This window comes from Actinoplanes solisilvae (assembly GCF_003999975.1).
GTDB classification, from domain to species: domain Bacteria; phylum Actinomycetota; class Actinomycetes; order Mycobacteriales; family Micromonosporaceae; genus Actinoplanes; species Actinoplanes solisilvae.
In genome coordinates this window covers 568711-1025107 of sequence record NZ_RJAC01000001.1, presented here as the reverse complement: position 1 = coordinate 1025107, position 456397 = coordinate 568711, and the positions used below count along the sequence as shown (strand labels likewise).

At 70.2% G+C, this 456397-nt stretch carries 450 protein-coding genes, 3 tRNA genes, 3 pseudogenes and 1 riboswitch (2 of these 457 running past the window's edge); of the genes and pseudogenes, 264 read left to right on the top strand and 192 right to left on the bottom strand.

Annotated elements, in window-relative coordinates:
* The 3 genes in view from EER30_RS04910 to EER30_RS04900 are tightly spaced (at most 48 nt apart) and all read left to right on the top strand, a layout consistent with a single transcriptional unit that may run on beyond the window.
* A protein-coding gene (locus EER30_RS04910) for a fumarylacetoacetate hydrolase family protein (RefSeq protein WP_127498622.1) crosses the window boundary here: on the top strand, positions 1 to 997 show its 3' portion. The gene continues 101 nt to the left of window position 1, outside the view; 997 of the gene's 1098 nt are visible here — the last part of the coding sequence; the start codon falls outside the window, past its left edge; the stop codon is at positions 995 to 997.
* A gap of 33 nt (positions 998 to 1030) precedes the next feature.
* Positions 1031 to 1489, top strand: a complete 459-nt coding sequence (locus tag EER30_RS04905; protein ID WP_127498620.1) for an SRPBCC family protein — start codon at positions 1031 to 1033, stop codon at positions 1487 to 1489.
* A gap of 48 nt (positions 1490 to 1537) precedes the next feature.
* Positions 1538 to 2584: an outer membrane protein assembly factor BamB family protein gene (locus tag EER30_RS04900; RefSeq protein ID WP_127498618.1), complete on the top strand. Its 1047-nt coding sequence runs from the start codon at positions 1538 to 1540 to the stop codon at positions 2582 to 2584.
* Here EER30_RS04900 and EER30_RS04895 read toward each other — a convergent pair.
* Positions 2577 to 3881, bottom strand: coding sequence for an aspartate aminotransferase family protein (locus EER30_RS04895; protein WP_127498616.1), 1305 nt, complete (start codon positions 3879 to 3881; stop codon positions 2577 to 2579). The genes EER30_RS04900 and EER30_RS04895 overlap by 8 nt on opposite strands.
* Before the next feature lie 76 nt (positions 3882 to 3957).
* On the opposite strand from EER30_RS04895, the gene EER30_RS04890 reads away from it, so the two are divergent.
* Positions 3958 to 4842, top strand: coding sequence for a LysR family transcriptional regulator (locus EER30_RS04890; RefSeq protein WP_127498615.1), 885 nt, complete (start codon positions 3958 to 3960; stop codon positions 4840 to 4842).
* Positions 4843 to 4887: 45 nt separating this feature from the next.
* On the opposite strand, the gene EER30_RS04885 is transcribed toward EER30_RS04890, so the two are convergent.
* Together EER30_RS04885 and EER30_RS04880 are read right to left on the bottom strand one after the other, a co-directional pair.
* Complete coding sequence (locus EER30_RS04885) at positions 4888 to 6555, bottom strand: fumarate hydratase (protein WP_127498613.1); 1668 nt, start codon at positions 6553 to 6555, stop codon at positions 4888 to 4890.
* A 71-nt stretch (positions 6556 to 6626) separates the two neighbouring features.
* Positions 6627 to 7931: a hypothetical protein gene (locus EER30_RS04880; protein WP_127498611.1), complete on the bottom strand. Its 1305-nt coding sequence runs from the start codon at positions 7929 to 7931 to the stop codon at positions 6627 to 6629.
* Between the two features lie 208 nt (positions 7932 to 8139).
* Here EER30_RS04880 and hppD point away from each other — a divergent pair, with 208 nt between their 5' ends.
* Genes hppD through hisC form a run of 4 tightly spaced genes read left to right on the top strand, consistent with a single transcriptional unit; the run spans position 8140 to position 12118 of the window.
* Positions 8140 to 9294: a 4-hydroxyphenylpyruvate dioxygenase gene (gene hppD, locus EER30_RS04875; RefSeq protein WP_127498609.1), complete on the top strand. Its 1155-nt coding sequence runs from the start codon at positions 8140 to 8142 to the stop codon at positions 9292 to 9294.
* A gap of 10 nt (positions 9295 to 9304) precedes the next feature.
* Positions 9305 to 9901 (top strand): RDD family protein, encoded by a 597-nt coding sequence (locus EER30_RS04870; RefSeq protein WP_240669751.1) that lies wholly within the window; start codon positions 9305 to 9307, stop codon positions 9899 to 9901.
* The gene (locus EER30_RS04865) at positions 9898 to 11022 is read left to right on the top strand and encodes an RDD family protein (protein WP_127498607.1); all 1125 of its coding nucleotides are present in this window, start codon (positions 9898 to 9900) and stop codon (positions 11020 to 11022) included. Before EER30_RS04870 ends, EER30_RS04865 begins: the two co-directional genes overlap by 4 nt.
* A 7-nt stretch (positions 11023 to 11029) precedes the next feature.
* Positions 11030 to 12118 carry a histidinol-phosphate transaminase gene (gene hisC, locus EER30_RS04860; RefSeq protein WP_127498605.1) on the top strand — a complete coding sequence of 363 codons (1089 nt, stop codon included), beginning with the start codon at positions 11030 to 11032 and terminating at the stop codon, positions 12116 to 12118.
* On the opposite strand, the gene EER30_RS04855 is transcribed toward hisC, so the two are convergent.
* A complete protein-coding gene (locus tag EER30_RS04855) occupies positions 12105 to 13319 on the bottom strand; it encodes an MFS transporter (RefSeq protein WP_127499366.1) in 1215 nt (404 codons plus the stop codon). The genes hisC and EER30_RS04855 overlap by 14 nt on opposite strands.
* Positions 13320 to 13372: 53 nt before the next feature.
* Between EER30_RS04855 and EER30_RS04850 the strand changes: the two genes are divergently transcribed.
* Complete coding sequence (locus EER30_RS04850; protein WP_127498603.1) at positions 13373 to 14521, top strand: ROK family protein; 1149 nt, start codon at positions 13373 to 13375, stop codon at positions 14519 to 14521.
* Positions 14522 to 14562: 41 nt separating this feature from the next.
* On the opposite strand, the gene EER30_RS04845 is transcribed toward EER30_RS04850, so the two are convergent.
* Positions 14563 to 15075 (bottom strand): hypothetical protein, encoded by a 513-nt coding sequence (locus EER30_RS04845; protein WP_127498602.1) that lies wholly within the window; start codon positions 15073 to 15075, stop codon positions 14563 to 14565.
* A 293-nt stretch (positions 15076 to 15368) separates the two neighbouring features.
* On the opposite strand from EER30_RS04845, the gene EER30_RS04840 reads away from it, so the two are divergent.
* From EER30_RS04840 to rlmB, 5 genes are all read left to right on the top strand, one after another.
* Positions 15369 to 17156, top strand: coding sequence for an AfsR/SARP family transcriptional regulator (locus tag EER30_RS04840; RefSeq protein WP_127498600.1), 1788 nt, complete (start codon positions 15369 to 15371; stop codon positions 17154 to 17156).
* The gene (locus EER30_RS04835) at positions 17038 to 18360 is read left to right on the top strand and encodes a tetratricopeptide repeat protein (RefSeq protein ID WP_164842225.1); all 1323 of its coding nucleotides are present in this window, start codon (positions 17038 to 17040) and stop codon (positions 18358 to 18360) included. The genes EER30_RS04840 and EER30_RS04835 overlap by 119 nt, the downstream gene beginning before the upstream one ends.
* Positions 18357 to 19754, top strand: coding sequence for a class II fumarate hydratase (locus EER30_RS04830; protein ID WP_127498596.1), 1398 nt, complete (start codon positions 18357 to 18359; stop codon positions 19752 to 19754). Before EER30_RS04835 ends, EER30_RS04830 begins: the two co-directional genes overlap by 4 nt.
* A gap of 88 nt (positions 19755 to 19842) precedes the next feature.
* Positions 19843 to 21255, top strand: a complete 1413-nt coding sequence (cysS, locus tag EER30_RS04825) for a cysteine--tRNA ligase (RefSeq protein ID WP_127498594.1) — start codon at positions 19843 to 19845, stop codon at positions 21253 to 21255.
* The gene (rlmB, locus tag EER30_RS04820; protein ID WP_127498592.1) at positions 21255 to 22373 is read left to right on the top strand and encodes a 23S rRNA (guanosine(2251)-2'-O)-methyltransferase RlmB; all 1119 of its coding nucleotides are present in this window, start codon (positions 21255 to 21257) and stop codon (positions 22371 to 22373) included. The genes cysS and rlmB overlap by 1 nt, the downstream gene beginning before the upstream one ends.
* Here rlmB and EER30_RS04815 read toward each other — a convergent pair.
* The 4 genes from EER30_RS04815 to EER30_RS04795 form a co-directional block, all read right to left on the bottom strand.
* Entirely contained in the window at positions 22367 to 23617 is a 1251-nt protein-coding gene (locus tag EER30_RS04815; RefSeq protein ID WP_127498590.1) for an outer membrane protein assembly factor BamB family protein, read from the bottom strand. The two genes, rlmB and EER30_RS04815, sit on opposite strands and share 7 nt — an antisense overlap.
* 21 nt (positions 23618 to 23638) lie before the next feature.
* Entirely contained in the window at positions 23639 to 25486 is a 1848-nt protein-coding gene (locus EER30_RS04810; protein WP_255436406.1) for a serine/threonine-protein kinase, read from the bottom strand.
* A gap of 20 nt (positions 25487 to 25506) precedes the next feature.
* Positions 25507 to 25731, bottom strand: coding sequence for a hypothetical protein (locus tag EER30_RS04805; protein WP_127498587.1), 225 nt, complete (start codon positions 25729 to 25731; stop codon positions 25507 to 25509).
* Positions 25732 to 26134: 403 nt separating this feature from the next.
* Positions 26135 to 26208 (bottom strand) — tRNA-Thr (locus tag EER30_RS04795).
* A gap of 139 nt (positions 26209 to 26347) precedes the next feature.
* Here EER30_RS04795 and EER30_RS04790 point away from each other — a divergent pair.
* The gene (locus tag EER30_RS04790) at positions 26348 to 27433 is read left to right on the top strand and encodes an ABC transporter ATP-binding protein (protein ID WP_127499362.1); all 1086 of its coding nucleotides are present in this window, start codon (positions 26348 to 26350) and stop codon (positions 27431 to 27433) included.
* Positions 27434 to 27487: 54 nt separating this feature from the next.
* Here the strand turns inward: EER30_RS04790 and EER30_RS04785 are convergent, their stop codons facing one another.
* Positions 27488 to 30187, bottom strand: coding sequence for an Hsp70 family protein (locus EER30_RS04785; RefSeq protein WP_164842223.1), 2700 nt, complete (start codon positions 30185 to 30187; stop codon positions 27488 to 27490).
* Positions 30188 to 30290: 103 nt separating this feature from the next.
* On the opposite strand from EER30_RS04785, the gene EER30_RS04780 reads away from it, so the two are divergent.
* Both EER30_RS04780 and EER30_RS04775 read left to right on the top strand, forming a co-directional pair.
* Positions 30291 to 31475: a low temperature requirement protein A gene (locus EER30_RS04780; RefSeq protein ID WP_240669750.1), complete on the top strand. Its 1185-nt coding sequence runs from the start codon at positions 30291 to 30293 to the stop codon at positions 31473 to 31475.
* A gap of 275 nt (positions 31476 to 31750) precedes the next feature.
* Complete coding sequence (locus EER30_RS04775; protein ID WP_432417518.1) at positions 31751 to 34990, top strand: S8 family serine peptidase; 3240 nt, start codon at positions 31751 to 31753, stop codon at positions 34988 to 34990.
* 154 nt (positions 34991 to 35144) lie between these two features.
* Here EER30_RS04775 and EER30_RS04770 read toward each other — a convergent pair whose 3' ends face one another.
* Positions 35145 to 36107 (bottom strand): hypothetical protein, encoded by a 963-nt coding sequence (locus EER30_RS04770; protein ID WP_127498581.1) that lies wholly within the window; start codon positions 36105 to 36107, stop codon positions 35145 to 35147.
* Between the two features lie 102 nt (positions 36108 to 36209).
* On the opposite strand from EER30_RS04770, the gene EER30_RS04765 reads away from it, so the two are divergent.
* On the top strand, positions 36210 to 37982 hold the full coding sequence (locus EER30_RS04765; RefSeq protein ID WP_127498579.1) for a potassium channel family protein: 1773 nt from the start codon (positions 36210 to 36212) through the stop codon (positions 37980 to 37982).
* Here EER30_RS04765 and EER30_RS04760 read toward each other — a convergent pair.
* The gene (locus tag EER30_RS04760; protein WP_127498577.1) at positions 37953 to 39179 is read right to left on the bottom strand and encodes a DUF4032 domain-containing protein; all 1227 of its coding nucleotides are present in this window, start codon (positions 39177 to 39179) and stop codon (positions 37953 to 37955) included. The two genes, EER30_RS04765 and EER30_RS04760, sit on opposite strands and share 30 nt — an antisense overlap.
* Positions 39180 to 39296: 117 nt before the next feature.
* Between EER30_RS04760 and EER30_RS04755 the strand changes: the two genes are divergently transcribed.
* Together EER30_RS04755 and EER30_RS04750 are read left to right on the top strand one after the other, a co-directional pair.
* The gene (locus EER30_RS04755) at positions 39297 to 40712 is read left to right on the top strand and encodes a trypsin-like serine peptidase (protein ID WP_127498575.1); all 1416 of its coding nucleotides are present in this window, start codon (positions 39297 to 39299) and stop codon (positions 40710 to 40712) included.
* Between the two features lie 10 nt (positions 40713 to 40722).
* Positions 40723 to 41472, top strand: coding sequence for a phosphatase PAP2 family protein (locus tag EER30_RS04750; RefSeq protein ID WP_127498573.1), 750 nt, complete (start codon positions 40723 to 40725; stop codon positions 41470 to 41472).
* On the opposite strand, the gene nagA is transcribed toward EER30_RS04750, so the two are convergent.
* From nagA to EER30_RS04735, 3 genes are all read right to left on the bottom strand, one after another.
* Positions 41435 to 42532 carry an N-acetylglucosamine-6-phosphate deacetylase gene (gene nagA, locus EER30_RS04745; RefSeq protein ID WP_127498571.1) on the bottom strand — a complete coding sequence of 366 codons (1098 nt, stop codon included), beginning with the start codon at positions 42530 to 42532 and terminating at the stop codon, positions 41435 to 41437. The genes EER30_RS04750 and nagA overlap by 38 nt on opposite strands.
* The gene (locus tag EER30_RS04740) at positions 42529 to 43452 is read right to left on the bottom strand and encodes an ROK family protein (protein WP_127498569.1); all 924 of its coding nucleotides are present in this window, start codon (positions 43450 to 43452) and stop codon (positions 42529 to 42531) included. Before EER30_RS04740 ends, nagA begins: the two co-directional genes overlap by 4 nt.
* Positions 43453 to 43516: 64 nt before the next feature.
* A complete protein-coding gene (locus tag EER30_RS04735; protein ID WP_127498567.1) occupies positions 43517 to 44440 on the bottom strand; it encodes an SIS domain-containing protein in 924 nt (307 codons plus the stop codon).
* Between the two features lie 192 nt (positions 44441 to 44632).
* Between EER30_RS04735 and EER30_RS04730 the strand changes: the two genes are divergently transcribed.
* From EER30_RS04730 to EER30_RS04715, 4 genes are all read left to right on the top strand, one after another.
* Complete coding sequence (locus EER30_RS04730; RefSeq protein WP_127498566.1) at positions 44633 to 45418, top strand: DeoR/GlpR family DNA-binding transcription regulator; 786 nt, start codon at positions 44633 to 44635, stop codon at positions 45416 to 45418.
* 51 nt (positions 45419 to 45469) lie between these two features.
* Entirely contained in the window at positions 45470 to 46456 is a 987-nt protein-coding gene (locus EER30_RS04725) for an ATP-binding cassette domain-containing protein (RefSeq protein WP_127498564.1), read from the top strand.
* Positions 46453 to 47463: an ABC transporter permease subunit gene (locus EER30_RS04720; RefSeq protein ID WP_127498562.1), complete on the top strand. Its 1011-nt coding sequence runs from the start codon at positions 46453 to 46455 to the stop codon at positions 47461 to 47463. The genes EER30_RS04725 and EER30_RS04720 overlap by 4 nt, the downstream gene beginning before the upstream one ends.
* Positions 47464 to 47560: 97 nt before the next feature.
* The gene (locus EER30_RS04715) at positions 47561 to 47854 is read left to right on the top strand and encodes a DUF3263 domain-containing protein (protein WP_127498560.1); all 294 of its coding nucleotides are present in this window, start codon (positions 47561 to 47563) and stop codon (positions 47852 to 47854) included.
* On the opposite strand, the gene EER30_RS04710 is transcribed toward EER30_RS04715, so the two are convergent.
* Complete coding sequence (locus EER30_RS04710) at positions 47855 to 50056, bottom strand: AAA family ATPase (protein ID WP_127498559.1); 2202 nt, start codon at positions 50054 to 50056, stop codon at positions 47855 to 47857.
* A 115-nt stretch (positions 50057 to 50171) separates the two neighbouring features.
* On the opposite strand from EER30_RS04710, the gene EER30_RS04705 reads away from it, so the two are divergent.
* From EER30_RS04705 to EER30_RS04690, 4 genes are all read left to right on the top strand, one after another.
* Positions 50172 to 52934 carry an alpha/beta fold hydrolase gene (locus EER30_RS04705; protein WP_127498557.1) on the top strand — a complete coding sequence of 921 codons (2763 nt, stop codon included), beginning with the start codon at positions 50172 to 50174 and terminating at the stop codon, positions 52932 to 52934.
* Complete coding sequence (locus EER30_RS04700; RefSeq protein WP_127498555.1) at positions 52931 to 53794, top strand: ABC transporter permease; 864 nt, start codon at positions 52931 to 52933, stop codon at positions 53792 to 53794. The genes EER30_RS04705 and EER30_RS04700 overlap by 4 nt, the downstream gene beginning before the upstream one ends.
* A 72-nt stretch (positions 53795 to 53866) precedes the next feature.
* Positions 53867 to 54000: riboswitch (SAM riboswitch) on the top strand.
* Positions 54001 to 54011: 11 nt separating this feature from the next.
* Positions 54012 to 55313: a threonine synthase gene (gene thrC, locus EER30_RS04695; protein WP_127498553.1), complete on the top strand. Its 1302-nt coding sequence runs from the start codon at positions 54012 to 54014 to the stop codon at positions 55311 to 55313.
* A gap of 261 nt (positions 55314 to 55574) precedes the next feature.
* Entirely contained in the window at positions 55575 to 56552 is a 978-nt protein-coding gene (locus EER30_RS04690) for a GNAT family N-acetyltransferase (protein ID WP_127498552.1), read from the top strand.
* On the opposite strand, the gene EER30_RS04685 is transcribed toward EER30_RS04690, so the two are convergent.
* Entirely contained in the window at positions 56491 to 56982 is a 492-nt protein-coding gene (locus EER30_RS04685) for a hypothetical protein (protein ID WP_127498550.1), read from the bottom strand. The genes EER30_RS04690 and EER30_RS04685 overlap by 62 nt on opposite strands.
* On the bottom strand, positions 56982 to 57491 hold the full coding sequence (locus EER30_RS04680) for a GNAT family N-acetyltransferase (protein ID WP_127498548.1): 510 nt from the start codon (positions 57489 to 57491) through the stop codon (positions 56982 to 56984). Before EER30_RS04680 ends, EER30_RS04685 begins: the two co-directional genes overlap by 1 nt.
* Positions 57492 to 57589: 98 nt before the next feature.
* Here EER30_RS04680 and EER30_RS04675 point away from each other — a divergent pair, with 98 nt between their 5' ends.
* The 4 genes from EER30_RS04675 to EER30_RS04660 all read left to right on the top strand — a co-directional run bounded on the left by EER30_RS04675 (position 57590) and on the right by EER30_RS04660 (position 62606).
* On the top strand, positions 57590 to 58504 hold the full coding sequence (locus tag EER30_RS04675; protein WP_127498546.1) for a hypothetical protein: 915 nt from the start codon (positions 57590 to 57592) through the stop codon (positions 58502 to 58504).
* A gap of 293 nt (positions 58505 to 58797) precedes the next feature.
* On the top strand, positions 58798 to 60420 hold the full coding sequence (groL, locus tag EER30_RS04670; protein ID WP_127498544.1) for a chaperonin GroEL: 1623 nt from the start codon (positions 58798 to 58800) through the stop codon (positions 60418 to 60420).
* A 99-nt stretch (positions 60421 to 60519) separates the two neighbouring features.
* On the top strand, positions 60520 to 62319 hold the full coding sequence (locus tag EER30_RS04665; protein ID WP_127498542.1) for a glycerol-3-phosphate dehydrogenase/oxidase: 1800 nt from the start codon (positions 60520 to 60522) through the stop codon (positions 62317 to 62319).
* A complete protein-coding gene (locus EER30_RS04660; protein WP_127498540.1) occupies positions 62316 to 62606 on the top strand; it encodes a DUF4031 domain-containing protein in 291 nt (96 codons plus the stop codon). Before EER30_RS04665 ends, EER30_RS04660 begins: the two co-directional genes overlap by 4 nt.
* On the opposite strand, the gene EER30_RS04655 is transcribed toward EER30_RS04660, so the two are convergent.
* Positions 62596 to 63228: an HD domain-containing protein gene (locus EER30_RS04655; RefSeq protein ID WP_127498538.1), complete on the bottom strand. Its 633-nt coding sequence runs from the start codon at positions 63226 to 63228 to the stop codon at positions 62596 to 62598. The two genes, EER30_RS04660 and EER30_RS04655, sit on opposite strands and share 11 nt — an antisense overlap.
* Before the next feature lie 186 nt (positions 63229 to 63414).
* Here EER30_RS04655 and EER30_RS04650 point away from each other — a divergent pair, with 186 nt between their 5' ends.
* Positions 63415 to 64617, top strand: coding sequence for an FUSC family protein (locus EER30_RS04650; protein WP_127498536.1), 1203 nt, complete (start codon positions 63415 to 63417; stop codon positions 64615 to 64617).
* A 375-nt stretch (positions 64618 to 64992) separates the two neighbouring features.
* Here EER30_RS04650 and EER30_RS04645 read toward each other — a convergent pair.
* Both EER30_RS04645 and EER30_RS04640 read right to left on the bottom strand, forming a co-directional pair.
* Positions 64993 to 66810: pseudogene (locus EER30_RS04645) on the bottom strand (PrsW family glutamic-type intramembrane protease); the annotation flags it as partial.
* A gap of 59 nt (positions 66811 to 66869) precedes the next feature.
* Complete coding sequence (locus EER30_RS04640) at positions 66870 to 67241, bottom strand: GroES family chaperonin (protein ID WP_432417503.1); 372 nt, start codon at positions 67239 to 67241, stop codon at positions 66870 to 66872.
* A 92-nt stretch (positions 67242 to 67333) separates the two neighbouring features.
* Here EER30_RS04640 and EER30_RS04635 point away from each other — a divergent pair, with 92 nt between their 5' ends.
* Together EER30_RS04635 and EER30_RS04630 are read left to right on the top strand one after the other, a co-directional pair.
* Positions 67334 to 68581, top strand: a complete 1248-nt coding sequence (locus EER30_RS04635; protein ID WP_127499360.1) for an AI-2E family transporter — start codon at positions 67334 to 67336, stop codon at positions 68579 to 68581.
* A gap of 42 nt (positions 68582 to 68623) precedes the next feature.
* Positions 68624 to 69238: a hypothetical protein gene (locus EER30_RS04630; RefSeq protein WP_127498530.1), complete on the top strand. Its 615-nt coding sequence runs from the start codon at positions 68624 to 68626 to the stop codon at positions 69236 to 69238.
* Positions 69239 to 69281: 43 nt separating this feature from the next.
* On the opposite strand, the gene EER30_RS04625 is transcribed toward EER30_RS04630, so the two are convergent.
* The 5 genes from EER30_RS04625 to EER30_RS04610 all read right to left on the bottom strand — a co-directional run bounded on the left by EER30_RS04625 (position 69282) and on the right by EER30_RS04610 (position 72700).
* Positions 69282 to 69614, bottom strand: coding sequence for a DUF1416 domain-containing protein (locus tag EER30_RS04625; protein WP_127498528.1), 333 nt, complete (start codon positions 69612 to 69614; stop codon positions 69282 to 69284).
* Between the two features lie 4 nt (positions 69615 to 69618).
* Entirely contained in the window at positions 69619 to 70467 is an 849-nt protein-coding gene (locus tag EER30_RS04620; RefSeq protein WP_127498526.1) for a sulfurtransferase, read from the bottom strand.
* A 188-nt stretch (positions 70468 to 70655) separates the two neighbouring features.
* Positions 70656 to 70733 (bottom strand): Ms5788A family Cys-rich leader peptide, encoded by a 78-nt coding sequence (locus tag EER30_RS49650; RefSeq protein WP_324291286.1) that lies wholly within the window; start codon positions 70731 to 70733, stop codon positions 70656 to 70658.
* A 115-nt stretch (positions 70734 to 70848) separates the two neighbouring features.
* Positions 70849 to 71643 carry an LmeA family phospholipid-binding protein gene (locus tag EER30_RS04615; RefSeq protein ID WP_240669748.1) on the bottom strand — a complete coding sequence of 265 codons (795 nt, stop codon included), beginning with the start codon at positions 71641 to 71643 and terminating at the stop codon, positions 70849 to 70851.
* 70 nt (positions 71644 to 71713) lie between these two features.
* Entirely contained in the window at positions 71714 to 72700 is a 987-nt protein-coding gene (locus EER30_RS04610) for a hypothetical protein (protein ID WP_432417502.1), read from the bottom strand.
* Positions 72701 to 72963: 263 nt separating this feature from the next.
* Here EER30_RS04610 and EER30_RS04605 point away from each other — a divergent pair, with 263 nt between their 5' ends.
* From EER30_RS04605 to pstB, 6 genes are all read left to right on the top strand, one after another.
* Positions 72964 to 73680: a winged helix-turn-helix transcriptional regulator gene (locus tag EER30_RS04605; RefSeq protein ID WP_127498523.1), complete on the top strand. Its 717-nt coding sequence runs from the start codon at positions 72964 to 72966 to the stop codon at positions 73678 to 73680.
* A gap of 4 nt (positions 73681 to 73684) precedes the next feature.
* Positions 73685 to 74554: a mycothiol synthase gene (gene mshD, locus EER30_RS04600; RefSeq protein ID WP_127498521.1), complete on the top strand. Its 870-nt coding sequence runs from the start codon at positions 73685 to 73687 to the stop codon at positions 74552 to 74554.
* Positions 74555 to 74865: 311 nt separating this feature from the next.
* Positions 74866 to 75963, top strand: coding sequence for a phosphate ABC transporter substrate-binding protein PstS (gene pstS, locus EER30_RS04595; RefSeq protein ID WP_127498519.1), 1098 nt, complete (start codon positions 74866 to 74868; stop codon positions 75961 to 75963).
* A 41-nt stretch (positions 75964 to 76004) separates the two neighbouring features.
* Positions 76005 to 77075 (top strand): phosphate ABC transporter permease subunit PstC, encoded by a 1071-nt coding sequence (pstC, locus tag EER30_RS04590; RefSeq protein WP_127498517.1) that lies wholly within the window; start codon positions 76005 to 76007, stop codon positions 77073 to 77075.
* A gap of 79 nt (positions 77076 to 77154) precedes the next feature.
* On the top strand, positions 77155 to 78204 hold the full coding sequence (pstA, locus tag EER30_RS04585) for a phosphate ABC transporter permease PstA (RefSeq protein WP_432417517.1): 1050 nt from the start codon (positions 77155 to 77157) through the stop codon (positions 78202 to 78204).
* 12 nt (positions 78205 to 78216) lie between these two features.
* Positions 78217 to 78993, top strand: a complete 777-nt coding sequence (pstB, locus tag EER30_RS04580; protein WP_127498513.1) for a phosphate ABC transporter ATP-binding protein PstB — start codon at positions 78217 to 78219, stop codon at positions 78991 to 78993.
* 31 nt (positions 78994 to 79024) lie between these two features.
* Here the strand turns inward: pstB and EER30_RS04575 are convergent, their stop codons facing one another.
* Positions 79025 to 79813 (bottom strand): NUDIX hydrolase, encoded by a 789-nt coding sequence (locus EER30_RS04575; protein ID WP_127499357.1) that lies wholly within the window; start codon positions 79811 to 79813, stop codon positions 79025 to 79027.
* A gap of 65 nt (positions 79814 to 79878) precedes the next feature.
* Between EER30_RS04575 and EER30_RS04570 the strand changes: the two genes are divergently transcribed.
* Positions 79879 to 80856 (top strand): Gfo/Idh/MocA family protein, encoded by a 978-nt coding sequence (locus EER30_RS04570; protein ID WP_127498512.1) that lies wholly within the window; start codon positions 79879 to 79881, stop codon positions 80854 to 80856.
* A 15-nt stretch (positions 80857 to 80871) separates the two neighbouring features.
* Here the strand turns inward: EER30_RS04570 and EER30_RS04565 are convergent, their stop codons facing one another.
* From EER30_RS04565 to EER30_RS04550, 4 genes are all read right to left on the bottom strand, one after another.
* Positions 80872 to 82170, bottom strand: a complete 1299-nt coding sequence (locus EER30_RS04565) for a Fic family protein (protein ID WP_127498510.1) — start codon at positions 82168 to 82170, stop codon at positions 80872 to 80874.
* Between the two features lie 118 nt (positions 82171 to 82288).
* Positions 82289 to 83302 (bottom strand): inorganic phosphate transporter, encoded by a 1014-nt coding sequence (locus tag EER30_RS04560; RefSeq protein WP_127498508.1) that lies wholly within the window; start codon positions 83300 to 83302, stop codon positions 82289 to 82291.
* A 3-nt stretch (positions 83303 to 83305) separates the two neighbouring features.
* Complete coding sequence (locus EER30_RS04555; protein WP_127498506.1) at positions 83306 to 83932, bottom strand: DUF47 domain-containing protein; 627 nt, start codon at positions 83930 to 83932, stop codon at positions 83306 to 83308.
* A gap of 79 nt (positions 83933 to 84011) precedes the next feature.
* The gene (locus EER30_RS04550) at positions 84012 to 84965 is read right to left on the bottom strand and encodes a PI-PLC domain-containing protein (protein ID WP_127498504.1); all 954 of its coding nucleotides are present in this window, start codon (positions 84963 to 84965) and stop codon (positions 84012 to 84014) included.
* Positions 84966 to 85054: 89 nt separating this feature from the next.
* Between EER30_RS04550 and sigJ the strand changes: the two genes are divergently transcribed.
* Positions 85055 to 85915, top strand: a complete 861-nt coding sequence (gene sigJ / locus EER30_RS04545; RefSeq protein WP_127498502.1) for an RNA polymerase sigma factor SigJ — start codon at positions 85055 to 85057, stop codon at positions 85913 to 85915.
* On the opposite strand, the gene EER30_RS04540 is transcribed toward sigJ, so the two are convergent.
* Positions 85895 to 86401: a DUF402 domain-containing protein gene (locus EER30_RS04540; protein WP_127498501.1), complete on the bottom strand. Its 507-nt coding sequence runs from the start codon at positions 86399 to 86401 to the stop codon at positions 85895 to 85897. The two genes, sigJ and EER30_RS04540, sit on opposite strands and share 21 nt — an antisense overlap.
* 55 nt (positions 86402 to 86456) lie before the next feature.
* On the opposite strand from EER30_RS04540, the gene EER30_RS04535 reads away from it, so the two are divergent.
* From EER30_RS04535 to EER30_RS04525, 3 genes are read left to right on the top strand one after another with little or no spacing between them, the layout of a single operon-like run.
* Entirely contained in the window at positions 86457 to 88484 is a 2028-nt protein-coding gene (locus EER30_RS04535) for an ATP-dependent DNA helicase (RefSeq protein ID WP_127498499.1), read from the top strand.
* A gap of 5 nt (positions 88485 to 88489) precedes the next feature.
* Positions 88490 to 88903 (top strand): NUDIX hydrolase, encoded by a 414-nt coding sequence (locus EER30_RS04530; RefSeq protein WP_127498497.1) that lies wholly within the window; start codon positions 88490 to 88492, stop codon positions 88901 to 88903.
* Entirely contained in the window at positions 88900 to 89667 is a 768-nt protein-coding gene (locus tag EER30_RS04525; RefSeq protein WP_127498496.1) for a hypothetical protein, read from the top strand. The genes EER30_RS04530 and EER30_RS04525 overlap by 4 nt, the downstream gene beginning before the upstream one ends.
* On the opposite strand, the gene EER30_RS04520 is transcribed toward EER30_RS04525, so the two are convergent.
* Complete coding sequence (locus EER30_RS04520) at positions 89661 to 90035, bottom strand: DsrE family protein (protein WP_205650103.1); 375 nt, start codon at positions 90033 to 90035, stop codon at positions 89661 to 89663. The genes EER30_RS04525 and EER30_RS04520 overlap by 7 nt on opposite strands.
* Before the next feature lie 14 nt (positions 90036 to 90049).
* On the opposite strand from EER30_RS04520, the gene mtfM reads away from it, so the two are divergent.
* From mtfM to EER30_RS04480, 10 genes and pseudogenes are all read left to right on the top strand, one after another.
* Positions 90050 to 90154, top strand: coding sequence for a small membrane protein MtfM (gene mtfM, locus EER30_RS49565; protein ID WP_284044707.1), 105 nt, complete (start codon positions 90050 to 90052; stop codon positions 90152 to 90154).
* Complete coding sequence (locus EER30_RS04515) at positions 90148 to 90750, top strand: heme-binding beta-barrel domain-containing protein (RefSeq protein ID WP_240669747.1); 603 nt, start codon at positions 90148 to 90150, stop codon at positions 90748 to 90750. Before mtfM ends, EER30_RS04515 begins: the two co-directional genes overlap by 7 nt.
* A 57-nt stretch (positions 90751 to 90807) precedes the next feature.
* On the top strand, positions 90808 to 91203 hold the full coding sequence (locus EER30_RS04510; protein WP_205650126.1) for a Fur family transcriptional regulator: 396 nt from the start codon (positions 90808 to 90810) through the stop codon (positions 91201 to 91203).
* Position 91204: 1 nt separating this feature from the next.
* Positions 91205 to 92245 carry a CAF17-like 4Fe-4S cluster assembly/insertion protein YgfZ gene (gene ygfZ / locus EER30_RS04505; RefSeq protein WP_127498489.1) on the top strand — a complete coding sequence of 347 codons (1041 nt, stop codon included), beginning with the start codon at positions 91205 to 91207 and terminating at the stop codon, positions 92243 to 92245.
* 15 nt (positions 92246 to 92260) lie between these two features.
* The gene (locus EER30_RS04500) at positions 92261 to 93094 is read left to right on the top strand and encodes a beta-keto acid cleavage family enzyme (protein WP_127498487.1); all 834 of its coding nucleotides are present in this window, start codon (positions 92261 to 92263) and stop codon (positions 93092 to 93094) included.
* Complete coding sequence (locus EER30_RS04495; protein WP_127498485.1) at positions 93091 to 93999, top strand: asparaginase; 909 nt, start codon at positions 93091 to 93093, stop codon at positions 93997 to 93999. The genes EER30_RS04500 and EER30_RS04495 overlap by 4 nt, the downstream gene beginning before the upstream one ends.
* Before the next feature lie 69 nt (positions 94000 to 94068).
* A pseudogene (locus EER30_RS48415) lies at positions 94069 to 94497 on the top strand (helix-turn-helix domain-containing protein); the annotation flags it as partial.
* Between the two features lie 8 nt (positions 94498 to 94505).
* Complete coding sequence (locus EER30_RS48410; RefSeq protein ID WP_240669745.1) at positions 94506 to 94940, top strand: hypothetical protein; 435 nt, start codon at positions 94506 to 94508, stop codon at positions 94938 to 94940.
* Positions 94941 to 95006: 66 nt separating this feature from the next.
* Positions 95007 to 95321 (top strand): DUF2516 family protein, encoded by a 315-nt coding sequence (locus EER30_RS04485; protein WP_127498483.1) that lies wholly within the window; start codon positions 95007 to 95009, stop codon positions 95319 to 95321.
* Positions 95318 to 96205, top strand: coding sequence for an alpha/beta fold hydrolase (locus tag EER30_RS04480; RefSeq protein WP_127498481.1), 888 nt, complete (start codon positions 95318 to 95320; stop codon positions 96203 to 96205). The genes EER30_RS04485 and EER30_RS04480 overlap by 4 nt, the downstream gene beginning before the upstream one ends.
* A 48-nt stretch (positions 96206 to 96253) precedes the next feature.
* On the opposite strand, the gene EER30_RS04475 is transcribed toward EER30_RS04480, so the two are convergent.
* The gene (locus tag EER30_RS04475; RefSeq protein ID WP_127498479.1) at positions 96254 to 97279 is read right to left on the bottom strand and encodes a hypothetical protein; all 1026 of its coding nucleotides are present in this window, start codon (positions 97277 to 97279) and stop codon (positions 96254 to 96256) included.
* Between the two features lie 172 nt (positions 97280 to 97451).
* On the opposite strand from EER30_RS04475, the gene EER30_RS04470 reads away from it, so the two are divergent.
* On the top strand, positions 97452 to 97883 hold the full coding sequence (locus tag EER30_RS04470; protein WP_127498477.1) for a hypothetical protein: 432 nt from the start codon (positions 97452 to 97454) through the stop codon (positions 97881 to 97883).
* Positions 97884 to 98266: 383 nt separating this feature from the next.
* Positions 98267 to 99079: an EI24 domain-containing protein gene (locus EER30_RS04465; protein WP_127499355.1), complete on the top strand. Its 813-nt coding sequence runs from the start codon at positions 98267 to 98269 to the stop codon at positions 99077 to 99079.
* Here the strand turns inward: EER30_RS04465 and EER30_RS04460 are convergent.
* From EER30_RS04460 to EER30_RS04450, 3 genes are all read right to left on the bottom strand, one after another.
* A complete protein-coding gene (locus EER30_RS04460; protein ID WP_127498475.1) occupies positions 99044 to 100069 on the bottom strand; it encodes a LacI family DNA-binding transcriptional regulator in 1026 nt (341 codons plus the stop codon). The two genes, EER30_RS04465 and EER30_RS04460, sit on opposite strands and share 36 nt — an antisense overlap.
* A 28-nt stretch (positions 100070 to 100097) precedes the next feature.
* On the bottom strand, positions 100098 to 101483 hold the full coding sequence (locus EER30_RS04455; RefSeq protein ID WP_164842242.1) for a GH1 family beta-glucosidase: 1386 nt from the start codon (positions 101481 to 101483) through the stop codon (positions 100098 to 100100).
* 179 nt (positions 101484 to 101662) lie between these two features.
* Positions 101663 to 102424, bottom strand: coding sequence for a maleylpyruvate isomerase family mycothiol-dependent enzyme (locus tag EER30_RS04450; protein WP_127498471.1), 762 nt, complete (start codon positions 102422 to 102424; stop codon positions 101663 to 101665).
* Positions 102425 to 102491: 67 nt separating this feature from the next.
* On the opposite strand from EER30_RS04450, the gene EER30_RS04445 reads away from it, so the two are divergent.
* Positions 102492 to 103535, top strand: coding sequence for a UDP-N-acetylmuramate dehydrogenase (locus tag EER30_RS04445; protein WP_240669744.1), 1044 nt, complete (start codon positions 102492 to 102494; stop codon positions 103533 to 103535).
* A 32-nt stretch (positions 103536 to 103567) separates the two neighbouring features.
* Here EER30_RS04445 and EER30_RS04440 read toward each other — a convergent pair whose 3' ends face one another.
* Positions 103568 to 104065, bottom strand: a complete 498-nt coding sequence (locus EER30_RS04440) for a CAP domain-containing protein (RefSeq protein WP_240669743.1) — start codon at positions 104063 to 104065, stop codon at positions 103568 to 103570.
* Between the two features lie 388 nt (positions 104066 to 104453).
* Here EER30_RS04440 and EER30_RS04435 point away from each other — a divergent pair, with 388 nt between their 5' ends.
* The 25 genes from EER30_RS04435 (at position 104454) to EER30_RS04315 (ending at position 126251) form a co-directional block, all read left to right on the top strand.
* Entirely contained in the window at positions 104454 to 105152 is a 699-nt protein-coding gene (locus tag EER30_RS04435) for a response regulator transcription factor (protein WP_127498467.1), read from the top strand.
* A gap of 87 nt (positions 105153 to 105239) precedes the next feature.
* Complete coding sequence (locus EER30_RS04430) at positions 105240 to 107591, top strand: chemotaxis protein CheW (protein ID WP_127498465.1); 2352 nt, start codon at positions 105240 to 105242, stop codon at positions 107589 to 107591.
* Position 107592: 1 nt separating this feature from the next.
* Positions 107593 to 108030 carry a chemotaxis protein CheW gene (locus EER30_RS04425; protein WP_127498463.1) on the top strand — a complete coding sequence of 146 codons (438 nt, stop codon included), beginning with the start codon at positions 107593 to 107595 and terminating at the stop codon, positions 108028 to 108030.
* Positions 108030 to 108902: a hypothetical protein gene (locus tag EER30_RS04420; protein ID WP_127498461.1), complete on the top strand. Its 873-nt coding sequence runs from the start codon at positions 108030 to 108032 to the stop codon at positions 108900 to 108902. Before EER30_RS04425 ends, EER30_RS04420 begins: the two co-directional genes overlap by 1 nt.
* Before the next feature lie 13 nt (positions 108903 to 108915).
* Entirely contained in the window at positions 108916 to 110076 is a 1161-nt protein-coding gene (locus EER30_RS04415) for a protein-glutamate methylesterase/protein-glutamine glutaminase (protein WP_127498459.1), read from the top strand.
* On the top strand, positions 110073 to 110918 hold the full coding sequence (locus EER30_RS04410) for a CheR family methyltransferase (protein ID WP_127498457.1): 846 nt from the start codon (positions 110073 to 110075) through the stop codon (positions 110916 to 110918). Before EER30_RS04415 ends, EER30_RS04410 begins: the two co-directional genes overlap by 4 nt.
* 5 nt (positions 110919 to 110923) lie before the next feature.
* Complete coding sequence (locus EER30_RS04405) at positions 110924 to 111310, top strand: response regulator (RefSeq protein ID WP_240669742.1); 387 nt, start codon at positions 110924 to 110926, stop codon at positions 111308 to 111310.
* Complete coding sequence (locus EER30_RS04400) at positions 111307 to 111804, top strand: chemotaxis protein CheX (protein WP_127498453.1); 498 nt, start codon at positions 111307 to 111309, stop codon at positions 111802 to 111804. Before EER30_RS04405 ends, EER30_RS04400 begins: the two co-directional genes overlap by 4 nt.
* A complete protein-coding gene (locus EER30_RS04395; protein ID WP_127498452.1) occupies positions 111801 to 112163 on the top strand; it encodes a response regulator in 363 nt (120 codons plus the stop codon). Before EER30_RS04400 ends, EER30_RS04395 begins: the two co-directional genes overlap by 4 nt.
* A 7-nt stretch (positions 112164 to 112170) precedes the next feature.
* Positions 112171 to 112659 carry a hypothetical protein gene (locus EER30_RS04390; protein WP_127498451.1) on the top strand — a complete coding sequence of 163 codons (489 nt, stop codon included), beginning with the start codon at positions 112171 to 112173 and terminating at the stop codon, positions 112657 to 112659.
* A gap of 130 nt (positions 112660 to 112789) precedes the next feature.
* A complete protein-coding gene (locus tag EER30_RS04385) occupies positions 112790 to 113236 on the top strand; it encodes a flagellar hook assembly protein FlgD (RefSeq protein WP_127498450.1) in 447 nt (148 codons plus the stop codon).
* 24 nt (positions 113237 to 113260) lie between these two features.
* Positions 113261 to 114526 (top strand): flagellar hook protein FlgE, encoded by a 1266-nt coding sequence (locus EER30_RS04380; protein ID WP_127498449.1) that lies wholly within the window; start codon positions 113261 to 113263, stop codon positions 114524 to 114526.
* Between the two features lie 122 nt (positions 114527 to 114648).
* Positions 114649 to 114936, top strand: coding sequence for a flagellar FlbD family protein (locus EER30_RS04375; RefSeq protein WP_127498448.1), 288 nt, complete (start codon positions 114649 to 114651; stop codon positions 114934 to 114936).
* Positions 114936 to 115727, top strand: a complete 792-nt coding sequence (locus EER30_RS04370; RefSeq protein WP_127498447.1) for a flagellar motor protein — start codon at positions 114936 to 114938, stop codon at positions 115725 to 115727. The genes EER30_RS04375 and EER30_RS04370 overlap by 1 nt, the downstream gene beginning before the upstream one ends.
* A 4-nt stretch (positions 115728 to 115731) precedes the next feature.
* Positions 115732 to 116760: a flagellar motor protein MotB gene (locus EER30_RS04365; RefSeq protein ID WP_127498445.1), complete on the top strand. Its 1029-nt coding sequence runs from the start codon at positions 115732 to 115734 to the stop codon at positions 116758 to 116760.
* A gap of 12 nt (positions 116761 to 116772) precedes the next feature.
* A complete protein-coding gene (locus EER30_RS04360) occupies positions 116773 to 117231 on the top strand; it encodes a flagellar basal body-associated FliL family protein (protein WP_127498443.1) in 459 nt (152 codons plus the stop codon).
* A gap of 170 nt (positions 117232 to 117401) precedes the next feature.
* The gene (locus tag EER30_RS04355) at positions 117402 to 118292 is read left to right on the top strand and encodes a flagellar motor switch protein FliM (protein WP_240669741.1); all 891 of its coding nucleotides are present in this window, start codon (positions 117402 to 117404) and stop codon (positions 118290 to 118292) included.
* Positions 118289 to 119047: a flagellar motor switch protein FliN gene (gene fliN, locus EER30_RS04350; RefSeq protein ID WP_127498441.1), complete on the top strand. Its 759-nt coding sequence runs from the start codon at positions 118289 to 118291 to the stop codon at positions 119045 to 119047. The genes EER30_RS04355 and fliN overlap by 4 nt, the downstream gene beginning before the upstream one ends.
* 5 nt (positions 119048 to 119052) lie before the next feature.
* Positions 119053 to 119487: a FliO/MopB family protein gene (locus EER30_RS04345; protein ID WP_127498439.1), complete on the top strand. Its 435-nt coding sequence runs from the start codon at positions 119053 to 119055 to the stop codon at positions 119485 to 119487.
* Positions 119484 to 120377, top strand: a complete 894-nt coding sequence (fliP, locus tag EER30_RS04340; RefSeq protein ID WP_127498437.1) for a flagellar type III secretion system pore protein FliP — start codon at positions 119484 to 119486, stop codon at positions 120375 to 120377. The genes EER30_RS04345 and fliP overlap by 4 nt, the downstream gene beginning before the upstream one ends.
* A complete protein-coding gene (fliR, locus tag EER30_RS04335; protein ID WP_127498435.1) occupies positions 120374 to 121138 on the top strand; it encodes a flagellar biosynthetic protein FliR in 765 nt (254 codons plus the stop codon). Before fliP ends, fliR begins: the two co-directional genes overlap by 4 nt.
* A 15-nt stretch (positions 121139 to 121153) precedes the next feature.
* Entirely contained in the window at positions 121154 to 122245 is a 1092-nt protein-coding gene (locus EER30_RS04330; RefSeq protein ID WP_127498433.1) for an EscU/YscU/HrcU family type III secretion system export apparatus switch protein, read from the top strand.
* A gap of 151 nt (positions 122246 to 122396) precedes the next feature.
* Positions 122397 to 124451: a flagellar biosynthesis protein FlhA gene (gene flhA / locus EER30_RS04325; RefSeq protein ID WP_127498431.1), complete on the top strand. Its 2055-nt coding sequence runs from the start codon at positions 122397 to 122399 to the stop codon at positions 124449 to 124451.
* Entirely contained in the window at positions 124429 to 126018 is a 1590-nt protein-coding gene (locus EER30_RS04320; RefSeq protein WP_164842220.1) for a hypothetical protein, read from the top strand. The genes flhA and EER30_RS04320 overlap by 23 nt, the downstream gene beginning before the upstream one ends.
* Positions 126015 to 126251, top strand: a complete 237-nt coding sequence (locus EER30_RS04315; protein WP_127498429.1) for a hypothetical protein — start codon at positions 126015 to 126017, stop codon at positions 126249 to 126251. The genes EER30_RS04320 and EER30_RS04315 overlap by 4 nt, the downstream gene beginning before the upstream one ends.
* 58 nt (positions 126252 to 126309) lie before the next feature.
* Here EER30_RS04315 and fliK read toward each other — a convergent pair whose 3' ends face one another.
* The 14 genes from fliK to EER30_RS04245 form a co-directional block, all read right to left on the bottom strand.
* A complete protein-coding gene (fliK, locus tag EER30_RS04310; RefSeq protein ID WP_127498427.1) occupies positions 126310 to 128097 on the bottom strand; it encodes a flagellar hook-length control protein FliK in 1788 nt (595 codons plus the stop codon).
* A gap of 31 nt (positions 128098 to 128128) precedes the next feature.
* A complete protein-coding gene (locus tag EER30_RS04305; RefSeq protein WP_127498425.1) occupies positions 128129 to 129115 on the bottom strand; it encodes a transglycosylase SLT domain-containing protein in 987 nt (328 codons plus the stop codon).
* Entirely contained in the window at positions 129112 to 129552 is a 441-nt protein-coding gene (locus EER30_RS04300; protein ID WP_127498423.1) for a flagellar FliJ family protein, read from the bottom strand. The genes EER30_RS04305 and EER30_RS04300 overlap by 4 nt, the downstream gene beginning before the upstream one ends.
* 236 nt (positions 129553 to 129788) lie before the next feature.
* Positions 129789 to 131096, bottom strand: a complete 1308-nt coding sequence (locus tag EER30_RS04295) for a FliI/YscN family ATPase (protein WP_127498421.1) — start codon at positions 131094 to 131096, stop codon at positions 129789 to 129791.
* Positions 131097 to 131104: 8 nt separating this feature from the next.
* On the bottom strand, positions 131105 to 131785 hold the full coding sequence (locus tag EER30_RS04290; RefSeq protein ID WP_240669740.1) for a FliH/SctL family protein: 681 nt from the start codon (positions 131783 to 131785) through the stop codon (positions 131105 to 131107).
* Complete coding sequence (gene fliG / locus EER30_RS04285) at positions 131769 to 132794, bottom strand: flagellar motor switch protein FliG (RefSeq protein ID WP_127498419.1); 1026 nt, start codon at positions 132792 to 132794, stop codon at positions 131769 to 131771. The genes EER30_RS04290 and fliG overlap by 17 nt, the downstream gene beginning before the upstream one ends.
* Before the next feature lie 73 nt (positions 132795 to 132867).
* Positions 132868 to 134499 (bottom strand): flagellar basal-body MS-ring/collar protein FliF, encoded by a 1632-nt coding sequence (gene fliF, locus EER30_RS04280; protein WP_127498417.1) that lies wholly within the window; start codon positions 134497 to 134499, stop codon positions 132868 to 132870.
* Position 134500: 1 nt separating this feature from the next.
* Positions 134501 to 134854, bottom strand: a complete 354-nt coding sequence (gene fliE / locus EER30_RS04275; protein WP_127498415.1) for a flagellar hook-basal body complex protein FliE — start codon at positions 134852 to 134854, stop codon at positions 134501 to 134503.
* Between the two features lie 11 nt (positions 134855 to 134865).
* Positions 134866 to 135258 carry a flagellar basal body rod protein FlgC gene (locus tag EER30_RS04270; RefSeq protein WP_127498413.1) on the bottom strand — a complete coding sequence of 131 codons (393 nt, stop codon included), beginning with the start codon at positions 135256 to 135258 and terminating at the stop codon, positions 134866 to 134868.
* Between the two features lie 2 nt (positions 135259 to 135260).
* The gene (locus EER30_RS04265; protein ID WP_127498411.1) at positions 135261 to 135608 is read right to left on the bottom strand and encodes a flagellar basal body rod protein FlgB; all 348 of its coding nucleotides are present in this window, start codon (positions 135606 to 135608) and stop codon (positions 135261 to 135263) included.
* Between the two features lie 164 nt (positions 135609 to 135772).
* Positions 135773 to 136096 (bottom strand): hypothetical protein, encoded by a 324-nt coding sequence (locus EER30_RS04260; RefSeq protein WP_127498410.1) that lies wholly within the window; start codon positions 136094 to 136096, stop codon positions 135773 to 135775.
* Positions 136097 to 136112: 16 nt separating this feature from the next.
* Complete coding sequence (gene fliS, locus EER30_RS04255) at positions 136113 to 136493, bottom strand: flagellar export chaperone FliS (protein ID WP_127498408.1); 381 nt, start codon at positions 136491 to 136493, stop codon at positions 136113 to 136115.
* A gap of 64 nt (positions 136494 to 136557) precedes the next feature.
* On the bottom strand, positions 136558 to 137964 hold the full coding sequence (gene fliD, locus EER30_RS04250; protein WP_127498406.1) for a flagellar filament capping protein FliD: 1407 nt from the start codon (positions 137962 to 137964) through the stop codon (positions 136558 to 136560).
* Between the two features lie 110 nt (positions 137965 to 138074).
* On the bottom strand, positions 138075 to 139295 hold the full coding sequence (locus EER30_RS04245; RefSeq protein WP_127498404.1) for a flagellin N-terminal helical domain-containing protein: 1221 nt from the start codon (positions 139293 to 139295) through the stop codon (positions 138075 to 138077).
* A gap of 281 nt (positions 139296 to 139576) precedes the next feature.
* Here EER30_RS04245 and EER30_RS04240 point away from each other — a divergent pair, with 281 nt between their 5' ends.
* The 8 genes from EER30_RS04240 (at position 139577) to EER30_RS04205 (ending at position 146476) form a co-directional block, all read left to right on the top strand.
* Positions 139577 to 140062: a flagellar protein FlgN gene (locus tag EER30_RS04240; protein ID WP_127498402.1), complete on the top strand. Its 486-nt coding sequence runs from the start codon at positions 139577 to 139579 to the stop codon at positions 140060 to 140062.
* Between the two features lies 1 nt (position 140063).
* The gene (flgK, locus tag EER30_RS04235; protein ID WP_127498400.1) at positions 140064 to 141473 is read left to right on the top strand and encodes a flagellar hook-associated protein FlgK; all 1410 of its coding nucleotides are present in this window, start codon (positions 140064 to 140066) and stop codon (positions 141471 to 141473) included.
* Between the two features lie 14 nt (positions 141474 to 141487).
* Positions 141488 to 142384, top strand: a complete 897-nt coding sequence (gene flgL / locus EER30_RS04230; RefSeq protein WP_127498398.1) for a flagellar hook-associated protein FlgL — start codon at positions 141488 to 141490, stop codon at positions 142382 to 142384.
* 2 nt (positions 142385 to 142386) lie between these two features.
* Complete coding sequence (gene fliW / locus EER30_RS04225; protein WP_127498396.1) at positions 142387 to 142824, top strand: flagellar assembly protein FliW; 438 nt, start codon at positions 142387 to 142389, stop codon at positions 142822 to 142824.
* Positions 142825 to 142870: 46 nt separating this feature from the next.
* Positions 142871 to 143149 carry a carbon storage regulator CsrA gene (csrA, locus tag EER30_RS49355; protein WP_432417501.1) on the top strand — a complete coding sequence of 93 codons (279 nt, stop codon included), beginning with the start codon at positions 142871 to 142873 and terminating at the stop codon, positions 143147 to 143149.
* A 57-nt stretch (positions 143150 to 143206) separates the two neighbouring features.
* Positions 143207 to 144766 carry a methyl-accepting chemotaxis protein gene (locus EER30_RS04215; protein ID WP_127498392.1) on the top strand — a complete coding sequence of 520 codons (1560 nt, stop codon included), beginning with the start codon at positions 143207 to 143209 and terminating at the stop codon, positions 144764 to 144766.
* A 104-nt stretch (positions 144767 to 144870) separates the two neighbouring features.
* Positions 144871 to 145605, top strand: coding sequence for a hydrolase (locus tag EER30_RS04210; protein ID WP_127498390.1), 735 nt, complete (start codon positions 144871 to 144873; stop codon positions 145603 to 145605).
* A gap of 82 nt (positions 145606 to 145687) precedes the next feature.
* On the top strand, positions 145688 to 146476 hold the full coding sequence (locus EER30_RS04205) for an SRPBCC family protein (RefSeq protein ID WP_240669739.1): 789 nt from the start codon (positions 145688 to 145690) through the stop codon (positions 146474 to 146476).
* 29 nt (positions 146477 to 146505) lie between these two features.
* On the opposite strand, the gene EER30_RS04200 is transcribed toward EER30_RS04205, so the two are convergent.
* Positions 146506 to 147219 carry a sensor histidine kinase gene (locus EER30_RS04200; RefSeq protein WP_127498388.1) on the bottom strand — a complete coding sequence of 238 codons (714 nt, stop codon included), beginning with the start codon at positions 147217 to 147219 and terminating at the stop codon, positions 146506 to 146508.
* 62 nt (positions 147220 to 147281) lie between these two features.
* Entirely contained in the window at positions 147282 to 147494 is a 213-nt protein-coding gene (locus EER30_RS04195) for a DUF7455 domain-containing protein (protein WP_127498386.1), read from the bottom strand.
* A 309-nt stretch (positions 147495 to 147803) separates the two neighbouring features.
* Here EER30_RS04195 and EER30_RS04190 point away from each other — a divergent pair, with 309 nt between their 5' ends.
* Positions 147804 to 148202 carry a response regulator gene (locus EER30_RS04190; RefSeq protein WP_127498384.1) on the top strand — a complete coding sequence of 133 codons (399 nt, stop codon included), beginning with the start codon at positions 147804 to 147806 and terminating at the stop codon, positions 148200 to 148202.
* Here EER30_RS04190 and EER30_RS04185 read toward each other — a convergent pair.
* Together EER30_RS04185 and EER30_RS04180 are read right to left on the bottom strand one after the other, a co-directional pair.
* The gene (locus EER30_RS04185; RefSeq protein ID WP_127498382.1) at positions 148199 to 148945 is read right to left on the bottom strand and encodes a class I SAM-dependent methyltransferase; all 747 of its coding nucleotides are present in this window, start codon (positions 148943 to 148945) and stop codon (positions 148199 to 148201) included. The two genes, EER30_RS04190 and EER30_RS04185, sit on opposite strands and share 4 nt — an antisense overlap.
* Complete coding sequence (locus EER30_RS04180; RefSeq protein WP_127498380.1) at positions 148942 to 149697, bottom strand: SDR family oxidoreductase; 756 nt, start codon at positions 149695 to 149697, stop codon at positions 148942 to 148944. The genes EER30_RS04185 and EER30_RS04180 overlap by 4 nt, the downstream gene beginning before the upstream one ends.
* Positions 149698 to 149838: 141 nt before the next feature.
* On the opposite strand from EER30_RS04180, the gene mshA reads away from it, so the two are divergent.
* Together mshA and EER30_RS04170 are read left to right on the top strand one after the other, a co-directional pair.
* Positions 149839 to 151116 (top strand): D-inositol-3-phosphate glycosyltransferase, encoded by a 1278-nt coding sequence (mshA, locus tag EER30_RS04175; RefSeq protein WP_240669738.1) that lies wholly within the window; start codon positions 149839 to 149841, stop codon positions 151114 to 151116.
* Entirely contained in the window at positions 151101 to 151580 is a 480-nt protein-coding gene (locus tag EER30_RS04170; RefSeq protein ID WP_127498376.1) for a type III secretion system chaperone family protein, read from the top strand. The genes mshA and EER30_RS04170 overlap by 16 nt, the downstream gene beginning before the upstream one ends.
* Before the next feature lie 67 nt (positions 151581 to 151647).
* Here the strand turns inward: EER30_RS04170 and EER30_RS04165 are convergent, their stop codons facing one another.
* The 4 genes from EER30_RS04165 to EER30_RS04155 all read right to left on the bottom strand — a co-directional run bounded on the left by EER30_RS04165 (position 151648) and on the right by EER30_RS04155 (position 156118).
* The gene (locus EER30_RS04165) at positions 151648 to 151947 is read right to left on the bottom strand and encodes a cupin domain-containing protein (protein WP_240669851.1); all 300 of its coding nucleotides are present in this window, start codon (positions 151945 to 151947) and stop codon (positions 151648 to 151650) included.
* Complete coding sequence (locus EER30_RS48400) at positions 151947 to 152207, bottom strand: cupin domain-containing protein (protein ID WP_240669866.1); 261 nt, start codon at positions 152205 to 152207, stop codon at positions 151947 to 151949. The genes EER30_RS04165 and EER30_RS48400 overlap by 1 nt, the downstream gene beginning before the upstream one ends.
* 1337 nt (positions 152208 to 153544) lie before the next feature.
* The gene (locus EER30_RS04160; protein ID WP_127498373.1) at positions 153545 to 154765 is read right to left on the bottom strand and encodes an MFS transporter; all 1221 of its coding nucleotides are present in this window, start codon (positions 154763 to 154765) and stop codon (positions 153545 to 153547) included.
* A 42-nt stretch (positions 154766 to 154807) separates the two neighbouring features.
* Entirely contained in the window at positions 154808 to 156118 is a 1311-nt protein-coding gene (locus EER30_RS04155; protein WP_432417500.1) for an MDR family MFS transporter, read from the bottom strand.
* 99 nt (positions 156119 to 156217) lie between these two features.
* On the opposite strand from EER30_RS04155, the gene EER30_RS04150 reads away from it, so the two are divergent.
* Positions 156218 to 156973: a phosphoglyceromutase gene (locus EER30_RS04150; RefSeq protein WP_127498371.1), complete on the top strand. Its 756-nt coding sequence runs from the start codon at positions 156218 to 156220 to the stop codon at positions 156971 to 156973.
* 58 nt (positions 156974 to 157031) lie between these two features.
* Here the strand turns inward: EER30_RS04150 and phoU are convergent, their stop codons facing one another.
* Positions 157032 to 157685 carry a phosphate signaling complex protein PhoU gene (phoU, locus tag EER30_RS04145; RefSeq protein ID WP_127498369.1) on the bottom strand — a complete coding sequence of 218 codons (654 nt, stop codon included), beginning with the start codon at positions 157683 to 157685 and terminating at the stop codon, positions 157032 to 157034.
* A gap of 365 nt (positions 157686 to 158050) precedes the next feature.
* Here phoU and EER30_RS04140 point away from each other — a divergent pair, with 365 nt between their 5' ends.
* Together EER30_RS04140 and EER30_RS04135 are read left to right on the top strand one after the other, a co-directional pair.
* Entirely contained in the window at positions 158051 to 159196 is a 1146-nt protein-coding gene (locus EER30_RS04140; protein ID WP_432417516.1) for a sensor histidine kinase, read from the top strand.
* A gap of 33 nt (positions 159197 to 159229) precedes the next feature.
* Positions 159230 to 159913, top strand: a complete 684-nt coding sequence (locus EER30_RS04135) for a response regulator transcription factor (RefSeq protein ID WP_127498367.1) — start codon at positions 159230 to 159232, stop codon at positions 159911 to 159913.
* A 6-nt stretch (positions 159914 to 159919) separates the two neighbouring features.
* Here the strand turns inward: EER30_RS04135 and EER30_RS04130 are convergent, their stop codons facing one another.
* The gene (locus EER30_RS04130; RefSeq protein WP_240669736.1) at positions 159920 to 160783 is read right to left on the bottom strand and encodes a DUF3109 family protein; all 864 of its coding nucleotides are present in this window, start codon (positions 160781 to 160783) and stop codon (positions 159920 to 159922) included.
* Positions 160784 to 160895: 112 nt separating this feature from the next.
* Between EER30_RS04130 and EER30_RS04125 the strand changes: the two genes are divergently transcribed.
* Positions 160896 to 161717 (top strand): sugar phosphate isomerase/epimerase family protein, encoded by an 822-nt coding sequence (locus tag EER30_RS04125; RefSeq protein WP_127498365.1) that lies wholly within the window; start codon positions 160896 to 160898, stop codon positions 161715 to 161717.
* On the opposite strand, the gene EER30_RS04120 is transcribed toward EER30_RS04125, so the two are convergent.
* Positions 161704 to 162240: a CGNR zinc finger domain-containing protein gene (locus EER30_RS04120; RefSeq protein ID WP_127498363.1), complete on the bottom strand. Its 537-nt coding sequence runs from the start codon at positions 162238 to 162240 to the stop codon at positions 161704 to 161706. The two genes, EER30_RS04125 and EER30_RS04120, sit on opposite strands and share 14 nt — an antisense overlap.
* Positions 162241 to 162359: 119 nt before the next feature.
* Here EER30_RS04120 and EER30_RS04115 point away from each other — a divergent pair, with 119 nt between their 5' ends.
* The 5 genes from EER30_RS04115 (at position 162360) to EER30_RS04095 (ending at position 166207) form a co-directional block, all read left to right on the top strand.
* Complete coding sequence (locus EER30_RS04115) at positions 162360 to 163277, top strand: proline dehydrogenase family protein (RefSeq protein WP_127498361.1); 918 nt, start codon at positions 162360 to 162362, stop codon at positions 163275 to 163277.
* A 211-nt stretch (positions 163278 to 163488) separates the two neighbouring features.
* A complete protein-coding gene (locus tag EER30_RS04110; RefSeq protein WP_127498359.1) occupies positions 163489 to 163701 on the top strand; it encodes a helix-turn-helix domain-containing protein in 213 nt (70 codons plus the stop codon).
* 245 nt (positions 163702 to 163946) lie between these two features.
* Positions 163947 to 164048: a 30S ribosomal protein bS22 gene (locus tag EER30_RS04105; protein WP_007465623.1), complete on the top strand. Its 102-nt coding sequence runs from the start codon at positions 163947 to 163949 to the stop codon at positions 164046 to 164048.
* 81 nt (positions 164049 to 164129) lie between these two features.
* A complete protein-coding gene (locus EER30_RS04100; protein WP_127498357.1) occupies positions 164130 to 165188 on the top strand; it encodes an NAD-dependent epimerase/dehydratase family protein in 1059 nt (352 codons plus the stop codon).
* Positions 165185 to 166207, top strand: coding sequence for a lysophospholipid acyltransferase family protein (locus EER30_RS04095; RefSeq protein ID WP_205650101.1), 1023 nt, complete (start codon positions 165185 to 165187; stop codon positions 166205 to 166207). Before EER30_RS04100 ends, EER30_RS04095 begins: the two co-directional genes overlap by 4 nt.
* A 107-nt stretch (positions 166208 to 166314) precedes the next feature.
* On the opposite strand, the gene EER30_RS04090 is transcribed toward EER30_RS04095, so the two are convergent.
* Positions 166315 to 167511 (bottom strand): DUF5667 domain-containing protein, encoded by a 1197-nt coding sequence (locus EER30_RS04090; protein ID WP_240669735.1) that lies wholly within the window; start codon positions 167509 to 167511, stop codon positions 166315 to 166317.
* 181 nt (positions 167512 to 167692) lie between these two features.
* A complete protein-coding gene (locus EER30_RS04085; RefSeq protein WP_240669850.1) occupies positions 167693 to 168574 on the bottom strand; it encodes an ECF subfamily RNA polymerase sigma factor, BldN family in 882 nt (293 codons plus the stop codon).
* A 417-nt stretch (positions 168575 to 168991) separates the two neighbouring features.
* On the opposite strand from EER30_RS04085, the gene EER30_RS04080 reads away from it, so the two are divergent.
* The 8 genes from EER30_RS04080 to hemB all read left to right on the top strand — a co-directional run bounded on the left by EER30_RS04080 (position 168992) and on the right by hemB (position 177194).
* A complete protein-coding gene (locus EER30_RS04080; RefSeq protein WP_240669734.1) occupies positions 168992 to 170497 on the top strand; it encodes an AMP-binding protein in 1506 nt (501 codons plus the stop codon).
* A gap of 33 nt (positions 170498 to 170530) precedes the next feature.
* Positions 170531 to 170779, top strand: coding sequence for a glutaredoxin family protein (locus EER30_RS04075; RefSeq protein ID WP_127498349.1), 249 nt, complete (start codon positions 170531 to 170533; stop codon positions 170777 to 170779).
* A gap of 10 nt (positions 170780 to 170789) precedes the next feature.
* The gene (locus EER30_RS04070; protein ID WP_127498347.1) at positions 170790 to 171431 is read left to right on the top strand and encodes an HAD family hydrolase; all 642 of its coding nucleotides are present in this window, start codon (positions 170790 to 170792) and stop codon (positions 171429 to 171431) included.
* A 216-nt stretch (positions 171432 to 171647) separates the two neighbouring features.
* Positions 171648 to 172403: a redox-sensing transcriptional repressor Rex gene (locus EER30_RS04065; protein ID WP_127498345.1), complete on the top strand. Its 756-nt coding sequence runs from the start codon at positions 171648 to 171650 to the stop codon at positions 172401 to 172403.
* Positions 172400 to 173689 (top strand): glutamyl-tRNA reductase, encoded by a 1290-nt coding sequence (locus EER30_RS04060; protein ID WP_127498343.1) that lies wholly within the window; start codon positions 172400 to 172402, stop codon positions 173687 to 173689. The genes EER30_RS04065 and EER30_RS04060 overlap by 4 nt, the downstream gene beginning before the upstream one ends.
* On the top strand, positions 173686 to 174615 hold the full coding sequence (gene hemC / locus EER30_RS04055; protein ID WP_127498341.1) for a hydroxymethylbilane synthase: 930 nt from the start codon (positions 173686 to 173688) through the stop codon (positions 174613 to 174615). The genes EER30_RS04060 and hemC overlap by 4 nt, the downstream gene beginning before the upstream one ends.
* On the top strand, positions 174612 to 176198 hold the full coding sequence (locus EER30_RS04050; RefSeq protein WP_127498339.1) for a bifunctional uroporphyrinogen-III C-methyltransferase/uroporphyrinogen-III synthase: 1587 nt from the start codon (positions 174612 to 174614) through the stop codon (positions 176196 to 176198). Before hemC ends, EER30_RS04050 begins: the two co-directional genes overlap by 4 nt.
* 9 nt (positions 176199 to 176207) lie before the next feature.
* On the top strand, positions 176208 to 177194 hold the full coding sequence (gene hemB, locus EER30_RS04045; protein WP_432417499.1) for a porphobilinogen synthase: 987 nt from the start codon (positions 176208 to 176210) through the stop codon (positions 177192 to 177194).
* Here the strand turns inward: hemB and EER30_RS04040 are convergent.
* The 3 genes from EER30_RS04040 to EER30_RS04030 all read right to left on the bottom strand — a co-directional run bounded on the left by EER30_RS04040 (position 177191) and on the right by EER30_RS04030 (position 182309).
* Positions 177191 to 179653 (bottom strand): endonuclease, encoded by a 2463-nt coding sequence (locus tag EER30_RS04040; RefSeq protein ID WP_127498336.1) that lies wholly within the window; start codon positions 179651 to 179653, stop codon positions 177191 to 177193. The genes hemB and EER30_RS04040 overlap by 4 nt on opposite strands.
* Positions 179654 to 179704: 51 nt before the next feature.
* Complete coding sequence (locus tag EER30_RS04035) at positions 179705 to 180721, bottom strand: GNAT family N-acetyltransferase (protein ID WP_240669733.1); 1017 nt, start codon at positions 180719 to 180721, stop codon at positions 179705 to 179707.
* Between the two features lie 88 nt (positions 180722 to 180809).
* Complete coding sequence (locus EER30_RS04030) at positions 180810 to 182309, bottom strand: lytic transglycosylase domain-containing protein (RefSeq protein WP_127498333.1); 1500 nt, start codon at positions 182307 to 182309, stop codon at positions 180810 to 180812.
* A gap of 490 nt (positions 182310 to 182799) precedes the next feature.
* Here EER30_RS04030 and EER30_RS04025 point away from each other — a divergent pair, with 490 nt between their 5' ends.
* Both EER30_RS04025 and EER30_RS04020 read left to right on the top strand, forming a co-directional pair.
* On the top strand, positions 182800 to 183015 hold the full coding sequence (locus EER30_RS04025; RefSeq protein WP_127498331.1) for an FmdB family zinc ribbon protein: 216 nt from the start codon (positions 182800 to 182802) through the stop codon (positions 183013 to 183015).
* Positions 183016 to 183744: 729 nt separating this feature from the next.
* Positions 183745 to 186429 (top strand): winged helix-turn-helix domain-containing protein, encoded by a 2685-nt coding sequence (locus EER30_RS04020; protein WP_127498330.1) that lies wholly within the window; start codon positions 183745 to 183747, stop codon positions 186427 to 186429.
* Here the strand turns inward: EER30_RS04020 and EER30_RS04015 are convergent.
* Positions 186418 to 186912, bottom strand: coding sequence for a phospholipase (locus tag EER30_RS04015; protein WP_127498328.1), 495 nt, complete (start codon positions 186910 to 186912; stop codon positions 186418 to 186420). The two genes, EER30_RS04020 and EER30_RS04015, sit on opposite strands and share 12 nt — an antisense overlap.
* A 163-nt stretch (positions 186913 to 187075) precedes the next feature.
* Here EER30_RS04015 and EER30_RS04010 point away from each other — a divergent pair, with 163 nt between their 5' ends.
* Entirely contained in the window at positions 187076 to 188089 is a 1014-nt protein-coding gene (locus EER30_RS04010) for a potassium channel family protein (RefSeq protein ID WP_127498326.1), read from the top strand.
* Positions 188090 to 188094: 5 nt separating this feature from the next.
* Here EER30_RS04010 and EER30_RS04005 read toward each other — a convergent pair whose 3' ends face one another.
* The 3 genes from EER30_RS04005 to EER30_RS03995 are packed head-to-tail and all read right to left on the bottom strand — an operon-like array spanning position 188095 to position 191807.
* Positions 188095 to 188892, bottom strand: coding sequence for an SAM-dependent methyltransferase (locus EER30_RS04005; RefSeq protein WP_127498325.1), 798 nt, complete (start codon positions 188890 to 188892; stop codon positions 188095 to 188097).
* Positions 188893 to 188914: 22 nt separating this feature from the next.
* Entirely contained in the window at positions 188915 to 189961 is a 1047-nt protein-coding gene (locus EER30_RS04000; RefSeq protein WP_127498323.1) for a 2-oxoacid:ferredoxin oxidoreductase subunit beta, read from the bottom strand.
* Complete coding sequence (locus EER30_RS03995; protein WP_127498321.1) at positions 189954 to 191807, bottom strand: 2-oxoacid:acceptor oxidoreductase subunit alpha; 1854 nt, start codon at positions 191805 to 191807, stop codon at positions 189954 to 189956. The genes EER30_RS04000 and EER30_RS03995 overlap by 8 nt, the downstream gene beginning before the upstream one ends.
* Before the next feature lie 191 nt (positions 191808 to 191998).
* Here EER30_RS03995 and ndhC point away from each other — a divergent pair, with 191 nt between their 5' ends.
* From ndhC to EER30_RS03965, 6 genes are all read left to right on the top strand, one after another.
* Entirely contained in the window at positions 191999 to 192376 is a 378-nt protein-coding gene (gene ndhC, locus EER30_RS03990) for an NADH-quinone oxidoreductase subunit A (protein WP_127498319.1), read from the top strand.
* A gap of 68 nt (positions 192377 to 192444) precedes the next feature.
* Positions 192445 to 192939, top strand: a complete 495-nt coding sequence (locus EER30_RS03985) for a DivIVA domain-containing protein (protein WP_127498317.1) — start codon at positions 192445 to 192447, stop codon at positions 192937 to 192939.
* On the top strand, positions 192936 to 193433 hold the full coding sequence (locus EER30_RS03980; protein ID WP_127498315.1) for an SRPBCC family protein: 498 nt from the start codon (positions 192936 to 192938) through the stop codon (positions 193431 to 193433). Before EER30_RS03985 ends, EER30_RS03980 begins: the two co-directional genes overlap by 4 nt.
* A gap of 33 nt (positions 193434 to 193466) precedes the next feature.
* Positions 193467 to 194084: a DNA-3-methyladenine glycosylase I gene (locus EER30_RS03975; RefSeq protein WP_127498313.1), complete on the top strand. Its 618-nt coding sequence runs from the start codon at positions 193467 to 193469 to the stop codon at positions 194082 to 194084.
* A gap of 4 nt (positions 194085 to 194088) precedes the next feature.
* Positions 194089 to 194628, top strand: a complete 540-nt coding sequence (locus EER30_RS03970; protein ID WP_432417498.1) for a hypothetical protein — start codon at positions 194089 to 194091, stop codon at positions 194626 to 194628.
* 391 nt (positions 194629 to 195019) lie between these two features.
* Complete coding sequence (locus EER30_RS03965) at positions 195020 to 195823, top strand: S1 family peptidase (protein ID WP_127498309.1); 804 nt, start codon at positions 195020 to 195022, stop codon at positions 195821 to 195823.
* Positions 195824 to 195866: 43 nt separating this feature from the next.
* Here the strand turns inward: EER30_RS03965 and EER30_RS03960 are convergent, their stop codons facing one another.
* Positions 195867 to 196700 carry an enoyl-CoA hydratase/isomerase family protein gene (locus EER30_RS03960; protein ID WP_127498307.1) on the bottom strand — a complete coding sequence of 278 codons (834 nt, stop codon included), beginning with the start codon at positions 196698 to 196700 and terminating at the stop codon, positions 195867 to 195869.
* On the bottom strand, positions 196697 to 197506 hold the full coding sequence (locus tag EER30_RS03955; protein ID WP_127498305.1) for a PaaX family transcriptional regulator: 810 nt from the start codon (positions 197504 to 197506) through the stop codon (positions 196697 to 196699). Before EER30_RS03955 ends, EER30_RS03960 begins: the two co-directional genes overlap by 4 nt.
* A gap of 270 nt (positions 197507 to 197776) precedes the next feature.
* Here EER30_RS03955 and EER30_RS03950 point away from each other — a divergent pair, with 270 nt between their 5' ends.
* Entirely contained in the window at positions 197777 to 197944 is a 168-nt protein-coding gene (locus tag EER30_RS03950) for a DUF3117 domain-containing protein (RefSeq protein ID WP_014694782.1), read from the top strand.
* A gap of 77 nt (positions 197945 to 198021) precedes the next feature.
* Positions 198022 to 199446 carry a leucyl aminopeptidase family protein gene (locus EER30_RS03945; protein ID WP_127498303.1) on the top strand — a complete coding sequence of 475 codons (1425 nt, stop codon included), beginning with the start codon at positions 198022 to 198024 and terminating at the stop codon, positions 199444 to 199446.
* On the opposite strand, the gene EER30_RS03940 is transcribed toward EER30_RS03945, so the two are convergent.
* Positions 199411 to 199983: an O-methyltransferase gene (locus EER30_RS03940; RefSeq protein WP_240669848.1), complete on the bottom strand. Its 573-nt coding sequence runs from the start codon at positions 199981 to 199983 to the stop codon at positions 199411 to 199413. The two genes, EER30_RS03945 and EER30_RS03940, sit on opposite strands and share 36 nt — an antisense overlap.
* A gap of 314 nt (positions 199984 to 200297) precedes the next feature.
* On the opposite strand from EER30_RS03940, the gene EER30_RS03935 reads away from it, so the two are divergent.
* Positions 200298 to 201551, top strand: coding sequence for a S1C family serine protease (locus EER30_RS03935; protein WP_127499338.1), 1254 nt, complete (start codon positions 200298 to 200300; stop codon positions 201549 to 201551).
* 66 nt (positions 201552 to 201617) lie between these two features.
* On the top strand, positions 201618 to 202031 hold the full coding sequence (locus EER30_RS03930; protein WP_127498299.1) for a twin-arginine translocase TatA/TatE family subunit: 414 nt from the start codon (positions 201618 to 201620) through the stop codon (positions 202029 to 202031).
* A 44-nt stretch (positions 202032 to 202075) separates the two neighbouring features.
* Here the strand turns inward: EER30_RS03930 and EER30_RS03925 are convergent, their stop codons facing one another.
* Genes EER30_RS03925 through EER30_RS03915 form a run of 3 tightly spaced genes read right to left on the bottom strand, consistent with a single transcriptional unit; the run spans position 202076 to position 205068 of the window.
* Positions 202076 to 203227 (bottom strand): Mrp/NBP35 family ATP-binding protein, encoded by a 1152-nt coding sequence (locus EER30_RS03925; protein WP_127498297.1) that lies wholly within the window; start codon positions 203225 to 203227, stop codon positions 202076 to 202078.
* Between the two features lie 21 nt (positions 203228 to 203248).
* Positions 203249 to 203794, bottom strand: a complete 546-nt coding sequence (locus EER30_RS03920) for a DUF1003 domain-containing protein (RefSeq protein ID WP_127498295.1) — start codon at positions 203792 to 203794, stop codon at positions 203249 to 203251.
* Positions 203791 to 205068, bottom strand: coding sequence for a magnesium transporter MgtE N-terminal domain-containing protein (locus tag EER30_RS03915; RefSeq protein ID WP_127499336.1), 1278 nt, complete (start codon positions 205066 to 205068; stop codon positions 203791 to 203793). Before EER30_RS03915 ends, EER30_RS03920 begins: the two co-directional genes overlap by 4 nt.
* A 27-nt stretch (positions 205069 to 205095) precedes the next feature.
* Here EER30_RS03915 and EER30_RS03910 point away from each other — a divergent pair, with 27 nt between their 5' ends.
* A complete protein-coding gene (locus EER30_RS03910; RefSeq protein WP_127498293.1) occupies positions 205096 to 205971 on the top strand; it encodes a PhzF family phenazine biosynthesis protein in 876 nt (291 codons plus the stop codon).
* A 112-nt stretch (positions 205972 to 206083) separates the two neighbouring features.
* Here EER30_RS03910 and EER30_RS03905 read toward each other — a convergent pair whose 3' ends face one another.
* Positions 206084 to 206581, bottom strand: coding sequence for a hypothetical protein (locus tag EER30_RS03905; RefSeq protein WP_205650100.1), 498 nt, complete (start codon positions 206579 to 206581; stop codon positions 206084 to 206086).
* Positions 206582 to 206601: 20 nt separating this feature from the next.
* Entirely contained in the window at positions 206602 to 207333 is a 732-nt protein-coding gene (locus EER30_RS03900; protein ID WP_127498289.1) for an HAD family hydrolase, read from the bottom strand.
* Between the two features lie 133 nt (positions 207334 to 207466).
* Here EER30_RS03900 and EER30_RS03895 point away from each other — a divergent pair, with 133 nt between their 5' ends.
* The 3 genes from EER30_RS03895 to EER30_RS03885 all read left to right on the top strand — a co-directional run bounded on the left by EER30_RS03895 (position 207467) and on the right by EER30_RS03885 (position 210100).
* A complete protein-coding gene (locus EER30_RS03895) occupies positions 207467 to 208378 on the top strand; it encodes a DMT family transporter (RefSeq protein ID WP_127498287.1) in 912 nt (303 codons plus the stop codon).
* A 72-nt stretch (positions 208379 to 208450) separates the two neighbouring features.
* On the top strand, positions 208451 to 209092 hold the full coding sequence (locus EER30_RS03890) for a hypothetical protein (RefSeq protein WP_127498285.1): 642 nt from the start codon (positions 208451 to 208453) through the stop codon (positions 209090 to 209092).
* 216 nt (positions 209093 to 209308) lie between these two features.
* Entirely contained in the window at positions 209309 to 210100 is a 792-nt protein-coding gene (locus EER30_RS03885) for an SDR family NAD(P)-dependent oxidoreductase (RefSeq protein WP_349290855.1), read from the top strand.
* A 46-nt stretch (positions 210101 to 210146) separates the two neighbouring features.
* Here EER30_RS03885 and EER30_RS03880 read toward each other — a convergent pair whose 3' ends face one another.
* The 4 genes from EER30_RS03880 to trxA form a co-directional block, all read right to left on the bottom strand.
* Positions 210147 to 210635 (bottom strand): DUF4190 domain-containing protein, encoded by a 489-nt coding sequence (locus tag EER30_RS03880; protein ID WP_127498281.1) that lies wholly within the window; start codon positions 210633 to 210635, stop codon positions 210147 to 210149.
* A 175-nt stretch (positions 210636 to 210810) separates the two neighbouring features.
* Positions 210811 to 211218, bottom strand: coding sequence for a CoA-binding protein (locus EER30_RS03875; RefSeq protein ID WP_127498280.1), 408 nt, complete (start codon positions 211216 to 211218; stop codon positions 210811 to 210813).
* A 24-nt stretch (positions 211219 to 211242) separates the two neighbouring features.
* Entirely contained in the window at positions 211243 to 213189 is a 1947-nt protein-coding gene (locus tag EER30_RS03870; protein WP_127498278.1) for an intein-containing Rv2578c family radical SAM protein, read from the bottom strand.
* A 134-nt stretch (positions 213190 to 213323) separates the two neighbouring features.
* The gene (gene trxA, locus EER30_RS03865; RefSeq protein ID WP_127498276.1) at positions 213324 to 213686 is read right to left on the bottom strand and encodes a thioredoxin; all 363 of its coding nucleotides are present in this window, start codon (positions 213684 to 213686) and stop codon (positions 213324 to 213326) included.
* Positions 213687 to 214154: 468 nt separating this feature from the next.
* Here trxA and EER30_RS03860 point away from each other — a divergent pair, with 468 nt between their 5' ends.
* Together EER30_RS03860 and EER30_RS03855 are read left to right on the top strand one after the other, a co-directional pair.
* Entirely contained in the window at positions 214155 to 214787 is a 633-nt protein-coding gene (locus tag EER30_RS03860; RefSeq protein WP_127498274.1) for a TrmH family RNA methyltransferase, read from the top strand.
* A gap of 49 nt (positions 214788 to 214836) precedes the next feature.
* Positions 214837 to 215529: a DUF6758 family protein gene (locus EER30_RS03855; RefSeq protein ID WP_349290854.1), complete on the top strand. Its 693-nt coding sequence runs from the start codon at positions 214837 to 214839 to the stop codon at positions 215527 to 215529.
* Here EER30_RS03855 and EER30_RS46900 read toward each other — a convergent pair.
* Entirely contained in the window at positions 215526 to 215804 is a 279-nt protein-coding gene (locus EER30_RS46900) for a hypothetical protein (protein WP_164842192.1), read from the bottom strand. The two genes, EER30_RS03855 and EER30_RS46900, sit on opposite strands and share 4 nt — an antisense overlap.
* A gap of 25 nt (positions 215805 to 215829) precedes the next feature.
* Between EER30_RS46900 and EER30_RS03850 the strand changes: the two genes are divergently transcribed.
* From EER30_RS03850 to EER30_RS03835, 4 genes are all read left to right on the top strand, one after another.
* Entirely contained in the window at positions 215830 to 216702 is an 873-nt protein-coding gene (locus EER30_RS03850) for a PH domain-containing protein (protein WP_127498273.1), read from the top strand.
* Positions 216703 to 216784: 82 nt separating this feature from the next.
* Positions 216785 to 217639 (top strand): PHP domain-containing protein, encoded by an 855-nt coding sequence (locus tag EER30_RS03845; protein ID WP_127498271.1) that lies wholly within the window; start codon positions 216785 to 216787, stop codon positions 217637 to 217639.
* A gap of 63 nt (positions 217640 to 217702) precedes the next feature.
* Positions 217703 to 218308, top strand: coding sequence for a MarC family protein (locus EER30_RS03840; RefSeq protein ID WP_432417515.1), 606 nt, complete (start codon positions 217703 to 217705; stop codon positions 218306 to 218308).
* A 97-nt stretch (positions 218309 to 218405) separates the two neighbouring features.
* Entirely contained in the window at positions 218406 to 219230 is an 825-nt protein-coding gene (locus EER30_RS03835) for a RecB family exonuclease (protein ID WP_127499332.1), read from the top strand.
* A gap of 71 nt (positions 219231 to 219301) precedes the next feature.
* Here EER30_RS03835 and EER30_RS03830 read toward each other — a convergent pair whose 3' ends face one another.
* Together EER30_RS03830 and EER30_RS03825 are read right to left on the bottom strand one after the other, a co-directional pair.
* Entirely contained in the window at positions 219302 to 220177 is an 876-nt protein-coding gene (locus tag EER30_RS03830; RefSeq protein ID WP_127498268.1) for an oxygenase MpaB family protein, read from the bottom strand.
* Between the two features lie 80 nt (positions 220178 to 220257).
* The gene (locus EER30_RS03825) at positions 220258 to 220704 is read right to left on the bottom strand and encodes a Fur family transcriptional regulator (RefSeq protein ID WP_127498267.1); all 447 of its coding nucleotides are present in this window, start codon (positions 220702 to 220704) and stop codon (positions 220258 to 220260) included.
* 254 nt (positions 220705 to 220958) lie between these two features.
* On the opposite strand from EER30_RS03825, the gene EER30_RS03820 reads away from it, so the two are divergent.
* Positions 220959 to 221435, top strand: coding sequence for a DUF2231 domain-containing protein (locus EER30_RS03820; protein WP_127498265.1), 477 nt, complete (start codon positions 220959 to 220961; stop codon positions 221433 to 221435).
* Positions 221436 to 221517: 82 nt separating this feature from the next.
* On the opposite strand, the gene EER30_RS03815 is transcribed toward EER30_RS03820, so the two are convergent.
* Positions 221518 to 221844 carry a translation initiation factor 2 gene (locus tag EER30_RS03815; RefSeq protein WP_164842219.1) on the bottom strand — a complete coding sequence of 109 codons (327 nt, stop codon included), beginning with the start codon at positions 221842 to 221844 and terminating at the stop codon, positions 221518 to 221520.
* A gap of 64 nt (positions 221845 to 221908) precedes the next feature.
* Between EER30_RS03815 and EER30_RS46895 the strand changes: the two genes are divergently transcribed.
* On the top strand, positions 221909 to 222085 hold the full coding sequence (locus EER30_RS46895) for a hypothetical protein (RefSeq protein ID WP_164842218.1): 177 nt from the start codon (positions 221909 to 221911) through the stop codon (positions 222083 to 222085).
* Positions 222086 to 222240: 155 nt separating this feature from the next.
* Here EER30_RS46895 and EER30_RS03810 read toward each other — a convergent pair whose 3' ends face one another.
* Positions 222241 to 222771, bottom strand: a complete 531-nt coding sequence (locus EER30_RS03810; RefSeq protein WP_127498262.1) for a hypothetical protein — start codon at positions 222769 to 222771, stop codon at positions 222241 to 222243.
* A 233-nt stretch (positions 222772 to 223004) separates the two neighbouring features.
* Here EER30_RS03810 and EER30_RS48395 point away from each other — a divergent pair, with 233 nt between their 5' ends.
* Positions 223005 to 223214 (top strand): hypothetical protein, encoded by a 210-nt coding sequence (locus EER30_RS48395; RefSeq protein WP_240669865.1) that lies wholly within the window; start codon positions 223005 to 223007, stop codon positions 223212 to 223214.
* Between the two features lie 244 nt (positions 223215 to 223458).
* Here EER30_RS48395 and EER30_RS03800 read toward each other — a convergent pair whose 3' ends face one another.
* The gene (locus tag EER30_RS03800; protein WP_127498258.1) at positions 223459 to 224085 is read right to left on the bottom strand and encodes a 5-formyltetrahydrofolate cyclo-ligase; all 627 of its coding nucleotides are present in this window, start codon (positions 224083 to 224085) and stop codon (positions 223459 to 223461) included.
* A gap of 81 nt (positions 224086 to 224166) precedes the next feature.
* Here EER30_RS03800 and EER30_RS03795 point away from each other — a divergent pair, with 81 nt between their 5' ends.
* From EER30_RS03795 to EER30_RS03765, 7 genes are all read left to right on the top strand, one after another.
* Positions 224167 to 226158 carry a sensor domain-containing diguanylate cyclase gene (locus tag EER30_RS03795; RefSeq protein WP_205650099.1) on the top strand — a complete coding sequence of 664 codons (1992 nt, stop codon included), beginning with the start codon at positions 224167 to 224169 and terminating at the stop codon, positions 226156 to 226158.
* Positions 226159 to 226208: 50 nt separating this feature from the next.
* Complete coding sequence (locus EER30_RS03790) at positions 226209 to 227123, top strand: UTP--glucose-1-phosphate uridylyltransferase (RefSeq protein WP_127498254.1); 915 nt, start codon at positions 226209 to 226211, stop codon at positions 227121 to 227123.
* The gene (locus tag EER30_RS03785) at positions 227120 to 228430 is read left to right on the top strand and encodes a molybdopterin molybdotransferase MoeA (RefSeq protein WP_127498252.1); all 1311 of its coding nucleotides are present in this window, start codon (positions 227120 to 227122) and stop codon (positions 228428 to 228430) included. The genes EER30_RS03790 and EER30_RS03785 overlap by 4 nt, the downstream gene beginning before the upstream one ends.
* Positions 228427 to 229047 (top strand): GNAT family N-acetyltransferase, encoded by a 621-nt coding sequence (locus tag EER30_RS03780; RefSeq protein ID WP_164842217.1) that lies wholly within the window; start codon positions 228427 to 228429, stop codon positions 229045 to 229047. Before EER30_RS03785 ends, EER30_RS03780 begins: the two co-directional genes overlap by 4 nt.
* 157 nt (positions 229048 to 229204) lie before the next feature.
* Positions 229205 to 229927, top strand: a complete 723-nt coding sequence (sepX, locus tag EER30_RS03775; RefSeq protein ID WP_127498249.1) for a divisome protein SepX/GlpR — start codon at positions 229205 to 229207, stop codon at positions 229925 to 229927.
* An 80-nt stretch (positions 229928 to 230007) separates the two neighbouring features.
* Positions 230008 to 230081 (top strand) — tRNA-Ala (locus tag EER30_RS03770).
* Positions 230082 to 230207: 126 nt separating this feature from the next.
* Positions 230208 to 231866: a protein kinase domain-containing protein gene (locus EER30_RS03765; protein ID WP_127498248.1), complete on the top strand. Its 1659-nt coding sequence runs from the start codon at positions 230208 to 230210 to the stop codon at positions 231864 to 231866.
* A 17-nt stretch (positions 231867 to 231883) separates the two neighbouring features.
* Here the strand turns inward: EER30_RS03765 and EER30_RS03760 are convergent, their stop codons facing one another.
* Together EER30_RS03760 and EER30_RS03755 are read right to left on the bottom strand one after the other, a co-directional pair.
* Complete coding sequence (locus EER30_RS03760; protein WP_127498246.1) at positions 231884 to 233560, bottom strand: hypothetical protein; 1677 nt, start codon at positions 233558 to 233560, stop codon at positions 231884 to 231886.
* 2 nt (positions 233561 to 233562) lie between these two features.
* Entirely contained in the window at positions 233563 to 234645 is a 1083-nt protein-coding gene (locus EER30_RS03755) for a hypothetical protein (RefSeq protein WP_127498245.1), read from the bottom strand.
* Between the two features lie 173 nt (positions 234646 to 234818).
* On the opposite strand from EER30_RS03755, the gene EER30_RS03750 reads away from it, so the two are divergent.
* A complete protein-coding gene (locus EER30_RS03750; RefSeq protein WP_164842216.1) occupies positions 234819 to 236063 on the top strand; it encodes a BTAD domain-containing putative transcriptional regulator in 1245 nt (414 codons plus the stop codon).
* A gap of 191 nt (positions 236064 to 236254) precedes the next feature.
* Here the strand turns inward: EER30_RS03750 and EER30_RS03745 are convergent, their stop codons facing one another.
* The 3 genes from EER30_RS03745 to EER30_RS03735 form a co-directional block, all read right to left on the bottom strand.
* Entirely contained in the window at positions 236255 to 237115 is an 861-nt protein-coding gene (locus EER30_RS03745) for an alpha/beta fold hydrolase (protein ID WP_127498242.1), read from the bottom strand.
* An 85-nt stretch (positions 237116 to 237200) separates the two neighbouring features.
* Positions 237201 to 238103 carry an RNA polymerase sigma factor gene (locus EER30_RS03740; protein ID WP_240669732.1) on the bottom strand — a complete coding sequence of 301 codons (903 nt, stop codon included), beginning with the start codon at positions 238101 to 238103 and terminating at the stop codon, positions 237201 to 237203.
* A 115-nt stretch (positions 238104 to 238218) separates the two neighbouring features.
* Positions 238219 to 238770 carry a DUF642 domain-containing protein gene (locus tag EER30_RS03735; protein ID WP_127498240.1) on the bottom strand — a complete coding sequence of 184 codons (552 nt, stop codon included), beginning with the start codon at positions 238768 to 238770 and terminating at the stop codon, positions 238219 to 238221.
* A 143-nt stretch (positions 238771 to 238913) separates the two neighbouring features.
* Here EER30_RS03735 and EER30_RS03730 point away from each other — a divergent pair, with 143 nt between their 5' ends.
* On the top strand, positions 238914 to 240158 hold the full coding sequence (locus EER30_RS03730; protein WP_127498238.1) for a GAF domain-containing sensor histidine kinase: 1245 nt from the start codon (positions 238914 to 238916) through the stop codon (positions 240156 to 240158).
* 56 nt (positions 240159 to 240214) lie between these two features.
* On the opposite strand, the gene EER30_RS03725 is transcribed toward EER30_RS03730, so the two are convergent.
* From EER30_RS03725 to EER30_RS03715, 3 genes are all read right to left on the bottom strand, one after another.
* Positions 240215 to 242584, bottom strand: a complete 2370-nt coding sequence (locus EER30_RS03725) for a bifunctional polysaccharide deacetylase/glycosyltransferase family 2 protein (RefSeq protein ID WP_127499328.1) — start codon at positions 242582 to 242584, stop codon at positions 240215 to 240217.
* 56 nt (positions 242585 to 242640) lie between these two features.
* Entirely contained in the window at positions 242641 to 243774 is a 1134-nt protein-coding gene (locus tag EER30_RS03720; RefSeq protein ID WP_127498236.1) for a hypothetical protein, read from the bottom strand.
* An 875-nt stretch (positions 243775 to 244649) separates the two neighbouring features.
* Positions 244650 to 246230, bottom strand: coding sequence for a dolichyl-phosphate-mannose--protein mannosyltransferase (locus EER30_RS03715; RefSeq protein ID WP_127498234.1), 1581 nt, complete (start codon positions 246228 to 246230; stop codon positions 244650 to 244652).
* Positions 246231 to 246305: 75 nt separating this feature from the next.
* On the opposite strand from EER30_RS03715, the gene rsmI reads away from it, so the two are divergent.
* Entirely contained in the window at positions 246306 to 247160 is an 855-nt protein-coding gene (gene rsmI / locus EER30_RS03710; RefSeq protein ID WP_127498232.1) for a 16S rRNA (cytidine(1402)-2'-O)-methyltransferase, read from the top strand.
* On the opposite strand, the gene EER30_RS03705 is transcribed toward rsmI, so the two are convergent.
* Positions 247154 to 248452 (bottom strand): hypothetical protein, encoded by a 1299-nt coding sequence (locus tag EER30_RS03705; RefSeq protein WP_127498230.1) that lies wholly within the window; start codon positions 248450 to 248452, stop codon positions 247154 to 247156. The genes rsmI and EER30_RS03705 overlap by 7 nt on opposite strands.
* A gap of 131 nt (positions 248453 to 248583) precedes the next feature.
* Here EER30_RS03705 and metG point away from each other — a divergent pair, with 131 nt between their 5' ends.
* Positions 248584 to 250380 carry a methionine--tRNA ligase gene (gene metG, locus EER30_RS03700; protein ID WP_127498228.1) on the top strand — a complete coding sequence of 599 codons (1797 nt, stop codon included), beginning with the start codon at positions 248584 to 248586 and terminating at the stop codon, positions 250378 to 250380.
* 38 nt (positions 250381 to 250418) lie between these two features.
* Here metG and EER30_RS03695 read toward each other — a convergent pair whose 3' ends face one another.
* Positions 250419 to 251456, bottom strand: coding sequence for a hypothetical protein (locus EER30_RS03695; protein WP_127498226.1), 1038 nt, complete (start codon positions 251454 to 251456; stop codon positions 250419 to 250421).
* Positions 251457 to 251525: 69 nt separating this feature from the next.
* On the opposite strand from EER30_RS03695, the gene EER30_RS03690 reads away from it, so the two are divergent.
* The gene (locus tag EER30_RS03690) at positions 251526 to 252422 is read left to right on the top strand and encodes a TatD family hydrolase (RefSeq protein ID WP_127498224.1); all 897 of its coding nucleotides are present in this window, start codon (positions 251526 to 251528) and stop codon (positions 252420 to 252422) included.
* Between the two features lie 3 nt (positions 252423 to 252425).
* On the opposite strand, the gene EER30_RS03685 is transcribed toward EER30_RS03690, so the two are convergent.
* Positions 252426 to 252848 carry a hypothetical protein gene (locus tag EER30_RS03685; RefSeq protein ID WP_127498223.1) on the bottom strand — a complete coding sequence of 141 codons (423 nt, stop codon included), beginning with the start codon at positions 252846 to 252848 and terminating at the stop codon, positions 252426 to 252428.
* 34 nt (positions 252849 to 252882) lie between these two features.
* Here EER30_RS03685 and rsmA point away from each other — a divergent pair.
* The 4 genes and pseudogenes from rsmA to EER30_RS03665 form a co-directional block, all read left to right on the top strand.
* Positions 252883 to 253704, top strand: a pseudogene (rsmA, locus tag EER30_RS03680) (16S rRNA (adenine(1518)-N(6)/adenine(1519)-N(6))-dimethyltransferase RsmA); the annotation flags it as partial.
* A gap of 122 nt (positions 253705 to 253826) precedes the next feature.
* Positions 253827 to 254774 (top strand): 4-(cytidine 5'-diphospho)-2-C-methyl-D-erythritol kinase, encoded by a 948-nt coding sequence (locus EER30_RS03675; RefSeq protein ID WP_127498219.1) that lies wholly within the window; start codon positions 253827 to 253829, stop codon positions 254772 to 254774.
* 7 nt (positions 254775 to 254781) lie between these two features.
* Positions 254782 to 256578 carry an ABC-F family ATP-binding cassette domain-containing protein gene (locus EER30_RS03670; protein ID WP_127498217.1) on the top strand — a complete coding sequence of 599 codons (1797 nt, stop codon included), beginning with the start codon at positions 254782 to 254784 and terminating at the stop codon, positions 256576 to 256578.
* Positions 256579 to 256643: 65 nt separating this feature from the next.
* Positions 256644 to 257120 (top strand): DUF4383 domain-containing protein, encoded by a 477-nt coding sequence (locus EER30_RS03665; RefSeq protein ID WP_240669731.1) that lies wholly within the window; start codon positions 256644 to 256646, stop codon positions 257118 to 257120.
* 7 nt (positions 257121 to 257127) lie between these two features.
* Here the strand turns inward: EER30_RS03665 and EER30_RS03660 are convergent, their stop codons facing one another.
* Both EER30_RS03660 and EER30_RS03655 read right to left on the bottom strand, forming a co-directional pair.
* On the bottom strand, positions 257128 to 257730 hold the full coding sequence (locus EER30_RS03660) for a TetR/AcrR family transcriptional regulator (RefSeq protein ID WP_205650125.1): 603 nt from the start codon (positions 257728 to 257730) through the stop codon (positions 257128 to 257130).
* Positions 257731 to 257921: 191 nt separating this feature from the next.
* Positions 257922 to 258869, bottom strand: a complete 948-nt coding sequence (locus EER30_RS03655; RefSeq protein ID WP_127498213.1) for an acyl-CoA desaturase — start codon at positions 258867 to 258869, stop codon at positions 257922 to 257924.
* A gap of 384 nt (positions 258870 to 259253) precedes the next feature.
* Between EER30_RS03655 and EER30_RS48385 the strand changes: the two genes are divergently transcribed.
* From EER30_RS48385 to EER30_RS03605, 10 genes are all read left to right on the top strand, one after another.
* Positions 259254 to 259805, top strand: coding sequence for a helix-turn-helix domain-containing protein (locus EER30_RS48385; RefSeq protein WP_240669730.1), 552 nt, complete (start codon positions 259254 to 259256; stop codon positions 259803 to 259805).
* 359 nt (positions 259806 to 260164) lie between these two features.
* A tRNA-Gln gene (locus tag EER30_RS03645) sits at positions 260165 to 260235 on the top strand.
* 65 nt (positions 260236 to 260300) lie between these two features.
* Complete coding sequence (glmU, locus tag EER30_RS03640; protein ID WP_127498211.1) at positions 260301 to 261758, top strand: bifunctional UDP-N-acetylglucosamine diphosphorylase/glucosamine-1-phosphate N-acetyltransferase GlmU; 1458 nt, start codon at positions 260301 to 260303, stop codon at positions 261756 to 261758.
* A gap of 233 nt (positions 261759 to 261991) precedes the next feature.
* Complete coding sequence (locus EER30_RS03635) at positions 261992 to 262972, top strand: ribose-phosphate diphosphokinase (RefSeq protein ID WP_127498209.1); 981 nt, start codon at positions 261992 to 261994, stop codon at positions 262970 to 262972.
* Positions 262973 to 263553: 581 nt separating this feature from the next.
* Positions 263554 to 264180: a 50S ribosomal protein L25/general stress protein Ctc gene (locus tag EER30_RS03630; protein WP_127498207.1), complete on the top strand. Its 627-nt coding sequence runs from the start codon at positions 263554 to 263556 to the stop codon at positions 264178 to 264180.
* Between the two features lie 96 nt (positions 264181 to 264276).
* A complete protein-coding gene (pth, locus tag EER30_RS03625; RefSeq protein WP_127498205.1) occupies positions 264277 to 264861 on the top strand; it encodes an aminoacyl-tRNA hydrolase in 585 nt (194 codons plus the stop codon).
* A gap of 140 nt (positions 264862 to 265001) precedes the next feature.
* Positions 265002 to 266843, top strand: a complete 1842-nt coding sequence (locus tag EER30_RS03620; RefSeq protein WP_240669729.1) for a sugar transferase — start codon at positions 265002 to 265004, stop codon at positions 266841 to 266843.
* Between the two features lie 23 nt (positions 266844 to 266866).
* Positions 266867 to 267757 carry a 3'(2'),5'-bisphosphate nucleotidase CysQ gene (locus tag EER30_RS03615; RefSeq protein WP_127498201.1) on the top strand — a complete coding sequence of 297 codons (891 nt, stop codon included), beginning with the start codon at positions 266867 to 266869 and terminating at the stop codon, positions 267755 to 267757.
* A 46-nt stretch (positions 267758 to 267803) separates the two neighbouring features.
* Positions 267804 to 268715 (top strand): sulfate adenylyltransferase subunit CysD, encoded by a 912-nt coding sequence (gene cysD / locus EER30_RS03610; protein ID WP_127498199.1) that lies wholly within the window; start codon positions 267804 to 267806, stop codon positions 268713 to 268715.
* Complete coding sequence (locus EER30_RS03605) at positions 268715 to 270013, top strand: sulfate adenylyltransferase subunit 1 (RefSeq protein ID WP_127498197.1); 1299 nt, start codon at positions 268715 to 268717, stop codon at positions 270011 to 270013. The genes cysD and EER30_RS03605 overlap by 1 nt, the downstream gene beginning before the upstream one ends.
* On the opposite strand, the gene EER30_RS03600 is transcribed toward EER30_RS03605, so the two are convergent.
* Positions 269997 to 270797: an ATP-binding protein gene (locus tag EER30_RS03600; protein WP_127498195.1), complete on the bottom strand. Its 801-nt coding sequence runs from the start codon at positions 270795 to 270797 to the stop codon at positions 269997 to 269999. The genes EER30_RS03605 and EER30_RS03600 overlap by 17 nt on opposite strands.
* 96 nt (positions 270798 to 270893) lie before the next feature.
* Between EER30_RS03600 and EER30_RS03595 the strand changes: the two genes are divergently transcribed.
* The 6 genes from EER30_RS03595 to EER30_RS03570 all read left to right on the top strand — a co-directional run bounded on the left by EER30_RS03595 (position 270894) and on the right by EER30_RS03570 (position 278341).
* Positions 270894 to 271922 carry a LacI family DNA-binding transcriptional regulator gene (locus EER30_RS03595; RefSeq protein ID WP_127498193.1) on the top strand — a complete coding sequence of 343 codons (1029 nt, stop codon included), beginning with the start codon at positions 270894 to 270896 and terminating at the stop codon, positions 271920 to 271922.
* A gap of 289 nt (positions 271923 to 272211) precedes the next feature.
* On the top strand, positions 272212 to 273669 hold the full coding sequence (gene arfA / locus EER30_RS03590; RefSeq protein WP_127498191.1) for an arabinosylfuranosidase ArfA: 1458 nt from the start codon (positions 272212 to 272214) through the stop codon (positions 273667 to 273669).
* Positions 273666 to 274994, top strand: coding sequence for an ABC transporter substrate-binding protein (locus EER30_RS03585; protein ID WP_127498189.1), 1329 nt, complete (start codon positions 273666 to 273668; stop codon positions 274992 to 274994). Before arfA ends, EER30_RS03585 begins: the two co-directional genes overlap by 4 nt.
* Positions 274984 to 275886, top strand: coding sequence for a carbohydrate ABC transporter permease (locus EER30_RS03580; RefSeq protein WP_127498187.1), 903 nt, complete (start codon positions 274984 to 274986; stop codon positions 275884 to 275886). Before EER30_RS03585 ends, EER30_RS03580 begins: the two co-directional genes overlap by 11 nt.
* Positions 275883 to 276707, top strand: coding sequence for a carbohydrate ABC transporter permease (locus EER30_RS03575; protein WP_127498185.1), 825 nt, complete (start codon positions 275883 to 275885; stop codon positions 276705 to 276707). Before EER30_RS03580 ends, EER30_RS03575 begins: the two co-directional genes overlap by 4 nt.
* Before the next feature lie 2 nt (positions 276708 to 276709).
* Complete coding sequence (locus EER30_RS03570) at positions 276710 to 278341, top strand: glycoside hydrolase family 43 protein (protein WP_127498183.1); 1632 nt, start codon at positions 276710 to 276712, stop codon at positions 278339 to 278341.
* Here EER30_RS03570 and EER30_RS03565 read toward each other — a convergent pair.
* Genes EER30_RS03565 through galE form a run of 3 tightly spaced genes read right to left on the bottom strand, consistent with a single transcriptional unit; the run spans position 278338 to position 280706 of the window.
* Entirely contained in the window at positions 278338 to 278565 is a 228-nt protein-coding gene (locus EER30_RS03565; protein WP_127498181.1) for a hypothetical protein, read from the bottom strand. The genes EER30_RS03570 and EER30_RS03565 overlap by 4 nt on opposite strands.
* Before the next feature lie 30 nt (positions 278566 to 278595).
* Complete coding sequence (gene galK / locus EER30_RS03560) at positions 278596 to 279735, bottom strand: galactokinase (RefSeq protein WP_127498179.1); 1140 nt, start codon at positions 279733 to 279735, stop codon at positions 278596 to 278598.
* Positions 279732 to 280706: a UDP-glucose 4-epimerase GalE gene (galE, locus tag EER30_RS03555; protein ID WP_127498178.1), complete on the bottom strand. Its 975-nt coding sequence runs from the start codon at positions 280704 to 280706 to the stop codon at positions 279732 to 279734. The genes galK and galE overlap by 4 nt, the downstream gene beginning before the upstream one ends.
* A gap of 163 nt (positions 280707 to 280869) precedes the next feature.
* Between galE and trpS the strand changes: the two genes are divergently transcribed.
* The 4 genes from trpS to EER30_RS03535 are packed head-to-tail and all read left to right on the top strand — an operon-like array spanning position 280870 to position 283777.
* Positions 280870 to 281892, top strand: a complete 1023-nt coding sequence (gene trpS, locus EER30_RS03550; RefSeq protein ID WP_127498176.1) for a tryptophan--tRNA ligase — start codon at positions 280870 to 280872, stop codon at positions 281890 to 281892.
* Between the two features lie 7 nt (positions 281893 to 281899).
* Positions 281900 to 282433, top strand: a complete 534-nt coding sequence (locus EER30_RS03545; RefSeq protein WP_127498174.1) for a 2'-5' RNA ligase family protein — start codon at positions 281900 to 281902, stop codon at positions 282431 to 282433.
* Positions 282434 to 282468: 35 nt separating this feature from the next.
* The gene (locus EER30_RS03540; protein ID WP_127498172.1) at positions 282469 to 283380 is read left to right on the top strand and encodes a YihY/virulence factor BrkB family protein; all 912 of its coding nucleotides are present in this window, start codon (positions 282469 to 282471) and stop codon (positions 283378 to 283380) included.
* Between the two features lie 7 nt (positions 283381 to 283387).
* Positions 283388 to 283777: a hypothetical protein gene (locus EER30_RS03535; RefSeq protein ID WP_127498170.1), complete on the top strand. Its 390-nt coding sequence runs from the start codon at positions 283388 to 283390 to the stop codon at positions 283775 to 283777.
* On the opposite strand, the gene EER30_RS03530 is transcribed toward EER30_RS03535, so the two are convergent.
* Positions 283767 to 284351, bottom strand: coding sequence for a TetR/AcrR family transcriptional regulator (locus EER30_RS03530; RefSeq protein WP_205650098.1), 585 nt, complete (start codon positions 284349 to 284351; stop codon positions 283767 to 283769). The genes EER30_RS03535 and EER30_RS03530 overlap by 11 nt on opposite strands.
* Positions 284352 to 284449: 98 nt before the next feature.
* Between EER30_RS03530 and EER30_RS03525 the strand changes: the two genes are divergently transcribed.
* The 9 genes from EER30_RS03525 to EER30_RS03485 all read left to right on the top strand — a co-directional run bounded on the left by EER30_RS03525 (position 284450) and on the right by EER30_RS03485 (position 293923).
* Entirely contained in the window at positions 284450 to 285430 is a 981-nt protein-coding gene (locus tag EER30_RS03525; RefSeq protein ID WP_205650097.1) for a hypothetical protein, read from the top strand.
* Positions 285431 to 285454: 24 nt separating this feature from the next.
* Complete coding sequence (locus EER30_RS03520; protein WP_240669728.1) at positions 285455 to 285754, top strand: SCO4848 family membrane protein; 300 nt, start codon at positions 285455 to 285457, stop codon at positions 285752 to 285754.
* A gap of 156 nt (positions 285755 to 285910) precedes the next feature.
* Entirely contained in the window at positions 285911 to 287008 is a 1098-nt protein-coding gene (locus EER30_RS03515) for a BMP family lipoprotein (RefSeq protein ID WP_127498166.1), read from the top strand.
* A gap of 127 nt (positions 287009 to 287135) precedes the next feature.
* Positions 287136 to 288656, top strand: a complete 1521-nt coding sequence (locus EER30_RS03510) for an ABC transporter ATP-binding protein (protein ID WP_240669727.1) — start codon at positions 287136 to 287138, stop codon at positions 288654 to 288656.
* Positions 288653 to 289933, top strand: coding sequence for an ABC transporter permease (locus tag EER30_RS03505; RefSeq protein WP_127498162.1), 1281 nt, complete (start codon positions 288653 to 288655; stop codon positions 289931 to 289933). Before EER30_RS03510 ends, EER30_RS03505 begins: the two co-directional genes overlap by 4 nt.
* Before the next feature lie 5 nt (positions 289934 to 289938).
* Positions 289939 to 291207: an ABC transporter permease gene (locus tag EER30_RS03500; protein WP_127498160.1), complete on the top strand. Its 1269-nt coding sequence runs from the start codon at positions 289939 to 289941 to the stop codon at positions 291205 to 291207.
* A gap of 30 nt (positions 291208 to 291237) precedes the next feature.
* Complete coding sequence (locus EER30_RS03495; RefSeq protein WP_127498159.1) at positions 291238 to 291966, top strand: cytidine deaminase; 729 nt, start codon at positions 291238 to 291240, stop codon at positions 291964 to 291966.
* Positions 291959 to 293236, top strand: coding sequence for a thymidine phosphorylase (locus tag EER30_RS03490; RefSeq protein WP_127498157.1), 1278 nt, complete (start codon positions 291959 to 291961; stop codon positions 293234 to 293236). The genes EER30_RS03495 and EER30_RS03490 overlap by 8 nt, the downstream gene beginning before the upstream one ends.
* Before the next feature lie 6 nt (positions 293237 to 293242).
* Positions 293243 to 293923 (top strand): DUF4272 domain-containing protein, encoded by a 681-nt coding sequence (locus EER30_RS03485; protein ID WP_127498155.1) that lies wholly within the window; start codon positions 293243 to 293245, stop codon positions 293921 to 293923.
* Here the strand turns inward: EER30_RS03485 and EER30_RS03480 are convergent.
* Complete coding sequence (locus tag EER30_RS03480; protein ID WP_127498154.1) at positions 293920 to 294723, bottom strand: putative RNA methyltransferase; 804 nt, start codon at positions 294721 to 294723, stop codon at positions 293920 to 293922. The two genes, EER30_RS03485 and EER30_RS03480, sit on opposite strands and share 4 nt — an antisense overlap.
* A 26-nt stretch (positions 294724 to 294749) precedes the next feature.
* On the opposite strand from EER30_RS03480, the gene EER30_RS03475 reads away from it, so the two are divergent.
* The 5 genes from EER30_RS03475 to EER30_RS03455 all read left to right on the top strand — a co-directional run bounded on the left by EER30_RS03475 (position 294750) and on the right by EER30_RS03455 (position 301272).
* Positions 294750 to 295835, top strand: coding sequence for an adenosine deaminase (locus tag EER30_RS03475; RefSeq protein WP_127498152.1), 1086 nt, complete (start codon positions 294750 to 294752; stop codon positions 295833 to 295835).
* A 438-nt stretch (positions 295836 to 296273) separates the two neighbouring features.
* Positions 296274 to 299810, top strand: a complete 3537-nt coding sequence (locus tag EER30_RS03470) for a sensor histidine kinase (RefSeq protein ID WP_127498150.1) — start codon at positions 296274 to 296276, stop codon at positions 299808 to 299810.
* Entirely contained in the window at positions 299807 to 300211 is a 405-nt protein-coding gene (locus EER30_RS03465; protein ID WP_014447580.1) for a roadblock/LC7 domain-containing protein, read from the top strand. Before EER30_RS03470 ends, EER30_RS03465 begins: the two co-directional genes overlap by 4 nt.
* A 91-nt stretch (positions 300212 to 300302) precedes the next feature.
* On the top strand, positions 300303 to 300683 hold the full coding sequence (locus EER30_RS03460; protein WP_127499324.1) for a DUF742 domain-containing protein: 381 nt from the start codon (positions 300303 to 300305) through the stop codon (positions 300681 to 300683).
* A gap of 1 nt (position 300684) precedes the next feature.
* Positions 300685 to 301272 carry a GTP-binding protein gene (locus tag EER30_RS03455; protein ID WP_045740041.1) on the top strand — a complete coding sequence of 196 codons (588 nt, stop codon included), beginning with the start codon at positions 300685 to 300687 and terminating at the stop codon, positions 301270 to 301272.
* 23 nt (positions 301273 to 301295) lie between these two features.
* Here the strand turns inward: EER30_RS03455 and EER30_RS03450 are convergent, their stop codons facing one another.
* Positions 301296 to 302006, bottom strand: coding sequence for an HAD family hydrolase (locus EER30_RS03450; protein ID WP_127498148.1), 711 nt, complete (start codon positions 302004 to 302006; stop codon positions 301296 to 301298).
* Positions 302007 to 302024: 18 nt separating this feature from the next.
* On the opposite strand from EER30_RS03450, the gene EER30_RS03445 reads away from it, so the two are divergent.
* Together EER30_RS03445 and EER30_RS03440 are read left to right on the top strand one after the other, a co-directional pair.
* Positions 302025 to 303020 (top strand): phosphotransferase, encoded by a 996-nt coding sequence (locus tag EER30_RS03445; RefSeq protein WP_127498146.1) that lies wholly within the window; start codon positions 302025 to 302027, stop codon positions 303018 to 303020.
* A gap of 146 nt (positions 303021 to 303166) precedes the next feature.
* Positions 303167 to 303811 carry a 4a-hydroxytetrahydrobiopterin dehydratase gene (locus EER30_RS03440; RefSeq protein WP_127498144.1) on the top strand — a complete coding sequence of 215 codons (645 nt, stop codon included), beginning with the start codon at positions 303167 to 303169 and terminating at the stop codon, positions 303809 to 303811.
* Here EER30_RS03440 and EER30_RS03435 read toward each other — a convergent pair.
* The 6 genes from EER30_RS03435 to deoC all read right to left on the bottom strand — a co-directional run bounded on the left by EER30_RS03435 (position 303785) and on the right by deoC (position 312084).
* The gene (locus EER30_RS03435; RefSeq protein WP_164842215.1) at positions 303785 to 304795 is read right to left on the bottom strand and encodes a glycosyltransferase; all 1011 of its coding nucleotides are present in this window, start codon (positions 304793 to 304795) and stop codon (positions 303785 to 303787) included. The two genes, EER30_RS03440 and EER30_RS03435, sit on opposite strands and share 27 nt — an antisense overlap.
* Positions 304796 to 305260: 465 nt before the next feature.
* Positions 305261 to 307792 carry a transposase gene (locus EER30_RS03430; RefSeq protein ID WP_127498140.1) on the bottom strand — a complete coding sequence of 844 codons (2532 nt, stop codon included), beginning with the start codon at positions 307790 to 307792 and terminating at the stop codon, positions 305261 to 305263.
* A gap of 24 nt (positions 307793 to 307816) precedes the next feature.
* Positions 307817 to 308698, bottom strand: a complete 882-nt coding sequence (locus EER30_RS03425; RefSeq protein WP_127498138.1) for a DNA primase — start codon at positions 308696 to 308698, stop codon at positions 307817 to 307819.
* 128 nt (positions 308699 to 308826) lie between these two features.
* Complete coding sequence (locus EER30_RS03420) at positions 308827 to 309672, bottom strand: aldehyde dehydrogenase family protein (RefSeq protein WP_127498136.1); 846 nt, start codon at positions 309670 to 309672, stop codon at positions 308827 to 308829.
* The gene (locus EER30_RS03415; RefSeq protein ID WP_127499322.1) at positions 309665 to 311083 is read right to left on the bottom strand and encodes an aldehyde dehydrogenase family protein; all 1419 of its coding nucleotides are present in this window, start codon (positions 311081 to 311083) and stop codon (positions 309665 to 309667) included. The genes EER30_RS03420 and EER30_RS03415 overlap by 8 nt, the downstream gene beginning before the upstream one ends.
* Positions 311084 to 311133: 50 nt before the next feature.
* Entirely contained in the window at positions 311134 to 312084 is a 951-nt protein-coding gene (deoC, locus tag EER30_RS03410; protein ID WP_127498134.1) for a deoxyribose-phosphate aldolase, read from the bottom strand.
* Between the two features lie 59 nt (positions 312085 to 312143).
* Between deoC and upp the strand changes: the two genes are divergently transcribed.
* Positions 312144 to 312776, top strand: coding sequence for a uracil phosphoribosyltransferase (gene upp / locus EER30_RS03405; protein ID WP_127498132.1), 633 nt, complete (start codon positions 312144 to 312146; stop codon positions 312774 to 312776).
* Here upp and EER30_RS03400 read toward each other — a convergent pair.
* On the bottom strand, positions 312773 to 313258 hold the full coding sequence (locus tag EER30_RS03400) for an NUDIX hydrolase (protein WP_240669726.1): 486 nt from the start codon (positions 313256 to 313258) through the stop codon (positions 312773 to 312775). The genes upp and EER30_RS03400 overlap by 4 nt on opposite strands.
* A gap of 88 nt (positions 313259 to 313346) precedes the next feature.
* Between EER30_RS03400 and EER30_RS03395 the strand changes: the two genes are divergently transcribed.
* On the top strand, positions 313347 to 314030 hold the full coding sequence (locus tag EER30_RS03395; RefSeq protein WP_127498130.1) for a GOLPH3/VPS74 family protein: 684 nt from the start codon (positions 313347 to 313349) through the stop codon (positions 314028 to 314030).
* A gap of 6 nt (positions 314031 to 314036) precedes the next feature.
* Here the strand turns inward: EER30_RS03395 and EER30_RS03390 are convergent, their stop codons facing one another.
* The gene (locus tag EER30_RS03390) at positions 314037 to 315677 is read right to left on the bottom strand and encodes a phospho-sugar mutase (RefSeq protein WP_127498128.1); all 1641 of its coding nucleotides are present in this window, start codon (positions 315675 to 315677) and stop codon (positions 314037 to 314039) included.
* 28 nt (positions 315678 to 315705) lie between these two features.
* Positions 315706 to 317592 (bottom strand): serine/threonine-protein kinase, encoded by a 1887-nt coding sequence (locus EER30_RS03385; protein ID WP_127498126.1) that lies wholly within the window; start codon positions 317590 to 317592, stop codon positions 315706 to 315708.
* Positions 317593 to 317797: 205 nt separating this feature from the next.
* On the opposite strand from EER30_RS03385, the gene EER30_RS03380 reads away from it, so the two are divergent.
* Together EER30_RS03380 and EER30_RS03375 are read left to right on the top strand one after the other, a co-directional pair.
* On the top strand, positions 317798 to 319363 hold the full coding sequence (locus EER30_RS03380; protein WP_127498124.1) for an acyl-CoA mutase large subunit family protein: 1566 nt from the start codon (positions 317798 to 317800) through the stop codon (positions 319361 to 319363).
* 246 nt (positions 319364 to 319609) lie between these two features.
* On the top strand, positions 319610 to 320866 hold the full coding sequence (locus EER30_RS03375) for an amidohydrolase (protein WP_127498122.1): 1257 nt from the start codon (positions 319610 to 319612) through the stop codon (positions 320864 to 320866).
* A 36-nt stretch (positions 320867 to 320902) separates the two neighbouring features.
* On the opposite strand, the gene EER30_RS03370 is transcribed toward EER30_RS03375, so the two are convergent.
* Entirely contained in the window at positions 320903 to 321883 is a 981-nt protein-coding gene (locus tag EER30_RS03370; RefSeq protein ID WP_127498120.1) for a DUF4349 domain-containing protein, read from the bottom strand.
* A 194-nt stretch (positions 321884 to 322077) separates the two neighbouring features.
* Between EER30_RS03370 and EER30_RS03365 the strand changes: the two genes are divergently transcribed.
* The 4 genes from EER30_RS03365 to EER30_RS03350 are packed head-to-tail and all read left to right on the top strand — an operon-like array spanning position 322078 to position 325414.
* The gene (locus tag EER30_RS03365) at positions 322078 to 322713 is read left to right on the top strand and encodes an MBL fold metallo-hydrolase (protein WP_127498118.1); all 636 of its coding nucleotides are present in this window, start codon (positions 322078 to 322080) and stop codon (positions 322711 to 322713) included.
* 1 nt (position 322714) lies between these two features.
* Positions 322715 to 323641 (top strand): hypothetical protein, encoded by a 927-nt coding sequence (locus tag EER30_RS03360; protein ID WP_127498116.1) that lies wholly within the window; start codon positions 322715 to 322717, stop codon positions 323639 to 323641.
* Positions 323642 to 323688: 47 nt separating this feature from the next.
* Positions 323689 to 324426 (top strand): SCO6745 family protein, encoded by a 738-nt coding sequence (locus EER30_RS03355; RefSeq protein WP_127498114.1) that lies wholly within the window; start codon positions 323689 to 323691, stop codon positions 324424 to 324426.
* Positions 324427 to 324466: 40 nt separating this feature from the next.
* Positions 324467 to 325414 (top strand): GNAT family N-acetyltransferase, encoded by a 948-nt coding sequence (locus tag EER30_RS03350; protein WP_127498112.1) that lies wholly within the window; start codon positions 324467 to 324469, stop codon positions 325412 to 325414.
* On the opposite strand, the gene EER30_RS03345 is transcribed toward EER30_RS03350, so the two are convergent.
* Positions 325411 to 325872 carry a gamma-glutamylcyclotransferase family protein gene (locus tag EER30_RS03345; RefSeq protein WP_127498110.1) on the bottom strand — a complete coding sequence of 154 codons (462 nt, stop codon included), beginning with the start codon at positions 325870 to 325872 and terminating at the stop codon, positions 325411 to 325413. The two genes, EER30_RS03350 and EER30_RS03345, sit on opposite strands and share 4 nt — an antisense overlap.
* Before the next feature lie 87 nt (positions 325873 to 325959).
* Between EER30_RS03345 and EER30_RS03340 the strand changes: the two genes are divergently transcribed.
* Positions 325960 to 327360 carry an NAD(P)H-quinone dehydrogenase gene (locus EER30_RS03340; RefSeq protein WP_127498108.1) on the top strand — a complete coding sequence of 467 codons (1401 nt, stop codon included), beginning with the start codon at positions 325960 to 325962 and terminating at the stop codon, positions 327358 to 327360.
* Here the strand turns inward: EER30_RS03340 and EER30_RS03335 are convergent.
* Positions 327290 to 327958: a DedA family protein gene (locus EER30_RS03335; RefSeq protein WP_240669725.1), complete on the bottom strand. Its 669-nt coding sequence runs from the start codon at positions 327956 to 327958 to the stop codon at positions 327290 to 327292. The two genes, EER30_RS03340 and EER30_RS03335, sit on opposite strands and share 71 nt — an antisense overlap.
* Between EER30_RS03335 and EER30_RS48380 the strand changes: the two genes are divergently transcribed.
* Both EER30_RS48380 and EER30_RS03330 read left to right on the top strand, forming a co-directional pair.
* Complete coding sequence (locus tag EER30_RS48380; RefSeq protein ID WP_240669724.1) at positions 327957 to 328124, top strand: hypothetical protein; 168 nt, start codon at positions 327957 to 327959, stop codon at positions 328122 to 328124. The two genes, EER30_RS03335 and EER30_RS48380, sit on opposite strands and share 2 nt — an antisense overlap.
* 274 nt (positions 328125 to 328398) lie before the next feature.
* Positions 328399 to 328941 carry a GNAT family N-acetyltransferase gene (locus EER30_RS03330; protein WP_127498104.1) on the top strand — a complete coding sequence of 181 codons (543 nt, stop codon included), beginning with the start codon at positions 328399 to 328401 and terminating at the stop codon, positions 328939 to 328941.
* A gap of 116 nt (positions 328942 to 329057) precedes the next feature.
* On the opposite strand, the gene EER30_RS03325 is transcribed toward EER30_RS03330, so the two are convergent.
* Positions 329058 to 330809: an acetyl/propionyl/methylcrotonyl-CoA carboxylase subunit alpha gene (locus EER30_RS03325; RefSeq protein ID WP_127498102.1), complete on the bottom strand. Its 1752-nt coding sequence runs from the start codon at positions 330807 to 330809 to the stop codon at positions 329058 to 329060.
* Between the two features lie 85 nt (positions 330810 to 330894).
* Between EER30_RS03325 and EER30_RS03320 the strand changes: the two genes are divergently transcribed.
* From EER30_RS03320 to EER30_RS03310, 3 genes are read left to right on the top strand one after another with little or no spacing between them, the layout of a single operon-like run.
* Positions 330895 to 331461, top strand: a complete 567-nt coding sequence (locus tag EER30_RS03320) for a helix-turn-helix transcriptional regulator (RefSeq protein ID WP_349290853.1) — start codon at positions 330895 to 330897, stop codon at positions 331459 to 331461.
* 32 nt (positions 331462 to 331493) lie between these two features.
* Positions 331494 to 332438, top strand: coding sequence for an ATP-binding cassette domain-containing protein (locus EER30_RS03315; RefSeq protein ID WP_127498100.1), 945 nt, complete (start codon positions 331494 to 331496; stop codon positions 332436 to 332438).
* 3 nt (positions 332439 to 332441) lie between these two features.
* The gene (locus EER30_RS03310) at positions 332442 to 333197 is read left to right on the top strand and encodes an ABC transporter permease (protein WP_127498098.1); all 756 of its coding nucleotides are present in this window, start codon (positions 332442 to 332444) and stop codon (positions 333195 to 333197) included.
* 23 nt (positions 333198 to 333220) lie between these two features.
* Here EER30_RS03310 and EER30_RS03305 read toward each other — a convergent pair whose 3' ends face one another.
* The 5 genes from EER30_RS03305 to EER30_RS03285 all read right to left on the bottom strand — a co-directional run bounded on the left by EER30_RS03305 (position 333221) and on the right by EER30_RS03285 (position 337287).
* Positions 333221 to 333835, bottom strand: a complete 615-nt coding sequence (locus EER30_RS03305; protein ID WP_127498096.1) for a Maf family protein — start codon at positions 333833 to 333835, stop codon at positions 333221 to 333223.
* 191 nt (positions 333836 to 334026) lie between these two features.
* Positions 334027 to 335070 carry a S8 family serine peptidase gene (locus EER30_RS49880; protein WP_164842214.1) on the bottom strand — a complete coding sequence of 348 codons (1044 nt, stop codon included), beginning with the start codon at positions 335068 to 335070 and terminating at the stop codon, positions 334027 to 334029.
* A gap of 107 nt (positions 335071 to 335177) precedes the next feature.
* On the bottom strand, positions 335178 to 336542 hold the full coding sequence (locus tag EER30_RS03295; protein ID WP_127498093.1) for a hypothetical protein: 1365 nt from the start codon (positions 336540 to 336542) through the stop codon (positions 335178 to 335180).
* Positions 336542 to 336970, bottom strand: a complete 429-nt coding sequence (locus tag EER30_RS03290; RefSeq protein ID WP_127498091.1) for a hypothetical protein — start codon at positions 336968 to 336970, stop codon at positions 336542 to 336544. Before EER30_RS03290 ends, EER30_RS03295 begins: the two co-directional genes overlap by 1 nt.
* Positions 336971 to 337065: 95 nt before the next feature.
* The gene (locus tag EER30_RS03285) at positions 337066 to 337287 is read right to left on the bottom strand and encodes an acyl-CoA carboxylase subunit epsilon (RefSeq protein ID WP_127498089.1); all 222 of its coding nucleotides are present in this window, start codon (positions 337285 to 337287) and stop codon (positions 337066 to 337068) included.
* Between the two features lie 101 nt (positions 337288 to 337388).
* Between EER30_RS03285 and EER30_RS50235 the strand changes: the two genes are divergently transcribed.
* The 3 genes from EER30_RS50235 (at position 337389) to EER30_RS03270 (ending at position 341190) form a co-directional block, all read left to right on the top strand.
* On the top strand, positions 337389 to 340169 hold the full coding sequence (locus EER30_RS50235; RefSeq protein ID WP_489884456.1) for a serine/threonine-protein kinase: 2781 nt from the start codon (positions 337389 to 337391) through the stop codon (positions 340167 to 340169).
* Between the two features lie 62 nt (positions 340170 to 340231).
* Positions 340232 to 340435, top strand: a complete 204-nt coding sequence (locus tag EER30_RS03275) for a hypothetical protein (RefSeq protein ID WP_127498087.1) — start codon at positions 340232 to 340234, stop codon at positions 340433 to 340435.
* A gap of 26 nt (positions 340436 to 340461) precedes the next feature.
* Positions 340462 to 341190 carry a M50 family metallopeptidase gene (locus EER30_RS03270; RefSeq protein WP_127498085.1) on the top strand — a complete coding sequence of 243 codons (729 nt, stop codon included), beginning with the start codon at positions 340462 to 340464 and terminating at the stop codon, positions 341188 to 341190.
* Here the strand turns inward: EER30_RS03270 and EER30_RS03265 are convergent.
* The gene (locus EER30_RS03265) at positions 341187 to 342767 is read right to left on the bottom strand and encodes an acyl-CoA carboxylase subunit beta (protein WP_127498083.1); all 1581 of its coding nucleotides are present in this window, start codon (positions 342765 to 342767) and stop codon (positions 341187 to 341189) included. The genes EER30_RS03270 and EER30_RS03265 overlap by 4 nt on opposite strands.
* 117 nt (positions 342768 to 342884) lie before the next feature.
* Here EER30_RS03265 and EER30_RS46890 point away from each other — a divergent pair, with 117 nt between their 5' ends.
* The 3 genes from EER30_RS46890 to EER30_RS03250 are packed head-to-tail and all read left to right on the top strand — an operon-like array spanning position 342885 to position 345164.
* Positions 342885 to 343718, top strand: a complete 834-nt coding sequence (locus EER30_RS46890) for a hypothetical protein (protein WP_164842213.1) — start codon at positions 342885 to 342887, stop codon at positions 343716 to 343718.
* 17 nt (positions 343719 to 343735) lie between these two features.
* Positions 343736 to 344587: a biotin--[acetyl-CoA-carboxylase] ligase gene (locus EER30_RS03255; RefSeq protein WP_127498081.1), complete on the top strand. Its 852-nt coding sequence runs from the start codon at positions 343736 to 343738 to the stop codon at positions 344585 to 344587.
* A 4-nt stretch (positions 344588 to 344591) separates the two neighbouring features.
* Entirely contained in the window at positions 344592 to 345164 is a 573-nt protein-coding gene (locus EER30_RS03250) for a PH domain-containing protein (RefSeq protein ID WP_127498079.1), read from the top strand.
* Here the strand turns inward: EER30_RS03250 and EER30_RS03245 are convergent.
* The 3 genes from EER30_RS03245 to EER30_RS03235 are packed head-to-tail and all read right to left on the bottom strand — an operon-like array spanning position 345161 to position 347051.
* The gene (locus EER30_RS03245) at positions 345161 to 345676 is read right to left on the bottom strand and encodes a GtrA family protein (protein ID WP_127498077.1); all 516 of its coding nucleotides are present in this window, start codon (positions 345674 to 345676) and stop codon (positions 345161 to 345163) included. The two genes, EER30_RS03250 and EER30_RS03245, sit on opposite strands and share 4 nt — an antisense overlap.
* A gap of 36 nt (positions 345677 to 345712) precedes the next feature.
* The gene (locus EER30_RS03240; protein WP_240669723.1) at positions 345713 to 346246 is read right to left on the bottom strand and encodes a GtrA family protein; all 534 of its coding nucleotides are present in this window, start codon (positions 346244 to 346246) and stop codon (positions 345713 to 345715) included.
* Between the two features lie 52 nt (positions 346247 to 346298).
* Positions 346299 to 347051 (bottom strand): sigma-70 family RNA polymerase sigma factor, encoded by a 753-nt coding sequence (locus EER30_RS03235; RefSeq protein ID WP_127498073.1) that lies wholly within the window; start codon positions 347049 to 347051, stop codon positions 346299 to 346301.
* Between the two features lie 309 nt (positions 347052 to 347360).
* Here EER30_RS03235 and EER30_RS03230 point away from each other — a divergent pair, with 309 nt between their 5' ends.
* The 3 genes from EER30_RS03230 (at position 347361) to EER30_RS03220 (ending at position 351264) form a co-directional block, all read left to right on the top strand.
* Positions 347361 to 349214 carry a phosphoenolpyruvate carboxykinase (GTP) gene (locus EER30_RS03230; protein ID WP_127498071.1) on the top strand — a complete coding sequence of 618 codons (1854 nt, stop codon included), beginning with the start codon at positions 347361 to 347363 and terminating at the stop codon, positions 349212 to 349214.
* Between the two features lie 113 nt (positions 349215 to 349327).
* Entirely contained in the window at positions 349328 to 350461 is a 1134-nt protein-coding gene (locus tag EER30_RS03225; protein ID WP_127498069.1) for an NAD(P)/FAD-dependent oxidoreductase, read from the top strand.
* Between the two features lie 32 nt (positions 350462 to 350493).
* Positions 350494 to 351264, top strand: coding sequence for an isoprenyl transferase (locus EER30_RS03220; protein WP_127498067.1), 771 nt, complete (start codon positions 350494 to 350496; stop codon positions 351262 to 351264).
* On the opposite strand, the gene otsB is transcribed toward EER30_RS03220, so the two are convergent.
* The gene (gene otsB, locus EER30_RS03215) at positions 351265 to 352071 is read right to left on the bottom strand and encodes a trehalose-phosphatase (RefSeq protein WP_127498065.1); all 807 of its coding nucleotides are present in this window, start codon (positions 352069 to 352071) and stop codon (positions 351265 to 351267) included.
* 268 nt (positions 352072 to 352339) lie between these two features.
* Here otsB and phoH2 point away from each other — a divergent pair, with 268 nt between their 5' ends.
* From phoH2 to EER30_RS03200, 3 genes are all read left to right on the top strand, one after another.
* Positions 352340 to 353749 (top strand): RNA 5'-3' helicase PhoH2, encoded by a 1410-nt coding sequence (gene phoH2 / locus EER30_RS03210; RefSeq protein ID WP_127498063.1) that lies wholly within the window; start codon positions 352340 to 352342, stop codon positions 353747 to 353749.
* Positions 353750 to 354076: 327 nt separating this feature from the next.
* Entirely contained in the window at positions 354077 to 354799 is a 723-nt protein-coding gene (locus EER30_RS03205; RefSeq protein ID WP_205650095.1) for an aggregation-promoting factor C-terminal-like domain-containing protein, read from the top strand.
* 68 nt (positions 354800 to 354867) lie between these two features.
* Positions 354868 to 355656: a S1 family peptidase gene (locus tag EER30_RS03200; RefSeq protein WP_127498059.1), complete on the top strand. Its 789-nt coding sequence runs from the start codon at positions 354868 to 354870 to the stop codon at positions 355654 to 355656.
* On the opposite strand, the gene EER30_RS03195 is transcribed toward EER30_RS03200, so the two are convergent.
* Entirely contained in the window at positions 355653 to 356297 is a 645-nt protein-coding gene (locus EER30_RS03195; RefSeq protein ID WP_127498057.1) for a rhomboid family intramembrane serine protease, read from the bottom strand. The genes EER30_RS03200 and EER30_RS03195 overlap by 4 nt on opposite strands.
* A gap of 64 nt (positions 356298 to 356361) precedes the next feature.
* Positions 356362 to 357405, bottom strand: a complete 1044-nt coding sequence (gene glpX / locus EER30_RS03190) for a class II fructose-bisphosphatase (protein ID WP_127498055.1) — start codon at positions 357403 to 357405, stop codon at positions 356362 to 356364.
* 100 nt (positions 357406 to 357505) lie between these two features.
* On the opposite strand from glpX, the gene EER30_RS03185 reads away from it, so the two are divergent.
* Positions 357506 to 358069, top strand: a complete 564-nt coding sequence (locus EER30_RS03185; protein WP_240669722.1) for a DUF4245 domain-containing protein — start codon at positions 357506 to 357508, stop codon at positions 358067 to 358069.
* A gap of 1 nt (position 358070) precedes the next feature.
* On the opposite strand, the gene EER30_RS03180 is transcribed toward EER30_RS03185, so the two are convergent.
* From EER30_RS03180 to EER30_RS03170, 3 genes are read right to left on the bottom strand one after another with little or no spacing between them, the layout of a single operon-like run.
* Positions 358071 to 358274 carry an exodeoxyribonuclease VII small subunit gene (locus EER30_RS03180; RefSeq protein ID WP_127498053.1) on the bottom strand — a complete coding sequence of 68 codons (204 nt, stop codon included), beginning with the start codon at positions 358272 to 358274 and terminating at the stop codon, positions 358071 to 358073.
* Positions 358271 to 359524 (bottom strand): exodeoxyribonuclease VII large subunit, encoded by a 1254-nt coding sequence (xseA, locus tag EER30_RS03175; protein WP_127498051.1) that lies wholly within the window; start codon positions 359522 to 359524, stop codon positions 358271 to 358273. Before xseA ends, EER30_RS03180 begins: the two co-directional genes overlap by 4 nt.
* Positions 359525 to 359533: 9 nt before the next feature.
* Entirely contained in the window at positions 359534 to 360100 is a 567-nt protein-coding gene (locus EER30_RS03170; RefSeq protein WP_127498049.1) for a hypothetical protein, read from the bottom strand.
* A 95-nt stretch (positions 360101 to 360195) separates the two neighbouring features.
* Between EER30_RS03170 and EER30_RS03165 the strand changes: the two genes are divergently transcribed.
* On the top strand, positions 360196 to 361167 hold the full coding sequence (locus EER30_RS03165) for a 4-hydroxy-3-methylbut-2-enyl diphosphate reductase (RefSeq protein ID WP_205650094.1): 972 nt from the start codon (positions 360196 to 360198) through the stop codon (positions 361165 to 361167).
* Here the strand turns inward: EER30_RS03165 and EER30_RS03160 are convergent.
* Positions 361164 to 362306: a DNA recombination protein RmuC gene (locus EER30_RS03160; protein ID WP_127498045.1), complete on the bottom strand. Its 1143-nt coding sequence runs from the start codon at positions 362304 to 362306 to the stop codon at positions 361164 to 361166. The genes EER30_RS03165 and EER30_RS03160 overlap by 4 nt on opposite strands.
* Before the next feature lie 54 nt (positions 362307 to 362360).
* Between EER30_RS03160 and EER30_RS03155 the strand changes: the two genes are divergently transcribed.
* Complete coding sequence (locus EER30_RS03155; protein ID WP_127498043.1) at positions 362361 to 363113, top strand: hypothetical protein; 753 nt, start codon at positions 362361 to 362363, stop codon at positions 363111 to 363113.
* A gap of 10 nt (positions 363114 to 363123) precedes the next feature.
* Here EER30_RS03155 and EER30_RS03150 read toward each other — a convergent pair whose 3' ends face one another.
* The 3 genes from EER30_RS03150 to ychF all read right to left on the bottom strand — a co-directional run bounded on the left by EER30_RS03150 (position 363124) and on the right by ychF (position 364911).
* Entirely contained in the window at positions 363124 to 363519 is a 396-nt protein-coding gene (locus EER30_RS03150; RefSeq protein WP_127498040.1) for a PIN domain-containing protein, read from the bottom strand.
* On the bottom strand, positions 363516 to 363758 hold the full coding sequence (locus tag EER30_RS03145) for a hypothetical protein (RefSeq protein ID WP_127498038.1): 243 nt from the start codon (positions 363756 to 363758) through the stop codon (positions 363516 to 363518). Before EER30_RS03145 ends, EER30_RS03150 begins: the two co-directional genes overlap by 4 nt.
* A gap of 67 nt (positions 363759 to 363825) precedes the next feature.
* The gene (ychF, locus tag EER30_RS03140; RefSeq protein ID WP_127498036.1) at positions 363826 to 364911 is read right to left on the bottom strand and encodes a redox-regulated ATPase YchF; all 1086 of its coding nucleotides are present in this window, start codon (positions 364909 to 364911) and stop codon (positions 363826 to 363828) included.
* A 124-nt stretch (positions 364912 to 365035) separates the two neighbouring features.
* Here ychF and EER30_RS03135 point away from each other — a divergent pair, with 124 nt between their 5' ends.
* From EER30_RS03135 to EER30_RS03120, 4 genes are all read left to right on the top strand, one after another.
* Positions 365036 to 366454, top strand: a complete 1419-nt coding sequence (locus EER30_RS03135; RefSeq protein ID WP_127498034.1) for a DNA-3-methyladenine glycosylase 2 family protein — start codon at positions 365036 to 365038, stop codon at positions 366452 to 366454.
* Positions 366455 to 366531: 77 nt separating this feature from the next.
* Positions 366532 to 367029, top strand: coding sequence for a methylated-DNA--[protein]-cysteine S-methyltransferase (locus EER30_RS03130; RefSeq protein WP_127498032.1), 498 nt, complete (start codon positions 366532 to 366534; stop codon positions 367027 to 367029).
* Positions 367030 to 367075: 46 nt separating this feature from the next.
* The gene (gene valS, locus EER30_RS03125) at positions 367076 to 369613 is read left to right on the top strand and encodes a valine--tRNA ligase (RefSeq protein WP_127498030.1); all 2538 of its coding nucleotides are present in this window, start codon (positions 367076 to 367078) and stop codon (positions 369611 to 369613) included.
* A 178-nt stretch (positions 369614 to 369791) separates the two neighbouring features.
* Complete coding sequence (locus EER30_RS03120) at positions 369792 to 370334, top strand: hypothetical protein (RefSeq protein WP_127498028.1); 543 nt, start codon at positions 369792 to 369794, stop codon at positions 370332 to 370334.
* A gap of 23 nt (positions 370335 to 370357) precedes the next feature.
* Here the strand turns inward: EER30_RS03120 and EER30_RS03115 are convergent, their stop codons facing one another.
* Genes EER30_RS03115 through EER30_RS03100 form a run of 4 tightly spaced genes read right to left on the bottom strand, consistent with a single transcriptional unit; the run spans position 370358 to position 372718 of the window.
* Entirely contained in the window at positions 370358 to 371203 is an 846-nt protein-coding gene (locus EER30_RS03115) for a hypothetical protein (protein WP_127498026.1), read from the bottom strand.
* Positions 371204 to 371253: 50 nt separating this feature from the next.
* Entirely contained in the window at positions 371254 to 371670 is a 417-nt protein-coding gene (locus tag EER30_RS03110; RefSeq protein WP_127498024.1) for a GtrA family protein, read from the bottom strand.
* Positions 371667 to 372371, bottom strand: coding sequence for a glycosyltransferase family 2 protein (locus tag EER30_RS03105; protein ID WP_205650093.1), 705 nt, complete (start codon positions 372369 to 372371; stop codon positions 371667 to 371669). The genes EER30_RS03110 and EER30_RS03105 overlap by 4 nt, the downstream gene beginning before the upstream one ends.
* Positions 372368 to 372718, bottom strand: coding sequence for a DUF2304 domain-containing protein (locus EER30_RS03100; protein WP_240669721.1), 351 nt, complete (start codon positions 372716 to 372718; stop codon positions 372368 to 372370). Before EER30_RS03100 ends, EER30_RS03105 begins: the two co-directional genes overlap by 4 nt.
* 331 nt (positions 372719 to 373049) lie before the next feature.
* On the opposite strand from EER30_RS03100, the gene EER30_RS03095 reads away from it, so the two are divergent.
* Positions 373050 to 374786, top strand: a complete 1737-nt coding sequence (locus EER30_RS03095) for a hypothetical protein (protein ID WP_127498020.1) — start codon at positions 373050 to 373052, stop codon at positions 374784 to 374786.
* A 36-nt stretch (positions 374787 to 374822) separates the two neighbouring features.
* Here the strand turns inward: EER30_RS03095 and EER30_RS03090 are convergent, their stop codons facing one another.
* Both EER30_RS03090 and EER30_RS03085 read right to left on the bottom strand, forming a co-directional pair.
* Positions 374823 to 375275: a GNAT family N-acetyltransferase gene (locus EER30_RS03090; protein ID WP_127498018.1), complete on the bottom strand. Its 453-nt coding sequence runs from the start codon at positions 375273 to 375275 to the stop codon at positions 374823 to 374825.
* Complete coding sequence (locus EER30_RS03085; RefSeq protein WP_127498016.1) at positions 375272 to 375763, bottom strand: MarR family winged helix-turn-helix transcriptional regulator; 492 nt, start codon at positions 375761 to 375763, stop codon at positions 375272 to 375274. The genes EER30_RS03090 and EER30_RS03085 overlap by 4 nt, the downstream gene beginning before the upstream one ends.
* Positions 375764 to 375870: 107 nt before the next feature.
* Here EER30_RS03085 and EER30_RS03080 point away from each other — a divergent pair, with 107 nt between their 5' ends.
* The 4 genes from EER30_RS03080 (at position 375871) to EER30_RS03065 (ending at position 378998) form a co-directional block, all read left to right on the top strand.
* Entirely contained in the window at positions 375871 to 376434 is a 564-nt protein-coding gene (locus EER30_RS03080) for an NADPH-dependent FMN reductase (protein WP_127498014.1), read from the top strand.
* A gap of 139 nt (positions 376435 to 376573) precedes the next feature.
* The gene (locus tag EER30_RS03075) at positions 376574 to 377398 is read left to right on the top strand and encodes a G5 domain-containing protein (protein WP_127498012.1); all 825 of its coding nucleotides are present in this window, start codon (positions 376574 to 376576) and stop codon (positions 377396 to 377398) included.
* A 20-nt stretch (positions 377399 to 377418) separates the two neighbouring features.
* Positions 377419 to 378174 carry a class I SAM-dependent methyltransferase gene (locus tag EER30_RS03070; RefSeq protein ID WP_127498010.1) on the top strand — a complete coding sequence of 252 codons (756 nt, stop codon included), beginning with the start codon at positions 377419 to 377421 and terminating at the stop codon, positions 378172 to 378174.
* A complete protein-coding gene (locus EER30_RS03065; RefSeq protein WP_127498008.1) occupies positions 378165 to 378998 on the top strand; it encodes a nucleotidyltransferase domain-containing protein in 834 nt (277 codons plus the stop codon). The genes EER30_RS03070 and EER30_RS03065 overlap by 10 nt, the downstream gene beginning before the upstream one ends.
* Positions 378999 to 379057: 59 nt before the next feature.
* On the opposite strand, the gene EER30_RS03060 is transcribed toward EER30_RS03065, so the two are convergent.
* Positions 379058 to 379420 (bottom strand): PH domain-containing protein, encoded by a 363-nt coding sequence (locus EER30_RS03060; protein ID WP_127498006.1) that lies wholly within the window; start codon positions 379418 to 379420, stop codon positions 379058 to 379060.
* Between the two features lie 38 nt (positions 379421 to 379458).
* On the bottom strand, positions 379459 to 379779 hold the full coding sequence (locus EER30_RS03055; protein ID WP_127498004.1) for a 4a-hydroxytetrahydrobiopterin dehydratase: 321 nt from the start codon (positions 379777 to 379779) through the stop codon (positions 379459 to 379461).
* Between the two features lie 182 nt (positions 379780 to 379961).
* On the opposite strand from EER30_RS03055, the gene EER30_RS03050 reads away from it, so the two are divergent.
* Entirely contained in the window at positions 379962 to 380414 is a 453-nt protein-coding gene (locus EER30_RS03050) for a (deoxy)nucleoside triphosphate pyrophosphohydrolase (RefSeq protein ID WP_164842212.1), read from the top strand.
* On the opposite strand, the gene EER30_RS03045 is transcribed toward EER30_RS03050, so the two are convergent.
* Together EER30_RS03045 and EER30_RS03040 are read right to left on the bottom strand one after the other, a co-directional pair.
* Positions 380394 to 381938, bottom strand: a complete 1545-nt coding sequence (locus EER30_RS03045) for a long-chain-fatty-acid--CoA ligase (RefSeq protein ID WP_127498000.1) — start codon at positions 381936 to 381938, stop codon at positions 380394 to 380396. The genes EER30_RS03050 and EER30_RS03045 overlap by 21 nt on opposite strands.
* Entirely contained in the window at positions 381935 to 383107 is a 1173-nt protein-coding gene (locus EER30_RS03040; RefSeq protein ID WP_127497998.1) for an acyl-CoA dehydrogenase family protein, read from the bottom strand. Before EER30_RS03040 ends, EER30_RS03045 begins: the two co-directional genes overlap by 4 nt.
* Before the next feature lie 60 nt (positions 383108 to 383167).
* Between EER30_RS03040 and EER30_RS03035 the strand changes: the two genes are divergently transcribed.
* From EER30_RS03035 to EER30_RS03020, 4 genes are read left to right on the top strand one after another with little or no spacing between them, the layout of a single operon-like run.
* On the top strand, positions 383168 to 383794 hold the full coding sequence (locus EER30_RS03035) for a TetR/AcrR family transcriptional regulator (protein ID WP_127497996.1): 627 nt from the start codon (positions 383168 to 383170) through the stop codon (positions 383792 to 383794).
* Positions 383794 to 385197: an aldehyde dehydrogenase family protein gene (locus EER30_RS03030; RefSeq protein WP_127497994.1), complete on the top strand. Its 1404-nt coding sequence runs from the start codon at positions 383794 to 383796 to the stop codon at positions 385195 to 385197. The genes EER30_RS03035 and EER30_RS03030 overlap by 1 nt, the downstream gene beginning before the upstream one ends.
* On the top strand, positions 385194 to 386282 hold the full coding sequence (locus tag EER30_RS03025; protein WP_127497992.1) for an alcohol dehydrogenase catalytic domain-containing protein: 1089 nt from the start codon (positions 385194 to 385196) through the stop codon (positions 386280 to 386282). The genes EER30_RS03030 and EER30_RS03025 overlap by 4 nt, the downstream gene beginning before the upstream one ends.
* A gap of 1 nt (position 386283) precedes the next feature.
* Positions 386284 to 386826, top strand: a complete 543-nt coding sequence (locus EER30_RS03020) for a DUF6886 family protein (protein WP_127497990.1) — start codon at positions 386284 to 386286, stop codon at positions 386824 to 386826.
* Between the two features lie 45 nt (positions 386827 to 386871).
* Here the strand turns inward: EER30_RS03020 and EER30_RS03015 are convergent, their stop codons facing one another.
* Genes EER30_RS03015 through EER30_RS02970 form a run of 10 tightly spaced genes read right to left on the bottom strand, consistent with a single transcriptional unit; the run spans position 386872 to position 395864 of the window.
* Positions 386872 to 387492 (bottom strand): TetR/AcrR family transcriptional regulator, encoded by a 621-nt coding sequence (locus EER30_RS03015; RefSeq protein WP_164842211.1) that lies wholly within the window; start codon positions 387490 to 387492, stop codon positions 386872 to 386874.
* Positions 387489 to 388691, bottom strand: a complete 1203-nt coding sequence (locus EER30_RS03010; RefSeq protein ID WP_127497988.1) for an acyl-CoA dehydrogenase family protein — start codon at positions 388689 to 388691, stop codon at positions 387489 to 387491. Before EER30_RS03010 ends, EER30_RS03015 begins: the two co-directional genes overlap by 4 nt.
* Complete coding sequence (locus EER30_RS03005) at positions 388691 to 389674, bottom strand: phosphotransferase family protein (RefSeq protein ID WP_127497986.1); 984 nt, start codon at positions 389672 to 389674, stop codon at positions 388691 to 388693. Before EER30_RS03005 ends, EER30_RS03010 begins: the two co-directional genes overlap by 1 nt.
* Complete coding sequence (locus EER30_RS03000) at positions 389671 to 390447, bottom strand: SDR family oxidoreductase (RefSeq protein ID WP_127497984.1); 777 nt, start codon at positions 390445 to 390447, stop codon at positions 389671 to 389673. The genes EER30_RS03005 and EER30_RS03000 overlap by 4 nt, the downstream gene beginning before the upstream one ends.
* Complete coding sequence (locus tag EER30_RS02995; RefSeq protein ID WP_127497982.1) at positions 390444 to 391187, bottom strand: SDR family oxidoreductase; 744 nt, start codon at positions 391185 to 391187, stop codon at positions 390444 to 390446. Before EER30_RS02995 ends, EER30_RS03000 begins: the two co-directional genes overlap by 4 nt.
* A gap of 47 nt (positions 391188 to 391234) precedes the next feature.
* On the bottom strand, positions 391235 to 392500 hold the full coding sequence (locus tag EER30_RS02990) for an ABC transporter substrate-binding protein (RefSeq protein WP_127499310.1): 1266 nt from the start codon (positions 392498 to 392500) through the stop codon (positions 391235 to 391237).
* Positions 392501 to 392547: 47 nt separating this feature from the next.
* A complete protein-coding gene (locus EER30_RS02985; protein WP_127497980.1) occupies positions 392548 to 393564 on the bottom strand; it encodes a branched-chain amino acid ABC transporter permease in 1017 nt (338 codons plus the stop codon).
* Positions 393561 to 394442 carry a branched-chain amino acid ABC transporter permease gene (locus tag EER30_RS02980; RefSeq protein WP_127497978.1) on the bottom strand — a complete coding sequence of 294 codons (882 nt, stop codon included), beginning with the start codon at positions 394440 to 394442 and terminating at the stop codon, positions 393561 to 393563. Before EER30_RS02980 ends, EER30_RS02985 begins: the two co-directional genes overlap by 4 nt.
* A gap of 1 nt (position 394443) precedes the next feature.
* Positions 394444 to 395148, bottom strand: coding sequence for an ABC transporter ATP-binding protein (locus EER30_RS02975; protein ID WP_127497976.1), 705 nt, complete (start codon positions 395146 to 395148; stop codon positions 394444 to 394446).
* The gene (locus EER30_RS02970) at positions 395145 to 395864 is read right to left on the bottom strand and encodes an ABC transporter ATP-binding protein (RefSeq protein ID WP_127497974.1); all 720 of its coding nucleotides are present in this window, start codon (positions 395862 to 395864) and stop codon (positions 395145 to 395147) included. Before EER30_RS02970 ends, EER30_RS02975 begins: the two co-directional genes overlap by 4 nt.
* 573 nt (positions 395865 to 396437) lie before the next feature.
* On the opposite strand from EER30_RS02970, the gene EER30_RS02965 reads away from it, so the two are divergent.
* Complete coding sequence (locus EER30_RS02965; RefSeq protein ID WP_127497973.1) at positions 396438 to 396791, top strand: hypothetical protein; 354 nt, start codon at positions 396438 to 396440, stop codon at positions 396789 to 396791.
* Here EER30_RS02965 and EER30_RS02960 read toward each other — a convergent pair.
* Positions 396778 to 397410: an alpha-ketoglutarate-dependent dioxygenase AlkB gene (locus EER30_RS02960; RefSeq protein ID WP_127497971.1), complete on the bottom strand. Its 633-nt coding sequence runs from the start codon at positions 397408 to 397410 to the stop codon at positions 396778 to 396780. The two genes, EER30_RS02965 and EER30_RS02960, sit on opposite strands and share 14 nt — an antisense overlap.
* A 50-nt stretch (positions 397411 to 397460) precedes the next feature.
* Complete coding sequence (locus EER30_RS02955; protein ID WP_127497970.1) at positions 397461 to 398966, bottom strand: MFS transporter; 1506 nt, start codon at positions 398964 to 398966, stop codon at positions 397461 to 397463.
* Between the two features lie 86 nt (positions 398967 to 399052).
* On the opposite strand from EER30_RS02955, the gene EER30_RS02950 reads away from it, so the two are divergent.
* Positions 399053 to 399793: a TetR/AcrR family transcriptional regulator C-terminal domain-containing protein gene (locus EER30_RS02950; RefSeq protein ID WP_127497968.1), complete on the top strand. Its 741-nt coding sequence runs from the start codon at positions 399053 to 399055 to the stop codon at positions 399791 to 399793.
* A 21-nt stretch (positions 399794 to 399814) separates the two neighbouring features.
* Here the strand turns inward: EER30_RS02950 and EER30_RS02945 are convergent, their stop codons facing one another.
* From EER30_RS02945 to EER30_RS02915, 8 genes are all read right to left on the bottom strand, one after another.
* Positions 399815 to 400819 (bottom strand): succinate dehydrogenase/fumarate reductase iron-sulfur subunit, encoded by a 1005-nt coding sequence (locus EER30_RS02945; protein WP_127497966.1) that lies wholly within the window; start codon positions 400817 to 400819, stop codon positions 399815 to 399817.
* Complete coding sequence (locus EER30_RS02940; protein WP_127497964.1) at positions 400819 to 402741, bottom strand: fumarate reductase/succinate dehydrogenase flavoprotein subunit; 1923 nt, start codon at positions 402739 to 402741, stop codon at positions 400819 to 400821. Before EER30_RS02940 ends, EER30_RS02945 begins: the two co-directional genes overlap by 1 nt.
* Positions 402742 to 402756: 15 nt before the next feature.
* Complete coding sequence (locus EER30_RS02935) at positions 402757 to 403578, bottom strand: hypothetical protein (protein WP_127497962.1); 822 nt, start codon at positions 403576 to 403578, stop codon at positions 402757 to 402759.
* Positions 403579 to 403923: 345 nt separating this feature from the next.
* Positions 403924 to 404835 (bottom strand): hypothetical protein, encoded by a 912-nt coding sequence (locus EER30_RS02930; RefSeq protein ID WP_127497960.1) that lies wholly within the window; start codon positions 404833 to 404835, stop codon positions 403924 to 403926.
* A 139-nt stretch (positions 404836 to 404974) separates the two neighbouring features.
* Entirely contained in the window at positions 404975 to 406438 is a 1464-nt protein-coding gene (locus EER30_RS02925; protein WP_127497958.1) for a TldD/PmbA family protein, read from the bottom strand.
* Positions 406435 to 407871: a TldD/PmbA family protein gene (locus EER30_RS02920; protein WP_127497956.1), complete on the bottom strand. Its 1437-nt coding sequence runs from the start codon at positions 407869 to 407871 to the stop codon at positions 406435 to 406437. Before EER30_RS02920 ends, EER30_RS02925 begins: the two co-directional genes overlap by 4 nt.
* 33 nt (positions 407872 to 407904) lie before the next feature.
* Positions 407905 to 408069, bottom strand: a complete 165-nt coding sequence (locus EER30_RS46885; protein ID WP_164842210.1) for a hypothetical protein — start codon at positions 408067 to 408069, stop codon at positions 407905 to 407907.
* A 46-nt stretch (positions 408070 to 408115) separates the two neighbouring features.
* The gene (locus tag EER30_RS02915) at positions 408116 to 409918 is read right to left on the bottom strand and encodes a S9 family peptidase (RefSeq protein WP_432417514.1); all 1803 of its coding nucleotides are present in this window, start codon (positions 409916 to 409918) and stop codon (positions 408116 to 408118) included.
* 130 nt (positions 409919 to 410048) lie between these two features.
* Here EER30_RS02915 and mshB point away from each other — a divergent pair, with 130 nt between their 5' ends.
* The 4 genes from mshB (at position 410049) to EER30_RS02895 (ending at position 413905) form a co-directional block, all read left to right on the top strand.
* The gene (mshB, locus tag EER30_RS02910; protein ID WP_127497952.1) at positions 410049 to 410975 is read left to right on the top strand and encodes an N-acetyl-1-D-myo-inositol-2-amino-2-deoxy-alpha-D-glucopyranoside deacetylase; all 927 of its coding nucleotides are present in this window, start codon (positions 410049 to 410051) and stop codon (positions 410973 to 410975) included.
* Positions 410972 to 411493, top strand: a complete 522-nt coding sequence (locus EER30_RS02905) for a hypothetical protein (protein WP_240669720.1) — start codon at positions 410972 to 410974, stop codon at positions 411491 to 411493. Before mshB ends, EER30_RS02905 begins: the two co-directional genes overlap by 4 nt.
* Before the next feature lie 90 nt (positions 411494 to 411583).
* Entirely contained in the window at positions 411584 to 413404 is a 1821-nt protein-coding gene (locus EER30_RS02900; protein ID WP_127497950.1) for a VanW family protein, read from the top strand.
* 30 nt (positions 413405 to 413434) lie between these two features.
* Positions 413435 to 413905 carry a hypothetical protein gene (locus EER30_RS02895; RefSeq protein ID WP_127497948.1) on the top strand — a complete coding sequence of 157 codons (471 nt, stop codon included), beginning with the start codon at positions 413435 to 413437 and terminating at the stop codon, positions 413903 to 413905.
* Here EER30_RS02895 and EER30_RS02890 read toward each other — a convergent pair.
* A complete protein-coding gene (locus EER30_RS02890) occupies positions 413902 to 414867 on the bottom strand; it encodes a GNAT family N-acetyltransferase (RefSeq protein WP_127497947.1) in 966 nt (321 codons plus the stop codon). The genes EER30_RS02895 and EER30_RS02890 overlap by 4 nt on opposite strands.
* An 82-nt stretch (positions 414868 to 414949) precedes the next feature.
* Here EER30_RS02890 and fdxA point away from each other — a divergent pair, with 82 nt between their 5' ends.
* The 5 genes from fdxA to EER30_RS02865 all read left to right on the top strand — a co-directional run bounded on the left by fdxA (position 414950) and on the right by EER30_RS02865 (position 419219).
* Positions 414950 to 415273 carry a ferredoxin gene (fdxA, locus tag EER30_RS02885; protein ID WP_240669719.1) on the top strand — a complete coding sequence of 108 codons (324 nt, stop codon included), beginning with the start codon at positions 414950 to 414952 and terminating at the stop codon, positions 415271 to 415273.
* Positions 415270 to 416361: a succinyldiaminopimelate transaminase gene (gene dapC, locus EER30_RS02880; protein WP_240669845.1), complete on the top strand. Its 1092-nt coding sequence runs from the start codon at positions 415270 to 415272 to the stop codon at positions 416359 to 416361. The genes fdxA and dapC overlap by 4 nt, the downstream gene beginning before the upstream one ends.
* A gap of 370 nt (positions 416362 to 416731) precedes the next feature.
* The gene (locus EER30_RS02875) at positions 416732 to 417199 is read left to right on the top strand and encodes a hypothetical protein (protein ID WP_127497943.1); all 468 of its coding nucleotides are present in this window, start codon (positions 416732 to 416734) and stop codon (positions 417197 to 417199) included.
* A 9-nt stretch (positions 417200 to 417208) separates the two neighbouring features.
* A complete protein-coding gene (locus EER30_RS02870) occupies positions 417209 to 417853 on the top strand; it encodes an SIMPL domain-containing protein (protein WP_127497941.1) in 645 nt (214 codons plus the stop codon).
* Positions 417854 to 417923: 70 nt separating this feature from the next.
* Positions 417924 to 419219, top strand: coding sequence for a DUF4407 domain-containing protein (locus tag EER30_RS02865; protein ID WP_127497939.1), 1296 nt, complete (start codon positions 417924 to 417926; stop codon positions 419217 to 419219).
* On the opposite strand, the gene EER30_RS02860 is transcribed toward EER30_RS02865, so the two are convergent.
* The 5 genes from EER30_RS02860 to EER30_RS02840 all read right to left on the bottom strand — a co-directional run bounded on the left by EER30_RS02860 (position 419179) and on the right by EER30_RS02840 (position 422923).
* Positions 419179 to 419823: a hypothetical protein gene (locus EER30_RS02860; protein ID WP_127497937.1), complete on the bottom strand. Its 645-nt coding sequence runs from the start codon at positions 419821 to 419823 to the stop codon at positions 419179 to 419181. The two genes, EER30_RS02865 and EER30_RS02860, sit on opposite strands and share 41 nt — an antisense overlap.
* 468 nt (positions 419824 to 420291) lie before the next feature.
* On the bottom strand, positions 420292 to 420984 hold the full coding sequence (locus EER30_RS02855; RefSeq protein WP_127497935.1) for a hypothetical protein: 693 nt from the start codon (positions 420982 to 420984) through the stop codon (positions 420292 to 420294).
* Complete coding sequence (locus tag EER30_RS02850) at positions 420981 to 421454, bottom strand: hypothetical protein (protein ID WP_127497933.1); 474 nt, start codon at positions 421452 to 421454, stop codon at positions 420981 to 420983. Before EER30_RS02850 ends, EER30_RS02855 begins: the two co-directional genes overlap by 4 nt.
* Before the next feature lie 78 nt (positions 421455 to 421532).
* Positions 421533 to 422012, bottom strand: a complete 480-nt coding sequence (locus EER30_RS02845; RefSeq protein ID WP_127497931.1) for a hypothetical protein — start codon at positions 422010 to 422012, stop codon at positions 421533 to 421535.
* A gap of 506 nt (positions 422013 to 422518) precedes the next feature.
* A complete protein-coding gene (locus tag EER30_RS02840) occupies positions 422519 to 422923 on the bottom strand; it encodes a RidA family protein (RefSeq protein ID WP_127497929.1) in 405 nt (134 codons plus the stop codon).
* A 31-nt stretch (positions 422924 to 422954) separates the two neighbouring features.
* Between EER30_RS02840 and EER30_RS02835 the strand changes: the two genes are divergently transcribed.
* Positions 422955 to 423683: a methyltransferase domain-containing protein gene (locus EER30_RS02835; protein ID WP_164842209.1), complete on the top strand. Its 729-nt coding sequence runs from the start codon at positions 422955 to 422957 to the stop codon at positions 423681 to 423683.
* Here the strand turns inward: EER30_RS02835 and EER30_RS02830 are convergent, their stop codons facing one another.
* The 4 genes from EER30_RS02830 to EER30_RS02815 form a co-directional block, all read right to left on the bottom strand.
* Positions 423684 to 424391, bottom strand: coding sequence for a carbon-nitrogen hydrolase family protein (locus EER30_RS02830; RefSeq protein ID WP_127497926.1), 708 nt, complete (start codon positions 424389 to 424391; stop codon positions 423684 to 423686).
* A gap of 27 nt (positions 424392 to 424418) precedes the next feature.
* Entirely contained in the window at positions 424419 to 425147 is a 729-nt protein-coding gene (locus tag EER30_RS02825) for a class I SAM-dependent methyltransferase (protein ID WP_240669718.1), read from the bottom strand.
* Positions 425148 to 425246: 99 nt separating this feature from the next.
* Positions 425247 to 426284, bottom strand: a complete 1038-nt coding sequence (locus tag EER30_RS02820) for a DNA polymerase III subunit beta family protein (RefSeq protein ID WP_127497922.1) — start codon at positions 426282 to 426284, stop codon at positions 425247 to 425249.
* A 214-nt stretch (positions 426285 to 426498) separates the two neighbouring features.
* Complete coding sequence (locus EER30_RS02815; RefSeq protein ID WP_127497920.1) at positions 426499 to 427095, bottom strand: LysE/ArgO family amino acid transporter; 597 nt, start codon at positions 427093 to 427095, stop codon at positions 426499 to 426501.
* A 69-nt stretch (positions 427096 to 427164) separates the two neighbouring features.
* Here EER30_RS02815 and EER30_RS02810 point away from each other — a divergent pair, with 69 nt between their 5' ends.
* Positions 427165 to 427962 carry a LysR family transcriptional regulator ArgP gene (locus EER30_RS02810; protein WP_127499307.1) on the top strand — a complete coding sequence of 266 codons (798 nt, stop codon included), beginning with the start codon at positions 427165 to 427167 and terminating at the stop codon, positions 427960 to 427962.
* Here EER30_RS02810 and dapD read toward each other — a convergent pair.
* On the bottom strand, positions 427959 to 428906 hold the full coding sequence (gene dapD / locus EER30_RS02805; protein ID WP_205650092.1) for a 2,3,4,5-tetrahydropyridine-2,6-dicarboxylate N-succinyltransferase: 948 nt from the start codon (positions 428904 to 428906) through the stop codon (positions 427959 to 427961). The genes EER30_RS02810 and dapD overlap by 4 nt on opposite strands.
* A gap of 56 nt (positions 428907 to 428962) precedes the next feature.
* Here dapD and dapE point away from each other — a divergent pair, with 56 nt between their 5' ends.
* Positions 428963 to 430033: a succinyl-diaminopimelate desuccinylase gene (gene dapE, locus EER30_RS02800; RefSeq protein WP_127497918.1), complete on the top strand. Its 1071-nt coding sequence runs from the start codon at positions 428963 to 428965 to the stop codon at positions 430031 to 430033.
* Here dapE and EER30_RS02795 read toward each other — a convergent pair whose 3' ends face one another.
* The gene (locus EER30_RS02795) at positions 430034 to 430231 is read right to left on the bottom strand and encodes a hypothetical protein (protein WP_127497916.1); all 198 of its coding nucleotides are present in this window, start codon (positions 430229 to 430231) and stop codon (positions 430034 to 430036) included.
* A gap of 213 nt (positions 430232 to 430444) precedes the next feature.
* On the opposite strand from EER30_RS02795, the gene EER30_RS02790 reads away from it, so the two are divergent.
* From EER30_RS02790 to EER30_RS02770, 5 genes are all read left to right on the top strand, one after another.
* Positions 430445 to 431224, top strand: coding sequence for an LOG family protein (locus EER30_RS02790; RefSeq protein WP_127497914.1), 780 nt, complete (start codon positions 430445 to 430447; stop codon positions 431222 to 431224).
* A 1-nt stretch (position 431225) separates the two neighbouring features.
* Positions 431226 to 431780, top strand: coding sequence for an LOG family protein (locus tag EER30_RS02785; RefSeq protein WP_127497912.1), 555 nt, complete (start codon positions 431226 to 431228; stop codon positions 431778 to 431780).
* Positions 431781 to 432056: 276 nt separating this feature from the next.
* Positions 432057 to 433079, top strand: coding sequence for a LacI family DNA-binding transcriptional regulator (locus EER30_RS02780; RefSeq protein ID WP_127497910.1), 1023 nt, complete (start codon positions 432057 to 432059; stop codon positions 433077 to 433079).
* 29 nt (positions 433080 to 433108) lie between these two features.
* The gene (locus tag EER30_RS02775; RefSeq protein WP_127497909.1) at positions 433109 to 436657 is read left to right on the top strand and encodes an ATP-dependent helicase; all 3549 of its coding nucleotides are present in this window, start codon (positions 433109 to 433111) and stop codon (positions 436655 to 436657) included.
* A complete protein-coding gene (locus tag EER30_RS02770; protein ID WP_127497907.1) occupies positions 436654 to 440034 on the top strand; it encodes an ATP-dependent helicase in 3381 nt (1126 codons plus the stop codon). The genes EER30_RS02775 and EER30_RS02770 overlap by 4 nt, the downstream gene beginning before the upstream one ends.
* Here the strand turns inward: EER30_RS02770 and EER30_RS02765 are convergent.
* Positions 440031 to 440435, bottom strand: a complete 405-nt coding sequence (locus EER30_RS02765) for a pilus assembly protein CpaE (RefSeq protein ID WP_127497905.1) — start codon at positions 440433 to 440435, stop codon at positions 440031 to 440033. The genes EER30_RS02770 and EER30_RS02765 overlap by 4 nt on opposite strands.
* 225 nt (positions 440436 to 440660) lie before the next feature.
* Between EER30_RS02765 and cspE the strand changes: the two genes are divergently transcribed.
* The gene (gene cspE / locus EER30_RS02760; RefSeq protein ID WP_015625344.1) at positions 440661 to 440864 is read left to right on the top strand and encodes a transcription antiterminator/RNA stability regulator CspE; all 204 of its coding nucleotides are present in this window, start codon (positions 440661 to 440663) and stop codon (positions 440862 to 440864) included.
* A gap of 77 nt (positions 440865 to 440941) precedes the next feature.
* Here cspE and EER30_RS02755 read toward each other — a convergent pair whose 3' ends face one another.
* Positions 440942 to 441655 (bottom strand): lysophospholipid acyltransferase family protein, encoded by a 714-nt coding sequence (locus EER30_RS02755; RefSeq protein WP_127497903.1) that lies wholly within the window; start codon positions 441653 to 441655, stop codon positions 440942 to 440944.
* A gap of 119 nt (positions 441656 to 441774) precedes the next feature.
* Between EER30_RS02755 and EER30_RS02750 the strand changes: the two genes are divergently transcribed.
* Both EER30_RS02750 and EER30_RS02745 read left to right on the top strand, forming a co-directional pair.
* Positions 441775 to 441966, top strand: a complete 192-nt coding sequence (locus tag EER30_RS02750; RefSeq protein ID WP_127497901.1) for a hypothetical protein — start codon at positions 441775 to 441777, stop codon at positions 441964 to 441966.
* A gap of 144 nt (positions 441967 to 442110) precedes the next feature.
* On the top strand, positions 442111 to 443007 hold the full coding sequence (locus EER30_RS02745; protein ID WP_127497899.1) for a hypothetical protein: 897 nt from the start codon (positions 442111 to 442113) through the stop codon (positions 443005 to 443007).
* Here EER30_RS02745 and EER30_RS02740 read toward each other — a convergent pair.
* The 4 genes from EER30_RS02740 to EER30_RS02725 are packed head-to-tail and all read right to left on the bottom strand — an operon-like array spanning position 443004 to position 446126.
* Positions 443004 to 443870 (bottom strand): ABC transporter permease, encoded by an 867-nt coding sequence (locus EER30_RS02740; protein ID WP_127497897.1) that lies wholly within the window; start codon positions 443868 to 443870, stop codon positions 443004 to 443006. The genes EER30_RS02745 and EER30_RS02740 overlap by 4 nt on opposite strands.
* Positions 443860 to 444615, bottom strand: coding sequence for an ABC transporter ATP-binding protein (locus EER30_RS02735; protein WP_127497895.1), 756 nt, complete (start codon positions 444613 to 444615; stop codon positions 443860 to 443862). The genes EER30_RS02740 and EER30_RS02735 overlap by 11 nt, the downstream gene beginning before the upstream one ends.
* A 15-nt stretch (positions 444616 to 444630) precedes the next feature.
* Positions 444631 to 445701 carry an ABC transporter substrate-binding protein gene (locus EER30_RS02730; RefSeq protein WP_127499303.1) on the bottom strand — a complete coding sequence of 357 codons (1071 nt, stop codon included), beginning with the start codon at positions 445699 to 445701 and terminating at the stop codon, positions 444631 to 444633.
* Positions 445702 to 445718: 17 nt separating this feature from the next.
* Positions 445719 to 446126: an RrF2 family transcriptional regulator gene (locus EER30_RS02725; protein ID WP_127497893.1), complete on the bottom strand. Its 408-nt coding sequence runs from the start codon at positions 446124 to 446126 to the stop codon at positions 445719 to 445721.
* 164 nt (positions 446127 to 446290) lie between these two features.
* Between EER30_RS02725 and EER30_RS02720 the strand changes: the two genes are divergently transcribed.
* The 6 genes from EER30_RS02720 (at position 446291) to EER30_RS02695 (ending at position 451749) form a co-directional block, all read left to right on the top strand.
* Positions 446291 to 447598 carry a M16 family metallopeptidase gene (locus EER30_RS02720; protein ID WP_127497892.1) on the top strand — a complete coding sequence of 436 codons (1308 nt, stop codon included), beginning with the start codon at positions 446291 to 446293 and terminating at the stop codon, positions 447596 to 447598.
* Positions 447595 to 448911, top strand: a complete 1317-nt coding sequence (locus tag EER30_RS02715) for a M16 family metallopeptidase (RefSeq protein WP_127497890.1) — start codon at positions 447595 to 447597, stop codon at positions 448909 to 448911. Before EER30_RS02720 ends, EER30_RS02715 begins: the two co-directional genes overlap by 4 nt.
* Positions 448908 to 449882, top strand: a complete 975-nt coding sequence (gene nudC / locus EER30_RS02710; protein ID WP_127497888.1) for an NAD(+) diphosphatase — start codon at positions 448908 to 448910, stop codon at positions 449880 to 449882. Before EER30_RS02715 ends, nudC begins: the two co-directional genes overlap by 4 nt.
* 101 nt (positions 449883 to 449983) lie before the next feature.
* Positions 449984 to 450871: a phytanoyl-CoA dioxygenase family protein gene (locus EER30_RS02705; RefSeq protein ID WP_127497886.1), complete on the top strand. Its 888-nt coding sequence runs from the start codon at positions 449984 to 449986 to the stop codon at positions 450869 to 450871.
* 27 nt (positions 450872 to 450898) lie between these two features.
* On the top strand, positions 450899 to 451327 hold the full coding sequence (locus tag EER30_RS02700; RefSeq protein WP_127497884.1) for a hypothetical protein: 429 nt from the start codon (positions 450899 to 450901) through the stop codon (positions 451325 to 451327).
* Positions 451324 to 451749: a hypothetical protein gene (locus EER30_RS02695; protein WP_127497882.1), complete on the top strand. Its 426-nt coding sequence runs from the start codon at positions 451324 to 451326 to the stop codon at positions 451747 to 451749. The genes EER30_RS02700 and EER30_RS02695 overlap by 4 nt, the downstream gene beginning before the upstream one ends.
* Here EER30_RS02695 and EER30_RS02690 read toward each other — a convergent pair.
* Positions 451715 to 451960, bottom strand: a complete 246-nt coding sequence (locus tag EER30_RS02690; RefSeq protein WP_127497880.1) for a mycoredoxin — start codon at positions 451958 to 451960, stop codon at positions 451715 to 451717. The genes EER30_RS02695 and EER30_RS02690 overlap by 35 nt on opposite strands.
* 82 nt (positions 451961 to 452042) lie before the next feature.
* Between EER30_RS02690 and EER30_RS02685 the strand changes: the two genes are divergently transcribed.
* The 3 genes from EER30_RS02685 (at position 452043) to EER30_RS02675 (ending at position 455144) form a co-directional block, all read left to right on the top strand.
* Entirely contained in the window at positions 452043 to 454178 is a 2136-nt protein-coding gene (locus EER30_RS02685; protein ID WP_127497878.1) for an ATP-dependent DNA helicase UvrD2, read from the top strand.
* Between the two features lie 121 nt (positions 454179 to 454299).
* Positions 454300 to 454638 carry a hypothetical protein gene (locus EER30_RS02680; RefSeq protein ID WP_127497876.1) on the top strand — a complete coding sequence of 113 codons (339 nt, stop codon included), beginning with the start codon at positions 454300 to 454302 and terminating at the stop codon, positions 454636 to 454638.
* Between the two features lie 143 nt (positions 454639 to 454781).
* Positions 454782 to 455144: a WhiB family transcriptional regulator gene (locus tag EER30_RS02675; RefSeq protein WP_127497875.1), complete on the top strand. Its 363-nt coding sequence runs from the start codon at positions 454782 to 454784 to the stop codon at positions 455142 to 455144.
* Positions 455145 to 455493: 349 nt separating this feature from the next.
* Here EER30_RS02675 and EER30_RS02665 read toward each other — a convergent pair whose 3' ends face one another.
* Positions 455494 to 456397: the 3' portion of a M18 family aminopeptidase gene (locus EER30_RS02665; protein WP_127497871.1), read on the bottom strand. The gene runs 374 nt beyond the window's last position; only the last 904 of its 1278 coding nucleotides appear in the window; its start codon lies beyond the right edge, outside the window; the stop codon is at positions 455494 to 455496.

The window sequence follows — 456397 nt, the reverse complement described above, 5'->3', positions numbered from 1 at the left end:
GTCGGGCCTGGGCGGTCACCTCGCCGCCGCGTCGCTCAACCCGCTGATGGCGGCCGGTCGTCGGGAGTGGACAGCCGCGCGCGAAGCTGTGGTGGCTCACGTGACCGCCGGGCCGCCGGTGATTCCGCTGCGCGACGTCACCCTGCACCTGCCGTTCGAGGTCGCCGACTACACCGACTTCTATTCGTCCGAGCACCACGCGCGCAACGTCTCCGAGATCCTGCGCCCCGGCTCGCCCGGCCTCCCGCCGCAGTGGAAGCACCTGCCGATCGGCTATCACGGCCGGTCGGCCACCGTGGTCGTCTCGGGTACACCCATCCGGCGACCCTCCGGCCAGATCGCCGAGGGGGTGTTCGGGCCGTCCCGGCGCCTCGACGTCGAGGCCGAGGTGGGCTTCGTGGTCGGGAAACCCGGCCGGCGCATCGCCACCACCGACTTCGCCGAGCACGTCTTCGGCCTCACGCTGGTCAACGACTGGTCGGCCCGCGACCTGCAGGCCTGGGAGTACCGTCCGCTCGGCCCGTTCCTGGCCAAGTCGTTCGCGACCTCGGTGTCGCCCTGGGTCGTGCCGCTCGACGCGCTGGGCGTGGTGGCGCCGCCGCCGCAAGACCCGGCCCCGCTGCCCTACCTGCGGCCCGCCGGGCCCGCCTTCGACCTGCGGCTCACCGTCGAGTGGAACGGCACACCGGTCAGCCGTCCGCCGTTCGCCTCGATGTACTGGACGGCGGCCCAGCAGCTCGCCCACCTGACCAGCAACGGAGCCTCCGTACGCACCGGCGACCTCTACGCCTCGGGAACGGTCTCGGGGCCGGCCCGCGACGAGACCGGCTCCTTCCTCGAACTCACTCGAAACGCCGCCGAACCGGTCAAACTGGCCGACGGGACGCTGCGCGGCTTCCTGGCGAACGTCGACACCGTACGGATCAGCGGCCGGGCTTTTTCGACAGCGGGCGGTGAGATCTCGCTCGGCTCGGTTTCCGGCACCGTCGTGCCCTGACTTGTGTCGTACGGTGTACGCGGGGGTGACGCTATGTCGACGGTCGTGGTGACCCGTCTCATCGACGCGCCGGTCGCGTCGGTGTGGCAGGTGTTCACCGATCTGAGCCGGCGCCGCGAGTGGCTCACCGCCGTCACCCGGGTCGAGGTGCGCAGCCACGGGCCGTTCGGCTCGGGCACGGTCTGGCGCGAGACCCGCAGCATGGCCGACGGCGGCGAGGTCACCGAGGAGTTCCGGGTCCGCGAGTGCGAGGTGCCCGAGAAGTTCGTGGTCACCTCGCCCGGCATCGGGGCCGACTACAACATGACCTATTCGTTCGTGCCGGTCATGTCGGGGCGCCACCGCGGCGGCACGATGGTGACCGTGGTGCAGGAGGGCACGCCGACCGCGCCGGCCGGCCGCATCCTGGCGTTGATCTTCGGGGGTCTGGCCGCCGAGACCGCCGAGGGAGCACTGCGCCGCGACCTGGACGATTTAGCCGCCGTCACCTGACCGGCGGGGTCCGGGCGCCCTGGTGAAGCCGGGCGTTACGCTGCCCGGATGTCCCGGGTGCTGCTGCGATCTCTGGTGGCGCTCGTCCTGACCGCCGTCGCCGTCCTGGTCGGCTGGCGGGTGCTGGGGCCGGCCGAGGTGCGGGCCACCGCGGCCACGCCCTATCCCGAGGACGCCGCTCGCAGCTTCGAGGTCACCGGGCGTACGAATGTGGCGCCCTTGATCGTCGACGGGCGGACCAGGGTCTTCGCGGGCCGGCGGCAGATCCGTGCGGACGGGCCGGTCGACGCCAAGAGCGTGAACACCGCCCGCTGGTCGCTGCGGCGCTGGCCGGCGCAGGTGTCGGGGGTGGTCGCGGCCGGGACGACGGTGGTGAGCCGCTGGTCGGACGGCCTGCTGATCGCGACCGACGCCCGGACCGGCGAGGAGGCCTGGCGGGTTTCGTCGGGCCTGCCGTCCTCGGGGTACGACGGCCATCGCACGGGTGCCTCTACCGTCTGGGCGCCGCCCGGGCTGCACGTCGCCGGCGAATCCGTGCTGGTCAGCGGCGGGGGGCGGCTGTCCGCGTTCCTCGTGTCGAACGGCGCGCGGCGTTGGACGATCACGCTGCCGGCCGGGTGCGGGGACGGGTTCACGACGCGGGGCGGGCAGTACTTCTGCGCGACGGCCGGGTTCGCGGTGAGCTCCGGCGCGCATCTGGAATCGTACGGTAAGGGGCCTTTTGTGCCTTTGGCCTGTGACGTCGCTCTTTCCGGATGCCTGGGGATGCGGAACGCGGCGGGTCAGGATTTTTGGTCCGGCCGACCGGCGCCCCGGCTTTCGGTGCCCGCCGGCGCTCAACTGCTGGGCGTCTCGGCCGGGCGCACCGTCGTGCTGACGGCCGGGCGTCATCTTCGGGTGCTGAGCGCGTCGGGTGCCGTGCTGGCCGACTTTCCGCTGGCCGTCGACCGGGAGCGGCTGACCTGGAAACCGGGGTTGTGGCAGGTGACCGACCGGTGGGTGGCGATCGAGCGCCGCACGGCTGACGGTCCGGCCGATCCGGAGGCGCCCGAGCACTACTTCACCGTTGACACCGTCATCATCGCCGCTATCTGAACGTTGGAGCCACGTCGCCGATCGCCTGGTCGAGGATCTCCAGGCCCAGATCGAGCTCGGCGATCGACGAGGTCAGCGCGGGCGCGATGCGGAAGACGCCGCCCATGCCCGGGAGCTGCACGACGTTCATGTGCAGGCCGAGCTCGAGGCAGCGCCGCGTGACCGCCGCCCCCAGCTCGTCGGACGGCTGCTTGGTCGCCCGGTCGAGCACCAGCTCCAGACCGACCAGCAGACCCCGCCCGCGCACGTCCCCGATCACGTCGTGGCGCTCGCCCAGCGCGGTCAGACCCTTGCTGAGGTACGCCCCCAGCTCCGCGGCCCGCTGGTCCAGGTGTTCTTCCTGCAACACGTCAAGAACGGTGTTGCCGACCGCGGCGACCAGCGGGTCGGAGACGTGCGTCGTGAAGAACAGGAATCCGCGCTCGTGGGCCGTCTGCTCGATCTCGTCGGTGGTCACGACGGCGGCCAGGGGGAGGCCCGCGCCGAGGGTCTTGCTCAGGGTCAGGATGTCGGGGGTGACGCCGTCGCGCTCGAAGGCGTACCAGTCGCCGGTCCTGCACAGACCGGTCTGAGCTTCGTCGAGGATCAGCAGCCCGCCGCGCTCGTGGACCTTGTTCCGCAGTTCTTGGAGACAGCCGGGTGGCAGGTCGAGCACGCCGCCCGAGCTCAGGATCGGCTCGACGATGCAGGCGGCCAGGCTGCCGACCGACTGCGCGTCGAAAAGCTCGAACGAGAAGTCGAGCTGCTGCCGCCAGTCGAGCTCGCCGTCCTCATTCGTGAAATCGGGCCGGTAGGTGTTCGGCGTCGGGATCGCGAAGTTGCCGGGCGCCGCCGGACCGTAGCCCTTGCGCCCCGAGCTGTAGGTGGCGTTCGCGGCGGCCTGGGTCATGCCGTGCCACGACCGCGCGAACGAGATGATCTCGTGGCGGCCGGTGACCAGCTTGGCCATCCGGATGGCGGCCTCGTTCGACTCGGCCCCCGTGGTCAGCAGCAGCACCTTGCTCAAAGGCTCGGGCAGCGACTCGGCCAGCCGTCGGGCCAGCTCGACCACGGGCCGGCTGAGCATGCCGCTGAACAGGTGATCGAGGGTGGCGACCTGGCGCTGCACGGTGGCGACCACCGCCGGGTGCGAGTGCCCGAGGATGGCGCTCATCTGCCCCGACGTGAAGTCGAGCAGGCGGCGGCCCTCGGACGTGAAGACGAAACTGCCATCGGCGCGCTCGATGATCTCGGGGACGAAGCGCCCCGCGCCGGAGTAGCGGACAAGGTGACGCTCGGCGTCGGACCAGAACTCCATGCCCTCGACGCTAGGGTTCGGTTGAGCATCAGGTCCATCTCACATTTCCGGCCACGCTGTTAAGAGGAGCCGCACAGTGACGCTCAATCCGTGGCGCCTGCGACTGCTGGCCGACCTGGCGGCCTACGGGACGGTCCGCGCCGTCGCCCAGCGCGGCAACCTCAGCCCGTCGGCGGTGTCCCAGCAACTCGCCACGCTCGAACGCGAGACCCGTACGGCCCTGCTCGAACGCACCGGACGCCGGGTTCGGCTCACGGCGGCCGGGGTGCTGCTGGCCGGGCGGGCGCGGGAGATCCTGGCGGCGATGGACGCGGCCTCGGCCGAGCTGCGAGGCCTGTCGGACGAACCGGCCGGGACGGTCACGCTGGCGGCGTTCCAGAGCGCGTTGCCGGCCCTGGCCGAGCCGGCCGTCGCCCGCCTGGCGTCCCGCCACCCTCAGGTCACCGTGGCGCTGTGGGAGATGGAACCCCACGAGAGCATGCCGGCCCTGCGCCGAGGCGACGTCGACGTCATCATCACGACGACCGACTTCGCGGGGGCCGAGCTCGACCCGGCGATCGACCTGCTCCAGCTCACGTCGGACGACATCGTGCTGGTGCTGCCGTCAGATCACCCGCTGGCCGCCTCGGACGCCGTCGACCTGCGGGCCTGCGCCGATCAACGCTGGACGTTCGACGTGCGCGGGTCCTACATGTCCGAGCTGGCGACCCGGCTGTGCCGCGAGGCGGGCTTCGAGCCGACGGTGATCTGCCGCTTCAACAACTACATGCTGTCGCTGGGCCACGTCTCGCGCGGCGCGTCGATCGCGCTGCTGCCGAGCCTGGCGGTCGACCCGCGCTCCGACGTGGTCACGCGCCCGCTGAACCCACCGGTCAGCCGCCGGATCATCGCCGCGGCCCGCCGCCCTTCCACGCCCCGGCCCGAGGTCACGGCGGTACTGGCCGCGCTGCGCGGTTCGTGAACAGGAGCACGGGCTCGCTCGTGGAACCGTGCGCTCGGCGCGAGCTCAGGGGCGGCTGCCGATGCGCAGGAGCGGGTTGGGGCGGGTGACGTCGGCGAAGAAGTCGTTGCCCTTGTCGTCGACGACGATGAAGGCGGGGAAGTCCTCCACCTCGATCTTCCACACCGCTTCCATGCCCAGCTCGGGGTATTCGAGCACTTCGACATGGCGGATGCAGTCCTGCGCGAGACGGGCCGCCGGGCCGCCGATCGAGCCCAGGTAGAAGCCGCCGTACGAGTTGCACGCCTGGGTCACCTGCCCGGAGCGGTTGCCCTTGGCCAGCATGACCAGCGAGCCCCCGGCCTTCTGGAAGCGCTCTACATAGGAGTCCATGCGCCCCGCCGTGGTCGGGCCGAACGACCCCGACGCGTACCCCTCGGGGGTCTTGGCCGGGCCGGCGTAGTAGACGGCGTGGTCGCGCATGTACTGCGGCATCGGTTCGCCCGCGTCGAGGCGCTCGGCGATCTTGGCGTGGGCGATGTCGCGGGCCACGACCAGCGGGCCGGTCAGCGACAGGCGGGTCTTGACCGGGTATTTCGACAGCTCTTCGCGGATCTCGGCCATCGGGCGGTTGAGGTCGACCTTCACCACCGGCTCGTCGTCGAAGTCGACCTCGGGCAGGTAGCGCGCCGGGTCGGTCTCGAGCCGTTCCAGCCAGACGCCGGACGGGGTGATCTTGGCGAGGGCCTGGCGGTCGGCCGAGCACGAGACGGCGATCGCGACCGGGCAGGACGCGCCGTGCCGGGGCAGGCGGATCACCCGAACGTCGTGGCAGAAGTAGCGGCCGCCGAACTGGGCGCCGATGCCGAAGTCGCGGGTCAGCTCGAGGACGGCCGCCTCGAGCTCGACGTCGCGGAAGCCGTGGGCCGACATCGTGCCGTGGCGGGGCAGGTTGTCGAGGTATTTCGCACTGGCCAGCTTGGCGGTCTTCAACGCGTACTCGGCGCTGGTGCCGCCGATGACCACGGCCAGGTGGTAGGGCGGGCAGGCCGACGTGCCGATCAGGCGCAGCTTCTCGTCCAGGAACTCCATCATGCGCGCCGGGTTCAGCAGCGCCTTGGTCTCCTGGTAGAGGTAGCTCTTGTTGGCCGAGCCGCCGCCCTTGGCCATGAAGAGGAACTTGTACGCGTCGGGGGCGCCGCCCGGGTCTTCGGCGTAGAGCTCGATCTGGGCCGGAAGATTCGAGCCGGTGTTGCGCTCGTCCCACATGGTGAGCGGCGCAAGCTGCGAATAGCGCAGATTCAGACGGGTGTACGCCTGGTAGACGCCCTGGGCGATGGCTTCCTCATCGGTCCCGTCGGTGAGCACGTGGCGCCCGCGCTTGCCCATCACGATCGCGGTGCCGGTGTCTTGGCACATCGGGAGCACGCCGCCGGCCGCGATGTTCGCGTTGCGCAGCAGGTCGAGCGCCACGAACCGGTCGTTCGGCGACGCCTTCGGGTCGTCGATGATCGCCCTGAGCTGGGAGAGGTGCGCCGGGCGCAGGTAGTGCGCGATGTCGTGCATGGCCTCGGCGGTGAGCTGGGTCATCACGGCCGGGTCGACGGTCAGGAACCGCCGGCCGCCCGGGCCGTGCACGACGTCGACGCCCTCGTCGGTGACCAGGCGGTAGTCGGTCGGGTCGTCGCCGAGGGGCAACAGCGGCGAATACGAGAATGCGGCGCCTCTGCTCATGAGCGGCAAGCCTAGGACAGGCTCCTCATCCTGTGCGAACCGATCCCGCCTGTGGACACATACCATTTCGGTCAAGCAAACGGGAGATAGGCCATGTCGCGCCCCGAGACGGCGATCAGGCCGTCCGGTCCGACCGCGAAGACCTCGGCATCCGTACGCAGGTCGGCCAGCACCCGCCCGCTGCCGGGCACGACGGCCACGACCCGGTCGGGCTTGCGGCTGGTGATGACCACGGCGTACGGGGTGAGGGCCGCCGATCCGCTGGCCACGACCGGCCGGGTCCAGGTCACCTTGCGCCGGCTGAAACCGAAACCGCGCAGCGTACGCCCGTCCGCGCTGCGGATCACCGCGGAAGTGTCGTCGACCGCGAGCACGGTCTCCCCCTTCGCACCGCGCCACAGCACCCGCCCGTCGTGCGCCGCCAGCAACTCCTGCCGGCCGGTCGGGTCGACGCCGAGCACGACGTCGTCTCCGCCCGCCGGATCGTGTTCCTGCTTGCAGTTCGAGCCGTTGTCGGCCGTACGCAGGTTGAGCCCCTCGCGCCGCCACACCACCCCGGAACGCGGCGGGTCGGTCGCCACCACGCCGTAATAGCAGGTGCCGTCCTGTGCTGTGCCCGTCACGGTGAGCACCCGTCCCCCGGCGATCGCGACCCGCTGGTCGAGGCCGGGCTCGGCGATCTGCACGACCTTGCCGGAGGCCGTGTCGATCACGCGGACCTTCTTGTCGTCGGGCAGCCCGATCAGGCTCGGCATCAGTCGTGGCCGGGCCACGTCGGCGTCCACCCGGTCGCCGGTGAGCTGGCGGGTGTCGGGCAGCTCGGGGTTGGCCGCGTTGAGCACGAATCCGATGCCGCCCGTGTCGACGGTCCACAGCGGCGTCGCCCCGCGCGGCGCCCACGCGGTCAGCTGGCAGTCCCCGCCCTTGGCGCAGTGCAGGTCGAGCAGCGCGTTGCGATAGGTCCAGACGGCGGTGGCCTCGGTGTCGGCGCGCAGCACGGAACCGTTGCGCGGGTCGAGCACCTGATAGCCCTTGGTCAGCAGCCGCCCGGTCGCGACCACGGCCTCGTTGCCGGTGCCGGAGACCGCGGCCCAGTCGGCGTCGCTGTCCCAGAGCTTCACCCCGGCGGTCAGCCCGTACGCCTCGACGGACGTGCGGTATTCGACGACGACCGCGTCACCGGCGATCGCGACGCTCTGCGGGCTGCCCCCGATGGTCTGCTGCCAGCGGGCGGCTCCGCCGGCGATCGGCTCGCTTGTGTTGACCCAGGTCCAGACCTGGGGCCACGGATTCCACACGCCGGTGGTGGCCAGCACGATCACGACGACGATCGCGACCAGCGAGAACCCCTTGAAGGAGCGGCCACCCGACGCCATGCGCGACACGCTAACCAGGTCAATCACCCGGACGATGGACGTCTATTCGCCCGTGTCGATGGCATTTGCCGGATATTTCGGTCATGGAGGCCGTCCTGTTGTGCAAGTTGCACCTTCGGACCGGCGCCGCGCGCACCGGACCGGGCAGCCTGCCCAGGAGCGCGAGCACATCTTGTATCAGTGCTGTGACCTGCGACAACCTCTGTCAATGACGCAGACGATGGCTCACGAGACCCGCACCGACGACGTCTTTCCCGTCAAGGGCGTCGACCACCTGAAGTTCCTCGTGGGCAACGCGAAGCAGGCGGCCCACTTCTATTCCACCGCATTCGGCATGAAATGCGTGGCCTACCGCGGTCCCGAGCAGGGCTTCCGCGACCACGCCGAATACGTCCTGGTCAGCGGCGGAGCCCGGTTCGTGCTGGTCGGTGCGGTGCACGCGACCGCGCCCGGCGCCGACCACGTGACCCGCCACGGCGACGGCATCCAGGACATCGCGATCGAGGTGCCCGACGTCGACAAGGCGTACGCCCACGCGGTGACCTCCGGCGCGCGCGGCGTGACCGAGCCGCACGACCTCAAGGACGAGCACGGCACCGTCCGCGTCGCGGCCATCGCGACGTACGGGGACACCGTGCACACGCTGATCGACCGCTCGGGCTACGACGGCCCGTTCCTGCCCGGCTTCGTGGCCCGCGACCCGATCGTCGACCGCCAGCCCGCCATCGACGCCGGCCTGCAGCCCAAGCGCTTCTTCCAGGCCGTCGACCACGTGGTCGGCAACGTCGAGCTCGGCAAGATGGACGAGTGGGTGGCCTTCTACGGCAAGGTCATGGGCTTCACCAACATGGCCGAGTTCATCGGCGACGACATCGCCACCGACTACTCCGCGCTGATGTCGAAGGTCGTCGCGGACGGCACCCGCAAGGTCAAGTTCCCGCTCAACGAGCCGGCCGTCTCGCAGCGCAAGTCGCAGATCGACGAATACCTCGAGTTCTACGGCGGCCCGGGCGCCCAGCACGTCGCGGTGGCCACCAACGACATCCTGGCCAGCGTCGACGCGATGCGGGCGGCCGGCGTCGAGTTCCTGAACACGCCCGACTCGTACTACGACGACCCCGAGCTGCGCGCCCGCATCGGCAACGTCCGCGTGCCGATCGAGGAGCTCAAGAAGCGCAAGATCCTGGTCGACCGGGACGAGGACGGCTACCTGCTGCAGATCTTCACCGCGCCGGTGCAGGACCGCCCGACGGTCTTCTTCGAGCTGATCGAGCGGCACGGCTCCCTCGGCTTCGGCAAGGGCAACTTCAAGGCCCTGTTCGAGGCGATCGAGCGGGAACAGGAACGTCGCGGCAATCTGTGACACTGATCGCGTGACCCAGCCTTCGGGGTACGGGCCGCCCGCCGGCTCGTACCCGCCGCCCTATCCCCACGCCCCCTACCCCATGTGGCAACCGCCACCGCCGCCGCTGAGCCCGGGCGGCGTTCCCCTCGCCGAATTCAGCCAGCGCCTGCTGGCGTACATGATCGATGGGGCCCTGCTCACGGCAGTGGCCCTCGTCGTGGCCCTCCCGGCCCTCTTCGTGCTGATCAGCCAGATTCCCGAGCCGGATCCCTATGCCGACTTCGATACCGTCTTCAACGAGTTCTTCCTGCCTGTCCTGCTGCTCGAGCTGGGCCTTTTCGCGCTCCTGCTGCTGCTCTACTACGTCTACGCGGTCGAGATCATGCACCGCACGGGGCAGACCCTCGGCAAGAAGGCGATGAAGATCAGGGTGGTGCCGATCGATCCCTCGCGGCGGCTCACCCGCGGCATGGCGGCCAAGCGCTACCTCGTCGAATACCTGGCCGGATCGTTCGTGCCGTTCTTCAGCTACCTCGACGGGCTGTGGCAGCTCTGGGACAAGCCCTACCAGCAGACCCTGCACGACAAGGCCGCTCAAACCGTGGTCGTTAAGGTTTCTTCATGAGCTCGCTCCCCGCCGGTTGGTACAAAGACCCGGCCGACCCCGACACCCAGCGTTACTGGGACGGTGAGGGCTGGCTCGGCAAGGCCATCCCGGCCGACGCGGTGCCGCCGGACGGCCCGCCACCGGTCGAGGAGCCGGCCGACGCCTCGCCCACCCCCGCCGCACCGGCCTCCCCTGTTCCGCCGGCCCCCGCGGCCGGGCCGCCCGCCTGGGGACAGCAGCAGCCTCCTTGGGGTCAGCAGCCGCCGTGGGGTCAGCAGGCGCCACCCCCGGCGGCCGGATGGCAGCAGCCGCCGCCCGGATGGCAGCCCGCGCCGGGGCAGCAGCCGCCGCCGGGGTGGCAGCCCGCGCCGGGGCAGCAGCCACCCGCCGGTCAGCAGCAGCCGCCGCCCGGGTGGCAGCCGCCTCCGGGATGGCAGCCGCCGCCCGGGTGGCAGCAGATGCCGCCCGCCATGCGCGCCGGGATGTACCCGACCGTGCAGGCGCGCCCCCACGGCTACGCCCTGGCCGGGCTCGGCCCACGCCTGGTCGCCCGCCTCCTCGACATCCTCGCCGTGCTGCTGCTCAACGTGGTCGTGAACGGCTGGTTCGGCTACCAGCTGGCCAAAGAGTTCGTTCCGCTCTACCGGGCCACCCTCGACAACATGGCGAACGGCGGCAGCGCCCTCGACGTGCAGGGCACCGGCCGCATGGACGGACTGATCTGGGCCATCCTGATCATCGCGACCCTGCTCTGGCTGCTCTACGAGGCACCCGCGATCGGCAGCAGCGGCCAGACGCTGGGCAAGCGCATCATGCGGATCAAGGTCGTCGCGGTCGAGAACACCGAACCGCTGGGCTTCGGGCGGGCGTTCGGTCGCTGGGCCCGGCTCGGTCTGTGGACCCCGGCCTGGGGCTGCGCCGGCATCGGCTTCGTACTGCAGCTCATCGACTGCGTCTCGCCGGTCTTCGACCAGCAGCTCCGCCAGGCCTTCCACGACAAGACGGCACGCACGGTCGTGATCGCGCTGCCGCCCGACGACAGGCAACCGGTCGACGCCACCAGCGGCAGCGGTGGCAACGGCACAAGAGAAGCCAATCCAACCACCCCGCCCACCACCCATAACCGGACGGAAGGCTGAGCCCCTCATGAATCCCCGCCTGACCCGCGCCGACCTCGACGGCCTTCCCGCCTACGTCCCCGGGCGCAACCTCGCCGACCTGACCCGCGAGCTCGGCATCGCCGAGGCGATCAAGCTGGCCAGCAACGAGGTTCCGTACGGTCCCCTGCCCGGGGTGGCCGAGGCGGTGGCCGACGCGATGCTCGCCTCGCACCGCTACCCCGACATGGGCGCGGTCGAGCTGCGGGACGCGCTGGCCGAGCGTCTGGGCGTGACCGCCGAGCACGTCGTGACCGGCTGCGGGTCGGTGGCGCTGGCCGAGATCCTGGTGAAGGCGACCTGCCTGCCGGGCGACGAGGTCGTCTACGCGTGGCGCTCCTTCGAGGCATACCCGATCATCACGGCCGGTGCGGGCGTGACCAGCGTGCGGGTGCCGAACACCGAGGACCACGAGCACGACCTCGACGCGATGGCGGCGGCGATCACCGAGCGCACGCGGCTCGTCTTCGTCTGCAACCCGAACAACCCGACCGGCACGGCCGTACGCAAGGTCGAGCTCGACCGCTTCATCGCGTCGGTCCCCTCCGACGTGCTGATCGTGCTCGACGAGGCGTACCGGGAACTGGTCGACGACCCTGACGTGCCGGACGGCGTCGAGACGTACGGCGACCGGCACAACGTGCTGGTGCTGCGCACGATGAGCAAGGCGTGGGGGCTGGCCGGCCTGCGCATGGGCTACCTGGTGGCCCAGCCCGAGGTCGCGAACGCCATCCGCAAGGTGCTGACGCCGTTCTCGACCAGCCTCGTCGCCCAGGCGGCGGCGCTGGCGGCCCTGGCTCAGGAAGAAGAGGTGCGCCGCCGCTGCGCCCTCGTGGTCACCGAACGCGAACGCGTCACCGAGGCGCTGCGCGCGGCCGGCGTGAACGTGCCGAGCAGCCAGGCCAACTTCGTGTGGCTGCCGCTGGGCGACCGGTCGGTGCCGTTCGCCCAGGTCTGCGAGTCGCGCGGCGTGATCGTGCGACCGTTCCAGACCGACGGCGTACGGGTCACGATCGGCACCGCCGACGAGAACGACGCCTTCCTCGCGGCGGCGGAAGTGGCCCTCAAGGGCTGGTGAGTTGCGCCTCGGTCCGGTGGTGGTCCTCCTCGCTCAGCCGAGCGGGGAAGACCCTCCGGCCGAGGGTCGCGACCAGCACCACCGCGGCGATCGCGAGCACGGCGGTCACCAACGGCAGCACCCCCAGGTGACCGGCGCGCACCATGCGCTCGCCGAGGAACGCGCCGCCGCCGATCCCGATCTGGAACGCGACGACGTAGAGGGCCGAGGCCGCGTCCCGGGCGCGCGGGGCGATGCGCAGTGGCGCGGCGGCCAGCAGCACCGGAATGGCGGTGAACGCGCCGCCCCAGAGCAGCGTGACCAGCACGGTCGGCACCAGCCCGAGCACCGGGGCGAGCAGCGCGGCCGAGACCGCCAGCACGGCCAGCAGGGCGACGAGCATCGTCCCGGGCCGCCGGTCGACCTGCCGCCCGACCGCGAAGTTCGTGATCAGCCCGACGAAGCCGTAGCCCAGCAGCAGCGCGCTCAGACCCGCGCCTTCCAGCCCGGCGTCCCGGCGCACCAGCGGCGCGATGTAGGTGTATGCCGCGAAGTGGCCGATCACCAGCACGGCGGTGATCACGCAGAGCATCAGCACCTGCGGGTCGCGGGCGATCGCGACGGCCGCCCTGAGCTGAGCGCCGGCACGCATGGCCAGGTCGTGCGGCCGGGGCTGGAGCTTCGGCAGCACCCGCAGCAGCACCAGCACGCAGACCGCGCCACCGACGGCCATCGCGCCGACCGCCACCCGCCAGCCGAGCCACTGACCCAGCGCAGTGCCGAGCGGGACGCCGAGCACGATGGCCAGCGAATTGCCGACGAAGACCAGCGCGGTCGCCCGGCCGGCCTGCCCCGGCGGCGCCAGGCGCGCGGTGACCGGCCCGATCACCGACCAGAAGACGCCGTGGGCCAGCGCGCAGATCAGCCGGGCCAGCACGAGCACCGTGAACGTCGGGGCGAAGGTGGCCGCGGCCTGCGAGACCACGAAGATCGCTACCGTGACCGCGATCAGCGTGTGCCGTGGCACCCGCATGGTCAGCGCGGTCAACGGGATCGTGCTGACCCCCGCCACGACCGCATAACTGGTCAGCAGCAGCCCGACGTGAGCCTCCGGTACGTCGAGGCCGACGGCGATCTCGGGCAGCAGGCCGACCGGGAGCGTCTCGGCCGTGACGTAGAAGAAGGCGGAGGCGCCGAGGGCGGCCAATGCCGGGCGGTTCATGGTCACCCCGGCAGAATAAGCTCTTTGGCAGAGCAAAAAGAAGGGAGGCGACTGTGACGACCCGCTCAGCCGGGCTGCTGCGGGTGGCCCACGCCCACCCCGGCGTCACCCGCGCCGACGCCGCCCGCCTGCTGGGCATCGGCACCGGCGCGGCCACCGAACTGGTCGCCCGCCTCTCCCGATCCGAGCTGCTGGCCGAGGCCCCGGCCGCCCCGAGCGGCGCGCGTGGCCGCCCGACCACGGCCCTGGTGCCCCACCCGTCGGGCCCGCTCGTGCTGGCCGCCGAGATCACCCACGAGTCGTGGCGCCTCGACGTGGTCGAGCTGGGCGGCCGCACGCTGACCTCGGTCACCGCCGGCCACGGGGGCGCGAGGTGGGCCGAGGTCGCCGCCGCGGTCACCGCGGCGATCGCCGAGCTTCACGAGGCGTACGCGGGAAGGTTGCGGGCGATGGGCGTCTCGGCCCCCGGCACCGTCTCCCCGGAGTTCCGCCTCGACGCCACGAACCTGGGCTGGCACGACGTCGCCCTGACCGACCTGTGGCCCGGCGCGCTGACCGACCTCTGGCCCGGCGCTTTGGTTGGCACGCCCGTTTTCGTGGCCGGCAACGACGCCAGCCTCGCCGCGGCCGCCGAGTCGGCCCGAGGCGCGGCGGTCGGCGCCTCCGTGGCCGTGCACGTGCGCATCGAGGGCGGTCTCGGCGGCGCGATCGTCGACCAGGGCCGCCTGATCACCGGCGCCACCGGCACGAGCGGCGAATTCGGCCACATGCCCTTCGGTGACCCGGCCGTCACCTGCCCGTGCGGCGCCCGCGGCTGCTGGGGAACCGCCGTCGACGGCACGGCCATGGCCCGCTTCCTCGGCCAACCCGCGCCGCGCGACCCCGTCACCTACGCCCGCAGGGTCATCGCCTCAACCGCCCCCGCTGATCGAGCCGCCGTGACCGCCGCCGCGGCAGCCCTGGGCCGAGGCCTGGCCGGCCTGGTCAACGGCCTCGACGCCGACCTGATCACCCTGGGCAGCGTCGCCGCCGATCTGCTGGCCGCGGCCCCCACCGAACTCGACGCGGCCTATCGCTCCGGCCTGATGACCATCCGCCGCGAATCGCCCCCGCCGCTGCTTCGCGCAGCCCTCGGCCCCGACGGCCCCATCGCGGGCGCCGCCGAACTGGCCTGGTCGAATCTTCTTCTCACGATCGGATAGCTCGAATCGGCGACAGAGACGGGAACAAGACCAGCCGCGGATCAGGTAGCGGCGCAGTAGCCGGCTACCGGGCTCAGCCATTCCTTGAACTGGCCCTCGATCGTCGAGTTCAGGTCTTTCAGGGTCTTGACCTTGTTGATGTAGCCGCGGTTGGCCGCGCTCGCCTCGAGCTTCGCCGCCGAGGTCAGGCCCGCGGCCTTGAACTCGGGGTTCTCCGCCTGGGCGGTCTCGTTGCGGATCTTGGCGGCCACCTGCTTGAGCTCGGTCACCGCGACGGCCTCGGCCTTCTTGGCCTCGGCGGTCTGCTTCGCCTCGCGATAGGTGATCGTCTTGCCCAGGGCGGCGCCGAAGTCGCGCAGTTCGACGGTGTAGACGCTCTGCAGCTTGCCGCAGATGACCTTGGTGTTGGCCGAGTAGTCCGGCGGGGGCGGTGAGCTGCTCGGTGCGGTCGTCTCGGGAGCGGCGGTCGCTGAGGGGTCCTTCGCGTCGCTGTCGCAGGCAGCGCCGGTCAGCAGGAGGCCACCGGCCAGCACGGCCAGAAGGGCGCGTCGCATGAGGTGATCCTGTTCGGTAGGGGACGGGGCACGCCTCGCCGACGTTACGTTCCGGCGGCGTCATCGTCCAACCCACAGTGATCAGCAAGATACGAACAGCCCGTTCGCGCGTGCCGCGCGAACGGGCTGCACGTCCCCCGTAAACCGTGCGCCGCCGCACCGAGCTGGGGCGATGTCGGAGCATCCACGATGCGGCGGCGCTGGGGAAAAGTCTGGCGCATCGCGCTGTCGTTCCACTGTCATTCCGCTCTCGTCACGTCGAGTAGGCTCAATGTGTCTGAGAGGTGGGGCGCATGCGCTATCGCATCCTCGGGCCACTGACCGTCACCGTCGACGGACAGAGCGTCGCCATCACGGCAGGCCGTGATCGCATCGTGCTGGCCATGCTTCTTCTGCACGCCGGTCGCGTGCTGGGTGTCGGTGCGCTCGCGGACGCGGTCTGGGGCGCTGACCCGCCGGCCACCGCGCGCGGCCAGCTTCAGTCCTGTGTGTCCCGTCTGCGCCGCTCCCTGCCCCCCGACGTGATCCACAGTGATCCCGCGGGTTACAGCCTCACGCCGGGCCCGGGCGAACTGGATTCGGCCGAGTTCGCCCGCCTGATCGCCGAGGCCCGGGAGCGACACGACCCGGCCCTCTACCGGCGTGCGCTCGACCTGTGGCGCGGAGACGCCGCGGCGGGTATCGACGCTCATGGCGTACGCCTCGCCGCCGCCACCCTCGACCAGCAGCACGTCGCCGCCCTCGAGGCCTGGGCCGAACTCGAACTGGCCGCCGGCCGGGCGAACGACCTGATCGGCGATCTGTCCGCCGCGGTCGACCGGTTCCCGCTGCAGGAGAGGCTGAGCGGCCAGTTCATGCGGGCGCTGCACCGTTGCGGCCGGCAGGCCGAGGCCCTCGCCGAATATCGGCGGGTGCGTTCCGCGCTGCGCGAGGAACTCGGCCTCGACCCGGGTCACGAGCTGCAAGAACTGCACACCGGAATCCTGGCCGGCACGGTCGGGACGAGGCCGTCGGAGCCCGTGCCGCCGCCCGCCCCGATTCGGTGCATGCCCCGGACGGTCGGTGACTTCACCGGCCGGGTCGAACTGGTACGCCGTATGGTCACCGCGATCGACGAGGCCGGCACGGGCGGCCCGGTGGTCGCCGTCGTCGACGGCATGGCCGGCAGCGGCAAGACCACGCTGGCCCTGCACGTGGCCGCCCTGCTCGGTGACCGTTACCCCGACGCTCATCTCTTCGTCGACCTGCAGGGCCACAGCGCCGAGCAGCCGCTGGAGCCGTCCGCCGCCCTGCTCATCCTGTTGCGGCAGCTCGGCGTCGACTTCGAGCTGCCCGCGAACCTGATCGACCGGATCAGCCTGTGGCGCACCGAGCTGGCCAAACGTCGCACGCTGGTGCTCTTCGACAACGCGGCCTCCAGCGCGCAGGTGGCCGACCTGCTGCCGACCGCGCCCGGAAGCCTTGCCCTGGTGACCAGCCGGCGCCGGCTGGCCGGCCTCGACGGCGTCCATCCCGAATCGTTGTCCGTGCTCAACGCCGACGAGGCCGTCACGCTGCTGGCCCGCATCGCCGGTCCCCGCATCTGGGCCGAGCCGGAGGCCGCGGTCCAGGTGGTGCGCCGGTGCGGCGGGCTGCCGCTGGCGATCCGGCTGGCCGGGGCGCGGCTGGCCCACCGGCCCCGCTGGCAGGTGTCCGACCTGCCAGCGGCGGCTCGGCGACTCGGCGCTGCCCGAACTGGCGGCCGAGGAACGCTCGGTGGCGAACGCCTTCGCGGTCTCCTACCGCCAACTGCCCGAGAGCGTCCGTACGATGTTCCGCCTGCTCGGCCTGTGCCCGGCGAACGAGTTCGACGCGCTCAGTGCGGCAGCGCTCAGCGGCCGGCCCCTGGAGGACGCCCGGGACGCGCTCGACGACCTCGTCGACGTACACCTGATCGACGAGCCGGAAGCGGGCGTCTACCGGATGCACGACCTGCTGCGGGAGTACGCCGCCACGCTGGCCGCCGACATTCCGCCCGGCGAACGGGTCGAGGCGCTGCACGCGATTCTCGACCTCCAACTCCACGCGGCGGCCGACAGTAATCTCCCGGTCTACCGGAAGGCAGCCCTCCGGGACATCGGCGTACGCGACCCGTTGAGGCCCGACCTGGTCGCCGCGGTGGCCGATCCGGTCGCCCGGCTGGAGCGGGAACGGCCCTACCTGGTGGCCTATGTGGACGCCGCGGCGGCCGTGCCCGAGCTGAGGGCGTACGCCTGGCAGCTGCCCCGGGCCGCGTGGCGCCAGCTCTTCATGCGCGGCTATCTCGACGACATCTACCTGCTGAACCAGCGCGCATTGGCGGTGCTCGAACGCACCGGTGACCGCGCGGCCACCGCGACCGTGCTCAATTATCTGGCGTCGGTCCACTACCGCCACGGCCGATTCGACGAGGCGATCCGCATCCTGGAGCGGTGCATCGCGCTGCGCCGCGAGCTGCCCGATCGTGACTCCCTCGCGCGGGCCATGTCGAACCTGGCGGGCCTGCTCTACGAGACGGGACGATGGAAGCGGTCCATCGCGGTCGCGCAGGAGGTGCGCCGGTTCGGCGGGGCGCAGTACGGCCGCGACGAAATGAACGTGATGGCCCACAGCTACCACCGCCTCGGCCGGTACCGGGAAGCGTTGCGGTGCCATCGGCTGCGTCTCATGGCCCAACTCGACATCCGCGACCCCACCCGGCTGGGCGACACCCTGTTGAACATCGCGGTGATCAAGTACCACCTCGGCCTGGTCAGCCTGGAAACGGCGATCCGGCAGGCACGCACGGCGCTGCGGCCCATCCTGCGGGTCGACTATCGCTACGGCCAGGGCTACGCGCTGCACGAGCTCGCGCAGCTCCTGGCGGCCGACGGCCAGTTCCGCGAGGCGATCGCCGCACACCTGCGAGCCATCGAGATCGCCCAGGACCTGGCGAACCTCGACCAGGAGCGGAAACTCACCCACGGCTTCGCGAAAACCTTGGCGCTGGTCGGCGACGAGACGGCCGCCCGCGCGATGTTCGAGCGGTCACTCCGGCTGGCCGAGAAGACGCAGCTCCCGTACGCGATCGCCCTGTCCCAAGGCTCGCTCGGCGCATGCCTGATCACCGACGATCCGGAAGAGGCCCGGCGGCTGCTCGAACTGGCCCGCACCGGTCTGGCCGCCGTCGACGCACCCGAACTGCGCGACGCCGAGAACGCTCTGGCCGCGCTGGGTGGCGTGGATCATCTGCGCGCGGGCGCGGTCGGAGAGACGATGGTGCGGTGACTACAGACCAGAGCGGATACCGCGTCGAGAAAGACACGATGGGTGAGGTCCGGGTGCCGGCCGACGCCCTGTGGCGGGCCCAGACCCAGCGCGCGGTCGAGAACTTCCCCATCTCGGGACGCGGCCTCGAGCCCATCCACATCAAGGCGCTGGCCCAGATCAAGGGGGCCGCCGCGCTGGTGAACGCCCAGCTCGGCGTGCTCGACGACGACCTGGCCCAGGCCATCGCGAAGGCCGCCGCGCACGTGGCCGACGGCGGCTACGACGACCAGTTCCCGATCGACGTCTTCCAGACCGGTTCGGGTACGTCGTCCAACATGAACGCCAACGAGGTGATCGCGACCCTCGCGGCCCGCGAGCTGGGCCGGCCGGTCCACCCGAACGACCACGTCAACGCGTCGCAGTCGAGCAACGACGTCTTCCCCTCGTCGATCCACCTGGCCGCCACCGAGGCGATCACCGCCTCGCTGATCCCGGCCCTGCAGCATCTCGGCGCGGCCCTGCAGGCGAAGTCGTCCGAATGGGCGTCGGTGGTCAAGAGCGGCCGTACGCACCTGATGGACGCCACACCCGTCACGCTCGGCCAAGAGTTCTCCGGGTACGCCCGGCAGGTCGCCAACGGCATCGAACGGCTCGACGCCACCCTGCCGCGCCTGGGCGAGCTGCCGCTGGGTGGCACCGCGGTCGGCACCGGCGTGAACACCCCGCCCGGCTTCGCGCCCGCGGTCATCGAGCGGCTGCGCGAGAGCACCGGCCTGCCGATCACCGAGGCCCGCGACCACTTCGAGGCCCAGGGCGCCCGCGACGCGCTGGTCGAGGCGTCCGGCCAGCTCAAGGTGATCGCCGTCGGCCTATACAAGATCGTGAACGACATCCGCTGGATGGGCTCCGGCCCGCGCGCCGGCCTGCGCGAGCTGCGCCTGCCCGACCTGCAGCCCGGCTCGTCGATCATGCCCGGCAAGGTGAACCCGGTCGTGCCCGAGGCGGTGCGGCAGGTCTGCGCCCAGGTGATCGGCAACGACACCACGGTCTCGTTCGCCGGCTCGCAGGGCGACTTCGAGCTCAATGTGATGCTGCCGGTGATGGCCCGCAACCTGCTCGAGTCGATCCGGCTGCTGGCCAACGCGGCGCGGCTGCTCGCCGACCGCTGCATCGCCGGGCTCGAGCCGAACGTCGAGGTCGCCCTGGCGTACGCGGAAGGCTCGCCCTCGATCGTGACGCCGCTGAACCGGTACCTCGGCTACGACGAGGCCGCCGCGATCGCCAAGGCCGCCCTCGCCTCGAACCGCACGATCCGCGAGGTCGTCATCGAGCGAGGCCACCTGGCCAACGGCACCCTGACCGAACAGCAGCTGGACGAAGCCCTGGACGTCCTGCGCATGACCCGCCCCTAGGGGCTTGTGGACAACCTGTGGATAACCGCCTTGCCGGGTCGCTCGGGCGGGGCGGTTATCGGGTTTGCCGGGCCGGTACCCTTGTCAGGTGAGCTTGCGCTTGTACGACACCGCGACCCGATCGGTCCGGGACTTCGTCCCGATGACGCCCGGCAAGGTCGGTATCTACCTGTGTGGGCTCACCGTGCAGTCCACGCCGCATATCGGTCACCTGCGCTCGGCGGTGAACTACGACGTGCTGCGCCGCTGGCTGCTGCACACCAACTACGACGTCACGTTCATCCGCAACGTGACCGACGTCGATGACAAGATCATTGAGAAGTCGGTGACCACCGGCCGGCCGTTCTGGGCGCTCGCCTACGAGAACCGCCGCGTGCTCGACGCCGACTACCGCGCTCTCAACGTCATCCCGCCGACCTACGAGCCCCTCGCGACCGGCCACATCCCCGAGATGCACGAGCTGATCGCCGAGCTGATCCGCCGCGACAACGCCTACCCGGCCGCCGGTGGCTCGGGCGACGTCTACTTCGACGTGCAGTCCTATCCGGAATACGGCGCTCTCTCGGGTCAGAACCCCGACGACATGCGCCCGCCGAGCGACGGCGGCGAGCCCGACAAGCGCGACTACCGCGACTTCGCCCTCTGGAAGGGCCTGAAGGACGACGAGCCGGTCGAGGCGTCGTGGCCGTCGCCGTGGGGCCGCGGCCGTCCGGGCTGGCACATCGAGTGCTCGGCCATGGCCCGGCGCTACCTCGGCGACGAGTTCGACATTCACGGCGGCGGGCTCGACCTGACCTTCCCGCACCACGAGAACGAGATCGCCCAGTCCCGTTCGGCCGGCCTGAAATTCGCCCGCCACTGGGTGCACCACGCGCTGCTCAACCTCGGCGAGTCCAAGATGAGCAAGTCGCTGGGCAACGTGATCGACATCGATTCGGTGCGCGAGCAGGGCATTCGCCCGGCTGAGCTGCGCTACTACCTCGGCACGCCCCACTACCGCTCGCGCATCGACTATTCCGACGAGGCGCTGGGCGAGGCCGCCGTGGCCTACCGCCGCATCGAGAGCTTCGTGCAGCGGGCCGTCGAGATCGTGGGGCCGGGCCGCCCCAAGGACGTGCCGCCGGCTTTCGCCGCGGCGATGAACGACGACGTCAACACGTCGGCCGCGCTGGCCGTCGTGCACGACTTCGTCCGTGAGGGCAACACCGCGCTGGCCGCCTCCGACGAGGCCGGCATCCGCGGAGCGCTGACCGCCGTGCGGGCGATGCTAGGCGTGCTCGGCCTCGACCCGCTCGACGAGGTCTGGACCGGCGGGGCGAGGCAGAGCGACCTCAAGCCGGTCGTCGACTCGCTGGTCAAGCTCGCGCTCGAGCAGCGGTCGCAGGCGCGGACACGTAAGGACTGGGCGGCGGCCGACTCGGTCCGCGACCAGCTCAAGAATGCGGGAGTTCAGGTGGAGGACACTCCGGCCGGGCCGCGCTGGACGGTAGGAGAGCACTGATGCCAGGAAATTCGCGAAACGCCAGCAAGCGGGTCGTCAACAAAAAGGGCGCCGCGATGGGGTCGGGCGGCAAGAACCGCGCCGGGCTCAAGGGCCGGGGCAAGACCCTGCCGGCCGACGAGCGCCCGTGGCACAAGGGCTACTCCGGCACCGAGAAGCTGCCCGAGAAGACCGCCCGCAAGCAGGAGAAAGAGCGTAAAGCCGCGGCCGCCGAGGGCCGTGCGCCCAAGATCGGCCAGCCCGGCACCAAGGACACCACCTGGGGTCGCGGCGGTGGCGGGGCCTACGGCCGGCAGACGCCGCAGCGCGGCCGGTCCAGTGTGCGCGGCGGTCCGCGGGTGGCGCCCGGTCGCCGCTCCAACCCCACCCGGGAAGGTCCCGAGCTGCTGCTCGGCCGCAACCCGGTGGTCGAGGCGCTCCGGGCCGGAGTGCCGGCCACGGCCCTCTACGTGGCCCAGGGCATCGACATCGACGAGCGTGTCGCCGAGATCGTCCGCACCGCGGGCGACAAGGGCCTGCCCATCCTCGAGATCGGCCGCAACGAGCTCGACCGGATGACCGGCGGCGTCCTGCACCAGGGCATCGGCCTGCAGGTCCCGCCGTTCGCCTACGAGGACTTCGACGACCTGGTCGCCGCCGCCCTCGAGCAGACCGCCCCGCTGCTGGTCGCGCTCGACGGCGTGACCGACCCGCGCAACGTCGGCGCGGTCATCCGCTCGGTGGCCGCGTTCGGTGGCCACGGCGTCTTCATGACCGAGCGTCGTGCGGCCGGCATCACCGCGACCGCCTGGCGCACCAGCGCGGGCGCGGCCGCCCGGGTGCCCGTCTCCCAGGTGGTCAACCTGACCCGGGCCATCAAGACCGCCCAGCAGGCCGGCTTCACCGCGATCGGCCTCGACGCCGACGGCGAGACCGACCTCTACAACCTCGAGGCCGCGGTCGGTCCGCTGCTCGTCGTGGTCGGCTCCGAGGGCCGGGGCCTGTCCCGTCTCGTCGGCGAGACCTGTGACCTGCGGGTGAGCATCCCGATGGCCACCGACGTGGAGTCGCTCAACGCGAGCGTCGCCGCCGCGGTGACCCTGGCCGAGGTGTCGCGCCGCCGCACGTACGGTCAGTGATAGGCGCGTAGAACGGCGCCCTCGCTGACATAGAGCCACCCGCCCGCGATCACGGGCGGGTGGTCCTGGTTGGTGGCCGCGACCTTCGCCGTACGGGTTGTGCCCGTGGCCGCGTCGGCAACGGTCAGCGGGCCGCGATAGCCCGACGCGGCGTAGACGAGGCCGCCCGCGCGCACAGCCTGACCGGCCACCTGCGGCGTGTGCACGGAGTAGAGCTTGCGGCCGGTCCTCGCGTCGAGGGCGACCACGCTGCGGTCGTGGTTGGTGAAGAGGCGGTGCCGGTCGGCGCTGACCTTGGCCGAATGCCGCGTCGTGGTCCAGAGCAGCCGTCCGGTCGCCGCGTCGACGGCGCTCAGCCCGGGCCCGTCAATGTAGAAGCGGGTGCCGTCCGGGTCGGCGCCGACCGCGAACCAGTTCGCCTTCGTGGCCCACAACGTCTTGTTCGTGGCGATGTCGACCGCCCGCGCGCCCCCGTCGGCCTGCCGCAGCAGCACCCGCCCACCCGCGGAGACCAGCCCGTCACCACGTTCGCCCCGGCGCAGCCAGTGCAGCTTGCCGTCCCGCAGCCGGAACGCGACCGTCGAGGCGAGCCCGTCCTGATTGGTGTCGAGCACCGCGAAACCACGGTCGAGGCGCAGGTCGTAGCTGAACTTGCGAAGGCCCGCGCTCCACAGTTCCAAGCCCGAGACCAGGTTGTACGCGGTGAGGTTGCTCTGAAAGCCCGCCGAGATCGCGCAGGCCGAGGACAGGACGATCAGCTTGCGGTCGTGAATCGCGAGGCGGCCCACGGTGGTCGAGGGCAGGTCGACGTGCCAGCGGCGGGCGCCGGTCGTGGGGTCGTAGGCGCCGAGGCCACCCGGGTCGGAGGTGAACAGCTTCCCGCCGGCGAGTACCGGCGCGGCGCTGGTCGCACAGTTGGACTTCGAGCGGGTGGGGAGCGTCCAGCGCTGGGTGACGCCGGCGATCGTCTTCGCGTTCAGCCGTTTCTCGGCATTGTTGTAGTGAGTGTTGCCCGGGCCGAAGCCCGGCTGGGGCCACTCGGCGCCTTTGGCGAGGGCTTCGGCGCGGGTGCTGCCTGTGGCTTTCGTGAGAGCGGCTGTGGCGGCTTTCGCGGGAACGGCTGCGGCGGCTCTCGCAGGGGTTGCGGTGGCTCTCGCGGGGCCGGCTGCGGCGGCTTTCGCGGCGGCGGCCGGGGCGGGTAGCAACACCAGGGCGGCCACCGCCGCGTACAACTTGATCTTCATGCCGTGATCAACGGGCCGCGCTCAGGAGTAGATGCGCAGCGCGTCGATCATGCCCAGGGTCGTGCCCTTGTTGACGATCTTGATGGTGTGCTTCCCTCGCGCGAGCCCGCTGCGCCGGAAGACCACCTGCTGCACCTCGCGCGGAGGGCCGGCCTTCAGATTCACCGTCTGCTGGAAGGCGCCGTCCAGGTAGACGTCGACCTTGCCCTCGTCGGGGTTGAGCTCGCTGAGATAGTCGACGCCGGTGCCGGTGAACTCGTAGGAGGCGCTGGCGCCGTCGATCATCGTGCAGGAGATGTCGTTCTCGTGATCACCGAGGCCCCGATTGCCGAAGAGGGACCACTTGCCGCCGGCGAAGGACAACTCGGTGTTGTTGACCATCGTGGTCGTGGGCGCGCGGCGGGGAGCGGTCGTCTTGACGGCGGGCGGGGTCGTCGTCGCCTTCACGGGCTCACCCGGGACGGCGGTGCTGGTGGAGCTGGGCTTCACCGTGGCCGACGGCGGGGCCGGCTTTCCGCTGACCGGGGGAGCCGCGACCCGCGAAGCGCTGCCCGCGCGGGGTTTGACCGACGGCGGCACGGACTGGCTCGCGGTGCTGACCGGCGCGCTGACCAGAGCGTCGGCGGGTTGGTCCTCGCCGGAGAGGGCCTGAATCGCGACGATGCCGCCGGCCACGAGCGCGGCCGCGACTGCCGCCCAGATCGCGCCGCGTCGTGCCGGGCGAGAGGCGGCGGCCTCCGGTCGGGTCGGGGTTGCCGCCGGCGCGGCTTCAATCGGGTCGGGCGCGGTCAATCCGGGCTGAGGCGTGCCGGGCTGGGGCGTACTGGGCTTAGGTGTACTGAGCTGGGACGTGCTGGTTGGGGCGGGATGGGGTGTGGCCGGGCTCGGCGGTTTCGCACCCGGGGAAGAAGGGCTCGTCCCAGCGGGGTAGGGCGCGGTTGGCCCGTGAGGCGCAGCGGCCGGAGCGGGTGGGCCGGGAATCGAGTCGGCCGTCGCCGGGCGGAACGCGGGCGCGGCCGCGGCCGGAGCAGCGGGTTCGGCTACCGCGCGCAACAGGCGTTCGGCCTCGACGGCATCGGCTCGCTCGGCCGGGTTCTTGCGGAGCAGTGCCTCGATGACCGGGTGAAGCGGTCCCGCTTTCTTCGGGATCGGTGGCGGCTCGACCATCAGCGCGGCGAGGGTCGCCATCGGCGACGACCGTACGTAAGGGGGCTCTCCCTCGACGGCGGTGAACAGGACCGCGCCCAGGGACCACAGGTCACCCTTCGCGTCGGCGGGTTCGTCGGCGGCCCGTTCCGGAGCGAGGTAGGCCGGGGAGCCGATCACAATGCCCGTACGGGTCATGGTCGCGTCCCCGACCAGCGTGGCCAGCCCGAAGTCAGTCAGCACGACCCGGCCGTCGCTGGCCAGAAGCACGTTCGCGGGTTTCACGTCCCGGTGCAGGATGCCGACGCGGTGGGCCGCCGTGAGCGCGGCCAGAACGTCGAGCCCGACCTTGGCCGCCTGCTGCGGGGTCATCGGCCCGTCGTCGATGAGCACCTCGAACAGCGAGCGCGAAGGAACGAGCTCCATGATGATCCAGGGAGCGCCGTCCTTCTCGACGACATCGAAGATGCGTACGACGTTGGGGTGGTTGATCTGCGCGATGGCGCGGGCCTCACGGATCGCCCTCTCCCGCAGGTCACCGAGCTCGGTCCGGCTCATCCCGCCCGGAGTGATCTCCTTGACCGCCACGTCGCGCCCGAGCAGCTCGTCCCGCGCACGCCACACGCGACCCATGCCGCCCTCCCCGAGCGGAGCTACCAGTCGGTAACGTGAGACAAGGGACTCGTGTGGTATCTGAGACACGCCGCGCACTGTAACGATCATGGTTCTTGTCGCAGGCCCAGTCATAGTGCCTGGTTGCGGCGTTCATCATCCGCCAGCGGATCACTTAACCGTTCCTGCTCGCGAAACACCATCACCACCCACAGCCCGCTTTGCCAGATTTGCAGAAGTTTTGTCCTGATCTCCAAGGCGGAAAAGAACGACCCACGCGCCTGCGCGCCCGACCCGGGCGTCGATCCAGGGCCAGAGACGTGGGCCAAGGCCCAGATCCGCGCCGGTGCGTCCACCCCGAGAGGCACCGAAGGAGACCCGACCGGTGCCGCCAACGAGGACCTAGACCAGGCGGGCAGGAAGGACCGAGACCCTGGCGGGCAGGAAGGGCCGGTGGGCCGGGAGTGGCCGGTAGCCCGGATGCGGCCCGTGGGCCTGGATGCGGCCCGTGGGCCTGGATGCGGCCCGTGGGCCTGGATGCGGCCCGTGGGCCCGGAAGCGGCCCGTGGGCCCGGATGCGGCCCGTGGGCCCGGATGCGGCCCGTGGGCCCGGAAGCGGCCCGTGGGCCCGAAGGGCCTTCCACAGCAACCGCTTCCCCAGCGCAACCACCGTAACGTGGGGGTCTGGGGGCTCGGCCCCCAGGGAGGAATGCGAGGAAGCCAGGTCTGCGCACTCCGCAGACAAAGGGCTCCCTGACGAGCCCCCGGTCGGGATCGAACCGACGACCTCCCGTTTACAAGACGGGTGCTCTGGCCAGCTGAGCTACAGGGGCGGGCAGGGGCCAGCATAACGGCTGTGAAGTTGTTGGGCTTCCTTGGCATGTCGTGGAAAAAGATTTACGTTTACGGGGCTGTTCCTCCACTCGGATCGTCCGGCACGTTCCTGCCGGTGGAAAGGAAGTCTGTTTCAGCATGGCTACCGTTACTTATGACAAGGCGTCGCGCATCTACCCGGGGTCTGAGCGCCCGGCGGTCAACGAGTTGAATCTCGAGATCGGTGACGGAGAGTTCCTTGTTCTGGTCGGCCCTTCCGGTTGTGGTAAGTCCACCAGCCTGCGCATGCTCGCGGGTCTGGAGGATGTCGACCGTGGCCGCATCCTGATCTCGGGCAAGGACGTCACGAATCTCCCGCCGAAGTCGCGTGACATCGCGATGGTGTTCCAGAACTACGCGCTGTACCCGCACATGTCGGTGTACGAGAACATGGCGTTCGCTCTGAAGCTGCGTAAGACTTCGAAGGCCGAGATCGACCGTCGGGTGAAGGAGGCCGCGGCTCTTCTGCAGCTCGACGAGTACCTGTCGCGTAAGCCGAAGGCGCTCTCGGGTGGTCAGCGGCAGCGTGTCGCGATGGGCCGCGCGATTGTGCGTGAGCCGCAGGTGTTCCTCATGGATGAGCCGCTGTCGAACCTTGACGCGAAGCTGCGTGTCCAGACCCGTTCGCAGATTGCGACGCTGCAGGCCAAGCTGGGTGTCACGACCGTCTATGTGACCCACGACCAGGTCGAGGCCATGACGATGGGGCACCGGGTGGCGGTCATGCTCGATGGTGTTCTGCAGCAGGTCGACACTCCGCGGGCGCTTTACGACACCCCTGGCAACGTGTTCGTCGCCGGTTTCATGGGTTCGCCGGCCATGAACATCAAGACTGTTCCGCTGACTGATTCGGGCGCGAACTTCGGGGTGTTCCACCTGCCGTTGAGCCGGGAGCAGGTCGCGGGCGCGAAGAACGACGGTGGCAACGTCACCGTCGGTTTCCGGCCGGAGGCCGCGAACATCGTGTCGGATTCCGAGGGCGCGCTGCCGATCGTCGTCGACCTGGTCGAGGACCTCGGTTCGGACGCGAACGTTTACGGTCACGCCGACCTGGCCGGCACGCAGGAGCGGTTCGTGGTGCGCACCGAGCGCCGCACGATGCCGAACATGGGTGAGACCGTGTTCATCAAGCCGCAGGCGAACGCGCTGCACGTCTTCCACGCGGAGACCGGCGCTCGCATCTGAACGACTGAGTAGTACAGCCGGGCGGTTTCCCTTTGGGGAGGCCGCCCGGCTTTGTCATCCGGCGTATTTGATGAGGACGAAGTCTTTGTCGGCGGCGCAGGCCAGGTGGGTCGCGTTCCACGAGCAGCTTTCGGTCTGGATGCCGGCGAGCGGGCCGAGTTGCACGGGGTCGTCGCCGAGGTGGCGGCCGGCGAGGGCGGGGTCGTCGGCGTACCCGGCAAACGGTTTGCTGAATTCGAGTATGTTGCCGGCGTCGAGGCGGGCGGCGGCGGCTTTGCGGGACCACAGTTCGGCGCCGTTCGCGTCGATCAGCCGGGTGGTGTTGGAGTAGGTGACGAGGACGGCCTCGCCGACGGGGATCAGTTTGTCGGCTGACGGGGCGGCGGCCTGCCACAGTCGTTTGTTCTCGGCGACGTCGACCGCGACCACTCTGGCTTGTTCGTCGCCGTAGCCGGTGCCTTCGATCATGCAGACCCGGTTGTCGCCGCAGGGGGTGAGGCCGGTGAGGCGGGCGGTCGCCGACTGGGCGGTGTAGGCGATGGCGTCGCCGTCGAGGTTGTCGAGGCCGTACGTGACGATGCGGTGGATGTCTTCGGAGCCGCGCACGATGAGGCGGCCGTTGTGGGCGATCACTTCGTCGTCGGGGCGGGCCACGTTGGGGCGGGAGGCGAGCACCTTGCCGGTGTTCGCGTCGATCACGCGGGCGCCGCGGTCGCCGCCGATCTGCACGAGGCGGGGGTCGTCGCCCAGGTCGGGGGCGAGGGGCCGCCCGGTGGGGGTGGCCGGGCCGCCCAGGTCGGTGGGGGTGGTCACAGCGACGACGGCGGGTGGTGTGGAGCCTTCGGGGTCGGGCATCCGCCATTTCTGTTCGCCGGTGCCGACGTCGAGGCCGAGGAGTTGTTTGCCGGTGCGGTCGGCCACCACGGCGGAGTCGCCGACGAAGTAGACGAGGTCGTTGCGCTTGAGGGTGCGTTGCCAGAGTTTGTCGCCGCGGTCGGCGCCGAGGACGATCAGCTGGCTGCTGTCGGTGCCGGTGTCGGTTTCGCTGAACAGGGCGACGCCGCCGGGCAGGGCGACCATCGACTGCCAGCGCTGGGCGGTGCCGATGTCGGCGTTGGTCCAGGCCGGTTTGGTCGACCCGGTGTCGATGGCGACGACGCCGACCCGGCCGCTGTCGTAGTCGGCGCTGCCCAGGTAGGCACGGTCGCCGCGGACGACGGCGTCTTTCCAGGCTGAGCCGAGGGGGACGGCCGGGGTGACGCGGACCGGTTCGCCCAGCGTCTGATAGTCGAGGGCCGGATATTTGGGCCAGAAGGCCCAGGTCAGGCCGGCCCCGGCGAACACTGCGGCGGCGGTGATCGCCGCGCTCGCGACGAGCCACAGGCGACGGTTGCGGCGCGGCTCGGCCGGGCGGGGGGTGTCGGAGGCCAGCCAGGGCTCGGCGCTGGGCGGGCCGTAGGAGCCCGGTCCGGCCGAGCTGGGCAGGGCACCGGATGCCTCGGCCCACGGGTCGACCGGCTCGGCGTAGTGCCGATCATCGGCGGGGGCCGGGGCCGGGGCGGCCGGGGAAACGGGAACGCCGGTCGTCGGGCCGAACAGCGAATCAGCGGACGCGGCGGCGGTGTGCGGCCCCGAGGCGGACGCGGCGGCGGTGTGCGACCCCGGCATGGGGTCGGAGGCGGGGGGCAGGGTGGCTCCTTCGGCGACCGGCAGTTCGGGCTGTTCGAGCACGGTCGGCGCGATGCCCAGCTCGGCGTGCAGCAGCCGGGCCACGAGCGGGATGCGCGACGAGCCGCCCACCAGGAACAGCCCGGCGAGTTCGGCGGGCTTCAATCCGGCCGCCTCGATTACCGCGGCGGCTTCGGACACGCCTCGGCGTACGAGGGGATCGGCTGCGGCCTCGAGCTCTTCGCGGGTCAGGTGCACCGCGTGTTCGACGCCGGGCACCGCGATCGGGGCGAACGAGCTGCGGGACAGCATCTCTTTGGCGCCGCGGACGTCTTCCCAGAATTGGCGCCGTGCCCGCCACTGGGCCAGCGACACCGGCTCGGTGAGCGTGCGCCACGCCTCGGGCTCGGACCCGGCCAGCGACTTGCCCAGGTGTTCGGCGAGGGCGGCGTCGACGTCGAGCCCGCCGAGGTCGTCGGCGCCGCCGGACGCGGTGACCGAGAACGCCGCGCCGGGGCCGTCGTGGCGCACCACGGCGATGTCGAGGGTGCCGCCGCCGAGGTCGAAGACGGCCAGTGAGCGGCCGACCGGCAGCGGCCGGCGCAGCACCTCGGCGAAGTAGCGCGCGGCCGCGACCGGCTCGGGCAGCAGGGCCGTCTCGGGTGGCCACCCGGCTTTGCCCAGCGCCTCGGTCAGCACGGCTCGGCGGGGCGCGCCCCACGAGGCGGGATAGGTGACGGTGGCCGGCGGCAGGAAACCGGTGGTGGCCACGGCTTCGCGGGCGACCTCGGTGAGCAGGGCGGCGAGCAGGTCGGCGACCGGCACGGTCGCGCCGTCGCCGAGCATCACCAGGTCGTCGTCGATGTGGCGTTTCGGGTGCGGCTCGAGGCGGCCGGGGTCGGCGTGGCCGAGCCGGATCGCGTCGGCGCCGACGTGCAGGCGGCCGGAGATGTCGAGGTGGACCGCCGACGGCAGCAGGGGACGCCCGTCGAACAGCAGCGGCCTGGTGCGCCCGTCGGGGCGGCGCAGCATGGCCACGGTGTGCGAGGTCCCCAGATCGACGCCGAGCACGAAGCCTTCGGTCACGCGCGTCATGCTACGACCTGCGTACGACGTCAGCGTGGCGCCCCGGCGGCGTTGCGTGATCGGGCTCGCTGCGCCCGGGCCGCGTACGGGATCTGATGTGTTCGTGACCAGTCCGTACCGCCGCTGGCTGACTCCGATGCGCGCCCGTTCGTCCGATGAGCCGCACCGGGTGTCGACGCCGCTCGAGCTCTTCTTCGATCTCTGTTTCGTGGTCGCCGTGTCCCAGGCCGCGCTGCCGCTGCATCACTCGATCGCCGAGGGGGAGGTGCTGGACGGCGTACGCGGCTTTCTGCTGGTCTTCTTCTCGATCTGGTGGGCGTGGATGAACTTCACCTGGTTCGCTTCCGCCTACGACACCGACGACGACGTCTATCGCCTCACCACGCTGGTGCAGATCGTCGGTGCGCTGGTGCTGGCGGCCGGTGTCGAGGAGGCGTTCGATCACACGAACTTCACTGTCATCACGATCGGGTACGTCATCATGCGCCTGGCCACGGTCGGGCAGTGGCTGCGCGCGGCCCGGGCCGATCCGCAGCGTCGTGCGACCGCCATGCGCTACGCGATCGGGGTGAGCGCCGTCCAGGTGCTCTGGTTGCTGCGGCTGCTGGTGCCCGACGAACCGGCGACGATGCTGCCCGTCTTCGTCGCCCTCGCGCTGCTCGAACTGGCCGTGCCGATCTGGGCTGAACGGGCACCCGGCGGTCCGACCACCTATCACCCGCACCACATCGCCGAGCGGTACGGTCTGTTCACCCTCATCGTGCTGGGTGAGTCGGTGATGGCGGCGACGATCGCGGTGCAGGCCGGCTTCGGCCCGGACATCATGCACGAGGCCGCGCTGATCCGTCTCGCGATCGCCGGCGTGATCATCGTCTTCGCCCTGTGGTGGATCTACTTCGCCAAGAACGCGGGGGACATGCTGAATTCGCTGCGAACGTCGCTGCTGTGGGGTTACGGCCACTACTTCATCTTCGCGGCGGCCGCGGCGGTCGGGGCGGGCCTCGCGGTGCGGGTCGACTTCGTCGCGCATGATGCCGAGATCTCGACGACCCTGGCGTCGTACGCGATCGCTGTGCCGGTGGCCGTCTACCTGTTCTTCGTATGGCTGCTGCATCTGCGCCCCGAGCGCAACGGCTTCTTCCGGTTCGTGCCGCCGGGGATCGTCGTGCTGGTGTTGCTGACCCCGCTCGTGCCGGCGTCGATCGAGTTGATCGCCGTTCTACTCGTCGGGCTGGTGACTGTCCACATCACACTCGGGCGGAAAAGTTCTGCCCGATCGGACAGGTGACCGCATGATCGCCGAGCGTGTGGATCGTACGGGACAAATGCTTTCGCATGCGTCGATACGGCTGCGGATGGCGTGACCTGCGGTAACCCGCGCGAAATGATGCGTCGAACCTAATGTCACGGGCAAGTCACAACGTCATCGACCGTAGTGACTTCTATCCCGATCAATCGGAAGATCCGGAGAATGCGCCCAGTGAACCCCCGCTGGGCGCCTTCCTTCCGGAGGACCCGTACGTGAGACAACAATCCACATGGGGCCGGCGAACGTTCACCTCAGTGCTGGCCGTCGGTGTTGCCGCCGGCGCGTCGCTGAGCAGCGCGCTCCCGGCCTCGGCGGCACCCGGCGCGGCCCCGTCCGTTCTCAACGCGGCCGAGAACCCCGCCACCCCCAAGGAGGCGCCGGCCGACACCCTCGGCGCGCACGACGCCGAGTTGCTGGCCCAGGCCGAAGCAGCCAACAAGAAGTACGTCACGGTCATCGTCGCCACCGAGGACGGTAAGGCCGCCGACGTCGCCGCCAAGATCAAGGGACTCGGAGGCGTCGTCACCCGGCGCTTCGACCAGATCGGCTACGTGCTCGCGTCGGTGCCGATCGGCAAGGTGCTCGCGGCGGCCAACCTCGCCGGCATCACCGCCGTCGACCTCGAAGAGACGATCAAACTGCCGGAGACCGGCGTTCAGCGCGACAAGCACGGCCAGCAGCCCAAGCCGCTCGCCGCGCCCGGCCCGAAGACGCCCGCCGCGAACCCGTACATGCCGACCGACGAGACCGGCTCGGTGGACTTCAAGAAGAAGAACCCGAAGTACGACGGTCGCGGCATCACGATCGGCATCATGGACTCCGGTGTGGACATCGACCACCCGGCCCTCGCGAAGACCACCACCGGCGAGCGCAAGATCGTCGACTGGGTTACCGCGACCGACCCGCTGCTCGAGGGCGACGGCTCGTGGCGCGCGATGCTCACCGCCGTGTCCGGCCCCACCTTCACGTACGCGGGTGGTAGCTGGAAGGCCCCGGCCGGCAACTGGCGGATCAACCGCTTCAGCGAGACGGTCACCACCGAATCGGACGCCGCCGGTGACGTCAACCGCGACGGCGACGCGACCGACACGTGGGGCATCCTCTACGACCCGAACAGTCACGACATCCGGGTCGACACCAACCAGAACCTCGACTTCACCGACGACGCCGTCATGCGGCCGTACAAGGAGAAGTTCGACATCGGCCACTTCGGCACCGACAACGCCGCCACCGCGGTGGTCGAGCGCATGCCGTTCGTCGTCGAGTACCGCGAGGACGTCGACCTCACGCCGGCCGGTCTGCCCGGTCAGCTGGCCGACTTCGTCAGCATCGGCATCCCGGAGAGCCTGCACGCGTCACACGTGGCCGGCATCGCCGCGGGCAACGACCTGTTCGGCAACGCGGCCTTCGACGGTCAGGCGCCCGGCGCCAAGATCGTCTCGTCGCGGGCCTGCTCGTGGGGCGGCGGCTGCACCAACGCCGCGCTGACCACCGGCATGGCCGACCTGGTCATCAACCGTGGCGTGGACGTGATCAACATGTCGATCGGCGGCCTCCCGTCGCTGAACGACGGCAACGGCGCCCAGGCCCAGCTCTACAACGCGCTGATCAGCAAGTACGGCGTACAGATGTTCATCTCGGCCGGCAACAGCGGCCCGGGCGTGAACACCCTGGGTGAGCCGTCGGGCGCCTCCCAGGTCGTCAGCGTCGCGGCCAGCATCTCCGACGACACGTGGAAGTCGAACTACGGCGCGGAGACCCGCAAGCCGCTGCAGCTCTTCCCGTTCTCGTCGCGCGGCCCGCGTGAGGACGGCGGCTTCAAGCCGAACATCGCCGCGCCCGGCTCGGCGGTCTCGCTGTCGCCGACCTGGGAAGAGGTTCCCGGCCTGGCCACCGTGCCGTACGTGCTGCCCCCGGGCTACTCGATGCAGAACGGCACCTCGATGGCCTCGCCGCAGGCCGCCGGTGGCGCCGCGCTGCTGCTGTCGGCCGCCAAGGCCAACAAGCTCAAGGTCAGCGCGCCGGCGCTGCGCCGCGCGATCTACTCGACCGCCGACCTGATCGACGGCGAGCAGGTCAACGAGCAGGGCTACGGCCAGCTGAACGTGCCGGACGCATGGAAGCTGCTGACCAAGAAGTCGCCCGTCCGTGACTACAAGTCGTCGGCCGCGGTCTGCACGCCGCTGTCCGACCTGCTGGCCACCCCCGGCCAGGGCGAGGGCATCTACAACCGGTGCGCCGCCTCGGCCGGTGGCTTCAAGCCCGGCCAGGTGAAGGTCCAGACGATCAAGCTGACCCGCACCAGCGGCCCGAACTACCCGGTGCTGCACACGCTGTCGTGGATCGGCGATCGCTCGTCGTTCGTCTCGTCGCCGCTGGTCGCGCTGCCGCTGAACAAGACGGTCAGCGTGCCGGTCGTGGTGCGGGCCTCTTCGGGAGTCGCCAGCGCTCTGCTGAAGGTTGACGACCCGTCGACCCCGGCGATCGACTTCGAGGTGCTCAACACGGTCGTCACCGGCGTCGACACCAAGAAACCGTCGTACGCCACCTCGTGGTCGGGCAAGGTCGACCGCAACTCGACCACGTCGTTCTACGTCACCGTTCCCGAGGGCACCAAGGCGCTGCAGGTGGACCTGTCCGGCATCACCGCCGGTCAGCAGACCCGCTTCGTCGCGATCAACCCGTGGGGCGTCCCGGTGGACAGCACCGCCAGCTCGGACTGCTACACGAACTACTCCAACGAGGCGGTCTGCAAGCCGTCGGAGCGGTCGTACGAGAACCCGATCCCCGGCATCTGGGAGCTCGAGGTCGAGGCCCGGCGCACGTCGCCGATCCTCAGCAACCCGTTCAAGCTCGACGCGAAGATCCAGGGCGTCGCGCTGACCCCCGAGACGATCACCCTGCCGAGCGTCGCGGTCAACCAGCCCACCCCGGTGAGCTTCGCCGTGAAGAACAGCTTCGGCCCGGTCACGGTGTCGCCGCAGGGCGGCCCGCTCGGCAGCGCCGACCGGCAGCGTCCGACCATCGAGGACGGTGGCTCGCAGGAGTACGAGTTCGTCGTGCCGGCCGGTTCGAACCGGCTGGACGTGGCGATCGGCAACCCGGCCGACGCCACGGCTGACCTGGACCTGTCGCTCTACCGCGACGGCGTGCTGGTCGGACAGGACGCGGACGGCGACTCGGAGGAGTCGATCTCGCTGACGAACCCGACGGCCGGCACCTACACGGCCGTGGTGGACGGCTACGCGGTGCCCGCCGGCACCACGGCGTACGACTACCTCGACATCTTCTTCAGCCCGGCGCTCGGCTCGGTCTCCGTGGCGGCGACGTCGTCGACGCTGGCCAACGGCGCGTCGACGACGGTCAACGGGACGGTGACGGCGCTGGCCGTGCCGCCCGCGGGCCGTTCGCTGTCGGGTGAGGTGGCGATCGTGACGAACGAGGGCGCGGTCGTCGGCCGCGGCCCGATCGTGATCTCGTCGGTCACTCCGTAGTAGCTAGGCGAAAAGGCCCGTCCGGCGTGGTGCCGGGCGGGCCTTTTGCTTTGATCGGGCCCCGCCATCCCAAACCCCCTCCCACCCGGGGCACGGGTGAGCCTAGCGGCGACGGGAGCAGGGAAACGGAGTTGTCCACAGGGTCCAGGGGCGACTAGCGGTATTGCTCGTCGACGCCGGCCACCGGGCGGCCCTCGGAGGAGAACGGGCGGTCCTCGACGGTGTCGTCGTCGACCGGCTCCTCATGCAGACGCGGGTCCTCGGGGGTCTCGACCGGGTGCGACTTGGCCGGCTTGGCCTTGGTCGGCTTGGCCGGCTTGTCCTGCGCGGGCTGCTCGGCGACGGGCGCGGGCGCGGCCGGCTCGGATGCGGCGGGCTCGGATGCGGCAGGCTCGGAACCTGCGGCCGGAGCCGCCGCCGAACCGTTCAGGGCCGCGGGCAGGATCGCCATGCCGCCGGCGGGCAGGCCGGACAGGTCCGGGCCGTCGCCGGCCGGGGGCGTGCGCGGCGACTCGTTGGCCGGGAGCAGCCCGCCGAGCCCGCCGAGCAGTGGCAGCCCGCCGTCGAACATCTCGGCCTGGCGCATTGTGGGCCGCTGGCCGAAGCTGCGGGTCTGGCCGCTGGGCAGCAGGTCGCCGAGCAGCGGCAGTGAACGGTCGCCGAGCAGCGGCAGGTCCCGCACCGGCAGCCCCTGCACGGGCAGCCCTTGCACCGGCAGCCCCTGACCGGACAGGCCGGACAGGCCGGGCAGGCCGGACGAGCCCGGCACGCCCGGTAGCAGCGTCCGGGGCCGGCGCACCACGGAGGCCGCGGGCGGCTGCGGCCGGTGGTCGGTGGCCGACTCGCCGGGCAGCAGGGGGTTCAGGTCGGGGCTGTTCTGGCCGGCCGAGAACTGGGCCACGGGGCTGCGTCCCAGCGGGGTGTCACTGAGGGTGCTGTACTGGAGCGGGTTGTCCACATTGAGCCCGTTGCTCTGACCCAGCAGGTCGGCGAGCCGCGCGTCGGCCTGCTGAGCAGCGACGTCGGCGCCGGGCAGCACGTCGGCCTGCGCGGGGGCGGCTCCGAACAGGACGATTCCGCCGGCGATCGCCGCTCCGGCATACCTCAACTTGCGCACTGTTCTCCTCCAGGAAAGCTATCCGCCCGAATTAGGACGAAACGCGTCGGATGGGGCAACGAGCGGCGCGCCTGACGGGTTCCGGCTGACTACGATCGCGACGTGGCTTCGGATCCTCAGAAGGACGGCGTACGGCGTTCCCTGGTCGCCCGTCTGCGTGAGCGAACCGCCGACCCGCGTCCCCATTTCGTGGTCTACGGTTCCGACGCGCTGGTCTTCACGCTCGCCGACGAGCTGGCCGATTCCGGCCGCCTGCGCATCACCGTCATCACGCCGCCCGACCTGCGCCCGGCCGTGCCCGACCTGTCCCTGCTGCGCGCCCGCGGGGTCAAGGTGATCACCGCCGCCCGCATCGATGAGCGCACCTTCCGCGACGCGGGTCTGGCCGGGGCCGCCGCGCTGGCCCTGGTCATGCCCGACGACGTGGCCAACCTGCACGCGGCCCTGTGCGCCCGCGCCGTCGAGGGTGACCTGCGCCTGGTCATCCGCATGTTCACCACCGGTCTGGCCTCCGGGGTGCGCCGCCTGTTCGCCGACTGCGCGGTGCTCTCCGACGCGGCCATGGCCGCTCCCGCCTTCGTGGCCGCCGCGTTGGGCGAGGTCGCTCCGACCCATTTCCGGTACGCGGCCCGCACCCTTCACGTGGCCAAGCGCGCCGACGTCCCCGAGACGGCGGCGTTGCTCACTCTGGCCATGTCGAACGGCGTCGTGCTGCCCGCCGAGCCGGAACCGGATGATCGCCGGCCCACCGATCTGGTGCTCGCCGAGGCGACCGGCCGCCCGGCGGCCCAGGCGGTGACCGCGCTCCGCCTGGCCCGGGCCGGTCGTCGCCGCCGTCCGTGGTTGTCGATCGGCCGGGCGTTGCGGGCCGGCCTCACCCGCAAGCTCGGCGTCGCCGTCCTCGTCGCGCTGGCGCTGACCGCGGTCTCCGGCGCCCTGCTGACCCACTTCATCGGGGCCGAGGGACCCTGGCAGTCGATCTACATCACGCTGCTGACGATGGTCGGCTCGTCCGATGTGGAACCGCAGAACACCCCGGCCGCCCAGGCCGCCCAGCTCGTGCTGACGATCGCGGGCGTCGCCCTGATCCCGTTGATCACCGCGGCGGTGGTCGACGGTGTGGTCAAGACTCGGCTGGCCCTCGACCGCGGCGAGACCCTCAAGGTCCATACCGGTCACATCGTGCTGGTCGGGCTGGGTACGGTCGGCACTCGCGTGCTGCGCCAGCTCGTCGATCTCGGCCTCGACGTGGTCGCCGTCGACCGCGACCCCAACGCGCGTGGCGTCAAGGTGGCCGAGTCGCTCGGCGTCCCGGTGATCGAGGGCGACGCCGCTCGGGAGCGGACGCTGCGTTCAGCCTCGATCGACCACTGCCAGGCGCTGGTCGTGGTCTCGACCGACGACGCGGTCAACCTGCAGGCGGCGCTGCACGCGCGGGCCGCGCGCGAGGACATCCGGGTGGTGCTGCGGCTGTTCGACGACGACTTCGCCCGCCGCGTCCAGACCGCCTTCAACATCAACATTTCGCGCAGCGTCTCGCGGCTCTGCGCGCCCGCGTTCGCCGCCGCCATGATCGAGCGCGAGATGCTCGCCACGATCCCGGTCGAGCGGCACGCGCTGCTGGTGGCGGCCGTGCGGGTGCAGCCCGGCTCGCCGCTCGACGGCGCCGCGCTGGGCGGCGCCGACCGGGTCGAGAGCGTCCGCGTGATCGGAATGACGGCGGCCGGCTCGGAGTGGGTCGACTGGCTGCCCGACTCCCGGCGGGTGGTCGCCGCGGGCGACGAGATCGTGGTGGTGGCCCGCCGGGCCGGCCTGCGCGCGCTGCGCGAACGAGTGACCTCGAGGTCAGACCTCGACGCCGTCGCCGGCCAGTGAGCTGACCTCGACGCCGAGCACGGCCTGCTCGTCGGGCTTCTTGGCCAGCACGTCGGTGAGATAGGACTGCACCGCGGCGGCCATGCCGACGTCGCGCTGGGCCCGCTCGGAGAGCAGCCATTTGTGCTGGATGACCTGGGTGAAGATCTCCTGCGGTTCGAGCTTGCGCCGTAGGTCGGGCGGCACGGCCCGGACGACCGGTTCGAAGACCTCGGTCAGCCAGCGGTGGGCGGCCTGCTGTTCGTCGGTGAGCAGGCTCTCGGCCCGGTACGTGTCGAGGTCGTTGAGCAGCTGGCGGGCCTGGTTCTCCTCGGCGTCGAGCCCGGTCAGGCGCAGCAGGCGGCGCGTGTGATAGCCGGCGTCGACGACCTTCGGGCGTACGCGATAGCCGCTGTCCACGGTGGACATGTCGACCTCGGCCACGTCGAAGCCCATCTCGTTGAGCCGGCGGATGCGCCGCTCGATGTCGTGCCGGGCCTCGCGGGGAACCTCCTGCTCGTAGGTGACCTCGTGCCACAGCCGCTCGTAGCGGGCGACGATGTCGTCGACGACCGACTCGGGGTCGATCGCCTCGTGCAGCAACTCGGCCGCTTGCAGGTCGAGCAGCTCGCCGAAGATGTTCAGCCGAAGAATCTCGATGTCTTCGAGGCGCTGGCCCTCGGAGAGTTTCGGGTAGAGGTTGCCGGTCTCGGCGTCGACCAGGTAGGCCGCGAAGGCGCCCGCGTCACGGCGGAAGAGCGTGTTGGACAGTGAACAGTCGCCCCACGAGAAACCGGTGAGGTGCATGCGCACGATGAGGGCGGCCAGCGCGTCGAGCAGGCGGTTGAGCGTGTCGGGCCGCAGCACGTGTGAAAAGAGTGCGCGGTAGGGCAGCGAGAACTGCAGGTGGCGCGTGATCAGCACGGTTTCCAGCGGTTCACCGTCGGCGTCCTCGCGGTCGAAGACGATCGCGACCGCCTCGACGGCCGGGAAGTCGATGCGTTCCAGCGCGCGCAGGAGGTCGTACTCCTTTTCGGCGATCCGTTCGCGGGTCTCCTTCAACGCGTAGACCACGTCGTTGAGCTTCACGAACCGCACGATGTGACGCGAGATGCCCTGCGGCAGGGCGACCAGGCGATCGGCCGGCCACTCCTCGAGCGGGACACCCCACGGCAGATCCAGCAGCGCCGGGTCGACGAGGGCGGAAGTGATGCGCACCGAACCAGTGTGCACGCTCCGCCCCGCGCGTCGCTGCCGCAGGTGGCTCGTTACACAGGTACGAGAACGCCTGATTAGTACATATGTCCCTGATATGACGAGAAGGGCGGGTTCCCTGTGCCCCCAAAGCGTAAGGCAGGCATAGCGATCGGGGCCTGCGCCGCCCTGGTGCTGGCGGGCGCGGCCGGGGCGAGCGCCTGGCACGCCGCCGGCCAGAACGGAAAAACGGTCGGTACCTGGCTGGAGGCCCCGGCGATCGGACGCACACCGGTCGCGGCTGAACAGCTCGGAAATCGCGCCAGCGTGCCACCGGGAGCGCCCGGAACAGCGAAATCGGCGTCACCGGCTCCGCCGCCCGACTCCCCGCAACCGACGACCGCGCAACCCAGCACCCAGCAGAGCGCACCCGAGGCGGGCAGCGAGCAGCGTCCGCTCGAATCGGGCAGTGCCAGCGGCCGCCAGCAGGTCGGCGAGCTGCTCAGCGTGCACAAACTGCTCGGCTACCTCGGTGGCCGGCCCAAGAAGGAGACGTTCCGCTATCCCGGCGCGTCCTATGTGAAGTTGCACTTCTCGCGGATGGCTCTGCTGCCGGGTGACTACGTCACCGTGGCGAACGCGGACGGCACCGAGGAGCATCGGTACGAGGCCGGGGAAGCCGAGGACGGCCGCTGGGCCATGTCGGTGACCGGCGACACGGCCGTGCTCGAAGTGCACCGCGGTGCCGAAGATCTGCTCGGGCTGGGCGATCTCGTCGGCTCGCTCGGCGTGGACGTCGACCGGGTGGCGCGCGGCTTCAGCCGTACCGAGCAGCGCCGTCAACCCGAGAAGCAGCTCACCGCGCCGGGCCGAACCGGACGTGAGGAGTCGGTGTGCGGTGCGGACACGTCGGCCGACGCCGCCTGTTACCGATCGAGCGACCCGACGGCGTACGTGAAATCGAAGGCCATCGCGCGGCTGCTGATCAACGGCACCGAGCTCTGCACGGGCTGGCGGGTCGGCGCGCAGAACCGCATGCTCACCAACAACCACTGTTTCACCAACTCGGCGCAGGCCTACGACACCGAGGTCTGGTTCAACTACCAATGCGCGAAATGCGGCGGGTACGACGTTTACCAGCCGACGAAGGTTTGGGGCGCCCAGGTCCTGGCCACCGACAAGACGTACGACTACACGCTGTTCTCGGTCGACAAGTTCGAGTCGGTGCGCAAGTTCGGCTACCTGACGCTGGACACGAAGCGTCCGGCCAAGAACCAGGAGCTCTACGTTCCGCAGCACCCCGCGGGCGAGCCCACGAGGATCGCCGGGTCGCGCGGTGACCAGGCGGGTAACTGCGCGGTGACCAACCCCGGTTACGACGGGTACGCGCCCGGCTCCGACGTGGCGTACTTCTGCGACACCGAGGGCGGCTCGTCCGGTTCGCCCGTGCTGTCGCGTTCGACCGACAAGGTGGTGGCCCTGCATCACTTCGGCGGCTGCCCCAACTCGGGGGTTCGTGGCGACCTGCTTGCCGCCAAGCTCGCCAAGTACCTCTAACTTTGAGGGCGTGTCCGCAACGATCACGCGCAACCGCACCCGTCCGCTGCTCGGCTGGTGGCTCGACGCCGTCCTGCTGGCGGCGTTCGTCGCGCTCACCGTCGCGTTGATCAACGGCCACCTGCTGACGCTCGACCAGCGGGTGGCCGACTGGGCGCTGAGCCACCAGCCGAAGCCGGTCTACTGGACCGCCCGCGTCTTCAACTACCTGGGCCAGGGCGGTCAGGTGCTGACCCCGGTGTCGCTGGTCCTGACCGCGGTCCTCTTCTGGCGCAGCCGGTCGATCCGGGCGGCGTTCCCGTTCGCCGCGGCCTTCGTGCTGACCTACCTGACGATCGGCCCGCTCAAGATCTGGTCGGGCCGGGCCGCACCCCGGTTCCAGGGCCCCGACCCGGTGATCATGCACAACCCCAACGCCGAGGGCGTGTACGCCATGAGTTACCCCTCGGGCCACCTGGGCAACTCGCTCGTCTGGTACGCGGTGATCGCCATCCTGACCGCCGCGCTGCTGCACCGGTCGCTGCGGCGCTGGGAGACCTGGATGATCCGGGTCGTACCGGTGGCGATCGTCTTCGTGACGACCGTTTACACCGGCTTCCACTGGCTGACCGACTCGATCGCCGGTCTGCTGCTGGGCGTCGTGGTGGCCCGGTTGATCGAGCGGATCCCGTTCGACCGCATCCCGCTGCCCGGCCTGCGCGGCTGGGAACGGCCGGCCGGGTTCACACCACCCAGCGACCGGCCCGCATCACGCGCTTGACGTGCAGGTCGGGTGAGAGCACGACCAGGTCGGCGCGCAGACCGGCCTCGAGCGCGCCCACGTCGTCGCCGAGGCCGAGCACGCGAGCCGGGGTTGTCGAGGCCATGGCTACCGCGTCGTGCAGCGGGATGCCGGCGGTGACCGTGTTGCGCAGGGCCTCGTCCATCGTCAGCGTGCTGCCGGCGATCGAGCCGTCACGGGCCAGGCGGGCCACCCGATCGGCCACGACGACCTGCTGGCCGCCCAGGTCATAGGTGCCGTCGGCCATGCCGGTGGCGTCGATCGCGTCGGTGATCAGCGCGGCCTTGTCGGGTCCGGCGGTGCGGGCGGCGAAGGCGAGCATGCCCGGGTGCAGGTGGATGTTGTCGGCGATCAGTTCGGCCACCACCGGCGACGAGAGCAGGCCGACGACCGGGCCCGGCTCGCGGTGGTGCGGCGGCCGCATGCCGTTGAACAGGTGGGTACCCACGGTCGCACCGGCCGCCACACCGGCGAGCGTCTGCTCGTACGTGGCGTCGGTGTGCCCGACCGCGGCGGCCACCTCGTGCGCGCGCAGGAACGCGATCGCCTCCAGAGCGCCGGGCAGCTCGGGGGCGACGGTCACGAGGCGTACGACGCCCTCGCCGATCTTGATCAGGGCGGTCAGCTCGTCGATCGACGGGTCGCGCAGGAAGGCCGGGTTCTGCGCGCCGCAGCGTGCGCCCGACAGGAACGGACCCTCGTAGTGCACGCCGGCGATGACCCCGTCGTCGACCAGCGGACGGTAGGCCGCCGTGGCGTCGCGCATCAGCTCGAACGGGGAGCTGACCAGGCTGGCCAGCATGGTCGTGGTGCCGTGACCCAGGTGGAACGCGGCCGCCCCGCGGGCCGACTCGGCGTCGCCGGTGGTGAACGTGTGCCCGCCGCCGCCGTGGCAGTGCAGGTCGACGAAGCCGGGTACGACGATGTCGTCGCCCGCGCCCTGAGCGGCCTCGACCGTCAGGATCGCCGGGCCGTCGACCTCGACGTAGCCCTCGACGACTGCTCCGGGCCGAACGATCTTGCCGCCGATGCGGGTCATGCGGTTCTCTCCAGATGATCGAGAGCGAGCAGGGCGGCGCCGATGCAGCCGGCCTCGTCGCCCAGGCCGGCGCGGACGAACTCGGGCGCCCGATGGAAGCTGATCCGGTCGTGGAAGGCCTGCTCCAGGGGTCGCAGCAGCGCGTCCCCGGCCTGGGCCAGGCCGCCGCCGAGCACGAGCACGCCGACGTCGTAGAGGGCCTGCGCGGTGACCAGCCCGTCGGCCAGGGCCTCGATCGCCTCCCGCCAGACGGTGGCAGCCAGCTCGTCGCCCGCCGCGGCCCTGGTGACCACGTCGAGGGCGGTGGCGCCGGGTTGGCCGGCCCGCTCGGCGTAGCGGCGGCCGATCGACTTGGCCGAGCCGATCGCCTCCACGCAGCCCCGGAGCCCGCAGCCGCAGACCGGGCCGCCGGGGCGGACGACGATGTGGCCGACCTCGCCGGCCGCGCCGTGCGCCCCGGAGTAGCCGGCCCCGTCGACCACCAGGGCCGACGCGATGCCGGTGCCGATCGCGACGAAAAGCACGTGGCGGTGACCCTGGCCGGCGCCCAGACGGGCCTCGGCGATGCCGCCGACCCGTACGTCGTGGCCGAGGGCGGCGGGCAGGCCGAGCCGTTCCTGCAGGCAGGCGCGCACGGGGACGTCGCGGAAGCCGATGTTCGACGACCAGACGGCCAGACCGTTCTCCTCGTCGACCACACCCGGGACGGCCACGCCGGCCGCGACCGGCTCGAGGCCGTCGGCCCGCGCCTTGTCAGCGAGACCGGAAGCGACGTCGAGGATCGTGTCCAGAACCGCCTCGGGGCCGCGTTCAGCCTGCGTGGGGTGCCGTTCGGTGTGATGAACCGTCCCGTCGGTGCGGACCAGTGCGCACTTCATGCCTGTCCCGCCCACATCCAGGGCGACGACCACTTGGTTCATGCTGAGCCGCCCGCGGCATACCTTCCTGGCCCTACGACCGCTTCGCTCACTGCGGTGCAGTCGGTCATGCCAGGACGACTGCGCGGGTGAGGTTGCGGGGGTGGTCGGGGTCGAGGCCCTGGCTGGTCGCGAGCAGAACGGCGACGCGCTGGGCCACGACCAGGTCGGCCATCGGGTCGAGCGGGGCGCGGCCGCCGCACCAGCTGCCGAGCGCGGCGTAGCCCCCGTGGTGGCGGCTGTGCACGAAGGCGGCGCCGGTGGCCTCGACCTCGTCGGCCAGGCCGGTCGGCACGTCGCCGAAGGCCCAGACCGCGCGGCGCGGGCCGGCGATCGCGATCGGTCCGTGCCGGTAGTCCATCGCCGGGTAGGCCTCGGCCCAGTACATGGCGGCCTCGCGGCACTTCAGCGCGGCCTCCTCGGCCAGCCCGACGGTCCAGCCGCGGCCCAGGAAGGTGATCTGCTCGGCCAGCGCGGGGTGCACCGGCAGCGGCAGCCGCACGGCCACCTCGCCGTCGGCCGCGATCGACTCGATGTCCTCGCCCAGGTGGGCCCGCAGCAGGGCGAGGGCGCTGGTGGCGAACCGGGTCTGCACGACCGACTGCTCGTCGGCGAAGTCGAGCACGACGGCCTCGTCGGCGATCCGCGCGGCCGGCTTGGCCGGATCGGCGGTCAGCACGGTGGTCGGCGTGCCGCCGGCGAGGTCGTTGAGCAGGTCGAGAACCTCGGTGGTGGTGCCGGAACGGGTGATCGCGACGACCCGGTCGTAGCGGCGGCGGCGCGGGAACTCGGAGGCTTGGAACGCGTCGGTCTCGCCCTGCCCGGCCCGCTCACGCAGCGCGGCGTAGGCCTTGGCCATGAACCACGAGGTGCCGCAGCCGACGACGGCCACGCGCTCGCCCGCGACGGGCAGACCCGGGGCGTCGGCCAGCTTCGCGGCCATGCGCCAGCACTCCGGCTGGCTGGCGATCTCTGCCTTGACGTACGTCATGGGCCACCCTTCACCGTCGGGACGCATGCGCATAAGCGCTCGGTTCCTGGCAATTTCGAGCGTCATTCTGCGCGGAAGCCGGGCGCGGGCGCAACCATCGTCGCCGCTCCGCGCAGAGGAGAGCTTTGCTTCCCGGGCTTTCGCGCACTAATGTGCACACTCTTATCACGGAACGTGCAGCGGGGAGTCTGGGTGGACCGGTACGCGCGGTGGAATGCCCTGCTCGAGTTACTCGCCGAGAGCGGGCGGGTCAGCGTCGAGGACGCGGCCGAGCGCCTCGACGTCTCGCAGGCCACCATCCGCCGCGACTTCGACCAGCTCGCCCAGCAGCAGATGATCACGAGGACGCGGGGCGGCGCGGTCGCCAACGGCGTCTCGTACGACCTGCCGCTGCGCTACAAGAGCGCCAAGCACTCGGCCGAGAAGCAGCGCATCGGCGAGGCCGCGGCCGGACTGGTCACCCCGGGCACGGTCGTCGGTCTCAACGGCGGGACCACCGTCACCGAGGTCGCGCGCGCGTTGGCCGTACGCCCTGATCTGAACGCCGGTGGGGAGGGCTCGCAGCTCACCGTCGTCACGAATGCCCTGAACATCGCGAACGAGCTGCTGGTGCGCTCGCGCATGAAGATCGTGGTGGCCGGCGGGGTCGTGCGGCCGCAGTCCTTCGAGGTGGTCGGGCCGCTGGGCGGCGCGCTGCTCAAAGAGGTCACGCTCGACATCGTGCTGCTCGGCGTGGACGCGGTCGACGTCGAGCTGGGCGCGGCCTCGCACCACGAGGGTGAGGCCGCGATGAACAGCCTCATGGTCGCCCGGGCCAAGCGGGTCGTGGTGATCGCCGACTCGTCGAAGCTGGGCGGGCACGCGTTCGCCCGGATCTGCCCGATCACCAAGATCGAGACGCTGGTGACCGACTCGGGCGCACCGGCCGACGTGGTCGCGCGCTTCCGCGAGGCTGGAGTTCACGTCATCACGGCCTGAACGCAGGCTTTGTAGCAGCGCATATTGACGAGTTTGTCTAGAGTCGCCCGCGTGACTGCCGTATTGGAGATAGCGGGGCTGCAGAAGACCTACCGCAGCCGCAAAGGGACGCGAAGGGCGCTCGACGGGTTCGACATGACCGTCGAGGCGGGTCAGGTGCACGGCTTCCTCGGGCCCAACGGCTCGGGCAAGACGACCACACTGCGTACGCTGCTCGGGCTGATCAGGCCCAACGGCGGTCGCATGGCGATCCTCGGGCGCGAGGTTCCCGAGAACCTGGCCGAGGTGGCCGGGCAGGTCGGCGCGATCGTGGAGAGCCCGCAGTTCTTCGCCAACTTCAGCGCTCAGGACACGCTCTCGCTGCTCGCCGAGGCCGGGGGCGTACGCAAGGAGCGCGTCGTCGCCGTCCTCGAGCTGGTCGGGCTGCGCGACCGGGCCAAGGACCGGGTCAAGACCTATTCGCTGGGCATGAAACAGCGGCTCGCGGTCGCCTCCGCCCTGCTCAAGGAGCCCAGGCTGCTCATCCTGGACGAACCGGCCAACGGACTCGACCCGGGCGGCATCCGCGAGATGCGCACCCTGATGCGCACGCTGGCCGAGTCGGGCATGACGGTCGTGCTCTCCAGCCACATCCTCGGCGAGATCCAGCTCATCTGCGACTCGGTCACGATCATCTCGGCCGGCCGGCGGGTCGCCGCGGGCTCGGTGGCCGACGTGCTGGCCAGCCACACCTCGGCGTCGGTGAAGGTGCGCCTCGAGCCCGGGGTCGACCTGCGCACGGCGGTCGAGCTGCTGCGGGCCAACGGCGCCCAGGTGACCGTCGACCACGACCACTTCACCGTCGGCAACGCCGGCAACCCGGCCCAGATCACCCGGATCCTGGCCGAGCGGGAGATCTACGTCAGCGAGCTGAGCCCGGTCGCGGCCGACCTGGAGAGCGTCTTCCTGCAGCTCACCGGCACGGCGCCGGTCGAGGGGCAGAACCGCCAGGTCGACGAGTCGGCCGGGGCGACCGCGGTCGGAGGGTGGGGACAGTGAGCCTCTACAGCGCGGAGACCAAGCGGCTGACCAAGCGCCGCTTCACCCGGCTCTTCCTGCTCGGCACGGTGCTGGTGCTGGCGGCCATCGCGGTCAGCGTGTTCTTCTCGAACCAGAAGGTCGGCCCCGACCAGGTCGCCTCGGCGCGGGCCCAGGCCCAGCAGGAATATCAGCGCGCGGTCGACCAGTTCCAGCGTGATCGGGCCACCTGCCAGGCGGCCCAGGGGACGCCGCAGGCCGGCTCGTGGCCGCCGAACTGCGAGGGCATGGTCGAACCGGCGCCCGACGATTTCCAGGCGCAGTGGTTCATGCCGCCCACCTTCTCCTTCCTGGAGCAGTTCCCCGACATGGCGACGACCCTGGCCGTGCTGCTCGGGTTGGTGGCGTTCATCGTGGGCGCGTCCTTCGTGGGCGCCGAGTGGAGCAGCGGCGGCATGATGAACCTGCTGCTCTGGCGGCCGCGGCGGCTGTTGGTGCTGAGCAGCAAACTGGCCGCGCTCCTGGTCTTCTTCGCCGCCCTGACCGTGGTGCTCTCGGCGATCTGGACGGCCGTGTTCTACGGCATCGCCGAAGCTCGGGGCACCACGGTCGGCATGACCTCGGGCGCCTGGCAGTCGATCGCGTTGATGGAGCTGCGCGGCCTGGCGTTGGTGGTGGTGGCCGGGGCGGTCGGGTTCGCGCTCGCCTCGCTGGGCCGGCACACCGCGATGGCGCTGGGCGTGACGGTCGGCGTGATCATCGTGCTCCAGTTCGGACTGGGCGCCGTGCTGGAGCTGGCCAAGGTGAAGTTCGGCGGGGTCTTCCTGATCCCGGTCTGGCTGATCGCCTGGATGGACAAGGAGATCACGCTCGAGGACTACAACTCGTGCGACTTCACGTCGGCGGGCGGCTGCCAGCCCGACTCGCTGACGCTGACCTGGCCGATGGCGGGCGGTCTGCTGGCGGGCATCTTCGTGCTCGTCGTGGGGGCTTCGATGTGGGCAATGCGTAGCCGAGACATTACGTGAGGTAACGTCGGCGCGGAGTGCGGTCGGGGGTCGCCGGCGCTTATGCTGACGGTCCCCGATTCGTACACCTGTGCGTCTGGATCTCTTTTGGAGTGTCATGCAGCCGGCCGCGGACCCGTCCGAAGAGCAACCGCACATTCCAGCGCCCCGGGCCGAGGCCGGCGCGCTGACGGAGCGCGAGGTCGAGATCCTCGCTTTCGAGGGGCGCTGGTGGAAACACGCCGGGTCCAAGGAGCAGGCCGTCCGTGACACGTTCGGGCTTTCGTCCACGCGCTACTACCAACTGCTGAATGCCCTGCTCGACAACCCGGCCGCGCTGGAGCACGACCCGGTGCTGGTCGGCCGCCTGCGCCGCCTGCGGTCGACCAGGGCCCGCACGCGCCGGCGCTGATCAGTTCTGGTGGGCCTCGGCGTAAGAGGCCAGCCACGCGACCTGGCCGGGGTCGAGCGAGGGGCGTACGCGTTCGCGGGCGGTTGCCACGTTGGCCGCGGTGACCGTCGTCGCCTCCAGGGAGTCGCGCATCGCGGAGAGGGCCGACTCGCGGATGAGTGCGGCACAGTCGGCAGCCGAGAAACCCTCCAGCTCCTCGCCGAGTTTGCCCAGGTCGACCGTCGGGTCGAGCGGCACCGATTTCGCGGACGCGTGCAGGATCGCGGTGCGCGCCTCGCCGTCCGGCGGGGGCACGTAGACCAGGCGTTCGAGCCGGCCGGGCCGCAGCAGGGCCGGGTCGATCAGGTCGGGCCGGTTCGTCGCGCCGACGACCACGACGTTGCGCAGGTCTTCGACCCCGTCGAGCTCAGTCAGCAGGGCGGCCACGACCCGGTCGGTGGTGCCGCCGTCGTTGGCCTGCCCCCGGGTGGGGGCCAGCGCGTCGACCTCGTCGAGGAAGACCAGCGTCGGCGCCGCCTCGCGCGCCCGGCGGAACAGCTCGCGCACCGCCCGCTCGCTGTCACCCACCCACTTGCTCAGCAGCTCGGCGCCCTTGACCGAGAGCACGTTGGCCTTGCCGGTGCCGGCGATCGCCTTGACCAGGTACGTCTTCCCGCAGCCGGGCGGCCCGTAGAGCAGCACCCCGCGCGGCGGCGAGACACCGAGCCGGGCGAACGTGTCGGGATAGGTCAGCGGCCAGAGCACCGACTCGGTCAGCGTCTGCTTGACCTCGGCCATGTCGCCCACGTCGTCGAGGGTCACCTCGGCCACCTCGAGCGTCGAGTCGGCCATTGACGTCGGCCGCACCACGTCGAGCGCGGCCTCGAAGTCGGCCATCGTCACCGTCGGCTTCTCGGCGTCCTTCTGCCGCAGCGCGGCCCGCACCCCGGCCTCGCGGGCCAGGGCGCCCAGGTCGGCGGCCACAAATCCCGGCGTGCGACCCGACACCTCGTCGAGGCGTACGTCCTCGGCCAGCGGCATGCCGCGGGTGAGCACGCCGAGCTGTTCGCGGCGCATGGCCGCGTCGGGCAGCGGGACGGCGAGCTGCACGGCCAGCAGGTCGGGCGAGCGCAGAGACGTGTCGACCGACTCGGGGCGGCTCGTCGTGGCGATCACCGCGACCCCGGCCCGTACGGTCTCTTCGAGCACCTGGTGGAAGACGGTCGAGAGCGGGCCGGGCTCGTCGCGCGGGGCCAGCGCCTCGACGTCGGAGAAGAGCAGCACCACCGGACCGTCGCCGCGGGCGTCGCGGGCCAGACCGCGCAGCCGGATGGCCGCCGCGTCGTTGGTGAGCGCGGCCAGCTCGGGCGCCCAGACCGCCAGCACCCGCGCCCCGACCTGGGCGGCGACCGCCCGCACGAGGGCCGACTTGCCCGAGCCGGCCGGACCCGAGATGAGCACGCCGAGCGAGACCTTGGTGCCCAGGCGGGCCAGCACCTCGCCGTGGTTGAAGCCCAGGTCGAGCAGCTCTTCCAGCTCTTTCGCCTGGGCGCGCAGACCGGGCAGGTCGTCGAGGCTGGGCGGCGGCACGTCGGGGTCGGTGGCGGCCGGCTCCTGCGGCCGGGCGACCGGGCCGGGCACCGGGGACGAGACAGGCCCGTCCTGCCAGCCGACGACCGTGTCCATGGTGATCACGCCACCGTCGGACTCGGCGACCTCGGCCACGGTGAGTAGCGCGGTGGTCCATTGATAGCCGAGCCGGTTGCGCAGGCTCTGGCCGATGTCGGGGACCTGCGGGCGCAGACCACCGAAGGGCAGCACGTCCTGCGGGCGCAGCGAGACGTTGTCGCCCCGGCTGACCACCTTGCCGAGCAGGGCGAGCCGCAGGAACTCGGGCGACACGAGGGCGACGACGTCGGCCGGGCCGGCCAGCGTGACCCGCCGGGCCGCGACCGCCGGCTGGCGGGCCACGGTGACCCGGCCGCCGTCCCGCAGCCCGAGGTTGCCCAGCGTGAGGTCGTCGGCGTAGAGGAACTCGCGGCTCGCCCCGGTTGCCGCCTTGGCCGCGAGCGCCGCTGTCGTGCGGGTGCCGGAGAGGCGTACCGGGTCGCCGGGGTTGATCGCCAGGGCGGTCATCACCTCGGGGTGCAGGCGCACGATGCCGCGGCGGTCGTCGAGCCCGGCCGGCCGCAGGGTCACGGTCAGCGTCAGTTCCTCATCCACGCGCGAAGGCCCCCGTCGGTAAGTGCTGTCAAGCGTCAATGGTCCACGCTACTGCCCGCCGGCTCCTGAGAGGTTTCACAGGCATCGTTCAGACGCTTCCGGCTAGCGTTCATACATGTCTTGGTCGAGCCGGTTACGCCGGCCCACCCGTGGTCGCCTGGTCGCCGGCGCCGTCACGCTCGTGATTCTCGCCGGGCTGGTGGTGTGGGCGGCGCTGCCCGACCGCGTGGGCTGGACCCAACGGGACCAGATGATCACGGTGATGAGCGGGCCCCAGCGCAACGAGAGCGTCGCTCTCGACACCCGCCTCTATCTGCCGCGCGACCGCGACCGCGACGGCAAGGTGCCCGCCGTGCTCCTCGCGCACGGCTTCGGGGGCACGAAACTGTCGGTGAGCGACGACGCCGAGTCGCTGGCCGAGCGCGGCTACGCGGTCCTCACCTACACGGCCCAGGGCTTCGGGCGCAGCGGCGGCCAGATCCACCTCGACAGCCCCGACTACGAGGTGCGCGACGCTCAGGGCCTGCTCGACTGGCTCGCGACCCGGCCCGAGATCCAGACCGACGCCGCCGGCGACCCACGGGTGGGTGTGGTCGGCGGGTCCTACGGCGGGGCGCTGGCGCTGATGCTGGCCGGGCAAGACCAGCGGGTCGACGCGATCGTCCCCTCGATCACCTGGAACGACCTGACCAACGTCTTCCTGCCGCAGTCGGCCGACACGAGCGCGACCGGCGTCTTCAAGAAGGGCTGGGCGGGCGTCTTCTTCGGCAACGGCGGAGCGCCGGCCTCACTCGACGGCGGCGGCGAGGCTCCGCCCCCGGTGCCGACCGGCAACCCGGCCTGCGGGCGGTTCGCGGCCGACGTGTGCGCGGCCTACCTCGACGTGGCCACCACCGGCCAGCCCGACCGGTCGACGATCGATCTGCTCCGTCGGTCGAGCCCGGCCGCGACCCTCGGGCAGATCAAGGCGCCGACGCTGCTGATCCAGGGCGCGGTCGACACGCTCTTCCCGCTCAGCGAGGGCGACGCCAACGCGCGGGGCATCGCCGCGGCCGGCACGCCGGTGCGGGTCGCCTGGTTCACCGGCGGCCACGACGGCGGCGCCGGGCCACAGACCGATCAAGACAGGGTGAAGTTCCTGACGCTGCAGTGGCTCGACCACTACGTGAAGGGCGACGGCGGCACGCCGTCCGACAGCTTCACCTATTCGCGGGTCGCGGGCTTCAGCGCGACCGACCGAGGGCTCGTGACGAACGGGTATTCCGACGACACGTACCCCGGCCTGAACGGGACCGGAAGCACCCGCCTCGAGCTGCAGGGGCCGGCGCAGCCGATCGCGAACCCGCCGAACGGCAACCCGGGCGCGATCTCGTCGCTGCCCGGCACGGGTGGACGGCTCAGCCAGCTTCTCTCCGGGGTCGCCGCCGACATCCCGGGCCAGTTCGCGGCGTTCGAGACGGGGGCGGTCAGCACGCCGATCAACGTGGTCGGTTCGCCGACCGTGCGGTTGCGCGCCGCCTCGCCGACCGGGGAGGCCACGCTCTTCGTCAAGCTCTACGACGTCGACCAGTCCGGCGCCGAGACGCTGAGCGCGGGCCTGGTCGCCCCCGTGCGGCTCACCGGTCTGCCCGCCTCGATCGACCAGGCACGAGAGCAGACCGTACGGCTTCCCGCGATCGTCCGGCGCATCGAGTCGGGTCACACCGTGCGGGTCGTCGTCGCCACGACCGACCAGGCGTTCCTCTCCCCGGTGCAGCCCGCGACCTACACCGTGCAGGTGTCCTCGGCGCTCGAACTGCCGACCGTGGTGGGCACCCCGATCGCCAACCCCCAGACGATCTGGCGTTACGTGCTGGGCGGCCTGCTCGCGCTGATCGTCGTGGGTCTGGCCGTGGTGCTGCTCGTGCGGCGGCGCGGCCTGCGTCGCCAGCAGACCCCCACCGACCCTGAGTACGCCGAGACGCCCCTTGTCGTGCGTGGACTGCGCAAGGCGTACGCGGACGGGTTCGTCGCCGTGGAAGAGATCAGCTTCACCGTGGAGCGCGGGCAGGTCGTCGGGTTGCTCGGCCCGAACGGCGCGGGCAAGACCACGACGTTGCGGGTGCTGATGGGCCTGACCATGCCGACCGAGGGCGAGGCCATGGTGTTCGGCCACCGGCTCGTGCCCGGCTCCCCGGTGCTGTCGCGGGTCGGCGCGCTGGTCGAGGGGCCCGGCTTCCTGCCCCACCTGACGGGCGAGGAGAACCTGCGGGCGTACTGGAAGGCGACCGGCCGTCCGTGGGAGGACGCGCGCTTCGACGAGGCGCTCGCGATCGCCGGGCTGGGCGACTCGATCCACCGGCGTACGAAGAAGTACAGCCACGGCATGCGTCAGCGGCTCGCGATCGCGCAGGCCATGCTGGGCCTGCCCGAACTGCTGGTGCTCGACGAGCCGACCGACGGGCTCGATCCGCCGCAGATCGCCGAGATGCGCCGGGTGCTCAAGCGCTACGCCACCGACGGCCGAGCGGTGCTGGTCTCCAGTCACCTGCTGGCCGAGGTGGAGCAGACCTGCACGCACGCCGTCGTGGTCAACAAGGGCCGCATCGTCGCGTCCGGGCCGGTCGAGGACATCGTCGGCGATTCCCCGTCGGTGCAGCTCGAGGTGTCCGACGTGCCCGCCGCCGAGCGGGTGCTGAGCGAGCTGGGCGTGCGCTCGGTGCTGCCCGACGGGCCGTCCGGGCTGATCGTCGACATGAACGGCACGCCGCGCTCCGAGGTCGTCGCCTCGCTGGTGCGCGCCGGGGTCGACGTCGACCGGGTAGTGCCGCGGCGAAGGCTCGAGGACGCCTTCCTCGCGCTGGTGGGAGAGAGCACGGCGGGGAGCGGGGACCGATGAGCGTGCAGACCGAGGCCGGGGCGGTCGGATACCGGCCGTCGCGCACCATGCCCTTGTGGGCCGAGGTGCGGCGTCAGGCGTCGCGCCGGCGTACGCAATTGGCTCTGGGCTTCATGGCGCTGCTGCCGTTGATCATCCTGGTCGCCTTCGAGTTCGGCGGCGGCGAGGACGACGAGGGCGGCGGCGCCTTCGACAGCCTGGTCGAACTGGCCACCTCGGGCGGGCTCAACTTCGCGCTGTTCTGCCTGGCCGTCTCGGCGGGCTTCCTGCTGGTCGTGGTGGTCGCGCTCTTCTGCGGCGACACGGTGGCCAGCGAGGCGAGCTGGGGCAGCCTGCGCTACCTGCTGGCGATTCCGGTGCCGCGGGTGCGGCTGCTCGCGGTGAAGCTGATCGTCGCGCTCGGCTATTCGGCGCTGGCCCTGCTCACGATGACCGTGACCGCGTTGATCGCCGGCACGTTGCGCTATGGCTGGCACCCGCTGGGCAGCACGGTGGCCGCCGAGATCGCCCCCGGCCCGGGCCTGCTGCGGCTGTTCGCGATCGTCGGCTACCTGGCCGTCTCGATGCTGGTGGTGGCCGGGCTGGCGTTCCTGCTCGGGGTGCTGACCGACGCGCCGCTGGGCGCGGTGGGCGGCGCGGTCATGCTGTGGATCCTGTCGAGCATCCTCGATCAGATCACCGCCCTGGGCGATCTTCGTTATCTGCTGCCGACTCACTTCGCCGACGCGTGGCAGGGCTTGCTCTCCACCCCGGCCCAGTCGGACGACCTGGTCAAGGGCGCGATCAGCGCGGTCGCCTACGCCACGCTGTGCTGGGGGATCGCGTTCTGGCGGTTCACGCGCAAGGACGTCACCTCGTAGACCGGCTCACACCTCGGGATCCCGGAGGCGATCTCGCGGGATCCCGTCGTAAGGTGTGGGAAACAACTGAATACCTCATCCAGAGGGGCAGAGGGAACGGCCCTGTGAAGCCCCGGCAACCACCGCGAAGTCTCGACGACGAGGCCGCACGCGGCAGGTGCTAATTCCGTCCTCGTTCGGCAGATCGCCGCGGGGAAAGATGAGAGGGAAGGCCTCGATGACGTCTACCGTCAGTGCACCCACTTCCGCTTCTAAATCAGGCTCAGCCTCCGCCTCGCCCGCCAAGGGCCTCGTCTGCCGTGCGTGCGGCGCGGAATACCCGCTGATCGCCCAGCATGCCTGTTACGAGTGTTTCGGCCCGCTCGAGGTGGCCTACGACGAGGCCGCTCTCGCGCGGGTCACCCGGGAACAGATCGAGGCCGGTCCGCAGAACATCTGGCGCTACGCGGGCCTGCTGCCCACCGGGCAGGACCCGGCCACCCGCGTCACCCTCGACCCGGGCCTGACCCCGCTGGTCAGTGCCCCCTCGCTGGCCGCCGCGGTCGGCCTGCGCGCGCCACTGTTCGTCAAGGACGACTCGGCCAACCCGACCCACTCGTTCAAGGACCGGGTCGTCTCGGTGGCGCTGACCGCCGCCCGCGGGCTCGGCTTCACCCGCTTCGCCTGCGCCTCGACCGGCAACCTGGCCAACTCGGTGGCCGCCCACGCGGCCCGCGCCGGGGTGCCCAGCATCGTGTTCATCCCGTACGACCTCGAGCAAGGCAAGATCATCACGACCGCGGTCTACGGCGGTGACCTGGTGGCCATCGAGGGCTCCTACGACGACGTGAACCGGCTCTGCGGCGAACTGGTCGAGACCGACGAGTTCGAGGACACCGCGTTCGTCAACGTCAACGTGCGGCCCTTCTACGCCGAGGGCTCCAAGACCCTGGGCTACGAGGTCGCCGAACAGCTCGGCTGGCGCATCCCGGCCCAGGTGGTCATCCCGATGGCCTCCGGCGAGCTGCTCACCAAGGTCGACAAGGCATTCTCCGAGCTGGTCGAGATCGGTCTGGCCACCGCGCCCGAGGGCGGCTGGACGGTCTTCGGCGCACAGTCGGCCGGGTGCAACCCGATCGCCACCGCGCTGCAGGCCGGCACGGACGAGATCACGCCGGTGAAGCCGACCGGCATCGCGAAGTCGCTCAACATCGGCGACCCGGCCGCTGGTGCGTACGCGATCGAGGCGGTCCGCCGTACCGGCGGCTGGATGGACTACGCCGACGACGACGAGATCCGCGCCGGCATCCGCTTGCTGGCCGAGACGACCGGCATCTTCGCCGAGACCGCCGGCGGCACGACCGTCGCCGTTCTGAAGAAGCTGGTCGAGAGCGGCAAGCTCGATCCCGACAAGGAAACCGTCGTCTACAACACCGGTGAGGGGCTCAAGACCATCGATGCCGTGGCCGACCAGGTGGGCCCGACCTATCAGATCAAGCCGTCGCTGCGCGGTGCCCGCGAGGCCGGCCTGCTGGGATGACTGTGAGTAACTGCCAATCCCGCACCAAGTGAGAATTCCATCCCGAGAGGGCTTGCGCCGGGATCTCTGGATCGGCAGGATGCTCTCTGCGGGAGGGTGCGGCGCCGTACGCGGCCCCTCACCTCGAGCTTGGCGACAATCTCTCGAGGGGCCCAACGACCCAGCGCCGGAGGCGCTGTGCGTCCGCCCTCCCGACCAACTGCTTGCTAAAAGGTCCAAATTCGATAGCGTTCATGGCCGTCACCCGACAGGGTGACGGCCATGCGCATTTCGACGGGTCCGTTGACGTCTCCCGAGATCGCCTACGACATCTCGACGGCGGTGGAGCGGCACGAGTGGCCCGACATCCCGGTCATCAGCCGGACGAATTTCCTGGCGGTTTTCGACAATCCGCCACCCGGCCAGACACGCGAGCGCTACCTCGGCTATCTGGACGGGAAGCCGGTCGGCTTCCTGGTCCTCAGGTTCCCCGAGCTCGACAACGTGGAAAATGTCGAAATCGCCCTGCAGGTCCGGCCGGAGTGCCGTCGCCAAGGCGTGGGCCGGGCCCTGTTCGATCTCGCCGTCGAGCGCGCCCGGGCCAGGGGCCGCAAGCACGTGCAGGGCGAGACCGTCGACCGGCATCCCGGCGGCCGGGCCTTCGCCCAGTCGGTCGGGGCCAGGGCCGGGCTCTCCGAGGTCCGCAGCCGCCTCGACCTGACCACGCTCGACGAACCCCGGCTCGCCGAGCTGATGGACGACGCGTGGAAGCACGCCGAGGGCTACCGGCTGAAGCGCTGGGTCGGCGTGCCCCCGGACGACGTGATCGACGGCGTGGCCTACCTGGAGAGCCGGATGAACGCCGACGCTCCCATCGGTGACATGAACTGGGAGCCGGAGAGGATGGACGCCGAACGGATCCGCCAGGCCGAACAGGCGCGGGCGAGGCGTGGCCGCATCGGCTATCAGGCCGGTGCCCTGATCGGCGACCGGCTTGCCGCCTGGACCTACATCGGCAGCGACGTCGACGAGCCGGCCCACGCCTGGCAGAGCACCACGATCGTCGACCCCGACCATCGCGGCCACCGGCTCGGCCTGCTCGTCAAGATCCACAACCTGGCCCACGTACGCGAGCTGAAGCCGAGCCTCCAGATGATCGACACTTTCAACGCGGCGGAGAACACCTTCATGATCCGCGTCAATCAGGAGATGGGCTTCCGGGCGGTCGACGCCCTGATCGACTGGCAGGTCGACCTCTGAGCCGCAGCACCCAGGGGCGCAGGGGCAGGTCGGTGGGGTAACCGCCGGCCTTCAGGCCCGCGTGTCGCTCGAACAGGTTGCGGACGCCCCACGAGCCCGTCGTCGCGTAGGAGTAGCCGCAGGCCACCCAGTAGGCGGGCCAGAACAGCGGGCCGAGCACCGCGTACTGAGCGGCGTGGCGGTGCTCGTGACCGAAGAGCTCGGCGCGCTCGTCGGCCAGCAGCCAGGCGGCGCTGCGCCGGGTCAGGATCACCGAGCCGACCGTGAAGCACGAGGCCGGCGGGATCGGCAGGCGGTAGCCCTCGGCGATCAGCACGCCGTGCCGCCCGCGCCGCAGCCGGGTGCGCGTGACGACGGCGATCACCAGGCCCGCGGCGGTGGTGCCGTTCACCGCGGTGAGCAGGCCTCGCGCCACGTGCCGGGCGGCCATCACACGCTCCGGCGCATCCGCAGCTCGGTGAGGGTCGGGATCACCGGGTGGGGCACGCGTTCGCCGGTGTCGGTGAAGCCCAATTTCTCGTACGCCCGGACGGCGCGGTCGTTGCCGACGACGACCTCGAGCATCGTGCGCCGGCGGCCCGCGGACCGGGACCACTCGGCGACCGCCTCGATCAGGTCGGCCAGCACCTTGCCGCCGCGCCGGGCGGGGGTCACGTAGACCGCGAAGATCAGCGTCTCGCCGGGGAACTCGGGCGCCACCGTGCCGCCCGCGTGGCCGATGAGCGGCTCGCCGTTGCCCGGGTCGGCCACGAAACTCGCGATGCTGTCACCGGTCGCGGCCTGGATGACGCGCTGCCGGTAGGACTCGTGGGACCGGGCGGCCGCCGAGGCCAGGGTCTCGAGGAAGGCGAGCGGGCTGTCGGCGAGCATCTCGAGCCGTAGCGCGCGCATGCGGGCCGCGTCGTCCGCCGTTACCCGATGCACGTTCCAGCTGCCCATGCCGTCCTGATTACCCCGTACGAGGTGGGTACGGCAACCGGGTTGCCGTGAATCGGACGGGGTGGCGGCCAGACCCCGCGCTGCGGCATGGTGTCCCGATGGACCACGGCGAGGCCCGCATCTTCATGGTGGAAGCACCAGTGGTGGCCGCCGCCGACCCGTTCGACCCCGAAGGCAGCACGGCCGACCTCGCCTCCCACCGCGCTCCGGCTCCGATGCCGCCGCTATCCGATCCGCTCGTGGCCGGGCCGGGCTCGGCGCACTGGTGGCGGCGGTCGGGCGCGGTGCTCGTGCGCAACCGGGTGCGGCTGCTGCCGGTGACGGCGCTGGCCGCGCTGCCCATGCACTTCTTCGTCGGCCGCGTCGACGACACGGTGGTGGCCGCCCCGGCCCTGGTCGAGATGGCCGGCGGGTTCGGCCTGCTGCTGCTCCCGATCATGTGGCTGGCCTTCTTCACGGTCTCGGCCCTGCCGCTCGTCATCGGGCTGGCCGGCACCGTGGGCGTGGCGGTGCCGACGGCAGCCGACGGCGTCGCACCCCGGCTGGGACGGGTCTGGTCGCTGGTCGCCGAGCGCCTGCGGGCGCTGTGGCTTTGGTTCGCCGCCATCGCCCTGCTGATCGCGGGCCTGCCGCTGCTGATCACCGAGGAGCGGCTGGGCCCCGGCGCGGCCGCCCCGCTCTGGGTCGTGCACGCCATCGGCTCGACCGTCCTGCTCACCTTCGGCGGGGTGCTCGGCTGCGTCGTGCTGGTCGAGCGCGGGCACCCGCGGCGGGCCGCGCGGCTGCTCTCGCGGGTGCAACCGGCCGGGCTGATCGCCGCCTCGGCCGCGGTCACGGTGGTGCCCGAGGTGGTCGACCGGCTGGCCGGCGCGATCGCCTCGACCGCGGTCGCCGTCGTCCTGGTTCAGCTCTGGGCGATAGCGGCCCTGGTGTCGTACGCCCAGGCTCGTCGCCTGGCCGAACCGGTGACCAGCGGATCGCTGCGCGCCGAGCTCAGCGCCCCCGAGGAGTAGGGGCCCGGGGAGAACGGCGTTTCCTTGCACTCGCCCCCCGAGAGTGCTAAACAAGTCATTGGCACTCGCGTCTGTTGAGTGCCAAGCAGGTCGGGACGGTGGGGTCTCGGTCGCGGCGTCGCCATCGGCGCCGAGACACGGGGCCGGTCGTCGCGGGCTATCCGGCTCGGCCTGAGGACGTCGCGACGCCAGGTGGCGACGTCCGCAGAGTTCCGCGCAGTGTTTCGGTAACAAGGTGCGGAGGGCAGGGCCACGCGGTCTTGCACCTCGATTGTCCAGGAGGACACAGCCGTATGGCCAAGATCATCGCATTCGACGAGGAAGCTCGTCGCGGCCTCGAGAGCGGTATGAACCAGCTCGCTGACGCCGTCAAGGTGACGCTCGGCCCCAAGGGCCGCAACGTCGTGCTCGAGAAGAAGTGGGGCGCTCCCACCATCACCAACGATGGTGTGTCGATCGCCAAGGAGATCGAGCTCGAGGGCACCTTCGAGAAGATCGGCGCTGAGCTGGTCAAGGAGGTCGCCAAGAAGACCGACGACGTAGCCGGCGACGGCACGACGACGGCGACCGTCCTCGCCCAGGCTCTGGTGCGCGAGGGTCTGCGCAACGTCGCCGCGGGCGCCAACCCGATGGCCCTCAAGCGGGGCATCGAGGCTGCCGTCGCGGCCGTTTCCGAGGGTCTTCAGCAGCTCTCGAAGGACGTGGAGACCAAGGAGCAGATCGCTTCGACCGCCTCCATCTCCGCCGGTGACTCCACGGTCGGCGAGATCATCGCCGAGGCCATGGACAAGGTCGGCAAGGAAGGCGTCATCACCGTCGAGGAGAGCAACACCTTCGGTCTCGAGCTCGAGCTCACCGAGGGCATGCGCTTCGACAAGGGCTTCGTCTCGGCCTACTTCATGACCGACGCGGAGCGCATGGAGGCCGTCTTCGACGACCCCTACATCCTCATCGCCAACAGCAAGATCTCGGCGGTCAAGGACCTGCTCCCGGTTCTCGAGAAGGTCATGCAGGGCGGCAAGCCGCTCGTCATCATCGCCGAGGACGTCGACGGCGAGGCCCTGGCCACGCTGGTCGTCAACAAGGTCCGCGGCACCTTCAAGTCGGTCGCCGTCAAGGCCCCCGGCTTCGGTGACCGTCGCAAGGCCATGCTCGAGGACATCGCCATCCTCACCGGTGGCGCGGTCATCAGCGAAGAGGTCGGCCTCAAGCTGGAGAACGCCGACCTGAGCCTGCTCGGCTCGGCCCGCAAGGTCGTCATCACCAAGGACGAGACCACCATCGTCGACGGTGCCGGCAACGCCGAGCAGATCCAGGGCCGGGTCAACCAGATCCGCGCCGAGATCGAGAAGTCGGACTCCGACTACGACCGCGAGAAGCTGCAGGAGCGCCTGGCCAAGCTGGCCGGCGGCGTTGCGGTCATCAAGGTCGGCGCGGCCACCGAGGTCGAGCTCAAGGAGCGCAAGCACCGCATCGAGGACGCCGTTCGCAACGCGAAGGCGGCCGTCGAGGAGGGCATCGTCCCCGGTGGTGGCGTCGCGCTCGTGCAGGCCGGCAAGTCGGCCTTCGACAAGCTGGACCTGGTGGGCGACGAGGCCACCGGTGCCAACATCGTCAAGGTCGCGCTCGACGCCCCGCTGCGTCAGATCGCCGTGAACGCCGGCCTCGAGGGTGGCGTCGTGGTCGAGAAGGTGCGCAACCTCGAGTCGGGTTGGGGCCTCAACGCCGCGACCGGCGAGTACGTCGACCTCCTGGCCGCGGGCATCATCGACCCGGCCAAGGTCACCCGCTCGGCGCTGCAGAACGCCGCGTCGATCGCCGCGCTGTTCCTCACCACCGAGGCCGTCGTGGCCGACAAGCCCGAGAAGAACCCGGCTCCGGCCGGCGCCCCGGGCGGCGGTGACATGGACTTCTGAGTCCAGTCATAGGCTGAGCTAGCCAAAGAACAGGGCGGGTCGCTTCGGCGGCCCGCCCTTTCTGTTTGCCCGCTCGTCGCGAGCGCTACGGTGGGAGCCGTGCGCGATCCCTCGGTCTCCCGTTACGCCGCCGGCCGGCTCTCCCCTATCCGACGGGTGGCCGACCTCCGGCGCCTGCGCGACGAGCAGTTCGATGTCCTGGTCATCGGTGGCGGGGTCACCGGCGCCGGCGCCGCTCTCGACGCGGCCTCCCGCGGCCTCAAGGTCGCCCTGGTCGAGGCTCGTGACTTCGCGGCCGGCACGTCCAGCCGGTCCAGCAAGCTGATCCACGGCGGCCTGCGCTACCTGGAGCAGCTCGAGCTGCACCTGGTGCACGAGGCGCTGACCGAGCGCGGCCTGCTCTCCACCCGGCTCGCGCCCCACCTGGTGCGGCCCGTGCCGATCCTGGTGCCGCTGCCCGCGGGCAACCCGGCCGCCCGGGTCGGCCGCCGGGCCTACTACGGCCTGGGCGTGGCGGCCTACGACGCGTTCGCCGGCGTCTTCGGCACCGGCCGGGGCATGCCGCTGCATCGCCACCTCTCCCGCGACGGCGCCCGCCACCTGTTCCCGAGCCTGCGGGCCGACGTGCTCAGCGGCGCGATCCGTTACTACGACGGCCAGGTCGACGACGCCCGCCTGGTGGTCGACCTGGCGCGCACGGCGGCCAGCCTGGGCGCGGCCGTGGTGACCAGCGCCCGCGTGGTCGGCTTCGTGCGCGAGGCGCGTGAGGTGGTCGGCGTCCGCGTTCGCGACCTCGAGTCGCCCGACGCGCCCGAGTTCGAGGTCCGCGCGCGCACGGTCGTCGCCGCCACCGGTGTGTGGAGCGACGACATGTCCCAGATGCTGCGCGACGTCGGCGTCCGCCCCGGCTTCACGGTGCGCGCGTCCAAAGGCGTCCACCTCGTGGTGCCCCGCTCGGCGATCACCGGCGAGGCCGGCCTCATCCTGCGCACGCCCACGTCGGTGCTCTTCGTCATCCCGTGGGGCGGCCACTGGATCATCGGCACGACCGACACCGACTGGAAGCTCGACCGGTCCCACCCGGCGGCCTCGGCGCGCGACATCCGCTATCTGCTCGATCAGGTGAACACGGTGCTCGACCGGCCGCTGACCACCGACGACATCGAGGGCGTCTACGCCGGGCTGCGGCCGCTGCTCTCGGGCGAGGCCGACTCGACGTCGAAGCTGTCCCGCGAGCACGCCGTGGTCGAGCCGATGCTCGGGCTGCTGCTGGTCGCGGGCGGCAAATACACGACCTACCGGGTGATGGCGGCCGACGTGATCGACCGGGCCGTCCGGCGCCTCGGCGGTCCCGAGCGGCCCTCGCGCACGGCCGAGCTGCCACTGCTCGGGGCCGACGGCTACGCGGCCGCGTGGCGCGACCGGCAAGACACAGCTCGGCGCCACGGCGTCACCACGGGCGTGATCGAACACCTGCTGGAGCGCTACGGCACCCTCTCGGTGCACTTGCTAGCCATGATCAAGGCGGATCCGTCGCTGGCCACGCCGCTCACGGGGGCTCCGGAATATCTGGCGGCCGAGGTGGCGTACGCGGCTCTGGCCGAAGGCGCCCTTCATCTGGACGACGTGCTCACCCGGCGCACCCGCATCTCGATCGAGACCGCGCACCGGGGCGCCGAGTCGGCCGCCCACGCGGCCGAGGTGATGGGCGAGGCGCTGGGCTGGGACGAGGCGGTGCGCTCGCGCGAGATCGAGCACTACCTGGCCCGGGTGGCCGCCGAGCGGCAGTCGCAGACGATGCCCGACGACGCGGCGGCCGACGCGGCCCGGCTGGGCGCGCCCGACGTGCGCGGCTTCGCCGCCGACCGCGGGGTCGACCTGCTGCACGTCGACCTTTGATCCTCGTCGACGAGCCACGCTGGCCGGCCCGCGGGCGGTTCTGGTCTCACCTGGTCAGCGACCTGAGCTACGACGAACTGCACGTGTTCGCCGAGATCCTGGGCGCGCCGCTTCGCGCGTTCGACCGGGACCATTACGACATTCCGGATACGCGGTTCCGCAGCGCGCTCTGGCTCGGAGCGACGCTGCTGCCCTCCCGGGAGCTGGCCGCCCGACTGCGCTCCTCAGGGTTACGGCGCCCCAAGCACCTGCACCGGCCGCCGCAGCCCTCGACGCTCAGCCGTTGAGCTCGCGCTCCAGGTTGGTGCGGGCCCGCGTCTCCCACTGCTCCCGCAACGGCGCGAGGCGATAGATCGACGGCAGTTCGAGCAGCGCCTTGAGCACCTGGGCGCGGCCGGCCTTGAAAGCGTCGTCGGGCACGTGCGCGTACTCCCGGCGGATGGCCGCGGTGTATCGCGCGTACGCCTCGTCGTCGCCGGCCAGGACGGCGAGGTCGGCGTCGCACAGCAGTTCACCGTCGGGGTCGTCCTGCTCGGTCGCGTGCCCGGCGGTCAGGCCCACGAGCCGGGCGACGTCGGCGGCGGTGTCTTCGGGCACACCCAGGGTGGTCAGCAGGCCCTCGGCGAACTCGGCGCTGTCCCGCTCGTTCGCGTCCCCGAGCGCCCGCGGGTCGTAGACCGCGTCATGCATCCAGGCCGCCAGCCGGACCCGCTCCGGATGCGGCGCCAACTCGGCGAACCGATCAACGACATCGAGTACGGCGGTCAGGTGCTCGACGGTGTGATATTGCCGCTGCGGCTCTGACCACCGCCCCACCAGGTAACCGCCGGCGGCCTCGAGATCGCCGTCGGCGGCCGTGGCCCCCGCGGCACGCGCCGCGTCCCGGAATCGCTCCACAAGATTTTCCACCCCGCAATCCTGACACCACCCCACCGGCCGCGATCGTCCGTCCCTAGCGCGTGCCAGCCAGCCCGCCCACCCAGGGGTGGGACGAGCGTAGGCGTTGATCGGTGCGGCCTGACTGGTTGTCCGCAGGCAGCGGCGTCTGTTCGTGGTTTCGTGCTCAGGCTGCGAAAGGACCTAGTGTTTGGAGTCATGACCGGAGTGGCGGACCACGGGCGCGTCGCACGGGCGCTGGCCCGGGTGAGCAGCCGTTCGCTGTCCGGCGCGGGCGACGGCGTACGGCGGGTGCGGCACGGACTGGGCCTGGCGGTGCAAGCGGGACTGGCCGCCGGCCTGGCCTGGTGGCTCGCGCACGACGTTTTCGGGCGCCCCTCGCCGTTCTTCGCGCCGATCGCGGCCGTGATCACGCTGGCGTCGTCGCTCGGGCAGCGGGCGCGCCGCACAGCCGAACTGGTCGTCGGGGTCGCGATCGGCATCGGCATCGGGGACGCGATCATCCTGCTGATCGGCAGCGGTCCCTGGCAGATCGGCCTGATCGTGCTGCTCGCGGTCATGGTCGCCACCGGGGTCGGCGGGGGAACGCCGCTGGTGGTGCAGTCGGCGTCCTCGGCGGTGCTGGTCGCGACCCTCACCACCTCGACGGGACTGCCGTGGACGCGGTTCTTCGACGCGCTCGTCGGCGGCGGGGTCGGGCTGGTCGTGATGACGGTGCTGCTGCCGCTGAACCCGCTGGTCGTGGTGCGGCGGGCGGCCGATCCCGCGCTGCGCGCGCTCGCCGACGGCCTGCATCAGGTCGGCATCGGAATGGCCGAACGCGACCGGACCACGATCGACGACGCGCTGACCCGCCTGCGAGGTGCGGAGGCGACCTTCGCGGCGTTCTCGTCGGCGGTCACCGCCGCGCGGGAGAACGTGGCGTTCGCGCCGGCTCGCTGGCACAACCGGGGGGCGTTGGCGCTCTACGTCGACGGGGCCAGCCACATCACGTACGCCCTGAGGAACACCCGTGTGATGAGCCGGCGAGCCGACACCGCGCTGGGGGACGACGAGGTGATCCCCGAAGTGCTGGCGGTATCGGTGGGGCTGCTCGGCGACGCCGTCGACCTGTTGCGCCAGGAGTGGGCGAAAGGCGTGGAACCGGTCGTGGCACGAGAGCGTGCGCTGCTGGCGGCGGCCGAGTGCGGCAAGGCGTACGAGGAAGGGGTCGGCTTCTCGGGCGGTGTGATCGTCGCGCAGATCCGCACCACCGCCACTGACATCCTGCGTGCCAGCGGTATCGACCATGCCGAGGCGCCGCGCCTGGTGCGGCGGGCGGTCGGCTGGCAGGGCCGTTCGCACCCGGGGCGCCGCAAGCACACGCCACGCCCGGGCCTGAGCCACCCGCCGACCACCTGAGCCGGGGAGTTATTGCTGGGCCGGCGGGTTCTCGTTCGCAGGTCGCGCTTCTGTCGTCGTCTCAGTCGCCGGGTCGGTGGGGGCGGGCGCGAAGGGCGGGGGAGCGGGATAACCCGGCAGCGGCGGGTGGGTGTAAGCAGGCTGGCTGCCGATGCTCGGCTGGGCGCCCACCTCGGGCTGAGCTCCATTACCCGGCTGCGTTCCATAGCCCGGCTGAGGTTCAGATCCGGGCTGCGCTCCGTGGCTCGGCTGAGCTTGATATCCGGGCTGCGCTCCGTGGCTCGGCTGAGCTTGATATCCGGGCTGGGAGTAGCCCGGCTGTGGCGCATAGCCCGGCTGCGGGGCATAGCCCGGCTGCGGCGCATAGCCCGGCTGCGGCGCATAGCCCGGCTGTGGCGCGTAGCCCGGCTGCGGGGCGTAACCCGGCTGGGCGCTGTAGTCAGGGGCGGGCGGCCGGACATAGCCGGGCGGTGGCGTGGAGCCCGGCTGCGGCCCATAGCTGGGCTGCTGGGCATAACCGGGCTGGGTGCCATAGCCGGGCGTGCTGCCATAGCCGGGCGTGCTGCCATAACCGGGCTGGGTGCCATAGCCGGGCTGGGTGCCATAGCCAGGCGCCTGGGCATAGCCGGGCGGTGGCCCATAGCCGGGCGCCCCATACGCCGGAGCCCCGCTCTGCGGATACCCCGGAGCCCCGCCCTGCCCCGCCCCATGGCCCAGCGCCCCGAAGGCGTACGCCGGCTGGCTGATCACGATCGGGAACGGAACCACCGGCTCGACCGGCGGCGGGACCGTGCGGGTCACCCCGTCGGGGAAGGCGATCTGATAGTTGCGTCCGTCCCAGAAGGCCTGCGGCGCCTGCGGGTCCCGGGCCGTGAAGACCGCCCGATAGCCCAGGATCTCGCTCAGCAGCCGCTGCTCCTCGGCCGCCGCCCGGTCGATGTCTTGCGGCTTGCGGTCGAGCCCCCGGTTCATGCCGTCGCGCAGCAACGCGAGCTGCGTCGACGCGAACTGGAAGCTGCGCATCGCCTTCTGGCCGGACTCGCCCGCGACCCGCCGGGCCCACTGCCGGGCCGAGTAGCGCCGGCCGAGGCTGCCCAGCGCCGCCACCTCGGGCGGGGAGAACCAGCCGGTGTTCACATAGAACGGCAGGATCCGCTCGGTGAGCCGGCCTTCCCAGCTGCGCAGCGCGATGGCGAAGCCGACGACCGCGAAGAACAGCGGAACCATGAACCCCAGGTATCCGTACAGCATGATCAGGGGTTGGGCGAGGCTCAGCGAGAGCGTGGGCAGCAGGTTGAACGTGCCGTGCAGGATCATCGCGAGCAGCAGGCCGGCGATCGGGGCGAGCCAGCGCACCCGGCGGTCGCCCGAGCGCGCCGCGATGCCGAGCCCGATGCCGGTCATCGCCGAGAACAGCGGGTGGGCGAAGCCGGTGAACAGGATGCGCACGATGAAGATGGCGAAGAGGTTCTGCAGGCCGGTGGCCGGGCCGAACTGTTCGACGCCGGTCGCGTAGCCGTGCTGGCCGAGGTAGAGCACGTTCTCGACCATGGCGAAGCCGAGTGCGGACAGGCCGCAGTAAACGATGCCGTCGGTGATGCCCGACCACTCGGCGCGGCGACGCCAGAAGAGCAGCAGCGGGCCGGCCGCCTTCATCAGTTCTTCGATGAACGGCGCGACCAGCACGGCCACCAGCGCCTCGGGCAGGCCCCACTTGTCGAACAGGATCGACGCGCCGGTGTTGACGCCCAGCGCCACCGCGGTCGCGATCGCCGCGCCCCAGGCGAAACAGAAGGCCAGGTAACGGATGGGCTCGGGTTCGTAGCGGTCGAGCCAGAGGAAGCTGGCGACCAGCAACGGCACGGGCAGCACGGCGGCGACGAGGCCGACGATCAGGCCGGTGAGGCCGATGTTGACGCCGAGGAACAGCAGCATGCCGATGGCCCCGGCCAGCAGGAACGAGACCACCCCGGCGATCGGCAGCCACCGGCGCCAGCCCGTGCGTCGGGCTGCGGCGGCGTACGCGGCGTCGAGAGGCCCGGCGGCAACCGGCCCGGCGGGAGCAGGCCCGGCGGCAACCGGCTCGGCGGGAGCGGGCCCGGCGGCAACCGGCCCGGCGGGAGCAGGCCCGACGGCCGGCGCGAGCGCGCTGGGGTCGGGGGAGGGCGTTCCGCCCGGCGAAACGTCGGCCATGCCGCCAGCGTAGTCACCCGATCGGCGACCGGCCGCCCCGGAGCAGACGTGGTAACGATCTAGAGGTAGAGACCGGTGCCGTCGGGTTCGACCCGGCTGGCGGCCACCGCGTGCACGTCACGCTCGCGGAGCAGCACATACTCCCGGCCGTGCAGCTCGACCTCGGAGCGGTCGTCGGGGTCGAAGAGCACGCGGTCACCGACGACTATCGAGCGCACATTGGGCCCGACCCCGACGGCGGTGGCCCACGACAGCCGCCGGCCCATCGACGCGGTCGCGGGAATCACGATGCCCGCGGAGGAGCGACGTTCGCCCTCACCCCCGTCCTGCCGGACGAGCACTCGGTCATGCAGCATGCGGATCGGCAAGCCGCTCTCGGTTCGGGCGTCGGAGCTCACGGTGGGAGACGGTACGCCCGTGTTCTTGACCATGCTCTGCCGGTCCCGCCGTGGCGACGGCCCCGGTGGGAGCTTTCGGGCACTAGGTTGTTAACGCGAAAAGGGGGTCGGTCCGGTTGAGCCGCTTGCAGCGTGTCCGCGAGAACCTGAGACGGGCGTACGACTCGGGTCGTGAGTCCGTGCGCCTGGCGCGCGAGGACTCCCGGCCGGATTCGGACGCCGAGGTCGATTTCGCCCCGCCGCGTCCCGAGCCGGACGACGTGCACCATTCGACGAACAGCCGGGACGACGCCGAGGTGCCCCACTCGCTGCGGATCGCCGCGGCCTGGGGCTGGCGGCTGATCGTCGTCGGCGTCGTCGCCTGGGCGCTGCTGCGCTTCATCGGCGTGATCAGCGTGGTCGTCATCCCGATCTCGGTGGCGCTGCTGCTGTCGGCGCTGCTGGCCCCGGCCGTCGGCTGGCTGCGCCGGCTGCGGCTGCCGCCGTCGCTCGCCACGTTTCTTGTGCTCTTCTTCGGGCTGGCCGCGGTCGCCGGCACCTTCACGTTGGTGATCAACCAGTTCCTCAACGGGTTGCCGCAGCTCACCCAGGGCGCGACCCAGGGCATCCGGACGATCCAGGAGTGGGCCAAGACCGGTCCGCTGCACCTCTCGGACGACCAGGTCAACCAGGCCATCGACAACGCCCAGAACTGGATCAACTCGAACACCGCGTCGCTCACCTCGACCGGCATCTCGACCGCCGCGACCGTGTTCGAGTTGCTGGCCGGCGCGCTGCTGGTGCTGTTCTCGACGTTTTTCCTGCTGCGCGACGGCCGCAAGATCTGGCGCTTCATCGTGCGGTTGTTCCCGGTGAACGCCCGATGGTCGCTGGCCGACGCCGGCGACGCCTCGTGGGCCACGCTCGGTGCCTACGTGCGGGCCACCGTGCTGGTCGCGTTCATCGACGCGGTCGGCATCGGCATCGCCCTGGTCGTTCTCAAGATCCCGTTCCCGTTCCCGCTGGCCGCGCTGGTCTTCCTGGGCGCGTTCATCCCGATCGTCGGGGCGGGCGTGTCGGGGACGGTCGCCGTGCTGGTGGCGCTGGTCGACAAGGGCTGGGTGATCGCGTTGATCGTGCTGGGTGCGGTGATCCTGGTGCAGCAGGTCGAGGGCCACATCCTCCAGCCGCTGATCATGGGCCGGGCGGTGGCCATCCATCCGCTCGCGGTGATCGTCGGCATCGCCTCGGGCGTCGTGCTGGCCGGCATTGTCGGCGCGCTCATCGCGGTTCCGCTGATCGCCGTTCTCAACACGGGCGTACGTCGTCTGACCCGCCGTCGCCCCGAGGTCCCGTCGACAGCCGTGGTCGTCACCGGGGCCAGTCCGGGCTAATTCGCTTGGCGGCCGGGCCCGGCTCGCCTATGAAGTTAGGCGATGAAACCTGACGATGTGACGCGCGCGGTGGCCCTGGCCCGCGAGATGCTGACGCCCGTGCGTGAGAAGGACTGGCACGTGCCGGCCGGCGACCTGACCTGGACCTGCTGGGAGACCATCGAGCACACGGCGGACGACCTCTTCGCGTACGCGGCTCAGTTGGCCCCGGTCGAAGCGGCGCGCACTGATTGGGTGCCGTTCGGGTTCGGCCGCAGCCGCGAGGGTGGTCCGAACCTGACCATCTTCGTCGAACCGGAGGACGGCCCCGACGGCCTGCTCGCGGTGCTGGAGTCGAGTGGTGCCCTGCTGGCGGCGATGGTCGCCACGGCGCCGGCCGATCGACTGACGCACCACAGCTACAGCATGTCCGACCCGAGCGGTTTCGCCGCGATGGGCGTCGTCGAGGTGCTGGTCCACCTGCGCGACGTGGCCGCGGGCCTCGACGTCGACTGGCAGCCCCCGGCCGACCTCTGTGCGGCCGCACTGGCCCGCCTGTTTCGCGACGTGCCCGGCGACACCGATCCGTGGTCGGCTCTGTTGTGGACGACGGGCCGGATCGAGCTGCCCGGCCGTCCGCGGCAGACGTCCTGGAAATGGGACGCGACCCCGCGATAGAAAGGTGGCCAGGGCGGGAACCGCCCTGGCCACCACGAAACGATCAGGCCGGGTTGACCGTGAGCCCGACCTCGTTGAGCCCGACCGTGGCGTCGACGACGGCCTCGCCGTTGCCGCTGCGGCTCAGGGCGCGCAGTGTCCACGAGCCGGGCGCGGCGAAGAAGCGGAACACGCCCTCGGGCGACGAGACCACCTCGGCGGTGAACTCGCCCGACGAGTCGAGCAGCCGCACGTAGGCACCGCCGACCGGCTCGCCCTCGGCGTTGCTCACGATGCCGGTCAGCACGGTCTCGCGGTGCAGGTCCACGCTGGCGGGAATCGGTGCCGACTGGTCCGGCGCCGCGCAACCGGCCGCGATGTTCGACGGTGACGTCATGGTGTCACGCCTTCCCGGGTTCGTCGCCCAGAGCGATCGGGACGCCGATGAGCGAGCCGTACTCGGTCCACGAGCCGTCGTAGTTCTTCACGTTCTCCTGGCCGAGCAGCTCGCGCAGCACGAACCAGGTGTGCGACGAACGCTCGCCGATGCGGCAGTAGGCGATGGTGTCCTTGCTGCCGTCGAGCCCGGCCTCGCCGTAGATCTTGGCGAGCTCGTCGTCGGACTTGAACGTGCCGTCCTCATTGGCCGCCTTGCTCCACGGCACGCTGATCGCGGTCGGGATGTGGCCGCCGCGCTGCGACTGCTCCTGCGGCAGGTGAGCCGGGGCGAGCAGGCGGCCGGCGAACTCGTCGGGGCTGCGCACGTCGACCAGGTTCTTCACGCCGATCGCGGCCACGACCTCGTCGCGGAACGCGCGGATGGACAGATCGGGCGCCTTCGCGACGTACGACGTCTTCTCGCGGACCGGAATGTCCTTCGTGTACGGACGGGCGTCGAGCTCCCACTTCTTGCGGCCGCCGTCGATCAGCTTGACCTGCTCGTGGCCGTAGAGCTTGAAGTACCAGTACGCGTACGCCGCGAACCAGTTGTTGTTGCCGCCGTAGAGGATGACGGTGTCGTCGTTGGAGATGCCCCGCTCGGACAGCAGAGCGGCGAACTGCTCCTGGTTGACGAAGTCGCGCCGGACCGGGTCCTGCAGGTCCTTCTTCCAGTCGAGCTTGATCGCGCCGGGGATGTGGCCGCCGTCGTAGGCGGTGGTGTCCTCGTCGACCTCGACGAAGACGAGGCCCGGGGTGTCGAGGTTCTGCTCGGCCCAGTCGGTCGAAACGAGTGCGGTGTCGCGACTCATCAGTTCACTCCCTTGTCAGGTGAGAGATGGGGGTGAGTCAGCGCACGGAGACCGTTGTGTCGCACCGCGCGCGGGACCCATTGAAGATGGAGAACGGATCTCGAGCTGTCGTGCGACGGGCGCCACGGAACCGGCTGCGTTGCCGGCGAGGAGAGCGAGCTAGAAGGTGCTCAGCACTGGTGGCCCCGTCAGATGACAGGGCGACACAGGCAGGCGGCCATGCGGCACAGGTCGACCGCACGCCTCTTGGTGAGCAACAGGCTCATAACAACGGACCCTACCAGCGGTTCAGGTGCTGGTAACAGCACCGACCACGATCCGGGACATAAGACGAGCCTTTAGTCATGTCATAGGGCGGCGGTGGGGTGGTTGGACGGGGGATCACAAACCGCCCGCGTTCAGTGACACATTGTCGGCCCCGGCGGTGAAACGCAGCCCCTCGGGAGTCGGCTCGACCTTCTGCACGGCCAGCTTGAGCGGCAGCTCGGGCACGCGCAGGTCGACCGAGAGCTTCTGCACGTAGGAGTCGATCAGCGTGCGGATGAACGGCACGTCGGGCAGCCCGGCGGCGGTCACGTCGGAGAAGCGCACCTGTACGACCCCCTCCTTCACGGTCACCGCGGCCTTGCCCGAGACGTCGAAGGTCTGGCCGAGCGCCTGCACCGGCGCGTTGCCGACAAGCTGGCCGTTCTTCTCGGCGAGCTTGAGGCCGGGCTGGCCGATCAGCTCGGCGAGCTGCGGGTAGTCGATCGTGCCGGTGCCGGTGACCGTGCGCGCGACGATGTCGCCGTTGCCGCTGCGGATGGTGTCGAGCGGCGCGGTCACGTCGAGGGCGCGCACGTCGAGCTGGGAGATGCGGACGGTCCGGTTGTTGTCGGCCGGTCCGGAGAGGTCGGTCAGCCCGATGCGGATCTCTTTGTAGCGCCCGTCGAGCACCTGGGTCAGGAACGGGACGCCCTCGATCGTGACGTCGGGCTTCTCGCTGGTCGCGTTCTGGTCGGCGATCTGCTGGGAGACGCGGTCGCCGATCGTGCGCTCGGCGTAGCTCGCGGCGAACCGGTCGAGCGCGACGAGCAGCCCGGCGACGATGATCAGCAGGATGATGAAGGTGATCAGCAGCCGTCGTCCCCACCGCTTCTTGCGCGGGCGTTGCTCGCCGTAGACCTCGCCGCTCACCGGTTTCTCCCCATCGAGTGCTGAATGCCGAGAACCGTACATGCCCGGATCGAGCGCCCCCGGAAACGCCTCAGGCCAGATACCAATGACTCAGGGCGTACGCCGTGGGGGCGAGCAGGGCGAACGCGCCCAGCGGCCCCTGCATGTGCCGCGCGACCCAGAAGGTCGGGGCGTCACCGGCGAGCTGCCGGCCGGCCTGACCGAAGTTCACCGCCAGGTCGACCAGGTGCGCGACCACGACCGCGATCAGGCCGACGACCGCGCCCTTGGCCGGCGTGAACGGCAGCACCAGCACGCTGCCGAGGGCGGCGGCGGCCAGCGTGCCGAGCATCGCGCCGAGGACGATCCCGGTCGCGCCGCGCGGCACCTGGGCGGCGAGCCGGGGCTTGGGGAAGATCGCGTCGGTGACCCGGGCGACCAGCAGAGCGACACCCGCGGCGGCCGAGCAGACGATGACGGTCTGGGTGCCGAGCTCCTGGCGGGTGAGGACGATCGGGATCGCGTACGCCACCACGCCCGCGACGATCGTGAGCGTGGTCCGCCACGAGTCGGTGACCCGGGCCCGGTCCTCCGCCCGCACGAGCTGGCCGATCACCGCCGCGACGAAGCCGCCGACGATCACCCAGAGCAGCGGGGTCAGTTCGGCCCGGGCGCCGGAGACGGCCAGATAGTCGGCGACCACCGCGGCGGCCACGCAGACCCCGGCCGTGGAGATCTTGGCCGGCGGGTTCAGCGCCATCACCCAGGCGAGCAGGGCGAGCAGCTGCACCCCGAAGAGCACGATCGCGTACGGCAGGCGCGAGTCGGGCGCCGAAGTCACGGCGCCCAGCACCAGGCCGACGGCGAGCAGTGCGGCGAACCCGGCGATGGCCAGCGAGAGCTGCCGGCGGACCGGGACGACCTCGATCTCCTCGAGTTCGTCGTCGGTGTCGTCCGGGTCGCGGGACTCGGCGTCGGCGTCGTCCGGGAAGCCGGCGGGCGCATGCTGGCCCGACCTCGCGATCTCGCGCGAGGCGTCGGCGTCCCAGGACTCGTCCTGCGGCATGGAGGGGAACACGCCTGAGATCGTGCCAGTAACCCGCTCGAAGGCCCAATTGGCCGGGCTTCGTTAAAGGCGTGTTACGAAACCGCCATTCGTACGCCGAGGGGGCGTTCACTACATCACTCAGACAAACGATCGAGGCGCTCCGGGTGCTGCGTCGGTTAAGGTAAGCCCAGCCCACCCGTCGGTGACGCCGGGACCTGTCCGCCTTGGCGGAACCGAGTGTGACCCATAAAAGTCACCCGAGCGGCCCCCGAGCCGCAAGGACGGAGGTGAGTGTGGAAATCCTTCTGTTGGTGACGGCACGTGCTGGTGAGCCTTCCGCTGTGCTTCCCGCGCTGGATCTGCTTCCCCACTCCGTACGCACCGCCCCTCGTGATGTCCGCACCCTGGTGTCCGGCCCCAGCCCCGACGCCGTGCTGGTCGACGCGCGTTCCGAGCTGTCCGAGGCCCGCGCCACGTGCCGCATGCTGCACGCGACCGGCATCGGTGTCCCGCTGATGGCGGTCGTCACCGAGGCGGGCCTGATCGCGCTCAACGCCGACTGGGGTGTCGACGACGTCATCCTGGCCGGTGCGGGCCCCGCCGAGGTCGAGGCGCGGCTGCGTCTGGCCGTCGGCAAGCTGAGCAACGCGACCGCCGGCGCCGGTGGCTCGATCCGGGCCGGTGAGCTCAACATCGACCCCGACACCTACGCGGCGAAGCTCAAGGGACGCCCGCTCGACCTCACCTACAAGGAGTTCGAGCTGCTCAAGTTCCTCGCCCAGCACCCGGGCCGGGTCTTCACCCGCGACCAGCTGCTGCGCGAGGTCTGGGGCTACGACTACTTCGGCGGCACCCGCACGGTCGACGTGCACGTCCGCCGTCTGCGCGCCAAGCTCGGCTCCGAGTACGAGTCGATGATCGGCACGGTGCGCCAGGTGGGTTACAAGTTCGTGGTTCCGCCGTCGGGTCGCCAGCTGCCCGACAACGAGCCGGTCTCGCTGCCGGTCTGAGCCGGTGACGACTGTCCGGCCGGTTGACCGGTTGAGCTCCGCCGAGGCGGCCGACGTTCTCGCGTTGGCCGCCGCGGCCGAGCAGGCGGACGGCGTCTATCCCCTCTCCGAAGACGTTCTGCTGCGTGTGCGCGGTGGGGACGGTCCTCATTTCCTGGCCTTCGACGGTGACCGCCTCGCCGGCTACGCGTTCCTCGACCCCGAGGGCTCCGGCGAGTTGGTCGTGCACCCCGATCATCGCCGCCACGGCTACGGCACCGCCCTGTTGACCGCCGCGGGCGCCGGGCCGCTCCGCTTCTGGGCGCACGGCGACGAGCCCGGTGCGCAGGCTTTCGCGCGGAAGAACGGTTTCGAGCGTGTTCGCGTCCTGTGGCAGATGCGGCGTTCGCTGACCGAGCCGCTGCCCGACATCCCGCTGCCGGCCGGTGTCACCGTGCGTACGTTCCGCCCCGGCCACGACGAAGACGCGTGGCTGGGTGTCAACTCCCGCGCCTTCGCCCACCACCCCGAGCAGGGCCGCTGGACCCGCGCCGACCTGTTGCTGCGCGAGGCCGAGCCGTGGTTCGACCAGACCGGCTTCCTGCTCGCGGTCGACGTCACCGGCACGCTGATCGGCTTCCACTGGACCAAGGTGCATCCCGCGTCCGGTGACGACCCGGCGCTCGGCGAGATCTACGTGCTGGGCGTCGACCCGGCCGGTCACCGCCGCGGCCTCGGTGCCGCGCTGAGCGTGGCCGGCCTGCGACACCTGGCCGCCCAGGGCCTGACGGTCTCGAACCTCTATGTCGACGAGTCGAACACCGCGGCCGTGGCGCTCTATCGCCGCCTCGGTTTCGACATCTACAAGACCGACATCAACTACTTCCGGCCTTAGAACCCCACCGGAGGGCCTTGGTGTCGACCGCCACACCGGCGGTTCCCATGGGTCACGAGCCGGACAAGGTCGTGTCTCGGGGCAGTAAACACCGCCCTGATTTATCCGACTTTTCAGTCACCAGTCCCTCAGTTCACGCAACGGACAACTCGCCCTCAGGACAACGCCACGTTTCGGCGTAGACGTGTTCACTGTGCGTTCACTTAGCCCCGGCTAACCGGCTACCTCCCGCTCTTAGCTTCGGTTGTGCCGGTGCGACACCGGCGATGTGCCGGCCGGACGCCGGCATGCACACCTCCGAAGGGAAAATAGTGAAGCTCCAGCGGTCCGGTTTCCTGGCAGCCGGCATTGCCATGACTGCGGCCCTCGCGCTCTCCGCGTGTGGCTCGGACAACGAGACGCCGGCGGGCGGAAGCGACGCTTCCGCCGCGTCCGGCAACTGTGTCGCCGGCAGCCTGACTGCCCAGGGTTCGACGGCACAGAAGAACGCCATGGACGAGTGGATCAAGGCCTATCAGGGCCAGTGCAGCGGATCCCAGATCAACTACCAGGGCACCGGCTCGGGCGCGGGCATCGAGGCCTTCATCGGCGGCACCGCCGACTTCGCGGGTTCCGACTCCGCGCTCAAGGAGGAGGAGCAGCCCAAGGCTGACGCGAAGTGCGTCGGCGGCGCGGCCCTCAACCTCCCGATGGTCATCGGCCCGATCGCGGTCGTCTACAACGTCGACGGTGTCGACAACCTCCAGCTCGACGCGTCGACGCTCGCCAAGATCTACTCCGGCAAGATCACCAAGTGGAACGACCCGGCGATCGCTTCCCAGAACACTGGCGCGAAGCTGCCGGACGTGGCCATCCAGGCCGTGCACCGTTCCGGTGACTCGGGCACGACCGACAACTTCACCAAGTACCTGAGCAAGACCGCGGAGGCCGACTGGACCTTCGGCAACAACAAGTCCTGGAAGGCTCCGGGTGGCGTCGCCGCCACCGGCTCTGACGGTGTGGCCGCCAAGGTCAAGAGCACCGTCGGCACCCTCGCCTACGTCGAGCTCTCGTTCGCCGAGAACAGCGACCTGAAGAAGGCGAAGATCAAGAACGGCGCCGGCGAGTACACCGAGCTCACCGGTGAGAGCGCCGGCAAGACCATCGCGGGTGCCAAGATCGTCGGCGAGGGCAACAACCTCGCGATGAGCATCGACTACGCCACCAAGGAAGCTGGTGCCTACCCGATCGTCCTGGTGACCTACGAGATCGCCTGCAGCAAGGGCAGCCCGAAGGCCAAGGAGATTCAGTCCTTCCTGAAGTACACCTCGAGCACCGCCGGTCAGCAGGAGCTCGCCGAGCTCGGCTACGCCCCGCTGCCCGAGACGGTTCGGGGCAAGGTCGAGACCGCCGTCGCCTCGATCAGCTGACGTAGAACACGAATCCCTCCGAGACGACTGCGAGCGAGCAGATGGGTGACTATCCCTCCCGCTCGGAGAACGCCGTCACCGGCGACCCAGGTGTGGCACCACGGCACACCCGGGCCGCCGGTACCGGCGTTTCCCCGAGCAGTTACGACGAACCTCCGATCGGCGGCGGTGGCGCCCTGCCCCGGAAGAAGTCGTTCTCCATGGAGAGCGGATTTCGGGGTCTCTCGGTCGCGGCCGGTGCGATGGTGTTGGTCATCATTGTGGCCATCGCCGTTTTCTTGATCTCGAAGGCGATACCGGCGCTCGGCGCCAACACGGAAAACTTCCTGACCTACACGCGGTGGTTCCCCAACGAGAGTAATCCGGCCTTCGGTATCGCCGCGCTGGCGTTCGGCACCGTTCTGACGTCGATCATCGCCCTGATCGTCGCGGTGCCGATCTCGCTGGGCATCGCGTTGTTCCTGTCGCATTACGCGCCCAAGTCGCTGGCCACCCCGCTCGGTTTCACCATCGACCTGCTCGCGGCGGTGCCCAGCGTCGTCTTCGGACTCTGGGGTCGCGACGTCTTCCAGCAACCGGTGAACGACTTCTCGGTGTGGCTGAACAAGTATTTCAGCTGGATTCCGATCTTCGGAGGCGAAGGCCCGTTCGGCCAGTCCATCATGCTCGGCGGCCTGGTCCTCGCGATCATGGTGCTCCCGATCGTCACCTCGCTGTCCCGGGAGGTCTTCCAGCAGACGCCCGGCATGAACGAGGAAGCGGCGCTCGCTCTGGGCGCCACCCGGTGGGAGATGATCCGCATCGCCGTTATCCCCTACGGCCGGCCCGGCGTGATCGCCGCGGTGATGCTCGGCCTCGGCCGCGCCCTCGGCGAGACGATCGCGCTGGCGCTGACCCTGGGCCTTGTCTTCAACATCTCCTTCAACATCATCGAGATCGGTGGCAACTCGGTGGCCGCCAACATCGCGACCACCTTCGGCGAGGCCAACGAGACCGGCCGTGGGGCACTGATCGCCTCGGGCCTGGTGCTCTTCGCGATCACTCTCGTCGTGAACATGGCGGCCAGGGCAATCATCTACCGTCGGCGCGAGTTCCGGGACAGTGCAGCATGACCGACTGCAAGGGCCAGAAGAGCCTGCTTCCAGGGAGCCTGGCATGAGCCTTCTTGAACGTGAGTCGGCCGGCGTCGTCATGACGCCGGACAACATCCGCTCCAAGCGGCTGTCAGTGGTCGTCAACTTTGGTATCGCGGTGGCCGCACTGCTCTTGTCAGCCGCCATCGTGCTGGGCACCGGCATCGGCAACTGGGTGCTCGTCGTCGTGCTGGGTCTCGCCTTCTATCTGCTCGGCCTACTGTTCGTGGCGAGCCGCGTCGAGGGACGGCGGGCCGGCCGCGACCGCATGTGGAAGACGCTCATCTACTCGGCGTGCGTGCTGGCCATCCTGCCGCTGGCCTCGGTCGTCTGGACCCTGATCTCCAAGGGATACAGCCGTCTCGACGGTAACTTCTTCGGCAGCTCGATGAACAACATCGGCGCCCGTGACCCTGACGGCGGCGCCTACCACGCCATCATCGGCACCTTGGAGCAGGTCGGCATCGCCACCCTGATCGCGGTGCCGCTCGGTGTGCTCGGCGCGATCTATCTGGTGGAGTACGGCCGAGGCAAGTTCGCCACTACGGTGCGCTTCTTCGTCGACGTCATGACCGGTATCCCCTCGATCGTCGCCGGTCTGTTCGTCCTGTCGTTCTGGGTGCTGATCGTCAGCCCGTGGTTCAACAACGGGCAGCCCCGTTTCTCCGGCTTCGCGGCCTCGCTCGCTCTGACCGTGCTGATGTTGCCGACGATCGTGCGGTCGACGGAAGAGATGCTCCGCCTGGTGCCCGGCCCGCTGCGCGAGGGTGCGTACGCCCTTGGTGTTCCTCAGTGGAAGACGATCCTGCGCGTCGTATTGCCGACCGCGCTGCCTGGCATCGTCACCGGCGTCATGCTCGCCGTCGCCCGTGCGGCCGGCGAGACCGCGCCGGTGCTGCTCGTTGCGGGTGGCGCCGCGGCGATCAACTTCGACCCGTTCGCGGGTAACCAGTCGTCGCTCGCTCTGTTCGTCTACCAGCAGGCCGGCGACGCCTCGCGGTACGCACCGGCGCGAGCCTGGACGGCCGCGCTGACCCTGGTCGCCATCGTGCTGATCCTGACGGTCGCCGCCAAGCTGCTCGCCCGACGCAACAGTCTGTCCAAGTAAGAGGTATCTGCCATGGCCAAGCGCATCGAGGCGAGCAACGTCTCCTCCTACTACGGCTCGTTCAAGGCGATCGACAGCATTTCGATGACCGTCGAGCCGAAGACGATCACCGCCCTCATCGGCCCGTCGGGCTGCGGCAAGTCCACCTTCCTGCGGTCGATCAACCGCATGCACGAGGTGCTGCCGAACGCCCGCATCGAGGGCTCGCTCACCATCGACGACCAGAACATCTACGACCCGGACGTCGACGTCACCGCGGTCCGCCGCCTGATCGGCATGGTGTTCCAGCGCCCCAACCCGTTCCCGACCATGTCGATCTACGAGAACGTGGTCGCGGGCCTCAAGCTCAACGGCGTCAAGAAGAAGTCGCTGCTCGACGACGCCGCCGAGCAGTCGCTCAAGGCCGCCAACCTGTGGAACGAGGTCAAGGACCGCCTCAGCCGTCCCGGCGCGGGTCTCTCCGGCGGTCAGCAGCAGCGCCTCTGCATCGCCCGCACCATCGCGGTCGAGCCGCAGGTCGTGCTCATGGATGAGCCCTGCTCGGCGCTCGACCCGATCTCGACGCTGGCGATCGAGGACCTGATGTTCAAGCTGAAGGACCGCTTCACGATCATCATCGTCACGCACAACATGCAGCAGGCCGCGCGCGTCAGCGACAAGACCGGCTTCTTCTCGATCGACAAGACCGGCGACCCCGGCCGCCTGATCGAGTACGACGACACGCAGAAGATCTTCAGCAACCCGACCGAGAAGAAGACCGAGGACTACATCACCGGTCGATTCGGCTGAGTCCGTTCTCTCGCTGATGGCGGCGCCTTGCTCAATCCAGATGGAGCAGGGCGCCGCCGTCGTCGGTCAATTCAACGCGAGGCATGACCGGGGTTGCGGCATCGCGGCGACTCGCGGCCGTGATGACTTCCGCTATTTTTTCGTACGCTCCTAATGAGTCGACGGTTTTGCGCGTCGGTGGGAGCATGGCCAGGCCATACGCGGCTGCCGGGCCGGTCCATCGGGTGCCCTCACTCTCACCGGAAACGTCACGAGCCGTCTGGCCTTCCGGTAGGAGAGCGACGAAGAACCACGTGTCGTACCGCTTGGGCTCGAATTCCGGGGTGATCCAGCGGGCCCAGGGGAAGAGCAGGTCGTCGCGCATTCTCAGGTTACGGCGGCGCAGCAGTTCGGTCATGGTCAGTTCGCGCTTCGCGACGGCAACGCGGTCGGCTTCCCAGTCATCGGCGCTGATATCGCCGACCACGCCCTCGCTGACCACGCGATCGGCCTCGTCGAGCGGGCCGGCCAGCAGGACGCCGGTTTCCTCGAAGAGTTCGCGGACGGCGGCGCCGACGACGGCGTGAGCGCGCTCGGTGGGGACGCCGAGACGGTCGGGCCAGTCGGTGCGGATCGGGTCGGGTCGATCGTCCGGGTCGACGCCGCCGCCGGGGAAGGCGTACAGGCCGCCGAAGGCCATCGTCGTCGCGCGCCTCAACACGTACAACTCAAAGGTCTCGCCCGTGGGCCGCAAGAGCACGATAGTGGCCGCGTCGCGTACCGGAGCCGGCGTTCCGGTGAACTCTCGGGCGCGCTTGATGAGCGCCGGTGGCAAGGTCAGAGGAGTCGGATCTGTCACGTCCCGATCCTGCCACCGGGGCGGGACCGGGCGATACCGTAGCGATCATGACCGAACAGAAGGTTCGCTGGGGGATTCTCGGCCTCGGCGGGATCGCCGCCACGTTCGCCGCCGACCTGCCGCTCGTGCCCGGCGCGGAACTCGCCGCCGTCGGCTCCCGCGACCAGAAGACCGCCGACGCGTTCGCGGAGCGGTTCGGCTTCGCCCGGGCGCACGGCTCCTACGCCGACCTGGCCGCCGACCCCGACGTCGACGTCGTCTACATCGCCACACCGCACGCCTTCCACGCCGAGGCGGCCCTGCTGTGCATCGAGGCCGGCAAGTCGGTGCTGGTCGAGAAGCCGATCACGCTCGACCTGCCCTCCGCCGCGCAGCTCGTCGCGGCCGCCCACGACAAGGGCGTCTTCCTGATGGAAGCCATGTGGATGCGGCTCAACCCGGCCATCCGCAAGATCGCCGAGCTGGTCGAAGAGGGCACGATCGGCTGGGTCAGCTCGATCCACGCCGACTTCGGGCTGCAGGGCCCGTTCGACGCCGAGCACCGGCTGCGCAATCCGAAGCTCGGTGGAGGCGCACTTCTCGACCTGGGCGTCTACCCGATCAACTTCGCTCACCTGATCATGGGCGCGCCGGCGTCGGTGCAGGCGTGGGCGCACCTCACCCCCGAGCGCGTCGACGAGAACACCGGCATCCTGCTCGGATGGGAGCCCGGCGCGGTGGCCGCGCTGACCTGCAGCATCAACGGTCAGAGCCGCAACACCGCCACGATCACCGGCACCGACGGGCGCATCGAGCTGCCCGAGGGCTTCTTCGTGCCGCGCTCGTTCGTGCTCCAGCGCCCCGGGCGCGAGCCCGAGACCTTCGAGTACGACTTCCCGGGCAGCGGTTACCAGTTCGAGGCGGCCGAGGTGCAGCGGTGCCTGCTGGCCGGCGAGCTGGAGAGCCCGTTCATGCCACACACGACCACGCTCGAGATCATGACCCTGCTCGACACGATCCGCGAGCAGATCGGCGTCGTCTACTAGGGTCCACCGTCGGCGCTATCGGCTCTGCGGCCGCGCGGGTACGGGCCGCCGCGGAGCCGATTCCCGGGTGTCCCAGTGCGTGCTGGCCAGCCGTCGCTCGGTCAGGGTGATGAGGTCGAAGACGTCGCGAGCGAGGTAGGCCGTCGTTCCACGGTCGACCCTTTTGCGGCTTACGATCTGTGCCTCGGCGAGGTCTTCCAGAGCGGCGCGGGCCGAGGGAAACGAGACTTCGAGCAGTCTTTGAGCCGATTGCGCGGTGACGACCGGCACCTCGGGGAGAAGGGGAAGCAAGCGCATGACAGCCGAGTCTGCCCGCGGCTGTGCCTTGGCCCCGCTGCGCAGACGATGCGCCGAGTGTTGCTCGGCCCATTGAATCTGAAGGTCTCCAAGCAGCGTGACAAACTGTTTGGCCTGTTCGACGGCAATCTTGACGGCTTGCAGGAAGACCGCGAACCATGCTGCGAGCGCTTCTTGCGCCTCCGCACCGTCGGGCGGGCCTAGATATCGATAAGCGGTCAAACCTTGAACGTATTCACGGGACCGGGTCAGAAGTACGAGGCTGATGGGCAGAACCGCGGCGCGTGTGAGCCCGCGTCGAGTGAGGACCGTGTGGATGAGAGCCCGGCCGACGCGTCCGTTGCCGTCCGCGAACGGATGGATGGTTTCGAACTGGGCATGAGTCAGTGCAGCCTGAAGCAGCGGCCCGTGCGCCGCTCCGGTCATGTAGTCCGTCAGGTCTTTGATCAACCGTTCGACGTCGGTCGGTGGCGGCGGGACGTAGTCGGCCTCCAGCGGATGCCAGTCACTGCCACCGATCCAGTTCTGAAGTTTGCGCAGCCCCTGCTGAGGGTGATCGGGAAGGAGCGCGGCGTGCAGATCGAACAGATGGTCCGGCTTGATCATCCGGCACGACGCCAGTTCCCCGGCGGCTTGCCTCAGAGTGATGATGTTGTTGGCGACCAGCCGGGCGTTCTCGGTGAATCCGGCGATCGGTGTGTCCTCCACCGATGCCAGTTCGGCCAAGGCGACTTGCTGGACCGACACCTGCAAGCCTTCGATGCGCGACGAAGCAATCGCCTCGGATCGCAAGAGGAAGCGAGCCAAGCTGTCCAGGCCCATCGAACCTCGCGCATCGGTCAGCCCTCGCACGGCCGTTTCCACTTCGGCGGCCTCGAGCGCTAAGTCCTGAGGTAGAACAACCGGCCGGGTGAGCAGGTTGTCGGGAAGGTAGGTGTAGTACCGGCCGCCACGTTGGTCCCGGCGGGCCGGGGCACCCCAGGAGATGCCCCAATGTGCGTCTCGAAGCTCGGTCATCGCCACTAACCTTTACTGGATCGCACTTCTATTAAAGTTTAGGGTCTAAACTTTCATAGATAGATGATCCATTCAAGGTTGATGCGCACCCCACCACCCGTTGGTGGCTGACCAATGGTCAGGTGAAGAGGGGGCGGACCGCGAAGTAGATCAGGCAGGCGAGCAGGCCGGCGGCCGGGAACGTGGTGATCCAGGCGAGCACGATGTTGCCGGCGACGTTCCAGCGGACCGCGTTCAGGCGCTTGGTGGCGCCGACGCCCATGATGGCTGACGTGATCGTGTGGGTGGTCGAGATCGGGGCGTGCAGCACGTAGGCGTTGAAGAACAGCACCGAGCTGGCGACCGCCTCGGCCGCGAAGCCTTCGGCCGGGCCTAGGTCGATGATCTTTCGGCCGAGGGTGCGGATGATGCGCCAGCCGCCCGAGTAGGTGCCCAGGGCCAGCATCGTCGCGGTGGTGATGTAGACCCACCACGGGATGTGCGTCGGGCTGTCCTGGAAGCCGCCCGTGTGCAGGGCCAGCACCACGATGCCCATCGTCTTGGCCGCGTCCTGGATGCCGTGGCCGACCGACATCGCCGCCGCCGACACCGTTTGCGCGACCCGGAAGCCCCGGTTCAGTCGGCCCGGATTGCCGCGCCGGAAGATCCACATGATCGCGACCATCACGATGAAGCCCAGCAGCAGGCCGACCACGGGCGACGCGACCATCGGGATGATGACCTTGTCGATGATCGTGCCCCACTGCGCCTTGCCCAGTTCGGGCCCGGCCACCAGGGTCGCGCCGACCAGGCCGCCGAAGAGCGCGTGCGACGAGCTGGACGGCAGCCCGAACCACCAGGTGATCAGGTTCCAGGCGACCGCGCCGGTCACGCCCGCGAAGACGATGCCCAGGCTGGGGATGCCCAGTTCGAGCTTGACCAGGCCGTCGCCGACCGTCTTGGCCACGTCGGCGCCGAGGTGCGCGCCCACGAAGTTGCCGATGGCCGCCATCGCCAGCGCGACGCGCGGGGTGAGCGCGCGGGTGCTGATGCTGGTGGCGATCGCGTTGGCGGCGTCGTGGAAACCGTTGGTGTAGTCGAAGATCATTGCGGCGATGATCACCGCGAGGACTGCGAAAAACTCGGGCGACAAGGCCTAGGACTCCTTGACCGCGATGGTCTCGACGGTGTTCGCCACGTGCTCGAAGGCGTCGCAGGCGGCCTCCAGTTCGTCGGCCACCTCCTTCATCTTCAGGACGGTGAGCGCGTCGTACTCGCCGGAGAACAGCCGGACCAGCAGCATGCGGTAGGCGCGGTCACCCTCGTTCTCGAGGCGGTTGATCTCGATCCAGTACTCCTCGAGACCCTTCATGCTGCGCAGCCGGGGCATCGCCTCGGCGGTGATCTTCGCCTGCTGGTCGAGCACGTCGACCAGCTCGTGCATCTCGCGCGGCAGCGACGGCAGCTCGGTCAGTCCATAGAGGTAGAGCAGGTTGCCGACCGCCTCGAGGTGGTCCATCACGTCGTCGAGCTGGGAGCCCAGCGAATAGATGTCCTCGCGGTCGAACGGCGTGATGAACGTCGAGTTGATCTTCTTGTAGAGGTCGTGCGTGATCGAGTCGCTGTCGTGCTCGACATCGGTCAGCCGGTCGCTCACCGACTGCACGTCAACTCCCGGCAGAGCCAGCTCGTTGAGCAGTTCGGTGCCCTTGACGAGGTTGTTCGCGGCCTGGGTGAACAGGTCGTAGAACGCCCCCTCGACAGGGCGGAAAGAGAACTTCACGGCGTGAACCTCGATCGACGAGCGCGGGATGATCCCCGGGAATGCTACGGCTTCGTCAGGTTCACCACGCGTTCGGCCGCTAAACGGGTTCTCTGCGTCGCTCCGGCCGGGGCGGGTTGGGCCGGGGTGAGCCGCGCCGGACGGCCCTGGTCGGCAGGGGTTCGCGCGCCTCCCAGCGGCTCACCGGGTGCCGCCGCAGATGACGGACGAGGCCGCGCTGATCACGGTCGGCGATCACGTCGACACCGGCTGCGCCCAGTTCGGTCCAGATCGCGGCCCGGGCCCGGTGCGAACCTTCGGGCAGGCCCGAGATGCGCACCGTACGCCCGTCGTCGTGGGCCGATCGCACCATCGCGTGCAGCAGGTGCCGTTCCTCGGCCGAGATCGGTTCGAGGCCGTCCCAGCCGAAGCGCCGGCTCCACGGCTCGCTGATCATCGGGGCCAGGGCGGGCGGCGCCGACCGCGTGCCGATGTCGTCGAACGACCCCTCGGCGAAGGCGTACCGCGTGTCCTGGCTGGCGAGCAGTTCCCGCACGTCGACGATGCCCGTCACCGACACGGTGACCGCCCCCGGCGCCACGGTGTCGCGTTCGCAGTGGCTGAGCAGCCCGGCGTGATCGCGAAGCTGCTGATCGAGCACCGCGTACGCCCGCAGGAGTGTCTCCGCGTCGCGGACCGCCCCGGTGAACTCGACCACGAGGCGGAACGGCACCTGCTGGTCGCGGGCGATCCGGCCGCCGCCCATCCGGGCCCGCGTGAAGAGTGGGGTGAGCACGAGCCGGCGCAGGGTCCGGCCGGGCTGCGGGACGCCGGGGCCGAGGAAGAGTTCGCCGCGCGGGCCCGGCGTGACCGGTACGGTGAGGCCGCCCAGCCCGCGGCGCAACACGCGGGGGAGCGGGTCGAGGTCGTCCGGGCGGGCCAGCGCGTGCCCGGTGGCCAGGTAGGCGCCGGTGCGGCGGAGTACGGCGAACCCGGCCGCGCTCACCCCGGCCACCCCGGCAAGACCGCCTGCGATCGCCAGCCCTTCATTCACGGCACACCATCCGATTCGTACGAAATGGGCGTTTCTACTCTGTCACAAGTGCTACCGGGCCTCGGGCAATGTCCCGCAGAATTCCCCTCATGCCACCGTCAGCCGAGGCCTTCGAGGCCGAGCGCCCCCACCTCGTCTCCGTCGCCTATCGGATGCTGGGCAGTGTCGCCGAGGCGCAGGACGTCGTGCAGGAAGCCTGGCTGCGCTACACCCGTGCGGGCGACGACATCCGTGATCTGCGCGGCTGGCTGACCACCGTGACCGGCCGGCTCTGCCTCGACGTGCTCAAGTCAGCCCGCGTGTCCCGCGAGGCCTACACCGGCCAATGGCTGCCCGAATACTTCGTGGATCCCGACCCCGGCCCGGCCGGCCAGGCCGAGCGGCGCGACGAGGTCGGTCTGGCGCTGCTCGTCGTCCTCGAACGGCTCACCCCCGAGCAGCGGGTGGCGCTCGTGCTGCACGACGCCTTCGCGGTGCCCTACGGCGAGGTGGCCAAGGTGCTCGGCACGACCGAGGCCACTGCCCGTCAGCACGCCTCGCGCGGGCGACGGGCGGCTTCCGAGGGCGGCGTACGGCACAACGCCGGCCTGGCCGAGCAGCGGCGCGTGCTGACCGCGTTCCTCGACGCGGTGAACAGCGGAGACCTGCAGGCCCTGGCCGCGGTGCTCGCGCCCGACGTGGTGGCGATCAGCGACGGCGGCGGCTTCATGAGTACGGCGCTACGCCCGATCGTCGGCCCCGAGAAGGTCGCCCGTTTCTTCGTCGGCGTCGTGCACGGCGGCCGCATGGACGGGCTCGTGCTGAAGCCTGCGCTGGTGAACGGGACGGCCGGCGTCTACGCCACCGGGCCGCTGCGGGGCGCGCTCGCCGTGACCGTCGCCGACGGCCGCATCACCGGCCTCTTCCAGCAGCTCAACCCGGCGAAGCTGTCAGTCAGCGACCTTCTGTAGGAACTGGTGGTAGCGGGTGGCGAAGGGCTCGCTGCCGTCGCCCAGGGCCACCAGCAGTTTCCCGGCCGCGGCGCGCGCTTCGCGTACGAGATCGTCGGGGTAGCCGAACTGGCTGCGGTGCTCATCGAACTCGTCCTCGTCGCGCAGCTCGACCAGGCCGGTCGCCCGGCGGCGCACCACGTCGAGGTCGAGGTCGATGATGTGCACGGTGTCACCCTCCCAGCGCGCGGGAGTGGTGATGTCGCAGTAGACCTCGCTCGTGCGCGGCTGCGGGTTGAACATGCCCGTCCACCACGCGTGATGGGGGATGAGCAGCACGAACGGGATCTGCTCGACGGACGGGCGGCCGTGGTAGACCGACGACGTGCCCCGGGTCACGCCCACCCAGACACCGAGGTCGTCTTCCTCGAAGCGGCGGGCGGGATAGTCACGGTGGGCCGACCCGTCGTACTTCGTGTAGACGACCCGGACCGTGTCACTCGGCATGCGAGAACCCTAACGGTGGTCGGCTTCTGTCGGTGGTGGCGGGTACCGTCTGCCCGTGCCCGCAGCAACGAAGAAGAAGGTTACCGCCGAGCAACTCCTTCAGGCCGCCATCGGCGCGGTTCCCGGGGGCTCCTCCCGCCCTGGTCAAGAGGCGATGGTCGCGGCCATCGACAAGGCCATACGCGACCGTGAGCATCTTCTCGTCCAGGCGGGCACGGGCACCGGCAAGAGCCTGGCCTACCTGACCCCGTCGCTGCTCGTCGACGGTCCGGTCGTGATCTCCACGGCCACCCTCGCGCTGCAGAACCAGCTCGTCGAGCACGACCTGCCGCGCCTGGCCGCCGCGGTCGAGCCGGTGCTGGGCCGCAAGCCCACCTTCGCCGTGCTCAAGGGCCGCCATCACTACCTCTGCGTGGCGAAGATGGAACACGCCGACGAAGAGGCGCCGAGCGACACGCTCTTCGACGACGCGCCACCCAAGACCACCCAGTGGCTGGGCGAGGCGGGCCGGCTCGGCAAGCAGATCCAGCGGCTGCAGGCCTGGGCCGACAAGACGGCCACCGGCGACCGCGACGAGCTCGACCCCGGCGTCGACGACACCGCCTGGCGCCAGGTCTCGATGCCGGCCCGCGACTGCGTCGGCGCCCAGCGCTGCCCCTACGGCGCCGAGTGCTTCGCCGAGGCGTCGCGCGCCCGGGCCCGCGAGGCCGACATCGTGGTCACCAACCACAGCCTGCTCGCCGTCGACATGCTGGCCGAGCGGCACATCGTCCCGCCGCACAAGCTCCTCGTCATCGACGAGGCCCACGAGCTGGCCGACCGTGTGTCCTCCGCCTCCCAGGCCGAGCTGACCCCCGACGCGATCGAGCGCTCGTCGCGGCGCGCCCGCACCCTGCTCCCGCCGGCCGTCGTCGAGTCGCTGGCCGAGGCGGCCGACGCGCTCACCGTCGGCCTCGCCGAGACGCCGGCCGGCCGCATCACCGCCGACCTTCCCGACCTGCTGCGCCAGGCGGTCACGGTGACCGAGTCGGCGACCCGGGCCGGGCTCACGGCGATCGGCGACGTCAAGTCCGACGACCCCGACCCGGTGCGCAAACAGCAGGCCAAGGCCGCGCTCGACGACCTCAACGGCACGGCCCAGCGGCTGCTCGAAGAGTCCGACTTCGACGTCGCCTGGGTCGAGAAATCCGATCTGGGCAGCGGCCGCCGCGCGCTCGTGGTGGCCCCGCTCTCGGTCGCCGGCACGCTCGCCCAGGGTCTCTACTCCGACCGTACGGTCGTGGCCACCTCGGCGACGCTGACGCTGGGCGGCCGGTTCGACACCGTCGCCCGCTCTCTCGGCCTGCCCGCGGCGTCGCCCGCCGTGCCCGCCGCCCGCACCGGTGACGCCGCGGCCGCGCCCGTCTCCGGCGACGGCTGGACGTCGCTCGACGTCGGCTCCCCCTTCGACTATCCGCGCCAGGGCATCCTCTACGTCGCCGCCCACCTGCCCCGCCCGCAGATGTCCGGCCTACCTGACGCGGCTGGTGAAGAGCTGGTCAAGCTGGTCGAGGCCCTCGGCGGCCGTACGCTGGGCCTGTTCTCGTCGCGCAAGGCCGCCACCCAGGCCGCCGAGCTGCTGCGCGCCCGCACCGACCTGCCGATCCTGCTGCAGGGCGAGGAATCGCTGCCGGTGCTGGTCCGCAAGTTCCGGGAAGACAAGGCGAGCTGCCTGTTCGGGGTCATGTCGCTCTGGCAGGGCGTCGACGTGCCCGGCGACTCGTGCCAGCTCGTCGTCATCGACCGGCTACCGTTCCCGCGCCCCGACGAGCCGCTGGCCGCCGCCCGCGCGGCGGCGGTCGACGCGACCGGCGGGTCCGGGTTCGCCTCGGTCAGCGTGCCGATCGCGGCCGTGCGGCTGGCCCAGGGCGTGGGCCGCCTGATCCGCTCCACAGGCGACAAGGGCGTGGTCGCCGTCCTCGACTCCCGCCTCGAGACGGCCCGCGGCTACGGCGCCTTCCTGCGCAACTCGCTGCCCCCTTTCTGGTATACGACACGTCCCGAGGTCGCCGTCGGCGCCCTCACCCGCCTGGCCGGGAAGTGAGCCCCTTGCGTCACCTCGCCTGCACGTTGCTGGTCGACCGGTCGGGAGCGGTGCTGCTGCAGCTGCGCGACGACGACGCGCCTCGCTACCCGGGCGTGTGGGGTCTGCCCGGCGGCGGGGTCGAGCCGGGTGAGACCTTCGCCGAGGCGGCCGTGCGCGAGCTGTGGGAAGAGACCGCCCTGCGCCCGGCCGCGCCGCTCGAGCTCTTCGGCGTGCAGGAGAACCCGGTCGAGGGCTTCGTCAAGCACTACTTCCGCGGCCCGACGACCGCGGTCCAGTCCGATGTGGTGCTCGGCGAGGGCGCCGCGATGCTGTTCGTCCCGGCCGCCGAGCTGCTGGGTCGCGAGTTCACCCCCGGGACGGCCGAGATGATCGAGCGATTCCTCGCCTCCCCGGACTACGCGGCCCTGCTGCCGTGAAGCGCCGGTGGTGGTTGACCGGGCTCGTGTCGGTCTGGATCGCCGTGGTGGCCGTGCTCGCCGTCTGGTCGGTCGGCCACGAGCGGGCGACCGTGCCCGAACAGCGCGACCTCGACCTGGCCGTGACCGACCTGCAGCGGGCCAGCGGGGTCGTCTACGCGGCGGCGAGCGGTGCGGGCCGGGCCGTGCTGCTGGGGCCGGTCGAGTTCTCCGACGCCTGCCGGGTCACGCCCGTGCGGTCGGGCCTGGTCGCTGCGCGCACGGTGACCATCTATGTGCCGTCGGGGCAGGGCGTCGAGGTGGTCAAAGACATCGCCGCCCGCCTTCCGGGCGGCTATCAGGCCGACATCGGGGTCACCCACGCCGGCACCAGGGTCTCGCTGTTCGCCGACGCGGGCGACTTCATCGCGGTCGAGCTGAGCGGCGCGTCGGCCGCGACGGCGTTCTCGCTGCAGGTGTCGACCGGTTGCCGGCCGCTCGGGGGCGATAGCCGCCCGAGCGGCGCCGACCCGTCCGCCCCCGCTCCGGCCCTGCTGAGCAGCCTGGTGAACGGGCCGGGCCAGAAGCACGCGAGCACGGTCACCTGCCCGTCCGGCGGCGTGGCCGGCTCGTGGACCGTCGACGGGGTGACCGCTCCGCAGGTCGGCGAGAAGCCCCTGGTGGCCGACGAGACCGTCCGGGCCTACCGCCGCGGCGCCGACTCGGTGATCGTCCGGCCCGAGGGCGGCCGGGCGCGCGTCACCGTCAGCACCCCCTGTCAGTAAACGAGGGCCTGTGCCCCGTCCGACATGATCTCTTCGACGAAGACGGCCGCGCCGGCGATGCGGATGCCCGGCAGCACGTCGTCGGGCGTGATGCCGCGCCGGGCCGCGCACTGCGTGCAGGCCGTCACCCGGCCGGCCGAGAGCAGCAGGTCGAGCAGGTCGGGCAGCGGCGCCGCGTGCGGCAGCTCGAACTCGGCCGCCCGCCCGGGCAGTGCGAACCACGTCGACTCGCCGGTGAGCCAGAACGACACCTCGACCCCGGACGAGATCGCCGTGCTCGCGACGGTGAAGGCCTGGGAGCAGCGCTCGGGCGCGTCGGCCCCGGCGGTAGCCTTGACGACCAGCAGGCGTGACATGAGGGCCAGCATAAGATGGGCCGGTCATGGTTACGGAAATCGGGTTTGTGAGTCTGCTGGTCGCCGGTCTCGGCGGTCTGGCGGGCGGGTTCGGCTATCTGGCGATGCGGGTGTCGAGGGGGCGTTGGTGAGCGAGCAGGACAACCCTTTGGGTCCACCGCCCTGGCTGAACGCGCCGCCGGTCGATCCCTATCCCTACGAGGACACGCACGACCTGCGGTCCGGCCCCGACCTGCATCCGGCGCTGCTGGGCCTGCTGCCGTTCGTCGGCCTGTGGCGCGGTCGCGGCCAGGGTGGCTTCCCCGCCGAGAACGACTACGACTTCGCGCAAGAGGTGCGGATCAGCCACGACGGCCGGCCGTTCCTGCGGTTCGAGTCGCGCGCCTGGCTGCTCGACGACGAGTCGAAGCCGGCCGGTGAGTGGGCTGTCGAGTCGGGCTTCTGGCGTCCCGTGCTCAACGACGGCCGGGCCACCGACGAGATGGAAGCCGTGATGATCAACCCGGACGGCGTCGCCGAGCTTTACCTGGGCAAGGCCATCGGCACCACCCGCCTCGAGATGGAGGCCGACGCCATCGCCTACACGCCCAGCGGCCAGCACGCGACCGGCGCGAAAAGGCTGTTCGGCATCGTCGACGGAGCACTGCTCTACGCCCACGAGCTCGCGATCGACGACAGCGGCCTGCTGCCGCACATGTCGGCGAGACTCCTGCGGATCGGCGGCTGAGAACAGGGGCGGACGCGGCGTAACCTTCATGTCGTGTCCGCCACTTCTTTAGCCGCGATGCTCCGGGAGCGCGGCCTGCGACTGACCCCGCAGCGCCAGCTCATCCTCGAAGCTGTGCACGAGCTCGGCCATGCCACGCCCGAGCAGGTGCACAACCACGTGCGGGAACGGGCGGCCGGCGTCAACATCACCACCGTCTACCGCACCCTCGAGCTGCTCGAAGAGCTCGGTCTGGTCAACCACACCCACCTGTCACACGGCTCTCCCACCTACCACGCGGCGGGTGATGATCAGCACGTTCATTTGGTCTGCCGTGGATGTGGATCGATCCTTGAGGTCGATCCGAGTGTGATGCAGCCGGTGACCGACCGGCTGCTGGCCGAACGGGATTTCCGGGTCGACGTGGGGCATGTGTCGCTCTTCGGCGTCTGCGGAGACTGCAAGGAGCTGTGAGATGACGGTCGTGATGATCGAGGACCTCGATCCCTCGTCCGCCGACGCCGGTGTGCCGGCCCACTACGGCGACCCGATGCGCGAGCAGCGCACGCTGGCCACCGCCGTCGGCCTGGTCGACCGCTCGAACCGCGACGTGATCGCGGTGCCGGGCGACGAACGCGCGAGCTGGCTGCACACCCTGACCACGCAACACCTCACCGAGCTGAGCAAGAACCAGGGCACCGAGCTGCTGGTCCTCTCCCCGCACGGGCATGTCGAGCAGCACGCGCTGGTCACCGAGGACGGCACCACGGCCTGGCTCGACACCGAGCCCGGGGCGGGCGCCGGCCTGCTCAAATACCTCGAGATGATGCGCTTCTTCACGCGTGTCGAACCGCGCGAGGCCACCGCCGAGATGGCCGTGCTCTCGCTGGTCGGCCCCGGCGCGGCCGACGTGATCCCGGGCCTGGCCGAGGCGAAGATCCACGTCGTGCCGGGCGCGAAGTTCGCCGCGGGCGATGTCCCGCCCGGTGCGACCAGCCACTACGACGTACGGGAATTCGAAGGTGGTCTGGCTCGCCGGGTGCCGCTCGGTGTCGACCTGCTGATCCCGCGCGAGTCGAAGACGGCCGTGATCGAGAAGCTCGGGGTGCCCCTGGCCGGGCTCTGGGCCTATGAGGCGATCCGGGTCGAGCACCACATCCCCCGCCTGGGCTGGGAGACCGACCACCGCACGATCCCGGCCGAGGCCGACTTCATCGCCGCCGCCGTCCACCTCGACAAGGGCTGCTACCGCGGGCAGGAGACGGTCGCCCGGGTGCACCACCTCGGCCGCCCGCCGCGCCGTCTCGCCCTGCTGCATTTCGACGGCATCGCCACCGACCAGCCGCCCGCCAAGGGCACGCCGGTGGTTCGTGACGGGCGCGAGGTCGGCTTCGTCGGCACCGCCGTCCGCCACCACGACCTGGGCCTCATCGCCCTCGCCGTCCTCAAGCGCAACGTGGCCGACGGCGACGAGCTGCTGGTGGGGGAGTCCGTCGTAGCGGTCGATCCCAGCTAAGGCAGGATTCGGTCCATGACCGGGACCGTGATCACAGTGGCCCCCACCGGGGCCGAGAGCAGCAAGGCCGATGTGCCGGCGCTGCCCGTGACGCTCGACGAACTCGTGGCCACCGCCAAAGAGTGCGAGGCGCTGGGCGCCGCCATCATCCACGTCCACATCCGGGACGACGATGCCGAACCGACCCTCGATCAGGGTCGGCTGCGCGCGACCGTGGCGGCGCTGCGCGAGTCGACCGGCCTGATCGTGCAGCTCTCGTCGGGGGGTGCGGTCACCGACCCCGAGGCTGATCGGCTCGCCGTGCTCGACGCCGGCCCCGAGATGGCCTCCTGCACGATGGGTACGGTCAACTTCGGCGACGGCGTCTTCCTGAACCGCTGGGAGTTCATCGTCGACCTGCACACCCGCATGCAGGAACGCGGCATCGTGCCGGAGTACGAGATCTTCGACCTGGGCCAGCTCACCTCGCTGCAGCGGCTGCTGGGCCAACACGGCCTGCCGTTCGGCGGCCACGTGCACGTCGACCTGGTGATGGGCGTGCCGGGTGGCATGCCGGCCACCGCGGCCGCGCTGGTCGCCTGTGAGCAGGCGATCCGTGACCTGCCCGAGGGCACGACGTTCTCGGCCACCGGCATCGGGCGCGGCGCCATCCCGGTCATGCTGGCCTCGCTGAGCGCCGGCGGCCACCTGCGGGTCGGCATGGAAGACACCATCTCGTACGCCAAGGGGCGGCCGGTCGAGTCGAACATGCAGCTCGTCGCCCGCGCCGTCGGGTTCGCCCAGCTGGCCCAGCGCCCGCCGCTCTCGGCCCGCGACACCCGCGAGCTGCTGGGAGTCCCCGCCCGATGATCATCGCGGAAGTAGTGCGCTCCGGCTTCGTCGAGAGTGTCCACCACGGTTCGGTCGCCGTCCTCGGTGGTGAGAGCCGCGGCGACGTCACCAGCCCGATGTTCCCCCGCTCGTCCAACAAGCCGCTGCAGACCGTCGGCATGCTGCGCGTCGGCCTGGTGCCGCGCGACGGCGCCGACCTGGCCCTGATCAGCGGCAGCCACTATGGCGAGCCCTTCCACGCCCGCCGTGTCCGCGAAATCCTCGAGGCGGCCGGTCTTGAGGTGGCCGCCCTGCGGTGCCCTGCTTCGCTGCCGATCGCCGAGAACGCCCGCGACGCCTGGCTGCGGCAGGGCGGCGCCGCCGAGCCGGTGCTGATGAACTGCTCCGGCAAGCACGCCGGCATGCTCGCGACCTGTGTGGCCAACGGCTGGCCGCTCGACACCTATCTCGACCCGCGGCACCCGCTGCAGGTGGCGATCGCCGACGCGGTGGCCGATCTGGCCGGCGAGAAGATCGCCGCGACCGGGGTGGACGGCTGCGGCGCGCCGGTGCTGGCGCTCTCGCTGACTGGCCTGGCCCGCTCCTTCCAGCGGCTCGTCGACGCCGTACCGGGGTCGGACGAGCGCCGGGTGGCCGACGAGATGCGAGCCCACCCCGAGCTGGTGGCCGGCACCGGCGCCGACGACACCATGCTGATGGCCGCCGTGCCGGGCCTGCTCGCCAAGGGCGGCGCCGAGGGCGTGGTCGCCGTGGCCGTGCCGGGGAAGGGCGCGGTCGCCATCAAGATCGAGGACGGTGCGATGCGGGCCCGCACCCCGGTGCTGCTCGACGAGCTGCGTCGTCTGGGCGTCGACGTCCCCGTGCTCACGGAGCTCGTACTCGGTGGGGGAGAACCGGTAGGCGAGGTTCGTCCCGTCCGGTGACTCGTTTCACGCTAGCTTTTGCAAGCGTTTTGCTTGCAAGAGCTAGCACCCCGGGCTACCGTCGAACGCATGGCCACACCCAAGGATCTGCCCGAGGACATCGGCGGTTTCATCCGCGACCTCCGGCAGACCGCCAAGATCTCGCTGCGTCAGCTCGCCGACAAGGCGGGCGTGAGCAACCCTTACCTCAGCCAGATCGAGCGTGGCCTGCGTAAGCCCAGCGCCGAGGTTCTGCAGCAGCTCGCCAGCGCGCTGCGGGTGTCCACTCCCGCGATGTACCTGCGCGCCGGCCTTCTGGACAGTGAGGGCCAGCAGGGCGTGCTGGCCGCGATCGCGGTCGATCCCGAGCTGACGATCGCTCAGAAGCAGTCGCTGTCGCAGATCTACGAGACGTTCCGCAACGAGAACGCGCGTGACCGGCCGGCCGACAAGGCCGCCGAGCCCGAGTCCGAGACGACACCCGACGTCTCTGAGCCCGAGACCACTCCCACAGTCGAGGAGCAGAAGTGACCGACCAGACCAAGACCCGTTTCCCCGCCCCGCTCTACGCCGCCGCCGGCGCCGGTGACCTCGCGGTTCAGCAGCTGCGCAAGCTGCCCGCCGTGGTCAACGAGCTCAGCGAGCGCGCCGCCGCCTCGCTGCGCGTCTACAACGAGCAGGCCGGCACCAAGGCCGCCGAGCTGCGCGAGACCGCGTCCACGACAGACTTCACCGCGCTGCGGGGCAACGCCGCCAGCGTCGCCACCTCGTTCGCCCAGATCGCCCAGGACCGCGCTGTCGCGGCCTACACGGCGCTGGTCGCCCGGGGCGAGCGCGTGGTCGGCACCGGTGTCGTCGAGGCCGCCGACGTCGTGAACGCCGACATCGAGGCGACCGAGGCGCCCGCTGCCATCGAGGCCAAGCCGGCCCCGAAGCCGCGCAAGCGCACGACCACCAAGTGACAAACCGGTAACTCATGATCCGCGGGGTCCGGCCGGTGCCGGGCCCCGCGGCATAGACTTTCCCTCATGGCCTCCTCCGCGCCGATCTTCTACGCCGACGCCGTCGGCTATATCAACCTGCTCATCCTCATCTTCTCGCTGGTGATCCAGGCGATCGCGCTGATCCACTGCCTGACGCAGAAGGGCGACGGATTCCAGGCCATCGGCACCCTGCCCAAGGGCGCGTGGGCGGCGATCCTCGCGATCTGCATAATCCTCACGCTGCTGCTCAGCGGCCCGGTGGGCATCTTCAGCCTGATCGGCATCGCCGCCGCGCTCATCTACCTGCTCGACGTCCGTCCCGGCCTGAAAGATCTGTCGGACGGCAAAGGCTTCTGGTGAGGCGGCGGTTCGGGCCTCCGCCCCCAGACGGCGGCCCCCGCCTGCAGCGTCCCGACCCCACCGGTCCGCGCTCGGGCCGTCCAACCCTTCCCACGGCACCGACCGAGATCGTTCAAACCCCTTCCGGCGTACGGCTTGAGCAGCTGATCACCGGCGTCGGTGATCCCGTGACGGTGTTCGGCCACGGGCTGGGCGGCGACATCGCCGGCACCCGCCCGTTGGGCAGCGCGGTCGCCGGTCGCCGGGTCTTCTTCCACTTCCGCGGGCACGGCCGTTCCGACGCCCCGGTCGGTCCCTGGAGCTTCGGCGATCTCGCCTCCGACCTGCGCGCCGTCGCCGACCGCACCAGCGCCACCAGGGCGTTCGGCGTCAGCATGGGCGCAGCCGCGCTCGCCCGGCTGCTCAGCGAGTCGCCCGGCCGTTTCGAGCGGGTGGTCTTCTATCTGCCCGCGCCGCTCGACGGCACCCGCTCGCCGGCCGCCGAGACCCGTCTGGAAAGGCTGCTGGCCGCGGTCGAGTCGGGCGAGGCAGCCGCGATCGCCGCCGCGGTCGAGGCCGAGATGCCGCCGTCGGTGCGCAACACGCCGACCGGTTGGAGCTTCCTGCGGCAGCGCGTCGAGCAGCTGCAGCGCGACGGTCTGTCCCCCGAGCTGACGACCCTGTGGCACGAGCCCGCGGTGGCCGACGAGTCGGCGCTACGGGCCTTCCAGGGTCGCGCGCTGGTGATCGGTTGCGTCGGCGACGAGGTGCATCCGGCCGCCGGCGCCGAGCGGCTGGCCGCGCTGCTGCCCGAGGCCGACCTTCATGTGTACGACCACCCGGCCGTACTGTGGAACAACCGGCGCGAGCTGCGTGAGCGTGTGTCAGCGTTCTTGAACGACTGAGGGCCCGCCCGGTTTCCCGGACGAGCCCTCGATCGGCTACTGCGATGGTCAGCTGGTCAGCGTGAAGTCAGCCCACTTGGGCTCGCTGTAGTTTCCGACCTTGTCGTAGACCGAGTAGCCAACCTCGATCTTCCAGCCCTTGGCGAAGCCGTTGACCGGCACGGCCCACGTGCCCGAGGCGCTCACCGGCACGTCGGCGATCGCGGTCATCGGGATGTCATCACCGTTGTACTTGATCCAGTTCTTCCGGGCGAAGTCCCAGTAGGCGATGAATCCGACGTTGTTCCACTTGTAGATCCAGACCTCGGCGCCGTCGGCACCCGCCTCGCTGTCCCGGCCGGTGCCGCGCAGCGTCTGGTACGACTTGGCCGCGTTGGCGACGTTCTTGGCCGGCCAGGTGAAGCCCGCGGTGGGGGCGGTGGTGTCGTCGCGAACGTTGAGGGCGTTGGCCGTGCGTACGTTGGCCTTGCCGTTCTTGTTCTCGAACTGCACCGTCGGGGAGAAGGTCCCGGTCGGGTACCAGTGCCCCGCCTCGGTAGAGGCCGCGCCCTCCTTGAGGAGGGTGTACTCCCCGTCCTTCCAGTCGGTCCACGCCTGGTCGGCGTTCGTCGGCAGGTTGGTCGGGGCGAAGGTGGCCTCGTTGTAGTAGCCCGGGTACGTCCAGACCGTGCTGTTCTTCCAGCCCAGGGTGCCCGGTGCGTTGGTGATCGCGACCGTCGGAGAGGCCAGCGTCGCCGGCACCTCCGTCTCACCGTCATTGAGCTTGACGCTCACGGTGTAGGTCGCGGGGGTGTTGATGTAGGTGTGCGTCCACGATGTCTCGGTGCCGTTGGTCTCGACGCTGGCACCGTCACCCCAGAAGATCTTGCGGGTGACCGCATCGCCCTCGGGGTCGTTCAGGTCGTTCTGAGTCAGCGTCACGCGCTGGCCGGACCAAATCGCGTTGGCGCTGAGCGTGAAGGTGCCGGTGGGCGCTGCGCCGGCGGCGAGCGCCGGCGTGCCGAATCCGACGACACCCGTGGTTAGAGCCACGGTGAGCAGGGCCGGCAACCCACGACGGTAAACGGTTCTCATCTGTCCCCCGTTTGGTGTGACTCCCCAACCCGACAGAGGGGAGCCAGCGGACAGTACCGGCCCCGCACCTATTGATCAACCCCGTTCTGCCGGTGGGGCCGTAACCTTTCTCGGCTCTAGTTACGTTGTCTAGGGCGTGCGGCTATCCCCTAAATCAGTCTTTGTCGGACTCGTGACGTTAGGACTTCCCCTCGCCGTCGCGGTCGGCTGGAGCCTCGCGGCCCCGGCCAAGCGCCCCGCTGCAGTGGGCGTTCCCGGCGGCGAGGGCGTCCTGGGCGCGGCCCCGGCCAGGACGACCACCGAGCCCGTAGCCGTGCGCTACTCGGCCCACCCGCCCAGGCCCGGCCTGACACCTTCCGCACCGCCGTCTCCCGTCACGTCGGTCCCGGCCACCTCCCCGACGCCCACCTCCCCGACGCCCACCTCCGCCGTGCCCACCACCACCTCCGCGCCGTCCACGTCCCCGACGGTGTCGCCCTCCGACCCTTTGCCGCCGCTGACCCTGCCCCCGGTCCCGACCCCCACCGACCCCAGCGAGTGGCCCAGCGATCCCCCGTCGTCCCCTTCGGCGGCCCCGAGCACTGAGGTCTCCGTGACCCCCTGAACCTTGGCGGCGGCCGCTCCGCGAAGAGCCATGACCTCCGCGGGCGACCGTGTCGATCAAGTGGGGGGTCACGCCGGCCCGCGACCATCCGCAGTGCAGTCCCGTCCTGGTCTGTAAGTCTCCCGCCCGCCCGGGGAGTGGGCCGGACACTACGCGTCGGCCGGCGCTGGTGTTCCGAGTTGTCCACAGGCTCGGCGGGCGGCGGCCCTTCGCGTCCGGGCGCCGGTCTGAGTTGTCCACAGGCTCGGCGGGTGACGGCCGTCCGCGTCCGGGCGCCGGTCTGAGTTCTCCACCGGCACAGCCGCGCTTCGCGGCGGATTTACGTGGGCTGTTCTAGGCTGCCGGACGTGACCGCAGCGAAGCAGTTCTTCACCGGTGCCGGAATGCTGGCGCGTGGCCTCGGCCTGGTGCTGCGCCATCCCAAGCTGCTGGCGCTCGGGCTGCTGCCGGCCCTGATCTCGGGGCTGCTCTACGGCACGGCGCTGTTCTTCCTCGTCGACTACCTGCCCGAGCTGTCGGCCACGGTCACCTGGTTCGCCGACGGCTGGTCCGAGTGGGCGCGTGACGTCGCCCGCGTGCTCGGCGGCATCGCGCTGGTCGGTGCGTCGGTGCTGTTCGGTGTGCTCACCTTCACCGCGGTCACGCTGCTCATCGGCGACCCGTTCTACGAGCGCATCTCCGAGCTGGTCGAGGACGAGTTCGGTGGCGTGGCCGGCGAGGTGGAGGTCGGCTTCTGGCCGTCGCTGCGCCGCAGCCTGGTCGACTCGCTTCGCCTGATCGGGCTGTCGATCCTGATCGGTATCCCGCTGTTCCTGCTCGGGTTCGTGCCGGTGATCGGCCAGACCGTGATCCCGGTGCTGGCCGGGGCCATCGGCGGGTGGCTGCTCGCCGTCGAGCTCACCGGGGTGCCGTTCCAGCGGCGGGGTCAGCGGCTGCGGCACCGGCGGGTGGTGCTGGCGAAGAACCGGCCGCTGGCGCTCGGGTTCGGGGTGGCCGTCTTCTGTTGCTTCCTGATCCCGCTCGGCGCGGTGCTGCTCATGCCGGCCGCGATCGCCGGCGCCACCCTGCTCGCTCGAAAGACGCTCGGTCAGCCGGTCAGCGCGGGCGGTTCAGTGCAGGCGGCGAGTGCGGGCGCATCGGTGAACGCGGCCGGTGCGGGGTCAGGCGGAGTCACGGACCACCAGCTCGGTCGGTAGCACGACCGCGTCGGGCAGGCCCTCCTCGCCGTTGATCAGGCCGAGCATCTGGCGGGCCATCGTGCGGCCCATGTCGGCGATCGGCTGGCGCACGGTGGTCAGTGGCGGGTCGCTGTAGCGGCTGATCTCGAAGTCGTCGAAGCCGATCACCGCGACGTCCGACGGCACGCGACGGCCGGCGCCGCGCAGGGCCAGCAGGGCACCGTGGGCCATCATGTCCGACGCCACGAAGACCGCGTCGAGGGCCGGGTCGTCGGCGAGCAGCGAGCGCATCGCCTGGATGCCCGACTCGCGGGTGAAGTCGCCCACCGCCACGTGCTGGGCGAGCCCGGCCTCCTCGAGCGTGGCGCGATAGCCGGCGAGCCGGTCGATGCCGGCCACCATGTCCTGCGGCCCGGCGATCGTGGCGATCCGGCGGCGACCGGCCGTGACCAGATGGCGTACGGCCGCACAGACCCCGCCGAAGTGATCCACGTCCACATAGGGCACCGACGCGCCGCTCAGCTCTGGAAGGCTCAGCGGCCGGCCGCTGCAGATCACCGGGATGCCAAGGCGCACCAGCGTGCCGGGGAGCGGGTCGGCGCCGTGCATGGAGGCGAACATGACGCCGTCCACGTGGCCGGCCACCGCGTAGCGCTCGACCCGGGCGTGGCTGCGGTCCGAGCCGGCCATCATCAGCACGAGTTGCTTGTCGGCCGCCTCGAGCTCGACGCCCACGCCGCGGATGATGGCCGGGAAGAACAGGTCGTCCGAGAAGACCCGGTTGGCCGTCTCGGGCAGGATCAGCGCGACCGATTCGGTGCGCTGGGTGACCAGGCTGCGCGCCGCCTGATTGGGCACGTAGCCCAGTTCGTCGACGGCGCGGTTGACCGCCTCACGGATCGAGGCGGCCACCGACGTGGAGCCGTTGACGACGCGGGAGACGGTCGCCCGGGACACCCCGGCGCGGCGCGCCACTGCTTCCAGGGTCGGCCGCTCCCGCGTCACCACAAAAGCTCACCCCGCGTCGCCACAAAGCTCACCCTTCGTCAGTTCCCGGCGCAGCGATGCCGTTGCGCCGGATCACCTCCCGGTACCACTTCGCGCTGTCCTTCAGCGTGCGCTGCTGGGTCGTGTAGTCGACGTGTACGACCCCGAAACGCTTGCGGTACCCCTCAGCCCACTCGAAATTGTCCATGAGCGACCAGACGAAGTAACCCCGCAGATCGACGCCGGCCGCCAGGGCATCATGGCAGGCTCGCAGGTGACCGTCGAGATAGTCGACGCGGCGGGCGTCGTGAACGGCGCCGTCCTCGGACACTCCCTCGGGGTAGGCCGCGCCGTTCTCGGTGATCAGCAGCGGGATGCCGGGGTAGTCGTCGTTGATGCGCTTGAGCAGGCCGGTCAGGGCGGACGGCTCGATCAGCCAGTTCATGTCGGTGACGGGGCCGTCCGGCGCGCGCCACGCGATGCCCTCGCTGCCGGGCTGGTCGAGCGCCGCCGGGGCGCCGGGCTTGGCCGACACGTACGCGGGCTGGTAAAAGTTGATACCCAGCACGTCGAGCGGGGCGTTGATCGTGGCCAGGTCACCGTCGGCGATGTATGACAGATCGGTGAACCGGGACATGTGTTCGAGCATGTCGGCCGGGTAGCGCCCCTTGAAGAGCGGGTCGAGGAACATCCGGTTCGAAAGCCCGTCGATGATCCGTACGGCTTCCTGGTCGGCCGGATTCGTCGGGTCGACCGGCAGCGCGACCGACGGGTTGAGCGTGATGCTGACGCTCTGAGCGCCGGCCGAGCGCAGCGCCCGAGCGGCCAGGCCGTGGCCGAGCAGCAGGTGGTGCACGGCGGCGAAGACGGCGGCCGGGTCCTGCTTGCCGGGCGCGTGCACACCGCTGCCGTAACCGAGGTAGGCCGAGCACCAGGGCTCGTTGAGCGTGGTCCAGGTCTTCACGCGGTCGCCGAGCTTGGCGTACATGATCTGCGCGTAGTCGGCGAAGGCCTCGGCGGTTTCGCGGTTGGCCCAGCCGCCACGGTCCTCGAGGGTCTGCGGCAGGTCCCAGTGGTAGAGCGTGGCGACCGGGTCGATGCCCTGGCCGAGCAGTTCGTCGGTGAGCCGGTCGTAGAAGTCGAGGCCCTTGAGGTTGACCGGGCCGGTGCCGTCGGGCTGGATGCGCGGCCAGGCGATCGAGAACCGGTACGACGCGAGGCCCAGGCCCTTCATCATCGCCACGTCGTCGACGTAACGGTGGTAGTGGTCGCAGGCGATGTCGCCGGTGTGCCCGCGGTAGACGCGTCCCGGCGTACGGCTGAAGGTGTCCCAGATCGACGGGCCGCGACCGTCCTCCCGCGCGGCGCCCTCGATCTGGTACGACGCCGTGGCGGCGCCCCAGATGAAGCCGTCGGGGAAGGTGATCGCGGCCAGGGCCGGCTGGGCCGACGTGGAGGTGACGGTTGCCGTCATGACGTTCCCCGCTCCTGGTAAGAAACACACGGAAACACGAACTTAACCGGTTAATCGTAGGAGCGGAACCCGCTCGCGATACCTCGGTAAGTCGAATGTAAGCCCGGTGCCGGTATGAACCAGGGGTGATCTGCGGGACGTCAGCCCGTGCGCAGGGCGGTGACCAGGCGCGGGTCACCGGTCACGACCAGGCGATCTGCCGGGATGCGGCCCATCAGCATGAGCAGCAGGTCGCTGGCGGTGCCGGTCGCCTGGGCGCGGGCGTGGTGATCGTCGGAGTCGAGGATCGTGCCGGTGTCGAGCAGGGCCACCCCGGCCCCGCGCAACCGCACGAACCACTCGTAGCCCGCGTCGCTCGCGGCCAGGTGGACCACGCCGTGCAGATCGGTCGGACCCTTGCGGCGGCCGGCCGGCAGCCACGTGTCGAGCACCTCGCCCACGCCGTCAGCGGCCAGCTTGGTCTCGATGGGCGTGGCCCGCTCGGCGGCGGACTCGGCGTCCCAGCGGTGCACCGAGATCTCGTGGGCCATGCGGCGCTGCCAGAACGACACCTTCTTGGCCTGCGGTGCCCAGTTCCAGGCGGGGAAGTCGGCGTCGAGGGCCTCGAGCGTCTCGATCGTGCCGGTGAGCTCGCGGCGCAACCCGTCGAGGGCCGCGTCCCAGTCGGGCTGGGGGGTGACCACCGGGGCCTCGGCCGGCCGGTCGGTGACGCCGCGCGCGGTCGTCTCGCGCACCCAGTGCAGCTCGGACGTGAGGTGCTGGACCAGGTCGGCGACCGTCCAGTCGGGACACCCGGGCACGGCCACACCGGGGCCGGCCTGGACGACTGCGTCCTGCAGCGCGGGGCTGTCGGCGCGCAACGCGGCCAGCCAGAAGTCCTTCGTCGCGTGCAGCCTGTTCATCGCGATTCTCTCCGCTCCACCGGACCGCCGATGAGATCCCCGAACCGTTGAGCCTAGGGTGGTTGGCGTGTCAGACGTTACCGCCGCCGCGCAAACCGACCTGTCGGCGTACACGACGCTACGCCTAGGCGGGCCCGCCGGCACCTTGACGGTCGCCACCGAAACGGACGAAGTGCTAGAAAGGGCGCGCAAAGCTACCGCTGAGAAGCGCCCGCTGCTGATTCTGGCCGGCGGCAGCAACGTGGTCATCGGCGACGCCGGTTTCGACGGCGAGGTCGTGCTGCTGCGTAACCGGGGCATCCGTGTCGTCGAGGAACAGGCCGACAGCGTTGTCGTACGGGTCTTCGCCGGAGAGCCGTGGGACGACTTCGTGGCGTATGCGGTCGACCGTGGCTTCTCGGGCATCGAGTGCCTCAGCGGCATCCCGGGCTCGGCCGGCGCCACCCCGATCCAGAACGTGGGGGCGTACGGGCAGGAGGTCGCCCACACCATCGTCGCGGTGCACGCGTACGACCGGGAGCACGACTCGATCCGGGCGATGTCCCCGCTCGAGTGCGGCTTCGCCTACCGCGCGAGCGTCTTCAAGCACAACGACCGCTTCGTCGTGCTGCAGGTCGACTTCCGGCTGGCGCGGTCGGCCGAGTCGGCGCCGATCCGCTATGCCGAGCTGGCCCGCAACCTGGGCGTCGAGGCGGGTGACCGGGTCTCGCTGCGCCACGCCCGTGACACCGTACGCAAGCTCCGAGAGCATAAAGGGATGGTGCTCGACCCGGCCGATCACGACACCTGGTCGGTCGGCTCGTTCTTCACCAACCCTGTCGTGTCGGCGGCCGAGTGGGCCGAGCTCGGGCTCGACGCCCCGCACTGGCCCGGCGACGACGGCACCGTCAAGATCCCGGCGGCCTGGCTGATCGAGCAGGCCGGTTTCCCGAAGGGCTTCGCCGGCGACGGCGTGGCCATCTCGAGTAAGCACACGCTGGCCCTGACCAACCGGGGCACCGGGACCACCGAGGCCCTGCTCGGCCTGGCCCGCACGGTGCGTGACGGCGTGCGCGAGCGCTTCGGCGTCGACCTGCACCCGGAACCCGTACTGATCAACTGTGCGATGTAGCAGCCTTCAGTCCGATCAAGGTCGGATGGGGTTCATTCCCAGCCGAAGACCTGCGTGTAATACAGCGTGCCGTTCGCGGCGTAGGCGACGCCGGTGCCGATCGACCGGGCGCCGCAGTTGAGCATGTTGGCGCGGTGCCCAGGGCTGGCCATCCACGCCTGGATCACCTCGGTCGCGGTGCGGTAGCCCCAGGCGATGTTCTCGCCCGACGGTTGCTCGTACCCGGCCAGGTGTGACCGGCGGGCGAACGTGGTGCCGTCGCTCCAGACGTGGTCGTGGCGACCGGTGCGGGCCATGTAGACGCTCTGGCGCACCGAGGCGACGGTCAACCCCTGATCCACGGTGAGCAACCGGCGGCAGCCGTGGGCCGCGCGCTGCTGGTTGGTCATCGTGACGACCTGAGACATCAGCACCGCGGGAGTGACCGTGGGTGGCGCCGGCACCGTGGCGTGGGCCGGGGCGGCCGCGGCGACCAGCGTGGCCGGAGCTGCCAGGAGCAGAATCAGACGTCGCACCACCGGGTGGAACACGGTCGCCTCCTCCGATCTCGGGGCCGAGTCGCCCACCAGGCCTATCGCATCCGTTTACTGGCCGTACGTCCCTTCTTTGCCGGAAACCGGAAACCGGGTCGCAGAAACTGTCAGGCTGAGGGGATGGTCGCGAACGGCCCGGCACGGGCGATAGCGCGATTCATTCGGAGCGCTTGAGCGGCGAAAAGCCACTAAACTTTCACTGTCCGTAAATAGGCGGTGACATCACGCTATCGTGAGCTTTGCGCGGTTGATTCCGCCGCCGGCGATCGCATGAGCGCCGCCGGGCACCACGACACCGACTCTCACCGGGTGCCGACGGCACGCCGGCCGGGCAGTCGCGTCCGGCTACGAGCGCTTGCGAGGGGTGGGGCAGGGTGAGCACAAGATGAGTCGCCTACTCGTCGTCGAGGACGATCCGGACATCGCACTCGCCCTGCGGTTGCTGTTCAGCCGTGCGGGTTACGAGGTGGCGCACGCCGGCGACGGCCGCACCGGGCTCAAGGAGGCGTACGCCGAACACCCCGACCTGGTGGTGCTCGACGTCGGCCTGCCCGAGATGGACGGCTGGCAGGTGCTGGAACGGCTGCGCGACGTCTCCGACGTGCCGGTGCTGGTGCTGACCGCGCACGGCCAGGAGGCCGAGAAGGTGCGCGGGCTGCGCGGCGGCGCCGACGACTACCTCACCAAGCCGTTCGCCAACAACGAGCTGCTCGCCCGGGTCGAGGCGCTGCTGCGCCGCTCGTCCAGCGGGCAGAACAACTGGGCCAGCCAGGTCTACGACGACGGGCTGGTGCACCTCGACCCGACCAAACGGCGGGTCTACGTCAAGGGCGACGAGAAGCGTCTGACGCCCACCGAGTTCCGCCTGCTCAATGCCCTCGTACGGCATGCCGGCGCGGTACTCAGTCCCAACCAGTTGCTGACCCAGGCGTGGGACGACCCGACCGGCATCGGCCAGGAGCGGGTCAAGTTCGCCGTCCTGCGGTTGCGCCGCAAGCTCGGCTGGTCCGATCCCGACGAGTCACCCATCGAGTCCGTGCGCGGATTCGGCTACCGCTATCGCCGTCCCGGCGGGGAGTCCTGATTTCCCTTCGGTTGTGGACCGGGTGTTCTCAGGTGGCCGTTCCGGCCGCCGATGAGGGCCTTGGGCGCTGAGCAGGAGGTAAGAAGCGTGGAAGACCTTGGTGAGATCGTTGGCGAGTTTCTTCTGGAGAGCCATGAGAACCTGGACCAGATCGACCGTGACCTGGTGCAGCTCGAGCAGGATCCCCATTCCCGCGACCTGATCTCCCGCATCTTCCGGGCGATCCATACGATCAAGGGCACCAGCGGCTTCCTCGCCTTCGGGCGGCTCGAGAAGCTGGCTCACGCGGGTGAGTCGCTGCTGTCCAAGCTGCGCGACGGCGCGCAGCCGGTGACCCCGGCGACGATCACCACCCTGCTGGCCACGATCGACGGCGTACGCTCCCTGCTCGCCGCCATCGAGGAGACCGGCAACGAGGGTGATGTCGACGTCGACGCGGCCATCGCCCAGGTGAACGCGCAGATGAAGGCGGGCGAGGCCGGTGCGGCCGCCGAGGCAGCCTCCGCCCCCGTGGCCGCCGCACCGGAGACGCCCGAGCCGCTCGAAGAGGTGCCCGCTCGGCCCGCGCCCAATCCGGTGGAGAACCAGCGCCGCCCGATCGGCGAGATCCTGGTCGAGAGCGGCGGCGTGCAGGCACAGGATGTCGGTTCGGCCCTCGCGCAGCAGATCGAGGGCGACGAACGCAAACTCGGCACGATCCTGCTCGAGGAGGGCAAGGCCCAGCCGGCCGCGGTCAGCGAGGCGCTGCAGGCTCAGACGCCCAAGCGGAGCATCGCCGACAGCGCCATCCGGGTCGACGTGGACCTGCTCGACACGCTGCTGAACATGGTCGGCGAGCTGGTTCTGGCCCGCAACCAACTCGTCCGGGGCGTCATGGAGATCGGCGACGCCACACTCGTGCGCAGCGCCCAGCGGCTCGGCATGATCACCAGCGAGCTGCAAGAGGGCATCATGAAGACCCGGATGCAGCCCATCGAGCACATCTGGTCGAAGCTGCCGCGAGTCGTGCGGGACCTCAGCAACTCCATGGACAAGAAGGTCCAGCTCGTCATGGAGGGCAAGGAGACCGAACTCGACCGCAGCCTGCTCGAGGCGGTCAAGGACCCGCTCACCCACCTCGTGCGTAACGCCGTCGACCACGGCATCGAGAGCCCGGATCAGCGCACCGCCGCCGGTAAGACCCCCGAGGGCACGCTCACGCTGCGCGCCTATCACGAGGGCGGCCACGTGGCGGTCGAGGTCGCCGACGACGGCGCCGGGCTGAACGTGGACCGGATCGCCCAGAAGGCGGTCGAGAACGGACTGCTACGCCCCGACCAGATCCCGATGATGGACCGTCGCGACATCATGGCGATGGTCTTCCAGCCCGGCTTCTCCACGGCGGCCAAGGTGACCAACGTGTCCGGCCGCGGCGTCGGGATGGACGTCGTCAAGACCAACATCGAGAACATCGGCGGTGCGGTCAGCGTCGACTCCACGCCCGGCAAGGGCACGGTCTGGCGCCTCACCATCCCGTTGACCTTGGCGATCATCCAGGCGCTCACGGTCGACTGCGGCGATCAGCGGTACGTGGTCCCGCAGGTCGCCGTCCTTGAACTGGTCTTCATCGACGGGCAGTCCACCAAGATCGAGTACGCATCGGGGGCGCCGGTCTATCGCCTGCGGGGCAAGCTGCTCCCGCTCGTGCGCCTCGATCGCGCGCTGGGCCTCGACGTCGGCGGCGACCATGGCGTCTACATCATGGTGCTGCAAGCCGACGGCCGGCGCTTCGGCCTGGTCGTCGACCGCGTGCTGAATACCGAAGAGGTCGTCGTCAAGGCACTCAACAGCAGATTCAAGGACATCGGCCTGTACGCCGGTGCGACGATCCTCGGCGACGGCAAGGTGGGTCTGATCCTCGACGTCTCGTCGCTGGCTCGGCGCAGTCACCTGGCCGTCGACTCCGAGCGCGGCAACATCGCGGCTGCGGCGAGGGCGTCCGAGGGCAGCGGCACCGGCGAACGGCTGCTGGTCACCGCGGTCGGCGAAAGGCGTGTCGCGATCCCACTCGACACGGTCACCCGGCTCGAGGAGTTCCCGCGCGAACGGATCGAGCACGCCGGGTCTCGCGAGGTCGTGCAGTACCGCGGGCAGATCCTGCCGCTGGTGCGGTTGTCGCACCTGCTCGGGGCCTACGGGGAAGAACCTGAGGGGGACACCGTCTCGGTGGTCGTCTACAGCGAGGGCGCCCGCAGTGTGGCCCTGGTGGTCGACCGGATCGTGGACATCGCCGAGAACTCCAGGACGGCCCGCAGGGACGCCGAGGAGGACGGTCTGGTCGGCACGGCGGTCATTCAGCAGCGCGTGACCGAGCTGCTGGACGTGCGCCGGGCGATCCTCGCGGCCGACCCGAACTTCTACGCCGACCTGGAAACCGACGATCTCCTGGTGGAGGCCTGAGATGGCGAGCCGGCAGTTCGCCACGTTCGAGGTGGCCAACCAGCTCTTCGGGGTCGAGGTGCATACGGTGCAGGAGGTGCTCTCGTACAACGAGTACACCCCCGTGCCGCTCGCGCCACCGGCCGTCAGCAGGCTCTTCAACCTGCGCGGCCAGGTGATCGCGGCGGTCGACCTGCGAGTCCAGCTCGGACTGCCGCCCAAAGCGACCGAGGGCCCGGTGATGAACGTGATCCTGCGCGGTGACGGTGACCCGGTGAGCCTGGTGGTGGACCGCATCGGCGAGGTGGTCGACCTCGACGACGACACGTTCGAACACCCGCCGGACACGCTCAGCGGACCAACCCGGGAACTCGTCGTGGGCACCTTCAAGTTGGACGGCCGGCTGATGCTCGCTCTCGACGCGACCCTGGTCGTCGACACCTCTCGAGCCACCACCTGATGTACAGCCTCGTCAGCGCCCCGGTGCTCGGCTTCGACCTGTCCCGCCTCACCGGCGGGTCGGCCACGGCCGAGGTGATGCTGCGTGGGCTGCGGCTGAAGGCCGAGGACCTCTCGGCGCTGGCCGAACGGCTGCCCGACGAGGACGTCCGCGGCCCGCTCTGGGTCGAGGTCGAGAGCGCCGCCCGCCGCATGCCCTCGCTCAAAGGCATGAACAAGGACGACGCGACCGGCAGTCTGGCGATAGTCGAACGCGCGCCCATCGGCACCGTCGACTCGCTTCTGACCTGCCTGCGGTACGACGTGATGGCGTGGACCTGGACCGGGCAGGGGCGCGACGCCCGGCAGACCGACGTCGCGGGCGCGGCCACCGCTCTGCTCTGCGACGCCGCCGTGGCCAGCTACCTGCGCGAGGTTCTCGACGCCGACACCCGCCGCCGCCTCGGTGCGGGCTGGGTCGCCGCCATGCGCAGGCTGCCGACCGGCGCCCCGATCGACCTCGGCCCCCACCACTACGCGATCTCCGCCCTGCTCGACCGGCTCCGCTCGCTGCGGTCGACCGATCTCGCCCGGCTCGTCGCCTCGGCCGAGGACGCACGTCGCAACGCGGGCGGCTGGTCACCGGCGGTGCATTCGGCGTCCTGGGCGGCCTATCTGTCGGATCGGGTCCGCACGGCCGCGGCAGCGCAGATGCTGTTGGTACAGGCCGTCGACACGGCCGCCATTCCGCTGGCCGACCGGGCCGGTGGTGTCTGGAACATGCTCAGCGGCGCGGTGCAGGCGCTGGTGGTTCGCGATCTGTTGGACACGTCAACCGCCCACCGGCTGCTCACTCCCGTGGTCGCGGCTCTGGGCCCCGGGTGGCTCGGGTGAAGGAGGTGACCGGGTGATAACGGTCCTCGTCGTCGACGACTCCGTGGTCGTCCGCCGCTTGATCGTCGACGCTCTCGGCGGCGCCGAGAACATCGAGGTCGTCGGCACGGCGTCCAACGGGCAGCTGGCCCAGGCCAAGATCGATCAGCTCAAGCCGGACGTGATCACGATGGACATCGAGATGCCGCAGATGGACGGCATCACGGCGGTCCGCGAGTTGCGCAAGCGGCACAAGCACATTCCCGTGATCATGTTCAGCACGCTGTCGGCGGCGGGCGCGACGGCCACCCTCGAGGCGCTGTCCGCGGGTGCGACCGACTACGTGACGAAGCCCAGCAACGTCGGGTCCGTGGAAGAGTCGATCAGGGCAGTTCGCACCGAGCTCGTACCGAGGATCTATGCGCTCGCGGGCAAGCGCCGCCCCGCCGCCGGGCCTCCGGCACGCCCGGGTGCCGCTACCCCAGCGCGCCCCGGCTCGGCCCCGCCCCGCGTGGGAATGCCGCCCACCGGCCCGGGCCGCCCTGGCGCGGCGCCCGCCCGGCCCGCTGCCGCCCCTCGCAAGACCGCGCCCGGCGGCCGGATCGACATCCTCGCGATCGGCTCGTCGACCGGCGGCCCCGACGCGCTCACCAAGGTGCTCACCGGCATCCCGGCCGACCTGCCGGTGCCCATCGTCATCACCCAGCACATGCCGCCCGTGTTCACCAAGATGTTCGCCGAGCGGCTCGACCGCAGCACGCCTCTGCGGGTGGTCGAGGCCGGCGACGGCATGGAGCTGAACCCCGGCTGGGCCTACGTCGCCCCCGGTGACAAGCACCTGGTGCTGAACCGCCGGGGCACCGCCACCCTGACGCAGCTCAGCGGCGCGCCTCCGGAGAATTCCTGCCGCCCGGCCGTCGACGTCATGTTCCGCTCCGTCGCGTCGCTCTACGGCGCCTCGGCGTACGCGGCCGTGCTGACCGGCATGGGGCACGACGGACGAGGCGGCGCGAAGGTGCTGCGTGACGGCGGCGCCGAGGTGCTGGCGCAGGACGAGGCCACCTCGGTGGTGTGGGGCATGCCGGGCGCCGTCGTCGGTGCCGGGCTGGCCGACGAGATCCTGCCGCTCGACCGGATCGCCGCCCACCTGGTCAACAGGGTCAAGTCCGGCCGGTCGGCGGCGGTGGCCCGATGAGCCTGTCCCAGTCGGAGTTCGCCTTTGTCGCGCAGCTCGTGCGCCGGGAGGCGTCCATCGTGCTGGCCGCCGGCAAGGAGTACCTGGTCGAGGCGAGACTCATCCCGGTCGCCCGGGCCGTGGGCGCGGCCAACGTCAACGAGTTCCTGACCGACCTCCAGCGCCGGCCCGACCCGGCCAAGCAACGCCGGATCATCGACGCGCTGACCACGAACGAGACCTCCTGGTTCCGCGACCGCGAGCCGTTCGCGGCCCTCAACGACGTCGTGCTCCCCGAGCTGGTCAAGTCGCGCTCGGCGACGCGCAAGGTGCGCGTGTGGTCGGCCGCCAGTTCCAGCGGCCAGGAGGCGTACAGCCTGGCCATCACCATGCAGGAGAGGCTCCCGCCGGGCTGGAGCTACGACATCATGGGCACCGACATCTCGACCGAGATGGTCAAGCGGGCCGAGACCGCGGAGTACAGCCAGGTCGAGGTGAACCGGGGTCTGCCGGCCTCCCAGCTCGTGCAGTACTTCGAGCGGGCCGGCGCGCACTGGCGGATCACCCAGGCGCTGCGGCGCAACGTGTCGTTCCGGCTGATGAACCTCACCGCGCCGCTGCCCGCCATGCAGCCGTTCGACGTGATCTTCCTGCGCAACGTCCTGATCTATTTCGACGTCGCGACCAAGCGCACCGTCCTGCAGAACGTGGCCAAGCTGCTGCGCCCGGACGGCTGGCTCTTCCTCGGGGCGGCCGAGACCACGATCGGGATCGACGACAACTACGAGCGGGTGGCCGCCGGCCGCACCTCCGCCTATCGAGTCCGTACGGGTACGCCCGCGGGCGCGCTCAGAAGGGGATGACACCGATGCGCGCCATGGTGATCGACGATTCCCGCGCGATGCGAATGATCCTCAAACGGATCGTCACCAAGCTGAACTTCGAGGCGGTGGAGGCGGGCGACGGCAAGGAGGCGCTCGACCTGGTGACCGCGATGACCGAGGTGCCCGAGCTGGCCCTCATCGACTGGAACATGCCGAACATGAACGGGCTCGAGTTCGTCACGCACGTGCGGGCCGACCCGCGCCTGCGCGAGATGACGCTGGTCATGGTCACCACCGAGAGCGAACAGAGCCAGATCGTACGGGCACTCGCCGCGGGCGCCCACGAATACGTGATCAAGCCCTTCACCGAGGGCGCCATGATCGAAAAGCTGGCCCTGCTGGGCCTCGTCCCGACCGGAGCGAACTCATGAGCGTCGAAGTCGAGGTCAACGAGAACGACCTCACCGAGATGGTGGATCAGGTGTGGGAGTCATACCTGGATCCCGAGGGCCTGAACCCTCTGATGCAGACCTACGACGAGAACCAGCCGTCCGATGTGCACTCCTCGGTCTCCATCACCGGTTCCTGGACCGGGCACATCGTCTATGCGTCCTCGACCCTGGCGGCCCGTCGCGCCGCCGCCGCCTTCCTGGCCGTGGAGCCGGACGAGGTGAGCGAGGAGGACCTCTCCGATGTGCTCGGTGAACTCGCCAACATCGTCGGCGGCAACGTCAAGGCGATGCTGCCGCCCGGCGCGTTCCTCTCGCTGCCCCAGGTGGTGCTCGCCCCCGAGGCGACGGCGCGCTACCCCAACGCCCAGCGGATCAGCGGGGTCTACGGGATCTGGGACGGCGAGCCGGTCTCGATTTCCATGTGGCACAGCAGTACGGCTGACAACAACAGCACCAAGGAGGGCGCGGAATGAAGATTCTCATTGCTGACGACAGCCGGGTGATGCGGCAGATCGTGGTTCGCACCCTTCGTCAGGCGGGTTTCGGCGACCACGATCTGATCGAGGCGGCCAACGGTAAGGAGGCCTTCGACATCGTCAAGGCGGAAAGCCCCGATCTCGTCCTCTCGGACTGGAACATGCCCGAGATGAACGGCATCGAATGCCTGCGGGCACTGCGCGCGGCCGGCAACGACGTCAAGTACGGCTTCGTGACGTCGGAGAGCACGCCGGAGATGAAGGAGCAGGCCGAAGCGGCCGGCGCCCTGTTTTTCATCGTGAAGCCGTTCTCGGCTGAACGTTTCGATGAGGTCTTCGCTCCGATTTTGGGATGATTACGACATGTCCGACGTCTCGGTTCTTCCTGGCACCCTGGCCGTTCGCAACCTCTTCGAGGATCTGCTCGGCCGGGAGGTGACCGTCAGTCCTGGTGAGCCTCTCAGCGCAGATGAGATCCCCACCTCGACGGTCGCGATCTTCACCGACTCCGCACAGAACATCTACGCCGTCCTCGGGATGGGGCTCTCACTGGCGGCCAACGCCGGCGCGGCGCTCGGCCTGCTGCCCGCCGGGGCCGCCGAGGACAGCATCGACGACAAGCAGCTCTACCCGAACCTCGCCGAGAACGTCGGCGAGCTGTGCAACGTGCTGACCAGCCTGCTCAACCGTGAGGGGGCCCCGCACATCAAGCTCCACCAGGTGGTCTATCCCGGCGACCCGCTGCCCGCGGACGCCCGGGCCCACCTGATGGCGCTGGGCCGCCGCACCGACCTGCTCGTCGAGGTCAACCGGTACGGCAAGGGGAAGTTCAGCGTCTCGCTCGCGCCCTGACGTCCCGGGGCGCCGACAACCGCACGAGAACGGGCCCGCCGGAGTGGCGGGCCCGTTCTTTTTCGGTTGCTAAGGAATCTTGCGAACCGGTCGAAGGGGCGTAAGAGACTGCTGACGGACGGAGCAACTCATGACCTCGCCGCTTTCCGGGCTTTCCGGTGCCAATCCCCTCGCGGGCGCGGCCGGTGGTGCCGCGGAGAAGAGCAAATCTCTCGGCGACCGGGACACGTTCCTCAAGCTGCTGGTGGCCCAGCTGAAATACCAGGACCCCAGCAAGCCGGCCGACTCGACCCAGTTCCTGGCCCAGACGGCCCAGTTCACCCAGGTCGAGAAGCTCGAAGGCATCGCCGACATGCTCAAGGGCCAGCAGTTGATCAATGCCAGCTCGCTGGTCGGGAAGACCGTCGAATACATGGACCCCTCGGGCGCCAAGGCCACCGGGGTCATCTCGGCGGCGAAGCTCAACGGCGACAGCGAGCCGATGCTTCGGATCGGGAACACGGAAGTGCTGCTGTCCAAGGTCACGGAGGTTCAGGAAACCCGGACGGACGCGACTGGCGCGACGCCCAAGCCGTAATTCTCAATCGCAAAGGAACCATTCATGCTGCGTTCTCTGTACTCCGGCATCAGTGGCCTGCACGCCCACCAGCAGATGATGGACGTCACCGGTAACAACATCGCCAACGTCAACACCGTCGGTTTCAAGGCGAGCTCGGTGCAATTCCAGGACACGCTCAGCCAGATGACGGCAGCGGCGGGCGCGCCCCAGAACGGCGGCGCCGGCACCAACCCCGGCCAGGTCGGCCTCGGTACCCGTAACGCCGGCATCACGTCGAACTTCAGTCAGGGTTCGGCCCAGACCACCGGCAAGGCCGGCGACATGATGATCCAGGGCGACGGCTTCTTCATCACCCGCCGCGGCAACGAGGAGCTCTACAGCCGGGCCGGCTCGTTCTTCTTCGACGCCAACGGCACGCTCGCGACGGCGACCGGCGAGCCCGTGCAGGGATGGACCGCCGACGAGAACGGTGTGGTCAACCCGGCCGGAAAGCCCGGCGACATCAAGATGCCGCTCGGCAAGAGCATCTCGCCCCAGGTGACCAGCACGATCGAGATGAAGGGCAACCTGACCAGCGACCTGCCCGAGGGCGTCGCCACCGCCGCCGGAGTCCCCGAGATCGAGATCCCGTTCAAGGCCTTCGACAAGCTCGGCAACCCGGTGGGCCTGTTGGCCAAGTTCAAGCGGGACACCGAACCCAGCGCCGGTGACGCGCAGACCTGGACCGTCACGCTGACCGAGTCGGGCAAGTCCTCGCCCTCGGTGGTCATGGCCAACGGGATGAAGTTCGAGGGAGGCAAGCCGACGGTCGATTCGCTGGCGTTCACCGGCGTCACCGCCATCAACCCGAACCTGAGCGCCACTCTCGACGTCGACGTGAGCGACCTGACCATGTTCCACGGCCTGTCCGAGGCGAGGGTCTCCGACTCGAACGGCAACGCGGCCGGCACGCTGGCCTCGCTGTCCTACACCGTGTCGGACACCGGGCAGATCATCGGAGCGTTCAGCAACGGCCAGAAGAAGGTGCTCGGCCAGGTCGCCCTGGCCACCTTCAAGAACGTCAACGGGCTCGAGAAGACCGGCGACTCCCAATGGCGCTCCACGGTCAACTCAGGTCTCGCCCAGGTCGGCCCGCCCACGAGCGCCGGCCTCGGCCAGGTGATCAGCGGCGCCCTCGAGATGTCGAACGTCGACCTGGCTCAGGAGTTCACCAACCTGGTCATCGCCCAGCGCGGCTTCCAGGCCAACTCCCGCATCATCACCACCTCCGACGAGCTGCTCCAGGAGCTCGTCAGCATGAAGCGCTAGTCGCAACTGATGGTTCGGCAACGGCCGGGACGGGCGTACCTGCGCCTGCCCCGGCCGTTGCTGCGAAGGCCGCGGCCGGTCGGCCGGCCCAGGACCGACACAACACCCAAGGACGGATGTAAGTGATCCTCGTTACCCGCATCAACGGTGCCGTGTTCGCCCTGAACCCCGACCTGGTCGAGCGCGCGGAGTGCACGCCCGACACAGTCGTCACCCTGGTCGACGGCACCAAGTACGTCATTGCCGAGTCCGTGCCCGAGTTCATCGATTCGGTGCGTCACTACCGCGCGTCGCTGATCGCCCAAGCGAGTCGTCTCGAGGCCGAGCCCACCAACACCCACTCCTCCGCTACGTCGCCGGATGAGAACGACGACGCCAAGGTGCTCCCGTTGCATCGGAATGGACGCTGATGGACATCTCTACCATTGTCGGCGTAGTTGTCGGCCTCCTCATCATCTTCACCGTTCAGATCCTCGAGGGCGGTTCGCCGACCTCGATCATCCTGATCCCCTCGATGCTGCTGGTGTTCGGCGGCGCGTTCTGCGCCGGTATGGCCGGCGGGGTGCTGAAGGACGCGACCGGTGCCGGCAAGATGCTCCAGAAGGCGTTCCTGGCCAAGCTCGTTCCGCCGACGCAGCTGGTGGAGGAGATCGTCAAGCTGGCCGAGCGGGCCCGGCGCGAGGGTCTGCTGGCCCTCGAGGACGCGGTCAAGACGGTCGAGCACCCGTTCCTCAAGCGCGGACTGCAGCTCGCGATCGACGGCACCGACCCGGACGAGCTCCACGACATCCTGCACGCCGAGATCGCGGCCAAGAAGAAGGCCGACAAGGCCAGCGCCAAGCTCTTCGAGAACATGGGTGGCTACGCCCCCACGATCGGCATCATCGGCACGGTCATGGGCCTCGTGCATGTGCTCGAGAACCTCGACAAGCCCGACACGCTCGGTCACTCCATCGCCGCCGCGTTCGTGGCGACCCTCTGGGGCGTGCTCAGCGCCAACGTGATCTGGCTGCCGATCGCCGCCCGCCTCTCCCGCCTTAGCGGTGTCGAGGGCGAGGAGATGGAGTTGGTTGTCGACGGCGTCCTGGCCATCCAGGCCGGTTCGAACCCGCGCCTGGTCGCGCAGAAGCTCCGCAGCCTTCTCCCGCCGGACGAGGCGAAGAAGGCCGAGGCGGCCTCGACCACCAAGAAGGCGGCATAACGGGATGAGCAGTGGCGGGGGCAAGCGTAAGCAGCGGCATGAGGAGCACGAGGAGCACGTCAATCACGAGCGCTGGCTCGTGTCGTACGCCGACATGCTGACCCTGCTGTTTGTTCTCTTCGTGGTCCTCTACTCGATGAGCGACGTCAACATGAAGAAGTTCGCCCAGCTTGCCCAGGGCCTGCAATCGGGGTTCGGTGCGCAGAGCGCGGCGTTCCAGGGTCAGTCCGCGCCGCTGGACGGCTCCGGCAACAGCGCCGAGATCGTGCAGATCGACCCGGGGGCCAACCCGGGCGACGGCAAGGCCGGCTCGTCCAACCTGACGGCTCAGCAGCAGGAGGCGGTCCGCGCCGCGATGGCGGCCGAGGACCGTAAGAAGGCCTCGCAGAACGCCGAGGCCGCGGCCAAGGAGGCCGAGAACCTCAAGAAGATCGAGAACAAGATCTCCGACTCCCTGGCCAAGGGCAAGCTGCTCGACTCGGTGAAGTTCACGATCGACGAGCGCGGCCTGATCGTCACCGTGATGACCAACGAGGTCGTCTTCGACGGCAACCGGGCCGACCTGCGGCCCGGCGGTAAGAAGATCCTCGACGCGATCGCTCCGGCGATCGCCAAGCTGCCCAACAAGATCGAGGTCGACGGCAACACCAACCAGCTCAAGATGAAGACCACCTTCTACCCCAGCGGCTGGGAGCTCTCCGCGGCTCGCGCCTCGACCACGGTGCGTTACCTGGTCGGGCACGGTCTGGCCAAGAACCGGATGAGCGCGGTCGGTTTCTCCGACACCAAGCCGCTGATCGACCCGGCCGACCCACGGTCGATCACCATGAACCGCCGCGTGGACATCGTTGTTCTGACCACGCTGACCGCCGACCAGGCGGCGTTGCTGCCGGCCGCGGCCGGTGCCGACAACAAACTGCACCCGGGTCAAACCTCAGCTCAAACCAAGACGGCTCAACCGGGCGGGGCGTCAACCGATACCAATAGCGAGCCCGGGAACAGCCCGGCCGACGACACCCCGACGCACGATTGAGAGGAGCTTTTGATGAGCAAGGACGAGACGACCACCACCGCCGACGCCCCGAAGAAGTCCAAGAAGATGCTTCTGATCATCATTGCTGCCGCCGTTGTGCTGCTGGGTGGCGGCGGCGCCGGAGCGTTCTTCATGCTGAAGGGCGACAGCGCCGAGGCCGCGGTGGTCGAGAAGGGTTCGGTCACGCCGATCGAGGACGCCCTGACGATCAACCTGGCCGACGGCCACTACCTGAAGCTGAAGTTCTCGCTGCAGCAGACCGCCGACGCCGGCGCCGAGTCGGTCGACACCAGCGAGGCGATCAACCTGGCGATCGACGAGTACACCGGCAAGAAGGTCGCAGAGCTGTCGACCGAGAAGGGCCGCGACGCCATCAAGGCGGACCTGCTCAAGAAGATCGAGAGGGTCTACATCGAAGAGGACAAGAAGATGGTGATGGACATCTACTACACCCAGTTCGTCACCCAGTAAGTCCGAGCGGATCGGGCGGGTTCACTTCGGTGAACCCGCCCGTTCGTCGTGGTGGGGCCAAAAACGCCCCTCCCGCTCAGCCGTTGCGGAAACGAGCCGATCAGGACAACGTGACCAACGCCGCACGAACCCCGGGCCGGATCTCGCGCCGCGGCCATGGCGGAGGGCCGGTGCCGTACGACTTCCGCAAGCCGATCAAGCTGTCCCGGGAGCACGTCCGCACCCTGCAACTCGCGTTCGAGAACTACGCCCGCAGCTGTGGCACGCTCCTCACGACCCGCCTCCGAGCGGTGAGCAACGTCGCGCTCGCCTCGATCGAGCAGCTCAACTACGACGAATACGTCGCCTCTCTCGACAACCCCACGGTGCTCGCCGTGGTGGTGCTCGACCCCCTGCCCGGCTCGGCCCTCATGCAGGTCGCCTCCTCGGCCGCGATGACCGCGATTGATCACATGCTCGGCGGCCCCGGCGGGCCCCAGCCGGAGCGTCCGATGACCGAGGTCGAGATGCCCCTGCTGCGCGGGCTGCTCGAGCGGATGCTCGGTGAGCTCCGGTACGGCTTCGAGACGCTGGTCGACCTGCACCCGAAGCTCAAGGAGATCGAGTACAACGCGCAGTTCCTGCGGACCCACCAGCCGGGCGACGCGTGCGTGGTCGCCTCGTTCGACCTGAAGATCGGTGCGGAGGAGACGCAGGCCAGCATCTGCCTGCCGTTCAACTCGATCCTCCCGGTGCTGTCGAAGATCGAGACGGTGGTGCTCAGTCAGGCCGAGCGCAACGCCAAGGACATGGCGATGCGCAACCTCACGGCCGGGCTTTCGTCGGCACCGCTCGACGTCGCGGTCCGATTCCAGCCCATTCGCATGCGAACCGATGACATCGTGGACCTGAGGCCGGGTGACGTTGTCCCGCTGGGGCATCCGACCAGCCAGCCGCTTGAGGTCATCGTCAGCGAGACCGTTTTTGCCCATGCAGTTCCCGGTAATCAGGGGGCCCGGCTTGCCTGCCTCGTCGTGCCCGCCCCCCAGGAGTCCTCGTCCAAGGAGTCTGGTCGCCCATGACCGCGCCCACCATCACCGCGCCCCAGATAGCGCTCGCCCGTAGCGCGGCCGACGCCGCGCTGGGTGTCCTGCCCACCAGCCGGCCCCTGGTCGCCGCCGAGCCGGTCACCGCGACCGCGGACGCCCTGACCGAGGGCCAGGCAGTCACCGCCCGGTTCAGCGGCGCGGCCTCCGGCGAGGTCGTCGTGGTGGTCGGACAGGACTTGGCGGACGCGCTCAAGGAGAGCCCGCTCGGTGAGCTCGACCTGACCGCGGCGGTGCGGCCGGCGCTCGAGGCCGCGGCCCGCGTCTTCGGCCCGGTCGTGCTCGACCCCGGGGTCGTCATGGAGCCGCAAGTGGCGCTCAGCGCGCTGGCCGCCAAGGACGACGCCATCGCGGTGCCCCTGGTCGAGGGTTCCGAGGTCCGTGCCGTGCTGGCCCTGGCGCTGAACCCGTGGCCCTCCGACGGCCCGGGCGGCAACGTCGCCCGGCTGGAGCCGGGTGGCGCCGGGACGGTGCAGTTGCGCGGAGGGCTCGACATGCTGCAGGACGTCGAGATGGAGGTCTCGGCCGAGCTGGGCCGCACCCGGATGAGCGTGCGCGAGCTGCTCTCGCTCACCCCGGGCGCGATCGTAGAGCTGGACCGGGCCGCCGGCAGCCCCGCCGACCTGCTGGTCAACGGCCGGCTGATCGCGCGCGGTGAGGTCGTCGTGGTCGACGAGAACTTCGGCATCCGGGTCACCGAGATCGTCGCGCCCGGCACCGAGCGGGAGTAACGGCCTTGTTGGAGCTCGTCCTGCGGATCGGCTTCTCGCTCTTCATCATCCTCGGGATGATGTGGGGTCTGGCCCGGCTCATCCGCAGGCCGCTGACCGGCCGCGGACACGGTCCGCTGGTCGTGCTCAACCGGCAGCAGCTCTCCCGGGGCGCCGCGGTGACCGTGGTCAAGGTGGCCGACCGGGCGATGATCCTCGGGGTCACCGACCAGCAGGTGAGCCTGTTGGGCGAGGCCGAGATCGAGCTTTTCGAGCACCATCCGGTCGAGCACCGCGACCACCTCGACGTAGACGAAGACCTCGCCGGCGGGTCGCCCGGCCTGCCCGGACGGCACCCGGCGGCGGGCCGGTTCGCCGGGCGGCTCGACGGTTCGCTGCTCTCCCCGCGCACGTGGCGCTCGGCGATGGAGTTCCTCCGCGATCGGACCAGCCACCGATGATCAAACGCGCTCTCTTCCTGCTGCTCGCGAGCCTCGGCTTCGCGCTCGTCCTGCTGCCCGGGGCGGCCACGGCCGAGCCGGCCCGCGCGCCCGCGGCAGTGGTGGAGCGCGCGCCCGCGGCAGTGGTGGAGCGAGTTCTGCCCCAGCGAGTTCTGCCCCAGCGAGTTCTGCCCCAGCGCGCTCCCGCGCCGCCGACGCCTCCGGGCAAGCCCGGGCAGCCCAACATCAACGTGAACATCAACGGCACCAACCCGGACGGCAGCCGACCGGCCACGTCGTTGATCATCATGCTCGGCCTGACGGTGCTGTCGATCGCGCCGGCGGTGCTGCTGCTCTGCACCTGTTTCACCAAGATCTTCATGGTCCTCGGCATCACGCGTAACGCGCTCGGCCTGACCAGCATGCCGCCCAACCAGGTGCTGGCCGGCTTGGCCCTGTTCATCAGCCTGTTCATCATGGGCCCGACCGTCTCGGCCATGAACGAGCAGGGCGTGCAGCCCTATCTGAAGGGCGACAAGACCCAGTCGCAGGCGTTCGAGGCCGGCGTCAAGCCGCTGCGGGACTTCATGTGGCGCACCACCCGCGACGACGAGGTGGCGCTGATGATCAACCTGTCCGGGGACAAGCGGCCGCAGAATCGCGACGACGTCAAGCTCACCACGCTGATCCCGGCCTTCGTGCTCTCCGAGCTGCGCGCCGCGTTCATCATCGGGTTCGTCGTCTTCATCCCGTTCCTGCTGATCGACATGGTCGTCTCGGCCTCCCTGATGTCCCTGGGCATGATGATGCTGCCCCCGGTAACCGTCGCTTTACCCTTCAAGCTTCTGCTGTTCGTGCTGGTCAACGGGTGGGGACTGATCCTTACGGCGCTGGTGAAGTCGTACGGATGAACCTCAGCCTGCCGACCGCCGAACTGCTCGCCCTGCTGCTCGGCGCGGCCCGTACCGGCGCCTGGCTGATGCTCTGCCCGCCGTTCAGCTCCCGGCTCATCCCCGGCCCGGTCAAGGCGCTGCTCTCGGTCGCCCTGACCCTGCCGATGGCCCCCCACCTGCGTGGCACGCTGCCCTCGCTGCAGACCTCGGACATCATCTTCAACATCCTGATCCAGGTCTTCGTGGGCGCGGGCCTGGGCTTCATCACCATGCTCCTGTTTGCCGCCGTGCAGGCCGCCGGTGACCTCATCGACCTGTTCGGCGGTTTCACCCTGGCCATGGGGTACGACCCGCTCTCGCAGAACCAGAGCTCGATCTTCGGCCGGCTCTACAACCTGGTCGCGATCACGCTGCTCTTTGCCACCGACGGCCACCAACTGGTGCTGCGCGGGTTCCTGCAGACCTTCCGTACGGTGCCGTTGGATTGGTCCTTCGGGGCGAGCACGTTCACCGAGCTGATCATCAAGGGGCTCGGCGAGATGTTCGTCGCCGCGATTCAGATCGCCGGACCGCTGATCGCTGTGCTGTTCCTCACCGACGTGGCGTTCGGCTTGCTCAACCGGGTCGCCCCGGCGCTCAACGCGTTCCAGCTCGGCTTCCCGGCCAAGATCTTCATGGTCCTGCTCATCGCCGGGATCGCCATCACGGCGCTGCCCGGAGTGGTCGACTCGCTGGTGGACCGCTCGGTCAGCGCGGTGCTCCAGCTAAGTCGCGGCTAGAGGGGAGGGGGTGCGATGTCGGGCGAGAAGACAGAACAACCGACACCCCAGAAACTCAAGAAGGCCAAGCGCGAGGGCCAGATCGGCCGCAGCCAGGACATCGGCGCCTGGTTCGGCATGCTGGCCGCGAGCGTGATGCTGCCGCGCACGATGAAATCGGCGCTGGAGCACGCCGAGAAGATCATGGTCCAGATTCCCGAGGTCATCGCCGACCCCCAGCCGACCCTCGCGTTCGCCCTTCTCAAACAGGCCGCGATGGGTACGGCGTGGGCCGTGCTGCCCCTGAGCCTGACGATGATGGTGGTCGGCATCGCGGCGGCCGGGGCGCAGGGCGGCATCCGGGTCGCCACCAAGCTGTTCATCCCGAAGTTCAGCCGGCTCAACCCGTGGCCCGGCCTCAAGCGGATGCTCGGCCCGCAGGCGCTCTGGGAGGGCACGAAGGCGCTGGTCAAGACGGCTGTGCTGGCCGGCGTCCTCTACACCACGACCAAAGAGGTCTTCCCGGCGCTGATGACCGCCGGTCAGCTCCCGCTCGCGGCTCTGCTCGGCACGGTCGTGGACGCCACCCTCAACCTGATCCGGGCCGCCTCGGTGGCCGGCATCGCGATGGCCGCCGCCGACTACTTCGTCGTGCGCCGCCGCACCAACAAGCAGCTGCGGATGACCAAGGAAGAAGTCAAACAGGAGTACAAGAACTCCGAGGGTGACCCGCTGATCAAGGCGCAGATCCGGGCCCGGCAGATGGCGATGTCGCGCAACCGGCAGATGGCCGACGTGCCGACCGCCGACGTCGTGATGGTCAACCCCACCCACGTGGCGGTCGCGCTGCGCTACGAGCCGCAGAAGGGCGCGCCGCGCGTGGTGGCCAAGGGGCAGGGCCCGCTCGCCACCAAGATCCGCGAGTTGGCGGCCGAGCACCGTGTGGCCATGGTCGAGGACAAGCCGCTGGCCCGGGCGCTCTACAAGGGGGTCGAGGTGGGACACGAGATCCCTGCTGAGTTCTTCGGGACGGTGGCCAAGGTGCTGGCGTTCGTCATGAGTCTGAAGGCGAAAGGATCGTCGGCAGGACTGCACCGCAACCCATCCTCCGCCACAGAGGCCGCATAACTGAAAAGTTAGGAGATTTCCTCACATAGGTCCCTCGAACGGGGGAGGATCGCCTTGTGAATGAGCAGTCCCCGCTCAGCGTCGGCGGCTGACCGCCGAACAGAAAAACGCGACCGCAGGGATGGTTCACCGTCCACTCCTGGAAGGTGCCGTGAAGAACCGAGGCGTCAGCAAGCTTGCCGTCCCCGTCGGGGTCATCGGCATCATCCTCATGATGGTCGTGCCCATGCCGACCTTCCTGCTGGACACGCTGATCGCGGTCAACATCACCGGCGCCCTCCTGATCCTGCTGGTCAGCATGTTCGTGCAGAAGCCGCTCGACTTCTCGGTCTTCCCGGCGCTGCTGCTCGTGGCCACGCTGTTCAGGCTGGCCCTCAATATCAGCGCGACGCGGCTCGTGCTGCGCGACGGCGACGCCGGCAAGGTGATCCACGCCTTCGGCAGCTTCGTGGTCGGCGGCAACCTGGTCATCGGTCTGGTGATCTTCCTGATCCTGGTGATCGTCCAGATGATCGTGGTGACCAAGGGCGCCGAGCGGGTGGCCGAGGTCGGTGCCCGCTTCACCCTCGACGCCATGCCCGGCAAGCAGATGGCGATCGACGCCGACCTGAACGCCGGCCTGATCGACGAGGACCAGGCCAAGCAGCGCCGCGCCGAGGTCGGCGCCGAGGCCGAGTTCTACGGCGCGATGGACGGTGGTTCCAAGTTCGTCAAGGGCGACGCCATCGCCGCCGTCATCATCACGCTGATCAACCTGATCGGCGGGTTCGCGATCGGCGTGGCCCAGCAGGGCATGTCCGCCGGCGACGCGATAAACCACTACAGCCTGCTGAGCATCGGCGACGGCCTGGTCTCCCAGATCCCCGCGCTGCTCCTCTCGGTCGCCACCGGTCTGATCGTGACCCGCTCGGCCACCTCGGGCGACATGGGCTCAACCGTCACCGCCCAGCTCGGCCAGAACAAGCTCGCGCTGCGCATCGCGGGCGGCGCCGCTCTCGCCCTCTGCGTCATCCCCGGCCTGCCCAAGGTCCCGTTCCTGCTGGTCGGTGTGGCCGTGCTGGTGGCCGCCCAGCGCATCAAGGACCCGGTGCCCGAGGCGGAAGCCGCCGCGGCGGCTGCGGCGGCCGAGACCGTCGACATGCCACCGGCCGACTCGCCGGAACAACTCCTCGGCGAGATGCGGGTCGACCCGCTGGAACTGGCCCTGTCGCCCGACCTGGTCGACCTCGTCGACGCCAGCAGCGGCGACCTGCTCGACCGGGTTCGGGCCCTGCGCCGCAAGATGGCGATGGAGCTCGGCGTGATCATGCCGCCGGTGCGCACCCGGGACGACCTCGATCTGCCCCTCTCCTCGTACGCCATCCGCATCTCGGGCGTCGACGCCGGCACCGGCGAGGCGCCGCCCGGCACGGTGCTGGCCATCGGCGACGGGTTGCAGGGCCTGCCCGGCCGGGCCGGTGTCGAACCGGTCTTCGGCCTCCCCGGCAAGTGGGTCCCCGCCGAGCTGCACTATCAGGCCGAGCTCTCCGGTGCGACCGTCGTCGACCGGGCCAGCGTGATCATCACGCACCTGGCCGAGGTGGTGCGCAGCAACGCCAGCCGCCTGCTCGGGCGCGAGGACGTGCGGGCGCTGGCCGAGATGGTCAAGCGCACCCACCCGGTGGTCGTCGAGGAGCTGACCCCGGCCGTGCTCAGCCTCGGCCAGATCCAGAAGGTTCTGCAGGCGCTGCTCGACGAGGGCGTGCCGGTACGCGACCTGGTGCGCATCTTCGAGGCGCTCTCCCTACGAGCGAAGGTCTCCGTCGACCAGGACAGCCTGGTCGAGGCAGCCCGCGCGGCTCTGGGCCCGGCCATCGCGGCCCAGTACACGGCCGGCGGCCGCCTCACGGTGATCACGCTCGATCCCATGCTCGAGCAGCAGCTGCTCGAATCTCTGCGGCCCAGCGAGACCGGGGCCTTCATGGCGATCGACGGCATGCGTGCCGAGTCGATCGTCAGCGAGGCGGCCCGGCTCGCCGAAACCGCGGAACAGCAGGGCCTGGCACCGGTGCTGGCCTGCTCGCCACAGCTGCGACTGCCCCTGATGCGTCTTCTGCGCGCCGGCTCACGCCGGGTTCAGGTGCTCTCGTACGGCGAAATCTCTGGTTCCACAGCACAGATCGAGACGATAGGGGTGGTGAACGGTGCCTACGCGGGTGCTGCTTGAGGGGCCGGCGATCGAGCCGTTGCTGGCTCAGGTACGCGATGAGTACGGCTCCCGTGTCCGGATCATCTCAGCCGACAAAGTCCGCAGTGGCGGCGTCGGCGGCTTCTTCGCGAAACAGCATTACGAGCTGTCCGTCGAAGTGCCGGACCCGAACGAGGACAGGACAGACATGTCGCAACGCACGAAGACGGCCGACGACGGCCAGCACAGCTTGGAGCGGCTTCTGGAACGGGCCGAGTCGCAGGACCGGATGGACGAACCGGCCCCGGGCGCCGCACGCGGGTTCGGCACGGCCTCGCCGCGATCGGTGACGCCGGCGTCGTTCGGGATCTCCCGGCCGACCGAGGCGACACCGCGGCCGTCGCCCGAGAACAACTTCGGCGCCGACGAGGGCCGGTCCGCCGCTCTCGGCGACACCGGAGCCGCCTTCGCCGAGCTGATGGCCGGCCTGAACGGCGGAGACACCACCGAGCGGCTCACGACCCGGCCCAAGGCCGAGCCGCGAGAGGACACCCCGACGGTACGGCCGTTCCGCCCGGCCGCCGCGAGCGAGCCGGCGCTGAACACGCCGCCCCGTACGCCGGCCTCGCCGCCGATGGCGCCCCAGTCGCCCGCCGCGCCGCCTGCCCCGGTCGCGCCGGTCGCCCCGCCGCCCGCGCCGATCGTGGCGCAGACGTCGACGGCGCCCAGCCTGGCCGAGCGGATCGGGGGCCTGGCCGCCAGCGCGGTCGAGATCGACCCACCCGGTCCCGTCGATGAGCCGTACGGCTTCCCGCAGGCCGCACCGGTCTCGGCGATGCCGGCGCCCGTCTCGCCGGCCGCCGCCGTACCGGCCGTGGCGGGCGCCGCGGTGGCTCCGGTGGGTGACGCCGACCCGGTCATCCGCAACCTGATGACGGTCGGCATGCCCGAGCCGATGGCCCGGCAGATCACCGGCGGGGACACGTACGCCGGGGTGCTGAGCGTGCTGGCCGCGCGTCCCGCCGCCCCGGCCGTCCCCGACGGTCCCGGCGAGATCCTGGTGCTCGCGGGCGACCTCAACCTGGGCGTCACGATCGGCCGTGACCTGCTCGAGCAGATCGGCGTGTCGGAGAACCATCTCCTGCTCGCCGCCCACTCGACGGCCGGCACCGGGCTGCACTCGTCGCGGCTGATCTCCACGCCGGAGGCGGCCGAGCAGCGCGCCGAGAAGCTGCAGACGGCCGAGGACCCCTGGGTCGTGGTGCTGGAGGCCCCGGTCGGTGGCAGCGACCCGATCTGGATCAACGAGATGTGCGACGCGATCGGGGCCACGGCGCTGTGGGCCGTCGTCGACGCCACCCGCAAGACCGCCGACACGGCCCGCCACCTGCGCACGCTCGGCGAGGTCGAGTCGCTGGTGGTGCACGGCGTCGAGCTGACGGCCGACCCGGCGTCGGTGCTCGGCCTGGAACTGCCCGTCTATTCGCTGGACGGCAAGCCGGCCACTCCGCACGCCTGGGCCGCCATGCTCTGCGCGCGGATCGCCTCGGACGTCATGCCGGTGGCCGCGGCTCCGCGGCGCGTCACCCGATCGGCGCGGCAGTGATCCGTCCGTCGGTCCTGCTGTTCGCGCTGCTGATCAGCGCGCCGGCACTGTACCGGTACGTTCTCGACCAGGTCGACATCACCGAGGTACTGATCCGGTTCGTGATCGCGGTGCCCATCGCCGCCCTGCTGCTCGCGGGGTTGCGATTCGTCACCGCCGGTTACGGCCGGCCGGAGGGGAAGCCGGAAGGCACCCCGGTGACACCAACCCCGATGGACGTGCACGAGGCGTAAGAAACAAGCAGAAGGGGTGGCCGCGTTCAGCGGCCACCCCTTCTGCTTTGTTGCTGCCTCAGGCGTGGGTGTCCAGGCGGCTGCTGCCCGGCGCGGCCGGGCGGATCGTCGGGGTGTTCGTCTCGGCCGGCGCCGCGGCCGGCCCGGTCTCGCGTCGTCCGCCACCGGGCGTCCCGGGCCCGAACTGCTGCCGCGCCTGCTCCTGCTGCGCGTTGCCCTGGCGCAGGTCGAGCGTCGTGTTGCGGAAGCCGGCGTCGTCCAGCTGCCTCCGCAGGTCGTCGAGGGCGTTGCGCAGCGCGTCGTTGCCGGCCTCGGTGCCGCTGGTGAGCTGCACGTTGATGTCGCCGTTGCGGATCTCGGCGACGACCTGCACGGGCCCCAGGTCGACCGGGTGCAGGTGCACGGTCAGCCGGTGCACGCCGTCGGCGTCCAGCTTCAGCGGCACGATCCGCATGGCGACCTGGGCGGCCGGCGGCGGCGTGGGCGCGCCCGAAGCGGGTGGCGGCGGGGCGCCTGCGGCGGGAGCGGCCGGAGCGGTCGCCTGTGGACCCGAGACACCGGCGATGCCCGCCTGGCCGAGCGCGTCGGTGGCCGCGCCGTCGGGCGCCACACCGGGGGCGGCCGCCGGGTTGACGGGATTCGCCGTCGTGGCCTGATCCGGAAGCGGGCCGGCGGACTGGGCCGCGGGAGCGCCGGGCGCCGGAGCAGCGTTGGGGTCAGCCGGAACGGGGTCGGCGGGCATGGGTGTGGACGTGGACGTGGGCGCGGCATCGGTGGGCGGCGTTGTCGCGTCGGGCTGGGGCGCCAGACCGGCCGGCCGAGGACCGGCCATGACCGGTCCGGCGGCGGTGGTGGTGGACGTGAGGGCTGCGGTGGCTTCGGCGGCCGCGGCCGGGCCGGCCGGTGTCGCGGTGCCGGTGGTGCCCGTCGCCGGCTGGTCCGGCGTCGTGGCGGCCGCGTTCTGGGCCAGTTGGGCGGCCAGGGCGGGCGGGATAGGTGCCCCGGGGGCGGCGGTCCCCTGAGGTGCCGGTCCGGCGGGGGTCGCCGGGCTGGTGGCCTGTGTGCCGGCCGTGGGTACCTCGCCTCCGGGAGTGGCGGGTGCGGCGGGTCCGAGGGCGGGCGGGGCCCCGGCGGCGGGCGCGGATCCGGAGGCGGGCGGCGAGGCGTCAGCAGTCGCCGGAGGCCCTGGTACGGGTGTTTCGACGGTGGCATCGGCGGGCGGGTTCGGCGCGGCCTCCCCGGAGGGAATCGTCGCGGCGAGGGCGGCGCCGGCCTGCGCGGCTGCCGCGTCAGTGGGACCGGCCGGTGCGACGGTCGACTGTTCGGTGGGCCGAGTGTCGTCGTTCTCCGCGGCGCCCCGGTCACTCGTCGAGACACGATCGGCGCCGGCCTCGGAACGGCCCGCCCGGTCCGCGGCGTCACCGGATCGGGCCGGCCCGTTCGAGGACCGATCGGCCTGAACCTCGGAACGGCCCGTGTCCCGCTGCTCAGCGTCGGCCCGGCCCCGGTCCGCGCGGTCGGTCGTGGCATCGCGGTGAGCCGTGTCCCTCTGCAGAGCACTGCGCCCGGCGGCGCGCTCGGCCGCCGCCCGCCGGTCGGCGGCCCGGTCGGCGGCCCGGTCGGCGGTGGCGGCGCGCTGGTCGGCCGCACGATCCGTGGCCCGGTCCGCCGCGCGCCGATCGTCCCGGCCCTCCGCCGTGGTCCGCCCGTCGCGTTCCGTCCGGTCGAGCTCGGCCGACAGCGCCGACCCGAACTCCTCCCCGCCCTCGCCCCGCTTAGGAGGACGTCGGCCGACGTCGGCCGACGACGCGCGGTCGGCCCCGCTGACGTGATTCGGCGATTTCATTGCGGCTCTCCTCAGGTTGGGGCGATCCTGCTCAGCCGCCGAGCGCGGTGAGGGCCTTCTGGACCTTCGGGACGTATGCCTGGGTCTCCGAGAACGGCGGGATGCCGCCGTACTTGTGCACCGCTCCGCCGCCCGCGTTGTAGGCCGCCAGGGCCAGCGGCAGCGATTTGAACTCGCGCAGATTGCGGGCCAGCAGCTTGGCCCCGCCGTTGATGGCCTGCTCCGGGTCGAACGAGTCACGCACGCCGAGCCCCTTGGCCGTCGACGGCATGAGCTGCATGAGGCCCTGCGCCCCGGCCTTGCTGACCGCGCTGGGGTCGTACCCGGACTCGACCTTGGCGACCGCGGCGAGCAGCTTGGGCGAGACGCCGTACCGGTTGCCGGCCTTCACGAACAGATCCGAGTACGGCACCCCGTTCAGCGCGCTGCTTCCCTGCAGTCCGGCGGGGCGGACCGCGGCCGGCGCGGAGATCGTGGGGAAGTCCGACACCACCCGGCGGATGTGCGTCGGCTTCTCGTACACGGTCTGGACCTTGACCTGGTCTCCCGGCTTGGGGGCCGCGATCATCTTGTTGTCGCCCAGGTAGATGGCGACGTGGTCGACGGGGGAGTCGAAGGCGAGGATGTCGCCCGGCTTGGCCTGCGCCAGGTTGGCCACCGGCTCGCCCGCCTTGGCCTGCTGGTGCGACAGACGGGGCACCTTGATGCCCAGGTCTCCAAAGGCACGCTGCACCAGCGCCGAGCAGTCGAGCCCACGGTCCGGGTCGGTGCTGCCGAAGACGTACGGGGTCCCGAGGTATTTCTTGGCCGCGTCGACCACGTCCTGACCCGTCGCCTGGCTGTTCAGCCTCATGCTTCCCGGCCCGCCGGTGGCGTCGGCCAGCGCCGAGGCGAAGGTCGGGTCGGCGCCCTGGCTGGTGACCGTGCCCGTCGCGCCCGGCGCCGGATTGACCGGTGCGAGCCCGAGGTGCCCCTGCAGCACCTGGATGCGGTTGAGCACCCCCGAGACACCCATCATTCGGCGACTCCGCGGGCCTCGTTGCGAGCCTTGGTGGTCAGTGCGATCTCGTCCAGGTTGGCCTGTTCGACGCGCAAGTCGTTGGCCCGCACCATCTCGGCGTGCCGCTCGGCCATCATCTCGACCGCGCGACGTCGTTTGGCCGCGTCGGCCAGTACGGCCATGCGCTCGCGCTCGACCTCCTCGGCGTCGGAGACCATGCGGTGGGCGCTCATCAGCGCGCCGGCGAGCGACTGGCGGGCCACCAGGGACGCGACCATCGCGCGGGCGGTGCCCTCGGTCGGGGCGTCGGAACCGACCAGGTCGAGCTGGCGGCGGCGGACCAGTTGCTCGGCCTGACGGATCTCGGCCCGCGACTGGATCACGGCGCCCTTGGCCGCGTCTTCCTGGGCCTTTCGGGCGCGCAGGACAGGCGAGAGTCGGAAGAAGCGATTCAACGTACTGCCTCCTTGCGCGCGGACGGGCCCTCACTTATCCGGTCGGCGCGCCAACCGAACTGCTGAGTACCTGCACCCGTTAAGCAACTGTGCCTAATTGCTCCGCTTCGCTCCGCGGGCGATTCGCCCCTTGAGGCCGATGAGGGGGCGCCCGGTTTTCCGCCGTCCGCAAAACCGGCGGCCGTCGGAAAACCGAGCGCCCCCTCATCGACGGACGAATCGCGGGCGAGTCGCGATCAGGCGGATTGGATGAGTGCTCTGAGCTGGGCCCAGGCCTCGTCGGCGGTGACGCGTTCGTCGAGGCCCTGGCGCAGAAAGGCGGTGATCTGCGGCCAGACGGCGGTGGCGCGGTCGGCGTCCGGGTTGGTCCCCGCCACGTACGCCCCGATCTCGACCAGCTCGCGCACCTCGCGATAGGCGGCCATCATCCGGCGCAGCTCGGTGGCGTCGGACCGCTGCTCCGGCGTGGTGATCTTGTTGGCTACGCGGGAGATCGAGTCGAGGGCCTGGATGCTCGGGAAGTGGCCGGCCGTGGCCAGCTTGCGGTCGAGCACGATGTGACCGTCGAGGATCGACCGGGCCGCGTCGGCGATCGGTTCGTTGTGGTCGTCGCCCTCGACCAGCACGGTATAGAGGCCGGTGATGCTGCCCCGCGCGCCCGGCCCGGCCCGCTCCAGCAGCGAGGCCAGCATCGCGAAGACCGACGGCGGATATCCGCGGGTGGCCGGCGGCTCGCCCACCGACAGCCCCACCTCGCGCTGCGCCATCGCCGCACGGGTCACGCTGTCCATCATGAGCAGCACGTCGGCGCCCTCGTCGCGGTAGTACTCGGCGATCCGGGTGGCCACCGCCCCGGCCCGCAGGCGTACGAGCGGCGGCGTGTCCGAGGTCGCGATCACCACCACCGACCTCGCCAGACCCTCCTCGCCCAGGTCGTGCTCGATGAACTCGCGTACCTCGCGGCCACGCTCGCCGACCAGGGCCACCACGTTCAGCTCGGCCGAGGTGCCTCGGGTGATCATGCTCATCAGGGTCGACTTACCGACGCCGGAGCCGGCGAAGATGCCGATGCGCTGCCCGCGCCCGCACGGCACGAGCGTGTCCAGGACCCGTACGCCCAGGGACATCGGAACGTCGACGAGCTGGCGCTCCATCGCCGACGGGGGCGCCGAGTCGATGCTGACCAGGTGACCACGCAGCGGGGGACCGCCGTCCATCGGGCGTCCCAGCCCGTCCAGGATGCGGCCCTGCAGGTCGGGCCCGACCGCCACCCGCAGCGGGCCTCCGGTGCTGGTCACCGGCGTGCCCGCGCCCAGCCCGGCGATCGGGCCGAGCGGCAGGCAGGACAGTTTCTCGCCGTCGATCGCGGCCACCTCGGCATAGACCGCGTCCGGGCCGTCGCCCATCTGCAGCAGGTCGCCGACGCGCGCGTCGACGCCGCTGACAGTCACGCGCAGACCGACCGCGCCGGTCACCTTGCCCCGGGTGAGAGGGCGGGCCGCTTCCAGGGCCGCCGACATGCGATGCCGGAATACGTCGGTCATGTGGTCCCCTAATGCAGCCGCAGCGCTTCCCGGGCCCGTGCGACCGCGGCCGCGATGGTGGCGTCCACCGTCGACATGCCGGTCTCGGCGATGGCGTCGCCGGGTCGCAGCGCGTCGTCGGGGCGCAGGCGGACCTGGCGTCCCTCGTAGTCGAAATCCGTGTCGCCGGCCTCGCCGACGAGCGTCTGATAGTCGTCCGGGTGCAGGCTGACGACCAGCTTGCCGGTCTCGGGGGTGGCCGCCATGGCCCGTCGCACCGCGGCCACGGTGCGGCCCTGCGGGTCGTCGAGGCTGCGGCCGACGATCGCCTCGGCCAGCTCGAAGGCGTGCGCGAGGAGTACCTCGTGCAGCTCGGCGAGGGTCGGCATGAGCTGGTTCTCGTGCTCGGTCACGGCCCGGCCGAGCGCGTTGACGGCCTGGGCCAGCGCGGTCGCCCGGCGCTGCTCGAACGCCTGCTCGGCAGCCGACGCCCGGGCCGACGCGTTCTGGGCCGCGGCCGCCGCCTCACGCTGGCCCTGCGCCCAGCCCTCGGCATAGCCGGCGGTGCGGGCCGACTGCTTGGCGCGGTCGACCGTGTCGCCGCCGGCCGGCAGTCCGGTGCGCAGGTCGACGCCGAACCGCGCGGCGGCGGCCGAGTCGGCCATCGTGCCGCGCAGCACCGGGCTGCCGTTCTCAGGCGATGAGCTCATCGGCCTCGCCGCCGCGCTGGACCTCGATCTGCCCGGATTCCTCGAGCGAGCGGATCACGGAGACGATCTTGGCCTGCGCTTCCTCGACCATCTTGATCTTCACTGGGCCGAGCAGGTCGATCTCCTCGAGCAGGTTGTCACGGCCGCGCTCGGAGAGGTTCTTGGTGACCTTGTCGCGTACGGGCTCGGGTACGCCCTTGAGCGCGGTGGCCAGATCGGCCGGCTCGACCTGGCGCAGCACGAGCTGCACCGCGCGGTCCTCGAGGTGGATGATGTCCTCGAACATGAACATGCGCCGGCGGATCTCCTCGGCCAGCTCGGGACTGCGCGCGTCCAGGGCCTCCAGGATGAGGCGCTCGGTCGTACGGTCGGCGCGGTTGATGATCTCGACCAGCGGCTGCAGGCCACCGACCGTGGAGAGCTCGTCGGGCTGCAGCACGGTCGAGAGCTTGCGCTGCAACGCCTGCTCGACCTGGCGGATCACGTCGGGCGAGGTGCGGTCCATGACCGCGATGCGGTGCGCGACCTCGGTCTGCACCTCGATCGGCAGCCCGGCCAGGATCGACGAGGCGAGCGCCGAGGGGATGTGCGCCAGCACCAGCGCGATCGTCTGCGGGTGTTCGTGCTGCACGTAGGAGAGAAGCTGCCGGGGGTCGGCGTGGCTGAGGAAGTTGAACGGGATGTCGTTCATCGAGGCTTCGAGCCGGTCGAGGATCAGCGCGGCGCGATCCTTGCCCAGCGACGCCTCGAGCAGCTCACGGGCGTAGTCGATGCCGCCCGACCCGGCGTACCGGGTGGTCGCCATCGCGTAGAACTCGTCCATCACGTCGTCGACCTGGTTCGGTTCCAGTTTGCCGAGCCGGGCGATCTCGGCCGAGACCATCTCGACCTCTTTCTCCGACATCTGCGACATGATGTGCGCGGACTGCTCCTTGCCGAACTGGACGAGCATGATGGCGGCCTTGCGCACGCCCGTCATCGACATGGTGGTGAGTGCCGGTGTGGTCAACGCGTTACTCCCTCGGACCGTCAGCAGAGAATCAACCCGGCGGCCGACCCGCGGCCGGCCGCCGTGCGAAGGGTCAGCGCGTCACATCGGCGGCCAGCCAGCCGCGCAGAAGCACCGCCATCTCGTCAGGTTGATCCTTGACCATCTGCCCGATCTCCCGCTGGCGATCCTCGCGAGCCTGCACGTTCGTGTCGTCCCGGGCCATCCCGGCTTCCAGCATCTGGGCGGGGATCGCCTGGTTGAGCTCGGCCAGACGCTGCGCCTCCAGGGCCGCCTGCATGTCCTCGAGGTGCTTGCGCTCCTCGGGGGTCAGGCCCCGGCGCTTTCTGCTTCTGCGGCTGAACCGCCAGGCCAGGAACAGCAGGACCACGACGATCGCGCCGAGCGCGCCCGTCTTGATCAGCGACATCTGCTTGGCCTCCTGGGCCGCCACCGTCGAGGCGGTGAGGGCTTGCTGGGCGGCCTGGGCGGCGCTCTGGTCGAACGGCATGGCCGACACTGCGACGGTGTCGCCGCGCGTGCCGTCGATGCCGGCCGCCGCGCTGACCAGTTGCTGCACCTGGGCCGGGTCGATCGTGCCGGCCGCGTTGCTGTTCAGCAGCACGGCGACGGTGAGCCGCTGGACGCCGCCCGGCGCGCTCTTGCGGACCTCCTGGGTCTCGTTGATCGCGTTGTTCCGGATGGTGCTGCTGTTCTCGTACTGGCCGGTGCCGGCGCTGGAACCACCGGCGGCGGGCGCACAACCCGGGCCGGCGATGTTGTCGGGGCCGAGCACGCCGCCCGCGCAGTTCTCCGCCGAGTTGTAGGCCTCGCGGTTGGTCTGCTCGCTGAGCGCCGGCACGGACGGATCGGAGTTGAAGGTCTTCTTGGTCGTCTGTGTCTGGTCGAAGTCGAGGACGGCGGTGGTCACCACCGACGAGTTGCCCCGGCCGACGACGCTGTCGAGCATGGTCTGCAGGCTGGTGTTCATCCGGTTCTGGAAGGCCACGGTCTGCGCTTCGGTGCCGCTGTCACCACCGGTCCCGATGGCCGCACCGCCACCGGTCGACAGGATCTTGCCGTCCGCGCCGGCCACCGTGATCTGGGTGGGGTCGAGACCCTCCACGCTCGACGCCACGAGGTGGATGATCGACTGGACCTGATCAGCGCTCAGCGGCTGGGTCGAGCTCGACGCGACCAGCACCGAGGCGGTCGGCTTGTCCTGCTCGTCGACGAAGACGTCCTTCTTGGGGATGACGAGGTGCACGGTGGCCGCCTCGACGCCCTGGATCGACTTGATCGTGGCGGAGAGCTCGCCCTCGAGCGCGCGCTGGTAGTTCGTCTGCTGCATGAAGTCGCTGGTAGTGATGCCCTGCTGGTCGAGCAGCGAATAGCCGGTGCCGGCGTCGCCGGGCAACCCCTCGCTGCTCAGCGACAGGCGCAGCTCGTTCACCTGGTCCTGGGGCACGAGCACGGTCTGGCCGTCGTTGGCCAGCTCGTAGCTCGTGCCGGCCTTCTGCAGCGACTCGACGATCGCGCTGGCGTCCTTGGCCGACAGGTTGTTGAACAGAATGGAGTACGAGGGTTTCGACGCCCACGTGGCGAAGAAGTACCCGCCGATGACGAGGGCGAGCACCGCCGCGATCGTGACGGCCTTCTGTCCCGGGGTGAAGGACCGGAACGTGTTCGTGACGCGGCGGACCGGAGCGGGAAGGCGGTCGGTCATCTCAGGCCTGCATCCTCATGATTTCCTGGAAGGCTTCCACGGCTTTGTTGCGAACGGCGAGCGTCATCTGCAGGCCGAGCTGGGCTTCGTTAGCCGCCATCGTGTATTGCGCCGGGTCCTGCACGGTGCCCTGGGCGACGCCGACGGCGAGGTCGTCGGCCTTGCTCTGCGCGGCCGAGACGGTCTCGAGGCCCCGCGACAGCATGCTGGCGAAGCTCTCGTGCTCGCCCTGCACGGCGGTCGTCTTGCCGGCGCCGGAAAGCGCGCCCGCGCCGGAGATAGCGTCGGCGCCGCTGACCGGGGCGAGTCCGGAGACCGGCGAGAAGCCGCCTATCGCGCTGATCGGAGAAACCATCGCCAGTTACCTCACTTTCCGAGGTTGATCGCGGCGGTGTAGGAGTCCTTGGCGCGGTCGACGACCGCGAGGTTCGCCTGGTAGGCGCGCTGGGCCATCATCATCTGGGCCATCTGCGAGCCCAGGTCGATGTCGGCCTTGCGCACGTAGCCCTGGTTGTCGGCCAGCGGGTTGTCCGGCTCGTGCACCAGCACACCCTCGGCGCTGCCGAATGCCACGCCGCCGACCTGCACGCCGTTGCCGTCCTGGGCCTCCTGGGCCATGACGTAGCGAGCCTGGAACGCCTTCTCCGACGTCCGGCTGACGTTGTTCATGTTGGCGATGTTGTCCGAGACGGCGTCGAGCCACTTGCGGTAGACGGTCACGCCGGAGCCGGCGACGCCGATCGCGTTGAAAGTGCTCATGCTCAGGCTCCCTTGATCGCGTCGCGCAGCATCGAGTACTTGGTGTCCATCGCCCGCAGCGTGAGCTGGTAGCGCATGGTCGTGTCGATGTGGGACAGCGTCTCCTCGTCGAGGTTGACGTTGCTGCCGTTGAGCCGGGTGGGCTCCAGCGAGTCGCGGGTCTGCGGAGCGACCCCGAGCGGTGACATGCCCTTGGCGACGGCGCCGCGCAACGCCTCCTCGAACTCGACCTTACGGGCACGATAGCCGGGGGTCTCGATGTTCGCGATGTTGTTGGCGATGGCGCTCTGCCGGGCCGCGAGACCGCCCGCGGCGACGCGCAGGGAGGCCGATGAGACGTCGTCGAACACAGCAGCTCCTCGTGTCGGTCCAAGGTGCCGTTCCGTGGCTGTCCGGTGAGCGTTCCGTCGCTCGTACCATGCCCTTCGGCCTGTGCGCCGATCCGCTGAGCGCCAGACGGTTGCCAGCCGGTTGCACGAAAAGTCCCGGCACCCCCATCAGGGGTGCCGGGACGTCACATGGCCCGATCGACGTAGACAGGCCGTTTGACCGCCTCGCCGGTCTCGATCCGGGAGGTCATCGCGATCTGCTGCCGGTTCGAGGTGAGCCGCCGGGCGATCTCCTCGGCCGCCTTGAGCTGGCGGGTGAGGATCTCGTCGGCCCTCGGTCGCAGTTCCAGCGGCAGCGCGCCCATCTCGGTCGGTGGCTTCCAGAGGTCGGCCGGCGGGGTCTCGGCGTGGCGGTGCTCGTCGGCCAGCATCGCCTCGATGTTCGCCACGTCCAGCTCGAGCTCGTCCAACGCCCCGTTCCAGGCGCTGCGCCAGTCGCCGCCGCTCACCTCGGTCCTCCGTCCGTCAGTCGACGACCGCCGTAGCGGCCGCCTCTCGCCAGGCATCCCGCAAGGGCTCGAGGAACCCGCGGCAGACCGCGACCCGGTCGGCGTCCTTGCCGATGTTCGCCCCGATCAGCTCGGTGATCAGGTAGCCGTAGAGGTTGGCCAGGCCCGGCGCGCCCGACCAGGCGTCCACCTCGAGGCTGACGCGGAGCTCGATGATGATCTCCTGAGCGTGCGTCAGCTTCTCGTGGGCGTTCTCCAGCTCGCCGGCGCGGATGGCCTCCTCGCCCTGCATCAGGTCGAGGATCAGTCGGTCGTACAGCATCATCAGCAGCTTGGCCGGTGACGCCGTGTTGATGGAGTCCTGCAGGTAGCGGTTGCGAAGGTTCGGGGCGGTCATCGGTCTCCTCGGCGGTCAGGCCCCGGTGGCTGGCCGGGTCTATGGGTCACGAGTGGCCGGCGGGTCAGCCGAGCTGTCCGGCCAGCCAGCTCGACTTCTCTTTCAGCTTGCCGAGCGAGACCTCCAGGTCGGAGTATTGCTTCTGCAGCGCGAGCCTGCGGGCTGAGAGCCGGACGTCCCATTCCGCGATCTGCGACGAGAACCGGTCGATCTCGCTGGTCCGGCCCGTGATGACCGACTTGACGTTGTTCGTCATGTCGGTGGTCATCTTCTCCATCTGGTCGGCGAACCCGATGCCGGCCGCCTGGATCGTGCTCTGGTTCTCCGCGTACGAGTTCTTGAACTTCGTCGCGTCGAAGTTGAGCCTGCCCGAGCGGTCCAGCGAGATGCCCAGCTTGGCGAGCGAGCCGAAGTCGATCATGTCGGGTTTGGCGTTCGGGTTGTTGTCCGGCTTGACCCAGTCGGGGTCCTGGTAGCTCAGGCCCTGGCTGATCGAGCTGAGGATCTGCTGGCTCATGTTGCGCACCGCGAAGTCGCCGGTCAGGGGCGAGCTCTTCTTGGTGGCCGAGTCGTACGCGGTCTGCTTGCTGATCTCGGACAGGGTGGAGTTGGCCGCATCGACGAGCGCCTGGAACTTGTCGGCGATGCCGGTCACGTCGCCGGTCGCGTTGACGGTGACGTTGTCCTCGACCTTGGAGACCGCGATCGAGACGCCGGGCATGAGGCCGCTGAACGTGTTGGTGGTGCTGGTGACGTCGTAGCCGGCGCCGCTCGGGTCGTTGTTGCCGCCGCCGATCTGGATCAGGGCATTGCCGGCCTGGGCCGCGTCGCGCAGGTCGACCGACGTACTCGTCGTGCCGAGCCCGGTCACGCTGAACTTGTTGTCGGTGCCCGTCTTCACACCGCTGAGCTGGAGCACCCTGTCGGCCGTGCCGGTCGAGACCAGGGCCGCCTTGACGCCGATGCCGGCCGCGTTGAGGGCGTTCGCGACGCCCTGCGCGCTCTTGTCCTTGCTGACGTCGATCGTGACGGTCTTGTCCTTCGGGGTGACGCCGTCGTCCTGCATGCTGCCGTCGAGCGGGCCGACCGTCACGGTGATCGTGTCGGCGTCGACGATGTTGCCGGTGCTAGGCACCCGAGCCGTCGAGAGCTGGCTCGTGGCCAGCGCCTTGACGTTGAACGTGGTGGTGCCGGCGGCGCCGTTGGTGCCGGTCAGGGCGCTCGCCGTGACCGATGGCGAGTTGCTGGTGGCCTTGATGCCGCGCCACGTGCTGAGCTGACTCAGGTCGTCGGCCGCGGCCTTGAAAGCGGCGAGCTTGGTGTTTACGGTCTGGTACGCGGTGACCGCGGTCTGCGCGTTGGTCACCTTGGCCTTGAGGCGGTTCTGCGGCGCCGCCTCGACCTTCATCAACTGCGTGATCATCGAGGACGTGCTGAGGCCACTGACCAGGCCGTCAACGGAACTGGACACCGGAGCCTGCCTTTCCGGGAAAGGAAACGGGGGGCAGCCGCTTGTGACGGCTACCCCCACCTCTTCGGTCGTTCGCGGTGATAATTCAGTTGCAGTCGGTGGCAGTTCGGTTAGCGCAGCAGCGAGAGGACGTTCTGCGCCGACTGGTTGGCCTGGGACAGCATCGAGGTGCCGGCCTGGGTCAGGATCTGCGCCCGGGTGAACGACACCATCTCCTGAGCCATGTCGGTATCACGGATACGCGACTCCGACGCGGACAGGTTCTCGACCGCCACGTTGAGGTTGTTGATGGTGTGCTCGAAGCGGTTCTGGACGGCACCGAGCGAGGCACGGTTGTCGGAGACCGACTGGAGCGCCCTGTCGAGGACGGCGATGGCGTCGTCCGGGTTCGTCGACAGGTTGAGTGACGCGGTGCCGAGCGTTTTCGAATCGACCGCGCCGATCGAGATGTTGATCGACTCGTTCTTGTTGGCGCCGACCTGGAACTTGCCCGTGTTGCCGCCGGTGGTCGCGACCATGTTGCCTACCGTGGTGTCGATCTTCAGAGAGGTCGCGCCGGCGCCGGATGCCTCGAACGCGACCGAGCCGCTCAGCGTGAAGGTCGAGTTGCCGGCGCTGTCGGTGCTGGCCGACATGCGGACCTCTGTGCCCTGGTAACCGGCGGCCTTGAGGGCTGTGGTGAGCTTCTCGTTGACCTTCGTGGCGACGTCCTGCGCCGTGGCGTCGTCGGGCAGTTCATTGGCGGCGAGGCCGATGTTCAGTGGCGCCGGTGTGACGCCGTCCGCGGCGTACAGGGTCTTGCCGCCGATCTTGTCGATCTGCAGCGCGACGCCGGCATCGGTCGCCGTCTTCACGTCGGCCTGGACCAGGGTGCCCGTCGAAGCGGTCTTGGTGACCGAGCCGAACGAGCCGTCGAGCAGCTTGGATTTGCCGAACGCGGTGGTGTCGCCGATGCGGTCGAGCTCGGCGTTGAGCTGCGACAACTCCTTGTTGGCGGCGCCGGCAGCGGCGGTGTCGGTGGCGCCGGAGTTGGCCGCCTGCACCGACAGGTCACGCATGCGCTGCAGGATCGAGGTGACCTCGTTCAGCGCGCCCTCAGCGGTCTGCGCGACACTCACGCCGTCCTGCGTGTTGCGCACGGCCACCTTCAGACCGCCGACCTGCGAGCGCAGGCCCTCGGAGATGGAGAGGCCGGCCGCGTCGTCGGCTGCCCGGTTGATGCGGAAACCACTGGACAGCTTCTCCAGCGACTTCGACATCTGGCTGTCGGTGACCGACAGGTTCCGGTAGGCGTTCTGCGCGGCGATGTTCTGATTGATGCGAAGACCCATGAGTGCTTCCTCCTTGAGGGGTCTTGGTGCCGGCCCAGTCCGTCGGGCCGTGGCGTTACGCCAGTCCGGTCGGCGCGGTGCCGACGCTTCCCCAGCAGTCTCCGAGATTTCACCGCCCTTTTCCGGCGAATCATCAGAAACCCGAAACGTCTTCGCGAGACGCCGGAAGATGCCGGATCGGGGGAAATCCCTCAGCGGAGGGTCGGACGTGCCGACCTGTCCGAATGAGCGGGTTCGTCGCGGGGGCGTGCCCCACTTCAAGGCGAGACGGAGGACCAGGGGTGAGTCTTACCGACCTGGCCAGCGTCCTGTGGCGTGCACGCGAGCTGCTCGAGATGCTGCTGTTCAAGCTCGAGGAGGAGCAGTTGCTCCTGGCGGCCGGCCGTTCTCGCTGGCTGAGTCACGCGACCCGCGAGGTCGAGGTGGTGCTGGACCAGATCCGGCAGACCGAGGTCATCCGGGCCGCCTACGCCCAGGACGTCGCGGTCGAGCTCGGCCTGTCGCCCGAGGCGTCGCTGGGCGAGCTCGCCGACGCGGCCGGTGAGCCGTGGTCCGACCTGCTGCACCAGCACCGCAAGGCGTTCCTGCTGCTCACCTCCGAGATCAGCGCCCTCGCCGACGTGAACCGCGACCTGCTCACGGCCGGCCAGCGCGCAGCCCGCGAAACCATGCTCGCGTTCGCCGAAACTGTGGAAACGTACGGACCGCAGGGCCAGACCGTTTCCGGCGGCGTCCGCCGCTCCAGCCTGGTGGATGAGGCGATCTGATATGGCTAGCTCCTTCAGCGGCATCAACACGGCACTCACCTCGCTCTACGCGCAGCGCCGGGGTCTGGACGTCACGGGCCAGAACATCGCCAACGCGAACACCGAGGGCTACACCAAGCAGCGGGTCCGCATGCAGTCGCAGACCGGCAGCCTGAACCCCGGCGTTTATGCCACGACGACCCAGGTCGGCAACGGCGTGACCGTCGCCGGGGTCGAACGCGGGCGCAACGCCTACCTCGAGGAACGCGGGCGGACCGAGCACGCGAACGCGGCGTACCTGTCCACGCAGAAGGCGGCGTACAACCAGATCGAAAGCGTGCTCGCCGAGCCCAGTGACACCGCGTTGCAGGCGCGCCTGCACGACATGTGGGACGGCTGGAACGACGTCGCCAACAACTGGCAGGACACGTCGACCCGCTCCTCGCTGCTCGAGAGAAGCCGGACCGTGGCGATCACCCTGAACGACACGCGCGCCTCGCTGAGCAGCCAGTTCATGGCCGGCCGGAACGAGATGACGGCGTACGTCGACCAGGTCAACACGTTGGCCTCCTCGATCGCGGACATGAACAACCAGGTCGTGGTCGCGCAGTCGTCCGGGCTCGAGGCGAACGAGCTGCAGGACCGCCGCGACGTGGCCATCATGAAGCTGTCCGAGCTGACCGGGGCCACCACCCACGCCAAGACCAACGGCGCGATCAACGTCTACATCGGATCGACACCGCTCGTCAGCGACTTCACCACCACCAAGCTCGAACTCTCCGGACCGCCCAATCTGGACTCGTGGACGCCCGGCACCCAGGTCGCGCTGACCTGGAAGGGCACCACCACGCCGGCTCAGATGGGCGGCACGATGGGCTCGATGCTCGACACGATGAACACCATCATCCCGGGCATCTCCGGCCAGCTCGACGAGGTCGCCAAGACGCTGTCGAACAGCGTGAACGGACTGGTCACGAGCGGCTTCGACATCAACGGGGACCCGGGCGCACCGTTCTTCACCGGCACCAACGCGCGCGACCTCAAGGTGGCGATCAACGATCCCGACAAGGTCGCCTTCTCGGCCGGCAACCCCAAGGCCGTGCCGCCCGCGGTCGCCGCCATCGACAACGACAAGGCCGGTGATCTGGCCGCCCTCGGCGTCTCGGCCAACGGGCCCGATCAGGCCTACCAGCAGATGATCGGTCAGCTCGGTGTGGCCTCGCAGTCGGCGGCCCGGCGCAGCGAGATCCAGGACGCCGTACGCGACCAGGTCGACACCTCGCGGGAGGCCGAGTCGGGCGTCAACCTCGACGAGGAGATGACCAACCTGCTGACCTTCCAACGGGGTTACGAGGCCGCCTCCCGGGTGCTGACCACGATCGACTCGATGCTCGATCAGCTCATCAACCGCACCGGCCTCGTCGGCCGCTGAACGGGAGCCGGCACATGACCATTCCCAGCCGGGTCACCGACTCGAGCATGCGGCACCGCATGCTCGGCGACCTCAACCGCAACATGGCCCGCGGCCAGAAACTGCAGGAACAGATCTCGAGCGGCAAGCAGCTCAGCCGCCCTTCTGACTCGCCGACCGGCACGGTCACCTCGCTGCAGCTACGCGGCGAGATGCGCTCCACGCAGCAGTTCGCGCGCAACGCCGACGACGGAATCGGCTGGCTTGGCGTTATTCAGGACAAGCTGGGCGACGCGTCAGGGCAGCTCATTCGCGCACGTGATCTGACCGTGCAGGGCCTCAGTGCGGCGAACAATTCGTCGGCGCGTGACGCGATCGCGGTCGAGATCGACAACATCCGGCAGTCGATGATCGGCGAGGCCAATACCAAGTTCCTGGGCCGACCGGTGTTCGGCGGGACCACCCCGGGCAGCGTGGCCTTCGACGACGCCGGCGCCTATGTCGGCAACGACGGGCAGACCACCCGCACGGTCGGGCCGAACGCCAAGGTCCGGATCGATGCGACCGGTGCCGAGGCGTTCGGGAAAAACGGTAGTGACACTCAACTGTTCAAGGTGCTGAGCGACATTTCGACGGCGCTACGCGGCAATGACGACGTCGCGCTGAACAACGCCCTGGGCAATCTCGATACTGCCCACGATTTACTAAAGTCCACCCTTTCGGGTGTTGGCGCCCGATATAATCGGATTACGCAGATGAAGCAGTCCGCTGATGACCATCTGCTGTCCGTGACGTCGCAGCTGTCCGATATCGAGGATGTCGACCTGCCCAAGGCGATCATGGAATTGCAGATCCAGCAGACGTCTTATCAGGCCGCCCTGGCCGCCTCGGCCAAGGTGATCCAGCCCTCGCTCATCGATTTCCTGAGGTGACCATGACTACTCGTACCGCGTCCCGCCCCATTGAGGACACCATTGCCGACCCGTCGCTGGGCCTGCCGGCCATCACGATGGCGGTACCGATGCCCGGGTTCCCGGCTCACCGGGAGTTCGTGCTGGTGCGGCTCAACGAGGACGGCCTGCTCTACGCGTTCACGTCCACCGAGGACCCCGACCTGCGATTCCTCGTCGCGCCGCCGGAGCCCTTCTTCCCGGACTACGCGCCCGAGATCGAGCCCGACGTCTTCGCCGCGCTCAACAGCAAGGACCCGGACCGGCTTCTGCTGCTGACCGTCATCACGGCCGGCGCCAACGAGACCACCGCGAACCTGATGGCCCCGATCGTCGTCGACCGGGACAGCATGCGCGCCCTGCAGGTCGTGCTCAGCGGCTCGGGGTTCCCCGTCCGCGCGGTCATGAATCCGGTCTACTGACGTGCCGCGGGCGCGGTCGCCGTATCGGGGCCGCGCCTGACTCGCGATGCTGTCCGTCCACGGATGGAGGAGGGCACCGACGATGCTCGTACTGACCCGGCGCTCCGGGGAGAGTGTGATGATCGGCGACGACGTCGTCATCACCGTCCTCGAAGCGCGTGGTGATGTGATCCGGCTGGGCATCCAGGCTCCGCGTGACGTGCAGGTGCATCGCGAAGAGGTGTACCGGGAGCTGCAGACATCCAACCGAGAGGCCGCCTCGCCCACCCAGGACGAGGTGCGGGCGGTCAGCAAGATGCTGCAAACACCGACTACATCGGACTGACCTACGGACGCCCCGTCGCCTGGCGACGGGGCGTTCTGGCTTCGCGGAGGAGGATCGATGTCGCGACTGGCGCAACTCGGGATCGCCAAACGCCTGGGCATCATCGTGCTGGTCGGCGCACTCATGCTGGGTGCCCTGGCCACGATCGGGCTGGTGAGCCAGGACCGGCTGGCCGACCAGGCCGGTCGCGTGTCGGGGCTGGAAAACGGACTGGCCGCCCTGAACCACCTGGACACCCGGCAGAGCGAACTCAAGGTGGACGGCTACCGCTCCGCGCTCGGCCAGGACGTGTCCGGTGACGTGGCCGACGACGTGCAGTCGGCGACCGAGGCGGCCGACGCGGTGATGAGCGCGGGGCTGCCGGACGAGCTCGCCGCGATCTTCGCCGGCGACCGCCAGGACTTCGTCGACTTCGGCACGTTCATCACCGAGTTCGTGGCCGCGGCGAGCCGGAACCCGGGCTCCGCCGACGACCGCATCGGCGAGATCGCGGAGCGCAACAACCTCACCGACGACAAGCTCGGCGCCCTGGTCGAGCGGGTCGACGCCGCGGTCGTCACCGAGCGGGCCGACATGGCGTCCACGGTGAGCCGGACCCGTACGGTCTCGATCGTGGTGGCCCTGGCCGGGCTGGCTCTGCTGATCGGTCTGGCGATCCCGATGGCCCGCTCGATCCTGACGCCGCTCCGGGTGCTGGGCGTGGTCATCGAGGGGCTCGCCCGTGGTGACCTGACCGGTCGCAGCGGCATCAACTCGCGCGACGAACTCGGCCGGATGGCGGCCGGCCTCGACGGCGCCCTGGACTCGATCCGCGGCTCGCTTGAGACGATCGGCCGTGACGCGGAAACGCTGGCGGCCTCGGCCGGTGAGTTGTCGGCGGTCGCCGCGCAGATCGCCGAGTCGTCCCAGCGAACCGACCGGCAGTCGGCCTCCGCCTCCGCCGAGGCCGAGGAGATCGCCCGCAACGTGCAGACCGTGGCCGCGGGATCCGAGGAGATGGGCGTGGCGATCCGCGAGATCTCGCGCAACACCAGCGAATCGGCCCAGATCGCGTCGATCGCGGTGTCCGAGGCCGCGCGGGCCACCGAGACGGTGCGTCAGCTCGGCGACTCGTCAGCCGAGATCGGCGACGTCATCAAGCTGATCACCTCGATCGCCGAGCAGACCAACCTGCTGGCCCTGAACGCGACCATCGAGGCCGCGCGAGCCGGGGAGGCCGGCAAGGGCTTCGCCGTGGTGGCGAGCGAGGTCAAGGACTTGGCCCAGGAAACGGCACGGGCGACCGAGGACATCGGGACCCGGGTGGCCGCCATTCAGCAGGACACGGGCGGGGCGGTAGAGGTCATCTCACGGATCAGCGAGGTCATCAACCAGATCAACGACTTCCAGACGACGATCGCGTCGGCGGTCGAGCAGCAGACGGCCACGACGGGCGAGATGAGCCGCAGCATCGCCGAGGTCGCGAACGGCTCGGCCCGCATCGCCGGCAACATCGCCGACGTCTCGAGCGCCAGCGCCGAGGCCGCCCGGGGTGTCGAGCAGACCCGCCAGGCGTCCACCGGCGTGGCCCGCACGGCCGACGAACTGCGCAGCCTGGTCAGCGCGTTCCGTCTTTAGCTCCCCGATTGCACCGGTGACCGACCGTCGCCGGCAACGCGCCGCCCGCACTCTCGTGATCAGGCGGGACTGCCCGCCGGGAGTCCTTAGGCCTGGGAGTAACAGTGAGCGCGGAGCGGGAAACAGTCGTGGGTGTCATGGACGCGCTTGATCTGACGGTCGATGCGCATGTGCACACCGGCTTCGCGGCCGGGCGCGATGCGGTCGGGGTCGTGACCTCCGCGGCCGACGCCGCCGGGCTCACCGCGCTCACCTTCGCCGACCAGGCCGGCCCCGACACGGCCTGGCTCTCGGTCTACGCCGATTCGGTCCGACGAGCCCAGCGGCGTACGGAGATGCGCCTGCGACTGGCGGCCGAGGTCGAGGTCGTGCGCCCCGACGGCTGGCTCGCCCTGCCGCCCGACCCGAGCTCGCTCGACGCCTTCTCGGTCGCTGTCTCGGCCCTGCCGCTGCCCACCGGGCTTTTCGGCCCCCGTGAGGTGCGCGCCATGCTGTCGGCCGGCACGATCACCGCCGGCCAGGTCGCCGAGTCCCTGGTGACCGCGGTGATCCGCGGCCTCGAGCGGGCCTCGCGCTATGCCCCCGCCCAGCTCGCCCGCCCGCTCTGCCTGATCGCCCAGGTCGGTCTGGACGAGGCCGTGCTGACCCCCGACCTGATCGCCGCGCTCGCCGCCACCTGCCGGGAGACCGGCACCGTGGTCGAGATCAGCGAGGCCTGGCGATCCCCCTCGCCCCGCGTCGTCGCGCTGCTGCGCGCGGCGGAGGTGGCCCTGGCTCCCGCGAGTGACGCCCGGTACGCCGCCGAGGTCGGCCGATGGCAGTACCTGCGCCGAGTCTGAGCGAAACAGACCGCGCTCAGTAGTCGTCTCCGTACGCTCAGTCATGCCGACAGTAAGTTCGCGAAGGCATGGGAGAGATGCGATGAGTATGGTTCAGCAGGCCATCGAGGTGAGTGCACCGTTGCACACGGTGTACGAGCAACTCGCCGCGTTCGAGAGTTACCCACGGTTCATGAGCGGCGTGCGAGAGGTCACCCCGATCGGCAACGACCGCACCCACTGGGTGCTGGACGTCGAGGGGAAGACCCGGGAGTTCGACGCGCAGTTCACGGAGCGCACGCTGGACGAGCGGGTGTCATGGTCGACGATGGAGGGCCCGCGGCTCGCCGAGACCCTCACGCTGCGGCCCATGGGCGAGATGAAGACGCAGGTGGTCGCCCAGCTCGAGGCCGACATCGCGTTCCTCATGCCGAACGACCGGCGCGGCCAGGCCTCGCTCAACCAGCGCCTCAAGGCTGACCTGACCGCCCTCAAGGGCCTGGTCGAGGGCGGAGCCAGCACCAAGAAGCTGTCCAAGCCGGCACCGAACCCCGCGGCGATCGCGGCCGACAATCGGCCGCACCCCGGCGCGGGCTGGGGAACCAGCGCGGGCGAGCACAGCAACGCCAGCCGAGCCGACCTGCCCTATCACGGCATGGCGGCGTCGACCATGGGCACGAGCGTCGACATCACGTCGGCCCCCGGAATCAGAAGCCCACACGACCTCGACGACGTGCTGGCGCCCGGGCGACGGGTTGCCAAGGCCGGCACGATCAGCGGCGGGCCCTCCGGCGGCGCGGCCGCGATGGGCGGGCGCACCACGAAGAAGGACATCTGGGGCGACGGCATGATCAACGAAGAGGATCGCGGGAGCGCCCACGACATGCGGTGATCGGTGACGACGGGGCCGGGCCGGGACGGTCAGACCGGTGCGGCCTCGAAGGTGACGATCAGCCGGGCGCCGTTCGGCTCGGCGGGCTCGTAGCGGACTGATCCGCCGTTCGCCTCGGCCAGGTGACGCACGATGAACAGCCCCAGGCCGGAGCCGCGCACGAGCCGTCCGAACAGATTGGGCAGCAGTTCGGCGGGAATGCCGGGGCCGCTGTCCTGAACGACCACCTCGACGTGATCCTCGTGGCGCGCCGCGGTGAGGCGAACAGGCGAGGATCCGTACGCGAAAGCGTTGTTGACCAGATTTTGCAGGACGGCCACGACATGGCCGCGGTCGGCCAGCACCGACAACCCGGGATCGATCTCGACGAGCGCCTGATCAGGCGCGATGCCGTCGGCCACCTCGCGCAACGGCACGGGGTTGCGCCGGGCCGTGACCGAGCCCGTGTCGAGCCGGAACAGAAGCTGCAGGTCGTTCATCATCTTGATGAGCCGCTGCGTGTTCTTATCGATCTTCGTGGCCAGCTCGAACCGGACGTCGTCCGGGAGGTCGTCCCAGTCGGCCCGCAGCAGCTCGGCCAGGCTCGCGATGGAGCTGATCGGCTGGGCGACATCGTGCGTCAGCATCGACGTGAGGTCGTTCTTGAAGGTGAGCGCCGCCTCGAGCCGGGCATTTTCCTGGCGCAGCTCGTTGTTGCCGCGTTCCAGCTCGGCCGCGTGCTCGAACTCCACGCGCCGCGTCATGCCCGTAATTCCCCTCAAGAGCTGAAGAAAAGAGCATAACGCGGCTTATGCGCGTTAAGGGGTTACTTCCCGGCCCACTCGAAGCCGTCCTCCAGGACGATGCGTTCGGCGACCTTCACGATGTCGTCGCTGTGCCGATTGGCGTGGTGACCGCAGAAGGCCAGTTCGCCGCCGCTGGTCAGCGTGACCACCAGCTTGGCGGCGGCACCGCAACGGTCGCAGCGCTCGGTCAGCTCGGCAACGATGGTGACTTCGGGCGACAGCAGGCTGGACATATCGCTCTCCTTGCTCAGTGGCGGTGTGTAGCGGTACGAGGTGTTGATCGGTCCGCCGGCACACAGCTTTAGCTTTGCTCTTCGATCTTCCAGGCCTTCTCTGCGACCCCGAAGGCGTTGCAACCCGAGTGCAACCGGGCCACCTCGCAATTTCCCTCAACGCGTTGGCGGCATGCGTATTCCAACGGGTGAACTGGCCAACAGGACATGACGTGCGGCGTTGATGCGGCAAAGGCCCGACCGTGCAACCTGGTGCCTATAGCGTGAGACCGCGAACAGGTACGGAACGTGACATCCACAGGAGGACCCATGTCGCAGGCGCCGGCACCCGAGACGCGGCCCACGGTCCTCGTCGTCGACGACGAGGAGGATCTGCGCGACATCATGCGCCGGATGCTCGAGCGTCGTGGCTTCGACACCCTCATCGCCGGCGACTCCCAGCAGGCCATCACCGCCTGCCGCGAGCACCCCGGCGACATCGACATCCTCGTCACCGACCTGGGCCTGCCCGGCGTCTCGGGCGGCGAGCTGTCACGGTCGGCGACCAAGCTGCGGCCAAGCATGAGCGTGGTCTACATCTCGGGGCTGCCCAAGGAGATCGCGGTGGCCGACGGCCTGATCGGCGAGGACGCGCTGCTGGTGAAGAAACCGTTCAGCAGCGAGGTGCTGGTGAAGACGTTGCGAACCGTGCTCGGCGAGGACGTTTAGGTCCACGGCACCGTCAATTCCCCCAGCCGCCAGCGCGCGGGGCCGTCGAGCACCGGCCAGACGTCGCTCATGCGGCGGCAGGTCGCCAGCCAGCGCTGCCGCGGGCCGAACGGGGTGGCCTCGGTCTCCCACGCGCGGCCCAGGGCCCACAGCAACTCGTGCACCGGCTGACCGGGCACGTTGTGGTGGATCAGCGCCTTGGGCAGCCGCTCGGCGAAGACCGCCGGATGGTCCAGGTCGGCCAGCCGGGCGGAGAGGGTGAGAGTTGTCGGCTCGCCGGCCTCGACCACGGCCCAGGTGGCGATCCGGCCCAGCTCGTCGCAGGTGCCCTCAATCAGCACGGCGCCGGTCGCGGTCATCGCCGACCAGGCCGCGGCCACCTCACCCTCGTCGTACTGCCGCAGCACGTTGAAGGCGCGCACGACGGTCGGACGCAAGCCGGCCAGCTCGAAGCCGCCCCGGCGGAACTCGAGACGCGGGGGGTCGGCGTGGGGGAGGGCGGCCGCGACGCGTACGGGATCGATCTCGAGACCCACGACGGTGACATCGGGACGCACCGCCGTGGCCAACCGCGCGCGCAGCTCGACCGCCGTCACCGGGGTGGCGCCGTAGCCGAGATCGATCACCAGCGGATCGTCCGCGTCGCGCAGAAGATCACCGCAGCGGTACGCGACGTAGTTGTCGACGCGCCGCAGCCGGTTGGGGTTGGTCGTCCCTCGGGTGATCGAGCCGACGGGTTTCACGGCTGGCGGAAGACCTTGTACTGAGCGGCCTGCGCGATCGGGCGTACCACGATGCGGTCGAGGTTGACGTGGTGCGGGCGGGTCGCGGCGAACGCGATGATGTCGGCGATGTCGTCGGCCACCAGCGGCTCCTTGACCCCGTCGTAGATCGCGTCGGCCCGGGCCTGATCGCCACCGAAGCGCTTGAGCGAGAACTCGTCGGTGCGCACCATGCCCGGGTCGACCTCGACGATGCGTACCGGCTTGCCCGACAGTTCGAGCCGCAACGTGCCGACCAGGGCGGTTTGGGCGTGCTTGGCGGCCGTGTAACCGCCACCGCCCTCGTAGACGGTGAACGCCGCGGTTGAGCCGACCGTCACGATCGTCCCGTTCTCGCTGGCCACCAGAGCGGGGATCAATGCCTTGGTCACCCGCAGCGTGCCCAGCACGTTCACGTCGTACATCTGCTGCCAGTCGTCGGCCGAGCCGGTCTCGACCGGATCAAGGCCGATTGCGCCGCCCGCGTTGTTGACCAGCAACGTCACCGGGCCGTCGAGAGCGCCGACCGCCGTGGCCAGGGCGGCGACCGACTCTTCGGAGGTCACGTCGCACTCGACCGCGGTGGCGTCGGGCCCGATCTCGCCGACCAGAGCGGCCAGCCGATCGGCCCGGCGGGCCGCCACGACCACGTGAAATCCCTCGGTGGCGAGCCGGCGGGCGGTCGCCGCCCCGATGCCGCTCGACGCGCCCGTCACGACAGCGATGTTCTTCATGCCCTCATCCTTCCCGATGACATCAGTCACCCCGGGGTGGCTGCATAGTGGTTCGGCGCACTTCCGTGGGGAAGATGTATGACGGCGCAACTTTCCCCCGTGGCGACATTGCTACCGGCATCTTGTCCAGGAGGCAGCATCGTGGCAGATTGGCCGACCCCGCGGCGCATCGCCACCCTCTCGGTTCACACGTCCCCGCTCGAGCAGCCAGGCATCGGCGACGCCGGCGGAATGAACGTGTACATCGTCGAGGTCGCCAAGCGGCTCGCCCGCCTTGGCGTGGAAGTCGAGATCTTCACCCGGGCCACCCGCAGCGACCTTCCCCCGGTCGTCGAGATGGCCCCCGGCGTCGCGGTCCGGCACGTCACCGCGGGCCCGTTCGAGGGCCTCTCCAAGGAGGAGCTGCCCGCCCAGCTCTGCGCGTTCACCAACGGCGTGCTGCGGGCCGAGGCGGCGCACCCACCGGGCCACTACGACCTGATCCACTCGCACTACTGGCTCTCCGGCCAGGTCGGCTGGCTGGCCCGCGAGCGTTGGGGCACACCCCACGTGCACACCCCGCACACCCTGGCCAAGGTGAAGAACCGGCTGATCGCGGCGGGTGACCGGCCCGAGCCCAAGGCCCGCGTGATCGGCGAGGAACAGGTGATCGCCGCGTCCGACCGGCTGGTCGCCAACACCCGCTTCGAGGCGCAGGACCTGGTCGCGCACTACGACGCCGATCCGTCCAAGGTCAGCGTCGTGCCGCCCGGCGTCGACCTCGACCGGTTCCGCCCCGGCTCGCCCGACCGGGCCCGCTTCGGGCTGCCCGCGCGCGGCAAGGTCGTCGCCTTCGTCGGCCGGATCCAGCCGCTCAAGGCACCCGACGTGTTGATCTCGGCGCTCGCGCTGATGCGGGAGCCGGACACCACGCTGGTCATCTGCGGTGGGCCGAGCGGCTCCGGGCTCGACCGCCCGACCGCGCTGATCGAGCTGGCCGCCTCGCTCGGCGTCAGCGACAAGGTGGTCTTCCTGCCCCCGCAGGACGGCGCCGGGCTGGCCGCGCTCTACCGCAGCGCCGACCTGGTCGCCGTGCCCTCCTACAACGAATCGTTCGGCCTGGTGGCCCTCGAGGCGCAGGCCTGTGGCACGCCCGTGGTCGCGGCCGCGGTCGGTGGCCTGGTCACGGCGGTCCGCAGCGGGCTCAGCGGCGTACTGGTGGACGGGCACGACCCGCAGCGGTGGGCGCAGGTGCTCGACGACCTGCTCGCCTCCCCGGGGCTGCGTCGCCGGCTGTCGGCGGGGGCCGTCGCGCACGCCTCCGACTTCTCCTGGGACCGTACGGCCGAGGGGCTGCTCGCGGTCTACCGTGAGGCGGTTACCGCGCACCGCGCATTGATCGCTGAGCGGCTGGAGGCGTACGCATGGTGCACGAGCTGATCGAGAAGGCGCTGACCGACCGCGAGCTCGAGTGGGAGGTCACCGGCCCCGGGGCGTACGTCGTGACGCTGCCCGGCACCCACAAGCTCAAGACGGCGTGCAACCTGGTCGTCGGCGAGCACGCCCTGCGCATCGAGGCTTTCGTCATGCGGCGGCCCGACGAACGGCACGAAGAGCTGTGGGCCTGGCTGCTGCGTCGAAACGCCCGCATGTACGGGGTCTCGTTCTCGATCGACGCGGCCGGCGACGTCTATCTGACCGGGCGGGTGTCGCTCGGCGGCCTCGACGAGGACGAGCTCGACCGCCTGCTCGGGTCGGTTCTGACGTACGCCGACGAGTCGTTCGACACGATGCTGGAGATCGGCTTCGGCTCGTCGATCCGGCGTGAGTGGGAGTGGCGGGTCAAGCGCGGGGAGTCCCTGGCCAATCTGCAGGCGTTCAAGCACCTCGCGCCGCCGTCCTGAGGGTCTCACCCCGCCCTTCGACGGCCCGGAACCCGTCCGAGGGCTCCGGGCCGCTCTGGGCTTCGCGTCAGTCGGCCTTCGGCAGGTCGCTCGGGATGATGAACGAGCCGAACCGTTCCATCAGCTCCGGGTCGATGGTCGGCAGGTTGTCCATCATGTGCGGAGCCGGCTTGCCGTACTCGGCCTTCGGCGCTCCGTCGAAGAGCAGCTCCTCGTAGCCGCCGGGCAGGAACATGAAGATCATCTTGGCGGCGTGCAGGGTCTTGTTGAAGAAGCCGTGCCGCGTGTCGTTGGGCACGAAGTAGAACGAGCCCGGGCCGGCCGTGACGGTGGAGTCGCCGTTGGTGAACTCGAGCTCGCCGGAGATCAGGTAGAACGCCTCCTGGTGCTTGGTGCTTGGTGCTTGGTGTGCACGTGCGGGAACGCGCCGGCGTTGGCCGGGACGGTCGCCTCCACGAAGGTGAGCCGTCCGCCCGTTTCCGGGCCACCGACCTTCAGGGTGTACGTGTTCCCGACGATCCACCGCGTGTCACCTTCGCCGGGCGGAACGAAGATGCCGTTCCTCTTCAGGTATCGAGGATCGTCGTGGTCCGGGGTCTCGTTCTCGTTCGGCGCGACGATGCTCATGGGTACTTCTCGATTGCTCGCCGCCTGATTAGCGACGGGAAAGCTGATTGACGCGTCAATCGTATGCACAGTCGGAGGGGCGTCCATTGAGACCGTTTCGGGGACCCCTGCCAACGCCGGGTGACTCTCGGCACCGGCAGGCCGGCGGCGTGGCGCGATCATGACCGCGCAGGTCATCGCGGGTGGCGCTCGGCTTGCTCCACTGCCGATCGGAATGGAGCGACGGTTTTGCCCCCGCCCGGACTGTGGCTTTTGTCCAGGCCAAGTGTGGGGTAGGTCATCCGCCGATCGGCCAATTGTGGGTGACTGTGATGGTGCAGACAGATGGCAGACAGCCAGTTGGCTTGTCTGCCTTGACTGCCGCAACTAGCGTAATCAATGGACGTCGGACCGTTAGTTCGGGGAACTGGTGGATCGGAGACGATCACCGCGGCCGACGTTTGGGGACGGGTGGCATATGCCGTTGGGGGACGGCGCGACCCGAGACCGGCGGTTAGTGCGGGCGACGCCTATGGGGATGGGCGTCGTCCGCCGCCGCCGGCGCCAACGGGACGGTCTTCGCGGGCCGTCCTTTTTCATGCCCCGGCTCTGTTGACGCCCAGGCTGAAATCTCGTCGGGGCGAGGCTCCGCGATCTCGTCACGGCGAGGCTCCGCGATCTCGTCACGCCCAGGCTGAAATCTCGTCACGGCGAGGCTCCGCGATCTCGTCAAAGCGGGCCCCCGCGCCGAGGTTGGCGGCCGATCCCAATTGCTTGACTCGTCGCGGTGGCGCGGTGGTCGCTGGGACTTCCCGGCGGGCTGGCGTGGTCGTGCCGCGCCGTGCCGCCTGTCGTGCTGACGAGTGGTCAAGCCGGACGACAGGTCCCGACTTCAGGCAAGCAGGCCTCTCCCCGCCCTTGATCAATGCGAGGTCCTGGATCTAGGCCCCTGGAACGCAATCGAGGCCCCTACATCAACGATCAGGCGAACAAAGGCCCGGGGCGGACCGTCGATCTCGAAGGCTTTCTCGCCCGCCAATCGGTCCGCGGCTGACATTTGTCTCGATGGTCGCATTCGTCGCAAATAGGCTGTGGACAAGCTCTCGATTGGGGACTCGCCGCGCTGTGGACAACCACGCGCGACTGGGCATTGCTCGCTGTAGCGTCCCCGCCATGCCCTTGGGCCGGGCGGGGGAGGCGGTGGCTCTCCGGGCGGTGGCCCTGCGGGCGGTGGCTCTCCGGGCGGTGGTCCTGCGGGCGGTGGCCCTCCGGATCTCCACGACGATGTTCGCGATAACGGATCTCATCGGCGGGTCCGGCCGGCTCGAGTTCTCGAATTGCCCTCGTGGGGAAGCGGTTCAGGGCACGTCCGCGGTCGCGGCGGTCTCCGTCCGAATCGCGGCCACCCGGCGTTCCCGGCGCGGCCCCGCCGCGAGATGCAGAACGGCCGCCAAGACGCCCAGCAGACCCACCGCGAGCCAATGCGCGTCCCCGAGCCACTGCAACCCCACCCCGCCCAGCGATGGCGCCAGGAACGACGCCGCGGGGAAGGTCAGGAAGAACACCGCCTGATAGCGACCGCGTAACGCGAGCGGCGCCAGCTCAGAGTTGATCTCGGCGTTCGGGGGAGCGGCCAGCATCGTGCCGATGGTCCAGATCACGGCGGCCGCCAGGTAGACCGCGAGGTGGTCCGCGACGAACAGCATCGCGAAGCCGACCCCGTCGACCAGCAGGGCCAGTGCCAGCACCCGGTGCTTGAGCCGCCCGTCGATCAGACGCGGCACGAAGAGCTGACCCAGCACGATCAGGGCGCCGCCGAGGGCGACCACCGAGCCGTACGCTGAAGGGCTCAACCCGTCGGCGTGCATGGCCAGCGGCACGATGGTGCTGGCCTGGGTGTAGATCAGGGCCTGGAGCAGCGTCAGCCCCACGAAGACCAGGAAGAACCGGTCGGTCAGCACGCTGCGAAGCCCGCCACCCGTCGTTGATGGCCGGTCAACGGGGAGGGTCTCGGGCACCTTCCAGGCGATCAGCATCCCGGTCGCCAGCGTGCAGGCCGCGTCGATCAGGAACATGCCCCGGTAGCTCCACGACGCCAGCAGGCCGGCCAGCAGCGACGCCCCGGCCAGGCCCAGGTTGAGCGCCCAGAACTGCAGGTTGAAGGCGCGCGACCGCCGCGCGGCGGGAGTCACGTCGATGATGGCGGCGACGAATGCGGGGGCGGGCATCGACTGGGCGACGCCGAGCAGCGCACACAGTACGGCGATCATGACGAGTTCGCTGGTGAAGGCGAGCGCGGTCAGCACCGCGACGGTGGCGAAGTGCGAGGCCAGCAGCGTGCGGCGACGGCCCCAGTGGTCGGTCAGGACGCCGCCGGCCAGGGTTCCGGCCAGACCGCCGAGGCCGTACGTGCCCACGATTAGTCCGGTCTGAGCAGCGTCGGCGCCGCGCTGCGAGGTCAGGTAGAGCGAGAGGAACAGGACCGCGAAGCCGCCGACCCGGTTGATCAGCAGGCCGGTCCAGAGGTACCAGTAGGTGGCGGACAGGCCGCCGGCCGTGTCCCGCAGCCATGCCCGCACGCGGCACTCCCCATTTGTAAATCGTCTTAACTGATGGGGACGTTACCGGGTGACGACAGGCGCGTCGGCCACGGGCTCGGCGACGGCCGGAACGGGGGGAACGGGTGCGCCAGCCGGCAGAAGGGTGCCCGCCTGGATTCGCCGTTGCCGGCTCGGCCCGGCGATCAGGTGCCCGACGGCGACCAGCGCGCACACGACGAAGCAGCCGATCCACAGCGCGGTGTTGCCGAGGTGCTCCTGGGTGAAGCCGCCCGCGATCGGCGCCAACGCCGCGCCGGCCGACCAGCTCAGCGAGTTCAGCCCCTGGTAGCGGCCCCGCAGCGCTGCGGGCGAGAGACCGGCCACGGTCGTCGAGTTGCTGGGCGACTGGATCATCTCGCCCAGCGTCCAGATCACGACGGTCAGCGCGAAGAACCAGGCCGCGTCGGCGAAAGCGGTCAGGCCGAAGCCGACGCCGATGATCAGCGAGCCGAGTGCCAGCACCCGGTGCGGTTCGCGCCCGCCGATCAGCCGGGGGACGAACAGTTGGCCCAGCACGATCAGCACCCCGTTGACCGCGATCACCCAGCCGTACGTCGCCGCCGAGAGGCCGTCCGCCCGCATCGCGATCGGCAGGGTCGACATGTGCTGCATCATCACGACGATGCCGCCGAGTGAGATCAGCAGGTAGCTGACGAAGACGCGGTCGCGCAGCACGGCGATCAGGCCGCCGCCGGATGTGTCGGAGGGCGGACGGACCACCGTACGGCCGGGGTTGGTCTCTTTCAGGAAGATCAGGCAGATCAGGGCCGTGACCAGCGTGGTCGCCGCGTCGACCACGAAGAGCAGCAGGTAGTCGACCTTGGCGGCCAGGCCCGCGCCGACGCCGGCCGTCGCGAAGCCCAGGTTGATCGCCCAGTAGTTGAGCGAGAACGCCCGTACGCGATCTCGGTCGGGCACGACGTCGACCATCATCGCCGAGAAGGCCGGCCGGACCGCTTCGCTGAAGAAGCCGAGCAGGAACGTGACCGTGATGATCTGGGTGAAGTCGTGGGCGAAGCCCAGTGCCAGCATCAGCGCCGCCGCGCCGAACTGGGCGGTCAGCATCGTGGGCTTGCGGCCCCAGCGGTCGGCCAGCACCCCGCCGACCGTCGTGCCGAGCGCGCCGCCGACCCCGTAGAGGCCGATGACCAGGCCGGCCCGGCTCTGTGAGAAGTGCCGCTCGTCGGTCAGGTAGAGGGCCAGGAAGATCACCACGAACGAGCCGAGGCGGTTGATCAGGGTGCCCGTCCAGAGCAGCCAGAACTGTCGTGGCAGCCCGCCGATGGCCTGGCCGAACCAACCGCGCACGTTGCCCCCGTAAGTAGTGATCACGCTTTATTCCCTTACAACCTAGGGGGCGGCGCAACCGGGTTTCCACGTGGCGGTCGCCACTTGAGGGTCGCCGCCCGCCGTTCAGGTGGCTGCGGCAGGATGGAGCCCATGACAGGGACATTGGTGCTGCTGCGACACGGCAACAGCGAGTGGAACGCCAAGAATCTCTTCACCGGCTGGGTCGACGTCGACCTTGACGCCAAGGGTGAGGCCGAGGCCCGCCGCGGTGGCGAGCTGCTGAAGGAGAGCGGCGTCCTGCCTGACGTGGTGCACACCAGCGTGCTCCGCCGCGCGATCCGCACGAGCGAGATCGCCCTGCACATCGCCGACCGCCACTGGATCCCGGTGAAGCGGTCCTGGCGGCTCAACGAGCGTCACTACGGCGCCCTGCAGGGCAAGGACAAGAAGCAGACCCTCGAGCAGTACGGCGAGGAGCAGTTCATGCTCTGGCGGCGCTCCTACGACGTGCCGCCGCCGCCCATCGAGGCCGACTCGCCGTACGCGCAGTTCGACGACCCGCGTTACGCGCTGCTCCCGCCCGAGGTCAAGCCGTCGGCCGAGTGCCTCAAGGACGTGCTGGTCCGCGCCCTGCCCTACTGGTACGACGAAATCGTCCCCGACCTGCGGGCCGGCAAGACCACGCTGGTCGCGGCGCACGGCAACTCGCTGCGCGCGATCGTGAAGCACCTCGACGGCATCTCCGACGAGGCGATCGCGAAGCTGAACATCCCGACCGGCATCCCGCTGCGCTACGACCTCGACGACGACCTGCACCCGCTCAAGCCGGGCGGCGAATACCTCGACCCCGAGGCCGCCAAGAAGGCCGCCGCCGCGGTCGCCAACCAGGGACGATAGATAAGGGCCGGGACGCCCCCGTGGCGTCCCGGCCCTTTCGACCAGGCGAGCGAGAGACTCAGCTCTGGTCGGTGACACGCTCGGCGGTGATGAGGAAGACCAGCTGCTCGCCGATGTTCACGACGTGGTCGGCGTAACGCTCGTAGAAACGGCCCAGCAGCGCGCCGTCGATCGCGGTCTCGGCACCGTACGGCCAGTCGTCGTCGAGCAGGATCTTGAAGAGCTGGCGCTCGAGCTCGTCCACCTCGTCGTCGGCCTGATCTAGCTGCGCCGCCAGCTCGGAGTTGGGCTTGGCCAGCAGGTCGGTGATCTGCTCGGCCATCCGGTCGGCGACCTCGGCCATGCCCTTGAAAACGGGGCGTAGCTCGGCGGGCACGGCCGGCGACGGGTGCCGCCGCTGCGCCGTCTTGGCCACGTGCTCGGCCAGGTCGCCCATCCGCTCGAGGTCGGCCGAGATGTGCAGGGCCGTGATGACCATCCGCAGGTCGGAGGCGACCGGTGCCTGACGGGCGATGGTGTCGGCGACCTTGGTCTCGACCTGCTTGTAGATCTCGTCGACCTCGGCGTCCCGCTCGATCACGCTCTGGGCTGCCTTGAGGTCGGCGGTGAGCAGCGCGGTGGTCGCCTTGCGCATCGCGGCCCGCACCGCCTCCGCCATCGTCACCAGCAAGCGGCTGACCTCATTGAGGTCGGCCTGGAACTCCTCGCGCATGTCCTCGTCCCGGGGGTCGGTGGGGCTGGTCAGGGGCCAACGCTATGCGTACCCGGCGGCGCGTACGTGAACGGCGATGAACGACGCCGGGCGCAGTGGTGAACATTATTCGACGCGCGCCCGATATGTCCGGCTCATCGTAGTGGCCAGGTAAACAATGACCCTACGATCGCTGCGTGGACTTGGCGTACGGCATCCCTCTACTCCTCGTCGCGCTCGTTGCCGGCGCGATCGCGGGGGTGCTGTTCGCCCGCACCCGCGCATCGCAGAGGCCGGCCGAGGCGACCGACCGACGGCCGCTTGAGGGGGGACGCACCATCGACACGGACGAGTCTTCAGGCCGTCTTGGGGCGGCGGGCGGGGCGGTGGGATGGGAGCAGCCGGCCGGCAAGCACGGCATGAAGGGGCTGGGCCGCAAGAGCCTCGACTCGCTGCGTGTCGGGGTGGTCGTTCTCGACGCCGAAGATCATCCCGTGCTGGTCAACCCGGCCGCCCGGGCGATGGGCCTGCTGCGCTCGGGCGGGGCGCCGGGCACGATCGCCGCCCACCCCATTCTGCGAACGCTGGCCGGTCAGGTGCGGCGCACGGGCGTACGCCGTGAGGTTGAACTCGATCTTCCGCGGGGCCGTGCCGGTTCCGCCCACGCCCCGCTCGGCCTGCACCTGCGCGCGGTCGCCCTCAACGCGACCCACGTCGCGGTCGAGGCGGCCGACGTCACCGAGTCGCACCGGCTGGCCCGGGTGCGGCGCGACTTCGTGGCCAACGTGAGTCACGAGCTCAAGACCCCGATCGGCGCGCTTCAGCTGCTGGCCGAGGCGCTGCTCGACGCGACCGAGGTGCCGGCGGCCGAGGCCGACGAGGAACAGTCGGAGGACCTGCTCGCCGCCCGCCGGTTCGCCGAGCGCATCCACCACGAGTCGGCTCGCATGGGCCGCCTGGTCAACGAGCTGCTCGAGCTGACCCGCCTGCAGGGCGCCGAGCCGCTGCCGACCCCCGAGCCGGTCTCGGTCGACTGGGTCATCGCCGAGGTCATCGACCGCACGCGCACCACGTCGTCGGCCAAGACGATCGAGGTCGTCTACAGCGGCCCCAAGGGAGCTACCGTTTACGGCAGCGACAGCCAGGTCGCCACCGCCGTCACCAACCTGGTCGAGAACGCTATCGCCTACTCGGGCGAGGACACCAAGGTCGAAATCACCCTTCGTCAGGGCGACGACTGGGTCGAGATCGACGTCGCTGACCAGGGCATCGGCATCGCGCCCCACGATGTCGACCGCATCTTCGAGCGGTTCTACCGCGCCGACCAGGCTCGTTCCCGGTCGACCGGCGGAACCGGCCTCGGCCTGGCCATCGTCAAGCACATCGCGACCAACCACGGGGGCCGGGTCGACGTCACCAGCACCCTGGGCGACGGTTCGACATTCACCCTGCGCCTACCGGCGCGTCCCCCGGAAGCCCCCTTGCCGTTACCGACGGCAATTGAGATCGAGTCCGGTGCGACCGGGCGTTGAGCCCCGGTAACCCGGAAGATGGAAGGAACCACATTGGCCCGCGTGCTCGTGGTCGAAGATGAGGAGTCGTTCTCCGACGCCCTGTCGTACATGCTGCGCAAGGAGGGTTTCGAGGTGTCGGTCGCCCCGACCGGTACCTCGGCGCTGACGCAGTTCGACCGGACCGGTGCCGACATCGTGCTGCTCGACCTCATGCTTCCCGAGATGTCCGGCACCGAGGTCTGCCGCCAGCTCCGGCAGCGTTCCGCCGTTCCCATCATCATGGTCACCGCCCGCGACAGCGAGATCGACAAGGTCGTCGGCCTGGAGATCGGCGCCGACGACTACGTGACCAAGCCTTACTCGCCCCGCGAACTGGTCGCCCGCATCCGCGCGGTGCTGCGCCGCCAGGGCACCGAGGCGGCCGAGGTCACCACCCCGACGCTGGCCGCCGGCCCGGTACGCATGGACGTCGAGCGTCACGTGGTCACGGTCGACGGCGTCGGCGTGCAGCTTCCGCTCAAGGAGTTCGAGCTGCTCGAGCTGCTGCTGCGCAACGCCGGCCGGGTGCTGACCCGCGGCCAGCTCATCGACCGGGTCTGGGGTGCCGACTACGTGGGCGACACCAAGACCCTCGACGTGCACGTCAAGCGCCTGCGGTCCAAGGTGGAGCCGGAGCCGTCGGCCCCGCGCTACATCGTCACGGTCCGCGGCCTCGGCTACAAGTTCGAGCCGTAGGAAGCCCTACGAATTCGGGGGCGTGGCGGGCTCGCGTCCGCCACGCTCGTGCGGGGCCGCCGCCTTGACGGTGGCCGGGTGCACGGCGACCAGGCCCGCCTTGAGCCGTGCGTCGCAGAGCTCGGCCAATCTCCCGTACGCTGCCTGGCCGATCAGGGCGGTCAGCTCAGGGGCGTACGACACGTACATCGGGTCGGTGCCCACGTGGGCGTCGGGCGACGAGGTGCACCACCAGTCGAGGTCGTGCCCGCCCGGGCCCCAGCCGCGCCGGTCGAACTCGGTGAGCGTCGACTGCAGCAGCTTCGTACCGTCGGGGCGCTTGATCCAGTCTTGCTCGCGGCGCACCGGCAGCTGCCAGCAGACGTCGGGCTTGTATTCCAGCGGGTGCCGGCCGTCGCGCAGGGCCTGGGCGTGCAGGGCGCAGCCGCCGCCACCGGCGAAGTCGGCGTCGTTGAGGAAGACGCAGGGCCCGTCCTCGGACTGGATCGCCGTGCGGCGGGCCGGCTTGGAGCCGTCGATCGTGTCGAGCTCGGTGTAGTTCTTGAACCCCTTGCGGTGGTGCTGCCACGTTTCCGGGGTCAGTTTGGCGGCGGCCGCCTTCACCCTGTTCTCGTCGTCGGCGTCGGTGAAGAACGCGCCGTGCGAACAGCAGCCGTCCTGCGCCCGCCCGGCCACGATGCCGTGGCAGGCCGAGCCGAAGACACAGGTCCAGCGCGACAGCAGCCAGGTGAGGTCGGCCCGCACCAGGTGTTTCTCGTCGTCGGGGTCGAAGAACTCGATCCACTCACGAGGAAAGTCGAGGTCGACCTCGGCCGCGCGGGCGGCTGCCGCGGGGTCCAGGGTGATGCGGATCTGGCTACGGCGGCTCACCTGGGCCAGCGTACGCGCGTGAACGCGGGAAGCCTCCCCCGACGCCCGGTATGAACGTATATACCCGGTCGAGGAGACTGCCTGCGCGACAAACGGGTCTACGCTTGACCACGTGAGTTCCCGCGTCCCCGTGCTCCTGTCCAGCTCGTCGGTGTTCCCCGAGCCGACGGCCGCCGCGTTCGAACTGGCCGCCACGACCGGTTACGACGGCATCGAGGTCATGGTGTGGACCGACGCCGTCAGCCAGGATGCCGGCGCGCTGAAAGGTCTGGCCGACCACTACGACATGCCCGTGCTCTCGGTGCACGCCCCCTGCCTGCTGGTCACCCAGCGGGTCTGGAGCCCCGACCCGTGGGAACGGCTCCGCCGCGCCGCCCAGCTCGCCGAGACGCTCGGCGCCCCCACGGTCGTCGTGCACCCGCCGTTCAGCTGGCAGCGCGACTACGCCAAGAACTTCGCGGCCGGCCTCGCCAAGATCCAGGCGCAGCACCCCGACCTCGCGTTCGCGATCGAGAACATGTTCCCGGTGAAGATGGCCGGCCGCTGGTTCGTGCCCTACACCCCGGGCTGGGACCCGACCGAGACCGGCTTCGACGCGTACACGCTCGATCTCTCGCACTGTGCCGCGTCGCGCATCAACGCGCTGGGCATGGCCGACAAGATGGGCGCCGGCCTCAAGCACGTGCACCTGGGCGACGGCACCGGCGAGGGCCGCGACGAGCACCTGGTGCCGGGCCGGGGCAACCAGCCCTGCGCCGAGCTGCTGCGTTCGCTCTCGGCCCGCGGCTTCACCGGCTCGGTCGCGCTCGAGGTCTCGACCCGCAAGGCCGCGAGCCGCGCCGTCCGCGTGGCCGACCTGCAGGAATCCCTCGACTTCGCCCGCCGCCACCTCGCGCCGGCCGAGAAGGCGACCCCGGCGATTACGCGGGGGTGAGGCTGGCCGCGCGCTTGCGGGCGCGGTGGGCGGCCACGTGGGAGCGGGTCGCGCAGCGTTCCGAGCAGAAGCGGCGGCAGTTGTTCGACGACGTGTCGAGATAGACGTTGCCGCAGCGCTCGTCGGCGCAGATGCCGAAGCGGGCGCTGCCGTATTCGCACAGCCACACCGACAGGCCCCAGACCGCTCCGGCCAGGTATTCGGCGCTGACCGACGAACCGCGGCTGGTCACGTGCATGTGCCAGTCGGAGGCGTCGTGGCCCGAGATGCGCGGTTGCACGGGGAACTGCTCGAGCAGCGCGTTGAGCTCGGTGACCGCTTCGCCGTCGCGGCCGGACGTCCCGTATTCGAAGACGTCACGCAGCCGGCGCTGGGCGCGGCGGAAGACCGCGACATCCTTCTCGACGACCTCGTCGCGCATCCAGCCCTGCTCGTCGACGAACAGCGCCTGCAACCCGGCGAGATCGCCCATCTCCGCGTTGACTAGGTCGACCGCGGTCCGGGCGTACGCATCGAAGTTCACCCGACAAAGGTAGCCGCACCTGGGCCGGGGGGAACATAAGCAATGCGGCTGACTACGCCCTCCGAGGCGGGTGGTGGCACGGTCGCGATACCGGGTGTTCCGGACGATACGCTCGGGTCATGCTCCGTCACCTGCTTCTGGCAGCCGCCGGTTCGGACCGTCTAGGGCGGCTCGTCTCCTCCGCGCCCGTCAGTAAAAATGTCGCTGCCCGGTTCGTCGCCGGCGACGACGTCGACGAGGCGCTGCGCACCGGCCGCGCGCTGGCCGACGACGGTCTGACTCTCACCTTCGAACACCTTGCGGCCGAGACCCGGAGCGCCGAGGAGGCGGTGGCCGTCCGCGACGAATACCGCGGGCTGCTCGGCCGGCTCAAGGGCGCCGGTCTGACCCCGGCCGGCGAGGTCAGCGTCAAGCTCTCGGCGCTGGGCCAGCGGCTCGACGAGGCGATGGCCCACGAGCACGCCCACGCGATCTGCGCGGCTGCGGCCGAGGCGGGCACGACCGTGACGCTCGACGCTGAAGATCACACCCTCACCGACTCCACCCTCGAGATCCTCACCGAGCTGCGCAAGGACTACCCGGGCACGGGAGCGGTGCTGCAGGCCTACCTGCGCCGCACCGAGGGCGACTGCCGCGAGCTGGCCGCCGCCGGCTCCCGGGTGCGGCTCTGCAAGGGCGCCTATGCCGAGCCTGAGTCGGTGGCGTTCCAGTCCCCCCTCGACATCGACAAATCCTTCGTACGCTGCCTCAACGTCCTGATGTCAGGCGAGGGCTACCCGATGATCGCCACCCACGACCCCCGCCTGATCGCCATCGCCGAAGACCGGGCCCGCTGGTTCGACCGCACCGCCGACGAGTACGAGTTCCAGCTCCTGCACGGCGTCCGCGTCGAGGAGCAGGCGAGGCTGGCGGCCGGCGGCTCGGTCGTGCGCGTCTACCTGCCGTACGGGACACAGTGGTACGGCTACGTGATGCGCCGGCTCGCCCAGCGTCCGGGCAACGTGGCCGTTCTCGGACGAGCACTTCTGGGGCGGTAGTCGCCTCAGCGGCAACAATTCGGTCTAAAACGCACCAGAACCGGCGTGTCGGCCTTGACTTTTTCTGACCATTTTCACGGAACGCATCGCGTTGGTCACAGCCGTATCGATACCGTTCTGATGACACGCACGTTCTCCGCCGCGTCGCTCGACCGCCAAGGTCGCCTATCCGTCGCCGCGGCTGCGCCTGCGAAAGGATCGGTGCGACGAGATGACAGGTCCAGCCCAGACCGAGGAAAAGCTCTCGGAGGTGCGGTTCCTGACCGTGGCCGAGGTGGCCGCCCTCATGAGGGTCTCCAAGATGACGGTCTACCGGCTGGTGCACGGGGGTGACCTCACGGCTGTCCGGGTCGGGCGGTCGTTCCGTGTGCCTGAGCACGCTGTTCACGAGTACCTGCGCGGCGCGTTCTCGCAGACTGCCTAGGCGGTGAGGATAATTCAGGGCGGTGAAGACCTGACCGCCTGACCGGAGGCTGAGTGCGGATCAAGGTCGGCCCTGAATGAACCTCAGTCAGCGGGGCCGTTTTGGTTCGGCCGAGGCCGGGCCGGTACGCTGGTGCGGTTGGTTCCCGCGCGCCTCGCGCACGGGGCCGTCGATTCAGATCGGAGAAAGGGTGGCGCCGGCTGGCGCGCTCGCTCCGACCCACCAGGTTTCGAGAGGTTTTCCGTATGGGCTCCGTGGTCAAGAAGCGCCGCAAGCGTATGGCGAAGAAGAAGCACCGCAAGCTGCTGCGCAAGACCCGCGTCCAGCGTCGTCGTCTGGGCAAGTGACCCACTGCCGGGGTTGAACCCCGGCAGGGTGGGCACTTGCCGCTCGATAACGCACCCGTACGCATCGGAAGGTTCGCCTGCGTGACCTCTCCGCCCAGCGTCGTCGTGGTCACCGGAGTCAGCCGTTACCTCGGCGCCCGGGTGGCCGCTCGTCTCGCCGCAGATTCTCGGGTCGACCGTGTCGTCGGCCTGGATCCGCACGACCCGCCCACGGCTCTTCGTGAGCTGCTGGCCGACGTCGAGCTGATCCGGGCCGACGCTCGCGCGGCGTCCGGCGCCATCGCTGATCTGGGCGCCGAGGCGGTCGTGCACCTCGCGGTGACCAGCGCGCCCGACGCGCAGCACGGCCGTGCCGCGATGAAAGAGCAGAACGTCATCGGCACGATGCAGCTGCTCGCCGCCGCCCAGGCCGCACCACGCCTGCGCAAGCTCGTGGTGCGTTCCTCCACGGCCGCCTACGGCGCGTCCTTTCGCGACCCCGGCGTGTTCACCGAGGACACCGAACCGCGAGCCGTGCCCCGCGGGTCGTTCGCGCGCGACATCCTCGACATCGAGGGCTACGTGCGTGGCTTCCGCCGCCGGCGTCCCGAGGTCGCGGCCACCGTACTGCGCTTCGCGCCCTTCATCAGCTCGACCGCCGACACGACCCTGACGCGCTACTTCGCGCAGCCGGTCGTGCCGACCGTGCTCGGCCGCGACGCCCGGCTCCAGTTCGTCCACGTCGACGACGCCCTCGAGATCCTGCACCGCTCGGTCATCGAGGAGCACCCGGGCACCTTCAACGTCGCCGGGGCCGGCATTCTCTCGCTCTCCCAGGCCATCCGCCGGGCCGGGCGCATCTCGTTCCCGCTGCCCGAGGGCACGCTCTCCACGTTCGCCGGGCTCGCCCGCAACCTCGGCGTGGGCCAGATCGGTTTCGACCAGATCGACCTGTTCGTGCACGGCCGCGTGGTCGACACGACCCGCCTGGTCGGCGAGTTCGGCTTCATCCCGCGCAGCACGGCCGCGGCCTTCGACGACTTCATCAAGGGCCACGCCAACGGCTCGTCCATCACCGCCGACCGGCTCGCCGCGGCCGAACATGCCATCCTCGACGGGATCCGCCGGGTGCGCAGCGGCGTCGGAGGTGACTCGCGTTGAGCCAGGACGAATTCCGGGGCATGCTGCCGGGACACGCCGACTTCACCCTGCCCCGGCCGGCCGAGCCGGTGCGGGTCAACGGACGCCGGCCGATCCCGGAGGTGCCGACCATGAACGGGAACGGGCACCACCCTCACCCCGAGCCGTCCGAGCCGCCCGCGCCTTCGCCTGACGCCATCGACGTCTGGGACGAACGGGTGGCCGGCGCCCTCGCCTTCGTCCGTCGCCGTCTGACCGGCGGCTATGAGATCGACGAGTTCGGTTTCGACCCCGAGCTGACCGACGCGGTGTTCCAGCCGCTGCTGCGCGTGCTCTACCGCGACTGGTTCCGCACCGAGGTGTTCGGCATCGAGAACGTGCCCGCCGACGGTGGGGCCCTGGTCGTCGCCAACCATTCGGGCACGCTCGCACTCGACGCGTTGATGCTCGGCGTCGCCATCCGCGACCAGCACCCGCAAGAACGCCACCTGCGGCTGCTCGGCGCCGACCTGGTCTTCCGCATGCCGGTCGTCAGCGAACTGGCCCGCAAGTCGGGCGCGACCGTGGCCTGCAACCCCGACGCCGAGCGCCTGATGAGCTCGGGTGAGCTGGTCGGCGTCTTCCCCGAGGGCTTCAAGGGCATCGGCAAGCGCTTCGCCGACCGCTACAAGCTGCAGCGCTTCGGCCGGGGCGGGTTCGTCTCGGCGGCGCTGCGCACGGGCACCCCGATCGTGCCGGTGGCGATCGTCGGCGCCGAGGAGATCTATCCGATCCTCGCCGACGTCAAGCCGCTGGCCCGGCTGCTCGGCATGCCCTACTTCCCGGTCACGCCGACCTTCCCCTGGCTGGGGCCGCTGGGCCTGGTGCCGCTGCCCAGCAAGTGGATGATCCAGTTCTGCCCGCCGATCCCCACCGAGCACCTGACCGACCTCGCCGACGATCCGATGGTCGTCTACAACCTCGCCGACCAGGTGCGCGAGACCATCCAGGCCACGCTGCTGGAACTTCTCGAGAAGCGGCCCGACCCCTTCGGACTCTGATGGGCGGTTGGTGGAGAGTGACGCCGTCTGCGCCTATAGTGACGAGTGAGGGGCGGCACCGGTAACACCCGGCAACCGCCCCTCGCCACGTCTTCGCGCACTTCCGGCTACTTGCTCCCGAAGAGGTTGCCCAGCAGCCCGCCGAGCGGATCGTCCGCTTCGCCGGTCGGGTCCGGGGTGGCGTCGCCGGGCTCGTCCGACTGCAGCGGCGTTCCGCCGAGCGGCAGGTCGGGCGAGGTCGAGGGCTTGCGCTGGGCCGGCGGAACGGCGTCGGCGCTCTTCGAGGGAGCCACGGCCGAGTCGCTCGGCGCGGGTTCCTTGACGTCGTCCTGGCCGCCGGGTCGGGTGACGACCCGGCTGCCGCTGTGTCCCGGTGAACGCGACGGGGTCTCGTCGGCCGAGTTGTCGTGCGTCGAGCAGTTCTTCAGCTTGGGCCCGAGCGTGTCCGACCCGGCCGCGGCCGCGTTGTCACACTCCAACCCCGTACGCAGGCTCTCGGCCCTTCTGCTGACCGAGTCGAGCAGCGTGGTCGAGGTCTGTGCCCGCTCCTGGTTGGCCGGGGACAGCTTGGACAGCGCCGGTGTCAACGTGCGGCGCTGACCCTCGACGAACGTGTCGATGGCGGTCAGCGGCTTGCTGTCCTTGCGGGCCACCGCCGACGTGGTGAGCAGTTTGACGCCCTTACGCGTGTCGGCGTCCATGTCGTCGAGCACGGCGCCGAATCCGGCGTCGTTGCCGGGCATGGCGACCGCCTCGGCGAGCCGGGTGCGGGCGAAGTCCAGGGACAGCTGTCCCCGGGTGACGTCCGAGCCGGCCATCGCCAGCTGGGCTCGTTCGGTCGAGCGCTTGACCCCGTAGAGGGCGTCGCCCGGTGATGCGTTCTCGCTAGCCGCGGAGATTCCGGAGACCGCCAGCGCGCCGGCGGCGACCCCGATGACGATCGCGCCTCTGGCCCGGATGCGGCCGCCATGGCCGAGAAGTCCGTGGCGCAGCCGACCGGCGGTCGTGCCGGCCCGGACCGCCGCGGGACGCCCGGTGACGGACTCCTCCTCGGCGGCTGCCGCGGTACGGCCGATGCCGTCCCGCTCGGCGGTGGCGACCAGCATGGCCCGCAGCCCGGTGCGGAACTCGGGCTCGACCCGTGCTCCCGGACGTGTCGCGGCCAGGCTGCTGCCGATGGCGACCAGCTCGGCGAGCTGCTCATCGGCCGGGCCGCGGCTGTGGTGCCGACGGCCGCCGGTGCTCTCGTCGAGAAGCTCCGCGAAGCGCTCGGCGCTCCGGCGGTCAAAGAAGTCGAAGTTCACCGCGGGCACCTCCCCTCGCTCGTGAATGTCTCGCCGGCAGCATCGCCGGCGGTCGCGACGAAGCCGGTGGCCGGCAGGGCCGCCCGGGGTCGCACTCGGACAAACGCGCGACACGCCTCCCCGGTTACGGGGGTGAACGGCCGGTATCGGGTAATGGAGATCGACACAGGCAAGCCCCCTCTCACATCTGGAATCCGTCCGGGAGGAGTCGCGCGAGCGCTCTGACCGCGCGATATTGCAGGGCCTTGATCGCACCCTCGTTCTTGCCCATCGTCTGGGCGGTCTCGGCGACCGAGAAGCCCTGCAGGAATCGCAGCACGATGCACTCCTGCTGCTCCGGGTTGAGCTGCTTGACCGCGGTGAGCAGGGCGACGTTGGTGATGTGGTCGACGACCGAGGCCTCGGGGCTGCCCTCGGGGCCACGGGCCTCGCGGTCGGCGTCGAGCACGTCGCCGGTGGTTACCTCGAGGCGGTAGCGGCCCGACTTGAAGTGGTCGGCGACCAGGTTGCGGGCGATGGTGACGAGCCAGGCCCCCAGATCGCGGCCCTGCCAGGTGAAGCTGCCGATGCGCTTGAGCGCGCGCAGGAACGTGTCCGAGGTGAGGTCCTCGGCGAGCTGCCGGTTACCGACCCGGAAGTAGACGAAGCGGAACACCGTGTCGACGTACCGGTCGTAGATCAGGCCGAACGCCTCGGACTCGCCGGCCTGGGCCCGCTCGACCAACGCCCATACTTCGGCGGCGGCGTCCGACGGGTCCGGGCGGGCCGGGTATTTGGGCGGCTCGGAGTCGCGCTGCGGGCCGGTGGTGCTCTGGGCCGGCACGACCACGGTCGTCTCGCCGGGCGCGGTGTCGCCCAGGTTGCTGCGCTGCCCGGCGGTGGGCTGCGCGGGCATCGGCGGCCGGCCGGGCACGGCCACCCGGCCGCCTCCGGGCATCGGCTTGGCGTTGCCGGTCGGCGGGAGGCGGTGACCCGGCGACTCGTTCACGTGGGGGCGGTTGCGGGTGCGCTTGGGTCCGTCCCCCCGGATCGTGTTGACGAGGCCGGTCAGACCGTCGGCGATCCAGCGCTGGTGCGGGTCCCCGGCGTAAACATGACTCACTGCGCCTCCTCAACCCGGCGGCTCTGCTTCGACTGCTGATCCGTCCCGCCAGACAGGGATTCGCAGTGGTTCCGTGCTTTTTGTGGCACAGCGGCCTCCTCGGGATGAGGGGTGATCACTCATAGCAAAACGGGTGAAGTGGCCCGCAATCCTGCCGACCGACCTCACCCAGGGCTGTGGAGTCCGTTACTCAGACGCGAAGTATCACGGACACCGAACACGCGGAGTCGCACATTGTGTGCGCTGCGCAAAAATAGTACGAAGTGGCGCAGACGCGACACAAGGAACGTCTGCCACGATGACCGACACGGGTGTTCCGGCAACGGACTGGCTGTGCGCCGTCCACTTCCGGTGGATGTTGTGCCAGACTCGTGCCTCGTGGACGAAGCAGCCCGCGACCCGGTCGCCGGGGCCGCCGCGAACCGGCCCGACAGCCCCGCGCTGATCACCGGTGAAACCGTGCTGACCTGGTCAGACGTCGATCGGCGAACCACCGCGGCGGCGCACCGCATCGCCGGGCTGGTGCCGCCCGGCGCCCGCGTCGCGATCGTGCTCGCCAACTCACCCGAGTTCGTGGCGACGTATTTCGGCGTGTTGCGCGCGGGGCGTGTCGCCGTGCCGCTCAACCCGGCCTACACCGCCGACGAGCTCGAGTTCGCGATCACCGACTCGGGTGCGGCGCTGATCGTGGCCGAGGACGCGCGTGATCGTCCGGGGTCGTCCGGGCCGCCTCGCGTACGCCCGGAGTTTGATCTCGAAGGTGCGCGGGGTGACCTGCCCGCGGTGTCCGGCGGCGACCTGGCCGTACTGCTCTACACCTCGGGGACGAGCGGGCGGCCCAAGGGCGCGATGCTGACCCACGCGGCGCTCGCCGCCAACCATGACCAGCTCGACGCGATCGACCCGCCGGTGGTCGGCCCCGACGACGTCGTGCTGCTGGCGATGCCGCTCTTCCACGCCTACGGGCTCAACACCGGGCTCGGCTCGGTCGCGCGCCACGCCGCGACCGGGGTCCTGATCGACCGGTTCGACCCGGCTGCCTCCCTCGCGACGATCGCCGAGCGCGGGGTGACCGTCGCGGTCGGCGTGCCAGGCATGTATTCGGCCTGGTCACGGCAGCCCGACGTGGAGATCGCGCTGCGCGGCGTGCGCACCGCTGTCTGCGGCGCGGCCCCGCTGGCCCCCGACGAGATGGCCCGGTTCAGTGCTGCGACCGGCAAAAGCGTCCTGGTCGGGTACGGGTTGACCGAGACCGCCCCGGTGCTCGCGACGACGGCCGTGAGCGACCGCGGCAAGCCCGGTTCGATCGGCCGCCCGCTGCCCGGAGTGTCGCTGCGACTGCGTTCGGCGGCCGGGCAGGTGCTCTGGGAGGACGGCACCGCCTCGCCCGAGGAAGACCTGGCCGAGCTCGACCTTTCCGTCGAGGACGTGGCCGGCACCGACCCGGGCGAGATCGTGGTGCGCGGCGCCAACCTCTTCTCCGGCTACTGGCCCGACGGGCACGGCGGACCCGACGCGGAGGGCTGGTGGGCAACCGGCGACGTGGCCTACGCCGACGCCGACGGCGACCTGCACCTGGTCGGACGGGTCGACGAGCTGATCCTGGTGCACGGCTTCAACGTCTATCCGGCCGAGATCGAGCGGGTGCTCGGCTCGCACCCCGGGGTCGCCGAGTCGGCGGTGGTCGGTGTGCCTGATCACGAGTCGGGGCAGCGGCCGCACGCCTTCGTGGTGGCCGCCATCGACCCCGCTCCCACCCCGGCTGAGCTGCAGGTCTACTGCGCGGCCCAGCTCGCCCGGTTCAAGCTGCCGAGCGTCGAGCTGGTCCGTGAACTTCCCCACTCGCCCACCGGCAAGATCCGCAAGCGAGAATTGCTGAGTTGACCCGCAGCGGAAACAGAAAGAAACCGGTGGAACATGAGCCGAGTGACATTGGTGAGCCGCGACGGATGCCACCTGTGCGAGGAGGCCGAGGTCGTCCTCGACCGGATCCTTCCTGGTCAGTGGATCCGGGTCGACGTCGAGTCGTCGGTCGAGCTCGAGCGTGACTTCGGCGACCGGGTGCCGGTCGTGCTGCTCGACGGCGCCGAGCACGGCTACTGGCGGGTCGAGGAGAGCCGGCTGCTGAGCGATCTGGCGCGACAGCCCGGGGAGCCCCGGCGGTAGGTTGTTCGCCGTGACGCGTACTCACCTTGTCTGGGACTGGAACGGCACTCTCCTCGATGACCTGAGTCTGGTCGTCTCGTCGACGAATGAGGCCTTCACGTCCGTCGGCGGGCGCCCGGTCGACGCCGACGAGCACCGCCGGCTGTTCCGCCGCCCGGTGGCCGAGTTCTACGCCGAGATCCTCGAGCGTGCGGTCGACGAGGAGGAGTTCGGCAAGCTCGACCGCATCTTCCACGACGCGTACCGGCTCGGTCTGACCGACATGACGCTGGCCGCCGACGCGTCGGCGGCGCTCAAGCAGTGGTCGGGCACCCAGTCGCTGCTGTCCATGTGGTTCCACAGCGAGCTGGTGCCGGCTATCGACACGTACGGTCTGGCCGGTGTCTTCACCCGGGTCGACGGGCTGCGTGCCGAGCTCGGCGGGCACCTCAAGGCCGGCCATCTCGCCGAGCATCTGGCCGGGCTGGGGCTGGCCGGCGACCAGGTCGTGCTGATCGGCGACTCGCTCGACGACGCCGACGCGGCCGAGTCGGTGGGCGGCGCGGTCGTGCTCTACACGGGCGGCTTCACCGACCCCACCCGGCTGCGTGCCTCGGGTCGTCCGGTCGCGGACACTCTCGTCGAAGCGGTCACCATCGCTCGTACCCTGTAAGAGGGTGGTCGGTGCCAGGAAAAGCCGGGCATACTTGACCGGTTGGGGCTACTAACACGCCGGATGATCTTTGTCCAGCCGCACTACCAAGATCGCGATTTGTGCACGCCTTCACAAGCGCCTACTCTCTGATGGCGAAGAGCCCCGGTAGCACAGCCGGTTCCAGCCAGGCGCCCGGGGGTTAGCAGGTTCGCCACCTCGTCGGCACGGAGTCAGATGAGCCAGCAGCGTCACGGAAGCACGCCCGGCAACGCCCCAGGCGACCGCGCCGGTGCCGTCGCAGCCTTTCCGGATCTGCCGGAAGCGACGATCGCCCGACTGCCCGAATACCTTCGCGCCCTGCACAACCTGGGCGATACCGGCTCGGACACCATCTCGAGCGAAGGTCTCGCCGCGGCCGCCGGGGTCAATTCGGCCAAACTTCGCAAAGACCTTTCACACCTCGGGTCGTACGGCACCCGCGGCGTCGGATACGACGTGACCCTGCTCATCGAGCAGATCGAGTACGTTCTCGGTCTCCACCAGCGCCGGGCGGTCTGCTTGGTCGGGCTGGGTAACCTCGGCCACGCGCTGGCCGGCTACGACGGCTTCGCCAGCCGCGGTTTCAAGATCGTCGCGCTCTTCGACGCCGACGCGTCCAAGGTCGGCGAGGAGGTCGACGGTCTCACCGTGCGTCACATCGAAGACCTCGGCCGGGTCGCAGTAGAGGAGAACATCGCCATCGGTGTGATCGCCACCCCGGCCGGGGCGGCTCAGGCCGTGGCCGATGTGCTCGTCGACGCGGGCGTGACCAGCATCCTGAACTTCGCTCCCTGCGTGCTCTCCGTTCCTGCGAATGTCGACGTCCGAAAGGTCGATCTCGCTATCGAGCTGCAAATTCTCTCTTTCCATGAACACCGCAAGGCATCGCTGATCGCGCTGCCGGGCGGACGGTCCGCCACGGCGGACGATCAGGAGGCGGTCGGGTCGTGAATCTCCTCAGCGTCGGTGCGTCCTATCGCACCGCCGACGTCGCCACGCTCGAACGGCTCGCCATCGCCGATCACGCGGTCCCCGGACTGCTGGAGAAGCTCGTCGCGCAGCCGTTCATCGGTGAGGCGGTCGTGCTCTCCACCTGCAACCGGGTGGAGATCTATGCGGCGGTCAGCACCTTCCACGGCGGCCTCGGCGACATTTGTAACGTCCTGTCCGAGTTCTCGGGCATCCCGGCCACCGAGCTGGCCGGTCACCTCTACGTGCACTACGACGAGGCGGCGGTGCTGCACTCGTTCCAGGTGTCCAGCGGCCTCGACTCGATGGTCGTGGGGGAGTCCCAGATCCTCGGCCAGCTGCGTGACGCGTACCACGCCGCTACCGAGTCCGACACGGCCGGCCGCCTGCTGCACGAGCTGATGCAGCAGGCGCTGCGGGTCGGCAAGCGGGCGCACACCGAGACCGGCATCGACCGGGCCGGGCAGAGCGTGGTGACCGCCGCGCTCGAGGTGGCCGAGGCCGAGCTGGGCGACCTGACCGGGCGTAAGGCGCTGGTGATCGGCGCGGGCGCGATGGGTGCGCTGTCGGTCGCGACCCTGACCCGGGCCGGCGTCGGGCCGCTGCGTCTCACCAACCGCAGCGCCGCGCGGGCCGATCGGCTCGCCGAGGCGTACGGTGCCGTGGCCGTTCCCTACGACGAGCTCGACGCGGCGTTGAAGGACGCTGACCTGGTCGTCTCGGCCACCGCGTCGACCGAGCCGGTGCTGACCCGCGCCCGTCTCGAGGCCGCCGCGCCCCTGGTCGTACTCGACCTGGCCGTCCCGCGCGACGTCGCCCCCGACGCGGCCGGCCTGCCCGGCGTGACCGTGATCGACATCGACAGCCTGGCCGCCACCCGCCGTTCGATGCCGGCCGCCGCCGAGACCTCCGCCGTCGAACAGATCGTCGCGAGCGAGGTCGACCACTTCCTCGGCTGGATGCGCGGCGCCGAGGTCGCGCCGACCGTGGCCGCCCTGCGCACCCGCGCCGAGGACGTCGTCACGGGCGAGCTGCGCAAGCTCTACTCCCGCCGCTCGGAATTCACCGAGGAGCAACGAGCCGACGTTTCCCGTACGCTGCATCGCGTCGTTCAGCAACTGCTGCACTCGCCGACCGTGCGGGTGCGCCAGCTCGCCGCCGAGCCCGGTGGCGACCAGTACGCCGCCCTGCTTCGCGAGCTGTTCGACCTGGACGTGCCGCACGCCACACCGGCGAACGCGGTTCCCGAGATCGGAGGAGAACGGTGACTACGCCTCTGCGCCTGGGCACCCGGGGCAGCGCGCTGGCGCTCGCCCAGTCCCAGCAGACCGCGGACGCGCTGACCGCCGCCACCGGCCGCCCCGTCGAGCTGGTGCGCATCGTCACTACCGGCGACCGCTCCTCGGCCCCGGTTGCCCAGCTCGGAGTGGGTGTCTTCGTCTCGGCGCTGCGCGACGCGCTGCTCGCCAACGAGATCGACTTCGCCGTCCACTCGTATAAGGACCTGCCCACCGCCGCCCACCCCGGGCTGCACATCGCGGCCATCCCGCCGCGTCAGGACCCGCGCGATGTGCTGATCACCAAGGGTGACCGGCTGCTCGCCGAGCTGCCTCCGGGGGCCACCGTGGGCACCGGCGCGGTGCGCCGAATCGCGCAACTGCGGGCTTTGGGCCTAGAGTTGCAGGTCACGCCGATCCGCGGGAATGTCGACACCCGGATCGCCCGGGTCAGAGGGCCCGAGGCCGATCTGGACGCCGTCGTTCTCGCCCGGGCCGGCGTGGCGCGTCTCGGCCGGACGGCCGAGATCACCGAGACGCTCGACCCGATGCTCATGCTGCCCGCCCCTGCCCAGGGCGCGCTGGCGGTGGAGTGCCGGGCCGACGACGCCGACCTGGTCGAGTTGCTGGCCGCGCTCGACCACGCACCGTCCCGGGCCGCCGTCCTGGCGGAACGGGCGTTGCTCGCCACGCTTGAGGCCGGGTGCTCCGCTCCGGTCGCGGCTTACGCCGAGCTCGCCGAGGGCGAGACCGGCGACGAGATTTATCTGCGCGGTGCGGTGATCAGCCCGGATGGGGTTCGAGACATCCGGCTGTCGCGCACCGGAACGCCCGCCGACGCGGCGGAGATCGGAAAGGCTCTTGCCGCCGATCTTCTCGACGCCGGCGCTGACACCCTGATCGGGAGCACAGAATGACCACCCGCACCGCCCGCAAGCCAGCAGGACGCATCGCGTTCGTCGGCGCCGGACCCGGCGACCCGGAACTGCTGACCCGCCGCGCGCACGCCGCGCTCACCGATGCCGACCAGGTGGTCTTCGACCGAGGTGTCCCCGAGTCCCTGCTGACCGCGATCCGCGCCGAGGCCAAGGCCGACGCGCAGTTCAGCCCGGCCGAGGGTGCGCCCGGCGACGTCGCCAAGGTGCTGCTCTCCGCGGCCAAGTCGGGTCTGTCCGCCGTGCACCTGGTGGCCGGCGACCCGTTCGGCAGCGAGTCCGTGGTCAAGGAGGTGCAGGCGGTCGCCCGCACCGCGGTGCACTTCGAGGTCGTGCCCGGCCTCGGCCAGGCCGAAGGGGTCGCCACCTACGCCGGTGTGCCCCTGCCCGGCGTACGGGTCACGGCCGACGTCGGTGACGTCACCGCTCTCGATTTCGACGCTCTCGCCACCGCCGCTCTCAAGGGTTCCTTCGCGGTCGCGGTGGACGCCGGCGACCTCGCCGCGGTGCGTGACGGCCTGCTCGCCGCGGGCGTCGAGCCCGGCACCCCGGTCGCGGTGACCGGCGACGGCACCGGCGAGACGCAGTACACGACCACGTCCACGGTCGACAGCTTCGTCGCCGCCGCCCTCGGTTTCACCGGGCGCGTGGTGCTGACCGTCGGCTCCGAGGTCTCCGAGCGCGACACCCTGAGCTGGTGGGAGAACCGCCCGCTGTACGGCTGGAAGGTCCTGGTGCCGCGCACCAAGGAGCAGGCCGGCGCGATGAGCGCCCGGCTGCGGGCCTACGGCGCGATCCCGTGCGAGGTGCCGACCATCGCGGTCGAGCCCCCGCGCACCCCGGCCCAGATGGAGCGCGCGGTCAAGGGCCTGGTCGACGGCCGGTACGCCTGGGTCGTCTTCACCTCGGTCAACGCGGTCCGCGCGGTCTGGGAGAAGTTCGACGAGCACGGTCTCGACGCCCGCCACTTCGGCGGCGTGAAGATCGCGTGTATCGGTGAGGCCACCGCCGAGGCCGTCCGTGCCTTCGGCATCCAGCCCGAGCTCGTGCCGGCCGACGACCAGTCGAGCGAGGGCCTGCTGGCCGAGTTCTCGCCGCACGACGAGATCCTCGACCCGGTCGGCCGGGTGCTGCTGCCGCGCGCCGACATTGCCACCGAGACGCTGGCCGCCGGCCTGATCGAGCGGGGCTGGGAGGTGGACGACGTGACCGCCTACCGCACCGTGCGGGCCGCGCCGCCGCCGGCCGAGATCCGCGACGCGATCAAGTCGGGCGGTTTCGACGCGGTGCTCTTCACCTCGTCCTCCACCGTACGCAACCTGGTCGGCATCGCCGGCAAGCCGCACGCCCGCACGGTCGTCGCGGTCATCGGCCCCAAGACCGCCGAGACGGCCACCGAGTTCGGCCTGCGCGTCGACGTCCAGCCCCAGCACGCCAGCGTGCCGGACCTGGTCGAGGCGCTGGCGTCGTACGCGGTGGAGCTTCGCGAGAAGCTGGCGGCCATGCCGGCTAAGCAGCGTCGCGGCTCCAAGGTCCAGGGCCCCACCGCCCTCCGGTTCCGCTAAGGACTGATCATGTTCCCGGATGTCCGTCCGCGCCGCCTCCGGCGCAGCCCGGCGATGCGCCGTCTCGTCGAAGAGACCCGCATCGCCCCGGCCGAGCTCGTGCTGCCCCTCTTCCTCAAGGAGGGGCTGACCGAGCCCCGCGCGATCAGCTCCCTGCCCGGCGTCGTGCAGCACTCCCGTGAGTCGCTGCGCAAGGCCGCGCACGAGGCGGTCAGCGCCGGGGTCGGCGGGCTGATGCTCTTCGGCGTGCCGGAGAACGCGAACAAGGACGAGACCGGCTCGGCCGGCCTCGACCCGGACGGCATCCTCAACGTGGGCATCCGCGACCTGATCGCCGAGGTGGGCGACTCGACGGTCGTGATGGGCGATCTGTGCCTCGACGAGTTCACCTCGCACGGGCACTGCGGTGTGCTGGCCGAGGACGGCTCGGTCGACAACGACGCGACCCTCGCGATCTACGCCGACATGGCGATCGCCCAGGCCGACGCGGGTGTCCACATGGTCGGGCCGTCCGGAATGATGGACGGCCAGGTCGGCGTGATCCGTAAGGCGCTGGACAAGGCCGGCTACCAGGACGTCTCGGTCCTGGCCTACTCGGCGAAGTACGCGGGCGCGTTCTACGGCCCGTTCCGCGAGGCCGTCGAATCGACCCTGCAGGGCGACCGGCGGCAGTACCAGCAGGACCCGCCGAACCTGCGGGAGGCGCTGCGCGAGGTCGACCTCGACGTGGCCGAGGGCGCCGACATCGTCATGGTGAAGCCGGCCCTGGCCTACCTCGACGTGATCGCGGCGATCCGCGAGCGGGTGACCGTGCCCGTCGCGGCCTACCAGGTCTCCGGCGAGTACGCGATGGTCGAAGCGGCCGCGGCCAACGGCTGGATCGACCGCGAGCGGATCATCCTCGAGACGCTCACCTCGATCAAGCGGGCCGGCGCGCAGATCACGCTGACCTACTGGGCCACCGAGGCCGCCCAGATGCTCCGCGACCGCTACTAGTCGTCGTTCCGGATGGTGCCGGTCGCGGTGCCGTCCACGATGCGGACGGCGGCGAGCGCGGCCACCTCGAGCCGGAACCGCTCGTCGTGCTCGCGCAGCCGGTCGCCGCGCACCTGGACCGGGAACGCCACGCTCGTGGCGCCGGCCGGGATCGTGCGGCAGCCCAGGTACGGGTCGAAATCGGCGTACGGCAGCGTGGTCGGACCGGGCACGGTGGCCGCGCAAACCGTCAGCGACGTGGTCATCGGCCGGGTGAGCGTGACCGGGAAGACCAACGCCGTACGCCCTGAATCGCCCTCGACGACGCTTGCGTCCCCGACCGACAGGCCGGGCCGCGACTCGAAGACCGCCACCTGCGGATCATGGTCGCTCAGGCCGTCGGAGTGGTCGGCGTTGACGTGGGCCGAGCGCATCTCGACCAGGTCGCCGTAGAGCGCGTCGTTGACGAAGAGCTGGTCGAGCGTCTGCGCCTGGCCCTCGAAGACGTACGAATAGGCGGCCGACGGCGCGTCGGCGAGCAGGTCGTCCCACAGGTTGTGCAGCCCGGTGGCGTACAGCGGGCCGAGCTGGTCGCCCGGCTCGGCCGGAACCGGGTCGTCGGGCCGGGGGAAGACGTTCAGATCGCCGCCGAACGCCACTCGCGTGTTCGGGTGGGAAGCCTCGATCGCGTCGGCGATCGCCGCGCCGTACGCCGCCTGTTCCCGCCGCTGGCCGACCCGCGTGTCGGGGCCGGACGAGAAGTGGTTGCTGATCGCCCAGATCTGGTAGCGGTCGGACGCGCCCGGCGCCGCCCGCACGTCGAACAGGCCGACCTGCGGCGCGCGGGTGTAGACGTTGACGCCGTCGACCCCGGTCGAGCGATCGACGTCGGCCGGCAGCACGGCGTTGAGCGTCTTCGGGTTGGACACGTCAGCATTGCCCGGCAGGGGAGCTCCCCGATAGGCCACCTGCGGCGCCGAGCCGAGAACCGCGTCGCCGGCCACCGCGGCGGCGAGTGACAGGCGATCGGTGCGGTAGAGGAACCCGGAGACGATGCCACGAGCGTCGGCGCCACCGCGATCGAACGCGGCGTCGTACCGGGGGCCGCCGTTCTTGGCGATGGCGAGCGCCAGCTCTTGCAACGTGTCGGGCTTGCCGTCGGCGTTGTCGGCCGTCGCGCAGCTCAGCGTGGCGCCGGTGACGCGGCAGATGTCCTGGTCTTCGGCCTCCTGCACCAGGATCAGGTCCGGGCTGTGCAGATCGGCGGTCACCTGGCGGCCGAGCTTGACGAGCCGGGCCTGATAGTCGGCGGCGCTGGCCGGCACGTAGTCGAACGGCGGGGAGACACCCGGGCAGCCGCTGTTGCCGGCGAAGTCGCAGCCGTCGTTCGGGTCGTCGCGGAAGTCGTACAGGTTCTCGACGTTGAAGGTCGAGATCGCCGCCTCGCGCTGCCGGTCGGCGGGCCGCGGCGGATGGTTGGCGGCCGGGTCGGCGCCGCTGCGGAAACTGACGCCCGCGACCTGGATGCCGTATTTGTTGAAGGCGTAATAGAGCCCGCCGACCGCGTCGCCGGTGGTCGCGTCGAAGGTGCGCGCGCCGGGCAGCACGACCCCGCTGTCGCCGGCCGCGGCCTTCACCCCCATCGGGCCCAGCATGATCCGGTTCCCGTTGCCGTTGTCGGCCTGACCCGGCACGTCGTCGAGCGGGTGAGCGTCGCGGAAGACCCTTCTCGCGTACGGGTCCTCGCGCTGAAGAAGTGGGTCGGCGCGATCGACGAGCCACACCTCGGCATCGTCGGTGGACGCGAACGTCTTGGTGTTCGACACGACGCCGGAACCGGCCCGCACCCGCAACTGCATGCCCTCGCGCTGCTCCCAGAACAGGTCGGCGGCGTTGCGGTCGGCGGGCGGAAGAGCATCGTCGACCTGCACCTCGGTCACGCCACTGGCCAGGGTGGTGACCCATTCGGCACTGGTGAGCTGGGTGAGGTTGAAGAACTCGGCCACGCGCGCGTTCACGACGATCTCGTCGCCCACCCGGGGCGCGTAGCCGCCGATCAGGGTGGTGAACGTGCCGAGGAAGACGAAGACGCCGTCGGAGCTGGCCGGGTCGCCGTCGGTGAAGCCCTGGCGGCTCTGCAGGAAGAAGCCGTGCTGGTCGACGCCGGCGGCAGTGTGTGAGAGGGCGAGCTGGGTGACGACGCCGCGCACCTGATATTTCAGGGTGCTCGAGCCGTTGCCCGAGACCGGGGCGTACGGCGAACGGTGGGCGCGGGGGTTCGACCCGGGTGTGCTGCCCTGGATGGCGCCGACGGTGAGCGGCTCGTCGGCGGCGCCCGTCGCCTGCGCCTGCGCTTTCGCGGCCCCCGTCGCGTGCGCCTGCGCTTTCGCGGCGCCGGTCGCGTGCGCGACGCCCGGGAACAGCAGGCCGGCGGCTAGAACGGGGACGGCGAACAGCGGCAACAACCGGTGACCCAGCACGGCGCCTCCACGGCGGACCGGCGGTCGGGCGTCCGGTCGCAGAGGTTGAGCTTAGTCGATGGACTCCAGGCTTTGAACCAGTTGCGAGACGTCGGCACCATACTCGTACCAGTCGCGGTCGGCCTGATAACCCAGCTCGGCGTTGACCTTGAGCATGGACTCGTTGTGTTGCGCGTTCCAGGTCTGCACCTCGCGCAGGCCCGGCTCGGCGCCGCGCAGCTCGAACAGCATGCGTGCCTTGATCGCCCGGTCGATGCCGTAGCCGCGGTGGTCACGCACGACGATCGTGTCGTACTGGTCGGCGCGCTCGGGGTGGTGGGCGGGGACGACGACCTCGGTGAGCCCGGCGACGGTTCCGCTTTCGTCGTGCAGGGCCAGAACGATGTACGGCTTCAGGCCGCGCCGGTGCAGAGTGTCGAGCGAGTCGCGCAGCCGTTGCGGGTCGGACGAGCGCGGCGCCAGATCGAGCTCGTCGTCGTCCTGAGCCTCGAGCTTGGCCTGCGCGTACGCCTCGAGCAGGTGGTCGGGCGGCCCGCCCGGATGGAACTCGATGCGGTAGCCGGTGCCGATGCTGTTGGCCATGACGGTGAGCGCGGGCCAGTCCATGCCGGACAGCGTGAGGACACTGCGCGTCTCGACGTATTCACGGTCGAACCCGAGCGCCTCGTAGAAGGCGATCGCGGGGGTGCCGCCGATCGCCTCGACCCCGATCGTGGAGAAGCCTTCGAGGTAGGCCCGGCGAGCCGCGACCGCCGCGAGCTGACGCCCGAGCCCGCGCCGCCGCAGACTGGGCCGCACCAGAATCTCGATCACGCCGATGCCGTCGAGCAGGAGCATGCTGACCGCGGCGAAGATCTCGCTCTCGCCCTCGGGCAGGCGGTCGTCCTCAGCCACCCAGCTGATGCGCCGCTCACCGGGCATCGTTTCGACCAGGTAGTCACGCACCTGGCCGTCGATCCACGGCGGGTCGTCAGGAAGATCGCTGGCAAGAACGGCATTCACCGTATTCACGAGCGACTGGATCTCCGCCGCCGAGGCGTCCCGGGGATCCCATTCACGCACCCTCACCCGTACAGCTTGCCGGTAAGCGCACCGTCTGGGAAGTGCTCCGAACGTAAATGTGTAGGTATCGTCACCCTGCGTGCAACATCCGGTGTCAGCTCCGCGACCGCCGCCCGTAGTCGTTGGCCGCGTCGAAGACCTTCTGCGCATAGGGCCGGACCGCGTTGTAGGAGAGGATCGAATCCCACCACGCCTCGGGCCGGGCCAGGTCGCGCCCGTTCTCACAGAGGTAGATCGCGGCCGTCAGTGACGCATCGTCGATGTCGCTGGGGTTGGCCACGCCGTCGTTGTCGGCGTCCACCTTGAAGGAGTTCCAGGTCGCGGGGATGAACTGGAGCGGCCCCACGGCCCGGTCGTAGGTGGTGTCCTGGTCGAGCGCGGCCCGATCGGTGTCGGGGATGAGCTGCCGGCCACCCTTGCCGTCCAGCGGCAGCCCGAGGATCGTCGGCGAGGTTGTGCCGTCGGCCTGCAGAACGGCCCCGTTGGCCGCGCCGTGCGACGATTCGACGAAGCCCAGCGCGGCGATCGTCGTCCAGCTCAGGTGGCAGCTGGGCTTGGTGCGCGCGAGCACCAGCTCGGCGTAGCCGTAGGCCTGCACCGCGACGACCGGGATGCCGACCCGGGTGCCGGTCGCGCCGGCCCAGTCGGCGAGCGCGTCAGCCGGCCGCCCCCCGGTCGCGGTCGTGCCGGTCGGCCCGAGTGCCACCTGCCCGGTGGGAACGGTCGGCGCGCCGGCGGGAGCCCCCGGGAGCCCACCCGGAACCCCGCCCGGCACTTCGCCGGGAATCGTGGTCGGCACTCCGCCCGGCACTCCGGGCTGACCGCTCGGCAGTCCACCCGGGACTCCCGAGGGGACGCCGCCCGCGCCGAACTCAGGGGTGCTGCTCGGTGTGGGCGCGGGTTGGAGCGCCTCGGGCACGAGATAGGCCCCCGCCGTCCCCGCGGCCCCGAGGAGGAGAACAGCGATGACCGCCGGAACGATCAGCCGCCCGCTCGGCCGCTTGGCCCACGCCGCCGTGCTGCGCCCCGCACGCCCCACGGCCCGCACGGGATTCGCCCGCCGGAGTACCCCGGCCTTCTTCAACGCGGCCGGGCTGGCCGCAGTCCCTTGTGTACCGGCGGCGGCCGCCGCACCGACCTCAGCCTTGGGGCTGTCGGAGGTGGCCGCCGCTGTGCTCGGCGTCGCCGCCGGGTCCGCGGTCGCGGATGAGCCTGCTGTCGAAGCTGGTCCCGCACCCGCACCCGCACCCGCAGCGGGGCCGGCACCGACCGTCGTGCCCGCGCCCACGGCCGTGCCCGGACTCGCAGTCGTGCCCGGACTCGCAGTCGTGCCCGGAGTCGCGGCGGGGCCCGGACTCGCGGCCGACCCGGCTTCGGAGGCCGGACCAGGAGCGACGTCGGTGCCTGTCTCTTGTGCTCTGTCGCCCGAGGGCGGCTTGGGCGGTGAGCCCTTGGTCGCGGCCGAGCCGGGCTGAGCGGCCAGGCCCTCGCCGGAGACCGTCACGGGCGACGCGGTCGAGCCACCCGGAGTCGGCGAACTCGTCGACATGTTTCCAGCGGTGGGCGCGATGGTGGGCTGCTTAGCGGCGGTCATTGAACCGTTTATGGCTTTTGGCGTGTTTTTGCCCTCGGGCCCGATCTTCGCTGCCTCAGAGCCTGCCGCACTCGTCGCAGCCGGGTCTGAGCCATCGGACGTGGCCCCCTCGGCCGCCGGTGTGGCCGTCTCAGCTGCCGCTGTGGCCGTCTCGGCCGTCGGAGAGGCCGTCTCAACCGGCGGCGTAGCAGGTTCGGGCGAGACCGGGTCGGGCGAGGCAGGGTTGGGCGAGGCAGGGTTGGGCGAGGCAGGGTTGGGCGAGGCCGGGTCGGGCGGGGCCGCGCCGGAGCTTGCCAAAGGCCCGCCCTGATGCGGAGCCGCAGCTCTCAGCTCGGGCCCTGCCACCGGTTTTTCGTGCCGCTCCACCACGCGGACGACACTACCCAACCGAGGCCCGCCGCGAGAGGCCCCGTTCAAGCCTGTGGATAACCTCCGCCCGGCCGGTTCGGCCCGCTGTTCGGCTCGGGGTCGCAGGCCCTACGCTTTGCCCATGCCGCGTTACGAGTTCCGCTGCCGCGCGTGCGGCGACACGTTCGAGGTCAACCGGCCGATGAGCGAGGCCTCCGCGCCCTCGGCCTGCCCGCAGGGTCATGCCGACACGGTCAAATTGCTCTCCACCGTCGCCTTCAACGGTGGCGGCGGCACGGCTCCCCGCCCGGCGGCCCCCGCCGGTGGCGGCTGTTGTGGCGGCGCCTGCGGCTGCTGACGGCCGACATCCACGTCGCCGCCTGAAAGCCAAAACGCCGCCGCCAGACCCAGCCACCGCGCCGTCGCCGTAAAAATCCCAGCCACCGCGTAGTCGCCGCAAGGTCTCAGCCACCGCGCCACCGTCCCCAACCCTGGTCGCCGCGCCGGCTGCCGGACAACCCTGGTCGCCGCGCCGGCTGCCGGACAACCCCGGTCGCCGCGCCGATGCCGGACAGCCCGGCCGCCGGACTGCGCTCCGCGGCGCCGATCAATCGCGCACCTGACCCCCGGCCGCCGCGGTAGATCCAGTCGGAGCCCAGCGCCGAGGAGACGACTCGCGCCCGAATATCGGGACGCCCGACGTCTCGGTGGCGAATTCCACCCCACTCGTCCTTCCTTGGCGGACCGGCGGTGCGACCTCCCCCGCGGAGATCAGAAATATGATGATCTAGCTGCGCGAACAGTGCGGCGGGAGGCGCGGTGGGCGCTGTCGGCCAGCAGTCGGGGCGTCGCACACCGTGCCTCTTGCGGGGACCGTCGAACGGTCGGCCGGATCTGGCCGACCGCAGCGTGACTCCGCTCGATCCATTTCGTTACGTCACGCGTAGTGCCGTGTGTAACCAGCGTTGTCCTCCGTCCGGGGTAGGCCGTGGCGGGTGGACGGTTACTGTCCGTTTCTACGATGGCCGGTGACACTGTGGTACGGCAGCATGTGTGGCGACTTCCCAAAGGAGGCGGAGGTTCAACCGTGTCGGTACGGACCGAGCTGCCGAGTGGGCTGGTGACCTTTGTGTTCACCGACATTGAGGGCTCGACGCGGTTGGCCCGAATGCTCGGTGACGATTACGGTTCCGTCCTCGGTGATCATCGCTCCGTAATCAGAGCTGCGCTGAGTGACTACGACGGTGTCGAGCTTTTCACTGAGGGTGACAGCTTCTTTGTCGCTTTCCAGGATCCGGTCACCGCCGTGGCGGCCTGTGTGGAGGCTCAACGGCGACTGTCCGCACACGACTGGCCCAGCGCCGCCGTCGCCCCGCGCGTCCGCATGGGCATGCACACTGGTTGGGCTCGCCCGGTCGGCGACGAGTACGCCAGCGTCGAGGTGCACCGCGCCGCCCGGGTCGCCGCCGCCGCGCACGGCGGCCAGGTCCTCTGCTCCGGCGCCACCACCGTGGCTGTTCTGACCACGGGGGCCGCGATTCCTTTCGGCGTGACCGCGGCCCGTCCGGACGAGGCGCGGGTGGCCACCCTGCCCAGCCGGGCCGAGCAGATCTTGACGACCGTCGACCTTCTCGATCTCGGGCCTCACCGGCTCCGCGGCTTCGACGACGACGAGCGCCTCTTCCAGGTCCTCGCGCCCGGCCTCGACCGCGACTTCCCGCGCCCGCGCACTCCTGGCGCCGCCATCCACAACCTCCCGGCCCCGCTCACCGCCTTCGTCGGCCGTCGTCCCGAGCTGGCCGAGGTCACCGATCTGGTCCAGCGCCACCGCATCGTGACCGTCGCCGGCCCTGGCGGCGCCGGCAAGACGCGTCTCGCGCTGGCCGCGGCCGAGCAACTCCTGGAGGCGTACCCGGATGGGGTCTGGACGGTGGACGCCGTCAGCACCGGTCTGGCCCCCGCGTTGGCGGGCGCTCTGGGCGTGCGCACCGAGCCGGGCCGCCCGGTCTTCGAGACGCTGCTCGAGCACTGTGCCACCCGCCGGATGCTGCTCGTGCTGCAGACCGCCGACGCCACCCCCGCCGCCTGCGCGACCCTCGTACGCCGTCTTCTGGCTCGTTGCCCGCGCCTCGACGTGCTGGTCACGAGCCGGGTTCCGTTGAACGTTCCGGGTGAGGTCGTGTGGCGCATCCCGCCCCTGTCGCCCGCCGACGTGTTCACCCTGCTGTCCGAGCGCACGGCTGAGGCTCGCGGCGGCAGTCACGCCCCCGTCGAGAGCCACGCCGATCTTTCCCGCGTCGCCGCCCTGCTGGAGGGTTCGCCACTCGCTGCCGAGCTGGCCGCCGTACGGTTGCGCTCGCTCTCGGCGGCCCAGCTCGCCGCCCGTCTCAACGACCCGCTGACGGCACTCGACCCGGTGGAGATTCCGGGGGACGAAACCGCCGAGCACCGGCACGACAGCCTGACCGCCAACCTCGACTGGTCCTATCGCACGCTCAGCCCGCAGGCCGCCGGGTTGCTGCGCCGCGTGGCCGTCTTCGCCGGGACCGTCGATCTCGGCACGGTCGAGTGGTGCGGTGTTGAGGCCCTCGGTGCGCTCTCCGAGTTGTCTGACAAGTCCCTCATCGAGCTCGCGCCGGGCCCGCGTTACCGGCTTTCGGCGCAGGTGCGGGCGTACGCCTCCCGGCGCCTGACCGCCGCCGGCGATGAACGCGCCGCCCGGGACCGGCACGCCGCCTGGGCCGTGCACACGCTGGAGTCGGTCGCGGTCGACACCGACGGCCAGCCCCGCACGACGTCGCTCACCGAGCTCGCGCCCTATGTGGCCGAGTGGGAGACCGCCCTGCGTTGGGCTGCCGGCAAGGGCAGTGTCCGTGCCGGTCTGCGGCTCGCTCTCGCGCTCGACCCGTGGTGGCGCGAGCACGGCGGCGCGGCCGAGGGTCGTGAGCTGCTCTCCCGTCTCTACCGGCGGCTCGACGGGGTCGACGTGGAGCCGGTCGTGCTCGGCTACGCCCATCTCGTGCACGCGGGCCTGGCCGACGACCGGGCCGAGCGGGCCCGCCACCTCGACCGGGCGGAGCGGATCGCCCGGACCGAGCAAGATCAACCTCTGCGTGTACGGGCCATGTCCGGTCACCGGGCGACGTTGATCGAGGCCGGCCGGTACGACGAGGCCGAAGACCTGTGCCGTGCGGTGATCGCTGAGGCCGAGCAGTACGGAGTGACCGACTCGGCGCTGTCCGCCACGATCGCGTTGGCCGAGCTGCTCTGGCGGCGCGAGGAGCTGACCTCGGCGGCCGAGTTGCTGGGCGCGGCCCGGCAGGCCGAGGCGGCCTGCCCCGAACACCGCGGCAAACGTACGGTCGACTGGCTGCTCGGCATGGTGGCGTTGCGCCGCGGCGATCTGGTCGCCGCGCACGATCATCTCGTGGTCGCGCTGCGGTCCCGGCTGCGGCACGGGTTCAGCGGAGCCGCGGCCGACGCGGTGGCGGCCATCGCGGTGCGCTGCGCGATCGGCGGCGATCAGGCGACCGCCGCTGTCCTGTTCGGCGGGGCCGAGGCGGCGCGCGGAGCCCGGCGTACGGAAATGTTCGGCCGCTTCTGGTCGGCTCAGCAGCTCGCATTGCGGGGCGCGCTGGGCGATGTCGCCTTCGACGTGGCGTACGCCGATGGGGTGGGTCTGGGGTTTGACCGGGTCGTCGCGATGGCGCTGGGCGTCGAACATCCGGATCTTGAGGACGGCGCCACGCGTTTCGCGGGCCTAGTGCGGTAGCCGCGCCGCGCGGTCGAGGTCGGCCTGACGCACCGAGGCGACCGAGCCGAAGACGTGAACGGCCTGGTAGTAGGTCCAGGCCACGCTGTAGCAGGCGGCTCGCACGGCCACGTTGTGCCGCACGCAGACCCGCTTCATGTCGGCGTAGAAGACGTCGTCGAGGCGGGCCTTGTTCGCGGCGAAGACCCCGAGGTCCTTGTAGTTGCGGTAGCCGAAGTCGTGGTGCCGGCACGGGTTGGTGAAGTCGAAGCCGAGGGGCCGCTCGGGAGCCGCCGAGCAGTCGTCGGTGGACCAGTCGAAGCCGTAGGACAACCAGGGCTCCCGGTCGAGCCGGGCGGCGTTCCACGCGGCGGTGCTGGCCGCGGTGGGCTGGGTCCAGTTCGCCAGGACGGCCGGCTTGTCCGCGGCGGCGGCCCACGAGACCCCGGCCGGGGCGACGAGGGCGAGGGTCAGGGCGAGGACGAGAGCGATGCGTCGGGTCATCCGAGCAGTTTTCGAAGGGTGCCGGGTGCATGCAACGTCGTCTATCCCGCTTTCCCGCAGCGTGCCGAAGCCGGTACTTGATGTTCCTGAACGATGATTAATGTGATGTCCTGGGCGGTCGCCCGGCACGCGATCGCTATGGTGTGTCCGTGCGGGGCATCACATGATCCATCTTCCCAGGGTCCGGAAGGGACCTCTCCGGGCGCTGGCCATCAGGCTGGCGCTCGCGCTTACGCTCGTCCTGGTCTCGGTGGCCGTCATCTACACCGGCCGGGAGGGGTACAAGGACAACAATGGGGATGGCCTGACCCTGCTCGACTGCTTCTACTACGCGGTCGTGTCGCTCTCCACCACCGGGTACGGCGACATCACGCCGTTCACCCAGCACGCCCGGCTGGTGAACATCCTCTTCATCACCCCGGCCCGGGTGCTCTTCCTGATCATCCTGGTCGGCACCACCCTCGAGGTGCTGACCGACCAGTACCGCAACAGCCTGCTCGTCAGCCGGTGGAGGCGACAGTTGAAGGACCACATCATCATCTGCGGTTATGGCACCAAGGGCCGGGCCGCGGTCGCCGCGCTGCTGGAGACGGGCTACACCAAGTCGCGCATCGTCGTCGTGGAGAGCCGGCCCGACGGCGTTCGCCAGGCGCAGACCAACGGCCTGGTGACGATCGAGGGCAACGCGACCCGCTCAGCCGTGCTGAACGAGGCCGACGTCAAGAACTGCAAGGCGGTCATCATCGCGACCGACACCGACGAGGCCTCGGTCCTGATTTCCTTGACCGTACGGCAACTCACGGCCGGTCAGGTGCGCATCATCGCCTCGGTCCGCGAGCAGGAGAACGCCGCGCTGCTCAAGCAGAGCGGCGCCCACCACGTGATCGTCTCGTCGGCCACCGCGGGTCGCCTGCTGGGCCTCACGACGACCGCGCCGCCGCTGATCGACGTGGTCGAAGACCTGCTCACCCCCGGTCAGGGCATGGCGCTGGCGATGCGCAGCGCCGAGCGGGCCGAGGTGGGCCGCAACCCGCGCGAGCTGCAGACCCTGGTCGTGGCCCTGATCCGCCGGGGCAAGGTGCTGCCCCTGGGCGGCAACCAGAAGGTCACCATCGAGACCGGCGACATGATCGTCTACATCCGCGACGAGACCAGCGACGTCAACGTCGCAGTCTGAGTCGCCTAAGCGGGTTTGCGCCCGACCGCGGCGAACTCGGAGACCTTGTCGGTGATGCCAGGGTGGGCCGGGTCGGGCCGCCACGCCGAGCAGGTCACCACGCCGGGGTCGAGCAGCTCGAGACCGTCGAAGAACCCGGCGATCTGCTCGCGGGTGCGGGCGGTGATCGGCGCCGCGCCGCTCGCGTTCCACTCCCGCATCGATTCTTCGACCGCCGGGCCGTTGACCTCGGTGGTCGGGTGCGAGATGACCAGGTAGCTGCCGGGCGGCACCTCGTCGACCAGGGCACGGACCACCGCGGCGGCCTCGGCGTCGTCGACGACGAAGTTCACGATGCCGAGCAGCATGATCGCGATCGGCTGCCCGAAGTCGAGGGTGCCACGGGCCCGCGAAAGGATCTCCGCGGGACTGCGCAGGTCGGCGTCCAGATAGTCGGTGGCGCCCTCGGGGGTGCTGGTCAGCAGCGCGCGGGCGTGCACCAGCACCATCGGGTCGTTGTCGACGTAGACGATGCGGCTGTCGGACGCGACCCCCTGGGCGATCTCGTGGGTGTTGCCGGCGGTGGGCAGGCCCGTGCCGATGTCGAGGAACTGGCGCACACCGCCCTCGCCGGCCAGGTAGCGGACCGCGCGGCCCAGGAACTCGCGGTTGGCCCGTGCCGACTGCACGAGCTCGGGCATCAGGGCCAGCGCGAACTCGGCCGCCTCGCGATCGGCGGCGAAGTTGTCCTTGCCGCCGAGCAGATAGTTCCAGAGGCGCGCCGAGTGGGCGACCTCGGTGTTGAGCTCAGGTAGCTCTGTCACCGCACGATCGTACCGGGGATCCTCAGAGGATTGTCCAGGTGTCGGCCTTGTGGAGAAGGCCGTCGAGCATCTGTTCGGGCGTGCCGTCGGCCTGCGCCTTCGCGTCGACGAGCTGCTTGGTGACCAGCTCGTCGTAGGACGGGCGTCGCACGTCGCGGAACACGCCGATCGGGGTGGTGCCCAGGTCGGAGCCCGAGAGCCGGGACAGGGCGAACGCGTACGCCGGGTCGTCCACTGTGGCGTCGTGCACGATGGCGTCGCCGCCCTCGACGACCTTGAGCCCGAAGCCGCCGGCCGGGTGGGTCACCGCGAACCGGTTGTCGGCGCCGAACGTGACCGGCTGCCCCTGCTCGAGACGGATCAGGTGGTCGTCGCGGCTGCCCGCGTCCTTGATCAGCTCGAACGCGCCGTCGTTGAAGATGTTGCAGTTCTGGTAGATCTCGACGAACGCCGAACCCTCGTGCTCGGCGGCGGCGCGCAGCACCGACTGCAGGTGCTTGCGATCCGAGTCGATCGTGCGGGCGACGAACGTGGCCTCCGCGCCGAGCGCCAGCGACAGCGGGTTGAACGGCGAGTCGGCCGAGCCGGCCGGGGTCGACTTGGTGATCTTGCCGAGCTCGGAGGTAGGGGAGTATTGCCCCTTGGTCAGGCCGTAGATCCGGTTGTTGAACAGCAGGATCTTCAGGTTGACGTTGCGGCGCAGCGCGTGGATCAGGTGGTTGCCGCCGATCGAGAGCGCGTCGCCGTCACCGGTGACGACCCAGACCGACAGGTCAGGACGCGAGGCCGACAGCCCGGTGGCGATGGCCGGAGCCCGCCCGTGGATCGAGTGCAGCCCGTACGTGTTCATGTAGTACGGGAAGCGCGAGGAGCACCCGATGCCGGAGACGAAGACGATGTTCTCGCGCGGGATGCCGAGCTCGGGCATGAAGCCCTGCACGGCGGCCAGGATCGCGTAGTCACCGCAGCCCGGGCACCAGCGCACCTCCTGATCCGACTTGAAGTCTTTGGCGGTCAGCTTGACCGGCGTCAGGGTCCGATTTGGCGAGTTCAGTGTCGGGCTAGCCATTCTTGACCACGTCCTCGAGCATGTTCTCCAGCGTCGCGGCGGTGAACGGCAGGCCGCTGACCTGATTGAAGGGGACCGCGTCGACCAGGTATTTCGCGCGGATCACGTGAGCCAACTGGCCCAGGTTCATCTCCGGGATGACGACCTTGTCGTACGCCTTCAGCACCTCGCCGAGGTTGGCCGGCAGCGGCGACAGGTGGCGCAGGTGAGCCTGGGCGATCGGCAGACCGCGCTGCCGCAGCGCCCGGCAGGCCGCGCCGATCGGGCCGTAGGTCGAGCCCCAGCCGAGCACGAGCACGCGAGCGTTCTCGTCGTCGTCTTCCACCTCGACGTCGGGCACTTCGATCGCCTCGATGCGCTCGGCCCGGGTGCGCACCATGAACTCGTGGTTGGCCGGGTCGTAGGAGATGTCGCCGGTCTTGTCGGCCTTCTCGAGCCCGCCGATGCGGTGTTCGAGGCCGGCCGTGCCGGGGATCGCCCACGGCCGGGCCAGCGTCTCGGGGTCGCGCAGGTAGGGCAGGAAGCGCCCGTCCTCGCCGTTGGGCTCGGTGGCGAACGCGACGGTCAGGTCGGGCAGGTCGCCGGCCGAGGGCAGCAGCCACGGCTCGGAGCCGCTGGCCACGTAGTTGTCGGAGAGCAGGATGACCGGGGTGCGGTATTTCAGCGCGATGCGCGCCGCCTCGATCGCCGCGTGGAAGCAGTCGGACGGTGACTTCGGCGCGATCACCGCCAGCGGCGCCTCGCCGTGCCGGCCGTACAGAGCCATGTTGAGGTCGGCCTGCTCGGTCTTGGTCGGCATGCCGGTCGACGGGCCGGCCCGCTGCACGTCGACGATGACCAGCGGAAGCTCGAGCGCGATGGCCAGCGAGATCGTCTCGCCCTTGAGCGCCACGCCGGGACCCGACGTCGTGGTGACCCCCAGAGCCCCACCGTACGACGCCCCGAGCGCGGCGCCGATGGCGGCGATCTCGTCTTCGGCCTGCATCGTGGTGACGCCGAACTTCTTGTGCTTGGACAGCTCGTGCAGGATGTCGGAGGCCGGGGTGATCGGGTAGGCGCCGAGGAAGACCGGCAGTTTGGCGCGCACACCCGCCGCCACCAGCCCGAGCGCGAGCGCCTGGTTGCCGGTGATGTTGCGGTAGGTGCCCGGCTTCATGCGGGCGGGCTTGACCTCGTAGCGGACCGTGAAGGTCTCGGTTGTCTCGCCGAAGTTCCAGCCGGCCTGGAAGGCGGCCTTGTTCGCGGCGACCAGGTCGGGCCGCTTGGCGAACTTCGTCTCGAGGAACCGCAGGGTCGACTCGAACGGACGTGAATACATCCAGCTCAGCAGGCCGAGGGCGAACATGTTCTTGGCGCGCTCGCCGTCCTTCTTCGCAACGCCGAGCTCGGTCAGCGCGCCGACCGTCATCGAGGTGAGCGCGACCGGGTGCACGACGTAGTCGCTGAGCGAGCCGTCCTCAAGAGGGCTGGCCGCGTAGCCGACCTTGGCCAGGTTGCGCTTGGTGAACTCGTCGGTGTTGACGATGATGTCGGCGCCGGCGGGCAGGTCGGACAGGTTGGCCTTGAGCGCGGCCGGGTTCATCGCGACCAGCACGTTGGGCGCGTCGCCCGGCGTGAGGATGTCGTAGTCGGCGAAGTGCACCTGGAAGCTCGACACGCCGGGCAGCGTGCCTGCTGGTGCGCGGATCTCCGCCGGGAAGTTCGGCAGGGTCGAGATGTCGTTGCCCAGCTGTGCGGTTTCCGAGGTGAATCGGTCACCGGTCAGCTGCATGCCGTCGCCCGAGTCGCCTGCGAACCGGATGACCACCCGGTCAAGCTGCTCGACTCGCTTCGCTCCAGCGGACACAGTCGCAACCTCCCAAAAGGGCGCCGGCCGGCCGGCCCACGTCAGTCACTTCCAGCCTACGTCGCCGCTCCTTACGCGCCAGCCAGGCCGCTGCCCACAGTAGCCAGGTAAGGCTCGCCTGAACCAGCCGAGTCCACTATCCGGCGAGCGCACGCCACCTCCAGGCCTTTCGGCCACTACGCTGTCGGATCGTGGACGGGTATCTGGGGTCGTACGCCACGCTCGGGCTGGTCGCGGCGGCCGGCGTGCTCGTCTTCGTCGGCGCGTTCGGGGCCAATCGGCTGCTCCGCCCGGCCGATCCGGCGCAGCCGCCCGGCAAGTTCGTGTCGTACGAAAGCGGTATTGATCCGGTCGGCGGCGACTGGGCGCAGGCCCAGATCCGCTACTACGTATACGCGTATCTCTATGTACTTTTCGCAGTGGAGGCCGTTTTTCTCTTCCCGTGGGCGGTCGTTTTCGACCTTCCCGGGTTCGGTTGGGCGACCGTGGCCGAGATGGGGGTGTTCGTGGCGGTCCTCGCGCTCGGCATCCTCTACGCCTGGCGCAAAAAGATCCTGACCTGGACCTGAGCCCTCACGCGCGGGCAAGTCGGGGTGGCGGGCTCGCCACGCGCTGTCCGACATGCCAACATTCGTGCATGGGCCAGCTTCTCCTGTTCGTCGTGGTGGCATTGGTCGTGGCCGCCATCGTGTTCGGCGTGACCGTGATGCTCGGCGGTGGCGACAACGCGCTGACGCCCGTCGAGCCGGACGGCGCCGCCGTTCCGCTGCCGGGCGACCGGCCCCTCGGCGAGGACGACGTGGCCCGTACCAAGTTCGACACCGCCTGGCGCGGCTACCGCATGTCCCAGGTCGACCAGGCGCTGCAGCGCGCGGCCTACGACATCGGCTACAAGGGCGAGCTGATCGGTGTGCTCGAGGCCGAGGTGGCGGCGCTGCGCGAGGGCCGCACGGCCGACGCCGACGTGCTCCGCAAGGCCCGCGAGGCGGCTGTCGCCCCGGCCGAGATCCCCAGCCCGCCGCCGCCGGGCGACCTGCAGATCGAGGTCAGCGCGGCACCCCCGGTCGAGGCCCCGCGCAACGAACCTGTGCGCAACGAACCGGCTCGCAGTGAGTCCGTGGAGCCCCGGTGAGCGCGACCGAGCCCGTCGACGGCCTGGGCGACGCCGCCCAGCCCGGCACCGGTGAGGTCACCGCCACGGTGATCGTCAACGCCCCCGCCGCGCGGGTCTTCGCCGCGTTCCTGAACTGGGAGAAGCAGTCCGAGTGGATCCCGTTCACCCGGGTCCGCGTGGTCGAGGGCGACGGCGGCGAGGGCAGCCTGATCGAGGCGGTCACCGCGCTGGGACCCGCGGCGCTGCGCGACGAGATGCGCGTCGTCAAGATCAATCCACCGTACGAGGTGGGGGTCGTGCACTGCGGCAAGGTGCTGCGGGGGCCCGGCACGATGCGCTGCACGGCGATGTCCGGCGACCGCACCCAGGTGGTGCTGCACGAGTGGTTCCACCTGCCGGCCGGCCCGGTCGGCAAGCTCGCCTGGCCGGTGCTCTGGCCCGGCTCGAAGCTGGGCTTCACCGGCGCGCTGAAGAAATTCGGCCGTCTGGTCGAGCAGGGCCGCCTGCCCTGAGTTTTGTCACACCGCGGCCCTACCGTGGTCGCCATGACAGAAACCTCGGCCGACCTGCTCGCGGCCGGTCTCGTGCTCGGTGACGACGGCAAGGCCCGCTGCTTCTGGGGCGGCAGCACTCCCGACTACGCGGCCTACCACGACCACGAGTGGGGCCGTCCCGTGCGCGGCGACGACGCGCTGTTCGAGCGCATGTGCCTCGAGGCGTTCCAGTCCGGCCTCGCCTGGATCACCATCCTGCGCAAACGGCCGGCATTCCGGGCCGCGTTCGCCGGCTTCTCGATCGACAAGGTCGCCGCGTTCGGCGAGAGCGACGCGGCCCGCCTGATGGCCGACGCCGGCATCGTCCGCAACCGCATGAAGATCGACGCCGCCCTCGCCAACGCCCGCGTCGCCGCCGACCTGCCCGACGGTCTCACCGCGCTGCTGTGGTCCTACGCGCCCGCACCCCGCCCGCCGCGCCCCGCGACCCGGGCCGATGTGCCGGCCACCACACCCGAGTCCAAGGCGATGGCCAAAGACCTCAAAAAGCGCGGTTTCCGCTTCGTCGGCCCCACCACGGCGTACGCGTTGATGCAGGCCACCGGCATGGTCGACGACCACGTGGCGGGCTGTTGGGTCCCACCGCTCAGCCCTGATCCCCGCCCGTGATGAGATGGACCGCATGGCTCAGTGGGCGGTGATCATTCCGGCGGATCGGTGGGCGACCGAGAGGTTGTTCCATCACGACACCGTGGCGGTGCCGGGCGGCGCGGGCCCGGTCGACCCCGACGACGAGGTGCTGCTCGTCGCCGGCAACGAGGTGGTGGCTCTGGCCCAGGCCATCAAGGCCGAAGGCGACGAGCTGGTCCTCACCTACGTCCGCCGCGCCTTCGACCACCCGGCCCCCGCCGCCGAGTTGTCCCTCGACGACGACATGCGCATCGCCCCCGTCGATCCCGACCGCTTCCGCCGCCTGGCCGCCACCCTGGCCGGCGTGACCCCTAAGACGACGTGGCTGGTAAGCGTCGCCCTCCCCATCGAGGCCACCACTCCCGCCGACGCCGTACGCCAGTTCTGGTCCCACGCCCTAGAACTGGGCCCAGCCGAACTCCCCACCTACGTCTGGCCCTCTGGCGACGAACTGGCAATGCAGGCCTTCGTCCTAGGCGAAGAGTCAAACCAAGACCCAGAAGAAGACGAAGACGAAGACTAAAACGAAAACGAAAACGAACCGCGACCCCCGCTTCGGTGCAAGCCCAGCCAGGCCGGATTTCGCCCGTCGATGACTTGAGCCCGGTTTTCTGAGGCCGTCGCTCTTTGCGGCCTCAGAAAACCGGGCTCAAGTCATCGACCTAAAGGGGCGAAATCCCGGAGGAGCGAAGCGACGACCAGAGGCTCAGCCCGGCGTCCAGCGCCGCAACAAGACCTTCCCCCGGGGTCAGCGCCGCAACAAGACCTTCCCCCCGGGGTCGGCGCCGCAACAAGACCTTCCCCCGGGGTCGGCGCCGCAATATGACCCTTCCGGGATAGCCCAGACATAGATAATGATGCATACGCTCCTCGCCTACGCGTCCTACCGGACGCGCTCGTGGTGGGAGGACCGAATGGTCAGGTGGCGGATCCTGGTGGGCACGGCGCTCGCGGCTATCACCGTGGCGGCGTGGGGCGCGGCGCCCGCGGCAGCCGCTCCGGTGGAGCCCGGCGGCGGCGTCGTGAGCCCGCAGGTGGTCGGCGGCACCCGCGCCGCGCAGGGCGAGTTCCCGTTCATGGTTCGGCTGTCGATGGGCTGCGGCGGCGCCCTCTACAGCCCCACCCTCGTGCTCACGGCCGCGCACTGCGTGAGCCGCACCGGCGCCAACACGTCGATCACCGCCACGCTGGGCGCCGTCGACCTGCAGTCGAGCAGCCGCATCACCGTCCGGTCGAACTATGTCTACCGGGCGCCCGGCTACAACGGCAACGGCGACGACTGGGCCTTCATCCGCCTCGCCAGCCCGGTCACGACGCTGGCCACGCTGCCGATCGCGACCTCGACGGCGTACGACTCGGGCACTTTCACGATCTCGGGCTGGGGTGCCGCGCGTGAGGGCGGCGCGCAGCAGCGCTACCTGCTCAAGGCGACCGTGCCGTTCGTCAGCGACGCCACCTGCAACTCGTCGTCGCAGTACAACGGTCAGGTCATCGCGGCCGAGGAGATCTGCGCCGGCTACACCTCGGGCGGCGTCGACACCTGCCAGGGCGATTCGGGCGGCCCGATGTTCCGCCGCGACGCGAGTAACGCCTGGATCCAGGTCGGCATCGTGAGCTGGGGCGATGGTTGCGCCCGCCCGAACAAGCCGGGCGTCTACACCCAGGTCAGCTACTTCTCGTCGGCCATCCGTAGCGCCGCCTCGTCGCTCGGGGGCTGACGCCGGATCGGGAATGGGGGGCGTTTGGGCCGCCCCCCATTCTTCATTTGCCTTCGAAGACCGGCTTCTGCTTGGCGACGAACGCGGACACGGCAGCCTTGTGGTCGGCCGTCCCGCCGCAGATGGCCTGCGCCTGGGCCTCGGCTGCGAGCGCGTCGGAGAGCGTCCCCGCGTCACCGATGGAAAGTTCCCGCTTGATCGCGCCGTAGGCGACTGTCGGGCCCGCCGCGAGCCGCTCGGCCAGTTCCTGAGCCACCGGCAGCACCTGCTCGTCGTCCTCGGTCAGGCGCGAGAGCAGACCCATCTCGTACGCCCTCTCGGCGCGCACGGGCTCGGCCAGCAGCAGCAGTTCGAGCGCCCGGGCGTGCCCGACGATGCGCGGCAGCGACCACGACACGCCGCTGTCGCCGGCCAGCCCGACGTTCGCGAAGGCCATCAGGATCGTCGTCTTGGGGCCGCCGATGCGGAAGTCGGCCAGCAGCGCGAACGACGCGCCCGCCCCGGCCGCCGTGCCGCGCACCGCCGCGATGACCGGCTTGGGCATGCTGGCCAGCCGCTGCGCGATCGGGTTGTAGTGCTGCCGCACGGTGTCGAGCTCGGTGCGGCCCGATTCGAGCTGGGCCTGGTGCTCGCGCAGGTCCTGACCGACGCAGAACGCCTTGCCCGCCCCGGCCAGCACGATCGCCCGGCATGACCGGTCGGTCTCGAGCTGGGCGAGCGTGTCCCGCAGCGCCTCTTTGAGGTCGACGTCGAGGGCGTTCATCGCCTCGGGCCGGTTCAGGGTGAGGGTCACGACGGCGCCGTTGCGGTCGACGAGAAGGGACTCAGTCTTCAGTCCGGTCACGGGCGGCGGGTGGGGCGGTCGGATGGCGGTCATGTGTCTGAGAATCCCACACGATGGCGAGGAACCGGGTGCAGGCATCGCTCGACGTAACGGTCCGCCGCGGGGCGCAGACGGGCCGCGTGGCGGTCGAAGAAGCCGGCCGCGCTCGTGCCCGGCCAGCGGGGCGGCAGCAGCGACGACGGCAGTTGGGGGTCGCGGAACAGGAACGAGCGCCAGGCGTGCACGAGGAGGAACCGGGCCGCGTACGCCTCCTCGTCGTCGCTCTTGGCGTTGACCGACGTGACCACCGGCCGCAGATCGGCCACGAAGTCTTCGTAGGACCGGGCCAGTTCGCCCAGATCCCAGGCCCGCCCGACCACCTCGGCCGCGCCCGGCGACCCGGCCGCGTGGCTGGCGCTGAACCGCTCGTAGCCGACCCCCGCCTCGGTCAGCACGGTGTCCGCCTCCTCAGCCGCCCGGGGAGCGACCCAGGAGTGTTCGCCCAGCGGGCCGTAGCCCAGGAACGCCAGCCGCGTCGCCTCCCGCTTGCCGAGCGGGCCGTGCAGCAGGATGAGATCGAACCGCCCGTCCCACCCGGAGCGGCCGGTGCGGTAGATCCGGGCGGCCGCCTCGTCGAGACGGCGGGCGGCCTTGGGGGTCAGCAGATAGCCGGGCCCGGAGACCAATCGCATAGGGTGCAGCCATCCCTGGCGCACCATGCGGGACACCGCCGTGCGCACCGCGGGCGGGGCGATGCCGAGCGGCGCAAGCAGTCTGACCAGGGCCGCGACCGGTGCGCGCCCGCCTCTGGGACGAAGGTAGTCGCCGTACAGGTCGAAGAGTGCCGACCGCGCCTGCATGACCGCACATTGTGACAGCCCGAAAGACGATATGCTAGACGCTGTCACATCCGCCCGGGCTGGGTTTGGGTTCGCCGGTGTTCATCAGGGAAAATGTTTGATCGGCACGGTGGGCCGGGTCGTGATTGCACGCGAGGGCCCTCGGCCGCCGGTCGGAATAGGTAGGTGTCGCGTGGGGCTGAGCACGTGGCGCCGAGGCTGAGCTAGCTGAGGAACAGTGGTGGCGGGGTAACCCGCCGACACCCTGATGTAGGTCTGAGGGGAGACAAGATGGCGGCGATGAAGCCGCGGACGGGCGATGGTCCGCTGGAGGTCACCAAGGAGGGTCGGGGCATCGTCATGCGGGTCCCGCTGGAAGGTGGTGGCCGGCTCGTCGTTGAGATGACTCCGGACGAGGCCAGCGCGCTGGGTGACGCGTTGAAGTCGATCGCCGGCTGACGTTTCACGCGAGCCCGCCGGTACGGTACCGCCCGTACCGGCGGGCTTTCCACGTCTTCGAGAAAGGTCACGCTCCCGTGTTTCCCATCCGGTTGACCGGCCGTCTCGACGACGTTCTGACCCGTGTCGTGCCGGTGGGCGCGACGGGTCCACTGTTCCATTCCGAGGGCGCCCTGGGCGCCGAGATCGCCGCACTGGCCGGGACCGATCGTCCGGCCGGCACGGTCCAGGAATTCCCCCGCCCGCTGCGCGAACCGGCCAGGGTGCTGCTGGTCCACGTGGGTGCCGGTGACGAGGCAGGCTGGCGAGCGGCGGGCGCGGCCGCGATCCGGGCACTCGGCGACGAGCCGGCTCAGGTGCACCTCGACGAGGCAGCCTCCGAAGAGTCGGTGCGCGGGCTGGCCGAGGGGCTGTGGCTCGGCGGCTATCGCTATCGCGACGCGCTGGAGGAGCCCCGGTCGGCCGAGGTCGGCATCGTCGCGAGCGGCCTGCAGACGTACGCCCTGGGCCTGGCGCAGGCGCAGGCGACGGCCCGCGCGACCTGGCTGGCCCGCGATCTGACGAACACCCCGCCGTCCATCAAGAACCCCGACTGGATGGCCGAGGAGGTCACCGGGGCCAGTGCCAAGCGGCCCGGGACGACCGTGCGCGTCCTGTCCGGCGACGAACTGGCCCGGTTCGGGGGTCTGCGCGCGGTCGGCGGCGGCTCGCGCTTCAAGCCGTGCCTGGTGCAACTGGTCTGGGACCCGCCCGGCGCCCGCACCCACGTCGTGCTGGTCGGCAAGGGCATCACGTTCGACAGCGGCGGCATCTCGATCAAGGATCGCCCCGGCATGAAGCGGATGAAGAACGACATGGCCGGTGCGGCCGCGGTCGCCGCCGCCACGCTGGGCGCGGCCGACCTCGGCCTGCCCGTACGGGTCACCGCGCTGCTGCCCCTGGCCGAGAACGCGGTGAGCGGCTCGGCCTACCGCCCCGGCGACGTGATCACCCAGTACGACGGCACCACCAGCGAGTCGACCAACTCCGACGCCGAGGGCCGTCTCGTGCTGGCCGACGCCCTCGCCTACGCCGGCGGGCTCGCCCCGGACGTCGTCATCGACGTCGCCACGCTCACCGGGGCCGCCATCGTCGCGCTCGGCCCCAGCGTCGCCGCCCTCTACAGCAGCGGCGACGAGCTCGCCACGGCCCTCACGGAAGCCGGTGCGGCCGCGGGGGAGCGGATGTGGCGCATGCCGCTGTGCGACGACTATCGCGAGCTTCTGCGCAGCGACGTGGCCGACCGGCACAGCTCACCGGCGGTGGGCGGCGGACCGGCGGCGCTCTTCCTGCGCGACTTCACCGGCGCCTACGCCGGCCGCTGGGCCCACCTCGACATCGCCGGCCCGGCCTGGACCGAGACGACCGAGCTCGAACTCACCCGCGGCGCGACCGGCTGGGGCGTGCGGACGCTCTTGCGATACCTCTCAACGCTTGACGGCGGCCAGCAGCCCGGCGCCTGAGGGCACCATCGCCGGGATCCACTCCTCCGACTCGCGCACCGCCCGCACGGTCTCGCGGATGGTCAGCGTGTCGACGTCGCGGGCGGCCGGGTCGCTGATGCGGCCGCCGGCCAGGGCGCCGTTCACGAGCAGCACGCCGCCCGGGCGCAGCAGTCGCAGCGCGGCGTCGGCGCAGGCCCCGACCTCGGTCGTGTCGGCGTCGACGAAGACCAGGTCGTAGGCGCCGTCGGCCAGCCGGGGCAGCACGTCGAGCGCGCGGCCGGTGATGATGCGGGTGCGGGACGGGGCGAAGCCCGCCTCGACGAAGATGCGCCGGGCGATGCGCTGGTGCTCGTTCTCGACGTCGATGGTGGTGAGCACGCCGTCGGGTCGCATGCCGCGCAGCAGCCAGACGCCACTGACCCCGGCGCCGGTGCCGATCTCGACGACCGCCTTGGCACTGCCGGCCGCCGCGAGCAGCCGCAGCATGGACCCCGCGGCCGGGGTGACGCTGTCGAGGCCGAGCTCGTGGGCGAGGCTGCGGGCGGTCTGCAGCACGATGTCCTCGCTGGCGTACGCCTCGGCGAACTGCAGGGCCTGGCCCGTCGACGGGCCGAACTGGCGGGCTGGCGGGACGATGACGACCTCCGGGGGCGTAGGCGGACATGCGGGCATTGAGCTACGCACATCGGATAAAGACTATTGGCCTTCGGTCGATCCTTGGGTGGTGGGTGGGGCGGGTCGGATGGGAGCGATGCTCCCGTGGGATGCATCGGGCCGTCGATGCATAAACGGGCCGGGGAGGAGCGGTGTCCGGGATCCGTGTCATCCTGGAGGGGGAGCCCGGCAGGAATCGAGTGGGAGGCACCGACGTGACCGACGGCTGGAACGCGCGTCCCGCTCCGCCGCCCGCCAATGGTCCGCCCGTCCCGCCGGAGTCGCCCTGGTGGTCCGACGCGCTCGCTGACCCCTGGCGCGACCCGTACGCCCCTACCGCCGTGGTGGTGCAGACCCCGCCCACGGCCGGCAGCCCCATGCCCGAGCCGGTCGTCAACCCCGACGCGCCTCGCCGGTCGTACGCTCCGATTCTCTTGATCTGCCTGATAACGGCCCTGCTCGCGGGCGGTCTGGGCGGCACCCTGGGCTATGTCTTCGCGGTCCGCGGCGGGGTCGCCCCGGGCGGCGGAACCCAGCTCGGCGCGACCTCGGAAGATCCGCCCGCCGCCGCCAACCGGGCGCCCGACTCGCTCGCCGGCGTCGCCCAGAAGGTGCTGCCGAGCGTCGTGACCGTCCGCGTGACCGGGGCCATCGGGTCGGGCTTCGTGGTCTCCGAGGACGGCTACGTCATCACCAACGACCACGTCGTCGAGGGCGGCGACGACGCCATGTCGGTGTCCTTCAGTGACGGCTCCACGGCCAGCGCCGAGCTCGTCGGCCGCGACCCCCAGTCCGACGTCGCTGTGATCAAAGTCGCGAAGTCGGGCCTCACCCCGGTCGCCATCGGCAACTCCGACACGATCGCGGTCGGCGACCCGGTTCTCGCCTTCGGCTCCCCGCTGGCGCTGGTCAACACGGTCACCGCGGGCATCGTCAGCGCGGTCGACCGTACGATCGAGGCCGGCGACGCGGGCACCACGCGCTACTACGCGGCGATCCAGACCGACGCCGCGGTCAACCAGGGCAACTCGGGCGGCCCGCTGGTCAACGCGGCCGGCCAGGTCATCGGGGTCAACTCGGTGATCCGCTCGGTGGGCGGCAACGAGACCGAGGCCGGCAACATCGGTCTCGCCTTCGCCATCCCGATCAACCAGGCCCGCCGGGTGGCCGGCGACATCATCGACCACGGCAAGGCCCGCCGCACGGTGATCGGCGCCGAGGTGACCACCGGCGGCAACACCGCGACCGGCGCCCGGCTGCGCTCGGTCGAACCGTCCGGCCCGGCCGCCACCGCGGGCCTCAAAGCCGGTGACGTCATCACCAAGCTCGACGGGCACCTGCTCGAGGAAGGCACCGACCTGATCGCCCTGGTGCGTAAGTACGCGCCCGGCGCCACCGTCTCCGTGGAGTACCGTCGCGGAACGAAGACTCAGACGGCCTCGGTGACGCTGGCCGCCGACTCCAATTGATCGCTGTCCGGACTGCCCTAGGTCACCTCGCGTGCGTAGGCTTGCTCCCGGAACCTGGGAGGCCACATGTTCGAAAATCTGAACTGGTGGGAGATCGGGGCGCTGCTCCTGCTGGCGCTGCTGATCTTCGGTGAGCGGCTGCCCAAGGTCATCAGCGACGGCCTGCGCATGCTGCGCGGCCTGCGGGCGATGGCGCAGAACGCGACCACCGATCTCAACCGTGAGCTCGGCACCGACCTGCAACTCCAGGATTTGCACCCCAAGGCGTTCATCCGCAAGCACCTGCTGACCGAGGAAGACGAAGCGGCGATCCGTAAGCCGCTGCAGGGCCTGCTCGACGACGTGAAGCAAGACCTGAACGGCGTGCGCAGCGACCTGACCGACGTTGCCGCGGCCGCCGACATCAAGAACGGGTCGAGCAGCACCGCGCCCGTCACGTCGCCCGCCGCGAAGCCCGCGCTCGACCTCGACGCGACGTAAAAAGGCCCCGCTCGCTTCTCGCGGCGGGGCCCCTTCGTAGCGTTCTACCGCCGGGCGTTGACCATCAGGCCCAGCGGCTTGCCGACCAGCGACTCACGCCGTACGGCCAGCTTGTCGGCCACGGCGTCGAGCGCCTTGGCCGCCGGTGCGTCGGGCGCGACCAGCACGATCGGCTCGCCGGCGTCGCCCGCCTCACGCACCCGGGTGTCGAGCGGCACCTGACCCAGCAGCGGCACCGAGGCGCCCACCGTCGTGGTCAGCGAGTCGGCGACCTTCTGCCCGCCGCCGGAACCGAAGACCTCCATGCGCGAGCCGTCGGGCAGCTCGAGCCAGGACATGTTCTCGACGACGCCGACGAGGCGCTGGTGGGTCTGCATGGCGATCGCGCCGGCCCGTTCGGCCACCTCGGCCGCGGCGGTCTGCGGCGTGGTGACGACCAGGATCTCGGCGTTGGGCAGCAACTGGGCCAGCGAGATGGCCACGTCGCCGGTGCCCGGGGGCAGGTCGAGCAGCAGCACGTCGAGGTCGCCCCAGTAGACGTCGGCGAGGAACTGCTGAAGAGCGCGGTGCAGCATCGGGCCGCGCCACACGACGGCGGCGTTGCCCGCGGTGAACATGCCGATCGAGATGACCTTCACGCCGTGCGACTGCGGCGGCATGATCATGTCTTCGACCCGGGTCGGCTTGCCCTCGACGCCGAGCATGCGGGGCACCGAGTGGCCGTAGATGTCCGCGTCGACGACGCCGACCGAAAGCCCGCGCTTGGCCAGGGCCGCGGCCAGGTTGACGGTCACGCTGGACTTGCCGACGCCGCCCTTGCCGCTGGCGACCGCGTAGACCCGCGTGCGGGAGCCGGGCTGGGCGAACGGGATGACCGGCTCGGCCGAGGCGCCGCCACCACCGCGCAGCGTGGTCTGCAGAGCCTTGCGTTGCTCCTCGTCCATCACGCCGAAATCGATGGTCACCGAGGTGATGCCGGGGATCTTGGTGAGGGCGGCGGTGATGTCGGAGTCGAGCTTGCCGCGCAGGGGACAACCGGCCACGGTCAGCAGCAGCTCGACCTGGACCGTGCCGTCGCCGACGGTGAAGCCCTTGACCATGCCGAGCTCGGTGATCGGGCGGCGGATCTCGGGGTCGTCAACCGTGGCCAGCGCGGCCTGGATCGCGTCCTCGAGCGTGGAAGCGGGTGCGGACATGGGCCCCATGCTACGTCGAAGCTATCTACGACCTTCGTCTAAGCCCTTGCGATCCTCCTCCCAGTCCAAGCGTGCTCGCTTGTCCCGGCGATGGGCCGCTTCGTCCAGCTCGTCGGCCAGCCGGGCCAGCTCGGAGCGCAGGAAGTCACGCGTCGCCACCTCACCCAGCGCGATCCGCAGCGAGGCGATCTCGCGGGCCAGATATTCGGTGTCGGCCTTCTGCATCGCGGCGCGCCGGCGGTCCTCCTCCATCGCCAGCCGGTCGCGGTCGGCCTGACGGTTCTGGGCCAGCAGGATCAGCGGTGCGGCGTACGAGGCCTGCAACGACAGGATCAGGGTCAGGAACGTGAACGTGTACGGGTCGAAGCGCAGCGCCGACGGGGCGAGGGTGTTCCAGGCGAACCAGGTGAGAATGACCAGCGTCATCCACACGATGAACTGCGCCGTGCCCATGTAGCGCGCGATGTTCTCGGACCAGCGGCCGAACGACTCCGGATCCCACCGGGGCAGACGCACCCGCCCGGGCTCCACCGGCTGGTCGAGGCGATCTCTGCGCGGCTCGGTCACAGCGTGACCTCGTCGATCTCGCTGAGGTCACGGTCGCGCCAGTCGCGGGGCAGCGAGTGGTCGAGCACGTCGTCGACGGTCACCGCCCCCACGAGACGGCGCGTCGAGTCGATCACGGGCATCGCGACCAGGTCGTACGTGGCCATGCGCTTGATGATCTCGGCCAGCGTGGTCTCCGGGCGCAGCGGCTCGAGATCGGCGTCGACGATGCCGCCGACGATCGACGACGGAGGCTCGCGCAGCAGCCGCTGGAAATGCACCATGCCGAGGTATTTCCCGCTCGGCGTGGCCGAGGGCGCGCGAGCCACGAACACCTGCGCGGCGATCACCGGCGACAGCTCCGGCTCGCGGATGCGGGCCAGCGCCTCGGCCACCGTCGTGTCCGGAGTGAGGATCACCGGTTCCGAGGTCATCACGCTGCCCGCCGTGCCCGGGCGGTAGTTCATGAGCTGGCGCACCGGGTCGGCCTCGTCGGGCTCCATCAGGTCGAGCAGCACCGTCTGCTCGGCCTGGGGCAGTTCGGCGAGCAGGTCGGCCGCGTCGTCCGGGTCCATGCGTTCGAGCACGTCGGCGGCCCGTTCGCGGCCCAGATGCACCAGGATCTCGACCTGATCGTGCTCCGGCAGTTCCTCGAGCACGTCGGCCAGCGTGCGGTCGCTGAGAGCGGCGGCGACCTCATTGCGACGGGCGTCCGGCAGGTCCTGCAAAGCGTTCGCCATGTCGGCCGGCTTCATCTGCTCGAGCAGCGCCAGCAGGTTGGAGGTGCCCTGGGTGTCGGTCGGCCCGATCAGGCCGCGCACCCGGTCGAACTCGGCCTGGAAGACGTGGCCGCGGCGGCTCAGCCGCCCGGTCAGCCCGCGCACGGCGACCCGGGTCACCAGCCACTCGTTGCTGCGGTTCAGGTCCATGCCGATGTCGACGACCGTGCTCGGCGTGCCGGGCCCGTCGCCGTCGTCGGGCATGACCGTCACCCGGCGGTCCAGCAGATCTTCGACGACGAGCAACTCGTTCGGCCGCTTCTCGAACCGCCGCAGGTTGAGCACGCCGCTGGCCAGCACCACGGCCTCGGAGTCCATCGACGTCACCCGCCCGATCGGCAGGAAGATGCGCCGCCGTAACGCCATCTCGGCGACCAGCCCGACGACCTGCGGCGGCCGGTTCGTGGTGCGCAGCCGCACGACCGCGTCGCGCACCCGCCCCACCCGGTCGCCGTTGGGGTCGAACACGGGCAGGCCGGCGAGCCTGGCCAGATAAACCCTCGTCCCCATGGTCACCATTCCAGCCTAGGTTAGGTTCGGGACATGTCTGGAGTGGCGTACGAGATCGTGGACGTGTTCACCGACCGCCCGTTCGCGGGAAACCCGCTGGCTGTCGTCTACCACGCCGAGGCACTCGCCACCGACCAACTGCACACGCTCGCGCGCGAGTTCAACCTGTCCGAGACCGTCTTCGTGCTGCCGCCGACCGATCCGTCGGCGACCTATCGGGCCCGCATCTTCACACCCGAGTCGGAGTTGCCCTTCGCGGGCCACCCGAGCGTCGGCGCTGCGGTCACGTCGATGCGGCGCGGCCTGTTTCCCCCCGGAGAGGTGGTGCAGGAGTGCGGCGCGGGCCTGTTGCCGATCACCGTCACCGAGGCGGGGGGCGCGACCCTCACCGGCGGAGAACCGGCCCTCGGCGCGCCACTCGACCCGGCGCCACTGCTCGAGGTCGCCGGCCTGACGGCTGAAGACTACGCCGATCTCGCCCCGCCCCGGTCCGCCGGTTGCGGACTCGACTGGATGTATCTTCCCGTACGCCGTGAGGCCCTTGCGACCGTGCGGATCGACTCGGCCGCGGCGTCCCGGGCCGGCGTCACCGACCTGAGCGTGTTCTCGTGGTCGCCCGAGACGAACGAGGCCCACGCCCGCGTCCTGATCCCGGGCGGCTCGGTGCCGGAAGACCCGGCGACCGGTTCGGCGGCTCTCGGCCTCGGCGTATGGCTGGTCGCCTCGGGCCTGCTGCCGGGCGAGGGCACGTCTGCCTACCGCGTGCACCAGGGCATCGAGATGAAACGCCCGTCCCTGCTCGAGTGCACAGTCACCGCCACCGGCGGCGCGGCCACGTCAGCGACCGTGGCCGGGCACGTGTGCCCCATCGCGCGCGGCGAGATCGCCGTCCCACCGTTCGTCGGCTGATCCAGTTTCAGGTTCTGCGGAGTACGCCATCCCTAGCCCCCTCCCGCCCTGGGGAGTGGAGAGGACAGTACGCCTTGTCAAGGCGGAGAGGGTGGGTTGTCCACAGGCAGGGTCAGCGGCGCTTGACCCGGTGGAGGCGGAACGGGCGGCGGGTCTCGACCCGGGCCGGGGTTTCGCGCGGCTCGGCGGCGCCCGAGTCGGACGGCAGGTCGGGTGCGGCCAGCGGCGTCTCGTCGGTCACCGGGGTCAGGCGCACGACGGCGCAGCCGGTCGACGCCCAGCGGGCCACCACGTCGTCGGCCGTGCCCGAGGCGTTCAGGCGCTTCGCGGCGAGCTGGGGTGCCACCTCGGTCCACTCGTCGCTGCCGGGCGTCAGCCGGGTCACGGTCGCCTCAGTGATCACGATGAGGGCGCCGTTGTCGCCGCGCAGCCTCATCGTGGCCCGGGACGCGGAATCCAGCCCGGGCGCGAACTGCTCGCCCTCGCCGCTCACCACGATCAGACTGCCGTCGAGCGGCATCACCCACAGCGCCAGCGCGGCGCCGTCGCCGATCGAGATCCAGGCCAGGGCGGCCTTCTTGAGCGCCTCTTCGAGCACCGCGGACGTCACCGCGCCATCCTCGCACGCCACTAAGCCGGACGAAGGGTCGCGGCGGACTGGCGGGTGCCGACGATGAGGGAACGGTCGACCAGGCCCACCAGTTCCGTGAGCGAGCGGACCGTACGCCCGGCGAAGTTGGTGTCGGCGTCGAAGACCAGGTGGTTGGTCAGGTCGGGGGCGGCCAGGCGCACCGGGGTCATGCCCACGGCGGCGGCTCCGGTGAGTTCGTGGCTGCCGCCGTCGCCCACGTAGAGACACTCCTGGGGGCGTACACCGAGCTGGTCACACGCCGCCAGATAGATGCGCGGGTCGGGTTTGCAGACGCCGAGGCGTACGGAATAGATCGTCGCGTCGAGCAGCGGAGCGACCGGAAGACCGGGCAGGAAGGCCGGCAGCTCGTGCGTGCAGTCGCTGATCAGGGCCGTCGCCAGCCCGCGGCGGCGGATCGCGGCGAGCGTGGTCACCGCGTCGGCCCGCAGGCGGGTGTCGGCCTTGAGCGCGTCGACCCGGGCCGGGAGGCAGGCGCGCACCTGGTCGCTGCGGGGGCGGCCGCCGGCCTGCTCGATCACCCATCGTAGGGTGGCCTCGGCGGACCCGTAACGGCCCCGGGCGCGGGCCCGGAAGGTGCGGTCCAACACCCCGCGGACCGCCTCGGGATCGACGCCGAGCGATCGGGCGATCTCGGCGTGCTGGGGGCCTCGCTGGACGGATCGGGTCAGGGTGCCGAAGAAGTCGAACACGACCGCACGGTATGCGGGCACGGGGAAACGCCTCCCAGCGCATCGAGGGGGGTAAGTGTGAGAAACCTCGGTGACTGTAACGACACCATCACTTTCCGTTCAATAGGGGTTCGCAAACTGTGGTGTACGAGTCCGCAAGAAGCGACGGCCGGGGATGAATGAGCGTTCATCACGCCTTCCGACCGTCCTCGCACTGATCGTCGCCGTCCTGGCCGTCGCGTCCTCGGCGCCGCTGATCGCGTTCGCGGCCGCTCCGGCCCTGGCCATCGCGTTCTGGCGCAATGCCCTGGCCACCGTCGTGCTGACCCCCATCGCGTACGGGCCCCGGCGCTCGGAGATTCTCGGCGCCTCGCGGCGCGCGGTCCTCTTCGGCGTGTTCGCCGGCGTGGCCCTGGCCGCCCACTTCGGCACCTGGATGCCCAGCGTGCAACTCGGCTCGGTGGCCACGGCGACCGCGCTGGTCGCCACCCAGCCGGTGTGGCAGGGCCTGATCGCGGCCGCTCAGGGCCGTCGCCCGTCGCTGCTCGGCTGGATCGGCATCGGCGTGGCGGTGAGCGGCGCGGCCTGGGCCACGGGAGCCGACATCGGCGTTTCCGCGCAGGCCGTGTGGGCCGACGCGCTGGCCCTCCTCGGCGCGATCTTCGCAGCCTTCTACACGGCCCTGGGCGAGCGGGCACGCGTCGAGCTGAGCACGATCACCTACACCTGGATCTGCTACGGCACCTGCGCCGTCCTGCTGCTCGGGGTCTGCCTCGCGGCCGGGGTCGACCTCGGCGGCTACGACAACCGCACCTGGGCCGCGATCCTGGCGATCGTCGTCGGCGCCCAGCTCCTGGGCCACTCGATGTTCAACTACGCGCTCCAGCGCACGTCGGCCACCACGGTCAGCGTCCTGATCCTGCTGGAGGTGCCCGGCGCCGCCCTGCTGGCCTGGCTGTGGCTCGGGCAGGAACCGCGGGCGGCCGCCCTGCCCGGCCTGGGGCTCCTGATGGTGGGGGTGGCCGTGGTCATCCTCGGCGCCGCCCGCTCGGCCCGTTTCCGGGTCGACCCCGCCCTGGCCGACTAGGTCCTGTTCGCCGCTTTCACTCGTTGTACGCCTGGCGGCATCGGCCGGTCCGGGGTACAGAGGGGGAATGCGATGTACGGTCTTCGATTCCGGGTCGGCTGTCTCCTGGCGTTCGGGGCGATCCTCGTGATCGGCGGCTGCGACGACTCGGCCGACGAGCATCCTTCGGCGTCCCCGGGTCTGACCGGCGGCTGGAGCACGCCCGGCTGCGAGTTCCTGCGCCTGCCCGAGAAGATGGCCGTCGCCGGGGTGGCGATGCCGGTGACGCCGGCCCGGCTCGAGGCGGCCATGGACCGGATCGAGAAGGCCGGCCGCGGCGAGTTCCCGGGCAGCTTCGCCGGGCTCGAGGTCGACCAGGAGAACGCCCGCGCGATCGTCCATCGTGTGCCGTCGGCCGCCTTCGACGAGTTCATCCGCCGCGCCGCCGAGGACACCTGCATTGTCGTGCGCGACGCCGCCCACACCGCCGTCGACCTGGCCTTCTGGCACGACCGTGTGCTCGCCGACCTCGACTATTGGACCCATTCCGGCGTACGCATCGTCTCGATCGGTGCTCGTCACGACGGCGCCGGCGTCGAGATCGGCACCCAGGACCGGCAACGCGCCCGCGCCGAGCTGCCCGCCCGCTACGGTCCCGAGGCGCCGCTCGTCTTTCTTGAGGAGCCGCCCGTACGCCCTCTGACCAACCCGACCGCCACGCCGCGCGTCGAATAACTCCTCCCGACGGGGTCGGCCCTTCGGGGCAAAACCGTGAGTGAAGGAGGGGGAATGGCTTCCCTGGCCGTGCCCGGGTGGATCCGGGCTGAGAAGATGTGCCGGGGATGCGCCACGTGCCCGTGACGCTCTTCATGCCGGCCGGTCCGATCCGGCGCCAAGTCAGCGGTCCACGAATCATCCGGGCCGGAGTTCGCTGTGGAGGTGGAGGTCGACGTGGAGGTTGCGGAGCCGCAGGAAGCGCCGGTCACGTTACGGCTGGACGGTAAGGTCGCCCTGGTCACGGGGGCGGGAAGTCCGGACGGGATCGGTTATGCGACGGCGCGCCGCCTGCGCGATCTCGGCGCTCGGGTGGCGATCGTGTCGACCACCCGGCGCATTCACGAGCGGGCCGCCGAGCTCGGCGTCACCGGCTTCGTCGCCGACCTGACCGACGAGGCCGAGGTGGGCGCGCTCGCCGACGCGATCGTCGACCAGCTCGGCGACGTCGAGGTGCTGGTGAACAACGCGGGCCTGACGAGCCGGGCCAGCCCCGAGGTGCTGCGGCCGGTCGCCCAGCTCACGTACGACGAGTGGAAATCCGAGATCGACCGGAACCTGAGCACCGCGTTCCTGTGCAGCCGCGCCTTCCAGGGCGGCATGGCCGAACGCGGTTGGGGCCGCATCGTGAACCTGTCGGCCACGGCCGGCCCGGTCAATGCCCTGCCGACCGAGGCGGCGTACGCCGCGGCGAAGGCGGGCGTGGTCGGCCTGACCCGGGCGCTCGCGATGGAACTGGTCGCCGACGGGGTGAACGTCAACTGCGTGGCGCCCGGCACGATCTACACCGCCGCGTCCACGGTCACCGAGATCAAGCAGGGCCTGGGTACGCCGATCGGCCGCCCCGGCACGCCCGACGAGGTGGCCGCGGCCATCGCGTTCCTGTGCTCGCCGGCCGCCTCCTACATCACCGGCCAGATGCTGGTCGTCGACGGCGGCAACAGCGTCCGCGAGGCCGAGTTCCGCTGACCCTCGCACGGTCGGCCGGGTGACCGGCCGACCGGCGTGGTCCGTGTTACGGGGCGGTGCCGCCGTTGTTGAAGGCGAAGATCCCGATGGCTGCCACGTACAGCCCGCAGAACAGCACGTAGCCGATGGTGAAGATGTAGCTCAGCCACAGCCCGGCCGTGGCCAGCCCTTCGCCCTGCTCGCCGGTCTGCCGCATCTGCTTGCGCGCGACGTGACCCATGATGATGCCGGCGATCGGGAAGACGAACGCGAACACCAGCGACAGGATCGCCATCGTGTTCGTCGGGGCGACCACCGGCGCGTACGGCGGGCCGTAGCCCGGTTGCCCAGGCTGACCCGGCTGCCCGTACGGCTGACCGTAGGGCTGCCCGGTCGTCGGCTGGGCGCCGTAGGGCTGGCCGTAGGGTTGCCCGCTCGCCGGCTGGGCGCCGTAGGGCTGCCCGCTCGACGGATCGGCCGTGTACGGGTCGTAGGGCTGCCCGTACGGTTGCTGCGGCTGATAGGGATCCGGTGTTCCGCCGGACGGATGCGTCATCAAGTCCTCCTAGTTCCCCGGCACCGTACTAGCCGGAGACCCGGAACGATCACCGATAACCGCATGTGTCCGCAGGTTGCGACGGTATTGCGACACAGCCGGCCGATCTTGCCCCGCGGCGCGGCCTCAGGGCGGACCCGCGAGCCTGTCGCAAGGGCCTGTCACGAGCGTCGTCTCAGGGCAGCAGCGTCAAGCCTCCAGCGGCTCGTTCGACGGCCAGGCACCTGTCCTCGACGTAGTCGATGCCGGCCTCCTCGGCGATGCGCCGCGCCTCGGCCGACACGATGCCGCTCTGCAGCCACACCGCCGGTGCCTTGATCGCGACCGCCTGCCGCACGACCTCGACCGCGTCATGGGCGGGCCGGAACACGTCGACCAGGTCGATCGGCTCGTCGATGTCGGCCAGGGTGGCCACGGTCGGCACCCCGAAGATCTCATCGACGAACGGGTTGACCGGGATGATCCGCCAGCCGTGCCGCAACATCTGGAGTGGAACCGTGTGCGCCGGCTTGAACGGGTCGCGCGACGCGCCGACCACGGCGATGACCTTCGCCTCCGCCAAGATCTGCTGTGCATCCCTCATGCCATCGACTGTAGTCAGGCCATTTCACAAGAGCGTCAACTGGCGATCCTCCTCTTCGGCCGGGGCGGGGGTGATGGCGCGCATCTCGCCGGGACCGGCGCGATGCAGGCCGTGCCGTCGGGCCGCGATGCGCACCCGGGCGGAGACCTCGCGCTGATAGGTCTGCGGGGCATAGGAACCGTTGCCGTAGAGCTCGCGATAGCGCGGCGCCAGGTCGGGATGGGTGCTGGTCAGCCAGGCCGCATACCACTCCCGGGCCCCGGGGCGCAGATGCAAAGGAAGCGGGGTGACGCTGGTGGCCCCGGCCGCCGCGATCGCCGCGACCGTCTCGTCGATCGACTCGTCGGTGTCGGTCAGGCCGGGCAGGATCGGCGCCATCAGGACGCCGATCTCGAAGCCGGCGTCGGTGAGCCGGCGGATCGCGTCGAGCCGGCGGCGGGGACTGGGGGTGCCCGACTCGACAGCGCGCCACACCCGCTCGTCGACGAAGCCGACCGAGAACGACAGCCCGACCCGGGTCACCTCGGCCGCCTGGGTGAGCAGTTCGAGGTCGCGCAGGATCAGCGTGCCCTTGGTGAGGATCGAGAACGGGTTGGCGTGGTCGCGCAGGGCGGCCAGGATCTCGGGCATGAGCCGGTAGCGGCCCTCGGCGCGCTGGTAGACGTCGACGTTGGTGCCCATGGCGATCGGCGCGCCGGACCAGCGGGGCGCGGACAGCTCGCGGCGGATCAGCTCGCCGGCGTTGACCTTGACGACGATCTTGCTGTCGAAGTCGTGACCGGTGTCGAGGTCGAGATAGCTGTGGGTGTGGCGCGCGAAGCAGTTGTGGCTGACCACGCCGTCGGCGATGAAGTCGCCCGTGCCGGTGGAGATGTCGAACAGCGGCAGGGTGAGACCGAGGTCTTCGATGTCGGCCACGGCGAGCTGGCGCCCGGCCCGCACGCCGACCCCGGATGCGTCGAGAGGCGCGTCGTCGACGCCGGTGAGGTGGCGGAAGCGCAGAGTGGCCCACAGGTCGCGGTCGATCTCGACGACGCCCGTGCCCCCGCCGCGCACCCGCACCGGGACGCGGCTGGGCAGGCCGAGGTGGGTCAGCGCCTCGGTCACCCGGGCCAGGAACAGCCGGTCGCCGCTGGTGAAGCTGATCGCCAGCCGGTCGGCCCGGCCGACCGCACCGAAGGCACCGGCGAGAAACCCCCTGTACCACCCCGTGGTGGGCAGTTCGGGCCAGCGCAGGGCCTCGTGCAGGGGGACGTCGTCGAGATAGCCGTCGGCGCGGACCCAGGCGTCGCCCTCGCGGGCCGGCACGGTGTCGCCCTGGCCCGGCTCGCCCCGGCCGGCGTCGCCGCGGAGCAGGCCGCAGAGGAAACCGGTCTGGTAGTCGGGCGATTCCTTCGGCGGCTCGGCGAAGTGGCCGACGCCGAACATGAGGTCGCCGATCGCCAGCGCGGGCTGGTGGGCCTCGGCCGGGCTGACGTGCCGCCAGCCGCGGTCGGTGAGGAAGCGGTGATCGCCGCTGGAGACCAGCCGGGTGCCGTCGGCCAGCGTGACCCGGAAGGCGGCCTTGGTGGTCGACCAGTGGTCGAGCACGGTGGTGGGGACGTAGCGGCGGGTGGAGCCGGCGCCCATCGTGCCCATCACGGCGTCGCCGGGGCGCAGCTCGGCCAGCCGGCGCGTGGAGCCGTCGGCCAGCAGGATCGGCGTGTCGCCGGAGAGGCAGTAGGCGCAGGCGTGGGAGCAGCCGCGATAGGGATTGATCGTCCACTCGAACGGCACCCGGGACCCGCCCGGGACACGGTTGATCAGGCTTTTCGCCTGGATCTCGTAGAACGTCATGCCGGCGAAGCCGGGGGTGTCGAACGTGCGGACAGCGGCGTCGGGCAGCGCCAGCGGCAGGGGTGGTGCCGCGGGCGCCGCCCTGTCCGGGAGCGAGCCGCCGTCGGAGGGAGCCGACAGGTTGGACCATCGCATGGCGAGAATTCGAACACATGTTCGATGCGCTTGTCCAGTCACCCGCTGGTGTGTCGCCGACCGGGCGCGGCGGGCATGGAAAGGCCCGCGAACCGAACCGGTTCGCGGGCCTTGACCAGGTAAAACAGGTGGCGTCAGTGGCTGTGGGCAGCCAGCTGCGTGCGCACCTCGTCCATGTCGAGCTTCTCGACCTGCTCGATCAGGTTTTCCAGGGCCGACTCGGGGAGAGCGCCCGGCTGGGAGAAGACGATGACGCCGTCGCGGACGGCCATGATCGTCGGGATCGAACGGATGTCGAACTTCGCGGCGAGCGCCTGCTCCGCCTCGGTGTCGACCTTGCCGAAGGTGATGCTCTCGTGCTTCTCGGAAGACCGCTCGTAGGTCGGGGCGAAGCGGACGCACGGCCCGCACCAGCTCGCCCAGAAGTCGACCAGGACGATGCCGTCCTTGCTGGTGACCTCGTCGAAGTTCTCAGCGGTCAGCGCAACCGTCGCCATGATGTCTCCGTCCACGGGAAATTGGCTTTCGTGCTCTGAAACCCATAGGTCCCATCAGCAATTCCCGGTCGAGGCGCGGACGACACGTGGTCTGGAGCACCAAATCGGGACGCGGCGTGGGGTTGGGGCAACCCATCGTAACGATAAGTGAGGAGCGTGCTCCCGGTTACGGGTCAAGTTGTAACGCCCGTTTCGTCGCTTGAATCCCGACATGGCGGGAATGGTCACCGCGATCCGTTCGTGACCTCGGAGATCGTTCTTGCCGAGGGTAATAGAAAACCTTGTTAATTGTGATGGCCGTCACATGCGAGATACCTTCACATCGATACGCAGGGTGAGGCAGACTCGCCTTCAACAGAGCGTGGGCGGCGGGTGCCGGGGAGGGCCCCGCCGCTCATTGCGTCTCTCGGCGCCTCGCGGCGGACAGGCTAAGCCTCGCTCCGGACGGGCTGGGTAGCGTAACCGCCCATGATTGCCGCTGAGGACGAGTCCGCCGAGGTCGGTGTCGGGCCGTGGACCGGTGACCCGCCCGGTGATCCGCGTTACGACCCCGAACTGCTGGCCGAAGGTGATCGGCGCAACGTCGTCGACCGCTATCGCTACTGGCGCCGCGAGGCGGTCGTCGCCGATCTCGACACCCGCCGGCACGACTTCCACGTCGCCATCGAGAACTGGCAGCACGACTTCAACATCGGCACCGTGGTGCGCAACGCGAACGCGTTTCTCGCCGCCGAGGTGCACGTCGTCGGCCGGCGGCGGTGGAACAGGCGGGGCGCCATGGTCACCGACCGCTATCAACACGTGCGGCATCACCCCACGATCGAGGAGTTCGTCGCCTGGGCGGCCGAGCTCGACCTGCCGGTGATCGGGATCGACAACCTGCCCGGCTCGCGGCCGATGGAGACCGTCACCCTGCCCAAGCGGTGCGTGCTGCTCTTCGGCCAGGAGGGTCCGGGGCTGTCCGAGCCGGCCCGGGCGGCCTGCGCCGAGCTGTTCTCGATCGCCCAGTACGGCTCGACCCGCTCGATCAACGCCGGGGTCGCCAGCGGCATCGCGATGCACGCCTGGATCCGCGCGCACGCGGGACCCCCGCCCGAGTGAATCTGGCTGATAGGCCCGGGTTCTGCGGATTCGCTTGACGCGGCCTGCCGTGAGCCGCACGGTTAGAGGCGTGGGTGTCACAGTGAGTTGCCCCAGATGCGGTGCACAGGTGCGTAAGCCGGACCTGATGCACACCGACTGGCGCTGCGACAACTGTGGCGAGGTTCCGCCGTTCCACGTCGCCGAGCACATCAACGCCGAGATCGTCGACAGCATGATCCGGCGCGCTGCCTCCGGCGGGCAGACCCCGTTCTGGTGCCCGTGGCCGTTGCCGGCGGGGTGGATGGTCACCGGAATCGGCTGGGCGGGCGACGATCGTACGGGCGTGCGGGCCACGGCGGTCGCGTGCAGCGGGCCGGAACCGCTCGGCGGCGGGCCCGCCGACGTGGTGCTGATCGCCGAGCAGCCCGGCGTCGGGCTGGGCACCAGGTTCGCCGGAATTCCGGGCATCGACCCGGGTCATCTGATCGCCGAGGCGCTCGCCGCGGGCAACGGCCACGCTGGACCGCACGCCAAGATCAAGGCGGCCGGTCACCCGACTCCACTGTGGTGCGTCAAGTCCCCTGAGGATCGAAGCGCGTACGTGAGTGAGGCGAAAGGAATGTGGCTCTATGCGGTAGCGTGGCCCGCAAGCGCGGGCTACTTCCTCGCGGAGCACGTCGTTCTGCACGACCTCTCCGAGGGGCTGCCGTCCGAGCTGGTGTACGGAGCGCCGTCGCCGTACCTGCAGGGCAAGGCCTAGCCAAGTTGCGGGTTGACCTGCGGATACGGAATCGGCTTTTCGGCCACAATGTTCACACCGAGCGACGAAGCTGATACCGTCAGTACTGCCGCGGCGCTGACCGTCACCCGCACCCACAGGAGAAGGCCCGCCATGATCAAGAAGGTTCTGACCTGGCTTGGTATCGCGTTCTTGATCTTTTTCATCGCCTTCAACCCGAACTCGGCGGCGTCGGTCTTCGAGTCACTCGGAGGCACGATCGCCGATATTGCCCGGGGCTTCGGCACGTTCTTCACGAACCTCGTCGCTTAGCATCACCACATGGGTGGTCCAGCTGAGCCGCACGAGCCTCGAGGCGAGGGCGCCGGGCGCCCTCGGGACGACGACGAGAACTTCGGATACAACGATCCGGCGTTCGACGGCGACCCCGAATACCAGCGGCGGCGTCGCGCCTATGCGGACGGTCCTGGTTACTCACCCGACGCCGGCTACAACCCTGACGCCGGCTACTCCGAGGATGCCGGCTATTCACGCTCAACCGCCTATGCGGACGATGCCGGCGACGAATACGAAGCCCCCGTCTTCACCGAGGAAGAGCTCGAGGGCCTGGGCCCCGAGGGCGGCGGCGGTCCTCGGCGGGTCCTCCCCCTGGAGGATGAACCGACCACACTGGTCGCTCGCTATCTCTTCCCGACCGAGCGCTACCGCGGCGAGTGGAAGAGGCACTGGATCCACCTGTCCACACCGCTGGGTGTCGGCGCCGGCGCCACGCTCGCCCTCGGCTACCTGGCCGGCTTCCTCACCCGGCAGAACGTCAACGGTCTGGTGACGGTGGCCGTCCTGCTCTGGCTCGGCGTGATCAGCTGGGTCGCGTGGAAGGTCTTCGACTGGTATTTCGACCGCTTCATCCTGACCAACAAGCGGGTCATGGTCGTCAACGGCATCATCACCCGCCGGGTGGCCATGATGCCCCTGCTGCGGGTCACCGACATGAAGTACGAGCAGTCCGCCCTCGGCCGCCTGCTGAGCTACGGCACGTTCGTGCTCGAGTCGGCCGGTCAAGATCAGGCGCTGCGCGAGGTCAAGCACCTGCCCAACCCCAACGAGCTCTATCTGCGCGTGGTCGAGGAGATGTACGAGCCGCAGGCCGTCGAGGCGCGCCTGGGCAAGGACAGCGACGGCGACGACGCTTGAGCAGGCCGCACCCGTACCCCTGTGATGAAGGGATCGCACAGGGAGGCGGCGGCGGGCGGCGTCGGACCGGTAGCGTTTTGCGGTGACCCGAATCGACCTGCACTGCCACTCCACGGCCAGCGACGGCACGCTCACGCCCGCCGAGCTGGTCCGCGCGGGCGTGGCGGCCGGTCTCGACGTCATGGCGATCACCGACCACGACACCACCGGCGGCTGGCCCGCGGCCGCCGAGGCGCTCCCCGAGGGCCTGCGACTGGTGCGCGGGGCCGAGCTGTCCTGCCGCTGGCACGGGGCGAGCGACTATCCGATCGCGCTGCACATGCTGGCCTATCTCTTCGACCCCGACGAGCCGCGCCTGGCCGCCGACCTCGCCCGCCTGCGCACCGATCGTGAGCAGCGCGCCGAGAAGATCGTGGCCAAGCTCAGCGCCGACGGGGTGCCGATCACCTGGAACGAGGTGTACGGCTACGCGGCAGGCGGCTCGGTCGGGCGGCCGCACATCGCGCAGGCTCTCATCCGGGCCGGGCTGGTGCGGACGACCAGTGAGGCGTTCGCCTCGCGCTGGCTGGGCGCCCGATACTTCGTACCGAAGGCTGATCTTGACGTTTTCGAGGCGGTGCGCGCCGTACGGGTCGCGGGCGGGGTCACGGTCTTCGCCCATCCCCGGGCGACGTCGCGCGGACGAGTCGTACCCGACCGGCTGATCGTCGAGCTCGCCGAGGCGGGACTCTTCGGGCTCGAGGCCGACCACGAAGATCACTCACCGGCCGAACGGGCCCACGTGCGCGCGCTCGCCGACGAGCTCGGCCTCGTGGTCACCGGGTCGTCCGACTTTCACGGCACGCACAAGACGGTTCAGCTCGGAGACTTCCTCACCGCCCCGGAGTCGTACGAGAAAATCGTCTCGGCCGCGACCGGAGTGCCCGTGCTGGGGTGACGCTGGCCGCACCGAACTGCGCAGAAGCGGCCCGCCACCTACCGTGATCGGGTGAATCTGAAGATGCTCGGCGAGGTCTTCGTGACCCTGCTGGTGATCGTCGACCCGCCGGGCATGGTCCCGGTGTTCCTCGCGCTGACCGGAACGATGGACGCGAAGGCCCGAGCGAAGGCCGGCACCCAGGCTGTGCTGCTCGCGCTCGGTGTGATCGTCGGCTTCGCCGTGGCCGGGCAGACGCTGCTCGACTATCTGCACGTCGAACTGCCCGCGCTGCAGGGTGCGGGCGGTCTGCTGCTCATCCTGGTGGCGTTGCAGCTGCTCACCGGCAAGGCCGACGAGCCGTCCGAACAGGGCGGGACCAGCAACGTCGCGCTGGTGCCGATCGGGACGCCCCTGCTGGCCGGGCCGGGTGCGATCGTCGCAACCATGCTTTTCGTACGCCGGGCCGACGGCACCGGTGAATATGCGGTGATCGGCATCGGGATCGTGCTGGTCATGCTGGCGGTCTGGCTGGTGCTGCGGTTCTCGGGCGTGATCGTCAAGCTGCTGCGTCCGGCGGGCATCGAGGTGCTCACCCGGATCGCCGGTCTGCTGCTCGCGGCCATCGCCGTCCAGTTGATCGCGGACGCTGTCGACGCATTTGTCCAGCTCTACCTCGGGGAGGGCTGACGGGCTTTTTGTCAGACCCGGCTGGCAGGATTGTCCCGTGCCCTCCACCAGACGCTCTTCCCCCAGCGTGGTTCCCGAGCAGCTCGGCTTCGACGGCATGCCCGAGCGGCTCTTCGTGTGCACACCGAGCAAGCTCGGGGCATACGCGGACTGTCCCCGCCGCTACCGGCATTCCTACGTCGACCGCCCGGCGCCGCCCAAGGGTCCGCCCTGGGCCCACAATTCGCTGGGCGCGAGTGTCCACACGGCGCTGAAGAACTGGTACGCGTTGCCGACCGCGAGTCGCGAGCTCGACGCGCTGCCCAAGCTGCTCAAGGCCACCTGGGTGCGCGAGGGCTACCGCGACGTCGATCAGGAAAGGGTCGTCTACCGGGCGGCGCTGCGCTGGCTCGAGACCTACGTGCGCGGCCTCGACCCGGCCGACGAGCCACTGGGCGTCGAACGGGTGGTGGCGACCAAGACGGCGGTGCTGGCCTTCAACGGCCGCGCCGACCGCATCGACTCACGTCAGGGCCCCGACGGCCCCGAGGCGGTGATCGTCGACTACAAGACCGGCCGCTCCGGTCTTGACGCCGACGACGCACGCGGGTCGCAGGCGCTGGCGCTCTACGCGTACGCGGCCTCGCGCGTCTTCCGCCGCCCGAGCTACCGCGTCGAGTTGCACCATCTGCCGACCGGCACGGTGGCCGTCCACGAGCACACCGAGGAATCGCTCGACCGTCAGGTGCGCCGGGCGGAACAGACGGCCCGCGACATCATGGCCGCCGAGCGGGCCGTGGCCGGGGGCGCCGACGCCGACGCCGAGTTCCCGACCAACCCGGGGGCGCTCTGCTCCTGGTGCGACTTCCGCAAGAGCTGCCCCGCCGGGAAAGAAGCGGCGAGCAAAGACCCGTGGGCGTCCGTCGAGCACCTGACCGAGTAGCTCTTGTTCACGCCAGCTCTTGTTCACGCCAGCTCTTGTTCACGCCAGCTTTTGTTCACGCCAGCTTTTGTTCACGCTGGCTCTTGCTCACGCTGGCTCTTGTTCACGCGGGCCAGGGCTGTGCGGCGCATGGGGCTGATGCGATATTCGCTCGGGAGGGTGCGGAAGATCGTGGCCAGCAGCAGGCGCATGCCTCGGGCGGAGAGGCCGGCGGTCACGTCGGTCGTGGGCAGGCCGAGTCCGCCGTAAAGGCGCCGGGCCCAGGGCGGCAGCAGGCCGATCGCGGTGCCGGCGACGCCGAAGTAGGCCCAGCGGGCCGGGCCGAGCGTGAGACCCAGCCGCAGGGCGCGGTTGCTCCACAGGTCGGGCACGGGCGGCACGGTCAGGAAGACGGCGGTCTCGGCACTGTCCTTGGTCAGGCCCAGTCCGGGGCGCATGGCCGCGTAATAGGCGTCCACCTCAGCCGCGCTGGCGGGGACCGTCGCGGGGTCGAGACCGACCAGCTCGGCCGCTCTGAGCTGCTCGGTGTAATAGCGGTCGACCTCGTCGGCGGTCAGCCCGACACCGGCCCGGATCGCCGTGGTCAGGAACGACTCGACCTCGGCGACGTGCACCCAGCGCAGCAGGTCGGGCTCGTCGATGCGGAAGGTCTTGCCGGTGCGCGGGTCGGTCGCGATCATGCGCGCGTGCAAGCGGCGCAGGCGGCCGGCGGCCTGCTCGACCTCCGCCGTGGAGCCGTAGACGATCGTGCCGACATAGTCGGAGGTACGCATCAGGCGGCCCCAGGGGTCGGAGCGATAGCCCGAGTTCTGGTTGACGCCGGCGACCGCGCGTGGATGCAGGGCCTGCAGGTAGAGCGAGCGCAGGCCGCCGAGCAGCAGGATCGGTTCCTGGTGGAGCTTCCAGGTGACGGAATCCGGCCCGAACAACCCGACGTCGACGGTCATGGCTCAACAGTGCCACGCCGTACCCCTGAAGTTGAACCCGTTCAGGTTTGGGATTTTGCTGGTAGGCCGCGCGGAATGGGTCAGAGCGATCGGTTGTCGGCGATTGTCTCGGCCGAGCGGGACTGGCAGGCCGGGCAGAGGCCCCAGAAGGTCACCTCGGCCTCGTCGAGTTCGAAGCCGTGGGAGTTCGCGGGGGACAGGCAGGGCCGTTCGCCGATCACGCAGTCGACGTCGGCGATCTCGCCGCAGCCTCGGCAGACGATGTGGTGGTGGTTGTCGCCCACCCGGGCCTCGTAACGGGCGGGGCTGCCGGCCGGTTCCAAGCGCCGGGCCAGGCCGGCCCGGGACAGCGCGCCGAGAACGTCGTAAACGGCCTGAGTGGAGACCGAGTCGAGGCGGGCGCGGGCGCGACGGGCGATGTCCTCGACCTCGAGGTGGCCGCCCTCGGCGAGGATCTCCAGTACGGCGATGCGTGGCTTGGTCACCCGCAGGCCGTGCTCACGCAGCAGTTTCTCGCCTCTGGACACTCGTCCATGACAACACGATTAGTCAGAAACCCCAACACCCTCAGGCGTCCCCGGGCCGAGCGCGATGATCAGGGACTTCCCGGCGCCGGCGACCGCTGGACGTCCGGCTCGGCCAACCGGTCGGTCTCCACTTCGACAAGATCAGCTGGAGGGGTGAACCCGGAAGGACCGCCGGGCGTAAGCGCATATGGGGGATGTTTGCGTCGTCAGGTACTTCTAAGCTGACGACCCCGGCCAGTTCTAGAGGAGGCTTCGTGTTCGACCAGATCAACGGCTTGCCCGTGCACGTGCTCGTGCTGCATGCGGCGGTCGTTTTCGTGCCGCTGCTCGCAGTCGGGGCGGTGGTCTATGCGCTGATTCCCCGCTGGCGGCCCAAGACGGGATGGGCCCTCGTGCTCCTGGCGATCGCCGCCCCGGCGTCGGCCTTCATCGCGAAGGCCTCGGGAACCGAGCTCTACAACCGCCTGCTCGGTCAGGGCCTGAGCGGTCCGGGCAAGGAGATTCTCGACGACCACATGAGTTTCGGAACGCGGACGGCCTGGTTCTCGCTGGCGCTCGCCGTGGTGAGCCTGGTGATGGTGGCGCTGACGTGGCGTCGCGGCGGCACCCGCCTGCCGTTGGTCGGCGAGCTGGGTGGCGCGGTCGTGCTGATCGTTTTGGCCGCCTTCGCCGGCTACTACGTCTTCCAGACCGGCGACTCGGGCGCGAACGCCGTGTGGGGCACGTATTAGAACGCGGTGGCCCGGCTGAGACCGGACCCGGAAACGCCCTGGGGTGCGAGCCACCCCAGGGCGTTCGTCGTTCGGCGCCGGGTCAGAAGATGGCGCGGGCGCATAGCAGGCAGAGCAGGATCAGGGCGATCGCGCCGGCGACCAGGCCCACGCCGTAGGTGACCGTGCGGGCCGAGCCCTCGGCTTCGTCGAGAGCGTCCATGTTCTGCTGCGGCATGTCGCGCGGCGGCGGCGGGTGGGCGATCGTCGGCGGGCGCCAGTTCGGCGACGGTGGGGCCGTGCGGGGCGGCCCCGGATAGACCGGGCCGGGTGGCGGCGTGGGCCGCTCGGGCTCGGGACCGGGCACGGCGTCGTGCGGATCGGGCCGCTGCCAGTACTCGTCGTCCGGGTCACCGGTGGGGGTGGTCACGTTCACCGACGGTACAGCCGCCTGGGGAAGACTTTCGCAGCGGCGCGGGCCTACGCTCGTAGGCGTGGACATCCTCAACGGGCCCGAGCGCGACTCCGACGCCGAGCGCGAGGTCAACTTCGAGTCGGAGGAGGCACTAGTCCTCCCCGACCAGACCCGCGACGACACCGAGCGCGGCTGGGGCGAACGGTCACATGACAACGACGAGCGCCTGCTGGAGGACCGCCCGCCGCACTGGTGACGCCACCCAACACGCCAGTCGGCACTCGACCCGCCAGGCGCCACCCGGCCCGGCGGGCACCATCCGGTCCAGCGGTCGCCACGTGACAGAGCGGTCGCCACCTGGGCAGAGCAGCCCGCCACTAGGCCGAGTGGTCGCCCGGCGGGGCGGTCGGCTCAGCCGGGGCGGATGCGCACGGCGAAGCTCTGGCCCGTCGTGGCGAGAGCGCGGTCGGCCTCGGCCGGGCCCAGCGCCAGCAGCAGCCCGCCGGCCGTGGGGTCGTCGGCGCCGGTGACCCGCAGGACGAGCGCCGCCTCGGCGACCGAGATCGTGCTGCCGTCCGACTCGTCGAGGCGCAACAGGTCGACCCGGTTGCCGGCCTCGATCAGCGCCAGCGCGGCCGGGTCGGCCAGCCGCACGGGCACGCCGACGCTTCCCGACGGGACGACGGGCCGGCCCCCGGCCGGCGCGGAGACCGACGGCGACGCGCCGGCCTGAACCGTATGGGCCGGTGGTTCGCAGGTGGCCGGGGGTGACCACGACACCAGAGCGGCGGTGCCCAACAGGATCGCGACCGCCACGAGGCGTAGCAGCAGGCCGCGGGCCGGTCGGCGCCAGCGCACGGGATCGAGCCGTCCATCGCCGCCCGACGATCCCCGCGCCTCGGGGAGGGCAGCACCCCCACGGGGTGTGCCGGATCTGCCCATCGTCTCGCCCCTCCCGCTCGCTCCGGCGTCGCGGTCCGGCGGCGCCGAGGCGAACGTTAGGCCGGGCGGGAGATCACTCGCGGTCGCCCTGTGGACAGCCCAGAATTGTGGATAACCACCGGACAGGCCCACGGGCGTGATAGCGGGACGACCGAACACAGCGAACCGCGCCGCGGCCAAGGGTGGCCGGGCGCGGTTCGCGGTTTCGAGATCAGGAAGCGGCGGCGGCCTTCGTGCCGCTGCTGGAGCCCGACGAGGACGACGACGAGGACGACGACGAGGTCGACGACGAGGTCGAAGAGGTCGACGACGACGTGGAGGACGACGAGTCACCCGAGGAAGAGGAAGAGGACGAGGACGACGCGGCGTCCGACTTCTTGGTCGAGTCACCACTGGTGGGCTTCTCGGCGCTGACGTTCCCCGACCGCGAGTCGTTGCGGTAGAAGCCCGTCCCCTTGAAGACGATGCCGACCGAGTTGAAGACCTTGCGGAGCTTGCCGTCGCAGTTCGGGCATTCGGTCAGTGCCGCGTCGGAGAACGACTGCACTGCTTCGAGCTGGTGTCCGCACTCGGTGCAGGCGTACTGATAGGTAGGCACGGCTCCTCCGGATCTTTCGGCTGCTGGCACTCGCCAACTCCGAGTGCCAATGTTGCGCCATCGGAGTTTATTTCGTCCACTCGAACACGTCACTGAGTGGGCTCCGCGGGCCGGTCGGCAAAAACGGTCAGACCGCCACGAGGGGTGATCGCCGCGTGGACCGGCCGGTCGTGCGGCTCGGCCGGCACCCGCTCGACCAGCTCCCCGTCGTGCAGCAGCGCCACCACCAGAGGCCCTCCCGACGACGGCAGCCGCGACAGCGCCCGATCGTACGAGCCGCCCCCGCGACCCATCCGAAGCCCCTGCTGATCCACCGCCAGAGCGGGCACGATGACGAGGTTCGCCGAGGTCACGGCCGAGACGCCGAGGCGCTGGCCGCCCGGTTCGAGCAGGCCACGCGGCCCGGCCACGAGCGGCGGAGCATAGTCCGCCCAGTCCAGATCGCCGTCGGGCAGCAGCACGGGCAGCAGCACGCGAACATGGGCGGAAAGCGACACGACAAGATCAGCCCCACCGGGTTCGCGACCCACCGGGACGTACGCCGCGACGACTGCCGGGCTCTCCCGGCGTACGAGGGAAAGAATTTGATCTTGAGTCGCGACGGCGGCTGAAGCGAGCACAGTGACGGGAAGCGAGCGACGGGAAGTGAGGAGCTGATTGCGGAGCGCGATCTTGCCGGCGCGAGATCTTTCCGCATCCTGGGTTAAATCGGGCACGCAACACCCCCTTTTGAAAAGCGGCAAACGGTGCACACTATGTCAGCATCGCTCCAAAGAGGGCCACTCCCGGGAGGATGCGTGACGCTACGCGGCCGGCTCACCACCGCGTTCCTGGTCGTCGTGCTCGGTCCGGTCCTGCTCGGGTCCATCTTCGTCGCCCTGACGGTCGCCACGGTGAGCCGGGACCGGACCGCCGAGCGACTCGACCATGCCGCCACCACGGTGCGCACCGGAATGGCCGCTGCCTGCCGGCAGCTTCAGGCCGCCGCCGACGCCGTCGCCGTCGTGCCGCCGGAGCAGCGCGCGGCCGTCGCCAGCCAGTTGATCACCCGTGGGCTGGCCACCGACATCAACATCGGTGAAACCGGCCCAAGCCCCCGAGCGGCCCCGCCTCGCCCCTCGGGTGTCACCAACGAGCTCGACGGCTGGCGTGACTGCTCCGCCCCCGCCCCCGCCGCCGGCCCGGTCACCGCCATCGCCGCTCGCGCCGTCTCCGGTGAGATCACCGTGACCGCGGCGCGGACCGTCGACGCCGCCTTCCTCGATCGGCTCGCCTCGGCCGGCCGCGCCGACGTCGCGCTCACCACCGACGAACGGCCCGGCGGCGAACATCGCCGGCTCGACGCCGAAGCGGGCCAGCCGCTCCCGCTCACCCTGTCGGTCCCACCCAACAGACCGACCTTTCTGTACGCCGTACTCCCGGCCGTCGTTCTCGCCGCCGCCCTCGCCGCCGTGCTGGTCGCACGCTGGCTGGCCCGCTCGACCACCCGCCCCCTGGGCGACCTGGCCTGGGCCGCCGACCGCGTCGCCGACGGCGAGCTGGACACCCGCGTGCCGATCCCGCACCCCGACGAGCTGGGCCGGCTCGCCGCGACCTTCAACCGCATGACGCGCGAGTTGCAGGCCTATGTGCAGGCGCTCACCGCCAGCCGTGATCAGCTCCGCGGCCACCTGGCGATCCTCGGCGAGACGCTCTCCAGCACCCATGACCTGCACCGCATACTGCAGGTGATCCTGCGCACGGCGCTGGCCGCGACCGGCGCGCGGGCCGGTCTCGTGCTGCTGATCGACCAGCCCGCCGGGCAGCTCGTGGCCCAGTGCGGTGTGGGGCTCGCCGGCGCCTGGGACGTCCCCGACGGTGACCTGCCCAAACTGCGCCTGCCGATCGGCGAGGGCGTGCTCGGTTCGGTGGCCGCGACCGGGGAGCCGCGCCGGGGCCAGGGCGAGCTCGCGTCGGCCGAACCGCCCTGCCTCACGTATGTGGCCGTGCCGATCTGCGCGCCCGGGGTTCCCGAAGAGCCGGGTGACCCTCCGCCGGTCCCCGAGACCCTGGGGGTGCTGGCCCTCTACGACCGCGTCGGTGGCGACACGTTCGACGACTCCGACCTGCACACCCTGCGTACGTTCGCCGGGCAGGCCGGGGTCGCGGTGCACAACGTGCGGCTGCACGAGGAGGCGCAACGGCTCTCGCTGACCGACCCGCTGACCGGGCTGTGGAACTACCGTTACCTGCGGGAATCGTTGCGCCGCGAGGTGGAGCGGGCCAGCCGCTTCGGGCGCATGCTCACGGTCCTGGTGCTCGACCTCGACCACTTCAAGGACGTCAACGACACGTACGGGCATGCCGCCGGGGACGCGGTGCTGGGGGAGTTCGCCCGGCGCATCCGGATCGGGCTGCGCGAGGTCGACGTCGCCTTCCGCCAGGGCGGCGAGGAATTCGTGGTGCTGCTGCCCGAGACCGACGGGTACGGCGGCGCGATCGTCGCCGAACGTCTCGGCGCGGCCGTGCGGGATCGCCCCATAGCCGTCGACGGTATTCAGATTCCCGTCACCGTGTCGGTCGGAGTGGCGGTCTATCCGGAGCACGGTGAGAATTCACCTCAGGTGCTGGCCGCGGCCGACCGGGCTCTCTACGCCGCCAAGAAGGCCGGCCGGGACACGTACCGATTGGCGGAACCCGCCGATGTGACGGAGTCAGGGGCCCCGGCGAGCGTTCATGAAGGAGACTTTGATCCGACGACCGCTGTGCCGAGCGCGCCACGACCGCCGCAACACCGGCGTGGCCGCTAGTCTCGCGGCATACCACGGGCACGACTGACGAAAGGTGCGGTGACCTTTACATGACCACGAACGCGCAGGCGTCCGGCCGCCGGGCAGTGAAAGCCGTGATTCCCGCGGCCGGTCTGGCGACCCGGTTCCTGCCGGCGACCAAGGCCGTGCCCAAGGAACTGCTGCCCGTGGTCGACCGGCCCGTCCTGCAATACATCGTGGAGGAGGCCGCGGCCGCCGGCATCACCGACGTCCTGCTGGTCACCGGCCGGGGCAAGACCTCGATGGTCGACCACTTCGACCGGCGCCCCGACGTCGAGGCCCGGCTCGAGGAGAAGGGCGACCGCGAACGGCTGGCCGCCGTGCGTCGCACCAGCGAGCTGGCCGACATCTACACCGTCCGCCAGGGCGAGCCGCTGGGCCTGGGTCACGCCGTCGGCACGGCCGCCTCGCACGTCGGCGACCAGCCCTTCGCGGTGCTGCTCGGCGACGAGTTCGTCGAGGAGGACAAGCCGCTGCTCCCGGCGATGATCGAGCTTCAGGAGCGTACGGGTGGGATCGTGCTCGCTCTGGGCGAGGTCGCGCCCGAGGAGACCTCCCGCTACGGCATCGCGTCCGTCGCCCGATCGGATGAAGGCGACGACATCGTCCAGGTGACCGGGCTGGTCGAGAAGCCCTCGCCCGACGAGGCACCGAGCAACCTGGCCGTCCTGGGCCGCTACATCCTGCCCGCCACGATCTTCGAGGCGATCGCCGACACCAAGCCCGGCAGCGGCGGCGAGATCCAGCTCACCGACGCGATGGCGCAACTGCTGGCCGACGGCACCCCGGTGCACGGCATCATCTACCGCGGCCACCGCTACGACACCGGCATGCCGCTGGGCTACCTGCAGACCGTCGTCATGCTGGCGGCCAAGCGCGACGACCTGGGCGAGGAATTCCGGAGCTGGCTGGCCGAGTTCGTCGCCGGCGGTGCGAAGGGATGACAGCCACGGCCGATGCCGAGGCGGCCGCCAACGAGCTGATGCCTCTCGCCGAATACCTGGGCAGCGTGCTGCGCAGGTTGCGGGCGCTGCCTCCGCTCGACCTCGACCTCACCCAGGCGCACGGCAACGTGCTCGCCAACGACGTGCTCGCGCCGCACCCTTTTCCGGCCTTCGACCAGGCCGCGATCGACGGTTACGCGGCCCGCTGGGAAGACCTGTCCGGGGCCGGGCGGGTCGGATCCCACCCGTCCTTCGGGCGGTTCGAGGGCGGGCCGCGGCCGGTGCGGCTCAACGTCGTGGGCGACCTCGGCGCGGCGAGCTGGCGACCCGTGCGGCTCACCCCGGGCACGTGTTTCTCGGTGGCGGCCGGCGCGCCGCTGCCGATCGGCGCCGACGTCGTCGTGCCCGTGCACTGGACCGACCAGGGCATGGCGGCGGTCGAGATCCTGCACGCGCCCAAGCGGGGCTCCGGCGTACGCCGTGCCGGTGACGAGATCGCGGCCGGGCAGGTTCTGGCGCCGGCCGGGGGGTATGTGACGCCCGCGATGGTGGCCACGTTCGCGGCCTCCGGCATCGGGCACGTCGTGGTGCGGCCCAGCCCGCGCGTCGTCGTCGTCGCGACCGGCGACGAACTGGTCGACGTGGGCCGTCCCAGCCAGCCGGGCCAGGTCGTCGACGCCAACTCGCACGCGTTGACGGCCGCCGCGGTCGAGGCGGGCGCACTGGCGTATCGGATCGGCATCTGCGACGACGACCCCGAGGGCCTGCGCGGGCTGCTCGAGGACCAGACCCTGCGCGCCGACCTGATCATCACCACCGGCGGTACGGGGACCGGGCCCGGCGACATGCTGCGCCGCGTGCTCTCCCGGCGCGATCCCGGCCGCGGCGTGGTCGAGTTCACCGACGTCGCGCTCTGCCCCGGCGCCACGCTCGGCTTCGGCACCGTCGGCGGCGAAGAGGTGCCGGTCGTGTGCCTGCCCGGCGAGCCCGGCGCCGCCCTGATCGGCTTCGAGGTGCTGGCCCGCCCGGTCATCCAGCTGCTCGCCGGGGCCGAACCGGTCTTCCGCCCCAGCGTCCGCGCGCACCTGCTCGAGACGGTCTCCTCACCCGGCGGGCTGCGCGAATTCCGCCCCGCCCACGTGGCCGAACGGCGCGGCGGCGGCCATACGGTGCAACCGCTGGCCGGTGGGCCGTACACTCTCTCCGGCCTGGCCGAGGCCAACGGACTGCTGGTCCTCGGCGAGCGGGTCACCACGGCGGCCGCCGGCTCGACCGTGGACGTGCTGCTCCTCGACCGGAGGCGATGATGCTGGGGTCCACACCCGGGTGGCCCGCCACATTGGCGGACGGCTCGGTGATGCTGCGGCCCTACAAGCGCGGCGACGGACGGGCCTGGTCGGCCGTGCGGATCGCCAACCAGCAGTGGCTCGCCCCCTGGGAATCGGCCCCGCCCGGCCCGTGGGCCGAGATGAACTCGACGCGCGCCTTCGGCTACGTCTACCAGGACATGCGGCGGGCCGCGCGACGCGGCGAGAGCATGCCGTTCGCGGTCTGCTTCAAGGGCGAGCTCGTCGGCCACCTCAATCTGGGCAACATCGTGCGGCGAGCCTTCAGTTCGGCGTACGCGGGCTATTGGGTTGATCATCGGGTGGCGGGCCAGGGTGTGATCCCGACCGCGCTGGCGCTCGCCGTCGACCACGCCTTCGGCCCCGGCGGGCTGCACCGCATCGAGGTCAACATCCGCCCCGAGAACCGGCCGTCACGCCGGGTCGTCGAAAAGCTGGGGTTCCGCGAGGAGGCGTACCACCAGCGCTACATGCACATAGACGGCAACTGGCGCGACCACCTCGGATATGCGTTGACCAGCGAGGAGATCGCGGCCGAAGGCGGCCTGCTGGCCCGCTGGCGGCGCGTGCGGGCCTGACCCCGCCGCTGTGCCGTTTGATCCTTACTGCTCGACACGCCCGGCGCGTCGAGCATGTTTCCGCAGCTCGCGCCCGTAGCCTCGGGGAGATTGGGTCTTGCGGTCCGCCTCGAATGTGTGTAGCGCGGGCCGCCCGTAGCTGACGGGAGGGGTGAGGGTGCCGACCTCGGTGCTCCTCGCCGTCCTCGCCGCGGCCGGACTGCTCGCCCTCGCACCGGCGCTCGTACGCCGGTACGACGCCTCCGAGCGGCTCGCCGCGGAGCGGGCGTCGTCAACGGCCAGGGTGCTTCAGCGCCGGCGCCGGCGCCGCACCGTGCCCGGACGCCGGCCGATCAAGCCGGGACGGCTCGTCCAGGTGACGGTGCCCGCCCCCGTGGCTTCCCCGCAACGTCGCCTGCGCCTGGTGACCCCCGGGCGCCGACCGGCGCGACGCGCCCCCTTGAAACGGCACACCCCAGCGGTCGTACGACGCCGCCGCGTCTTCGCGGCCCTGCTGCTGCTCAACATCATCGAGCTGATCGGCGTGGCCGCGGTCGGCCCCGGCTTCTGGATCGGCTTCGCGGTGACCGCCACGCTGCTCGCGATCGACCTGGTGCACCTGCGCAACCGCGCCCTGGCCGACCGCCGCCGTCGCCGCGTCGAGGCCCGCGAGGCGGCGTGGCTGGCCCGCCAGCAGGCCATGGTCCGGCGCGAACAGGCCCGGCGCGCGGCCGACCGGCGCGAGAAACAGCGCCAGCTCGCCGCCCAGCGCGAGGCGGCCCGGCGTACGGCCATGGGTTTGGACGGCTCGCAGTCGCCGGCGCCCTCGGTCTACTACCGCCGGGCGGGCGGCCTGCGCGGCCGGGCCTACGAAGCCGGGGGCCGACACCACACGGCCTGAGGTGGGGGCGGTTCGCGAGCTGGGTGGCTGACCTGTTAGCCTTCTTGCGGTTCCACGGACTGCGGTTCGCGGGCTGGTAAGGGGCTGTGGCGCAGACTGGTAGCGCACCTCGTTCGCATCGAGGGGGTCAGGGGTTCAAATCCCCTCAGCTCCACCCAAATAATTGCAGGTCAAAGGTCTGGTCGCACACAACGGCCGGGCCTTTGATCGCTGTCATTGGCCGCCGTCTCCAACGCCGCCCAACGATGGATCGGCCGTTGGGGCCGTCCGGCTAGGGTGGTTGAGTCGGGTCTGTCTGTCGTTCTGCGGGCGGAGGTGTGCGGCCATAGCCGAGACAGGACTACCCCAGGTCGGCGAAGAGTTCGGCGACTACCGGATCGATGCCGAGATCGGCCGGGGCGGGATGGGCGTGGTGTACCGCGCCTGGCAGTCCCGGATGAACCGGCCGGTTGCCCTCAAGGTGCTTCCGCAAGCCATTGCGCAGGACCCGGCCTACCGAGGCCGGTTCGGCCGTGAGGCCGCCGCACTGGCCAAACTGGACTCACCGCACGTGACCCAGATTTACGATCACGGCGAGATCCATGGAAACCTGTACCTGGTCATGCAACTGGTCCAGGGGCCTGACCTCGGCCGGTTGGTGGCCGGCGGCCCGCTTCTGCCGCGTCGCGCGCTGCGCATCGCCGACCAGGTGGCCGGTGCGCTCGGCGACGGGCACGCGGTCGGCGTCGTGCATCGGGACGTCAAGCCCAGCAACGTGCTGTGCCGCCCGCGTTCTCCGCACGACGAGGACGACTTCGTCTACCTGTGCGACTTCGGGATCGCCCGCAGCACCACTGATCCCGCAGGTCAGGCCACCGAGACCGGCGACGTGGTGGGCACCGTCGCCTATCTGGCGCCGGAACGGCTGGATGGCCGGCCGGCTACCCCGGCATCCGACGTCTACTCGCTCGGATGCATGCTGTGGACGTTGCTGAACGGCACTCCGCCGTTCGTCGGGACCCAGGCTCAGATGATCATGGGGCACGCGATGGGCCCGATCCCATGGGTGGAGGGCTCTGACCCGCGCACGGGCGAGCTCAACCGTCTCCTGGTCGGCCTGCTGGCGAAGGATCCCGTGCAGCGGCTGACCGTCGCCGAGGCCCGTCGGCAGATCCGGCAGATCCTGGCGATGCCCGCGAGGGACGCAATAGTACGGCCCGGGCTGGTCGCGGTGCCCGTCACGGGAACCGGTCCAGGGTCCCTCGGGTCTGACCCGAGCCCGACCGGCGAGACCGTTCCGCTCGAAGGTCACGCGCGGCCGGCCGGTGACTCAGCGGCCGGGGGAGGTCAGCCGGAATCGGTGGCGCCGACGGCTCGCTGGACCGGCGTCCAGCGATGGTCGGCGGGACAACCGGGCGGCCGATCGGTCGGTCGACGCGGCGTTCTCGTCGCTGGAGGCGTGGCTGCGGCCGTGCTGCTCGGCGGTGGGGCGGTGTGGCTGCTCCAGGACGATCGCGGTCCCTCGCCGGCGCAGCGGCTGACGGCCGCTACGCCGGGCGGTGTCACCTGCCAGACCATCGAGCTGGAGGACGCCGACCGCCAGGCCGGTGCTCAGGCCAGTCGTGACTGCGAGCTCACGGACGCTTCTGTCGGGTCGCTGCGGCTGATGGCACTCAGCGGGCCGGAAACGGTGGCCGGCTACCTTCGCCATCTCGGCGGCCCCGACCCCACCGCGCTGCCGAGTGGCATCTGCCCGGACAACGTGCCGGCCCAGGAGCAATGGTCACGTGGCAGTCGCTCGGGCACGCTCTACTGCTTCGTCACGGCCGAAAACCTGCGCTACGTCTGGACCGTCGGCGACAACGTGCTGACCGTGCTCGACGGCGACCCTGACCGCGCCTACCCTGCGGATGTGAACGGCGTCCGGCGCACCTTCGACGCGCTGAGCTATCCCGGCTGACCCGGGGGAGGGCGGAATCAGTCCACCGCCGTCCGATGCCACCAGGCCTTGAGCTGGGCGGGGCTCATGGTCGGGTGTCGATACACGGCAATGGCGAGGGTCGGCTCCTGGGGACCTTGGCCGGCGGGGTCGCGGTAGGACAGTTCTGAGTACAGGACCGACTGGCTCGTCGTGCTCTCCTCGTAGTAGGTGAGCGTCCCGCCTTTGTGATCGGTGGTGACCTCCCAGGCTTCGCTGTGGTGCGAACCGGGCACCGCGTTCGCCGAGGAGGCGATGTCCTTGCGGTAGACGGCATAGGAGTCTGGGTCCTCGACCAAGACGTACCACGCCGTGACCCCCTCCCGGAACGTGCAGGTGACCTGCTCGGCGGCCCGCCGGAACGGCCCGCCCGGATCCGCCCGGCACTGCATCTCCCGCTCGTTCAGGTCGTTCTGCGCCAGATCGGCCAGCACGCCGGAACGGAACTGCGCGGCGTCCAGCTCCGGCCGGGTCAGGCCGCCGAACCGCCGGCCGTCGTAGAAGTCGACCAGTTCGGGCAGCGACAACCGCGCCATGGCGGCGCCGGTTTCACCGGTCTCCTCCGATCTGGTGGAGTTGGTCATGACGGCGCTCTGCGGGCGGGGCAGAACAGAGTCCCAGTAGACGGTGGCTGTCCCGGTGCGGTCCTCGTGCATGGAGAAGGTCGCATCCCGGTCCAGTACCTGGCCGAAGCGCACCCACTCGATCGTGCTGTCCACGGTCCGGGCACGTTCCAGCCGGAGCTGGGCCGCGGAGCCGTACTGGACCAGGTCGAGCGTGCGGTCGGCGAAGTCGCAGCGCACCCGCTCGACCTCGCCGACCTGTGGTGCCAGCGGGACGCAGCGGCGGGCGCCCGTCAGGAGCGCCGCCCCCAGCTCCCGGTATCGCTGCGCCACCTGGGACAACGCGAACCGGTCCACGACCGGGGCAGGCTCCTGCGCGTCGTCCCGGTTGAGCGCGATGACGCCGATTGCCGCCGCCGTGGCGCCGGCCACGCACAGGGCCACCACCGCTGTGCGACCGTTCCGCAGCGCTGCGGCCAGCGGGTTCCCGACCGTCCTGAGATCGGCAGGTCCGGATGGTGCGACCAGCGGTATTGGTGTCACCGGAGGCTCCGGTGTCACCGGAGCGGACACGTCGGTGCCGTCGTCCCACGACAGGCCGGCAGGAGCCGGCGTCAGCGCTGCTGCGGCGGCGGTTGACACGGTGTCCAGAACCGGATCCTGGGTCGGGTCGGCGTCCAGCCCGTGGAAGGCGTCCAGTTTGGTCCGCGCTTCGGCCGATCCGATCGGCCAGGGTTTCGTCGGGTCGGTGCCGGAGCCGAGGACGACGGTGGATGGATCCGGCCCGCCCGGACGCGCGGAGCCGCGGAGGGCAGTGACGAAGGCATCGACGGCCCGTCGAACCGCCACGTCGGAATGCCCCTCGGCGATGACCACCCGGACCGCTGCCTGGGCCACAGCGTCCTCATCCGCGGTGCCTGCGGCGGATCGCAGGCGTGGGACCAGGCCACTGCCGGACACCGCCACGAGAAGGTCCGCCTCGTGGGGCGCCAGCCGGGGGACGCCGGTGGCGCCCAGGGCCGCCCTCAGCGCCACGGGATCGATCAGGGCGGCGCCGCCGTGGGTAGCCGCTACGCGGGTGAGCGCAGCGGGCATCGGGTCATGCGCGTCCACGATCATCGCTCCGGGTTGGCCCAGAAGTTGCGCAACTCGGTCCGGTCGGCGGTCAGCGCGGAGAACGTACCGGAACACAAGATGGACTCCTGGTCGAAGTAGAGGGTGGGCCGGCCCGTATTCACGCTCTGGAACCGCACCCGAAGGCCCTCGGCGCGGGCCCTGGTGCCCATCGGGATGCCGACCTTCGTGCCCGCCCGTTTGTCCACGAACCGCCACGTCAGCTGCCGCACGGTGCCGTCCTCCGCGGAGACCTTGCCGTCGATCAGGCCGTCTCGGGCGTTGGTCATCGCCTCCGGGCCCAGATACTTGTAGAACACGCCTACGATTTCGCGGTCGCTGAAGCTGCACGCCACGGCCTCCTGGACGCCCAGCGGAGTCGCCGCCGCGCGGCACTGCACCCCGTCGGATTTCAGGTAGATCTCGGCCAGCCGCCGCAGCTCGGGCGCTTGGAAGACCTCGAGGGGGTCTGCGGCGAAGCCGGGCCTCGCCGTCCCGGGAGCGACGGGCGTTGCCGACGTGCTCGGCGTCGCGTCTGCGGCCGGTAGGGTCGACAGCGTCGTCGAAGGCCCGGCGGACGCGCTTGGCACGGCCCCGGTGCCGGTGTCACCTGCCCCGACGAGCTGGGTCCCCGCGAGGACGGCGACCGCTGCGATCGCCACGACGGCGCCGGCCCCCACGACCGGACCCACGTGTCTGCGCGAACGACGTCCCATCGACACGCCTCCCCCGGGCGGCGGCAGCGCGGCCTCCTGGTCAGCCATGTGTCGCGGCAGCAGACCGCCCGCGCAGCCCAGTTGTATCACCGCCCACCGGCCCGTTTCCGCGGGCATCCCACCGCCGGCTCCCGTGGCCAGGGCCACAGCTTCGTTGAGGGCCGCCGGGGCCGGCGTCCCGACCTCCAGCGCGCTCCGCAGCCGGCCAGGCGCACCCGATGCGGCCGCCTCCGTCAGAAGACTGATCTGGTCCTCCGGCAACGGGTCCGGCAGCCCACGCAATGCCGCTCCCAGGGCCAAGTGATCGGTGAGGACGGCCGGCCCAAACCGATCCACCACTGTGTCCAGGGCAGCCAATACTGTGGTCATTGCACCCCTCCGTAGAGAATATCGAGGTGTCGAATGGACATTGTCCGATCTCATTCGGACGGTCACCAGTTCAGCTCATGCCACTTAAGCGGCGCTGTAGTGGCTGGCGCGGGCCGGCGTCCTCATGGCTGCGAGGCACCGGACCAGGGGCAGAGGCAGAAGCGGGAGGGCCGGTGAGCCAGCAGGCGGAGCGGGTGCTCGGTCCCGGTGTCGGCCTGCTCGGCCCGGTGGTGCTGACCGTGGACGGCGAGCCCGTCGCCCTGGCCGGGGCCCGGCAGCGCGCGCTGCTGGCGGCCCTGACGGCCGCGGCTGGCGCCGCGGTTCCGGCGGACCGGCTGGCCGAAGCGATGTGGTCCGACACCGGGCAGCCCGCAGCTCGCAGCACCCTGCACGTGCATGTGCACCAGTTGCGGCGAACCCTCGGACCACAGGCCGCTGCCTTGCAGTACGGCCCGGCCGGTTACCGGCTGGTGGCTGCCAGCGACGTGCAGGCCGTCGAGGACGGGCTGCGCCGCGCCCGCGCCGCCGACCAGACCGGTGACGTCGCGGGCGCCGCGGCCGGGTACCGGTCCGCACTCGCCCGATGGCGTGGCGAGTTCTGCGCCGACCTGCCGGACCATGACCACTTCCACGCGGCCCGCACCGTGTACGAGACGATTCGGCTGGACGCGATGGAGGCTGTGCTGGCCGCGGAGCTACGCCTGGGGATGCCGGGACTGGTGCCCGAGCTGGAGGATTTGGTGCTGCGCCATCCTTTGCGCGAGCGGTTCTGGGGGCACCTGATGGTGGCGCTGTACCGGGACGGGCGGCAGGCCGACGCTCTGGCGGCGTTCCGCCGGGCCCGCGAGGTCCTGGCCGCCGAGCTGGGCCTGGACCCGGGGAGCGCCCTGCGCGAGCTGGAGCGGGCGATCCTGGGCCAGGCCGCCACCTCGCAGGTGCTGCGGGTGGTCGCCCCTCAGCCGATCGCGGCAGGCCGCCCTGTGTTGACATGGTTGGACGCTGCCGGTGCGGTCCGCCGCCGGGAGCTGCCAAGGACCGGTGAGCTGCTGATCGGCCGCGCCGAGGCTGCCGACGTGTCGTTGTCCGGGGACGCCGCGGTGTCCCGACGACACGCCGCCGTCCGAGTGGCGGGTGGGGGCGACGTCACCGTCGCCGACCTGGGATCGCGCAACGGCACATTTCTGAATGGCGCCAAGCTGGGTCCGTCGGACGGCACCCAGGTCCGGTCGGGCGACATATTGCGCTGCGGCGACACCGTGCTCGCGTTCACCACCCCGGCGCGGAAGGAAGCGGTGGCGAGTGACGGGCTGCTGCTGCCGACCCGGACCGACGCTGGGACGCCGATGGCCAACGTGGCACGCGGCTCGGCCGCCGACCCACAGACCCCGGCCGCCCTCGGCCGGAACGACCATGAGTGAGCGGACGCCGTCCCGCGCGGTGCCGGCGCTCGAGAGGGGCGTGTCCAGCACGCCGACCGGCCGAGGCGACGACGCCGCCCCAGCCCTTATCGCCGAGGCGAGGGCCGGCCCTGGCCCTGAGGCGGCTGTCTGATCCGCGACAGGGTGCGTGACCAAGGCCGCCCTGGAAGATCCGGGACGGCCTTGGTCGTTCAGTTCGACAGGGTGCTGGTTACCGCGGCGACGAAGGCCTCCGGTTCCTCCACGTGGGGAAAATGGCCGCTGTCGGGGAACTCGGTCAGGTGGGCCGCCGGGATGCCCTCGGCGAGGAGCTTGGCCCAGGTGGGGCCGCAGATGAAGTCGTGGCGTCCGACCAAGATCGCGGTGGGGACGGTGATCTCGGGGAGACGGTCGCGGACGTCGAAGGGGGCGGGGTCGTTGGCGTTGGCGGGATCGGCCCAGATGCGGATGCCGGCGACGAAGGGGGCGAGCTCGGCCCGGTGCTGCCAGAAGTCGGCGAAGTAGACGGGGACGGCCTCCTTCAGGGCGGCGGTCAGCTCGGCGTCGGTGGTCGCAGCGCCCAGGCGCTGGAAGGCGGCGGGGACCTGAGCGGCCTCGGGCACGTCGGGGTGACGCTCGGGGTAGGCAGCCAGCTGGGCCATCGCGGCACCCCAGAAGTCGGCGCCGGTGACCGGGGAGGTGTCGTAAAGCGCCAGGCCGGCTACGCGCTCCGGGTGCGTGAGGGTGTAGCGCTGGGCGACGAAACCGCCGTACGAATGGCCCAGGAGACGGACGGGCGCCGAGCCGAGATGTTCGATGACGACGTGCAGGAAACGGACGTACGTGTCCATGGTGTATTCGGACGCGGGCAGGCGGCCCGAGTCGCCGGTGCCGACAGGTTCGGGGTGCACCATCGTGAAGTGCTGCTCGAGGCCGGGGGAGCGCAGGTACTCCCAGACGATGCCGGGGCCGCCGGACAGGGCCACGCAGACGGGGCCGCTGCCGAAGACGTGGTAGACCTGCCGCACGCCGTCGACGTCGATCTCGTGCGTTCCGGGGGTCAAGGGGTTCATGCCGTACTCCAGTTCGGTGTGGTGATGCTTCCGGAACCAGATGCGGCGGCGGGCAAAAAGTTCGCTCCGCGGCGAAAGAAGTTTTCTAGGGGTGGAACAGCGTCATCGTGCTGACCCGGCCCTCGTGCAGTTTGTGCAGCCAGACCGCCCCCGGCGGGCAGTGGTCCGGGTTGTCGGGCGGGCTGATCAGGTCGGTCTCCCAGATCAGCACACCCGGTCCGGCGACCACGTTGACGAGCCGCTGCCGTACGCCGGCGTCGAGGTCGGAGGCCATGCCGCGAACCGCCGCGTCCACGCCGCCGACGACCCGGTCGGGCAGTCGCAACTCGGCGTCGGCGTGCCACAGGTCACCGACGACCTGGTGGAAGTCTCCCCGCATGGCGGTGGCGAGTGCGTCCTCGGCCTGCCGGCGGCTCGCCGCGGCCAGCGAGGACGCGTCGGCGTGGGCCAGCTCGGCACCGGCCCGCAACCGTTCGGCCAGCACCTTCCGGCCGTGGCTGAGACGGCTGCGCACGGTGCCGACCGGGATCCCGCAGATCGAGGCGATCTGCTCGTACGAGGTGACGCCCGTGAAATGGCGCAGCAGCATCACCAGCCGGTCCGCCTCCGACAGCTCGTCCAGGGCGTGCCACACCCAGTCGCGCAGGGCCGACTGTTCCAGCAGCTCTTCCGGGTCAGGCCCACCGCTGTACGTATCGAGCCACGCCGTGTCGACCGGCACAGGCCGGACCCCGCGCAGCCGCGCCCGGCAGTTGTTGCGCACGATTGTCCGAAGCCAGGCCCCGACCGCCTCCGGGTCGCGCACCTCACCGACCCGGCGCAGCGCGGTCACCATCGCGTCTTGAACGGCGTCCTCCGCGTCGGGCCCGTAGCCGAGAATGCTGAGCGCCACCGCCCGCATGCCCGCCTCGTGCTGGGCGAGCAGGAGTCCGAGCGCTCCCGCGTCCCCCGCCTGCGCCGCCCCGACAAGGCTCGATCCATTCCGCACGAGAAACAAAAGTAGCTCGGGGGCCGATCTATGCCGAAGCGGCGTCCGGTCAGCACCGACGAGATCCTGATCGAGCCCGAGATCCGGCTGCGTGGCTCGACCACCCTGGCCCGCGTCAGACCGGTGTAGCCGCGCCCTTCGGGCAGAGGATCACCAGGCAACTGTCGACGCGCACGTCGTCGAGCACCGGACCGTGGCCCTGAGGGGTCGTGGTGCTCGCGAACTCGAGCCGCATGGAAACGCCCTTGGCCAGCACGAACGCGGTCCGCCGGGTGAAGCCCATGTTGTTGCGGGACCGGCCCGTCGTGTCGAACTTCATCGCCTGCACCGGCTTGTCGTTGACCCGCAGCTCACCGGTCTTGACGGCGGGCGCGCCGACGTAGTTGCCGGCGATCGAGTACGAGATCCGGTAGGTCAGCAGCGGCGTGCTGCGGTAGGTGCGGGAGACCGCCCCGTTGAGGTCGAGGCTCTGCCGTCCCGCCGCCGGCGTCCACACGTCGGTCGTCACCAGGTCGGCGCTGCCCCTGGTGACGGTCCACGCCCCGACTGTCTTCCCGGCGGTGAAGCGTTCGGAGCCGTGCGGGATCGCGGGCTGCTCGAAGCCGTCGGTGAGCACGGGTGCGCTCGCCGCGAGCATTCCCGCGAGGAGGATCTCTGCTATCGCCACGACGATCAGAGTAGGGAGCTAGACGGACAAATCGGGCATTCGGCTCGCGGGTGTGCCGTGCTTGTCAGAAAGCAGCGCCTGTCCGAAACATGAGGATTGCTACTTTCGCGTGGTATCTCTGGAGGCAGCCTCGGAGGTGGCCCATGAAAGCTCCCCTGCCCGACAACGAGATCGACCGGCTCACCGCTCTCTACTCGCTCGACATCCTCGACACCGCGCCCGAGCAGGACTTCGACGACATCGTCGCGCTCGCGTCGAACGTCTGCGGCACGCCCATGTCACTGGTCACCCTCGTCGACACCGACCGGCAGTGGTTCAAGGCCCGGGTCGGGTGCGACGAGGCCGAGACCGACCGCGAGAGTTCCTTCTGCGCGCACGCGATCCTCGGCCGCGACCTGCTCGTCGTGCCCGACGCGACCAAGGACCCGCGCTTCGCCGACAACCCCCAGGTCGACTGCGCCGACGGCATCCGCTTCTACGCCGGAGCGCCGTTGGTGACCACCGAGGGGTACGCCCTGGGGACGCTCTGCGTCGTCGACGACACGCCCCGCCGCCTCGACGTCGAGCAGTTGCAGGCGCTGCGGGCGCTGGCCCGGCAGGTGACGTCGCAGATGGAGCTGCGGCGGCACGCGGTCGCGCTGGCCAGCACCACGGCCCGGCTGCAAGAGCTGGAACGGCGCAAGGACGACCTGACCAGCCTGGTCGGCGGGGACCTGCGAGCGCCGCTGCACCTGATCGAGGCGTACCTGACGAATCTCGGAGACACCGGGCGCCACGACGCCGACATGGCCGACCTGGTCGCGCGGGCCGCCGCCGGGCACATCCGCGGCTTCCTCGACCTGATGCACCACCTCACCTCGATGGCCGAGGCCGGGTTCGGCGGCGAGGGCCTGCACATGCGCCAGATCGACCTCACCCGCATCACCCAGCGGGCGGTCGAAGCCGTACGCCCGATCGCGGCCAGCAAGCACATCTGGATCCTCAACCAGGCCGGCGGCCCCGCGCTGCCGATCATCGCCGACCCGGTACGGCTCGAGCAGGTGCTCACCCACCTGCTGTTCGCGGCGGTCAAATACACGCCGGCGGGCGGGCGGGTGCGGGTCGGCACCGACCTCGAGGCGGGACCGGCCGTTCACCTGGACGACATGGATCTGCCCGACGGAATGCGCCCGGAGCTGTTCCCGCACCTCTACTACGGCGCGATCGCCAACCCGGCGACCGTGCCCGGCCCCGACCACGGCCTCGCCGTGGCCAAGAGGATCCTGGACGCGCACCACGCCACCGTCGCGCTCTCCGACCGGCCCGGCGACGGCACCTCACTGCACGTGGTCTTCCCGTCGGCCGACCTCTCGGCGGCCGCCACCCTCGACGACCTGATCGCGGCCTGAGCCACATCGGCCCGCGCCCCGCTCGGCTGCAGTTCGAGCGGGGCGCGGGCCGACGTTCACCCGGTGTAGACCGGGCCGGAACCGCCACCCGGGGGCGAGCCGGCTGACGGAAGGTCCTCAGGGTCTCTCGTCGCCTGCGACGGGACGACGGGACGAGCGACAGCCCGCCCGGCCGCAGGATGGTCGCCGTTTCGATCTTGGCCCATTGTGGACGGCCAAGTGTCCACGACCGGAGCGAGGTCCTGCATCGGCGGGGGAGGCACAGTGCCGGCCCGCGCGGTCAGCCCGGCCCGGTGCAGCTTGTGCCAGCGCAGCCGGCCGCCGGTCAGCGCGGTCGTCGCCGACTGCATCAGCACCAGGTACATGAGCTGGCGGTAGGCGAACTGCTGCAACGGCAACCGCCACAGCGGCGTGAGCGACTCCTTGTCGAAACGGAACGCCACCGCCGCGGTGAACAGTTGCAGCGCGAGCATGCCGAGCCAGGCGACCAGCGTCTCCTCGAGCTCCCAGAAGACAAGGCCGTAGACGAGCATGATGTCGACCACCGGCGCGAGCATCGGCAGGGCCACACCGAACAGGGCCAGGAACGGCAGCCCGACCCGCCCGAACCGGCCCTTGTCGAGCAGCGCCCCGCGGTGCTTCCACATCGCCTGCATGGTTCCGTAGCTCCACCGGTAACGCTGGCGGTAAAGCTGCTCCAGCGTGGCCGGTGCCTCGGTCCACGCCTTGGCGTCCTCGGCATAGACGACCCGCCACCCCTGCCGCAGCATGGCCATCGTGACGTCGGTGTCCTCGGCCAGCGTCTCGTCGCTGATGCCGCCGACCTGGGCCAGGGCCTCGCGGCGGAAGGCGCCGATCGCGCCGGGAACGGTCGGCATGATCCCGAGCACCTCGTAGAGGCGACGGTCCAGGTTGAACCCGATGACGTACTCGATGTGCTGCCAGGCGGCGACCATCCGCTCCCGGTTGCCGACCTTCACGTTGCCGGCGATCGCGCCGACCGTCGGATCGGCGAACGGCTGCACCAGCTGCCGGATCGAGTCGGGCTCGAAGATCGTGTCGCCGTCGACCGTGACGATCAGATCGTGCCGGGCCAGGGCGACGCCGGTGTTCAGCGCGTTCGACTTGCCGCCGTTGGGCACGCGCACCACCCGTACGTTGGGAAGTCGCATCTGCTCGACCAGGGAGGCGGTCCCGTCGGTGGAGCCGTCGTCGACGACCACCACCTCGATGTCCGGATAGTCGCCGCCGGCCAGCGAGCGCACCGCGGCCTCGATGCCCTCCTTCTCGTTGTAGGCGGGCACGATCACCGAGACCGGCTCGACCACCGGCGGACCCCAGCTCCAGCCCGGCTTCCGGCGCTGCCGGGCATGGCGGGTGGCCAGCAGCAACAAGAGAGCCGTACGACCGATGGTCAGCGCCCCGACCACGAGGAAGAGCCCGGCGATGACCCAGACGAGGCCGTCCGCGACACGTACGGTCCAGATGACCGCGGAACCGCGCCAGACGTCGCTGCCGGCCGCCTCGGGATTCTCGGGCAGCTTCGGGACGGCCTGTTTGCTCTGCTCGATCGTGCGGTTCAGGCCCTCGGTGACGGTCGTGAACTGATAGCCGCGGGCCTTCATCTTCGGGATGAACTCGCGCAGGGCGTCGACGGTCTGCTGCCGGTCGCCGCCCGCGTCGTGGAACAGGATGACGGCCGAGTTGTCGCCGTCCGGGGTGGCGTTCCGGACGATCTGGGAAACGCCGGGACGCTGCCAGTCCTGACTGTCGGTGTCGTTCACGACAACCAGGTAGCCCTGCTTACCGGCGTCCTTGATGAGCTTCCAGTTCGTCTCGTCGATCGCGGCGGCCTTCGACGAATACGGAAAACGGGCGAGGTTGGTGTGCACGCCGGTCGCGCGGGCGATCGCCACCTGGGTCTGGGAGAGCTCCAACGTGCGGCGCCAAGGGGCGAGGCGCTGCATGTTGGGGTGGGTGAAGGTGTGCAGGCCCAGCTCGTTGCCGTCGTCGGTGACGCGCTTGGCCAGCGCGGGATGCCGCGACACCTCCGAGCCGACGACGAAGAACGTCCCGTGCGCTCCCTGCTCCTTCAGCACGTCGAGGATCTTGGGCGTCCAGGCCGGATCGGGGCCGTCGTCGAAGGTCAGCGCGATCGTCTTGGGCGGCATGCGGCTGGTGCTCTCCTGGCCACCGGTGGTGTTCAGCACCGGCCCGCCGTTGAGGATCTCGGCCGGGACACCGGCCTGGTCGCCGACCTCGGTGTCGACGTGGTCGCTCTTGAACTCGGCATTGATGTAGGCCTGCACGATCAGCACGCCGACGAAGACGGCGACCAGCAACAGGCCGAGCATGACCCGGGGGCGGGGGAGCAGGCGGCGGCGCACGGGACCGCGGCCGCGGGTGCGCTGCCGGGTCGGGGGCATGGGGGGTGGGGTGTTGGGGGTGGGGGCCTTGTGGGCCGGGACGTGCGGTGACGGGGTCACGGAAGCACCTCGATGAGCACCAGGTCGGTGGCTTGCAACGTCCGGGTGGCCAAACGGGCGGGCAGAGCCAGCGGCTGTGTGGACGGTGTCGTGTCGTCATCGGAGTCGCCGGATTCCTCATCGGTCGAGCCCGACTCGGGCACACGCGAGCCGCCACCGCTGCCGCCGGTGTTGTTGCCGGCTCCGTCGGAGTTGCTGCCGTCGCCCGATCCGCTGCCGCTTGCGCCGCTGCCACTTTCGCTGCTGCCACCTGCGCCGCTGCTGCCACCTGCGCCGCTGCTGCCACCTGCGCCGCTGCCGTCGCTTGCGCCGCTGCCCGAACCGGAGTCATTGCCGCCGCCCGTTCCGGCCCCAGAGCCGGACGAGCCCGAGCCGGTCGGGCTCGGGCTCGTCGGTTCGTCGGCATCGGATCCGCCTCCGCCGCCGGATCCACCGCTGGATCCGCTGGATCCGCTGGATCCGCTGGATCCGCTGGATCCGCTGGATCCTCCTGATCCGCCGGTTCCTCCGCTGGACCCGCCGGTTCCGCCACCGGCGCCCTCACCCGTTGCGGGCGGGGCGGGAGGAACGGGGTCGGCCGGTCCGGTGACCGGCGGGTCCGGCTCCTCGAGCGGCGGGACCACGACCGGCGGCTCGACCGGCTTGGTGGTGGTCGACTCGGTCTTGGGCGGCGTCTGCGGCTTCTTGGTGGCCGTCGACTTCGACGGGGTCGGCTTCTTGGTCGCCGTCGGCACCCGGGTGGATTCGAGCCGTGGCGTCGGCGGCCGGGCGGTGGTCCGGCGCGGCTGCACGTCGGCGACGTTCAGGGCGCGCGCGGCCTGGGTCGGGGTGGGCGCCGGCGTGGGGCTGGGCCGCACCACCGGCTTCGCTTTCTTGTCGTCGTCGGACTCGAGTCCCGGCAGCGGCAGCACGGCGCTCGATCGGACCGGTCCGCCCGCGAGGCTGACACTGATCAAGCCGCCGTACAGCATGACCAGCACGCCGAAGGCGTACGCGGTCCGCCGCAAGAACCGGCTGCGACGTCCGGTGCTGTCCACGAAGACCGGTGCGGGCATCTCCACCGAGATCACCTCGGTCTCGGGGATATCGGCCGCACCGAATTGCTGGTTTTCTGGCTCCTGCGAAGTCACGCGGCGAGCATAAAAACATAAACGCCGATCTTGGTACGGCTAACTCCCGCGAGTGACGGATGATCGTTATCCGGAAATCAACCGAAATGATGAGGCTAAGCGTTTGACCAGATGAGGGGTCATATGTGCCACGGACAACCGCGCGTCGCTGACCTGCACCGCCGAGGCGCGAGGCCAGAGGTTACGCCGAATTCCGCATTCTTTTCTTGTCGCATTGGCGACAGTGAAAGAGGCAAAATGTGGAAGCTTATTCACGGCCCCATATGTACTTCTTAGCGAGAATATACCATTATGTCCGAGTTGTCGAATCGGCATGATCGAAATTTGAAACTCCCGCAGGCCACCCGTTGTATCCGACATCGGAGGTCGTTAAGCTTCATCTTGCGCGCCCCTATCGCCCGCTTCCCCCGTGGCAGGCGATCGGGGCGCGCTCTTACTTTCTCCCGGCTCTCGAGTCCAGCCCGGTGCCCACCCTCCCGGCGCAAAGAGCCCACTCCAGCAAATCCACCAGTAGTCGCGGCAATCCATGAGCTCGGGCTGTGGATAACGCGAACCCGGTCGCCGCCGAAAGGCATAGGCTCGCCCCAACCCCCGGGTGGGTGGGGTTGGCCGGCGGTGTGTAGGCGAGAGCCCGGCCCTATAGCTGCCGGACAAGTGATGAGCCGTCGCGTCGGTGGCACTACGGCTGCCGAACGAACGACGAGCTGCCGTGTGAGTGGGTCCACGGCTGCCGGACCAGTAGCGAGCCGCCGCGTGGGTGGGTCCATGGCTGCCGGGCAAACGGCGAGCCGCCGCGTGGGTGGGTCCATGGCTGCCGGGCAAACGGCGAGCCGCCGCGTGGACGGGTCCACGGCGGCGGCTCGGAGAGAGGGCGGTCAGATCCAGCGGCTGCCCAGCCACATGCGGTCCTGCCAGGCCTCGTACGGGATGATCTGGCCGACGAAGATCGGGTAGAAGTAGGCGAAGCAGGCGGCCACAAGCACGACGTAGGCGCCCGCCAGCACCGTGCCTATGAGCTGCCGATCTGTTCGGCGCGAGCCGCGGGCCACGCCGCCCGGTGGTGTCATGATCGCGCCGAGGACGTAGACGACGGCGAGGATCAGGAACGGCAGCGCCGGCAGCACGTAGAACGAGAACATCGTGCGGCCGTCCTTGACCGCGTAGTAGAACCACGGCAGCAGCCCGGCCGCCGCCGGCACCAGGATCGCCCACGCCCGCCAGTCGCGCCGGGCCAGGCCGAACCAGATGAGGCCCGCGAGCGCCGGCAGGAACGACCACCACAGCACCGGCGTGCCCAGCAGCAGGATCTCGCGGGCGCAACTCGGCGCGCCGCAGTCGCCGCCGTTGTTCCAGAAGAACGCCACCGGCCGCCCGAGCAGCAGCCACTGCCACGGCCACGACTGGTAGACGTGCCGTTCGGTCAGGCCGCTGTGGAACTTGTACGCCTCGGAGTGGTAGTGCCACAGGTTGAGCAGCGCACCGATCAGCGGCGGCTCGCTGAGCCCGTTCGCCTCGCGGTAGTGCCGGAAGTAGCCGGTGTCGGTGACGAACCATCCGGTCCACGTGGCCAGGTAGATCACGAACGTGAGCGCGAGGCTCAGGATGAGCCAGCCGAGGTCGCCCAGGATGCCCGCGATGATCGGCCCGCGCACCCCGGCCGAGCGCCGCGCCTGCACCCGCCACACGATCACCAGAGCGGCGAAGAACGGCGCGAAGAACAGCGCACTCCATTTCACCCCGCAGGCCAGCCCGAAGGTCACCCCGGCGACGAGCAGCCACCACGGCACGATCCTCGGCACGTCGGCTCTGCGCGACGGGTCGAACCCGTTCTCGAGCGCGCGCAGCCACTGCCTGCGGTAATGATCGCGGTCGAGCACCAGCGCGGCGAACGTCGCGAGGATGAACGTGCCCAGGAAGATGTCGAGCAGCGACGTGCGCGACAGTACGAGCTGGAACCCGTCGAGCGTCATCAGCAGCCCGGCCAGCCCGGCCAGCAGCACCGAGTGGAACAGCCGATAGGTGACCCGGATCAGGATCAGAATCATGATCGTGCCGGCGATCGCGGCCGGGAAGCGCCAGCCCAGCTCGGTGTTGCCGAACAGTTTCTCACCGAGCGCGATCAGCCACTTACCCAGCGGCGGATGCACCACATAGGCCGGGCCGTTGGTCTTCTCGTCCCACTCGACGCCGTGCTGCAGCATGTCCCAGGCGTCGGTCGGGTAGTAGACCTCGTCGAAGACGTGACCCTTCGGGTTGCTGATCCCGTTCAGCCGCAAGATCGCCGCGATCGTCACGATCACGACGGTGACCAGCCACGAGTACGGGTTGAGCCAGTCGTCGAGCGTCGTCAGCCGACGCCGGACGACGTCGGGCACGCCGCGTAGCCCGCCGCCGGGCTCGGCGGTCACGGGCTCCTGGGGGATGCGCTCGGTCTCCGGGGAAGTCGCCGTAGTCACCCAGCGATATTAGGGCGTGGGATCGGGAGGTGACGCCCGCCGTCACCGCGCTCGGACGTGTGATGGACTTTCGTCGTGGCTGCTGCAGAGAACGGTTCGGGTCGTGTCGTGCTGGTCGGCGCCCCGCTGGGCAACGTCGGGGACGCCTCCGCCCGCCTGCGCGAGGTGCTGTCGACCGCCGACGTCGTCGCCGCCGAGGACACCCGCCGTCTGGCCCGGCTGGCCCGCGATCTCGACGTGACGGTCACCGGCCGTGTCGTCTCCTATTTCGAGGGCAACGACGAGAGGCGTACGCCGGAACTGGTCGAGGCGCTGGCCGGGGGCGCCGTCGTGGCGGTGGTGACCGACGGCGGCATGCCGAGCGTCTCCGACCCCGGATATCGCCTGGTACGCGCCGCTCTCGACGCCGGCTTCCCGGTGACCGCCGCGCCGGGCCCGAGCGCCGTGACGACCGCGTTGGCGCTCTCCGGCCTGCCGAGCGACCGTTTCGTCTTCGAGGGCTTCCTTCCGCGTACGGGATCACACCGCCGCTCGCGTCTGCGGGAGCTGGCCACCGAGCCCCGCACGCTGGTCTTCTTCGAGGCTCCGCACCGCATCGCGGGCATGCTCGACGACCTCGCGTCCACGTTCGGCGACGAGCGCCCCGCCGCGGTCTGCCGAGAGCTGACCAAGACGTACGAGGAGATCAGGCGCGACACCGCCGCCGAGCTGGCCGCCTGGGCCCGTCGCGAGGAGCCGCGGGGTGAGATCACGGTCGTGGTGGGCGGCGCGCCCCCGCGCCCGGCCGAGCGCCCGGCCGACGACGACCTGCGGGCCGCGGTCGCCGAGCGGGAGGCGGCCGGCGTGTCACGCCGCGACGCGATCCAGGCCGTCGCCGACGAGTACGGCATCCGTAAACGCGAGGTCTACGCGCTGGTCCACGGTCAGTAGGCCGCGGCGAGGAAGCCGCTCAGCAGCGCCAGCGGCCCGGCCAGGCTGAGCAGTACCGCCGCCCGCCGGGCCCGGGCCGTCTCGAGCTGTCGTGCCTTGGTCACGCCCGCGATGGCATAGCCGCAGAGCAGCACGAGCGCGAAGCCGAGCAGCCAGCGCAGGTGCAGCAGCGGCTCGGTCCCGCCGAGGTAGGCCTGCCGGCTGTCCGGGCTGACCATGCGGGCCGGGGTGATCGAGCCGGGTTGCCGGGCCGGGCCCTCGACGCCGACCAGCCGCACCTGGGTCATCGTGTACCGGCCGTCGGCCGAGATGAACCGGCCCGCGCAGCGCTGGGTGACCCCGTCGCCGGTGCAGATCGTCGTGGTGGCGTACCCGTGGTCGCCGTGCCCCGCGGCGAGCCAGAACGGCTCGGCGCTGACCCAGGCGAAGAACGCCGCGACCAGGCCGAGCGCGACCAGGGAGGCCTGAGCCGACAGCGGCCGGCCGGACTGCTTGCGCGTCGCGCGCCCCTGACCGCGGTGCCGGGCGCGGGTGAGGACAGGGGCGGGCTCCTCGCCGGGCGGCACCTCGATCGTGTCGTCGACCGGGTCGCGCCAGAACGGGGAGTTCTCCAGCCGCTGGAGGCGGGCGTCGGTGGCCGGCATGCCGGTCGGCGGAGGCAGCGGCTCGGTGGGCCGCACCTGCGTGATGGGCTCGGTGGGCCGTACCTGCGCGACGGGCTCGGTGGGGCGGACCTGCGGGACCGGCTCGGGGCGCACCTGGGGCACGACGCTCGGGCGGGCGCGGTGGGCCATCGGGTGGTCGAGCGGCACAGTCGGCCGGTGATGCACGCTGGGCTCGGGCAGCACCATCACGTCCTCGGCCGGTGGCGTGCTTTTCACGGCCGTGGGTGGTGGCGTGCTTTTGCCGGTCGTGGGCGGTGGTTGGTAGCGGAAGGCGTCGGGCTGATCGTGATCGCGCTCGACGGCGGGGCGCAGTTCGTCGGCCGCGTCCTGGACCCCGGCGTCGTGCGCCCGGCCGCCCTCGCCGGTCCGGGGGATCTCGGCCGGTGGCAGCAGCACCGCGGCCGCCTTCTCGCCGCCGGGCCCCCGTGGAGGCCCGCCCGGCTCCGGCGGAGGCCCGCCCGGCTCCGGCGGAGGCCCGCCCGGCTCCGGCGGAGGCCCGCCCGGCCCCCGGGGAGGGACGTCGCGATCGGTCTGGCCGCGCCACCAGGTCGCGCCCGGATCGGCGAACGACCACGGATCGCTCTCGCCGTGCGGCGTTTTCCCTGGTTGTGGCGTGTCTGCGGGCACGGCTCCATTGGACTACGCGGGCGAGCGACGACCGCGTTTTGAATCGGGCGTGTCGTGATAAATGCGTATCTCGCGGAGGGCTGAACGAATCCGTTCGCTCGCCGCCCCCACCCCTCACTACGCTTTACCCCATGAGTCACGTTCTCGCCGCGGTCGCCTGGCCCTACGCCAACGGTCCGCGCCACATCGGTCATGTCTCCGGCTTCGGGGTGCCCTCCGACGTTTTCAGCCGGTACATGCGCATGGCCGGTCATGACGTGCTCATGGTCTCGGGCACCGACGAGCACGGCACCCCGATCCAGGTGCAGGCCGACGCCGAGGGCGTCACGGCCCGCGAGCTCGCCGACCGCTACAACCGGGTGATCGTCGAAGACCTGCACGGCCTCGGCCTGAGCTACGACCTGTTCACCCGCACCACGACGCGCAACCACTACGCCGTGGTGCAAGAGCTGTTCACCGTGCTCGAGCGCAACGGCTACATCGTCAAGCGCACCACCCTGGGCGCGCGGTCGCCGTCGACCGGGCGCACCCTGCCCGACCGCTACATCGAGGGCACCTGCCCGATCTGCGGCTACGACGCGGCCCGCGGCGACCAGTGCGACAACTGTGGCAACCAGCTCGACCCCGAGCAGCTCATCAACCCGCGCTCCAAGATCAACGGTGAGACCCCGGAGTTCGTCGAGACCGAGCACTTCTTCCTCGACCTGCCGGCCTTCGCCGAGGCCATCGGCAACTGGCTCGACCAGCGGGAAAATTGGCGCCCCAACGTGCTCAAGTTCTCGCGCAACCTGCTCGACGACCTGCAGCCCCGGGCGATCACCCGCGACCTCGAGTGGGGCGTGCCGATCCCGCTCGACGGCTGGCGCGACCGTAATGACAAGCGCATCTACGTGTGGTTCGACGCGGTCATCGGCTACCTGTCGGCCTCCATCGAGTGGGCCCGCCGCACGGGCGACCCCGAGGCGTGGCGGCAGTGGTGGTCGGCCGACGCGCAGGGCAAAGACGCGCTGGCCTATTACTTCATGGGCAAGGACAACATCGTCTTCCACTCGGTGATCTGGCCGGCGCTGCTGCTCGGCTACTCCGGCGAGGGCGACAAGGGTGGCGAGCCGGGCGAACTGGGCCGCCTCAACCTGCCCACCGAGGTGGTCTCGAGCGAGTTCCTCACGATGGAGGGCAAGAAGTTCTCCTCGTCGCGGCGCGTCGTCATCTACGTGCGCGACTTCCTGGAGCGCTACGACGCCGACGCGCTGCGCTACTTCATCGCGGTCGCCGGCCCCGAGTCCAACGACACTGACTTCACCTGGGCCGAGTTCGTGCGGCGCAACAACGACGAGCTGGTCGCGGGCTGGGGCAACCTGGTCAACCGGTCGATCTCGCTGGCCGCCAAGAACTTCGGCGCGATCCCCGAGCGGGGCGAGCTCACCGGAGAGGACGAGGCGCTGCTCGCGGCCACCCGCACCGGCTTCGCCACGGTCGGCGAGCTGATCGGCAAGCACCGGCAGAAGGCCGCGATCGGTGAGGCGATGCGCGTCGTCGCCGAGGCGAACAAATACCTGTCCGAGCAGGCCCCGTGGAAGCTGAAGTCCGAGGAGGAGAAGCCCCGCCAGGCCACCATCCTCGCGGTCGCGCTGCAGGCCGTCAGCGACGCCAACACGCTGCTGACGCCGTTCCTGCCGCACTCGGCCCAGAAGGTGTTCGAGCTGCTCGGCGGCGTGGGCGTGCACGCGCCCATGCCCAGCATCGAAGAGGTCGACGACCTCGACGGCGGCCCGTCCTACCCGGTGCTCACCGGCGACTACACCGTCGGCGCCCGCTGGGAGTCGGTCCCGCTGGTGGCCGGCACCCCACTGGCCGCCCCGAAGCCGGTCTTCCGCAAGCTCGAGCCCTCGGTCATCGAGGAAGAGCTCGCCCGTCTGGAGAGCTGAAAAAACCGGCGCCGTTCCTTCGGGAGCGGCGCCGGCTTTCACAACACGTACGGGATGTCGGCTATGTGATGGTCGGTCAGCTCGCCGACCGGGGCCCACGCCTCGTAGACGCCGCGTTCGTAACCGCGCGCGCCCGTGGCCGCGAGAGTGTCGTTGTCGGGGCGCACCAGGCGCAGGCGGGCCCACGTCTCGTCGCGCTGCAGCACCCAGCACGGCACCCCGCGCCACAACGCCTGCTCGGCGCGGCGGCTCAGCGTCGACACCGGATAGCGGGCGGCCCGGGTCAGCGCCCGCACCCGGAACTCCTCCGGCGGGTCCGCGACCGCCTCGTACTCCTTGTCCTTGATGTTGCCGACCAGCCGGGCCGAGCCGGGCGTCGTACACGGGACGTAGTCGCGGTCGGGGCTGACCCCCGGCAGCAGGTCGAGGATGCCGCGCCAGCGTGGCCCGGCCAGTCGCAGCCAGCCGTGTTGTTCCGGCTGGTAGCTGTAGAGCAGGATCTCCTCGCCGCCCGGCACGTACGCGACGATCTGCGCGTTCGCCGGCATCGGCAGGTCGGCGAAGCCCGCCGTGATGAATTCCGGGACCAGGTCCTCGTTGCTCGGCGAGAAGCCGGTGCCGAGGATCATCGCGCCGACCCGGTTGTGCGCCTGGATCATGGTCAGCCCCGGTTGAGCCGGACTGCCCGGGATCTCGTAGTCGAGCGGGTCGACGGCCCGCCAGCGCAGGGCGAAGGCCACGTCGCCGCTGGGCTCCGCGCCGTCGGTGCCGAGCAGCGTCAGATCGGCGGGCTCGTGCAGGTGGGCGATGTCGCAGGAGCGGTAGCAGAACCCGTACGGAAGCCAGCCGGCGAGATGACCAGCCACCTGCGCGGCTGAGAGGACCTTGGTCATGCGCGTGCCCCGGCGTACCGCGGCCGTTTCTCGGATCTGGCGGAGGAGGGGGTCGTCGCGGTGGTCGGCGGACTGGCTCATGCGAAGAACCTGCGCCCAGCCGAGATCGCGCCGCAGCGGGGCGGAGAGCACTGGCTCGAGGGGATCAGCGCCGATAACGCTGCCCTCACCGGTCACAGTCACGGAGCGGAACGTAGGCGACACCGGTAGATATCAGGTGAACAAACGGTGGCCACCAGGTCGAAGTGCAGAATGTCTCACATGCCATCGTCACCATCGCAGTCCCGCCGGGAGCAGGCCCGCCGGCGGGCCGGCGAGTTTCCCGCTCCGCCCGAACCGCTCGCCGTCGACGTCTTCGACAGCCACACCCACCTCGACCTGACCGTTCAGGAGGCCGTTCTCGCCGGTGAGACCGCCGACCCGGTCGAGGCGCTGATCACCGCGGCCGCCAAGGCCGGTGTGGACCGCATCGTCCAGGTCGGCGTGGACGAGCCGTCGTCGCGCTGGGGCGCCGAACTGGCCGCCCGTCACCCGTCCGTGGTGGCCGCGGTCGCGCTGCACCCCAACGAGGCGCCGTTGCTGTCCGATCTGGACGAGTCACTGCGCGTGATCGAAGCCCTGTCCGCGCTGCCCCGGGTGCGCGGCATCGGCGAGACCGGCCTCGACACCTTCCGTACGGGGGAGGAGGGCCGGGCCGCCCAGGAGGTGAGCTTCCGGGCGCACATCGCGATCGCCAAGCGCTACGGCAAAGCGCTGATCATCCACGACCGCGACGCCCACGAGGACGTGCTGCGCGTGCTCGACGAGGAGGGCGCCCCCGACACGGTCGTGATGCACTGCTTCTCGGGTGACGCGGCCTTCGCGGCCGAGTGCGTGCGCCGCGGTTTCAACCTGAGCTTCGCCGGCACCGTCACGTTCGCCAGCGCGGGCCGCCTGCGCGAGGCGGCGGCCCTCACCCCGGCCGACCAGATCATGGTCGAGACCGACGCGCCCTACCTGACCCCCGTCCCGCACCGGGGCCGGCCGAACGCGTCCTACCTGATCCCGCTGACCGTGCGCTCCCTGGCCGAGACCCGCGGCGGCGACGTCGACGACCTGTGCGCCGCGATCTCCGCGAACGGCGAACGCGTGTTCGGTCCCTGGCGGTAGGGCCTAGTAGTCGACCCAGGCCTTGACTCCCAAGGCCTGGCCGAGGCGTTCGACCTGGTCGGCGAACTGGGCCGGGGCGTCGGCCAACGGCTTGCGGGCGACGAACCGCACCGCCCAGCGGGCCCTCGGCGCGACGTTGAGGATGCGGAACTCGATCACGCTGCCGCGCGGGTCCGGCTCGACCTGGTAGACCCCGCGGTACCACCATTCGCCCTGCTGGGCGACGGTGCGCGACGCGGGGTCGACCGAAACCGAGACCCGGCTGCCCTCGTGCACGACCACGAACTCGTTGCCGGTGTCCGTCTCCTCGACCGTGCCGCGGACCGCGATCGGGGAGCGGCCGCCGGGCCGTACATCGAGCAGCAGTTCTGCCACTTCGGCACACGGCGCCTCGACCACGGCGCGCAAGACCAGCAACTGCGTCATGCGCTCGTTTGTACCCCGTCTAGGCTTGGAACCCGTGGCTGACGCTCTACTCGGCCCGGCGGAGATCCGGGAACTGGCGGCACGACTCGGCGTGACCCCGACGAAGAAGCTCGGCCAGAACTTCCTGCACGATCCGAACACGATCCGGCGCATCGTCACCGCGGCCGGCCTGACCGCCGACGACGTGGCCCTCGAGGTCGGTCCCGGCCTGGGCTCGCTGACCCTGGGCCTGGTCGGCGCGGTGCGTCACGTGCACGCGATCGAGATCGACCCCCGGCTGGCCGCGGCCCTGCCCGGGACGGTCACCGCCGCCCACCTGACCGTGCACAACGCCGACGCGATGCACGTGCGCGGCGCCGACTTCGACCCGCCACCGACGATGCTGGTCGCGAACCTGCCCTACAACGTGGCCGTCCCCGTCGTGCTGCACCTGCTGGCCGAACTGCCCACCCTGCGCGGTGGCCTGGTGATGGTGCAGAAAGAGGTCGCCGACCGCCTCGTCGCGGGCCCGGGTTCCAAGGTGTACGGGGTCCCGTCGGTGAAACTGGCCTGGTACGCCCACGCGCGCTCGGCCGGCAAGGTGCCCCCGGCCGTGTTCTGGCCCGTGCCCAATGTGGACTCCGGACTGGTCGCCTTCACCCGCCACGACCCGCCCGCCGGCGCCGACCGCCGCGAGGTCTTCGCCGTCGTCGACGCCGCCTTCGCCCAACGCCGCAAGACCCTGCGCGCCGCCCTGTCAGGCTGGGCCGGCGGCGCCGCACAGGCCGAGAACGTGCTGGTCGCAGCGGGTGTGAGCCCGCAGGCGCGCGGCGAGTCACTGACCGTCGAGCAGTTCGCAGCGATCGCGGCGGCGGCCAAACTGTCGCCCTCCGGCGGTAAGCTCAGCCCGTCCGAAAGGCACCGGCGAAGGGGTGGACTCGTGACCACCGAGGAACCGGAATTCGTCAACAACGAGCTGCAGATCGGGGACGACACTCCGTGACCGAAGCCTGGGGACCGGACGACGACGAGCCGCGCCGGCATCACGGTCCGGTTCGGGTGCGGGTGCCGGCGAAAATCAACCTTCACCTCGGGGTCGGGCCGTTGCGCAGCGACGGGTTTCACGAGCTGAACACCGTCTATCACGCGATCAGCCTGTTCGACGAGCTCACCGCGCGGCCGGGCGACACGCTCACGCTGACGATGGAGGGCGAGGGCACCGGCACGCTCGCCCTCGACGAGACCAACCTGATCATGCGGGCCGCCCGGGCCCTGGCCGCGCGCACCCGGGTCCCGGCCTACGCGCGCCTGCACCTGCGCAAGACGATCCCGCTGGCCGGTGGGCTGGCCGGGGGCAGCGCCGACGCGGCCGCCACGCTGCTCGCCTGCGACCTGTTGTGGGGCACCGGGCTCTCCCGCGAAGAGCTGGCCGAGGTCGGCGCCACGATCGGCTCCGACATCCCGTTCCTGCTGCACGGCGGCACCGCGCTGGGCACCGGCCACGGCGAGGCCATCAGCCCGATCCTGGCCCGCCCGACCACCTGGCACTGGGTGGTCGCCATCGCCGACGGCGGCCTGTCCACCCCCGAGGTCTACGGCAAGCTCGACGAGCTGCGCGCCAGCGCCTGGCCGCCGCAGCCCGTCGGCGACGCCGACTCGCTCATGGCGGCGCTGCGCCAGCGCGACCCCGAGGTGCTCGCCGCAGCGCTCGGCAACGACCTGCAACCGGCTGCCCTCGCCCTGCGCCCCGCCCTGGCCGACGTGCTCAAGGCCGGCAACGAGGCGGGCGCCGTCACCGGGCTGGTCTCCGGCTCCGGGCCCACCTGTGTGTTCCTCGCCACCGACGCGGCCCACGCCGGCCAGGTCGCCGCCGGTCTCAACGCCGCCGGGGTGTGCCGCGAGGCGGTCACCGCCCGAGGCCCGATGCCCGGCGCGCGGGTAACCTAGAACCATCGTGGCGAACATCATCAACCTGGACCGGGTCAGCAAGGGCTATGGGGCCGCCGGTCAACTCCTCACCGACGTCTCCCTCGGGCTCGACGACGACGCCCGCATCGGCATCGTCGGCCTCAACGGCGCCGGCAAGTCCACCCTCCTGCGGCTGCTCGCGAAGAGCGAGGAGCCCGACTCCGGCCGGGTCACCCACCGGCGCGACCTGCGCGTGGCCACCCTGCCCCAGACGCTCGACCTGGCCGGCGAGCTCACCGTTCGCGACGTCGTGCTCGGCACCGCCTGGCTGCCCACGAGCATGGGCGCCGAGCACGAGTGGGCCGGCGACGCCGGTGTGCGCGAGATCCTCGACGGGCTCGGCATGCCCTACCTGGGCCTCGACACCCCGGTCGGCCCGATGTCGGGTGGTGAACGACGCCGCGTCGCGCTCGCGGCGCTGCTCGTGCGCGAGAGCGACCTGCTCATCCTCGACGAGCCCACGAACCACCTCGACGTCGCCGGTGTCGACTGGCTCGCCCGTCACCTGGTCACCCGTCGTGGCGCCCTCATCGTCGTCACCCACGACCGCTGGTTCCTCGACGCGGTCTGCACGGCGACGTGGGAGGTCGCCGACGAACAGGTGCACACCTTCGAGGGCGGCTACGCGGCCTGGACGCTGGCCCGCGTCGAACGCCAGCGCGTCGCCGCCGTCATCGAGGCCCGCCGGCAGAACCTGCTGCGCAAAGAGATCGCCTGGCTGCGCCGCGGCCCGCCGGCTCGCACGTCCAAGCCCCAGTTCCGCATCGACGCGGCCAACGCGCTGATCGCCGACGTCCCACCCGTGCGCGACAAGGTCAGCCTGCAGCGGCTCGCCACGTCCCGCCTCGGCAAACAGGTCTACGACCTCGAAGACGTCACGCTCAACGCCGGCCCCAAGACCATCCTCGACGGGTTGACCTGGCAGGTCGGGCCGGGCGACCGGTTCGCGATCCTGGGCGCCAACGGCGCCGGCAAGACCACGCTGCTGCGCCTGCTCGCGGGTCTCTCCACGCCCGAGGGCGGCCGACTGGTCACCGGCTCCACCGTGCGGGCCGCCTTCCTCTCCCAGGAGCTGAAGGAGCTGCCCGGCGACCTGCGCCTGCTTGAAGCGGTCGAAGAGGTCGCCAAGCGGGTCAAGCTCGGCGACCGGGAACTCTCCGCGGGCCAGCTCGCCGAGGTGTTCGGTTTCACCGACAAGCGCATCTGGACCCCGGTCAGCGACCTGTCCGGCGGCGAGCGGCGCCGGCTGCAAATGCTGCGGCTGCTCGCGACCGAGCCCAACGTGCTGCTGCTCGACGAGCCCACCAACGACCTCGACACCGACACCCTCGCCGCGCTCGAAGACCTGCTCGACTCCTGGCCCGGCACCATGATCGTCGCCAGCCACGACCGCTACCTGGTCGAGCGCGTCACCGACACGGCGTACGGCATGTTCGGCGACGGCCGCCTGGTGCACCTGCCCGGCGGCATCGACGAATACCTGGCCCGCGCCGCGTCGCGCCCCGGCTCCGGCGTCGCGCCGGCTCCCGGCGTACCCAAGGAAACCGCGGCCGGTCTCTCGGCGGGCGACCTTCGGCAGGCCCGCAAAGATCTGACCCGTCTCGAGCGGCAACTCGCCAAGCTCGAGGAGCGCATCGTCAAGATCAATGAGAAGCTGGGCGAGCACGGCAGCGACTACGACAAAATCATGGAGCTGGACGCGCAGCTCAAAGCCGCCCAGCAGGAACGCGCCGAGGTCGAGGAGGCCTGGCTCGAGCTGGCCGAGCAGGTGCCCGGAAACTGATCCGGGGGGTGTGCCTGCGCCGCTCGACCGCGATACGCGAGAATCGGCGGGTACAACACCTGACCTTGGAGACGGACACCATGGCGCACACCCCGGTCAACCACCCGCTGCGGCCTGCCTACCGCGCGCTCAGTTTCCTCGCCGGCGCCTACCTCGTCGTGTTCGGGGTCATCGGGCTGATCCAGACCTCCTACGAGAGCTTCACCGGCCGCAACGGCGTGCACGTGTTCGGCCAGGAGACCAACCTGCTCTGGTCGATCGTCGTCCTCGTCGTCGGCGCCCTCGTGCTCGGCACCACCGCGCTGGGCCGCAACCTCGACACCGAGGCCGACAAATACCTGGGCTGGGCGCTGCTGGTCCTCGGCAGCTACGAGCTGGCCACGAGCCGCACCGACGCCAACTTCTTCGGCTTCAGCATCTCGACGGTCGTCGTCACCTACCTCGTCGGCCTCGTGCTGATCACCTGCAGCCTCTACCTCAAGACCGCGCCCCAGTCGGCCGCCGGCGCGCCGCGCCAGGTGCGCGAGGGCCGCACCGCCTGAGACTCCGCTAACGGGTCTTGCGCGTCAGCAGAGTCGGTTTCGCCTCGAGATGGGACAGGCCGTTCCACGCCAGATTGACCAGGTGGGCGGCCACCATCTCCTTCTTCGGCTTGCGCGCCTCGCGCCACCACTGACCCACCAGCGCCACCATGCCGACCAGCGCCTGTGAATATAGCTCGGCGAACTTCGGGTCGAGACCCCGGCTCTTGAACTCGGCGCCCAGAATGTGTTCCACCTGGTGGGCCACGTCGTTCATGACACTTGAGAACGTGCCCGCCGGGGACAGCACCGGCGACTCGCGCACCAGCACCCGGAAGCCGTGCGGCTCCTCCTCGATGTAGTCGAGCAGGGCCAGCGCCGCCTGTTCCAGCAGCTCCCGCGGATGACCGGCGGTCAGCGCCGCCGCGATGCGGTCGAGCAACGCACGGACCTCACGGTCGACGACGACCGCGTAGAGGCCCTCCTTGCCACCGAAGTGCTCGTAGACCACCGGCTTGGACACCTTGGCCCGGGCCGCGACCTCCTCGACGCTGGTCGCGTCGAAACCGCGCTCGGCGAAAAGCTGACGGCCGATCGCTATCAGTTGCTCCCGGCGCTGCGCGGCCGACATGCGCACCCGAGGGCTCGCCGCCGGCCGCACACGCCGCTGCTTCTCGCCGGGTTCGTCAGGATCGGTCACCCGGACATCCTGCCAGGTTCGCCCCGGCGCCGACTCTCCCGCTACATCCGTCACGCCTTCGGCATCCGTCACACTTCCGGCGTTCGTCACACCTTCGGCGTTTGCTACACCTTCGGCATTCGTCACGCCTTCGTCATCTTCGCGGCGAGGCGCTGCTCATTGGGCCATTTGATGTTCGACGCCCAGCCCGCCTTCTCGAAGAGCCAGATCAGCCGGGCCGAGATGTCGATCTGACCGCGCAGCACACCGTGCCGGGCACAGGTCGGGTCGGCGTGGTGCAGGTTGTGCCAGCTCTCACCGAACGACACGATCGCCAGCGGCCAGAAATTGGACGCCTTGTCGCCGTTGCGCACCTCGAACGGGCGCTCGCCGTAGACGTGGCACACCGAGTTGATCGACCAGGTCACGTGGTGCAGCAGGCCGATGCGCACAATGCCGGCCCAGAAGAACGCGGTCAGCGCGCCCTGCCACGACCAGGTCACCAGCCCGCCGATCAGTGCCGGGCCGAGCGTCGAGAAGAGCACGATCGGGCCGAACGCCTTGTCGATGCGGTCGATATCCTTGTCGGCCATCAGATCCGGGGCGAACCGTGCCCGATTGGACAGCTCGCGGCTGAACATCCAGCCCATGTGGGCGAACCAGAGGCCCTTGGTCAGCGCCCAGAAGCCGTTGCCGTAGCGCCAGGGGGAGTGGGGGTCACCCTCCTGGTCGCTGAACGCGTGGTGGCGCCGGTGGTCGGCCACCCACTGGATGATGTTGCCCTCGATGGCCAGCGAGCCGGCCAGCGCCAGGGTGATGCGCAGCCAGCGCTTGGCCTTGAACGAGCCGTGCGTGAAGTAGCGGTGGAAACCGACCGTGATGCCCAGCCCCGAGAACAGGTAGAAGACGGTGGCGATCGCAACGTCCGTCCAGGAGAGCCAGCCGCCCCAGGCGACCGGGACGGCGGCGAAGACCGCCAGGAACGGCACGATCACGAAGCCGTAGAGGGCGATCAGGATGCCGCGCGGCTGAGGGCCGTCGGTCAGCGGCTTGGGGCCGGCTTTGGGCGCGGCCTCGATGGTGGACGTCATGACACCTCACTGAGCTGCGGGGATGGGTGGGAGCGAGATCATTTACTTACGCCTACGTCACCGTAACTTACGCCACCGTAACCTTCGCGCAGTGCAAGACCAAGCCTTTGCCCGAATTCCTTTTGGCACATCTACAGCCTTACGGATGAGCATAATCGCGTTCTAATGTATGAACATAGTGATGGTGCGGATTTTCGAGGAGTGGAATGTCTGCTTCGGATCGTGAGCGCAACCAGCTCGAGCGGGCTCGCGTCGTCTCGAGAGTTGACCACAACCAACTCCTGATTACGCGGTGCCAGCAGGGCAGAGATGTCTACGTCGACAGGCTTGCCGGGAGCGCTCGTGAACCGGGTGGCCTCGATGAGCGGCTAGGGGCAGCGGCAGATGAAAAGCATTGAGGAGGATCCGAGGCGGGAGGAGGCGCGCCGACTCCGGGTTGATCCGGGGCTGTCGCGATCTCAGTTGATGGCTCACTTCGGCGTGGGCAACGGCACGCTGTCGGGGTGGTTGCGAGGGCTTGATCCCCCGGAATGGACGCGTCGGCCGAACGCGAAGGACGCGCTGCGGGACAGGGCTGTTGAGCTCAGGCGGGAAGGAGCTTCCGTGCCGGCGATCGCGACCCAGCTCAGCGTGTCGAAGTCCACGGCCTACCTGTGGACGAGGCACGTTCCGTTCGTGTTGACGCCCGGCCAGCAGAAGGCGCGGGAACAGGAGCGCGTCGCGCGTATGGAGGAGGTTCGTTGGGAGCCGCATCGCCGAGCTCGTGATGCGGAGCGCCTTGCGACAGGTGAGCGACTCGGCGCATGGGTCGGTGAGCTGACCGATCGAGAGGTGATCCTGATCGGTGCCGTGGCCTACTGGTGCGAGGGTGCTAAGGAGAAGCCTTGGACCAAGTCAACGGAGGTCTGCAGTTCATCAACAGCGATCCTCGGCTGATCTTGCTCTTCCTTCGATACGTGGAGTTATTGGGGGTCTCACGGGACGCGTTGACCTACCGTCTGAGCATCCACGAATCTGCCGACACCGCTGCGGCGACGGAATGGTGGGCGGACGTGGTGGGCGTGCCGGCCGAGCACTTTCGGCGAGCGACGGTCAAGAAGCACAAGCCGTCTACCGTTCGGCGGAACGTCGGAGAGACGTACCGCGGCTGTCTGATCATCTACGTTCCCAGGTCGAGTCGGCTCTACTGGGAGGTCGAGGGAGTCGTGCGTGGGATCGCGGCGAGTGAGGATCTACGGTGTGCCGTTAAGATGTAGCCGGTAGACAGAACCCCTAGGGGAAATGTCCGAAATAGGTCCCGGATCGTCTAATGGTAGGACCGCGGCTTTTGGTGCCGTTTATAGGGGTTCGAATCCTCTTCCGGGAGCAGTCTGTCTGCGGCTGTGGTGTCGCCGCCTCGGTGAGTGTCTATTGCGAACACGGGAGTTCCGCGTGAGTCAGACCCGTCGTACCGTCGTTGTCCTTGCGGCCGGAGAGGGCAAGCGGATGAAGTCCGCCACGCCCAAGGTCCTGCATCCGCTGCTCGGCCGCACGCTGCTCGGGCACGTGCTGACCGCATCGGCGTCGGCCGGAGCCGAGCGGACGATCGTGGTCGTCGGCCACAAGGCCGAGCAGGTCGAGGCGCACCTGGCCGAGGTCGCGCCGGCCGCCACTCCGGTGCTGCAGGCCGAGCAGAACGGCACCGGCCACGCGATGCGCATCGCGCTCGAGGCGGTGCCCGAGGCGACCGGCACCGTGGTGGTGCTCAACGGTGACGTGCCGTTGCTGCGGGCCGAGACGGTGGCGAGCCTGATCGCGGAGCACGAGGCCGGCGCGCGCGGGGCGACCGTGCTCGCGGCCGAGGTCGGCGACCCGGCCGGGCTGGGCCGCATCGTGCGGGACGCGGCCGGCAACCTCGAGAAGATCGTCGAGGAGCGCGACGCGTCGCCCGAGGTGCGGACGATCCGCGAGATCAACGCGGGCATCTACGCCTTCGACGTGGTGTCGCTGCGGGAGGCGCTGTCGAAGCTGTCGACCGACAACGACCAGGGCGAGGAATACCTGACCGACGTGTTCGGGATCCTTGCGTCGGTGGGCCGCCCGGTCGGGGTCTTCGTCGCGCCCGACGCCGACGAGACGCTGGGCTGCAACGACCGGGCCGAGTTGGCGCGGCTGCGGGCGCTGCTGCGCGACCGCACCAACGAGGCGTGGATGCGCTCGGGCGTGTCGATCCTCGACCCGTCGACGACCTGGATCGACGTGACGGTGACGCTCGAGCCCGACGCCGAGATCGACCAGAACTCGCAGCTTCTGGGCGAGACCAGCGTCGCCGCCGGTGCGATCGTCGGGCCTGACTCGACGCTGATCGACACCACGGTCGGCGCGGGCGCGGTGGTGCTGCGGACGCACTCGATCGGGGCTCAGATCGGGGCCGAGGCGACCGTGGGCCCGTTCTCGTTCCTGCGGCCGGGCACGCGGCTGGGACGCAAGGCCAAGGTCGGCGGCTTCGTCGAGACCAAGAACGCCGAGCTGGGCGAGGGCGCCAAGGTGCCTCACCTGTCCTACGTCGGGGACGCCACGATCGGGGCGAAGGCCAACATCGGTGCGGGCACGATCTTCGCGAACTACGACGGTGTGAACAAGAGTCACACCACGGTGGGCGAGGCCGCGTTCGTGGGGTCCGACACCGTGCTCATCGCGCCGGTCGAGATCGAGCCGGGGGCGTACGTCGCCGCGGGCAGCGCGATCGACAAGCGGGTGCCGGCGGGCAGCCTCGGGGTGACGCGCGCGCAGCAGCGCAATGTGGAGAACTGGGTGTTGCGGCGCCGGGCCGGCACGGTTTCGGCCGCGGCGGCCGAGCGGGCGCTGGCCGAGCAGGACTCCGGGGGCGAGATCAGCACGGCCGAGTGACTCTGCGTCGCCGAGCGAACTCACCGTGAGTGCGGTTAGCTGGCAGGTATCCGACAACCGGGTGACCGTCGGACTGCGTGCGGTGGTGGGGTGACCTGCTCTGAGCTGGAGTGATCCGATGAGGGTGAGGCATCCCACGCGACGGCCGCGGAACGTGGCGGGAAAGTGGCCGCGGGGGATACTTCACGGGAATCACATCCCCACCCCCTCGATCCAACGGGAGTAGCGAGCCGATGGGCAGCATCGTCGCGGAGAACCGTAAGTCTCTGATGCTTTTCTCCGGGCGGGGTTTCCCGGAGCTGGCGGAAGAGATCGGCCAGGTGCTCGGCGTGGCGCCGACCCCCGCCGATTCGTACGAGTTCGCCAACGGTGAGATTTTCGTCCGTTTCAAGGACTCCGTTCGCGGCTCCGACGCGTTCGTCGTTCAGTCGGTGACCGAGGGCGTGAACCGCTGGGTCATGGAGACCCTGATCATGATCGACGCGTTGAAGCGCGGGTCGGCCAAGCGGATCACCGTCGTGTTGCCGTTCTATCCCTACGCGCGGCAGGACAAGAAGCACCGCGGTCGCGAGCCGATCTCGGCGCGCCTGGTGGCCGACCTGCTGAAGACCGCGGGCGCCAACCGCATCCTCACGGTCGACCTGCACACCGCCCAGATCCAGGGCTTCTTCGACGGCCCGGTCGACCACCTGTTCGCGATGGACATCCTGGCCGAGCACGTGCAGAGCAAGTACGCGGGCCGCCCCATGACCGTCGTCGCGCCCGACTCGGGCCGGGTACGGGTCGCCGAACGCTGGACCGACCGGCTGGGTGGCTGCCCGCTGGCCTTCATCCACAAGACGCGCGACCCGCTGAAGCCGAACCAGGTCGTCGCCAACCGCGTCGTCGGCGAGGTCGAGGGCCGCGTGTGCCTGATCGTCGACGACATGATCGACACCGGCGGCACGATCACCAAGGCGGCCGACATCCTCTGGGAGGAGGGCGCGGCCGACGTGATCGTCGCCTCGACGCACGCGCTGCTCTCCGACCCGGCGACCGAGCGTCTCAAGAACAGCCGCATCAGCGAGCTGGTCGTCACCAACACGCTGCCCCTGCCCCCCGAGAAGCGCCTCGACAAGATCACCGTCCTGTCGATCGCCCCGCTGCTGGCCCGCGCCATCCGCGAGGTCTTCGACGACGGTTCGGTGACGACCCTGTTCGGCGGTCTGAGCTAGAGCAACCGCGAAACCGCAGAAGTACGGGTCGTCCCACCAGTTCGGGGCGTGCCGGCCGGCTGGCTGCCGTCCCGGCGTCCGTGCCGCCCGCCCGGGCTGTCCTGCAACGAAAGCCCCGAGGCTGGTCTTGGGGTTGAGCTGCTGACGCGATCGAGACCTGCTTGATCGCGACCGAGTCCTGCTTTTGCGGGTTTGTGATTCTCGATGCTTGCCGGGGACGCTGTATGCCGGGTTTGCGGTGGGGTGTTCCGCGGATTTCCGGATGCGGGGGTGCTCCGAGCGGGTGAAGTTCGCGGGAACGGCGGGACCACGCCGGACCCGCTGATTCGTGCGCTCGGGTGGAAGGTAAGATAGTGCGGTTGCCACGGCGAGGGTGCCCCGCGGTCTGCTGAGGTTCGCAACCGATCGGGGGCACCGTGATCGACGCGGTGCTCCGGGCCTGTGCCCAGCGCGCCCCCCTTGCCCGGCAGCGCCGACGACGGCCTCCAGCACCGACGGCGGCCGATTGCCACAGACAGACACTGCCGGAACCGCACGCCGACTAAGTCGCAGCCCGATCCAAGAGTTTCAGGAGCTTCCCCGTGTCCGAGGTAAAGATCAGCGCCGAGCCCCGCACCGAGTTCGGCAAGGGTGGTGCCCGCCGCACGCGCCGGGCCGGTTTGGTGCCCGCCGTGCTTTACGGCCACGGCGAGAAGCCGCAGCACATCGCGCTGCCGGCCCGTGAGTTCGCGGCTGCCATCCGGCACGGTGGACTCAACCAGGTTTTCACGATCGACATCAATGGCGCGTCGGGCACGACGCTGGCGCTGCCGAAGGCGATCCAGCGTGACCCGATCAAGGACACCTACGAGCACGTTGACCTGATCATCGTGAAGCGGGGCGAGAAGGTGCAGGTCGACGTCCCGGTGACGCTGACCGGTGAGGCCGCCCGCAACACGCTCGTCGTCAGCGAGTCGACCACGCTGGCCGTGGTCGCCGAGGCGATGCACCTGCCGAGCGAGCTCCTGGTTTCGATCGAGGGCCTCGAGGCCGGCGCGCAGATCACCGCCGGCGACGTGACGCTGCCGACCGGCACCGAGCTGGCCGTCGAGCCCGAGCTCGTGCTGGCGATCGTCTCGCAGGCGCAGACCGCCGAGCAGCTCGAGGGCGACACCGGCGAGGCCGGCGAAGAGACCGCCGAGACCGCTGAGGCCGCGCCCGCGGAGTAAGACCCGCCAAGTCGGCGAAGAAGCAGTGACCGGGGAAAGTGCCAGGGGGCACTTTCCCCGGTGTTGTATGGGCACGCTTTTACGTGTGGAGGCGCAGTGAGCGACGAGCCGTGGCTGGTGGTCGGTCTCGGTAACCCCGGCAAGCAGTACGCCGGCAACCGGCACAACGTGGGTTTCATGGTCGCCGATCTGCTGGCGTCCCGGGTGGGTGCGAAGTTCGGCCGGTCCAAGCGCGCGCACGCTGAGGTGGCTGAGGGCCGGTTGGGTTTCGGCGGTCCCAAATTGGTGCTGGTCAAGCCGCTGACGTTCATGAACCTGTCGGGTGCGCCCGTGGTCTCGCTGGCCCAGTTCTTCAAAGTGCCGGTGGCGAACGTGATTGCCGTGCACGATGAGCTTGATGTGCCGTTCGGACAGGTGCGAGCCAAGCGTGGTGGTGGTGAGGGTGGCCACAACGGTTTGCGTTCCATGTCGAAGTCGTTGGCGAGCAAGGAATACGCGCGGGTGCGGTTCGGGGTGGGCCGTCCCCCGGGCCGGCAGGATCCGGCCGACTACGTGCTCGCCGACTTCTCCGGTGCGGAGCGTAAGGAGCTGGACTTTCTCGTCGACCGGGCGGCTGACGTGGTCGAGGCGATCGTGCTCGAGGGCGTGGAGTGGGCGCAGAACAAATACCACGGCAGTTGATGCCGGTGGGACGGAACAGATAGATCGTTTGGGCGGTTTTGTCCGTCTCCTGATCCCGTGACGCTCATGACCGTCCGACCGTTGGTCACACGTATGCACCGGTTCGGTGCGCTATGACCGGTGGTTGGGGGAGGTTCGGAGTGCGACAGGACCTGTCCACGCAGGAGGCGGTGCTGTCGCAGCCGACGGTGCTGCTGCCGGCGATCCGGCCGGTGCGCCCGGAGCGCCCGCCGGTCCGTGCGGAGCGCCCGCCGGTTCATCCGCCCGAGGGCTACGGGTGGGCCAATCATCCGCCGGCCAATCACGGTTCGCGGCGATCCTGGATCCCGGCGCCGATCGTCCCGCAAAGTCCGCCACCGGCCGGCGCGGGCGCGACCGTCACGACCCGCCCGAACGCGGGGCGGACCACCGGTCCGGCGCGGCCGGACAACGCGCCGCCGCTGAGCACGCGCGGGCGGCCTGACCCGGCCCGGAACCGGGCGATCGACCGGCACTGGTCCGATCGTCCGAACCGGTCGGCGGCGGTGCGGCCGGCGACCCGCCCGTTCGTCCGCTCGCGTGGACGGCACGCAGCCATGTCGCGCCGGCAGCGCTGGGAGCGCAGCTATGTGCGCTCGCTGGTGCTCTGCGATCTGGCGGCGGGCACGGCGGCCGGGGCGGCGACGTTCGCGTTGCGCTTCGGCGACGACGTGACCAGCTACAACCGGGCGTACATGTTCCTGTCGGCGATGTTGCCGGTGCTGTTGCTGGTCGTGCTCGCGGTCGCGCGGGCCTATGAGCGGCGCTATCTGTTCGTGGGGACGGACGAGTACCAGCGGGTGCTGCGCGGCGGGGTCGGCTTGATCGCGGGTGCGGCCCTGGTGTCGTACGCGCTGGATCTGGATCTGGCCCGGAGCTATGTGCTGGCCGCTCTGCCGACGGCGATCGCCTCGTCGGTGGTGCTGCGGTTCGCGCTGCGCAAACGGCTGCACCTGGCCCGCGGCCGGGGGGAGAGTCTGCGCCGGGTGATCCTGGTCGGGCACGAGCTCTCGGTCATCGGGATGAGCCGGCAGCTTCGGCGCGAGCGCTATCACGGGCTCGAGGTGGTGGGCGTCTGCCTGCCGCCCGAACACGACGGCGAGGGTGTGAGCGAGCTCGTCGTCTATGGGACTTTCGACGATGTGGCGGGGGCGGTCGAACAGGCTGACGCCGACACCGTGGTCGTGCTGAGCTGCCCCGAGCTCGACGGCGCGACGTTGCGGCGGCTGGCCTGGCGGCTGGAGCGCGACGAGGTGGACCTGGTCGTGGCCAGCGCTCTCGTCGATGTCGCGGGCGCCCGTACGACGATCCGGCCGTTCGACGGTCTGCCGATGCTGCACGTCGAGCATCCGCGGCTGCACGGCGGGTCGCGCCTGGTCAAAGAGGTCTTCGACCGGCTCGGGGCCCTCGCCCTATTGATGATCTTCGGTCCGTTGCTGATGGCCGTCGCACTGTGTGTGCGGTGCACCTCACGCGGGCCGGTACTCTTTCGGCAGGTGCGGGTCGGGCGCGACGGCCGTCTGTTCCGCATCTTCAAGTTCAGAAGCATGTATGTGGATGCCGAGGCGCGGCTCGCCGAGCTGAGGCATCTCAACGAGCACGACGGTGTGCTCTTCAAGATCCGTGACGACCCGCGGGTGACCCGGGTCGGGCATTACCTGCGTCGTTTCTCGCTCGACGAGCTGCCGCAGCTGCTCAACGTCTTGCTGGGGCAGATGTCGCTGGTCGGGCCGCGGCCGCCGCTGCCGTCCGAGGTGGCGGTGTACGCCGACGACGTGCGACGCCGGCTCGCCGTCAAGCCGGGTATGACAGGCCTGTGGCAGGTTTCCGGACGTTCGGACCTGCCGTGGGAGGAAGCGGTCCGGCTGGACCTGCGCTATGTGGAGAACTGGACGCTCAGCTTGGATCTGGTGATCCTGTTGCGCACCATGACCGCAGTGGTGCGGTCTTCCGGAGCGTACTGATCTTTAGAGGGAGCGGCAGAGGTATGAGCGAGCGGACAGAGACGTCGGCGCGCGTAACTCCCCAACGGGAGAGCACCGACGGCGGCACTCCGCCGGTGAACGACGCGGCCTTCGCCCGCTGGCTGGCCGACCGGGCCGGTCAGGCGCTGCTGCGGGTCCGCGAGGAGATGGGCTTCGCCGACGGCGCTGCCCTCAAGGCGGCCGGCGACAAGGCGGCGCACCACCTGATGCGGGCCGAACTGGCCCGCTGGCGCCCGGCCGACGCGGTCCTGTCCGAGGAGGACGACCACGCCCGTGACGCCTGGCGCGACGGCGAGCCCAGCGTGGTGCGGCCCGAGCGGCTCGGCGCCACCCGGGTGTGGATCATCGACCCGCTCGACGGGACCCGCGAGTTCTCCGAGGAGGGCCGGCCCGACTGGGCGGTGCACGTCGCGCTCTGGACGGCCGACTGCAACAGCCCGTCCTGCCTGGCCGCGGGTGCGGTCGCGATGCCGGCTCAGCACCGCACGATCGCCACCGACCACGCGCCGGCCTATCCGCCGCTGCCGCTGACCGCCGCGACCGGCGGGCCGATCCGCATCGCCGCGAGCCGCACCCGGCCGCCGGCCTTCGTCACCGCGCTGGCCGAGGAGATCGGGGCTGAACTGGTGCCGATGGGCTCGGCCGGCGTCAAGATCGCCGCGGTGATCAACGGCGAGGCCGACGCCTACGTGCATGCCGGCGGCCAGTACGAGTGGGATTCGGCCGCGCCGGTTGCTGTGGCATTGGCCACTGGGCTGCACGCTAGCCGGATTGACGGATCTGAGCTGAAATACAACGAGGCCGATCCTAAGCTGCCCGACCTGGTCGTGTGCCGTAAGGATCTCGCTCCTCGGTTGCTTGCAGCGTTGCAGCGTCACCTTCCCTCAGAATGACGTTTTAAAGAGTGCACATGCCCCCCAACCGGTCTGGAGCCTATTGATGAGCCAGACGAAGCCTTACCGCGTCTCGCATCTGGATGCCCTCGAAGCCGAGAGCATTTTCGTGATGCGCGAGGTGATGGCCGAGTTCGAGCGTCCCGTCCTGCTGTTCTCCGGCGGCAAGGACTCGATCGTCATGCTCCGGCTGGCCGAGAAGGCGTTCGCCCCGGCGCGCATCCCGTTCCCGGTCATGCACGTCGACACCGGCCACAACTTCGCCGAGGTGCTCGAATACCGCGACTCCCGCGTCGCCACCCTGGGGCTGAACCTGGTCGTGGCGAGCGTGCAGGAGGCGATCGACAGCGGCCACGTGCGCGAGCTGCCCGACGGCACCCGCAACCGCATCCAGACCCCGGTGCTGCTGGCCGCGGTCGAGAAATACCGGTTCGACGCCCTGTTCGGCGGTGCCCGGCGCGACGAGGAGAAGGCGCGCGCCAAGGAGCGCATGTTCAGCTTCCGCGACGAGTTCGGCCAGTGGGACCCCAAGAATCAGCGGCCCGAGCTGTGGGCGCTCTACAACGGCCGGCACCACCCGGGCGAGTCGATCCGGGTGTTCCCGCTGTCGAACTGGACCGAGCTCGACGTCTGGCACTACATCGCCAAGGAGCAGATCCCGCTGCCGAGCATCTACTACGCCCACGACCGTGAGGTCGTCGAGCGCGCCGGGATGTTCTACGCGGTGAACGAGTTCATCAAGCTGCGCGACGGCGAGACCTCCGAGGTGCGCCGGGTGCGTTACCGCACGGTCGGCGACGCCTCGCAGACCGCGGCCGTGCTCTCCGAGGCCGACACGGTGGAGAAGGTGATCGACGAGGTCGCCGCGACCCGGATCACCGAGCGCGGCGCGACCCGCGGGGACGACAAGGTCAGCGAGGCCGCCATGGAAGACCGCAAGCGAGAGGGTTACTTCTGATGAGTCAGGCCGTCCTGGAGACCGAGACGGCGCCTCCCGCGCGCATGGACCTGCTGCGGTTCGCCACCGCGGGCAGCGTCGACGACGGCAAGTCGACCCTCATCGGCCGCCTGCTGTACGACACCAAGACGATCTTCGCCGACCAGCTGGAGGCCGTCGAGCTGGCCAGCGCGTCGCGCGGCGATGAATACACCAACCTCGCGCTGCTCACCGACGGGCTGCGGGCCGAGCGTGAGCAGGGCATCACGATCGACGTGGCCTACCGCTACTTCGCCACCCCGCGGCGCAAGTTCATCATCGCCGACACCCCCGGGCACATTCAGTACACCCGGAACATGGTCACCGGCGCCTCGACCGCCGACCTGGCGCTGATCCTGGTCGACGCGCGCAAGGGCCTGGTCGAGCAGTCGCGCCGGCACGCGTTCCTCACGTCGCTGCTGCGGGTGCCCCACCTGGTGCTCTGCATCAACAAGATGGACCTGGTCGACTGGGACAAGGCGGTTTACGACCGGATCGCCGACGAGTTCACCTCGTTCGCGGCCAAGCTCGAGATCACCGACCTGACGATCATTCCGGTGTCGGCGCTGAACGGCGACAACATCGCCTCCCGCTCCGAGAACAGCCCGTGGTACGACGGTCCGTCGCTGCTGCACCACCTCGAGCACGTGCACATCGCCAGCGACCGCAACCTGGTCGACGTGCGGTTCCCGGTGCAATACGTGATCCGCCCGCAGTCGACGACCGTGACCGACTACCGCGGCTACGCCGGCCAGGTCGCGTCGGGCGTGCTCAAGCCCGGTGACGAGGTCATGGTTCTGCCGTCCGGCATGACCAGCACGATCGCCGCGATCGACACGGCCGACGGCCCGGTCGACGAGGCGTTCCCGCCCATGTCGGTCACGGTGCGGCTCAACGACGAGATCGACATCTCGCGCGGCGACCTGATCTGCCGGCCGCACAACGCCCCGGCCGTCGCCCAGGACATCGAGGCCATGGTCTGCTGGATGGACGAGTCGGCCCCGCTGCGGGTCGGCGCGAAATACGCGATCAAGCACACGACCCGTACGGCCCGCACGGTGGTTCGCGGCCTGCAGTACCGGCTGGACGTCAACACCCTGCACCGCGACGAGCAGGCGGACGGGCTCGTGCTCAACGAGATCGGGCGCGTGCGGCTGCGTACGACTCTCCCGCTGCTGGCCGACGAATACCGGCGCAACCGCACGACCGGCGGCTTCATCCTGATCGACGAGGGCACCAACCGTACGGTCGGCGCCGGCATGATCATCGAGGCGCGCTAGGCGGCATCAGCGTGGCCCACACCAGTTTTCCGCCGGTGGTGGGCAGCGAACCCCAGGCCACGGTGAGCGCGGAGACAACGCGCAAGCCGTGGCCGCGGTTGTCGAGCGGCTGACCGCGGCGCACCCGGCCCATCTCGAGCGGACGGGGCGGTTCGGCCACCCCGTCCGCCACGCTCAGGTGAATGCCCGCCCCGCGCAGGCTGACCGAGACGGTCAACTCGGTGCGGGCGTGCTCGACCGCGTTGGTCACCAGTTCGGACATCACGGCCCGGCCCGGGTGCAGCAGCTCGGCGCGCTCCCAGGCGAGGCAGGCGTCGCTGACCAGGTTGCGGGCGAGACTCGGCGCGTCCGGTTCGGGGCCGAGCCGCAGGGTGGCCCGCTCGGTCAGTGGCAGCCGCCCGGCGATGGCCACCCGGGCCTGCCGCACCCGGGCATAGACCGGCAGGAAACCGGCCGCGCCCAGACGCTGCATGCGGTCGGCCAGCGGCAGCTCCGGCGGGATGCAGAGGGCGAGCTGCACCGGCGGGGTCATTCCGGCGGCGTCGCGCCGGGCGGCGGCCCAGCGTGGGGCGCTGCGGGCCGCGGGGTCGTCGAGCTCGGTGAGGTCGGCGATGAGCGCCTCCGGATGCTCGGCCAGGCACCTGCTCAGGCGCTCGGACGACAGCTCCCACAGCGCCCGGTCCCACTGGCCGCGCACGGTCAGCAGCACTACTGAGGCCTCGGCGTCGCTCTCGAGGCGCACCTCGGACTCGCGTACGGGCAGACACGCTGCGCTCACGGACATGCGGCAACGGTAATCGCGAACGCAGATCCAATACCGGACCCTTAGCTCCGCCGGGTGATCGGACTTAAGTACTGCAACGTTGTATAGTCCCTTTCCGTGCCGCCGGGACTCAAGGATGTCGCCGCGCGGGCCGGTGTGTCCATCAAGACGGTCTCCAACGTCGTCAACGGATATGTGCACGTGGCCCCGGCAACCCGCGCCCGCGTGCAGGCCGCCATCGAGGCGCTCGGCTACGTGCCCAACATCGCCGCCCGCCAGCTTCGCAGTGGCCGCTCGGGAGTCATCGCGCTGGCCGTGCCCGAGCTCCAGCTCCCCTACTTCGCCGAGATCGCCGGGCTGATCGTGCAGGCCGCCGAACGTCGCTCATGGACAGTGTTGATCGACCAGACCGACGGGCTGGCCGAACGCGAACGCAACCTCGTCGCGGGTCTGCGGCGGCACGCCATCGACGGGCTGATCTTCAGCCCTCTGGCCCTGGCCGGCGAGGAGTTGGCGCTGCGCGACGGCACGCCGATGGTGCTGCTCGGCGAACGGATCTGGCACGGCCCGGCCGACCACGTGGCGATCGACAACACGGCCGCGGCGGCCGACGCGACCCGCCATCTGACCTCGCTGGGGCGGCGGCGCATCGCGGCGATCGGGGTGCAGGACCGGCCCTCGGCGGTGACCGCGCACCAGCGGCTGGCCGGTTATCGGGCGGCGCTGACCGCGGCCGGGCTTGCGGTCGACCCGGCGCTGGAGATGCCGGCGGAGGGCTTCCACCGGGCGGACGGGGCGGCGGCGATGGCTCGGCTGCTCGACGCGGACGATCCGCCCGACGCGGTGTTCTGCTTCAACGACCTGCTGGCGCTGGGGGCGCTGCGCACGCTGCTGTCGCGAGGGGTGTCGGTGCCGGGTGACGTGGCGGTGATCGGCTTCGACGACATCGAGGACGGGCGCTTCTCCACACCGACACTGAGCACGATCGCCCCGGACGCGCCGCGGATCGCGCAGCTCGCGGTCGACCTGCTCGCGGAACGGCTGGGGGACGGGCCGGCGGCGGCGGGGGCGCCTCGCGAGCTGCGGGTGGAGCATCGGCTGGTGGTGCGGGAGAGCACGGCGGGCACGGCAGGCGCCGCAGGCTGACCAGAGCCGCAGAGTGCACAGGGCCCGCACCCGCGTAAGCCGAAGATGGCCGAGGACGCGACGAGAGAAGCCCGCAGCCTGTGGATAACCAGTCTCGGGGCCGGCAGGCGCGCTAGCGTCGTCCCGTCCCCCTGGGTGGGCGGGGGTATGGGCGGGCGCTCCGCGCAACAACGACAATTCGCAGCGCGGCCACGACGTCCGAATCGGCAACGACAAATTTCGCGAACGTTTCGGGATCGTTGCCAGCCGCTCTTTACAACGATGAATGCAACGTTGTAAAAACATCGGCATGGTAGTGGCACAGCTCACCCTTGATCCAGCGTTCTCGATCGCTCCGGTCGACCGGCGGCTCTTCGGCTCGTTCGTCGAGCACATGGGCCGGTGCGTCTACACCGGCATCTTCGAGCCCGGCCACCCCGCGGCCGACCCCGACGGCCTGCGCACCGACGTGCTCGAGCTCGTCCGCGAACTGGGCGTCACCACGGTCCGCTATCCGGGTGGCAACTTCGTCTCCGGCTATCGCTGGGAGGACGGGGTCGGCCCCCGCGGCGACCGCCCCCGCCGCCTCGACCTGGCCTGGCGCGCCCTGGAGAGCAACCAGTTCGGGCTCAACGAGTTCATGCGGTGGAGCGAGCTGGCCGGCGTCGAGCCGATGATGGCCGTCAACCTCGGCACGCGGGGCATCGAGGCCGCCGCCGAGCTGGTCGAATACTGCAATCTGCCGGACGGCACGGCCGCCGCCGACCTGCGCCGCAAGCACGGCGTCGCGCAGCCGCACGACGTACGCCTGTGGTGTCTCGGCAACGAGATGGACGGGCCCTGGCAGATCGGCAGCCTGACCGCGCAGGAGTATGGACGGCTCGCCGCTCGCGCCGGGCACGCCATGCGCCGGGTCGACCCGAGCATCGAACTGGTCGCCTGTGGCAGCTCCAACTCGGACATGGCGACCTTCGCCGCGTGGGAGGCCACCGTCCTCGAGCACGCGTACGACCAGGTCGACTACATCTCGCTGCACAACTACTACGACCCCGAGAAGCACGACGAGGCCAGCTTCCGGGCGTCCGCCGTCGACCTGGACGGCTTCATCGACAGCGTGATCGCCACCGCCGATCACGTGCGGGCCAAGCTGCGCCGCAAGAAGCGGATCCAACTGTCGCTGGACGAGTGGAACGTCTGGTACCAGTCCCGTTTCACCGAGCCCGAGGATCGGCCGATCGAGGACCTGCCTGCCCTGATCGAGGACGACTACAACGGCACCGACGCGGTGGTCGTCGGCAATCTGCTGATCAGCATGCTGCGCCACGCCGACCGGCTGACCGTCGCCTGCCAGGCCCAGCTCGTCAACGTGATCGCCCCGATCCGCACCCGGGCCGGCGGCGAGGCGTGGCGGCAGACAATTTTCCATCCGTTCGCGCATACCGCGCGCCTTGCGCGAGGAACCGTGCTGCGGCCCGCCATCTCCTCACCGGACATGACCACCGGCCGTTTCGGTGAGGTGCCGGCCGTCGACGCCGTGGCCACTCACGACGAGGAGTCGGGCGCGCTCACCGTTTTCGTGGTCAACCGTGGCACCGAGCCGGTGCCGCTGAACCTTGATCTGCGTGCTTTCCCGCACCACCGACTGCGACAACACCTCACGCTCAGTGCCGGTCGCCCCGAGTTGATCAACCTGCCGCAGAAGAGCGAAATCCTTTTACCTCCCGTCTCCTGGCACGCGTTGTGCCTGACCCCCGAGGAGTCTCGATGAATCTTTCCCGCCGCCATGTGATGGGTCTGGGCGTGGGAGCCGGCAGCGCCGTGCTCCTGAGCGCCTGCGGCGACAGCGGCCCCAACGAAAAGGTGACCGGGGGCGGGCAGAACGCCGCCCCGGCCGCGACGAGCTACGACGGCCCGAACGTCGCGCTCGCCTTCTGGAACGGCTTCACCGGGGGCGACGGCCCGTTCATGAAGAAGCTCGTCGACCAGTTCAACACCGAGCACCCGAACATCAAGGTCTCGATGAACACGTACCAGTGGGCCGACTACTACCAGAAGACGCCGGCCGCGGTGGCCACCGGCAACGGGCCGGACGTCGGCATCATGCACGTCGACCACGTGTCGACCAACGCCGCCCGCGGGGTCATCCTGCCGCTGGAAGACCTGGCCAAGGCACTGAACTTCAAGGCCGAGGACTTCTCCCCGCCGGTGTGGAACGCGGGCGTCTACAACAACACCCGTTACTCGATCCCGCTCGACGTGCACCCGCTCGGCTTCTTCTACAACAAGGGGGTCATGGAGAAGGCCGGGCTCGACCCCGAGAAGCCTCCGACCACGAACGACGAATACCAGGCCGCGCTCGAGACGATGAAGTCGAAGGGGATCCAGGGCGACTGGGTCACCCCGTTCGAGTTCACCGGCAGCATGCAGTTCCAGTCGCTGCTCTGGCAGTTCGGCGGTCAGCTCTTCGACGAGGCCGCCACCAAGGCGACCTTCGGCGAGCAGGCCGGCGTGCAGGCGCTGACCTGGATGACCGACCACGTGAAGAACGGCTACAGCCCCAAGAACGTGGCCCAGGACGCCGACATCGTGGCCTTCCGCAACAGCAAGAACGCCTTCAACTGGAACGGCATCTGGACGATCAACACGCTCAAGGAGGACAAGAACCTTCAATGGGGCGTGGCGCCGTTGCCGCAGATCGGCACGCAGAAGGCGGCCTGGGCCGGCTCGCACCAGTTCGTGCAGTTCAAGCCGAAGGCCAAGGACGACAACAAGCTGGCCGCGGGCAAGGTCTTCATCAACTGGATCAGCCAGCACTCGATCGAGTGGGCCCGCGGCGGTCAGGTGCCGGCCCGCGCCGAGATCCGCGACAGTGCCGAGTTCAAGGCGCTGCCCGAGCAGTCGGCGATCGGCACGCAGATCGACTACCTGCACTTCCTGCCGCCCAAGCCGGGAATCGCCGACGCCATGGCCACCGTGGTCACAGCGATCAACGAGGCGGTCCTGGGACGCAAGGAGCCGGCCAAGGCGCTCGCCGACGGTGCCGCCAAGGCCGACCAGCTCCTGGAGCAGAACGCGAAGAAGTATGGCGGCTGAGACAGCGGCCACCGGCGGCCAGGTACGGCGGACCGGCCCCGCCACGCCGTACCTGTTCCTGCTGCCGTACTTCGTCGTCTTCACCACGTTCGTACTGGTGCCGGCGGTGTACGGCCTGTGGATCAGCCTGCACGACTGGGACTACCTGCTGCCCGGCAAGCCGTTCGTGGGGCTCGACAACTACAAGGCGTTGTTCGACCCCGGCTCGGCGGTCTACAGCTTCTGGTGGGAGAGTTTGTCGGCGACCGGCATCTTCACCGTCCTCAGCGTGCCGCTCCTGCTGGTCATCCCGTTGCTGATCGCGCTGCTGCTCAACCGCCGCTTCAAGGGCCGCACCCTGTTCCGCGCGATCTACTTCGCCCCGTACGTGCTCGGGGTCGCGGTCATCGGCGTGCTCTGGCGGTTCCTGCTCGACCCGAACCTGGGCGTGGTCAACGCGATCATCGGGGGGAGCACACCCTGGACGACCGCGGTGCCCTGGGCGTGGGTCACGCTCGTCGGCGTCACCGTGTGGTGGACGCTGGGCTTCAACGCGGTGATCTACCTGGCCGGCCTCCAGGACATTCCAAGAGAGTTGTACGAGGCCGCGCGCATCGACGGTGGCGGCAAGTGGTCCGAGTTCCGGCACGTGACCCTGCCCGGCCTGCGACCCGTGCTTCTCTTCATCACCGTGAACACGATCCTGGTCTCGGCCAACATGTTCGGCCAGTCCTACCTGATCACGCAGGGTGCGCCCGGCACCGAGACCCGTACGGCGATCATGTACATCGCCCAGGTCGGTCTGGCCGACTACAAGATGGGCAGCGCCGCCGCGATGAGCTACCTGCTGACCGCCTGCCTGTTGGTGATCAGCGTGATCGTGTTCCGCATGTTCCGGGAGAAAGACAAATGAGCCGCGTACGGCCGGTCGCCTGGTACACCATCCTCATCGGGCTGAGCTTCGTCTTCATCGCGCCTCTGATCTGGATGCTGCTCACCGCGTTCAAGACCTCGGGCGAGGCGACCCGGGTGCCACCAACGGTGTTCCCGCAGGAGCCCACCACCGGCGCGTTCGACACGCTGATGGGCAACGATCAGACGCCGGTGCTGCGCTGGTTCCTCAACAGCGTGCTGGCCGCCACCGGTCAGGCCCTGCTGGTGCTGGCGGTCGCGTCGATGGCCGCGTACGCCCTGGCCCGGCTCGAGTTCCGGTTCAAGCGGCTGATCTTCGGCATGATCATCGCGACGTTGTTCATCCCGAGCTTCGTGCTGATCATCCCGAACTTCCTGATCGTCGACCGGCTCGGCATGCTCGACACCCTCTGGGCCCTGGTCCTGCCGGGCGCCGCCGGAGCGTTCGGGGTGTTCTTCCTGCGGCAGTTCTTCCTCAGCCTGCCGCGCGAGCTCGAAGAGGCGGCCGTGCTCGAGGGGGCCAACTCCTGGCAGATCTTCACCAAGGTCGTGCTGCCGTTGTCGAAACCGGCGCTGGCGACCCTTGCGGTGATCAGCTTCCTGACCAACTGGAACGACTTCATCTGGCCGATCTACGTGCTGTTCAGCCCGGAAGTTCTCACGCTGCCGCCCGGCCTCGACATCCTGCAGGGCGCGTACACGATCAACTACCCGGTGATCATGGCCGGTGCGCTGGTCGCCAGCGTTCCGGTGCTGCTGCTGTTCATGGTCGCCCAGCGCTACGTCATCGAGGGAGTCTCCCGCTCCGGCCTGAAAGGATGATCATGCGACGTCTGACGGCCGCGCTCGCCGCGGCGATCACTCTGTTCTCACTCACGGGGGCCGGGGCTGGAAGAAGCACCGGCTTCGCCGACACGTTCGCCGATCCTGTGGTCGTCCGTGGCGACGACGGCTTCTACTACGGGTACGGCACCTCCGACCCTTTGCGCGAGGGCGAACGCACGCCGCACCGCATCCCGATGGCCCGCTCGACCGATCTGGTCCATTGGGCGTACGTCGGTGACGCGTTCGGCGACCTGCCGGCGTACGCGGCCGAAGGCGCCTCGCTGTGGGCCCCGGACGTCCGCAAGATCGGCAATCGGTGGGTCATGTACGTGACCGTCACCGAGACGACGACCGCGCCAGGCGCCTCGGCCATCGGCGTCGCCACCGCGCCCGCCCCGACCGGCCCGTGGACCTTCACCGCGGAACCGGCCGTGAAACCCCGCGCGGCCCCCGGCGGCGGCTGGTGGTGGACCTTCGACCCGGCCCAGCTCACCACGCCCGACGGCCGCAAATACCTCTACTACGGCAGCTACTTCGGCGGCATCTGGGTCAGCGAACTCACCCCCGACGGCCTGCGGATCACCGGCACGCCGGCCCGGGTCGCGATCGACAACAAGTTCGAGGGCGCGTACGTCGTACGCCGAAACGGCTTCTACTACCTGTTCGCGTCCTCGGCCAACTGCTGCGCCGGTCCGACCACCGGATATTCCGTGTCGGTGGGTCGTTCACGCAGTCCGCTCGGCCCGTTCACCGATCGCGACGGTCTGCGCCTGGACGTCTCGCGCGCCGGTGGCACGCCGGTGATCGCACCGAACGGCGACCGCTGGGTCGGCACCGGCCACAACGGACTGATCGCCGACCGGAAGGGGCAGGACTGGCTCGTCTATCACGCGATCGACCGTGACGACCCCTACCTCGACGAGCCGTTCGGCATCAACGAGCGGCCGATGCTGCTCGCCCGCCTCGACTGGAACGACGGCTGGCCGGCGGTGAACCGGGGCCGCGATCCCGTCGCCGGTCGCGCTCTGCCCGCCTACTCGGACGAGTTCACATCGCCGAGTGCACAGTGGAGCTGGGTGCGTCAGGATCCGGCCGCGACGGTGAGTGGGGGAGCACTGCACTGGCGGGTGCAGGGCGCGGATCTCACGGGCACCGGTAACGACGCGGGTGTGCTGCTGCGGCAACCGCCCAAGGGCTCATGGATCGCCGAGACGAAGCTGACGCTGCCGCTCGGTGAGGACACCGTGCGCAACTATCAGCAGGCCGGGCTCATCGCCTACGCGGATGACGACCATTTCGCCCGGCTCAGCGCGGTCGCCATCTGGAACACGCGGCAGGTCGAGTTCGGCAAGGAGATGCCGTACGCGGGAGCACTGTCCTACGGCGGCACGATCGCCGGCACTCCCGGGCTCACCACGACCTGGCTGCGGCTGGCCCACCGCGTCGACCCGGCCAACGGCGAGCACGAATATCGCGCGGGCGTCAGCCGGGACGGGCGGCACTGGACGTGGGGTGGCGTCTGGACCCTGCCCGCCGGCAGCGACCCGCGCGTTGGCCTGATCGCCCATGGCGGCGCCGAACCGGCGGTCACAGCGTCTTTCGACTACCTGAGGTTCTATCGAGCCGGCTAGGACTTCTTGTGCTCGCGGCGCTCGGTGACCTCGTCGATGGCTTCGGTGATCGCCTCGGTGAGGTCGCCCGCGGGCACGGCGATGCTCTCGCCGTAGCCCTCGGCCGGCTCCTTGATCGGTTCTGGCGCCGTGGCGCCACCCGCGAAGCCGAACTGGTTCGGCTCGTCCTGTTCCTGCTCGCGCGAGTTGCCCTGAGAACCCGAGTTTTCCTGCGAAGTCGTCATGTCCCGCCGGTTACCCGGCGGGACACCCGGCTAAAGCTTCCCGGCGCCCGGACCTGCTGTGACGGTCCATGCAGTCGGGGGTGTGAAACCCGCTTTCGCGTACGCCTCCTCGACCGCTGTGGTCACGACATCGGCCTTGTCGGCGTCGATCAGGGCCAGGACGCACCCGCCGAAGCCGCCGCCGGTCATGCGGGCGCCGTAGGCCCCGACCTCGAGCGCGGTCTCGACGGCCAGGTCGACCTGAGCCACCGTGATCTCGAAGTCGTCGCGCATCGAGACGTGCGAGGCGGTCAGCAGCGGGCCGATCTCGCGCACCTGACCCGCGTGCAGCAGCTTGACGGTGGCCAGCACCCGGTCGTCCTCGGTGACGATGTGGCGCACGCGGCGGCGCATCACCTCGTCGTCGAGGCGGGACAGCGCGTCGTCCAGCTCGGCCCCGGTGATGTCACGCAGAGCGGGCACCCCCAGAAGGCGGGCCGCGTCTTCGCACGACTTGCGGCGGGCGCCGTACTCCCCGTCGACGTGCTGGTGGGGGGCGTTGCTGTTGATCACCAGGATGGCCAGGCCCTCGGCGGCCAGGTCGAACGGGATCTGCTCGACCTCGTAGGACCGGCAGTCGAGGAACAGCGCCCGGCCCTCCTGACAACGGATCGACGCCGACTGGTCGAGGATGCCGGTGGGGGCGCCGACGTAGACGTTCTCGGCGCGCTGGGCCACGGCCGGACGCTTCTCGAGCGGCAGGTCGAGGCCGCCCAGGTCGACCAGGGCGGTGAGCACCGAGGACTCGAGCGCGGCCGAGGACGACAGGCCCGAGCCGAGCGGGACCTCGGAGGCGAGCGCGATGCGGGCCCCAGGGACCTGGTAGCCCGCGTCGTGCAGCGCCCAGACGACACCGGCGACGTAGGCCGCCCAGCCGGTCACCTCGCCCGGTTCGGTCAGGCCGAAGCTGACCGCCTCGTCGGCGAACGTCGAGCACACGGTCCACTCGCCGGCCGGGGCCGGGCCGACGGCGGCGATCGTGCGCTGGGGCAGGGCGAACGGGAGCACGAAGCCCTCGTTGTAGTCGGTGTGCTCGCCGATCAGGTTGACCCGGCCCGGCGCAGCCCACAGACCGGTCGGTTCAGTGCCGAACTCCTTACGGAAAACGGCGAGCGCGTCGTCGGTGATCATGCGACGTGCGTGCGGTAGAAGGTCCAGGCGTCGCCGATCATGGCCTGGAGGGTGTTCTTCTCGGGAACCCAGCCGAGCTCGTCACGGGCCTTGGCCGACGACGCGACCAGCGTGGCCGGGTCGCCCTCGCGGCGCGCGGCAATCTCGACCGGCAGCTCGGCCCCGGTGACCTCGCGGGCGACCTCGACGACCTCGCGGTTGGAGAACCCGTTGCCGTTGCCGAGGTTGTAGATGCGGTGCTCGCCGGCGGTGGCGGCGTCGAGCGCGAGCAGGTGGGCGCGGGCCAGGTCTTGCACGTGGATGTAGTCGCGCACGCAGGTGCCGTCGGCGGTGGGGTAGTCGTCGCCGAAGAGCTGCAGCTTCTCGCGCTTGCCCGCCGCGACCTGCAGCGCGATCGGGATCAGGTGGGTCTCGGGGTCGTGCCGCTCGCCGATCTCGTGGCCGTCGTTGATGTAGGCGCCGGCGACGTTGAAGTAGCGCAGCGAGACGGCCGCCAGGTTGTGGGCGAACGTCTCGGAGGTGAGCGCGTGGTCGAACGTGAGCTTGGTCGCCCCGTACGTGTTGGTGGGGGCCTTGACGGCCGACTCGGTGATCGGCAGCTCGAGCGGGTTGCCGTAGACGGCGGCGGTGGAGGAGAAGATGAACCTCGGCACCCCGGCGGCGCGCACCGCGTCGAGCAGGGCGAGCGACTTGACCACGTTGTCGTGCCAGTAGAGCTCGGGCTTGACCATAGACTCGCCCGCGGCGATCAAGCCGGCGAAGTGGAGCACCGCGTCGAAACCGGAGCCGGGGGTGAGCACCCGCGCGGCGTCGGCGATGTCGGCCTCGACGAAGGTGGCGTCGGGCGCGATCGCCTCGCGGAAGCCGGTGACCAGGTTGTCGAGAACGGTGACCTCATGGCCGGCGTCCAGCAGCAGTCTGCTGGTGACGCTGCCGACGTAGCCGGCGCCCCCGGTGACGAGCAGTTTCACGGCGCGGTACCCCTTCGCTGAGTTGCTCCGGCAAGCGTAGGCACCTCACCGGATCACTCAAATAGTTCCACCAAACTCGCTCATAAGTCAACATCTTCAAACATGCCGCCCGGGAGAGCGGGGGGTTCGCGGGTTGCCCGGGGCGGCTGACACAATGGTCGCCATGTCCGATGTCGCCCGCCGCCCACGCGTGCTTTCCGGCATTCAGCCGACCGCCGACTCGTTCCACCTCGGCAACTACCTCGGTGCCGTGCGCAACTGGGTGGCGATGCAGGAGACCCACGACGCCTACTACTGCGTCGTCGACCTGCACGCGATCACGATGGGCCACGACCCCGCGGCGCTGCGTCAGCGCACCCGCGTCTCGGCCGCCCAGCTCCTCGCGGTCGGTCTCGACCCCGAGCGGTGCACGCTGTTCGTGCAGTCCCATGTCCCCGAGCACGCCCAGCTCGGCTGGGTGCTGAGCTGCATCACCGGCTTCGGCGAGGCCGGCCGCATGGTGCAGTTCAAGGACAAGTCGGCCAAGGCCGCCGACACCACCACGGTGGGCCTGTTCACCTACCCGATCCTGCAGGCGGCCGACATCCTGCTCTACCAGGCCGACCAGGTCCCGGTGGGCGAAGACCAGCGGCAGCACCTCGAGCTGACCCGTGACCTCGCGCAGCGCTTCAACACGCGCTTCGGCCGCACGTTCACGGTCCCCTCGCCGTTCATCGTGAAAGACACGGCCAAGATCACCGACCTGCAGGACCCGACCTCCAAGATGTCGAAGTCGGCCTCCTCGCCCAACGGCATCATCGAGCTGCTGGAAGACCCGGCCCGCTCGGCCAAGAAGATCAAGTCGGCGGTCACCGACACCGGGCGCGAGATCCTCTACGACGAGGAGAACAAGCCCGGCGTCAGCAACCTGCTCACGATCTATGCCGCGCTGACCGGCCAGGCCATAGACGAGCTGCTGGAACAGTACGAGGGCCGCGGCTACGGCGACCTGAAGAAAGATCTCGCCGAGGTCGTGGTCGAGTTCGTCCGGCCCATCCAGGAACGCACCAAGGCCTACCTGGAAGACCCCGGCCACCTCGACAAGGTGCTGGCGGTCGGTGCCGAGAAGGCCCGGGCCGTCGCCGCGGTCACGCTCGGCCAGGCGTACCAGAACATCGGTTTCCTCAGCCCGGTCCGCGGCGCCTGACCCTCCCGTGGGCAACGACCTTCAGACGCGGATCGGCATCGCGATCGACATCCCCGAGCCCTGGGGAGAGTTGCTCACGCAGCGCCGGGCCGCCGCCGGTGACCCGCAGGCGGCCTACACCCCGGCGCACGTGACGCTGCTGGGGCCGACCGAGGTGGGCGGCGAGGCGCTGCCGCGCATCGAGCGGCACCTCGAGACGGTGGCCGCGGCCCAGCAGCCCTTCACCATCCACCTGCGCGGCACCGGCACGTTCCGGCCGATCACCGAGGTCGTCTTCGTGACGCTCGCGGTCGGCATCAGCGAGTGTGAGCTGCTGGCCGAGGGGATCGCGAGTTCGGCCGACATCCACCGCGACCTGCGCTTCCCCTACCACCCGCACGTCACGGTGGCCCAGGAGGTGCCGGCCGAGGCGCTCGACGCGGTCTTCGACGACCTGGCCGGCTTCTCGGCCAAGTTCCACGTCGCGTCGTTCACGCTCTTCTCGCACGGCGGTGAGGGACCCTGGCGCCGGCGACGCGACTTCCCACTGGGCGGCGTCTGAGCGGTTGCCGGGGTGACGTCGGTTACGGTCGGCGCGTGAATCCGATCGACCGGGCCTACGACGCCGCTGAGGCCCGTGTCATGTGGCTGCGGCACCGGTCCCGATATTTCGACCATCTGAGCCGAGCCGTCGTGCGCTACATCGACGTGCAGGGTGGCCGGCTGGCCGCCGCGATCGCCTACTACGGCTTCTTCGCGGTCTTCGCGCTCCTGCTGATCGGCTACTCGATCTTCGGCATCCTGCTCGACAACAACGACGAGCTGTTCGACGCCGTCCGCGACTTCCTCGGCCAGAACCTGCCCTTCCTCGATGTGCAGGCCATCCTGGACAGCGGGCGCACCGTCGGCATCGTCGGCCTGCTCGGGCTGACCTTCACCGGCATCGCCTGGGTCGAGTCGATCCGCTCCTCGCAGCGGCTGATCTGGCGGCTCAACGAGCAGCCCGGCTACATCGGCATCCGGCAGGCGCTCGACCTGCTGGTGCTGCTCGGCGTCCTGCTGCTGCTGGCGCTCTCGCAGGCGGCCGTCTACAGCCTCGAACGACTGCTCGACTGGATGGCCGACGGCTTCCTGCAGTCGGCGTCGAGCTGGCTGCTCACCGTCCTGGTCAACATGCTGCTGGCCGCGGCCCTGCTGGCGGCGGTACCGCGGTTGCGTATGACGATCCGCCGCATCACTCCGCCGGTTCTCCAGGTCGGCATCGGCATCACGCTGCTGAACACGGTGGGCAAGTCCTTCGTGGGCCTGGTGCAGCGCAACCCGGCGTACGGCCTGGTCGGCTCGGCGGTCGGCGTCCTGGTCTACCTGTACGTCTTCAACCAGCTTCTGCTGTTCGGAGCGGCGTGGGCGGCCACCAGCCCGCATGGCCGCGTGGTCGACCTCTCAGCAGACGATAAAACTACCCCCGTGGGGCAAAACACCTGGATTCGGCACACCAGCCCGGAATGATGTCCCCGTGGGAACTCTCGTCACGCTGGACCTGCCGGCCGGCTCGCCGGTAGCCGATCTGCCCTGGGTGATCACGATCGGCTCGCTGGGCGACGAGGAGGACTGGGAACCCGTCGTCTGCGGCCCCTACGAGCGGGCCCACGCCCTCGCGCTGGCCCAGGCCGTGGTGGCCGACGAGCAGCTCATGGCCGTGGTCGAGCCGCTGCTGCCCCGCCCCGACGCCGACGCGATCCGCGACGAGATCGACCTGGCCCGCGCGGCCGCCGACGACGACAGCGACGACGGCGAGACCGACGAGGAGTACGAGACCAGACGCGTACGCCCGGGCCGGCCGCCCACCGAGGCTCAGGTGCGCGAGGGCTGGGCCCGCATAGCGGCCCGCCTGACTAGGGCGTGATCAGGGCCCGGATGCCGCGGAGGTAGGCCTCTCGCTCCGGCGTGCCGATCAGGAGGCGCTGCAACGCGTAGCCGGGGATCAGCGAGAAGACGGCGCTGTTGACCTCGTCGACGTCGGCTTCGGGCGGTAGCTCGCCGCTCTCGGCGGCGTTCGCGACCAGCGCCCGCACGCTGGTCCGCAGTGCCGAGTAGCGCGCGTGCGCGATCGCTCCGATCGCCGGATCGGTCGTCGCCTCGGCCCAGATCTGCACCGCGATCGGCAGCGCGCCGTCCGGGCTGAGCTGCGTGTCGATCACCTCCAGGAGCAGGCCCAGCGAGTCGACCAGGGGGAGCCGGCGGGCCGCGATCTCGTCGATCTGCTGGCTGATGCCGCTCACCACCCCCTCGGCGATCGCGGCGATGATCTCGTCCTTGGATTTGAAGTAGCGGTAGACGGCGCCGACCGAGAGCCCGGCCTCCTTGATGAGGTCCTGCATCGACGAGTTGTGCAGTCCCTTGCGCAGGAAGCAGGCGCGGGCCGCGGCGAGGATCTGCTCGCGGCGGGCGGTCAGGTGGTCTTCGGAGACACGTGGCACGCCCCACATTCTAAAACGAACGCTCGTTCTTGACACGATCTCGTGGCGGAAGGCACGCTGGGCACATAAAAGAACGAGCATTCGTTTTAGGAGTCGAAATGCGACGCACGCCTGTCACCCTCGGCGTTCTGATCGCGGTCCTCGTGGTGGCCGCGCAGGCGCTCCTCGTCCCCCTCTTCGCGGCCCCCGCGGCCAACCTCGCCCCCCGCGACCTGCCGATCGCCGTGGCCGGCCCGCCCGCACTGAGCGCCCAGCTCGAGGCCGAGCACCCCGGTGCCTTCGACGTGCACGCCGTGGGTGACGCCGCGGCCGCCGAAGCCGCCATCAAGGACCGCGAGGTCTACGGGGCGATCGTGGTCTCGGCCGGCGGACCCCAGGTGCTCGTCGCCTCGGCCGCGTCACCGGCCGTGGCCACGCTCCTGACCCAGGCCGCGGCCGGGTTCGGCCCGCAGGTCCCGGTGCGCGACGTCGTGCCGTTGGACGCGAACGACGCTCGCGGCGCCGGGTTCGCGGCCGGGTTCCTGCCGCTCGCCATCACCAGCCTGGTCGCCGGCGTTCTCGCCTTCCTGCTGGTGCGCCGGCGTTCGGCCCGGCTGGTCGCGCTGCTCAGCTACGGCGTTCTGGCCGGGTTCACCGCGGCGGCGGTGCAGCAGCAGTGGCTCGGCATCCTCCCCGGCGGCTACTTCGCCGTCGCCGCCGCGCTCGGCCTCTTCGCCCTGGCCATGTCGGCCGCCATTACCGGTCTCGGCGCGCTGATCGACCACCGCGGGCTCGGCCTCGGCGCCCTGCTGTTCTTCCTCGTCGGCAACGCGCTGGCCGGCATCGCGGCGGCGCCCGAGCTGCTGCCGCAGCCGTGGGGCGAGCTCGGTCAGTGGCTGCCGATCGGGGCCGGCGCCTCCCTGCTGCGCTCGGCCGCCTACTTCGACGGCGCCGGGTCCGGCACGGCGATCGCGGTCCTCACGGCGTACGCCCTGGGTGGTCTGGTCTTGACCCTGATCGGGCGGCAGGGTCTGGCCCCGGAGGGCACGCCGGTGAAGGTTGAGCAGGTCACGCGGCCCGACCTCGTCCCGGCGGCGTGAATCAGCCGCTGGGATAGTTGACGCATGGTCATAACGCGACGGTGGGCGGTCTTCCTGACAGCGGTCGGGGTCTGGACGTGGGTCATCTGGCCTCGGTTCGGCCTGGCCATCTGGAAGGACGACCGCTCCTCCGCCGACGGTCAGCCGACCTCGTTCCTGATCGTGCACGCGGTGCTGATTCTCGCCTCGCTGGCGATCGGCACCACGGTCGGCGTTCTGGGTGTGCGGGCGTGGCGTCGCTCACGCAAGATCGGCTATGCGAACTCGGTCACACCGGAAGGTTTCGCGCCTGTTACCACACGAGCCGATGATTTGCCGCACTAGCGGATAGAAGCGACGCGCGACGGGCTCTGTGGTTGCGGCCAGATAACGGTGCGCCAACAGTCCGGCCCAAACTGCCTCGGACGTTCTGGCCTGCGGCTACGCTCCCGCCGTGAAGACTCACCGGCAAATGTCGGTGTGCGTTGGAAGGAGGGCGTCTTGCGCCCAGTACGTGGGAACCGGCTCGTGGCGATTCTCGCGGCAGGTGGGCTGACGCTCGCCGCCGCTGCCTGTGGTGACGCTCCTGACGAGACCCCCGCCGGCGGCAGCTCCAACGCCGCGGCCGCCGCATACAAGGCCTGCATGGTCACCGACACCGGTGGCATCGACGACAAGTCGTTCAACGCGTCGGCGTGGGCCGGTCTGCAGGAGGCCAAGACTCAGGCCTCCAACGTCGACCCGAAGTACGTCGCGTCGACCGCCGAGGCCGACTACGAGCCCAACCTGCGCGGCTTCGTGACCCAGAAGTGCAACTTCATCCTCTCGGTCGGCGGCCTCATGGGCGACGCCACCAAGGCGGTCGCGGCTCAGAACACGAGCCAGCAGTTCGGCATCGTCGACAGCGCGATCCCGGGCGCGACCAACGTCTACCCGATGCAGTTCGCCACCCAGCAGGCCGCGTTCCTCGCCGGCTACCTGGCCGCGGGCTACTCGAAGTCGGGCAAGGTGGCCACCTTCGGCGGCCTCAAGATCCCGCCGGTCACCATCTTCATGGACGGCTTCGCCGACGGCGTCGCGCAGTACAACAAGGCCAAGAGCAAGAACGTCCAGGTGCTCGGCTGGGACAAGGCCAAGCAGAACGGCAGCTTCGCTGAAGACTTCGCCAGCCCGGCCAAGGGCAAGGCGCTCGCCGACACGTTCATCGGCCAGGGCGCCGACGTGATCATGCCGGTCGCCGGTGGCACCGGTCTGGGCGCGGCCGAGGTCGCCAAGAACTCCGGCGGCAAGGTCTCGATCGTCTGGGTCGACCAGGACGGCTGCAAGAGCGCGGCGCAGGACTGCGACGTCTTCCTGACCACCGTCGTCAAGAACATCACCGACGCGGTGGAGAAGGCGGTCGTCGACGGGGCCAAGGGCACGCCGCTGGCCGCGACCCCGGGCTACCTGGGCACGCTGGAGAACAACGGTGTTTCGCTGGCGCCGTACAACACGTTCGACAGCAAGATCTCGCCCGAGCTGAAGGCCGAGGTCGACAAGCTCAAGACGGACATCATCGCCGGCACCATCAAGGTCGAGTCGGCCAGCGCCCCGGCCTGAGCAAACACTAGGTAACATCTCGACCGCCGCACGGTCGCGAGAATCTCTCGTGGCCGGGCGGCGGTTCCAGTTTCTTGTGCGAACCCCCCAAAGAAGCCGAAGTCAGGAGATTCCGCTGAGACTCGAATTGCGCGGCATCACCAAGCGCTTCGGCGACCTGGTGGCCAACGACCGCATCGACATCACCGTCGAGCCCGGCGAGGTGCACGCCCTGCTGGGCGAGAACGGCGCCGGCAAGTCGACCTTGATGAACCAGCTCTACGGCCTGCTGCAGCCCGACGAGGGCGAGATCCTGGTGGACGGGGAGAAGAAAGTCTTCCGCAGCCCCCGGGACGCCATCTCGGCCGGCATCGGCATGGTCCACCAGCACTTCATGCTGGTCCCCGTCTTCACCGTGGCCGAGAACATCGCGCTCGGCGCCGAGGAGGTGCGCGGCGGCCCGCTGGGCTGGCTCGACCGCCGGCGCAACAAGCGCGACGTGCTCGAGACCTCGAAGCGTTACGGCCTGCCGGTCGACCCCGACGCCCTGATCGAGAACCTGCCGGTCGGAGCGCAGCAGCGGGTCGAGATCGTCAAGGCCCTGACCCGCGACGTCGACCTGCTCATCCTCGACGAGCCGACCGCCGTGCTCACCCCGCAGGAGACCGACGAGCTGCTGGCGGTGATGCGATCGCTGGCCGAGACCGGCAAGTCGATCGTCTTCATCACCCACAAGCTGCGCGAGGTCAAGGCGATCGCCGACAAGATCACCGTGATCCGCCGCGGGCGCACGGTCGGCACCGCCTCGCCCGACACCTCCGAGGAAGAGCTGGCCGAGCTCATGGTCGGCCGCGACGTCAGCCTCGAGGTGACCAAGACCCCGTCCGACCCGGGCCGCGAGGTTCTCAAAGTCTCGGGCCTGATCGTCGAGGACGACCGCGGCGTCCGCGCCGTCGACGGCGTCGACCTGGTCGTGCGGTCCGGCGAGGTGCTGGGCATCGCGGGCGTGCAGGGCAACGGGCAGACCGAACTGGTCGAGGCGATCATGGGTCTGCGGCCGTCGCGCGCCGGCACGGTCGAGCTCGAGGAGAAGAACCTCGCCGGCCGCACCACCAAGCAGGTGCTGGGCGCGGGCGTCGGCTACGTCCCCGAGGACCGCAGCCTGGACGGGGTGATCAAGGACTTCACCGTGGCCGAGAACCTGGTCCTCGACCTCTACGACCGCGCGCCGTTCGGCAACCGGGTCAGTCTCAACCCCAAGGCGATCGCCGATTCGGCCCGCGAGCGGGTCGAGCGGTTCGACATCCGTACGTCGTCGCCGCAGTCGACCGTCGGCACCCTGTCGGGCGGCAACCAGCAGAAGGTCGTCGTCGCCCGCGAGATGTCCCGCCCGCTGAAGCTGCTGATCGCGTCACAGCCGACCCGGGGCGTGGACGTCGGCTCGATCGAGTTCATCCACAATCAGATCATTCACGAGCGTGACATCGGCACGGCCGTGCTGGTCGTCTCGAGCGAGCTCGATGAGGTGGTCGGTCTGGCCGACCGCATCGCGGTCATGTACCGCGGACGGATCCTGGCCGTCGTCTCGCCGGACATGCCGCGCGAGGAGATCGGGCTGTTGATGGCGGGCATCACCAGCCCCGCGCAGGAAGCCGAGGAGAGCGAGTGACCACCGAAGCCCCTGCCCCCGAGGCTCCGCAGACTCCGCCGGCAAAGAAGAAGGACGAGAAGGAAGAGAGCCTTTTCAGCCTCTTCCTGCACAACCTCTGGTCGGCCAACACCGTCACCGTGACGATCCTGTCGATCTTCCTCGCGCTGGTCATCGGCGCGGTGCTGATCGTGATCTCCGACTCCGACGTGCTCTCGATGTACTCGTACTTCACCTCACGGCCCAGCGACGCCCTCTCGGCGAGCTGGGACCTGGTCGGCCACGCCTACGCCGACCTGTTCAAGGGCGCGGTCTTCGACCCGGCCGCGGTCCAGGCCCTGTTCAACGGCTCCGGCGACTGGAAGACCGCGCTCAACCCGCTCTCCGAGACGCTGACCTACGCCGCCCCGCTGGTCTTCACCGGTCTGTCGGTGGCGATCGCGTTCCGCGGCGGCCTGTTCAACATCGGCGGTCAGGGTCAGGCGGTCGTCGGCACGATCCTGGCCGGCGTGGCCGGTTTCGCCATCGGGCTGCCGGCCGGGCTCCACCTGATCGTCGCGCTGGCCGCGGGTCTCATCGGCGGTGCCCTCTGGGGCTTCGTGCCCGGCCTGCTCAAGGCCCGCACCGGGGCCCACGAGGTGATCACCACGATCATGCTCAACTACGTGGCCACGCTGTTCCTCGGCTGGCTCATCCTGCAGAAGGGCGTGCAGGACCCGAACCGCACCGACGCGATCAGCAAGACGGTCGACTCGACCGCGCTGCTGCCGGCCCTGCCCGCGCCGCTCCGGGTCCACCTCGGCATCGTGCTCGCGGTGCTGGTGACCGCCGCGGTGGCGTGGATGATCAACCGTTCCTCGTTCGGTTTCGAACTGCGCGCGGTCGGCGTCAACCCACCGGCCGCCAAGACCGCCGGCATGAGCGTCGGCCGCACCTACACGCTGCTCATGGTCGTGGCCGGTGGTCTGGCCGGCCTCGGTGGCGCGGTCCAGGTGCTCGGCACCGCCGACCGGCTGACCGGCCAGGTGGCCGGCAACATCGGCTTCGACGGCCTGCTGGTCGCCCTGCTCGGCCGCAACAAGCCGTGGGGCACGCTGTTCGCCGCGATCCTCTACGGCGGTCTGCGGGCCGGCGGCAACCTGATGCAGGTCGACGTGGGCGTCTCGCTCGAGCTCGTCACCGTCCTGCAGGCCTTGATCGTCATCTTCATCGCGGCGCCCGCCCTGGTGAAGGCAATCTTCCAGCTCCGCGCGGCGCGGAGCGCACGGCTCGGCGCGTCCGTGGCGAAGGGGTGGTGAGCGGCGTGTCGACCGCGACCGTGGAGGAGCTCACCGAGGCGAGCGCCCCGAGCAGATTCTGGAACCGGGAGCGCCGGCTCGGCGCCGCCCTGGTCATCATCGGCGTCATCGCGGCCGCGTTCTTCGGATCGCTCGCCCCGTCCGAGACGGCCCGCTTCACCCTGAGCGAGAACGCCGAGGGCGCTGCTCTCTCGATCAACGGGCAGCTCGGCGCCATCCTGTTCGGCGTCATCACCGTGGCGGCCGGCGCGGCCCTGCTGGCCGGCGTGGCCAAGCGCTGGCAGACGACGCTGCTCGTCCTGGGCATCGTGACCTTCGTCTTCTCGTTCCTGTGCTGGCAGGTGGCCGGCAAGTTCCTGCCGCTGGTCGACACGCTCAGCGGCTCGCTGGAACTCGCCCTGCCGCTGATCCTGGGCGCCCTGGCCGGCGTGCTCGGCGAGCGCTCCGGCGTGGTCAACGTGGCGATCGAGGGCCAGTTCCTGATGGGCGCGTTCGGCGCCGCCCTGGTCGGCACGCTGGCCACCAGCGTGTGGGCCGGCCTGATCAGCGCGGTGGTCGGCGGAGTGATCATCGCCGCGCTGCTGGCCGTGCTGGCCATCCGCTTCCTGGTCGACCAGGTCGTCGTCGGCATCGTGCTCAACCTGCTCGCGCTCGGCGTCACCGGCTTCCTGTACGAGCGGCTCATGCAGCCCGACGCGATCAAGTACAACTCGCCGCCCCGGCTTCCCGAGTGGCGCATCCCCGGCCTGGCCGACATCCCCGTGATCGGACCGGTGCTGTTCGAGACGAACCTGCTGGTCTGGCTCGCCCTGATCCTGGTCTTCGTGATCCACTTCGGGCTCACCCGCACCCGCTGGGGCCTGCGCACCCGCGCGGTCGGCGAGCACCCGACGGCGGCCGACACGGTCGGCATCCGGGTGCGCGGCCTGCGCTACCTGAACGTGCTGATGGGCGGCGTCGTGGCCGGCATCGGTGGCGCGTACTTCACGCTCGTCGCGACCGGGGCGTTCAACAAGAACCTGACGGCCGGTGCCGGCTTCATCGCGCTGGCGGCCCTGATCTTCGGACGGTGGACGCCGTTCGGGGCGCTGGGTGCGGCGCTGTTCTTCGGCTTCGCCCAGAAACTGGCCAACTACCTGGGCGCGGTCGGCAGCCCGGTGCCCAACCAGTTCCTGAACATGCTGCCCTACATCGCGACCATCGTCGCCGTGGCCGGGCTGGTCGGCCGGGTGCGCGCGCCCGCCGCCGACGGAGTTCCGTACGTCAAGAGCTGACGTCCAGGCACGTCAGGCACAATTTGCGGCATGGAGATCGACTGGGCTGGGTTGCGGGCCGCCGCGACCGAAGCCATGCGGCACGCTTACGCGCCCTACTCCGACTTTCCGGTCGGGGCGGCGGCGCTGGTGGACGACGGCCGGGTGGTCGTCGGGTGCAACGTGGAGAACGCGTCCTACGGGGTGGGGCTGTGCGCCGAGTGCGGGCTGGTCAGCCAGCTGCACATCACCGGCGGCGGGCGTCTGGTGGCGTTCTCGTGCGTCGACGCCACCGGCAACCCGCTGATGCCGTGCGGCCGGTGCCGCCAGCTCCTCTGGGAGAACGGCGGGCCGGAGCTGCTGGTCGAGTGGCACACCGGGCCGCTGCGCATGGCCGAGCTGCTGCCGCACGCCTTCGGGCTGGAGGACCTGGAGCGGGTCAACGGGGCCATCTCGACGCCCGAGGTGCCCGCCGAGCTGGCCAAGTGGCGGGGCCGGGGCACCGTGTTCGTGCACCCCGACCTTTCCGGCGGCGAGACCGTCTGGACGGGCTACTGGGAGCGCTCCGGGGGCAGCACGGCCGCGAGCGACGCCGAGAAGGGCGTGCTCGAGGAGGGCCCGAACTTCCCGACCGTGGCGCAGGCCGTGGGCTGGGGCCAGGTGCGCACCTCGCGCATCGTGGTGGTGGACGCCGAGGGTGGACTCGCGTGGGCCGGCGAGGGAGATCCCCCGGACGGCATCCCGTCGAAGTGGAATGCGGAAGGTGGTATCGATGAGTGAGTTCGCCGCGGTTGACGTCATCCGGGCCAAGCGCGACGGGCACGTGCTCAGCGATGCCCAGATCGACTGGGTCGTCGACGCGTACACCCGGGGGGTTGTCGCCGACGAGCAGATGTCCGCCCTGGCCATGGCTATCCTGCTGCGCGGCATGACGCCCGCCGAGATCGCCCGCTGGACCGCCGCGATGATCGCCAGCGGGGAGCGGCTGGACCTGTCCGCGGTCACCCGCCCGACCGCCGACAAGCACTCCACCGGCGGCGTCGGCGACAAGATCACGCTGCCGCTGACCCCGCTGGTCGCGGCGTGCGGCGCGGCCGTCCCGCAGCTGTCCGGCCGCGGCCTCGGCCACACCGGCGGCACGCTCGACAAGCTCGAGTCGATCCCGGGCTGGCGCGCCTCGATCAGCAACGACGAGTTCAAGCGCCAGCTTCAGGACGTCGGCGCGGTCATCTGCGCGGCCGGCGACGGCCTGGCCCCGGCCGACCGCAAGCTCTACGCGCTGCGCGACGTCACCGGCACGGTCGAGGCGATCCCGCTGATCGCCAGCTCGATCATGAGCAAGAAGATCGCCGAGGGCACCGGGGCGCTGGTGCTCGACGTCAAGGTCGGTTCCGGCGCGTTCATGAAAGACCTGGCCACCGCCCGCGAGCTGGCGAGCACGATGGTGCGGCTCGGCAAGGACAGCGGGGTGAACACGGTCGCCCTGCTCACCGACATGAGCACCCCCCTCGGCCTGGCCGTCGGCAACGCCAACGAGGTCACCGAGTCGGTCGAGGTGCTGGCCGGCGGCGGCCCGGCCGACGTGGTCGAGCTGACCCTGGCACTGGCCCGCGAGATGCTGACCGCGGCCGGGATCGACGCCGACCCGGCCGAGGCGCTGGCCTCCGGGGCCGCGATGGACAAGTGGCGCGAAATGATCCGGGCCCAGGGCGGCGATCCGGACGCGCCGCTGCCGGTCGCGCGCGAGACCGAGGTGTTGCGGGCCTCGTCCGACGGGATCGTGAGCTCGGTCGACGCGTACGGGATCGGGATCGCCGCCTGGCGTCTCGGGGCCGGCCGGGCCCGCAAGGAAGACCCGGTCAGCTTCGGTGCCGGCATCCAGCTCAAGGTCAAGCCGGGTTCCTCGGTACGGGCCGGGGATGTGCTGCTCGAGTTGCGGACCGACGACCCCGATCGCATCCCGGTGGCCCGCGCCGAGGCCGCCGCGGCGATTGTCCTCGGCACCGAGCGGCCCACCCTTACCGACCTGGTCCTCGACCGCATAGCCTGACGCACCATGCAGAAGGCCGCACCCGACCCCCGCGCGGTTCGCGAGGCCAGCCTCGACGAACTGGCCCGGCTGGGTCTGCCGCTGCCGCCGCCCGGCTTCCCCCTGGTGTGGGAGCCGGGCGACCAGGTCGAGCTCCGCCCCACGTCCGACCTGGAAGCGCGCGCGGCGGTGCTGCACGTGGTCGTGGCGCGTTGCTTCGGCATGCCGACCGAGGCGGCGATGAGCTGGCTGCTCGGTTCGCACCTGGTCGACCTCGTCACGCCTCCGGAATGGCAGTTCGTGATCGGCGCGAAGGGCGACCACCGCTCCTTCGTGCTGCACCACGACGCCGTCTTCGCGCTGGCCTGGCTGCTCGGGCTCAGTCGCCACCTCGACCCGACCGCCCCGCCCGAGGACAGGATGATGACGCAGATGCCCGACCTGCCGGCGGGGGAGACCTTCGGCCAGTGGCGGTCGCGCTCGCTCATGTCGCCGCGCGACCCGGTCGAGGCGGTCGTGCTGCTCGACCTCTACTACTGCCTCGACTGGGCGTTCCAGGAGGCCGAGGCGAGCGGGCTGCCGTTGCCCGGCGAGATCGACGGCAACGCGATCGGCCAGCGGCGATGGGCCCTGGAGTGGGCCGTCATCTTTCACGGGCCCTACCACGACCAACCGGCCGAATGGGAAGAGGTCGATCTTTCGGTCTAGGCCGGATGATAGGCCGTGACCAGCACCGATGCCGTGACTCGGGCCGGTTCGGCGGGCCGGACGGCGGCAACGTGGCGGGCGCTGGGGGTCATGCCGATCAGGGTGCGCACCTCGTCGGCGGTCAGGTCGAGCTCGCGGCTCAGGGGAGTGGCGTCGCTCGGCTCGAAGTGGTCGCCGAGCGCCTCCCGCACCCGGGACTCCTTCTCGGGGTCCACCTGGATCAGGTCATGGGCGTCGATCAGCTCGCGCAGGTGGTCGGGGCCGGGCGTCACCACCAGCAGCACGCCGTCCGGGCGCAGCACGCGGCGGAACTCGGCACCGTTGCGCGGGGCGAAGACGTCGAGGATCACGCTCGCCGCCCGGTCGGCCAGGGGGAGTGGGCGCCAGAGGTCGGTCAGCACCGCCGCGGCGCGGTCGTGCGCGCGGGCGGCCCGGCGCAGCGCCGGCTTCGATACGTCCAGGCCCAGGCCGACGGCCTGCGGGGCGTGGTCGAGGACCGTGGCCAGATAGTCACCGGTTCCCGTTCCGGCGTCCACGATCAGCCCGTCGGGAGCGCCGGCGCTCGCCGCGAGGGCCGCGGCGATGAACGCGTAGTGCCCGGCGCCCAGGAAGGCGGCCCGGTCGGCGATCATCTCGGCGGTGTCGCCGACGTGCGGCATCCGTCCCGCGGTCAGGTCGGCGTACCCCTGCTTGGCCATGTCGAAGCTGTGCCGGTTGGCGCATCTCAGGGCCCGGCCGGCCCGCTCCAGTGGCTGACGGCACACCGGGCATCGCAGGTACGGCAATGCTCCGTCGATCATTGGTTTCCTGCCTCTAGCATCGGTTGATGGCCGCCATCGCATTCTCCGACATCGTCCCGGCGCCGAAGGCGCTGCTCCACGACCACCTCGACGGGGGGCTGCGCCCCGCCACCATCGTCGACCTCGCCGAGCGGGTGGGTCACCCGTTGCCCACCACCGACCCGGTCGCGCTGGGCGAGTGGTTCGTCGAGGCCGCCGACTCCGGATCGCTGGAACGCTACCTGGAGACGTTCGCCCACACCGTCGCCGTCATGCAGACCCCCGAGGGCCTGCACCGGGTGGCCAAGGAGTGCGCGCTCGACCTGGCCGCCGACGGCGTGGTCTACGCCGAGGTGCGCTACGCGCCCGAACAGCACCTCGAGCGTGGTCTCAGCCTCGACGAGGTCGTCGAGACGGTGAACGCCGGCTTCGCCGAGGGCGCCGCCGAGGCCGCCGCGCTGGGCACCCCGATCCGCATCGGTGTCCTGCTGACCGCCATGCGGCACGCGGCCCGTTCCCAGGAGATCGCCGAACTGTCCGTGCGCTATCGCGACGCGGGTGTGGTCGGGTTCGACATCGCCGGTGCCGAGGCCGGTTTCCCTCCCACCCGCCACCTCGACGCCTTTGAATATCTGCAGCGTGAGAATTTCCACTTCACCATCCACGCCGGCGAGGCCTTCGGGTTGCCGTCGATCTGGCAGGCGATCCAGTGGTGCGGCGCCGACCGCCTCGGTCACGGTGTGCGACTGGTTGATGACATCACGGGTACGCTCGCGGGCGGTGATGTCGTGCTCGGCAGGCTTTCGGCCTATGTGCGGGACAAGCGCATTCCCCTCGAGCTGTGCCCGTCGTCCAATGTGCAGACCGGTGCCGCCGCGTCGATCGCCGAACACCCGATCGGGCTGCTGCACGACATGCGGTTCCGGGTCACCGTCAACACCGACAACCGCCTGATGAGCGGCACGTCCATGTCGCGCGAGATGGCGCTGCTCTCCGAGGCCTTCGGCTGGGGGTGGGCCGAGCTCCAGTGGTTGACGATCAACGCGATGAAGTCGGCTTTCATCCCCTACGACGAGCGCCTGGCGATCATCAACGAGATCATCAAGCCGGGCTACGGAAAGCTGCTCGGCTGACGCCTGTCCTCACTGGGCACAAGATTGTTACAGAGCATCCGCCGGCCGGTGACACTGCCGGTTCGGCGGCGTTCATCGTCCGTTCGGCCATAATGGTCATAACAAAAACTGCGAAATCCGGCATCTCGCCTTGCCGATTGTTCGCGACCGCGCCATCGTCTCTCCTGCCGCGATCCTCTACGATCGGGCGCGATCGTTCGGTGTCTCCCCCGCGCCGTGGCGATTGTCCTGAGTGACTCTGAGAAACGTGCTCCTGCACAACGCGTGATATTGACCGGCGACGTCCCTGCGACATCGCGTCACACAACCGGTCCGTGTCCAGCGGCCCTTTCTCTTTGACACTCGTCGTGATGGAATCTCGGGGGCCCGGCGCGGCAATCGGCCGTGTGTGGTGCCCGGCTCGCCGAGTGCCGGGGCCCGATACAGGAGGACGGTGACGTGAGCAAGCGCCCCAAGACGGCGACCGGCGTCATGTCGCGTCTCCGTCGGCCGGCCGATCGGCTGCGAGATCTGCCGATCTGGTCGAAGCTTGGCTTGATCATGCTGGTTCCCACCCTGGCGACGATCATCGTCGGCGTCAGCGGCCTGGTGGACCACATCGAAGAGGCCAACAACGCGGAGCGCGCCCGCACCCTTTCGGTGCTGTCGGAAGCAGCCGGTGGTCTCGTTGACCACCTACAGAACGAACGCGCCTACGGCGTGATGATCTCGACTCTTCCTAAGAACAGCCCGGAGCTGAAGAAGGCCAAGGATCTCTACAGCGCTGAGCACGCTCAGGTCGACGCGGCCAAGACCCCGTACGCGCAACAGAAGGCCGCACTGGACGACGTGCCCGACAATGTCGCCACGCTGCTCCTGCGCCTCGACCGCAACCTCGAGGATCTGCCCGCCCAGCGCAGCCAGGTCGCGAACGGCAAGGCTCCGGAAGACGCCGACGCGAACTACACCAAGCTGATCGACGACCTGCTCGAGGTGCGTGACGCGGCCGCCCAGCTGGCCAACGACACCCAGCTCAGTGACCACCTGCGTGCCGTGGCCGCGGTGGCCCAGGCCAAGGAATACGTCGCCAGCCAGCGCGACATCGGCCAGCGGATCGTCCAGAAGGGCGAGCTGACCGCGAAGCTGCGCCGCGACTACCTGGTCGCCGACACCGGCTTCCAGATCGCGGGCAACACGCTGTTCTCGACCGGTTCGACTGCCGACACCGACCTCTTCAAGCGCATCAGCGAACTGCCGGCCGGTCGGGCTGCCTCCAACCTGACCGTCCCGCTGGTGGCCCTGCAGGGGTCGAACGTCAATCAGATCCCGTTCAACTCCGCGCAGTGGGAAGCGGCGATGTCGGGCGTCGGCAAGGAATACCGCACCGTCGAGCAGCGCATGGACAAGGACATCGTCGCCGAGGCCACCGACCTGCGTGACAAGGTGAACCGGCGGGTCTTCATCGAGACCAGCGTGCTGCTCGGCATGCTGCTGCTGGCGATCCTCTTCGCCTGGCTCGTCGCCCGGTCGATGGCCCGCTCACTGCGTGAGCTGCGCCAGGGTGCTCTCTCGGTCGCCCAGTTCGGCCTGCCCCACGCGGTCAGCCGGCTGCGCGACCCGCAGCTCTCCACCTCGCTGACCCCGGCTCAGCTCGCCGACCAGATCGCCGAGCCGCTGCCGGTGCGCAGCCGTGACGAGTTCGGTCAGGTTACCGAGGCCTTCAACGCGGTTCACCTCGAGGCGGTGCGCACCGCGGCCGAGCAGGCCGCCCTGCGGGCCTCCGTCGCGACGATGTTCGTCAACCTCGCCCGCCGTTCCCAGATCCTGGTCGACCGGCTCATCGGTCACCTCGACCGGCTCGAGCGCGGCGAGGAAGACCCGGACCGCCTGGCCGAGCTCTTCCAGCTCGACCACCTGGCCACCCGAATGCGCCGTAACGACGAAAACCTCCTGGTTCTCGCCGGCGCCGACTCGACCCGTGTGCAGCGTGAGCCCGCGGCACTGATCGACGTGCTCCGCGCCGCGCAGTCCGAGGTCGAGCACTACACGCGCATCGAGTTCGGCATGATCGACCGGGACATCGAGGTGGCGGCGCACGCCGTCAACGACATGGTCCACCTGGTCGCCGAGCTCTTCGACAACGCGACCGCCTTCTCGCCGCCCAACTCGACGGTCATCGTCGAGGCCCGGCGGCTGGGTGACGGCGCCCTGCTCTCGGTGGAAGACCGGGGCATCGGCATCAGCCGTGAGCAGCTTCACGAGCTCAACGAGCGGCTGGCCAACCCGCCCATGGTGGACGTGGCCGTCTCCCGCATGATGGGCCTGGTCGTGGTCGCCCGGCTGGCCAACCGGCACACCGTCAAGGTCGAGCTCCGCCCGGCCGACACCGACCGGGGCACCGTGGCCGAGGTCGGCCTGCCGCTCTCCGTGCTCACCGGCCAGGGCCAGAACGCGGTCGCCGCCGGCGGCCGCATGCAGGTCGGCGCCGGCTACGACCAGCAGGGCCGCCCGGGCATGCCCGAGCCGATGGCCCTCGAGAGCGGTCGCGGCGGCGGTGGCTACCCGACCGGTCGCCCGTTCGACCCGAACCCCCCGATGAACACGGGCGGCATGCTGGGCACGAACGGCCGCTCGGCGCCGGCGTGGTCCGACCTCACCGGTGCACCGTCCAACGGCTTCGGCTCGAACGGCGGGCTCAACGGCGGCAGCAACGGCAACGGCAGCAACGGCTTCTACGGCCCGCGCAGCAACGAGGTCATCCCGCCGCTGCCGCCCGGCCCCGGCCAGTCGCAGGGCTTCGGTGGTCCGGCCCAGCCGCAGGGCTTCGACGGCCTGCCTCAGCGCCGCAATGTCGACCAGAGCGACGCCAACGGTTTCGGCGCGACCATCCCGCGTCAGCTTCCGGCCAACCCCGAGACCCAGGGACGCACTCCGTTCGTCCCGCCGGTCTCGGCCCCGCCGGTGCCTCCGGTCTCCGCTCCGCCGGTGCCGTCCGCTCCGCCCTACGGCGGTCGTCCGGTCTCGTCGCCGCCCGGAACCGAGCCGCCGACCGGCGCCGTCGCACCGCCGGCCTGGCCGCCGGTCGCTCCCGAGCGCGAGGCTCCGGCCCCGCACGTGCCCGAGAGCCTCGCCGCGGCGCTGGACATGACCGCCGAGCTTCCCCGTTACCGCGCGGACCAGCGCGGCGACCAGGGCCCTCAGGTCGAGCGTCCGGCCAACCCGCAGACCGCTCCGATCCCGTCCTCGTCCCCGCCCTTCGGGGGCGACTCGCAGGGCGAAGCCCAGCGGGCCGCTGCGGCGGCGCGGGCGGCACACGAGGCGGCGGCCGCTCAGGCGGCCGAGGCCCAGGCCACGGCCGCGGCTCAGATCGCCGCCGCGCAGGCGGCGGCCCGCCAGCGGGACAGCGGTCCGGGTCAGTTCGCGGACGAGACGATGGAGCTGCCGATCTTCCGGGAGCTCGAGTCGGCCTGGTTCACGACCGGCCGTCCGGCCGAGGCCAAGACATCGACGAACGGGCTCGACGAGCCGGTCAGCTCGCAGCGGATCCCGACCGGGGAGCCGTCGCGATCGGTCGGCGTGCCGCAGCAGGCCGTCTCGCCCGAGTCACGGGACAGAAACCCGGCTACTGTAGGTGTCGGTGCCGGCAACGGCGCCGCTTCGAACGGCACCGCCGCCCCGGCGTCCAACGTCGCCACGAGCCCGTGGCAGACCGCGGCCGACCAGGGATGGCAGGCTGCTCGGGCGGCGGCGGAAACGCCGGTCGAGTCCACGACCACGGCGGGTCTGCCCAAGCGGACCCCCATGGCACAGCTCGTCCCCGGTGGCGTCGACCGGAGCGAAAACTCCGTTCAGCGCCGTACCCCCGAGGGTGTCCGCGGTCTGCTGTCTGCCTACCACCGTGGTGTGCAGCGCGGTCGTACCCAAGAAATGACCAACCCGGAGGAGACTCCGGGAGGGCAGCAGTCCTCGCAGGCTGGCAAGGAGCATGAGGCATGACATCTACGCAGGATCTCGGTTGGCTCCTGGCCAACTTCGCCGACCGCGTTCCCGGCGTCGCACATGCGATCGCGGTCTCCGCTGACGGCCTGCTCCTGGCGGCCTCACGGGACCTTCCCCGGGACCGCGCCGATCAACTGGCAGCCATCGCCTCCGGCCTGGTCAGCCTCACTCAGGGCGCCGCGCGGTGCTTTGAGGGTGGCGCCGTGCTGCAGACGGTGGTCGAGATGGACAACGGGTTCCTTTTCCTGATGTCCATCTCGGATGGTTCTTCCTTCGCGGTGCTCGCGGCTCGCAGCTGCGACGTCGGACAGGTCGGCTACGAAATGGCCCTCCTGGTCGACCGTGTCGGCGAGGCCCTCACCCCCGCCCCGCGTTCGGCGGCCGGGGTTCTCGGCTGAACGGGCAGTCGGCCGGCGTCATAGGCCGCTGTTCAAAAAGTTGACAACAAGAGACACTTCTAGGGGTTCGAGGAAGGGGTGAGCGGTGACGATGCCCGAACGCGATGAGCCGACCGGCGCGCTGGTCAGGCCGTACGCCGTAACCCGTGGTCGGACCCGGCCGAAGCTTGAGATAGCGCTGGAAGCGCTGGTCGAGACAACCGTTCGCGGCCGATCTGGCATGATGCGCGGCGGGCAGGGTGGAAGCGAGCATCAGTACATCGCGGAGATGTGCGACGGCGGCCGAGTTCAGTCGCTGGCCGAAATCGCCGCACGCATGCAACTGCCGCTCGGTGTGGCACGTGTGATCGTCGCCGACATGGCCTCCGATGGCCTTGTCGCGGTATACGAGCCCACCTCGCTGGACGACGAGACCGACGCGGTAGGCACGGAACTGCTGGAAAGGGTGCTGAGTGGACTTCGCAGGCTCTGACATGTCGCACCGTCCCGCTGCGGGGCGCGTGACGTCGGCGAAGATTGTGATCGCCGGCGGGTTCGGCGTCGGTAAAACGACGCTGGTCGGGTCGGTCTCGGAGATCACCCCACTGACCACTGAGGCCATCATGACCTCGGCTGGTGTGGGGGTCGACGACAACCGGCAGGTCCCGGGGAAGATGACGACCACTGTCGCCATGGACTTCGGCCGAATCAGCATCGATCGCGATCTGATCCTTTATCTGTTCGGCACGCCGGGCCAGACGCGTTTCTGGTTCATGTGGGACGAACTGGTGCGGGGCGCGATCGGTGCGGTCGTGATGGTGGACACTCGGCGTCTCGCCGACTGCTTCGCCGCCATCGACTTCTTCGAACATCGTCGCCTTCCGTACCTGATCGCGATCAACTGCTTCGACGGCATGCAGTATCACAACGCCCAGGACGTTCGGGACGCTCTCGCGATCTCGAGTGACGTCCCCGTGGTGAGCTGCGACGCGCGCAACCGTGAGTCGACGAAAAACGTCCTCATCTCGCTTGTCGAGTATGTGCTGACGATGCGTCGGACACGCGCGGTAGCGCCCGCCTGACCGACGGTCGAAGCCCCGCTCCGCTAGGCCGGAGCGGGGCTTCGTCGTGTCTTCAGCACGGCGGGTAGCTCGCCGAGGTCGTCGATGACCAGCTCCGGCCGGTACTGGTCGGGGTCGCTGCGCAGCATCGCCACGTCGGGGTGGGCGGCATTGGTGACCAGAACCGGCCGCATGCCGGCTCGCCGGGCACCGTCGTGCTCCCGGCTGCCGCCGTCGCCCACGAACCAGCATTCGGTCGCGGTCACGCCGAGCCGGTCGGCCGCGGCGGCGTAGAGGACCGAGTGGGGCTTGCGACGGCCCTCCTGCCAGGAGAAGACGGCGGCGTCGAGCCGAGCGGCGTACGGGGTGGTCGGCCACGCCTCGCACAGCTCGCTGGAGCAGTCGCTGATCAGGCCGAGCCGCCAGCCTTCGGCGCGCAGACGGTCGAGCAGGGCCAGTGCGCCCGGCCGCGGTGGCCGTACGCTCTCGGCCCCTGATCTTTGGGCGGCCACGGCCCGGTCGAGCTGGCCGTCGGTGGGCTCGGACCCGCAACGCCGAGCCATCGCCAGCAGGGTCTGCCGGGTGTCGCCGTGCCGGCCGACGATCCGCTCCGGGAAGCTGTTGCTCATGGCGGCCCAGAAGGCGTCGAGCGGGAGGCCGAGCGCTTCCGCGGTGGCCGTGAAGGACGATTGCCGGTGGAGCTCGGCCGCCGGGTCGGTCAGCGTGCCGAAGAAGTCGAAGACGATCGCGCGCACGTCGACATGATGGCGTATATGGCTTGTGTCCAAAGTGCCCGGGGGGAAGGATCGCTCGTCGTGCGGGCCTTTCTGAGCGTGGACGACGTGACGAGCCTGGTGGCCGAGCAGTTCGGCGCGGACCGGCGGGCGGTGCGACTCGACCGGCTGACCGGCGGGACCAAGAAGGGCGTCTACCGGCTGCGGCTCGACGACGGTGCCTCGGCGATCATTTACGTCTGGGCCGCCGACGAGAACTACTGGCCGGCGTCGGAGACGGTGCCCGATGATCCGTTCACCGACGCCTCCGGGGCGGAGCTGTTCGCGGCCAACCAGACGCTGCTGGCCGCGGCCGGGATTCGCGTGCCCGAGCTGTTCCTGATCGACTGCGGTCGCCGGCACCTGGACGCCGATCTCGTGCTCGCCGAGGACGTGGGCAGCGAGACGCTCGAGACGCGCATGGAACGGGACCACTCGCCGCTCGAGGTGCTGGGGGCTTCGCTCCGGCGGATGCACACGACCCGCGGGCCCGAGTGGGGCCGCCCGGGCACCGGGACCCAGACGCGGCCGCCGCACGACATGATCCTCGACCGGGCACTCAAGCACCTGAGCGACGCTGCCGCGCGCGACGCCCGGCTGGCAGGAGCCCAGTCGAAGATCGAGGACCACCTGCGCACCTTGCACGGTCACGTGCCCGAACGCCGGGAGTTCGTGCTGGTGCACGGCGAGCTCGGCCCCGACCACGTGCTGATGTCGGCGGCCGGGGAGCCCGTGATGATCGACATCGAGGGGCTGACCTACTTCGACGCCGAGTGGGAGCATGCCTTCCTGCAGTTGCGCTTCGGGGAGGCGTACGGGGAACTGGGCCCTGTCAACCTTGACCCGCACCGGCTGGAGTTCTATCGGTTCGCCCAGGTCATCGGGCTGATCGAGGGTCCTTTGCGGATCGCCGGCACCGACTTTCCCGAGCGGCGGTGGATGCTCGACCTGGCCGAGTGGAACATCACGAAGGCCCTGGCAGCGATAGCTTGCTGACCCGGTTGCGCGGGCCCACGATGCTTTCCGCGTAGTAGTCGAGGTCGTCGGTGCCGGCGTCGCCCACCGCGTCCAGATATTCCTCGATCGACTACGAGCACATCCGGAACAACGGGATCCGCCCGGCCGGATGACAGAGTGACTGCATGACGAAGCTCGACGGAAAGCAGATCGCGGCCGAGCGCCTCGACGGGTGGACCTACCTGCCCGGCGGGCTGCAGACCCGGATCGAGACCGAGAATTTCGCGGCCGGACTGGCGCTGGTCAACGCCATCGGCGAGGTCGCCGAGCAGATGGACCACCATCCCGACGTCACCCTGCGCTACACGGCGGTTGACATCCGGCTGATCAGCCACGACGTGGGCGGGGTGACCAAGCGCGACGTGCGCCTGGCCCGGGCCGTCTCGTCGGTGGCCTCGGCTCTGGGGCTGCGCCTGTCGATCGCCGAGGTCAGCTGCCACGAGTGGGGGTTGGACACTCCGGCCGCCGAGACGGTGCGGCCGTTCTGGGCGGCTGTGCTGGCGATGGAGACACGCGAGGGCGCCGACGACGTGACCGACCCGGCCGGCCTGCTGCCGTCGGTGTGGTTCCAGCAGTCCGGCCGCGAGGAGCCGCGCCAGCGCTGGCACCCCGACGTGTGGGTCGACCCGGCCGAGGTGCAGCCGCGCATCGACGCCGCCCTGGCCGCGGGTGGAACGCTGGTCAGCGACGCCGAGGCGCCGGCGTTCTGGGTGCTGGCCGACCCCGAGGGCAACCGGATGTGCCTATGCACCTGGCAGGACCGGGCTTAGCTCCTCCACCAGTCTCCGCATTTCGCGCAAGGCGCGGGGGTCCTGGCGGCGACCGCATGTGTCCACCACTTCGGAGACGCCGGCGAGCAACCTGGTGGCGCTCTCGACGTCGCCGAGCTGGGCCAGGGCCTGCGCCTCGAGCCAGTCGCAATAGGCTTTCGCGGCGCCGCCGGCCCGCAGCTGCTCGACCAGGACCAGGCAGATCTCGTCGAGCCCGGCCGCGAGCACGAGCCGGGCCAGGAAGTCGGTGCCGGGCAGCCACTCCGGTGTGCCCGGGAAGAGCTCCCGCAGCGTCTCGAACGTGTCGGCCGCCTCCTGCCGCCGGCCGGCGCCGACCAGACTGCGCCCGAGGTCGAGCAGGGTGCGCGCGATCAGCGGCCGATCGTCGGGCCGCCCCGCCGCGACCAACTCGTCGAGTGACTTCTGGGCGAGTTCGGCGTTCCGCAGCGCTTTCGCGGCTCGGGCGTCGGGCCCTTCGTAGCCGCGATGCCGCAGCACAATGGCCTCGCGCGGCGCCTTGACGACCTGCGGCGCGCGACCGCCGGCCGCCACGAGCCGCTCATGAACGCGCCCCTGCCACCTGACCGCGGCCGGCCGGAAGAGGTGAGCGGCACTGTTGGTCCAGGCCAGCTCGTCGTGCGCGTTGTCGACGTCCACCTCGACGACGTCGGCGCCGCAGTCCGCCAGCAGGTCGCGCAGCAGCGCCGGGTCGCCGGTGAAGCGCTGGTCGGCGTCGACGCTCAGCACCCAGAGAGCGCTCCAGCCCTTCAGTGCCACGTTGCGGGCCGCGCTGAAGTCGTCGGTCCACCGACCCAGGGTGACGGTCGCTCCGAGCTCAGCGGCGATCTGAGCCGTTCCGTCGGCCGAGCCGGTGTCATGCACCCGCACCTCGTCGACCACCCCGCTCAGCGAGGCCAGGCACCCCGGCAGCTCCCTTGCCTCGTCGCGCACGATCAGACTCGCCACCAGAAACGGAATGCTCACGTCCCCTGATCGGCACAAAAGCCCCGAACCCTTAGATCAACGGCGAAGTACGCCACATGCCTGTGGACAACGCATGGCCCGCCTGTGGACAACGCGTCAGGAATGTCAGCCGTGCCTGCTTCACTCGACCCCTCCCAGTTCCGGGGGTGGGGTCGAGTGGCGGGGGTCCTCCGGGGGTGGGGTCGTTGTCTTGCCGGTGAAGCCGAGGCCGCGGTTGATCCCACGTCGCCGCCGACCGGCCCGAGCCGGTGGTGGCCGAGTCCGTTGCGGCGCTGCGGCTCTGACACGCATTCGGCTCGGTCGGAGCTCGCGACGCTGCGGCTCTGACACGGATTCGGCTCGGTCGGAGCTCGCGGTGGTCGGCGAAACGCGTTCGGCTCGGTCGGAGCTCGCGGTGGTCGGCGAAACGCGTTCGGCCCGGTCAGACCGCGCGGGGCGGTCGGCCGGGCCGAAGGGCGTAGTGGGTCAGCGCGAGCCGTAGCCCGCGTTGTTCTTGTCATTGCGGAACTCGTCGGCGCCCTCGCGGTCGCGGGTGAAGTCCCAGCCGCCGGCGGCCTCGCGGCCCGGGCGGCCACCCATCGCGAAACCGCCGATCTCCTGGCCCCGCCGCCAGCCACGGAAGTAGCCCGTGGTGTGGGCGGCGATGCTCGCCGCGTCGCGCACGATGCGCAGCGGACGCTCGTCACGCAGCGGGGCGCCGGGCACCAGGTTGGCCTGGGGCACGCGCTTGGGCAGGCCGGCCGAGGTCTCGGCGGCCACCTCGGGGGTCGCCGCCTTCTGCGCCGCACGCCAGCCCGTGTCGTTCGGGTTGGTCCAGTCGGGCTTGTCGGAGGCGTCCTCGGTGTGGCCGGTGAACCAGGCCGAGCGGGCCGCGGCGAAGATCAGCAGGTCGCCGTCGCTGCTGTCGGCCGGGATCGGCGGGTTGGTGCTGCGGTCGAGGGCGGTCAGCGTGGAGCCCGGGCTGCCGGTCGGGACCGGGCGGCGGGTGCCGTTGCGGCCCTCGACGAGGCGCAGCGACGGCGGTTCGACCACGGCGGGCAGGTCGGTGACCGTCGCGTCGAGGCTGTTGGCGAGCTGCGACTCGACCAGGCGCAGGGCCGGCGGCTCCTTCGGCATGTCTTGCCAGGGCGGACGCACCCGGCCGTCGGCCGGCGGGGCGCTGGTCGAGGCGGCCGGCGTCGTGACGGCGTCGTCGTTGCCGGAGGTGTTGAGCAGCGGCCAGTTGGCGCGCGAGCCGGGCTCGGCGCTCGGCTCGGCCCCGGGGCGTGGCGAGGGCATGGGCAGCGAGTAGTCGGTTGCGTCGCCCGTGGACGCCGCCGGGCGGGTCTGCGGACGGGGCGGGATGACCGTGCGCTGGCGCTCGGCGCGGACGCTGTTGATCGCCGCGTTGGTGAGCGTGGCCCGGAAGGGCTGGCCGATGTCGGCCGGGGTGGCGCCGCTCGGTGCGCCCGAGGACGGCGACGACGCGGCCGGCGACACCGACGCGGCCGGGAACGAGCCGGTCGACGACTCGGAGGCGGCCGGGAAGGACCCGGTCGACGAACGCGCGGCCGGGAACGCGCCGGTCGAGCGTGCGGCGGGGAAGGATCCTGTCGACGAGCCGGTCGGGCGTGCGGCCGGGAAGGACCCCGTCGTCGACCCGGTTGACGGGCGCGCGGACGGGAAGGCCCCGGTCGAGGAGCGTGCGGCCGGGAACGCGCCGGTTCCCGCGGGGGCGCCGGTCGGTGGGGCCGGCGTGCGGGAGCCGGGCACCGGGCGCGAGCCGGGGGTGATCGGCGTCATGCCCGGCGGGGGCGGCGGGACCGACACGGGCCGGTTGCCCGGTGCCGGGTTGCGGTTCGGGAACAGGGCGGCGGCCGCGGGCGCGGCGGGCGGCTGACTGACCGGCCGGGGCGCCAGGGGCGGCGGCATGATCGGGTCGGGCGCGACCGGCGGCGTGGTCAGCGGGTGCGGGGTGACCGGGCCGCTGCCCGTCGAGGCGGGCTCGGGGCGGCTACGCCGGCCGAACCGGCCGCCCTCTCCCGGCACGGACTGCAGCGGTGCGGCCTCGGCGCGGCGCGTGCGCCGGCCGGTGTCGCCCGGGACGCTGCGGGCCGAGATGGTGCCGATCAGGGACGCGCAGGCGGCGTCACCGGCGCGCACCGACGCGACCGCCTGACGCACCGTCTCGCCGGCCGCGGGGGCCAGCGACTTGTTCACCCCGCCGCGGCGGGGTGACTCGCTGATCGCGACCTGCAGCGCCGTGACGGCGGCGATGATCTCGTCTTCGCTGCCGACACCGGCTCGGGTGAGCTCGACCGCGACCTGCTCGGCGATCTGCTGGGGCTCGCCCTGAGCGGAGAGCCGGCCCGGCTCGGGCAGCGCGTCGAGCACGGCCAGCGCCAGCGGGTGGGCCGGGTCGGGATAGGCGCGCAGCGCGGCCGGGTAGAGCTCGCGGAGCACCTCGCGCAGGGCGATGGAGGCCGCGTGCCGGCCGCTGAGCAGCGCGACGTGCGCGGCCAGGACCGGCTTGTAGCTGATCAGCTCGCGCGGCACCGGCAGGTTGCCGGCCGTCAGGGCGCCGGCCTGCAGCGCCCGGGCCAGGCCGACGGCCCGCCGGGCAGCGGGCGGCGCCTGCATCTCTTCGACGGAGTCGTCGTCGGCGAACCGCTCGGCGAAGTCGTCGACGGTGTCGTCGTCGGCCACGACGAGCGGGCGGCCGGCCGCGGTCAGCAGGGAGGTGACCAGGTGGTCGTCGCTGTCGGCGGCGACCGCGGCGTCGGTGAATCCACTCGTCCGTTCCACGAGCAGGGCGCCGAGCTCGGCGTAGCCGCCGGGATCGTCGCCTATCTCGTGGACACCGAGCAGTCGTCCTGCGTCGTCCACCACGGCGATGGTCAGTTGTGCGGCCGAGGCCGCACGCACCGATTCATCCGCCGACGCCAGACCGCAGTACACGCGCACGAGCGCCACGGCGTCGTCCTCCTCCCCGAGGGCAGCTAGCTGTCGGTTGGCCAAGGAATGATGGTCCCTAATGAGGGGTCAGTCGCGCCAGTCCACAGCCGCGGAGATCTTGCCGATTACTGAGCGCCAACCGAGACTTGCCTGTTGTGCCCCGATTTTCTTCAGTCGACGGCGACCGAAGAATCCACCCATCCCCCCGCTTTCGGCAGAGCGAAGGGACTCGTCCAGATCATCGAGCGGCGAGCCGGGCGACAGAGCCAGGATCACCGGCTTGAGCCGGAGGGCGTGACCGAGGTCGCGAGCCACCTCGCCGGCGGCGATGAGCAGAGGAAGGTCCCATGTGTCGTGACCGCCGCGCAGATTCTCCACCACGAGGTCGAGCTCGTAACGGTCTTCCGCCAGCGGGTCGATGTCGGTCGACTGTACCCGGTCGGCCAGGGCGGCCCAGGTGTCGAGTTGTGCGAGATCGTGCGGTGCACCCGAACGAATGAAGGACACCAGCGACTCAGGAGTCTTGAAGGCGATCAGCTTTCCCTTGTGGCTGAGGAAGGCGGGCACCTCCTCGTCGTCCGCCTGGGCCTCGGCGGTCTCGTCGGCCTCGTCCTCGAAGTCGGCCGGGTCGGGCTCGTCGCCGTCCTTGCGGTCCTTGTCGCCGGCGTCGCCCTCGGCCAGCAGGGCCTGGAACTCGTCGTCGACGATGACTTCCTCGTCGTCGTCGCGGGCGGCGGCGCGCTTGCGGGCCTCGAACGGGTCGTCGTCGTCGGACTCGTCGATCTCGGTCGGCGTCAGCGTCGAGGCCTTGCGGTAGGCCCTCAGGGTGAGCGCCACGCCGCCGGGCAGAGCGATCTCGACCGGCTCGACACCGGCCTCGTCCCAGAGCGCACGCCCGGAGAGCCCGCCATCTTCGGACTGCGCGGCCACGGGCGCGGGCGCCTCGGGCTCGTCGGACTGGCTGGCCACGGTGACCTCCGGGATTGTTCGGTCGGACGGACGGGCGGTGGACGGTGATTCTGCCGACACACCCTAATGGGCGGGCCTGAGGGCAGGCCGACCGTCCCCCGCATTCCGCATCGACCGGTGGGAAACGGTCAGAAACCCTTCGGGTGCCAGACCGTCTTGATCTCGAGTAGTTCGATCATCGGCCCGGTGCCCGGGTCGGTGGTGTAGTCAGCCCCGGGAGCAGGGCGAACCACCCGCTTGAGGGTACCGGCGGCGGCGCGCTCGAGTTCGGTGGCGAGCTCCGCGTCGCCGACTCCGGACAGGTCGATCGCGTTCACGTCGTCGTGCGACGCGAGCCACGGCGCGATCTCGGCGGCCTTGCCCGTGAGGATGTTCACCACACCGCCCGGTACGTCGGAGGTGGCGAGCACTTCACCCAGGGTGATCGCGGCCTGTGGCGTGGAGGCGACGACGACCACCGTGTTGCCGGTGACGATCGCCGGCGCGATCACGCTGACCAGGCCGAGCAGGGAGCCGGGGGCGACCACGCCGACCACCCCGGTGGGCTCGGGCGACGAGATGTTGAAGTAGGGCCCGGCGACCGGGTTGGCGTTGCCCGCGACCTGCGCGATCTTGTCGGACCAGCCCGCGTACCAGACCCAGCGGTCGATCGCGGCGTCCACTTCGGCCGCGCCCACGCCGAGCGCGACGAACTCGGACCGGCGCGCCTCGAGCATCTCGGCGATGCGGTAGAGGACCTGACCGCGGTTGTACGCCGTGGCGCCGGCCCACTTGGGCTGGGCGGCGCGGGCGGCCAGCACCGCGTCGCGGGCGTCCTTACGGGAGGCGAGGGCCACGTTGTCGCCGTCCACCAGATAGGTCCGTCCTGACTCGCTGCGCGGGAACTTCCCGCCCACGTACAGCTTGTAGGTCTTGCGAACGGCGAGGCGCGAACGTTCCGCGACGGCCGCCGCTGCCTTGGGTGACTTAGGCAAGGTACGCCTCCAGGCCGTGCCGGCCGCCCTCGCGGCCGTAACCGGACTCTTTGTAGCCGCCGAACGGCGACGTGGGATCGAACTTGTTGAACGTGTTGGCCCAGACGACGCCGGCGCGCAGCTTGTCGGCCACGGCCAGGATGCGCGAGCCCTTGTCGCTCCAGATGCCGGCCGAGAGGCCGTACGGCGTGTTGTTGGCCTTCTCGACGGCCTCGGCCGGGGTGCGGAAGGTCAGTACCGACAGGACGGGGCCGAAGATCTCTTCGCGGGCGATGCGGTGGGCCTGGGTCACGCCGGTGAAGATCGTCGGGGCGAACCAGAAGCCGCGGTCGGGCAGATCACACGGCGGCGACCAGCGCTCGGCGCCCTCGGCCGCCCCGATTTCCGACAATTCGGTAATGCGGGCGAGCTGGGCGGCGGAGTTGATCGCGCCGATGTCGGTGTTCTTGTCGAGCGGGTCGCCGACGCGCAGCGTGCCCATGCGCCGCTTGAGCGAGGAGAGCACCTCGTCGGCCACCGATTCCTGCACCAGCAGGCGCGAGCCCGCGCAGCAGACGTGGCCCTGGTTGAAGAAGATGCCGTTGACGATGCCCTCGACCGCCTGGTCGATCGGCGCGTCGTCGAAGACGATGTTGGCCGCCTTGCCGCCGAGCTCGAGCGACAACCGCTTGCCGGTGCCCGCCACCGAGCGGGCGATCTGGCGGCCCACCTCGGTCGAGCCGGTGAAGGCGACCTTGTTGACGTCGGGGTGTTCGACCAGGTAGCGGCCGGTGTCGCCGGCGCCGGTGACGATGTTGACCACGCCCGGCGGCAGTTCGGCCTGGCGGCAGATGTCGGCGAAGAAGAGCGCCGACAGCGGGGTCGTCTCGGCCGGCTTGAGCACCACGGTGTTGCCGGTGGCCAGCGCGGGAGCGATCTTCCAGGCCAGCATCAGCAGCGGGAAGTTCCACGGGATGACCTGACCGGCGACGCCGAGCGGGCGCGGGTCGGGGCCGAAACCGGCGTACTTCAGCTTGTCGGCCCAGCCGGCGTAGTAGAAGAAGTGGGCGGCGACCAGAGGCAGGTCGGTGTCGCGCGACTCCTTGATCGGCTTGCCGTTGTCGAGCGACTCGAGCACGGCCAGCTCACGGGAGCGCTCCTGGATGATCCGCGCGATGCGGAACAGGTATTTCGCGCGTTCGGAGCCGGGCAGGGCCGACCAGCTCTTGAAGGCGCGCTTGGCCGCGGCGACAGCGCGGTCGACGTCTTCGGGGGCGGCCAGGGCGACCTCGGCCAGCACTTCTTCGTCGGCCGGGTTGATGGTCTTGAAAGTGTCTTTCGCCTCGCCGAACTCACCATCGATGAACAGCCCGTACGAGGGGGCGAGGTCGACGATCGAGCGAGACTCGGGCGCTGGTGCGTATTCGAACATCACTGGCCGTTCCTCTGCAGTGCGGCGGAGCCGCTTTTGATAGGCACTGCTCAGTCCAGGGTGAAGTAGTCCGGACCGGCGTAGTGGCCGGTGGTGAGCTTGGTGCGCTGCATGAGCAGGTCGTTGAGCAGCGAGGACGCGCCGAAGCGGAACCAGTCGGGGCTCAGCCAGTCGTCGCCGACCGTCTCGTTGATCATCACGAGGTATTTGATGGCGTCCTTGGTCGTGCGGATGCCGCCGGCCGGCTTGACGCCGATCTGCCGGCCGTAGCGCTCGCGGAAGTCGCGGACCGCCTCGAGCATCACCAGCGTGATCGGCAGGGTGGCGTTGACCGAGACCTTGCCGGTGGAGGTCTTGATGAAGTCGGCCCCGGCCAGCATGGCCAGCCAGGAGGCACGGCGCACGTTGTCGTAGGTGCCGAGTTCGCCGGTCTCGAGGATGACCTTGAGGTGGGCCGGGCCGGCCGCCTCTTTCACGGCGACGATCTCGTCGAAGACGTGGCCGTAGTCGCCGGCCAGGAAGGCGCCCCGGCTGATCACCATGTCGATCTCGTCGGCGCCGCCGGCCACCGCGTCGCGGGTGTCGGCCAGCTTGACGTCGAGCGGGGCCTGCCCGGACGGGAAGGCGGTGGCGACGCTGGCCAGGTGGACGCCGCTGCCGGCGAGCACCGCGGCCGCGGTCGGGACCATCGCGGGGTAGACGCAGACCGCGGCGACTGACGGGCAGGTGGGGTCGGCCGGGTCGGGCCGCAGGGCCTTGGCCGAGAGCGCGCGCACCTTGCCCGGGGTGTCGGCGCCCTCGAGCGTGGTGAGGTCGACCATGCGGATGGCCAGGTCGATCGCCTGGGCCTTGCTGGTCGTCTTGATCGATCGGGTGCCGAGCGCCGCCGCCCTGGCCTCGATGCCCACCTTGTCGACACCGGGCAGACCGTGCAAAAACGTCCGGAGATCGGCGGGGGAATCGGGCAGGCCGGACAGCCTCGGGGTCGCTGTCGCAGTCATGAAACCGATTCTACGCAGGCCCGTAACAGTTGATCTTGAACGACCGGTAGGTTGGCGGCGTGGACGTACTCGTTGTAGATCACCCATTGGCCCAGACCCGGCTCACCGCGATGCGGAACGCCGACACCGACTCGGGGGTCTTCCGGGCGTCCCTGCACGAGCTGACCACGATGGTGGTCTATGAGGCGGCCCGCTCGTTCGCCACCGAGACCTACCCGATCAAGACGCCGGTCGCCCCGACCGACGGCATCCGGCTGGCCAACCCGCCGCTGATCGTCCCCGTGCTGCGGGCCGGCCTCGGCATGGCCGACTCGGCGCTCGCGCTGCTGCCCGAGTCGTCGATGGGCTTCGTGGGCCTGGCCCGCGACGAGGCCACGTACGAGCCCCGCGCCTACATGGAATCGCTGCCCGGTGACCTCTCGGGCCAGCCCGTGCTGGTGCTCGACCCGATGCTGGCCACCGGCGGCTCGCTGATCCACTGCTGCCAGTTGCTGGTCGACCGCGGCTGCACCGATGTGATCGTCTGCTGCGTGCTGGCCGCCCCCGAGGGCGTCCGCCGCCTCGAGGAGTCCGGTCTCCCGCTGCGCCTGGTCACCGCCGCGATCGACCAGGGCCTGAACGACAAGATGTACATCGTCCCCGGCCTGGGCGACGCCGGCGACCGCCAGTTCGGCGGCATGCGCCGCTTCTAAGAGGTAAAAGACCAGCTCACGGCCTCGCCATCTTTAAATGGCATGATGCCGTGGAAGACGGTGGGGGCGGCGGCGAAGACCAGCGGCAGGAAGTGGCGGTCGGACTCCCACATGGGGATGCGGCCGGCCAGCAGGTCGGCGATCGGCACCCAGTGCAGGCTGCCCTCGTCGTTGCCGGCCAACGGCGTGCCGGACCAGTGCGGGACGCGGAACAGGAAACCGAACCAGTTCTCGCCGTTGCGGCCGAAACCGGGCCACGAGATCGTGCCGGCCAGTTCGACCAGGTCGCAGTCGATGCCGGCCTCCTCGTGGATCTCGCGGCGCAGGCCGCTCACGGCGTCCTCGTCCGGCTCGAGCTTGCCGCCGAGGCCGTTGTACTTGCCGTAGTGGAGGTCGTCCGGCCTGATGTCGCGGCGCACCATCAGCACCTCATCGCCGCCGGGTGAGAATACGTAACCGAGGGTCGCGATGATCGCCTGCACGGCAGCGACTCTAAGCCAAGCGATGCAACCGGGATATAACCGACCTGGCGATCGGAACTCGTGACTCGGGACACTATCGTTTCGAGCCATGACCTCCATCGCTCTCGCCGAGGAACTGCTCCTCCTCGCGTACGACGACCAGACCGGCAAGGCCACCGGCTCCCGCATCGGGCTCGACCTCGGCATGGCCGCCGGTGTTCTGGTCGACCTCGCGCTGGCGGGGCGGATCGCGTACGTCGACGGTTACCTCAAGGTGATCGACCCCAGCCCCATCGGCGACCCCATCGCCGACGCCGTTCTGGCCAAGGCCGCCGACGACGAGCCGCACACGCCGGCCCAGTGGCTGCAGCGCCTGCGGCACCGCCTGCGCATCCGGGTTCTGGAAGACCTGGTCTCGCGCGGCGTCGTGCAGGACGTCGACGAGACCCAGCTCGGCGTCATCCACGTGCACCGTTACCCGACCACCGACCCGGCCTACGAGGCCGAGATCCGCAAGCGGCTCGCCGACGCGCTGATCAGTGGGGCGATCTGCGACGAGCGAACCGCCGCTCTGGCCACCCTGCTGGTCGCCTGCCGCATGGAACCCGCGCTGCGCCTGCCCGCCGAGGACGCGCAGCGGGCCCACGAGCGCCTCGAGCAGATCGCCTCGGGCGCCGGTTTCATGGCCGGCACCAACCTGGAGGACTCGATCGTCCGTCCCAGCGTGGCGCTGGTGGTCGCCACGCTGGGCAAGGCGATCTCGGCCGCGCTGGGCGCCCCGAAACCCGCCTGACGGGTCTCAGACGCCCAGAGCGGCCGCCACCTCGCCCCGCAGCCCGAGCAGGCCCTCGGTCGCTCGGGTACGGGCGGCGGCCAGGCCACCCTCGCCGACCGGTTCGACCACTTCGAGGTACGCCTTCAGCTTGGGCTCGGTGCCCGACGGCCGGATCACCGCGCGGGCCGACGCCGTGCGGAACGTGAGCACGTTGTTGACCGTGTCGTCGTTGACCGAGGCCGGCTCGCCGAGCAGCGCGACCGGCGGGGCCTGCCGCGCCCGGCTCATCGCCGCCCCGATCTCGGCCAGGTCGTCGACCCGCACCGAGAGCTGGTCGGTGGCGTGCACCCCGAACTCGGCGGCCAGTTCGTCGAGCCGGTCGGCCAGCGTGCGTCCCTCGGTCTTCAGCCCGGCGGCGAGCTCGGATACCAGCAGCGCGGCCGTGATGCCGTCCTTGTCGCGCACGAGCGAGGGTGCCACGCAGTAGCCGAGCGCCTCCTCGTAGCCGTACGCCAGCTCCTCGGCCGCCCGCACGATCCACTTGAACCCGGTCAGCGTCTCGGCGTAGGGCACCCCGCGGGCGGCGCACAGCCGGCCCAGCAGCTGCGACGAGACGATCGTGGTGGCGTACGTCCCGGGCACGCCGCGTCGGATCAGGTGGTCGCCGAGCAGGGCGCCCAGCTCGTCGCCGCGCAGCGCCCGCCAGCCGCCGTCCGGCGTGGGGATCGCGACCGCGCACCGGTCGGCGTCCGGGTCGTTGGCGATGGCCAGGTCGGCGCCGCGCGCGACGGCCAGTTCGAGCAGCAGGTCCATCGCGCCCGGTTCCTCCGGGTTGGGGAACGCGACGGTCGGGAACTCCGGGTCGGGCTCGGCCTGGGCGGCCACCACGGCCGGGGCCGGGAAGCCGGCCGCGGCGAACGCGGCGAGCAGGGTCGAACCCCCGACACCGTGCATAGGTGTGTACGCCACCGCGAGATCGCGCGGGCCGTCCGGCGCGAGCACGCCCGCGGCGCTGCGGGCGTACCCCTCGATGGTCTTGTCGTCGATGACCGTGCCCGGTGAGCCCAGCGCGATGTCGGCGATCGGCCCGACGGCCCGGATGGCGGCCTCGATGCCCGCGTCGGCCGGCGGCACGATCTGGGCGCCGTCACCGGCCGGCCCGCCGAGCTCGCGGCCCAGATAGACCTTGTAGCCGTTGTCCTGGGGCGGGTTGTGGCTGGCGGTGACCATCACGCCGGCGACGGCGTCGAGGGCGCGCACCGCGTAGGCCAGCGCGGGGGTCGGCAGCGTGCCGGGCATGATCAGGGCCTCGCGACCCGCGCCGGTGGCGACCCGGGCGGTCTGCTCGGCGAAGGCGCGCGAGCCGTGCCGGGCGTCGTAGCCGATCACCAGTGGGCCCTCGGCGCCCTGGCCGGCCAGCCAGGTGACCAGGCCGCCGGCCGCGCGGGTGACGACCGCGAGGTTCATGCCGTTCGGCCCGGCGCGCAGCCGGCCCCGCAGCCCGGCGGTTCCGAAGGTCAACGGGCCGGCGAAGCGGTCGCGCAGTTCGGTCGCGGTGCCGGGCAGACCGGCGATCAGCCGGCTCAGCTCGTCGCGCGTGGCCTGGTCGGGATCGTCCGCCAGCCAGGCCTCGGCCACAACTCGTAGTTCGTCGTCAGGCGCCATCAGGGATTGATAGCACGACCGCCATGGGTCAGGAGGCCAGGGCGTACGACTTGATCATTTCGTCGAAGATCGGCTTACTGGCGGCGAACTGCGATTCCTTGGTGGTGAGGTAGAACGAGTACGCCTTGCCGCCCGAGATGATCGCGCCCCAGAGCCCGTGCCGTGCCTCGGCGCCGTCGCCGCAGGTGTACTCGAGCACGGCGCCCTCGCGCTCCGAGATCGTCGTCTTGTTCAGCGCGACCCGGGAGTAGGGATCGGTGCAGCTCGTCGACCTGGTCTTCAGCGTGTTCTCGGCGACGCCCAGGAACGAGGACGGGGTCGCCTTGGACGACGCCTTCTCGACCAGGATGCGGACCTTGCGCTTGGCGTCCTTCGGGTCGGCGTAGTCGACCCAGTCGCCCGACGCCTTGCGGGTCCAGCCCTTGGGCACCTGCACCGAGATGCCCCGGTCGTTGTATTCCTGGGTCGGCACGGCGCCCGGCTGCACGGCGGCGTTGCCCGTCGGGGCGGCGGTGGGGGTCTGCGGCTCGTCGCCGCCGGAGCCGGTCAGTGAGAAGACCAGGACCAGCACGATGACCACGGCCAGCGCGCCGCCACCGGCGATGAGCTGCTTGTTGCGTGGCCAGCCCTTGACCGTCTCGACCGCCCGACCGGTGCCCTCCTTGGTGGCCGCGACCGCGTTGGCCAGCATCGCCTTGCGCTTGGCGGCCGGGCTCGACACGACCGTGCCGGGCATCGGGTGGGCGCCGTTCCACGCGCCGCGTGGCGGGATCACGCTGGTCGTGTCACCGCCGCGGGCCGGCATGTGGGTGGTGGCGAAGTCGGCGTCGGCCTGCCGCCGCCGGGGGCGGGCCGCCTGCTCGCTCTCGAGCTGGGCCAGGTGGTCGGTGAGCGACGCGCCCGGCGCGAGCATGGCCCGTCCGCCGATCTGGCCGCTGGGCTGCGGCGGGATCGGCTGGGTCTCGGCCGGGGCGGCCGGCGGGCGCTGCGCGGGGACGACCGAGTAGGGGTCGGTCATCATGTGCGGCGGGCTCGTACTGGCCAGCGGGCCGGCGAGCTGCTGCCGCAGAAGGGTGCGCGCGGTCAGCACGTCCATGCGCCGCGACGGGTCCTTCTCGAGCAGACCCATCAGCACCGTGGTGAGCGAACCGGCCCGCTGCACGGGGGCCGGCGGGTCTTCGACCACGGCGTGCATGGTCTCGATCGGGTCGCCCTTGTCGAACGGGGGACGGCCCTCGACGGCGGTGTAGAGAGTGACGCCGAGCGAGAACAGGTCGCTGGGCGGGCCGAACTCGCTACCCATGGCCCGCTCGGGCGAGATGAAGTGGGGCGACCCCAGCACCATGCCGGGGGTGGTGAGCTGCACGTCGGTGGGCATGCGGGCGACACCGAAGTCGGTCAGCACACAGCGGCCGTCGCCGCAGATCAGCACGTTGGCCGGTTTGACGTCGCGGTGCAGCACGCCGTGGGCGTGGGCCACCTCGAGCGCACCGAGCAGCGCGATGCCGATCTTGGCGACCACGCGGGGCGGGACCGGCCCGTCCTCGATCACCATGTCGGCCAGGCTGCGCGCGTCGAGCAGCTCCATCACGATCCACGGCCGGCCGTTCTCGTGCACGACGTCGTAGACCTGCACCACGGCGGGGTGCTGGAGCGCGGCGGCGGCGCGGGCCTCGCGCATGGTCCGCTCGTACATCGCGTCGCGGTCGCTGGGCGCGAGGCCGGGCGGGAGGATGACCTCTTTGATGGCCACGTCGCGGCGCAGCAGCGTGTCGGCCGCGCGCCAGACCGTGCCCATGCCACCGTGACCGACCGCGGCGCGCAGGGTGTAGCGCCCGCCGATGAGCGTGCCCGGGGCTGCGCGTCCGCTGGTCGGAGCGTTGTTGCCACCGCTCCACGTCGGAATCTGAGTCACTGAGGATGCCACCGAGGGGGTGTAGGGGCCGTCGACCGAACTTGGCTATCTTGCCCGTTCTCCACCCGGATTTGAAAGTCACAAGTCTCGTGTTCTGGTGAACTCGACGGTAGGTGACAGTGAAATCGCCGAGGGTGGCAGGTTTCGGACGCTCAGTGCGAAAGCCCTCACTCAGCCGGATTGAACGAAGGCTTAGGATCGCCCTGTGAACGCGGAGTCGGGTTTCGAGATCAAACCGGTGTACCGGCAGGAGGACGTCCCGGCGGACGTTCCGATCGGCGAGCCGGGCGAATTCCCGTACACGCGGGGTGTCTATCCGACGATGTACACCAAGCGCCCCTGGACCATGCGGCAATACGCGGGCTTCGGCACCGCGTCCGAGTCCAACGCGCGCTATCACCAGCTGCTGGCGGCCGGCACGATGGGCCTGTCCGTCGCCTTCGACCTGCCCACCCAGATGGGGTACGACTCCGACGAGTCGATCGCCCACGGCGAGGTCGGCAAGGTCGGCGTGGCCATCGACTCGATCGACGACATGCGCCGGCTCTTCGCCGACATCCCGCTCGACAAGGTCTCGACCTCGATGACGATCAACGCGCCCGGCTCGGTGCTGCTGTTGCTCTATCAACTCGTGGCCGAGGAGCAGGGCGTGCCCGGCGCGGCGCTGCAGGGCACGATCCAGAACGACATCCTCAAGGAATACATCGCCCGGGGAACGTACATTTTCCCGCCGAAACCGTCGTTGCGCCTGGTCGCCGACACGTTCGCCTACTGCCGGGCCGAGATCCCGAAGTGGAACACGATCTCGATCTCGGGCTACCACATGGCCGAGGCCGGCGCCTCGCCCGCTCAGGAGATCGCGTTCACCCTGGCCAACGGCATGGAGTACGTGCGCGCCGCCCTCGCCGCGGGCCTGGCCGTCGACGACTTCGCGCCCCGCCTCTCGTTCTTCTTCGTCGCCCGTACGACGCTGCTCGAAGAGATCGCCAAGTTCCGCGCGGCCCGCCGCATGTGGGCGCGGATCATGCGCGACGAGTTCGGCGCCCGCGACCCCAAGTCGCTCATGCTGCGCTTCCACACCCAGACCGCGGGCGTGCAGCTCACCGCCCAGCAGCCCGAGGTCAACCTGGTGCGGGTGGCGATCCAGGCGTTGGGGGCGGTGGCCGGCGGCACCCAGTCACTGCACACCAACGCGTATGACGAGGCGATCGCTCTGCCCACCGAGAAGTCGGCACGCCTGGCCCTGCGCACCCAGCAGGTCCTGGCGTACGAATCGGGCCTGACCGGCACGGTCGATCCGTTCGCGGGGTCGTACGCGATCGAGGCCCTGACCGACGAGGTGGAGCGCGAGGCCGCCGAGCTGATCGAGCGCGTGTTCTCGTACGGCTCGGCCGTCGACGCCATCGAGCAGGGCTTCCAGAAGCAGGAGATCGAGACCTCGGCCTACCGGATCGCCAACGAGATCGACAGCGGCGAGCGCGTCGTGGTGGGCGTCAACCGGTTCGCGGCCGACGAGGAGGAGCGCTACGAGCCGCTGCGCGTCGACCCGGCGATCGAGGCGGCCCAGGTGGCCCGGCTGGCCGCGCTGCGCGCCGAGCGCGACAATCCCGCGGTCGAGGCGGCGCTGGCGGATTTGGCGAAGGCCGCCGGGGGAAGCGATAACGTCCTACCGTTGATGAAAGAGGCGTTGCGGCTTCGTGCCACTGTGGGCGAGGTCTGCCACACCTTGCGCGGTGTTTGGGGCGTCTACCACCCGGTTGAGCGCTTCTGATAGGTGCCCCACCTGGGCACGCCGTGGCACCGTTGTAGATGCGTCACCTCCGTACTCGTAACAGGTTGTAGGGGGTGGGGGGAACCATCAGTTCCCCGTCCTTCGCGGACAGCTCCTATCAGGGCTTTCGTGACCGTACGCAACATTTCGCGTACGGGAATGGCGTTGCACAGCGTTACCTAAAACGGTCTAAGCTGTCGCGCGTCGCGAAACCCGACATAACTTTCCTGAGAGTTGGAAGCCGACGTGACTACTACTCTGACGGAGCCCGAAGGGGCCCATGCGGAGTGGCCCGGGCCGTTGCCCGGTGCCGAGCCCCTGCCCGGCCAGCTCGACCGCTGGCTCGCCTCGCGCGGCGCGGAGCTCGTAGCGATTCGTCGTCACATTCACGCGCACCCCGAGCCCTCGTACCACGAGTTCGAGACGGCAGCCCTGGTCGCCCGCGAGCTGGCCGTGGCCGGCCTGTCGCCGCGCATGCTGCCCGACGGCAACGGTGTGATCTGCGACATAGGCGAGGGTGATCGGGTCATCGCCTTCCGCGCCGACCTCGACGCGCTGCCGCTGCAGGACCTCAAGGACGTGCCCTACCGCTCCACGGTCCCCAACGTCGCGCACGCCTGCGGCCACGACGTGCACACCACCGTCATGCTCGGCCTCGGCCTGGCGTTGCAGCAGCTCGCCGAGCGGGGACAGCTCCCCGGCCGGGTCCGGTTGATCTTCCAGTGCGCCGAGGAGGCCGTTCCCTCCGGCGCGCCCCGCATGATCGCCGCGGGCGCGCTCAAGGACGTCGCCGCGATCTTCGCGCTGCACTGCTACCCGCAGCTCCCGGCCGGGCTGATCGGCGTGCGCTCCGGCCCGTTCACCGCGGCCGCCGACACGGTCGACGTCAAGCTGACCGGCCCTGGCGGGCACACCGCCCGGCCGCACCTGACCGCCGACCTGGTCTACGCGCTCGGCAAGGTCATCGTCGACGTTCCGGCGCTGCTGAGCCGCCGGGTCGATCCGCGCGCCGGCCTGTCGATGGTGTGGGGCGCCGTGCATTCGGGGGAGGCGTTCAACGCGATCCCCGGCGAGGGCGTGGCCCGGGGCACCGTGCGCATCCTGAGCCGTGAGGCCTGGCGCACCGCGCCCGAGCTGATCACCCAGCTCATCAAGGACGTGGTCGCGCCGACCGGCGCCCAGGTCGAGGTCAACTATCACCGTGGCGTCCCGCCGGTGATCAACGACCGGATGGCGGCCGCCGTCGTCGCGGGCGCGGCCGGTGCGGCCCTCGGCGCCGAGCGGGTCGTCGAGGCCGAGATCAGCATGGGCGGGGAGGACTTCGCGTTCTACCTCGACCAGGTGCCGGGCGCGATGATCCGGCTGGGCACCGGCGTGCCGGGCTCGGACGAGAAGCACGACCTGCACCAGGGCGACTTCGATGTGGACGAGAACTGCATCGGCTACGGCGTGCGGGTCATGGTGCACACGGCGCTGGCCGCGCTGGCGACCGGCGCGTTCTGATTCGGGGATCCCGCGTCGTGCGGGATCCCCTCCTCCTCAACTCTGGGCCGGCGGCCCCGAGACGGGCGGCTGCGGCGGGTTCTTCGGCGGCAGCACCGCACCCGGCACGGTGTAGGCCGGTGCCGGCCGGGCCGCGCGACGGGTGCGGTTGTAACGCCGCACGGCATAGACGATGGCCCAGGCCGGCAGGCCGAACGCGAGCAGCCAGGGCAGCAGCGCGCCCAGCACGGTCAGCAGCACCTTGAGCGAGGCGAGCAGCGCGTCCCACCCGGCGCCCAGCCCGGACAGGAAGCCGGGCGGGTCGTCGTCGGCGATCGCGTCGGCCTCGGGGTCGAGCAGGGTCACCGATATCGTCGACAGGGCGGTCAGGTCGGCCAGGTGCCGCTTCTTGGCCTGCAGCGACGCCAGGTCGGCCTCGCGGGTGGCCACCTCGCGCTCGAGCATCACCAGGTCGTTCAGCGACTTCGCCTGGGCCAGCAGCTTGCGTCCGCTGTCGACCCGGGCCTGTTGCACGGTGATGCGGGCGTCCAGGTCGATCGTCTGCTCGGTGACGTCCTCGGTGTTGATCTGGCGCCCCTCCTCGGTGCCGAGCTTGCCGAGCTGGTCGACGACGAGGCCGAACTTCTCGGCCGGGATGCGCAGCTCCATCGTGGCGGTGTCGGCGCCGTTGCCGCTGCTGCGGTTGTCGCCGCTGACGAAGCCGCCCGCCGTCGTCGCGATGCCGGTCACCTTGCCGGCCTCGGCGCTGACGTTCTCGACCCGTACCGAGATCGAGCCCCGATAGATGATCGAGCGCTGTTCCACCCGCAGATCGGGCGCCTGAGCAGCGGTGTCGGTGCCCTTGTCGGCCTCGCCCTGTGCCTGTGCCTGTGCCGGGGCGGGGGCGACCTCGCCGACCTGGGGCGCGTCGGCGGCGCCACCGCTGGAGGTGCCGCTGTCGTCCGAACTTGAGCTGCACCCCGCGAGCAGAACACCCGCTCCCAGCGCCGCAGCCAGCAAATATCTCGTTGCGCGCATGCTTTCTCCCATCCCCGTTCATTTGAGGGCTATTCAGGGCCGACCTCGAGCGGCACCCAGCCGCAGGCCGACCGCGTTGGTCTCCAGCGCCCTGAATAGTCCTCATCGATGTGCTCGTGGGACGTGCGGCATTGCGTTTTCGGTTCCGGCAGACTGCGAGTTGAGCGGTTACGAATCGGCAGCGGAGGGGTCCCGTGCGCATCACGAAGTTCACGCATTCCTGTTTGCGGGTCGAGGGCGCGGGCGTCCTCGTGGTCGACCCGGGCGCGTTCAGCGAGCGCTCGGCCCTCGACGGCGCCGACGCGGTGCTCATCACCCACGAGCACATCGACCACCTCGACCCCGCGGCGCTGACCGAGGCTTTCGGGAAGAACCCGGGTCTGCGCCTTTACGCGCACGCCGACGTGCTGGTGCAGCACCCCGAGTTCGCCCCCACGGCTACCGCGGTCGAGCCGGGCGACGAGTTCGAGGCGGCCGGCTATCGGGTACGCGTCCACGGCGGACAGCACGCGGTGATCCACCCGGACATCCCGCGGATCGCGAACGTCGGCTACCTGATCGCCGACGAGACCACGAATCTCTACCACCCCGGTGACTCGTTCACCGTTCCGGAGGACACGACGGTGGACACCCTGTTCGCGCCGTTGAATGCTCCTTGGATGAAGCTGGCCGAGTCGATCGACTTCGTGCGGGCCGTCCAGCCCGGACGGGCGTACGCCCTGCACGACTTCCTCCTCACCGAGACCGGCGCGAGGATTTCCGACCAACATCTCGAACGACTCTCCGGCACGAAGTACGCGCACGTCGCGCCGGGCACTACCATCGCCTGACGTGCCCAGCGCCACCGAGGAACTGATCCAGCGGCTCTACGAGGCCCCGCCGGAGGGCTTCGTCGCGGCCCGCACCGCCGCGGTCGACCAGGCCCGCAAGGCCGGCGACAAGGCGGCCGCCAAACGCCTGGCCGCCCTCAAGAAGCCCACCGTGGCCGCCTGGGTGGTCAATTTGCTCGCGCTGAAGAGGCCCGAGCTGATCGATGAGCTGGTCGAGCTCTCCAGCTCGCTGCGGGAGGCGCAGCGGGGCCTGGACGGCGCGGCCCTGCGCGAGCTGACCAATCAGCGCCGCCAGGTGGTCGCGGCCCTGGTCACCGCCGCGACCAAGCTGGCCCGCGCCGAGGGCGCGGACGCCAAACTGCCGCTCGGCGAGGTCGAGGCGACGCTGACCGCGGCGCTGGCCGAGCCCGACATCGCCGCCCAGGTGCGCACCGGGCGGCTGATCCGGGCGGCGACCTATGCCGGCTTCGGCGAGGTGCCCCGGCCCCGGCTGCGGCTGGTGACCGACTCGGAGGACGTCGAGGACGTCGAGGACGTCGACGAGGAAGAGGACGACGAGGGCGCCGAGGTTGTCGAGTTCCCGCAACAGTCGGCCCGTGAGAAGGCCGCCGCCGAGCGCCGTCGCCGCGAGTTCGAGCAGCGCCGGCGTGAACTGCGTCGCGAGCTGACCTCCGCGCAGGCGGCCGAGAAGCGGTCCGACGCCCAGCTCGAGCGGGCCGAGCAAGCAGAACGTGATGCTGGTCACGTTGTTGAGGACCTGGACGCCGAACTGGCCGAACTGGAACGTCGGCGTACTGAAGCCCAGGCCGACGTGGCCCGGCGCAAGCAGGCCCGCCGCCTCGCCGAACGGGAGGCCGCAGCGGCCCGCCGTCAGGTCGGCGACGTGCAGGCGGCGCTGGAAGACCTCGAGTCCGACGAGCCGGAATAGTCGCCCGACATTTTCCAGAACCGGTCAGGGGGAGCAGAATCGGGCGGGTGACACCCGAACAGGCTGCCGCCACCGCCAAGACGGGACTCGCGACGATCGTGGGGGCCTTTGCCGAGTCGCCCCAGACGCTGCGCCGTGCCCGTCTGCTGGGCCTGTCCGGCTGGGCCTACCACGTCTCCGCCCGCGCGGGGGCGCTCGGCGACGTGCGCCCCGAGACGGTCGCCGCGTCGATCGGCATGATCGCGCCCGAGGCCGTCATCGACGGTTGGGAGGCGACCGCCAAGACCTCCGCGCCGATGGAGGTGGCCACCTGGCACCTGCACGAGCTCTGCACCTGGGGCGGCGAGCAGCTCGGCGGCTTCCCCCGCCTGGCCCGGCTGCACGAGCTGACCCGCCGGGTCGTCGCCGCGGTCGACTACGCGGGCCTCCCGCTGTTCGCCGCGTGGCGGGCGATGCCGGTGCCCGACCAGGTGCCCGGCGCCCAGGCCGCGGTGCTGCTGCACCTGCTCCACGAACACCGGCTCGGCGTGCAGCTCGTCGCGGTGCGGGCCGCCGGCCTCACCCCGCTCCAAGCGATCATCGCCGGTCCCGAGGGCGAGACGGGCGCGGTCGCCTTCGGCTGGCAGCCGCCCTATCCACCGGCCGGCCCGATCGTCCGGCGGCTGATGTGGGCCGAGTCCGTGGCCGACGCGATGGCCGGTCAGGCGTACGCCGCTCTCGACCTGGGCGAACGCGTCGAGCTGGTCGGCCTGCTCGAATCGCTGCGCCACCGCCTCGCGCAATAAGGGCTCGCCCCGCCCGGCCAGGGCGTGGTCCCATGCGCGGGTGACTGAGCTTCCCGACGGCTGGAGCGTGCGCCGGCCCACCCTCGACGACTCGCCCGCGATCCTCGAACTCGTCCACGCCAGCGACATCGCCGCCGTCGGCCACCCCGACTACAGCCCCGAAGAGGTTCGCGAGGCGCTGACCGAGCCCAACACCGATCTGACGCGCGACTCCTGGGTCGCGCTCGACGACGGCGGAACGATCGTCGGCTGGACCTATCCGAGCAACGCGACCGGCGGCAATCGCGAGTTCATCGAGGTGTACGCCTGGCCGGGGCGGGGCCTGCCCGCGATGCGCCCGCTGCTCGAGCTCATGCTGGCCCGGGTCGCCGAGCGCAAGGGCGAGTTCGGCCACGAGACGTACGAGGTACGGGCCGGCGCGATCCCGACCGAGCAGCCCTACATCGACCTGCTGACCGAGCACGGGTTCGCGTTCCTCAAGCAGCACGCCCGCATGCAGCTCGCGCTCGACGACGTGTCACCCGTGCTGCCCTCGCTCCCCGACGGCGTCACCCTGCGTACGGTCCGGCCGGACGACGAGGACGACATGCGCGCCTTCCACGCCGTCGTCGAGCAGGCGTTCCTCGACTCCGACCACCGCAGTGCCTCTTACGAGGATTGGCGTAAGCAACTGGTGACCCCGGTCTTCGACGAGTGGTTCGTGGCCGAGGTGGGCGGCACGGTGGCCGGGGTGCTCGAGTCGTCGCACGACGGCGAGGACGACAACGACGAGGGCTGGGTCAAGCGGCTCGCGGTGCTGGGGTCGTACCGGAGAAGGGGTTTGGGTGAGGCTCTGCTGCGGCGCGCCTTCGCCGTCTATGCCGCCAAGGGCTACACCAAGGCGGGGCTCGGTGTGGACATGGAGAACCCGACGAAGGCCGCACGGCTCTACCTCGCGGTCGGCATGAAGCCGCTCTACGAGGCCGACATCTATCGGAAGCTCGTCTAAGCGTCGGGCGACGACGTGCGGGTGGGACGGCGGCGCAGCTCCTCGACGTAATCGTCGGGAGCGCCCGCTTTCTCGGCCGCGTTGGCGATCTCGCTCAGGTACCACGCCGTCGGCATGCCACCCTCGTAGCCGGCGAAGACGTAGACCCAGGCGCTGAACTCACCCTCGAGCGTCGATACACGCACAGTGACCTTCTGGTACGCCTCCGCGGTGACGCCCTCGACCTCGTCGAGCTGTGACGCGTCCCACGGATGAACATCGTAGAGGGACACGAAGACGCGATCGCCGGGCGATTCCACGATGGTCGTGACGGCACCCTCCCAGCCCATTTCCCCCTCACCGGCAAAGGTCAGGCGCCAGCCTTCTATCCACCCCACGCCGACCATGGGCGAGTGCGGACAGTAGGCCCGCATGCGGGCAGGGTCGAGGTTTGAGCCATACGCGGCGTAATGACGCACGGCGATGACGATAGCCGGATCCGGCGGTCGTGGAGAATACAAGCAGTGCGTGTCGGCACATCTGCCACGCGGGAAGGTTGGAACGTCGTGAGTCGGATCGTGATCATCGGTGGGGGACCGGGCGGGTATGAGGCGGCGTTGGTGGCCGCACAACTCGACGCGGACGTCACCCTCGTCGAAGCGGACGGGCCGGGTGGGGCCTGCGTCCTGACCGACTGTGTGCCGTCGAAAACGTTCATCGCCAGCTCCGAGGTGATGACCGGCTATCGGCACAACGAGCGCTTCGGCATCCGCTCGGCCGGGCTCGACGGCGTCACGGTCGACGCGGTCGCGGTCAACCAGCGGGTCAAGAAGCTGGCGCTGGCCCAGTCGGCCGACATCCAGGCCAAGCTGGTCAAGGCCGGGGTCGACGTCGTGCACGGCCGGGCGCGCCTGGGCGAGGACACGCTCGGCCACACCCACCAGGTGCTTGTCACCCCCGAGGGCCAGGACACGTACGCCGTTGAGGCGACGACGGTGCTGCTGGCGACCGGCGCCACCCCGCGGGTGCTGGCGACCGCCAAGCCCGACGGCGAGCGCATCCTCGACTGGCGCCAGCTGTACGACCTCACCGAGCTGCCCTCGCATCTGATCGTTATCGGTTCCGGCGTGACCGGCGCCGAATTCGCCAGCGCCTACCTGGCGATGGGCGTGCAGGTGACGCTGGTCTCGTCGCGCGAGCGGGTCATGCCCCACGAGGACGCCGACGCGGCCATGGCGATCGAGCGGGTCTTCCGCGAGCGGGGCATGACGATCCTGAGCCAGTCGCGCGGTAAGTCGGTGGTCAACACCGGTTCGTCCGTCGAGGTCACGCTGGGCGACGGCCGCGTGGTTGAGGGCTCGCACGCCCTGATCGCGGTCGGCGCGGTGCCGAACACGGCGTCGCTGGGCCTGGAGGAGTACGGCGTTCAGGTCGGCGACGGCGGCTATGTCACCGTCGACCGGGTCTCGCGCACCAACGTGCCGGGCATCTATGCCGCGGGCGACTGCACCGGCGTGTTGCCGCTGGCCAGCGTCGCCGCCATGCAGGGTCGCATCGCCATCTGGCACGCGATGGGCGAGGCCGTGTCACCACTGCGGCTGCGCACGGTCTCGGCCAACGTCTTCACCGATCCTGAGCTGGCCACGGTCGGCGTCTCGCAGAACGACGTGGACGCCGGTCGGGTGCCGGCCCGGCAGGTGATGCTGCCGCTGACCGGCAACGCGCGGGCCAAGATGGCCGACCTGCACGACGGCTTCGTGAAGCTCTTCTGCCGGCCGGCGACCGGTCAGATCGTGGGCGGCGTGGTGGTCGCACCGAAGGCGAGCGAGCTGATCCTGCCGATCACGATGGCGATCGAGAACAACCTGACGGTGGACCAACTGGCCCACACGATCACTATCTACCCGTCGCTGTCGGGGTCGATCGCGGAAGCGGCACGTCAACTGATGCAGCACGAGCTGCAATGACATCGGCGGCGCCGGCCGTGATGGCTTCGGCCACGGCGGTCGGCGTCGCGGCGGCCGGCTCCTCGCCCGAGTTCTTGCCACCGAACAGGGCCAGGATCCAGCCGGCGGTGCCGAAGACGATCGCGGCGGTTGCGGCGATGGCGAACAGGCGCCAGGCCGACTGGGTGATCGCGGTGCCGCCGACGTGGCCGACCAGCCCGCCGTAGGAACCCCAGGCGATCGCGGCGGCGCCGTCGTAGAGGACGAAGAGCTTGACCGGGTATTTGCGGCGACCGGCGTAGAAGCCGGCGGCCATGCGCCCACCGGGCACGAAACGGCAGAGCAGCAGGACCAGCGGGCCGGGCTTGCGCAGGCCACGGGTGAAGCGCTCGGCGGTCTGCTTGGCTCGGGAGACCTCTTTGGCCTCGTCGTCGTGCTTGGGGCCGAAGCGCGCTCGTAAGGCGGCCCAGCGGCCGCCGCGGGAACCGCGGTCGGGGCAGGTCTGGCGGCCGAGGGTGTAGGCGATCGCGTCGCCGGTGAACATGCCGAGCGCGCCGATGGCGATGACCAGGGGCAGGTTCAAATTGCCGTAGACAGTGAGCGCGCCAGATGTGATCATGATCGCCTGGATGGGCACCACCGGGACCATGGCATCGATGGCCAGGAACCCGAAGAGAGCAAGGTATGCCCATGCCGGTGTTGCCATCATGGTCAACAAGTCGGTCATCGGTTACGCCACCTCGCGGCTTTTCGGGGCCCACGACATTCTGCGTGAGCACACCTGAGAATGTGCTGTGTTCAGCATGCTCCCTGATCAGACCCGGTCGTTCGTGATGCCCAACACGGTAGGGCCTCTATTCCCGCTGCGCTCGCTATTTTCGGGACGGTCGCGTCTCGTAAGGGCGATCAGTCCCGATTCGTCCCGGGGATTTTCCGGGGCAGCCGAGCGGGCGTACCGTGAAGTTGCCGGAACATCGGGTCCCCCGTTCTCGGTGAGCCGGCCGGTGGGCCGTCCGTAGGTCCCGTACGGGCGGTCCACCCCTCACCTACGCTGTCCCGATGCCTGAGCTGGTCACACCGAAGGTCGACGTCCACGAGTCGTTTCTCGCGGCCATGCGGGAGTACGTGGCAGACGGCCGCGGCACCCTCGACGACTTCAGCAATATCGGGAGCGACCTGCGGGCGTACGGCTCGACGTGGTCCTCGGCCCCGGGCTTCGCGCGCTTCGTCGGGTTTCTGACGGCGCAGCGGCTCGAGGAGACGCCCCGGCCGCCCGGCTTCGTGCCGACGACGGTGCTGTGGTGGCTCGACGGCGCCGACTATCTGGGCCGCCTCAACATCCGCCACCGGCTCGCCCCCGGGATGGCGGGGCAGCGCAACGGACATATCGGGTACGACGTGCGGCCCGGTGCGCGTCGTAAGGGGCACGCCACGGCGATGCTGGCGGCGGCCCGCCCGTTGGCCGCCAAACTCGGCCTGTCAGAGGTGCTGATCACCTGCGACTACGACAACGAGCCGTCGCGTCGCACGATCGAGCGCAACGGCGGCATCCCGAGCACGCCCCTCGGCGAGAAGCTGCGCTTCTGGCTCCCGACCGCCTGACTCGAGCCTGCTGGCCTTGGCGCCTGCTGGCCTATGCGCCTGCTGGCTTTTGTGCCTGCTGGCTTTTGTGCCTGCTGGCTTTTGCGCCCGCCGGCCCTTGCGCCCGCCGGCCCGCCTCAGTCGATGGTGCAGACCACCGAGCCGGCGGTGACCGACTCGCCCACGGCGACCGACAGGCCCGAGACCGTGCCCGCCTTGTGGGCCGTAAGCGGCTGTTCCATCTTCATGGCCTCGACCACCACGATGACGTCACCCTCGGACACCTCGTCGCCGTCACTCACCGCGACCTTGACGACCGTGCCCTGCATGGGCGCGGTCAGCGCCGCGCCGCCCGCCTGAGCTTTCGCGCCCCCGCCGCTGCGACGCCCCGGCTTCTTCGCGCCGCCCGCCGACCGAGCCGGACCCGCGCGCAGCAGCGTCGCCGGCAGCCTGACCTCGAGACGCTTGCCGCCGACCTCGACCACCACGGTCTCGCGCTCTTCCGGCTGGTCCTCCCCGCCCGCGACCGGGGTGAAGGGTTCGACGCCGCCGGCCCACTCCGTCTCGATCCATCGCGTGTGGACCGTGAACGGCTCGCCGGTGAAGGCCGGATCGCGCACCACCGCGCGGTGGAACGGCAGCACCGTCGCGATGCCTGTGATGAACGTCTCGTCGAGCACCCGGCGCGACCGCTCCAGCGCTTCGGCCCGGGTCTTACCGGTGACGATGATCTTGGCTAGCAGGGAGTCGAAGTTGCCCCCGATGACGCTGCCCGCCTCGACCCCGGCGTCGACCCGCACGCCCGGACCGAGCGGCCACGTCAGCGCGTCGACGCGGCCGGGGGCGGGCAGGAAGTTGCGGCCCGGGTCTTCCCCGTTGATGCGGAACTCGATCGAGTGGCCGCGCGGCTCGGGATCGTCGGTCAGTTCCAGCTTTTCGCCCGCGGCGATGCGGAACTGCTCGCGCACCAGGTCGAGCCCCGCTGTCTCTTCGCTCACCGGGTGTTCGACCTGCAGGCGGGTGTTCACCTCGAGGAAAGAGATCGTGCCGTCCTGACCGACCAGGTATTCGACCGTGCCGGCACCGTGATAGCCGGCCTCGCGGCAGATCGCCTTGGCGCTCTGGTGAATCGACTCGCGCTGCTCGGGGGTGAGGAAGGGCGCGGGCGCCTCTTCGACGAGTTTCTGGTGGCGGCGCTGCAGCGAGCAGTCGCGCGTGCCGACGACGATCACGGTGCCGTGGGTGTCGGCCAGCACCTGAGCCTCGACGTGGCGGGGGCGGTCGAGATAACGCTCGACGAAGCACTCGCCCCGCCCGAACGCCGCGACCGCCTCGCGGGTCGCGCTCTCGAACAGGGCCGGGATCTCGTCGAGCGTACGGGCGACCTTGAGACCACGGCCGCCACCGCCGAACGCCGCCTTGATGGCCACGGGCAGCCCGTGCTCCTCGGCGAAGGCCACGATCTCGGCCGCGTCGGCGACCGGCTCGGGCGTGCCCGGCACCAGCGGCGCGCCGGCCCGCTGGGCGATGTGGCGCGCCGTGACCTTGTCGCCCAGGTCGCGGATCGCCTGTGGAGTGGGACCGATCCAGGTCAGGCCCGCGTCGAGCACGGCCTGGGCGAAGTCGGCGTTCTCGGAGAGGAAGCCGTAGCCCGGGTGGACCGCGTCGGCACCGCTGCGGGCCGCGACGTCGAGCAGTTTGTCGATGCGCAGGTAGGTCTCGGCCGCGGTCTCGCCGCCCAGCGCGAAGGCCTCGCCGGCGAGCCGGGCGGGCAACGCGTCACGGTCGCTGTCGGCATAGACGGCGACGCTGGCGAGACCCGCGTCCTGGCAGGCCCGGATGATACGGACAGCGATCTCGCCACGGTTGGCGATCAATACCTTGCGCACGGGCTGAGCCTAGCCTTAACGACCGTTCCTGGCCCCGGCTGCCGCCCGGCCGCTTCTCGGGCGCGGGCGGATTTACGCTGAGACGGTGTCCGCGACCCGCATGATGATCCTCGGCCTGGTGCAGTGGCTGGAGCCGGTGCACGGCTACGACGTACGCCGTGAGCTGCTGAGCTGGAGTGCCGAAAAATGGGCGAACGTGCAACCCGGGTCGATCTACCACGCGCTGCGCAAACTGACCGACGAGGGCCTGCTGCACGAGGTGGCCACCGAACAGGTCGGAGCCCGTCCGGCGCGAACGACGTACGGGATCACTGATAAGGGGAAGGCCGAGTTCCAATCCCTGCTGCGCAACGGCTGGTGGAATCTGACCCAGGCGGCCGATCCGTTCATGGCGGCGTTCTCGTTCCTGCCGGCGTTGCCTCGCGAGGAGGCCGTGGCGGCGCTGCGCAACCGGGCGATCCAGTTGCGGGCCGGCGCGCAGCAGCTCGAGGCGGCGACGACGGCCGACTGGGCCGACAACAAGCCGGCCTATGTCGCGTGGATGTGGGAGCGCAGCATCGCGATGGCCGAGGCCGAGATCGCCTGGTGCGAGCGCACGGCGAAGCGCATCGAGACGATGGGCGACGCGTGGACCTCAATTAATCAAGTTTGACTAGTAAAACTTGAACGTCGTACGCTGCCCGCATGATAGAGACTCGCGGGTTGCGCAAGTCATTCGTGTCACGCCAGGGGCGTGAGAAGAAAACCGTCGAAGCCGTACGCGGCGTCGACCTCGACGTCGCCGAGGGTGAGATCTTCGGCTTCCTCGGCCCGAACGGCGCCGGCAAGACCACCACGCTGCGCATGCTGGCCACGCTGATCGAACCCGACGACGGCAGCGCCACGATCGCCGGCGCCGACCTGCGCGCCGACCCGGGCGAGGTGCGCCGGCGCATCGGCTACGTCGCCCAGGGTGGCAGCACCTGGGACGACTCGACCGCTCGGGAAGAGCTCGTGCTGCAGGCGCGGCTGTACGGGGCCTCCAAGTCGGACGCTCTCGCCCGGGCGGCCCGGGTGCTCGACGGCTTCCAGCTCAGCGACTACGCCGACCGCAAATGCAAGACCTACTCGGGCGGGCAGCGCCGGCGGGTCGACATCGCGCTCGGCATCATTCACGAGCCCAAGGTCGTCTTCCTCGACGAGCCGACGACGGGGCTGGACCCGCAGAGCCGGGCCCACATGTGGGACGAGATCCGACGGCTGCGCGCGGAGGGCATGACCGTCTTCATCACGACCCACTACCTCGACGAAGCCGACGCACTCTGCGACCGCATCTCCATCATGGACAACGGCGAGATCGTCGCGTCCGGCACACCCACCGACCTCAAGCGCGAGATCTCGGGCGACGTCGTACGGGTGGGCCTGCCGATGGAGGCCGTCGCCGCGGCCGCGCAAGCCCTCAACACCTACAAGATCGAGACGTACGACGACAGCGTGCGCCTCTACGTCGAGGACGGCGCCGTGGCGATCCCGCAGATTCTGCGCGCCCTCGACGCCGCCGACGTGCCCCTCGGCACGATCGAGCTGCACCGCCCCAGCCTCGACGACGTGTTCCTCACCAAGACCGGCCGATCGCTGCGGGAGAGCTGAGCCATGAAACTGCTGCGCGACACCTCACTGATCTTCAACCGGCAGATGCAGCTCCTCCTGCGCAACCCGGTGTGGATCCTCGTCGGCGTCTTCCAGCCGGTCATGTACCTGCTGCTGTTCGCCCCGCTGCTCAAGCCCGCCCTGCAGGTGCAATCCAACGCGGCGGCGTACGAAATCTTTGTGCCTGGCCTGTTGGTTCTGCTCGCGATCTTCGGCGGCCTGTTCCAGGGTTTCGGCCTGATCGCCGAACTGCGTGCCGGCGTCATCGAACGCTCCCGGGTGACGCCGGTGAGCCGCCTGGCCCTGCTGCTGGGCCGCTCGCTGCGCGACGTGGTCTCGCTCATCGCCCAGGCCGTGATCATCACGCTGCTGGCGCTGCTGTTCGACCTGCGCGTGTTCATCGGCGACCTACTCCTGGCCTATCTGATGCTGGCCCTGATCTCGCTGATGACCTCGGCGGTCAGCTACGGGGTGGCCCTCGCCGTGAAGAGCGAGGACGCACTGGCCCCGCTGATGAACACGGTGGCGCAGCCCGTTCTGTTGTTGAGCGGCATCCTGCTGCCATTGACGTACGCCCCTGGTTGGCTGCAGGGAATCGCCGACTACAACCCGTTCTCGTGGGCGGTCAACGGCACGCGGGCCCTGTTCCGGGGCGATCTGGGCGCGCCCGACGTGTGGCAGGGCCTGCTCATCATGGCCGTGCTCGCGGTGCTAGCCGTCGCCTGGTCAGCGCGGATGTTCGCCCGCAGCGTCCGCTGACTACTTGTTCCACAACTTGCTGACTACTTGTTCCACAACTTGATGTAGGGAACGCCCATCTCGGCCAGGAGGTTGCGCAACAACGGAAGCGAAAGCCCGATGACGTTGCCGGGGTCGCCTTCGATCCTCTCGACGAAGGCGCCACCCCGCCCGTCCAGCGTGAACGACCCGGCGACGTGCAGCGGCTCGCCGTTGGCCACATAGGCCGCGATCTCGTCATCACTGACATCGGCGAAGTGCACGGTCGTCTCCCCGACAGCCTCGGCCTGCTTGCCACTGACAAGGCTGGTCACGTGATGCCCCGTGTGCAGCACACCCTTGCGGCCGCGCATGCGCATCCACCGCTTGGTCGCCTCGTCGGCGTTGGCCGGCTTGCCCCACACTTCCCCGTCGAACTCCAGCACCGAGTCACACCCCAGCACCACAATCGTCGGGTCCGCGCTCAACTGGGCCGCGATGGTCCGCGCCTTCAGCCGAGCCAGGGCAAGACACAGCGAGTACGCATCTTCGGCCTCAACGGTCGACTCATCAACACCGCTGACCATCACCTCGGCCTCGATCCCAGCCGCACTGAGCAGCGCCCGCCGAGCCGGACTGGCCGAAGCAAGAATCAACCGGTACGCGATGTCCTTGTCCACGCCGAGAAGGCTACAGACCCACCAGCCACAGCAGCCCCCGCAACCCACCCTTTCCGCCCCAAACGAGACCGACCCGCAGCCCGCCACTCACCCACGCCGCCGGCGCCGGGGCCCCGAACTCGCCAGGCGCGTTCTTGACGTTGGGCCTCGAGACCGCCAGGCGCGTTCTTCACGCTGGCCTCAAGCCCCCGTCACCCACGCCGCCGACGCCGAATACCCAGCCCGACAAGAACCCCCACCAAGACAAGGCCGCCGGCAGCCCCACCCAAAACCCAGCCCCGCCCGTTTCCCGCAGGCGTCTGCTCGCCCCGAGCAGTTGCCGAGGGCGACGAGCCCCCAGGTCGAACAGCAGTGGCCCCAGCGGAAGGCGGAGCGCTGTTACTTGCAGGAGGAGCTCCGCCCCCTTCAAGAGGCGGCACCTCAGCCGTAAGAGCCTTGACAATATTCAGCCGCCCAAACCCACACTCATCATCCCGCCCCGGCGGCCCAATATCATCCGCAGTAGCAGTAAGTCGATGAACGACTTCTTTGGCCGAGAGATCAGGGAATCTCGATCGGACGAGAGCGGCAGCTCCAGACACAATGGCGGTAGAATCAGAAGTACCAGTTGCGGTTCCGTAACCTCGGCTTGGCTGGGTTGAAATTATGTCGACTCCGGGTGCGCAAATCTTGACTCGATCACCTTTAACGGAAGTCGATGAATGTTGGCCCGATCTACCCGTGGCACCAACTGCTAAGACGTCGTCGAAAGCGGCAGGATAGTTGACTATTGCCTCGGAAGAAGTGTTGCCTGCGGCGGCTACCACCACGACATCTTCGCTGATGGCGGCGTCGATGGCGTCAGCGAGATCGAAGCTTGGGCCGCCACCCGAAGAAATGTTAATCACCGATGCCTTTTGAGTTGTTGCCCATTGCACTCCGCGAGCCATGATCCGCGGATCTATTTCTCGACCGGTCTTGGTGACGACTACTGGAAGTATCCTCGCGGCGGGGGCGATACCTTGAATTCCAGAACTCGAGCCGTGGCCATGTCCAGCTATAAGGCCAGCCATTCTTGTGCCATGCCCGTTTTGATCAGACTTCCCATTGCGGCCTTCGGAAGATGTCTGGTCGCTGCCGGCGAGGAGGTTTCTCCTAATGTCGGGATGAGGGTGACTACCTGTGTCGAGGACCGCAACGACGACTCTGTTGCCAGTCGTGAGCGGCCTCGTCTGCCCTAGCTTAAGGGCATTCAAGTACCATTGCTGGTCGCGAATTGAGTCGGCGTGAGCGGGATTCGACGGGACGGCAACAACCGCAAGAAGTGCGACCCCGCTTACGAATGCTGCCTTCTTCGCTGGACTCAAGGGAGACCAATCGCCGGGCCTGGATCGATGGGCCGTTCTCGAGTCGGGTGGAGAACAGGATCAACGCCGATCGCAGTTCGCCATGGATTATCCGGGTCCCAGATTATCTCTTCATTCTGGTCCTGGCGGCGTATGCTGCGACCATTCGTCTGTCCATACGGAGTGGCTGATCCAGCCGGTAAGGCCGTGGCGCCGGCTGCGCCCGTCTTTCCCTGTGGCAAACCGCCGGTGCCGATAATTCCGCCGATCGGATTAATTCGACTTGCGGCGGGTCGCCCAGATGCAGGCTGTGCTGTACCGGCGCCCGGAATACCTCCAATAATCCCGCCCGGCGGCATCGCATAAGCACCGGGGGGAGACGATCCCGGGCGAGCGAAATTATCGCGAGGTACACCTTGGTTTCGCCCATGCGGGCCAGAGACGGGTGGGGGGAGCGTTAAGCCCCCACCGTTGGGCGCGAGGCCCCCAACTGGCGGAGGTAGCAAACCTGTGGCCACTGGATTAGCAGTCACAGAGGGCGCCAACGGCGGGATACCGCCGGTCGATGACGTTCCTAGTGCGGGCGTCGCACCACCCAGAACCAAACCAGGTTGTAGGGGTTGCGGAGCGGGCGGAAGCGCCGTACTAGGTGTAGTCGGAAACGTCGCGGTGGTACGCCCAGAGCGTGCCGACGCAGATGCCTCTGTCGCGAAGCTCGGCGTAATTGGAGGGATTGGTGGTGCTGTGAAGCCGTCGCCATCGCCGCTCAACCGTTCGTCATGGCTTTTGTTCGGCCAGTACGGCTTTGGCGTGCGCACGTTGAGCTGAGCTAGGGCCAAGTCGGCGCTGACGCCGCTCAACAGGGTCACGGCTTGTTGGTGCAGTTCTTCCTGGCGGCCCGGAGCTACCGGGGGCTGCTCGCCGCTCGGGGAAGGGCTGGGCTGGGGGCGACCGCTAGCGGGCTGCTGCTGCTGGGCCGTGAAGGCTGCCAAGGACTGCTCGTTGGCCTCGTATTCGCCGGCGATCTCGGCCATCTCCTTCTGGGCCAGGCTGAGGGACAGCGTCGCCGCGGCGAAGGCGTCGTGGTTGGAGAGGGCTGCCTCGTAGGTGTCCGAGAGGTTCGCGATCAGCTCGTCGAGGCGGGCCAGGTAGGCGGCTGAGGCTTCGTTTTTTTCGGGGGGCCACGCCGCGGCCAGGTTGTCTCGGTAGTTCTGGACCTGCCAGCGGTGTTCGATCAGGAGGTCGGCCGATCGTTTCCAGCCGGTCAGGAGTTCGTAGTGGGCTGGGATGTCGGGGTTCTGGATGTAGGTCTGCATGTCTTTGACCGTCATCAAGCTCCACGGCGTGCCGCCCGCGCCACCACCACCGGCTGCTATCAGCATCAGAGGTCTCCCTCAGCAACAGGGGGAGCGGGGATGCCGGCCTTGTCGAAGGCCTTTTTCACGTCGGCGACCTGTGCCTCGGCGAAGGCGTCGGAGCCGCGGTATCGCGAACTGATGTCGGCGGCCGCGCTCGCGAAGCCCTGCGTGCCGTTCGCGTAGTTGTAGACGTTCTGGTGGGTGACGTCCTGGGCCTCGTTGTGAGCCGTCAGGAAGCTCAGCAGCTCGACGAACTCGCCCGGCGGGCTGGGCAGCCGGGTCAGCATCGACTCGCTCACCGTGGACAGGTGAGGGGCGTAGCTGTCTTTCACGTTGGCGGCGAGCCGGGCGGCGAACTCTTCCATCGCGCGGATGTCGGCTTCGATCGCGCCGAAGTCGGTTGTGCCGTAGTCGCGCAGCCAGGCTGGACCGCGATCTTCCTCGGGAATCATCAGCACCACCCCCAGAACCCGGAAGCAAGCTCGGAAGCGAGAGTAGCCGCTTCCCGCCAGCCCTGGAGACCCTGTGGACAGTGACGACGGGTGATCTAGCGGGGGAGGGCCGAGCCCTTCCACGAGCGCGGGCTGATCGACGGGCGTGCGGATCGGGCCCATGACGAAATTTTCTTCGCGGCCGGCTGTGTACCAACCGCGGGGCTGACCGCGGCATCAACCCCGCTGGATGCTGCCACAAGCACCGTGACCAGGGCGGCTGTCTCAAGATCGGTCGGCTTGCCACGCACGACGCTGACCAGCGGATCCGTATTCATCGACCGAGCGTACGACGTTGCGCTGAAGATCCGGTGACACGTATCCCACACTCGGCTGATCGATTCGCTGTCGCTCGACATGACCGGGTATTTTCTCCGTGATGTCTTCCTCTCCCCCGCTTGTTGTCGCTGACCGTTACCGGCTCGTCGCGCCGCTCGGTCAGGGCGGGATGGGTCGTGTCTGGCGGGCGACCGATGTCGTCCTGCACCGCGAGGTCGCGATCAAGGAACTCGTGCCCCCTCCGGGTCTGACCCCGGGCGAGCGGCAAGAGATGCGCGAGCGGTCGCTGCGTGAGGCGCGCGCGATCGCCCGGCTCAACAACGTGAACGTGGTCCGCGTCTTCGACGTGCTGCGCACCGACGCTGACCCGTGGATCGTCATGGAATACGTGCCGTCCCGGTCGCTGCAGGACACGCTGGCCGCCGACGGGCCGTTCAGTGCCGTGCGTACGGCCGAGATCGGCCTGGGCGTGCTCAACGCGCTGCGGGCCGCTCACCGGGCCGGCGTCGTCCACCGCGACGTCAAGCCGGGCAACGTGCTCATCGGCGCCGAGGGTCGTGTCGTCCTCACCGACTTCGGCCTCGCCACTGTCCCGGGTGACCCCAACGTCACGCGTACGGGTCTGGTGCTCGGCTCTCCCGCCTACATCGCGCCCGAGCGTGCTCGTGACGGTTCCGCCGGTCCCGCCGCCGATCTGTGGTCGCTCGGCGCCACGCTCTACGCGGCTGTCGAGGGCGCCTCGCCGTTCGCTCGTCCGTCCGCGATCGCCACGCTGGCCGCGCTCGCGACTGAGAACCCGCCGCCCGCCCGCAACGCCGGGCCGCTCAAGCCGGTGCTCAACGGTCTCCTCCGTAAGGACCCGACGCATCGCATCAACGCCGAGGAGGCCGAGCGTCTTCTGCTGCGCGCGACCGGCCGGCGTTCCAAGCTGAGTTTCCCGATGAGCCCCACCATGCGTCGTCCGGGTGTGGGCCGCGACCGTTCCGCGCTCACCGGCATGACCGGCTCCACCCCGGTTGTCCCCGGCCCGCGTCCGCCGGTCAACCGCGCGGGTGGCCCGACCGGTCACACTCCCGTGTTGCCGGGCCCCAACCGTCCCGCCGGTCCGCCCGCCACCCCGAGCCGTCCGCCGGCTGGCGGCGAGCGGCCGGTCTTCGCGCCTGGCAAGGCCCCCGTGGGCCAGACGCCCGCGACTCCCCAGGCCCAGCCGCCCAAGGCCCAGCCGCCCAAGGCCCAGCCGCCCAAGGCCCAGCCGCCCCGTCTGGACGCCACTCGCGTCGACGGCCCCAAGGTGGACGCCACCCGGGTCGACGGCCCTCCGGTCCAGGACGACAAGACCACCTTCCTGCGTACGCCGTCCGCCCCGGCCCGGCCGGACAACCTCTCCCGTACGAGTCGTGGCGCCGAAGGCGGTTTCACGGCGGCTGACGTCGCGGCCAACCGCCGTAAGCAGGCCGCCCCGGAGCATGAGCGCTCGCTGGCCGAGGCGACGTCGGTGATCCCGCACGTGCAGCCCGAGGCGCCCGCCGAGCCGAAGCCGGCCGACCCGACCACCAAGATCGCCCTGCCCGCGAAGCAGCTCCCGGCCCAGCCCGTGCGGCAAGAGGAGGCCGCGCCGGCAAAAGCTGAGCCGTCTCCGACCGCCGAGAAGAGCAGCACCGAAGCCGAGCAGGCCACGAAGGCCGAGGAGAGCCCCGCCGACGACTCGCCGGCCAAGGCCACGGAGGCCGACGCGCCCGAGACCGGCAAGGACGAGAGCGAGGCCTCGTCTGACGAGGGCAAGAGCGAGGCTCCGGCCACGAAGGACAAGGCCGAAAAGGTCGAGACCACCACGGTCGCCGACCCGCCGCCGGCCGACCAGACGACCAAGATCGCGGAGCCGCCGCCCGCTGACCAGACGACCAAGATCGCCGAGCCGCCGCCGCCCGCTGACCAGACCACGAAGATCGCGGAGCCGCCGCCGGCCGACCAGACGACCAAGATCGCCGAGCCGCCGAAGAAGGCCGCGAAGCCGGCGGTCGCCGACGCGACGCAGGTCGTCAAGCCCAAGGGCGGCGTCACCAGGACCAAGTCCGCGCGGACCGTTCCCGCGTCCGCCGAGGACCGTGGAAACAGGACTGACGTGCCCGACGACCCGGCTCCGGCCCCGTCGTTCAGCCGCCCGTCCCGCCCGGCCTGGGCGCCCAGGCCCGTCAGCCAGACCCCCGGCGTCACCGTCTTCGGCACCAGGCTCACCTACGCCCAGGCGGGAATCGCCGGCGGCATCGTGCTGCTCGTTCTCGTGCTGTTGATCGTCCTCATCGGCAACGCCGTGGGCGACGACGAGAACCCCGACGAGCCGGGCGCTGTCGGCCCCACAGCCTCGGCTGGCGCCTCGACGCCGCCTTCCAGCGCGGCGACCAGCCCGTCGCAGCCGGCCACCTCGGCCGCCGCACCCACGCTCAGCCTGCCCAGCACCTGGCGCATCTACACCGACGGCTCCGGCTACAAGATCCCGCTGCCCAAGAGCGCGTTGATCTCGCAGGGCGGCAACGGCACCGAGGTCCGCTGGAACAACCGCTACCTGCTGATCGACCAGACCGACGACCCCAAGCCGGACGCGCTCAAGGACTGGCAGGAGCAGGAGCAGAGCCGGGCCGGGAGCTACCGGAACTACGACCGGGTCAAGATCGTGTCGGTGCCGAACTACTTCAAGCAGGCCGCCGACTGGGAGTTCTACTACACGACCAGCAGCGGCAACCGGCAGCACGCGGTCAAGCGCAACATCATCGTCAACGGCGGACGGGCGTACTCGATCTCCTGGTATGTCTCCCCCGAGGACTGGGACGCCTCGCAGGCCGATCTCAAGCTGCTCTATCAGGGGTTCGAGCCGAAAAAGTAGCCACCGTGAGTTATGACGGGGATGAATGGGTAGTTCATCTCCGTCACTCATGGAGGTGCGACATGAACTGCCGACCGCGTGGCGGCAAGCCCGCTGTGGCGCTGTGGATGCTCGTGGCCGTGATCGACCTCGTGCTTCTCGCCGCGGCCGTCGGCGTCCTCGTCTCGCTGCTGATCGTCGTCGCCGTGTTGACGGTTCTGGCCGGTGGCATGGTCGCGACCCGCCTGCTGACGAAACGCGAGCCGGTCGCGCGACGACGGGTGTAAGAGCAAATCGGCTACAGTTCGGCCCTGTGTCGATCGACGGTGTGACGGACTTCTGGGACAAGCTGCTCGGCGCTCAGCCGGACCCGCCCGGTCTGCTGGTTCTGCTGACCGCTCTGGCCGGTCTCGCGGCGGTGGCGTTCCGCCCGGTCTGGCGGGTCGCCCGTAACGCCGTCACGATCGCCCACGAGGGTGGCCACGCGTTCTTCGCGCTGATCACCGGCCGTCGGCTGCGCGGCATCCGGCTCGAGTTCGACACGTCCGGCCTGACCCTGTCGTCGGGCCGCCCGACCGGTCCCGGCATGATGCTGACCCTGCTCGGCGGCTATATCGCGCCGTCGCTGGTGGGTGTGCTCGGCGCCTGGCTGCTCGGCGGCAATCGCATCACGCTGCTGCTCTGGCTGGCCGTGGTGCTGCTGCTCCTCATGCTGATCAACATCAGGAACCTGTTCGGTGTGGTGTCCCTGGTCGTCACGGGCGCGATCGTCTTCGCCGTGTCGTGGTACGCCTCGGCGCAGGTCCAGGCGGTTTTCGCGTACGCCGGGGTGTGGTTCCTGCTTTTCGGTGGTGTGCGGCCGGTCTTCGAGCTGCAGAGCCTGCGCCGCCGGGGGCGCATGCGCGAGTCGGACGCCGACCAACTCGCGCACATCACCCACGTCCCGGCCCTGTTCTGGGTCGGCTTCTTCCTGGTCGTCAACCTGATCGCCCTGCTGGCCGGCGCGTTCCTCCTCGCCGGACAGTGGCTGCCCGCGAACTAGAGCGGGATGTTGCCGTGCTTCTTGGGCGGCAGGGTCTCGCGCTTGGTCCGCAGCGTGCGCAACGCCCGGGTGACCTGGGCGCGCGTCTCGGACGGGCGGATCACCGCGTCGACGTAGCCGCGCTCGGCCGCGATGTAGGGATTGGCCAGCGTGTCCTCGTACTCTCCGACCAGCTCGGCCCGCCGTGACGCCGGGTCGTCGGCGGCGGCCAGTTCGCCCCGGTAGAGGATGTTGACCGCGCCCTGCGCCCCCATCACCGCGATCTGGGCGGTGGGCCACGCGAAGTTGAGGTCGGCACCGAGGTGCTTGGATCCCATCACGTCGTAGGCCCCGCCGTACGCCTTCCGCGTGATCACGGTGACCTTCGGGACGGTCGCCTCGGCGTACGCGTAGATCAGTTTGGCGCCCCGGCGGATGATGCCGTCCCACTCCTGCGACGTGCCGGGCAGGAAGCCGGGGACGTCGACGAAGGTCACCACCGGGATGTTGAAGGCGTCGCAGGTGCGCACGAAGCGGGCCGCCTTCTCGGAGGCCGCGATGTCGAGCGTGCCGGCCAGGTTGAGGGGCTGGTTCGCGACCACGCCGACCGGACGCCCCTCGACCCGCCCGAAGCCGATCACGATGTTCTGCGCGTACAGCGGCTGGACTTCCAGGAAGTCGTCCACCACCGTCTCGACGACGACCTTGATGTCGTACGGCTGATTGGCGGAATCGGGGATCAGGGTGTCCAGGGCCAGATCGGGTTCGAGGGTCGCCGGCTCCTCGAAGACCACCGGCTCGTCCAGGTTGTTCGACGGCAGGTAGGACAGCAGCGCGCGCACGTAGTCGATCGCGTCGTCCTCGTCGGAGGCCAGGTAGTGGGCGTTGCCGCTGCGCGTGTTGTGGGTGCGGGCGCCGCCCAGCTCCTCCATGCCGACCTCTTCGCCGGTGACCGTCTTGATCACGTCGGGGCCGGTGATGAACATGTGCGAGGTCTGGTCGACCATCACGGTGAAGTCGGTGATCGCGGGGGAGTAGACCGCCCCGCCCGCGCACGGGCCCATGATCAGCGAGATCTGCGGGATGACGCCGCTGGCCCGCACGTTGCGGAAGAAGATGTCGGCGTAGAGGCCGAGCGCGACCACGCCCTCCTGGATGCGGGCGCCGCCGGAGTCGTTGATCCCGATGATCGGGCAGCCGATCTTCATGGCCAGGTCGAGGACCTTGACGATCTTCTCGCCGAAGACCTCGCCGAGCGATCCGCCGAAGACGGTGAAGTCCTGGGAGAAGACGCAGATCTGCCGGCCGTCGACGGTGCCGTATCCGGTTACGACGCCGTCACCGTACGGGCGGTTCTTGTCGAGGCCGAAGGCGGTCGAGCGGTGCCGGGCGAGCCCGTCGAGCTCCACGAACGACCCCTCGTCGAGCAGCATCTCGATGCGTTCGCGGGCCGTCTTCTTGCCGCGGGCGTGCTGCTTCTCGACCGCGCGGGCCGAGCCGGCGTGCACGGCCTCGTCGGTGCGCCGGGCGAGATCGTCGAGCTTGCCGGCGGTGGTGTGGATGTCTGCCCGGACTGCGTCGTCCTGGTGGGTGGTCACGTGGTTCCTCACACTTTCCGCGGGTGGTACTCGTCGGTAAGTGATCGTAGTGCGATAGCAGGCCCCGCGCCGCTACGGGTGCGTTTCGCACTCAATGCCCCATTCGTTACATCTGTCGTGACGAACTGGATGACCGCGGCCGGCATCGCCCTCATCGCCGGTGGGCTCGCCACGCTGATCTGTTTCCGGACCGTGCTCTTCGGCCCCGAGGCACGGCGCGGCCGCCGAGTGGCGCGCACGGGGGCCGGCATCCAGCCCGCATCGCGCCGGGCCGGCGGCGGGCGGCGACGTGCACGGGCACCCGAGCCGATCCCGGCACCCGAGCCGATCCCGATGCCCGAGCCGATCCCGATGCCCGAGCCGATCGTCGCGGACGACACCGCGGGTGGGCCGGCGTCGATCGGGCTGAGCGAGGAAGCGTACGAAAGCCACTTTCTGATCCCGGTCGAGCAGCCGGAGCCGGAACCGGAGCCCGAGACGCCCCGCTACCCCGACCGGATCGACGGCTGGGTACGCCCCGAATACCGGCACGTGCCCGAGCAGCCGCCGTCCGGCGAATACTGGACGCCGATCCCGGTCGACCTGGATCCCGATCCCGAGCCGTCGGCCAAGGGCTACGGCTGGCCCGCCCCCGTCGAGCGCCTCCCCGCCGCCGGCGACTACCAGCCCGTCACGGGATTCGAGGCCGAGCCCGAACCGACCGAGGTGGTCTCGGCGCTGCCCGGGGAACGTCGCGTCAACCTGCCCCGCACGTGGTCGTCGCGCAACGACAAGCCGGTCCGCGAGTGGCGCACCGAGAACGAGCCGCGCCGTCGCACCGAGTTCTTCGACGACGCTCCGCCCCCGGCCCGGCGTCGCCCTCGCCCCCGGCCGCGTCCGTCGGGCGACTCGGGTGACCGCAATACCAGGGTTTATGTCAGTCGTCACGCCGCGGAGCCGCCACCTCGGTAGGGGCATAGGCTCGGCGGATGTCCTCGCCGTTCACCGATCTCGACCGGCCGCCGCTGTCCGAGCGATCGCTCGAACGCGCGCTGGTCACCCCGGGCAGCCTGTGGTCGCGTGTCGAGGTGCGCGCCGAGACCGCCTCGACCAACGCCGACGTCGCCGCCGCGGCCGCCCAGGGCTTGCCGGAAGGGCTGGTGGTCGTCGCCGAGCGGCAGACCGCCGGCCGGGGCCGCCGCGACCGGCAGTGGACCTCGCCGCCCCGCGCCGGCCTCACGCTGAGTGTGCTGCTGCGCCCGGGGCAGGCCGACCGCGAGCGTGACTGGTCTGCCCTGGCGCCCGGCGCGTTCGCCTGGCTGCCGCTGCTGGCCGGGGTGGCGCTGCGCGAGGCCGTCGAGCGCGTGGCCGAGGTCGAGGCCGCTCTGAAGTGGCCCAACGACCTGCTCGTCGGCGGCGGCAAGTGCGCCGGTATCCTGGCCGAGGTCTCCGGGGACGCCGTCGTGATCGGCATCGGGCTCAACGTGACCACCCGGCCCGAGGAACTGCCCGAGACCACCGGCCTGCCCCCGACGTCCCTGCGCATCGCCGGCGCCGAGGTGACCGACCGTGACCCGCTGCTGAAGGCGCTGCTGCGCAACCTCGCGTCCTGGTACGCCGGTTGGCGCGACGTGGGTGGCGACGCGGAGATGTCCGGCCTGCTCGCCGCCTACCGGCGCGGCTGCGCGACGATCGGGCAGCAGGTGCGCGTCATGCTGCCCGACGGTCGCGAGCTGATCGGCGAAGCCACCGAGGTCGACGGGGCCGGCCAATTGATCGTCCGGACGGCTGACGGCGCCCTTCATCGCGTCTCGGCGGGTGACGTGTTGCACGTACGCTGACCGCGTGGCGTTCCCGGACGAAGTTCTGGCCGAGGAGGAGGAGCTCGTCCTCCACCTTCATCCGCATTGGAAGGCGGCCCTCGGTCCCGGTCTGCTGGTGGCCCTCGCGGTGGTCGTCACCGCCGTGGCCTGGGTGATGCTCCCGAGCGATCAGGGCGGCCGCACGGCGTTCCTGGTGGTCGCGGCCATCATGCTCTACCAGGGCATCCGGTACGGCGTGACGCCCTTGGTCATCTGGCGGTGCACCCACTACGTGCTGACCGACGAGCGCGTCCTGCTGCAGGACGGCGTGATCGCCCGGGAGCGACGCGACCTGCCGCTCAACCGGATCAACGATCACGTGGTCAACCAGTCCCCGCTCGACCGTCTCTTCGGCTCGGGAACCCTGAAGATCGACTCGATCGGCGACCAGGCCGCGGTGCTCGTCTCCGTGCCGCGGGCGCAGCATGTGCAGTCGCTGCTCTATGAGCTGATCGATCAGGACCGGGTCCGCCACCCCGAGGACGAAGAGGATGAGCCCGCGGACGAGCCCGAGGTCCCCGTACAGCGGAAGGGCTTTTTCCGGAACAGGCGTTAGCGGGAGGCTTCTTCGGTGCTCAGCTCGGCGAGGCCGGCGACCGCGTCCAGGTCGGTGAGGTCGGCCTCGTGGCCGTCGACCGGAGGCTTCAGGAAGACGAACGTGCGGTAGGCCCAGAACCGGAACACCGTGGCCACGACGATGCCGAACATGGTGACGGCCAGGATGATGTATTCGTGGTTCTGCTCGTTCAGGCCGAAGCCGTACTTGGCGATTGCGATCGAGCCGGACTGGATGACCATGCCCACGAGGTTGAAGCCGAAGAAGAGCGTGTATTCCCGGCGCAGAGCCGTGCGGCTGTGATTGCGATAGGTCCAGTATCTGTTCGCGATGTAGGCCAGCGTGGTCGTGATGACGGTCGCGATGACGCTGGCCTTCACAGCGCCGATCGGCAGCGTGACCCAGGTGATCAAGAGGAAGAGCAACGTGTTCCCGGCGCCGATGACCCCGAAAGCGAGAACTTCGGGGGCTAGACGGCGCAGGCGATCCGTCAGCTCACGTGCTGAGGGCATTGGGCAACCTTACGGGAGAGAGGGCTTCACGCCGTGTCACGAACGGGGGGATGGAGTCGACGTCACATCCGTCGTTCGGGACGCCTGTCGTGATGGCGCGCCCGGAGGGGCCGCAGCCGGGAAAACGAACCGGCGGTACGACCAGAAACGGAACAGCGACCCGGCCGCGGTGCCGACCAGCTGACCCGAGATGTTGTCCGCGAGCTGGGTCTGGAAGGCGGGGTCGAGCTGTCCCAGACCGTAGTGGCTGATCGTCAGGCAGGCGAGGCCGATGCCCAGACCTATGGCGTTGAGCACGAAGAACATCGTGTATTGCCGGGCCATGTTGGCGTGAGCACGGTGACGCCACGTCCAGTAGCGGTTGCCGACGAAGGCGAAGGTCGTCGCGATCACGGTCGAGACGATCTTGGCGATCAGGGTCTCGAAGCCGGCCTGGAGCAGCACGTTGAAGATCACTGTGTCGATCGCGAACGCGATGCCGCCGACGGTGCCGAACTTGCTCAGCTCACGCAGGAGTGCCCGGAGCCTGGTACGCAGCAGCGACTGCCGCGTCGGTGAGATTTCGGGCACGGTTCCGAGAGTACCGGGGGCAGTCACGGACCGCAGTTTTCGTGCACGAGTCTTAACCGCCCGACCCCGCGTGGTGACGCTGCTGATACGGAGGGTGGATCTCGCTGATCTCGGCGATCTCGGCGACCTTTCCGCGGCACTCGGCACACCACCCCAGGTGGACGCGCATCCGGTTGCCGTCGCGCGGGGCGAGCCGGCCGCGCAGGTGGACGCCGAGGCGGTCGCCGGCCCAGCGGCACTCGGGGTGGTCGGCCGTCGCCACGTGCTGTTGCAGGTAGAGGCTGCGCAGTCCTTCCCGGGCGCGGTGGGCGAGCACGGCCACCGCGTTGGGGGTCATGCCGAGCATCCCGGCCACCTCGGCGGGGGTGTTGCCCTCGACGGCGGTCTGCCAGAGCACGTCGCGCCAGCGCTCGGGCAGTTGGCGGAAGGCGGCCGCGGCGTAGTTGCGTTCCAGCCGGTCGAGCGCCGGGTCGGTGTAGGGCTGGCCCTCGTCGTACCGGGTCAGGTCGTCGGTGAACTCGAGCCGCCGGTCGCGCCGGGCCCGGTGGTAACAGACGTGCCGCATGGTGGTGTGCAGGTAGGCGCGGAAGGCGACCAGTGGGCCGCGGCCGGCGCGCAGCGAGGCGAAGACCTTGGCGAACGTCTCGGCCACCAGATCGTCGACGTCGGCCGGGTCACTGGTCAGGCCGTACGCGAGATGGCGAGCCGCCACCCGGTGCCGTTCCCAGAGCGTTCCGTACGCCGCGGTGTCCCCGGCCCGGACGGCGGCCAGGAGATCGGTGTCCGGCGGCTCCTCGATCGTCATTCCTGCCTCCTGCGGCGGGAGTAAGAGGAAAGCCCGATACGAGTAGCTTAGGACGTTACGTCTGGTTTGCGAAAGTCGAGCGGGGGCGGCGCGCCACCCGGGCTCGGGCGATTTTGCGCAGAACTGCGCCCTTTGACGAAGGATCAATCGTGTATGCGCACGGTGACCGAGGATTGTGCGGTTATCCACAGCAACAGCCGATGAACTGAACGTGTTCGCGCCTTAGGCTGAGCGCACTTCCCCAGGACCCAGGCCGGCCGCACACCGGCCCTTGTGGTCATTGGTCAGCGTCGACCCAAGGAGAACGTCTTGACTCAGCCCTCCGACCCCGCCCCCACCGCACACGGCCGGCTGCTCGCCTGGATCGACGAGGTAGCGGCCCTCACCACGCCCGACCGCGTGGTGTGGTGCGACGGCTCGCAGCAGGAGTGGACCGTGCTCACCGACGCGCTGGTCGGCTCGGGCGCCCTGGTCCGCCTCGACGAGCAGAAGAAACCGAACTCCTTCTGGGCGCGCACCGACCCGGGCGACGTGGCCCGCGTCGAGGAGCGCACCTACATCTGCTCGGACGACGAGGCCGACGCCGGCCCCACCAACAACTGGATGGCCCCGGCCGAGATGAAGTCGGTCATGACCGAGCTCTACCGGGGCTGCATGCGCGGCCGCACGATGTACGTCGTCCCGTTCTGCATGGGCCCCCTCGACGCTGGACTTGACCGCAGCGGAAAACCGACAGGAACCAGTGCAAGTCCCATGTTCGGCGTCGAACTGACCGACAGCCCGTACGTGGTGGCCAGCATGCGGATCATGACGCGCATGGGTTCCTCCGTGCTCGAGGCGATGGGCACCGACGCCGACTTCGTGCCCGCCCTGCACTCGGTGGGCGCGCCGCTCGAACCCGGTCAGGCCGACGTCGCCTGGCCCTGCAACGAGACCAAGTACATCTCGCACTTCCCCGAGACCCGCGAGATCTGGTCGTACGGCTCCGGCTACGGCGGCAACTCACTGCTCGGCAAGAAATGCTTCGCCCTGCGGATCGCCAGCGTGGCCGCCCGCGACGAGGGCTGGCTGGCCGAACACATGCTGATCATGAAGCTGACCTCGCCCCACGGCGACGTCCGCTACATCGCCGGCGCGTTCCCCTCGGCCTGCGGCAAGACCAACCTGGCGATGCTCGAGCCGACCCTGCCCGGATGGAAGGTCGAGACCGTCGGCGACGACATCGCCTGGATGCGGTTCGGCGAGGACGGCCGCCTGTGGGCCACCAACCCCGAGTTCGGGCTCTTCGGCGTCGCTCCCGGCACCGACTTCCACACCAACCCCAACGCGATGCGTACGCTCGCCCGCGGCAACTCGGTCTTCACCAACGTCGCCCTGACCGACGACGGCGACATCTGGTGGGAGGGCATGGGCACACCCCCCGCGCACCTGACGTCGTGGCGCGGCGAGGACTGGACCCCCTCGTCCTCGACGCCGTCGAGCCACCCCAACAGCCGATTCTGTACGCCCATCGAGCAGTGCCCGATCCTGGCCGACGAATACCACGACCCCCGTGGCGTGCCGATCGACGCGATCCTGTTCGGCGGGCGCCGCAAGACGACGATCCCGCTGGTCACCGAGGCCCGCGACTGGGTGCACGGGGTCTACCTCGGCGCCACCCTGTCGAGCGAGACCACGGCGGCGGCGGTCGGGCAGGTCGGTGTGGTGCGCCGCGACCCGATGGCGATGCTGCCGTTCATCGGCTACCACGCCGGCGACTACTTCCAGCACTGGATCGACATGGCCAAGGGCGCCTCGGGCGACGCGGCCAAACTGCCGAAGGTCTTCTACGTGAACTGGTTCCGCCGCGACGACGAAGGCGGATTCCTGTGGCCGGGCTTCGGGGAGAACAGCCGGGTCCTGAAGTGGATCGTCGAGCGACTCGACGGCCAGGGCGAGGCGATCGAGACGGCGATCGGGCACGTGCCGACCGTGGGCGCGATCGACCGTACGGGGCTCGAGCTGGACGATGAGGCGATGGAGGCTGTGCTGCGGGTCGACCGCGAGGAGTGGCTGGCCGAGATCCCGCAGGTGACGGAGTGGTTCACGAAGTTCGGGGACAAGCTGCCGGCGGTTTTGTGGGCCGAACTGGACGCGCTGCGCGCCCGTCTCGCCGACGCCTGACGTTCTCCACAGGGTGCCCGTCCGCCGAGGGCGCCCTGTGGACAACCCGCCCCACCCCACTTGACATGCCGTAACGTCTCTCTCCTGTTTCCCCGGGTGGGTGGGGGGTTGGGATGGCGGCGCTCGAGCAAACCGATATAGCGGTTATTGGGGCCGGGCCGGCCGGGGCGGCGGCGGCTCTGGCGGCGTGCCGTGCGGGTGCCCGCGTTCTGCTGCTTGACCGCTCCGATTTCCCGCGCGACAAACCGTGCGGCGACGGCATCGCAGCCGAAGCACTAACCGTCCTTGATGGACTCGGCGCGCACGGCATCACCGACGGCTACCCGGCGATCGAGCGGCTGCGACTGATCGGCCCGAACGGCTCAGAGGTGGCGCGTCCCCTGCCGCGCTCCGCCCACACCGTGCCTCGCCGGGTCTTCGACGACCGGCTCGTTCGTGCCGCCGTCGCCGCCGGTGCCGACCTGCGGCGTCACACCGTGCGAGACGTGCGGGCCGATGACGAAGGCGTCACTGTCGACGGCCGCTTCCGGGCCCGGGTCCTGATCGGCGCCGACGGTGCGTCCTCGGTGGTGCGGCGGGCCCTCGGCCACCCCGTGAACCCGCCCGGTCACCTGGCCGTCGCCATCCGCGGATACGCGAGCACCACCAACACCGCCGAGCAGATCATCGTCACGACGGCGCGGCGCTGGCCCGCGTACGCCTGGGAATTCCCGCTCGGCGACGGCACCGCGAACGTCGGCTACGGCGAGGTCCTGCGCGGCGCGCCGCTCTCCCGGGCCTACCTTGTGAAACGCCTGGAGCAGCTCTTGCCCGGCACCGGCGAACCCATCGGCCTGCGCGGCCACCATCTGCCGCTTTCCACCCGGCGCCCACCGCCCGCGACGGGCCGCGTGCTGCTCGCCGGCGACGCCCTCTCGCTGATCAACCCGTTCACCGGTGAGGGCATCTTTTACGCGGTCCTGTCGGGCGCGCTCGCCGGTGCCGCAGCCGCTGGTCACCGAGATGCTGCCGAAAGTTACCGATGTGCTCTTCGTCACCGTCTCGGGCGGCATCTACGGCATTCCGGATTCGCCGCTCGGCTGACCCGCAACCCGAGGGTGGTTGACGCCGCTGTGGACGCGGCCGCCCGGGATGGGCTGGTCTTCGACCGGATGGTGGAGCTCGGCCTCGGTGAGGGGGTTTTTGACCTTCGCACTATCGGTCGCATCGCCGGCCGGTTAGGTCACCGTCGCCCGGCCACCCCTTGAGGTGCCGTCGGCGAGGGCTAGGGTTTGATGCGATGAGATTGCGTTCTTTGATCTACTCCGTCTACGAACGTCGGCTGGCCGGCAAGCTGGTGGGCAAGCCGGTGCCGCAGCACGTCGGCATCATGTGCGACGGCAACCGCCGGTGGGCGCGTGAGATGGGTTTCGTCGACCCCAACGACGGTCACCGTGTCGGCGCTGCCCGGGTCAAAGAGCTGCTGACCTGGTGTGACCAGGCCGGCATCAAGCACGTCACGCTCTATCTGCTGGCCACCGACAACCTGCGTCGCCCGGCCGCCGAGCTCGACCCGCTGCTGAAGATCATTGAAGATCTCGCGACCGAGCTGGCCGAGGACGGCAACCCGTGGCGCCTGCGTCTGGTCGGCGCGCTCGACGTGCTGCCCGCCTCCACGGCCGCGGCTCTCAAGGCAGGCCAAGAGAAGACCCGCGACCGTACGGTCGGGGTCGAGGTCAACCTGGCGGTGGGCTACGGCGGCCGTCGCGAGATCGCCGACGCGGTGCGGTCCCTGCTGCACGAGCAGGCCGCCGCCGGGCGCACGATCGAGGAGATGGCCGAGATCCTCGACGTCGAACACATCGCCGAGCACCTCTACACCCGTGGCCAGCCCGACCCCGACCTGGTCATCCGCACGAGCGGGGAGCAGCGGCTCTCCGGTTTCCTGCTGTGGCAGTCGGCGCACTCGGAGTTCTATTTCCACGACGCCAACTGGCCCGATTTCCGTCGTATCGACTTCCTGCGGGCGCTGCGCTCGTACGCCAACCGGCAGCGGCGGTTCGGGGCGTAGTCAGAAGCGCGCCAGCCCATTGGTGAGGAACTCGGCCACCGCGTCGGGAGAGTCCAGAGTGAGGTCGGCGGCGCTCGAGACCTCGGCCCCCGTCTCCGGGTTGGCCACGGCCACGGCGACGCCGAAGAACGACGGGTCGACCGCCTCGCGGGCACGCAGGGCGTCGAATGCCTTGATGTCTGACATGTCGTCGCCGAAATACCAGGCGCAGCCGGCGTTGCGGACACCCTCGGTGATGACCATGCCCTTGTCCTGGTCGACGGGGGGCTTGAGTTCGACCACCATGCGGCCCGCCTGGATGCGCAGGCCAAGGCGCTCGGCCTGTTCGTGGCCCCAGCGCTCGACCGTGCCCGCCTCGTGGGGCGCGACGCGGTAGTGCAGGGCCACGGAGAGGCGCTTGTATTCGACCAGGACGTCGGCCGGCAGCTCGGCCCGGGCCTGCTCGGCCAGGTCGGACATGGCGGGCACCCAGGGCAGCGCGGCCGGCTCGGTGACGACCTCGCCGTCGTGCCACACCTCGAGGCCGTAGAGGCCGTAGAGGTCGACACGTTCCAGTGAGGCGAATCTCGAGCGCAGGAAGCTGACCGGGCGGGCCGACACGATGGCGACCCGCTGGACGGCCCCGGCGAGCCGCTCGAGCACGCCGAGGACGGCCGGGGCCGGCTGGGACGCGTCGGGGTCGTCGGTGACCGGCGAGAGCACGCCGTCGAAGTCGAAGAAGAAGGTGGTCGTCGCCGCGTGGGCGGTGGTGAACGCCCACGCGTCGTCGATGCTCAGCGGATGGGTCGGTCGCGGAGTCTGTGCCACGACGTCAGATTACCCAACGAGGGTGTTGTTTCATGCCGGAGAATTTTGGTCGTACGGCGGGCGTCGCCGCTTTTTGCGTACTTCCGTGTTGGGCCGATCACCGCTAGCGTTTGAGTCATGGCACGGGGTCATCCCGAGCCAACCGGTCGGCCCGGACCTGCGACAAGTGCGCCACGGGGCCCCGCAATCAGCCCCGTGAACAGAGACGGGCGCCGGAGGTGCGGACCGCGGGCGTCCCGGGTTGCACGCCCGCCGCTGGAGCAGGCCTGTGACATCTCGCCGTTCTGACGCCGACGTTTCCCTCGACGCGGCCGCCGAAGTCTCCACGACCCGCGCGCGCACGGGACGAAAGTCCCGGGACAGGCACGCTGACGCTGAACCGGCCCCCACGGGCCGTGTTTTCGTTCTGGACACTTCGGTCCTGCTGTCCGACCCGGCGGCGTTCCGCCGGTTCACCGACCACGAGGTGGTGATCCCCCTGGTGGTCATCTCCGAGTTGGAGGGCAAGCGTCACCATCCCGAGCTGGGTTGGTTCGCGAGGCAGTCGCTGCGTTTCCTCGACGATCTGCGGGTCAAGCACGGCCGGCTCGACCAGCCGGTCCTCTGCAACGACGAGGGGGGCACGCTGCGGGTCGAGCTCAACCACGCCGACCAGAGCGTCCTGCCGCAGGGCTTCCGCAACGACGCGAACGACACCCGCATCCTGTCGGTGGCCCTCGGGCTCGCCGCTGAGGGCCGCGACGTCACCCTCGTCAGCAAGGACATGCCGCTGCGCGTCAAGGCCGCCTCGGTGGGCCTCACCGCCGACGAATACCTGCACGGCCAGGCCAGCGATCCGACCTGGACGGGCATGGCCGACCTCAAGCTGGGCGAGGAGCAGGTGAACGCCCTCTACGGCGGCGACGAGCTCGAGCTCGAAGAGGTCGCCCAGCTGCCCTGCCACACCGGCCTGGTGATTCACTCGCCCCGTGGTTCGGCGCTGGGCCGGGTCAACCCCGACAAGACCGTACGGCTCGTACGTGGTGACCGCGAGGCCTTCGGCATCCGGGGCCGCTCGGCCGAGCAGCGGATCGCCCTTGACCTGCTGCTGGACGAGTCGATCGGCATCGTCTCGCTGGGCGGCCGGGCCGGCACCGGCAAGTCGGCGCTCGCCCTGTGCGCGGGTCTCGAGGCCACGATGGAGCGCAACCGCCACAAGAAGGTCATCGTCTTCCGCCCGCTCTACGCCGTCGGCGGCCAGGAACTGGGTTATCTGCCCGGCACCGAGAACGAGAAGATGTCGCCCTGGGCGCAGGCCGTCTTCGACACTCTCGGCGCCGTGGTGCACGCCAATGTGGTCGAAGAGGTGATGGCCCGCGGCATGCTCGAGGTGCTTCCGCTGACCCACATCCGCGGCCGCAGCCTGCACGACGCCTTCGTGATCGTCGACGAGGCGCAGTCACTCGAACGCAATGTGCTGCTGACCGTCCTCTCGCGTATCGGGCAGGGTTCGCGCGTGGTGCTCACCCACGATGTCGCCCAGCGCGACAACCTGCGCGTGGGTCGGCACGACGGTGTCACCGCGGTGATCGAGGCGCTGAAGGGTCACCCGATCTTCGCCCACACCACCCTGACCCGGTCCGAGCGGTCACCGATCGCCGAAGTGGTCACCGATCTACTGGAGGAGATTCCACTCTGAGTAGTCGGGGGAATCCGTGAGGTGATCACGGATTCCCCTTTGGAGTGACGCGATTACCGGGTTCTTTCACCCGGTTTGAGCGAGAAATTGTTGTGAGCAAGTTCACAAGACCGCGTCGACGTTTCACATCCACTTCACGTTGCGACATGGTGTCTGTCGAGCGCCATGCGTGGCCGTCGTGGTCGGAGATCGACTTCGAGGTCACCACGCCGATCGAAGCCGATCGGCGTGCCGGCCCGTTCGGGTCGCGGTGCTCGCGGCATGTTCACCACCAATTCCCCTGGTGGCGTGCGTGCCGCGTCATTGCCCCCGACGAAGGGAAACTTCGTGAATCGGCTCTGGAGCCGGGTCGGAGTACGTGTCACCTCGGTCGGCCTGCTGGTTGCGGGCGCCGCCGGAGGCATCTACCTCACTCAGGACCGGGAAGTCCAGCAGCAGAGCGCCGAAGCGAGCGTCGTCGCGCAGGTCGCCGTCGACGACATGCAGCTGCTGAAGCAACGTCAGGCCGAGCACGCCGCCGCCCGCGCCTTCCAGCGCGAAGCGGAGGGTGACGCCGCCGCGAAGGCTGCCACCGCCGCCAAGGCCGCCGCGGGCAAGGCGCACCAGCTCGAGCAGAAGGTCATCGCGACCAAGAAGGCTCAGGCCGAAGCCGCCGCCAAGGCCGCCGCCGAGAAGAAGAAGGCCGCGGCTGAAGACTCGGGCGCCACGCCGGAGTTCACGGGTGACATCCCCGCCTCGTGCAACGAGTTCAGCGGAAACCGGGCCATCGGCTGCACGCTGATGCTCAAGGAAGGCTTCGCGATCTCCCAGTTCTCCTGCCTGGAGAAGCTGTGGAAGAAGGAAAGCGGCTGGAACCACAAGGCGACCAACCCCAGTTCCGGGGCGTACGGCATCCCGCAGGCCCTTCCGGGCAGCAAGATGAAGTCGTCCGGCTCCGACTGGAAGAGCAACCCGGCGACGCAGATCGACTGGGGTCTCGGCTACATCAAGGGCCGCTACGACACTCCCTGCGGCGCCTGGGGCCACTCGCAGGACGTGGGCTGGTACTAAGTAGACAGGTGTGACGACGGGCCGCGCGGCTAACCGCGCGGCCCGTTTGCTTATGATCAAATGTCTGCATGGTCCGAAATGCCGCATCGCTGGTCCTGGCCGGGATCGTGGCTCTCCTGCTCGCCACGGTCGGTGAGCCCGCGAGTGCCGGGCACAGCGCCGCGGCCCCCGGTGGGGTGGTCGGCGGCCTCGTCGCGCCGCAGGGCAAGTTCCCGTGGGCGGTGCGGCTCTCGATGGGCTGCGGTGGCGCGCTGACCGAGCCCCGGGTGGTGCTGACCGCCGGGCACTGCGTCGACGGCACCGGCAAGAACGAAACCATCCAGGTCACCGCCGGGGTCACCGACCTGAGGTCCAGGGGCGCGCTGATCGCGAGATCCGAGCGGGTCATCCGGGCCGAGGGCTTCATCGACGAGACCAAGGGCGACGACTGGGCCGTCATCCGGCTCGACCGGGCGCTGGGCCTGCCCACGCTGCCGCTCGCCCAGGACGCGATCGGCGTCGGGCGTTACATCGTGATGGGCTGGGGGCAGACCCGCGAGGACGCCATCCAGCAGGAGCACCGCCTGCACTACGCGACCGTGCCCACCGTGCCGGACGTGAAGTGCGCGGTGGCGTACAAGAAAATGGGGGTGCAGCTCGTGGCCGACGAACAGATCTGTGCCGGGGCGCCCGGGATCGACACGTGCCAGGGTGACAGCGGCGGACCGATGATCGGCCGTGGCCGGCACGGCGAATGGGTGCAGGTGGGCATCGTGAGCTGGGGGCTGGGCTGCGCGCGGGACGGTTACCCCGGCGTCTACAGCCAGATCTCCACCTTCAAGCCGGCGATCAAGGTGGCCGTGCGCAAGCTGCGTTAGAACTCGAGCGTGGTCGCGGCCGGGCGCACCCGCTTGCGGCGGAAGATGATCGCGGCCAGCGCGCCGCCGAGCAGGCCCAGCAGGTGGCCCTGCCACGAGATCGGCTGGTCGGTCGGCAGGATGTTGTAGAGCTGGTACCAGTAGAGCAGGCCGATGAAGGCGGCCACGCCCAGGTTCCACCACGAGCGCTCGACCAGGCCTCGGGTGAGCAGCAGGCCGAGATAGCCGAAGACGACGCCGCTGGCCCCCACGACCACGCTGTTGGGGTCGCCGACGAACCAGACGCCCAGGCCGCTCACCAGGATGATCACGAAGGTCGACCAGATGAACCGTTTGGCCCCGCCGGCCAGCGCGAACGTGCCGACCAGGATGAGCGGGACGGCGTTGCCGTAGAGGTGGTCCCACCCGGCGTGCAGGAACGGGCTGAACAGCACGCCGTCGAGGCCGTCGATGCGGCGCGGGATGATGCCGCCGGCCACGTCGAGCTGGCCCGCGCCGACACCCACGTCGATGGCCTCGATCAGGAACAGCACCGGGATGACGGCGCACATGGTCACGAACGCCCGGCCCAGGGCCGCGTAGAACGCCTCGGTGCCGAACTTCGCCTCTGCGTCCGCTTTCGCTTGCGCCCCGTAACTCATCTTTCGATACTTCCAGGCAACAGCAAGGCCCGCCAAGGGACGGGCCCTGCTGTTCAGCGAAGTCTCAGACGAGCGGCTCGCCGTCGCCCAACGGCACCGTGGGCAGGTGGCCGTCGAAGTCGATCGCGGAGTAGAGGGCGAGCTTCTCCAGCCGGTGGTACGAGTCGATCACCCGGATGGTGCCGCTCTTCGACCGCATCACGATCGACTGGGTGTGTGCGCCGCCGGCCCGGTAACGCACGCCCTTGAGCAGGTCGCCCGAGGTCACGCCGGTCGCCACGAAGAAGCAGTTGTCGCCGGTGACCAGGTCGTCGGTGGTGAGCACCCGGTCGAGGTCGTGGCCGGCGGCGAGGGCCTTGTCGCGTTCGGCCTCGTCCTGCGGCCACAGCTTCGCCTGGATCATGCCGCCGAGGCACTTGAGCGCGCAGGCCGCGGTGATGCCCTCGGGGGTGCCGCCGATGCCCATGAGCACGTCCACGTCGGACTCGGAGCGCGCCGCCGAGATGGCGCCCGCGATGTCCCCGTCCGAGATGAATTTGATGTTCGCACCGGCCTGGCGCACCTCTTCGACCAGCTTGGCGTGCCGGGGCCGGTCGAGGATGCAGACGGTGACGTCGGAGATGCTGGACCGCTTGGCCCGCGCGATGCGGCGCAGGTTCTCCTGGGTGCCGGCGTTGATGTCGATGACGTCGGCGCAGTCGGGACCGACGGCGATCTTCTCCATGTAGAAGACGGCGCTCGGGTCGAACATGGCGCCCCGCTCGGCCACGGCCAGCACAGCGACCGCGCCCGGCATGCCCTTGCTCATCAGCGTGGTGCCGTCGATGGGATCCACCGCCACGTCGACCTCGGGGCCGGTGCCGTCGCCGACCCGCTCCCCGTTGAAGAGCATGGGGGCCTCGTCCTTCTCGCCCTCCCCGATGACGACGATGCCGCGCATCTGGATCGAGTTGATCAGCTTGCGCATGGCGTCGACGGCGGCGCCGTCCCCGCCGTTTTTGTCGCCGCGCCCGACCCAGCGTCCGGCGGCCATTGCGGCGGCCTCGGTGACACGAACCAGATCGAGAGCGATGTTGCGGTCGAGATCCTGTGGGACCCGTGCTGGCATGGGCGCCTCCTCGCGACGTTGCGGGGCTGGTTGGTCCACCGATCCTCACACGCGCGGACGCGCGAAGTCTCGCCTCGGCGACATGGTTAACAATGGGTGGGTGGAACCCGCATCGCCCGCCCCCGAAGCCGCCAACCCGCCGGTCCGGCTCAGCCGTGGGCAGGAGCGGTCGCCGAAAGACATGTTCATGTCCCTCGCGGTCCTGTTGATCCCGATCGCGCTGCTGCTGACCTTTTACCGGGTCTTCCTCGACGGGGACAAGCCGATCTCGATCGACCCCGCGCCGACCATCCAGGAGGCGCAGCAGTCGAACATCTTCGGCGTGCTGGTGCCCCAGGGGCTCGGCGACGACTGGCACGCGTCGAGCGCGACCTTCAAGCGGGCCGGGAACGGCGCGACGCTACGCCTCGGCTACGTCGACCCCGACAAGGACCCGATCCAGCTCGTGCAGAGCAGCGTGCCGACCGACACCCTGCTGCCCGCCGAGCTGAGCAAGGACGCCAAGCCGGTCGGCAACTTCCGCTCCGCGACCGGCGTCTGGCGGCTCTACGACGCCCGCCCCGGCGAGCAGGCCCTGGTGCTGGCCGACCAGACCCGCACGGTGATCATCGTCGGCAAGACGGACACCAAGAACCTGCAAGCCCTGGCCGAGGCGCTGCGCTGACTCAGTCCTCCGAGCGGGCCGCCCGGGCGGCGTCGATGCGCTCGCGGGCGCCGTCGAGCCAGCGCTGGCAGACGTCGGCCAGCTTCTCGCCGCGCTCCCAGAGGGCGAGCGACTCCTCGAGGGAACTGCCGCCCTGCTCGAGGCGCTCGACGACGGTGGCCAGCTCGGTGCGGGCCTGCTCGTAGCTCAGTTTTTCGTCGCTCACGGGGTCTCCAGTTCCTTGTCGTCGCGTACCGCCGCCCGCAGCTCGCCCTCGGCGAGCCGCACACGCAGGACGTCGTCGGTCTTGACCTCGTCGGCCGCGCGCACCACGTGGCCGTCGGCGCGCTGCACGATCGCGTAGCCCCGCTGCAGCGTCGCCGCCGGTGACAGCGCGCGCAGCCGGGCGACCGTGTGGCGCAGCTCGTCGTCGGCGCGGCGCAGGCGATGCTCGAGACTGCGCACGGCGCGCTCGCGCAGGGCCGTGACGTCGGCCGCGCGCTGGTCGACCAGCAACTCGGGCCGGGCCAGCGAGGGCCGCGACCGCCACGACTCGATGCGGTGGGTCTCGCGGTCGATCAGGGCGAGCACGCCCCGGTCGAGCCGGCGCCGGGCCACCTCGATGAGCTGCCGTTCCTCGCCCAGGTCGGGCACGATGCGCTTGGCCGCGTCGGTCGGGGTCGAGGCGCGAAGGTCGGCCACGTAGTCGAGCAGGGGCGCGTCGGTCTCGTGGCCGATGGCGCTGACCACCGGGGTGCGGGCGCCGAAGACGGCCCGGCACAGTGCCTCGTCGGAGAAGGGCAGCAGGTCTTCGACGCTGCCGCCACCCCGGGCGATCACGATGACGTCGATGGTGTCGTCGTTGTCGAGCACCTTGAGCGCGTCGATGATCTGGGGAACCGCGGTGGGGCCCTGGACCGCCACGTTGAGCACCCGGAAGTCGACGGCGGGCCAGCGGCGGCGCGTATTCATCAGCACGTCGCGCTCGGCCGCGCTGGCCCGGCCGGTGATCAGCCCGATGCGCTGGGGCAGGAACGGCAGGCGGCGCTTGCGTTCGCGGGCGAACAGGCCCTCGGCGGCCAGCAGCTTCTTCAGCTTTTCGAGCCGGGCGAGCAGCTCACCCAGCCCGACCTGGCGGATCTCGTCGGCGCGCAGGCTGAGCGTGCCGCGGGCGGGATAGAACTCGGGCTTGGCGTGCAGCGTGACCCGGGCGCCCTCGGAGAGCTCGGGCGCGCCGGAATCGAGCACGTCGCGGTGGGCGGTGACGGTGAGGCTGAGGTCGGCCGAGGGGTCGCGCAGGGTCAGGAAGACCACCGCGGAACCCGGCCGCCGGCTGATCTGGGCGACCTGGCCGTCGACCCACACCCAGCCCAGCTTGGCGATCCAGGCGCCGACCTTCTGACTGACGACGCGCACCGGCCACGGCTCGTCGGCGGTGCTCTTCGGCGGTGCCGCGCTCGGCTCTGGCTCACTCACCCGGCCAGACTACGGAAGCCCTCCGACATTCTTCGGATCCGCCACCGGCGAGGTCTCGCCCTCCACGTCCGGGGTGTTGCGGGCCTCCGCGTGGCCGGACGTCCGAGGTGCGGGTTTGTCTCGCGGGGGCTTGACGCGGGCGACCACGACCGTCACGAGCAGCCCGGCGCAGAGCCAGAAGAGCAGGTCGACGACCGTACGGTAGAGGTCGAACCGCCACCCGCCGGGATCACGGGCCAGCATCGTGAACGGGAAGCCGTGGCGCACCGCGTAACCCGACGAGCAGCACTCGACCAGCAGCACCGGAATCGCGCTGACGACCAGCCCGGCGCCCGCGACCGAGGCCCCCGCCAGCCAGGCGAAGCGCGACGGCCGACGCCCGACGCGGTCCGCGCCCAGCAGGACCAGCCCGGTCAGCAGCACGACCACGTGGAACATGACGTAGGCGACACCGTCGAGACCCATCGCGAGGTCGAGCCCGGCCAGCGCGACGAAGGCCCAGCCCAGGATGAGCCGGAGCGTCGTCGCCGCCGATACGAGAAAGCCGGGATCTTCATCGTGCGCTGCCTGGGACACGCGTCCGAGTATCCCGACAAAAGCTGCTTTTTACTGGTGAAACGCCCCGAAAGTGCGGGTAACTCGCCCGGGCGGGGCCACGTACCATTGGCCGCGTGACTGAGCCTCGGAAGCGTGTTTTGCTGGCCAAGCCGCGTGGCTACTGCGCGGGTGTCGACCGCGCGGTCCAGACCGTCGAGGAGGCGCTGAAGCTCTACGGCGCCCCGGTCTATGTGCGCAAGCAGATCGTGCACAACAAACACGTGGTCAGCACGCTCGAGTCGGCCGGCGCGATCTTCGTGGAAGAGAACGAAGAGGTCCCCGAGGGCTCGACCGTCGTCTTCTCGGCCCACGGCGTCGCCCCCGAGGTGCACGAGCAGGCCAAGGCCCGCAACCTCAAGGCCATCGACGCGACCTGCCCGCTGGTCACCAAGGTTCACCACGAGGCCAAGCGCTTCGCCGCCGACGACTACGACATCCTGCTCATCGGGCACGAGGGTCACGAAGAGGTCATCGGCACCGCCGGCGAGGCCCCCGAGCACATCCAGCTCGTCGACGGCCCCGACTCGGTCGACCAGGTCGTCGTGCGCGACCCGGCCAAGGTCGTCTGGCTGTCGCAGACCACGCTCTCGGTCGACGAGACGATGGAGACGGTGGCCCGCCTCAAGACCCGGTTGCCGCTGCTCCAGTCGCCCCCGAGCGACGACATCTGCTACGCCACCCAGAACCGCCAGCACGTGGTCAAAGAGATCGCGCCCGAGTGCGACGTGGTGATCGTCGTCGGCTCGACCAACAGCTCCAACTCCGTACGTCTCGTCGAGGTCGCGCTCGACGCCGGAGCCCGCGCCGGCCACCTGATCGACTACGCCGCCGAGATCCAGGACGAGTGGCTCGAAGGCGCGTCCACGGTCGGCGTCTCCAGCGGCGCTAGCGTGCCCGAAGACCTGGTCATGGAGGTTCTGGGCCACCTCGCTTCGCGCGGGTTCGGCGAGGTCACCGAGTTCACCACGGCTGAGGAACGGCTGACCTTCTCGCTCCCGCAAGAGCTGCGCCGCGACATGAAGAAAGCCGCGGCCGCCCAGGCCTAACGCGGTTCCAGCAGCTCGGGGGCCTGCGGCTGCCGCGGGGCCACCTCGAGCTGCGCCGGGGTGGGAATCTCGTCGTTCGAGACGCCCATCTCGGCGAGCTTGCGCGCGCTCACCAGCACGCGAGATTCCAGAGACCCCACAGCCCGGTTGTACGCCGTGACGGCCCCACCCAGCGCCCCGCCGAGCTTGCCCACGTGGTCGCCGAGCGTGGCCAGCCGGTTGTAGAGCTCACGCGCGAGGCTGTGCACCTCGGCCGCGTTGCGGGCCAGCTCCTCCTGCCGCCACGAGAACGCGACCGTACGCAGCAGCGCGATCAGCGTGGCCGGCGTGGCCAGCACCGTGTTGCGGCGGAACGCGTGCTCCATCAGCGTCGGGTCGTGGCGCAGAGCGGCGTCGAGGAACGGGTCGGCCGGCACGAAGAGCACCACGAAATCGGGGGAGGAGTCGAACGCCGTCCAATACTCCTTGGCCGCCAGCGCGTCGATGTGCGCGCGCAGGTGGCGGGCGTGCTGGTCGAGGAAGCCGTCGCGGGTGCGCTCGTCGCGGGCCTCCAGAGCGCTCAGGTAGGCCTCTAGGGGCGCCTTCGCGTCGACCACCACGGTGCGTCCGCCGTGCAATTTGACGACCAGATCGGGGCGTACGCCCGAAAGGTCGGTTGCCGCCGTGACCTGCTCAGCGAAGTCACAGTGTTCCAGCAGGCCGGCCGCCTCGACGATGCGCTTCAGCTGGTGCTCGCCCCAGCGGCCCCGCACCTGAGGGGTACGCAGGGCCGCGACCAACTGCTTCGTCTCGGTGCGCAGCTCACCCGAGACCGCGCTCATCGTGCGCACCTGCTCGCGCAGTTCGGCGTACGCGTCGACGCGCTCCCGCTCCAGCTCAACGACCCTTTCCTCATAGCGGCGCAGCGTCTCGTGCAGCGGTGCGACCGCACGCGCGACCGCTTCCTGCGACTGCGCGGTGGCCTCGTACGACAGCGCGCGCATCGACTGTTCGAGGCGTTCCTCGCCGTCCGCGCGGACCTGCACGGTCGCCTCCAGGCGCGCGATGTCGGCGGCGGCCCGCAGTCGTGCGGCCAGCCACCCCAGGGCGGCCCCGACGACGAGGCAGACAAGCACTACGAGCAGCGTTGAAACAGTCACATACCGGAGATTGCCAGACCGCCGGTTCGTGACCCGCGCGGGTACCGTTTAAACATGAGCGTGTTGCTGATTATCGGCATCGTCATTGTGGCCCTACTCGTCATCGTTCTCGCCCGTCGCAACGGCGCCGCCTCGCAGCAGACGCGGCTCGAAGACGCGCGAGCCGAGGCGCAGCGGTGGTATGAGCGTCTCGGCGGTCAGCTCATGAACCTGCACGGCGACGACGCGGCGGCCCGGCAGGCGCTCTCCGACGCGGGCGAGCGTTACAACGCGGCCGGCGGCCAGTTGCAGCAGGCCAACACGGTCCGGCAATATGAGCTGGCGCGCGAGTCGGCGCTCGAGGGCCTGCAATACGTGCGAGCCGCCCGGGTCGCGATGGGCATCGACCCCGGCCCCGAGCTGCCCGCGCTGGCGGCCGCCCAGGGCGCCGGCCAGCTGACCAAGGAACGCGAGGTCAGCGTCCAGGGCCACCACTACAAGGCCGGCCCGCAGCCCGGCCCCGACACTCCCTACTACTACCCCGGCGGCCGCGTGCAGGGCCGCCCGGTGCCCTCCGGCTGGTATTCGACGCCCGTCTGGAAGACCGCGCTCGGCGCGGGCGCCGGCGCGCTCGGCGGCCTGCTGATCTTCGACGCGCTGTTCTCCCCCGGCTTCGGCGACATGGGCTACGCCGACGGCTACCAGGACGCGGCTCAAGACTTCGGCGGCGGCGACATGGGCAACGGCGACATGAGCGGCGGAGACACGGGCGGCGGCGACTGGGGCGGCGGCGACTTCGGAGGCGGCGACTTCGGCGGCGACTTCTGACCGGTCATGGCTAGAGCCCGATGACCCTGACCCGTTGCCCGCACAGCTTGAGCATGTCGTCGGTATCGGAAGTCAGCACAGCCACCGGCGCGGGTAGCCGTAGAGCCACCTCGGCGACGATGGCGTCTATTGCGTACTTGTGCCCATGAAGTCGTGCTGCCTTCAGCAGCCCTGCACTGCGGCGGGCACTTTCCTTCGTCACTGGCTCAACCCGAATTCGCGACAGTAACCAGGTCAGCCGGGCCATGTCCACGCCGGAGTGAGAAACCTCGATGATCGTGGCGGCGGTCATGGCTAGATCGGCCCCGTCGCGCTCGGCCTGCTCCAGGAGCCGCATCACCTTGCGATCCCGGTCGATCCACCCCGAGAAGCCCTGCGAGTCGAGCACCAGCGACTCCAGGCTCATGCTGCGCGCCTCGTCTCCTCGGCCGGCCCGTGCAGGAGGTCCCGGGCCTCGGCCATCTCCTCGTCGGTGAACGCCCCGAACTCCTCCTGGTAGCGGTCCAGTTCCTCCCGTAGCAGTCTGCGCCGCTCCGCCCGTTCGGCCAGTTCGGTGAGGTAGCCGGAGACGTTGTCGGTATGCGTCTTCATGCTCTCCAGCAGCTCTGCCGGCAGCGTGATGGTGACCTTCTTCGTCCTCGCCATCCCTCGACCATACCAGGGTGTTACCGCCTGGGCCGACCTGAAGACCGGTTTCCCCGCAAGGGCAGGATCAGACGTTGAAACGGAACTCGACGACGTCGCCGTCCTTCATGATGTAGTCCTTGCCCTCCATGCGGACCTTGCCGGCGGCCTTGGCGGCCGACATGGAGCCCGCGGCCATCAGGTCGTCGTAGCTGACGATCTCGGCCTTGATGAAGCCGCGCTGGAAGTCGCTGTGGATGACGCCGGCCGCCTCGGGGGCGGTGGCGCCGACCGGGATCACCCAGGCCCGTGCCTCTTTCGGGCCGGCCGTCAGGTAGGTCTGCAGGCCCAGCGTGTCGAAGCCGACCCGGATGAGCTGGTTGAGGCCCGGCTCGGTCTGGCCGGTCGACTCCAGCAGTTCCTGCGCCTCGTCGGCGGGCAGGTCGATCAGCTCGGACTCGATCTTCGCGTCCATGAAGACCGCCTCGGCCGGGGCGACGAGGGCGCGCATCTCGTTGAGGAAGGCCTCGTTGCCCAGCTCGTCCTCGTCGACGTTGAAGACGTAGAGGAACGGCTTGGTCGTCAGCAGGTGCAGCTCGCCGAGCAGCTCGACGTCGATGCCCGCGGCCTTGGCGCCGGAGTGCAGCGTGACACCGTCGTTGAGCAGCTTGAACGCGGCTTCGGCGGCGGCCACGGCGGGCGCGCGGTCCTTCTTGAGCTTCGCTTCCTTCTGCAGGCGGGGCAGCGCCTTCTCGACCGTCTGCAGGTCGGCCAGGATTAGCTCGGTGTTGATCGTCTCGATGTCGTCGGCCGGGGAGACCTTGCCGTCGACGTGCAGGACGTTCGGGTCGGAGAACGCGCGCACGACCTGGCAGATCGCCGTGGCGTCGCGGATGTTCGCGAGGAACGCGTTGCCGCGGCCCTGGCCCTTCGACGCCCCACGGACCAGGCCGGCGATGTCGACGAAGCTCACCGGCGCCGGAATGACCTTTTCGCTGTTGAACAGCTCGGCGAGCTTGCCCAGCCGGTCGTCGGGCAGCCCGACCACGCCGACGTTCGGCTCGATCGTCGCGAACGGGTAGTTCGCGGCGAGCACGTCGTTCTTGGTCAGGGCGTTGAACAGGGTGCTCTTGCCGACGTTCGGGAGGCCGACGATTCCGATGGTGAGGCTCACGGATCGTTAGTCTACGCAGCGGCGGGCGGAAGAACTTACGCCGTTCCGCCGTGACGGGCCCGGCGTACGGTCATGTCCGAATTCCGCCAGCCATGGCGGGTCGGGCCGGAGCAGACTCGATGTCATGGAACTGGACTTCGAACGGTGCTATCGGGCCGTGGACAGCCGGGACCAGCGCTTCGACGGCTGGTTCTGCACCGCGGTGACCAGCACCGGAATCTACTGCCGCCCGTCCTGCCCGGCGATGACGCCGAAGCGGGAGAACGTCCGCTTCTATCCGAGCGCGGCCGCCGCCCAGCGCGCCGGCTTCCGCGCCTGCAAGCGCTGCCGGCCCGACGCCGCCCCCGGATCACCGGAGTGGGACGTGCGGGCCGATCTGGTCGGGCGGGCGATGCGGCTGATCGGCGACGGCATCGTCGACCGTGAGGGCGTGCCCGGCCTGGCGAGCCGTCTGGGCTACACCGAGCGGCACCTCAACCGCCTGCTCACCGCGGAGCTCGGCGCCGGTCCGCTGGCTCTGGCCCGTGCCCAGCGGGCCCAGACCGCCCGCATCCTCATCGAGACGACCGACCTGGGTCTCTCCGAGATCGCCTTCGCCGCGGGTTTCGGCAGCGTACGGCAGTTCAACGACACGATTCTCGAGGTCTATGCCCAGGCCCCGAGCGGGCTGCGCGAACGGCGTCCGGCCTCTCGGGGCGAGGCGGGCACGATCAACCTGCGGCTGGCCTATCGTTCGCCGCTCCACGCGCCGGCGCTGCTCGACTTCCTCGAGACGCGGGCACTCCCGGGGGTGGAGGAGCGCGCGGGTAACACGTACCGCCGGGGTCTGAACCTGCCGCACGGGAGCGCCACCGCCGCGCTCACGCCGGCCGACCGCTGGGTCTCGGCGACGCTGCGGCTCAGCGACGTGCGCGATCTCGCGCCGGCCGTGGCCCGCTGCCGGCGGCTCTTCGACCTCGACGCCGACCCCGAGGCGGTCGACGCGACGCTGGCCGCCGACCCCGCGCTGAGGGACATGGTGCTGGCCGAGCCGGGCGTGCGGGTGCCGCGCTCGGTGGACGGCTTCGAGATGGCGGTGCGCGCGATCGTCGGGCAGCAGGTCAGCGTCGCCGGTGCTCGCACGACCCTGACTCGCATGATCCGCCCCTTTCGGAACTCGGACGATCTCGTCGGCTTCCCGTCGGCAGCCGAGGTCGCCGACCTGCCGGACAGCGCGTTCGGCATGCCGGCAGCCCGGCGCGAGACGATTCGCCAGCTGGCGAACGCGGTGGCCGACGGCAAGATCGACCTCGACCCGGGCGCCGACCGCGACGAGACGGTAGCCCGGCTTCAGGAGATCCCGGGGATCGGCCTGTGGACAGCGGGCTACGTCGCGATGCGCGCGATCGGCGACCCCGACGTCTTTCTCCCCACCGACCTGGCCGTTCGTCGCGGCGCCGCCGCGCTCGGCCTTCCCAGCAGCCCAAAGGCCCTTTCCTCGTACGCCGAGAGGTGGCGGCCGTGGCGCTCCTACGCCCTCGTTCGTCTGTGGCGCGCGGCCTAGTTGTCCACAGCCCGACAAGATCTTTCCCACGGCCGCCCGCGACGGGCCAGGCTGTGGGCCAACCCCTGGAGGACGTGATGTTGAAATACCGCACCTTCACCACCCCGGCCGGCCCGTTCACGGTCGTCGTGAGCGACTCCGGCGCCGTTCGCGCCTCCGGTTTCACCGCCGAGGTGAGCGAGCTCACCGAGCTCATCCATCCCGCCCTGCTGGCCCCGGCCGAGCCGGCCGACGATGTGGGCCCGGTCACGGATCATCTACGGTCCTATTTCGACGGTGACAAGGCCGCTCTCGGCGCCGTCGTGGTCGAGCAATACAGCGGCGGCGACTACATGCGCCACGCCTGGCAGGTCATGCGTGAGATCAAACCCGGTGCTCCGGTGACCTATTCGGAGTTCGCCCGGCTCTCCGGCCGTCCCGCGGCTGTCCGGGCAGCGGCCGCCGCGTGCGCGCGCAACCCGGTCGCGCTTTTCACCCCGTGCCACCGCGTGCTGCGCCTCGACGGGTCGCTCGGTGGTTACCGCTGGGGCCTGCCGGTGAAGCGGCGGCTGCTCGACTTCGAGGCGGCGCCGTGAGGTTAATAGCAGGTCGATGTCCGCGCCCGGCCGTAGCATTTGCGCCATGACTGATACGGGAACGACCGGGCGCGCCGGTCTCCCCGAGCGGCCGTCGCTCGACGGCCTCGAGGACAAATGGGCGCGCACCTGGCAGGAGGAGGGCACGTACGCGTTCGACCGCTCGAAGGAGCGCTCGGATGTATACGCGATCGACACGCCTCCGCCGACCGTATCGGGCGAGCTGCACATGGGGCACGTCTTCTCCTACACCCACACCGACACGGTCGCGCGGTTCCAGCGCATGCGCGGCAAGACCGTCTTCTACCCGATGGGCTGGGACGACAACGGTCTTCCGACCGAGCGCAGGGTCCAGATCGTCTACGGCGTCCGCTGCGACCCCGCGCTGCCCTACGACCCCGACTGGCAGCCGCCGGCCGAGCCGCCGAAGCAGGCGCTGGCCATCTCCCGGCGCAACTTCGTCGAGCTGTGCGGGCGGCTGACCGTCGAGGACGAGAAGGCGTTCGAGGCACTCTGGCGGCACCTCGGGTTGTCGGTCGACTGGGACATGACCTACACGACGATCGGCCGCCGGTCCCAGGCCGTCTCGCAGCGCGCGTTCCTCGACAACCTCGCTCGCGGCGAGGCCTACACGGCCGAGGCCCCGACCCTGTGGGACATCGGCTTCCGCACCGCGGTCGCGCAGGCCGAGCTGGAAGATCGCGACAAGCCCGGCGCCTACCACCGGCTGCGGTTCCATGGCCCCGACGGTCCGATCGAGGTCGACACGACCCGCCCCGAGCTGCTGCCGGCGTGCGTCGCGCTGGTCTTCCACCCGGGCGACGAGCGCTACGCCGGTCTGACCAGCGTCCGCACCCCTTATTTCGACGTCGAGGTTCCGGTCTATGCCCACCCGATGGCCTCGGCCGACAAGGGCACGGGCATCGCGATGGTCTGCACGTTCGGCGACCTCACCGACGTCACCTGGTGGCGTGACCTGCAGCTCGAGACCCGCGTCGTGCTCGGGCGCGACGGCCGGTTCCTGCCCGACCGCCCGGCCGGGGTCTCCGAGGCGGCCTATCGCGACTTCGCCGGGCTGACCGTCAACGCGGCCCGGCGCGAGATCGTCCGCATCCTCACCGAGACCGGTGACCTGCTGGGCGAGCCGACGCCGATTGTGCATCCGGTCAAGTTCTACGAGCGGGGCGACTCGCCGCTCGAGATCGTTACCAGCCGGCAGTGGTTCTTCCGCAACGGCGGCCGCGAGCCCGAGCTGCGCGAGCAGCTGATCGCCCGCGGGCGGGAGCTCAAGTGGTTCCCCGACCACATGCGCCACCGCTATGAGCACTGGGTCAACGGTCTGACCGGCGACTGGCTGGTCAGTCGGCAGCGCTTCTTCGGCGTGCCCATTCCGGTGTGGTACCGGCTCGACAACGCTGGCGAACCGGACTACGCAAAGCTTCTCATACCGGACGAATCCGCGTTGCCGGTGGACCCGTCCTCGGAGTGTCCGCCGGGCTTCGACGAGTCCCAGCGCGACGTTCCGGGTGGCTTCACCGCCGACCCCGACGTCATGGACACCTGGGCCACGTCGTCGCTGACCCCGCAGGTCGTCGGTGGCTGGCACGGCGACGACGATCTCTACCAGCGCGTCTTCCCGATGGACCTGCGACCGCAAGGCCAAGAGATCATCCGGACCTGGCTGTTCTCGACCGTCCTGCGTTCCCACCTCGAGAGCGACGTGCTGCCGTGGAGCACGGCCGTCCTCTCCGGCTGGATCCTCGATCCCGACCGCAAGAAGATGTCGAAGTCCAAGGGCAACGTCGTCACCCCGATGGACCTGCTGGTGCAGAACGGGTCCGACGCCGTGCGCTACTGGGCGGCCAACGGGCGGCCCGGCGCCGACCTGGCCTTCGACCCGGCCCAGATCAAGGTCGGCCGGCGGCTGGCGACCAAGCTGCTCAACGCGTCGAAGTTCGCGCTCGGGCTGGGCGCGGGCGAGGCGCTGCGGCAGCCGGTCACCGAGCCGCTCGACCGGGCGATGCTGGCCCGGCTCGCGACGGTCGTGACCACGGCGACCGAGGCGTTCGACCGCTACGACCACACCGACGCGCTGCAGGCGACCGAGGCGTTCTTCTGGACGTTCTGCGACGACTACATCGAGCTGGTCAAGGAGCGGGCCTACGCGTCCGGTCCCGCGGCCGACTCGGCCCGGGCGGCGCTGGCGGCCGGGCTGTCGGTGTTGCTGCGGTTGTTCGCGCCGTTCCTGCCCTACGTCACCGAAGAGGTCTGGTCGTGGTGGCGATACGGCTCGGTGCACAAGTCGACCTGGCCGACCGTCTACGAGCTGACCCGGGTCGCCGGCGAGGGCGACGCCGGACTGCTCGACCTGGCCGGCGAGGCGCTGCGGCAGGTGCGGCGGGCCAAATCTGACCGCAAGCTGTCGATGAAGGCCGAGGTGCCGCTGGCCGAGGCGCTCGGTCCGGCCGAGCTGCTGGACCGCCTGGCCCTGGTCGAGAGCGACCTGAAATCGGCCGGGCGCATCGCCAAGCTCGACACGCTGCCCGGCCGCACCCCGGAGTTGGTAATCGCCTGCGCGTTCTGATCCGACCCGCTCAGCACGACCCGGTCCCGCGAAAGCGCGACCCGGGCCCGCGAAAGCGCGACCCGGGCCCGCGAAAGCGCGACCCGGGCCGCGTTCCTCAGCGCCGCGTTCAGACAATCGGGCTCCGGCTCTGGCGAAACTGCCGGAGCCGGGGCCTGCGGCAGGGCAGCATGAAGGCATGCCGATCGCGCCCGAGCAGGTCGAGGCGCCCGCGCGCGACGCCGTGCTGTTCCGGTCGTCGCCGATGCGGTCGTTCCTCGTGATCTTCGTGCTGCTGATGTTCTCGTTCGCGCTGGTGTCGCCGATCGTGGCTCTGCTGAGCGACGGGACGGGGCAGCCGTGGTGGCAGACCGGGTTCCAAGCCGCGGCGATCGGGGCGCTCGCGGCGGGCGCCTACGCCTATTCGACGCGGGCCTCGCTGACCACGTGGGTGCGCATCTCGTCCGGCGGCCTCGAGCTCGCCGCCCAGGACAGCGACCCGGTCCTGCTGGCCTGGACCGACATTCAGCACGTGACCGTGCGCCGCGAGGCCTTCAAGAACGTGCTGGAGGTGACACCGGTCGACTTCGACCGTGTGCACCCGGTGCAGGGCGAGGAGGTCGGCCCTCCGGTCATGGCCGAGACTCCCGAGGGCCCGTCCTTCACCGCCGACCTCAGCGAGGTCTGGCCCGGCCCCCGCCGCCTCCGCCGCGAACTGGCCAGATACCTCCCGTCGGACTGAATCGCGCCGCCCGGCCAGGCCGGTCAGCCGGCCTGGGTCCGGATCACCCGGTCGGTCTCGTCGAGCCAGGCGTGCACGATGCCGTCCATCACGCGGGGCTGGTAGTCGCCGCGGATGAATCTGAGGCGGTTGCGGCCGAGGCCGTCCGCCTCCAGCTCGGCGACGGTCCGGCCGACCACGGTCCGAGCCGTCGACTCCGCCCGGGCCCGCATCCTGCGGCGATCGAGGGCGATGTGCTGCAGGCCCAGATCGCTGAGCCGGTGCACGACAACGCGGTGCGTCTCGGTGAGCCACCCGGATTGCCACATGCCGTGATCGGTGGACCACCAGTCGACCGTGCCGGCCGGGGCGTGCGACGGCTCGGTGTACGGGTTGCCTTCGACCCCGACGCCGGCCCGGGCGGCGTCGCGCCCGTCGCAGAACTCGCACGTCTCGTCGGCGTTGTGCATCTCGCCCGGCCGTTCCTGGAGCAGAAGATGCGGCATGCGGGTCCGCTCCCACTTCCACCATCGCACCACCTCGCCGGCTTCTTCCCGGGACGGGTAGAGCCTCGGCCCGCCGGGTTGCCCCATCGCCGCGTAGAGCTTCGGGCTGTAGACCGGTCTGACCCGGTAGTTCACCAGGTAGTCGGTGTTCATCACGAGCCGGATGAGGCTGCGGCCCCCGGTGCCGCGACGGGTGCCGACCACGTAGCGTTGGTCGCCACCGTCGCCCCAGATGACGGGCAGCACCCAGATTTTGGCGCCCGGAACGAAGTGCCGTGTGCCCGGTCGTTTCCGGCCCGCCCGCTGCCGCACGAAGGCATCCCGGCTCACGGTGGCCGCGACGCCCCACGTCAGCGGCTCACTGGGCGAAGACTTGTCGTTCACCCCGCGATTAGACCAGTGAACACCCGCCACATAGGACGAATTAAGCGGCGTCAGACGAAGACGTACTTGCGGGAGACGAAGTAGTTCGCCGTCGAGAGGACGGCGGTGGTGAGGATCTTGGCGATCAGGTACATCAGTCCGAGCGCGGTCAGGGCCTTGACCAGCAGCACGGTGACCAGCAGGTTCGCGGCGACCAGGGCCAGATATCGGGCGAGCTGGTGGTGCAGCCGGCCGTCGGAGGATGACGACGAGAAGGCCCACTGGCGGTTCAGGACGAAGTTGACGACGAAGCCGGTCAGGAAGGCCAGCGCGGTCGCCGGGGAGAGCCACAGGCCGAACACTCCGTGCAGCACCCACAGCAGGCCCGCGTCCACGACGACGCTGGTGCCTCCGACGATCAGGAACCGGAAGCCGCTGCTGCGAGTCACGCGCAGGGCGGCCCGGCCCAGCTCTACGCCGGTTGTCAACGGCGGACCAGGGCCAGGAGCAGGGCGAGCCCGGAGCGGAGCAGGTAGATCATCGACTTCACCGGGGAGGCGCTGGGGGTGCCGCCCTGGCGGGGGCGCATCGAGACCGGGACCTGTCTGATCACGTAGCCGGATCGCCTCGCCTGCACGATCGTGTCGACCGTGTCGCCCAGGTATTCGACCGGGAAGTTGCGTGAGTAAAAGTTGATCAGCTCGCCGCGGCAGGCCCGGAAGCCCGAGGTCGTGTCGGTCAGCCGCGTACGGGCGATCGCCGACAGCGCCTTCGACAGCAGCTTCATCGCCCACTGCCGCGGGCCCCTGACCTGGTATTCGCCCTCGCCGGCGAACCGGGCGCCGATGACGAGGTCGGCGGTGTTCAGGGCCAGCACCATGTCGCGGATGTACCGAGGGTCGTGCTGCCCGTCGGCGTCCATTTGCACGGCGACCTCGTAGCCGTGCTCGACGGCGTACCGGTAGCCGAGCCTGCGGGCGCCGCCGACCCCGAGGTTGTAGGGCAGCCGGACGACCTTCGCGCCTGCTTCCCGCGCGACCAGGGCGGTCGCGTCGCCGGAGCAGTCGTCGACGACCAGGATGTCCATGCCGGGGATCTCGTGCTGAAGCTCCTTGATGACCGCGGCGATGGACTCGGCCTCGTTCCACGCGGGCAGGATCGTCAGGGTGCGGTCGGCGGTCGCGGTCACGGCGTTTTCGCTCCCTCGCGCAACTCCTGCAGTTCGGCCACATCCGCCCTAAGTAGAGCGATTTCTTCGGACAGGCTGCGGGTTTCCTCCTCGAGGCGGCTGCTCTCCCAGGAGAGATGCGCGGCCACCGCGAGCAGGAAGGCGATGCTCAGGAAGAGGAAGAGGCTCAATCCGGACGCGATACCGAGAAACGAGGACAGCCCGTCGAGCAGCGTCGGAACGAACGACAGCGGAAGCACCGCAAGTGCCACCAGCAGCCACAATGCACCGTACTTCTCGCGCAGTTGCCGTCGTCGCAGCAGTTCGAAGATGCCGACCAGCATGATGAGCCCGGTCGTCGCCGTCACGAAAATAAGCCTCATTGATATCCCCCGCTATCCCCGTCCCTTCAACGAGCGGACCCTACTGTATGATGCGGGCCGCAAGGGGTCGAGCGAGAGCAACCCCCACTCGGTTCCCGTTGTCCTTCGGGTGAGTGACAGTGGACGAAGCAAATACCCACTGTGGTTGTCCGGGTGTGTGCGCAGCGTAACTGAGGGCTACCAGCCCGTTGCTACCGTGTCGCCGATCAGTTAGTGACGTAGCCACCGGCACCTCGGACGGTCGCGTGGCCGGCATCTCCGGCCGTCTGCCGATGCCCAGCGGTCCGCCCATTCAGGCAGGAAGAAAACGATCACCATGGCGACTGAGGTCATGCCGATCCCGCAAGCCCTGGCGGTGGCACCGGAAAAGCGCCACGGCCGCACCCGATGGCTGGTCATCACCGTCTTGGCCGTGGGCTGGCTCGCCGGAGTGGTGTGGCGGCTCTGGCTCGGCCATCAGATCACTCACCCCATCGCGCACGCCGATGAGGACAGTTACCTGAACGCGGCGCGGGCGATCGCCGGCGGTCCGGGCGGCTTCAGTTCGGAGACGCCGCTGCTGCGCCGCATCGGCTACCCACTGCTCGTCTCGCCCGCCTTTTTGTTCGGCCTCGACTTCGTGACGTCGTACAAGATCGTCCAAGTCGTCAACGCCCTGATCAGTGCCCTGACGCTGCCGGTGGCTTATCTGCTGGCCCGCCGGATGTTCGGGCTGAAGACCTGGATCGCGATCGCCGCCGCGTTCGTCTCGGCCTCGATGCCGGCCGGCGTCTTCTGGTCGCTGACCGGCATCACCGACTCGATCATGGCGCCGGTCCTGCTGGGCTGGTTCCTGGCGATCCACTGGTGGCTCACTGATCCGCACCGCAGGATCGCGGCGATCGCCACCGGCGCGTTGACCGGCGCGCTCTACCTGATCCACATCCGCGGCACGATCCTCACCGTCGTCCTCGGCGCGTTGCTGGCCTGGATGCTGTTCCGGCGACGCGCGAGCTGGGGCGTTGTCGGCTGGGCCGCGCTGCCCGTGGCGGTGGCCGTTGTTCTGAACCAGGCCGTGATCTCCCTGGTCGGCGACAAGGTCCACCTGCGCGGCGACATCGTCGGCGGCGGCACCACCGAGATCCTCACCGACGGCCAGCGCCTCACGGTTCTCCTCTCCTCGGCCGGCACCAACATCTGGTACATGTGCGTGGTGACCGGCGGTCTGGCCGGCATCGCCTGGGCGGTCAGCGCCCTCGAGTTGTTCCGGCCGACGCGTGACCGGGCGTTCCGCGGGACCTCGGCCGTGGCGGTCCTCAGCACGCTCGGCGTCACCCTCGCGGCGGCCGTGGTCCTGGCCGGTCTGCTCGACACCCGGGCCGACGCGATCTACTCGCGCTACGTGCAGGTCTTCGTCCCGTTCTGGATCTTGTTCGGCTTCGCCGTGCTGGCCGGCACCAGGCTGCGTACGCGCCTGAAGTACGCGGTCCTGCCCGCGCTGATCCTCCTCGGCGGCGGTGTCGTGATCGCGTACCGGCTCGACTACGTCGCCGAACGTGGGAACAGGCTGGGCTACGGCGCGTTCGGTGGCCCGGACTTCATCACCATCACGGGCGGCTTCAGCTCGATGCGGCCCTATGTCGGTGCCGCGATCGGCCTGACCGGCTTGATCGTCTTCGTGGCCCTCGTGGGCGTACGCCGGCTGATGATCCCGTTGCTCGCGCTGGTGGTGCTGGCGAACGTCGTGACGATGTCGGTGATGCGCGATCGGGTGATTCAGCCGCTCGCCAACCGCTACACCCTGCCGGTGAACCTCGAGAAGATCGGCGTCGGCCCCGGTGACTCGGTCGCCTTCACGCCGAGAATCTCCAACGAGGCCTACTACGTCCTCTACCACGACGTGCACTGGACCGAGTTCACGCTGCTCGACGACGACACGCAGCCGGGCGACTTCGACGTCGTGGTCGGCCGCTACTACCCCGACCAGAAGATCAACTGGGACGGTCAGAGGTACGGCTACGAGCTTCTGCTGGCCAGCGACAAGGGCCGCTTCTCAGTCTGGCGCCGCCGGTAGGGCGACCGCCGGGGGAGTGTCCGGCGACCGTCCGTCTCACAGCGTTCGTTCGTAGCAGAGCGAGAGCGTCGACCCCACGTACGGCCCGTAGAGCGGGATCTCCCGATAACCCTCGCGCTCGTAGAAGCGGATCGCGTCGGGCTGGGCCGTTCCGGTCTCCAGTCTCAGGGTCGTCCAGCCCCGGTTCGCCGCCGCGTCCTCCAGGGCGCGCAGAAGCGCGCTCGCGATGCCGGTGCCACGGCTGGCCGGGGTCACGTACATGCGCTTTATCTCGGCGCTGGCCTTGTCGAGGCGCCGGAGGGCTCCGCAGCCCACGGCGTGTCCCGAGGGGTCGAGCGCCACCAGGAAGAGGTCGATGTCGTCGGCGGACGGCGGCGAGCCGGGCTCGTGGTCGTCGCTGCCGTAGCGCTGGTCGAGCTCGGCCCGCTGGGCGGCGCGCAGGGCGGCGCCCGCGTCGTCGTCCCAGCGGCGCTCCTCGATGGTGATCATCGGCCCTCGGCGTCGCTGGCGATCTTGTTGAGAACGCCGGCGAGCTGGTCGAGGTCGAGGTCGCCGAGGTGGTCGAAGACGTGCCGGCGGACGCTGGCCAGGTGACTGGGCCAGGCCTCGCGCAGGCGGGCGAGGCCCGCGTCGGTCAGTACGGCGTTCCAGCCGCGGGCGTCCTCGTCGCATTTGACGCGCTCGAGGTAGCCGAGGGATTCCAGTTTGGCGGCCAGCCGGGTCATGCCGCTGAGCGACATGTCACAGGCCTGGGCCAGTTCGCTCATCCGCATGCGGTCGTCCGGCGACTCGGAGAGGTGTCGCAGAACGGTGTATTCGCTGAGCGACATGCGACGGTCTTTTTCCAGGTCAGCGTTCATGACCCGGGGAAGAACGACCAGCATGCGGCCGAGCGCGCGGATGACCGCCTCCTCCGGGGCGGTGAGTGCGGTGAGGCCCGGCGGCAGCACGGCCGGGTCAGGTGATGTGGCGGACATGAGGTTGATCGTAGGCCGAACTTGTGGGAATAGTTGTTTGACAAAGCAAGTTAGAGCGCAAGGACACAGCGCACAGGTAGCAAGACAGCTAGGAAGAGAGCCCCCCGATGACCAAGATCGGAATTATCCTCGGCAGCACCCGCCCCGGTCGTAACGGTGAGGCCGTTGCCAAGTGGGTCCTGGACATCGCGTCCAAGCGTTCCGACGCCGAGTACGAGCTGGTCGACCTGCTCGACTACAACCTGCCCCACCTCGACGAGGCCGTGCCGCCGTCGATGGACATGTACAGCAAGCCGCACACCCTCGAGTGGGCGCAGAAGATCGACTCGTTCGACGGCTTCATCATCGTGACCCCGGAGTACAACCACTCCACGTCCGGTGCCCTGAAGAACGCGATCGACTTCCTGTACAAGGAGTGGAACAACAAGGCCGTCGGCTTCGTCGGCTACGGCTCGGTCGGTGGCGCTCGCGCCGTCGAGCACCTGCGTCTGATCTCGGCCGAGCTCCAGCTGGCCGACGTCCGCGCCCAGGTTCTGCTGTCGCTCATGAACGACTTCGAGAACTTCAGCAAGTTCCTGCCGAACGACTACCAGGTGCAGGCCCTGAACACCGTGCTCGACCAGACCGTCGCGTGGAGCAAGGCCCTCGAGCCGCTCCGCAAGGCCGCCTGAGCATCCAGCAGGGCAAGCTGAAACCTGAATAGATCAAAAACGCCACGAGGCCCCGGATGGTTGCGTCCGGGGCCTCGCGCTGCACAATGCTTGGGTGCAAAACCAGACAACTAGTGACTCTTGGCAGCAACTGCTCGAAATGCCACGAAAGTCTTGGTGGGCCCGGCTGCCCTTCACCGTACGGATGGTGGCCGGCACCAGTGCTCTGCTCATCGTGCTCGGCAGTGCCGCGGCCGGGGTCGTCGCGCTGACCAAGGACGGCCCGGACGCGCCCCGCATCGTCACGGCGGTCGGCCAGGCCGCCGCCGAGGAGCCGCCGCCGGCCGGAACAGCAGCCGGGGGCCAGGCCGGAGCGCCCGCACCGAGGCGCGCGGTCGCCCAGCCCGGCTTCGACCCGGGCGCCACCGCACCCCGTACGTCGAATCAGGCCGACAGGACAGCCACGCGCGAGCCCCGCCGCCCGGCGAAAGCGCCGCCGCACGCCGCCGCGCCCGCCCCCGTACGCCAGGTCGTGCCCCGGGACAGTGTGGTGCCGTCCGCGCTGACCACGCGCACCGAGTACGAGAAGCGGGAAGTGCCCTTCCAGACCCGCCTGGTGCGCGACCCGGACCTGCCGCGCGGCACCAAGAAGGTCCAGAGTGCGGGCACGCCCGGCGAGGAGACCCTGCGCTACCTGGTGACGGTCACCGACGGCCAGGAGACCGACCGCAGGCTGATGGACATCACGGTCACCAAGGAACCGCAGGACCGGGTGGTCGCATTCGGCGCCCGCCGGGGAGACCGGGACTGCGGCAAGCGTCTGCGTCTGTGCGTGCCGCTCGGCCGCGACGGCTGCCCGACGGAGCGGCAGCCGGAGAGTGCGGTCGCGCTCGGCGGCTCGGTCACCGTGCTCGACCAGGACATCGAGTTGCTCGACGTGGAAGCCCTGGGCGAACTCCCGCAAATGCATTGCGGCCGCCGGTAGCGGCTGGCCAGACTTCGCGGGTGACTACCTTCAACGCGCTGCTCGACGAGGCCGCAGCCGTCCCCCTCGAAGGCTGGGACTTCTCCTGGTTCGCCGGCCGCGCGACCGAGCAGCGGCCCTCCTGGGGTTACGCCGGCCTGGTCGCCGCACGTCTGGCCCACGCCGAAGCGGCGCTCGACGTGCAGACCGGCGGGGGCGAGGTGTTCGCGTACGCACTCTCGCAAGCCGGCCGCGAACCCGGGCTGGTCGCCGCGGTCGAGTCGTGGCCGCCGAATCTCGCGGTCGCGAGGAAGAATCTGGGCGGAAACGTGGTCGCGGTTGCCGAGACGGCCGGGCTGCCGTTCCGCGACGGCACGTTCGACCTGGTGGTCAGCCGCCATCCGGTGCACACCGGGTGGGCCGAGACGGCGCGGGTGCTGCGGCCCGGCGGGATCTTCCTGTCCCAGCAGATCGGCGCCGGCAGCAACCGTGAGCTGTCCGAGGCGATGATGGGTCCACTTCCGCCGCCCGAGGGCCGCCACCCCGAGCAGATCGCGGCCGAGGCCGAGGCAGCCGGGTTCGAGGTTCTTCGCGTACGGGGGGAGCGCCTGCGCGCCGAGTTCTATGACATCGCCGCGGTGGCGCACTTCCTGCGCAAGGTGGTCTGGACGGTGCCCGGCTTCACAATCGAGAGGTACCGCGACCGGCTGCGAGACGTGCATGAGGAGATCACCGTGAAGGGCAAGTTCGTCTCGTACGCCACCAGGGTGCTGATCGAGGCACGCCGGTGGGGCTGAGCGACGCGCGTCTCGCCGAGATCGCCGCCGAGGTCGCCCGGGTGCCCGGCGTCGTGGCGGTCGCGCTGGGCGGCAGCCGGGCCCGGGGCACGCACACCCCGGAGTCCGACACCGACCTGGGCATCTATTACCGCGCGCCGCTCGACGTGGATCGCCTCGGCGTGGTGGCTCGCGCCTTCGCGGGGGAGTCCGGGCAGCTCACCGAGCCCGGCGGCTGGGGGCCGTGGGTCGACGGGGGCGGGTGGCTCACGGTCGACGGTGGAGCGCTCGACTTCATCTATCGCGACCTTGACCGCGTACGGGCTGTGTGTGACGACGCGGAGCACGGGCGCTACGCCTTTCACATGCAGGCCGGCCACCCGCTCGGGTTCGCGTCCCATGCGTACGCCGGGGAAGTTGCTCTCGGTCTTGTCCTGAGTGACCCGGCCGGCGAGCTGGGCGCGCTCCGCGAACGCCTGCGGACCTATCCGCCCGCACTGGCCCAGGCCCTGGTCGCGGGGCTGTGGGAGGCCGACTTCCTGGTGACGCTCGCGCGCAAGGGAATCGCCCGATCCGACACCGCGTGCGTGGCCGGTTGTCTCTTCCGGTTGGTCGGCGTGTGCGCGCATGCCCTGCACGGAGCGGCCGGGCGCTGGCTGATCAACGAGAAGGGTGCGGTGGCCGCGACCGCCGCCCTGGCCGGTGCCCCGCAACAGTTCGCCGAGCGGGTCGACCAGGCGTTCGCCGCGCTGGAGGGCGACCCGCTGAGGTTGCGCCTGGCCGTCGACATCGCCGCTGATCTGGTGCTGGACACCACCGACGCGTGCACGATGCTGATGCGCTGACCGAGCGGCAGCGGTGGGCCGCGGACCGGATCTCCGCCGCCCACGCGCGTGCTCGGGGGTTAACTCGCGTAGTGCAGGATCACGTTGTGCGCGTGGTGGGTCTTCTCCGTGCCGCGGAACTCGACCTCGTAGATGTGCGTGCCGACCGTGATGGCGATCGTGCCGGTCGAGAAGAACTCGCCGGCCCAGCTCTTGTTGCTGACCACGCTGACGCTGCTGACCTTGGAGTACGGGATGCTGGTGATCGCGACCCGCTTACCGACGAAAGACTTGTCCTGGACGATGACGCGGCGGTTGGTCAGGCCGAGGAAACCGGTGCCGGCGCCGATCGCGTCGTAGACAGCGATGATCTGCTCGCCCTCGAGCAGACCGCTCTCGATCTGCTGGAGCTGACCCTTGCTGTCGAAAATCACTTCGCTCATGGCCGAGAGCGTAGCGATCATGGGCTATGCCGGTGGAGTCACTGGTGGCCCGTCGGGCCGGTCACCGTTCGGTAGAAATCCTCGATCCGCGCAGCGAGAGTCACCTCACCGTCAGTGATGGCATCGCCGTCGCGGTCACCCAGGCAGATCTGAGTGTGACCGTCGGTGCGCCGGATGCTGGGGCGTATGCGAAGTGTGTCCGCCGCCACCTTGATCCGTTCCGTCAATGCGGCATGCTGACTGTCGTCACATGCCAGCTCGCGCTTGAGCTGAACTCCGTCTCGTGTCCAGCCGCTGAGCAATGTCAGCGCGTCGCTGAGGTAATCGGAGCGGCTGACCCGCTGTCTTCTGGCCCGCATCGTCGCACCCCCTTGGCGTCGTTGCCGGCTTGTGGCCAAACTGTCGCCGTGTCGTCATGGTCGGTGCCCCAAGTCTTGCTTCCCGCGACAACCATGTCCACGCCCACATATCCGTGTTTGCGTGACGATCGGGACGCCTCGGGCAACCTGAACGGTAAACTTTTATGGGAAGCTCTCAACTCATGCCGCCGAAACAGCACGTCAAGGCACCAAAGTCACGGAAGGTGACGACAGGGGAGTCACCATTGCCGAAAGTGATCGTGGCTGCGGTAATAATCACTGCTGGCCGGGTCCTGGCCTGTGAGCGCTCCGCGCCCGTCGAGGTCGCCGGTCGCTGGGAGTTCCCGGGCGGCAAGGTGGAGCCCGGCGAGACCGACCAGGAAGCGCTGGCCCGCGAGTGCGCCGAGGAGCTCGGCGTGCGCGTCGAGGTGGGCGACCGGGTCGGCCCCGACGTCTCGCTGGCGCACGGTCGCGCCGTCCTGCGCGTCTTCGCCGTACGCCTGCTGGGTGGCGACGTGCCGCGGGCGCTGGAACACACGTCCATGCGCTGGCTCGCTGTTGACGAGCTGGACAGCGTGCCCTGGCTGCCCGCGGACAAACCGATCGTCGCCGAGCTACCCGCCCTGCTGGCCTGAGCCGTACGTGTCGCGCAGCTCCCGCTTGAGCACCTTGAAGCTGGGTCCGAGCGGGAGGGACTCCACGAAACGCACCTGACGCGGGTATTTGTGCTTGCCGAGCTTCTCGCGCGCCCACTCGATCAGCTCGTCGGCCGTGATGCCGCTCGGGTCGGGCACCACCACGGCGCAGATCTCCTCGCCGTGCACGGGGTCGGGCACGCCGATCACGGCGACCTGCTGCACGGCCGGATGCCGGGCCAGCGCCTCCTCGACCTCGCGCGGATAGACGTTGAACCCGCCCCGGATCACCAGGTCCTTCTTGCGGTCGACGATCGTGATGAAGCCGTCGGCGTCCTTGGTGCCCAGGTCACCGGTGCGGAACCAGCCGTCGACCACGGCCTCCTCGGTCGCCGCGGGGTTGTTGAGATAACCCGCGAAGACGTTGTGGCCGCGGATGACGATCTCGCCGAGGTCGCCGTCGTCCAGCAGTTCGATCCGCTCGTCGATCTCGGCCCGGGCGATCTCGACCTCGACACCCCAGATCGGGTGGCCGACCGTGCCCGCCTTCGTGCCGAAGGCCGGCTGGTTGGTGGTCGCGGTCGGCGAGGTCTCGGACAGGCCGTAGCCCTCGTAGATCGAGGCGTGGAAGGTCTCGTTGAACTTCTCGAGCACGGCGACCGGCAGCGACGCTCCGCCCGAGACGCAGAGCCGCAGGCTGGGGAGACTGTCAGCCTTGGCCGCCGCCTCCAGCAGCCCGATGTACATCGTCGGCACGCCGTGGAAGATCGTCACGTTTTCGCGGACCATGAGCTGGATCGCGGCCTCGCCGGTGAACCGGGCCATCAGCACGATCGTGCCGCCGAGCCGGAACGTGCCGTTCATGCCCACGGTCTGGCCGAACGTGTGGAACAGCGGCAGGCAGCCCATCACCACGTCGTCGTCGTTCAGGTCGTGGATGTCGAAGACGTTGACCATCGTGTTCATCACGAGGTTGAGGTGCGTGAGCAGGGCACCCTTGGGTTTGCCGGTGGTGCCACTGGTGTAGAAGACCACCGCCACGTCCTCGGCCTCGCGGCTCTCGTACGTGCGCAGGGGCTTGCCGGCGGCGGCGGCTTCTTCGAGGCGGGTCACGCCCGGGACGGCGGGGCCAACCGAGGCGACGGGGACGCTCGCCTGCTTGGCCGCGGCGACCGCGTTCTCCAACTGGCTGGAGTGCGCGATCAGCAGTTTCGCACCGCTGTCCTTCAGAACGTAGGCGTTCTCGTCGGGGGTCAGCAGCAGGTGCATCGGCACGATGGTGGCGCCGGCCGCGAGCACCGCGTAGTAGACCCTCGGGAAGTCGGCGAGGTTCGGGATCTGGACGGCGACCACGTCACCGGGGCCGATGCCGAGACCGCGCAGACCTCCGGCGTACGCCAAGGTCTGTTGCCATAGATCTTTGTAGGTGATCCGCTCGGTGGTGAGGCTGTCGATCACGGCGATTTTGTCGGGATGTTTCCGAGCCGACTCGGCCAGGACGGTGGCGAGCGACAACTGGGTCATGCCAGGTGGCCTCCGATCTTCGTGTACCCGCGGAGCAGGTCGCGGGAGATGATCAAACGCTGCATCTCGTCGGTACCCTCATAGATACGCATGAGTCGCACCTGGCGGTACCACCGTTCGATCGGAAGCTCGCGGGTGTAGCCCATGCCGCCGTGGATCTGCATGACCCGGTCGACGACGTTGTTCACCATGCTCGCGCCGTAGAGCTTGGCCATCGAGGACGCGTGCCGGGGGTCTTCACCCTGGTCAACCGTCCAGGCGGCGCGCAGGATGAGCCAGCGGGCCGCCTCGATCTCGACCTCGGAGTCGGCGATCATCCACTGGATGGCCTGGTTTTCGCCGATCTTCCGGCCGAACGTCTCGCGCGTGCCGGCGTACTCGATGGCCATGCCCAAGGCCCGCTCGGCGATGCCCAGGGCGTTGGACGGGATGAGGTAGCGGCCCTTGCCGATCCATTTCATGCCGAGCTCGAAGCCCTGACCGATCTCGCCGAGGATATTGCGGGCGGGAACCCGTACGTCTTCGAAGATCAGGGAGGCGGGGCCGCCCTCGCCCATGGTCTGGATGAACTCGGAGCGCCAGCCCATGTCGCGGTCGACCAGGAAGGCCGTCGTGCCGCCGCCGCGGACGCCCTTCTCCTTGTCGGTGACCGCCACGACGATCACGAAGTCGGCGTCGTTGCCGTTGGTGATGAACGTCTTCTCGCCGTTGAGCACCCAGTCGTCGCCGTCCTGACGGGCGCTGAGCTTGATGTTCGCGGCGTCGGAGCCGGCGCCGGGCTCGGTGATCGCGAAGCAGGAGATGCGGTCGCCCTCGATGGTGGGGACCAGGTATTCCTGTTTCTGCTCGTCGTTGGCGTAGTAGAGGATGTTGTCGGCCTCGCCGCCGAACTTGAACTGTACGAAGGTGCGGCCCACCTCGGTCCAGATCAGCGATTGCAGCACGGCGGGCAGGTTCATGCCGCCGAACTCCTCCGGTGTGGACAGACCCCAGAAGCCGAACTTCTTGGCCTTTTGCTGAAGCTCGCGCAGTTCGCTCAGCTCGAGGCCGGGCTGGTGGCGGCGCTCGCGCAGGAGTGCCTCCTGCTCCAGCGGCATGACCTCGCGGGTGATGAACTGGCGGGCGGTGTCGCGAATCGCGCGTTCCTCGTCGGTGAGCGAGAAGTCCATGCCGTTAAACTAGCGGTGTAAGTTTTATCGCGTCCAGTGCGTCTTTTTCGGGGGTCTTCAATGGCGCGTCCACGGCAGATCCTCCTGACCAGGGAGAAGATCGTCGAGGCGGCATCCGCTCTGGTCGACGCGGAGGGCCTGGACGCCCTGTCGACCCGGCGGCTCGCCACCGAACTGGGCGTGCAGGGGCCCTCGCTCTACAACTACTTCGCCACCAAGGCCGACATCATCGACGCGGTGGCCGACGCGGTGATCGAACAGGTCGACGTCTCGGCCTTCGGCCGCTTCCCGTGGGCCGAGGCCCTTCGCCGGTGGGCCCAGTCCTATCGAGCCGTGCTCAGCGAACACCCGAACGTCGTGCCCGTGCTCGCCCAGGGCCCGGGCCGCCGGCCGGCCTCGCTGGCGATGGCCGAGGCCGTCTACGGCGCTCTGGTCGACGGCGGCTGGAGTTATGCACAGGCCACGCACATCGGCGCACTCATGAGATACCTGGTCACGGGCTCGTCGCTCGGCTCCTTCGCGCTCGGCTTCGACGTCGACCCCTCGCTCTACGAGGTTTATCCACACCTCCGGCACGCCCCCCGTCTGGCCGAGCATCATGAAGCGGTGGACGAGGGCGCCTTCGAACTCGGACTGGACCTGCTGATCACCGGCCTCACGGCCCGACACGAGATGGGGACCCGCTGATGACAACGCTCGACCGCCCGCACCTCTACCTAGGCGGAGAGTGGGTTTCACCCGCCTCCACCGAGACCATCGCGGTGGAGAACCCCGCCACCGAGCAGGTGCTGGCTCACGTGCCGGCGGGAACGGCGGAAGATGTCGACCGGGCGGTGGCCGCGGCTCGGGCCGCGTTCGACGGCTGGGCCGCTCTTTCTTTTTCGTCACGCGCCGAGTTTCTCGGTCGCCTGCATGCCGCCCTGTCGTCCCGAGCGGCCGAGATCGCGCGGACGGTCGGGCTCGAGCTGGGCGCGCCGCTCAAGATCGCCAAGGCGGTGCAGGCCGGGCTCCCGCTCGCGGTTCTCCGGTCCTACGCCGATTCGGCCGCCTCTGAAGATCGCGTGGTCGGCAACTCGCTGATCGTGCACGAGCCGGTGGGTGTGGTCGGGGCGATCACGCCGTGGAACTACCCGCTGCACCAGGTGGTCGCCAAGGTGGCCGCGGCGCTCGCAGCCGGTTGCACGGTCGTGCTCAAGCCGAGCGAGCTGACCCCGCTCGTCGCGTTCCTGCTGGTCGACGCGGCTGAAGAAGCGGGGCTGCCCCCGGGCGTGCTCAACGTGGTGACCGGCACCGGGCCCGTGGTCGGCGCGGCCATCGCGGGCCACCCCGACGTCGACATGGTCTCGTTCACCGGCTCCACGGCGACCGGGCGGGCCATCAGCCACGCCGCCGCCGACCGCGTCGCCAAGGTGGCGCTCGAGCTGGGCGGCAAGTCGGCCAACATTATCCTGGAGGACGCCGACCTCGTTCGCGCGGTCAAGGTGGGCGTCGGCAACGCCTTCCTCAACTCGGGCCAGACGTGCACGGCGTGGACGCGCATGCTCGTGCACCGCAGCCACTACGACGAGGCGGTCTCCCTGGCCGCCAAGACCGCCGGGGGCTACACGCTGGGCGACCCCTTCGACGAGGCGACGCGGCTCGGGCCGCTGGTCTCCCGGGCCCAGCGCGAGCGGGTGCTCGGCTTCATCGACCGGGCCTCGGCCCGCCTGGTCGCGGGCGGGTCCTCGTCGCCGGTTCCCGATCAGGGATATTTCGTCGCGCCGACCGTCTTCGCCGACGTCGACCCCGCGAGCGAGCTGGCCCAGGAAGAGATCTTCGGCCCGGTCCTGTCGATCATCCCGTTCTCGTCCGACGACGAGGCGGTGGCGATCGCGAACAACTCCAAGTACGGTCTGGCCGGCGGCGTCTGGGGCTCCGACGAGCGCGCCCTCGCGGTGGCGCGGCGCCTGCGCACGGGCCAGGTCGACGTCAACGGCGGTGCGTTCAACCCGCTCGCGCCGTTCGGCGGTTACAAGCAGTCGGGCGTGGGACGTGAGCTCGGCGAGTTCGGTCTGGCGGAATTCCAGCAGGTAAAGGCGATTCAGCGATGACTTCTTACTTCAACGGCCTGGTCCTGCGCGAGGCCGGTGCCCGCCCGGCGGTGTCCGAGCTGCGTCTGCCCGAGGTGGGCCCGGGTCAGGTGCGCGTCAAGGTGCGCGCGGCCGGGGTCTGCCACTCCGACCTGTCGATGGTGAACGGCACGATCCGGCCGTCCTATCCGCTGGTGCTCGGCCACGAGGCGGCGGGCGAGGTCGTCGAGGTCGGCGAGCACGTGACCCGCGCCGCGGTCGGCGACCACGTGGTGCTCAACTGGCAGCCGGCCTGCCGCAACTGCTGGTTCTGCGACCAGGGCGAGCCGTGGCTGTGCTCCACGTCGTCGGGCGTGGCCTCGCTCGAGAACGGCGTGACCCTCGACGGCGTGCCGGTGCACGTGGCGCTGGGCCTGGGCGCGTTCGCCGACCAGGTGGTGGCGCCCGAGAACGCGGTGATCCCGGTGCCGACGGCCCTGGCGTTCGAGACCGCGGCGCTGCTGAGCTGCGGCGTGCTGACCGGGGCGGGCGCGGTGCGCAACACGGCCGACGTGCAGGCCGGCGAGTCGGTCGCGGTGATCGGGCTCGGCGGCGTGGGGCTGTCGGTGGTCGCAGCCGCGCGGGCCGCGGGCGCCTCCGACGTGATCGCCGTGGACGTGTCCGAGGCCAAGAAGGGCCTGGCCGAGGCGGCCGGCGCGACCGACTTCGTGGTGTCGTCCGACGCCCTGTCCAAGGACATTCGCGGGCGCACGTCGGGCCGCGGGGCCGACCACGCCTTCGAGTGCGTGGGCCGGGCCGCGACGATCCGGGCCGCGTGGCGGGCCACTCGCCGGGGCGGCAAGGTGACCGTGGTCGGCATGGGGTCGAACGACGATCTGATGTCGCTGTCCGCATTGGACGTGTTCTCGTCGGCGCGCACGCTGCGATCGTCGGTCTACGGCTCGGCCGACTTCGACATCGAGATCCCGCGCCTGGCCGACGACGTGCTCACGGGAAAGCTCTCGCTCGACCACCTGATCACCGACCGCATCGCGCTGCCCGACGTGCCCGACGCCTTCGACCGCATGGCGCGGGGCGAGGGCGCCCGCTCAGTGGTGAGCCTCTGAGATGCGTCCCCGACCCGGCGAGGTGCTGCACTTCAGCGAAGATCCGGCGATCACGCTCTTCGTGCCGCACGTCGCGCCCACGTCGCGCGAGACGGAGGCCTATGTGTGGGCCGTTGACGGCGCGCGAGCACCCGATTACTGGTTTCCCCGCCAGTGCCCGCGGGCGATGGCGTGGGTGACCGACTCCACCTCTGATGTGGACCGTGAGCGCATCGTCGGGGCCGGGTGCGGCGTGCGGGTCCATGCCATCGAGTACAGGTGGTTCGACGCGATGAGAGACACCGAGCTCTACGCCTATCGGCTCCCGGCGGGGGCGTTTCGGCCGATCGCCTCGCCGGGCGCCTCGCCGCACGCGATGGTCGCCACCGAGGCGGTCGAGCCGCTGGGCCCGGCCGAACCGGTCGGCGACCTGCTGACGTGCCATGCCGAGGCCGGCATCCAGTTTCGCCTGCTCGACAACCTGTGGCCCTTCTGGGACGAGCTCACCAGCAGCTCGCTCGGCTTCAGCGGCATCCGCCTGCGCAACGCGAAGCCCCGTCCCTGACCCTCCCGGCTGCGTAACGCGAAGCCCCGTCCCTGGCCGGCCGTGTCAGTGCTTGGGCGGGGTGTCGCTGCTTGGGCGCGGTGTGGCGTTCGCGAGCAGGGACGTGATGGTGAGGACGAGGGCGGCGCGGGCGGCGGGGACCGGGAGGTCCATGTTCTCGCGCCAGGTCGCCCAGGTGGGCCACATGCTGACGGCGGTGAGGGCGTCGAGCAGCTCGTTGTTGCCGGCCACCTCGGCTTCGAAGAGGCCGGCCAGCTCGTCGCGGACGCGTTTGACGTGCATGCGGCGGTAACGGCGCAGCGTCTCGGAGAACGGCTCCTTGATGGCCGCGGCCTTCGCTGTCGGCCCTATCTGTTCGAGCAGGCGTGCCCGCTGGCGGCAGAAGGCGTCGATGCGTTCGGGCAGCGGCAGGTCGGGCGGGATCGGGCGGTGGGCGGCGTCGCGCAGCTCCAGCACCCGTTTGCCGCTCGCCGTGAAGAGCGCTTCCATGTCGGCGAAGTGGCTCCACAGGGCGCGCAGCGACACCCCGGCCGTCTTGGCGATGCGGTCGGCCGTGGGTCGCAGGTCGCCCTCGTTGATGAGCTGCAACTGGGCGTCCACGATCGCGTTGCGCGTGCGTTCGGAGCGGGCGGTGCGGCCGTCCACGCGGGGCTGGGCCGGCGTCACGAGGCCGCGCCCCGGTATCGGTTCAACTCCCGCCGGGCCAGCGAGCGCTTGTGCACCTCGTCGGGTCCGTCGGCGAGCCGAAGCGTACGGGCTGCGGCCCACAGCGCGGCCAGCGGCGTGTCTTGCCCGACGCCGGCCGCGCCGTGCGTCTGGATGGCCTTGTCGACGATCCACTCGACCGTCGCCGGGACAATGATCTTGATGGCCTGGATCTCGGTGTGGGCGCCCTTGTTGCCCACCGTGTCCATCAGCCACGCGGCCTTGAGCACCAGCAGCCGGGCCTGTTCGATGCGCACCCGCGACTCGGCGATCCAGTCCTGCACGACACCCTGCTCGGCCAGCGGCTTGCCGAACGGTGTGCGGCTCAGCGCCCGCGTGCACATCAGCTCGAGGGCCCGCTCGGCCATCCCGATCAGGCGCATGCAGTGGTGGATGCGGCCCGGCCCGAGGCGCGCCTGCGAGATCGCGAAACCGCCGCCTTCCTCGCCGATCAGGTTCGACACCGGAACCCGTACGCCTTCGAACAGCACCTCGGCGTGACCACCGTGATCGCCGTCGGTGTAGCCGAACACCGTCATGCCCCGTTTGACGGTCACGCCGGGCGTGTCTCGGGGCACCAGCACCATGCTCTGCTGCACGTGGCGGGCCGCGGCGGGATCGGTCTTGCCCATCACGATGAAGATGCGGCAGTTCGGGTTCATCGCGCCGGTGATGTAGAACTTCCGGCCCGTGATCACGTATTCGTCGCCGTCGCGCTCGATGCGGGTGCCGATGTTCGTGGCGTCCGACGAGGCGACCTCGGGCTCGGTCATCGCGAAGGCCGACCGGATCACGCCGTCGAGCAGGGGCTGCAGCCATTGCCGCTGCTGCTCGACGGTGCCGAACTCGGCCAGCACTTCCATGTTGCCGGTGTCGGGCGCGGCGCAGTTGAGCGCGGGCGGCGCGAGGTGCGGGCTGCGACCCATGATCTCGGCCAAGGGTGCGTACTGAAGGTTGGTCAGGCCCGCGCCGTGCTCGCCGGGCAGGAAGAGGTTCCACAGGCCGGCCAGGCGGGCCTGGGCCTGGAGGCGGCCGACGATCGGCGGCGGTTCCCAGCCCTCGTGCGAGAACTCGCCCTCGGCCGGGTAGACGTAGTCGTCCATGAAGGCGAGAAGCCGCTTGCGGTGGTCCTCGGTCACGGCGTCGAAACCGAACTCCATCAGTGTCCCTCCAGCGCCTTATGGCCACGCACGACCAAGGGGCCGACCATGTCGCCGATCGTCTCGAAGCCTTCACCCACGGTCTGGCCCTGAACGTATCGGTAATGCACGCCTTCGAGAATCACCGCCAGTTTGAAGGCGGCGAATCCCACGTACCAATGCAGATCGCTGACGTCACGGCGGCTGCGCTCGGCGTAGCGCGCGCTCAGTTCGCTCAAGGCCGGGTGGCCGGGAACGCGCAGGGGTGTGGCCGGCCGTCCGTCGAGGGGCAGGTCGGCGTAGACCAACATCAGGGCGAGGTCGCTCAGCGGGTCGCCGAGGGTCGACATCTCCCAGTCGAGCACCGCGTTGACCTGGAACTCGTCGCCGATCAGCACGTTGTCGAGGCGGAAGTCGCCGTGCACCACCGTGCCCGGGCCGCCGGCCGGCACGTGGACGGCGAGGCGCGCGTGCAGCTCTTCGATGCCCGCGACCTCGCGGCTGCGGGACGCGTCGAGCTGTTTCTTCCACCGGTTGACCTGACGCTGGTTGAAGCCCTCGGGCCGGCCGAAGTCGCCCAGCCCGATCGCCGCCGGGTCGAGCGCGTGCAGGTCGGCCATGGTGTCCACAAGCGACAGCGTGAGGGCGCGCATGCGGTCAGGGCCCAGCGTGTGGAGCTCGGCGACGTCGCGGTAGATCTTTCCGTCGACGTGCTCCATCAGGTAGAAGGGTGCGCCGATCACGTCGGGGTCGGTGCAGAGCAGCACCGGGCGGGGCGCGGGAAAACCGACCTTGGCCAGCGCTTCGAGCACGCGGTGCTCGCGGGCCATGTCGTGGGCCGTCGGCAGCACGTGGCCGAGCGGCGGCCGGCGCAGCACCCAGCGCTGTTCGCCGTCGGTGACGGCGTAGGTCAGGTTGGAGCGGCCGCCGGCGAACATCGTGCCGGTCAGGTCGCGTGACGAGCCCAGATAGTCCTGGAGCCGTTCGAGATCGAGACCCTTCACCGGGCGCCCTCCTCGAAGGCGCGCTGCAGCTTGTTCATGCCGCCGAGCCAGCGGTCGGTCTCGGTGGCCCGGATGCGATAGAACTCGGCCACTTCGGGGTGCGGCAGGATCAGGAAGTTCTCACCCTCGAGGGCCTCGCCGACCTTGGCCGCGACCACATCGGGTTCGAGGGCGCTCTCGGCCAGCAGCGCCGCGCTCGCGCTGCCCCGCGCGTTGCCACGCGTCAGCATGTCGGTGCGCACGCCCTGCGGGCACAACGCCTGCACGACGATGCCGCGGTGGGCGTACGTGACTCGCAGCCATTCGGCGTACGCCAGTGCGGCGTGCTTGGTGACCGCGTAGGGCGCGCTGCCGAGCAGGGTGAGCAGCCCGGCCGCGCTGACCGTCATGACCAGCCGTTTCGGTTCCTTCTGCTCCAGCCAGCGCGGCAGCAGGGCGCGGGTGACGTAGACGTGGGACATCACGTTGACGTTCCAGTCGCGGGTCCAGACGTCGTCGCCGGTGTCCTGGTCGCCCGCGGTCAGCACCCCGGCGTTGGCGCAGAACAGGTCGATGCCGCCCAGCTCGTCCCACGCCGTGTCGATCAGGCGCTGGGTGTCCGCCTCGTTCGCGGCGTCGCCCGGCACCGGGAGGCCGCCGATGTCGCTGGCCACCGCCTCGGCCGCGGCCGGATCGAGGTCGTTGACGATGACCTCGGCGCCCTCGCTCGCGAACCGGCGGGCCAGAGCCGCGCCGATCCCGCCGCCGGCGCCGGTGACCACTACCCGCTTCACTGCACGTTCCCGGTGAGCGTGACGCCGCCGTCGAGGACGATGGTCTGCCCGGTGATCCAGCCCGCTTCGGCCGACGACAGGAAGGCCACCGTCGAGGCGACGTCTTCGGGGACGCCCAGCCGGGCCAGCGGGTAGGAGGCCGCCACCTGTTCCTCCCGGCCCTCGAAGAGGGCGGACGCGAAGCGGGTCTTGACCACGGCCGGGGCGACCGCGTTGACCCGCACCTTCGGAGCGAGCTCGACCGCGAGCTCTTCGGTGAGGTGGATCAGCGCGGCCTTGGTGACCCCGTAGAAGCCGATGCCGGGCGACGGGCGTACGCCCGAGACCGACGAGATGTTGACGATCGAGCCGCCCTCGGCCAGCCCGCCGCGCAGGGCTTCCTGCACCCAGCCGAGCGTGCCGAGGACGTTCACCTCGAAGATCTTGCGGGCCGCGCCGAGGTCGAGCTCGGCCAGCGGCCCGTAGACCGGGTTGATGCCGATGTTGTTGACGAGGGTCGTGACCGGGCCGAACTGGCCGACCACCGTGTCGACCACCTCGGCCCGGTGGTCGGCGTTGTCACCCTTGCCGGCCACCTTGATCGCTACCTCGGTGCCGCCCAGGTCCTTCACGGCCGAGTCGAGCGCGGCCGCGTCCCGGCCGGTGATGCAGACCTTGTAACCGTCGGCCACGAAGCGTTGCGCGATGGCGAACCCGATTCCCCTGCTGGCTCCCGTCACGATCGCCACTTGGTCCGCCATCGTCGCTCCCTCGGTCGTGTCAAATGTTCTTGGTCCCAAAGCCCACCTTAGGCAGCGGGAATGCCGTTCGCTGGCGGGGCCGCCGGGCTGCTCTCGTAGACCTCGACCGCGGCGTCCTTGTCATCGGTGCGGAACGCCTTGCCGAAGTACTTGGCCTGACCGCCCTCGATCGTCGTCAACTGCTCGCCGCCGTACCCGGAGTGGTCGGTGGCCGAGTAGCGCACCGGGACCAGCCCGGGGCCGGTGAAGCCGCCCTTCTGCACCGCGGCGATGATGCCGTCGCGGGTCAGATCTTTGCCGGCCGACTGCAGAGCCTGGACGAACAGGTACGCGACGGACATGCCGTACACGACGTTGTTGTCCATCTCGGCGTTGTTGTTGTACTGGCTGTTGACCTTGGTGTAGAGCTGGATCCACGGGTTGGCCGAGTCGTTGGCCAGCGGCAGGTAGTTCGCCGCGACGACGCCCTCGAGCAGCCCGGCGGCCGGACCCAGCGTCTTGGCCAGCGTGGTCGGGTCGGAGCCGACGTTGCTCACCACGTACTGCGGCTTGAATCCGATCTTGGCGCCGGTGCCGATCGACAGGGCGGTGAAGCCGGGCACCGTCGCGAGCATGACGACCTCACAGGCGGCCGCCTTGAGCGCGCCCATCTGCGGGCCGACGTTCGGGTTGCTGGTCACGTACGTCTGCTTGGCCGCCACCGGTCCGAGGACCTTCTCGATGCCGGCGAGGCTGTCGCGTCCGAAGTCGTCGTCCTGACCGAGGAAGCAGACCTTCTTCCCGGCGAACTTCTCCTTCACGTGCGTGGCCAGGATCTTGCCCTCGACGGTGTAGTCGGGGTTGAAGCCGAACGTGCCCGGATATTTGTCGGGCTGGTTCCAGCTGCGGCTGCCGCTGGCCACGAAGAGGTCGGGCACCCGGTTGGTCTTGAGGAAGTCGAGCACGCCGCTGTGGGTGGGAGTGCCCAGGCCGTTGAGAATGGCGAAGACCTTGTCCTGGAGCACCAGTTGGCGGACCACCTGCTGGGTGTTCGCCGGGTTGTAACCGTCGTCCATGATCTTATACGTGATCTTGCGGCCGTGAATGCCGCCGTTCGCGTTCACATAGTCGAAGTAGGCCTTGGTGGCCGGAGCGATCTTGGAATAGCCGGCGGCGGCCGGACCGGTGAGCGGCATGTGCGTGCCCACCACGATCTCGGTGTCGGTCACTCCGGGGGTGTCGGCGCTGCTGGTGCCACTGCCGTTGCCCGAGTTGCTGCAGCCGGCCGCGGCCAGCAGCACGGCGGCGACGAGGACGGTCGCGGTGCGTTTCATCATCGGCCTTTCTGCGCGGGGATTCAGAATTGATTCGGTGGTGCCTCTCAGTGCTTTTTGGTACGGAACCGACGGAACGGGATCCGGAGCGAGGCGAGACCGCCGGGTGCGGCCAGCATCACGACGACCAGGACCACGCCGAAGAAGGTGAGGGCGAGGTTGCCCTCCAGACGCTGCGAGCCGGCCGACTCGCCGATCTCGTGCGCGATCGCCGGCAGCGCCACCAGCAGCAACGCGCCGATCAACGCGCCGGTCAGCCGGCCGAGGCCGCCGATGACGATCGCCATCAGCAGGAACAGCGACAGGGTGAGCGGGAAGGCGCCGGGGGAGACGCTCTGGGCGATGACGGCGAACAGGGCACCGGCCAGGCCGGCGCAGGCGGCCGAGACGACAAAGGCCGAGACCTGCGTACGGGCGACGCTGATGCCGGCGAGCCGGGCCGCTGTCTCGTCGTCGCGGACGGCCCGCATGTCACGCCCGAACCGGCCCCGGGTCAGGATCGTCAGCGCGAACACGGTGATCAGGGCGGCGCCCCAGCACAACCAGGCCTGCCACTGCTCGACGGTCATCGACTCGGGCGGCGGGTTCAGGATCACCGACAGGCCCTGGTCGCTGTTGAACGTCTCGTCGAAGGTGCTGGTGATCGACGGGACGACGACCGCGACGGCCAGGGTGAGGCCGGCGAGGTAGGGGCCGCGCAGCCGGGCCGCGGCCAGGCCGATGACGGCACCGACGGCGGTGGTCACGAGGATAGCGACGACGATGCCGACCGCGAGCAGGTTGAATTTGTTCTGCCAGAGCGCGAGCGTGTAGGCGCCGGTCGCCATGAGCGCGCCGTGCCCCAGCGAGAGCTGCCCGTTGAGTCCGGTGAGGACGGTCAGGCCGGCGGTGACGCAGAGATAGGCGCCCACGGTGGCGAGCTGATAGGTGCGGAACGGTGGCAGCGTGTAGGTCAGCGCGACGATGATCGCGGCCCCGACGACCAGGACGATCAGCGGGTTCAGCCGGGCGGCTCTGGTCGGCGCGGCGGTGGCGCTTTTCAGGCGGTCCTTCACGATGGTCACGCCGTCCTCGCTTTCGCCGAGCGGGAGAACAAGCCGTCGGGACGCCCGAGAAGGACGACGACGAGCAGGGCGAGAACGGCCATCGGAGCGACCGTGGCGCCGAGGTAGCCGCTGATGTAGGAGAGGAGCAGGCCGACGATCAGGCCGCCGAGGACCGAGCCGATCGGGCTGTCCAGGCCGCCGACCACGGCCGCGGTGAAGGCCGAGATGAAGACGATGTCCATCGCGGTCGGGTGCAGGCCCAGTTCGGTGGGGATGACGAGCATGCCGGCCAGCGAGCCGACGGCTGCGGCCAGCGCCCAGCCGAGCGTGAGCATGCCGCCGACCGGGACACCGAGCAGCCGCGACACGTCGGGGGCGAACGCCGCGGCTCGCATGCGCAGGCCGGTGGGCGTACGGGTGAAAAGGAGCGTAAGGAGGACGACGACCGCGCCCACCGCGCCGAATACGAACAGGTCGTAGTTGGAGAGCAGGGCGATCCCGCCGACGTCGAAGCCGTCCCGGCTGAACGGGGCGGTGGCCGGGCGGAACTCGTTGCCGTAGACCATGCCCAGCACGCCCTGGATGATCAGCACGAGGCCGAGCGCCACGACGACGCCGTTCAGTGGCGACGAATGGTCGACGAAGCGCATCACCACCCGCTCGACGCCCGCCCCGAGTAGCAGGCCGGCGACCAGCGCGACGATGAAGCCGAGCCAGTAGGAACCGGTGGCGTCGGCGACCGAATAGGCGACGTAGGCCGTGGCGACCGCCATCGCGCCCTGAGCGAAGTTGACGATGCGCGCGGCCCGCCAGATCAGCACCAGGGCCAGCGCGAAGGCCGCGTAGACCGCGCCCCGGCTGAGCCCGTCGAAGGTGAGGAACAGGAATCTGTCCATGTCAGAACCCCAGGTAGGCGTGCCGGAGGTCGGCGTCGTCGACGAGCGTCGCGGCGTCGTGGCGGGTGACGATGCGGCCCAGCGACAACACGATGCCCTGGTCGGCGATCGAGAGGGCGCTGCGCACGTTCTGCTCGACCAGCAGGACGGCCAGGCCGGTGCGGTCGCGCAGGTCACGCAGCAGCGTCATGATCTGGGCGGTGATCTTGGGGGCGAGGCCCAGCGACGGCTCGTCGAGCAACAGCAGCCGCGGCTGGGCGGCCAGGGCGCGGCCGATCGCGAGCATCTGGCGCTCACCACCGGAGAGCTGGTGGCCAAGGTGGCCCTTGCGCTCGGCGAGCCGGGGGAACAGCTCGTAGATCGGCGCGAGGGACGGCTGCGGCTTGCGCCAGAGGCCGCCGAGGCGAAGGTTCTCGTCGACGGTCAGCTCGGTGACGACGCCGCGGCCCTCGGGGACGTGCGCGATGCCGAGATGCACCATCCGCTCGACCTTGATGCCTCGCAGGTCCTGCCCGTCGAAGACGACGCGGCCCTTCTCGGCGGGCAACAGGCCCGAGAGCGTACGCAGGAGGGTGGACTTTCCGGCGCCGTTGGCCCCGAGCACCGCGACGATCTGCCCGGCCTGGACGGTCAGGCTGACGTCATGAAGCACGGGGGCGGCGCCGTAGCCGGCGGTGAGGCCCTCGACCTCGAGCAGCGCGCTCATGCGGCCGTTCCCAGGTAGGCCTCGGTGACCTTGTCATTGGTACGGATCTCGCCCGGGGTGCCGAGCGCGATCGGCTTGCCGAAGTCGAGCACGAGGATCTCGTCGCAGACGGACATGACCAGCTCCATGTGGTGTTCGACCAGCAAGACCGTCGTCTTCGTTTCTTGGATCAGCTCGGCCAGCCAGCGGATCTCATCGGCGTCGAGGCCACCGGCGGGCTCGTCGAGCATGAGGATGCGTGGCTTGGCGGCGAGGGCACGGGCCAGCTCGACGCGTTTGCGCTTCGCGTAGGGCAGCGAGGCCGGCATGGCCCGGGCGTGCTCGGCGACGCCGCAGCGCTCCAGGGCGGCCCAGGCGTCGGCCTCGGGTTTGCGGGAACGGGCGCCGACCAGCACGTTCTCGAGGACGGTCATGCCGCTGAACTGGCCGACGCCCTGCAGCGTGCGGGCGATGCCGCGGCCGGTGAGCTGGTGCGGGCGGGGGCGGAAGGGCCGCCCGTCGAGTGTCATGGCGCCGGACTGCGGAGTGACGAAGCCGCAGATCACATTGAAGAGGGTGGTCTTGCCGGCGCCGTTGGGCCCGATGATGCCGACGATGCGGCCGGGCGCGACGCGTAGGGAGACGTCGTCGAGGGCGAGCAGACCGCCGAAGCGGACGGTTATGTGGTGCAGGGCGAGACCCTGATCGGTTGACTCGGGGGGCGGATCCGCTGACATGGTCACCTCGGCTCGGGGCGGAGTGGCCGGACGAACGGAAGCGCCTTCAGCGGGCGCGGCCGTCCTCTGTGGAGCGTGATGTTCAACTATTTACACTAGGAGTGTAACTTTCTAGCTGAGCACGTCAACCGCCTGTTTCCGAGTTGTTTCCATCGACGTTTATCGCACGTTGGGAGCCGGGTTTGGGTGGATCGGGGTGCTCTTCGCGGAGGGTGCGAAAAGGTGCGCCACCGCAGGGTGAGATCGACAGTCGGAGATCTTTACAGGGAAATATCGACACCTACCGTTCTCGGTGATCGACGGGAACGGGGGCCCTCTTGTTCAGTCGTGCCTTTCGCGTGGTGGACGCCGACCACGACTGCGTCTCGCGCTCGCCGGTGGCGTTGGCGTCGCACTCATCGGATCGATCCTGGCGGTGCCGCCGGCCCTGGCCGATCCGGGCCCGTCCGGGCGTCTCAAAGCCCAGGTCGAAAAGCTGGACAAGGACGGTGGTGAGGTCGCCGGCCGAGGCTGGGCGGCCGCGAAGCGTCCGGAGGTGACACTCGCGGCGCCGGGCTGTGGCTCGACTCGATCGTGCGGACCGGTCACGTCGGTGGCACGGTCATCATGCCGCCGGTCACCTTCGACCCCGTCGCGCTGCCGAACCGGGTGCTGACCAAGCACAACGCCACCAGCAACTGGCAGCGCCTCGCCGCGATCCACACCGAGACCGGCGCGCTCGTCCAGGTGACGTACTCCCTGCAGGACTGCGCGTCGGGCAACCTGCCGGCGTCACCCGAGGCGAACACCCGGCTCTGCTATCCGGTGATCGGTCCCGACCCGAACTCGACCTCGGGCGCTTCGCTGACCGAGTGGTGGCACAAGTACGTCGTCGGACGACGCGGTGGCCGCGCGGGCGCGGGGCTCGGCGACCTCAGGCGACGTTGACCGGGCGGAACTGCACGCTTATTCGGGGCCCGACCGGCCTGGCCGTCTTGAGGATGGCGTGTTCCCAGGTGCGTTGGCAGGAGCCGCCCATGACGATCAGGTCGCCGTGGCCGAGCGGGAAGCGCAGCGTGTCGTGGCCGCCGGCGCGCGGGCGCAGCGAGAGGTTGCGCGGCGAGCCGAGCGAGACGATGGCGACCATGGTGTCGTGGCAGGCCGAGCGGCCGATGGTGTCACCGTGCCAGGCGACGCTGTCGCGGCCGTCGCGATAGAGGCACATGCCGGCGGTGACGAACTCTTCGCCCAACTCGGAGGCGTAGTAGCTGTTCAACGCGGATTTCGCCGCGGTCAGCGTGGGGTGGGGCAGCTCTTCGTCGCCGCCGAACCAGCGCAGGAGTCGCGGCACGTCGACGACGTTGTCGTACATCTGCCGCCGGTCGGCCCGCCAGTCGATGCCCAGCAGGGTCTCGAAGACGGCGTCGGACCCCTGGAGCCAGCCGGGCAGCACGTCGACCCAGGCGCCGGCGGTGAGCCGATGTCGCGTGACGCGCCCGGCAAGCTCGCCGACGCCCTCGGCGTCGCCACTCAGATCGAACATCGACGGCTGATAGGTGCTGGTCATGCCGCCATGTTAGTACGGCTGTTCGAAGATCGTTCCCGTTGTCCACAGGCCTAGAGCGCGACGGGCGTCTCCACCTCCGGCGCCTTGCTCTCGGTTTGCGGCTTCGGGCGCAGCACGGTCACGGCGACGGCCGCCGCCACGATGCCGCCGACCACGCCGATGAGGGAGGTCGACGAGATCGCCGAGACGAACGCGTCCTGGGCGACCCGGGCCAGTCCGGCATCGCCCGTGGCTGTCGCGATCCGCAGGGCGTCGCCGATCGAGTCGCGGGCCTGGGCGGCCACGTCGGCCGGCATCGCCGAGCGATAGGTCGCGGTCAGCACGCTGCCCAGCACGGCCACGCTCAGCGCCGTGCCCACCTGCTGCACCGTGTCGTTGACGGCCGAGCCGACGCCCACGCGCTCCGGAGGCAGTGCGCTCATCAACGTGCCGTAGGCGGCCGGCCCGGCGGTGCCGCTGCCCATGCCGATGACGACCAGGGCGAACGCGAGCTTCGTGTAGCCGTCGCCGGGGGAGAGCGACGCCAGGATCCCGAAACCGGCCGACATGAGCAGCAGTCCGGCCGCCAGGGCCGTACGCGTGCCGAATCTTTTGTCGACGACGACCCCCACGCCGTTGAAAATCATGGCCGTGACCAGCATCGGAATGAAGGCCGTGCCCGCTTTGAGGGGTTCGTAGCCGAGGACGAACTGCAGGTACTGCGTCAGGGCCAGCAGCACCCCACCGGCCGAGAACGACAGGAGCACGATCGAGAGGCTGGCTCCGGCGAAGTTGCGGTCGCGGAAGAGCCCCAGCGGCAGCATCGGCTCGACGACCCGGCGCTCCCACAGGGCGAACGCGCCGAGCCCGATGGCCGCGACCAGGAAGCCGCCGAGTGTGCTGGCCGAGGTCAAGCCGTGCTGCGCGGTCGAGATCACGGCCCAGACCAGGGCGGTCATGCCGATCATCGAGAGCAGAGCACCGAGCAGGTCGGGCTTGGTGGCCGCGCCGCGCGACTCGGGGATGATCACCAGCGCGGCGACGATGCCGAGGATCGCGATCGGCACGTTGAGCAGGAAGATCGAACCCCACCAGAAGTGCTCGAGCAGCAGCCCGCCGAGGCTGGGCCCGCCGAGCGCGCCGAGCATCAGCACCGAGCTCCAGATGGCGATCGCTTTCTTGCGCTCGTCCTCGGCGAAGACGGTCGTGAGGATCGACAGCGTGCCCGGCATGAGGAAGGCCGCGCCGACCCCCATCAGACCGCGTACGGCGATGAGCTGTGCCGGGGTCTGGCAGAGCGTGGCCAGGACCGAGGCGCCGCCGAAGACGATCAGGCCGATGACCAGCCCTCGCCGGCGGCCGTGACGGTCGGACAGGCTTCCCGCGGTGAGCAGCAGACCGGCGAAGACCAGGATGTACGCGTCGATGATCCACTGAATCTGGGCGGTGCTGGCGCCGAGGTCGCGGATGAGCGAGGGGATCGCGATGTTCAGCACCATGTTGTCGACGACGACCACCAGCAGGCTCAGGCAGAGCACGCCGAGGATCAGCCAGCGCCGGGGATTGCGCTCCGTCATGACGACCTCTCTCGAACAGTGTTCTATAGGCTCGCACACCGTACCATTGGGCTCGAACACTGTGCGAGAGCCGATACGATGGGGGAATGCCCGACTCGTTCACCGGCTCCGTGTGGCTGCGGCCGCCCCGCGTTCGTACCGGTCAGCCCAGCCTCAGCCGGGAGCAGATCGTCCGCGCCGCGCTGGAACTGCTCGACGCGGAAGGGCCGGCCGGGCTCAGCATGCGGCGGCTCGGCACCAGGCTTGGCTCCGGTGCGACCTCGCTCTACTGGCACGTGGCCAACAAGGACGAGCTGCTCGAACTGGCGGTCGACGAGGTGCTCGGCGAGGTCTACGTCCCTGAACTGGGCGATACGAGCTGGCGCGTGGCCGCGTCGATCAGCGCGAACGGGATGAGGTCGGCGCTGCTGCGGCACCCCTGGGTGATCGGCCTGCTCGGGCAGCACCCCACGCTGGGGCCGAACGCGATGCGCATGGGCGAGCGGCTCGTGGCGCTCTTCCTGGCGGCCGGGTTCGAGGGCATGGCGTTGTCGCACGCGACGGCCGTGCTGAACGCGCACGCCATCGGCTCGGCCACGTCCGAGGCCGCGGTCACCGCCGCTCTGAAACGCACCGGGAAGACGTACGAGGAGGTCGCCGAGGACATCGAGCCCTACCTCGAGCGGCTCGCGCCCGACAATCCGAACTACGAGAAGTGGCGTACGGAAACGGGCCCGCTGCGCCGGGATCCCGAGAAAGTGCTCGAGGAGACGTACGCCTTCGGTCTGGAGCGGGTTTTGGACGGCCTCGAACTGTGGCTGGAGAAGAATCCGGCCGCCGACCGGTGAGGGCGGCGGCCGGAGCCGAGGTCAGTGGTGACCGTCCGGGTCCTTGCCGGGCTCGGGCTGGTGATAGGTGACGCGGTCGGTCGGCATCGGGAAGCTCACGTCACCGAACGGCGACGGGCCACCCTGGATCGGCAGCGCGACCTCGCTGACGTCCATCTTGCCGTCCTCGCGGACCGGCGGGTTCTCGGCGAGCCGGGCACTGGAGAACGGCGTCGCGTCACCGGCGCCGGTCACGCCGACCGAGACGCTCGGGGCCATCGACTGGCCGTCGATCTGGTCGCGGCGGAAGATCTTGCGGCCGAGCCAGACCAGCGGGTCGTAGCGGCGGTCGACCACGCGCTCCTTCATCGGGATGATCGCGTTATCGGTGATCTTGATGTGCTCGGGGCAGACCTCGGTGCAGCACTTGGTGATGTTGCAGTAGCCCATGCCCTGGTGCGCCTGCGCGTACTCCTTGCGGTCCTCGCGGGCGTCGAGCGGGTGCATGTCGAGCTCGGCCGCGCGGATGAAGTAGCGCGGGCCGGAGAAAGCGGCCTTGTTCTCGTCGTGGTCGCGTACGACGTGGCACGTGTTCTGGCAGAGGAAGCACTCGATGCATTTGCGGAACTCCTGGCTCCGCTCGACGTCGATCTGCTGCATGCGGTATTCGCCCGGGGCCACGCCGGCCGGCGGCGCGAAGGCCGGGGTCTCGCGCGCCTTCTCGTAGTTGAAGGACACGTCGGTGACCAGGTCGCGGATGACCGGGAAGGTGCGCAACGGCGTGATCGTGACCGTCTCGTCCTCCTCGAAGGTCGACATGCGGGTCATACAGCCCAGCCGCGGCTTGCCGTTGATCTCCATCGAGCAGGAGCCGCACTTGCCGGCCTTGCAGTTCCACCGGCAGGCGAGGTCGGGCGTCTGCGTCGCCTGCAGCCGGTGGATGATGTCGAGGACGACCTCACCCTCGTTGACCTCGACGTCGTAGTCCTGGATGTCGCCGCCGGCCTCGTCGCCCCGCCAGACGCGGAAGTGGCGCTTGGTGCCCATTACTTCGCCTCCGTCTTGCTCTGCGCGTTCGCCTCGTCCTGGCCCAGCTCTTCCGCGGTCACGTATTTCGCCAGCTCGGAGCGGTCGAAAAGCTCGAACAGCTCGTCGCGCATCCGCGGCAGCGGCTTGCGTTCGAGATGCACGTCGCCGTCGGTGCCGAGGGCGCAGACCAGGTTGACCTTGCGCCACTCGGGGCTCATCTGCGGGAAGTCCTCCCGGGTGTGACCGCCGCGCGACTCCTCGCGTTCAAGCGCCGCCTTGGCCGTGCACTCCGAGACGATCAGCATGTTGCGCAGGTCGAGAGCGAGGTGCCAGCCGGGGTTGTAACGACGCCCGCCGGTCGCACCGACCTGGGCGACACGCAACTTCAGCTCTTGAATGCGCTTGAGGGCGTCGGTCAGTTCGCCGGCGCGCCGGATGATGCCGACCAGATCACCCATCACGGCCTGAAGGTCTTGTTGCAGCCCGTACGGATTTTCGCCGCTCTGCCGTTCGAGAGGGGCGAGCGCCGTGCGAACCGCGAGCTCCACGTCGGACGTGTCGACCTTCGGCCGCTTGGCGAGCGAGTCGGTGTAGGTCGCGGCGTGCTCGCCGGCCCGTTTGCCGAAGACCAGCAGGTCGGAGAGCGAGTTGCCGCCGAGACGGTTGGAGCCGTGCATGCCGCCGGACACCTCGCCCGCGGCGAACAGGCCCTCGACCGTGCCCATCGCGGCGGTCGTGTCGGGCTCGACCTCGACGCCGCCCATCACGTAGTGGCAGGTGGGGCCGACCTCCATCGGCTCCTTCGTGATGTCGACGTCGGCCAGTTCTTTGAACTGGTGGTACATCGACGGGAGGCGCTTGGTGATCGTCTCGGCCGGCATGCGGGTGGAGACGTCGAGCAGGACACCGCCCGCCTTGGTGCCGCGACCGGCCTTGACCTCGGAGTTGATCGCGCGGGCGACCTCGTCACGCGGCAGCAGCTCGGGTGGGCGGCGGTTGTTGTCGGGGTCGGTGTACCAGCGGTCGGCCTCCTCCTCGGTGTCCGCGTATTGCTTGCGGAACACGTCGGGGACGTAGTCGAACATGAAGCGCTTGCCGTCGCTGTTGCGCAGCACGCCGCCGTCGCCCCGCACCGACTCGGTGACCAGGATGCCCTTGACGCTGGGCGGCCAGACCATGCCGGTCGGGTGGAACTGCAGGAACTCCATGTTGATCAGCGTCGCGCCGGCCCGCAGCGCGAGGGCGTGGCCGTCCCCTGTGTATTCCCAGGAGTTCGAGGTGACCTTGTAGCTGCGGCCGACGCCGCCGGTCGCCAGGATCACGGCCGGCGCCTCGAGCAGGATGAACTCGCCCGACTCGCGGTAATAGCCGAAGGCGCCGGCGACGCGGTTGCCGTCGAGCAGCAGCTCGGTGATCGTGGTCTCGTCGAAGACCCGGATGCGCGCGTCGTAGTTGCCGGTCTCGGCGAAATCCTCCTGCTGCAGCGAGACGATCTTCTGTTGCAGCGTGCGGATCAGTTCGAGGCCGGTGCGGTCGCCCACGTGCGCCAGGCGGGGATACTCGTGCCCACCGAAGTTGCGCTGCGAGATCTTGCCGTCCTTCGTACGGTCGAACAGCGCGCCGTATGTCTCCAGCTCCCAGATGCGTTCGGGTGCCTCTTTGGCGTGCAGCTCGGCCATGCGGAAGTTGTTGAGGAACTTGCCGCCGCGCATCGTGTCGCGGAAGTGGACCATCCAGTTGTCGCGCGAGTTGACGTTGCCCATCGCCGCGGCGGCGCCGCCCTCGGCCATCACCGTGTGGGCCTTGCCGAACAGCGACTTGGAGATGATCGCGGTGCGCTTGCCGGCCAGCCGGGCCTCGATCGCCGCTCGCAGACCGGCACCGCCGGCCCCGATGACGACGACGTCGAAGTAGTGTCGTTCGATTCGTGCAGTGGTCATTTTGTGCGCCGCTCCCTAGCCGACGAACCGCAGATCGGAGAACCAGCCGGCGGACAGCGCCATGACGTAGAAGTCGGTCAGCGCGAGGGTGCCGAGAGTGATCCAAGCCAGTTGCATGTGCCGCACGTTGAGCTTGGACACGAAGGTCCAGATCTTGTAGCGCACGGGGTGCTTCGAGAAGTGCTTGAGGCGGCCACCGGTGATGTGGCGGCAGGAGTGACAGGACACCGTGTACGCCCAGAGCATGATCACGTTGATCAGCAGGATGATGTTGCCGAGCCCGAACCCGAAACCCTCGGGGCTGTGGAAGGCGATGATCGCGTCCCACGTGTTGATCAGCGAGATGATCACGGCGGCGTAGAACGCGTAGCGATGAGCATTTTGGAAGATCAGCGGGAAGCGGGTCTCGCCGGTGTAGGTCTTGTGGCCGTCGGGCACCGCGCAGGCCGGCGGGGACATCCAGAAGGCGCGGTAGTAGGCCTTGCGGTAGTAGTAGCAGGTCAGCCGGAACAGCAGCAGGAACGGCAGGGTGAAGGCGGCCTCGGGGATCAGCCAGAAGCTCGGCAGCGGGGTGCCGAACAGCGAGGAGCCCTCGACGCACCGGTCGGTGATGCACGGCGAGTAGAACGGCGTTAGGTAGTGGTATTGCTCGACGAAATACCACTTGTGCATGAACACGCGGACGGTCGCGTAAGTGACCCATGCCGCGAGGCCGATGAAGGTGATCAGCGGGGGGAACCACCACCGGTCGGTGCGCAGCGTCTTGGCCGTGATCGCCGCGCGTGAACGCTGCGGACCGGAGGGCCCCACGCCCGGCCTCGTTGCCGTCGTCGTCATTCGATCTCCTGACGTGCCTGTCCAAGTGACCCGGCCGGCGAGCGAGAGGGAGCCCGGCAGCCGCCAATGCGTCCGTGATGTGGGGCACACGTTACGCCGAGGGCCGGACAGTTTCTCGCCCAGGGATGGGGTGGGGATCACAAATGTCGACCCTGATCGCATCGATAGGTCCACACGCGCTAATGGATCTTGGCCTGGCTGATCGGAAACGGACGCCTGTGGACAACGAAGTGTGTTGATCCACGGCTGGGGGTAGGGTCCGCGCCGCCGCCTCCCCCTCCCTGATGGGCGGGCCGTGGAGGGCGCGTCGTAAAGGGTGCGTCGTGGAGCGGCCGTCGGGGAGCGTCAGAGGTCGGGGGCGGCGAGGCGGCGCAGCGGGCCGGCGCACGCCGAGGGAGACCATTCGAGCAGGTCGGCGGTCACGGGCTCGCGGTCGTCGGCTCTCGGGACGACGTAGAAGGCCGGGGTGCGGGTCTTCGCCTGGCGGTCGAGGGCGTCGGCGAAGACGCCGCGGGCGTCGAGGAGCTGACGCCAGCCGTCCTGGGCGCGCTGGTCGTTGATCTCGCCCACGTAGAGGCGGACGGCCGCGTTCTCGTCGCGGATCGCGACCGCGCGCGTGGCCGGGTTGGTCGTGGCGCCGGGCGGGTTGAGGCGGTTGAGGCGGCGTTCGAGGTCGAGGCAGCTCTGGTCGCGCAACGCCTGGGACTCCCGGGCCGCCGTGTCGCCCTCGTCGTCGTCCACGATGTCGACCACCCAGAGCGCGCCGGCGCACAGCGCGATCACGACCAGGGCGGAGCCGGCCGAGATGCCGGCCACCCACCACTGCCGACGTCGCCGCTGCCGCTCCTCCGGCGTGCCCGCCGCGGCCGGGGTGGGCCGTGGCCCCCGCCGCTCGGATGTTCCCACCGAGCCGACCAGCCTCCGCCACCCGGCTCCCAGCCCGCCCGCCACGGAACGCACACCGCGCGCCCCGCCGCCTGCTGCTCCGCCGTCCGTGGCCGAGCCACTGTCCGAGCCACTGTCCGAGCCACTGTCCGAGCCGCTGTCCGAGCCGCTGTCCGGGGCACTGTCCGAGCCGCTGTCCGGGGCACTGTCCGCAGCCGGGACGCTGTCCGCCGAGGGGCCGGCGGTCGAACTGCTGCGATCGGGTGTGCCGGCGTCGGCCGCGCGGCTGACCGGCGGAGTGGAGCGGTCGGGCCTCGGGAGACGCACGGTGGCGTCACTGTCCTCGTCGGGGTGGCGCGGCGTCTCGCTCACCGGCTCAGTCAAACATGCCGGTCAATGCGCCGCCTCCCGCGAAGGGGGCGTGCCGAGGAAGCAGCTGCGGCGGTCAGGGCGCTGGCCCCCGACGGCGACGGTGACCGCGCGGCGAGCGACAGTGGACGATCGCGGGCGGTCAGCCGGACGCGTTGCCGGTGACGTTCCAGCTCGCCAGGTGAAGGGCCGGAGCGGCGTAGCGGGTGCCGGACCAGCGATCGGGAAGCAGCACCGTCTCACTGCCGATGCCCAGCACCTGGCCGGCCGCCAGCGCCTGCGGATAGGACTGGGTGAAGCGCATGTTGCTCACCGGCCGGGTCACCTCGCCGTTCTCGACGAGCCAGACGCCGTTACGGGTCAGGCCGGTCAGCACCAGCGTCTTCTGATCGAGTACGCGGGTGTACCACAGGTCGGTGATCAGCAGGCCGCGCTCCATGTGGGCCACGAGCGGGCGGGCCGATTCGGCCGTCGGGTCGCCCGGGCCGGCGGGTGGCAGCACCTGTTCCGTGGCGGCCGAGGTCGCCTCGAGGCGCAGATGGGTCGGGAAGGGACCCCAGGTGCGCGACGAGCCGGAAGCGTGCCCGGTCGACTCGGCCCCGGCCTCGGCGGCCGACGTGCGGTCGTGGGCGACGGCCTTGGTCACGCCCTCGCGCACCAGCACCAGCCAGTCGCGCGGGGTGCCCTCGTCGTCGAACGGCAGACCGGGGGCGTGCTCGGCGCGGCTGCCGAGAGGCTCGTCCACCAGGGACACCGACGGGTCGAACTGGTCGGCGCCGATCTCGGCGAAGGACTGCTTCTGCGCGTACGCCTTGCCGTTGAACCCGAAGATCGCGAGGTTGTCGAGCACATCGGCGACCGCCTCGGGCTCGAGCACCACCTCGTAGCGGCCGGGGGCGAGCTCGATCGGATCTTGACCGGCTCTCGCCTTGGCCGCCGCGCGGGCGCCGAGCCGGGCCCCGTCGAGATCGGCGAGGCGACCGCTCGCGAGACGGGCGACGCCGTCGGCGCCGTTGTCGCGGGCGATGCCGTCCATCGCCGCCTCGGCCGTACGCCCCTCGACCGCCTGACCCGCGCTGTTGGCGAAGGCGGCTGACGTGTACGTCGTGCGGCAGTAACCCGCGGTCTCGAGGCCCCCGGCGGCGCGCACGAAGTCGCGCACCCGCTCGGCCCGCTCACCCGGGGTCGACCGGGCGGTCGCCTCGTCGAAACCGAAGTCGAGCCCGGACCGCGTGCCCGAACCGTGGTGGCCCGCCGACTGGTGCAGCGGGGTCGGCGGGGTGAGGCCGGGCCACGTCACGTCGGGCGGGCTCAGCCGGGCCGCGGCGATCGTGCGCTCGACCAGGCCCTGCAACCCGGCGGCGTCGATGACCGTGGTCGAACCGGACGCCGTGCGCCCGTCGAGGTGCACACGCAGGCCCACGGTCGTGGCGGCGTCGGCCACGTTCTGGTGGATCATCGAGACGGCGAAGCGGGTCAGCGCCTCGGCGTCGTGCCGCACCACGACCTCGGCCTCGGCGGACGGCCCCGCCTGCCGCCGCACCAGCTCGACGACCCGGGCGGCGAGCTCGAGCTCGACCCCGGACCGGACGATGTCGAGACTCATCCCCGCACCCCCACACGTACGTCGGTGAACCGGGCCGGACCGGCTGGATGGCCGGTGTGGCCCACCTGGCCGGGCTGGCCCTTGCCGCAGTTGGGCGTGCCCCACGCGACACTCTCGGAGGAGAGCATGTCCATCGACTGCCAGAACCTGGGGCCGATGCCGGTGTAGGTGGGGTTGCGCACCATGCGGCCGAGCTTGCCGTTCTTGATCTCGTAGCCGATCTCGCAGCCGAACTGGAAGTTGAGGCGGCGGTCGTCGATCGACCAGGAGCGGTTGATGTCCATGAACACGCCGTCGTCGGTGGCCGCGATGATCTCGTCGAGCGAGTGGGGGCCGGGCTCGAGGCCGACGTTGGTCATGCGGACCATCGGCAGTCGCGCCCAGCCGTCGGAGCGGACGCTGCCCGCGTAGTCGAGGCCGGCGACGGCGGCCGAGTCGCGCCCGGCCAGCACACCGACCCAGACGCCGTCGCGCACGGCATCGCGCTTGGCCGCGGGGGTGCCCTCGTCGTCGAAGCCGAAGCTGCCGAGGGCGCCGGGGATGGTCGGGTCGATGGTGATGTTCATCAGCTCGGAGCCGTAGCGCAGCGAGCCCAGCTTGCGCAGGTCGAGCCAGCTCGTGCCGGCGAACGCGGCCTCCCAGCCGAGGATGCGGTCGAGCTCGATCGCGTGGCCGACCGACTCATGGATCTGCAGCGCGAGCTGTTCGCCGCCGAGCACCAGCGTGGTCTCGCCGGTGGGGCAGAGCGGCGCGGAGAGCAGGGCCCGGGCCTCCTCGGCCATGCGGGGCGCGTTGCCGATCAGGTCGAGGCTGTCGACCAGTTCCCAGCCGCTCGTGCCGTACTGCCCGCGGAAGGACGGCCAGGAGCGGCGCTGGATCTCGCCGTCGCCGAAGGCGCTGGCCGTGACGCCGGCCCCGCACTCGCGGACGTGCTGGTCGATGCGGTGGCCCTCGCTGGAGACGAACCACTTGCGCGTGTCCCAGATCTGGTAGACGCCCTCGGCGAGGTCGGCGCCCGCCTCTTTGGCCGCGGCGGTCGCGCCGACGATCAGGTCGCCCTTGGCCGAGAGGGAGACACCGAGCGGGTCGATCTCGCACTCGCTGGCCCAGCTCGCCTCGACGGCGTTGCTCGGCACCAGGTCGACCGGCGGGCCGGGCACGGTGGCGCTGGCCCGGGCGATCTCGGCGGCCCGGCGGCCCGCGGCGCGGGCGGCGGCGTCGGACAGGTCGGGCACGGCGAAGAAGCCCCAGCTCGACCCGACCAGGGCCCGTACGCCCAGGCCGGCGCTCTCGTCGGAGCCGAGCTCTTCCACATCGCCGTCGCGGGCGGTCATCGACTCGGTGCGCCGCAGCATGACGCGGCAGTCGGCATAGCGTGCCCCGGCATCGAGGGCGGCCTGAACCGCGGCCGAAGCCTCGTCGAAGTGGCTCATGAACCCGACCCTAGGCGACGGGTACGACAGAACTCACCCAGGCAGCAAGACTTCCAGGTCGAGGATCGCCGTGACCGGTTCGGTGAGATGCAGGACCAAACTTCCGTCGAAAAGCTCGATCTGTTCGGGCGTCTCGCCGAGAGCGAGGTACTGCTCGCCGGTCATGGCCGCCGCTTCCTCGAACATCAAGCGTGTCACAACGCCTCCGCAGGGGGTGAGAAGCTAGTGACTAGCTTACTAGCGACTAGGCGACGGCGCCGTGTGGGGGCTGGCCCTGCAGGAAGGCCAGCTCGCCGGCCAAGGGGAGGGCTGTGACCGTCGGGAGGCCGGGGACGGTGGCGCCGACCAGCAGGATCGGAGCCGGGTTGGGGGTTTCGGCGGCGGCCTCGCGCAGGCTGTGGTGGGCGTAGACGTCGAGGGAGTCGCGGCGGTCGCCCAGGTAGCGCTCGGCCAGCGGCAACGGCACCTCGTGCCAGTCGACGAGCGGGTCGCGGGCCACCGCGCGGTGGAAGACGTCGGGGCGGCGCAGGACGGCCATCGCCGCCAGCCATCCACCGAGCCCGGAGCCGCGTACGGCGACCGAGCTCAGATCGAGGTCGGGGTGCTTGCCGCGCAGGTCGAGCAGGGCGTCCACCTGGTCGCCCAGGCTGACGTCGACGAGCCGGCGGTGCACCACCTTCTCGAAGCTCGGCGCGACTCCGGGCGTCCCCCGGCCGTCGACGCTCACGACGGCGAAGCCCGCGTCGGCCAGCCACTGTCGTTCCTGCCAGGCGGCCGGGTCGTGCAACACCTGCTGGCTGCCGGGGCCCTCGCCCAGCGTGACCAGGACCGGGATCTTGCGGCCGCCGACGAACCCGGTCGGGTAGAGGACCGCGGCGGGCAGGCGGCGGTCGGTGACCCGTTCCAGGGCCGGCCGCGGGTCGTAGGGCAGCGGCGCGGACAGGTTGCCCAGCGCGGCCAGCCGGGTGCGGCCGCGCCACACCACGTCGTCGACGACCAGGATGTCGCCGCCGGCCTCGGCGTGGTGACGGCCCGGGGTCGACGTGATTTTCGTGGCCTCCGCGCTGCCTCCGCCCAGCGAGGTGCGTACGCGGAAGACCGCCTGGGACGCCGGGTCGCCGTCGGTGCCCTCGACGATCAGGTCGGGGGAGCCGTTCGGGCCGCCGGGGCGCGGGACCGTGCCGACCACGCGACGCACGTAAAGGTTCGGCGGGGTGAGCAGGCTGCCGTCGGCGAACAGGCAGCGCGCGTCGAAGCCGTCGTGGGCCAGCTCGCCGCCGACCAGCACCCGCCCGTCAGGCAGATGGCGCGGCGTGCCGATGACCGGCTCGACCCACCGGGCGTCGGCGAGTTCCGCGTGCACCTGGGTCTCGCCGGTGCGCGGGTCGACCGCCAGCACCAGGCCGTGCTGCTGCATGCGGCGCAACACCGTGATCAGGGGGCCGCCGCCGTCGGCCCAGCGCACGTTGACCACGTGCGGATAGGTCTCGCGGTCCCAGTGCACGTCGACCCAGCCGTAGTCGAGGTCGAGCAGGTGCAGGCTGGTCGTCGTGGCCGTGCGGGTGGCCAGGATCTGGCGGCCGTCGGGCGACCACCACCAGCCGCGGTCGCGGCCCAGGCGCAGTGCCGCCTCGTCGGGCACACCCCAGCCGATCATGCCGCCGTGCTCGCGCCAGGCGTTGCCCGACTCACCCGCGAGCAGCCGGTCGCCGTCCGGCCCGACGACGCGCAGCGAGGGCGAGCCGTCGGCCCGGCTGATGTACGCGATGGAGCCGCCCGACGGGTCCGGCCGGGGATCCTCGACGGGCGCCACGGTCGGCACCTCGGCCACCGTGCCGCGGATCAGGTCGGCCCGGAACAGCCGGCCCTCGCGCGCGAACGCCGCCACGCGGGCGTCGCGATCGGTGGCGTACGCCCGGACCGGGCCCGCTGCGACCAGCGACTCGGTCGACGTGGCGACGTTGAGCGCCCAGAGGGACGAGATCGGGTCCTCGGGGCCGGTCGAGCGCAGGAACGCCATGCGCCGGCCGTCCGCTCCGACCGTCACCGCGTACGGCGCGCCGTAGCGGAAGTGACCTGTGCGCTCGGCGAGCCCGGGGAAGTCCACCCGGACAGCATCGCTGATCAAGCTGGGTTCGCGCGCCCCAAACCGGGCACGGCGTAGGCGGATCGGCCCGATGTTCCCGCGTATTCTTGCGCGCGTGACTGACGCCCTGCCCGCCCGCCGCCTGCTGCTGGTGCACGCCCACCCTGACGACGAGGTCACCGGCACCGGGGCCACGATGGCCCACTACGTCTCCTCCGGCGCCCACGTGACCCTCGTGACCTGCACTCTCGGCGAAGAGGGCGAGATCCACGTGCCCGAGCTCGCGCAGCTCGAGGCGGCCCAGGCCGACCAGCTCGGCGGTTACCGCCTGGTCGAGCTCTCGCGTGCGTGCGCGGCCCTCGGCGTGACCGATCACCGGTTTCTCGGCGGGGCCGGCCGCTACCGCGACTCGGGCATGATGGGCCTGCCGACCAACGAGCACCCGCGCGCCTTCTGGCAGGCCGACCTCGACGAGGCCGCGGCCCTGCTGCTCGAGGTGATCCGCGAGGTCCGCCCCCAGGTCATGATCACGTACGACCCGAACGGGTTCTACGGTCATCCCGATCACATCCAGGCCCACCGGGTGGCGATGCGCGCGGCCGAACTGGCCGGCGACGACGGCCCCAGCAAGATCTACTGGACGGCCATGCCGCTGAGCGTGCTGCGCGACGGCATGGAGGCGTTCCGCGAGCTCTCCGACAACCCGTTCGCCGAGGTCGAGAACGTCGAAGATCTTCCCTTCGGCCACCCCGACGACGAGATCGCCGCGCGCATCGACGGCACCGACTACTACCAGAGCAAGGTCGCGGCGATGCAGGCGCACGCCACCCAGATCCCCGACAACTCCTGGCTCTACGGCATCGCGGGCGACTTCGGCGGCGAGTTCATGGGCGTCGAATACTTCACCATCGCCAAGGGCGAACGCGGCCCGGGCGAGGGTCCCCACGGCTGGGAGAGCGACCTGTTCGGCGGCCTGGGCCTGGAACAACCGGCCGCAGCCGAGGCGGTCACCCGATGAAGACCGAAAGCGACACCCCGATGTCCGACACGCCCACTTCCGCCGAGCAACTGCCCAGCCCCGAGGCGTACGAGGTTCCGCCTCGCGAGACGTGGGCGGGCTGGGAGACGGTGATCCGCGTCGGCGGCCTGGTGATCGCGATCGTGGCCGCGGTCGTCACCGGCTTCCTCGAGCTGATCCTGACCACGCTGCGCGCCGGTGACCTGACGACGATCTGGCGCGGCGACTCGATCGGCTCCGGCGGTGGTCCGCTGCTCTGGGTCTCGGTCGTGCTCGCGGTGGCGCTCAACTGGGCGATCGCCTGGTTCGCGGTCTCCACGACCCACCGCAAGTGGGCGATCGGCCCGCCCTGGGCGCTGTGGACGCTGATCATGCTGTTCGCGGCGGGCGTGCGCACGCGCGAGGGCGACTATCTGCTCGGCGGTTCCGACTGGGTCGCGCTCGTGATGATCCTGGCCGGGAGCCTGTCCTTCGCGGTCTACTCCTATCGGCTGATCCTGAAGCGCAGCCTTCCCTAGGCGCCGGTCCGGGTGAACCGCGAGCCGCCGCCGTGCGTACCACCTGCAGATACGTGGGTGCCGGTCCCACGTCGGCGATGAGGTGAGCCCGTGACGTCCAGGTCCGAGGGATCCGTCGAGCAGCCACGATCGGGTGCGGGGGCGGACGACACCGTCATCCTCAACGAGACGCCGGTCGGCAACGTCGCGGCCTCGCCCGCCCCGGCTCAGCGTCAGCCGCCGCCCGAGGAGCGGATCCCGCCCGTCGAAGCTCCGCGAAAGCGCCGGAAGTGGCTGGTTGCGGCCGGGGTGACCGGCCTGCTCGCGGTCGGCGCGGGCGGCACGGCGGCCTACGTCAGCTCGGGCGACATTCCGCGCGGCACCGAGGTGCTCGGGCTCGACCTGGGCGCGCTGACCAGGGCCGAGGCCGAGAAGGCGTTCGGCGACCACGTGGCCGCCCGCGCTACCCGACCGGCCCGGGTGCTGCTCGACGGCAAAGACGTGACGGTCGAACCCGAAGCGGTGGGGCTGACCTTCGACGTGCCCGCGACGGTCGAGGCCGCCGCGGGGAGCGGGCGCCGGCTCTTCGGCGCCACGATCGTCGAGCCGGTCGTGCGGCTCGACGAGGCCAAGCTCGAGGCGGCGCTGCGCAAGCAGGTGAGCGCCGAGCGGTTCTCGATCCGCAAACCGGGGATCACCTTCAAGGGTGTCACGCCCGTGGCCACGTACCCGGGACCCGGTCTTGATCTTGAGAAGGCGGCCGCCGCCGAGCGGGTCAGGAAGGCGTGGCCGACCGGGTCGGTGGCCGAGGTGCCGCTGAGCACGCGCGCCCCGGCGACGACGAAAGAGCAGGTCGACGCATTGATCGCCGATCTCGCGAAGCCGGCCGTGGCCGCTCCGGTGACCGTGACCGTGGGTGCGAAGTCGTTCCGGCTCACCCCGGCGGCGGTCGCGAAGGGCCTGGTCTTCCGGTCGGACAATGCGGGCAAGCTGACCGCGGCGATCGACGGGGCGAAGCTGCGTAAGGCCGGCGCCGCCGAGTTCGGGAAGGTGGAGACCGCCGCCAAGCCGGCCACCGTGCAGCTGCGTGACGGCAAGCCTCAGGTGGTGAACGGGGCGCCCGGTCGCCTGGTCGATCTCGACAAGCTGGAATCCGAACTGCTCACGGTGCTGGCGGCTCCGGCGCCACGCGCGGTGAGTGCGGTGCTCGCCGAGAAACAGTCGGACACGAGCGCGGCCGACGTCGCCAAGCTGGGCATCAAGGAGAAGGTCTCGACGTTCACCACGTATTTCACCGGTGGTCGCAGCTCGCCGCGCAGCCAGAACATCATCACGATCGCGAAGGACGTGGACGGGGCGATCCTGCGGCCCGGCAAGACGTTCTCGCTGAACGGGCACACCGGCGAGCGCGACTACGCGTCCGGCTACAAGGACGCGCCGGTGATCGTGAACGGGGTGCTCGAGCCGGGTGTCGGCGGCGGTGCTTCCCAGTTCACCACGACGCTGTTCAACGCCGCCTACTACGCGGGTCTCAAGGACGTCGAGCACAAGCCGCACTCGTTCTACTTCTCGCGCTACCCGTCGGTCATCGAGTCGACGATCTTCTATCCCTCGCTCGATCTCAAGTTCAAGAACACCACGCCGTACGGGATCCTGATCGACACCGCCACGACCGGGCGCTCGGTGACCGTGACCATGTGGAGCACCAAGGTCTACGACAGCGTCAAGACCGTGTACGGGCCCCGGCGCAACGCGACCAGCCCGCCGACCCAGCACCGCCCGGCCGGACCCAAGTGCATAGCTAGCAGCGGACTCCCAGGTTTCACCCAGGACGCATGGCGCGTCATCCGCAAAGATGGCCGGGAGATCGAGCGCGAGAAGTTCACCTGGCGCTACGATCCCGAGCCACGATTCGTCTGCGGCGGTGACTGAGCCGCGCAGCACAGGTCCCTGGGAGGGGTCATGAGGCAGCAGCGCTGGTTCCCGATCGCGGCGCTCGCGATCGGTCTGTTCGCCGTGAACGTGGTGGCCCGCTTGGTCACCCGCTTCGGGTTCGACGGTGACGACGACGCCGGCGGCCGCATCACGATCATCATGTTCTCGCTGGTCGGACTGGTCCTCGCGGTCTACACGTTCCTGGTCTCGCAGCGCCGGCGCCCCTCCGAGTGGCTCGCCCCCGACCTGGTCTTCGGGGTGGCCGGCGCGATGCTGCTGACCCTCGTGGCCGGCCCGTTCATCAGCGGCGACCAGCCGTTCTCGGGCGGTTCCGAGGGCTTCTTCTCGCAGATCGCGCTCTACGCGGGCTTCGCGGGTGCGGGCGTGCTGGTCGGCTACTGGATAGCGGTGACGCTGGGCCGCGACTACCGGTCGCGGGCTCTGCGGGCCTACACCGAGACCCGCCAGGCCAAGCCCCGCAAGATCGTACGTCGTTAGCCGAGCGGGGCTTCGCGGGTCAGATAGGTGTGATGAGTGGTGAAGCCCACCCGGCCGTAGAGCGCCACCGCACCCGTGTTGCGCTCCTCGACCTGCAGATAGGCGCGGGCACTGCTCCGCTGGGCACCCCAGAGCACGAGCTCGCGCAACACGTGCCGGGCGACGCCCCGGCGGCGCGCGTGCGGCGCCGTCTGAAGCAGCGCGACACCCAGCCAGCGGCCCGGGCCGGTGACCGCGCCGCGGCCGATCGCGAGCAGGCCGCCGTCCGAGTCGCGTACCTGGGCGAAGACGACCTCGGCCGGGGCCGTGAGGATGCGGGCCGCGGCAGGCGGAAGGGTGCCCTTGTGATCGGCGACCATCGCGAACCAGTCGTCGCCCGGGCTGTCGGCCAGCTCGACCGGCGGCAGGTCGGGGCGGGGCTCCAAGGCGGTCGTCAGGGCGGCGACCGTGGCCGTCTGCACGAGGGTGAGCGGCCGGGCACCCCAGCCGCGGGCGTCCAGGGCGGCGTTCACCGGGGCGGCGAGCGGCATCGGGGCGTTGATCAGCGGGCGCTGGCCGTGCGCCTCGTACCACTGCTCGACGGCGTCGATGGCGGACTCGAGCGGGCGATCGGGGTCGCCGACCGCGAGCGCGGAGTTGGCCCGGCCGGTCCAGTTGTCGGCGGCACGCAGGATCCAGCGGCCGAGCGTGGCCCGTACGGGGGCCGGCCAGGCGTCGTTCGCGGCCAGTTCGAGGGCGGTCACCTCGGCCGCGGGTGGCCGTCGGGCGGCCGGCACGCGCTTGGCCCGGTGCACCTCGCGCAGGGGAACACGTACGGTTCCCTTGTCGGTGGCGATCGTGAGATCGGTCTCGGTGAGAGCCACCAACTCACCGAGGGCATCGGTGTAGAGCGTGCGATCCTGCGAAACGCCTACAATTCGGCGTACCACCACCCGGTGTCCCACATCCTGCCGTCGGAGCACGTGTCACCTCCTCCGGCGGAGATACTAGGCTCTGCAACTGTCGCCGGCGGTCCCCGCGGCGTGGCTTGGGAGGGAAAGACCCGTGACCTACATCATCGCTGAGCCGTGCGTCGATGTGCTCGACAAGGCATGCATCGAGGAATGCCCGGTCGACTGCATCTACGAGGGCAACCGGATGCTCTACATCCACCCCGATGAGTGCGTCGACTGCGGGGCCTGTGAGCCGGTCTGCCCGGTCGAGGCGATCTTCTACGAGGACGACGTCCCCGACCAGTGGAAGGACTACACCACCGCGAACTACGAGTTCTTCGAAGATCTCGGTTCGCCCGGTGGTGCGGCCAAGGTCGGCAAGATCGACAAGGACACCCCGTTCATCGTCGGTCAGCCGCCCAGGGGCGACCACTGAGCGCACTGTCGGCGGCTCTACCTGACTTTCCGTGGGATCTGCTGGAGCCGGCCAAGGCTCGAGCCGCCGCGCACCCTGACGGGATCGTCGACCTCTCGATCGGCACTCCCGTCGATCCCGTGCCGCCGCTGATCCGGCGCGCCCTCGCGGACGCGTCGGACGCTCCCGGCTACCCGCTCACCGCCGGTACGCCGGCGCTGCGGGCGGCCATCGCGGGGTGGCTGGCACGGGCCTGCGGGGCGTCCGGCACGCCGGGCGTGCTGCCGACGATCGGCTCCAAGGAACTGGTCGCCTGGCTGCCCACGCTGCTCGGCGCCGGTCCCGGCGACAAGGTCGTGATCCCGTCGGTCGGGTACCCGACCTACGAGGTCGGCGTCCGCCTGTCCGGCGCCACCGTGATCCGGTCCGACTCGCTGACCGCGGTCGGGCCCGATCCGCGGGTGCGCCTGGTCTGGATCAACTCGCCGTCCAACCCGACCGGCAAGGTGCTCCCGGTCGAGCACCTGCGCAAGGTCGTCTCGTGGGCGCGCGAGCGCGGCGTGGTCGTGGCCAGCGACGAGTGCTACCTGTCGCTGGGCTGGGAGACGGACCCCGTCTCGATCCTCGACGACCGGGTGACCGGCGGCGACTACACCGGCGTGCTGGCCGTCAACTCGCTCTCCAAACGGTCCAACCTGGCCGGCTATCGTGCCGCGTTCGTCGGCGGCGACCCCGCGCTCATCGCCGAACTGCTCGCGGTCCGCAAGCACGCCGGCATGATCGTGCCCGCGCCGGTGCAGGCGGCGATGATCGCCGCGCTGGGCGACGAGGAGCACGTGGCCGCACAACGCGATCTCTACGCCGGGCGGCGCGATCGGCTGCGAGCCGCGCTGACCGGCGCCGGTTTCGAGATCAGCCACTCCGAGGCCGGGCTCTACCTCTGGTCGACGCGCGGCGAGGACTGCTGGAAGACCGTCGACTGGCTGGCCGACCGCGGCATCCTGGCCGCTCCGGGGGCCTTCTACGGCCCGGCGGGTGAGCAGCACGTGCGGATCGCGCTGACCGCCACCGACGAGAGGGTCGGCGCCGCGGTCGCCCGCCTCGCCTGAGCCCGGCGCTGCGGTCGCGCGCCGCACCGCGTCTGAGCCCTGTGCCGCGGTCGCGCACCTCGCCTGAGCCCGGTACCGCGGTCACTGGGCCTCGCCTTCCCTCCCTTTCCTTCGCCTTCCGCCTCCCCTCGCCTTTCCCCTCCCTCTGTGTTGTGAAGCTTGGCGAGCCTTCCGACAATGTGGACACCGGCTCGGTTCGCCGCCGCTGTCCGGCCATCGTTGCTGATCGTGGCCGTCAGGGCCGCCCAGCTCGGACTCTCTCAGGCACGTCGTAGTTCCTGATCAGAGCGGGTTTGCCGGGCGATCGTGGCATTCGCCGCCCCGAATGCTTGCGCTACTCTCGGTGGAACCGGAGATCGGGGGAGCGCCGGTGAACGCCAACATTCAGAAGCGCCTAAGCGGCACCGACCGCACGGGCACGGCCTACGCGGTCGTCGACCCGGTCGGCCGGTTCGTCGACATAGGTCTGTTGCCCGGCTGGTGGTCCGCGCTGGGCCCGGCCCGGGTCGCCGCGGGCCTGCTCGAGGCCCTGGAAACAGCACGCATGCTGGCGGCGACGGCGCCTCTGGTCGAGCGCGGCGAGGGTTTCGACACCGCCCGCGGCCGCATAGCCGAGGCCTACCGGCTGATCGACGAAGGCCGCGCCCAGCCGGCCATTCGCGTGATCATCGGGCCGCGCGGGTTGTTCCGGCTGCACGTGCGGGGCGGCCGCGTCGACAGCGCCGAGGTCGGCCCGCTCACGTCGGCCGACACCGATCGGCTCAGCGCCGACGCCCGCGACGCCCTGACCGAGCTGGCCCGTCCCGGCTGTGGCGCGAGCCTCGCCCCCTCCGGGTAACGTCGGGGCATGGTCGATCACCCCACGGTCGTGGTTCGCGGCGAGGCCTTCCGCGAGGTGCCGCCCGAGCAGGCGGTCGTCTCCGTCACCCTGTCCGCGCGCGACCGCGACCGCGAAACGGTGGTTGCCCGGCTCCTGCAGCGCTCCGAGCAGCTGCACGCCCTGCTGGCCGAGGCGGGCGACGCCGTCGAGCGGCGTGAGACGGGCGGCGTCCGCGTGTTCCCCGAGCTCAAGCGGGGCAGCGAGCGCGTGGTGGCGTACTCGGGAAGTGTCTCGACCTCGATCACCGTGACCGACTTCGAGCCGCTGGGTCAGTTGCTGCTGCGGCTGGCCGGGCTCGAGCACGCGTCCGTCGCCGGGCCGTGGTGGCAACTGCGACCGGGCAGCCGGGCCGGGGCCGATGTGCGCCGCGAGGCCATCGCTGACGCCCTGTCGCGGGCCCGCGAATACGCCGCGGCGGTCGGAGCCCGCGTCGACAAGCTCGTCGAGATCGCCGACGAGGGGGTGGGCGGCGGTGGCGGGCCGATGATGCGCGCGATGGCGTTCGACGCGGCGCAGGAATCCGCGGGCTTCGAGGTCGATCCCCAGCCGCAGACCGTGCAGGCCTCGGTGACGGTCCGCGTGACGATCACCGAGCCGGATCTGTCGACATAATCCGGAAACAAGCCTCGCTAGGTTGCATGATCGGCAAGACTCGGCACCATGCTGAGCAAGGCCTTCCCGGATGCGTAGGGGTCGCCGGGACGTGCTGCTGCGGGTGGCGAACGTCAACCCGGCCAGCGTGAGCACCCACTCCGATCGGGTGCTGTACTCCGCGATCGGCGTCTTCATCCTCCTGTACTTCGTCTATGCCACGCTCGGCGGCGCCGCGTTCATCGACGCCGGTTCGAACTACCAGCATCCGTGGTACCGCTGGCTGGTCGGACCGCTGGTCGCCGCGGGTGTCGTCGCCTACGACCGGGCGGTGGTCGGCCGGGTCGCGATCAACTACGAGCAGCTCGACTCGGCCGACCCGAAACATTTCCTCAAGAAGCCGACGATCGGGCTGTACGCCGGGCGGCTCGGGCTGGCCGTGCTGTTCGCGGTGCTCATCACCGAGCCGCTGATGCTCGCCCGCTACCAGGGTGAGATCGACGCGCGGCTCAACGAGGTGCACAACCAGCAGCTCAGCCGCATCGACTCGGCCGGCGCGATCGGCGCCTACACGGCCCGGCTCGCGCAACTCGACCGGGAGACGACCGCCGACGACGACGCCGTACGCGGGCTGACCGATCGCGCCGCGCAGAAGCGGCAGGACGCGCGCAAGCTCTACCAACAGGCCGTCGACGACTCGGCCGGCAACGGTGTCACAAGGGCGGCCGGCTGCCCGGACGGCGGGTCCTGCGATCGGCTGGTCGAGCGGTCGCGGACGCTGGACGACGAGGCGGTCGCGCTCGACGTACGGGCCGGACGGCTGCTCGACACCCAGCGGCGGGGCCGCGAAGCGCGGTCGGAGGAGCAGGCCGACCTCACGCGGCACATCGGCGAGCAGCGCGAGGCCAACGAGAAGGCGGTCAAGGCGGACGCCGGGTTCGGAGCCCGTACGGCGGCGATGTGGCACCTGGTGAGCAGTGACTTCTGGGGCGTCGGCGTCTTCTATCTCGGGATCATGCTGCTGCTCGTGGCGCTCGACTGTGCGGCCGTGGCCCTCAAGTTCGCCTCACGCGGGAACGCGTACGAGCGGAATGAGGCTCGTATCGCGCGGCGGGCCGAGCATGAGGCGACCCTGATCCATGAGCGGGAGATCCAGGACGCGCGCACCTATGGGGATGCGATGGCTCGGGTGGTGGCCGACGGCATCGAGGCGGCCAGCCACGACGAGCGGGTGGTGCACGACTCTGCGGAACGGGCCAGCGAGGTGCTGCGTACGTCGGTGGACGTGCCGCCCGAGGTGCGCGAGCTCGCCGCCCACAACGGCCGGCACTATCGGCGGCTGCACCCTAGTTCTCGCGTACGCCGGAAACCCGCACCGGGACCGTGAAAGTGGCCCCGTCGCAGCCCGCCCCGGTGCCCGGCCGCATGGACAGCCCGCCGGGCACGTTGAAGGCGCCGATCGTGTTGCGGCCGACGTTCCACTGCACCCGGAAGTTCGGCCGGCTCAGATTCACACCCGTCGGCTTACATCCGACCTTGGCGTGCTCCGGGTCGACGGTGATCGGCCCACCGCCCGCCACCGAAGTGATCTTGATGGGGAAGCCGTTGTCGTTGGTGACGGTCACGATCAGGTCGCCTTTCGCCCCCGGCTGCAACGACTTGTTCAGATCGGACCGGGCCCGCAACGCCAGCTCGACCGGCGGCCCGTCGGTCGAACGGGCCACCTCCGAACCGGTGATCTGCCAGTAGGCCCAGGCCGCGCCCGCGTTGACCACGACCGCGGACGCCGCGGCGATGCCGAGGATCATTCGCGTACGGCGGTCCAGGCGTTTCTTCCGTCCCGCCTGGGGATGCCGGACCTCCCACGTGGGCTCCTCGTGGTCGGCGGGGTCGAGTTCGATGTGCATGTCGGTGATCCTGTTGCCCTCGTGGCCGCGACCGTCTGAGCCGCCGGCCTCGCGCAGCCGGGTGAGGACCTCGCGCCGCATCATGGCCGTGCCTTGGTCGAACAGGGGGCGGGCAGTCCGATCGGTGTACGCATGCGGCGCCTTCCTCCTCAGCGACGGGTGGCGACTCGTGTCTAATAACGGTCGCCGACGACCCCGGGTCATGTGATCGGGATTCCGTCCGCGGTTCTGCGCGCATAAATCGCACAGGTGCGACTGACCGGCCTAATCCCAAAGGGGGAAGCGCGTGCCGGATCGCGGCCACGGCATTGACCAGCGGTTTCACCGAACGCCCCGATTGTCGTGGGGCGACAGTGACCTACCACCACCGCCCGCGGCAACCAAATCCACGACGGCCGTGCTGAGCAGACCATAACCATTCCTGGGTCGCGGCGAGGTCACCATCAACCGAATGTCCGTAGCATTCGCGTTTTGCGCCTAACCCTTCCGAGCCCCCCATGCTGATCGAGCCCGCGGCGTGGGACCCCGCCGCGGGCTCGATCATTTCCCCACCTATTCAGGAATGTCCTCGGCGGCCGGGCCACTGGCGGACGGCGCCGGCTCCTTCTCCCTCACGGGAGGCTCCGCTTCCGCGGGCGAGGACGCGGGCGGGGGTTCGGTGTCGTCTTTGGGTGGTGCGGCCGGTGGAGTGGGCGGAGGCTCGGCGGCGGGTTTACTCGTCGACTCGGCGGTTGGAGCGGGGGGCGGATCCGAAGTGATGGGTGCGGGCTTCTTCGCTTCCGGCGGCTCCGCGGCGAGCGCACCGGCTGGGGCGGCGGGGAAATTGAGGGCCTCGCTCAGGCCGCTTTCGGCGCCGGTCCACTTCGCGAACCGTGGAATGACGGTCCACCGCCACTTCCCGCCCGCCACCTCGGCGTCGGCGAAGGTCACGGACTCGCTGCCGCCGCCCGAGGCCGCGATCTCGCGAACGATTTTCGGCTTGGCCGGGAGGTCCTGGCTGTGGGCGGTGACGGTGTAGCGGTTCATCCGAACGCCGGGCGCGATCTCCAGAGCACTCCAGCTCACGACCGCTGCCTTGGACTGTTTCGCAACGCTCGGCTTCTTGCCGGCCGGCACCTTCGCGGTGCGAATCTTGACGGCGGCCTTTGCGCTGATCACCCACTCGGCATTCGCGGTCAAAGTCCCGACGGCGACGACAGCGGCCACGGTCGTGCCGATCAGTGCGTAGGCGAATCGTTTCCTCATCGGCCGGCCTTCCCGCCGATTCCGGTGAGGGAGATCTGCAACTTGGTGTTCGAGCAATGCGGGGTTGCGTCGCGAGGCATGGTCACCAGGATCGTGCCGGGTAGGGTGCTGCGGCCATAGGGCTTGATCGTGATCGGCAGGAGGCCGCTGTAGCCGGCGACCCGCAGTGTGGAGCGGGTCGCCGGGCAGGCGCGGCGGTTGGTGCCGACAAGGCTGCCGTCCAGGGTGCGCAATGAGAGCGGAAAGCCGAACGGGTTGACCACGGTTATCTTGATCTCCCGGGTTGCCCCGGGATAGAGACCGCTCACCGGCTGCCCGATGACTGTGAATCGCACATTGCCGTGGGAATCACGGCCGCCGTGGGTGAGCATCATGGTCTGCCCGTCGGCGTCGCTCGGTTGGCCACCGGCGACGATGAATGCCGTGGCCAGCGTCGCCGCTACGGTGACGGCAGTTCGCCATGCCTTCACAGTCGCCTCATTCGCGTTGGGAGTGACGGGCTGACAGCGCGGGGGCGGACGTTTGTTGCGCCCACCCCGCCCTTCACATCACGGCGCGATGTCACCCTTGAGCGTCGCCGTGACGGTGAGGCCGCCCTTGGCCGCGCAGACCGGGTCGGCGTCGGTTGACATCTTGAGATCTCCCAGGTCGATCGCGGGATTCGCGCCGCTGTTGAAGACAGTGGTCGTATTCAGCTCCGGAAAGGAGAAGCCCGCCTTCGTCTGGTCGCAGTCGCCGCCACCGGTGACTGCGACTGAGGTGACCTCGAGGATCTTGACCTTGTAGTCGTTCGGGTTGTTCACCGTCACGTTGTGGAGTTCCACAATCTTGCCCGGGTAGAAGTTGTTGGCGGAGCCCGTGCGAACGTCGATCACCGCGGTCAGGTCGCCGATCGTGGAAGTCGCCGCATACGTGGTGCTGGTACCTCGGAACCAGCCCTGGACGTAAGCGAACGCCGCGGTTCCCCCGGTGATGGCGAGAACGGAGCCGACGACGACAGCGGCGGAACGCTTGGTGAGCTTGCGCATGGGGGAGTTCCTCCTGGAACGGTTGGCTAATCGTTGTTGCTCGAATTGGTTGAGGCCGGGGCTCGAAGCCTTCCGGCGCTGCGACAAAGATGGCCGAACTCTCAGGGTTGGGCGATAGTGCTTCCGCCCGCCCTATCCGGAACGTGAAGTCAGTCGATTGCCGACGGTCGGGTTAACCCGGAAGGCTGAGCGTGACGTGAGACATCGAGCGCATCCCACCTGCCTGCGATCAACGGCGTCCGCTGTTCACGGCAGCATGCAGCGAAAACGGCGAGGTATCAGCTCGGCGCCATGTTCTCAAGGAACAAAGTGATCCACTGTGGGCTGTAGCGCGGAAAAGAGTGCCGTGACATGAGGAAAGGCGAGCATCAATCGCGATGCTTGCCGTTGAGCAAGCGCATGTTTCCTCTAATGGGTTAAGCTATTAATCGGGACGCTCACCTGAAAGATGCTTACCGCCGACGGTTCTGTCAGCGCCCGGCGCCGGCAAGCGGGACTAAACGGACTCAACCGGCAGAGGGCGCGGGCACGACCGCGATGGCCTCGATCTCGACGCGGAAGTCGGCGTTCACCAGGCCGGCCACCTGCACCAGGGAGCTCGCCGGCGGGTGTTCCAGGTCGATGAACTCGTCGCGGGCCTGGCGGAAGGCCGGGAGGTCGGCCATGTTCGTCAGGAAGATCGTCAGCTTGACCACGTCGGACATGGTCGCGCCGGCCGCGGCCAGGGCCGACGAGATGTTGCGGAACACCTGGCGGGTCTGTTCGCGTGCGTCGTCCTCGCCGACCAGCCGGCCCTCGGCGTCCAGCGGCACCTGGCCCGACACGACCACCGTTGTGCCAGTGAAGGCGACCGCGTGGCTGTATCCGTTGGTGGGCGGCGAACCGGCCGGCCGAACGTAATGGTGCTGCATGAGATCGAGCCTAAACGCTACGGTCGGGCGCATGGTGCGGGTATTCGGTGAGGTCGCTGCCCTTTACGACGATGTTCGGCCGGGCTATCCCGACCAGGTGCGCCAGGCGATTCTCGACTACGGCGGGCCGCCCGCGAGCATCGTCGAGCTGGGCGCGGGCACCGGCAAGGGCACCGAACTGCTCACCGCCTTCGACTGCCCGATCACCGCTCTCGAACCCGACCCGCGCATGGCCGACGTGCTGCGCGCCAAGTTTCCGCGGGTCGAGGTGCTCGAGGTGGCGTACGAGGAATGGCGCCCGCCGGCGAAGGGCCCGGACCTGATCGCGTGCGCGATGGCCTGGCACTGGATGGATGCCGCGACGCGCAATCGGCGGGCTGTCGACGCGCTCGCCCCGGGCGGTGTTCTCGCGGTCTTCCAGCACAAATACGCGTACGCCGACCCGTCGCAGGCCGAGGCGATCAGCGACGTGCTCAACCGGATCGACCCCTCCGTCGTGGAGAGGCCGGATCATTGGGTACGCGATGACGTGCGCGACGCCGGAGTGTGGGCCGATGTGCGGGAACGCCGCGTGGACACGTACCCGGTCTTCTCGAAGCGCCGCTATCTCGAGCTCATGCAGACGTTCTCGCCGTTCCGCCGGCGCTCGCCCGAAGACCAGCAGCGCGTCCTGGACGGCCTGGGCGCGCTGCTCGACGACTTCGGTGGTGCCGTGACGCTGGAACTGCGTACGACGTCGGTGTTGGCCCGGAAGGGTTGATCAGACGCGGGCCAGCTTGTCGGCGAAGAGGGTCGCGCGGGCGATCTCGCCGACGGCGCGGCCGGTGCGGGCGGCCACGGTGCCGTCCGGTGCCCAGATGCCCGAGCGGCCGGCGGTCTCGGGATAGTCGGGACCGGTCGCGCCCGCGCAGGACGAGATCGCGACCCAGACCCCGTACGTCGTGCTGATCTTGCGGGCCCGCTCGGCCAGCACGACGTCGGCGGCGGGCTCGTCGACCACGCCGGCCACGTAGGCGTCGATCCCCAGCGCCGCCGTGGACGCCGCGTGCTCCTCGATGCCGGTATCGCGGCAGATGCCCAGGCCGAGACGCCAGCCGTCGACCTCGACCACCTCGGGACCGGGACCGGCCGCGAAACGGGACTCGGTGTGGTGCGGGTTCGTCTTGCGGTAGACGACGCGGGCGCCGTCACCGTCGATCAGCAGGGTCGCGATGTGCGGACCGGCGATCGGGGCGCCGGCCAGCGCGACCGTGTCGGTGGCCGCGCAGGCGTCGATCAGCGGGCGCAGCCGCGGGTCGTCGGGCGAGATCAGCGGGGCGTCCAGGTCGTATCCCGTCAGCGAGAGCTCGGGGAAGACGACCAGTCGAGCCGCGGCGGCCCGCACCGCGGCGGCATGCCGCGTCGCGTTGGCGGCGATGTCGAGCGTGTGGACGGGCGGTTGGGCTACGGCGATGACCAACGAGCGCATGGGCCGATCTTTCTTCTCCGGGTGTGGTTACGGACGGACGGCTTCGATCAGGAACCGGTGGGCTTTGACGGTGAAGCCGCCGTGCAGGCGGATGAATGTGTCGAGGCGGGCCAGCGCCTCTTGGTACAGCCGCGGAGAGAAGTCGCGGATCTGCCACGGCAGGTCACGCAACTGGCGAACGACCGCGCCGACGTCGGTGAACGTGACCGGAGGGCGTTCCTCGCGCACGTCGGTCACCTCGAGACCGGCCGCGCACAGTGCCGAGGTCGCGACCTCGGCGTTCCAGGGCGCGCGGTGGGCCGGGGCAGCGCCCAGCGCGCCGTTGAGGCCGGCCAGGTCGTCGCTGCCGACCTGCTGGCTGAGCACGCGACCGCCACGGCGCAGCAGGCGCACGATGTCGGCGGCGGGCAGGCGGCCGTGGCGGCTGAGAACGACGTCGAACTCGTTCTCACCACCGGGCAGCTCGGTCAGCACCGGGACCCCGAACGGCGCGAGGCGATCGCGGGCGACGGGGGTGTTGCGGGCCCAGCTCTCGACGGCGACCGTGTGCGGCGGCAGGGGCGCGAGCTCGGCGAGCAGCTCGCCGCTGCCGGTGTCGAGATCGAGGACCGCGGAGGCGCGGCGCAGCAGGGCGCGGGCCAGTGCGGGGTAGGACCAGGAAGGCTCGGAGCCGACGTCGCGCCCGTCCAGCCAGGCGAATTCCCAGCCGGTGGCGCGCTCGCCGGCGGAGTCCTCGTACTGCTGCCCGATCCGCACCAGACGACCGTAGCCACTGGCGCGGTCCGGGAAGCAGCGGGTGTGACATGGCTCAAAGATGGACCGGTGTGAACCGGACGTGAATTTCGGCCCCGGCGCTCAGCGGCGGACGGGCATGAGGATCGAGAAGCGCGAATTGTCGCCCGGGACGCGGACCGCGAGCGGCTTGATCGGGCCGTCGAGCTCGAGCAGCAACTGGCCGGCCGCGCCCGCGTCGAGCGCCTGGAGCAGGAACTCCCGGTTCACGGAGAGGTGGGCGGTGTCGTCCCACTCGCTCTCGGGAACCAGCCGAACGTTTCCGGCAGGGTCGAAGCCCAAGACCGTGACCTCGTACGGCGTGCCTTCGTGTTCCCGCGTCGCGACCGGAGCGGCTTCGACGCGGGAGCGCAGCGCGGCGGTGTCGACGGTGACGCGTGTGGTGGGCGTGGAGAACGCGTCGAGCAGCCGGCGGTGGTCGGGGTAGTCGATGTCCAGGAGCTCCGACTCGATCGAGGCGGGCTCAACCCGTACGCGATCGGGGGTCAGGTCGAGGATCGCGGCGCCCTCTTTGAGGCGGGGGCGCAACTCGTCGACGAAAGCGAGCGGCAGGACCGAGCGGATCGGCGGGCCCTCGATGTCGGCGGCGGTCGTGGCCACGGCCAGCCGGAAACGGTCGGTGGCGACGAGGGTGAGCACGCCGTCGCGGACGTCGGCCAGGATTGAGCCCAGCATCGGCAGTTCGGGGTCGCGGCCCGCGGCGAAGCGGACGGCGTCGATCGAGGCGGCCAGGTGTGCGGCGGGCAGACTGACGCGGGTCATGAGTTTCTCCTCCAGGTCGAGCAGGGTGTGGATGCGGAGGAGTTCACGCTGGGCGTCGGCCAGCCCGTCTTCGAGCCGGCGGCGGTGGGCGTCGAGCCTGCGCCTCACCGACGCGGGGTCGTTCAGGTCGCGGACGGCCTCGGCGATCTCGGCGACCGGCATGCCGACGCGGCGTAGGCCGGCGATCAGACGGGCGGCGCGCACCTGGTCGTCGCGGTAACGCCGGTAGCCGGTGGCCGGGTCGACCTCGGCCGGGACCAGCACGCCCGCGGTGTCGTAGAACCGGAGCGCGCTGACGCTGAGCCCACTGGCCCGTGCCACCTCACCGATGCCGCGCATGTCTCCTCGCACGTTTGAGACCCTGCCGCCTCGACCAGGTCGAGAGTCAACCGCTCTTTCGATCTTGCTTTAGTAGGTGGTGGCCATCCCGAGCCCCCACCCACCCGGGGAGTGAGGACGACTGTAGGCGGATGTCAACCGGAGCAGCAGGGTTGTCCACAGGTCGCGTGGCGGCCGCCCACAGATCGCCGTTTTCCACAGGGCGAAGCCCGACTCAGCCGAGCAGCAAAGTCGCCGCCACACCGAGCATGACGACCGCGATCATCCCGTCCAGCACCCGCCACGCCGACGGCCGCGCCAGCAGCGGCCCCAGCCGATGCGCGCCCGCCCCGAGCGCCGTGAACCACACCAGACTGGCCGCCGCCGCCCCCGCCCCGAACAGCCAGCGGTGCGGGTGCTGCTGCGCGACCGACCCGAGCAGCAGCACCGTGTCGAGATAGACGTGCGGGTTCAGGTAGGTCAGCGCCAGGCAGGTCAGCACGGTGGCCCCCAGCGTCGCGGGCGCTCGTGACGCCGGGTTCAGCGCGGCCGGCCGCAGCGCCCGTCGAGCGGCCAACCCGGCGTACGCGATGAGGAATGCCGCCCCCACCCACTTGATCACCGTGACCGCCGAGGGCCGTGCTGTCACGACCGCGCCCAGCCCGCCGATGCCGGCCAGGATCAGCAGCAGGTCGGACAGGGCGCAGACCAGCACGACCGCCAGCACGTGTTCCCGGCGCAGACCTTGGCGCAGTACGAAGGCGTTCTGCGCCCCGATCGCGATGATCAGCACGGCGGAGGCGGCGAACCCGGCGAGGGCGGACGTGAGCACGGATAAAACGCTAGGGCGGCCGGGACCCGTACTCAAACTAAAGATTTTGACGTTGCATTAGGATTGCTAATCGTGGACTTCGCTCAGCTGACGGCCTTCCAGGCGGTCATCGAGTCGGGCAGCTTCGAGGCGGCGGCCCGTGAGCTGCACATCACGCCGTCCGCGGTGAGTCAGCGCATCAAGACCTTGGAGCGCTCGGTCGGTCAGGTGCTCGTGCGCCGGGCGAAGCCGTGCGTGGCGACTCCGGCGGGGGAGGCGCTCGTCCGGTTCGCCGGTCAGGTCGCGTTGCTCGAACGGGAGGCTCTGGGCCAGGCCCGTGACCGCACCCGCGTCTCGATCGTCGTCAACGCCGACTCGCTGCACACGTGGTTCCTGCCGGCGCTCGCGGCCGTCCCCGGTCCGCACTACGAGTTGCACACCGACGATGAGCACTACACCGCTGACCTGCTGCGATCCGGTACGGCGATGGCCGCGGTGACCGCCGACGACGTCGCCGTGCAGGGCTGCCGGATCGAACGGCTCGGCGCTATGCGCTATCTGGCGGTGGGCCGGCCCGGAGACAGAACAGCGATCCTCTACAACCGTAAGGACCACCTACAGCATCGCTTTGACCCAAATGTCCAAGATGTTCATTACGTGCCATCCGCGTCGGCCTTCATCGACGCGATCCGGCTCGGTCTTGGGTGGGGCCTCGTGCCCGAGTGGATCGCCCGCGACGACATCGCCGCCGGCCGCTACGAAGACCTGCACCCCGGCCGCCACCTAGACGTGCCACTGCACTGGCAATACTGGCGAATCGGCTCAGAAGTGCTGGAAGAACTGACGGCCGCCGTCAAGGCGGCGGCCGCCCCCTATCTGCGAAGCTAATCGTTGGCGTGCAGCGCCGCGTTCAGCTCGATGCCCGTGCCCGAGCGAGGCTTGGCCTCGAGCGCCCCGCTCACCGAGTTGCGCCAGAAGAGCAGGTTGGGCACCCCGGAGAGCTCACGGGCCTTGACCACCCGGCCGTCCGGCAGCGTGATCTTGGAGCCGGCCGTGATGTAGACGCCCGCCTCGACCACGGAGTCGTCGCCGAGCGAGATGCCGATGCCGGCGTTCGCCCCGAGCAGGCTGCGCTCGCCGATGCGCACCTTGTCCTTGCCGCCGCCCGAGAGCGTGCCCATGATGGACGACCCGGCGCCGATGTCGGAGCTGTCGCCGACCACGACGCCCTGCACGATGCGGCCCTCGACCATCGACGTGCCCAGCGTGCCGGCGTTGAAGTTGGCGAAGCCCTCGTGCATGACCGTGGTGCCCGAGGCCAGGTGGGCGCCGAGCCGCACCCGGTCGGCGTCGGCGATGCGTACGCCGGAGGGCACGACGTAGTCGGTCATGCGCGGGAACTTGTCGACGCCGAAGACGGAGAGGTGGCGGCCCGCGGCGCGCTCGAGGAAGCGCAGCTCGTCGACCCGGTCGGGCGGGCACGGGCCGGCCGACGTCCAGGCGACGTTGGCCAGGGCGCCGAAGATGCCGTCGAGGTTGAGCGAGTTCGGCACGACGAACCGGTGCGAGAGCAGGTGCAGGCGCAGGTACGCGTCGGCGGCGTCCTTGATCGGGTCGGCCAGCGACGAGATCGTCGTGCGCACCTCGACCGTCGACAGGCCGGGCAACGCCCGCGGCCCGGTCACGCCGGACGGCAGGGCCGGCGCGTCGGCCGGGACGTCGCCCAGGCCGAGGAAGCCCTCCGGGTACCAGGTGTCGAGCACCTGACCCTCGGCGGTGACGGTGGCGAGGCCGATGCCCCAGGCGGGCGAGGTCGAGATCGCAGTGTCCACGGCCCGAAGACTACTAAAGAGGGGGAGATTCACGTCCGGCCGGTATCGTGCCCGCTATGGCCAACCCGCTGACCCCGGACGTGCTGGTCGACCCCGTGGAGCTCACCCGTGCTCTGGTCGATGTCGAGTCCGTTTCCCTTAATGAGAAGGCGCTTGCCGACCACGTCGAAGAGGTGCTGCGGCAGACGTCACATCTCAGTGTCGAACGGCTCGGCAACACCGTCATGGCCCGTACGGATCTGGGGCGCGACCAGCGCGTGATCCTCGCCGGCCATCTCGACACGGTGCCGCTGAACAACAACTTCCCGTCCACGGTCGTCGACGATCTGATCTACGGCTGTGGCACGTCCGACATGAAATCGGGCGTCGCACTCGCCCTGCACCTGGCGGCCACGCTGCCCGACCCGCGCTACGACCTCACCTACCTGTTCTACGAGGCCGAAGAGATCGACTCGCGGTTCAACGGTCTGCGTCTGGCGGCCGAGTCGCGCCCCGAGTGGTTGATGGCCGACTTCGCCGTGCTGCTCGAACCGACGTACGGTGTGGTCGAAGCCGGCTGCCAGGGAACGCTGCGGGCGATCGTGCGCACAACGGGCCGGCGGGCCCACACGGCGCGGGCCTGGCGCGGGGTCAACGCGATCCACGCGGCCGGCGAGGTGCTGCGACGGCTGTCGGACTATCGTCCGCGCACGGTCACGATCGACGGCTGCACCTATCGCGAGGGGCTCAACGCCGTACGCATCCAGGGCGGTGTCGCGGGCAACGTGGTGCCGGACGAGGCCGTCGTCGAGGTCAACATGCGCTTCGCCCCCGACCGTACGGAGAAGCAGGCGCTGGAGCACGTGCTCGAGGTCTTCGACGGCTTCGAGGTCGAGCTGACCGACTCGGCACCGGGGGCGCTACCAGGGCTTTCGGCCGCGCCGGCCCGCGAGTTTCTCACCGCGGTCGGGGCCGAACCGGCGGCCAAGCTGGGCTGGACCGACGTGGCCCGGTTCGCGGCGCTCGGCATTCCGGCGCTGAACTACGGCCCGGGTGATCCGCTGCTGGCGCACGCCCCCGACGAGCACGTCGAGATCGGCAAGATCCGCGACGGGGCGGCGACGTTGCACCGCTGGCTGGCCGACTAGTCAAACCGCCGGCCGCACCGCCACCCGGCCGATCGCCTTCTTCGCGGTCGACGGCGGGATCTCGATGGTGGCCTCGGGGTCGGGCGGGATCTCAGGTTGCGGTCGTACCCCGAACGCCATGCGGCGCTCCTCGACCACCAGGCGGATGCGCCGCTGCATGCGGCGCTGCATCTTCATGCGCTCGTATCGGTTCGTCACGGGTGGCTCCTTAAGCCCGCCGACCCGGGACGAAGCCGGGCGCCGAGCGTGCGTTGCCGCGAACTGGATCTAAAAGCTTGGTAACTGAACAGACGCGCTGGAGCTACCGTCCGTTGCTTCAATCTGGCAAAAAGGTCGCCGACCCGCAATGCCCTTACCGAAACCCACCCGGTTGTTCACCGGGTCACTGGCCGTCCGCACTACCGTTTAGGCATGACGGACAGCACCAACGGGCGACACAGCGGAGGGCCGGAGCGTCATCGGGGCGCGGTCACGCTACGCCGCGAGTCGGTTCCAGCGAGTACGGCCGACGAGAAACTCCTCGATTCGCATCACCGGCGCGAGTGGAAGACCAAGGATGCGTGGCGGGCGCTGCGGATCCTCTCGGAGTTCGTCGAGGGCTTCGACACCCTGGCCGACCTTCCGCCCGCGGTGAGCGTTTTCGGCTCGGCCCGCAGCCACCCCGACAGCCCCGAGTGTGAGATGGCCGCGGCCCTGGGCGCCGCGCTGGCCGAGGCCGGCTACGCGGTGATCACCGGTGGCGGCCCGGGGGTGATGGAGGCGGCCAACCGGGGCGCGACCGAGGCCGGCGGCATGTCCGTCGGGCTCGGCATCGAGTTGCCGTTCGAGCAGGGCCTCAACGACTGGGTCGACATCGGCATCGACTTCCGCTACTTCTTCGTCCGCAAGACCATGTTCGTCAAGTACGCCCAGGCGTTCGTGGTGCTGCCCGGCGGCTTCGGCACCCTCGACGAGCTGTTCGAGGCGATCACGCTGGTCCAGACCAAGAAGGTCACCCGATTCCCGGTGATCCTCATGGGTACGGCGTACTGGTCCGGCCTGCTCGACTGGGTCAAGGGCACGTTGCTGGCCGACGGCAAGATCAGCGAGAGCGACCTGGAGCTGATCCAGCTCACCGACGACGTGGACGAGGCCGTGCAGATCATCGTGGACGCCGACGCGGCTCTCGCCGACTCGCACGGAAAGCGGTGACGTGGCCGCCATCTGCGTGTTCTGCGCCTCCTCCAGCACCCTCGAACAGAAGTGGCTCGACCTCGCCACCCGCACCGGCGAGGAACTGGCGGCCCGCGGCCACAGCCTGGTCTCGGGCGGCGGTTGCGTCGGCATGATGGGCGCGGTGGCCGACGGCGCCCGCTCCGGCGGCGCGCACACGCTCGGCGTCATCCCGCAGTCGCTGGTCGATCTCGAGGTGGCCGACCTGGCCTCCGACGAACTGATCGTCACCGACGACATGGGCAGCCGCAAGAACATCATGATCGAGCGGTCCGACGCCTTCATCACACTGCCCGGCGGGCTCGGCACCCTCGACGAGCTCTTCGAGGTGTGGACCACCGCGACCCTCGACCTGCACGACAAGCCGATCGTGCTGCTCGACCCGGACGGCTTCTACGACGGCCTGCTCGGGTGGCTCGACCGGCTGGCCGACACGGCGTTCGTACGCTCCTCGGCCCTCGAACGGGTGATCGTGGCCAAGTCGATCTCCTCGGCGTTGGACGCCATCGAAGACCGGGTAAAGACGAACGGCTGAGGGTGTCACGCCGGGTGGGTGTCACCACACCCACCCGGCGTGACCAGGGGCCCCGGCGGGCCCGCCGAGCGGCACGAGGGCGCGCCAGGCGCGCTCTCACCGGGACACGCCGGTGCGCTCGCTCCGGCTGCCCGACGGCGTCGCGCCCGCCGGAGCACGTCCGTGCTGGATCGGTTGAGCCGACACTGCTCCCGCGTCCGGGCAACGTCAATAGATGTCGATCAGTGACCTGGTGATCACCTGTTGGTCGTCGCGCGGCCGTGGAACACTGCGAACATGCCGCCGCAAAGGGCGACCCTGCTACAGGTCGCACAGCGGGCCGGTGTGTCCCGCAGCACGGCCTCCTTCGTCCTGGCTGGACGCCACCTGGACATGAGGATCTCGGAAGACGCCCGCCAACGGGTGCTCCGGGCGGCCCAGGAGCTGGACTATCGGCCCAACCTCATGGCCCGGAGTCTGCGCACCAAGGTCACACGCACGATCGCGCTGGTCTCCGACACCCTCGCCTCCGATCAATACGCCGGCCGGGCCATCCACGGCAGCCTGGCCGCGGCCGTAGCGCACGGTCACCTGCTCTTCATCGGAGAGAGCGAGGGCGACCCGGTCATCGAGCAGAAGCTGATCGCCGACTTCCTCGACCGCCAGGTCGACGCCTTCGTCTACGCGAGCATGTTCACCCGCTACGTGCGGCTGCCGAAGCTGCTCAAGGGCCACCCGGTGGTGCTGCTCAACTGCCTCACCCGCGGGTCGCGGCCGGCCCACCACCAGATCATCCCCGACGAGGTGGCGGCCGGGTGGAGTGCCGCGGCGACGCTGCTCGAGGCCGGTCACCGCGGCGCGATCTATCTGGTCGGCAACCCCGCCGAGCACGTCTTCGCGGGGCGGGAACGGCTCGCCGGCATCCGCGAGGGGCTGAACGCCTCCGACGCGCGGCTGGCGGGCACGATCGAGTGCGACTGGTGGCCCGACTCGGCGTACGAGGGGGTCAGCCGGGCGCTGGCCGACGGACTCGTCCCGCAGGCCCTGATCTGCCTCAACGACCGCATCGCCCTCGGCGCCTACCAGGCCCTGCGCGAGGCCGGGCTGAGAATTCCGCAGGACGTGTCGGTCATCTCGTTCGACGACACCGACATGGCCGCGTGGCTGCGTCCTCAGCTCACCAGCATCTCGCTGCCCCACTACCAACTCGGCTGGCAGGCGGTGGAGCGGCTGCTTGGTCCGTCGGCCGACCCCTCGGTTCAACGTCTGCCGATGCCTGTACGACGCCGCGCCTCGGTGGCGGCGCCGGGCGCTCGATAACGTCGTACCCTCGTGGTTTCCTTGTTGCCGTGAGCACGCCGGCCTCCTCCCCCGCCGCGGTGCGCCGCCCGGCGTACCGTCTGGTCCGGCGTCCCCCCACGGCCTCGCCCCCGCTTCTCGAAGACCCGATCCAGGCGTACGTGGCCTCGCACACCGACGGTCCTCTCCTGGTGATCGGCGGCCCCGGCACGGGCAAGACGACCGCGCTTGTCGAATCGGTGGCCGCGCGCATCGCCGAGGGCGTCGACCCGGAACGCATCCTGATCCTGACGTTCGGCCGGCGCGGCGCCGCGGCGTTGCGCGACCGCATCGAGGCGCGCATCGCGGGCGACCCGGGCCGCATAGTGCACGAGCCCCTGGTGCGAACCTTCCATGCGTACGCCTTCGGGCTGCTCCGCCGGGCCGCGGCCGAGCGTGGCGAGCCGTCCCCGCGGTTGCTCACCGGCCCCGAACAAGACCTGATCATCCGCGAGCTGCTCGAGATCTCGGGTGACGCCGACGAGCCCGACCCGATCGGCTGGCCGACGGCGTTGCGCCCGGCCCTGCCCACGCGGGCCTTCGCCCAGCAGCTTCGCGACCTCATGCAGCGCGCGGCCGAGCGCGGCGTCGGCCCGGCCGAGCTGGCCCGGCTGGGCGAGCGGCTGGGCCGCGACGACTGGCCGGCCGCCGCCCGCTTCCTGCGCGAATACGTCTCCGTCCTGGCTCTGCGCGACGTGACCACCCGCGGCTCGGCGGCCTACGACCCGGCCGAACTGGTGCGGGCCGCCTCCGGCCTGCTCGCCGACAGCCCCGAGCTGCTCGAGGCCGAGCGCCGCCGGCTGGCCTACGTCTATGTGGACGAGCTGGCCGACACCGACCCGGCCCAGGTCGAGCTGCTGCACCTGGTCGCCGGCGGTGGCAAGCCCCTGGTCGCGTTCGGCGACCCCGACTCGTCGATCTACGGCTTCCGCGGCGCCGACCCCGGCGCGGTCAGCGGCTTCCCGTCGAGGTTCCGCACGGCGTCGGGCGCCCTCGCCGAGACCCTGACCCTGCACACCAATTACCGGGCGCCGTCACCTTTGCTCTCCGCCACCTCCCGGGTGGCCCGGCGCATGCGCGGGCCGATCTCGCACCGCCCCATGCACCCACCGCTACCGTTCATCGGCCCGCCGCGCCCACCCGCCGAAGCCGCTGCCCCGGAGCCCGCGGCGTCGGCCGGGCCGTCCGCCGAGGCGGTCGTTCGCGTCTTCCGGGCCGCGACGGCCGAGGCCGCCTACGTGGCGCACGCGTTGCGCGAGGCCCACCTGCTGCAGGGCATCCCGTGGTCGCGCATGGCGGTGATGCTGCGCAGCACGTCGTTGCAGCTCCCGTCGTTGCAGCGGGCCCTCGCGGCCGCCGGGGTGCCGACCGTCACCCACGCCGAAGACCTACCCCTTCATCTGCAGCCCGCCGTGGCGCCGTTCCTGCTGCTCCTGCGGTGCGCGCTCGACCCCGAGGCGCTGAACGAGGAGACGGCGGTCGCCCTGCTGCACTCGTCGCTGGGCGGGGCCGATCCGCTCGCCGAGCGCCGCCTGCGTCAGGGCCTGCGGGCGCTGGCTCTCGCCGCGGGCGACCGGCGGCCGTCCGGCGAGCTGCTGGTCGACGCGGTCCGCGACCCGGCCGGGCTCGACATGGTCGAGCGTCGCTGGGCGATCCCGGCTCAACAGGTCGCTCGCCTGCTGGCCACCGCCCGCACGGCCGCCACCACGCCCGGCGCCACCGCCGAGCAGGTGCTCTGGACCGTCTGGCGGGCCAGCGGCCTCGCCGACCGGTGGTATGCGATGAGTACCCGCTCCGGCCCCGCGCCCGAGAACGCCGACGCCGGCCGGGCCCGGCAGTGGCGGGCCGAGGCGGCCGACCGCGATCTCGACTCGATGGTGGTGCTTTTCGACGCGGCCGCCCGGTTCGTCGACCGGCTGCCCGGGGCGCGCGTCGAGGTCTTCCTCGACCACGTGCTCGGCCAAGACCTGCCCGCCGACTCGATCGCGCCGAGCGCCGACCGCGGCGAGGCCGTCCGGCTGCTGACCGCCCACGCCGCCAAGGGCCTCGAGTGGGACGTCGTCGTGCTGGCCGGCGTGCAGGAGGGCATCTGGCCCGACCTGCGGCTGCGCGGCAGTCTGCTCGGCTCGGAAAGGCTGGTCGACGTGCTCGCCGGCCGCGACGCGTCGGGGCAGGCCGCGGTGGTCGGTCAGACCTCGGCGTTGCTCGACGAGGAACGGCGGCTGTTCTATGTGGCCACCACGCGCGCCCGCCACAAACTGATCGTCACCGCGATCGCCTCGGCCGGGGTCGGCGGCTCCGAGGGCGAGGAACAGCCGAGCCGCTTCCTCACCGAGCTGGGCATCTCCGACGACGACCCGGGTACGCCACCCCCGCCGATCGACCCGCCCGACCCCGGTCCCGCCCCTGATCTCACCGGCCCGCGCCCGCCCGCCGGCCCGCCCGACGCCTCCGCCGGCCGGCGCCCGCCCGACGCCCCCGCCGCGCCCGATGACGAGGAGTGGCCGGTCGAGGAGCCGTCCGACGACGATGCGGGCGAGACCGAGCCGGTCGATCAGCCGGAAGAGCTGCCCGTCGGCCGCCCGCCGCGGGCGCTCACGCTGTCGGCGCTCGTCGCGGAGTTGCGTACGGTGGTGGTCGCTCCTGACCAGACGCCCGCCCGGCGTCGTGCCGCGGCGGCCGAGCTGGCCCGTCTGGCCGCCGCCGGAGTGCCCGGTGCCCATCCCGACGAGTGGTGGGGCCTGCGCCCGCTCTCCGACGACCGGCCGCTGGTCGACGAGGGCCAGCCCGTCAAGGTCACCCCGTCCTCGATGGAGAGCGCGCTGCGCTGCAGCCTGCGGTGGCTGCTCGAACGTCACGGCGGCGCCGCCCCGGCCGGTCCCGCGCAGGGCGTCGGCAACCTGGTGCACGCGGCCGCGATGCTCGCCGAAGACGCGAACGCCGACCGCGAGAAACTGGTCGAGTACGTCAGCGCCCGGTTCGACGCGATCGAGCTGGCCGCCCGCTGGCTGGCCGGCCCCGAGCAGGAACGCGCCCAGGCGATGGTCGACAAGCTACTGCGCTGGCTGGCCGGCAACCCTCGGCGGCTGCTCGCCATCGAGCACGAGTTCACCGTCCGCCTCGAGGACGAGAAACGGCCGATCCAGCTCACCGGCCGGGTCGACCGGCTCGAGGTCGACGACGAGGGCCGTCTCGTGGTCATCGACCTCAAGACCGGGAAGACCACCACCGTCGCCTCCGCCGAGCTCGAGGAGCACGCGCAGCTCGCCGGCTATCAGACCGCCGTGCAGGCCGGCGCGTTCGCCGACCACGGCGCCGAGAGCGGGGGCGCCGCGCTCGTGCAGCTCGGCCCGGGCCGCGACGCGCGCGAGCAGATGCAGCTCCCGCTGGCCGACGCGACCGACCCGGAATGGGCGTACGAGATGGTTCGCCGCACCGCCGAGACGATGGCCGCCGCCACCTTCTCGGCCGTCGCCAACAGCCGGTGCCGGGTCTGCCCGGTGCGCACGAGTTGCCCGGTCTCGGGCAAGGGACGCCAAGTCGTAGAGCAGGGCCAGTGACTCAACCGAGCCTCTTCGCCGACGAGTCGGCGTCGCCGCGCCGCCGTGCCGATTCCGGGCCCCGCTACACCCCGGAAGAGCTGGCCCGCCTGCTGCGCCTGCCCCGGCCCACGACCGAACAGTCCGAGATCATCTCGGCGCCGGTCGAGCCGCTGCTGGTCGTCGCGGGGGCCGGCTCGGGCAAGACCGAGACGATGGCGTCGCGGGTCGTCTGGCTGGTCGCCAACAGCTATGCCCACCCCGACGAGATCCTCGGCCTCACCTTCACCCGCAAGGCCGCGGGCGAGCTGGCCCACCGCGTACGCACCCGGCTCGGCCAGCTCGTGCGCCGGCTCGGCCGCGACGAGGCCTTCGACGGCGAGGCCACCATCTCCACCTATCACTCGTACGCGGCCCGGGTCGTCACCGAGCACGGCCTGCGCGCCGGGTTCGAACCGTCGGCCCGGCTGCTCACCGAGGCGGCCCGCTGGCAGATCGTCGACTCGCTGGTGCGCTCCTACACGGGCGAGATGACCGGGGTGAACCGCGCGCCCGGCACGGTCACCGACGACGTTCTCGCGCTCTCCGGCGAGCTGGCCGAGCATCTCGTCTCCGCGGACGAGCTGGCCGCGTGGACCGGTCGCTTCTTCGCCGAGGTGCAGGAGCGGCCGGGCAAGGTCTACAAGGACGTCGCCGACATGCTGGCCCGGCAGCGGCTGCGCCTCACCCTGCTGCCCTTGGTGCGCCTCTACGACCAGCGCAAGATCGATCTCGAGGCGATGGACTTCGGCGACCAGATGGCCCGGGCCGCGCTGGTGGCCCGCGACCACCCCGAGGTCGGCGAGATCGAGCGGAGCCGTTTCAAGATTGTTCTGCTGGACGAATACCAGGACACCAGCCACGCCCAGGTGACCATGCTGAACGCGCTCTTCGGCGGTGGGCACCCGGTCACCGCGGTGGGCGACCCCTGCCAGTCGATCTATGGCTGGCGCGGCGCCTCGGCGGGCACGCTCGACCGCTTCCCCGACGAGTTCACGCTGCGCGGCGGTGATCCGGCCCGGGTCGGCAGCCTGACCCGCAGCTGGCGCAACCGCCCCGAGATCCTGCGCGTCGCCAACGCCGTTTCCGCCCCGCTGCGTGCTTTCGGCGCCCGCGTCACCGAGCTCAAGGCCGCTGAGCGGGTGTCCGGTTCGGTCGGCGGGCGTACGGTCTCCTGCGCGCTTCTCCCCACCTTCGCCGACGAGGCCGCCTGGATCGCCGACTCCATGCTCACCGCGTGGCGGATCAGCGCCGGCCTGCCCGAGGCCGCGCCGGGCGAGATCCCGCTCGACCAGCGCCCGACCAGCGCCGTGCTGGTGCGGGTGCGCACCCAGATCTCCGCGATCGAAGAGGCGCTGCGGGCGCGCGGCCTGCCGGTCGAGGTCGTCGGCCTGGGCGGTCTTCTCGACACCCCGGAGGTACGCGACGTCGTCTGCACGATGCGGGTGCTGGCCGACCCGACCGACGGCGCGTCGCTGCTGCGCCTGCTGACCGGCGCCCGCTGGCGCATCGGCCCGCGCGACCTGGTGGCCCTGCACCGCCGGGCCCGCGGACTGGCCGCCGCCCGGGCCGCCGTGGTCGCCGGCGTCGAGCCCGAGGACGTGGTGGCCGACCGTCTCGACGACGCCACCCTGGTCGAGGCGATGGCCGACCTCGGCGCCCCGCAGCAATACTCGGCCGAGGGCTACGTGCGGCTGCACGCCTTCAGCCGCGAGCTCAGCGCCCTGCGGCAGCGCCTCGACCAGCCGCTGCCCGACCTGGTGGCCGACATCGAACGCACGATCGGACTCGACGTCGAGGTTGCCGTGCGCGGCTGGGCGGCCGGGGACGCCGGTCTGGCCCGCGGCCATCTCGACGCGCTCGCCGGCACCGCCGCCCGCTATTCGGCCGAGACCGACGCCGGCACGCTCGCGGGCTTCCTCGCCTTCCTCACCGCGGCCGAGGAGGAGGAACGCGGTCTCGAACCGGGCCAGGTCGACGTGGTCGAGGGCGCGGTGCAGATTCTCACCGCGCACGCCGCGAAGGGCCTGGAATGGGACGTCGTGTCGGTCGCCGGACTGGCCAAGGGCGTCTGGCCGGGCCTGGCCCGAAACTCCGACCACTACCTTATGGGCGTCGGCGTGCTGCCGTTCCCGCTGCGCGGCGACTCTGACGGGCTGCCCCGGCTCGACCTGTCACCCGCGACCGACCAGAAAGAGGTGCTCAACGCGGTCGCGGCGTTCGGCACGGCCTGGCGCGAGCACGACGTGCGCGAGGAGCGGCGGCTGGCGTACGTGGCCGTCACCCGCCCCCGTCGCCTGCTGCTCGCCTCGGGCTACTGGTGGGGCGACGGGGTCAAGCGCCCGCGCGGCCCGTCGGTCTTCCTGGAGGAGATCCGGGCGATCTGCGACCGCGGCGCCGGCGTGGTCGACGTCTGGACGCCCGACCCCGCGCCGAACGCGACCAACCCGGCCGCCGAACTGGTGCCCTCGGCGCAGTGGCCCTTCGACCCGCTGGGTCTGCGCCGCCCGGCTATGGCCACCGCGGCCGACTTGATCCGCCGCATGATCGCCGCCCCCGACCCGGAAGCGGCCGAGGCCTTCGCCGACCTCGCCGAGGACGATCCGGAGATCGCCGCCCGCGCGGGGCTCGCCGCCGAGCTGGTCGGCATCCCCGAGCCGGCCGATCCGGACGTCGACCGCTGGCGCCGCGAGGCCGACCTGCTGCTCGCCGAACGCGACGAACGCTCGCGCCGGGACGGGCCGATCGAGGTGTCGGTGCCCGGCCACCTGTCCGTCTCGCAGCTCGTCGTGCTGCACCGCGACCCGCAGGCGCTGGCCCGCTCGCTGCGCCGGCCGCTGCCCCAACGGCCCCTGCCGCATGCCCGCCGGGGAACAGCTTTCCACGCGTGGCTCGAACAGCGGTTCGGCGCCGTCCGGCTGATCGACATCGACGAGCTGCCGGGCGCGGCCGACGACGGCGCGGCCGGCGACGAGGAGCTGATCGCCCTGCAGGAGGCGTTCCTGTCGGGCGAGTGGGCCGAGCGCACCCCGATCGAGGTGGAGGTGCCGTTCGCGACCACGATCGCCGGGGTGGTCGTGCGCGGGCGCATGGACGCCGTCTTCGCCGACACGGCCAACCGCTACGACGTGATCGACTGGAAGACCGGACGGCGGCCCGAGGGCGCGGACGCCGACGCGGCAGCGGTGCAACTCGCGGCGTACCGGCTGGCGTGGGCCTCGTTGGCCGGGGTGCCGCTCAACCGGGTGCGGGCGGGCTTCCACTACGTGCGCGACCAGGTCACCGTACGCCCGGTCGACCTGCTCGACGCCGACGAGCTGGCCGCGCTCATCGAACGCCTGCCCGAACGGATGAATTAGGCGGCGGCCGCCAAAAGATGCAAAAGAGCAGCCGCGTACGCCGACTCGACGGTGCCGGCGTCGAAAGCGCGCTCCTCACCGAGCAGGTCGATCACGACCTCGAAGCCGGCCGGTCCTCGCCGCAGCGTGCGGAACGTGCCGCCGAGCAGTTCGCGAAGCTGGTCCTCGCGGGGCAGCCAGACCGTTTCGTCCAGCTCGACGTCGTCGAGGGCCCACTCGGTCGTCCCGTTGAAGCCGATCACGCGTCCCTCGGGCATCGCGTGCACCTGGATGGTCATGTTGCTGAGCACGAAGACCTCGTCATCAAGGTCGCGATCGGGTATCGCGAAACGGTCCCCGAGGGCAGGCTTCCAGGTCAATCCGGCCTCTCTGAGCTGCTGTGCGAGTTGTACGCCGATCACCGTCAGACCCCCTCAGACATGTTAAGCTCTCCGTGTTGTCAGTTTGGTTCCCAAGTACTCAGGAGCGCCTGTGGGGAAGTCTGCCCCAGGCGCTCTTTGTCGTAACCCGGGTTTCTCCCCGGTACGGGCGATCAGTACGGCGACACGAGACTCACGAAGTGTGGGTCTTACTACCTCGTTCCCGTCCATGATGGGCTGGAACGATCGACCGTCGAGGAGACGAGCATGGTTACCGGCGTTGTGAAGTGGTTCAACGCGGACAAGGGCTTCGGGTTCATCACCCCGGACGACGGCGGCGCCGACGTCTTCGCCCACTTCTCCGCTATCCAGACTTCCGGCTACCGCAGCCTGGACGAGAACCAGCGTGTTGAGTTCGAGGTGACCCAGGGCCAGAAGGGCCCGCAGGCCGCGAACATCCGCCCGCTCTGATCATCCTGATCAGCTAGCACGGCAAACAGAGGCGCCGCATCCCTGGGAGGATGCGGCGCCTTCTTTGGTTTCGCGTGTCAGACCGCGGCGGTCTGCGGCAGCGGAGCCGTGCCGCCCAGGTGGGCGGGCAGCCACCAGCGGTCGTCGGGGCCGGAGGGCTTGTCGGGGTAGGCACGCTGGGCGGCGTCGAGCAGGTCGCTCAGCCGCTCTTTGAGGGTCGCGGTGAGCGCGTCGGGCGAGACGCCCTTGGGAATCTCGATCGCCTGGCCGATCTTGATGAGCACCGGCACGTGGCGCTTGGTCAGATCTTTCTCGCGGCCCTTGGTCCAGAGCCGGTGGGGACCCCAGACGGCCATCGGGATCAGCGGGACCTTGGCCGAGCGGGCCAGCCGGACGGCGCCCGACTTGAGCTCTTTGACGGTGAAGGACTCGCTGATCGTCGCCTCGGGGAAGACCCCGACGATCTCGCCGTCCTTCAGCGCCTGGGTGGCCTGGCGGAACGACGCCGCACCGGCGTCACGGTCGACCGGGATGTGGCGCATGCCCCGCATGAGCGGGCCGCTGACCTTGTGGTCGAAGACCGATTTCTTCGCCATGAAGCGCACCAGCCGCTTGGCCGGCAGGGCGCCCAGGCCGCAGAAGATGAAGTCGAGATAGCTGGAGTGATTGCTCGCGAGCACCGCGCCGCCCGACGGCGGGATGTGCTCGGCGCCGTCCACCTGGATCTTGAGGTCGAGCGCCCGGAACATCGTCTTGCACAAGGCGACGACCGGTGGATACACGAGTTCCATGGCAAGACGGTAGCCGAATTCGCTGAACTTCTCCTGGGACGGGTGCAACGTTAGGGGCTGATCGCGCGTCTATTCATTCATCGGCACTTTTTGCCCCGCGTGATCTTGGAGGTACCGGCATGCGCGGACCATCCGCTCGCCGGGAGTTGGGATTCGTGCTCGCGCTCGCCGTCTCCGGTGTCGCGCTCGTGCTCGTGGTCGCCTTCGCGCCCTGGTATTCGGCGGTCGAGGCCCCGCCAGAGGTCGGCCCGTCGCTGTGGCAGCAGATGATCGCCTTCTTCGGCAACGCGGTCGAGGCCACGGGCCGCTGACGCGGTTCGCTGACGCGGTTCGCTGACCCGGTTCGCTGACCCGGTTCGCTGACCCGGTTCGCTGACCCGGTTCGGTGATGCGTTGGGAACCACCGCACCGACGCCTTGACGCGCTCCCCGAGCCGGTGGTGTTCACTGGGATTCATGTCCGAGCCGACACCCGAAAGCCTGACCTGGCGGCAGCCGGGTGACAGGTTCGGCTCCGGACTGGTCACCGCCGCTCCCGGCCGGTCGCCGGCCGCACCACCACCGCCGCCGCCCGAGCCGCCGCCGACGTCGCCGCCCGGCGGCCCCGAGCGGCAGCGCCGCCAGATGCGGATCTTCGGTGGCATCGCCGGTGGCATTCTGGCGATCGGCCTGACCGTCGTGCTTCTGCTGGCCTTCTCGTCGGGCGGTGATCCGTTCGGTTCGAAAGAGGCGGCCCCGACCGACGTGCGTCCCCCGCTGGCCCAGGCCTGCCCCGCGCCCACCGGCTCGCCGAGCGCGGGCCCGACCCAGGCGCCCAGCGACCCGCCGCCCGCGACCGGCGCGCGCACCACCGACGAGGAAGCCGGCATCTCGTACAAGGCCTATGGAACGCCCTGGGAGCCGTGGACCGATTTCTGGCGGGCCGGGACGCTCGAGGTGCCCTACAAGGTCGGCCAGCACTTCGTCACCGAGCAGTACGGCGGTGGCAGCTACCACGCGTCGATCCTGTCGGCCGCGGTGCCGGCGGCCGACAACGACGCGGTGACGCTCAACCTCGAGTGCGTGGGCCGGCAGGTCGCGGCCGACGTGCGCGCGGAGTACTACCCGCAACCGAACACGATGGACCCCATCCGCGACGAGCTGACGACGCTGGGCGGGCGCCCCGCCTGGGTCAGCCAGTTCCGGCTGCACTTCACCGCGCCCGGCCTGACCGCCACCGACGAGCTCTCCGCGGTGGCGGTCATCGACGTCGGCAAGACGACCGCGGCCGTCCTCTACATCTCGATCCCGGGCACCCACAAACAGTGGGACTACGCGGTCGACGACGTGCTGAAGTCGGTGCGCCCTCTTTAGCTCAGCAGACCCCAGCGCTTGCGCAGCGAGTTGTCGGCCTTGTTGAACAGGACGTCGATCAGGATGCCGATGATGAGCACGACGATGATGTAGCAGATCACCAGGCTCGAGTCGCTCAGGTCGCGAGCCTGCTGCATGCGTACGCCGATGGACAGCGCGCCGGGCACGATGACCAGCAGCTCTCCCGCCATGAGGCTGCGCCACGAGAACGCCCAGCCCTGCTTGAGGCCCGAGATGAACGACGGCAGCGACGCGGGCAGGATCAGGTGCCGGTATTTCGCGATGCCGCGCATGCCCATCACCTGGCCGGCCCGCAGCCACGTGCGTGGTACGTAGTCGATGCCGCTGATCAGGCCGTTGGCGACCGACGGCGCGGCGCCGAGCACGACGACGAAGAGGATGGCGCTCTCGCTGAGCTGGAAGAGCAGGATGGCCAGCGGGAACCACATGATCGACGGCATCGTCTGCAGGCCGGTGATCAGCGAGCCGATCGCGGCCCGCAGCGGCGCGAACTGGGAGACCAGCGCGCCGATCACGGTGCCGATCACCACGGCCAGCAGGAATCCGGTGAAGGCACGGGTCATCGTCACCCGGACGCCGCCCCAGAAGTCGCCCGTGGTGATCACGTTGCCCAGGTCGGTGAAGACGGTCGCGGGGGAGGGCAGCACGTAGATCGGCTTCCACTCGGCCCAGACCACGCTCTGCCAGACGAGCAGCACCAGCGCGATCGCCAGCAGTTTGGGCCACGCGCTGCGCCAGACGCGGCGGCCGAGGTTGCCCTTCTCGCGCCGGGGTGCGAGCTCGAGCGCGTCCAGACCGGAGACCTGGGCGTCGTCCCTTTCCAAGGTGGTCTCAGCGGGCATGGCGGGCCACCTCCGAGCGGAGCCGGTCGGTGATCTCGGCGGCCTGTCCGGACACCTCGGGAGAGTCGATGCGCCGGGGCCTCTCGTGGGTGATCGCGTAGTCCTCGATCACCCGGCCCGGGCGGCTGCTGAGCAGGATCACGCGGTCGCCCAGCCGTACGGCCTCATGCACGTTGTGCGTGACGAACAGGACGGTGAGGTGCTGCTCGCGCCAGATGCGTTCGAGTTCGTCGTGCAGGATGTCGCGGGTCATCGCGTCGAGGGCGCCGAACGGCTCGTCCATCAGCAGGATGTCGGCGTCCTGGGCGAGCGCGCGGGCCAGGGCGACGCGCTGGCGCATGCCGCCGGAGAGCTCGTGCGGCCGCTTGTCGGCGAAGCCGGCCAGCCGCACGATGTCGAGCAGTTCCTCGGCGCGCCGACGGCGCTCGGCACGGGACACGCCCTGCAGCTTCAGCGGCAGTTCGACGTTGCCCCGCACCGAGAGCCACGGGAAGAGCGCGGCCTCCTGGAACATCAGCGACACCTTGCGACCGCCGATGTCGAGCGTGCCGCCGGTGATCGCGTCCAGCCCGGCGACCAGCGAGAGCAGGGTGCTCTTGCCGCAGCCGGACGCGCCCAGCAGGCAGACGAACTCGCCTTGGCGGACGGTCAGCGACACCCGGTCGAGTGCCAGCAGATCGCCGTAGCTCTTGGAGACGCCCTCAAGCCGTACGACGGATTCGGTCTTCTGATCCAGGAGGCTCATCGTTCATCCGGCCTTTCAGGCGGCTGCGTCGCTGACCTCGGGCTTGCCCGCGGCCTTGAGCAGCTCGTTGAGCGGGCCGAGGTCGTAGATGCCGTTGAGGTCGACCGGCTTGAGCAGCCCGACCTCCTTGGCGTGCTTGGCGCTGGTGAACAGCGACGCGGCGACCGGGTCGGCGGTGAAGGTGAGGTTCTTGAACGACGCTTCGAGCACGTTGTCCTTGAGCGGCTTGCCGCTGAGCGCCTCGAGCTGGGCGTTGGCCGCCTTCTGGGCGTCCGCCTTGTTCTTCTCGATGTAGTCGAGCGACTCGAGGTGGCCCTGGAGCAGCTTCTTGACCGTGGCCGGGTGCTCCTTGAGGAACTTCTGGGTCACGATCAGGTGGGTGGTGACGAAGAGCTGGTTGGGCCAGAGGGTCTTCTCGTCGACCAGCACCTTGCCCTTGGACTCCAGCAGCAGCCGGCTGTAGTTGGGCTCGGGCACCCAGGCGCCGTCGATCGCGCCCTGGGCGAAGGCCTGCAGTGCCGTCGCGTTGTCCTGCGGGAGCACCGACACGTCGCCGCCACCCTGCTGGTCGGCGTTGAGCCCGTTCTCCTTGAGCCAGGCGCGCAGTGCGACGTCCTGCGTGTTGCCGAGCTGCGGGGTGGCGATCTTCTTGCCCTTGAGGTCGGCGGGGCTGTTGATGCCCTCCTTGACCACCAGGCCGGCGCCGCCCGACGTGCTGCCCGCGATGATCTTCAGTCCGGTGCCCTTGGACTGCGCCCAGCCGTTGATGGCCGGGTTCGGGCCGATGTAGGTGGCGTCGATCGCGCCCGAGAAGAGCGCCTCGATCGCCGCGGGCCCGGCGTTGAACGTCTTGGTGTCGAGCTTGGTGCTGCCCAGCGCGGTCTGGAAGAAGCCCTTGTTCACGCCGATCAGGGCGGGCGCGTGGGTGATGTTGGGGAAGTAGCCGAGGCGCAGGGTCGCGGCGTCCGAGCCGCCACCCGTGGCCGAGGCGGCACCGTTGTCGTCACCGCCGCAGGCGGCCAGAAGCGATGCGGACAGCAGGGCGGTGGCGGCGACGGTGAGCGCACGTATGGTGCGGGAGCCCAGGGCTCCTCCTTCGTTTTTCATGGGGTGGGAACGGCCGAGAGCTCGGCCAGGGTCTTGTGGTCGACGACGCCCTCGATGGCCTCCTCGACGGCGACCCACACGTCGCGCAGCCCGGTGGCGGCGCCGTGATAGATCGCGTTGGTCGTGGGCAGCCCGCGCACCGTGGTCAGGGCGCCCCCGACGGCGCGGACGACGTCGCCGACGGTGATCTCCTCGGCGGGGCGGGCGAGCGCGTAGCCGCCGTCGACCCCGCGATGACTGTGCAGCAGGCCGGCCCGGCGCAGGTCGAGCAGGATGCCCTGCAGGAAGCTGAGCGGTATGTCCTGGGCGGCGGCGAGGGCGGCCGCCTTCACCAGCCGGGGGTGTTCCACCGTCACCGAGAGCATGGCCCTCACGGCGTAGTCGGTGCGCGCCGAGACGTACACGATGCCCCCATCCCGTCATACCCGCTTATGCCTATCTGATGGATAGGAATGATGGTCTGGGTAGGGAATGCCGTCAAGCCTCCGGCCGGGAATCGACATCTCCGGGTGGCCGAACGGTGACATGCAGTCGCGACGCCGATCGAAGAAGGCGCTAATGTCATTTCGTGGCGCGCAGAATCAAGATCCCCGCGACGAAGTACCCGGTGGAGCGTTTCACCCTGGCCAACGGATTGCGGGTGGTGCTCACCCAAGACCGCAGCGCCCCGGTCGTCGGCGTGGCCGTCGTCTACGACGTGGGCATCCGCTCCGAACCCGAGGGCCGCACAGGCTTCGCCCACCTCTTCGAGCACCTGATGTTCCAGGGCTCGGAAAACCTGGAGAAGCTGGCCCACTTCCGGCACGTGCAGGGCGCCGGAGGCACCTTCAACGGCTCCACCCACCTCGACTACACCGACTATTTCGAGGTGCTGCCCTCGGGCGCGCTCGAGCGGGCGCTCTTCCTCGAAGCCGACCGCATGCGTGGGCCCCGGCTCACCGAGGAGAACCTGCTCAACCAGATCGACGTGGTCAAGGAAGAGATCCGCGTCAACGTGCTGAACCGGCCCTACGGCGGGTTCCCCTGGCTGCGGCTGCCCCCGGTGATGTTCTCGACCTTCCCCAACGCCCACGACGGCTACGGCTCCTTCGGCGACCTCGACAGCGCCACCGTCGCCGACGCGCAGGCGTTCTTCGACCGCTACTACGCCTGCGGCAACGCGACCCTGGCCGTGGCGGGCGACTTCGACGTGGCGACCGCGACCGAGATGATCCACCGCCACTTCGGCGACGTGCCGGCCCGCCCGGCCCCGCCGCTGCCCGACTTCAACGAGCCCGACCTGACGAGCGAGAAACGCGACGTCTACACCGACCGGCTCGCCCCGCTGCCCGGCGTGGCCAGCGCGTGGCGGGTGCCCGACCCGATCGGTGACTTCGACAACTACCTGCCCTTCGTGGTGCTGGCCGAGGTGCTGACCGACGGCGACGCGTCCCGTCTGGTCGAGCGCCTGGTGCAGCGCGACCGCACGGTCACCAGCATCGGCGGCTACATCGGTTTCATGGGCGACGAGTTCCAGGTGCGCAACCCCACCGCGATGCTGCTGCAGGCGCACATGCCGCCCGGCGGCGACGCGGAAAAGGTGCTGCGCACGATCGACGAGGAACTCGACCGGCTCGCGACCGACGGGCTCAAGCCCGGCGAGCTCGAACGCACGCAGGCCCGCATCGCGACCCACCTGCTGCGGGACACCGACTCGGTGCTCGGCCGGGCGCTGCCGATGGCCGTGCTCGAGCTCCAGCGCGGCCGTCCCGAGATGCTCAACGAACTGCCGAAGCTGGTCGGCGAGGTCACCGCGCCGCAGATCGTCGCCGCGGCCGCCACCATGCGCCCTTCGCGGCGCGCAACTGTCGAGGTCCTCCCGGGAGCCGCCGCATGAGCAAGACCCTGCCCGACCTGGTTCCGGACGCGAAGCTCAAGCTGCCCAAGGAGGCCGAGCGCACGCTGGCCGGCGGTCTCACGGTGATCGCCATCCGGCGACCGGCCGTGCCGCTGGTCGAGCTGCGGCTGCGGGTGCCGTTCGGCAAGGCCCCGCTGCCTCGCGCGACGCTGCTCTCCCAGGCGCTGTTCACCGGCACCGGCACGATGACCAGCGTCGACATCGCGGCCGAGCTGCAGGCGGTCGGCGGTGGGCTCTCGGCCGGGCTCGACCCCGACCGGCTCCTGATCTCCGGCAACTCGCTCGCCGCCGGCCTCGACCGCATGCTCGAGATCCTGGCCGGCGTGCTCACCGACGCCACCTATCCGAACGACGAGGTGGCGACCGAGCGCGACCGGCTGGTCGACCACATCTCGGTGGCGCTGTCCCAGCCGTCCCACATCGCCCGGGCCGCCCTGCTGAAGCGCATGTTCGGCAAGCACCCCTACGCGGTGCAGACCCCCGAGCCCGAGCAGGTGCGCGGCGTGCGCCCGGCCCAGCTGCGCACGCTGCACGCCGAGCGGGTCCGCCCCGAGGGCGCGGTGCTGGTGCTGGTGGGCGACATCAACCCCGAGAAGGCGATCGACGCCGCGGAAAAGGCGCTCGGCAGCTGGACCGGCCCGGCCAAAGCGGTCGACGTGCCGCCCGTCCCGCCGCTCGAGCCCGGCCCGCTGCTGCTGGTCGACCGGCCCGGTTCGGTGCAGTCCTCGCTGCGCATGGCCCTGCCGGCCGTCGACCGCACCGACCCCGACTACGCCGCCCTCCAGCTCGCCAACCTGGTCTTCGGCGGCTACTTCTCGTCCCGCTGGGTCGAGAACATGCGCGAGGACAAGGGCTACACCTACGGCCCGCACACCGGCATCGAGCATTTCCTGGCCGGTTCGGCGCTGCTGGTCTCGGCCGAGGTCGCGACCGAGGTGACCGGCCCGTCGCTGCTCGAGACCCTCTACGAGCTCGGCCGCATCGCCAGCCTCCCGCCCGGTGAGGAAGAGCTCGAGCAGGCCCGCCGCTACGCGCTCGGCACGCTGCGCCTCGGCATGTCGACCCAGGCGGGCCTGGCCGGTCTGGCGAGCATGTACGCCAGCTTCGGCCTGCGCCTCGACCACCTGCGGCAATACTCCGCCGCGCTGGCGACCGCGACGCGCGAGCAGGTGGCCGAGGTGGCCTCCCGCTTCCTCGCGCCGACCCAGGCGGTCACGGTCGTGCTCGGCGACGCCGAGAAGGTGCAGGCACCCCTGGCCGCGCTCACGACGGTGGAACGAAGCGCCGAGTGAGTGCCCCGGAACAGCCCGACCTGCGGGAGCAGCCCGGCGGGCTCGCCGACGCGCCACCCCTGGCGCGCGGCACGCTCGACCGGGCCGCCCTGCACCGCACCGACGACGAATGGCTGGCCGCGGCCTGGGAACGCGGCCGGGTGCTGCTGGTCGACCTCGACAAGGGCGGCCGGGCGCTGGTGACCGACGGGCCCGAGCTGGTTCTGCTGCCGCCGGCCGAGGCGCCCGAGGGGGAGCGCTGGTTCCTCGGCGTCGACACCGACGAGACCCCGCTGTGGGCGATCGACGCGCCGCTGCCAGAGATCAAAGGCGGTCACGCGGTCACCCTGCGCGACATCGGCCACCTCCTGAGCGACCGTGACGCGGGCATCCTCACCACGGCCGTCGCCCTCGGCAACTGGCACCGCAGTCACCGGTTCTCGCCGCGCACCGGTCTGCCCACCACGACGGTGGAGGCGGGCTGGGCGCGCCGCGACACCGACGGCAACATGATGTGGCCGCGCACCGACCCGGCGATGATCGTGCTGGTGCACGACGGCGTCGCCGGCCCCGAGGGCCGCTGCCTGCTCGGCCACAACGCCGCGTGGGGCCGGGCGGCCGACGGTGGGCTGCGCTTCTCGTGCCTGGCGGGCTACGTCGAGCCCGGTGAGTCGTCCGAGGCCGCGGTCGCCCGCGAGGTCGGCGAAGAGGTCGGCCTCACCCTCACGTCACTGCGCTACGCGGGCAGCCAGTCGTGGCCGTTCCCCGGCTCACTGATGCTCGGCTTCCACGCGACGGCCGACCCGGCCCAGCCGGTCCGCCTCGACCCGGCCGAGATCGACGAGGCGCACTGGTTCAGCCGGGAGGACGTCGCCAAGATGATCGCGGGCGATTTCCACCATTCCGAGAGCGGCGTCGAGATGAGTCTGCCGATGCCCTCTTCCATTGCTTTCTATCTCATTGAGCGCTGGTTGGGCGGTTTAACCCGGTAACGGAATCAAGTCTGTCTAATCAGAGAAGTTTTCTGTTATCGGAGTAACCAAAATCGGTCGCTGCATCGTCTCGGTTAACAAAGACCGAGAGGTGAGAAACGATGACGCAGGTGCAAGCGCCCGCCTGGGCTCCGATGACCGCCGACGAGCGGGCCCGGTTCGACCGTGACGGGTTCCTCGTGGTGCGCGGGGTCCTTACCGAGAGTGAGATCGAGGTCGCGCGCGCCGCGGTCCTCGGCGCCTTCGAGCGGGCCGGTCAACCCGGCGGGCACGGCCTGGGATCGACCGGAGCGCTGCACCAGCTCTCCGCCGTGACGTCCCTGCCCGAGCTGGCGTTCCTGCTCGACCACCCGGTGGCGTTCCGCTACATCTGGTCGCTGCTGGGCTGGAACGTGCACGTCTACCACTCGCACATCGACGTGCACCCGCAGATCCACGAGAAGCAGAAGGAATGGTGGCACTGGCACCAGGACGGTGGCCGCCAGAACCGCGAGATCGAGACCGACCCGCGCCCGGCGCTGTCGGTCAAGCTCGCCTACTGGCTCTCCGACGTGAGCGAGACCGGCCGGGGCAACTTCACCGTGCTGCCGGGCAGCCACAAGACCAACTGGCTGCCCGGCCCGCCGAGCCGCGGCGTTCCGTGGCCGCAGCCCGAGGGCGCCATCCAGATCACCGCGAACCCCGGCGACCTGGTCGTCTTCGACCGCCGCCTGTGGCACGCGCGCTCCGACAACTACTCGCCGATCACGCGGGTGGGCGCCTTCTTCGGCTACACCTACCGTTGGATCGCCGGCCGCGACGACGTCGCCGACCTTCCGAACCGTCCCGAGTGGGCGGGCTTCAACGACGTGCAGAGGCAGCTTCTCGGCGGCGCGGGTGACGGCAGCGGCGACCACGCCTGGGGTCACTACCCCGAGACCACGCCCCTTTACGGCGCGCTTCAGCAGCGCGGTCTGCTCGACTCGAGCATCCCGGCTCTCATCCCGTAACACCGTTCTCCCCGATAACCTTCTGATATGGGGCAAACGGGGACGTTGTACACCGCGGCGGGCCGCCTTCTCCTCGACGCACTCGGGGAGAAGAGCCCGGCGCGGTCCCTGTCACACTGTGCCGGTTCACCCGGCGCGGTCCGGCTGCTGCGCGAGCTGTTCACGGTGGCGGTGCGGCGCGGTTTCGTCGGGCGCGATCCCCGCGACATCACCGCGTACGTCCGCGACCTGCTCGACTATCAGTCCCTGCCGGCCGGTGGCGAGTTCGCCCGCCAGGCCGAAGCCGTGATGCGCTCGGTACTCGGCGAGCCCGAGGTGGCGTACGCGGTCTCGGACCGGCGGCGCTTCGAGTTGATCTGCCTCATGGTCGGGGACCTGGTGCGTCCGCCCGGTGTGCCCACGGGCGAGCTGGTGGCGCTGATGCGTCAGGCGGAGCGACGGGCGGCACGATCGTGACGCACACCGAGGCAGGGCGTTATCTGCGACTCGTGGTGGCCGAGGAGGCGCCCCGCACGGGGGACACGCCGGACTCCGGCGCGCGTCGCGTTTGGGAGATCGCTTTCGGACTGGCCGCGCGAAGGCGCTTCGAAACCGACAGCCCGCTGGCCGAGATCGGGCGAACTGTCACGGCGGCCGTCCGCTCGGCCGCGCTGCCGCTGCTCGAGGCCGAGATGCTGGTGCGCGAGGCTCTGGGCGAGCAGGTACCGGTGGACGGAATCGCGGAGAGCGTGCGTACCGCCGTACATCTGCTGGTATTCGCTCGTCTCGCCGACGAGCTGGCCCTGACCGACGACGAGCTCGACAGCCTGATCGCGCAGGCCGAGGAGCTCGCCGCCGCCGGGATCAGCCCGCGGTCAGAGCCGACAGGTGTTCCTTGACCTGCACGATCGACGGGTTCGTCAAAGCCGAGCCGTCGTCGAACTTGAGGGTGGGCACGGTCTGGTTGCCGCCGTTGACGCTCATCACGAAGTCGGCCGCGGCCGGCTCCTGCTCGATGTCCACCACCTCGTAGGCGATGCCCTCACGGTCGAGCTGCGACTTGAGACGGTGGCAATAGCCGCACCAGGACGTCGAGTACATGGTCAACATCGGTCGCGAACTCCTTCGGCTGGGTCACATGGCACTGCGCCTTCCGGCACAACGCGCGACCCGGGTGCCATGATTCCCTATCGTGCGGACTGATGCGGTGCTGGCCGGTCTCGACCCCGAGCAGCGGACGGCGGTGACCGCCCCCGCCGGGCCGGTCTGCATCCTCGCCGGCGCCGGGACGGGCAAGACCCGGGCGATCACCCACCGGATCGCCTATCGAACGCTGACCGGCGAGGTGAGCCCGCGGCACATCCTCGCGGTCACCTTCACGGCGCGGGCGGCCGCCGAGATGCGGTCCCGGCTCACCGAGCTCGGCGCCTCCGGCGTTCAGGCCCGTACGTTTCACGCGGCCGCGCTGCGCCAGGTGCGCTACTTCGCGCCCCGGCTGCTCGAGGGCCGGTCGATGCCCGAGCTGCTCGAGAGCAAGGCGCGAGTGGTCGGGCTGGCGGCGGCGCGCGCGGGGGTGCGAGCCGACCGCACCGGTGCGCGCGACCTGGCCAGCGAGATCGAGTGGGCGAAGTCGTCGCTCGTCGAGCCGGGGGAGTACGCGGTGGCGGCCAAGAAGGCGTTGCGTGAGCCGCCTTTCGAGCCGGCCAAGGTCGCCGAGGTCTTCGCCGCGTACGAGTCGCTCAAACGCCGGCAGGGTGTGATCGATTTCGAGGACATGCTGCGCGCGGCGGTCTGGGGGATCGAGGAGCACCCGGACGTGGCCGAGCAGATCCGCTCGCAGTACCGCCACTTCGTCGTGGACGAGTATCAGGACGTCAACCCGCTGCAGCAGCGGCTGCTCGAAGCCTGGCTGGGCGGGCGCGACGACCTCACCGTGGTCGGCGACGCCAGCCAGACGATCTATTCGTTCACCGGTGCCACCTCTTCGTACCTCATCGACTTCCCCCGGCAGCGCCGCGAGGCCGTGGTGATCCGGTTGGTCCGCGACTACCGCTCCACCCCGCAGGTGGTCGGGCTGGCCAACGCGGTGATCCGGCAGGCCCGCGGCAACGAGGCACGGCTGCGGCTGGAACTCGTCGGTCAGCGACCGCCCGGCGCCGAGCCCGAACTCAAGATCTTCCCGGACGAGGCGGGCGAGGCGGTCGCGGTGGCCCGGCGCTGTCGCGAGCTGATCGCGTCGGGCATGCCGGCCAGCGAGATCGCCGTGCTCTTCCGGACCAACGCGCAGTCGGAGACGTACGAAAAGGCACTCGCCGAGGCCGAGGTGCCGTACGTGGTGCGGGGCGCCGAACGGTTCTTCGAGCGGCCCGAGGTCCGCCAGGCGATGATCGCGATGCGGGCCGCCGTACGCTCGACCCCCGGTGAGACGCCGTTGGTGCAGGCGGTGGTCGACGCGCTCGCCGCGACGGGCTGGCAACGCGAGCAGCCTCCGCCCGGCGGTGCGGCGCGCGAGCAGTGGGAGGCGCTGGCCGCGCTCGTCGCCCTGGCCGAGGACTTTGCGAAGGTTCTGGTGGTCGAACCGATCGGCGAGGCCGGGGCCGTGCAGCGCGACCTCACCCTGACCGCTTTCAACGAGGAGCTGTCCCGGCGGGCCGAGCAACAGCACGCGCCTACCGTCGCCGGCGTCACCCTGGCCTCGCTGCATTCGGCCAAGGGCCTCGAATGGGACGCGGTCTTCCTGGTCGGGCTGGCCGACGGCACGCTGCCGACCACGTACGCCAAGACGCCCGACCAGCTCGAGGAGGAGCGACGGCTGCTCTACGTCGGGGTCACGCGGGCCCGTCAGTGGCTGTGGCTCTCGTACGGCCAGTCGCGCTCGACGGGCAGCCGGGCGCGCCGCCCCTGCCGTTTCCTGCCGCAGCTCGAACGCACCTCGTCGACCGAACGGGCCGGCGACCGGAGTCGGAAACCCGACCGCCGGCGTCCGCAGGTGTCCTCGTGCCGGGTCTGCGGCGCCACTTTGCTGGCCGGGGCCGACCGCAAACTGGGCCGCTGCCCGACCTGCCCGTCCGACCTCGACGAGGACCTTTTCGAGCGCCTGCAGAAGTGGCGCGCGGCCGCCGCCGCCGAGCTCAAAGTCCCTGCGTACGTGGTATTCACCGACGCGACGCTGGTGGCGCTGGCCGAACGGCGCCCGGCGACGCCGCCGGAACTGCTGGCGATCGCCGGGATCGGGGCTCGCAAGCTGGGTCAGCACGGGGCCGCGGTGTTCGCTCTCGTGGGTGGCGCGAGCCCCGAGGAAGCCCTCTCAAAAAACTTTGAAAACTAGTCCGTTAATTCGTTTGCCTCGCCCGTGGAGGCAGGCATAGCCTCAGAACACGCCTCGCCGAGCAGGGATGTTCGGCGGACTTAAACACTACGAGTGCAAGCAATTGGAGGAGGTGGCAGACATGGAGATCTTCATGATGACGACGACACGACCGTGGATGCCGCTGACCCTTGCCTGCGCTCCGTCCGCCTCGTCGTTCGTCCCCGTGGCGAAACTCGAGCGGGCTCCGATCTCGGCCGTGGCCCCCGTTTCGGTGGCCGTGCTGGCCGCAGAGCGGGCTCCGGTTCAGCGGGTGCACCAGGTCTCCGTCCAGGCCGAGCTGGGCGATCTGGCGCGCACCGGAATCAACAGCACCAACAGCACCAACGGCACCACCCCTGGGTTCAAGGGCAGCAACGTCTCCATTAAGCGCTACACGGATGGTGGCAGCGGTGTCCCGCCTCGAGGAAGGCCGGTCTGACAAACAGACCTCCGGCTCACCTCGAGGCCGCGGAACCCGTAACCGGGATCCGCGGCCTAATTTTTTTGCCGGCTCACCGGCCGGACGCACGACCTGAACGGCGATCCAGAAGATCGATGAGAAGAGAGAGGTGACCGGGCTTTATGAGTCTGGCGCTGGCCCCACTCGACGTGAGCGTCGAGATCGAGGCAAACCTGCCCTGTCGGAAGTTCGACCCGGACCTGTGGTTCTCGGACTCCCCGGCCCAGCTGGAACTGGCCAAGTCGATGTGCGGCGACTGCCCGCTGCGCGTCGAGTGCCTCGCCGGCGCGGTCGAGCGGAACGAGCCCTGGGGTGTCTGGGGTGGCGAGATCTTCGAGCGCGGTGCCGTGGTTCCGCGCAAGCGGCCGCGTGGCCGTCCTCGCAAGGCTGACGTGGCGCGCGACGCCGAGCTGGCCCACGAGGTCGAGGAGCGGCTCGCCGCGAACGGACTCGACTCCCGCAACGCCGTCCGTCTGGCGGCCTGAGATGACCACCCTCCCCCACCCCGACTACCGGAAGCAGACCACTGCCATGTATCCGAGCGGAGAGACCAAGATGAGACTTCTCCAAGAAGCGTTGAGCAGGGCCCGAATGCGTCGGCCTCAGAGTGACACCACACCTGAGGCACACCGTCCCGCTCGCCGCGTTGCCATGGAGGCCCGCCACACCGCCTCCCGCGAACTCGGCGGCCGGCGATTCTGATCCCCGCGACTCGCTGAACACCTGTAGAGAAAGGCGAGAGGCCCGTCCGCACACCGCGGCCGGGCCTCTCGCCTTTGTGGATTCTCAGGCTTCTGGCTGACTTTGTGTCTCAGGCATTGCCAGACTTGTGTCTCAGGCTTTGGCTGACAGGAACACCTCGGCGGCCGCGGTCAGGTAGGCCGGGTCGTCGACGTGGCACAGCTCGCGGGCCGAGTGCATCGAGAGCAGGGCGACGCCCACGTCGAGAGTGGGGATGCCGATGCGGGCGGCCGTGATCGGGCCGATCGTGGAGCCGCACGGGACGGAGTTGTTGGAGACGAACTCCTGGTAGGGGATCTGGGCGGCGGCGCAGGTGCGGGCCCAGAGGGCTGCGCCGGGGCCGTCGGTGGTGTAGCGCTGGTTGGCGTTGATCTTCAGCAGCGGGCCGGCGCCGGGCAGCGGGCGGTTGACCGGGTCGTGCTTCTCGGGACGGTTCGGGTGCACGGCGTGGCCCGCGTCGGACGACAGGCACCACGAGCCGGCGATCGCGCGGGCCAGGTCGGACCGGTCGCCGCCCAGTGCGGACGAGACTCGCTCCAGGACGTCGGCCAGGAACGGACCGGCGGCGCCCGAGCGGGTCTCCGAGCCGACCTCCTCGTGGTCGAAGGCGGCCAGGACCGCGATCGCGTCGGTGGGTTCGGTCGCGAGGAGGGCGGTCACACCGGCGTGCACTGAGGAGAGGTTGTCGAGGCGGGCCGAGGCGAAGAGCTTGCGGTCGGCGCCGAACCGGGCGGGCGCGGCGGAGTCGACGGTGACGATGTCGTAGCCGGCCACGTCGGCCGCGGCCATGTCGGCCAGCCGGGCCAGGTGGGCGACGATGTCGGCGTCCTCGGGCGTGCCCACACCCCAGACCGGCTGGAGCTCGCGCTGCTTGTCGGGGGCGAACGACTCGTTGACCGCGCGGTCGAGGTGGATCGCCAGATGCGGGATTCGCGCGAACGGGCCGGTGCGCACCAATTGGACGGTGCCGTCACGGTGGACGATCCGGCCCGCGAAT

Coding starts and splice junctions, on each gene's coding strand:
- EER30_RS03785 (WP_127498252.1), top strand. CDS start 227,120: ATGACAGCCACGGCCGATGCCGAGGCGGCCGCCAACGAGCTGATGCCT.
- EER30_RS04880 (WP_127498611.1), bottom strand. CDS start 7,931: ATGGCGTCGGGTGGCCGCTCCTTCAAGGGGTTCTCGCTGGTCGCGATC.
- EER30_RS03195 (WP_127498057.1), bottom strand. CDS start 356,297: ATGAGTTACGGGGCGCAAGCGAAAGCGGACGCAGAGGCGAAGTTCGGC.
- EER30_RS04495 (WP_127498485.1), top strand. CDS start 93,091: ATGATCATCGCGGAAGTAGTGCGCTCCGGCTTCGTCGAGAGTGTCCAC.
- fliR (WP_127498435.1), top strand. CDS start 120,374: ATGAACCTCAGCCTGCCGACCGCCGAACTGCTCGCCCTGCTGCTCGGC.
- EER30_RS04855 (WP_127499366.1), bottom strand. CDS start 13,319: ATGAACCGCCCGGCATTGGCCGCCCTCGGCGCCTCCGCCTTCTTCTAC.
- EER30_RS03060 (WP_127498006.1), bottom strand. CDS start 379,420: ATGAGCGAAGTGATTTTCGACAGCAAGGGTCAGCTCCAGCAGATCGAG.
- EER30_RS03910 (WP_127498293.1), top strand. CDS start 205,096: ATGTCTGGAGTGGCGTACGAGATCGTGGACGTGTTCACCGACCGCCCG.
- EER30_RS04565 (WP_127498510.1), bottom strand. CDS start 82,170: ATGACCGAGCTTCGAGACGCACATTGGGGCATCTCCTGGGGTGCCCCG.
- fliP (WP_127498437.1), top strand. CDS start 119,484: ATGATCAAACGCGCTCTCTTCCTGCTGCTCGCGAGCCTCGGCTTCGCG.
- EER30_RS04685 (WP_127498550.1), bottom strand. CDS start 56,982: ATGGCCGCCCGGCACGTGGCGCGAGGCCTGCTCACCGCGGTGAACGGC.
- EER30_RS03690 (WP_127498224.1), top strand. CDS start 251,526: ATGTCTCACATGCCATCGTCACCATCGCAGTCCCGCCGGGAGCAGGCC.
- EER30_RS03020 (WP_127497990.1), top strand. CDS start 386,284: ATGCGTCCCCGACCCGGCGAGGTGCTGCACTTCAGCGAAGATCCGGCG.
- EER30_RS03285 (WP_127498089.1), bottom strand. CDS start 337,287: ATGAATACGGATCCGCTGGTCAGCGTCGTGCGTGGCAAGCCGACCGAT.
- rlmB (WP_127498592.1), top strand. CDS start 21,255: ATGCCAGGAAATTCGCGAAACGCCAGCAAGCGGGTCGTCAACAAAAAG.
- flgL (WP_127498398.1), top strand. CDS start 141,488: ATGACCATTCCCAGCCGGGTCACCGACTCGAGCATGCGGCACCGCATG.
- EER30_RS03120 (WP_127498028.1), top strand. CDS start 369,792: ATGCCGATCGCGCCCGAGCAGGTCGAGGCGCCCGCGCGCGACGCCGTG.
- EER30_RS04810 (WP_255436406.1), bottom strand. CDS start 25,486: ATGATCGTTACAGTGCGCGGCGTGTCTCAGATACCACACGAGTCCCTT.
- EER30_RS03135 (WP_127498034.1), top strand. CDS start 365,036: ATGGAACTGGACTTCGAACGGTGCTATCGGGCCGTGGACAGCCGGGAC.
- EER30_RS03010 (WP_127497988.1), bottom strand. CDS start 388,691: ATGGAGTTCGGTTTCGACGCCGTGACCGAGGACCACCGCAAGCGGCTT.
- cspE (WP_015625344.1), top strand. CDS start 440,661: ATGGTTACCGGCGTTGTGAAGTGGTTCAACGCGGACAAGGGCTTCGGG.
- EER30_RS03290 (WP_127498091.1), bottom strand. CDS start 336,970: ATGATTCCCGAGGAAGATCGCGGTCCAGCCTGGCTGCGCGACTACGGC.
- EER30_RS02980 (WP_127497978.1), bottom strand. CDS start 394,442: ATGGACAGATTCCTGTTCCTCACCTTCGACGGGCTCAGCCGGGGCGCG.
- EER30_RS03330 (WP_127498104.1), top strand. CDS start 328,399: ATGCCTGAGCTGGTCACACCGAAGGTCGACGTCCACGAGTCGTTTCTC.
- EER30_RS02840 (WP_127497929.1), bottom strand. CDS start 422,923: ATGCAGCACCATTACGTTCGGCCGGCCGGTTCGCCGCCCACCAACGGA.
- EER30_RS03225 (WP_127498069.1), top strand. CDS start 349,328: ATGGCGGCGCTCGAGCAAACCGATATAGCGGTTATTGGGGCCGGGCCG.
- EER30_RS03200 (WP_127498059.1), top strand. CDS start 354,868: ATGGTCCGAAATGCCGCATCGCTGGTCCTGGCCGGGATCGTGGCTCTC.
- EER30_RS03520 (WP_240669728.1), top strand. CDS start 285,455: ATGGTCATAACGCGACGGTGGGCGGTCTTCCTGACAGCGGTCGGGGTC.
- EER30_RS02745 (WP_127497899.1), top strand. CDS start 442,111: ATGTCCGAGCCGACACCCGAAAGCCTGACCTGGCGGCAGCCGGGTGAC.
- EER30_RS03840 (WP_432417515.1), top strand. CDS start 217,703: ATGCTCGGCGAGGTCTTCGTGACCCTGCTGGTGATCGTCGACCCGCCG.
- EER30_RS03275 (WP_127498087.1), top strand. CDS start 340,232: ATGAACTGCCGACCGCGTGGCGGCAAGCCCGCTGTGGCGCTGTGGATG.
- EER30_RS03745 (WP_127498242.1), bottom strand. CDS start 237,115: ATGAACCCCTTGACCCCCGGAACGCACGAGATCGACGTCGACGGCGTG.
- EER30_RS03310 (WP_127498098.1), top strand. CDS start 332,442: ATGAAACTGCTGCGCGACACCTCACTGATCTTCAACCGGCAGATGCAG.
- EER30_RS04360 (WP_127498443.1), top strand. CDS start 116,773: ATGAGCAAGGACGAGACGACCACCACCGCCGACGCCCCGAAGAAGTCC.
- EER30_RS02960 (WP_127497971.1), bottom strand. CDS start 397,410: ATGACCAGCACCTATCAGCCGTCGATGTTCGATCTGAGTGGCGACGCC.
- EER30_RS03315 (WP_127498100.1), top strand. CDS start 331,494: ATGATAGAGACTCGCGGGTTGCGCAAGTCATTCGTGTCACGCCAGGGG.
- EER30_RS03660 (WP_205650125.1), bottom strand. CDS start 257,730: ATGTCGGCCGCGCAGCGCCGGGAGCAACTGATAGCGATCGGCCGTCAG.
- EER30_RS02950 (WP_127497968.1), top strand. CDS start 399,053: ATGCCCGACTCGTTCACCGGCTCCGTGTGGCTGCGGCCGCCCCGCGTT.
- EER30_RS02970 (WP_127497974.1), bottom strand. CDS start 395,864: ATGTCAGCGGATCCGCCCCCCGAGTCAACCGATCAGGGTCTCGCCCTG.
- EER30_RS04625 (WP_127498528.1), bottom strand. CDS start 69,614: ATGACGTCACCGTCGAACATCGCGGCCGGTTGCGCGGCGCCGGACCAG.
- EER30_RS03255 (WP_127498081.1), top strand. CDS start 343,736: ATGTCCTCGCCGTTCACCGATCTCGACCGGCCGCCGCTGTCCGAGCGA.
- EER30_RS04270 (WP_127498413.1), bottom strand. CDS start 135,258: ATGAGCACTTTCAACGCGATCGGCGTCGCCGGCTCCGGCGTGACCGTC.
- mtfM (WP_284044707.1), top strand. CDS start 90,050: ATGGTTACGGAAATCGGGTTTGTGAGTCTGCTGGTCGCCGGTCTCGGC.
- EER30_RS04180 (WP_127498380.1), bottom strand. CDS start 149,697: ATGAAGAACATCGCTGTCGTGACGGGCGCGTCGAGCGGCATCGGGGCG.
- EER30_RS04790 (WP_127499362.1), top strand. CDS start 26,348: ATGGCTACCGTTACTTATGACAAGGCGTCGCGCATCTACCCGGGGTCT.
- deoC (WP_127498134.1), bottom strand. CDS start 312,084: ATGACTGCGACAGCGACCCCGAGGCTGTCCGGCCTGCCCGATTCCCCC.
- EER30_RS03095 (WP_127498020.1), top strand. CDS start 373,050: ATGGCGACTGAGGTCATGCCGATCCCGCAAGCCCTGGCGGTGGCACCG.
- EER30_RS02895 (WP_127497948.1), top strand. CDS start 413,435: ATGAGGCAGCAGCGCTGGTTCCCGATCGCGGCGCTCGCGATCGGTCTG.
- EER30_RS03870 (WP_127498278.1), bottom strand. CDS start 213,189: ATGCGATGGTCCAACCTGTCGGCTCCCTCCGACGGCGGCTCGCTCCCG.
- EER30_RS04390 (WP_127498451.1), top strand. CDS start 112,171: ATGTCCGACGTCTCGGTTCTTCCTGGCACCCTGGCCGTTCGCAACCTC.
- EER30_RS48400 (WP_240669866.1), bottom strand. CDS start 152,207: ATGAGCATCGTCGCGCCGAACGAGAACGAGACCCCGGACCACGACGAT.
- EER30_RS04420 (WP_127498461.1), top strand. CDS start 108,030: ATGTACAGCCTCGTCAGCGCCCCGGTGCTCGGCTTCGACCTGTCCCGC.
- EER30_RS04405 (WP_240669742.1), top strand. CDS start 110,924: ATGCGCGCCATGGTGATCGACGATTCCCGCGCGATGCGAATGATCCTC.
- EER30_RS02780 (WP_127497910.1), top strand. CDS start 432,057: ATGCCGCCGCAAAGGGCGACCCTGCTACAGGTCGCACAGCGGGCCGGT.
- EER30_RS04075 (WP_127498349.1), top strand. CDS start 170,531: ATGAGCCGAGTGACATTGGTGAGCCGCGACGGATGCCACCTGTGCGAG.
- EER30_RS04650 (WP_127498536.1), top strand. CDS start 63,415: ATGACCGGAGTGGCGGACCACGGGCGCGTCGCACGGGCGCTGGCCCGG.
- EER30_RS02865 (WP_127497939.1), top strand. CDS start 417,924: ATGCGTAGGGGTCGCCGGGACGTGCTGCTGCGGGTGGCGAACGTCAAC.
- EER30_RS03395 (WP_127498130.1), top strand. CDS start 313,347: ATGACCTCCATCGCTCTCGCCGAGGAACTGCTCCTCCTCGCGTACGAC.
- EER30_RS02905 (WP_240669720.1), top strand. CDS start 410,972: ATGAAGACCGAAAGCGACACCCCGATGTCCGACACGCCCACTTCCGCC.
- EER30_RS02835 (WP_164842209.1), top strand. CDS start 422,955: ATGGTGCGGGTATTCGGTGAGGTCGCTGCCCTTTACGACGATGTTCGG.
- EER30_RS04410 (WP_127498457.1), top strand. CDS start 110,073: ATGAGCCTGTCCCAGTCGGAGTTCGCCTTTGTCGCGCAGCTCGTGCGC.
- EER30_RS04465 (WP_127499355.1), top strand. CDS start 98,267: ATGCTGGCGCGTGGCCTCGGCCTGGTGCTGCGCCATCCCAAGCTGCTG.
- hemB (WP_432417499.1), top strand. CDS start 176,208: ATGTTCCCGGATGTCCGTCCGCGCCGCCTCCGGCGCAGCCCGGCGATG.
- EER30_RS49650 (WP_324291286.1), bottom strand. CDS start 70,733: ATGAGCCTGTTGCTCACCAAGAGGCGTGCGGTCGACCTGTGCCGCATG.
- EER30_RS03860 (WP_127498274.1), top strand. CDS start 214,155: ATGATTGCCGCTGAGGACGAGTCCGCCGAGGTCGGTGTCGGGCCGTGG.
- EER30_RS03655 (WP_127498213.1), bottom strand. CDS start 258,869: ATGACGTCCACCATCGAGGCCGCGCCCAAAGCCGGCCCCAAGCCGCTG.
- EER30_RS03025 (WP_127497992.1), top strand. CDS start 385,194: ATGACTTCTTACTTCAACGGCCTGGTCCTGCGCGAGGCCGGTGCCCGC.
- EER30_RS04740 (WP_127498569.1), bottom strand. CDS start 43,452: ATGAACCAAGTGGTCGTCGCCCTGGATGTGGGCGGGACAGGCATGAAG.
- EER30_RS48385 (WP_240669730.1), top strand. CDS start 259,254: ATGAAAAGCATTGAGGAGGATCCGAGGCGGGAGGAGGCGCGCCGACTC.
- EER30_RS04510 (WP_205650126.1), top strand. CDS start 90,808: ATGCTCCGGGAGCGCGGCCTGCGACTGACCCCGCAGCGCCAGCTCATC.
- EER30_RS03460 (WP_127499324.1), top strand. CDS start 300,303: ATGCCCGAACGCGATGAGCCGACCGGCGCGCTGGTCAGGCCGTACGCC.
- csrA (WP_432417501.1), top strand. CDS start 142,871: ATGCTGTCCGTCCACGGATGGAGGAGGGCACCGACGATGCTCGTACTG.
- fliF (WP_127498417.1), bottom strand. CDS start 134,499: ATGACCGACCGCCTTCCCGCTCCGGTCCGCCGCGTCACGAACACGTTC.
- EER30_RS04000 (WP_127498323.1), bottom strand. CDS start 189,961: ATGGCTAGCCCGACACTGAACTCGCCAAATCGGACCCTGACGCCGGTC.
- EER30_RS04150 (WP_127498371.1), top strand. CDS start 156,218: ATGGAGCCCATGACAGGGACATTGGTGCTGCTGCGACACGGCAACAGC.
- trxA (WP_127498276.1), bottom strand. CDS start 213,686: ATGGCGACGGTTGCGCTGACCGCTGAGAACTTCGACGAGGTCACCAGC.
- EER30_RS04290 (WP_240669740.1), bottom strand. CDS start 131,785: ATGAGCTCATCGCCTGAGAACGGCAGCCCGGTGCTGCGCGGCACGATG.
- ygfZ (WP_127498489.1), top strand. CDS start 91,205: ATGACGGTCGTGATGATCGAGGACCTCGATCCCTCGTCCGCCGACGCC.
- EER30_RS04030 (WP_127498333.1), bottom strand. CDS start 182,309: ATGACCGCCGCTAAGCAGCCCACCATCGCGCCCACCGCTGGAAACATG.
- EER30_RS03445 (WP_127498146.1), top strand. CDS start 302,025: ATGGCTTGTGTCCAAAGTGCCCGGGGGGAAGGATCGCTCGTCGTGCGG.
- EER30_RS03565 (WP_127498181.1), bottom strand. CDS start 278,565: ATGACGACTTCGCAGGAAAACTCGGGTTCTCAGGGCAACTCGCGCGAG.
- EER30_RS04195 (WP_127498386.1), bottom strand. CDS start 147,494: ATGTCCAGCCTGCTGTCGCCCGAAGTCACCATCGTTGCCGAGCTGACC.
- EER30_RS03930 (WP_127498299.1), top strand. CDS start 201,618: ATGTTCGAAAATCTGAACTGGTGGGAGATCGGGGCGCTGCTCCTGCTG.
- trpS (WP_127498176.1), top strand. CDS start 280,870: ATGTCCGATGTCGCCCGCCGCCCACGCGTGCTTTCCGGCATTCAGCCG.
- EER30_RS03415 (WP_127499322.1), bottom strand. CDS start 311,083: ATGTTCGAATACGCACCAGCGCCCGAGTCTCGCTCGATCGTCGACCTC.
- EER30_RS03145 (WP_127498038.1), bottom strand. CDS start 363,758: ATGGCGAGGACGAAGAAGGTCACCATCACGCTGCCGGCAGAGCTGCTG.
- EER30_RS03475 (WP_127498152.1), top strand. CDS start 294,750: ATGGCCGCCATCGCATTCTCCGACATCGTCCCGGCGCCGAAGGCGCTG.
- EER30_RS03585 (WP_127498189.1), top strand. CDS start 273,666: ATGAATCTTTCCCGCCGCCATGTGATGGGTCTGGGCGTGGGAGCCGGC.
- EER30_RS04690 (WP_127498552.1), top strand. CDS start 55,575: ATGCGCATTTCGACGGGTCCGTTGACGTCTCCCGAGATCGCCTACGAC.
- EER30_RS03295 (WP_127498093.1), bottom strand. CDS start 336,542: ATGCTGATAGCAGCCGGTGGTGGTGGCGCGGGCGGCACGCCGTGGAGC.
- EER30_RS04050 (WP_127498339.1), top strand. CDS start 174,612: ATGACCACCCGCACCGCCCGCAAGCCAGCAGGACGCATCGCGTTCGTC.
- hppD (WP_127498609.1), top strand. CDS start 8,140: ATGACGCAGACGATGGCTCACGAGACCCGCACCGACGACGTCTTTCCC.
- EER30_RS03975 (WP_127498313.1), top strand. CDS start 193,467: ATGACAGAAACCTCGGCCGACCTGCTCGCGGCCGGTCTCGTGCTCGGT.
- EER30_RS02940 (WP_127497964.1), bottom strand. CDS start 402,741: ATGACCACTGCACGAATCGAACGACACTACTTCGACGTCGTCGTCATC.
- dapE (WP_127497918.1), top strand. CDS start 428,963: ATGGCCAACCCGCTGACCCCGGACGTGCTGGTCGACCCCGTGGAGCTC.
- EER30_RS03725 (WP_127499328.1), bottom strand. CDS start 242,584: ATGCCCCCGACCCGGCAGCGCACCCGCGGCCGCGGTCCCGTGCGCCGC.
- EER30_RS03220 (WP_127498067.1), top strand. CDS start 350,494: ATGAGATTGCGTTCTTTGATCTACTCCGTCTACGAACGTCGGCTGGCC.
- EER30_RS03485 (WP_127498155.1), top strand. CDS start 293,243: ATGCAGAAGGCCGCACCCGACCCCCGCGCGGTTCGCGAGGCCAGCCTC.
- EER30_RS04885 (WP_127498613.1), bottom strand. CDS start 6,555: ATGAGCAGAGGCGCCGCATTCTCGTATTCGCCGCTGTTGCCCCTCGGC.
- EER30_RS03850 (WP_127498273.1), top strand. CDS start 215,830: ATGGGTGGTCCAGCTGAGCCGCACGAGCCTCGAGGCGAGGGCGCCGGG.
- EER30_RS03830 (WP_127498268.1), bottom strand. CDS start 220,177: ATGACCGTCGACGTCGGGTTGTTCGGGCCGGATTCCGTCACCTGGAAG.
- EER30_RS02945 (WP_127497966.1), bottom strand. CDS start 400,819: ATGGGCACCAAGCGCCACTTCCGCGTCTGGCGGGGCGACGAGGCCGGC.
- EER30_RS04065 (WP_127498345.1), top strand. CDS start 171,648: ATGAGCCAGCAGCGTCACGGAAGCACGCCCGGCAACGCCCCAGGCGAC.
- EER30_RS03960 (WP_127498307.1), bottom strand. CDS start 196,700: ATGACCGCCATCCGACCGCCCCACCCGCCGCCCGTGACCGGACTGAAG.
- EER30_RS03465 (WP_014447580.1), top strand. CDS start 299,807: ATGACATCTACGCAGGATCTCGGTTGGCTCCTGGCCAACTTCGCCGAC.
- EER30_RS03970 (WP_432417498.1), top strand. CDS start 194,089: ATGGACCGCATGGCTCAGTGGGCGGTGATCATTCCGGCGGATCGGTGG.
- EER30_RS02975 (WP_127497976.1), bottom strand. CDS start 395,148: ATGAGCGCGCTGCTCGAGGTCGAGGGCCTCACCGCCGGCTACGGCGCC.
- EER30_RS03155 (WP_127498043.1), top strand. CDS start 362,361: ATGAGCGTGTTGCTGATTATCGGCATCGTCATTGTGGCCCTACTCGTC.
- EER30_RS02855 (WP_127497935.1), bottom strand. CDS start 420,984: ATGAGGAAACGATTCGCCTACGCACTGATCGGCACGACCGTGGCCGCT.
- EER30_RS03575 (WP_127498185.1), top strand. CDS start 275,883: ATGAGCCGCGTACGGCCGGTCGCCTGGTACACCATCCTCATCGGGCTG.
- EER30_RS03085 (WP_127498016.1), bottom strand. CDS start 375,763: ATGTCCGCCACATCACCTGACCCGGCCGTGCTGCCGCCGGGCCTCACC.
- EER30_RS04450 (WP_127498471.1), bottom strand. CDS start 102,424: ATGAACAGGCTGCACGCGACGAAGGACTTCTGGCTGGCCGCGTTGCGC.
- metG (WP_127498228.1), top strand. CDS start 248,584: ATGAGTCACGTTCTCGCCGCGGTCGCCTGGCCCTACGCCAACGGTCCG.
- fliW (WP_127498396.1), top strand. CDS start 142,387: ATGACTACTCGTACCGCGTCCCGCCCCATTGAGGACACCATTGCCGAC.
- EER30_RS02820 (WP_127497922.1), bottom strand. CDS start 426,284: ATGCGCGGCATCGGTGAGGTGGCACGGGCCAGTGGGCTCAGCGTCAGC.
- arfA (WP_127498191.1), top strand. CDS start 272,212: ATGGTAGTGGCACAGCTCACCCTTGATCCAGCGTTCTCGATCGCTCCG.
- EER30_RS03130 (WP_127498032.1), top strand. CDS start 366,532: ATGTTGAAATACCGCACCTTCACCACCCCGGCCGGCCCGTTCACGGTC.
- EER30_RS02740 (WP_127497897.1), bottom strand. CDS start 443,870: ATGCCCGCTGAGACCACCTTGGAAAGGGACGACGCCCAGGTCTCCGGT.
- fliE (WP_127498415.1), bottom strand. CDS start 134,854: ATGGTTTCTCCGATCAGCGCGATAGGCGGCTTCTCGCCGGTCTCCGGA.
- EER30_RS04400 (WP_127498453.1), top strand. CDS start 111,307: ATGAGCGTCGAAGTCGAGGTCAACGAGAACGACCTCACCGAGATGGTG.
- thrC (WP_127498553.1), top strand. CDS start 54,012: ATGACGTCTACCGTCAGTGCACCCACTTCCGCTTCTAAATCAGGCTCA.
- EER30_RS04705 (WP_127498557.1), top strand. CDS start 50,172: ATGTCTTGGTCGAGCCGGTTACGCCGGCCCACCCGTGGTCGCCTGGTC.
- EER30_RS02935 (WP_127497962.1), bottom strand. CDS start 403,578: ATGACGACGACGGCAACGAGGCCGGGCGTGGGGCCCTCCGGTCCGCAG.
- EER30_RS03150 (WP_127498040.1), bottom strand. CDS start 363,519: ATGAGCCTGGAGTCGCTGGTGCTCGACTCGCAGGGCTTCTCGGGGTGG.
- EER30_RS04895 (WP_127498616.1), bottom strand. CDS start 3,881: ATGGAGTTCTGGTCCGACGCCGAGCGTCACCTTGTCCGCTACTCCGGC.
- EER30_RS03835 (WP_127499332.1), top strand. CDS start 218,406: ATGCCCGAGCGGCTCTTCGTGTGCACACCGAGCAAGCTCGGGGCATAC.
- EER30_RS02680 (WP_127497876.1), top strand. CDS start 454,300: ATGGAGATCTTCATGATGACGACGACACGACCGTGGATGCCGCTGACC.
- EER30_RS04305 (WP_127498425.1), bottom strand. CDS start 129,115: ATGATGGGTGTCTCGGGGGTGCTCAACCGCATCCAGGTGCTGCAGGGG.
- EER30_RS03985 (WP_127498317.1), top strand. CDS start 192,445: ATGGGCCAGCTTCTCCTGTTCGTCGTGGTGGCATTGGTCGTGGCCGCC.
- EER30_RS03755 (WP_127498245.1), bottom strand. CDS start 234,645: ATGACCACAGTATTGGCTGCCCTGGACACAGTGGTGGATCGGTTTGGG.
- pstB (WP_127498513.1), top strand. CDS start 78,217: ATGGCCAAGCGCATCGAGGCGAGCAACGTCTCCTCCTACTACGGCTCG.
- EER30_RS04640 (WP_432417503.1), bottom strand. CDS start 67,241: ATGGTCAAGAACACGGGCGTACCGTCTCCCACCGTGAGCTCCGACGCC.
- EER30_RS02715 (WP_127497890.1), top strand. CDS start 447,595: ATGAGCAAGACCCTGCCCGACCTGGTTCCGGACGCGAAGCTCAAGCTG.
- EER30_RS04365 (WP_127498445.1), top strand. CDS start 115,732: ATGAGCAGTGGCGGGGGCAAGCGTAAGCAGCGGCATGAGGAGCACGAG.
- EER30_RS03950 (WP_014694782.1), top strand. CDS start 197,777: ATGGCGGCGATGAAGCCGCGGACGGGCGATGGTCCGCTGGAGGTCACC.
- EER30_RS03455 (WP_045740041.1), top strand. CDS start 300,685: ATGTCGCACCGTCCCGCTGCGGGGCGCGTGACGTCGGCGAAGATTGTG.
- EER30_RS04295 (WP_127498421.1), bottom strand. CDS start 131,096: ATGACCGACGTATTCCGGCATCGCATGTCGGCGGCCCTGGAAGCGGCC.
- EER30_RS04540 (WP_127498501.1), bottom strand. CDS start 86,401: ATGCCGAGTGACACGGTCCGGGTCGTCTACACGAAGTACGACGGGTCG.
- EER30_RS04865 (WP_127498607.1), top strand. CDS start 9,898: ATGAGCTCGCTCCCCGCCGGTTGGTACAAAGACCCGGCCGACCCCGAC.
- EER30_RS03050 (WP_164842212.1), top strand. CDS start 379,962: ATGCCGCCGAAACAGCACGTCAAGGCACCAAAGTCACGGAAGGTGACG.
- EER30_RS03605 (WP_127498197.1), top strand. CDS start 268,715: ATGAGTCAGGCCGTCCTGGAGACCGAGACGGCGCCTCCCGCGCGCATG.
- EER30_RS04010 (WP_127498326.1), top strand. CDS start 187,076: ATGATCCATCTTCCCAGGGTCCGGAAGGGACCTCTCCGGGCGCTGGCC.
- EER30_RS02690 (WP_127497880.1), bottom strand. CDS start 451,960: ATGTTGACCATGTACTCGACGTCCTGGTGCGGCTATTGCCACCGTCTC.
- EER30_RS02790 (WP_127497914.1), top strand. CDS start 430,445: ATGACGGACAGCACCAACGGGCGACACAGCGGAGGGCCGGAGCGTCAT.
- EER30_RS03730 (WP_127498238.1), top strand. CDS start 238,914: ATGAAAGCTCCCCTGCCCGACAACGAGATCGACCGGCTCACCGCTCTC.
- fliN (WP_127498441.1), top strand. CDS start 118,289: ATGACCGCGCCCACCATCACCGCGCCCCAGATAGCGCTCGCCCGTAGC.
- EER30_RS03810 (WP_127498262.1), bottom strand. CDS start 222,771: ATGGGCAGATCCGGCACACCCCGTGGGGGTGCTGCCCTCCCCGAGGCG.
- valS (WP_127498030.1), top strand. CDS start 367,076: ATGACTGATACGGGAACGACCGGGCGCGCCGGTCTCCCCGAGCGGCCG.
- EER30_RS02845 (WP_127497931.1), bottom strand. CDS start 422,012: ATGCGCAAGCTCACCAAGCGTTCCGCCGCTGTCGTCGTCGGCTCCGTT.
- EER30_RS04675 (WP_127498546.1), top strand. CDS start 57,590: ATGGACCACGGCGAGGCCCGCATCTTCATGGTGGAAGCACCAGTGGTG.
- EER30_RS04105 (WP_007465623.1), top strand. CDS start 163,947: ATGGGCTCCGTGGTCAAGAAGCGCCGCAAGCGTATGGCGAAGAAGAAG.
- EER30_RS04115 (WP_127498361.1), top strand. CDS start 162,360: ATGCTCCGTCACCTGCTTCTGGCAGCCGCCGGTTCGGACCGTCTAGGG.
- EER30_RS03965 (WP_127498309.1), top strand. CDS start 195,020: ATGGTCAGGTGGCGGATCCTGGTGGGCACGGCGCTCGCGGCTATCACC.
- EER30_RS03235 (WP_127498073.1), bottom strand. CDS start 347,051: ATGACGATCGAGGAGCCGCCGGACACCGATCTCCTGGCCGCCGTCCGG.
- EER30_RS48380 (WP_240669724.1), top strand. CDS start 327,957: ATGATCGCCTGGATGGGCACCACCGGGACCATGGCATCGATGGCCAGG.
- EER30_RS03790 (WP_127498254.1), top strand. CDS start 226,209: ATGACCACGAACGCGCAGGCGTCCGGCCGCCGGGCAGTGAAAGCCGTG.
- pstC (WP_127498517.1), top strand. CDS start 76,005: ATGGGTGACTATCCCTCCCGCTCGGAGAACGCCGTCACCGGCGACCCA.
- EER30_RS04815 (WP_127498590.1), bottom strand. CDS start 23,617: ATGAAGATCAAGTTGTACGCGGCGGTGGCCGCCCTGGTGTTGCTACCC.
- EER30_RS03495 (WP_127498159.1), top strand. CDS start 291,238: ATGGAGATCGACTGGGCTGGGTTGCGGGCCGCCGCGACCGAAGCCATG.
- EER30_RS04245 (WP_127498404.1), bottom strand. CDS start 139,295: ATGGGTCTTCGCATCAATCAGAACATCGCCGCGCAGAACGCCTACCGG.
- EER30_RS02700 (WP_127497884.1), top strand. CDS start 450,899: ATGGGGCAAACGGGGACGTTGTACACCGCGGCGGGCCGCCTTCTCCTC.
- EER30_RS04425 (WP_127498463.1), top strand. CDS start 107,593: ATGGCGAGCCGGCAGTTCGCCACGTTCGAGGTGGCCAACCAGCTCTTC.
- EER30_RS03370 (WP_127498120.1), bottom strand. CDS start 321,883: ATGCGCGCAACGAGATATTTGCTGGCTGCGGCGCTGGGAGCGGGTGTT.
- flgK (WP_127498400.1), top strand. CDS start 140,064: ATGGCTAGCTCCTTCAGCGGCATCAACACGGCACTCACCTCGCTCTAC.
- sigJ (WP_127498502.1), top strand. CDS start 85,055: ATGCCACCGTCAGCCGAGGCCTTCGAGGCCGAGCGCCCCCACCTCGTC.
- EER30_RS04330 (WP_127498433.1), top strand. CDS start 121,154: ATGTCGGGCGAGAAGACAGAACAACCGACACCCCAGAAACTCAAGAAG.
- EER30_RS03040 (WP_127497998.1), bottom strand. CDS start 383,107: ATGGACTTCTCGCTCACCGACGAGGAACGCGCGATTCGCGACACCGCC.
- EER30_RS03600 (WP_127498195.1), bottom strand. CDS start 270,797: ATGTCCGTGAGCGCAGCGTGTCTGCCCGTACGCGAGTCCGAGGTGCGC.
- groL (WP_127498544.1), top strand. CDS start 58,798: ATGGCCAAGATCATCGCATTCGACGAGGAAGCTCGTCGCGGCCTCGAG.
- EER30_RS04475 (WP_127498479.1), bottom strand. CDS start 97,279: ATGAGAACCGTTTACCGTCGTGGGTTGCCGGCCCTGCTCACCGTGGCT.
- EER30_RS02675 (WP_127497875.1), top strand. CDS start 454,782: ATGAGTCTGGCGCTGGCCCCACTCGACGTGAGCGTCGAGATCGAGGCA.
- EER30_RS02705 (WP_127497886.1), top strand. CDS start 449,984: ATGACGCAGGTGCAAGCGCCCGCCTGGGCTCCGATGACCGCCGACGAG.
- EER30_RS04700 (WP_127498555.1), top strand. CDS start 52,931: ATGAGCGTGCAGACCGAGGCCGGGGCGGTCGGATACCGGCCGTCGCGC.
- phoU (WP_127498369.1), bottom strand. CDS start 157,685: ATGCGCGAGGAGTTCCAGGCCGACCTCAATGAGGTCAGCCGCTTGCTG.
- EER30_RS03075 (WP_127498012.1), top strand. CDS start 376,574: ATGCCACGAAAGTCTTGGTGGGCCCGGCTGCCCTTCACCGTACGGATG.
- EER30_RS04715 (WP_127498560.1), top strand. CDS start 47,561: ATGCAGCCGGCCGCGGACCCGTCCGAAGAGCAACCGCACATTCCAGCG.
- EER30_RS03955 (WP_127498305.1), bottom strand. CDS start 197,506: ATGCAGGCGCGGTCGGCACTCTTCGACCTGTACGGCGACTACCTTCGT.
- EER30_RS03490 (WP_127498157.1), top strand. CDS start 291,959: ATGAGTGAGTTCGCCGCGGTTGACGTCATCCGGGCCAAGCGCGACGGG.
- EER30_RS04900 (WP_127498618.1), top strand. CDS start 1,538: ATGTCCCGGGTGCTGCTGCGATCTCTGGTGGCGCTCGTCCTGACCGCC.
- EER30_RS04835 (WP_164842225.1), top strand. CDS start 17,038: ATGCACGACCTGCTGCGGGAGTACGCCGCCACGCTGGCCGCCGACATT.
- EER30_RS03685 (WP_127498223.1), bottom strand. CDS start 252,848: ATGACGCAGTTGCTGGTCTTGCGCGCCGTGGTCGAGGCGCCGTGTGCC.
- EER30_RS03030 (WP_127497994.1), top strand. CDS start 383,794: ATGACAACGCTCGACCGCCCGCACCTCTACCTAGGCGGAGAGTGGGTT.
- mshB (WP_127497952.1), top strand. CDS start 410,049: ATGTTCCCGCGTATTCTTGCGCGCGTGACTGACGCCCTGCCCGCCCGC.
- EER30_RS03035 (WP_127497996.1), top strand. CDS start 383,168: ATGGCGCGTCCACGGCAGATCCTCCTGACCAGGGAGAAGATCGTCGAG.
- EER30_RS03045 (WP_127498000.1), bottom strand. CDS start 381,938: ATGACCCAGTTGTCGCTCGCCACCGTCCTGGCCGAGTCGGCTCGGAAA.
- EER30_RS03525 (WP_205650097.1), top strand. CDS start 284,450: ATGCGACGCACGCCTGTCACCCTCGGCGTTCTGATCGCGGTCCTCGTG.
- nagA (WP_127498571.1), bottom strand. CDS start 42,532: ATGACCCGCATCGGCGGCAAGATCGTTCGGCCCGGAGCAGTCGTCGAG.
- EER30_RS03925 (WP_127498297.1), bottom strand. CDS start 203,227: ATGTCCGCACCCGCTTCCACGCTCGAGGACGCGATCCAGGCCGCGCTG.
- glpX (WP_127498055.1), bottom strand. CDS start 357,405: ATGCCAGCACGGGTCCCACAGGATCTCGACCGCAACATCGCTCTCGAT.
- EER30_RS04570 (WP_127498512.1), top strand. CDS start 79,879: ATGACCGAACAGAAGGTTCGCTGGGGGATTCTCGGCCTCGGCGGGATC.
- EER30_RS04840 (WP_127498600.1), top strand. CDS start 15,369: ATGCGCTATCGCATCCTCGGGCCACTGACCGTCACCGTCGACGGACAG.
- EER30_RS03090 (WP_127498018.1), bottom strand. CDS start 375,275: ATGATCACCATCGAGGAGCGCCGCTGGGACGACGACGCGGGCGCCGCC.
- EER30_RS04735 (WP_127498567.1), bottom strand. CDS start 44,440: ATGACGTACGTCAAGGCAGAGATCGCCAGCCAGCCGGAGTGCTGGCGC.
- EER30_RS03335 (WP_240669725.1), bottom strand. CDS start 327,958: ATGATCACATCTGGCGCGCTCACTGTCTACGGCAATTTGAACCTGCCC.
- EER30_RS02870 (WP_127497941.1), top strand. CDS start 417,209: ATGGTCGATCACCCCACGGTCGTGGTTCGCGGCGAGGCCTTCCGCGAG.
- EER30_RS04110 (WP_127498359.1), top strand. CDS start 163,489: ATGACAGGTCCAGCCCAGACCGAGGAAAAGCTCTCGGAGGTGCGGTTC.
- pstA (WP_432417517.1), top strand. CDS start 77,155: ATGACGCCGGACAACATCCGCTCCAAGCGGCTGTCAGTGGTCGTCAAC.
- EER30_RS04385 (WP_127498450.1), top strand. CDS start 112,790: ATGACCTCGCCGCTTTCCGGGCTTTCCGGTGCCAATCCCCTCGCGGGC.
- EER30_RS04015 (WP_127498328.1), bottom strand. CDS start 186,912: ATGACCCGACGCATCGCTCTCGTCCTCGCCCTGACCCTCGCCCTCGTC.
- EER30_RS02735 (WP_127497895.1), bottom strand. CDS start 444,615: ATGAGCCTCCTGGATCAGAAGACCGAATCCGTCGTACGGCTTGAGGGC.
- EER30_RS04205 (WP_240669739.1), top strand. CDS start 145,688: ATGAGTATGGTTCAGCAGGCCATCGAGGTGAGTGCACCGTTGCACACG.
- EER30_RS03615 (WP_127498201.1), top strand. CDS start 266,867: ATGAGCGAGCGGACAGAGACGTCGGCGCGCGTAACTCCCCAACGGGAG.
- hisC (WP_127498605.1), top strand. CDS start 11,030: ATGAATCCCCGCCTGACCCGCGCCGACCTCGACGGCCTTCCCGCCTAC.
- EER30_RS03440 (WP_127498144.1), top strand. CDS start 303,167: ATGACGAAGCTCGACGGAAAGCAGATCGCGGCCGAGCGCCTCGACGGG.
- EER30_RS02750 (WP_127497901.1), top strand. CDS start 441,775: ATGCGCGGACCATCCGCTCGCCGGGAGTTGGGATTCGTGCTCGCGCTC.
- galK (WP_127498179.1), bottom strand. CDS start 279,735: ATGATCACCGACGACGCGCTCGCCGTTTTCCGTAAGGAGTTCGGCACT.
- EER30_RS03245 (WP_127498077.1), bottom strand. CDS start 345,676: ATGCCCTCAGCACGTGAGCTGACGGATCGCCTGCGCCGTCTAGCCCCC.
- EER30_RS04200 (WP_127498388.1), bottom strand. CDS start 147,219: ATGACGCGGCGCGTGGAGTTCGAGCACGCGGCCGAGCTGGAACGCGGC.
- EER30_RS02990 (WP_127499310.1), bottom strand. CDS start 392,500: ATGAAACGCACCGCGACCGTCCTCGTCGCCGCCGTGCTGCTGGCCGCG.
- EER30_RS03055 (WP_127498004.1), bottom strand. CDS start 379,779: ATGCGGGCCAGAAGACAGCGGGTCAGCCGCTCCGATTACCTCAGCGAC.
- EER30_RS04630 (WP_127498530.1), top strand. CDS start 68,624: ATGAAACCTGACGATGTGACGCGCGCGGTGGCCCTGGCCCGCGAGATG.
- EER30_RS03080 (WP_127498014.1), top strand. CDS start 375,871: ATGACCAAGATCGGAATTATCCTCGGCAGCACCCGCCCCGGTCGTAAC.
- EER30_RS02955 (WP_127497970.1), bottom strand. CDS start 398,966: ATGACGGAGCGCAATCCCCGGCGCTGGCTGATCCTCGGCGTGCTCTGC.
- EER30_RS04485 (WP_127498483.1), top strand. CDS start 95,007: ATGGCCTCCTCCGCGCCGATCTTCTACGCCGACGCCGTCGGCTATATC.
- EER30_RS04845 (WP_127498602.1), bottom strand. CDS start 15,075: ATGCGACGCGCCCTTCTGGCCGTGCTGGCCGGTGGCCTCCTGCTGACC.
- EER30_RS02920 (WP_127497956.1), bottom strand. CDS start 407,871: ATGAGCCACTTCGACGAGGCTTCGGCCGCGGTTCAGGCCGCCCTCGAT.
- fliS (WP_127498408.1), bottom strand. CDS start 136,493: ATGACCGCCCCGAACCTTCGCAACCGCTACCTGCAGGACTCCATCAAC.
- EER30_RS04620 (WP_127498526.1), bottom strand. CDS start 70,467: ATGAGTCGCGACACCGCACTCGTTTCGACCGACTGGGCCGAGCAGAAC.
- EER30_RS04680 (WP_127498548.1), bottom strand. CDS start 57,491: ATGGGCAGCTGGAACGTGCATCGGGTAACGGCGGACGACGCGGCCCGC.
- EER30_RS03880 (WP_127498281.1), bottom strand. CDS start 210,635: ATGACGCATCCGTCCGGCGGAACACCGGATCCCTATCAGCCGCAGCAA.
- EER30_RS04395 (WP_127498452.1), top strand. CDS start 111,801: ATGAAGATTCTCATTGCTGACGACAGCCGGGTGATGCGGCAGATCGTG.
- EER30_RS03635 (WP_127498209.1), top strand. CDS start 261,992: ATGGGCAGCATCGTCGCGGAGAACCGTAAGTCTCTGATGCTTTTCTCC.
- EER30_RS04905 (WP_127498620.1), top strand. CDS start 1,031: ATGTCGACGGTCGTGGTGACCCGTCTCATCGACGCGCCGGTCGCGTCG.
- EER30_RS03480 (WP_127498154.1), bottom strand. CDS start 294,723: ATGATCGACGGAGCATTGCCGTACCTGCGATGCCCGGTGTGCCGTCAG.
- EER30_RS04190 (WP_127498384.1), top strand. CDS start 147,804: ATGTCGCAGGCGCCGGCACCCGAGACGCGGCCCACGGTCCTCGTCGTC.
- EER30_RS04025 (WP_127498331.1), top strand. CDS start 182,800: ATGCCGCGTTACGAGTTCCGCTGCCGCGCGTGCGGCGACACGTTCGAG.
- EER30_RS03390 (WP_127498128.1), bottom strand. CDS start 315,677: ATGGCGCCTGACGACGAACTACGAGTTGTGGCCGAGGCCTGGCTGGCG.
- EER30_RS50235 (WP_489884456.1), top strand. CDS start 337,389: ATGTCTTCCTCTCCCCCGCTTGTTGTCGCTGACCGTTACCGGCTCGTC.
- EER30_RS02860 (WP_127497937.1), bottom strand. CDS start 419,823: ATGATGCGGCGCGAGGTCCTCACCCGGCTGCGCGAGGCCGGCGGCTCA.
- EER30_RS04520 (WP_205650103.1), bottom strand. CDS start 90,035: ATGCTGGCCCTCATGTCACGCCTGCTGGTCGTCAAGGCTACCGCCGGG.
- EER30_RS02925 (WP_127497958.1), bottom strand. CDS start 406,438: ATGAGTCTCGACATCGTCCGGTCCGGGGTCGAGCTCGAGCTCGCCGCC.
- EER30_RS03580 (WP_127498187.1), top strand. CDS start 274,984: ATGGCGGCTGAGACAGCGGCCACCGGCGGCCAGGTACGGCGGACCGGC.
- EER30_RS04500 (WP_127498487.1), top strand. CDS start 92,261: ATGACCGGGACCGTGATCACAGTGGCCCCCACCGGGGCCGAGAGCAGC.
- EER30_RS03890 (WP_127498285.1), top strand. CDS start 208,451: ATGTACGGTCTTCGATTCCGGGTCGGCTGTCTCCTGGCGTTCGGGGCG.
- EER30_RS03895 (WP_127498287.1), top strand. CDS start 207,467: ATGAATGAGCGTTCATCACGCCTTCCGACCGTCCTCGCACTGATCGTC.
- EER30_RS03570 (WP_127498183.1), top strand. CDS start 276,710: ATGCGACGTCTGACGGCCGCGCTCGCCGCGGCGATCACTCTGTTCTCA.
- EER30_RS02755 (WP_127497903.1), bottom strand. CDS start 441,655: ATGGAACTCGTGTATCCACCGGTCGTCGCCTTGTGCAAGACGATGTTC.
- EER30_RS04435 (WP_127498467.1), top strand. CDS start 104,454: ATGAGTCGCCTACTCGTCGTCGAGGACGATCCGGACATCGCACTCGCC.
- EER30_RS03875 (WP_127498280.1), bottom strand. CDS start 211,218: ATGAGGGATGCACAGCAGATCTTGGCGGAGGCGAAGGTCATCGCCGTG.
- EER30_RS03780 (WP_164842217.1), top strand. CDS start 228,427: ATGATGCTGGGGTCCACACCCGGGTGGCCCGCCACATTGGCGGACGGC.
- fliK (WP_127498427.1), bottom strand. CDS start 128,097: ATGAAATCGCCGAATCACGTCAGCGGGGCCGACCGCGCGTCGTCGGCC.
- cysD (WP_127498199.1), top strand. CDS start 267,804: ATGAGCCAGACGAAGCCTTACCGCGTCTCGCATCTGGATGCCCTCGAA.
- EER30_RS04370 (WP_127498447.1), top strand. CDS start 114,936: ATGGACATCTCTACCATTGTCGGCGTAGTTGTCGGCCTCCTCATCATC.
- EER30_RS04380 (WP_127498449.1), top strand. CDS start 113,261: ATGCTGCGTTCTCTGTACTCCGGCATCAGTGGCCTGCACGCCCACCAG.
- EER30_RS04170 (WP_127498376.1), top strand. CDS start 151,101: ATGGTGCACGAGCTGATCGAGAAGGCGCTGACCGACCGCGAGCTCGAG.
- EER30_RS02830 (WP_127497926.1), bottom strand. CDS start 424,391: ATGCGCTCGTTGGTCATCGCCGTAGCCCAACCGCCCGTCCACACGCTC.
- EER30_RS02995 (WP_127497982.1), bottom strand. CDS start 391,187: ATGGCGGACCAAGTGGCGATCGTGACGGGAGCCAGCAGGGGAATCGGG.
- EER30_RS04215 (WP_127498392.1), top strand. CDS start 143,207: ATGTCGCGACTGGCGCAACTCGGGATCGCCAAACGCCTGGGCATCATC.